The organism is Glaciecola nitratireducens FR1064 (assembly GCF_000226565.1).
Taxonomy (GTDB): domain Bacteria; phylum Pseudomonadota; class Gammaproteobacteria; order Enterobacterales; family Alteromonadaceae; genus Glaciecola; species Glaciecola nitratireducens.
The window spans coordinates 1441790-1903162 of record NC_016041.1 but is presented as its reverse complement, the minus strand read 5'-3'; the positions used below and the strand labels follow the sequence as shown (position 1 = coordinate 1903162).

The following is a 461373-nucleotide window of genomic DNA, read 5'->3' as shown; positions in this document are numbered from 1 at the left end:
CCATTTATGGAAAGAACCTTATGAAATACAGTGATTTAATCATAGAAAGCGCCAAGCGCGTTCAACTACGTTATTAATTTTCCTTTTTTACATATATCTACAAAGTGAATAGAAAACAAGTTGTTCCACATACTTATATTTTATAAATGACTAAACTCTTTGTTTTTTATGACTTTTTCATATTTATAAATTGGCATGTCAAATAAACTGCGTATAATTCGACAGCAATTCGCTCAACTAACACTATCCTTTATTTACTTGAACTCGGCGATTCTACCCGACTTAAGCATATAAGTGGCAATTATTGGAGATGCATATATGAAGCAATTTGAAGCTAATTTCGACGGCCTGGTCGGCCCAACTCACAACTACGCGGGCTTATCTTTTGGCAATGTTGCGTCAAAAAGCAACGCTAATGCGGTGAGCAATCCGAAACAGGCCGCACTGCAGGGTCTCCAAAAGATGAAGGCACTTGCCGATATGGGCATGGTGCAAGGCGTGTTAGCCCCGCAAGAAAGACCAGATATTTATGCCTTACGCAGACTTGGTTTTAGCGGAAGCGACGGTGATGTTATGCAGCAAGCATATAAAGAAGCACCGCATATTTTTCTTGCGTGCTGCTCAGCGTCTAGTATGTGGACAGCTAATGCAGCAACCGTATCGCCGAGCGGCGACACGCGCGATGGGAAAATACATTTTACACCGGCTAATTTAACCAACAAATACCATCGTTCACTGGAGCCTCAGGTTACCGGAAACATATTAAAGGCAACATTCGCTGATCCTGATCATTTCTCGCATCATCAACATTTGCCCGACAACGAACATTTCGGAGATGAAGGTGCTGCGAATCACACGCGTTTTTGTCAAGAATATGGTGGTAAAGGCGTTGAATTATTTGTATTCGGTCGCTACGCCTTTGATGAATCGAAACCAGCACCGAAAAAGTATCCAGCAAGACATACATTTGAAGCGTGTGAAGCTGTCGCAAGACTGCATGGTTTAAGCGAAGATAATGTTGTATTCGCGCAGCAAAACCCAGACGTAATTGACGCCGGTGTTTTTCACAATGACGTCATAGCAGTGGGCAACCAAAATGTATTGTTCTACCATCAGCAGGCCTTTTTGAATACATCAAAAATGAAAGCTGAAATACTAAGAAAATTCGGCTCGGACGACTTCCACTTCATCGAAGTACCCGACAACGAAGTATCGGTATCTGACGCAGTGAAAACCTATCTATTTAACACTCAAGTTATCCGTTTACCCAATGGAAATATGGCTATTATTGCGCCTAAAGAGTGTGAAAATAATGCGGCGGTTGCTGCCTATTTAGCTAAATTAGTGACCTTAAATACACCGATAAAAGAGGTGCATTATTTTGACGTTAAGCAAAGTATGCAAAATGGCGGCGGCCCAGCTTGTTTGAGACTGCGTGTTGCGATGACAGATAAAGAACAAACCAAAGTAAACCCAAACACATTTATCAATGACAGCAGCTATGACAAGCTTTGTACATGGGTTAACAAGCATTATCGTGATGAGCTACATGTTGCGGACTTAATTGACCCTCAGCTGTTGATAGAGTCGCGTACTGCGCTTGACGAGTTAACGCAAATTTTGGGTTATGGTAGTGTTTATCCGTTTCAAATTTAAACATATATGCGCTTACGCTATAATCAGAATATGCAACTCAGTTAGTAAACCGAGCTAACGATTAGAGTCAAAATATTATTTTTAAACATAAAAAACCCGCACTAATGCGGGTTTTTTATTTAAGATGAATTAGTTAGGTGTTGAGCAGTCCTGTATTTCACCGAATGGATTTGACGCAGGCGGATTATCTTCAGCGGAAACATCTGCGTTCGCTATCGGCAACCTTAACGATTGACTATCTCTAGCTTCACTACCTGAGCTCTCACCAAATACGGATATTTCTACTCCAACCCACGCTGCATACTGTTTTGGATAACGCAGTTCAAGTGTGGCTTGACCTGAAGCATTCGTTCTTGAAATCCCGTCTTTGAAGCTGATAGTCCCGATAATACCCGGCGTCAATTCACCGTCACCGTTATTATCTTCGTTCACTTCATCGTTAATGTCTAAACGACCATTGTTATTAACATCTTCGTTCACACAATTAATCGGAGTAATAATACCGGCATTTGAGCCGCTCTGTACGTATTTTTGTGCATCCTCAACCCATACCCAATAGCCTTTGCTATATGTCCCACCGTTTGCAAATTTAATAGGTGTAGCGGATGCTGTTAACGATGCGTTCTCAACTGGTCTTCCAACTGAGTCACTAACAAATACGGCAAACTCTTTTACATATGTGGAGGAATCTTGATCGATAATTTCGTTGCCAGTACCAACAGAAATGTCAAAGGCTCTATCACCAACAGTTAACACGACTGAACCAGTTATATTATCTGCTGTTGCTTCAACTAATACACCGTCTTCGGAGCTTACTGCATTGCTTGTATATACCGTTGAAGCAATACCATCACTTCCGGTAATCGCACTATTTGGTTCTATACTGCCACCGCTAGAATCAATCAACGTAAAATCGACCACTTTACCTTTTACTAAGTTACCACCCGGATCACGAACTACGGCACTGATTGTACTTGTTTGACCCTCTGGACCAATCAAGTCAGGTGTTGCATCAACAAAGACGCTTTTTACTTCACTGGCAATGAATTCTACATTAGCGCGGGCCGTGACATTATTGCCATCAGCATCGGTTCCGATTGCTGAAATAGATGCTGGTCCTGCAAACGCAGATAATATATTAACCTTCGCTATTCCTAGTGCATCGGTTGCTACCGTTGGAGTATCGATCGTTCCACGCGATGTTGTGATTGTTACTGAGCCTCCAACGAAAGCAGCGTTATTTTTAAACCAGCGCACCGAAATTTCCTGTGCCTCATTTATTGGGATATCGTTAACAGGTAGTGAGGAAAATGAAAAATCATCTTGTTGAACCGTTATTTCCAGAGTGCCTGTCGCATTTAGGGCACTGGCACTTATCGTGCCTTGGCCAGAGGTCGTTGCAGTGAAGTTGACAGTAACTTGTCCATTTGCACCTGTTGTTGGCGTTAAATTATCTAAGTCACCAACATTTGTTGACAACGTAAGCTGCTGTCCCGCAATACCAACGCCGGAAGAGTCAACCAAATTTAGCGTGATAGGCGCTTGGTCATTTATAATTACTGAAGTTGCACCACTAACATTAATTTCCGTACCGACTACATTTACTGATACCAAATCACTTAATGAAGCCGTGCTCGCTGTAACGTTGACCGTTCTGTTTGTGCGGTTATTTTCCGTCGTCAATGTGGCCGTCGCTTTACCATCTGGTCCTGTTGTACCTGAAACATTTTCGATTGATGCCCCAGCATCTGCAGAAAATGACACTACAACACCTTCCAGTAATACATTTTGTTGATTTTTCACTATCGCAATCAACTCAACTTTGTCATCACCGCTCGAAGCCATTTGCACTTGCGTTGCAAACAGTTCTAAAGAAGCAGGAACGACTTGTGCTTGCTGTATACCTGTTGAACTAAAGCCAACAGTGCCAGATGCCCCCGCATCTATTGTTGCGCTTACGATACCGTCACCTCGGTCGTCGCCAACTTCTAGCCCAATAACGGCGACGCCGTCAGCATTGGTTAATGCTGTCGCGGTGTCATTATTAAATGTGGCTAAATCAGGAGAACTCAATGAAAAAGTAACTAACACGTCGTTTACGCTACCGCCATTGGTTGCAGACAGGGTTGCCGTAATTGTGAGTGGACTACCCTCGCCCACTACATTCGAAGCATTACCTTGACTATCTGCAATACTCACTGCTACGGAATAAGTCACCTCTGGTTCTGGATCAGGTGCAGTTGTTCCGCTACCGCCACCATCTCTGCTAAGAGATTCACCACCACCACCACCACCACATGCGAAAAGCAAAATGGTCGTTGCGCACACTACAAGAAATTTTATTAACGCGTTCATTTAATTACCCTACTGAGTTCTCGCTAGTAAATTAGCCAATTAACAGGCACCAAAACAAAATATGTTTAGCTTTGACTCAAGAATTGGTAGTCTTTGGGTATACAGACATATAACGAAAATAAAAAAGGTCTATACATGTCCAAAGGCAACACAAAACTAAGTTTAACCACTAGGATCTTTATCGGCATGAGCGCCGGAATCCTTATTGGTGTTCTCCTGCAAGTTGGTAACTATCTTATAGGAGATCTTGATTTCAATATATTCTCAATGACGTTTTCTACGTATGGATTTTTCGTAGAAGGTATATTTCATGCAGGCGGTAAGATTTTTGTCAATGCTCTGAAAATGCTCGTCGTCCCTTTAGTTTTCGTGTCTTTAGTATGTGGCACAAGTAGTTTAAGTGACCCCTCAAAACTGGGGCGTTTAGGCGGGAAGTCGATTGCACTGTATATGTTCACGACATTTGTTGCGGTCGCATTTGCAATGTCGACCGCCCTGTTATTTAAACCTGGCGAAGGTTTCAACCCCGGCACCTCTGCTTCGACAGACTATGTAGCAAAAGAGTCTCCTGGCTTTGTTCAAGTTATTATTGACATGGTACCAAGTAATCCAATCAGCGCCATGGCTGAGGGTCAGATGATCCCAATCATTGTGTTTGCCATTTTATTTGGTATTGCGATGACTTATGCAGGAGAAGCTGGAAAACGTTTAACTGGATTCTTTAATGATCTTAACGACGTGATAATGAACATCGTTAATATTGTAATGAATTTTGCTCCTTATGGCGTTTTCTGTTTGCTCGCGAAATTGTCGGCAACGGTAGACTCAAGCGCAATTCTTGCAATTTTTAATTACTTTATAAACGTCTTCGTTGTATTAATACTGCATGCAGTGATTGTTTATCCACTATTGTTGAAAATAACAACGGGACTCAACCCTATTACGTTGCTAATAAAGATGAGAGAAGTTGCAATGTTTGCGTTTAGTTCTGCAAGCAGCAGTGCAACGCTGCCATTAACCATGGCCACCGCCAGACAAAAACTTGGCGTCAGTCGCTCTGTGTCTTCATTCACGCTGCCGCTGGGCGCAACTATCAACATGGACGGCACGGCCATTATGCAGGGCATTGCAACCGTCTTTATTGCCCAAGTTTATTCGGTTGACCTGTCTACGGTAGATTTACTCATGGTAGTACTGACCGCAACCTTAGCCTCGATTGGCGCTGCTGGGGTACCCGGTGTCGGCTTGATATTACTCGCATTGGTATTACAACAGGTCAATTTACCTGTTGAGGGTATCGCATTGATAATTGGTATTGACCGCTTGCTTGATATGACAAGAACCGTTGTGAATGTCACTGGTGACAGCACGATTGCAACTATTGTTGCAAAAACAGAGGGTGAGCTAGATGAAGATATCTATAATGACAAATCGTTAGCATCTCAAAAGAGTGTAATAGAATAAGAGTATGACTGAGTGATAAACGAGGCCTTCATAATGAAGGCCTTTTTTATTGAAGCGCATTAGCCGGTTTGATATTCGCCGCTTTAGATGCGGGATAAATCGTTGCAACAACACAAAGAAAAACGGCAACAAAATAAGTAACAACAACGTCGATTAACCTTAAGTCAGAAGGTAAATAATTGATAAAGTAAATACCGTCAGCTAACAATCGAAAGCCGAAAATCTCTTCAATAAATTCAGTAATGTTGTTTAAATAAAGCGCTGCCAACACGCCTAAAAAGCTGCCGATACTTGCTCCGTAAATACCGTTTATCATTCCTTTTATAACAAAAATGGCGCGTATAAAACCATCTTGAGCTCCCATTGTCTTCAACATCGCTATTTCACTCGTCTTCTCTTTGACAGACATTACAAGTGATGAAACGATATTAAAACAAGCAACACAGATAACTAAGGTCAAGGTAATATAAACAACCGTTCTGACCAGCTGAATATCCTGATATAGGTGGCCATTAGTTAATGTCCAGTCCGACATATAAACAGCTTGATTGAAAGCATTGCCATATTCTCTAATCAACTGACGTCCAGCAAACGGATCGGCAAGCTGAAACTCAATGTGTGTCGCGCCAAGCCTTACGTCCAATGCAAACGAAAGTGTTTGCTTTTTCATAATGCCAACAAAATCGTCTGCTTCACCGCCTAAGGAAATCACGCCAAGCACAGTTAACCAAACAACTTTTGGTGCTGCAAAAGACAGATCTTGGGTTGCAGCCGGAAGCAGTAACTGGACCTTGTCACCAACGCTCAGGCCTAACTTCTCAATGACACCTTTGCCAAGAAATACACCATTCTCATTTTTATTAAACGCTCCCGCAGGGACCTTTATTGCAGGTTTATTTTTTAGGTAATTGTCGTCGACGCCCTGCAATTCTACCGACTTCATTTTCGAGCCATTTTGTAAAAGACCAGAAGCTTTAGTGTAAGCATACAAATTGATTACGCGTGGATCAGCCGCAGCTTTCAATTTCGTTTCATCATCTAAATAAACACCATCAGGACTGGCAGCGATAAACTCAGCATGGGGAATATAAGAAAGTAGCGTATTTCGTAACTCTTTTTCAAAGCCATTCATGACAGAAAGCAACAAGATCAACACAAAACAACCCAAGCCAATTCCTGCTGTTGATGATGCTGAAACGAAAGAAATAAAACCACTTTGCTGCTTACTTTGTCTAAATTTATTGGCAAATATCCACGCTAACGAAAAATTCATACTAGTTATGTTCCATCAAGCGCAGTTGGCCATTTTCAAGGTACATAATCCTGTCCATCTTTTTCGCTAACTGCAAATCGTGGGTTACAAGTAGAAATGAGGTTTTAAATTCTTTATTAATGTCACTTATTAAGTCATAAATGGATGCGGTATTTTTATCATCTAAATTGCCCGTGGGTTCATCCGCAAAAATCATCGCCGGCTGGTTGATTAACGCTCTTGCGATCGCCACTCGTTGCCTTTCTCCGCCAGAAAGCTGATGCGGACGATGTTGCTCTCTGTCCTGCAAACCGACCCGTGCGAGCAACTCTTTGGCTCTTACTAGCGACTTTTTTCGATTATCGCCTTTGATGAATAATGGCATCGCGACGTTTTCCGCGGCACTGAACTCGGGAAGCAAATGGTGGAATTGATAAACAAAGCCAAGCTCAGCATTACGAAAAAGCGCTTGCTGTCTTTTAGATTTTGTAAAAAGACTTTGCTCCTTATAAAAAACGTCACCGGAGTCCGGAGTGTCGAGCGTTCCAAGAATATGCAAAAGCGTACTCTTACCGGAACCTGACGCACCTAAAATCGCAACAGTTTCACCTGCTGATATATAAAAATTGACGTTATTAAGAATTTGTAGTGTGTTGCTCGCATCTGAATATTGCTTGCAGATGTTTTCGCACTTAAATAGAGGAGAAGGCATTGATTAAAATTAGATAATAAAAACGTAGCTGTAGTTTACATGCTTCTGAATTGGCTACAAGTTTGGATGGTATTTTTTCTGAGGAATTCAGAATAAATGGCGGAGTGGACGGGACTTGAACCCGCGACCCCCGGCGTGACAGGCCGGTATTCTAACCAACTGAACTACCACTCCGCAGTGGTATGTGTTTAGCTTGCTTTACAACGATTGGCGGAGTGGACGGGACTTGAACCCGCGACCCCCGGCGTGACAGGCCGGTATTCTAACCAACTGAACTACCACTCCACAAAATTCGTTGTAAAGCTTGTAATTGGCGGAGTGGACGGGACTTGAACCCGCGACCCCCGGCGTGACAGGCCGGTATTCTAACCAACTGAACTACCACTCCGCTTTAACAAGCTAAATCAATGAGTTACTAGATTCTGCTGAACCTCGTCCCTACATTGCGGCGCAGATAATACGGTTTCATCCGTGGTGAGTCAACTGCTTTTTGAAAAACATTGTTTGCTTGATGGAAAAACAAGCAAATTGTATTGGCAAACAGCAACCCTGCACGCATTTTATACAGGTTGGACACAAAAATGTCCTTTACTCGCCTAATTTATCGGTTTCTTCAGCTGACTTCGTTTTCTTAAAATTCTTGATCTTAGCCAATAATTCAACACATGCAATTTTATATCTCAACATAATGTGATCATTTGGATACTTGCGCTTGTTAAGGATCAAGAAGATGACCATTCCACCAAACACAAAGATACATGAATTGATGGCTATTATTAAACTCACGGTGTTTGTTGCTGTCCATGCATCTTTTTCAGGTTCAATGACTACTGGTGGTGCAGACATTTCAACAACTTGACTTTCATCAACTTCAGGTTCTGGTTCTGCAGGCTCTGAAGTCAAGAAAGTGTACTCTGGAACATTTATAATGACTTCTCTATCATCGACAGTTGTTGCAAATGCCGTTAACTTAACGCGGTAAATACCATAGTTGTCATTTTTTACCCTAATCATTTTTACGGAATTATTGAACTCAGTGATGGTGACGTTGTCAATTTCACCATTTGGGTGAGTTACTTTGCCATCAAGCAACAACGAATCGAGTTTAATGTGTTCTGCGTCAGTGTCGACGGTTATAATGTGTTCCCCATAGGTTCTTTCGTCGTCCGTTTCATCCTTGCTCTCATTGCTTTCGCCATCGGCGCTTTCAACACTTGTTTCATCAATTTTTACGTTTATAAAAATGGGCGTTGGGTGCAAAATGACTAAATCGTTTTTTTGCTCTCGCGTATACATTGGGGTTCTGATACCGAAAGTCGGACGCCACTCACCACTAGGGATGCTCAGGTTGAATTGACCAGTAAAAACACCGTCAGCGGCCGCTTCATCGAAACCTTCACCGTTATCTTGGAAACGAGCCACCGTTCTTGAACCTAAGCCAAAATTTTCGTAGTTTGGATTATTATTACTCACAAAATCGATGGTTAAACTCACCACATCTCTAAATGGCGAAAAATCGACTTGTTTGCCATTATTTGTGAGCACAGCGGTTTGCTTGATGATTTCACCAGAGTATATGTTGCGAGGTATGGGTTGAGCATCTAGGACAATGTCAGCAATCACCATGATTTTGCTGCCATCAAGTATCTCACCAATTGCCTGCCAAGGGCCTGGCATCGGTTTTTTAATTGAGATCATGTCGTATTTTTGAGTTTCATACCATCTCATATCCGGATCGTCGTCGTCGTTTTCAATGAACAACTTTGAACCATCTGGACGAACAAGCACGATTGGCGCAGAGCCATCTTCCCTAAAAAATACCATTGTCACTTCTTCAACATCGTTGTCGACTCTAAACCGATTGTTTAAAAACTCGATGCTGTTCTGAAAGTCGTTGCCTAAAGCAATGATAGGTGTGGTGGTTTTTTTAGTTTCTGTCGTTGTTTGCTCAAGAGTTTTTCCTGCACCACTCGCCTCGAGTAGCTTTTCTTGTTGCGCAAAGCTTGTTGGCACAAAAACACAAACACTCGAAACAAGAATGAACGTAAGGCTTGCGTATCGCAGAATATTGTATTGTAGCTTAGCTACGCCAAACCACTTCTTGAGATTTTTTTTCAATTTTGTCCAAGTATGCTTCATGCTTACTTACTTCATCGGCAGATGCCTTAACAACCTTTAAGATACCCTCAAAATTAACTACTCTAGGTGCGTTTTTGTTCTTAGGATCAGAGCCTTCAGATTCATGAGCCCAACTCATCGCCGTTTGCCCACCGGTCATCCATAAATACACTTCCGCTAGAATTTCTGAATCAAGCAAAGCGCCGTGATAGGTCCTGTGTGTATTATCAACACCATAAACTCGGCACAGTGCATCCAAATTATTTTTTTGACCAGGACGCATTTCTCGGGCAAGCGCCAGGGTATCTAATACGGTGCAAATCTCACTTGTCTTTTTTATAGCACTGTTGTTTAGTGCAAACTCATTGTCCATAAAGCCAATATCAAATGGCGCATTGTGAATAACAAGTTCAGCACCTTTTATAAAATCAATAAACTCTTGGGCTATTTGTTTGAACCCAGGTTTGTCTTTCAAAAACTCATTAGTAATACCGTGCACCGCAATTGCTTCTTCTTCAATGTCACGATGCGGGTTAATGTAAACATGGTAAGTATTTCCAGTCAGTTTTCGATTGACCATTTCAACGCAACCAATCTCAATGATACGGTGCCCTTCTTTTGGATTGATACCTGTGGTTTCTGTATCTAAAACTATTTGGCGCATACAAAACTTCTTTTAATTATCATGCTGGCTAGTATACTTCGCTGCACTTACACCAGACAATCAGAATTCAGTATAAAAATGAAAAAACTTAGCATTTACACCGATGGATCCTGTTTGGGAAATCCTGGACCGGGCGGATACGGCGCCTTATTAATTTTCAAAGAGCACAAAAAACGTTTATCTCAAGGGTTCAAACTAACAACCAATAATAGAATGGAATTGTTGGCACCCATTGCAGCATTTAATAGTTTAACAGAGACCTGTACCATTGACCTTTATACTGACAGCCAGTATGTCAAAAATGGCATCGGTCAGTGGATCCATAACTGGAAAAAAAATGGCTGGCGAACCAAAGATCGCAAGCCGGTTAAAAATGCCGACCTATGGCAGCAGCTTGATGAGGCGGTTAATAAACATGAAGTTAATTGGCACTGGGTGAAAGCGCATTCTGGTCACCCGGAAAACGAAGAAGTCGATGATTTGGCTCGAGATGCAGCTTCTTCGTCAGATCTTCTCACCGACCACGAATACGAAAAAGGTAACCAATGAGTTCCATTACATTAAAAATAGAGCGTGATAAGTCTATGTTACGTCGTCATCCTTGGATTTTTGAAGGAGCGATAGAAAAAACAGAAGGCCGCATGAACTCAGGTGACACAGTAGATGTTCTAGCGAGTGACGGCACGTGGTTGGCAAAGGCGGCGTTCTCACCCGAATCACAAATCAGAGCTAGAGTGTGGTCATTTACAAAATCAGAAGCGATTGATAACGTTTTTTTTAAACGAAAACTAGAACAAGCATTAGCAAGAAAACAGGAAATTTTAAAAAAGCACAACACCAATGCTTTTCGCCTCATCGCTGCCGAAGCAGATGGTTTGCCGGGTATAACGATAGACGTATACGTTAACGTTGTTGTGGTTCAGCTGCTCAGCGCTGGTGCTGAAAAACATCGCGGTAAAATTTTATGGGCGATATTGCAATTATATCCAGATGCAGTCGTGCATGAACGCAGCGATGTGGATGTGCGCAAAAAGGAAGGGCTTACACCCTTAGTGCAAACGCTTCATGGTGAACTTCCTGAATCAGTTATTATTGAAGAGAACGGCGTCAAAATTTATGTCGACTTAATTCATGGACACAAAACTGGTTTTTATCTAGACCAACGAGAAAATAGACGTATTGCTGCCTCTTATTGTGCTGGCAAAAGTGTTCTTAACTGCTTTAGTTTTACAGGAACTTTTGGCTTATATGCCCTGGCAGCAGGAGCAACTGAGGTTATTAACGTTGACGCTTCGGAATCAGCTTTGGCACTCAGCAGTAAAAACGTTGCGATCAACGGTTTAGATGAAAGTAAAGTGACTCATCTTAAAAAAGACGTATTTCAACTTCTCAGGGATTATAAAGAAGCCGGAACCACGTTTGATGTCATTGTGCTCGATCCGCCTAAGTTTGTTGATAGCAAACACAACCTCAATAAAGCGTCGCGCGGCTATAAAGATATCAACCGATTAGCCCTTTCTTTACTGAATGAAAACGGTACTTTACTTACTTTCAGTTGTTCTGGATTGATGCCTCAAGACTTGTTTCAAAAGATCGTCGCTGACGCTGCTTTAGACGCTCAGCGTAATGTGTATTTTGTACAGCGATTAGCTCAGAGTGAAGACCACCCGGTCAGCGGTAACTTTCCCGAAGGTTATTATCTGAAAGGCTTAGTTTGTAAGGTATAAGTTTTGTCAGCCGCGATGCTTGAAGCTGCGGCTTTCTATTCGAAGAATTGAATTGAAGGAGTGCAAGCCTGCGACTCCTTACTTCATTTCGCTGATTTCCACGCCCAGTAAGCAAGTATTTTCAGTTTCTGCCGTGCATCTAATCACTTTTGCTTTTGCGTTAAGAGACGGTATTTGGTCGCTATTTGATTCAATCGAAACATCAAGCAAAGTGCCAATTTCCATGGCAGGTTGTTCAATTTCAAGCGACATGCCAGTTGCACTAATATCCTTGCAAATTGCTAGTATGCTGCGTTGTGCTGGATCATCCAACAACGATAACTCGCAGGGCGAATTGACCATCATTCTGTAAAAATTGCGTTTGTCGTCATAGCCTAACATTCATTACTCCAGACTTAATTATAGCAACAGAAGTTACATTTATATTGTGCTAGAGAAGATAAGTCAACCACTAGACTAAAATTCGTTTAAACGATTACTAATGCGCTTTAACGAGATAGGCATGCTGGTACCGAGTTGCTGTGCAAATAAGGAAACTTTAAATTCCTCAATCATCCATTTCACCTCCTCCAAAGGCTGAAGATCTGAACCACTTTTTTGCAGCTTGGTGAGCACTTCTTGGTATTTTCCAACCGCCTTGTCAACGTCGATTTGGTTGAGTCGGTCACGATTAGTGTCTACTTTAAGCTTATCAAATCGTTGACTAAGCGCCACCACGTAACGATTCCAATCGTCTAGCCTTGCATAGCCAAAATCAAAAACAAAGCCTTTGTAAACCAGTAGGCTGAGCTGACTCTTTATTGCACCAATATTAGTCAATAGATTCAATGGGATATTCCCTTTGCATTGTTTTTGAATGGCATGTGCAATAGTGAGACCTTTTTCAATTTTTTGCGCAATTTGCAGGGCCAAATCGTTTATATTTTCGCGAACAATATCACACGCTTTTTCGAAATCTGCCTTGTCTCTAATCGATGATGCACTATTCTTCTCAAACTCTCTGACCAGTTGGTCGATTGCCGCCAAAATAATATCATCAATCAAGATATTGATTTGTCCAAAAGGGTTAAAGTACAAACTCAGCTTGGCTTTATTCGGTAATTTTTGCTGTAAAAATTTTAGCGGCGAAGGCACCGTATTTTTAATCAACTGGTAAACGCCCAAGCGATGGGAAGTTTCTGCTTCCTGTTGATTATCAAACAGCACGATGTCAACTTTGCTCGATTTTTTCACAAGCGCTGGATAGGCCTTAATCTGGAAACCAGCATGTTTTTGCTCAAATGCTATGGGCAGGCTATCAAAATCCCAGGTTTCCAAATTTTGGCGTTCAAGTTCAGGCGTGGCGACCGATTCTAAGGTCTCCTTAACTTTTCCTTTTAACTGATCTTGCACCTGCAGCAGACTTTTTCCCTTAGTCAATGCAACACCCTTGTCGTCAACAACAACAAAGTTAAACTGTAGGTGGTTTGGTAACTCAGCATCAGCAAAATCTTCCGCGCTGACTGGCACCCCCGTCATTCTGTGTAATTTTCTCGCAACCGCTTGTGCAATAGTTTGCGGAACGCCATTTTTATCAATAGCCTGTATCTCAGTTAGGCAAGCATGGGCAAAGTCCGGAGCCGGTACAAAGTTGCGTCTCAATTTTTTAGGCAGAGATTTAATTAACGACACGATTAGTTCATGTTGGAAACCAGGCACTAACCAGTCAAAACCAATATCAACAAGCTGGTTTAGAATTGGTAGCGGGATCTCCATATTCACACCGTCGTTTGCTTCGTTTGGTTCAAATATGTAATGCAGCGGCAGGCGCAAGTTGCCTTGTTTCCACTCATCGGGAAAATCAATTTTGTTGATACCAGAAGCATCTTTTTTCAGCAGCGCTTGAATTGAAAAGTCGAGCAAATCTGGGCTTTTACTTGCTGTGATTTGCCACCACTTTTTAAACTTAACTTCATTACAGATATCCGCAGGCAATTTTTCACTATAAAAATCACAGAGATCATCTTCATCGATCAATAGATCTCGGCGGCGCGACTTGTGCTCTAATATTTCAATTTCTTCAATTAACGACTGGTTTTTTCGTAAAAAAGCATAGTTCAAATTCGTCTGACCGTTTACCAAGGCCTCGCGAATAAATATGTCTCTACAAACTACGGGGTCAACCAGTGAATAATTTTCTAAGCGTTTATTTACAATCGGTAAGCCGAATAGATTTACCGTAGCATAAGCGTGCACAGCCCCTTTCTTTTTACTCCAATGGGGTTCTGAATATTGCTTATTTACAAGATGTTGACTGATCGGTTCGAGCCATTTGGGGTCGACTTTAGCGACATTCCTGGCAAACAATTTTGATGTTTCAACCAATTCAGCTGCAAGTAGCCACTTAGGATTAGCCTTACTTAGCCCTGAGCCAGGAAAAATCATGAATCGGGTATTGCGAGACCCTAAGTATTCGCGATCCTTATCTTTAAAACCAACTTGAGAGAGCAAACCTGTTGCAATAGCTGTATGTATAGCCTCATAGCTTGGTTCATTGCTGTTCAATCGAAAGCCAATTTCGACGAGTGATTTTTTCATTTGGCTGACAATATCTTGCCACTCTCGCATTCTCAAATAGTGCACAAAGTATTGTTTGCACCATTTTCTCAACTGGCTATTTGACAATGTTTTTTGATAACTAGAAAATTCGTTCCACAAATTCAAGAGGGACATAAAATCTGACTCTGCATTGACAAATTCGCTATGCTTCTCATCCGCCGCCTGTTTCTTATCTTGCGGTCGCTCTCGAGGGTCTTGAATACTTAAACCAGCAGTGATGATCATCACTTCTCTTGCGCAATCGCGCCCCCCAGCCTCAACCACCATTCTGGCGTATCTTGGGTCAACCGGTAGCCTTGCAATTTTTCGCCCCAGCTGAGTTAAAACATAACGATTCTGTCTACGTTCAATGGCCTGCAGCTCCTCCAAGAGCTTCATACCGTCGTTAACGTTTTTATTGTCTGGTGGCTGAATAAATGGAAAATTACTCACCTCACCTAAACCAAGCGCTAGCATCTGCAAAATCACTGATGACAAATGTGTACGAATTATTTCTGGATCAGTAAACTCTGGCCGCGCAAGGAAATCTTGCTCTGAGTAGAGTCGAATGCAAATACCGTCTGATACTCTTCCGCAGCGACCAGCACGTTGATTCGCAGATGCTTGAGAAATCGCTTCTATCGGCAAACGCTGCACTTTGCTTTTATGGCTATACCGCGACATTCTTACTAAGCCCGGATCAATAACGTATTTAATGCCGGGCACGGTAAGCGAGGTTTCTGCAACGTTAGTCGCAAGTACAATACGTCTGCCGGTGTGAGATTGAAAAATTCGGTTTTGTTCAGCCGCAGATAATCTAGCATAGAGCGGAACTATCTCGGTGTTTCGATACTGACGTTTTAACAAAGCGTCTTGTGTATCTCTAATATCTCTCTCACCACTTAAAAATATGAGAATGTCACCCGGTTTTTCACGAAAGAGCTCGTCAACCGCCTCACATATTGCTGTTGTTTGGTCTTGCTCTTCATCTCCATCGCTATCTTTTGCAGTAGCAGGCTCATGATATCTAATTTCTACTGGATACGTGCGGCCACTAACCTGAATAATGGGCGCATCAAAAAAGTGCTTTGAAAACCGCTCAGGGTCAATTGTTGCAGATGTAATAATCAACTTTAAGTCTTTGCGCTTAGGCAACAACTGCTTGAAATAGCCTAGTAAGAAGTCAATATTCAGGCTTCTTTCGTGCGCTTCATCAATGATAATGGTGTCATATTGATTTAAGTATTTGTCTTGCTGAATTTCAGCCAGGAGAATACCGTCGGTCATCAATTTTATATGGCTATTTTCACTGACATTATCGCTAAAGCGAACCTTAAATCCAACTTCCTGACCAATCTCTGAATTCAATTCTTCAGCAATTCGGCTCGCGACACTTCTTGCCGCTAGGCGCCTCGGCTGAGTGTGGCCAATAAAGCCGTCAATCCCACGGCCTAATTCAAGACACATTTTAGGGATTTGCGTAGTTTTACCTGACCCTGTTTCTCCAGCGATAATAACAACTTGGTTATTATCAATAGCGAACTTTATGTCCTCGCGTTTATCGGATACGGGTAGATCTGGATATTCAATGGTGGGCATCGCATTTCTGCGGCCCTCCCTTGCCTCCTGTGATTGATCTACGCGCAGAAGAAACTGCTCAAACGCTACCAATTTCTCATCGCCATCGGGAAGCTTTTCAAGTCGTTGATATTGTCGTTTCAGTGGAAAACGGTCTTTGAGTAGGCACTTTTCAAGTGCATTATTTAATTTGAATTGCATCAGATATATACAGCTAGCACTTAATAGAGTTCATTTATTGTTGGGGAAAAAAGCAAAAATCACGCAGCACCGCATGCTTTCAGCCTTAAGACTAACAGAAGTGATTGTTATTGGCTATTGCTCCCCCTTATTCCCAGTACATAAATACTGTCGCTTAATAAATATGAACTCTCGAGCATTTCATTACGACACCTATCTACGCGAGGAGATCGCTTGCCATTTATTTAACTCCAATTGAGGCGCTGCTGATGACATTACTTGGTGCTTAAAAGCGTCAAACGAATGATATTCAAAGTCGCTTGTACTGTGCAATTCATTGTAAATAAGCCGCAGTTTTCTAATAGAAAAAAATGGAACAATACTCGACGTTAAATAAGAGTCGACGTGCGACATTCTGCTATTATCATCACCGAAAGATGGGTCGGGATCCATTTTTATTACTTCACGCATAGCGATTCCCTAATAAAAAATTGAATGTTAAGCATAGACCGAAAATAGCAAGTTGTTATATAACGAAACATACTAACAACACTATTAGTTCGCGCTAAAAAGTCTTTGAAAGTAGAAAGAATAGACCCTGTCTAGCTCTGCATTGATATCATCAAATTGAGTATTCCGTTCTTAGAGAAAAATAGTATTAGCTTGGTGTTTTGATCAACGAAATATAATAACTAATAGAAACAACAAGCTTTATATTTTATTTTTGAAAAATACATAATAATAAGTTGATGTGAGAAATAATGTTAAGCCATTAATAAATATAATGAAACCAACTCACTTTTGGAAATACTGCACGGACTATGCAGCACCATTCAACGATACAAAAACATGAATATTTTCATATAGTAAACCGCTATAAAACAACTATTAGTCGTTAAATTTATAGAGGGTCAGGTTCAATGTTTGTTTAGTCATGATAAAGTAGCGTATATAGCAATAATAAAAAAAAGTTAACAACGACCAACATGACCGCATCTTTCGACAAAGACAGTTCCGTAAAAAGCGGCTCTGAAAAAAACAGCTCGGTAAGAGAAACCTTTAAAGACATATTAATTGACATGTCTTCTCGTAAAAATAGCAGAAACGATGATGTTCAGTTTTCTGGACCTACCTTGCTCTGGCATGATTATGAAACGTGGGGGGTTGATCCCAAATATGATTTCCCATGTCAGTTTGCTGCCATAAGAACGGATTTAGATTTAAATATTATTGGCAATCCAGTAAGTTACTTCTGCCAAATACCGAACGACTATATTCCCCACCCTATAGCCTGTTTAGTAACAGGTATTACTCCTCAGCAAAGCTTACGTGATGGTTATATTGAAGCTGAGTTTGCGGAAAAAATTGCGCAAATAATGGATAAACCGGACACCTGTGTTGTTGGTTACAACAGCATCAGATTTGATGATGAAGTCACGCGTTTTTTACGTTATAGAAATTTTTATGACCCCTACGAGCGAGAATGGAAAAACGGCAACAGCCGCTGGGATATTATTGATTTGGCTAGGGCCTGCTATGCACTGCGACCAGAAGGAATTGAGTGGCCTATTCATGAAGATGGTAAACCTTCGTTCAAGCTAGAGGAACTTACCGCGGCCAACGGCATTGATCACGAATCGGCCCACGACGCTGTTTCTGATGTAAAAGCAACGATAGCCTTTGCGCAACTCATGAAAGCAAAACAGCCAAAACTGTTCGACTATTATTTTTCATTAAGAAATAAAAACACGGTAATGCAAAATATTGATGTTGCTAATCAGAAGCCATTTTTGCACATTAGCGGAATGCTGCCCGCTACGCAGGGCTGTTGTAGTTGGTTTATGCCAATAGCAATGCACCCTAGTAATAAAAATGCGGTAATTTGCGTTGACCTAGCCTCCGACTTATCCTCAATTGAGTCCATGGATTCAGACGATTTAAAAGCATTGCTCTACACCAAACAAGACGACCTGCCGTTGGGCACTAAAAAGCCAGGTATCAAACTCGTTCACATTAATAAATCGCCATTTGTCGCACCAGCAAAAACACTTACGCCAGAGCATGCCGTTAGACTAAATATCAGTCGCGATGACTGTTTAAAAAATCATGCGTATATAAAAAGAATAATTGATATTACCGATAAATTATCAGCTATTTTTGAAGAGGACGGCAGACAGCATACTGAAACTGATATAGATGCATCATTGTATACTCGCGGTTTTGCGTCTGCTGCCGATAAACATTGGATGACAGAGGTAAAAGCGTGTCCGCCAGAGCAGTTAACAGTGTGGCAAGACAGGGCGCCAAATCTGCAATACGCAGAACAACTAATGCGTTACAGAGCAAGAAACTTTCCACACACACTTGATCAATCAGAGCTGGACAAGTGGCAAGCTCACCGAAAAGCACGATTCACAGCGGACAACAAAAAAACCTGTCTTTCAATTTCAGAATGCCAGGCTCAGGTCGCTGAACTTGCGGAGAAACATGCAGAAGATGGCAAAAAGATGAAGTTATTATCGACCATAACTCTGTACATTGAGCAATTGTAATAGAGTCGAATTACTGCTAAAACAAGTTATTAGCCTAACAGAATTGAATGATGGCAAAAAAGGTGTGTAGAAAAGATATATGAAAGGTCTAACGTTAACTATAAACAAAGCCGCTAAACAATTAATAGCGACAATCGATCCTTTATTGGTTGATGACTTTCTGCAACCTGAAGCGATCGAAGCTTTTATTCACGAGTCCGAATATAAACAATTCTTTATCCTAAACAACGCGATAGCCTCACTTTGCGAACAAAGCAACGCAGCTAAGAAATCAAAGAATTCAGAAGAACTGCACCAAGCTGTAGGTGAAATCAGAGACGCTTCGGTCACTGTTACTGTTTCTAACGACCAAATGTCAGTTGAGATGACCATTGAATCGCCCTATTCTGGTTCAGTGCCGACTTACGAAGAGCTGCTTGCTCTTTTGCGCCAAAAAGGCGTTAACAGAGGTATTAGCAAAAAGCGTATAAAGAACTTGCTGTTTCAGGCTTCAGAAGCCGACAGTGGCATCGAGTTTACTGGCATAGTGGCTATTGGTCTTCCAGCAAAGGACGGTAAACCATCGCGTTTGAAATCACTCTTTCCTAACGCCCTAGACCGGATCCTGCAGCCGCAGGAAGCCGGAAATAATAAAGTCAACATGCGGAACTTAGGTGACATTTTATGCGTTCAAGCAAAAATAGCTGTGGCCAAAAGAGAGCCTCCTGGCAAAGGTCGAGCAGGCTACACAGTCACCGATTCTCCATTGAGTCCAATTGAAGGTCAATGGATACCCATAAAGTTAGGCGCGAATACTAGTATTAGCCCTCAAGATGAAAATATTATTTTAGCTGAAGTCAGCGGTCAGCCTAAGTTTGAAAACGACATTATGAACGTTGACAATACTTTTCAGACGAAAGGTGTCAATGTTGGCACCGGTAATATAAATTATGACGGCGCCGTTATAGTGAACGGTGATGTCACAGAGAGTATGGAGGTTATTGCTAAGGGTGATATAACGATCAACGGTTTTGTGGAATCAGCAACCATTAGAGCGGGAGGTGATATTATTATTACCGAAGGCGCAATGGGAAAAATGAATGAGGAAGATTGTAAACTGCATGCAAAAGGCAGTGTATTTGTTCAACATGGACAAGGCCTCGATATCGTAGCAAACAAGAATTTGAACGTACGCAAGCAGCTTGCATATTCACGAGTAAAATGCGGAGGAATTGTCACTATCGGTGAACCTGATCGCCCCATGGGTAATTTATTCGCTAGCACCATTCAGTGTGGCTCTACACTCTATGCAGGTACAGTTGGCGCTGTATCAGGAAGCTCATTAATCGTTGACTTCAGTGAAAGCGTAAACACGCTTAATGCACGATATGAAGCAGTTTTAACGTCTCTAAAGCAGTTACGGGAAAATAATTTCGATCATCAAATCAAGTTGCGTGAGCTACACGCGAAACATGTTCCAAATGGATTACTCAATCAACTGAATAAAATTGATGCGGTTTTCGAGTCAGAAAAACACCTTTTAAAGTGGCTGGAAACCGTTGAGCAGGATTTGCGGCAAGCGAAGATTGATTTTGAAAAAAATGCAAGAGTGGTTGCCCACAAAGAGCTGTTCCCTGGCGTATCTATAAAAATGAATAAACGTCATTGGCGTTCTGAAAAAGAATATTTAAAATCTGTGGTCAGCCTTGAGGAAGGAAAATGGCAACACACCCCGCTCATCAACTAGACTAGCAGAGCATCGCCCCGAATAAAGCGATGCCCTTTTGCATTTTCTCAATCCATTAGATTAGCAATATTTCCATGTTATAGCATTTCTACAGCGATAGCTGTGGCTTCACCGCCACCAATGCAGAGTGCAGCAACGCCTTTCTTGAGACCTTTTTGATTTAATGCGTGTAGCAGAGTAACCACAATTCTCGCACCTGATGCACCAATTGGATGACCCAAGGCACAAGCTCCGCCTTTAATGTTAACTTTATTGGCATCCAAACCGAGTTTATTGACCCCTAACATAGTAACCATAGCAAAAGCCTCGTTTATCTCGAATAAATCAACGTCGTCTTTTGTCCAACCCGTTTTAGCGAACACTTTCTCGATCGCTCCAACAGGAGCAACGGTGAAGTCTTCGGGCTTTATGGCGTTCGTTGCATGCGCAACAATTTTTGCTAACGGTGTTAAACCCAAAGCAGCGGCTTTAGAAGCAGTCATAACAACTAATGCAGCGGCGCCATCCGAAATGGAGCTAGAATTGGCGGCAGTAACAGTACCGTCCTTTTTAAATGCTGGGCGTAGCGCAGGTATTTTTTCTGGTTTTGCGTTGCCAGGGCCTTCGTCGGTATCAACGATGACCTCACCTTTTCGATCTTTTACGGTTACTGGAGCAATTTCATCAACGAATGTGCCATCTGCAATTGCCTTGTTCGCTTTCGACAACGAACTAACAGCGAATTCATCCATTTGCTCTCGTGTGATATCTTCCGCGTCAGCAGTGTCTTGGGCGAAGCAACCCATTGCTTTACCATCGTACGCATTCTCAAGTCCGTCCAACATCATATGATCTAGCACTTGTCCATGCCCCATGCGATAACCGGCTCTTGCTTTTGGCAGTAAATAAGGTGCGTTACTCATACTTTCCATACCGCCGGCCACAATAACGTCGGCGCTACCTGCACTGATTAAATCATGCGCTAGCATTATGGCTTTCATTCCAGAACCGCATACCTTGTTAATTGTTGTCGCACCGACCGACAAAGGTAAACCCGCGCCTAGCGTTGCTTGACGTGCTGGTGCTTGCCCCAAACCTGCGGGCAGAACGCAGCCCATAATAACTTCATCAATTTCAGTGGGAGCAATTCCGCTTATTGCAGCGGTAATGGCAGTTGCCCCTAACTGAGTCGATGGGACTGCTGATAAGGCGCCCATAAAACCACCCATTGGTGTTCGCTTTGCTGCAACTATTACAATTGATTCACTCATTATATTTTTCCTGTTGTTAATAAAATATCCCACACCATAACACTAGTCCGTAAGGCTAGATTAAGAGACTAACCTTGCTAGTAGCAAACGTTGTGATTGAATTTTGTTGATCTACGCTAAACTTTGCTTTACCTTTACGTTAACTCAGCTTTACGTTAACGTAAAGGTTAAGAACGCAAAAAGGTGACAAAGTGTCTCAAGAACAGCAATATTCAATTGGTGAACTATCCAAGTTATTTGATATTACTGCACGCTCTATTCGTTTTTACGAAGAGCAAGGTTTGTTGGTTCCTGAACGTCAAGGACAGAGTCGAATATATCACTTAAAGGATAAAGTTCGCCTTAAGTTAATTCTAAGAGGTAAACGTTTAGGCTTTTCACTAGCCGAAATAAAAACACTTTTTGATTTATATGATACTAACTTAAACAGTGCCGTTCAGCTTGAGACTATGTTGGCATTAACTGAACAAAAACGAGCTGTTTTGAATCAACAACTAAGTGATATTCAAATGCTCATGAATGAATTGGACGACGTGGAAGCACGTTGTAAAGACGAACTAATTGAATTGCAAAGAGGTAATAACCTATGAACGCACCCTACCCAACTCTAAACTTCGGTCTCGGTGAAGACATCGATATGCTGCGAGATCACGTTTATAATTTCGCCCAAAGCGAAATTGCTCCATTGGCTCAAAAGGCTGATGAAGACAACATGTTCCCAAACCAACTGTGGACTAAATTTGGTGATATGGGCTTGTTAGGAGTTACCGTAAGCGAAGAGTTTGGCGGTTCAAACATGGGCTATCTTGCGCACACTGTTGCGATGGAAGAAATTTCAAGAGCATCTGCGGGCGTTGGCTTGAGCTACGGAGCACACTCTAATCTATGCGTGAATCAGTTAGCTAAAAACGGTACTCAAGCCCAAAAAGAAAAATACCTACCTAAATTGGTATCCGGTGAACACATTGGCGCATTAGCCATGAGTGAACCGAATGCCGGTTCAGATGTTGTCAGCATGAAATTAAAGGCTGAAAAAGTGGGCGATAAGTTTGTATTAAATGGCAACAAAATGTGGATTACGAATGGGCCTGACGCTCACGTTTTTATCATTTATGCTAAAACAGACGTAACAGCTGGTGCACGTGGCATTACCGCGTTTATCGTAGAAAAAGGCACTCCTGGGTTTACCCAAGCGCAAAAGTTAGACAAGCTTGGTATGCGTTCATCCAATACCTGTGAGTTAGTTTTTCAAGACTGCGAAGTACCAGCCGAGAACATAGTTGGTGAGCTTGGTGGCGGTGTTAAAGTTCTAATGAGTGGCTTGGACTATGAGCGTTTAGTTTTATCAGGCGGTCCATTGGGCATCATGCAGGCGTGCATGGATGTTGTCGTTCCGTATATTCATGATCGTAAGCAATTTGGCCAATCTATTGGTGAGTTCCAATTGGTGCAAGGTAAAGTGGCAGATATGTATACTCAGATGAATGCAGCAAGAGCTTACGTTTATGCTGTAGCACGCTCATGTGATCGCGGCGAAACAACACGCAAAGATGCTGCTGGCGCTATATTGTATAGCGCTGAGTTAGCAACTAAAATGGCGTTAGACGCTATTCAGCTTTTAGGTGGTAATGGTTACATCAATGAATACCCAACCGGACGCCTGTTAAGAGATGCAAAACTTTACGAAATTGGTGCAGGCACCAGTGAAATACGACGCATGTTAATTGGTAGAGAGTTATTTAAAGAATCTACCTAATGCAAGATGACTGTTCACTTAGCATTACCAAGACGTTTACCTTCATGAAGGTAGCTGACAAACGCTACGTGTGAAATCAAAACGAAAAACAGTTAATGTCGCCTATTTGCAGGCGACATTTGTATGTTATTTTGTTTAGTGTCATAAAATTTAATTTGCCTTAAAATGCCATTATACGAGGTGCATCAGTGCCCAAAATTACTTCAAAAATAAATACCAATAGCCAAGAGTTTTCGGACAATGCTGCGCACATGCAAGCGCAAGTTGATGACCTAAACCGTCTTGTTAGCCAACTTGCCCAAGGTGGCGGTGAAAAAGCCTGTAAACGTCACACCGACCGAGGCAAGCTTTTACCGAGAGAACGCATCAATGCATTAATCGACAAAAACAGTGCATTCCTTGAAATCTCTCAGTTAGCTGCTTGGGAGGTTTATGACGATTACGTTCCTTGTGCTGGCGTAATCGCTGGTATCGGCAGAGTTTCAGGCATTGAATGTATTATTGTCGCTAATGACGCAACAGTGAAAGGCGGCACGTACTACCCGCTTACTGTGAAAAAGCATTTACGGGCACAAACAATTGCTGAACAAAACAACCTTCCCTGCATTTACTTAGTCGATTCTGGCGGCGCAAACTTGCCCCGTCAAGATGACGTCTTTCCTGATCGCGAGCATTTTGGTCGAATTTTCTTTAATCAGGCTAACTTGTCTGCGCAAAATATTCCTCAGATAGCGGTAGTAATGGGCTCCTGTACCGCGGGCGGCGCGTATGTTCCAGCAATGGCTGATGAATCGATTATCGTGCGTGAGCAAGGAACAATATTTTTGGGTGGACCTCCGCTGGTGCAGGCTGCGACCGGTGAAGTTGTCACGGCTGAAGAGCTCGGCGGTGGTGATGTGCATTGTCGCACGTCGGGAGTGGTAGATCATCTAGCTAATAATGACCGTCATGCGCTTCAAATCGCTCGAGATGCAGTGGCTCGTCTAAATCGCAGTCGTCCAGTCATAGCGGATAAAAAACCGGCGGTTGCTCCGTTGTATGAGACTCGGGAAATATATGGTGTAATCCCGAAAGACAGCAAAAAATCCTACGATGTGAGAGAGGTAATAGCTCGCGTTGTAGACGGCTCGGAATTTCATGAGTTTAAGGCGCTATATGGTACTACCCTTATTTGCGGTTTCGCTCGTATCGAAGGATTTAATGTCGGTATTGTGGCAAACAACGGTATTTTATTTTCAGAATCGGCACAAAAAGGCGCTCACTTCATAGAGCTATGCTCACAACGTAAAATACCGCTGGTATTTTTACAAAACATTACCGGTTTCATGGTTGGCAAACAATACGAATCCGGCGGTATCGCAAAGCACGGTGCAAAAATGGTGACCGCAGTAGCTTGTGCAAAAGTACCCAAATTCACTGTCCTGATTGGCGGCAGCTTCGGCGCCGGCAACTACGGCATGTGCGGTCGTGCATACGACCCACGCTTCCTGTTCATGTGGCCAAATGCTCGCATATCGGTGATGGGTGGAGAGCAAGCTGCAGGCGTATTGGCTCAAGTGAAAAAAGATCAAGCAACCAGAGCCGGTGAAGAATGGACGAACGAACAGGATCAGGCAGTCAAGAAGCCGGTTATTGATACTTATGAAAAACAGGGACATCCCTACTATGCTTCAGCGCGTTTGTGGGACGATGGTGTCATTGACCCTGCTGACACTAGAAGAGTTCTTGGCTTAGCTATTTCCGCTTCTTTAAATAAAGAAATAGAAGAAACGAAATTCGGTGTATTCAGAATGTAGCTCAGCTACATAAACTCGTGACAAACGCTGAACAACACAGACAGCGATTTGTGCACAGTCAAAATAACTGAAGCTGAATAACCGATGGAGATAAAAATGACAGAACAAGACGCAATTACAATAGACATTGACAATCGAGGCGTTGCTACAGTAACTCTTAATCGTCCACATATTCACAATGCCTTCGATGACACGATTATTGTCGAACTGATCAATGCATTCGAATCTATCCATCAGAATAATGATGTGAGAGTGATGGTTCTCGCTGCAACAGGCAAATCATTTTGTGCTGGTGCTGATTTAAACTGGATGAAAAAAATGGCCAGTTATTCCTATGCTGAAAATCGTCAAGATGCGGAGCAGCTAGCAAAGCTTTTTAGCACGCTATACAACCTCAACAAACCAACCATCGCGCGTGTACAAGGCGCTGTATACGGAGGAGGCGTAGGATTAGTCGCTTGTTGTGATATTGCGATTGGCAGCAAATTAAGCAAATTTTGTTTGAGTGAAGTAAAACTCGGTCTCGTACCCGCGACAATCAGCCCTTATGTTATTGAGGCGATAGGACCAAGATTGTCAAAACGCTACTTTATGACAGCAGAAGTGATGTCTGCGCTCAGAGCGCGACGCATTGGTTTGTTAAGCGAAGTAGTGAGTGAAGAAGAACTCGAGTCAAGTGTCGAGAATGTTATTTTACCCCTTCTCAACAACGGGCCATCGTCTGTTGCTATCGCCAAACAGTTAGTCAACAAAATTAGCTATTGTGCAATTGATGAGAAACTGATTGATGAAACGAGTGATTTAATCGCTAGCGTTCGTGTCTCAGACGAAGGACAAGAAGGCTTAACTGCGTTTTTAGAAAAACGTACACCGAATTGGAAAAACGTATGATCAAGAAAATACTGATTGCTAACCGCGGCGAAATCGCCTGCCGAGTCATAAAAACGGCAAAGAAAATGGGCATATCTACGGTTGCAGTATACTCCGAAGCTGATGCTAATGCGCTCCATGTAAAACACGCAGACGAAGCGGTGTGCATAGGTCCGGCGCCATCAAAAGACAGCTACTTGCGCGGCGACCTAATTTTACAAAAAGCCAAAGCATTGAACGTTGACGCCATCCATCCAGGTTACGGCTTTTTGTCTGAAAATGCGCAATTTGCCAAAGCATGTGCTGACCAAGGTATTATCTTTATTGGCCCTACTATAGAAGCCATTGAGGCGATGGGCTCAAAGTCAGCAGCAAAACAAATTATGCAAGAAGCGGGCGTACCACTTGTCCCTGGCTACCACGGCGACGACCAAAACCCCACTTTAATTAAGCAAAGTGCGAATGATATGGGCTATCCCGTTTTGTTAAAAGCGACCGCTGGCGGCGGTGGTAAAGGTATGCGCCAAGTTTGGTCAGAACAAGAATTTGATGACGCATTAGCAGCGGCAAAGCGCGAGGCGATGTCGAGTTTCAGCGACGACAAAATGCTGGTTGAGAAGTACTTGACCGAACCTCGCCATGTTGAAATACAAGTCTTCTGTGACAACCATAAAAACGGTGTTTATTTGTTCGAGCGTGACTGTTCAATACAACGTCGCCATCAAAAAGTGATTGAAGAAGCCCCTGCTCCCAACATGTCTGAAGCTCTCCGAGCTCAAATGGGTGAAGCAGCATTAACCGCAGCCTTCGCTATCAATTATTCTGGCGCTGGTACGGTTGAGTTTCTGCTCGACACCGACGGTAGTTTTTATTTTATGGAGATGAATACACGCCTGCAGGTTGAACATCCGGTAACTGAAATGATTACTGGGGAAGATTTAGTTGAATGGCAAATTCGTGTTGCTAACAATGAGCTGTTACCAAAAGAACAATCCGAACTAAGCATCAAGGGCCATTCATTTGAAGCTCGTATTTATGCTGAAGACCCGAATAATGACTTTTTACCGGCAACAGGCACATTGCATCTTCTCAAAACACCCGAAACAAACGCCAACGTAAGAGTAGACACCGGTGTTGAACAAGGTGATGAGGTTTCTATCTATTACGATCCGATGATAGCAAAATTGGTTGTTTGGGATGAAAATCGTGAGAAGGCACTATCAAGATTAGAAAGCTGTCTGCAGCATTACGCCATTGGTGGCGTTACAACAAACATTGATTACCTTCGCAGAATTGCAGGGTCAACGCCTTTCAAACAGGCCCAATTAACCACCGATTTTATTGAGCGTCATAACGAAAGTATTAGCACTCAAACCAGTGTTGACGTCGACACCTATCTACCGGCTATTGTTTTGGGTTACCTATTGTCTGAACATAATCAACTGGAGGGAGAGCCAGAAGATTCGCCATGGAATATACACGATAGCTATCGCAGCAATTTAGCCCATCCTGAGCTTATTGAGCTGCTGGTTAATGACAAGCTTTATAGCGTTAGTGCCACAATGAACATAGCATCAGTAGAAAGCCCTAAACAATGGACTTTACATATTAATCAAGTCGAGATGACTGTTTCAGGCAGCATCACTGACGACACACTTACCTGTTCATTAAATGGTGTAAAAACAGCCTCTCCTATCATGTTTAATGACGCCACCATTAGTTTATTTACCTCACAAGGTATGCTGACGGCGCAAATTCAAGGCCCTGATTTGGGTGAGGTTGGCGAAGATGATCATGCTAATGCGGTTGTCGCTCCAATGAATGGCACCGTGGTTGCGTTACTAGTGAAAGCCGGCGACAAGGTTACCAAAGGGCAACAGCTCATCATTGTTGAAGCGATGAAAATGGAGCACAGTATTAAAGCCCCCTATGATGGCACCGTTGCAGAATGCTTTTTTAACACTGGAGATCTGGTCAGCGGCGGAGTTGCTTTAATCGACATCACTAAAAGTGACACAGAGTAGCGCTTGAGCCAGTTGAGCAAAATAAAGGTGATAACAAATGTTTAATCTACTACCTAAAACGGTCGAAATCGTAGAAGTTGGTCCTCGTGATGGACTTCAAAATGAAAAAACAAGCTTAACGGCGCAAGACAAAATTGATTTTATCAATCAACTTTCTCTTGTTGGTGCTAAACGCATCGAGGCGGGTAGCTTTGTGTCGCCGAAATGGGTGCCGCAAATGGCCTCTTCCGATGAAGTCATAAGGACGATTAAGCGCGCTGAAGGGACACGCTACAGTGCACTCACGCCAAATATGAAAGGCTTTGACATGGCTATGGAGGCTAACACACAGGAAGTCGCGGTTTTCGGCGCTGCCTCTGAAAGCTTTTCACAAAAAAACATTAACTGTAGTATTCAAGAAAGTCTTAAACGTTTTGCTCCCCTCGTAGAGAAAGCAAAACAACGCGGCATTCCCGTTCGAGGCTATGTATCTTGCGTATTAGGTTGCCCATATGAAGGTGATGTAAAGGTTGACGATGTGGTCGCTGTCAGCAAAGCACTATTAGAAATGGGATGCTACGAGATTTCTCTCGGTGATACCATTGGCGTTGGCACACCATTAAAAACCAAAGCTCTTATTGAAGCATGCTTGCAAGTTATTCCGAGCAATCAATTAGCGGTACATTTTCACGACACTTATGGACAAGCACTGGCCAACATTCTAACCGCTCTGCAACTGGGCATACGCGTAATTGATAGTTCAGTTGCGGGTCTTGGTGGCTGTCCTTACGCCAAAGGAGCATCAGGTAATGTTGCATCTGAAGATGTTGTTTATATGCTGCATAATATGGGTATTGAAACCGGTATTAACCTCGCTGAACTCATCGAGGTTGGTAATTCAATATCGCTTAAGCTTAACCGAAAGAACGGTTCAAAAGTGGGCGTTGCTGCTGGGTAAGTAAATCGCCTTGTTTTATTTGTACCTTTGAGCGTACTTACAGAATTTTGGCAAAATAAATATTGAGAGTGTAGTTTCTACATTCTCTTTTTTGTCTCATTTTTCGCTATCATTTTTCATTCTTCATTCCCAAACTAAGCAGCAGGCCTGCAATAATTCCTAATGCGATGACAGAAAACAAAATGGTATTACCAGCAAACGTTAAGGCAGAATAAAGGCCACCTAAGGTCAAAATGACAATGCCAATAGCCGTGTTTGCCTTACCAATAAAATCAGTTCGGTCGGCGCCCTCTTTGATATCCAGTGCATAAACTTTTCGACCAGAGCGAGCTCCTTCATGTCCCACACTTATTAAAAAGTACCCTGCTACAAACCAAAATGAGTGAACCGATTGTGTTAATCCAAAGTGAATAATAAAGACTGTAACACAGCATATAAAGACAACGATGATAGCCCCTAGCTGCATGGTTAATTTAGCATTACGGTCTGAAAGTGCTCCCCAGATATAAGAAGATAAAATAGTCGCAGATGCTTGCGCGACAATGAAGCTAGATAGGGTAACTAATCCACTTCCGGTTGATAAACCGCTCGCCCAAGCAATATAAAAAGGCGCAACAAGTGCTGTGTGTACAAAGCACGAGCGCACTAAAATAAAGCGACCGAGTTCACCTGAAAAAGTATTTATATAGGACTTTGCTTTAGCTAACGTTAGGCTCTTTTTAATCGCATCATCTTGCTCGCTACTCTTCACCTCTACGGTAGTTTTGAGGCTTTTCAAAGTAATCACACTAAGTAACATAGCGACAAAACATGATATCGCAATGATCATAATGACCTGTTCATTCAATTTGCCAGACCACATCATATAGGAAGCAAACAATAACGAGAGTATGCCTGCCGACGTCGAAGCGATGCCGACCACATTACCGCGCTGCCCTTTTTTTAAGTGCTCTCCTTGAATGTCCTTCATTGTCAACGACGTCATTGCTCTAGCAAGGCTCAAGCCCATTAGAGCTAAAAGCACAACAGCACCGCTGAGCAAGCCATAACTTTCAGCATTTTGATTCATGATAATTGGCAACACAACTAGCGGTACCAATATCATAATCGCAATAAACGATGTTTGAATTAGCATACTGGCTACCCACGGCGCTCTGCGATCGCTTTTACTAGTCAGCCAAGCACTCATCATCGCCTGCGGTAGTAACGACCCCGACTCTCGAAGCGGTACTAAAAAACCAAGCATCCAAGAAGGCGCACCAAGTGTATTGAGTAATGTTGGTAAAGTTGTTTTCGCTGATATTAAAATATCAGTTAACTTGCTCAATACAAGTGTGCTTACAATTCGCCATTTAACTGTTTTATTGCTCACGAAACCTCTCTTCTTCAGGTTAATTTATACTCTGGTTGTACATTTTTAGTTTATCGTTTTATTTGTTTCATAAACACTATGTAAATCATCTCTTTTTCCTGTTGCATCATGGCTGCACATTTAGCGTTTAAACAATCTATCTGTTATTCTACCGCCATTCGTAAATATCATTAAAAAAAGGTGTGTCACGTCCATGTTTGTAGACCAATATTTTGTCTACCTTGAAAATACCAATCTTCAAAAGTCGGTCATCTCGGTTTGCCTCATTATCTTAGTCGGTGTCGTTAAATCAATATTGAAGCGTGTTTTAGTCGACCGCGGTAAAAAACTGAATAAGAACTATCGCTCGCAAGTAAATACCTTAAATAACTCTCTAAATATAAGCCTCGTATTTTTTATTCTGGTGCTCTGGTCTAGTGAAATTCAGCAGTTTGCCCTATCGATTGCAGCATTTATGTTTGCCATCGTATTCGCGACCAAAGAATTTATTCAATGCTTTATCGGGTATTTTTATTACCTTAGTGCAAGACCATTTCGAATTGGAGATTGGATACAGGTGCAAGACGGGGTCGGCGAAGTAATTGTGGCTGACTGGACCAAAGTAACCATGCTGGAAGTTGACCTGCATTCCAACAGTTATACAGGAAAGCATCTTTTTATTCCTAATAATCAGCTACTACTTAAAACGGTTAAAAACCTTAACTTTTTAAGACGCTACAGTATGAATCAGTTCACAATAACATGTGAGCCGCTTATTGACGTTATCCCTATTATCGAAAAGCTTTCAGTCAGCGCGCAAAAATACTGTGAAGACTTTGCCGATGTTGCAGAGCGTTATAAGAATGTTATTGAAAAAAGAATGGACATAGATTTCATTAACGTTGAACCCAACTTTCATATTCATACTAACCAATATGCGAAGGTTTGTATTACGGTTGACCTTTTCTGTCCCGTAGAACAGAACTTAAAAATTCAACAAGCAATCACTAAAGAGTTTTTTTACTTGTGGCATCAGAATCTGAAAGAACAAGAAAAAATGTCGCGCAGTGAAGATATAAAAGCACTATCTGTTGAATAAGTAGTGATGATTTCTATACAAATTATCTAAAAAGAGTATATTTAATGGAGTCAGTGAATTTGTTAATTTTGTAAAGCAAATACGCTCTCTTATGAATTTTTTGTAAAGGAATGCCTCAATGCCTAAAACGAACGATAACGTCCGCTATATTAGTAACCTAACAAAAGACACCTACGCATTAGTATTAGCCGGTGGTAGAGGGTCCAGATTGTTTGAGCTTACCAACTGGCGTGCGAAGCCTGCGCTCTATTTTGGTGGTAAATTTCGTATTATCGACTTTCCTCTCTCCAATTGTGTTAATTCCGGGATACGAAACATTGGTGTTCTAACCCAATATAAGTCACATTCTTTGATTAGGCATTTAGTGCGCGGTTGGGGCCATTTCAAAAAGGAATTGGGAGAGTCAGTCGAAATTTTACCCGCGTCTCAGCGCTTCTCAGAAGAGTGGTATCAGGGCACAGCCGATGCTGTTTATCAAAACATCGATATTATAAGAGACGAATTACCCAAATACGTCATGGTTCTTTCTGGCGACCATATTTATCGTCAAGACTATGGACATATATTAGCGCAGCATGTCGAATCCGGTGCCAAGATGACCGTGAGCACCATTGCCGTTCCTATCGAACAAGCTCGGAATGCGTTTGGTGTTATATCGGTAGACGAAAATAATAAAATAATCGAATTTGCTGAAAAACCATCAGAGCCCACACCCCTAGCAGGATCGCCTGGCTATTGCCTAGCGTCTATGGGCAACTATGTTTTTGATACCGCATTTTTATTCGAGCAGCTAGAGCGTGATTCTCAAACCAAGGGCTCAGAACGAGACTTCGGCAAGGACATTATCCCGGCCATTATCGATAATCATGACGTTTATGCCTTTGAGTTTTCTAAAAGCAGCAAAAATGATTCGTATTGGCGCGATGTTGGCACACTTGATTCATACTGGGAGGCCAACATGGAACTCGTTGCTCCGGTTCCTGCACTAAACTTGTATGACAAACAATGGCCTGTTTGGACTTACCAAGAGCAACTTCCCCCGGCTAAATTTGTCATGGAGAGTGCTGATAACCGCGGAGACGCTTTAAACTCAGTTGTTTCTGGCGGTTGTATTATTTCTGGCGCTACGTTAATCGAAAGCATCTGCTTTAGTAATGTAAGAGTGAGTTCTGGTAGCAAAGTTGAACAAACCGTAATACTGCCAGAGGTGACGATTGGTGCTAATTGTAAGATCAAGAAAGCCATTATTGACCGAGGTTGTCATATTCCGGAAGGAACTACGATCGGACATAACCATGACGATGATCGAGCTAGAGGATTTAGAGTGTCTGAGAACGGTGTTGTGCTAGTGACTAAAATGGCATTAGATGCCTTATAAGTTTCGCTGTCTTGTTTAGAAAAATGGGGGCGAAAGCCCCCTTTTGATAAACGGTCTTTGACTATTTTTAATTTATTATTTCAAAGGACCTGGCCCCTTGGTTCTTATTTCTGAGTGCGACCTTTAAATATCTTCTTTATTCAATCGGCAATAAACTGAGTAATTAATGAATTTAGTCGAGAGGCAACCTCAATGGGTCTTTCAAGTGGAAACATGTGTCCGCCAAAATCAAAAGCTTCATGAGTGATATTAGCGTTTCCCTTAATAAAGGGATTTCGAAGCTTTTCGACGCAAACTTCAGTATATTTTCCCGTTAACAAGTAACTTGGCGTGTTTAACTTACCGTATTGCTTATGCAAATTCGCAGGAATTGTTCTGAATATATCGGCCTCGACTTGGACATCAAAATGTAGCACTCTCTGCCCCTGATGCTCATGTGTGACCGCCGAAACGTAATCCGCGATACATTCGATATCCATATTTTTAAACAGTGCACGCTGACCAAAATATTGCACTAAATCTGTTTTATGATGCCATTTTGTATTTCTAATTTTGGTTTTACCCGCTGGCGTAATTTTGTCAATTAACTTCCCTTTCTTTGCAAATCTAAAAACCCAGCTCGCCAGGCCTGTTATCAGTGGTGGGTCGAGCATTATCAACCCAGAAAATAAGGCTGGCTTTTTACAACAAGCTAAAAAAGAAATCACTGCACCGAACGAATGCCCAACCAAAACAATAGGTAGATCAGGATTTATTTCAGCTTGTTTCATTTCGACAAAATGAATTAATTCATCAACTTGATTTTCCCAATTATTGTTGAGCGGAAATTCGGGGTTATGCGCAAATTTATCTAATGCTATTAGCTCAATATTATCATTCAAATGAGCGAAGAGTTTTGCATAACTTTGAGCCGGGAAACCGTTCGCGTGCGCAAAATGCACGATAACTTGTTTCTCGCTTTTCAACTTAGGGACTTCATTCGCTTGCATTCTCTTTCCTGTTTTTTGCGATCCATTCTTTAGGAGCGTCTCCGAACCACATTTTAAAAGCTCTTCTAAAATTGGCACAATCTGAGTAATTTAAAATATCTGCCACTTCAGTCACTGACTTTCCTTGTTGGAGAAGTGCAGTGGCTCTTTGCGCTTTTACTTTTTTCAGTAATATTTTGAAACTTGTACCTTCCCTCTCCAATTCGCGGTGCAGGGAGCGTTTGCTAGTGTGAAGCTCTTCTGCAATATTATCCAGCGTCAGATTGATCCCATCTTCTTCTCTTAACAGTTTCAAAACGTGATCAACAGCATTGAGATCATGCTGCAAATATGAATCCAGATCCTTTTGGCAGTTCAGCACAGCACGTTGAAAGCTAAACTCATCTGCAAATGCCAGCGGTTTATCAATAAATCTTTTTGAAAAGTATAATGAGCATTCTGACTTATCGAATATGAGTTCATCAACTTTTAGATAATCATACTTTTTGTAGTATCTAGGCTTCGAATAATCAAACTTAACCAAATCAATTAGCAATTGGCTGCTATCTTGAAACTTAATCGCGTGAAGCATATTAACGATAGCTATCATAACCGCTTCGATAACGGCCCTATGCAGACTTCCTTGCCAATGCTCATCGGCTAATGTTATGACCACTTGCGATCCCTCTATCCTATAGCTTAGCTTTACAAATGGCACTCTGATAGGAAGAAAAGTAACGTGAAAATCGAGGACTTGATGCAGCGTGGCGCTATTTAAAATAGCCAGCCCAAAGTCACCGTGATGCGCAATTTCAAGCCTTTTCCCAACCAACAGCCCGAGGTCTTCGAATCTGCGACTTTCTATCACTGTCTTCATCAAGCCATCAAACTGTTGCACACTGACTCTTGCATCAGCCTCTAACAATTTTGCCAAATCTAAATGTTGCGATGCGAGCCACTTATCAATGCCAATGCCCGCCTGTTTGAGCACACTGATAACGTGACCAAAATAATAGGTAGGTAAGCTAATGCTGTCTGTCATTGAGTTTCACTATCCGCTTCGCTGGTGATGTTTTCCACATCAATATAGTTGAGCATGCAACAACAAACTACGCTAAAAGTAAAACATTGGCAATAAATGACTGATTGATGGCACAAATTGCTACTATGCATTGCATTGCCCCGTGAGACAGTAAGAAGGTCTAAAAAGGAGAAGTCTCATGTTTCATTATTTAAAATTCACTAATTATTTCATCACGACCTTACTAGGTGTTAGCTCAGTGCTTTTGGCGCAATATTGGATTTTATTAGGCTTTGGTGTTTTTATCATCTTTTACATTGTCGGAGATGCGTTTTTTGGCGAAGACCTGAGTCAGCCAAATCTCACAAAAAAATGGGCATTAGATGCAATGCTTTATGCATCTGTTCCGACAACGTTTATCTTAATGACCGTTTGTATTTGGCTAGTTACCCCTTTTAATTGGCCAATCATGCATTGGTTATCTAGCACTATTGGCTACGATTTTGTTGCCGCTAAGGCAAATACGCATATCATTGAAATTTTAGTTGCTGTCGTTTTTTGCGGTCTGATGCTAAGTGGTATAGCAACGGTCGTCGGTCACGAATTAATCCATCGAATTGGTAATAAAAAAGCGATAACGACAGGGCGTTGGTTGTTATCGCTGAGTTTTGATGCCAGCTTTTCAATTGAACACGTGTTTAATCATCATATTCATGTAGCGACTGAAAACGATCCAGTAACAGCACCACGTGGACGCTCTATTTACAAGCATGTTCCTATTGCAATTTGGGGAACCAACAAATCAGCTTGGCAGATTGAAGCCAAACGGCTTAAGCGCAAGAAAAAAGATGTGCTTTCTTTACACAATCAATATATTACTGGCTGGTTAATGACTGCAGCTTGGCTAGGATTTGTATTTCTGGTAGCCAGTTGGCAAGGTGTCTTGTTCGTAGCAGGTATCGGTTTAGTGGCAAAAGTTGTACTCGAAATCGTGAATTATATGGAACATTATGGTCTAGTTCGCCATCCCCGTGAACGCGTTATGCCAAAACACTCATGGAATACTAATAGAAGAATTAGCTGTTGGGCTATGTTTAATTTACCACGCCATAGTCATCACCACGCGAAAGGTGCCGTTCCATTCGAGAAGTTAGAAGCGATGCCTGATGCACCCGTGATGATTGGTGGTTATATATCGACAATAGTCCTCGTGTTATTGCCGCCTCTTTGGTACCGATTGATGAGACCCAAATTACAGCATTGGGACGACACAATGGCCAATGAAAACGAACTTTCTATTTTAAGAACCCAACAAGGTCATGGCATTCCGACCAGTGAAATGACAGGCGCTTAATCTAGCGCCTGCATCCTTTCAGCTTCATGCCAGTCATGTTCTATCTTAGTCGATGCCCAATAGAACGTGGCTATCGAAATTATATAAGGTAAAAGAAGCCAACTCAGAGATGTTCTCAATGCTTCGGCTTCTCCCATTGTCGTTGACAATGAGGCACTCAAAATACCCACAATCGTTGGGCCACCACCTAGCGCTATAATATTTAACACAAAGAAAAACAGTGCCGTGGACATCGCTCTCGCATTAACAGGAGCAAGTGTTTGAGCGATAGCAAAACAAGGCCCTAAATACATTCCACTTCCAAACAGCATAATCGTCAGTAAGCCAATGGATAGCCACACACTGCCAACATGCAGAGAAAAGTAAAAGCAAGGAACACCGATGATCATGGCATAGAAAGGCAATAATGCATAAGCTCGTTTAGTCTTTTCACCCCATTTGTCGGCAATTACGCCCCCTAACCAAACCCCCAAAGCATAAGCAGTGCCGTTGACAATACCAAAGATAATCAACAGTTTTTGTATTGGCATATCGGGGTGAATTCGCACATAGAAATCAATGATCCATGTTGAAATCGCATAATTACCAAATGAACCAAAAGAAATGCCTAAGCACATTCCCCACCAAGTAGGAATTTTAAGCAGGCGTTTTACTGATGTCATGAAATCCATTTGTTGCGGACCGTGTGACACTTTTGCTCTTACGGGTTCTTTCACTGTAAATTTCAGTAAAAGTGCGAGGATAACCCCAGGCGCACCAACGCTTATCATGACAATTCGCCAGTCGGCAGAGCCACCATCAAGAAAAAACGCCGCGGCAAAATATGCCGCCATAATACCAAACGGTATACCCAGTGAATAAACAGCTAAGGCTTTTGCACGTTCTGTTTTATCAAACAAATCCGATATAATTGAATGACTAGGTGGACTGCCGCCGGCCTCACCAATGCCAACACCCACTCTTAAGATAGCCAACTGCCAGAAATTAGCAGCAAAGCCAGAGAGTGCAGTGAAACCACTCCATAACGTCAATGAAACTCCAATGATATTGATACGATTATAACGGTCGGCAAGCCAAGCAATAGGAATACCTACCACCGTATATAACAATGCAAAGGCAAAACCTTTAAGCCAGCCTAATTGTGCATCATCTAAGCCTAGGTCGACTTTAATGAAGGGCGATAAAATACCAATGATTTGTCTGTCAATAAAATTAAAAGCATAAACCAAGGTTAAAATGATGAGCACATAGTTTCGATAAGCCCGCGTTGGCCTTCTAGCCTCCTGCGAAACGTCTGGTATTTTCATTGAATCAGCCACAAGCACTCCAAGATTATAGTTCGAGTTATTTACTCGAACTACATAGTGGATGAGCTTTACTTATTTTGCCACTTGATGTTAATTATTTGTGAACATAAGCATAAGTAGGGTGAAGTTACTTGCAAGTCTAAATTATTAAATACAAAATAGACTTATCAGACCAGTTATTACAAAGGCATTTAATGCACATTGATGAATTGCTAGCATTGGCACAAACTCACAAGACCAATCCTAATTTAGTATTAACAATACCGTCAGACTGGGCACAAGGGCGCACCGTTTATGGCGGTTTATCGGCAGGTCTTTTGTATGCAGCAGCGCGTGAATATGTCGCAGCTGAGCGAGTAATGCGTTCTAACTCAACCAACTTTGTTGGCCCGCTTATGGCTGAGCAAGCGTTTACAATAAGTGTAGAAATTGTGCGTGAAGGAAAGAATGTTAGCCAAGTAATGGTGCGAGCCATACAAGACAACAAAACCTGCGTTGTTTCGCAAATATGTTTTGGACATGCACGTGAATCGAAAATTTTAGTACCAAACACTGATACACACAATATGACGCCGCCGAAGAAAGGCAATTTCATTCCCCTTATTCCTAAAGTAACCCCCAAGTTTTTAAAGCATCTCGACCTTTGCATTCAGGAAGGTGGCGTGCCTTTTACGGGACGAAAGACCTCGCACTTTCATGGATGGATGAGATTCAAAAAGCCGCCTTCAATATTCACTGATGCCCATCTAGTCAGCATTATTGATGCATGGCCTCCCACTGTTCTGCAAATGTTAAAGTGGCCAGCACCCGCGAGTTCAGTTAGTTGGAATTTAGAGTTTATTCATCCACATAGACCAATCGCAGGTGATGATTGGTTGGCGTATCAAGCCCACACGCGCCAAGCGGCGGATGGTTATGGCCATACAGAAGCAAATATTTGGGATAAAGAAGGCGAACTAATTGCGGTTAGTAGACAGACAGTTGCAATATTTGACTAACAATTAAAACGCTATGCGCTCTGAAAAACGTCCGGATTAAACAAGTGTATGACTTGCTCTACTTGGTAATTGTTATTATCGAGAGCTTCTTCGATTTCTTCACTGCTAAGATTCAATGATTCAAACAGAAAACGCGGTAAATGAGCTTCCAAATTAAAATGATGAGAGTAAGTGTTAATAATAGAAAGCTCGTAAGCTAACTGCAGAACCCGCACTTCAAGTGTTTCTGCCGGCGATTCGTCATGATGCTGCATAGCAACTGTTGACACGATTGAGTCAGGCACCATCCATTGCTGGCAAAGCGCGGCCGATACTTCAGCATAGGTAAATCCGAGTACCTCATGTTGGCAATCTCTTGGGCTGAGTTTAGCATCAAAACGTGCGCAATCTTTTGCCAAACCTGGAGCCACTTTTAAAACGACTAATTCCCCTATATTGTGTAACAGACCGCTAACAAATAGTCTGTCTGCATCTTTAGAACCGCATAATAGACCTAGGTTTTTAGCTAAAATTGCGCAGCTAACGCTCTGCTCCCAAAACTTATCGAGGTCGACAAATTCGCCTTGCTCTTTGCTAAAGGCATTCGATATCCCAAATATCAAAGCAAAGTCATACACTGCAGATGTGCCTATAACTTGGACAGCTCGTGGAAGCTGATCAATCTTTCGTGGAAATCGATATATTGCGCTATTAGCAATTCTAAGAATATGCACAGCCAGCCCGGGGTCAGACTGCACTACGGCAGAAATGCTGTCTGCATCTGAGTGCTCATCATCTATTAAACTTTTGACTCTGACGACTGTTTTTGGCAGAGCGAATAAGTCAGAGACTTTTTTTGCATAGTCAATCGCGTTCATAATTGCCTTTTAAAATAGTTTCATCATTCAGGTTGTGTTTGTCATGTCACACTAACTCATATTCTAGCGTAACTGTTAAGACATACGCCTTACTAGACTCTTCTATCTATTTTTCTACACTAGTCTGCGACTGACATCAATCTTTATACTCAATATCCAGTAAAAAAATGCTTAAGGAATGTAAATAGTTACATATTATCAAGCATTTGGCTATTTAGTTTCTGACTTTGGTATTTTATTTCGCGCACTCCACTGAATTTTCCAAATAATTGACATCAAAACTATCGCGAACAAGGTATTGCTTTTGCAACGTCAGTGTATTTTTGAGACTGTTGATACTCAATTATTAATGCCAAAATTCTAATAATAATTAACTCGCTGAATTATATGGTGATAACATAGTGATGCAGCTAAGTTATCCGCATAGCATAACATCGGCATATACAAAATACTGAGCTAAGTATTTAATAAAGCAACCTGTGAAGAATAAGAAGAGTTATGTCAGTAAATAAAATCACGCTTCCGATAATTTTTATGGCGATCCTATCTGTTGCTGCAATGATTTTCATTCACATTAATGAAGCGTCATTGATATCGTTTCCAGTTGCGAACCTTGTTCCTTATGTTTCGATCAGCCTCGTTTTAATTATTATATTTAACCTTTCTATGCGACAAGCTTTGACAATGTACGTTGCGAGTATTATCGCTCTCATTACGATCGCGCATTTTTACGTCATTCCCGGCTTAAAAATTTCCGATGAGCAAGTTAAGCTGGTGGCAAATACCAAGCATCTGCTATTGTCATTCATTGCTTTGCTACCTATTTTTGGTCTCGTTAAAATTCCGGCTCACAAAATATTTAAAAGTATTATTTACCTTATTGGTAGCTTGATTACTTGGGGCTTTTTCAGTTTTTTAATTGCAAAGATGGAATTGCCGGTCATCAAATTAGCTGACAATATGTTTAGTTCCATTGGTATGATATCCCCGTTTCAAGACATCTGGTTTTCGCCTTTACAATTTGCGTTAATCGGTATGAGTGCAATGACGCTTTTGATTCTGGTTATCAAGTCATCCAATAATATATATTTACTTGCCATTGCATTTTTAGCCGCTTTCGCAATAGCTCACATGTCATCGTTGAGCATCATTTTATTTGCCATTCTTAGCAGTGTACTTTGTTTATCTTCGGCGATGATAAGCAGTCGAAATATGGCGTTCAACGACGAGTTGACTGGTATTCCTGGCCGTCGTTCACTAACGCATTATTCTGAAGAGCTCTCGTCTCAGTATGCAGTCGTTATGATTGATATCGATTTTTTTAAGCGGTTTAATGATAAATACGGGCACGATGCTGGCGATGATGTGATTAAGCTTGTGGCTAGTAAAATTGCCAAAACAGGTAATAGGGGAAGAGCTTTTCGGTATGGGGGTGAAGAGTTCACATTAGTGTTTGACGGCAAACTGATTGACGATGTTCGTGAAACAATAGAAGATTTACGCGTACAATTAGAATCCTATCCAATGGCTATCCGCATCCAGCGAAGACCGCCAAAATCAGCTTCTGAATCAAGAAATAGAAGACAAACACCGGTAAAGCAAGACATTGTAAAAGTCACCTGCAGTTTTGGTATTGCAGAAAGCATGCTCGGCAGTAGCGACTTTAAAGCAGCTATAAAGCGAGCCGACTCTGCGTTGTACAAGGCGAAAAAAGGCGGACGAAACTGTGTTAGAACAGCGCAAACATAAAGTTCTGTTTGTTGGTTTAGTGTGGCCTGAACCTAAGTCAACTGCTGCAGGCCAAAACATACTAAGCTATATCAATTTGTTTATCGCCAGTGGCTACGAGGTAACGTTCGCTTGTGCTGCTGAGCAAACAGAGCAGTCCGCGCCGTTGACAAGCCTTGGTGTAAAAGAGCAAGCAATTACCCTAAATGACAGTAGCTTTGATACTTTTGTGAATCAACTTGCACCTGACATTACTGTTTTCGATCGTTTTATTAGTGAAGAACAATTTGGCTGGCGCGTTTCTTTGGCTGCACCGATGTGCATGAAAATACTGGATTGCGAAGACCTGCACTTTCTGCGTGATGCTAGACATCAAGCATATAAAGATATTAATCAGCGCGGCAACAATGTTGTTTGCAATGATGTTGATAACGCGTATTTGTACAGTGATATGTGCAAGCGAGAATTAGCGTCTATTTGGCGTTGTGATCTAAGTATTTTGCTTTCAGAGTACGAATACAAATTACTCACGCGCATCTTCAAGGTTCCAGAAACGCTTCTCCACTATTGCCCTTTTTTGCTCTCTGATGTTGATAATAAAGCGACCAAGACATACGAGCAGCGCTTTGACTTTGTTAGCATAGGAAGCTTCCGGCATGCTCCTAATTGGGATGCTGTACTTACGTTAAAGCAAAAAATATGGCCAACAATTACTAGGGCGCTACCGCATGCGCGGTGCCATATTTATGGTTCATACTTAACACCGAAAGCCAAACAACTTGAAAATAAAAAGCAGGGCTTTTTAGTGCATGGCTTTGTTGAAGATGCAAAAGAGGTAATTGGAAACGCCCGCATATTGCTAGCTCCGTTGAATTTTGGAGCAGGTATTAAGGGTAAGCTAGTAGATGCAATGCAGTGCTATACCCCATCAATCACCACCGAAATTGGTTCCGAGGGGCTTTTACCTTTAGCAGATAATATCGATAATGTAAGAGAGTTATGGCCTGGTGCTATTCACAATATCCAGAAGTCATGTGACGCATTTATAGAATCATGTATTGCACTATACGCCAACGAAGATAAGTGGACACAAGCCAGCATGCGATGTCACACTTTGTATTCGTCTATTTTTAATTATGAACGACAGTCAAGAGAGCTAAGCGATTCAATTGCTACGATCCGAACCAATTTGACTAAGCACCGGCATCAGCATTTCATCGGCCAAGTGCTGCAGCACCACACCCTTAATAGCACTAAATACATGAGTCAGTGGATTGAAGCCAAAACCCGTTTACAGCAGGCTCAGCGCTCAGATTGACGCCCCGTTAATACAAGTTTCCTAACTTCGCTTTTATAGTTAATATAGCATTCTGAATACCATCTCGCCTACCCACACTAAAAAACGGCGTTAGGTTTAATTCAGTTAAATAGGCAAAATAGTCAAAGGCAACGGCCGCGTTACGTTTCTGTTGATTGCTGTCAACTGTCAGCGACTCATTTAATTGCGTCGCTTTCTCTATAACAACAGCTAATATTCCCCTAATGATCTTACTTTGAGAATAGGCACACAGCTTATGGTTAGTATAGGCAATCCATAACTCTGACTCGCAACCAAGTACTGCATTTTCGTCTGTCCGCATTTCAAGCGGCAATATTGTTAAATCCTTACTCGCCAAAAGTAGCTGTCGATATTGATTATCCCAGCCCCTCGCCTGACTCACCTTTTGTGCAATCGCTAATGATTGATTTTCGTTAATAGCAAGCGTGTCGCCCTTATTGAGATCATTTGGGGTCGCATTAACTCGTGCTCCTACGTCCGAGTTTTCTATCTCTTTACATATTAACCCTGCATCCGCTGCAGCTGCGCTGTTATCAAGATTTAATTCGCTGTTGCACAAGCTGTTCAAAGCACGATTTAGCGTTTCCAAAAAATATTGAATATCTTGCTCAGTGGTGTAGCAAGCGATTGAAACCCGCATCGTTCCGCCAATGTTTAATAGATTCATCAACGGCATTGCACAGTGATGCCCTACTCTGACGGCGATATTTTCTTGATACAATAACGCCGCTACGTCATTTAGGTGATGCTTGTTAAAAACAAAAGAGCACAGACCGATTGACTGGTTAAAAATTGTCGAGGTTTTACTCGCACTTATGGAGTCAGATACACAAATGTTGTTGGCACCAACGTTGCCGAATATGCGAATATCATCTCGATTGTATAAGCCCCGGCTAAGTGACTCAAATAATGCCCCTTCATGACGCTTAATTTCGTCCATGTTTGCCATCAAAAATTTAGCTGCAGCGCCAATTCCAATTACCCCAGTCACGTTGGGCGTGCCTCCTTCAAACTTTAACGGCGGTGCTTGATATTCAGCGTCTGTAAACGAAACTCGAGTTATCATTTCACCACCTAGCCTAAGTGGCAACAAAGCATCTAGCAGTTCGATTTTTCCGTATAAAACACCAACGCCCGTCGGTGCATACATTTTGTGACCGCTGAATACGTAGAAATCACAGTTAACTTTTTGCACATCAACCGTCATATGAGCAATAGCTTGAGTGCCATCGATGACGGTTAATATATTCTGTTGAATGGCAATTCGACAGATTTCCTCTACGGGATATATATTTCCTAAAGCATTGGAGACATGCGCCATTGCTAAAATAGCCACATCTTTATTGAGCTGCTTTTGCAGGGTTTCATAATCGCTTCGCATGAATTGGCCCTGAAGCGAGATATTAACCACTTGTATGCTTAGCCCTAGTCTCTTGGCTAGACGCTGCCATGGTAGAATATTAGCATGATGCTCGCTGGCCAAAATCAGTATTTTATTCCCACTTATCATGTGAGGCTGCAGGCCAGCAGCAATGGTATTAATCGATTCAGTTGCTCCACTGTTGAACGCAACTTGTGCACTTGAGGCGCTATTAATAAGTTGTGCCACTGAGTCACGAGCATCCTCGTAAAGTTTTGTCGCTTCATTAGCGATAGCATAAGCACTGCGATGCACCGTCGCATTGCAGGAGCAATGATAGTCATTTACCGCTTGAATAACTGAATCATGTTTTTGCGTTGTTGCGGCGCTGTCTAAATAGACCTGTTCAGGTTTGTTGGTAAAAAATGGAAATTGATTTTTGAACACGTAAACCCTTCACATCATTTTGGTTAATGTAAAAATACTAAAAGAATATTAAACCGTTCACACTATAATAAAGGTATTAAGATATAATTTCTCGATGATTAGCGAGATTTATAACAAAACAGGCAATAATATATTATGAATATGCATGACTGAACTACAAATACTAGGCGCCATAGCCAGTGCAATTGGTTTGGCGATCATTATTAAAAACACAGAATTCAAACAGCTCGTTGACGATGCAGCTTTCCAACATCGGTTTTTCGGTGCAACTGCGGCAGTATTTGTTCTTTGGATCTTTCGTGTGGGTATTGTCGATGAGCTCCAGGTTCACTTCATTTGGTTGACATCACTGGCACTAATTTTAGGCTTCAGATGGGCTATCATATCTTCCAGCATCGTTTTAATTGGTGTTACCGTTGTAGGCTATGAAAAATTTTCAATGTTAGGCGTAAATTGGCTTTTAGGCACACTCATGCCAATTTCAGTTACCTATGCAATCTTCAGTTGGTCATTCCACAAGCTGCCTAAGAATCTATTTGTCTATCTTTTTGTTTGCGCTTTCTTTCCAGGAGCGATAACGGTTTCACTTAAAATACTCATGATGGCGGGTTATTTTCAGCTTGATACTGATTTAGGTTGGGATGTGATTTTCCAAAACTATGTGTTGCTGATACCACTTTTACTCTTCTCAGAGGCCTTTTTCAATGGGTTTACGATGACATCTTTGGTCGTGCACAAACCTAAGTGGGTTTATACTTTTCATGATAAGTTTTATATTGATGGAAAATAGTTACCGATATTGTTATTCAGATAGTTCAAATGCAAAAAAAGACAATGACGATGAATCATCATTGTCTTTCTTATCGTTGTAACTCAAACGCTATGTAGCTAGTTTATGTAACGCAACTAGGCTGGCCAGTTTAACTATTTGCTATACACTTGCGTTACAGCGCAAGGCATCCGCACTAATTTAACTTTTCAAGATATCTGGAAAACTGAAGTCTTAATCAAAGATCACATCTAAAATATTAGATAGCTCAGACTTACCTTCTATAATTTCTTCTTTACTCAAGCCAGCTAGCTCGTGCGGAAATACTAACCACTCATCACTTTCATTAACGAAATAGTCAGGCACGATATCTGTTTTATTATTGGCAGGCTTATACCAAGGCGTCGCTATTCTAATTTCTTTCGGCGTATTCAAGCGCATGAGCACTTCAATTTGCTTTATCAATGCCTCCACACTTCGCCCTGAATCGAAAACGTCATCAACAATCAACAGGCTATCTCCTGCATTTGCATTCTCAATAAGATAATGCAAACCGTGTACTTTTATTTCTTTTGATTGTTTGTTGATGCCATAGTAAGAAGAAGTTCTAACAGCGATATGGTCCGTGGGCGTATTTTTGTATTCGAAAAACTCTTGTACTGCAATTCCTATTGGAGCACCACCACGCCAAATTCCAATGATAAAGTCTGGACGAAAGCCATCTTTGAAAACTTTAGATGCAAGACGAAAACTGTCTTCTAATAATGATTGAGAGCTGATGTAATTTTTACTCAAAGTATAGATTCTCTTTTTATGTATCAATAAATTTATTAACGGTATATTGACGTAAATTCATTCTTACTACTGCTCTTCCTTGAAGCAAAATATTCAGCCACCACAGCTTGAAACGAATTGTTACGCGGATTATAGCGTTTATTGTGTTTGTAAGCTATTTGCCGGTTGAATAGATGCCGCTTTATACGCTGGATACAAAGTGGCGAGTATGCACAAGGCGAGTGAACCGCCAGATATAATGATAATTTCAGACAGATTCATTTCAATTGGTAAGCCTGCACCATTAGGACCAAAAGCCAGTCCAGAACCCAATGCGGCTAAAATATCATTCAAGAAAAACACGACGATTAAGCCAATCAAAACGCCTGATATGACCCCTTTTATGCCGTTAAAAATACCGTTAAGAACAAAAATCAGCATCACATCTGTCGGCACTAATCCTTGAGTTTGTAAAATTGCAATATCGGCGGTTTTTTCTGTTACTACCATGACTAATGCCGACACGATATTAAATGCTGCGACCGCTATGATTAAAAATAACATGAGGGACATCATGTTTTTTTCCATACCGACAGCATCGAAGAGAGGGCCTTGCCTCTCTCGCCATGTGGTGTATTTCAGTCCCTGCTTGTCTAATTCATCAACGATAGCTTGATACTGGAAAGCATCTTGTAAATACAAGCGCGTGCCGACAAAAGATAAATCTCTCTGACGCGATAGCTTTGCGACATCATTTATGTTCATTAACATGACTTTGTCGTCGGCTTCTGAATCTAGCTGAAACATGCCGGCAACAGTGACTAAGCGTTGACTAGGCATTCGCCCTAGAGGAGTATAGGTACTTGCCGAAGGGCTTATCACTCGCAATCTTTGCCCTATCGACACTCGCAGTTGATTAGCTAAGGACTGACTAATTAGCACGTTGAAACTGCCGCTTTGCAGCGCGTCCCATTCACCCGCGATCACGTTTTTGGCGATGATAGAGTGGCGCTTTTCGACCGAGGTATCGATTCCTTGTAAAAATAAACCCTTAATCAATTTACTCGATTGCACAATGACTTCTTGTTCCACAAAGTCTGTGGTGGCTAAAACCTCGCTCTGTAAACCTTCTGGCAGTAGTATAGGTCCTCTGTTATCCACAACAATATGCGGCAAAATGCCCAAAATTTTCTGTTTCAACTGCCCTTCTAAGCCATTCATAACCGAGAGCACCGTTATTAATGAAGCAATACCAAGGGCGATACCAACGACCGAAAATAAGTTGATGAAGGAAACAAAGCTGCGTTTATTTGAGGTTTTCGAATATCGTAAACCAATAAAGGCAGATATGGGCAATGAAGGAAGTATGGAAAAACGCATAAGCTTAGTTTTGTGCTCTATTTTATTAAGCTGCCCCTCGATTAAACGATGCTCAGCGTAATTTATTTCATATAAAGACAAAGGATCGCAAACCTGAGTGAAACCTGAGTCGTTTTTTGGTAAAGTCACAAACGGTAAGTTGGCAGCGTTGCTGCATTTGTCTTGTCTATGACATTGTTTCAGACGTCGTTATTATAAACATCTGATGCAAGATAGTAACAATTTATCCTAAAAGATTAATAATCTGTGAATAAAACTCACATTGTCAGACATATTGCATAGGACATTGCATTTGAACTCATTAGAAGAAAAAAAGCAGCGATTTGAGTCATTTTTCTTAATCAAACATCCAACTAAAGTCAACGTCAGCATTGTTGATGGAAAGCAGGCAATGCAGACTATGCAGGAGTTTGAAAGCAATATGCCGTATGCCTTCAAGATAGCATCTGAACTTTCGGAAATTGAGTCACAAGCCTTAAAACCATTGCGTTCAATGGGTGAAAAGCTCGAAGAGCTCGTTAAATATTTGCAACTTCAAGCTCGAAAAATAGATCTTATGATGTCCTATATTTTGATTCAGCAAGATGACGAGAATAGTCGTGCTGAGGCTGTTAAATTTGGGGGCGGCGGTATTATTGTGAGTCACTCATCAGCTATCGATATTGGCACAACGGCAGAGGTAAAAATCTTTCTCGAACAAGAGGCTGCGGCAATATATTGTCTCGCAGAAGTGATTAACGTAGAGGCGGTAGATGATCTTTATCACGTTAGCTACGTTTATACGCACATCCGCGAGCAAGACCAAGAACTGCTTGTTCGGGCTAGCCTTCATTTGCAAACCCATCAATTGCGAAACAATCGTTAACCAACCATAGAGAAGCAATTTAGCAGCATGTCGAATCTATTTTCTGTGCCTTTACCAAAGGCAAAATCACTGAATAGCTCAAACATTATTGATCATATTCAATGGGGCGAACTAAAAGGTGCCAGCCAAGCACTCAGTATTGCGAACGCAGCAAAACAACACAATGGACCTCTACTAGTATTGATAGAGGACAGCCCAAGTGCAATTAAACTAGAAAAAGAGCTCGCCTTTTTCCTCCGTAATCAAAAAGTGCACGTTCAACTATTTCCTGACTGGGAAACGCTACCTTATGATGGTTTCTCGCCGCATCAAGATATTGTTTCGCAGCGCCTAGAAACACTTTATTTGCTGAGTAAAAAACAGCCCGGTATATTCATAGTTCCCATTAATACGATCCTGCAGCGTTTAGCGCCAGTTGACTATGTTGGTCAACATCTAATGTATTTGAAAGTTGGCGAAACGATTAATACCGATGAATTTAAACGCAAGCTTGAAAAGTCAGGATACCTGCATGTAAGCCAGGTAATGACTCACAGTGAATTTTCGGTGCGCGGTAGCATTATCGATTTGTTTCCTATGGGAAGTGACCAACCGTTTAGAATTGATTTGTTTGATGATGAAATTGATTCGATTCGCTACTTTGATCCAGACACTCAGCGTGGCTTAGAGGAAACTAAAGAAATACGTTTGCTGCCTGCTAGAGAATTTCCAACAGATAAAGATTCAATCACTGGCTTCAGAGAACGTTACCTAGACAAGTTTGAGCGCAGTAATACCGCAGACAAAGAATCTATTTTTTATCAAGTTAGCAAAGGCACAATGCCCAGCGGTATAGAATATTATTTACCGCTGTTTTTTGAAAAAACATCCACCTTATTTGATTACCTGAATGATGATGCCTTAATGCTTTATTATGGCGACCTAAATAAGGCATCTGAACGGTTCAACAAAGATTTATTGCAGCGCTACGAACAGTACCGTTACAACTTAGCAAGACCATTACTGTCGCCTATCGATTTATATCTCGACTCGAATGAGCTAATGAGCAGACTTAAACAGTGGCCAAGCGCTCAGATAATGAGTGAGTCATTGCCGAAAAAAGCGGGAAAGCATAATTTTGAATGCCGTCCAATAGAAGGTATTGGCATTGACTTAACGGCAACAAATCCCTACCAAGCTATTCAAGCTGAAGTTAAAAAGGCAAAAGAAAAAAACAAAAAAGTAATTTTTTGCGCTGAATCACAGGGCCGCAAAGAAAACTTAATGGATGTGTTGCACAAAGCAAAGATATTTCCAGTCAATAGCCCGACTTTTGATGCTGCGCTGAATGAGTCAACACATTCTGTTTTTATCTGTGTCGGGATGGTCGAGAACAGTTTTGAGTTTAGCGATAAAAAACATGCTTTCTTATTTGTCACTGAAACACAGTTGCTCGGCCATAAAGTTAGCAAACGAAAATTAAAAGACAAACGCAAGGCTAATGACGAAAGCGCCATTGTTAGAAATTTAGCAGAGCTAACGGAGGGCCAGCCGGTTGTGCATATTGATCACGGCGTTGGTCGTTTCTTAGGATTGCAAACGCTTGACGCTGGCGGTGTTACCACCGAATATTTAGCCATCGCTTATGCAAAACAAGCGAAGTTATATGTGCCTGTATCTAGTCTTCATCTCATTAGCCGTTTTAGTGGTGGCGATCCTGACCACGCGCCTTTGCATAATCTTGGAAACGACACTTGGAGCAAGGCTAAACGCAAAGCGGCTGAAAAAGTCAGAGATGTTGCGGCACAACTTTTGGACGTTTATGCAAAACGAGCAGCAAAACCTGGCTATGCATACCCTATTGATTGGAATGAATATAAAGCATTTGAAGACAGCTTCCCGTTTGAGGAAACCATAGATCAAAAAACAGCTATCAATGCAGTCCTGCAAGATATGGGCAGCCCAAATGCAATGGACAGATTGGTATGTGGCGATGTCGGTTTCGGTAAAACCGAGGTGGCCATGCGCGCAGCGTTTATTGCAGCATCAACAGGAAAACAAGTCGCTATTTTGGTACCAACAACGCTGTTAGCACAACAGCATTATGAAAACTTTAAAGATCGTTTTGCACAGTGGCCATTTAAAATAGAGGTTATCTCTCGCTTTGGTTCTGCCAAAGAACAAAAAGCCGTCATTGAAGATCTTGCCGACGGACAGGGTGATATTGTTATCGGCACCCACAAACTGCTGCAAGACGACGTCAAGTTTAAAGACTTAGGCCTTGTCATTATCGATGAAGAACATCGCTTCGGCGTTCGTCAAAAAGAAAAATTTAAAGCATTGCGAGCCGATGTAGATATTCTCACACTAACTGCTACCCCTATTCCTCGAACGTTGAATATGGCGCTTAGCGGCATGCGTGATTTATCTATCATCGCAACACCGCCAGCCAAACGACTTGCCATAAAAACGTTTGTGCAAGTGCGTCAAACTGACATTATTCGCGAAGCTATCATGCGCGAAATTTTGCGCGGTGGCCAAGTTTACTTCCTGCACAACGAAGTGAAAACGATTGAGAAAACAGCTAAAGAAATCGAAGACATCATTCCTGAGGCCAGGATTGCTATCGGTCACGGTCAGATGCGTGAGCGTGAACTCGAAAACGTGATGAATGACTTTTATCACCAGCGCTACAATGTATTGGTATGTACCACTATTGTCGAAACAGGCATCGATGTCCCTACCGCAAATACCATCATAATGGACAGAGCAGACCATTTAGGCCTGGCACAATTACATCAGCTTAGAGGTCGTGTTGGCCGTTCGCACCACCAGGCCTATGCTTACTTATTAACGCCACATCCAAAACGCATGACTAAGGATGCAGCCAAACGCCTTGATGCTATTGCATCACTCGAGGATCTTGGCGCAGGATTCGCACTTGCAACGCACGATTTAGAAATTCGTGGGGCGGGTGAACTATTAGGTGACGACCAGTCTGGACAAATCAATACTATTGGCTTTAGCCTTTACATGGAAATGCTTGAGCAAGCTGTCGAAGCGTTGAAAGAAGGCCGAGAGCCATCATTAGATGACGTACTTGCCGCTCAGACTGAGGTTGACTTGCGCATACCCGCCCTACTTCCTGATGATTATATCGGCGATGTAAATACACGTTTATCGCTTTATAAGAAACTGGCTGGTTGTAAAAATCAAAACGAGATTGATGAATACCAAATTGAGCTAATCGATCGCTTCGGTTTACTGCCTGATAGTGCAAAGAATTTGGTCAAACAATCAGGTCTTAAATTAACGGCCCAAAAAATTGGGATTCGAAAAATCGAAGCAACGCAGACTGGCGGTCTTATTGATTTCGATCAGACGACAACCATTGATGCTGGCTTTTTAATACAGCTTATCCAAAAGCATCCCAGTCAATACAAGTTTGAAGGCCCTCAAAAGCTAAGATTTATGAAAAAGCTCGACAGTGCCCAGCAAAAACTGGATCATGTTAGAGAATTACTCAACAAACTATTAAAGGAATGCCATGCAAGCTAGCGCTATAGTTATCAATCTCTGCAGTAATCGCGTCGCAAATGTTCGGCGCAATGTCATTGCGGGTTTAAAAACTGCTGCAAGCTGCGTTGCCAATACAAAACAGCGTTTATCAACTATCACAGCCTTAACTTTTGCACTGTCCATGCTATCAGCACCGATGCATGCATCTTCACAAACATCGTCGGCAGAAGACGAGGACTGGTGGTTTGACGTTGAAGTGATTACCTTTAAACGCAACACCTCAAGCACACCGCTTGAGGAAGACTTCAGCTACACTGGATTGGAAGTATCTCTTGAAAATGTCACTGATTTAATCAGCCTGCCTTTATATCGCCAAGCAAACCCACTAATTGATTTACAAAAAATGCTTTACGAATGTTCAGCGAATCATTCAATATTTCAGTCGAATCTCTCCGCTTTCGACATTTTCGCGCTTACGAGCGATAGCGGTGAACTAGAAATAAAGACAGAAGAAAAAAACAACGATGATGTTGCTAAACAGTTTAAAACACGTCAGCCCGTATTAACTACTGAGGAACGTTTTGCGATCCTGCTAGACAAGCAAAATTGCGGTGCAGCTAAAAAAGAGATAGCTAGCTCATTCCTAGCTATCAATAGCGTCAATAAAACATCAACGTATTTACAACAACCCATAATGACTATTTCTGAGAATGCACATTTGTTAGCTGACAAACAGCTGACGCTAATTGACTATGCTAAGAGGCTGTTTGCTCAACGTGACATCACTCCACTAAGTCATATGGCATGGCGTCAACCCGTTGTCTTTGGAGAAGATAACGCAAAATTTTATCGCGTATTTTCTGGTGACAAGTTATTGCTTCCCCCTGAACCTTCACCATCTTATGCCGTATTGAAGCAAAAATACGATCCTGAGCTCAACAACGTTATCGATCAAAATTCGGAAACATTTTTTGCTGAGTTAAAGCAGCAATTAGTCGATGCGAAGCCTGTTAATTGGCAAGACAGAGAGAATATCAAAGCCAGCGGCTCCGAGACAAAGCCCTCAACTGACGACGTCTGGGAATTGGATGGTAAAGTAAAGGTTTACTTGAATTATATTAACCGAGTTCCCTATTTGCATATTGATTCAGAGTTTGGCTTCAATGAGCTGCAGCTAAACACGTTTGGTGAAGCTGAAATCGAACAATACCCGTTTAAGCAACGAAGACGTGTTATTAGTAAGCAGATACATTATTTTGATCATCCTAAAATCGGGATAATTATTAGACTAGAACGCTATGAAAAGCCAAAAGAAGTAGACGATGAAGATATATACTAAAACCGGTGACAAAGGGACGACGCAAGTCTATACCTCTGAAGTACTCAGACTAAATAAAAACGATGCTATTTTAGAGTGCTATGGTTCTATTGACGAATTAAACAGCCACATTGGAATGTTAAGTGCGTTGTTAATTACCGACAAATTCGACGAGGCAGAGCCCTGCTTGAGTCAAGCGTTTATGTTTGGCATTCAGAAAACCCTGTTCAGCATTGGTTTCGCTATTTCTGACAAGCCACAAATTGATGACAATGCGACGCAGCTTCTCGAGGAGGCGATTGATAAACTACAGCAAGAACTGCCGCCGCAGACCAAGTTTATTTTACCTGGCGGCAGTCAGTTAGCAGCTCAAGCGCATATATGTAGAACCGTCACTAGAAGAGCTGAACGCACTATTGTTAGTGTTGCGCAACAGCAAAACGTGCCTGATATTTGTATTCAATATTTAAACCGCTTGTCGGATTACTTTTTCGTTGCTGCTAGAGCATTAAACTTTCGATCGAAAATTGCAGATATTGAAGTCTGAAGAAATTCACACTGCCTTTCATTTATCGAATGGCAGTGTTTTTATAAATTAAAAGTCGCTCGTTTGTTCACATTGATGCACATAGCGGTAGCTTTAAGAAAACTGCTCATTTAGGCGATTAATGAGCTGACTACTCGAAAGGTAAGTGGCGTCTCGTTGATGCTTATCTACGTCGCGCTGCTGGCTGTTTTTTTGCAACAGTTCACGCCATCGTTGACTATAGACCTTAAGTTGACTCAATCCATCTAGCACTTTCTCCGCCTGTGAGGGCGAATTACATACTAAAACCATATCACAACCAGCTTCAATTGCTTGCTCTGCCCGCTCGGTCACACTTCCAGCAACACTTGCTGCCTGCATTGACAAGTCATCTGAAAATACGACGCCTTCAAAACCGAGTTGCTTACGTAAAATTTGCTGTATCCAAATTTCAGAAAAGCCTGCAGGTTTATCGTCTACTTGAGGATATATGACATGCGCAGGCATAACTGCATCTACTTTTTTCGCTTTAATAAGTTGCTGAAACACTCGCATATCTTGCTGTTGAATGTCTTCAAAACTGCGATTATCAACTGGCATCGCAATATGACTGTCTTCTGTGACGGAGCCGTGACCTGGAAAATGTTTGCCCGTACTTTTCATACCCGCCTTATGCATTCCGTCTATATAAGCGCCACTTAACAAAATTACTTGGTCTGGATCCGATGAAAATGCTCTACTACCAATAACTTCACTTACACCATTAAGGTCTAGCACCGGTGCAAAGCTAATGTCGATATCCAACTGCAATAGTTCATGAGCCATGCAAAAGCCCATGCTTTGTGCCAAGGCAAGCTGAGCACTGTGCGATTTTTCAAACTTTTCAATATTCGCCATTGCCGGAATTTGCGTAAATCCGTCTCTGAAACGCTGAACTCGACCACCTTCATGATCAACAGAAATGAGGAAAGGCTTATTCACAGTTCGTCTTATGTCTTTAATCAATTCTGACAATTGTCGCTTTTCAGCATAATTGCGACTAAATAATATCACTCCTCCACATAGTGGATGCTGTAACATTTCTCGTTCAACTGAACTGAGTTCAAAACTGTGCACATCAAGAATAACCGCTGACATAATGTTCCTTGTAAACAATTTTTTTGCGATGATCAAAAACCGCGTTAGGGATAAAACTTGTAAGCGAAGTAGGTTTCGCTTAGCCTTAACCATCATAAAGGTTAAACATAAAAAGAAAAACAAATGAAGTACGTCAAACCTCTCCTCTTTACTATTTTTTCTGTCGTCATCCTGATTTTCCTTGTCGCTTATTTTATTTTGCGTGCAAGTTTACCCTCGTTGGATAAAGAATTTTCAACACAGTGGATAAAAGCTGCTACAACAATTGAACGAGACAGTATTGGCGTTGCTAAAATTACAGCATCATCGCATTCTGATGCAGTTTTCGCTCTGGGTTATGCACATGGGCAGGATCGTTTATTTCAGATGGACCTACTGCGTCGTAGCGCTGCAGGTGAGCTCTCCGAGATTGTAGGTAATATTGCTATTAACGTAGATAAAAAAGCGCGCTTTCATCAGTTCCGCCAACGCGCAAAAAAAGCAGTTAAGAACCTGCCTGAAGATCAAAAAATATTACTAGAAAGTTATGCAAAAGGCGTCAACCTAGCCGCTAGTGAATATACCGCAAGACCTTTTGAATATTTGCTAACTAGCACGGAATTTAGAGACTGGCTGCCTGAGGATAGCTTGCTAGTTAGTTATAGCATGTATCTTGATTTGCAGGGCAATCAGGTAGAAAGGGATTTAGTAAATACATTTTTAGTTGAGGAATTTGGTTATGGCCTATTAGATTTTTTTAATATGCCAAGCCCTTATCAAGCACCTTTAGACGGCACTATTGTTCGCGGAGAAAATCCTGACATTCCAAACTTGAACCTTAATTCGAGTAAAACAGGAATTACTACAGATGCCCAAAACGGCTTGCTAGCATACAACAGTATTCCAGAACCCCTAGATATTGGCAGTAACAATTGGGCCGTTACCGGGAACTTAACCGATACCGACAGCGCGATGGTCAGCGACGATATGCACTTGGGTCTAAGAGTGCCACCGATTTGGTATCGAGCTCAGTTAAATTATAAAACCGATGGAAATAATACAACTATCACTGGTGTCTCATTACCCGGAACCCCTATCATTATCGTTGGTTCAAACGGCTATGTTGCTTGGGGCTTTACCAATGCAAACTTAGATAATGTTGATTGGGTGAGACTGAACGAGAGCACAAAAACTCGCGTCGTACGCGAAGTCATTAAGTTAAAAAATAGCGAAGAAGTACTCGAAATTGAAATGAGTCAATATGGCCCGGTAAAGACGATGAATGGAAGTCGCTATGCCTTGGCGTGGGTTGCTCATCAAGACTACGCAGTCAACATGTCAATCATGGAAATGGCTGAGGCTAAAAATTTGACCGAGGCTTTTGCTATTGCAGACAAAGTGCGTATTCCAGTACAAAATTTCATGCTAGCAGATTCACAAGGCAACGCTGGCTGGCGCCCGATTGGTGCAGTAGCAGCTAGAACAACACCGACTCTTTTTGCGATCGATGAGAAGGACTACTCTGAACTCTGGTTGGCGCAAGAAGCAGCATTGCCAACTTATATTAATCCTAGTCACGGACGATTATGGACGGCAAATGCACGGGTTATTTCCGCAGATGATTTTCTGAGGTACGGTGATGGCGGCTATGCAGTTGGTGCCAGAGGATTGCAAATTAGAGATCGCCTGTTTGAAAAACAGCGGTTTAACGAACAGGATTTTTATTCAATACAAATGGACAACGATGCTCGATTTATTATGCCATGGCATACAAAACTGATTAACCTACTAGGCAATAACGAGAAACGATACGCGAACGATATTAAAATACTAATGCAGTGGAAAAACTGCGCATGCCCTGAGTCGATTGGATACACCCTAGCGCGACGCTACCGTTCAACAGTAATCAACTCACTGCTAGCTCCAATTTACAATAGAATGCAAGACAACAAGCTCTCTTTAGGAACCGCATTGCGCAGCATAGAACCAGCAGTTTGGCAGCTATTAGACAAAGAAGCACAGGGGTGGTTGCCAAGTGAATTTACTTCCTATGACGAGTTTCTCATCGCAAGTTATGAAAGTACAAAAGCAGACCTAATCAAGCAGTATAACGCAGATGCCGAAACATTAGAGGGTCTCGAATGGGGTGAGGTAAACAAGCTTAAGGTACAACATCCCTTTGCTGCTCAATTAGGCCCGCTTGCCGGCTTACTCAATATGCCAGAAGTAGATGGATTTGGAGATAGCTACATGCCTGCTGTCCAACTACCTAAGTTTGGCGCATCGCAGCGACTGATAGTGAGGCCGGGAAATGAAGACAAGGCAATTTTAACTGTGCCAGGAGGACAGTCTGGTCATCCTTTATCTGAATTTTTTAGTGCTGGTTTTAGCGATTACGCAGAGGCGGATAATACACCTCTATTACCAGGAACTGCGATACACACTATCAATATTTTGCCTACCGCAACAAACTAATAGCGAAGTTGAGAGAAAAAGACATCGGGCTAACGCAAGTTTTGCACAACTAGTTTCTTAATGTTTCAAGCCTACCGCTGTTTATCATGTAGTCTTGCCACTGTGCCCTTGCCTGCTGAGTAGCGTCGCCCTCTACCCCTTCTTCAGATAGCATGGTTGCAGCACGTTCTATTGCAACATCACGCGCATCAATCAGGGATTGCGCTCTTTTATGCACGCCAGTTAAGTGAGGATATTTTTGAATAAGATCGTCAATGCTTTGAAAATTCATAAACAGTTCAATGAACTCATCATTAAATAGCTGCTTTTTAGCCTCAAATTCTATAAAAAGTAATCCCTGCTGACCGCTTATAAGTTTAACGTCACGAGGAGCTAAGTGAACTTCTTTTGCTACTGCTAGCAGTTGATCTTGCCAGTCTTTGAGTGCGGCACTATCGTCATTAAGGACTGATTGCTTAATACCTGCCTGGAAATCACTTGCGTTGAGTAATTCGTCTAAGGTAAGTAAGGGCGGCACAGCGCTGTCATGTTCCGCGGTTTTTACTGGTGAGGGTGCTGAAGTATCGGTTTTGGTGGTGTTGCTTTCTTCTGGTTGACATCCCATCAAAGAAAGGAAAACGCCCGCATACAGCGAGCGTTTTAGAATTTTAGTCACGCTTGAGCAATGCATTCTTTTCAAAGTAAGCGCGTTAAGCCCTGTTCTACTAGTCAACTTTGACGTTTTCAACACGACTTTTTAGTTTTTGACCCGGTCTAAAAGTGACCACACGACGAGCTTTGATTGGGATATCTTCGCCAGTTTTCGGGTTTCGACCAGGACGCTCATTTTTAGTTCGAAGATCGAAATTACCAAAGCCCGAGAGTTTTACTTGCTCTCCGGCTGCTAGACAGGATTTTATTTCTTCAAAAAACGCTTCGACCAAGTCTTTTGCGTCTCTTTTATTTAAACCCAACTTTTCAAACAAATGTTCAGCCATTTCGGCTTTGGTCAATGCCATTCGATTAATCTCTCAAAGATGCACTAAAGTTAACTTCCAGCGCTTGAACTACTGTATCGACAGATTTTTGTATATCTGCATCTTCTAGTGTTCGTTCTGAGCTTTGCAACCAAATTGAAAGTGCCAAGCTTTTGAAGCCAGGCTCAATCCCCTTCCCTTTGTATACATCAAATAAGTTTAGGTCAATCAAATCGGTTACGCCAAGTTTTTCGATACATTTTAATATGTTACCTGTATCGACACTGTCTTCTACTGTAACAGCAATATCTCTTCTATTCACTGGAAATTTAGAAATTGCTTTTATCCAAGGCAATGCCCTTGTTGAAATACTAACCAATTCCAGCTCAAAAGCAAAGGTCTTACCGCTTAAACCTAGCCCTTTTTCTAATTTTGGGTGGATTGCACCTACAAAACCAATGCATTTATCGTTTTTATAGACACCAGCACACTGACCCGGATGAAAGGCTGTATGCTTTTCAGCTCTAAATTCAATGTCTTGGGCATCTATACTAAGACCAATCAGCTCTTCAGTAACGGCTTTAACATCAAAGAAATCCAAAGCAAGCGACGGAATTGTCCAATGCTCACCAGCAACATTACCAGACATAACACCAGCAATCATTTCTTGTTGTTGCACGCCCGACTTTTCTGCTGCGTCTGGCGTAAAACGCAAGCCAGTTTCAAATAACTTAATGTTGCTTTGTTGGCGTTTTTGATTGTATGACAGAGCAGATAATAAACCCGGCAACAAACTTACGCGCATTACGGACATATCCGCAGAAATAGGATGAGGTAAAGCCAAGCCTTCAACGTCCGGGAACATCATGGTTTGTTTTTTAGGGTCAACAAAAGAGTACGTAATCGCCTCTTGAAAACCTTGATCAATTAGCAGGTCTTTAAAGCGAGAAGTGGCAACGTTTGCTTCATTGCTCTCTCTCATTTGCAAACTCGCAACCGGTGCTTGATTTGGAATATTGTTATAGCCGTAAACTCTGGCGACTTCCTCAATCAAGTCTTCTTCAATGTTCATGTCAAAGCGGTATAAAGGGGCAACTACTTCCCAAGCACCGTCTTTCGAAGTGACTTCCAGTCCTAATCGATTTAGTATATCAGTCACTCTATCTGGCGCAATGTCGATACCAAGAACATGGCTAAGTCTTGCTGCTCTTAGCGTAATAGCCTTTGCTTTTGGTAAATGTGTCTCATCTTTTGCTTCAATCACGGGCCCTACGCTGCCGCCAACAGCATCAATGAGAAGCTGAGTTGCTCTTTCCATAGCCTGAAGCTGTAATGATGGATCAACCCCGCGCTCGTAACGATGCGATGCGTCGGTGTGCAGTCCATATTGACGTGCTTTACCCATAATGGCATCCGGAGCAAAAAAAGCGCTTTCTAAGAAAATATCAGTCGTAGAAGAGGTCACGCCTGAATCCAAGCCACCAAATATACCAGCCATTGCGAGTGCTTTTGTCGAATCTGCAATTACCAAGGTGTTTGCTTTTAGGCTCACCTCATTTTCGTCAAGCAAGGTCAGTTTTTCACCTTCCTCAGCCATTCGAACAACCACATCACCTTCCAACTTAGCGTTATCAAATGCGTGCATTGGGTGGCCCAACTCAAGTAAAACATAGTTGGTAACATCTACCACTGCATCAATACTTCTCGTGCCGCTTCGACGCAATTTCTCTTGCATCCACAATGGGCTCGGACGAGACAAATCAACGCCTTTAATAACTCTACCTAAATAACGTGGACACGCCTGAGGAGCGGCCAATTTGATGTCACGAGCATCGTTTATTGTTGCAGGCACAGCTGGAATTTTCGGTTCTGTTACGTCTAATTGATTTAGCACACCTACTTCACGAGCAATACCTTTCATGCCAAGGCAGTCTGCGCGGTTTGGTGTTAAATCAACTTCAATACTTTTATCATCCAAATCCAAGTATGTTCTTAAATCAGCACCAATTGGCGCATCAAGAGGCAATTCCATGATGCCGCTGTGATCGTCACCCATACCAAGTTCCGAAAAGCTACAAAGCATGCCAAAGGACGGTTGACCACGCAGCTTTGCTTTCTTAATTTTGAAGTTGCCCGGTAATACCGCGCCAACCATAGCAACCGCTACTTTGATGCCTAAACGGCAATTGGGTGCACCACAAACAATATCAAGTAACTCGTCGCCACCGACGTTAATCTTTGTTACCTGCAGTTTATCTGCATCAGGATGCTGTTCACACTCAACAACCTCACCAACAACAACGCCGGTGAATGCTTCTGCAACTGGCGAAACGTCATCAACTTCAAGACCGGCCATGCTCAACTGCTCTGACAGCTCATTTGTTGATATTGCAGGATTAACCCATTCTCTTAACCACTGTTCACTGAATTTCATTATTAAGCTCTTATTAAAATCTGTCTTACTTAAATTGCTTGAGGAAACGAAGATCGTTTTCAAAGAATGCGCGCAAATCGTTCACGCCATAACGTAACATGGTCAAACGCTCAACACCCATGCCAAACGCGAAGCCCGTATATTGCTCAGGGTCAACGTTGACTGCTTTAAGTACGTTAGGGTGAACCATGCCACAACCCAATACTTCTAACCATTTGCCGTCTTTACTCATGACGTCCACTTCTGCCGAAGGCTCTGTAAACGGAAAATACGAAGGTCGGAAACGAACCGTCATCTCTTCTTCAAAAAAGTGATTTAGAAAGTCATGCAAAATACCTTTTAATTCAGCAAAGCTCACTTTCTTGTCAACCATTAAACCTTCTACTTGATGAAACATCGGTGTATGAGTTTGGTCATAATCGTTTCGATAAACGCGTCCAGGAGAGATAATTCTTATTGGCGGCTTTTGCGCTTCCATCGTTCGAATTTGCACGCCAGAGGTTTGTGTACGCAACATCACATCAGGATTAAAGTAAAAGGTATCGTGGTCTGCTCTAGCTGGATGATTAGCTGGAATATTTAAGGCATCAAAATTGTGGAAGCCATCTTCGACTTCAGGGCCTGTTTTAACTTCAAAGCCTAAATCGCCAAAAAATGATTCAATGCGAGCAATGGTTCTATTCACCGGATGGAGATTACCAATTTGATGAGAGCGTCCCGGAAGCGTGACGTCTACCGATTCTGCAACCAGTTTTTCATTCAACTCAGCTTCTTGTTGTGCTTTAAGTTTGGCATTAATCAAACCCTGAACTTCTTGCTTGGCTTGATTAATTTTTTGACCTGCAGCGGGTCTTTCTTCGTTCGACAACTTACCTAATCCCTTCATTAGGTCGGTTATCTTACCTTTTTTACCCATATAGGCGACACGAACCGCGTCTAATTCAGCTGGGGTCTTGGCATTTTCAACCGCTGAGCGCGCTTCTTCTACTATGGCTTCAAGCTCCATTACTTCCTCTTCTTGAACGTTGGGGTTTGCTCTGACTTTATCAAAGCACAAACTGATTCTGTAAGGCGAGCATTTTACACGCTTTTACTTGAATTTACGCAGGATTTTTGAAGAAAAGTGAGGTTTATTGTGGATTAAGTGTGTTTGTTTCAGAGCGCATGCATAGAGGAAAATTTAAGTTGGGTACTTAAACATGTTTTCTTTAGGATCAAAAAAGCGAGCATCCTGCTCGCTTTTTCAAAAAGAACTTAAACTCGCTAACATATGTTAGCTTGGTTAATGAATTACGCTAATGCGCCTTTTGCTGCTTCAACTAGTGCAGTGAATGCCACTTTGTCGTGTACAGCGATGTCAGCAAGGATCTTACGATCGATTTCAACAGAGGCTTTTTTCAAACCGTTGATGAAACGGCTGTAAGACATTCCGTTTTGACGTGCAGCTGCATTGATACGAGCAATCCATAGTTGACGGAATTGACGCTTACGTTGACGACGATCTCGGTAAGCATACTGACCCGCTTTTGTTACCGCTTGTACCGCTACGCGATACACTCGGCTACGAGCTCCGTAATAACCTTTAGCTTGCTTTAATACTTTTTTGTGACGTGCGCGTGCTACTACACCGCGTTTTACTCTAGCCATTGTTCAGTCTCCTAATTCTAAGGTTATACGTACGGCAACATACGTTGGATAAGAGCTGTATCACTGGTGTGAATAAGCTTCTTAGCACGTAGATGACGTTTACGCTTAGAACTCTTCTTGGTTAAAATGTGACGCAAGTGAGACTGTTTACTTTTGAAACGACCAGAAGCAGTTTTTCTAAAACGCTTGGCAGCTCCGCTGTGGGATTTCATTTTAGGCATTGCTAAAACTCCGCATTGTTAATGTCTAACGAGGTTGCAGACCCTGTTAGTGGTTCATATTTAGCAGCAAGGTGAGACTAAGTGTGCAGCTTAATCTACTTTAGACCATTACTACTTCTTGAGTGGGGCAAGCACCATGATCATTTGACGACCCTCTACCCTGTGGGGGAAAGATTCGCAATTAGCAATGTCTTCTAAATCGGTTTTAACGCGTTTTAGTAAGTCAATGCCGATCTCTTGGTGAGCCATTTCACGACCGCGAAAGCGGATCGTTACCTTAGCTTTATCACCGCCTTCTAAAAAGCGACGCAGGTTGCGCAGTTTTACCTGGTAATCGCCTTCATCAGTGCCAGGGCGAAATTTAATCTCCTTGACCTGAATTTGCTTTTGTTTCTTTTTCTGTTCTTTCTGTTCTTTACTCTTTTCGAATAAGAACTTCCCGTAATCCATTACCTTACATACGGGCGGGGCTGCATTGGGACTAATTTCTACTAGATCCAAACTAGCTTCAACAGCAATAGTTTGAGCCTCAGCTAATGAGACGATTCCTGCTTGTTCACCGTCTTTGCCTATTAATCTAACTTCAGTGGCTGTTATTTCATCATTAATTCGAGCTTTGTCGCTCTGTGCTTTATTATTAGCGCCTTTAATTTGCATTTCCTCCAAAACATTAAAAAAAACCGAGAAGCTGTTTTATGTGTTAGCTCCTCGAATCGAGCATATTATACCTATATTTAAAATTCCTGCTATGGAATTTTCTTACTTTTAATCTCTTCTTGTAAAAGAATCGTAAAATCGGCTACCGACATCGTGCCCAAATCGATACCTTTACGGGTTCTGACAGCGACCATACCGGTCTCTTTCTCTTTATCACCAACCACTAAAAAATAAGGTACTTTACGCAAAGTATGTTCACGTATTTTAAAGCCTATTTTTTCGTTTCGTAGATCGGATTTCACTCTAATGTCAGCTGCTTTCAATTCTGCAACGACCGACTTAACGTATTCTGACTGACTGTCTGTGATATTCGCAACAACCACTTGAGTTGGTGCTAGCCACAACGGGTAAGCTCCGGCGAACTCCTCGGTTAGAATGCCAATAAAGCGCTCGAGAGAACCTAGAATAGCTCTGTGGATCATGACCGGTGTTTTGCGTTCACCGTCTTCAGCAACATAAGTCGAGCCTAAACGGCCTGGCATTGAAAAATCGAGTTGCACTGTACCACACTGCCATGCTCTTTCTAGGCAGTCGTACAAAGTAAATTCAATTTTAGGACCATAAAAAGCACCCTCGCCTGGCAGGTATTCAAACTCGATGTTATTTGCTTTTAACGCTTCAGCTAGCTCTTTTTCTGACTTATCCCAAACTTCATCAGAGCCCACACGCTTTTCAGGTCGTGTAGATAGTTTCACTGCAATGTTTGTAAAACCAAACGCAGCGTAAGTATCGTAAACCATTTGGATGCATTTACTTACTTCCGCAAGTATTTGGTCTTCAGTACAGAAGATATGCGCATCATCTTGAGTGAAGCCACGAACTCGCATTAGACCGTGCAACGAACCACTTGGTTCATTACGGTGGCAACAGCCAAACTCAGCCATTTTCAGCGGCAAATCACGATAAGACTTAAGACCTTGATTAAATATTTGAACATGACCAGGGCAGTTCATCGGCTTAATTGCATATTCACGTTTTTCAGATTCAGTAGTGAACATATTTTCAGCATATTTATCCCAATGACCTGATTTTTCCCAAAGTGAGCGGTCCATCATCAATGGTGCTTTTACTTCGTCATAGTCATATTCGCGTAGCTTTTGGCGCACAAACTTTTCTAATTCAGTATAAATAGTCCAGCCATCGTTGTGCCAGAAGACCATACCGGGGGCTTCATCTTGCCAATGCCAGAGATCCAAGGTTTTACCAATTTTACGGTGGTCACGCTTTTCAGCTTCTTCAAGACGCTGTAAATAACCTTTCAATTGCTTCTTGTCAGCCCAAGCTGTGCCGTAAATGCGTTGCAACATCTTATTGTCGCTATCACCACGCCAATATGCACCGGCAACTTTCATAAGTTTAAAATGTTGGCAGAATTTCATATTTGGCACATGCGGTCCGCGACACATATCGACATATTCTTCATGATGATACAAACCAGGTTTGTCATCTTTTTCAATGTTTTCGTCGAGTATCTGCATTTTGTACATTTCATCGCGAGATTCAAAAGTATCTCTTGCTTCTTGCCAGCTCACTACTTTCTTAATGACCGGGTAGCTTGTTTTAGCCAACTCCAACATACGTTTTTCGATCTTTTCAAGATCGTCCTGATTTAAAGGCTGGTCTAGATCAACGTCGTAATAAAATCCATTGTCGATAGTTGGCCCTATCGCCATTTTTACATCGGGATAAAGTTGCTTAATTGCATGTCCAATCAAGTGTGCGCAAGAATGGCGTATAATTTCTAAACCTTCATCATCTTTTGCAGTGATAATTTGCAGAGTTGCATCTGTATTTATCATGTCGCATGCGTCTGCTAATTTACCATTAATTTTACCGGCAATAGTTGCCTTGGCTAGGCCTGGACCAATGTCCATGGCAACGTCTACAATTGAAACTGGGTTATCGAAACTGCGCTGGCTTCCATCAGGAAGGGTAATGATTGGCATAAAAATCCTTAACAGTGGTGACACCTACGATGTGCCACTTGATATAAATTGTCTAAAATGACGTATAGTAAACATCGATGCGTTACTTTTGAAAAGTAGCTACCGAACTCGAGCAGGTGTTTACTGGCTATTCACTAGGAATCCACTAAACACCTAAAAAACGAAATTATACCGATATGACTGTCTAACATGCAATTATTAACTCAGGTTAATTCATTATCAACAGAACCTAAGCCACTACATCAAGAGAGTTATGTAATTTGAATAAGTCATTAGTTGCAAAAGATATTATCAGCAAGGGGTCGAAATGGCTGATTTTGCTCCTTGTGGCTTTTGCCCCACTAGTCAACGCCGCGAAGGAGCAGCCAGCAATAGATATTTCGATTATCGATATTGACGGACAATGGCAAGTTGAAGCTAAGATGCAGATTCAGTTGTCTGCTGTCGATTTTATTAAGCTATTAGATAGTGCGCCAAAAAATTGCTCTTGGATGCACAATTGCAAGTCGGTTACCCTTCTCAAAAAATCAGAAGAAAATGTCAGAGAAATTCAAACACGATTCGACAGTCCTTGGCCTTTTAGTGACCGCTTGATGCTGACCAAATCGGTGATTGAGTATAATCAAGACCATTCGGAAGTAGCAGTATACGTGAGTGAGTCCGGTTTGCTACCATCAGCAGATGAACTGAATAATACGGTACTAGTAAAAAACCCCAAAGGCACATGGCGGGTATCACGAGTAGGCGAGCACTATGAATTAAGTTATATCGGTTCAGCCGACGCAGATATTGCTATTCCAGCATTTTTGCTAAAACATACCTTGTTAAGTGCCACACAAAAAACCTTCGAAAATATCTATCGCTTATCACTAAGTAAAATAAAGGATGCGCAGTAAAATGAGTAGGCAGAAAATCAGCAAAACAACAATGGCTCGCTTAATTTGTGTAGCGTCTTTTTTGTTGTTTTTACAAGCCTGCCAACGCCATCAAACCCTACCAAATGCTTTAGAGAATTATAGCGACCGAATGTACAAGGTTTTGGAGCTTGAACAAAAAAACATCCCAACAACGGCAACATTAGCATTTCAAGACAAGATAGCTTTGGCTATCGACGTTCCTGAGTTAAATATTAAAATGCGAGAGTTTTATGCGATCGAAGGTTGTGCGATCAAACAGTTGATTGCAGAACGCAACACAGCACTGGGTAAAATTCAATTACCCTCGGTTCGTCTTGGTTACGAATGGACGCTCATTGATCTTTTGCGAAAGTGTATTGACAGCAATGTAAATTCAGAAAACAAGACGCTCGCTGTGAAAATGCGCGACTGGCTTTCGCAAAAACAAGCAATATTTCCATTGATATGGTCGAACATGCTGACACAGAGCGACGAATTTTACCTGGGTATAAGCTCATCTGCCGGATTTATTGATGGTAATGAGAACGACAACTTTACTGACGGCCTATTTGATTTAAAAAATTTGATTGGCATAAAAGAAGACCCGGCCGCTAATATTGCTTCAATGGAAGCGAGCTTAAAGTCTATCCAACAACACCGCATTTATGCTCGACTTTGGCGCTCTCAATTATTATTACGTGACTATCTTCAGCAAATGACAATTGACATATCAGTTTGGGCATCGACATTTACGTGTGAAACTCGCAAAGACAAGGAAAAGTTAGCCATTATTAGGAATGTATTTACACTATTTTTTATCGATGAAATACAGGGCATTGGCGCGCAAATGAATCAATATCATTATGCTCTGAAGCCTGAGTTTTTGAAACTTATTGATGACAATCACCTGCCCCACAACTTTACATCAACCGTCGAGCAATATAGTCAATTAGGATTCGATGACTACCAAAATGCAATGCTAGCTCATATTGAGATGTGGCAGGATATTTTTAAAAAATGTGACTAGGCGTGCTGAATTTATCGGTATAAACACTAAACTACATGAAGTTTAGGTACATACGCCCGAGGGAATATTGTCAATTTACACGCAAAGATAGATTGCCTTGACTCGCGAGCCTTGCTCTTCAAACGTTACATCGTCGCAAAGCTGATTGACTAGCTGTAAACCTCTTCCAGTGTACGCTCGTTTGCTTTCGTCGGTCATTGAAAGACTTTTAGTGACACCTACAACATCAAATCCTTCACCACTATCTTTAACGTTAATCACCATTTTGCCACCTACCGTTGAAGTGAAATACTTCAATGATATGTCAACAAATCCCTTCTTCATGTCGCGCAGTCTTTTCTCGCGCTCATTAAAATATAAAACAAAACCTTCTTCAGCGCTTTTTAATGTAGAACTTAAGCCCAAAACCCCATGATCAAGCGCATTAACAAATAACTCAGTTAAGATTACATTTAAACTTTGCCACTGTTGCGCAGCACCCTCAATTCCATTGACTTGATTCATGATAATGGGTATCGGGTTAACATGCCTTAAACGCTCAGCAGACAACCTTAATTGCCATTCCCACGCGGGGTTTTGCTCTGATAAACATTCATCCTCAGAATTTAAAACTGAATTATTGATACTGCTATGTGTGATATTAGCGTCGTCCCAGCCACCACATGGAATGTCGATTAATGAGATATCATCGCTTTGAGGAGTTGATCCACAAAACAATTTTATTTCTTTCATTACCGTTTTTGCCACATCCCCGTTTTTTACACCCACCGCAGCAGCACTTTCGAATCTAAAATAATCAAACATCTCACCAGCACTATTTTTTGCTTCAATAATACCGTCACTTATTAACACGATACGATCTGCTTTTTTTATTGAGGTTATGGTGAGTTTTGAATTAGGCAATAACTCAGAAAGAATACCTAAGGGAGGGTGACATGAAGCTACCTTATGTTTTATTTGCGCATTTTCGTCAAAAATATAAGCATCCGGTAAACCAGCATTGAATATATATGCCGTCTTTTGATGGTTGGAAATGGTAAGCAAAGTGGCAGCTAAAAACAAATCTCTTGGCAGCAAACTATGTAACTGACGATTCACTTGAGATATTATTTCGAACAATGAGAAACCTTTACTTGTCATTGCTCTAAAGGTTTCAGATAACGGAACGGCGCCAATCGTAGATCGTAAGCCATGCCCGGTGAAATCGCCAAGTAATATATTAATATCGCCATTAGGCGCTTGAGCCGTTAAATGAATATCGCCACTAAATACATCTGCAGCTTGCTTCACTATACAAATTTTATCCGTGCCAAAATTTTTCGATTCAATAACACCTGACATTAAGTTTTCTGCTATCTCAGCATCTTTTTGCTGCTCTTCTTGTAACAGTTTTACTCTATGATATAGGTCACTTGTACGCTGAATGGATTTTATCTTTGCTTTGAAGACGTCATAAGAAAATGGCCAAACCAGTATGCCATCGCCGCCTGCCTCAACGCTGTCGATAAACGCTTTATCGGAATTGTCAGCCGTAATAAAAACAATCGGAATTGCGTTTTCACTGTGATATGACTTAATTTTTCTGCATGCATCAAAACCATTCATGACAGGCATATTAATATTCATTAATATTAAGTCAGGTTGGTGTTCCAAACACATTTCAATTGCAAGAGCCCCATTACTAGCAATCACTACGTCGTAGCCCTCACTGGCCAAAAAGGCACAGAGAATTTGGCACTGTACTCTTGAATCATCTACAACTAGAGCAAGTTTCATATCGTTAGCTAGTGCTGAATCGTCAATAGTTTATCAAATTGGGCTATCTCTAATATCTGATTTACCATCGCACTGGGTTTAAGAATAATGAGCTCACCTGAAAGCTCATCGGCATGATCTTTTAACAAGAGAATCATGCCCAACGCAGAGCTGTCCATGTAGTCAGCCTTACTTAAATCTAAGGTGATTCTAATGCCCTTAATATCAACCTCACTGTAGGCGTCTCTGAAGCTTTGGTATTGAGAAAATTCAAAGCTTTCATGGATAGCAATCGTCAATACTTTTTTATCGTCTGAAAGATGCGTTTTAACTGTCACTTTATTTCCACCCCATTATTAAAATAACTCAATGTCGCCTTCATCCATAGAATCTTGACTGACGCTGCGATGTTCACTATCATTTTTGCTTTTGACTATTATTTCCTGGCACCGATTTCTCAAGCTATCAATTTGTTCTTGCGTGTGCGCTTCGTTTTGATTGCAAAATTCATCAAGGTTTTCGTTTACCTGACGAATACTGCTTGTATTACTTTTTAGCGAATTGAGGGATTGATAAGTTAAATCGTCAAATTGCAAAGAGCGAATGCCTAAGGCTGCCGCATTGGCTATTTGCGGTGAAAGACTAGAAAGCTCCTGAACCTTCGCTTTACCATCCTCATTCGCACTTTCAATATGTCTTACCATTACTCCTATATGCTCTTTCGCTTGCAATATAGGGGTCATGTCAGCAGAGGCAATTTCTTCTACCGCCTCTCTTAGCTTACTTATTGTACCTTTTGCTAGGTTAATCTCTCTGCGAATATTTTCATTTAATTCCGTTGAATTAACAGAAAGTGATCTTACTTCATTTGCCACTACCGCAAAGCCACGACCGGCATCACCCGCCCTCGCTGCCTCGATCGCTGCATTTAACGCCAATAGGTTGGTTTGAGATGCAATATTTTCTACTTGTTCTAGCAAAGCAAACACACTATCAAACTGTTTCACCATTTGGTCAGTAAACGCCATCGTTTGAAGACTTTGCTTACTCGTATTCACAATGACACTCACAAAGTTGTCTAAGGTTCTATTCGATTCTTGAACAAAATCAGCCAGCGTAGTGCCTTTACCATCACCAATACTTTGACTTTGCGCTATTAATTCTGAAATCATCACTTGTTGATCTTCACTGAGTTGCTGCAAGTTTTTAAAACAGTCAGAAATGCCTAAAACAGCATCACCGACCAAATCACTCGTGCGATCGATTTCATTATCTATTATTTGAACTTCGTGTTCGTAGAACGCCTGTAAATCCTGAATGATGGGTACCATTGAAGATATATGACTTACTTTATCCTGAGGTTTTATCTGGTTCGCGTTATCAGATGTTTGCTTATGCTGCAAAAATAATAGCGCGAGCAGAGCAAGGGAAATTAAAATGGTCAGAAAAGCAACGTCAAATAAAATTGCATTCACTAACAACAAGATAATTAAGCCAAAGCTTGTCCGAAACATAATAATTTTATCAATATTCATCATTTTTCTTCTTCATCTCCGCTTTATTTAATGATGCAAAGTTAACTAGGCTGTTTGCTATATTATCTAAAGGAAGCTCTTCGCAGTGTGCGTTAAGCGCATAAGCTTTGCCTGGCATACCCCATATCAAACTACTGCTCTTATCTTGAATTAACGTCCGAGCTCCTGACTCTTTCAAATTCAACATACCTTGTGCCCCATCTCTTCCCATCCCGGTTAATAAAACCGCCTGAACATTGTCGGCAAACGGAATGAGTGAATCGAATAAAACGTCTACTGACGGCTTATGCCGACTAACTTCAGCTGAATCTTCTAAAGTACAAAAAAGTCCCGCGCCTCTTTTCACTACTTTTAAATGCATATCTCCGGGCGCAATATAAGCGTGGCCCGTCTTGATTTTTTGTCCATGTTGAGCCTCAAAAACCGTTATTTTACAACAGCTATCAAGGCGCTCAGCAAAACGACCACTAAAGGATTTAGGAATATGCTGAGTGATGACAATAGGAGGAGAGTTTTCGGGTAAATTTATCAGTACTTTTTTGATTGCTTCCGTCCCTCCTGTAGAGGCTCCAATCGCGATCAAATGATCCGCTCTTTTTACACCGTTAAAGCGCAAAACTTGATTTTCGGTTTTACCGGCTAGCGCATTGGAGAGCTTGAAATTTCTTTGCTCAATAGTTACCCCTTGCTTGATTTTTCGTACCAAGGTTTGTTTAAAACTATTTTTAGTCGCGAGTAACTCTGCCACGCTGGGTTTTGCAATGAAGTCGACAGCCCCTATTTCTAAAGCCTCCAAAGTGATATCGGCACCTTTAGTCGTTAGCGTCGATAGCATTATTACCGGCATTGGCCTTAATCGCATTAAGTTTTTTAGAAACGTGATCCCGTCCATATTTGGCATTTCAACGTCAAGCGTCAGAACGTCTGGATTAAGTTTTTTAATTAAGTCGCGCGCAATAATGGGATCTTCAGCTTCACCGACTACTTCAATGTCGAGCTCATCCTTTAGGGTGTCTTTAACGATGTTACGTATTACCGATGAATCGTCGACAACTAATACGGTTATTTTTCTCAAATTCTATCCCACCCTTTTGCCACGTTAAAATAATTCAACTTCGCCATCAACGTTATCTTTTTCAATATTTTTAGAATAATCCTTCTCTCTCTGTGCAATGGTATCATTCTGTAAATTGTATAGTTTTTTAACGAAAGCTCTTCCTCCCGTTGGCTCAAAAATCACTTTCCTTGGGTACAAATCACCTACATCAGTAGTATCAATTGTGATGTTTTCCATTTGTAAATAATGCATCGCAAAATCAATATTGCGCTTTCCTACATCCGTCATTTGGTTTAACACTTTTCCGCCGCCAAAGACTTTTGCCAATAAATTCTCTCGCTTTCCACCATTTTTTAATATCACGTTAATCAGGTGTTCCATAGCAAAATTACCGTACCGCGTGGCATCTGAGGCAATGCCTCGTTTACCCCAATTCACTTCATGTGCCTTTTTATCCGTTAAGGGCAACATAAAGTGATTCATACCACCTATATTTGCCTCTTTATCCCAGATACACGCCGAGATGCAAGAACCCAGAGTCGTAGCGATTGTGACGTTGTCTCGTGTCATATAAAACTCACCAGGTAAAATTTTGGCGACGACAACCTGCCTACTTCTATCCCAATAATGATTGACATGACTGAATTCCGGCAGGCATCGAGAGATGCATCGCTGCACTTCTATACTTTTATTCCGTTCCACAGTGATTAACCTGCCGCAACTTGGTCACAAACTTCAGGCTTTCTAAAAATAGTCCGTCCACCGTTAGAAAAGTATTTTTGATAGGCGCCTAAGTTCTCGCTGTGCCCTAATATTAATAAGCCACCTGGTTTTATGTATTCGTAATACCTCGCAAATAACTCTTGTTGCGTCGGTTTGTCGAAGTAAATAATCACATTGCGGCAAAAAATCACGTCAAAAAGCCCAGTCATTGGCCAATCATGTAACAAATTTAACTGTTTAAACGTGATTAAATCTCGTAACTTTTTGCTCACCTTAATATTCTTACTATTGCTGCCCGTTCCTTTAATAAAATACCGTTGTTGTATCTCCTTTGGCAAATCATCAATGCGACTTTGGTCATAAATACCTTCAGCAGCTTTAGCTAGTACGTTGCTATCAATATCAGTTGCAAGAATCTTAACATCCCATTCTTGCAACTGAGCTTCCATAGACTCTAGCAATGTAACCGCGATGCTATATGGTTCCTCGCCAGTAGAGCATGCTGAAGACCAGATCCTGATAGACTTCTTTTGCTCTCGTGATTTTTTTTGTTGAGAAAGTATTTTTGGTATTTCATGCGCTTGTAAATAATCAAAATGATGCTTTTCTCTAAAAAAACTGGTCAGATTGGTTGTGATCGCATTAATAAAATAATTCTCTTCCTCATCGGGTTTTGTCTGCAATAAATGGCAGTAGTCACTAAAGCTATTTAGTTTGCGCTCTCTGATAATGCGCGAGAAACGGCGATAAACCATCTCTCGCTTACTTTCATTGAGTAATATTCCTGTTTTAGTATGAACATATTCACAAACAAACTTAAATTCCTTGCTCGATAAACTATGATCTTCGTGACGCTCATCAGCCATTGCATTCAACCTTCCAAATAATTAAAGACAAATATTTCAGCATTCACTAGAACTCTTTCCACTCGTCATCCGGTTTTGTTGCACGACGTGCTGGTTGACTACGTGGCGCTGGCGCTGCTGTGTTTGACGCTTTTCTTACTGGTGCTGATCTTGCTGGCGCTTGTCTTGATGCTGCTCGGCTATTAACCGCTTGAGTCTCTTGCTCTCCATTTTTGAAGAAGCTAATTTGTTCCAATAAGCCTTGTGCTTGCTCTTCCATTGATTTGCTTGATGCTGAGGCTTCCTCAACTAACGCGGCATTTTGCTGCGTCATTTCATCCATCTGACTAACGGCTTCACTCACTTCACCGATACCTGCCGACTGCTCTTTACCTGCGCTATCAATGTCTTGTAGCATTTTGCCTACTTCGGCAATGGCACTGACAAGTTCAGTAAAAGTTTGGCCTGTAGCGTCAACCAGTTTAGTCCCTTGACCGACGGCTTCAACGCTGTCATTTATGAGTCCTTTGATTTCTTTCGCTGCACCTGCAGAACGTTGCGCTAAGTTGCGAACTTCTGCTGCAACAACCGCAAAGCCTCTTCCTTGCTCACCCGCTCTTGCTGCTTCTACCGCTGCGTTAAGCGCTAACAAATTAGTTTGGAATGCAATTTCATCGATAACACTGATAATATCTGCAATTTTCTTGCTCGACTTATTAATATCACTCATTGCTTCGATAGCATTTTTAACAACCTCACCGCCATTAGTTGCTTTCTCCATTACACCAGAAGAAAGTTTACTAGCTTCAGTCGTGTTTTCGGCATTCTGCTGCACTGTACTCGTAAGCTCCTCCATCGCTGAAGCAGTTTCTTCAAGACTTGATGCTTGTGTTTCAGTGCGCTGGCTTAATTCATTGTTACCTTCAGCAATCTCTCTTGCTGCATCAAACACATTTGTTGATGCGTTGCGAATTTCTTCAACCATGTTGCCAAGATTTTCGATAGAACCATTCATTGCTTCGGCCAGAAGCAAGAACTGCCCACCGTATTTACTGTCCATACTCTGCGTTAAATCACCATCAGCTAATGCTTGAGCAATATTAATGGCGTCGTTAATCGGTTCAACAATGGCTTCCATCAACTCATTTATATTATTACCCAGTTGTAACATAAAGCCGCTGTACTGTGATGTTTCGATACGACGGTCTAACTCACCGCTGATCGCAGCAGTAATTAAGCCTTCAACTTGAGCTTGAGCGTCTTTCTCCTCAGTCAAATCTAACCACTGGACTGCGGTCCCAACATGAGTTTGGTTTTCGTCTTTGAGTGCAATTGCAATTAACTGGAAAGTTAAGCTAGCAACCTTAATTTCACTAGTAAAAGGTAAGTTGGCGACGTTCCCAAGTATGTTGCGCTGATGAGATGGATCTTTATGAAAACTATCGAAATTGCTACCAACTATAGTGGCTACCGAAAAAGCAGGTAAAACTGACCTTAACTCTGTCTCTCTGCGCGCCAACATTTTAATCACAGCCGGATTACAATATACGATATTGCCGTCTGTATCTGCCATCATAAGGTTAGTCGTCATACCCTCTACTGCGGAAGACAAACGCCCAACTTCAGTTGCTTTTGTGCGCGCATCCGTTACATCTTGCCACTCAAGCGAGTTACCTATGTAGTTGCCTGAGGCGTCTAATATTGCACTTACATTTAGTGAAAATGTTAAATGCGCAACTTTTATATCGGTGCTCCATGGTAAATTATTGACATCATCAAGAAGCTTGCGTTGATGTGCCGGATTTTTATGAAACATATCAATGCAGGCACCTAGTACTTTCTCTTTATTTGCACTAAAGCCAGGAAACACCTTTGCAAATGTAGCTTCATTGTTTTGGAGAAGAGATAAACTAGCGGCATTGACATAGGTGATAATAAAATCACGGTCTACCATCATGATTGGTGTTGCCGATTGATCTAAAGCTCCTTGCAGCTGCACCGCTTTATTTTCTTGCATACGGGTTTCGGTAACATTTTGCCACTCAAGAGAATTGCCTATGTAGTTGCCTGATGCATCTAATATTGCCGTGACATTAAGAGAGAACGTTAGGTGCGCAACATTTATATCGGTGCTCCATGGTAAATTATTGACATCATCAAGAAGCTTTCGTTGATGTGCTGGATTTTTGTGGAACATATCAATGCAGGCGCCTAATACTTTCTCTTTGTCAGCACTAAAGCCTGGGTAAACTTTTACAAAAGTTTCCTCATTACTCTTCAGCAACTTCAAAGTAGCAGCGTTCACATAGGTAATAATGAAGTCACGGTCTACCATCATAATTGGTGTTGCGGATTGATCCAAAGCCCCTTGAAGGCGCACGGCTAAGTCATTGTTAGTGTTTTTAGTATCCATGATTTCTTTATTACCTTTGTTGTCTAATTCTGTTTTTTTCGCGGGTGCTGTCGCTGCATCGGCTGCAACAATCATAGTGTCTGCCAATGTTTTATAAACCGCTGTCCACGCTCTTTTTACTGTTGTTGTATATTCATCACCTAAACCGGTTTCAACAGTTTTTAGCAATGCGGCTCCAACAGTGCTGTAGTGTTCAGGTTTAACACCATAGCTCACATGGCGTTCCCCTAGCTTTTGCACTGCTGGAATCAGTTTATCTGGGTCATCAAGTAATTTTATTGCAGCATCAAGCATCGACATCAGCTTGTTACCTTGCTCAACCATATCGCCTTTGAACATAGGTTTAAGCGATGGGTCCATTTCAAATAGTGTTTCATAAAAGATTTTCGCTGCTTGAGGCGCGATTGGCTTAAGTTTTTGCCAACTTTTTTGAACTACAATACTCTGTTTTATTGTCATCGCCGTATTCCTATCTTGTTTGCGGTAAGCTGAATGTTCATCTCGCTGCTACTGTTATTCTGATACATTTTTTTCAAGTGGCCTCGGCTCGGTGACAAATAACTCATCCTCATTCAATAAGGTTTGTGTATCGAGCAAAATAATCAGTTTTTCTTCAATGTTAGCGATACCTTTTAGGAAACAGCTATCAATTTTGTTACCAAACGATGGCGCTTTCCGAATTGCATTTGTAGAAAATTTATAAACTTCAGAGACTGCATCAACAATAATCCCAACAACCATGGGTTTTATTTTCTCTTGAGTGCGTAAAATAATAGTGACTGTATTTTCGTTATAATCTAATGAACTTTGGCCAAAACGCAGACGTAAATCGATGATTGGAATAATCACACCTCGCAGATTGATAACGCCTTTTAGATAGTTAGGTTTATTAGGCAATTCTGTGACTTGACTGCATACCCTTATTTCTTGCACACATAAAATGTCGACGCCATATTCTTCGCCTTGCAGCATAAAGGTAAGATACTCTTGCTCTAATTCAGACATGTCTAATTCACCTAATCTACTTTGTGTTTTTCAATGAGCTGCAATGTTTCGACGTTCAACAAAGTAACTACTTTTGTACCTACATTTATCAAGCCATCTATGTAAGCTTGGGGAACACAGCCACCAAAATAAGGTGATTTTTTAATCTCATTATCTTCTGCATTCAGCACATCAGATACAGCGTCAACCACAAAACCAATTGTTCTAGTGTGCTCATCAAGTTCCACTGTCAATACAATGACTACAGTGAATTCATTGTAGATTGCATCGCAAACTTTAAACTTTAAACGTAAGTCAATAATCGGCACAATAATGCCGCGCATATTAATAACACCCTTGACATATTTCGGCGCATTGGGAATAACTGTCGGTTGCTCCCAACTTCTTATTTCTTCCACACATAAAATATCAACGGCGTACTGCTCATCTCCTAACAAGAATGTTAGGTATTGCTTACCGCTCGTAATAAAGTCAATTCCCTCTAACGAATATTCTCCTTCCGCGGGAATATCTTTGGCCAACGCTTGTATATCCATTAAACCAATGCTCCATCAAGAGTATGTTCGTTTTGCTTTTCTTGTGCTCTTTCTATCGCCATTTCTATCATGCCTGGGACATCAATGATCATGGCAACCGACCCATCACCTAAAATAGTGGCTCCGGAAATCCCCTCAACTTGTTGATAATTATCCTTCAAGCTTTTTATAACAACCTGTTGCTGAGCCAATAAATCATCAACCATCAAACCAACTTTTTGACCATCAGCCTCGACCACAACTAATAGTGCGTTATTGACGTCTTTAGTATCGGCGGGTAAATCGAACAATTGGTATATTGGGATAACGGGCACATTGTCTTCCCGCAATCGGTAAAGGGTCATATCCCCAGAAACTTTATTAATAAACTCGGCTTTAGCCTGCAACGATTCAACAATAGTGATGAGCGGAATAATATATACTTCGGTACCAACACGGACTAGTTGTCCATCTAATATGGCTAGCGTTAACGGTAAGTTAACTTTAAACTTACTGCCTTTGCCGGGCTCCGACTCAACTTGAATTCTTCCCCCTAGCGATTGAATATTTCTTTTGACCACGTCCATGCCAACGCCGCGTCCAGAAATATCACTTATTTCTTTTGCCGTTGAAAAGCCTGGCTCAAACAGTAAATCAAATACTTGGCTATCGCTTAGTGTGGCATTGCTATCTACCAAGCCTTTTTCAATGGCTTTGCTCAAAACGGCTTCTCGATTAATACCACCACCATCATCACTAATTTCAATGATGATGTTTCCGCCTTGATGATAAGCATCTAATGTAATAGTGCCTGACTTAGGTTTACCGTTTGCTACGCGAATATCTGAAGATTCAATACCATGGTCAACCGCATTTCTGACTAGGTGCACTAAGGGGTCACCAATTTGCTCCATGACGGTTTTATCAAGTTCTGTTTGCTCACCTCTTATTACCAAGTTCATCTCTTTACCCGTTTTAATTGATAAATCATGCACTAAACGAGGAAAGCGGTTAAAGGCGAAACTAATAGGCAACATGCGAATTTTCATCACACTTTCTTGCAGTTCTTTGGTGTTTTGCAGTAATTGGTCTAAGCCACTCTTTAGTTTTTCAAGCTTAGATATTTCAAAATCGTTGCCTAGTTCTGACAACATTGATTGGGTAATAACAAGCTCTCCCATTAAATTAATGAGCGAATCTACTTTATCAACCCCGACCCGAATAGAGCCTACATCTTGTTTTGATTTTGTTTTATTCTTATCTGACTTCTCGGCGGCTTGAACAGCATTTGCTGGTTTTTCAATGGCTGAAGCAATTGGGCTAATTGATAATTCGGAGTCGGATGTTGGTGCAATATCAGAACTGGCGTTCGGTTCAACAGGTTCAGGCGATAACTCAGTACTTACAATTTCTAATGTGCATTCATCCTCTACCCATTCAAAAACTTCTCGAATGTCTGCTTCACTAGCCTCTGAAATTAATGATAACTCCCAACTAATATACAGCTCTGTCGCATCCATTTCTGCTATCGGTGGAATCAGGTCAGTTTTTGCTTTTAAGGTCAATTCACCGAGATCTGCCAACGCATTAAATAACAATAAAGGGTCATTGCCGGTTTGCACCAAATGATGTTCTGGAATAAAGGTGATGTGCCAAATTTTTCCTGCTGGCTTTTTCGTATCCGTCTCAATATCGACCATTTCACTATCGCTAGATGGCGTTTTCATTTCTAAGGTCAGTTCTAAAAGGCGGGTAGTTTCACTTACTTTGTTTTCATCATAGTCAGCGTCATCTCTGGCTGCTTCAATCAATAGACGCATACAGTCAACGGCAACCAGCAATAATTCGGTATCTTTAGGCGTAATCTCTCGTCGACCGTCTCTGATCTCATCTAGCAAAGTTTCGACTAAATGGGTAAACTCTGTAACATTATTAAATCCAAAAGTGCCGGCCCCACCTTTTATAGAATGCGCAGCTCGAAAGATAGAATGAATGGTTTCATTGTCGCCTGCGTCTAAATTCAGCAAGCTTGACTCCATTAATTCAAGTCCTTCAAAGCTTTCTTCAAGAAAACTAGGAACAAATTGAGACAGATCGACACTCATAGCCTTACCTCACAACACGTTTTATAGTCGCCAGCAATTTCTCTGGGTTAAATGGCTTTACTAACCATCCCGTTGCGCCAGCAGCCTTGCCACGCATCTTCATTTCGGTCGAGCTTTCAGTCGTTAGCATGAGAATTGGAGTGAATTTGAAGCTGGGTAATTTGCGTAGCTCCTGACACAAAGTAATGCCATCCATATTAGGCATGTTTACGTCTGAAATAACTAAATCAAAGCTAGATGATTTTGCTTTTGTTAAGCCCTCAAGACCATCTTTCGCCTCTGCAGTTTCAAAGCCTGCACTTTTTAGAGTAAAACTCACCATGTCTCGGATTGAGTTAGAGTCATCTACAACCAAAATTTTGGTCATTGGTCTGTTCCCTTTTTACAAATTAAAATAAAATTAAAGAATCATTAAAGCCGCCGTGCTTTGAGTTAGCATATTTTGCGTTCACTAAAACGAGAAGCCTTTCATACCTAGCTGTTTGACACTCTGATAAATAATTGATGATGGCGTGTGCCAGATATAAGACTTTTTTTGCTTTGAAACATACATCAATGCGCTGAGCAGCAGCTGTATGCCCACCGTATCAATTCGATTAACTTCACTACCATCAAGAATGATTTCTTCATTGTCGTCAATGTACGCAATAAACTCTGACTTGAATTCAGATACTTCAGAAATCGTTAATTCGGCTGGCAATTTTAATATCGGATTTGGCTTCATACATCCTCATTTACATATATAATGCTAAGCGATAAGCCACTGAAATTTTTGTAGAAAGCAGTATCTTATTGCATACATTGGGACTCTAAAGAATGTATCGGAGTATTGCTGAAAAGGTTTAGGTTTTATTTACCTAACTTTATACCTATGTATAAAAAGCGTGATTCAAATCAAATAAATAAATAACTATAGATTAAACAAGCCCGAGGTTTATCGGTAAACTTTCTCCTATTTACGAGACTGAAGCTAAGCTATGCAATCACTTCAAAGCCCAACAAAGTCATATCATCTTGGTAACTTACAGAAATCGGATTGTCCGCGAGACTCTCAGCACCTTCAATGAATAATAAACCACTGCGATACAGTTTTTCTAATAACTGGTCAATGGGGCAACTCGCAGATTCAGATAGCAAGCTGTTCAATTGTTCACTGCCAAGGTACGTTTTATCTTGCGCCTTCGCCTCAACTAAGGCATCTGTATAGAGCACTACTTTATCGCCCTGCGCGAGTGATATTGTTTTTTGCTCAAACCTTGCCATCGAATCGTCAAATACGCCTAGCAGTGAACAGTTAGTCGTTAGTTCGTGCACCGTCTGGTCGTCTCCCCTAATTAAATAAGCGCAAGGATGGCCAGCCTGACAATAGCTGAACGTTTTACCGACCTCATCAACAACACCATAAAACATTGTTATGAATTTTCCTGGCGGAATTTTTTTGTATAGTGCTTGATTAGTTTTACGTAAGACATCTTCAGGGTTGGAACTATTTTTTGCTGCTTCTTTAAAAACATGAGAAGCCATCAGCGTTAGTAACGCAGCTGAGGCGCCATGCCCTGTGACATCAGCAATCATTACACCAAAGAGATCGGGGTTTATCTGGAATACGTCGTAAAAGTCACCTCCAATATGGGTCATCGGTTCAAATTTCGCATAAAATTTGAGCGATTTACTGTCTGGAAATTTAGTCGGTAATATCGATTGTTGAACAAAACTAGCGTGTGCTAAATCTTGTTCCATTAACGCAAAATTTTCTTTTAATTTTTTATAACTTATAGCAGCAGCTTCTTTCGCTAAAATCTCTGCTGTGACATCTGTTTGCACGCCAACAAAATGCGTTAAACTTTTGTCATCGTCGAAAATAGGCGTCAGTGACAATCTATTCCAAAAAAGCTCACCACTTTTACGATAGTTTTTTAGCAGAACTGTGCAGGGTTTCGCTTGGTCAAGTGCTTGTTTCAACTCACTCAATGGGAGATCATTATCAGGGTCTTTGTGAGGGCCTTGTAAAAAACGGCAGTTTTTTCCTAACACTTCCTGATGCTGATAACCGGTGGTATATTCGAATCCCTCGTTAACAAAAATCAAAGGCCTTTGGGGATCTTTCATATCTGAAATAGTGATGCCCTCTTTCGCCCCATCGATAGCTAATTCCAATAAATTGAGTGTTTCATTTATTGAACGATCTTTGCTCTTCCACATAACAGTATCCTAAAAATAAGAACCCTTATATTGCTCAGGTGCCTATAAGCATAAAATTCGAACATAGCACTTTTAACAAATTGTACCGAGAACTTTTTAACGCAAACTGAATTATTTAGTCATCTTTTTGAGATTTGGCCGATAAATTTGTATATAAGTGATAAAAGTACTTCACACAGGGCGTGACAATGAGAAACAATCAACCAGTTACACAAAAAGAGTATGTATTCAAAGCAGCTGACCGACTCATATCAGGTACAGATGCCAAAGGTAATATCACTTATTGCAATGACGCCTTTGTTGAGGTCAGTGGTTATGCAAAAGAGGAATTGATCGGTCAACCTCACAATATGATCAGGCACCCTGATATGCCCCCAGCAGTATTCAAAGAGATGTGGCAAACCATTTCGTCAGGGCATGTATGGATGGGCTTGGTCAAAAATAGACGTAAAGATGGCGACCACTATTGGGTCAGTGCTTTCGTTACGCCAGTACTCGAAGCCAATAAAGTGGTTGGATATGAATCCGTGAGAGTGCTGCCGCTAAGTGAAGAAAAAGCACGTGCCGAAGCAGCTTATGCAAGAGTGCGAGAAGGCAAGTCGAGCTTATCATTGCTTTATCGCGCGTTAAAAATGCTGAAGTCCCTTTCCCCTATTATTGTTCCTGGGCTTATAGTCACCGCTATCGCTTATGGCATGTCAGGCCTATTAATGAGCGGTGCAGTGCTTGGCGCTACCCTACTTTCTGCGTTATGGATGTCACACCTTCAAAAAGAACAACTACAGGACATTATTAGCATTAGTCCTGATTCCTACTCAGACACGATGGTTGCACAAACGTATTTCGACGATGCAGGAAGCAAAGCACAGGCTAAATTGGTGCTAGCCTGTGAGATAGCTAGAAGCCGAACAGCATTGACGCGTATTGCTGATGCCGCATCAGTATTGGACACAATAGTACAAAATACGCAAAAAGAATCTGAGTCTACCTCTGCAGCTGTAGCACATCAGAGTCACGCAACACAGCAGATTGCGTCGGCCATTACTGAAATGTCAGCGGCTATACAGGAAGTGGCAGGTAACGTTCAAAACAACGCCGTCAGTGCACGGGACGCTCTAGGCAGTGTCGACGATGGCGCGAAATTAGCGGATGATGCCAAGACCGCTATTGATGCTCTAAGCAGCTCCGTGGCTAGCATTGCAGAAACAGTGCGCGAATTGGCAGACTCTACCAACGAAATTGGCCAGGCCGCGAATCTAATTTCCTCCATTGCCGATCAAACGAATTTGCTGGCACTCAACGCGGCTATTGAAGCGGCTCGTGCAGGTGAGCAAGGTCGTGGTTTTAGCGTTGTAGCGGACGAAGTTAGAGCTCTGGCTGGTAAAACTCGGGAATCAACAGACAGAATTCATAAAATTGTAGACGTATTAACGACAAGAGCAATGAGCGCTGTTGGTACATCAGAAAAAGGTGAGAAAGCGGCTCAACACGGAGTTGAAACGGTTAACCATACTAGAAATGCACTTAGCAATATTCGTGATTCTGTGCGAACTATTACCGAATTGACCGAGATGATGTCGTCTGCAGTAGAGGAACAGAGCGCTGTTTCTGAGCATATAAATGAGCAGATAGTAGAAATTGCAGATAATACTTCCTTAACGCAACAGTCCGCCACATCGGCATTGGATGCAAGTCAACGCTTAGCGCAAACGGTGGTAGACCTGCGCTCTATCATTGCTCGTTTTTCATAGGTAAAACATTGAAATTAAGTTAGCAAAGTAGACCATTAGATTATATCGAAATAGCGATAAACGTGTTAATTTTGCAGGCTAGCATTAGCGAAGCCTGCAAATGTTTTTTACTGTTGAATATCGTCACTATTTAACGCACCATAACAAGGAAGTGATAATCGATCGTCTTAATAGAAGAGCTGCACAATGAATAGTGTTGATCATCAAGAATTGGCAAGACTACAAGCACTTACAGAAAGTAATTTGCTAGATACACCTTCAAGTCCAGTATTGAATACATTATTAAAAATTGCGAAAGAAACTTTCTCGGTAAATATAGCCGCTGTATCCCTAATCGATAAGGAAAGGCAATGGTTTAAAGCTAAAGTTGGCATAAATATTTGCGAAACAGCTAGAGAAATATCATTTTGTGATCACACTATCAAACAAGATATAGCAATGATCGTTGAGGACACAAAATTAAGTGAAGTGTTTATCGATAATCCTTTGGTCACTGATTATCCTCATATCCGTTTTTACAGCGGCATACCCATCAGGTCTTCAACCGGCCACAAGTTAGGCGCTTTTTGCTTGATCCATAATGAGCCAAAAATATTTTCAAAAGAAGATGTTGCCCTACAAGCGAAGTTTGCCAGACTTGTTGAAATAGAGCTAGATAACTTAAGTCACACTCACAACGTTAATTCTCCTACAGCTGAACAAGTTAATAAGGCGGTTTTCAGAGCACAACATGTTTTTCTTGATACGGACAATGAAAAATTAACCTTCAACATTTTACTTAATGACTTACTAGAGCTCAGTGAAAGCGACTTTGGCTACATAGGTGAAGTAAAATATAGCGCTGACGAGTCATCAGAGCGCCAATATTTGGAAATGAAAAGCGTTTGCGAGATTACATCGAATGATGAAATCAACGTTCCTTATAATAATGCTGACAAAAATGCATTAAATTTGCGTGATATTGAAGATTTACTCGGATTTTCTTTTACCTCCGGTGAAAACCTTATTATTAATGATTTCAGCGCCGTGGCGGACACAAAAGCGCCAGCCCTTAAAGATATTATGGTTACTTCTTATTGCGCAATTCCGATCCGTTCAAAAAACACGATCATAGGTCAAATAGGTTTGGCCAACCGAAAAAAAGGCTACTCAAAAGCGTTTATAAACACAATCGAGGCAATCACCTATACCGTCGGCGTATTAATTGAACGCTCAAAATTATTACAAGAAAAACAGAACTATACACGCAGACTTTATAATGCAGCGCATATTGATGAAACATCAGGCTTACCTAATAGGCGCTCTTTATCTGATTACCTTGATACAATTGTGAGTGGTTCCAACGGACCCAGTACCTTCTCTATATGCTTTTTAGATTTAGACGGTTTCAAGTTGATAAATGATACCTATGGTCATCATGATGGTGATAAATTACTTTCAATCATAGGTGAAAAACTTGAGCAAGTAACAAGAAAAGAGGATTTTGTTGCGCGCATCAGCGGCGATGAATTCGTGGTTGTTTTGCATCACGCTAGTGTCGAAATATATCAGCGCATTTTGGAAGCAATTAATACCCCATTCCAACTTGAACGAGGTATTGTCAAAGTGTCTGCGAGTATGGGAATTGCTAAATATCCAGACGATGGGTCTGATATGGACCAGTTATTGCGGTATGCAGATCAGGCGATGTACATTGCGAAACACAAGGGAAAAAATCAAGCCGTACACTTTAATGTCAACCTATATCGAGAAGAACAGCGCAAATCAGAAGCGATGACCGAGGTAGCACAAGCACTTATAAATAATGAAATAAAGCCATATTTTCAACCCAAATTCTCAGTTACGAGTAAACAAATATTAGGTTTTGAAATATTGAGTCGATGGGCACATAAAGAAAAGGGTATTCTGTCCCCTGCTTTTTTTCTTCCGAGCATTCAAGAGACGCATGTTCAAGTCGCATTTGACGAATTTATCTTTACTCTAGTACCCGATTTATTAGATAACTTACATAAACTTGATGCGCAATTCACCTTAAACATTAACGTTTCTCCTGAGTACTTTAACAGTGAAGACTTCCTCAGCAGAATAGAAAAAATTGCATGCGAACATCCAAATAAAGTCTCCTACTTGATTCTGGAAATAGTTGAATCAACAGCCCTTGGCGATTTAGATAGCGCAGTTGAACGTTTACATTATTGTAAAAAATTAGGTTACCGTATTTCGTTAGATGACTTTGGTACGAGTTTCTCCTCATTGACATATTTTAGAAGTTTGCCCGCCGACGAAGTTAAAATAGATAGAACATTTATTGCGGATATATTAACCGACCCTCAAGATGTAGCGATAACAAAAGCAATAATAAACATGGCGGCTGCTTTTTGTCGGAATGTTGTTGCTGAAGGTGTTGAGAGTGAAGAACAATTAGCACTGCTCAAAGAGATGGGTTGCCAGACCGCTCAAGGTTACCTCGTAGCGAAGCCAATGCCATTTGATGAAATAGAGAATTTCCTAACTCAACAACAAGAAATTTAAAAATTTCGACTACTAACGAGGTGCTAGTACCTAAGTTTAGTTGAGCAATGATTCTTCGGGAGAGAACATGAGAAATTTGGGTATGCCAAGCTACTCACAAAAACAATGGTTAACTCAATTACAAGGCTCTAAATATGCGGACGGGCCAGTTGATGTTTATAATCAAAATGGTCGCGTTCTTGAGCTTGAGGAGCGAGTAGCAGCACTTCTGAATAAACCTGCATGTCTATTTTTTCCAAAAGGGACGATTGCTCAATTTTGCGCACTCAAGGTATCGGCTGAACAGCGCAGAAATAATAACGTTGTCCTTCACTCAATGTCGCACATGGTTTTAGACGAAGATGACGCTTATCAAACCCTCTTAGGCTTAAAGGGAATTCCGATTGGTGACCACAGCAGTCCATTTAATATGCAAGATATAGCAGCAATCACTGAAAAATTTGCAACGCTTTCTGTTGAATTACCAATCCGCCGTGCTGGATTTAAATTGACTCAGTGGGAACAGTTGGAGGCGATGAGCCAATGGTGTAAAACAAAGCAAATTCATTTCCATATGGATGGAGCTCGATTGTGGGAATCAACGTCACATTACCAAAAATCTGAAGCCGATATTAGTGCATTATTCGACTCCGTTTATGTATCGCTTTACAAAGGCTTGGGTGCTATGGGAGGTGCTGTTCTAGCTGGTGAAACAAATTTCATTGAACAATGCAAAGTTTGGCGAAGTCGATTAGGCGGCAATTCTTTCACCTCTTTTCCCATGGTAATTGGCGCATTGGATGGCCTGGATAATAGACTTAAACGTATACCTGAGTTTGTGCTTCGGGCAAAAAAAATCGCAACGCTCCTTAAAGTCTTCCCTCAATTAGAAGTAAACACTCCACAGACAAACGGTTTTTTTGTTTTTATCGAAGGTGATATTGACGAACTTACTAGAAAAGCCATACAACTAAACGAAGTAATGGGCATCAAGCTTTTTAATCAACTCTCCCCCTTTCCCAAGTCAAAAAAATTAATGATGGAAATTCAAGTTGGTGCCAATCATGAAGCAATCAGTGACCAAGAAATCATCGATTATTTTACGTCGTTATGCAGATAATTTATCGTTCTCTGGTTAATCGAACAGCTTCATTATTGCGTCTTCCCTTCAAATAGTGAATAAAATAAAAAAACGTTCAACGCTTAATGCGAGTTGCCAAGTGCCTTTAGTAAAGTGCATATATCAGCTGAGCTAAGTGGCCGGTAAAAATAGTACCCTTGGAATGCTTCGCATCCCTTGCTCAGCAGGAAATTGAATTGCTCAAGGGTTTCTACGCCCTCAGCAATAGTTTTTAATTCCAAGTTATGCGCAAGACTGATAATTGTTGATACAATTTGCCCATCTTCTTTTAGTGTGTCGCATTCCTCAACGAAAGAACGGTCTATTTTAAGGATATCTATCGGTAATCGTTTCAAATAATTTAAGGATGAATAACCGGTACCAAAATCATCAATAGATAAGCTAATGTTGAGTGTTTTTAATTCCGTCATTACCGTTATGCAGCGCTCAAAATCTGTTAGCAGCACGCCTTCGGTAATTTCTAATTCGATTAGGCTTCCATCAAGTCCACTTCGCTCTAATTCAGCTTGAATAAAACTTACCAAATTGCCTGAAATAAGATGCTTGCCTGAAATATTGATGGATACAGGCAAAAGCTTTAAGTTTTGCTCGCGCCAGACTTGCAACTGCTCAATAGCTTGGTGGATCACCTTCTTATCTAACAAAATGATGCAGTCTGATTCTTCTGCTAAAGGAATAAATTCGCCAGGCATTATCAAGCCTTCTTCAGGATGCAGCCAGCGAACAAGGGCTTCAAAACCGATGATAGAACGTTGCGCATCTATTTTTGGCTGGTAGTTTAAAAAGAACTGATCAGACTCTTGAAGCGCTTGGCGAATCGACTGTTCGAAATTAAATTGTTTGAGTGCCTTGTGCGCCATGTCAGGATGAAAAAATTGAAAGTGGTCTCGTCCCTTCTGCTTTGCGCTATACATAGCAATATCTGCATGTTGAATCAGTTGTTCAGCAGTAATATCTTCATCTATTGCCACCGCTATTCCTATACTAACGGGAATATTAATTTGCCTTCCGGCCAAGTCCATAGGTTCACGCATAACCTTTAAAAATTCCCTGGCTTTGGCGTGAATTAGGGCGATGTTGACATCTCCAGCTATCATTACTACAAACTCATCTCCACCCCAGCGCGCAATAGTGTCAGAGTTTCGCGTCGATTGTGTAAGTCGGTGTGCAACTTCGTTTAGCAATTGGTCTCCAGCTTTGTGACCCAGAGTGTCATTTATCTTCTTAAACTTATCTAGGTCCATAAAAAAAACGGCCACTATACCTTCACTTTTTATCTGATAGCTTAATGTTCTGCTTAAGGTTTGTAGCAGAAATGTCCGGTTATATAGCCCTGTTAGAGGATCACTGTAGGCCAATTGTTTCAGTTTCGTTTGCAGCTTAACCTCTCGTGTTACATCCCTGACATGCCAAGTATATTCATTTCTTAAATCATCGTTAACATTAGTGCTGGTAATCGTAATCTCGGCTGGGAAAAGGTGACCAGAATGCCCCTGCAACCTGAAGGAATTTCGACGGTTGATAAGCAGACCATCAGCAGCTGCAAACTTATGCTCTAGGCTCATTACAAATTTTTGTTGCTGTTCCGTTGGAATAAACAAACTTAGGATGTTTTTACCTGCCACCTGTTGCTTGAGATAGCCGAATGTAAGTTCTGCAGCATGGTTAAACTCGATGATATTACCCTTAAAATCGATAGACAAGATGCTATCCATTGAAGAATCAAGAATGGCACTTTTACGCTTTTCACTGGAACGAAAACGATCGATAGCGCTGTCCCGTTTTCCTATTTCGTCAGTAACACGTTGAATGACATTGTTGTACTGATTAGCAATTTGTCCTACCTCCGTAAAAGGTTCGACAGGGACCGGCTCCGAGAAATTTCCTCTGGTTTCCTGGCTATGCATATTATTCAGTAAGTCGACTAATTCGGTGGACGCTTTGTGCTCACTCACGTTCATGCCTTGCAGTTCATACTCAGCCGACACTCGCAGGGGGTGAATTTTATTAATCACCTTTAATCCAACAAAACCAATCACAAAAGCGTACGCACCAATTGCTGCTATGCCGACTAACTGAGCGAATAATTGTTCAGGTCGGCTTAAACCAGTATCGAGTAAGCTGAGATCTGCAAAGATCGCTACCGCTATGGTCCCCCATATTCCAGCAAATAGGTGCGCTGGCACAACCCCCAACGCATCGTCAATTTTTAGTTTGTTTATCCAAAGCGTACCTGAGACCAAAATAACGCCAGCGATACCACCGATAATCGCAGACGCTTGTGGGCTGACGGCGTGACATGAAGCTGTAATTGCCACTAGCCCAGCGATAACACCATTCATAATAAATGTGACATCTACATATCTATACACATAATAATGAAACGCGGCTGCTGAAATTCCACCCCATGCAGCGGCCAACGTAGTGTTCAATAGGATCCCCGGTACCTGATCGCCAAAGACTAAAGTACTGCCGCCATTGAAACCGAACCAACCAAGCCAAATTAACAATGTGCCTAGAACCGACAAGGGAATATTGCTGCCGATAGGGAAAGGGATGGCTGAATCAAAACGGCCTAAGCGCGGACCAATAATAATAATTGCTGCAAGCGCCACCCAACCGCCGACAGAATGCACCACTGTCGACCCTGCAAAATCGACAAAACCTAAAGCTTGTAGCCAACCTATATTATTTTCATTGTAAAAGGATGCCCATGCCCAGTGACCTGAAATCGGGTAAATAATAGAAGTCAGCAAGATGGTTGCATAAAGATATGCCCGAAAAGACATCCTCTCGGCAACTGCACCAGAGAGGATAGTGGCGGCTGTACCACAAAACATCATTTGAAAAATAAAGAAACTGATTTGGTAAGGTGAATTGTTTGCACCAAAAAAGAGCGTAGACGTACCGATAAAACCGTTAAATGAATCACCGAACATCAAAGCAAAACCGAACAACCAGAATATTATTGCCGCAATAATAAAATCAGAAATATTCTTTGCTGCGACATTAATGCTGTTTTTACTACGAATTTTACCCGTCTCAAGACATAAGAACCCAGCCTGCATCAAAAATACCAACATTGATGATAGTAACAACCAGCCGTAATCCATAAATATTCTTCTGTTTAAGTAACTTATTTAGTGCAATGCATGCAATTTATGTGCACGCTTTTGGGTATTGCGTCTCTTTTATGCCTGAACTAAATAATAAACTTTTCTCTGTTCATGCGCTCAAGGCTTATCTAAAACAAACATTAAAACCCTGGTTAGAGAATATCGAATCATCGTTGCTGATGAAGTTATTACCAGAGTGAAATGTGACTACAACTGCAACTAAAATTCAATTCGAGACTAACGACATACTCGGAATCACACCAAGAGAGCGCTATGACATTTATGATCTGGCTATCAAGAATGGATTAATGTGTTCTAACGAATGCAGAGCCAGAGAGAACTTAGCACCAGGAGAAGCGAGTGATCAATTCTCGCAGACTTGGAACGGTAGCAGTGAGCAAACAACAGAAAGCTAGACGGATTAAATATTATTTTTACACTCAGCCCCTCCCCCCTAAACAAAGACTAGGGGCTTTGAGTATCTATACCGCCGCCTACACTTATTTACACACCGTCACTTCAGAAATCGCAAGAACGGCAAACACAAGGCAATAAAAAGTTATGAACACTGGCAAATCAACAGCAGAAAAGATAATAGCAGGAACATTGAGAAAGGACAGAGAAGCCCCGAATCATAAGCCAGACGAGCATTATCGTTTCCCGGAATGCCCTAAACATTTACAAGGTGAAACAAGGCGCATTTGGTCACAGGTAAAGCGAGAAATGAATCAATACAGCCTTATTACAGGCGCAGACAGCCCTATTTTAGAGCAATATTGTTTTCTTTTATCCAAATTAAGAGCAGATCCGCAAGGCTTCTCAGCTTCGTTACACGGACAATTAAGAGGTATTGCTTCAGATTTGTATTTAACGCCTGAAAGCCGAACTTAACTAAAACTAGAGGTTCGCGATCCAGCAGATGAAATTTTGAAAAAGTATGGTATGTAAAAAAAAAGCACCTACCGAATGGAAGATGCTTTTCAGAAAACTATTAAACTAACTTTTTGAAGCGACGTGCGCCTAAACCAATTAAGCTCAATGCTAGAATGGCTAGTGTTGATGGCTCTGGGACGGCTACACCATTTCCAGTACGTTTTACACCAACATCATCGGTCAAAAATAATTCTCCATCGAATTGCCCACTAACATTGGTATTCCAACCTGCAATTGCCGATAAATCCCATGAGCCCGCTTTTATAGTTAAAATGTCCCCTATTGTCACGCTTATATTATTATTCCAGTACATATACGTGTCAGCAGGAGAGACGTCATTACTTGTAAAACTGAAAGAATCATACATTCCAGCTGCCGCAACACCAGCATCTACTCCGTTAACCAATAAACTGAATGGCCCCGAAAGTATCGATAATCTCCTAATACCCGAAGTCACCGCCCATTCGTCAAAAACCATAATTCGCACTATGCCCGCAGAGGTAACTTCAAACCTGTAATCTGTGGTAAGCTTTAGCACACCAGAACCAGCGGTCACGTCACCACTCAAAATAACTGCGGAATTAGCAAAACCACTCACCGTTAATACCAATCCAGCAAACGCCGCTTTTAACATTTTAAATTTCATTACACTACCTTGTTTTGAACACATCGCCTGCATAATCAGGTTTATTATTATTATTTTAGAGAATTCCAAATTAAATAATTTTATGTAAGCACTAATCAAGCCATGTATTTTTAGCTATAAATAACAACAGATTATGATAATGAAAAACTCTTAGGTAAAAGGTATGTATAGGAACCCGACACTAAACCGCGGGATTATTGTACGATTACGATTCACTAAAATATTAATTAAAACAGAACCTTACTATTTAACATTTAAAACCGCCCCACTAATATCATCAAGCAAGATATAAAGCCGAACAAAGCAAAGTCACCTAATAAGATTGATCTTGCTATTGGATTGATAAACGCGTTTCATGTTTACATGATGGAAGTGCAAGAGCTAAACCTGTATGAAAATCTTGGAATAATTAGTATCTAAAGTAATATGTGCGAAATTGACTAGCTAAAATCTATCGGGGCACAAGTTGGGCACTCGGAATTATTTAGTTTATTGTACTTATCCCAAACAACATATATCATCAAAATTCAGGCAAATTTTATGTGCGACTTTTGATTATTAGGTCTTTATTTTTCTAAAGAAGTGCAATGTAAAATTTGATTTTTTAGCAGTGAAAAATATAGAAAAGTGCAAGTAGTCCCATTTGGCCCCACTTTTATTTAATTCGGATATTGTTAGTAGTCACTAAGGCTGAAAGCCTTTAGATTTGGTACGACTACCCAGACTCGAACTGGGGACCTCTACCATGTCAAGGTAGCGCTCTAACCAACTGAGCTATAGTCGTATCGCTGTAAGCGGCGCGTATAATAACGATGCACATGGGATTGCGCAAGCGCTTTTTCAAAATATTTTCATTTTCAGAAACTAATATAAATTTAGTTGTATTTTAAAAGCTTAACTTATCAAACACTTTTAAAGCAAAGACCAAGGGAGCTGTAATTTGCCTGAATCAAACCGCAATGCTAAGTCTTCAAATTCAAAGCGAATAACCCTTGTTATTTTATGTTTGATATTAGTCGCAGTGATCACAATCGGGTTGACAAGAGCCGCTATCAAGACCACAGAGTCCAGCGTCAGAGCTGAATATGGAGCATCTTTAAATGCAGTAATGAATACGACAGAAGCAGCTCTTAGGTTTTGGACGGAACAACGAAAATCGGAATTGCTAAGGCTATCTGAAAACGAAATTGTTCAATCTATTACTTTAAATTTAAAGGAAGCATTTGAGAACCAAGAAGCTAGAAACCTAGCGGCCTACAGAGAGTCGACTGCGGTTTATCTAAACTCGTTAGATGCATTGCAAACAAAAACTGAATATCACCTTATCTCAACCGAAGGTAAATATCTTTATTCTAGCCGACCACTTTTCAACTCTCAAGAAAGTGCAATAGCTAGGACTTCCCCTCGTTTATTTCAGGATGCTCTGCAAGGAAAAGCAGCTTTTATTCCGCCTATGAAAATTAAAACGGGACCAAGTACATTTGAAACCTTTGTTTTTTTATTGCTCCCATTGTATTCGAAGAAAAAGTTATTGGTGTCATTGCGTCATCGCATAACCCCGAGGATAAAATCTCGCAAATAATGTCATTAGGTCGGATTGGAGAGTCTGGTGAGTCCTATATTATAAACGAACAAGGCCTGCTGGTATCCCTTTCAAGATTCAAAGAAACCTTAATCAATCTTGACAAAATAGCCGGCAGTGAATCTGAAATTCTCGCTGTTCAATTGACGGTGCCAAGTAAAGATGCTCCGGCAAACACTCAACTGACTGAAATGGCCAAAAGCATCACGCAATTTGAGTCAAGTCAAAATTTAGGCGGCTATGTTGGCTATCGGGGTGCTCAAGTTATAGGTACTTGGAAATGGTTGCCGGAATTACATTTAGGTATTGCAACGGAGATTAGCTTTGCTGAAGCAAATTTACCGTTTGAAAAAGCAAAGAACACAATAATTGCGCTTGTAGCCGTTAATATTGGCATTGCCCTATCTACTTCTATTGTCTTTTTTGTCATGTCGAATACGACAAATAGAAAGCTAAGAAAATCTGCCAGTATTTTGGAAGAAACTGTCGACAGCCGAACGCACGAATTGTTAAAGATAGCAAAGGAACTCGAGAGCCAAAAAATGACCTTGCAGAGTATTCTGGACAACATTCCTGATCCTATATTTTGTAAAGATAGTGATGGAAGGTACGTCCAAATAAACAAGTCGTTCGCTAAGTTAACTGGCTACTCACAAGCTTTCATTGTAGATAAGACCGACTATGAATTATACGATAAGGATGAAGCAGAGTTTTTTACTAAGGATGATGAAAAGCTCTTATCGAGCGGATTAGCCCATATTGTGGAACGTAACACTATCGATGTTACGGGCAAAGAACTGTTGTTCGAAACTCGAAAAACATTAATCCATTATGCTGGTGAAGACAAAGCTGGAATTTTGGGTATCAGTCGAGATATCACTGATAGAAAGCGATATGAAGGTGCAATGCTCAACGCTACAAAAGCAGCGCAAGAAGCAAGTAACGCAAAAAGTGAATTTCTTGCTCGGATGTCGCATGAAATACGCACCCCTATGAACGGCGTCTTAGGTATGATTGATTTGCTGCTCGACACACGACTGACAAGCGATCAAACTCATAAGCTTAAAGTCGCGAAAAACAGTGCCTCTAGTTTGTTGACCATCATAAACGATATTTTAGATTTTTCGCGGGTTGAAGCTGGAAGGATGGAAATTGAATCGCTCGACTTTAACCTCCCTCAACAAATCGAAAATGTTGCGCAAACATTAGCAATACGAAGTGATGCCAAGGGGATAGAGTTAATTGTAGATGTCTCAGACATTCAGCAAAAGATGGTTGTTGGTGATGCTGTTAGATTACGCCAAGTTCTTACTAATCTTATCAGCAATGCAATTAAGTTTACTGAAGTTGGTCAAATTGTGGTTAGGGCTAAAACAATTAACCAAGGTGACACAACACGACTTGAGTGCAGTGTTGAAGATACTGGGATTGGTATACCCGATAGCAAACTTGAGCATTTATTCGAGTCCTTTATGCAAGTCGACACATCTACCACGCGAGTATATGGTGGTTCAGGATTGGGACTAGCAATTTGTGAGCGACTGATTGAATTAATGGGAGGAAGAATACAGGTATCCTCAAGCATCAATAAAGGCACCATATTCAGCTTCGATATCAACTTGAAAACCAGTTTACTAGAGGACAAGCCTCAAGCGAGATCGAATATCGTCGATTGGCAAATACTGGTTGTTGATGACAACGAAACGAATCGAGAAATATTAGCAAGCCAGTTAGAGAATTGGGGCGTTAAACCGATCCTAGCTATAGACGCTTTTGACGCGCTAGACAAACTCAACTCCGCGCCACTTGAACTCGATTTAATAATTACTGACATGAACATGCCAAATAAGGATGGTCTATCGCTCGTAGCAGACATAAAAATGATTGACCGCTACAAAGACATAAAAATACTGATGCTCAGTTCAATGTCATTTCAAATGTCGGTTGCAGAATTTGGTTCATTGGGACTAGACTCTTGTTTAATGAAACCAGTTGGCTCCTCAGAACTATTTAATACGATAGCACTAATGTCAGGTGATGAGAGCACTGCAAGCAACAATATAAAAGCAGTAAACGCTAACAACCAACTGCCAGAAATTGTAAAGTGGCCCAGCTACCATAAAGTCCTTATTGTAGAAGATAATTCAGTTAATCAGCTCGTGGCTGAAGGGCTATTGAAGAAGTTTGGGCTACAGTATGGCGTTGCTATTGACGGCAGTATTGCTATACAAACCCTGATACAAAGCGAACTTGATCAACCCTACACATTGATTTTGATGGATTGCCAAATGCCCGTATTAGACGGATACAAGGCCACTGCAAAAATTCGTCAAGGGGATGCTGGTGAACGCTATAAAAATATTCCGATTATTGCTATGACAGCCAACGCAATGAAAGGCGACAGAGAAAAGTGTTTGCAGAGCGGTATGAACGACTATGTTCCAAAACCTATTGATGTTGGCGTATTGCAAAAAGCATTAGTGAGCGGATTTAGTTTAACTCCCAAACCACTGCTTAATTTTCATATGCTCGGCAGCGTAGATAAAAATATGATTACTGACTCACAAATTATCATTCCAAATAATTTGTTAACGATGGATTGGGAGTCTGCTCCCCCTATCCTTATTAATCAACCAACTATTTATCTTAAAAGTTTAGCTTTATTTAAAAAGCAGCATGGCGACACATCATTTGTCTTCCCAACTAACCGAGTCGATATGGATTTGTTGCGAGATAAGTTACACACAATCAAAGGGAGCTCAGGCAATGTTGGTCTAATAAAGCTCTATCGATTAGCAATTGTGCTTGAAGAAAAGATTAGTGAAAACAAATTAATCTCTTCCGATTTAAAGCGCTTTAACCTTTTGCTTGGTGATGCCATTTCCGACATTGATAATGTGCTAGAAATAAATAAAAAAGACAATTTTGAATCAGATACGAAACGCCTTGTTAAAGACATTTTAAACGAAATTATGCCTTTGGTTTCACGAAGCGAACTAGTACCTTTTGAACTAGTAGATGAGCTTGCCGATATTGCAAAAGATCACGATGACGACCTTATCCTTCATGTTATAGTGAATGCTTTGGAAGAGTTTGATTATGAAAAGACAAAGAAGTTAATCGAAGGGACTTTATGATTAATAAAAATGCGACATTCAGAATACTAGCGGTAGATGATGACCCAACAACTATCAATGTGATCATCAGTCACTTAAAACCGTTAAATGCACAAATGTTAATAGCTACTTCAGGGCTAGCGGCCTTAGAAATTGTCAATAGCACCCCTCCAGATCTCATTATACTTGATATCAATATGCCAAATATGACCGGTATAGAGGTTTGTCGACGCATTAAAGAAGACCCTAAAAACAAACATATTCCGATACTCTTTTTAACTGGTAGCGAAAACGACAGCAGCGAGGCATTTGCCGCCGGGGGTGTTGACTATATTGTGAAACCAGTCCGCTCAGAAGAGTTAGTCGCACGAGTCAATACGCATTTAACACTCAGCAATCTGGTAGAATCGTTAGATAGAGCGAACGCAATGTTAGAGAGTGCCAACGAAAGCCTTGAAATTAAGATTAATGAAAGAACAAAAGAGTTAGTGGCAGCCAACGCGAGGTTGCGCCGAGAAGTAGATGAACGTAGACGGCTTCAAGATAAGATTACCTATTTATCTAACCATGACTTTGTAACACGCATGTTTAACAGAACATCAATGGAACTAGAGTTAAAGAATGTTCTCGAATTATCAGTTCCCCGCAACACTCATTACTATTTTCTGTTTATCGATTTAGACCAATTTAAAGTTATCAACGATACCTGCGGTCATATTGCAGGTGATGAGTTATTAAGACAAATGGCAGACCTCTTGCGAAGCTTATTTTCATCAGATGATATCATTGCTCGATTAGGCGGTGACGAATTCGCGGTGCTTTTCTCTCTTGATTCGCTTGACCATGCAATTAGAAGAACCGCTACGATCAAAGACGCCATTGAAAGTTATCGTTTTGAGTGGGGAGAAGAAGCGTATAAGCATACCCTAAGTGCAGCGCTTGTCGAGATTGATGAAAGTATCGATTCTGTGTCACATTTGATGAGTATTGCAGAACGAACCTGTTTTGAAAGCAAAAGAAAAGGCGGTAGTGAAGTGTCCGTGTACAACTTCACGAAACAACACATCGATAAAACACATCAGCAAATGCGTATTATTCCGTTGATTCATCAAGCCTTAGAGAAAGATCTTTTCACTCTGTATTATCAAGAAATAACACCAATAAATGCAGAAAATGGCAAGAAAATTGAGGTACTCATTAGATTGATGGGGAGTGATGGAAAAATTAAGCCTCCTGGCCAGTTCATTCCAGTAGCTGAGAAGTTTCATATTATTACCGAAATAGACAAATGGGTTTTGCGAAATGCTTTTAGTGCACTCGCTAAAATGCCAACTAACGTCGAAATGTCTATTAATCTATCTGGTGACTTTATTGCTAAATCAAACGCCGACGCTGTGATAAAGACCTACGTCAGTGAATATAAGGTATCGCCTTCACAAATTTGCTTTGAAATTACGGAGACATCCGCTATTTCAAACTTAGAGAGTACACAAGCGCTAATTTCCTCATTGAAGCAGCTCGGTTTTAAGTTTGCACTAGACGATTTCGGCACAGGCACATCATCATACGAGTACTTGAAATTGCTAGCGGTCGACTATGTCAAAATCGATGGCATGTTTGTACGTGATGTCGATAAAGACGAAATAAGTCAGAAAATGGTGGAGTCGATTGCTGGGATAGCTCAAGCAAAAGGCATTAAAGTAGTCGCTGAATGTATTGAAACTGCTGAGTCTTTGGATATCTTAAGAAAGCTAAAAATAGATTATTACCAAGGCTATTATGCCCATATACCTGAAAGTTTAAGTAACTTTCGTCCTTAGTCTTGTTATCAATTTTCCTTGAGCCGAGACACCTAGTTTATGCTGTCCTCCTCGCTTGTCTTTGCTCGCGAGCGTCGTTCACAGAAAGCGGGCGTAATATTTCTCGTTATTGAAAGATAAGCTTACTAATCCAGGCTATGTATGGCATTTGTGTTTATCACAAACCATGCCAGAATCGCTATACATACATCCAACTGATTTATATAGCCAATACTTTAAAAACAAGGAAATAAAACAAAATTACACAATGGATTTTTGTCACTTTTGCCTTTGCCAAAAAAGACAATTCAACAATATATTCACTTAACAATGGCAGGGAATAAAGTGGGTTTTGGAATAGATATTGAACGGTTTATTGATTCTTGCCCAATAAGCATTGTTCAATAGTTTGTTGAGGTATTGGCAAAGGTGAATGTTTTATCACTCTACACTTGCGAGCATCAACCCTTTCTATTTCTCTTCAAGTCTATCGGTTTGATGCTCGACAATATATTGTCAGATTCTAAATGCTGTATAAAGTCTTCAGCAAGACGTTCTGACTGTTTTATCGTTTCAAGCCAGTACTTGATCCTTTGCTCAGCCTCCATGTCTTTAAAATCTTGCCTATCGGGTATTTTTGAATACGGAAGGCTAGCAACAAATTCTTGGCTTGGCACCAACATAACGACATTTTCGTAGCTACTTTCGTGGCACTGCCTACTGGGCACATTTTTATCGAACCACCCTGGCGTTGGCGTATTATAAAAATGAGGATAAAGCACCAGATCCGATTGTTGAAAAGCCAGGTCAAAATGATAATCAATAATGCCGCCATCACGATAAACTCCGGGCTTAGCATGAGGTATGTCTTTTATCCCTTCTAATACGATAGGTATTGAGCCCGAAGCCATTAATGACGGTACAAAATTATCCTTTTCCAACAAATAATAATCCGTTGGGAAATGATATGGGTCAACGAATAAATCTTGTTTTGGCTTAGATGAAAACACGGCTCGCGTAAATTGCCTTGAGATGGATTTCCTTTTTACCATGTTCCTTGCTGCGGCAACTGACAATCCTAATAGCTGTGACGCTTTTCTTTCAGAACCAACAAGACCGTGACAATGCTGAACGAAAAAATGCACATTCTTCTTAGTTGAGTTCAAGGCTTCAGTAATACCATTTTCACCAAGCATCCGGTACAAAAGGTCATATCCCTTTTCAGTAATTTCCTTGGCCTTAGGTTTTGCTGAATACACAGTTTGTGCGTAGTTAGTGGCGAGTCGTTCAATGGCGTCAGCCGGTTTGTCTTGAGCTAAGCAAGCGGCACGAAAGGCCCCTGCAGAACTTCCCATAATATCAATTGACGATGAACTCGAATCGAGAAACTCAGGAAAAATAACTTTATCTAAACCTGCTAGTACGAACCACTTCGGTCCTCCAGATGCACCTAAAAAGCCGCCAAATAGTCCGGCGTGAAACCCTTCTTCTTGAATTCTTTTGCGTGCAACGCTGCCCGCATAAATATTGAGTGAAGACATCTAGGCCCGATCATCCTTTTCAGTGTATACAATTTCGGTGTATAGTTTGCGTGAAAACAGCACGTAAATACAGTCCAATTAAGCTTTTTATTTCAGTTAATATATGTAATTTAACGATTAATAATCGATGTGCACGTTATATAGCCAATTAATATTTACTATTTAAAACATGGCGTTATACACTTAGGCATAAGTCGCACACAAGGTTATCCACAACTTTAGTGGATAAGAGAGAATACCATTGGGAAAACAAACACTTTCGGTTTTAGAGCCTACGTTTGCAATTCATTCATTGAGTGAAGAGCAGTCAATACCTCCATCGGTATTAAGTAGCGATTTCTATTTTATCGGCAAAACCCACGACGAATTGTCATTAGTGGTGAAACAAGATATCCAAATTGAAGCGATTGAGTCAGACTACGATTGGCGAGTGCTTGAGGTACTAGGCCCACTCAACCTCTCAATGGTTGGCATTATGGCTGAAATTGGCGCGGTTCTCGCCGCAGCCAAAATAAGCATATTTGTTGTCTCCACATTCGAAACAGATTACTTTTTGGTCAAATCAAATACATTATCAAAAGCCGTTGCGGCATTACAAAAAGCTCGCTACGACATAATCCAATAAGTAATTTTCGTTAATATTGGAACGTAATTAAATACAAGGATAAAAAAATTGACAAAGCTATACGGCATACCTAACTGTGACACCATCAAAAAAGCCAAGAAGTGGCTCGACTCGAACCAAATAGAATATCAATTTCATGATTACAGAAAAGATGGATTAGATGCCAAATGGCTCGCAGACACTGAAGCAAAGGTGGGTTGGGAAAATATGCTAAATAAGCGCGGAACAACTTTTCGAAAATTGCCGGAAGAGCAAAAAGATGCGATCAATAAACAAACCGCTCTGGCACTGATGCTTGAATATCCAGCCATGATAAAGCGACCTATTCTGGTCACTGAAGGTAACTATTATGTCGGATTTAGTGCGCAAAACTACAGCGAGGTCTTCGCATGATACGCGACGTTGTTCAGACAACCTTGGATCTGGTTTCGCGTCAATCAGTCACACCAGAAGATAGAGGCTGCCAAGTCTATATGGATGCTATTTTAGGACCTCTTGGTTTCAATAATGAATCTATGGTTTTCGACGATACTACCAATATGTGGTCACGCAAAGGCACCGACAAACCTGTTTTTTGCTTTGCAGGCCATACAGATGTCGTGCCAACAGGACCCGCTGAAAGATGGAAGTACCCTCCTTTTGAACCCACTATTGCAGATGGATTTATATATGGCCGTGGCACCGCAGACATGAAAGGAAGTTTAGCGGCAATGCTATGCGCTACCGAACGCTTTGTAAAAGATTATCCGAATCATAAAGGCTCTATTGCATATCTAATTACTAGTGATGAAGAAGGCCCATTCATAAATGGTACGACAAGGGTCATTGACACTTTAGAAGCACGCAATGAAAAGATTGACTACTGTATCGTTGGTGAACCTTCAAGCACAGTCAACACCGGTGATGTAATTAAAAATGGTCGACGAGGTTCATTAACAGGTGACCTTATAGTGAAGGGCATTCAAGGACATGTAGCCTACCCTCATTTAGTGAAAAATCCTATACATGCCGTTGCGCCTGTATTAGCAGAATTAGCGTCAACGACATGGGATCAAGGTAACGCGTTTTTTCCACCAACTAGCTTTCAAGTATCAAATATACATGCTGGGACCGGTGCTGGAAATGTTGTCCCCGGAGCAGTTGAGGTTTGCTTTAACTTTCGATTTTCAACAGAAGTAACTGACCAGCAATTGATAGATAAGGTTATCGCAGTACTCGCAAAACACGATACCGAGTATGATATTGCTTGGACGTTTAATGGACAGCCATTTATCACTGAACGAGGCACACTCGTTGATGCCGTTGTCGAAAGCATAAAAGAAGTCACTGGCATAGATACAGAATTATCGACCGCTGGTGGCACTTCGGATGGACGATTTATTGCGCCTACCGGTGCTCAAGTTATCGAATTAGGGCCAGAAAACGCCACCATTCACAAAGTAGATGAGCGCGTTAATATTGAAAATATAAAAGCATTAGAGAACATTTATTACGCTACATTAGTGCGTGTTCTCGCATGATTTCAGCACAGCAAGTACTCGGTTTAAATGAAGAACATGTTGTTCAGGTTGATGATAAACACCAGCTACAGCCGGCAGTCAAAGATGCGTTTTTGGCAATGCAAGAAGCGGCAAGCCTTGAGGGTCATGATTTACAAATCGCGAGCAGTTATCGTAGTTTTGCGAAGCAAGCAAGTATTTGGGATCGTAAATGGAGCGGCGAACTAAAATTAAACTCACTTGATGGTCACGTTCTCGATACTGCGTCCTTAAACAATGTTCAGAAAATGCATGCAATTCTTCTCTGGTCAGCGCTTCCAGGGGGAAGTCGTCACCATTGGGGAACTGACTTTGATATTTACGACCGCACAAAAGTGGCTGCTTGCGGTGTACCTTTTGAACTTGTTACTGAAGAATATGAGGGTAACGGCCCATGTGCCGCGCTAGCGAGATGGGTAGAAATCAACGCGTCTAAGTTTGGCTTTCACCGACCTTATGCCAAATACGCCGGTGGAGTAGCGGCTGAACCTTGGCACCTATCCTTCTCTCCGATAGCGGAGCAGATCATTAGCTCATTTTCTGTTGATTTATTGCGAGAGCAATTAATTGAATCAGGTATTTTGGGTTTGGATACTGTATTGTTGCACCTCAATTCGTTATTTGAACGTTACACCTTAAATCGAGGAAAAAAATGAGCACTTGGATTGTTGTTACTATTATCGTGATTGTATTAGCTTTTATCATCAGCACCATAACAGCACTGCTCAAATCTAAGCCGTTTCATTTTTCCGAAGAGTTTGAAGAGGCGCAAAGACAAAAATCGAACAATAAAGATGATGATGATAGTGCTGGTTTAATTTGAGTACTGTCTCATTTATCTAGTCTTACTTTCGAGCGCTCTTAAAAGCAGGGTTATTGATACCGACGTTCTTATTTAAGGGTATCCTTGCAAGAGCAATTCTTATTTAAATGCACCCTGGTCTTTTAGTAAATCATGAATTTTTTTAATTAGCATTAAACGGTCACTTTCCTGATAATTTACCATCGCTTGGCGCCCCCAAACCGGCGCAGGCCAGGCTACATCTGTTTTAAAACGGCAAATATGATGTACGTGCAGCTGAGAAACCACGTTCCCGATTGCTGCGACGTTCAGTTTGTCTGGAATAAAACCTTCTTTCAATGCTTTGCTGAGAAGTGCCGACTCCAACCACATCTGACGTTGCTGTAATTCACTCAGATCTATAATTTCTGTGACTGTGTTTATTTCAGGTACTAACACACACCAGATAAACTGACTGTCGTCGATCAATCTAACCTGAGAAAGTGGTAATTTACACACAAAATGGCTGTCATTTTGTAAACGTTTATCTAGTTCAAATTTCACAACGGACCACCGTTAATAGCGCTCGCTGACCAAGGGCGACGTTAGCATTTGGAAATACAATTGCTTCATCGTTTTCAAGAGCTCGATATTCTTTGTCACCATCTGTCGCCAACAAGGTTCCTTTTGGAAAGCCAGTAAAATTTGGGATGTTGTCCGCGAAATGTAGTTTAAAATCGTCAGTGTGTTTATCAATAACCTGTTTAACGTCAAACACATCTAGCGGGCATTCATCAAGAGGCGGCAAAATAGGTTCTTGGCGTGTAATAAGTTGCGTCAACATCTCGTTCACATTCCTAAAGCTAGCCATATTATTTTCACCAAAAGGCTTAACTTTTCCCAGCTCTACAGTGAAACCGTGGGTATTATAATTACGTGAAGTGTAGTAGCTAAAAGTTGATGTCGGCGATTGTGAAAGCAGGACCGTGTTCACGTCACACGCTGACAAAAAACGCAGCTGCTGTTTGCTATATTCGTGTCCGTGAAGAAAAGGGTAAACAACGAATTTCTCGTTTTTTGATTCTCTAATTGCTGTGTGCAAATCGTAGTGAATACGCTTGGAGTCAGAATGTGAAGACGGTGCTGCAGAGTCACTCTCGAAAAACCGATGTACTTCACGTTTTAGTTCTTGCGCTCGCACTTGCTCTTGGTTATCGATAGACACCGACGCGTTAAATAATCTGTTTAAATTTTCTTCAACAAAGCGCTCACCAATATTCATTGCCGGCAAGTTACCAAAAATGAACATAACACGGTGTTGAGTCTTAATTTTTTCTTGCAGCAAGTCTTCAACTAAGGCTTCGCAAATTTCTATGGGCGCAGTTTCATTTCCGTGAACACCTGACGAGAGCAAGATAGACTTTGCTGCATGCAACGACGCAGGCTCAAACGTAATGACGCCGGGACAGCAGGTTTCCACTGTCGTACCATTGCTTAATTGAAATCTTTGTTGAGCTTGTATGGTCTCAGGAGAGAATCTTGATTGTGCTAAAAAGCTTATTGGATTTGTTGACATGACTTCTTTTGCGAATTAGTAAAGACCACTAAATCATAACATTAACTTGCCGCGCTTCGCACCTTATCTGCCAATAACTGTTTAAAATTTCCGGTTTCACAAAGAGCTACAAAAGAATCAAATTTTACAGCTGGCGAAAACAAAAAGCCCTGCCCACTGAGTATATTAATGTCTTTTAAGATGTTTAATTGCTGAACCGTCTCTATACCTTCTGCAACCACTTCAGCATTTTTTGCATCACAGATGAGTTTAGTCGCTTTAACAATCGCTTTGTTGACAGGGTTTTCTTCAAGGTCCATAACAAAGGTTTTATCAATTTTTATTGCACTTAAATGTAAATCGCGTATGAACGATAAATTCGAATAACCTTTACCAAAATCATCCATAGATATCTTAACGCCCATGGCGCGAATTTCATCTAGCTGTCGCTTCACCATCAACGAATTTGATAATACGACATCTTCGGTTAACTCAAGCTCTATCATATTTGCTTGAATTTCATATTCTTGAAGTAAATCTGATAGAAGTCTTGGTAGCCCGCTGTCATACAACTGACTGGGTGATAAATTTATCGAGACGGTTATATTTATTCCTTTCTTATTTAGGCATCTTACTCGTTTAAAAGCATGTAATATTGTCCAATGCCCTAACTCGTTCATCATGTTATATGATTCTGCCGCCTCAATAAGCGTACCTGGAAACAATACACCGTCTAGTGGGTGATTCCATCTAAGTAAGCATTCAGCGCCAATTATCTCTGTGGTGACCAAGTTCACTTTTGGTTGAAAGTACAGTTCTAACTCATCATTTTTCATTGCACGCGTTAAGTCCGCCTTCAATGCTAGGCCTCTGCCTGTTACTGAGTTTTCGTTATCGTTTACGAAACTGCAGTTTTGATGCTGGTTATTTTTAGCTTGTTTTAGCGCGGCTTCGGCAAGAGAAATTATCTTTGTCGCTGTCACACTTCTTCGTGTTCGACTCGCAATACCCACATTGAAGTCAGCTATAAAGGCGGTGTCATTTGTATAAAGTGGCGTTTTAAAATGTTCAACGAGGCACTGGAACTTTGCCTGCATTTCCGACTCTGTTAAGCGACCTTCAAATACTAGGCCAAAAATATCTCCGCTGATCCGCCCGAGGATGAGGTCCTCGCCGAATATAATGTGAATACGATTCACTATCTGCAGTAAAATATCGTCGCCGGCCTTGTAATCAAAAGCTGATGAAACGTCAGAAAAACGCATAACGTCCACTAACATTAAGGAAAAATATGGGTGTGACGATCCTACAACTTCGATCATATCGATGAAGAGGTGCCGGTTTGGAAGCGTTGATAGACTTTGGTGCTTATGAGCCATATAAAAAGGTGCGCCGAAAAAATTGAAGAAATAGGCTAACGTAATCACATAAGTTGCTTATCATACAGTTATCGACTGTGTTTATGAAATCTTTAATAAAAAAAGCCAACACAAGGTTGGCTTTGAAAAGGTAAAAGCGAACTTTACCGATTAATTAACTTCACAAGGCGTTAATTTCCAGATCCGTTCAACGTAATCGGCAATCGATCTATCTGAGGTAAATTTACCCATTTTAGCCGTATTTAAAATAGCCATTTTAGCCCATCTTGGTTTATCTCTATACGCTGAATCTAGTGCTTTGTTGGCCTCACTATAAGATTCAAAGTCAGCTAAACACATATAGGGATCGCCACCCGATAACATACTATTTTTTAATGATGAGAGCGCGCCGGGCTGACCTGGCGTAAAGTAGTCGCTGTCTAACCAATCTAATACCGCTTTTAATTCCTTATTTTGATAATAGATATCATACGGGTTGTAACCTTTAGTTGACAGTTTAGTCACTTCGTCCACGGTCATGCCAAAGATAAATATATTGTCATCCCCTACTTCTTCGGCAATTTCTATATTAGCACCGTCTAGTGTACCAATGGTGACAGCTCCGTTAAGTGCCAATTTCATATTGCCTGTACCGGAAGCTTCCTTTCCCGCAGTTGAGATTTGCTGAGATACGTCCGCCGCGGGTATCATTTTCTCCGCAAGTGAGACGCGATAATTGGGTAAAAACACAACCTTAATTTTATGGTTCACTCGAGGATCGTTATTTATTTTATCCGCCACTTTATTTATTGCAAAAATGATATCTTTCGCCAATGTATAACCGGGCGCAGCTTTAGCACCGAAGATGAAAACCCGAGGATGCATATCGTAATCAGGATTTTCTAATAGTCGTCGATACAACGCCATGATGTGCAATAAGTTCAAATGCTGGCGCTTATACTCGTGTAAACGTTTAATTTGAATATCGAAAATTGCTTTGGTGTCGACACTAATCCCTGTTTGGTGTTTTATTTCAGCTGCTAACGCCTCTTTATTTTTCTGCTTCACCTTCATAAACTGATTCTGAAAGGTTTTATTGTCAGCAAATTCGGACAACTTGTCTAAACGCGGTAGATCAGATGGCCAATCATCGCCAATTTTCTTGCCTATAAGTTCAGACAATAATGGATTACACGCCTTTAACCAGCGACGAGGAGTTATGCCATTAGTAACGTTGGTCAACTTACCCGGCCATAGTTCTTCAAATTCAGGGAACAAGTTTTCTTTAACTAATTTTGAATGAATTTCTGCAACACCATTTACGGCAAATGATCCTATAACAGACAGGTTACCCATTCGCACCATCTTCTCAGTGCTTTCTTCGATAATAGAAAGCTTCGCCTTCATTACATTATCGCCCGGCCACTTTTTCTCAACTAAGGTTAAGAAACGATGGTTGATCTCGTAGATAATTTCGATGTGTCTTGGCAAGATTTTTTCAATCATTCTCACTGGCCATCTTTCTAGTGCTTCTGGCAATAAGGTATGATTTGTATAGGCGAATGTTTTGCTACAAATGCCCCAAGCGGTATCCCAATCAAGTTCAGCTCGATCGACTAATATTCGCATTAACTCGGGAATAGCAATTGCTGGGTGAGTGTCATTAAGTTGAATGACTACTTGTTCAGAGAAACGACTCCAATCGTCACCGTGAGCGCGCTTGTAACGACGAATAATATCTTTAAGTGAACACGCACAAAAAAAGTATTGCTGAATTAGACGAAGCTCTTTACCCGCTTCTGTCTCATCATTTGGATACAACACTTTCGAAATTGTTTCAGCCTGAATATTTTCACGCTGTGCGTCAACGTAACCACCTGAATTAAAAACATCCCAGTTAAAATAATCTGACGATTCACTTTGCCACAAACGCAGCACATTCACCGTTTTTGCACCGTAACCTACAATAGGAATGTCCCAAGGAACGCCCTTGACGATATTGCCCGGGTGCCACTCTTTTTGAACACGACCGTTTTCACCGTACTTGGTTTCAACGTAACCAAACAGTGGAACCTCTTGTATTGATTCAGGACGGCAAATTTCCCATGGGTTGCCGTAGTCTCTCCAGCTGTCAGGTCTTTCAATTTGCGCACCGTTTTTAATTTCTTGGCGAAATAAACCGTGTTCATAGTGAATACCGTATCCAATGGCAGGCAATTCCATTGTGGCTAGCGAGTCAATGAAGCAGGCAGCTAGTCGACCTAATCCACCGTTACCCAAAGCCATATCTGGCTCTTCTTCAAGTACATCCGCTAGTTCAACTCCCAGCTCCTTCAATGCTGCGTCTGCAGTTTCGAATAAATTGAAGTTATGCATATTGTTAGAAAGCAGGCGGCCCATCAAAAACTCAGCAGAGAAATAATGAACAGCGCGCGTATCATTCATATAGTGTGTTTTTTGGGTTGTACGAAGACGTTCTAGAACGAGTTCTTGCATAGCGGCACTAGTAGCTTTCCACCATGCGTGATTATCAGCTTTATTTTCATCGGTTCCCAGTGTGGAATGCAAATGCCTAACGATAGCCTGTTTAATGTCAGCTTTAGAATAGGAAGCTTCAGACGTATTTATCGTCTGTGCTTTCACTGACTTTCTCGGTGTAGCTTTACTAGAAGAACCTGTGGCTTTATTGGAAGATGCCATGATTTTATCTCTCTTTATGAAAATACCAGCCTGTAACTTTATTACAGGCAGTGACATAAAGCCATCATAAACTCATGAAAACGTATGCATATTGTTAAAATACTGTTAAATTATTAGATTTTTTAAAACGCCAAGCAATAAATATGTAATTTATTTACATTTTATAAACAAATTTCACTCAAAACTATAACAATTAGCGCTTTTTTAGTACTAAAGAAACTAACTCTTCAGCTTCTTTTACTAGTTTTTGTAAATGAGGTTCACCCAAAAAGCTTTCTGCATAAATTTTATAAACATTTTCAGTTCCTGACGGTCTTGCCGCAAACCAACCATTTTCAGTACTCACTTTTACACCGCCAATTGCTGCATTGTTACCTGGAGCGTGAGTTTGTATATTAGTGATATTTTCTCCCGCTAACTGTTTTGCAGTTACAACATCCGTTGTCATGCTAGACAATACATCTTTTTGCTCCAATGTAGCTGCGACGTCAATTCTGGTATAACAAGGCGTTCCGTGAATTTGTGTTAGCTTTTCATATTGTTGTGATGGATCCTCACCAACAACAGCAGTCATTTCTGCTGCTAGCAAGCACATAATAAAACCATCCTTATCGGTAGCCCAAGGTGTTGCGTCATGGCGCAAGAAAATACCGCCTGCTGACTCTTCGCCCGCAAAACCAATAGAGCCTGCATTTAAGCCTTCGACAAACCATTTAAAACCCACGGGCATTTCTTTCACTTCACGCCCCAAACTTGAACAGACGCGATCAATCATACTGCTCGATACTAAGGTTTTTCCTACATGCAAACTGTTGGGCCATTGAGGTCGATGTTGATATAGGTAGTTTATTGCCACCGCAAGATAATTGTTCGGATTCATTAATCCTGCGCTTGGCGTGACGATGCCATGTCGATCAAAGTCTGGGTCGTTACCGAAAGCTAAGTCAAACTTATCCCTCAAGTTTATAAGACCAGCCATAGCGCTGGCGGACGAACAGTCCATGCGGATCTTTCCATCTTTATCACAGTGCATAAAACTAAACTGCTGGTCGACCTTTTTGTTAACCACCTCAATGTTTAATTTATATTGCTCCGCAATTCGGTCCCAATAGTAAATACCTGAACCGCCTAGGGGATCGGTGCCAAGTTTCAAATTAGCATCGGCAATAGCGGACATATTAATTACTTGGTCTAGTTCATTAATGTATGCAGTCGCAAAATCAATCTGCGTTACATGGTCTGACTGCATCGCTTTGTTAATTGTTATCCGCTTAACTTGCTGGCAGCCATTAGCAATTATTTCGTTCGCTCGTTTTTGAATTCGATTAGTGACATTTGAGTCAGCTGGTCCGCCGTGAGGAGGATTGTACTTAAAACCGCCATCGGACGGAGGGTTATGTGATGGAGTAATCACAATGCCATCGGCAAACGCGCTTTTACGGCCTTTATTGTAAGATAGAATACAGTGAGAAATCACCGGCGTGGGAGTGTAACCATTATTTTCTTGAATAATAATATTGACACTGTTTGCAGCCAATACTTCAATACATGTCGTAATTGCCGCTTCGGAAAGCGCATGAGTGTCCATTCCAATATAAATTGGACCCGTGATATCGTTTGCTACTCGGTATTCAACCAGCGCCTGCGAGATCGCAGCAATATGAATGTCATTAAATGAAATCAATGAAGCACAGCCGCGATGTCCAGAAGTGCCAAAACTAACTCTCTGTTGAGCTATTTCAACTGATGGCTTAAACGCATAATAATCTGATATTAGACGAGCCACATTTATTAACATATCGGGCGTGGCAAGCTTTCCTGCCATTGGATGAAGACTCATATTATTCCTTTTGAGAGATTTATCACCCTAATATATTACCTTTAATTGCTTGAAAAACATACATACATAGGTATTAATCTGACGAAGGTAGTTATAGACTAATTCAACTACACTGCATGCTATCAATGCATATTTTTAAAAGTAAACGGCGTAAATAATAATCAGATGCGAAAAGATATAGAAAGCTGTGTTGCAGCAATAAGACAAAAAATAAAAGGTAAAGACGAGCAAATTCAGCTTGCACTAGTTTGCCTACTTGCAAAGGGACATTTGTTACTTGAAGACCTCCCGGGTATGGGAAAAACAACGCTAAGCCAGTGTTTGGCTTCAGTGCTCAGCATGGATTATGCAAGAGTTCAATTTACATCAGATTTACTTCCTGCAGACATGCTAGGCGTCAACATTTACGAGCCAGATACACATCAATTCAGCTTTCACCCAGGCCCAATATTTCATCAAGTATTGTTAGCAGACGAAATTAATAGAGCAAGCCCGAAAACCCAGAGTGCCCTGCTTGAAGCCATGGCAGAAAGTCAGGTGACTATTGATGGCAACAGCTATGAGCTGCCAACGCCATTTTTTGTTATTGCAACGCAAAACCCACTATTTCAATCGGGTACATATCCACTTCCAGAGTCACAGATAGATCGATTCACCATGAAGCTATCACTCGGTTTCCCTGATTTCGCAGCAGAAAAATCGATGTTATTGAACGACGATGACAAACTCATTACTAAATCAGTCATAGATACTGCGCAACTATTAGACTTACAAAAACAGGTGAGTGCCGTTGTCGTTAGCGAAGCGGTTGTTGACTATATTTTAGCACTCGTAAATGCAACCAGAAACAATCAAGAGTTTCCTAATGCTTTATCTCCCAGAGCATCAAAAGCAATCTATCATTGTGCACAAGCTTTTGCGTTTATTCACGACAGAAATTACGTTATCCCAGAAGATGTACAAATGATCTTCCCTTCAGTCACTGAGCATCGTTTACGCGGTCAAGATCAATACGCTCAAACCGCCAACTTACTGAGCGCGCAGCTATTAAAGAAAGTCGATCCTATTGCTGCGTAAAGGTGCTTTGATGAAATCTTGGACTCAATCTCGTATTGATAAATGGTTAGACAAACGTATTCCTTCTAACAACTCCTACCAAATGGATGTCAATAACACGTTCATTTTGCCGACTCGTTTCGGCTGGGCCGTTACAGGTTTAATGACTTGTTTATTTATTCTCGGGACAAACTACCAGAACAATGTGATTTTAATGTTCTGTTACTTTGTGTTCGCACTTTTACTACTCGCCTTATTTCATAGCTACACAAATTTTGTGCAATATAATATTAGTTTTCGCCCCATAGACAATTGCTTCGCAAATCAACACGTTCAATTAAGCCTTCAATTATCACATAAGCCAAACAGGTCATCGCTTCATTCGCTGTCGAATATCGCAATTTATAGCAACCATTACCCTTTATATGAGTACTTAGAAAATGGTTCAAACACTATCGCTGTTTGCTCTTTAGCAAGAGGACGTCATCAGTTGAACAGGATCTCAATTGAGAGTATTTTTCCTTTTGGTTTGTTTCGATGTTGGTCACATCTAACAGTACCAGGTCAGTTTTTTGTTTTCCCAAGTCCTGTGCCCTGTCGCTTAAAGCTAAGGCAGCAGCAATCTCAGGGTAAGACAGGTCATCAAACAAGCGTATTGGTGACGTCAGAGGACTTACAAGGTATTAGAGACTATCGTGATTCAGACCCTATACACCATGTTTCATGGAAGCACTTTGCCAAAGGGCAAGGATTACTAAGCAAAGACTTTAGTGAACGCTCAGCAATATCCGGCTGGCTGCATTTCATTGACTACTTTACTGAGAACGTAGAGCACGCTTTAGGGGAAATAACCTTTCAAATACTTGAGTTGAGCAACCAAGATGCCAACTTCGGTTTCTCAATTGGAAATCAACAGATAATGCCAGGCTCAGGCATGCAGCATCAGCAGCGATGTTTAGAAGCGGTTGCTTTATACCGTCATAAGCAAGCACTGCAAAGTATCAATAAGTTTGATAGCGCTAAAACAGGCGATCAATAATATGCAAAAAATCAAAGTCCACAATCGAAAAATTGCCGCATTTACCACGCTAGCAACCTTTACAGCACTCATATTCTCATTGTTAGAACCATTAATGGGTTGGGTTTTGGTATTGTGTGCCTGTTCATTCTGCATCAGTCTTTACAAATCTGTTAAACAAAGTACGCCTCTGAAGAATTCAGTTCTTAATTTACTGGCTATCTTATGTATCTCAATCTTGATCTGGTTAGCGGCAGATTACGGTCTGCTAAAAACCATGATTAATTTGCTTGTGGTTGCATGCTGTTTAAAAATTATTAATTTACACCATACTGGTGACTATCAAATGGTTGCATCCATTCAATTATTTTTAGTCGCGTGTGGGCTTATATTTCACCAAAGTTTATTAAACAGCCTGTTTTATGCATTTCTGGTGATTTTGATTTTTTGTGTCCTGCACGCTATAAAAATTAAAGAAACGGGGATCAGGACATACGCTAAGCATACTCTTATTCTTTTATTGCAGGCAGTACCAATCGCAGGCCTCTTGTTTTTTGTTACTCCCAAGTTATCTCCGCTATGGCAGATGCCGGTCAATCAATCGAGTAAAACAGGTTTGTCAGAAAAAATGACGCCGGGTGATATTGCAAGCTTGGCAAAATCTGACGAACTGGTTTTTAGAGCTGAATTTAGTGGTCGCATACCTACTGCGCGAGAACGTTATTGGCGAGCAATTGTTTTAGATGATTTCGATGGAAAAACTTGGTCAATTTCAAAAATTAACAAACAATTTGAGGGGCCGAAAACTTTAGAATTTCGCGGAGAGTCATTGGACTATGTAGTAATAGCACAACCAACATCAACTCAATGGCTATATTCGTTAGATATACCTATTGTCATTCAAGGACTTGCTACGCAAACAATTTCAACCAACCATCAATTTCAGCTGACTGGCAGTTCACCATTGCATACGCAGGGGTTATACGCACTGAAATCTTTTGTGGAACAACCTCTAAACATTTATAACGGTTATGAAGACCTGTCTCAATATTTGCAAAAGCCCTCCACGGGTAATCCGGAAACTGTTGAGTTTGTGAAGAAAAGCATAAACCAATCAATGACCACCACAGAAATAGTGAATAAATTAAGCGCAGTGTTCTCAGGTGATGAATTTCGCTACACCTTATCACCGCCCTTAATGCAGGCGGCACCTATTGATGAATTTTTGTTTGAAAATAAAGCCGGATTTTGTTCGCACTATGCATCTGCACTTACCTACATGCTGCGTTTGGCCAATGTACCGGCACGAATAGTCACTGGATACCAAGGTGGAGAAGTTCAGTCTGGCAACGTCATTAGCGTACATCAATATGATGCTCATGCGTGGGTCGAAGCTTGGCATAATGACAAAGGCTGGGTTCGAATTGATCCGACAGCGATTGTTGCACCAAACCGTGTTTTATCAGGCCTGCTCAGCTCAATTGAAAATAGACAAGAATTTAGAGAGCAGTCTCCCTACTCTCTAACGAACTTGAAGGAATATGCAGTATTTAATCAATTGCGCTTGCTGATGGCGAAAATTGATCATACTTGGGATCAATCAATATTGAGTTACAACCAAGATAGCCAAAAGTCATTGTTAAAAAAGATCTTTGGCAATATGAAGGCCGAAAGTTTTAGTTATGCCCTCATAGGAAGCTTCGTCATCATTGGAATATTTATCGGCTTGCTGTTTTTGCCTAAACGAAAAGCAAAGGTTTCCAACGAAATAAAATGGGTAAACAAGCTATTTCTAATATTCGAAAAACAGGAAATGCACCGCGCCGACTATGAAACCCTGCAACAATTTAATCAGCGAATTCAACCGCAATTAAGCGCGCAAGCGGCCAATGCACTTGCTTATATAGTCAAAGAATATTATGAATGGAAATATGCAAGTGTTGAACAAAAAACGCCCTTCGATTACCTTAAAGTTCGTCTGCATAAACATGTAATGACAATACAAACACAATTTGCAGAAAAATAAATAACTCGTAAGCCACCGACTATATTCAAATACAAAGCTTGCTTTGGCTCCTTAATAATAATTTAGTTTTCGCACTGCGAAAATAAGCTAGTATAAATTCAGCGCTTCTTAGATTAGCTTTATAACAGCCATAAAAAAACCCAGCGAAGGCTGGGTTTTTTGCATTACTTGTTAGCTAACAAATAGTTATTTCTTAGCTGCTTTTCTTGCTTTAACTTCTTCAATAACTGACTCAGCAACGTTTGCTGGACAAGGGTTGTAGTGTGAGAACTCCATAGAGAACTGACCACGACCTGAAGTCATTGTGCGAAGTGAACCGATGTAACCAAACATTTCTGAAAGTGGTACGTCCGCTTTAATACGAACACCAGTTACACCTGCTTCTTGATCTTTAATCATGCCACGACGACGGTTTAAGTCACCAATAACATCACCAACATGATCGTCTGGCGTATAAACGTCAACTTTCATGATTGGTTCAATTAGCTGAGGACCCGCTTTCGGGATTGATTGACGGAAAGCGCCTTTAGCTGCGATTTCAAATGCAATAGCAGATGAATCCACGGCGTGGAAGCCACCATCATATAACTCAACTTCAACGTCTAGTACTGGGAAGCCAGCCATCACGCCTTCGCCCATCATGCCCTTAAAGCCTTTCTCGATAGCTGGGAAGAATTCCTTAGGAACGTTACCACCTACAACTTTAGACACAAATGTGAAGCCTGAATTTGGCTCACCAGGACGGATTTTATAGTCGATTTTACCAAACTGACCAGAACCACCAGACTGTTTCTTGTGCGTGTACGAATCGTCAACTTCTTTAGTGATCGTCTCACGATAAGCAACTTGAGGCTTACCAACAGTCAAGTCAACACCGTAAGTACGCTTAAGGATATCAACTTTAATGTCTAAGTGAAGTTCGCCCATTCCGCGTAGGATGGTTTCGCCAGAATCTTCATCAGTTTCAACTTGGAAAGTAGGATCTTCTGCAACCATTTTACCGATAGCAATACCCATCTTCTCAGTTGAACCCTTGTCCGCAGGAGCTACGGCAATAGAGATAACTGGATCTGGGAAGACCATTGGCTCTAATGTACAAGGATGCTTCGGATCACAAAGTGTGTGACCAGTTTGCACATTCTTCATACCTACTATCGCAATGATATCACCTGCTTGCGCAGAGCTGATTTCAGTACGGTCATTCGCGTGCATTTCAACCATGCGGCCAACACGTTCTGACTTTCCAGTGAATGAGTTAAGGATGCTATCGCCTTTCTTCAACGTACCAGAGTAGATACGGATAAAGGTAAGTGCACCAAAACGGTCATCCATTATTTTAAATGCTAGAGCGCGGAAAGGTTCTGAAGCAGAAACAATCGCTTTTTCGCCGTTTGGCTCACCATATTCATCAGTCAAATCTTGTGGATCAACTTCAGCAGGTGCTGGCAAATAATCAACAACTGCGTCTAGGATGTTTTGAACACCTTTGTTCTTAAATGCAGAACCGCAGTAAGTTGGGAAGAAATCAAGTTTACGAGTACCAGTACGGATACAGCGCTTAACGTCAGCGATAGAAGGAGTCTCACCTTCCATGTACGCCATCAACAACTCATCGTCCTGCTCTAACGCAGTTTCAACAAGCATTTCATGGTATTCGTTTACTTTATCAACCATATCGGCAGGAACTTCGCCAATGACGAAATTCTCTGGAAGACCAGTGTCATCCCAGATGTAAGACTTTTTCTCAAGTACATCTACGATACCCACGAAGTCATCTTCGATACCGATAGGCAAGGTCATAACAAGTGGGTTTGCACCCAATACGTGTTTAACTTGCTTAACTACGCGGTAAAAATCAGCACCCATACGGTCTAACTTATTGACGAAGATTATACGCGCAACTTCTGAGTCATTCGCATAGCGCCAGTTTGTTTCAGATTGTGGCTCAACACCACCTGATCCACAGAAAACGCCCACACCACCATCGAGTACTTTCAATGAACGGTAAACTTCAACTGTGAAGTCAACGTGTCCAGGAGTATCGATAATGTTCATGCGGTGGTCTTTCCAGAAACACGTAGTCGCAGCAGACTGAATAGTAATACCGCGCTCTGCTTCTTGTTCCATGAAGTCCGTGGTTGATTCACCATCGTGAACTTCACCGGTTTTATGGATTTTACCGGTAAGTTTCAAAATTCGTTCTGTTGTGGTCGTTTTGCCCGCGTCAACGTGAGCAAAAATACCTATGTTTCTGTAATGTGCTAAATCAGACATGTTTCCACTTTATAGGTTCTAAAAAATCGTGCCGAATTATATAGATAATTGCAAACAATTTACACTCTTTTCACCATATTCTTTAAAAAGAATTCAGCGAACGCATAAATAAGAGGCAACTATTCGGCACATATTAGAAGAAAGTAACGCAATAAAACCTAGATTCAGCTTACAAACGGCTGTATTAAATTGATGCGCTACTCAAGTAAATGGGCGCCTGTAAGTATCATTACGGTAATTTCATCTCTGTCATGATAGAGATGCTTTGCACGCAGTTGATGTTTTATCTGACGTTCATTTAATGTGTTTGTAATATTTGCTATTAAACCAGCCACTATCTGAAATCGTTGCTTCATTGGTAATTTCAAATTAAAAATCGTGCTAGTGGCTTTACGATCACACAACCAATGAGTCATTAGTTCGGCAACACGCTCCGGTTTTTCAATCATATCGCACACTAGCCAGTCAACATGACCGTCTACAGGCTGATATTTAAAACCATCAGCAGCTTGATAGCTAACTAACCCTGTTGCCATTAATGTTTCAGCCATAGCACCGTTATCGACAGCTTCCACATGAATACCTCTGGAAACAAGTTGATATGTCCATCCGCCAGGACATGCCCCCAGATCCACTGCAGTCATCCCCTTTTGCAAACACAAACTTTGCTGAGCTGGACTCATAAATAATTGAATAGCTTCTTCGAGTTTCAGAGTTGAACGACTTGGTGCATCGTTAGGGAACTTTAATCGAGAAATTCCCAAGGGTTGTGAGTGACGGTTTTTGGGATATGAAAATGCAATCGTGCACTCGCTACTGTCCGAAAAAACAAAGTGTATAAACGGCAAGCCCGAGTTTGGTTTACTGCTTAACCACCCTTCCTTTCTAAGGGCTTGGCGAAGTGGCACAGTGAACTTCTTGCAAAATTTCGCCACCTCTTTGCCTTTCTCATGATCAGCATGCTCAGCGAAAATGTCTCCTAAGCTATGCTGACTGAGTTCTGTATTGTTTTTTAGGTAATCGACTATAGAACTTATGCGGTCTGCGGCGTCAGTCAATTCAACGCTACCAATAACGCATAAACGCTGCCTCGCAAAAATACAATCATCCAAGGCAAAGCTCTCAAATTGCTGCTTCGTGCTCAGTGATTCGTAAAAGTGGAATTGCACCATAGCATTGTGTGGCACAAATTTACTGTAGCCATAAAGGTGTTGATTGGCCGAAACTTGTTCAAGCTCCGCCGCAAGATCAGCTTCATAGCCTTCACGACAATAGAAAAGCATAGATTTACTTTCGAGCGCAATGCGTTTGGATGAAGAGCCTTGGCAAACAGAGTCCTTGTTACTAGTCTCCTGATTAAAACTGTTAGAGATCATACTATTTATTCCTAAAGACGGCGTACATCGTGATAAACCAACCCAATATCATAAAAACACCACCAATCGGTGTGATGATCCCTAAAAAGGAAATTCCGAGGAGCGCAATTGCATATAGTGAAAATGAGAACAAGCCTACTCCAACGGCTATGCAAATTAGCGCAATATAAAATAATCTTTGCTGATATAAAGAACAAAACAACCCGAGTATCAGCAGCGCAACACCGTGAATGAGTTGATACTTTACTCCCGTTTGCAAAATACCCATCTGATATACACTCAATGTGTCTTTTAGGCCATGTGCTGCAAATGCACCTAGCATAATTCCTAAACCCAGGTAGAACGCGCCAAAAAAAACACCTACCTTAGTTTCTTTCGTCATTGTTAATAAGCCAATTGGCTGCTTTTCTTCGTTCATTCTTTGATACTCACTTTAATACCCATTTGAAAACCAGGTCATAAGGCTAAACTGCGTTAGTGCCCTTGTTCATCTTCTACTTGCTCTAGCATCCAGTCGGTAAATACTTGTATCTTACTGACTTCTGCCTGTCCTGGATGGCAAACTAAATAAAAAGCATCTTTGCTTTCTATACTCTCCTCAAAGGGGCAAATAAGTCGACCAGAATCAATCTCAGGTTTAGCCAAAAGAGTGTTAGACAATGCAATGCCCTGCCCAAGCGCCGCAGCTTGCAAAACCAACATTGTGTGACTGAACATAGGACCTTGGTTCACGTTAACTTGTTTAACGCCAAAATGCTTCAGCCAATTTTTCCACGCCGATCTTGAACTGTCGTGCAATAACACATGTTTTTTTAAGTCGCTGAGGCTATCAAGCGGTTTAGCTTGTTGAAACAATAAAGGTGAGCACATGGGCGTCAAATATTCTGTATGCAGCTTAACCGCTGCAACTCTTGGCCAGTTTCCTTTTCCATAATAAATGGCAACATCAACTGTTTCATCCAAAAAGCCATCATCAAGGTCGACCGCTTTTATACGAACATCAATGTCAGGGTGACTAATAGAAAACTGACTAATCTTAGAAACGAGCCATTGACTAGCAAAGCTCGGAGGTGCAGCAACTGTAATCGCTCCTTTAGAGCCTAAAGCAAGCAATCGCTCCGTTGCGTCCTGCAAGTTTGAAAATATATCCCTGAGTTCCATGAAATATGACTGGCCTTCCTCCGTTAACAGCAATTTTCGATTGCGTCGTAGAAATAGCTTTGTCGACAAATAGCTTTCTAATGATTTAATTTGATGGCTTACGGCTGCTTGAGTGACAAAGAGTTCGTCTGCCGCCTTAGTAAAACTCAAATGCCTTGCTGCAGTTTCAAAGGCTTTCAGGGCGTTTAGTGGTGGTAATCTTTTTGCCATCGATAATTTCCGCTCATTTAATTACAGTAATTATACATTAGTTTTTCTAATTAATAAGCAAAGTTTTTATCATTATATTATTTGCATTTATTAGCCTAATATGACGACCTGAAATTATAAATAACACGTTGTAATTTAAAGGAATAAAGTTTTTACAACCTGTTAATAATTTAATAACAGAAACAACCAATAAGTCACAAATAAAATTAAGGCAAAGAAATGAAACTCATGAACAAATCAATATTATTTATATTGGCACTCACCGTATTTACAGGGACAGTAAATGCAACAACAAATGCGACAACGGATCTAGTTACCGATAAAGCTATTACTATGCAGCTTATCAAAGAATCATTCAGCCACGACAGCTTAGTGATAGATAAAGCTGATTTCGAAGACGGTGTAAAAATCCTTTTGGCTCAAAAACCTTATATGCCAAAACCACGCTTCTTCGCCCGTAGCAGTGACATTCGTTCAGCGACCGCGCTTGAATCTGAAGAATAATATTTGATAATGCGGGAAGTTAACTTGCTTGACTTCCCGTGTTATTAAACATTCTCCGCTAATTTACCTCCATCAAAATATCGCAAATAGCTTCAATAGGGTGTTGTGGTCTTTCATTATCGAACCGTTTCACTTGGCTACGACATGAATAGCCCGTTGCTAAAATCTTATTTTTATTCTTTGCAGCATTCTGCACTGGTTTTGACCAACTCAAGTCGTAAATCCCTTTAGAGTTTTCTAGTTGTTCAACTTCATGCCCATAGGTTCCTGCCATACCGCAACAACCGACTGGCACAATATCAAGCTCTAAACCAAACAAAGTGAAAAGGTCCTTCCACTGTGACTCTGTTTTTGGCAACGCGGTTTTTTCAGTGCAGTGTGCAAGCAATTTATAAGTCGTTTTCGCGTCAAGCACGTCTGTGCTCTCTTGCGTTTTGATACTTTTCACCAACGGTGTAATACGCTCATTTGGCACTTCAGATAACCATTCAGTAAGAGTATTCACTAAAAACTGGCCTCGCGCCTTACCTAATATTTTAGCGTATTCATCGCGGTAACACAGCACTAGAGACGCATCTGCGCCGATCATTGTCATATTCAGCGCCGAAATTCTATTTAATAACGTAGATGTTGTCTGAGCCGTCTTTTCAAAACGCTCTAAAAAGCCTTTAACATGCTGTGCTTTGCCGTTAGGAGAGAACGGAAGCAACACGGGCTGGTAACCTAACTTCTTTACAACAATTATCATTTTTTCAACGCATTGCGCATCATAGAAGCTGGTAAAAGGGTCTTGAACGATAACAACATAGTTCGCCCTGTCAGCCTCGCTAAGCCTCTGCAGTGCTGCAATGTCATGCGTGCATTCGATACTGCTAACTCTGCTCGCTAGCGTTGGATAAGATAACAGCGGCGCATCGACGTATCCGATCACTTTTTTAATGCCCGCTTTAACAATTGCTGAATCAAGGAAAAAGTTAAAAAAGCGCGGAAATTTGGCCATAGCAGGCGATAAGATTTCAACATTCGCTACAAAGTAATCTTTTAACGGTCTCGAATAACGCTGATAGTAGATTGACAAAAACTTTGCTCTAAAATCGGGGACATCGACTCCTACAGGGCATTGGCTCGAGCAAGACTTACAGGCCAAGCAACCATTCATTGACTCAAAAACCTCTTGTGAAAAATCGTCTTTTTTGGTTTTTGCATTACCTAGCTTTTGTAACCAATTGCTTTTGAATTGATGATAGCTGAGAGAAGACGTATCCACATCTTCCTTGCTCAGTAATCGCAACCATTCGCGGATCAGACCAGCCCTGCCTTTTGGACTATGCCTTCGGTCGTGTGTGATTTTACTCGACGGGCACATGGGCGAGGTAACATCATAATTGAAACACAATCCATTCCCGTTGCAGCTCATAGCCGGTTCAAATTCGTTCTTAAATGCAATTGGGATTGTGCGGTCAAACGTTGCTCTTTTGGTATCTGCAACCTTTACCATAATGGCTGATGAATCAAATGGCGTACAAATTTTGCCTGGATTCATTTTGTTTAAAGGATCAAAGGCAGACTTGACCTTGCGCAACTCTGCGTAAAGTTCTTCACCAAAAAACTCAGGAGCATACTCGCTCCGATACCCTTTGCCGTGCTCACCCCACATAAGGCCGCCGTATTTAGCGACTAATGCCACAACCTGATCAGAAATCTGATTTACTAGTTTTTCTTGTTCAATATCACAAAGGTCTAAGGCTGGACGTACATGCAAGACGCCGGCATCAACATGGCCGAACATACCGTACTTTAGGCCATGGCTATCCAGTAGATCTCTGAACTCCATAATAAAATCGGCCAAGTTTTCAGGCGGAACCGCTGTATCTTCTGCGAATGCTATCGGCTTTTTAATGCCTTTGACTTTTCCTAGCAAACCGACTGATTTTTTCCGCATCGCGTATATTTTATTAATTTCGGTCCTATCATAAGTCACTTGAAAACCTATGACACCGTCGGTTTCTTCCTCGGCTGCAGTTTGCAGTCGATTGGAAAGCATCGCTATTTTTGCTTCGATTTCTTCTTTATCGTCACTGTTATACTCGACCATATTAAGGCCAAGCATTGTTTTATTCTCAACGTCGGTAATTAATTCAGAAACGCTGTGCCAAATAATGTCGGCGCGAGCCATATTTAAAACAGTACTGTCAACCGTTTCAACAGATGTCGCATTTGCGGCAATCATACTAGGTGCATGACGTAACGCAGATTCAAACAAGTCATATTTAACATTAACTAGCGCTGTATATTTTGGAATTTTAGTGATATTTAGCTTTGCTTCTGAAACAAAAGCCAATGAACCTTCTGCGCCCGCAATTAATCTGCTTATATCTATAAGTTGTTCGTCTTCATTATATGCATGCTCTAAGTCATAGCCCGTCAGAAAACGGTTTAAACGAGGAAACTTTGCGATAATTTGCTCGCGCTTTTGCACGCAAGTTTGCAAGATTTGTTGAAGAATAACGCCAAGACTGTCATTTACTTCAGCACGGCTCCTTGCATCACTCAAGGCCATAGGTTCAGTATTAATAACATCGCCATTCGCAAGCACCGAGGTTAATGCAAGTACATGATCGCTTGTCTTACCATATACTAGTGAACCTTGTCCTGACGCATCGGTGCTAATCATGCCTCCAACTGTCGCCCGATTACTTGTTGATAAATCGGGAGAGAAAAAGTAGCCAAACGGTCTTAAAAAATCATTGAGGGCATCTTTTATGACACCTGATTGCACTCTAACCCACCCCTCGTCTATGTTGTGCTCAAGAATTTTATTCATGTGCCGCGAGGTGTCTACCACAATACCAGGAGTGAGAGACTGACCGTTGGTGCCAGTGCCCCCGCCTCTTGCACTAAAGGTAACCTCGGGCCACGCATTGGCAATTGTAGCGATAATACCGAGGTCTTCGGTTGACTTTGGATGCAGTACTGCCTGCGGAAGTTGCTGATAAATACTGTTGTCTGTTGCCACAGCGAGTCGACTTGAATAACTAACCTCAATGTCACCTGCGTATGCAGATCTTTCTAATTCGATAATATATTCTCGAACATTCTGGTTCAGCGCACTTTCAGGCGCGAGTAGAGGTAAAGTTTTCGTCAATTTGTTATCTACAACAGCTGTTAATTCAGTCAACAAGGCTCTCCTTAATTAGCAACGCTAGTATATAGAGTACGGAGCAAATGCTCTAGTCGGTTTATGTATGATTTAAATATCTCTTATACCCAAGTCATTTTTTTCAATGCAAGCTATTTCAGCTGTTTAACGACAGATAATTGACGGTAATAAAGACACCTAAATCAAGCTAATTATGCTTATAAGCCAATAGAATCAGCTATGACTAAAAAAACACACTAAATTACATATAGCTATTCATACCTATTTAGGTTATACTCCATCGGTCGATAACGATTAATAAGAGGATATAAGACCTAGTTGCCGCCTTACGACAAATGAGAAAACATGCGTGCAACAAAATACTTGGAGTTAAAATATGAAAAATTTATTAAAGAAAATATTTAAGAAACGTCATCCATATGCACCTGTTGCATTCCTCGGTAAGAAAGCGGTTGAAGGCTCAATGGGCTGTAAAGTCGTTAAAACCAAAAAGTTATACAAGATGATACAGGCTGAACGCGCCGACGGCTAATCAATGCCAAAAGCAGTACAGAAAAGATAATTAAGTGTCATTTTTTTTCTAATCGCTTTGAATCGCATCGAGTACTTCACAACTTGTAACATGTTGAAACACCTAAACGCACTTGTTTGAGCTAAGCTCTACAAAACCATTTATGGAAGTGTTTAAGGTTATTATATGAAACTACTTAGATCAGCTGCAGCAATTACGCTAATTATTTTGGGTATCATCTTTACGATCCTGCCAGGTTCGATACTACTAGTATTAGGTGGTCTCGTTTTGCTTAGCGTAGACTTTCCGCACGCCAAAAAATTCCTGAGTAAAACGCAGCGAGCGACTTCACGCACTGCCCGCAAGGTAGATCTGTTTTTATTGAAACGAAAGTACAGATAAGACTACGTACTTTGAGCAAAAGAAAATTTTCACTGCGGCGGTAATCTACAGAAAATTATCTAACTTTTGACAAAGCGACCTTAAAAAAAAAGGCTACAAGCTCATTAGCTTGTAGCCTTTTCTGTATCAAATTGATTTATCCGTGTTTTTCAGCAAGATATAACCAAGTTTCAACGACCGTATCAGGATTCAACGAGACAGAGTCGATTCCTTGTTCAACCAACCAAGCAGCAAAGTCTTCATGATCAGAAGGACCTTGCCCACAAATACCGACATATTTGCCTCTTGCCTTAGCCGCTTTTATAGCCATCGCTAGCAGTGCTTTTACCGCCGGATTTCTTTCATCAAACAAGTGTGCAATAAGACCTGAGTCACGATCAAGTCCTAAAGTTAGCTGTGTTAAATCGTTAGAACCAATAGAGAAGCCATCAAAGATATCTAGGAATTGATCGGCTAGCAATGCATTAGATGGTAATTCGCACATCATAATGACACGTAAACCATTTTCACCCTTCACTAGTCCTTGCTCTGCAAGAAGCTCAATAACCTGCTCACCTTCCTCCAACGTTCTTACGAACGGGATCATGATCTCAACGTTAGTTAAGCCCATAGTATTGCGAACGCGCTTTATGGCTTCACATTCCAAAGCAAAACAATCTCTGAAATCTTCAGAAATGTAGCGACTCGCACCACGGAAACCTAACATAGGATTCTCTTCGTGAGGCTCGTATTGATAGCCGCCCACTAAGTTATAATATTCATTAGATTTAAAGTCAGACATCCGCACAATGACTTTCTTCGGAGAGAAAGCTGCCCCGATAGTCGCAATACCTTCAACTAGTTTTGCGATATAAAATTCAACCGGCGATTCATAGCCAGCAATCATTTCAGTGATTTCTTGCTTAAGTTCTGCAGGTTGAGCATCAAAGTTGAGTAAGGCTTTTGGGTGTACTCCGATCATGCGGTTGATAATGAATTCTAAACGAGCCAATCCAACGCCTTCATGCGGCAAACGGGCAAAATCAAAAGCTCGGTCTGGGTTACCCACATTCATCATAATATTAAGAGGAAGGTCAGGCATTGAATCGATGCGAGATGTAATGACTTCAAAATCGAGTTCTTGATTATAAATAAAGCCAGTGTCACCCTCTGCACAGCTAACCGTAATCGCGTCACCGGTAGCAATAGTATCAGTGGCATTACCGCAACCAACAACAGCTGGAATACCCATTTCACGAGCAATGATAGCTGCGTGACAAGTTCGTCCACCACGATTGGTTACAATCGCAGAGGCTTTTTTCATGATAGGCTCCCAATCAGGATCAGTCATGTCGGTAACGAGCACGTCGCCCGCTTCAATCATATCCATTTCAGCAATCGAGCCCAGTACTTTTGCCTTGCCAGCACCAATTTTGTGACCAATTGCACGGCCTTCACAAACCACTTTTGTTGCATCGCTTTTCAGCTGGTAGCGCTCAATAACCTGCATATCTTCGCGGCTGCGCACAGTTTCAGGACGTGCCTGGACTATGTATAACTTGCCATCGATTCCATCTTTAGCCCATTCGATATCCATCGGGCGCTTATAGTGTTTTTCAATAACTTGAGCTTGCTTAGCTAATTCCATCACTTCATCATCAGTGAGAGAGAATCGCATGCTGTCGGCTTTATCTATATCAACAATATCAACCTGCTTGCCGTGTTCTAAATCATCTGAGTAAATCATTTTAATTAATTTACTACCTAGATTACGGCGCACTATCGCAGGATTTCCTTTGTTTAGCGTTGGCTTGTGTACATAAAATTCATCAGGGTTAACAGCACCTTGAACGACCATTTCACCTAAACCAAACGAACTAGTAATGAAAACAACATCTTCAAACCCTGATTCTGTATCTATGGTAAACATCACGCCGGAAGCAGATAAATCACTGCGCACCATGCGCTGAATACCAGCAGACAATGCAACGCCTTTGTGATCATATCCTTGGTGAACGCGATATGAGATCGCTCTGTCATTAAACAACGACGCAAATACGTGTTTAATTGCAACTAATACAGAATCGTAACCTTTTACGTTAAGGAAGGTCTCTTGTTGTCCTGCAAAAGAAGCATCTGGCATATCTTCAGCGGTGGCGGAAGAACGCACTGCAAAAGAGGCCTCGTCACCCATTTCGCCTTGCAGCTTAACAAATGCAGTTCTAATTTCTTCTTCTAGTTCAGTTTGAAATGGGGTGTCTAATATCCACTGACGAATGGTTTTACCCGCTTCAGCCAATGCGTTCACGTCATCCACATCAAGTGCATCCAGAATTTCGTGGATTTTTGTTTCTACACCACTCTGCTCTAGAAACTGATTAAAAGCGTGCGATGTAGTCGCGAAACCGCCAGGAACCTGAACACCTGCATTAGACAGATTTGATATCATTTCACCCAATGACGCGTTTTTACCACCAACACGGCTAACATCGTCCATGCCCAACTCTTGATACCAAAGTATGAATTCTTGCACTGCTACAGCCTCCAGCTAATTTATTTGCCGATAAGTTTTGTCACGATTTGTTGTAACAAGGTATGATTAATTTCGTGCATTAATACATGGTAGTAAATACATGTATACAATGCTCACGGGGGATTCTAAATTGACCTCAATACTAAAGTAAAATTTAATTTTATTTCGTAATTAATTTACAACAATGTTAAGGAGATGTTGTGCGAGCTGCTTTTTATATATCCGATGGTACAGCCATTACTGCAGAGGTTTTTGGGCATGCTTTGCTGTCTTTATTTCCCGTAGAGTTTCAACATATTACAATCCCATTTGTTGAAACAGAACAACATGCTGAAACAGTGCTTGAACAAATTAAAGCGCACTTTGAAGAAAGCGGACAGCGCCCATTAGTGTTTTATACGATGGTCAACAGTGAAGTTCGACAACTAATGAGTGAGTCGGTCGGCATAAACTATAATTTTCTTGATCAATTTGTTGCTCCACTAGAAAAAGTTATTGGGGTGCCGTCTAAACCTGAAAAACATCGCACGCACAGTATTCATGAAAAAACCTATGACATTCGAATTGAAGCGGTAAATTATGCCTTAGCTAACGATGATGGCTCAAATTTAAAGGACTATCATGAGGCCGATATTATTTTAGTTGGTGTTTCACGTTCTGGAAAAACACCAACGAGCCTATACTTAGCCTTGCAATACGGCATTAAGGCAGCAAACTATCCTTTCACTGAAGATGATATGGGCGATATTTTGAAAATGCCGGCATCGTTAAGAGGGTTTCAAAAGAAATTATTTGGACTCACCATTGACGCAAACCGACTGCATCAGATCCGCTCTGAACGAAAAGCCAACAGTCGTTATGCATCTATGCAGCAGTGTAGGATGGAATTACGTGAAGTAGAAAACTTGTACCGAAAAGAAAAAATCCCTTTCTTAAACAGTACTAAATTTTCCATTGAAGAAATTTCCGCTAAAATATTAGCAACAACTGGATTGCAAAGAAAAAAGTATTAGTTCGCATTTTTTCATTTATGGCGGCACTGCTGGGATTTTTTACATTCAAGCCGCTGTTGCTTCCCGCATCTCCACAAATAGCAAACAGTGCAATTCGATTACTGATCGTTTTGTTCTGTTTTGTTGTTTTTCATCGGGTTTGGTCGACCGCCAGTTACTTTGTCAGCTCGCCCTTCATCCTTGGCTTTCTCAGCGCGGCGCTTGCGAACTTCTTTAGGATCGGCAATCATCGGGCGATAAATTTCCACGCGATCGCCTTCAAATAAAGTGTCGTTCAATTTGCATGTTCTATTCCATACACCCACTTTATTTTCATTCAAATCAATATCGGTATATATTTTTTGTATTCCTGATGCTTCTATTGCCTGTAAAACAGTGCTATTCACGGGTACCTTTAAACTCAGTAGGCTTTGCTTTTCAGGCAAACCGTAAACAACTTCAATATTAATTGCACTCGACATTATCCATATACCTGTTTTGCTCGCTGACTAAATGCGCTGACCATATTGCTTGCCAATGAGTTAAATATTTTTCCAAAAGCAATTTCCATTAGCTTACTTGAAAAAACAAAATCGAGTTGAAGTTCAATTTTACACGCATCATCTGACAGAGGCGTAAAACTCCAGCCACCGGAAAGCGACTTGAAGGGCCCGTCAGATAAATCCATTTGAATTGATGAGTCTTTTATTAGCGTGTTCGACGTGGTAAGTGTTTGCTTTACTCCCGCCTTAGATAGAATCATTGACGCAAGCATATGATTATCACTGCTTTCTAACACTTCACTTTTTACACATCCCGGCAAAAAATTTTCATACTTTTCAACATCATTGACTAACTCGTACATTTGGCTTGCACTATATGCGACGAGTGCATTTCTTTGAATACTGGGCATTACTAAAATACAACCTCAAATTTCAATTGTTCGTAGTTTATCACGATATTTGTAATTTTCATGACGAAAAATCAAGGACGCAAATTACCTATCAACTTAGCTTTACGCCGATCTCCAAAACATCCACATTAAAATCTATAAAGACAAAGCAAACAACTCTACGTATAATGAGCGCCATGAAAAAATCAAAAAACACAAATGACACCATTGCTCTAAATAAACGAGCTCGCCACGAATATCACTTTATGAGTAAGTTCGAAGCGGGTTTGCAATTACAGGGCTGGGAAGTAAAAGCAATAAGAGCCGGTAAGGCGAATATTACCGACAGCTACGTTTTCATTAAAGACGGTGAAGCGTACGTGAGTAATATTAATATCATGCCGTTAAATCAGGCATCTACGCACGTTATAAGTGACCCTACTCGTGTCCGTAAATTATTGTTACAGAAACGCGAAATTGAAGAATTGATGGGTGGTTTAGATAGACAAGGACTCACAATTGTCGCCACGGCGATGTACTGGAAAGCCTGTTGGATAAAGCTGGAAATTCAGTTAGCCAAAGGTAAGCAAGAACATGACAAGCGCGACGCTGTGAAAGACAAAGACTGGGCTCGTCAGAAAGAACGGATGATGAAACATAGTGCATAATTACTGTTTGTAATTGAACACATATGCGTATTTCTTAAACAATACAGCACGGGTAAAAAGCAAATACCAGTGCTGTTTTCTCTGTAATACTATTCCACATATTGTTTGCGGTATCTCTTTGTCAATTTTGCAGTGCGAACCTGATCGATGATAAGCGTCATCAACGGTGACGAATTTACCTTTGGTTTATCTCCTTTACCTAATCGACGCAATTGTCGCTTCACCAAAGCCATATTAGCTAAACCACTCAAGGTTTTATCTTTCCAAGCTGTTGCTGGAATATAGCCCATTGTATCTTGGTCAACATGCCATTGGTTAATTAACGCGGGATTGTAAGCCAAGGCGGATGCAATACCAACCAGCTCCATATTACTGTCCAAAACTTCGTTGGCAACTGATAAGCGCTTGATGCCTCCTGTTGTCATTACTGGAATACTGGTGTGTTCGGCAATCTGTTTCGCGAATGTTAAGAAATAGGCTTCTCTAGCAAGCGTTCTTTGGTCTCCACTTTTACCCTGCATGGCAGGTGCTTCATACGAACCACCTGATAGCTCAATAAAATCTAAACCCATGTCATTAAGTGACTTTACTACCTCAATCGCATCTTCAACATCAAAACCACCGCGTTGAAAGTCAGCCGAGTTGAGTTTTACCGAAACAATAAAATCCTTGCCACAACTACTTTTAACCTGACGAACTATATCAAACAGTATTTTAGCTCGCGCCTGCAGTTCACCACCCCACTCGTCTTTCCTTACGTTGGTTAATGGCGATAGGAACTGACTGACAAGGTAACCATGAGCAGCGTGGATCTCTACGCCATGAAACCCCGCTTCTTCAGCACGCTTTGCCGTCGTGACAAAGCGCGCAATAACGTCTTCAATTTCTGCTTCAGACATGGCCTTTGGTTGCGTAAACAAGCCGCTGTGCTTACCCATATTTAGGGCGATGTTAGATGGAGAGAGAACTTTACCGCCCATTTTTTTAAACACTTGACGACCAGGATGGTTAATTTGCATTATTACCGTTGTGTTGTTTTGCTTTGCTATTTCAGCCCACTCTTTAAACGGTTGAATTGGCGTATCAGCTTCAAGTGCAACACCACCTGGCCCTGTCATTGCCATTTTATCAACCATCACATTGCCTGTAATGATCATACCTACACCGCCTTTAGCCCAAGCAGCGTACAGGTTTTTTAATGCAGTACCGGGTAGCTGATTGTCTTCAGCCATATTTTCTTCCATTGCCGCTTTTACAAACCTATTTTTTATTTCTGTTCCATTGGGCAGTGTGAGTGGTGAAAATGCTTTCATAGCGCTTAACTCTGTGTTGATAATCTATTGTCGTACAATGGCATCATCGATTTATATTTCAAGTCACGTCGATGAATAGTTTCTTATAAACTGTTGAATAGATGTTTGCTCGTACCACTAAGATATGAAATGGCGATAAATATCGCTGTTTTCAGCAGTTAAGCGTGTTATAATCTTCCCCTATCTCGGGGCTGCTCTGGATTCGACAGGATTCAATGATGCTGGAGGTGCATGCAGAGGTGCGGCTGGCCTCTTTAAAAAGCCGCAAAAAAATAGTCGCAAACGACGAAAACTACGCACTAGCAGCTTAATACCCTGCATAGGCCCTTCCACTCAAGTTCTTTTCACTAACTGAGGTACGGAAGGTCATACTAGTGAAATAGCGAGGGAAACTTGTCTAAGGTTGAACCGCGAAATAGTATTAGGCCAGTCCGAAGGAACCCTGTTTGTCGGGGTCCATAGGATTAAACAAATGACAAACTAAGCATGTAGTACCAAAGGTTGACGCTTTCTGGACGCGGGTTCAATTCCCGCCAGCTCCACCACATTGAGGTTCATGGAGAACCAAAAAAGACCCGCAAGGCTTATTTTATTGGCTTTAGCGGGTTTTTTATTGCGTTAAAGTTCAAAGACGTTCGTTGACAGTCAGAATCTAAGTGGTACATTTAGGGGTACAACCTCACTAAACAAACGATTTGTACCCCTAAAATGCCCAGAGTAGCAACACCATTAACAGATTCAAAGATACAGAGTGCCAAGCCACGTGAGAAAGATTATAAGCTCAGTGATGGCAGAGGATTACATTTGCGCGTTCGAGCAGGTGGCACAAAGGATTGGATATTTAGGTACCAAGTGCCTTTTAGTGGCACACGCAAAGATATGAGTTTTGGTATTTATCCAACCGTAGGATTAGCTGATGCTAGAGAAAAACGAAAAAATGCACACAAGCTATTATCAAAGGACATCGACCCAAAATCACATAAAGCAGAAGTTAAGCGCACGGCAACTCAAGATAAAGCTAACAGTTTTACTTGCATCACCCTTGATTGGCTGAGAGTCAAATCAACAAAAGTAACGGCTAAATACGCGGTTCAAATTGAAGCATCGCTCAGGAACCATGTATTTCCTCATATCGGAAAACGCCCTGTTAAAGAACTAACACCTTCTGAAGTGATTGAGTTTTTGCGGCCTATCGAAGCCAAAGGAAGTAAAGAAACAATCAAACGACTTTGTCAGCGCATTAACGAAGTCATGGACTATGCTGTCAATACAGGGCTGATCGACATTAACCCGTTGTCTAAGATCCACAAGGCATTTCTTTCACCCAATCCAAAGCACTTGCCAACAATAAAACCTGAAGAACTACCTCAACTAATGCAAAGCTTGAGCACTGCTAGCATTAAACTTGTCACACGTACGCTGATCGAATGGCAATTACACACAATGGTTAGACCGAGCGAAGCAGCAACTGCTAAATGGAGTGAGATCGACCTTGATAACCAAACATGGACAATCCCCGCTGATAAGATGAAAAAAAAGAACAATGGCGATCACGTTGTACCACTAACGCCACAGACACTCGCCCTACTCGATTTTATAAAACCGATTAGTGGTCACAGAGAGTTTATCTTTCCTGCTGATCGAAACCCTAAAACGCATACAAACACTCAGACGGCAAATATGGCCTTAAAGCGAATGGGTTATCACAAAACATTAGTAGCGCATGGGTTGCGGTCCCTGGCTAGCACGACGCTGAATGAGCGAGCGTTCGCACCTGACGTCATCGAGGCATGCTTGGCACACATAGACAGTAATAGCGTCAGACGCGCTTACAATCGCACTGATTATTTGGAGAGACGCAGAAAAGTTATGAACTGGTGGTCGGCTCACGTTGAACAGGCTGCTACTGGCAATATGAGTTTAGCGAATACCAATAAAACATTGAGATTGATTAATAATTAATACACTTTCAGAAAGTCTAGGTTGGCTCCCAAACAGCTGCAACCCTATCGGCCTGAATTGGTAAATAAAATAAGGAATACTTGAGGGTAGTATGTCATCACCAATACATTTAAAAAACACATGGGAAAATGCTAAGTATCTAAAGTTACAGTTTTCCGATTCTTCCCCCCCCTTCAAGGCTGTGCGGTTGGGTCAAATTCATAAAAAGGACATTGCTTTTATTGCTGATCGTTCAGATGAAGATATGTTTGAAACACCATTAGAAGCCCTCCTTTTTTATTTGAATAGTGATGCTTACCCGCCTGCGTATCTGTTGGAATGGTTAAAACAGACTTTCGGCTTCTATTTCATGAAAGGTGGCGATGTTGAACTTGAAAGAATCTTTGGAAAGATCAAACCAAAAGCTGGAAATTTTGCTGCGCAAGTACAAAGTCAACATCCTGTTCGCGATTTTAGTTGGAAGTATGATGCTGAGTTGCAATGCGCCGCTTCCGATGGAATCAAACCACTAACGCAGAAAGAATTTTTTAAAAAATGGAAAATAGAATTTCACGAACAGACTGGGACAAAAGTCGCTAAGGATGTTGAGTCTTTTTTGAGGGCGTATAGAAAATTCAAAAAAACATAGCGGACGAATAAACGCATTATTGATCCGGTACAACTACCTTTATATGTGAATAATAGGATGTCGGTAACAACAGAGGAGATACCGACAATGACTATTACATTTAGCCACAGAGTGATTCGTAGACCAGAAACACTCAGCCTTATCGGCTGTTCTAAAACAACGCTGCACTACTTACAAAAACAGCGCTTATTCGTAAAACCTATCAACATTGGTCAACGCGCTGTAGGCTATCTTGAGCACGAAGTTCAGGCAATCATCGCGGCTCGTGCAGCTAATCAATCTGATAGTGAAATACGCTTTCTTGTAGAAAAGCTAGAAGAGACTCGTACACATTCTGCGAACGCCTTTCTCAAATCAGTTGTTCAATACTCTCTAACTGAAAAAAAGGAATTTGCAGCATGAAAATCTGCGATGTATTTGCGATAGCGTTAGATATTAAAGAAAAACAAGATGTCCTAATAGCATTGCGCGCTGCTATGCGGGATGCAAACAGCAAGTTCAGAAGCTCAGAATCACAAGCCTGTCAGATAAACTGCTCGAACCTTGATTATGAGTTGGCCGTTACTATTGATGAATTGATGCACGAGTTAATTAAACTCGAGGACGTTAACTCTGCTGTCAACGGCGATTAAGAGAACTTGCAAACTAATGGCTGCTAACTGCCTGCCTAGACAGGTGGTCAGCACCTCTTTGCGTGAATATATCAATGAGCTCTCATCCATTCGTTAGCACACCGAAAGAGTATGTAGATTTTATGCGCTCACAGGTGCCAGAATTAAGTGCATTGTCTTGGCCAGTTGCCTTAGTATATGTCTCACTTATCTGGGCCAACGTGATAAATCCTAAACGGTTTCAACATGCATCCTCATCTAATCATTTTTTTGTAAGTTGCAAAACGCTTAGAGAACTTTTAGGGCCTACCTATAACAGGCTCTTGCGTGATTTACCCCTTATTCAACAAGGCAATTACTATCAAGCGAAAAACAAAGAAACTAGAAAGTACAACCTGACTAATCAAGCGAAAGAACTAACACAAATATTTCTTAAGACTTCGCCTGAGCAAATCAATCTGATTTCGAAAAACAATAAACCAATCCAGTTGAGAACAAAGCACGGTCCAACAAGTGCAATACTCTCAAGGAACATTGAAGGCAACAAAGCTAAGACGCAAGCATTCATAAAACCTAGCGTGCCCATTTCGACAACTTCGCTACATAGGCTGATAGAGATACTTGATGGCCCTGACAATCTTTTACCCATCGGCTTGCGGGAAGCGGTAACTGGTCTACCAGTAAATGAGCTTGAACAGTGGAAAGTAGAACGAATCCACAAGGCAGAGTTATTACTGCTTGCAGCAAAAGATACTCAGACTGTAAGTGGCGAAATAATTCAACAATACCAAGAAAAATCAACTGGCCGTTTATATGGTGTGAATATCCATCTCCAATACATGCCAAAAGAGGTTAGACAAGCAGCACTATTCGGTCAGCCAGAATATGATATTTCGAATTGTCAATACACCATTCTAGTGCAACTTGCAGCGCGCGAAGGGCTTAAGCTACCAACCGTCGAATATTATCTCAGACACAAAAGACAAGAACGCACAAGGCTTGCCAAAAAACTCAATCTCCACCAAAGCACAATTAAAGAATTACTCCTCAGTCTCATATTCGGCATGGCCCTATCAATCAAGAGGGATGAAACACTTGTGAAGACTGTAGGCAGCGTTAATAAGGCAAAACAGGTCCGAGATGACCTGACATTCAAAAGCTTGCGAAAAGAGCTGAGGGAGACTCGCAAAGTGCTTATTAAGTCTCATACGCAGCGAACAGGCATTTGTAATGCGATTGGAAAGAGGATCAGCAAAAATGCGTCAGAAACAAAGCAGCTTGCCCATATTTTACAGGGACAAGAGGCAGCGATTCAGCAAGTAGTGATTGAGCTGCATGGCCCTTCAATCACACTACTTCAACACGACGGATTTACATCTACCGATTGCAATATCGACCTAAAAAAACTTGAGGCTGAAATCTTCAATAAAACAGGTATCAAAGTTATGTATGAATGCTCATTTCCACAAGCGCAAAAAAACCTCAGTCTGTTAATTAATGAAAGCCACACCACGCTTACTCTACAGGCTTATTAATACTGAGGGTTTGTTCAATAATAGGGGGTTGCTATGGAATCCATATTCTAAAATACTATGAGCTCAATTAAATATGTGAACAAAGAATTAAGTAAATGTTAGCGTGAATGAGGAAAAAATAGCTGTTTGTATTCTGATGTTAGGTCTGGTCATGCGTGTCTAAAACACAACTTTGCTTTTAAAGACAAGTACCCACAAGAACAGATAGATAATAAATGGTGGGCTGATTATGATGCTGCACCTGATATGTGGTAAGATTTAACTCAGGTAATAGCTTTGCAGAGGCATAAAAATGGGTGCATTTGATATTATTGGTGACGTTCATGGTCATGCAGATAAATTAGTACAACTGCTCAAGAAGCTTTGCTACAAAGAAGTTGACGGTATTTGGTCGCATCCTAATCGAACACTAATCTCCATAGGCGATCTAGTTGATCGCGGACCTAAACAACGCGAAGTGGTCAATATACTGAAAGCCATGGAACAAGCTGGTCACGCCAAGGTGCTAATGGGCAACCACGAATTTAATGCGGTGTCATGGTACTTGAAGGATAAATCAGGCAACAACCTCCGTCCCCATACAACAAAGAATTATGATCAACATTGTGAATTTCTAGAACAGGCTGATGTTAATTCTTCTTGGTACATTGAAACCATTGAATGGTTTATGTCATTACCCCTGCTTTTTGAAACTGGACAATTTTGCTGTGCACATGCAGCCTGGGATGATAAGAACATTGCGTATCTCAAAGCGCACTTAACGACTGACTTCAGGTTACAGCAACAACAGTGGGTGCCAGCAACCACAAAAAGCCACCCGCTTTATGAAGCGATTGAGTATTGCCTAAAAGGCCCTGAGCTAGATTTGCCTTCAGGGCACTCATTTAAAGATGGTGGTGGCCATACTCGTTCTAAGATGCGTTTGAAATGGTGGGATTTAAATTCATCATCAACTTATAGAACTACTGCAGTGTCAGTGCCACATCCTTCGCAATTGCCAGATGAGCCGTTACCAGCAGAAGTTCTCAGTAATGCCAGAATATTGAAGCCTGTATTTTTCGGTCACTACTGGATGACAGGCAAGCCACAATTACTATCAGATAAGATTGCATGCCTCGACTGGTCAGTCGTGAAAGACAATGGCCACTTGGTTGCTTACCGATTTGATGGTGAAAGCACCCTATTAGAGTCAAAGCTTGTATCGACACAGTTAATAAGTGAGGTGAAGAAATGAGACCTACCAAGTATTGTAAAAAAGTTCAGGCAAAGGCAGACTGGTATGCCGAGGGAGGGTATTTAGATTGTGGTGATGCTGTACCGAGTCAAGCTGGGCTCGCCTGTGAATTAAGTGTAACTCGCCAAACGTTAGTTAATTGGAAAGAGCAGCACCCAAAGTTTTTAGACACGTTAGACCTGATCAGTGTCGTTCAGGAACGACTTAGCTTATCTGGTGGACTCAAAGGTGAAATGAATAGTGCTATCGTAAAGCTGCTTTTAGCTAACCACGGTTACTCCGAGAAAAAAGCACTACATCACAATGTCTCAGAAGGTTTAAGTGACAATCACTGGACAGTCAAATTTGTAAACGCCGATTTCCCAAGTGAATAAACAGCGTAATATAAAATTAACAGAATCACTGTGAGCATAGTAAGGTAAGTATATGAGCCTCGCGCAAAATAAAGCACTACCCATTTGCCCTTTTAAAACGCGGCCCGTCAAGGTAGGATAATTTGAATTTAGCACAATGGATGTTCATGTTTTTGAGTGTGCAATAAGATACAATTCCAGCGCTGCTTCAGCTTTTTAAAAGTATAAATAGAGGGTAAGTCAATAGATACTTTCCAAGATATTTTGTTGCATATTCCCCATGCCAGCACGCATATACCGACTGACGATATAGACCAATTCATTTGTTCAGAGGTAGAGCTTAAAAATGAAATTAATGCAATAACAGACCATTTCACGGACTGGCTGGTTAAACCGCTCGAAGTATGCAATGAAAATCGAATAATTGCCCCCGTTTCAAGGCTTTTGGTAGATATGGAGCGATTTGATGATGATTCATTAGAAACGATGTCACAAGTGGGTATGGGTGTTATTTATGAAAAAGGTAGTCAACGACAAACTATCCGACGAGATTTGACTCAACTGGAAAGAAGCGAACTTCTTAAAAAATATTACTATTCACATCATAAACTACTTGAGTCTCGAGCTGAGTCACTTGTAAAAAAATATGGCAAGATAATCATTATTGATGTGCACTCATACCCAAGTACTGCATTACCATACGAATTAGACCAAACCTTACCTCGTCCAGAAGTTTGTATTGGTTGTTGCGACTTTCATACGCCAAAAAGGCTCGAATCCGGTATAGTCTCAGCTTTCGAGCAGGAAGGCTTTGATGTAGCTGTAAACACCCCCTTTTCTGGTACATTAGTACCCTCTAAATTTTGGCGAACGAGTAAAAATGTAATGGGGTTTATGATAGAAATTCGACGTGATGTTTATATGGATGAGGGCCATTTTTGCTTGAATCAATACAGCGATAGGCAGAGAAGCAAAATATGTAATGCAATCTACAGTGGTGTGGATAAATTTAAAACAAAGGTTTTTTGAAACATGCTTAAAGAAGAGCTCATAAACGCTTATAAGACAGCTAAATACGTGGTTGTTGACCAAAACATTGATCACCGAATACGGGTTGGTGAACATGATTTTGTCATCGAGAAGATGCTAAGTGACCACGATGCACGGTTTGCTTATTTTATAACACCAGAAAACCCATTCAGTCAGAACTTAACTAATGAAGAAAACGACCTGAGACACAAACGCTTTACCCTGTCACTGAGCCAGAAAGACCTTACCTACTTGGAGGGGTATGGAACAGATGAGGATGAAAGCTGGCAACGAGAGAAAAGTTACCTAATCTTCTGCAATAATGGAAACGATATGCATCAACTCGCTGCACACTTTGGTCAGTTGGGAATTTTAAAAATAGAAAGAAATTCCCCAGTCATGCTTTTAATATTAGCTAATTTCGAGTATTTACCGGTAATAAAGTGACACGCCGTAAAAACTATTTGTGGCATCATTCTCGCTCATCTATTAAAAGGTATCAGGACAATGAAAGCCAGTATGATTCAAACACTGTTCGTCAATACTGAGTATTACAATGAAGTAACACTTGATAGTGGCATTAATGGCATCATAGACCTGGACGTCATTATAGATTGGGCCACTTTTATTGAGGCTATAATGGGTGACAACTTAGAATCTTACGACGACGAGGAACTACTTGACTGCTATGGCATAGAAAAGTCTGATTTAAACGTTGAAATAGACAGCAGCACATTTCAGAAATATCAAGACCGCATTTATTTTTGGGTTGATAACGAGGTTGGCGGAAACGCCAAGGCATTTAATTTGGTCACAAGATTATCATTGTTTATTACTGACGAAATGGGCAACGGAAGCATGCATGGTGTGACCACTTCTCAGTCGACAGCGAATGGCTCAGCGAAATCAGTCTATATTGAAAATGAAACAGCAGCTAAATGGCTTCAGCAGGCATTCGCCAACGAGGGAATTGCAATAGAAATTAAATTCACTTGAGAACAAAATGCCCATCGAGATTCATAATGCTCATAAATGGCGACATACTATTGAGCGTCTTAAATTAAGACTTCCTAACTTTGCTTGAATCGCTCGATAGTTAGACCGGTATCAACCATTGGTAATCAGACTGGTGCATTTATCAGAGCATCAAGGATTATTATTCAATACTGTAATAAGTCTTCGATAGAATGGGTCACTTGCTGGATTGTATGATTCAGCACCGCCCCAATAATAAGTTCCAAGTACGGTTTTTACATTGTCGTAGTGTGTTTGCAATGACATTGCTCTCCTTCTTGCAGTTGTACCTATGGCATTAGCAATCTGAGCTTTCCAAGGGTGATTGCTTCCCATGATATTTTCATTTCTCTTTATCAGCTTTTCGATAAAGTGTCTGCCAACTAATCTATCTGATTTCAACAGGTGGACTTCCCAGCTTTCACTAGACAGTCTGTTGTTCCAAAAAATACGTTTCCTCGAATTTAACAGGTGATACACTGCCTGTACGCGAATGGCGTTTTTTAGGATTGTAAAACATTTCTATAAAGTTAAATATCCCTGTCTTCGCTTCGTCCCTTGTCGAATATATCTTTTGTCTTATTACGCGTTTTTTAAATGTCGCAAAGAAGCTTTCAGCAACCGCATTATCATGGCAATTTCCGCGGCGGCTCATGGAAGGCTCTAGGTTATGCTCTTTCATGAAAGTAAGGTAATCATTACTGCCGTATTGGCTTCACTGATCGCTTTGCACTGACACAGGGCCTGTAGGTCGTCGTTGATAAACGGCCATCAATAAAGCCCCAACGACAAGGTGCTTATCCATGTTTTTGTCCATAGACCAACCGACAACTCTGCGAGAAAATAAATCGATAACGGTCGCCAAGTACAAAAAACCTTCATAGGTGCGAACGTAGGTAATATCGCTCACCCACGCTGTATTAGGCCTATTTGGAGCAAAGTCGCGCTCCAATATGTTATCTGCAATTCGAGATAGCTTGCTGCCTTTTATGTACCTGCGCTTGTAACCAATTTGCGCTCTATCGGCTGTTCTGCCGCATGATTTTAGCCATGCGATTAACACTACAAGATTCACCCACTTCACGAAGGTCACGGTGGTTCCAAGGACTGCCATACATTCCGCCACTGGCAACGTAACACTCTTTTATCCGCATCAGCAAACGACTGCCTTCGATAGCTTGGTTACTCAACGGTTGTTTGAGCCACGCATAAAAGCCACTGCGATTGATTTGAGCACTCTGCACATTGCTAACACAGAAAACTCGTCTTGGTGTTCCCGGATAAAGGCGTACTTCACTCTGGATGGCTTGTAAACTACCTTGCGCCTTTTTTAATATGTCGCGTCGTCTTATTATCGCTAAATTTGCTTTTCCAATAATAGAGCGATTTTGTTGTTACCCATAAACGTTCAGCAACGTCTTGAACAGAATATCCTCGTTCGGTAACTTGCTTTACTGCTTCAATCTTAAACTCTTCGGTATACTGTTTGCCTTTGCTCATAAACACCTAAATTTAAAGTTAAATTGTAACTGTTAAAAGTATCTAGCAAAATCTGAGAAGTCCAAACCTAAAAATAAAACCTGATGATGATCGAGCTCGTTGTAGTTTTAAACATCCATTTACGCTGATAAAAAGGACTATTCTTAATAAATTATTTAAGAGTATTGTTTCTTAATTGCAAATCAAGTAGCTTTGATCATCACGTTTCGTTGTTAAAAAGTGCTATGTCTGCGAATAATATGTCCATAAGGTATTTCCGAGGAGGTCAGTCTGCAACGTCTGAATATACAGGCAGACTCGGGATAACAGCACTGCACAAGTGTAAACCAACAAGACTTGTGCCAACCAATGAAGACGCGATGGAGAGAGCGGAAGCTTTCAGAAAAGCTAGGGATGCTGCCTGGGCTAATCGTGATCCAAGGTGGGCAGAAGCCGAGCCTGATGCAACTGGTAAGCTACCATATGTAATAAATACACGAGAACCGACCGAAGGATAGCTGTCTAATTATTGATAGAATTAGATTAAAGAAAGCATCGAAACACATCCTAAAATTAGTTACAGCCTCTGCTAGCCAATGCCAATGAGAAATATCTGACACCAGCCAAGTGAAGCATGGTAACACTATAATCAGGCTAAACTCATAGTGTTTTGCCTAGCGATACTAAACTTTACCATAATTTAAAAGCCAGTCTGTGCGGCTGGCTTTCATTCGAGTCCATTATTTCCTCATTAAGAAAAACTGACCTTTACTTTTATTTACGAAACTTGCGCTGCTTTCTACAGATAGCAATGCTTGTGCATCAATCAAAATTGGTAAGCCATCTAAGGCCTCTTCGTTAATTACAATTGGCTCTAGGTCATTCAATGTGGGATAACCACCACAGACTTCACCACCATCACATATGAAAAAGTCATTATCAATATCACTTCCAACAAGGATATAATATTCACCGACTGGCACATCTAATGCGCTAAGTGTTAACGTGCCGTCTGGGTTGAATTCTCCATCCAACTGTTTAATTACATCTTGCGTAAATGCATCAATAATCAGGGCATATACGTAGCCGTTTTGCTCGACAGTGATTTCTACAACTTCTGCCGTTACAGCAATATCATATGTTTCACCATTTGAATCTGTAAGCATTATCGAACCTGTATACGAACCTGCAACAACATCACTATTTAATCTAACTTCAAAAATACCAGAGCCATCTTCTCGAGTATTAATCGCATTAACCGTAAAAAAGTTTCCACTAAAGGTTATGTCTGTAATCGACAGTGGTGTGAAACCTGTTATGTTGACACTGAACTGGCCCGCAGATTGACTAGATGATAATACCAAGCGATTTACCGAAATATCTACAGTCGAATTCGCAAACCTCAGATTATCAAAGTCGCGCGCTGCAATAACCGCTTTTTCCGCATCAAGCAGACCATAGCCGTAAAGGCTGTCGCGATCTAAATCACCAATGTCTCGGGTCAAAAACCCTGCTTCGAGTAGCAGTTCAAATTCGGCACTTGTGAGCTGAGGGCGCACCGATTTCATTAATGCCGCCACACCAGCAACGTGTGGCGCGGCCATACTAGTCCCTTGTTCGAATTTATATGTAAACGTACCTGTATTATCGTCTTTTGTTGCTCCTAAAACGCCATCTGGAAAACCATCATTATTTTGATCCACTCTATTGTCTCCGCCAGGCGCGGCAATATCAATGAATGCACCAAAGTTCGAATAATACGCAATTTCGTTGTTAATGTCTGTTGCACTCACAGAAATGACATTATCGTAACTAGCAGGATATGCCGGCTGTGACGTGCTCGAATTGCCGGCTGCAGCAATGATAATAACTCCCCTTGAAGTAACCTCATTTATGGTCAACTGTGCTACGAGACTGTAATTAACACCGCTCAATGACATGTTAATTACATCAGCGGGTCTACTAGGTACGCTGCCTGAAGGATTAGGCAGTCCTGCCGCATAACGAATACCACTATATATGTCGAAGATGGTACCGCCATTTTTTCCAAGGACACGAATTGGCATATGTTTAACGTTATATCCTGCACCTGCAAGACCAATTCCATTATTAGTTGCAGCAGCAATAGTGCTCCCAACATGACTACCGTGATAAGAATTTGGACGCTGTTCTACTGCATCACCAGAATCATATGGGTCGGGATCGATACCATCGCCATCGTTAGATCTTAAAGGGTCACTTATAAAATCATAACCAGATACTAGATTAGGCGATAGGTCCGGGTGGTCACTGAGCACGCCCGTATCTGCAACAGCAACGATAACTGGATTATCAATGTTGCCTGTCGTTATATCCCATGCTTCATTCAATCTAATATTTTTGTAATGCCAAGTAAGTTCGTTACGAGGATCATTGGTTACTGCTGTTTTTTTTAAAATAAAGTTAGGCTCAACGAACTTGTAAAGGCCCTTCGCTTGTATTGCTTTTATATCTATCAGGGTACGCAATTTTGCGGCTTGCTCCGGTGACATCGTCATACCTTTTAGGCCATTAAAGCTGGTAGTACTCGTTTCATTTGACGAAATACGGCTTGCAGATTTATTAAGTGACATTGCAGCTGGCGACTTAAGTAGCTGCATAAATGTTGAGTCATCATTGTTGCTGCCTTCAACGCCTATCGATGACAAGGCTTCAGCACGCTTGCGTGAAGCGTCTTTAATCGACTTTCCTGACTCAATGGGGGATGAGACAATAATATCCCCTGGGACGAAATCCATGGTGGTCGAGGCCGTCGATGATTGCACTCCTTGAAAATTGATTACCAGTTCATATGTACTCATTCCAGAGAAAGCTTGAACAGCAATAAAATAGATTCCGTCAACTGGTGCGATTACCACTTCGCTATTTGTTGCTGAAGCTGAAATTTCTACTAATTCACCGTCAGAGTTGAAGAGACCTAAATCGAGATCCGATGTGGAGTCCTCTTCTTGGTCACGCGATAAGAAAACACGTTGCCCTGCTCTTAACTCTGTAGCAAAGACATCAAATTCATCAGGGAAGGCTTCAAAAACATCGCCCGGAGTGCCTGTGCTTGTTTGCGTGACAAACCCCACAACATTTGATGTGGGTGGAATAATTTGGGCCGTTGGGAAATTGTTGTTTTCAGTATATATTGCATCTGGTGAATTAGTGTCAGTATCGATATAGACACCGTTACGTAGTTTAAGATCCAGGCTCAAAGATTGAGTATTTGCTGCATCAGCAATCGTAATGGTTTCGCTAGAAATCGCTTCAAACCCGTCCTCGCCAAAAGCTTTAACTTCCACAATATATTCACCTGCTTCCTCAAACTGATAAGAATATTCATTTGTTGCTGTCGAAGCCGATGGTATGCCTCCACTAATCTGCCAGAGGTAATTGCTAATAGTTACGCTTTCATTAGCACGCACTTGTGCAAAAAATGTTACTACCTGATCTGTAGTAACTAATGCCCTGTCAGCATCGACGTTGATTCTAAAGGGAGTTTGATTTGCATTGGCTACCACTGCATTTAGCGTGGCCTCTTGCGCGACATTGAAATCATCTACTACAGTTAATGTCACGGTATATTCACCAGGTGTTGTGTAGGTATGGGTAACATTCTCACCTTGACCAACGCTAGCATCACCAAAATCCCAGTTATAAGATACAATTTCGCCCGTCAAAGAGGTTGATTGAGATGCACTAAACCTTACTTCTTCACTCACTCTTAACAGACTGTTACCTGTTATACGTGGTGAAGCTGGTTGATTAAAATCAACATTAATTGTGATGGTATGGCTAGAAGTAACACCAAAATCATCTTTTAATACCAACGTTACTACGCGCTCTTCGACCGAACTGTAAGTGTGTATTACCTCATTGCTACCTGAATACTCCGTGTCATCGCCCATATCCCACTGATAAGAAACTATAGTGCTATCGGGGTCTTCGGCATTTGCAATAATTGAAAACGGTAATTCCTTACCTACACGAAAGCCATTGTTGATCTCAAACGTGACTGCTGCGACCTGATTAGGCTGTACTTCAATAGTGACAGTGTCAGTGGCTGCACTTCCATCATTATCGGTCACGGTTAATGTGACATTGAGGTCTTGACCATTCGTGGGTTGTATAGTTATTGTTGCTCCAGAAAAGGCTTGGCCATTAACATCCCACGCATAACTCGTAATAGAGCCGTCGCTATCAGACGAATCACCACTATCAAGTGTCACTGAGTCACTAAAAAGCACAGACAAACTGGATGCCGAAATAACTGCATTCGGCGCAGAATTTGGCGGTGGTGGACTAAATGTTGCAGGTTCGCTACCGCCACCGCCGCCTCCACATGCACTCAATAACAAAATAGACAAGCACAAAAAATATGGTGCTATTTTTCTTTGTAAAGTAGATGATAAAAAGCAGGCCGCATATTGGGCGAAGGTATAACGAAAGTAAGTGGTTTTCAAAATTAAATGTCCTTATTTTTTTCACAACGAAATAAATTCGGGCTTTAATTTAAAGTAATACATTAATTGTAGGGTATTAAATTTTGTACATTTGTATTTTATATAAATACTTTTTAACACGAAGCTGAACGGCCATCATGAACCCAAACACTTTGAGTTGTTCTCGGTATTAGCTGTTGCTTGATTAATCAGACTACCGACATTGGTAACACTATAAGCAAGCGGCAACGATGAGTTTCCGACAGCATTTTAACCTAAATATACCCATAAATCTTTCTATGATATTTTAAATTATCCAGATTAATCAGGTGTTTTGGCTGAATAATGAGCGTTCCCGTAACAGCACCGAAAAACTATAGTTCACTTTGCAAGCTTCAACATCTCAAACACCAGCTTAGAAAATCCAGCCGCTCTGACAGGGTCTGAAAGTAACTGCATCATTTGATTTTGATGCGCCTCACTGCTATCCAAAACTGCATCATCGACTGCCTTAGCAAAGTCACCAAGGATGGCTTGTTCTTCACTATTATTGTTGATCTGTTGCATTACCGCAGTATTTTCACGCACTTTGTCAGTGATGGTATTGACGTAGTTCACCATATCCTGCTCAGTTAACTGGTCCACAATAAACAGTTCATTCAGGCGGCCTATAAGCTGTGATAGAAACTCTGATTTTTTATCAGTTGGTTTAGCTGTGCCTAAGCCTTCACCTGGGACTAATTTAGCTTCAGGCTCATTTATCTGAAGTTTGATATGCTGTTGTTTAATTTTAGATAAGCGGTAGTGGCTAAGCTCAACGTTACTTAAATCAATCTCGTCTTCTTCTACCACTGATTCTTTTAACATTGGCCTTAGATTACGAGCATATAAACTGAGTTTCTCTAAGTCTTTATCGTCGTAGTCAACGATCTGTGACATGAACTCATAGAATCTGACGAAAGTGCCTAGGTCCTTCTTAAATATTTCTAGCGCATCCTTCTCTTTCTTGCAGTCTTTAAAGCTATTCTCTGCGTTTGCAATCAGTACAGCATCATTGGTCTTCTTAGTGCGCTCAAACATGTCTCTAGCTTGTTTATAAGCCTCTACAGCTGACTTATAGCGTTGCGACCAACGCTCTATAGCTGGCTTACAAATATTCGCTATCGCTGCATTACTTTTGTTCTTAATAAAGTAAGCTGCACAGAACTGCTCCACCTCTGACCAAGTGAAAATAGATGCCATGCGTAACTTGTCAAACAACTCAAAGATTAGATTAGGATCGGATACATCATCTAATTCAGCCGTCTGAAAGTATGGCTGAAATGCAGCAAGGATGTCTTCAGAGTCATTGAAGAAATCCAGCACAAAGGTACCCGTTTGCGCCTTACCAGGATAAACTCTATTAAGTCTTGATAAGGTTTGTACACACTCTACCCCGCCTAACTTTTTATCAACATACATGGCACAAAGCTTCGCTTGGTCAAATCCGGTTTGAAACTTGTTCGCAACTATCATGACTTGATAATCATCACTATCAAAGGCCTTGCGCATATCACGACCTTTTAGAAATGGATTCATGTTGGTTTCAGTAAACTTCTCGCCTAACAGTCCAGCAGAGCTTGGATCTTTATCGCTAAACTCAACTTCACCTGAAAAGGCTACCATCGCAAATAACTTGTCATAACCTTTCTCAATGATGTACTTGTCAAATCCAAGTTTGTAACGAACGGCTTCTTTTCGTGAACCAGTAACGACCATAGCCTTGGCTTGACCACCGAGTAGACCCATTACATTGTCTTTAAAGTGCTCAACGATAACCTGTACTTTCTGACTGATGTTGTAGTCATGCAGCCGCACCCATTGGTTTAACTTTACTTTAGCCTTTTTGCTCTCAACTTCTTCATCACTAGCTTCTATTTTCATTGCTAAGTTATAAGCAACTTTATAGTTGGTATAGTTCTTCAGTACATCGAGTATAAAGCCCTCCTCTATCGCCTGGCGCATACTATAGACATGGTAGGCTTCTGGCCGGTTGGTTTTTGAGGGTGCTTCGTCTGGCTTTGGTAATCGTCCAAATAGTTCCAGAGTCTTGGTCTTGGGCGTTGCAGTAAACGCCAAGTAACTTAGGTTAGTTGAGGCTCTCCTTGAGGCTACAGCGGCCTCTAAGATGTCTTCTGTACCTAATTCACCATCTGGGTCAGTTGAATCAACCATCAAGACTTCTTTTAATTGTCTTGCAGTTGAGCCAGTTTGAGAGCTGTGGGCTTCATCAGCAATTACAACGTACTTTCTTTCTTTTAAGGTAATACTGTTTTCAATCGCTTTTAATACATGGGGAAATGTCTGGATTGTCACAATGATAATAGGTTGTGAATTCTCTAGCGCACTGGCTAGCTTCTCAGATTTAGAACCGTCACCTTCTTTATTGTTGATGCGCCCTACTACACCTTCTGTATGTTCAAACTGATAGATGGTGTCTTGTAGTTGATCATCTAACACCGTCCTATCCGTGACAATGATGACCGAATCAAAGTTCTTATTACCCTCTTCATCTCTTAACGCTGATAACTGATGGGCTACCCATGCAATTGAATTAGATTTACCTGAGCCAGCACTATGTTGAATTAAATACTTATGACCAGCACCCTCGGTGCAAGCAGCATCAACTAACTTGGTTACGACATCCCACTGATGGTATCGAGGGAATATCATCGTTTCTTTTTTATATTTGCGACCTTCCCAATCTTCCTTCTCTTCAATCTGAAGGTGGACGAAGCGAGACAATATATTCAAAAGGTTTTCAGGACATAAAACTTCGTTCCAGAGATAGTCGGTAGCGTATTGGTTTATATCTTCTGGCACATCATTACCGGCTGCGCCGTCAGATGTGCCTTTGTTAAACGGTAAAAAATAGGTGTTATCGCCTTCTAGGCGCGTAGCCATATACACTTCATATTGACTTACAGCAAAATGAACTAATGCACCACGTTTAAAAGTTAACAATGGTTCAGGTTTTCTAGTTATTGGGTCAACTGCAAAGCGAGTTGTTTTATATTGCTTAATCGCATTTTGCACAGCTTGTTTAAACTCAGACTTCAACTCTAGTGTGACTACCGGCAGTCCATTAACAAACAACACCAGATCAATACGCCAGGCCTTAGCCTTTTTACCTGTCTCTACTAAATGTTCTTCTGTCGCCCAAGGACTGTAAACCAATTCAGGGACTACCCGTAAACGGTTGGCTTTATAAGCGGCTAGTGTATCTGGGTTAAGGTCATGTTCTGGTTTGAACTGACAGAGGCTAAAACGTGTGCCGCGGTCACGCAGGTCATGGCGTAACACACCCAGAGTACCAAAGGTACGCATCTCTTTATTTGCTGCATTAGGATCAGCTTTGTTTAACTGCGCGGTAACACGCTCTAAGAATGTCTGGTCTGCGTTATTGGGATATATCGTCTTAAACTTCTGCCATTGCTCGTCTTGCGTTTCTTTGACAAAACCTAATAGGTCTTCAGGGTATAAAGCCAACTCGCGATTGTACTTCTCAGGTTTACCTAACAGCCAACCATTAGTAAGCAACTGCCTGACCATATCGTTTTGGAAGGTAAACTCGTTGGCTTTACCGTTGCCTGATAACACACTCATAAAGTTACTTCCTTGCGTCACTTGTGTTGTGCGGAGGTTGCCAATTTCTGACATCAATCTTGCCGGTAACGGCAGCGGAGATGAGGGCTGTGCGGCGCTCTTTCATTAGAGTAATTGCAGTGCTCGCTTTCTCTATAAGAGTACCGTATTTGTTCCTTTGAAGGTGGCAATACTCATCTATTTCCAGCTGTTCCGCTTCAGGTGGAATACAAACCTTCATTTGTCGAATAGAGTTCAGAGACAAGTTGAAGATCGTAGTTCCTGTCACTTCCAAATCAAAATAACGAAGCGCCTGACTACTCTGTAAGTAAAGCATTAAATATTCAGGCAATAAATCACCAGAACAATTCATATAAGCGGCACTCTTACCCAATATTATTTTTTCATCATTATATCTAGCAACATTACCAATCGTGCCGTTAATCGAGAGCAATACACTGGTTGCATCTAAATGAACATAGTGATTTTTATATTCTTCTTCAGGTACTTCTTTCGCAGTCGCTCCCACCCAAATATGGCCGTTTACTAAATTGTTTCCATTTACAAAATAATACCCAGTATTGTCTTGATATTTTGGTGTTGAATGCAATCCATCACCAATTCTGGATGTATGATGAATCAACTTTGGTAATTCCCAATGCTTCGGTACTTCACCTAACCACTCAACGCCTGATTCGCGCATGGCGGCGTTAGGATTAAGGCCTTTGGTAACGGCATGACTGATAACAGCCTGACGCTTCTCTTTGAGTAGTGCAATTAGTTGTTGTTGCTTGGCGATCAGGGTGTCGATTTTAGCAGTTTCATGGTCGAGGAAGTTGGCGATAGTTTTTTGTTCGGCGAAAGACGGATAAGGTATCTTTAACTTTTTAAGCTCACCTAGATTTATACGAATTCTTGTTGTACCAGTAGAAACCAACTCTGCATTGACTTTGACACATTCACTATTAATAGCCCAAACCAAATAACTCAAATCAACCAGTCCTATATTTGGAGTAAGTTTCACACAGTCTGCTACGATCAGATACTCTGGATATTCATCATTAACGATTGCGCATCGAGCAACTGGCTCAGCCATTTTGGCAATAACTATTTCGCCAGGTATTGCCAAATGCCTAATTAGCTGCTGTTTCTTTTCTTCAGTAACAAACTTCATGTTTTGCATGAGATGTTTGCTACCGCGTATATTATTCAGCTGTATTAAAGGAACACCACTATCTTTGTAGTCATTTGTTTTTAAGTCAGAACCGAAAGGGCCATCAACGAACGCTGTGCGTCCTTGATCTGCTAAATAACCTAATCGTTTCTCCTCCCAATATTCTGGTAAATCTGTATTAAAGTATTCACTGTATTTATAAGCGCTATACCTATTTTCAAATGGCATTACGAATGCACCTCTTGCAATAGTGACATGATCTCCGTACTGACTGCATCCAAATCAGCATCTATCTTAGCTAAATCTCGTGGTGGCTGATATTGATAGAAATGGCGATTAAACGGGATCTCGTAGCCTACAATGCCAACCTCTTGATCTTTTGTGTCTTTCTTACTCGCATCAATCCAGGCATCAGGCACATGAGGCTGCACTTCTTTTAGGAAGTAGGCTTCGTTCAAGTCATTCACTGCTTGGCTTGGGTCTAATGCGACGTTTTCATTGTCCCTCAGGTCCCCATCTGTTTTGTATTCCAGCACTTGTGTTCTGCCGTTATATTGCACTTCAAACAAACCATATAAAGGGTTAGGTTGGGTTGTATGGATCTTTTTAATAACCTTTTCTGCAGTTGGATTCTTCCAACTAACAGCGTCAGTAATCTGCTTCTTCTCCTTAGTATCAAGAACAGCGCCCTGACTTTGACAGGTAGCTTTTATCAACGCATCATAGGTATTCATATCATCACACTGAGCATCACCTATCGCACTCTGCAGTTGTTTGGCTTTAAGCATGATGTGCTTTTGCTGAAGCCAAAGTTTGCTATCAAGTAGGTCTTTAATTTGTTTTTCTTTCAAGTCGACGAAGTAGGATTTGATGTAAGCACGAATTTCAACGGCATCCTCTTGCAGCAGACCATAGTGGTGGTTATCAAGTTCATCTGACCATGAAGCCCCATAATGCTCATATATCCATTTCATCGGCGCGTTGAAAGGTTTAGCGGCAAAGCGTAGTTCGGCAATCCGTTCGTTGCTGAATTGATATGACTCCCTCAAAGGGCGTTCAATAGTAATGCGGCGATAACCAAATTCATGGGTCGCAAAGATTTTACTGGCGAAGGTTTTAGCAACTGCGGCTTTAGTATTGGCTGACTGACGACCTCTTTTACTTTTTTGCTCTACAGGTTTGTCTAGCTCTCTAGCGTCAACCACTTCAAACTCACCAAAAGTACGTGTAATAGTCGCAATATCACCGTCGCTCATTTCATTGCGCTTAGAGCCTAATGATTTGCGCATTTTACCACACAAATTAACGCCGTTTATTAGCTGTACTTTACCCTTTCGTTCAGTCGCTTTTTTATTCGACAGAACCCATACATATGTAGCAATGCCAGTGTTGTAGAACATGTCCGTGGGCAGTGCGACGATGGCTTCTAGTAAATCAGCTTCGAGTATATAACGACGAATTTCAGACTCACCAGAGCCAGCGCCACCCGTAAACAAAGGTGAGCCATTCAGGATAATTCCAATACGAGCACCGCCGCTAGCACTATCACCAGCGCCACTGTCACGTAACTTACTTATAAGGTGCAATAGGAACAACAACGAGCCATCAGACACTCGGGGTAAACCAGGACCAAAACGACCATCAAAACCTTTGAGGCTGTTTTCGTCTTTAATGCTTTGTTCAATCTTTTTCCAGTCTACCCCAAAAGGCGGATTAGCTAACATATAGTCAAATTTGTCGCTATACAGTTGATCGTTCGAGAGAGTGTTACCCAGTTTTATGTTATTCACTTCCTGGCCCTTGATCAGCATGTCGGCCTTACAAATGGCGTAACTCTCAGGGTTTAACTCTTGCCCATAAGCCACCATTTTTGCATTGGGGTTCAGTTCATGCACATACTCCATACCAGAGGACAAAAAGCCCCCTGTACCCGCGGTGGGGTCATATATAGTGCGAATTATGCCAGGTTTGGTCAGGGCTTCGTCATCTTCCATAAATACCAATGAGGTAGTGAGTCGCACTATGTCTCGCGGCGTAAAGTGTTCACCGGCCGTATCGTTTGAGCTTTCTGCAAAGCGGCGGATTAATTCTTCAAAAGTAAGCCCCATATCGTGATTAGAAATAGCTTTAGGGCTTAAGTCAGTTTGCCTGACGCGCTGCACTACCTTATATAATAGGTTAGCGTCATTGAGCTGACCTATAAATTCAGCGAAATTGAAGTACTCAAAGATTTCTCGAGCATCTTTAGAGAAGCACTGTATGTAACTTTGCAAGTTAGCCTTGATGCCCGACTCGCCCAGCTTAGACAGATCCATCTTAGAGGTATTAAAAAATGACAAGCCATCAGTGGCCCGTAATAAGAGTTTTTCCTGCGCTTCTTCAGGTAGGTTCATGGTCTGAATTCTGTCGAGTTCAGTAAGCACTTGCAATTTAGTGCTTTCTAACACGCCTTCGAGGCGACGCAATAGGGTAAAGGGAAGGATGATACGTCCATATTGGCTCTGCCTGAAATCACCCCGGAGAAGATCTGCGATAGACCAGCAAAATGCGGCCAAATTATTAGGGGTTTGAGAACTGCCGTTTTCACTCATGTAATGCTTTCCTTGAACAACAAAGGTACATCCCGCACCGGCTCAGATAACTGATGATGTGTACTTATTGATTATAATTGTGGATTACTAGGAAGGATTTGAACTTCCTGTTCTACTTGTTATATCCGTGTACTATCTAAATTAGCGGTTTAGTGATCATGCGTCAAATATTGTTGTGGAGAATTGGAGCTATTAACGCTAATTGTTGAAAGATATTTTTTTCAGTTGAATATTACAGCCTCTCGCTAATTGAGTTTAAAAAATGAATTGTTCTTTCGGCAATTCGCTTCTTTCCAAGTATTAGTCATCTTCGGGTTAATAGCTTACTGTTGGCGATAGTTTAGAGTTACCCTTTCAACAGAATCTCTACTGAAGTAGTAAACTTTTTGCTGTCGCTAACTAATAGGCGTCTTTGACTTAAATCAAATAATCACTCTTCCATAAAACGACAGCTCTTTCAGCCAACATCTGTTGGCGACATTCAATTGATTCTTTATTCCAGATTTCGTCAATAATCTCATTTGAGAGTTGATAGTCTGACATCTGATATATACTTTGTTTAGTAGACAGCGAATCATTACCAACCCTTTTGTTGTCAGAAGGTGAAAGTAAACAATAGTTACCTAACCTATATATATATTCCTCATGGTCTCTAGTTGCGATAACTTCTGTCCATTTGTCAGACGGATTTTCAGGTAAAATATGCTCAATAGTTCCACTGTTGGTCTCCCAATCCAGTTCAGTTTGACGCAGTGAGTTTTCAATTTTAAACAGTATGTACCTCACTACTTTCTTTCTATTTTTTGTTACGATTCTTGCTTTCTTAAACGATTGGAGGAAATCACCATCATTTACATAAACGTCTTTAAGTTCGTTAAATATAGCTCTTGGAGTAGTTAATTGACCAGAATGAACACCAACAGCTGCTTTGCTTAGAATGCTTTCAAGACTATTTGGGTTTAGTTTTCCAATAACGCTATATCTGAAAAGTATCGCTTCAATGAGTTTAAGGACTCTAATAACCTCACTATTAGCAAATTTTCTTACACACGCCATTAGCAAGGGATATATTTGTTTAGCACCAAAAACTTTTATAGATTTCAGGTATTTTGAAATTTCCGGATACCCACTCCAGTAATCGCTAGAAGGATCTTTAAGCGCATTGAACACTTCAGATTCTTGTTCCAAATCATTCAAGAATTTCTGAGCATTCGCAGCTGTTTGGATGTTCACCTTAATTCTTTTGAAAAGTTGATGTGACCTGACAAACCTTTCAGTTGAGTTGATGTAGTATCTTAGGAAGTCCGGAAGATCTTCACTTTTCACATTGAAACAAATTTTGTCCCATTGCCTCTGAATTATGTCTTGATCGGTGCTTGAGACAAGAAGTGAAAATAAATAGTTTTTTAACAGATCCGAAGAACTAAGTTCAACGCCTCTAGCATTGAGAGTTTCGAAAACAGTATATGCTGACAACTCATCTTCTACTTCGATTTGAATAAATATTAGTTTTCTTGCAACTTGATTAGTCAAAAAATCTACCACGTACTCGCCCGTCAATTCTGACTGGGCATAGGTAACTATCTTTTCTTTGAAATAATCTTTGCATTTTAAAATGAGTTTGGAAGAAGCATTAATCCCTCGAAGATTTCGAGGAGTGTCTAGTTGAATCAAAAACCTTTCGTAAATATCTTTATTGTTGTTATTTAGGCTTAGTTTACTAGAGTATCTGAGGCTTGTGGGGTCTTCATCTCCGATAAATCTTTCTCTAATAATTTTTGCTCTGCGTTTGTTGTCATTTGCTTCGTTATCTTGGTCTATTAGGTCATTAAGTATCGAAAGTACCGCGACTACAAAAATACTTAGAGTTGTAATCCGCTGCTGCCCGTCAATTATCTTATATTTTCGTTCTTGATCCTGTTGCAATACCAAAGAACCCATATAATGTTTGGTATCAAAATCTTGTGATATATCTAGTATATCGTTCCAGAGGTCTTCCCAGTGCTCCTGAGTCCAAGAATAATCCCGCTGATATAACGGAACTTCAAATCGTTTCTCACCGCTTAACAAGTCTGAAAGGCTTACTGTATTTGTCGCTAATAAATTCCCTGACATTAATTACTTCCCGTTTAAACTAATAGTTTCTAACTACAATAACTTCTCTATTAAAAGAATATCAACGCTAACTTCTCAACCTTTAAGAATACTAACTATGATGAAAACGCTCTATCTCGATGTTACCAATCTTCCATCCAAATTGATGCTAACTTCTTTGGCAACAGCAACAGTTTTAAAAGGGTCACAAGTGTATAGCACAAACACAAAAATTGACCCTTGGGGCTATACCTTGATGCCATGATAATTCAATTGTAACTCGTTGTAGTGTTTAGTAACTTGCTATATTGACAACATTTATTTACAGCATATTATTTTGTCAAGAGTACCGTTTTTACTCGAATGTTTCTCTGCGCCTTTCAATGCAAAACCATCTGGACAAAATAGCTTCCCACCATCGACCTTTGCGTCTATTACTTTACAGATTTGACTAGGCATATTATTAAAAAGTTTATATTCTAAACCGCTTAAATCTTTTTGAAGCAATTCGATTTGACCTTTAACATTTTTAATAAGGTCTTTTGGATCGTTTTTAATAGCCTCAGTCAGCTCATTTAGGTTCCTGTTTATAGTAGACACCTCAATTAGAAGGTCTCTGTTAATGTTTTCGTTATCATCATGCTTTTCTGTAAAAAAAATTGATGCTACCAGAAAAAGTACAACCCCAAAAAAACTCACAATAGCTTGAAAGTTAAATTTTTTAGTTGCAGTTTTGATTGTCCATGAGCTTTTAGCCAAAGCTACAGCTGTCTCCGTGATCCCCTTACCACCGACAATTATGCTGACAACAAAACAACAGAATGCTAAAACGGAAAGAACATTGTATCCTAAGGACGTTTGTTCGCTTTCATTCGCAACAAAAGCATATGATGCACCTTGAACAGCCAACATGGATAAGTTAGCTGTGATAATAAAACCGCTCAAATTTGTCATTAACCCTGAAGCGGCTCTGTTATCTTCATTCAATGCCATTACTTACCCCCCCCAAAGTTTTATTTGACTCAGTTTAAGATCGTCATAAATATTGGCAACCGCTTTGATCATATCTCCCCCGGTAAGAGTCAGAGAGACTTCTTGATGGTCGAGCCCGTAAGTTTGAGGTTTTTCTCTAACTTCGTGCTTCTTTTTAGATATACGAATCGCTTCACTAAATATAGATTCACTATCGGCACGAAGTTGGTGAACGACTTCTGTATTTAACATTCCTGCCATGCTCAATGGGAGTGCGACTAATTGATGTAAATTGATTATTAAAAAGTGCATGGCATCATTACGAACGAAAACTCTAGATTCGTTCTATATTTCAACATGCTCGTGGACGATTACTGAAATAGTTTTTCTTGTCTTGATATATGCAAATCGCTGATCTGGAGGTGATTTCCTAGTATTTTCATATGAATCCATTATTTCCTTATATAAATGATCAAACTCACTGCGCATTATTTAGTCCTTTTAAATTTTCAAATTATTGATAAGCCTGAAACGGGAAAACAATCCAAATTAGGTATAACAATTTAATAGTGCCTAAATAGCAAACGATGCTGATGCAGACACGCTCAAACTGATAATTTATATAGTTTTATCAAATTACTTAAGAAATTGCTAACTATGTGTTTTTCATACCATATGCGAAAAATAGGCTAACTAAAAATGCGGTCAGTGCTTATTTTCTTAAATACGGGAGACAGTTTCACTCAAGAACTGGAATATCATTTGTTGAATTAATATTTAACGGTCACTTCTAACTGTGAATTTAATCGGTAAATCTCACAATTTGGTTAACTCGCCCCACTGTCACCGCAAATTCTAATGTTTTTATAGAACTCTCTAAGAGTTAGCTTGCATCTTATTTAGACCTAGTTACTTTTTTAGAACAAATTTTTTTTGAACGTTAATTTCAAAAATTAGCAGCTCTGAGATTTAAGGATTACTTTTATTTTTAGTGGCACAGGTAGTGGTACAAAAATACTTTTATTTTATTAATTATCTTTTAAATCAGAAATTTAATTATTTAAATAGGTTCCCGCCAGCTCCACCAATCGAAATAAAAAAGGCTGATTTATCAGCCTTTTTTTGCCTGAAATAATCCACTATTTTTTAGAATGAAATGGACATAACGAAAAAAACTACTAGGCCTAATAAGTTGACTCAAACGAACTAAAGCAACGTAAGCTAGCTGCAGAAACAGCAATAGCCGAAATTGAAGCGGCAAAAGCGCGAAGTGAAGTTGTCAAAGTTGAAGCTGTGATGAAAGTTATCGCTAATGACTACATAACCATAAGACAACAAATGAGACAGTTAGCACAAAGACTCGCGCCTATTATTGTTGGTGAAACTAACGAAGATAAAATAAAGCTGATCATTGGTGAAGAAGTCGACCAAGTATTAACAGAGTTGTCGAATGAGTATTACGAAGAAAATTAGTTAATCACGTTTTATGTTTAAAAGGCTTAATAGAATAACTAACTACGCTTAAATGTAATATGTATGGTGACCTATTGGAAACAGACATAAAAAAAGCACCTACCGAATGGAAGATGCTTTCAGAAATTTTATTAAGCTTACTTTTTGAAACGACGTGCGCCTAAACCAATCAAGCCCAACGCTAAGATAGCTAGTGTTGAAGGTTCTGGAGTTTCAACAATATCACCCGTTAAACTAAAACTAACAAAATCAGAACCACCTTGCGTTGGATACGGATTAACCGCTTGACTATTTTGCCATACGAAATTCAAGACATCATCTGATGCTAAAGTGCTCCATAGCAGCTGTGAAATGCTAATCGTTCCGCTCATTGTGACGTCGTAATTATCGAAATTCGATACCACGGTTATGCCTGGAGTGTCCCAAGTCCAAACCAAAAGATTCACCCCATCAATAGAAAAGGATATGGTTTCAACTAAACGGTTACTTCCAAAATCACCCTTTGCGACAAAGTTTAAAACTACGTTCTCATACAATTCTGACAAGGTAACAGAATCACTAAAAGACTGACCACTCGCTGTGATTGACGTCTCATCAGAATAAATCAATGCCGCATTGGCGAACCCACTAGCCATTAATATCATCGCAGCAAAAGTCGCTTTTAACATTTTAAATTTCATAAATTTCTCTTTTCTCTAATAGACCTGTATTGTCAGGCTTGTTGTTATTTAAATTACTTAAAATTTACTTAGCACTAATTATGCCAATAATTTTTATCTATAAATATCAATAACATAAGTGCAAGTTAAATCTCAAGCAACAAAATATGTAAAAGAAACTGACATTAAAACGTTTAATTTTCATACAGCTATGAATCTATAATGCTATAGCCGCAATATAATTTCAGATATAAAACCACCCCGCTAATATCATCAACAAAGATTGAAAGCCGAACACAGCAAAGTCACCTAATAAGATTGTTCCTGATATTGGATTGATAAATGCTTTTCATGTTTATATGATGAAAGTGCAAGAACGAAATGTATATGAGAACCAAGGAATAATTAGTATCTTAAGCAATCTGTTTAATAATCAACCAATTAATAGAGAAATCAGAACAAAGCCGAAAATAATTGATGTGACCCTATTTGCGGCCCCAGCCTTTTAACGGGAAAATATTAATCATATAAAACAAACACTTAAACCACTTATAACGTGGACGCCAGCTCCACCAATTCGATTAAAGCCCCTATTTTTAAGGGCTTTTTTTTCATCTTGAAATCCCTACAGATTTCCTCAAAAAAATAAAGGGATCAGTGTTAATTAATGTAAGACCACATAGGGCATTATTTAATTTGCTAGCAGGCATTGCAATACAGCTAATGAACAGTAGCTTGTGCTCATTACGTAAGTGGCTAATTCAATCTTTTTTGCGCATTTCAAACCAGATATTGAGATAGTTTCCCGCAAAAATGATGCTGGCACCAACAAAAACATAAATATCAATCGACTCGTCATAGATCAACATGCCCGCGACTGCAATTATCGGCAGACGCACAAAATCAAACGGGGCAACAACCGTTGCAGGTGCTAACGTCAGTGCCTTTGTGATACAAAAGTGCGCTAATAAGCCGCAGACAGCGAGTAATGCGAGCAGAGGTAAATCAACAATATCAGGGAGAGCAATCACGCCATCGAATCCCGCTGAAACTAGACCAAAGATGAGTTGCAAAGCACAAAGGTAAAGCATGATCGCTGAAATACTCTCAGTCCGAGTCAGGCGTTTTGTAGACACATAGGTAAGCGCGAAGAAAATTGCGCAAGCTGCCGCAGCCAAAACCCCTGGATGCAGACTTTCGATATCCGGTCGCGCAACAATTAGAATACCGATAAAGCCCATAAGTGCAGAGACAAGTCTTATCGTTGTAAAACGCTCCCCCAATAACAATGGCGATAACAAAATAACCCAAAGTGGTGTAGTAAATTCAAACGCAAAGACCTGTGCCAATGGAATAACGGCCAAGGCATAAAACCACAGATTCTGGCCGGTGAAGTGGAAGATATTTCGGATCAAATGCGTGCGCCATGCACTTGTACCTATCTTGCGGTAGGTTTCGGTCGTATATATTAATACCAATACAATCAGCAAGGCAATGGCTGACCGGTATAGCATGATCTCAAAGGTATCAAAGCCAGCACTGAGTTCGCGCCCAGCAATCGCCATCGTCGTAAAACTGAAGATAGCTCCCAGCATCCATAAAGCTGCTTGAATAGCCAAACTCATCGTTGTTCTCTTTTTATCAATTGAAGCGGTATGTCAGGTATTTTGCAAGGACTAGGAGCAACGCGTTCATACCTTAGTCCTATAAAACTCGTTAACCGCAGCAATGACTTTTTGGACATCATCTGCCGTGACATCTAGGTGGAATACTAGTCGTATCACCTTCCGATTACTAATAATGATATTTTTTTCAGCAAGAAAATCGACAAGCTGTTTTTGTTTTTCTGCACTAAAAAACACCATATTGGTCTGCGCGCGCCCATGCAGGGTAATACCCTCAATAGCAGAAAAACCTTGCTCCAGTAATTTTGCATTGGCGTGGTCGTCATTGAGGCGTTGTAGGTTGTTATCTAAAGCATAAATACCCGCCGCAGCGAGCATACCCGCTTGGCGCATACCACCTCCCAAAATCTTTCTTATACGTCGGGCCTTAGCAATAATCGCTGAATTTGCAACTAATACTGAACCAATAGGCGCACCTAGACCTTTCGATAAGCAAATTGAAATAGAGTCGAAGGGCATCGTAATTTCTTTTACATCAACTCCCTGCGATATCATTGCGTTAAATAGGCGAGCTCCATCAAGGTGAAAAGCTAAATGATGTTCATCGACTAATTTTTTTGCTTGGGCAATATACGCAAGCGGCAGCACTTTACCGCCTATCGTATTCTCCAAACAAAGTAATTTAGTTTGAGCAAAATGAAAGTCATCAGGTTTAATGACGTTTCTGACGGCTTCTAAGTCGAGCGTGCCATCAGCTTCAAGTGAAACTGGCTGTGGTTGTATGCTGCCAAGCACTGCCGCACCGCCAGCCTCATATTTATAGGTATGGGCATCTTGACCAACAATATATTCATCACCGCGTTCACAGTGCGCCATGAGAGCAATCAGGTTACTCTGTGTGCCACTCGCACAAAAAAGAGCAGCCTCTTTACCCAGTAAATCTGCGGCCTTGTTTTCAAGGAAATTAACGGTGGGATCTTCACCATATACATCATCCCCAACATCAGCTTCGAACATTGTTTGTTTCATTGCTGCTGTTGGTTTAGTGACTGTATCACTGCGTAAGTCGATAGTTTTCATAGATTAATCAATTTAAAATGTTGAATGCGCTATTTACGGCTATAGCAGCATTGAAATTGTTGTTTTGGGATTGTTGTGGAATAGCATAACTTATCAGAGTGCCATCGAAATACAATAAGCGTGCTCGCCTTGAAAGTAGTGATAACACTTTAATACTTCATAAAAATATTTAGACACCTACGTGCGCATATACCAAAGGCAAGTGTGGACGTATCTAACAAGCCTACACTTATCTATTCTAAGGGCTCAGTGCTTGGCGCTAGGTACTTTTCAATAAAATCGTTGGGTAAAATTGGGCGACTAAAATAATAGCCCTGCAACAACATATTGCCATTTTCTTTCAACCAGTTAACTTGTTGTACAGTTTCAACACCTTCGGCAACCGTAACTATGCCCAAATTAACAGCGAGTTGAATGATTGATTTAACAAGGTTCTCGTCTTGTTTATCAACGTTAATGTCGTTAATAAACGAGCGATCGATTTTGAGTTTATCTACCGGTAGATCCTTTAAATGGCTCAAAGAACTATATCCGGTGCCAAAATCGTCCAAACTAAAGCTAATACCAATTTGCTTTAACTCATTTATCTTTTTAATCGTGTCTTTCAAATTATCTAACGCGACACTTTCAGTAATTTCAAATTCAAGATAGTGCCCTGCAATCTGGTACTTTCTTAATACATTAGTAACTTTCTCTATAAAATTAACTTCAGAAAGTTGTTTTCCGCTTATATTAACCGCAATTTTAAACGAGTTGGGCAAACGCTTTTCGGATTTCATTTGTGCCAAAAACTCACAGACCTTAGACAACATTTTCTCGCCAACATCAATAATCAGTGCGCTTTCTTCAAGAAATGGAATGAATTGGTTTGGTGGCACTACTGTGTCATCGCGCTGCCAGCGAATCAGCGCCTCGGCGGATGTCACTTCCATTGTCACTGAAGAGACAAGTGGTTGTAAGACAAAAAAGAATTCATCTTTAAAAATAGCGGAGCTAATGTCGCGCTCTAATTTTAGCAACTCAGCGGCTTCAGTAGCCATCTCATCTTGGAACAATGTTGAACAATTGCGGCCTGATTTTTTAGATTCATACATAGCGGTATCAGCATATTGCAGAATTTCATCAGCCGTTTCAAACCCAGGTTTAAAGACAACCACACCTAAACTTGCAGACAAGTTATAACGATGCAAGCCAATATCGATTTCTCGATTTACACACTTACGTAACTTTTCCGCCAGTTCAAACGCTGTCGTGCTGGCTATTGCACGGTTGCTGGATACCTGCTCACTGAGAAGCAAAAATTCGTCTGCACCCAAGCGCGCGACAAAACCGATATCTTTGAATTCAGTCGAAAGTCGCTCTGATAGCTTCACTATGAGTTGATCGCCAACACTATGACTCAAAGTATCGTTGATCCGTTTAAACTGATCTAAATCAGCGAGTATAGCCACCTGATACTGACTGTTTGAGACAGCTACATCTTGAGCATTTAACCTTTCATACACTTTGTTACGGTTTGGTAGATTAGTAAGTGAATCGCAATATGCTAAATTTTCAATTTTTTCTTCCGCTTCGACGCGTTTGGTTACGTCATTACCCACGACTAAAATACTCTGCCCATCATAGGTATGAAACTTAACAAATGACATTTCCATCACGCATTTCATTTTATGCGAATCGTAAGCATCAACGACTTTACTCATCTGTCGCGCATTGTCGCTTAAAAACTTGTTTAATACTTTCATCAAAGATGAGTCAACTGGCTCGATGATTTCGGATGCTAACTTCCCTTTTAGATCAAATATAGAATAGCCATAGAAAGAAGCAGTCGCCTTATTCGCAAATACAAATTTACCTTTATTGTCCAGTGAGTAAATAACCGCTGGTGCAGTATCAAGTATCAATCTAAAGCGTTGACTGCGTTGAGTAAGCAGAATTTGACCTGACGCTATTCGACCAAGTAAGGCATTAGCAGAATCAATAATTTTGCTGAATTCGTCTGATTCGTGGCCTTTGAGTTTGCTAATAGACTGTTCCGTTATCGAAGAAGTATTGACTCTTTCGAAGCGACTGGCTAGGCGCATAAGAGGAGCGGCGAGCATAAAGTGATAAAGTAGAACCAATGCGAACGAAATGACAATATAGCCGGTGAGTGAAATGATAAACGTTCTAACCGCTCGGTCATATACGTCACTAAGCGAGGAATGGATATTTATCCTCACAACCATCTTGCCAGATTCATTGGCCGAGGCAGCGAAGCTATTTTGTGACGAATCAGTTTGGATTAAAGGTACTGTCACTTCCCTAAAATCAGGAATAAGAAAGAATGAAAGGACTTTATTCGTTTGCTCAAGCTCTTTCTCGTTTGACTCAGCTAACACGTTGTCACATTCGTCTAGGATCGCAACATACGAAAAATGATTGAAATAGGTTAAGCCTTTGATAACTAATGCAGCTAAGTCGTTATCCAACTTCCAAACAGCATTATTTGCCGAATCTTTTGACGCATCAATAATTGATTCGATTGACGCATTAACTTCTGCACGTCTATTTTTAAAATCGATGTAGGTTTGCAAAAAAGACATAGCAAAACCTAACAGTAGTACCAAAATAAGCGTTCGAACACCTAGGGTAAACGATATTTTGCTGGTCAACTTCATATGATAATTCGACAATTTAGGAGCTCAAAATGCAATATATGTTATTGCAGTATAGCTGTCTATACCTTTCAATCATTAATGTCACGTTAAATGTATACCTATAAATCCTTGAATCTATTTTAAAACTATGGGCTAGAAGTGAATTTAAACATGATTAGTTTGAAATTTTGATTTACCATATCACCCGATGCTAAACACTATAAGAAACCATGTATATGTCACAAAACGATAAAGATTTTGCCCCCATTAACATCGAAGTTGATGAACGTCGCCCTTTAGGTAATAGAGTTCCGGAGCCACAACCCCCTGCTGCCGCATCAAAAGGCTTGAATATATTCACGTCGATTGCTTTGGCTGTCGCCATTGCCGCCTGTGTCGGTTGTGCTTTCCTATACACAAAATTAGAGCAGGCTAATGCACTGGCTGAGAATACTGAAAATAGACTCAAATCTCTTGAGCAGCGACTTTCCGCCACTGACGAAGAAATGGGCAACTCAACGGTAGCACTCAGTGTTAAGGTTACCGAGTTGACTCAAAAGACTGAAGAGTTATGGGGTCAGATGGATAAGCTGTGGGCTTCAGCTTGGAGACGTAATCAAGAAGAAATTAAGACATTGAATAATGACTTAGCAAGTACAAAAGGTAATCTTGCATCTGATATAAAGACCATGCAGGCGTCGCTCTCAGAGAATGCAACCGATGTTCAGCAAATGTTGAATCGCATAAATGGCCTAAACGAAAAACTGTCGACTCAGGCAAACGATATCCTCACAGCAAATGTTAATGCTGAACAAGCGGGTGAAAAGGTAAATAATCAAACTGGGCAAATAAAATCGCTAAGCGATAAGGTGAAAAGCTTGGAGGCAAAAAATTCAACACTGCTTGAAAAGATATCTGATTTAGAATCGTTGTTGCAAGAAATAGCAAAGAAAACGGTGTGAAGTCGACCTCTTTTTAACAGACATTAATGTTGCGACCTAGCAAGCACCTCAGCTTAGTCGCGATTACCGGCACTAAAATCGTTTTATAAGCATAAAAAAAAGCACCCGAAGGTGCTTTTTTTATACCTAACGTTAGGCTGTCGAATTAACGACGTAGGCCTAAACGCTTGATAAGATCTTGGTAACGCTCAACGTTCTTGCTTTTCAAATAATCAAGCAATTTTCTGCGCTGACTAACCATACGTAATAAACCACGACGTGAATGGTGGTCTTTCTTATGGTCTTTAAAGTGACCCTGAAGCTTATTGATGTTATGCGTTAACAATGCAACTTGAACTTCTGGTGAACCTGTATCACCTTCTTTAATTCCGTATTCAGATACGATAGTACCGATTTCTTCTGTGGTTAGTGACATGATTATCTCCAATATAGATAGATGGTTTAAACAACAGCACGCCGATCACTAATTCAGTCATGCCAAAAAGAGCGCGTATTATACCCGCGAAGTAATAATACACAAGTGCTTTGACTCAGATTTCGCCAAAATAGCTTTCTTTATAAACAACCACTCGTTTGGGTTGTAAATTTCCAGCAGAGTCAACCTCTGCCATACCATAAAAACGCTTGTCTGAGGCTCGATAAATCCTGACTAGGTCGCTTTTAGAAAATATATTTTCTTCTAGTATCTCTTGCCCATGCAAAAATCGATCAATGCTCGCGTCCTTGGCATCGAAACTCGGAAGATTTGAGACCGCTGTATCCATTGGTAACAGTAATTCATCCAATTTATCGAACCCGCGAAACTCTCTATCAATTGTCAAATCCTCTGACAGAGATTGTAGCTCATCAACCGTAATCATATTTTCCGTTGGATAATCTGCGACTTTAGTTCGGCGAAGCATTGTGACATGTGCGCCGCAGCCTAAAGACTGACCAAGGTCGTCTACGAGAGAGCGAATATAAGTTCCTTTTGAACAGCTTATTTGCATATCCAATTCGTTATTTTCAAATCGCAATATCTCTAAAGAATGAATAGTAATATCGCGAGCTTCCCGCTCAATGACCATCCCCTGCCGAGCATAAAAATACAAGGGTTTACCTTGATGTTTAAGCGCAGAAAACATAGAGGGGATCTGTTTGATAGGGCCACGAAAAGCCTTCACAGCGCTTTCAATGTCAGATAGTGTTGCGCTTACTGGCTTTGTTTCAACAATCTCACCATCAGAATCGGAAGTGTCGGTTCGTTCACCTAGCTTTGCGGTTACGATGTAAGTTTTATCGGCGTCTAAAAGAAACTGTGAAAACTTTGTCGCCTCTCCCAAGCAAATGGGCAGCATGCCAGTTGCAAGTGGGTCGAGCGCGCCTGTGTGACCTGCTTTTGCTGCGCCATATAAGCGTTTTACTTGCTGTAAGATGAAATTTGATGACTCGCCTGTATATTTATCAACAAGAACGACGCCATTAATCGCTCTGCCTTTTTTTCTTCTTGCCATGCTTAAGTTTAGTCTCTAATCGTCTTCAGGTGCGTCTTTTGCTTTAGCCTCGTCTTTAGCTCTAGCCTGATTTACTAGCGTAGAAATACGAATACCTTCAGTAATGGATTCATCTCTAAAAAAGTGCACCGCAGGAACAGCACGCATGCGGATACGTTTCGCAAGTAAACTACGAATAAATCCTTTCGCGTCTTGTAACTTAATTAGATCGTCTTTAATTTTTTCTTCATCGCTGTTGTAGAAAGTCACATAGATTTTAGCGTGTGCTAAATCTCGGGAAACTTCTACACTCGATATCGTGATCATGCCAACTTGAGGTTCACGATGCTTAAATTCATTTTGTAAGATACTCGCAATTTCTTTATGAACTTGCTGGCTTACTCTATCTGTTCGAGAAAATTCTCTCGCCATGTTCTTCTCCTGATTCAATTACACATCATTTGTATAATGAAAAAAACGGAGGCTAATAGCCCCCGTCTTTGGTTTCTCTATTGTGTTAAGTTGTCTTTTAGATTTCTCTTTTGACTTCAACGATTTCGAATACTTCTATCTGGTCGCCAACTTTAACATCGTTATAGTTTTTAACTCCAATACCACATTCGATACCTTTCTTAACGTCTTGAACATCGTCTTTAAAGCGACGTAATGATTCAAGCTCACCTTCGTAAATTACCACGTTCTCACGAAGTACTCTGATTGGATTGCTACGTTTAATGACACCTTCGGTAACCATACAACCAGCGATTGCACCAATCTTCGGTGATTTAAATACATCGCGAACTTCTGCAAGACCCATGATCTGTTGTTTGAACTCAGGCGCAAGCATACCGCTCATGGCTTGTTTCACTTCATCAATCAGTTCATAGATAATGCTGTAGTAACGCAAGTCAATTTCTTCAGCTTCAATAATGCGGCGTGCACTAGCATCAGCACGCACGTTGAAACCAACCACGATAGCGTTTGAAGCCGCAGCTAAACTTGCGTCGGTTTCAGTGATACCACCTACGCCACTACCAACAATGTTGACTTTCACTTCATCGGTAGATAGTTTGATCAAGCTTTCAGCAATCGCTTCAATTGAGCCTTGAACATCGGCCTTAAGGACTACGTTCAAGTCGCTCACATCACCAGACTCCATGTTCGCAAACATGTTTTCTAGTTTTGCTTTTTGTTGCTTCGCTAATTTAACTTCGCGTTGTTTGGTGTGACGTTTTGCAGCAACTTCTCTTGCTTTACGCTCATCTTGAACGACAAGCGCGTCTTCACCTGCAATTGGTACACCAGATAGACCAAGAACTTCAACTGGAGTTGATGGACCCGCAACCTTAATTTCTTGACCGTGCTCATCGCGCATAGCTCGTACACGACCGTATTCTTCGCCACATAATAGAATATCGCCGGCTTTCAATTCGCCTTCTTGAATTAAGACTGAAGCAACTGGGCCTCTTCCTTTATCCAAACGAGATTCAATAACAACGCCGCGAGCAGGACCCGATGCAACCGCTTTCAAATCAAGCAGTTCAGCTTGAAGAGAAATGGCTTCAAGTAAAGCATCTATACCTAAACCTGTTTTCGCTGAAACCGGAACGAATTGGTGATCACCACCCCATTCTTCAGAAATAACGTCGAGTTGTGACAGCTCATTTCTAACTCTGTCAGGATCCGCGCTTTCTTTATCCATCTTGTTCACCGCAACAATTAACGGTACGCCTGCTGCTTTAGCATGCTGAACCGCTTCTTTTGTTTGCGGCATTACACCGTCATCGGCAGCAACAACTAAGATAACAATATCTGTTGCCGTCGCACCACGAGCTCGCATTGCAGTAAACGCAGCATGCCCAGGTGTATCAAGGAAAGCGATACGGCCATTGTCAGTCTCAACGCTATATGCACCAATGTGCTGAGTAATACCGCCGGCTTCACCGTCAGCAACCTTTGCACGTCGAATGTAATCGAGCAAAGATGTTTTACCGTGATCAACGTGACCCATGATTGTAACAACTGGTGCACGAGCAACTTTATCGCCCTGTGCTGAAGAATCAGCAATAAGCTCGTCTTCAAGTGCGTTGTCGTTAACCAGCTCGTACTTATGACCCATTTCTTCAATGATTAAGACTGCTGTGTCTTGGTCAAGTACCTGGTTAATTGTCGCCATTTCACCCATTTTCATCATCGCTTTGATGACTTCAGTGCCTTTCTTCGCCATACGGCTAGCTAGTTCACCAACGGTAATGGTAGCGCCAATCTTCACAATTCGTTCAACTGGCTGTGCAGGCTTGTTAAAGCCATGCTTAAGATCTTCACCCGCATTTTTCTTTGACTTTTTACGACGACGTGAAGAGCGTTCAACTTGCATATCTTGCTCGTCTTCGGCTTCTTGAGCGTAGCGGTTAGAATGTAGATGAACGTCTTCAGCCTCTTGCTTCTTACGACGTACTTCTTCTTCCTTCCAACGCTTGTCGTTTTCTTCAGCTAACTTGCGCGCTTCTTCTGAAGCTTTCTTCGCATCTTCTTCAAGCTTGCGTTGAATTTCTTCTTCTTGCTGCTTCTTAATACGCTCTGCTTCTGACCGTGTTTCTTCTTGAGCTTTCTTTTCCTCTGGGGACATAGTTGGCTCATTTTTCTTACGTTCTTCAGCTTCTTTCTTCGCTTTTTCAGCTCGGGCAGCGCGCTCAATTTCTTGTGCTTTGCGTGCTTCAGCTGCTTTCGCAACTTTTTCTTCGGCGGCAGCTTTTGCTGCGTCGGCAGCTTGTTTTTCCGCTTCAAATTTCGCCTGCGCTTCAGCAGCAACTTTCGCAGCTTCTTCTTCGGCTAAACGCTGCTCTTCAATATCAGTGCGTTTAACATAAGTGCGCTTTTTACGAACTTCAACTTTCACTGCTTTAGATTTACCTAAATTAATCGTGCTGGTCGTCTTGCGCTGAAGAGTCATTTTCTTCGGCGCTTCCATACCTGTACCACCATGAGATTTACTCAAGTGATCAAGCAACTTTTTCTTCTCTTCCTCAGTAACTACTTCACCTGCGGCTTTCGTTACACCAGAATCTTTGAACTGCTGAACCAAACGATCAACGGTTGTGCCAATATCTGTGGCGAGTTTTTCTATGGATACTTCTGCCATATTCTTTACTATCCCCCTGTTGACCTATTCTTCACTAAACCAAACGATATTACGTGCAGCCATAATAAGCTTACCCGCAGTTTCTTCGTCTAGTTCTTCAATATCACTAATCTCATCAGTACCTTGCTCTGCAAGCCCTTCTAAATCAGTAATTCCTCTACTCGCAAGAACGAATGCAACATGTCTGTTCATGCCTTCAAGGTCGAGTAATTCTTGTTTTGGCTCAGATGCTTCCAACGATTCTTCGTTTGCTAATGCACGAGTTGTTAACCAAGCTTTCGCTCTGCCACGTAACTCTTCAACGATGTCTTCATCTAAACCATCTATTGCCAATAACTCGCTTACAGGTACATAAGCAATTTCTTCTAATGAAGTGAATCCTTCATCTACTAGAATCGATGCAAAATCGTCATCAATATCTAATCCTGATGTAAACACACTTAACACTTTTGCATTTTCTTCTTCATGCTTAGTATTTAGTGCTTCTACTGTCATTACGTTAAGTTCCCACCCCGTCAACTGACTTGCTAAGCGAACGTTTTGTCCACTGCGTCCAATTGCTTGAGCAAGATTATCCGCCTCAACAGCTACATCCATTGTATGAGAATCTTCATCTACAACGATTGAAGCAACTTCGGCTGGCGCCATCGCATTAATAACAAAAGATGCTGGATTTTCGTCCCAAAGCACGATATCAACGCGTTCGCCGCCAAGCTCGCCAGACACTGCCTGAACACGAGAGCCACGCATACCAACACAAGCGCCAATTGGATCGAGACGTTTGTCGTTAGTTTTCACCGCTATTTTAGCTCTTGCACCAGGATCTCGAGCTGCCGCTTTAATCTCAAGCGTTTCTTCTGCAATCTCTGGCACTTCTAATCTGAATAACTCAACCAACATATCGGGATGAGTTCTACTGATAAATAGTTGAGCGCCTCTAGCTTCAGGACGGATAACGTAAAGTAAACCGCGCACTCTGTCGCCTGGACGGAAGGTTTCGCGTGGCAACATATCATCGCGATAAATAACGCCTTCAGCGTTATTACCTAAATCGATAATTACATTATCACGGTTAACTTTTTTCACTGTTCCTGTGACTAGTTCACCAACACGGTCTTCATATTCCGCTATCATTTGAGCGCGTTCAGCTTCACGTACCTTTTGCACGATAACTTGCTTAGCCGTTTGTGTTGTTATGCGGTCAAAAGATATTGATTCAATTTGCTCTTCAACATAGTCACCCAATTGAATGTCAGGCTCATCAATTTGTGCAGCAGAAATTGTCATTTCTGCGTACGGATTTTCTTGTTCTTTATCATCTTCAGTCACTAACCAGCGACGGAAAGTATCAAAATCACCGGTTTCGCGATTGATAGCAACGCGAACTTCTATTTCGCCTTCATTTTTCTTTTTAGTGGCGCTTGCTAAAGCAAATTCCAATGCTTCAAATATCTTTTCTCTCGGTACTTGTTTTTCATTTGAAACGGCTTCAGCCACCAACAAAATTTCTTTACTCATTTTATAAGCCTCACAGATTGCTCCTAGAAGAAGCAAACACTCCCCAATAGTTAATCAAAATTTGGCACTAAATTGCCTTTTTCTATATTTGCAATTGCCAAAGAAAACTCATCGTTGTCGACTTTTATCAAAATGGTGTCATTTTCGCATTTCAATAGAAGTCCTTTAAAGTTACGTCTACCATCTTGTGGTATCGACAACTTCACTGTAATAATCTCACCGACAACCAATGCATAATGTTCAGACTTGAATAGCGGTCTGTCCATACCGGGCGATGAAACTTCTAAGTTATATTCTGTTGTAATAGGATCTTCAACGTCCATTACAGCACTTATTTGATGACTTACATCCGCACAATCATCTACATCGATGCCATTTTCGTGGTCGATGAACACTCGTAAAATCGAATGTTTACCTGCTCTTACAAATTCTACACCAACTAGCTCGAAGCCCAATGCCTCGACAGGGGGCGTTAGCATGTCTGTCAGTTTTCGCTCAAGTTGCGACAAATTTACACTCCAGAAACAAAAAAAGGGCTTGTAGCCCATACTTCAATCTATCTCGCTTATTTTACTAAACGCTAGATACAAAAAAACCCCGGTCAAGCGGAGCTCACAAATACTTCATGTTAGTGCCCGAAATGCCTACAGCCCTTCAGACGCTTGACCTAGACGCTACTATGCAGAAAATTACTGAGCTAATTAAACTCGATAACTTACGAATATGCAGGGAGCCCGCCTCAAAACTTGGTGCAAGTATAACTCTCTTGCTATATATACGCAAATATATGTGAGCTTTGCACTATTTACATCGACTACTTGAAATTTTGATTAACCTATACCAATCTTATCTATGTATTAACCCTATCTATTATTTAAAACTGAGAAAAATAAATGCCAGAAAAATACACCACAGCACAAGTTGAAGACGCGCTGACCCAATTGAATCAAAATTTGAGCGACGAGGAACAATGGGTAATTAAAAATGAAAAATTATGTAAAACCTTTAAATTCAAAAGTTTTATTAGAGCATTTGGTTGGATGACGCAAATTGCTATCTGGGCGGAAAAACTAAAGCACCACCCAGAATGGTTTAATGTTTACAACAAAGTTGATGTAGAACTAACAACCCACGACGCTGGCGGAATTAGCGAACTCGATTTTAAACTTGCCGAAAAAATGGAGCTATTTAAGTAATTGCGGTGAGGGAACTAACAAAAAACGTATTAATGGTAGCGTTCAGAAAATATTTATTGTGGATATAGGGGACGACAATTCACCATTAGCGCAATTAAAAGGCGATTTAGGCGGTTTTTGTGCGTTATTTGCGCGCTTAGCACTTATTTCAATAAAACTATAAAACTATAGTTGCCAAGCAGTTTTTGCTATGTATAATACGCACCACTTGAGACGGGAAAGAAAGTCTCAAACCAGAACAATCGCGGGATGGAGCAGTCTGGTAGCTCGTCGGGCTCATAACCCGAAGGTCGTAGGTTCAAATCCTGCTCCCGCAACCACACGATCCGACCTGTTGGAAACAACAGGTCGGTTTTTTTTTGGTACTAAGCCTCTATAGTCAACATACAAATCTACTCCCAACACACCATTTATCTCTCGTAAAACAATTTTTTCAATTAAACCTCTAAATGTTACAAGAGCGTCTTGCTTTAATTCTCTTGCACTTAATGATTTAATCATGTTTTTATATTTACTCGCTAAACCATCGTTATCAATTTTGTTTTTTTGGACTTCTTTTGTAATGATTTCTAATTCATTCAACTCAGCTTCGATTTTGCTCAATTCGTCTTTTGCTAGATTAAAAGGTAAACCCTCTTTGATTGATAAAATCAAGTTTTCCTGTTGTTTTTTTAACTCTTTTTTTCTATGAAGCCTATCGGTTTTATGTTTTTTTTGATTTTTATTTAGTGACTCTAATTCAGAGTTATACTCTTTAACAAATAAATCAATGAACTCGTCTGTTATTAGTTCTTCTTTGAAAAAATCTAACACTGTCTGTTCTAACTGGTCTCGCTTTATTGATATTCGACAATCACATGTCCCTTTATTTCTACTTGTGCTACAACCGTAACGAGAACTATTAATCATTGAGAAACCGCCGCCACAAGAATTACACTTAATTAAATCGCTTAAAAGGTAAGTAGCTCGCTTTTTTGGTTCTGCACCATTCAAGAGACTTAATGTTCTCAGTTTGTTCTTAGTTTTCTGCCAAACTTCATTATCGATGATTCTTAGATCAGGGACTTGAGCAATGACCCACTCATTTTCCGAATTTAATCTAGAATCCCTCTTTTTCGTTATTGGATTTCTTGTATATTTTAGTTTGTTCCAAACTAGTTTTCCGACGTAAAGTTCATTATTTATAAGTCCCGTACCACGCCTACGATTACCACTAATTGTACTTGCCGACCATTCGCCACCACTCGGGCTTTTTATGCCGTCTTTATTCAATTTCTTTGCTATTGTTTTGGCCGAATAGTTTAATTCTGTGTATTCATAAAAAATTCTTTCGACGATTTTAGCTTGTTCTTTATTTATTGCTCGATCACCTTTGGTTATTGTTCCATCTTCATTTATTGTATTAATTACATCATAACCATATGAATTACCTCCGCCAGATTTGCCTTTTAGCACCCGACCTGCTAGGCCTCTGCGTGTTTTGTTTGCTAGCTCTTTCAAGAACATTGCATTCATAGTACCCTTGAGCCCGATATGCATTTCGTTTATTAGTCCTTCATTTACACTAACGATTTTTACATTTTGATACTCAAAGTGTTTGAATAACGTTGGCATATCAGCTTGATCGCGGCTAAGTCGATCTATGGCTTCACAAATCACAACATCATATTTATGACAATTATCGAGAAGTGTCTGCACCGCAGGTCTATTCAAATCAGATCCTGAAAGTGCAGCGTCAGTCAATACATCTACTACCACATAACCATTTTTCTCAGCCAAATTCTGACAAATTCTGACTTGATCATCTATACTAGCGACATTTTGTTTGTCGCTGGAATACCTAGCATAAATGACCGCTCTCACTTTAAGTTCTCATTGGTTTTAAGATCATCATTAGCAACCTGTTGAGCTAAAGATCTTACAAACAAATTTAATTTAGCATTGTTTGTGTTGTTAATATGTCTGTTGACCGTTCTCTTAATATACATTTAAACATCCATTTTCTCCTACCCATTACCATATTATATCGTAGTTTTTTCAATAGTTTTAAATAGTCAATAATTAGTTCACAAGTAGGTTTTAGCACACTAAAGCCTATCTTCGATAAGCCGCGCTTCGCGGTGTGTTTTTATTAACATAAAAAAAAAAGCCAATATATTATGATATAATATATTGTAACAATATGAGAAAAGGAGCGAGCAGTGATTAACGTTGATGAAGAATACATAGCAGAATTGTTATTACCAAAAAACACGGTGAACATAGATGAAATTTACGGGAAGTTGCTGGGTGTTGTGTCTGATTTAAATGATAACCCTGAACAGTCTCTGTACAGCAAAAAACTAGAGTGTGCAGAACATCTAATACAAATTACCGTTTCAATGATCAGCAAAAAGTTTGACAACTTATGTGACGAGGAGCATCGACTTCTTAGATCGACAAGTTATTTATCTGAAACTTTGAATCTCATATTTGACGATGAAGATGTTATTTCATCGTTTAAATTTTCAGTAGCAAGAGTATTTAAAGGGCTTGATTATGTCTCAAATTAGCGGAATTAAAAGTCTGACTCAAAATCAGCAAAACCTTATTATGAGCGGCGCATTAAAACTATGTCAGTTATGCAAATACTCAATCTACATGGATGAAAGAGGTTTGAAAGGTAGTCTAATAACATCGTTTAAGATTTGCACTGTGACAAATGTCGCTAATGAACCAGTTGACTGCTCTGGGTTTTCAAGATGCCATAAAACAACTAATGAATTAGTAGACGAATATGAATAAATTTGTCGGTGTCAGTTCTTACTATTATAAAAAGGACGCTGCTCTTGCAGTATTAGATCATGCTCATAGCCTAAGGAATGGCTTTACAAAGTCAGTTAATGTTAAGACCGAATTTTCCAAAGACAATGCGGGTATTTATTACCACGGAGCTCAATCTTGCAGTGAAGCTTTACAGATACTTTGTGAAAAGCACAAAGTTTTGACCGGCAAGAAAGTAAGAAGCGACAATAATGTGCTCTTTGAACACGTTCTTTGGCTGAGCTTGGATCAGTATGAATATTTAGAGAAGCGCTACGGCAAAGACTCAACAAAAAAAGCAGTTTTAAAATGCGCACAAAAGTATTGTGAAAGCATCAAAAAGGAGTTTGGTTTCGAAATATGTGGGTTTGATTTGCATCTGGACGAAGGTTATTTTGGCGATAGCACAGGACTTGATGACTCGAAGTTCATAAGAAACCCTCACATTCACTGTCAATTTATGAATTATGATCTGACGAAGAAAATAAGCCCATTACGACATTTAATGAAGAAACAAAAAGTAGAGGGAAAAACTCCAAAATTAAATGCCCACTTCGTTAAAATTCAGGACATAAGTCACGAGTGCTTTCATCCACTGGGGTTTCAAAGGGGGGTTTCTAAAGATATAACTAGCCGAGAGCATTTACAAAAAGAGGACTTTGTTAAAAAACAACTGCAAAAAAGACTTTTAGAAACCCAAAAATTAAGACTCAGAAATGAAAGCCTTGAACAGAAGTTAAGCAATAAAAGCAAAGAGCTAGAGGATGCGAAAACAAAACTAAATGATGTTAAACATGAATATAATTGGTTAAATTCTCAAATTAACGAACTTGTAAAAATGCAAAAAAGACTCAAACATGCAGTTGAAAAACGCTGTGTTCTTGCAATAAGCGAACTTCGAAATAAACTCAATAAAAACATCTCAAAAAGTCTTAAAAGGAGCCGTTAAAATTAAACGTCTATACTTCAGCACAGTTTTATATGTCAACTACCACATGTAGGCTAAATAGTTAGTCAATTTATGGAATTAGGTACAATATGAGACAATCTGAATTAAGGTTAATATTGGACAATTTAAGGTCATCCTCTATTTTAATGTTAATGCTTTTGATTCATGCAGAAGATGAGAAAGATAGACAACTTATCCAAAATTTCTCAGATGAGCTTAATCAGTTATACTGCGTAATAGACGATACGCTCAGTATAATTTTGGCTTCACTCAAGTAAACGCTTTACGATAGCGCTAGTGCGGTCCCAGAAATCTATCACCGTTAAAGTGAATCATATGTGAAGGGGCATCTGATACCCAGACTTCCGTTTCCCAGCTGATTACCGATAGATATTTAGTCATTAATTGTCTAGAGGGAAAAGCAGTGACATAAACGAGTTCTGGGATAGAGCTTGCAAAAAGGGTTGCTAATTCTTGATGTCTTTTGCCGTCGACTGGACCGTGACTGGTAACTGACTCTACGAGTATCAACCAGTTTTTTTTAGCCCAGTATAAAACAACGTCAGGTAGTTTACCTTTTCTATCAACTTTCACTCCTAGTTCAGATAATCTATCCTTCTTGAAGAAATCTTCTTTTGCTCCAGTATCTCCAAGATAAATAACTTCAGAGCTTGGTACGAAACGCGGCCCAAACTCTGTAATAATATCACTTATCAACTGACTGTGAACTCCCGGGCTAAGTTTAATCTCGGTACCATCGTCTAGTATCAGAGGAATCATGTGCATATCCCGTTCTTTTGCATAGCTAGCAACAAGTGTTTCGCGTAAGCTCAACCAATTCTTTAACGACTTTTCCCATTGTTCGGTTCCAAACATTGACAAAACATCTAATAATTCTTTCGATATCTGATAGCACGCCTTTGGACTATTAACCGGACGAGCAGGCTTATCTGGGTTATATAATGCAAGACCCCCATCGACAAATTGGTGCAATGTCAGCCTGCGAAAGTTCTCTCTCGTATTTGCCGCATATTCCTTACCATAAATGTCTTTGCACCAATCCATGATAGGTGTTACACCTCTGAGAGGAGACTCTAAGGCTTGCCATGAGCCGTTTGGATGTAAGTTTACTAAAGATAAAAATGTGAGAGCAGAACGCTCGTTAAGCTGTTGCTTAGGCATTCCTAATGATTTAAGAATCGATAACGCTTCATCTATTTTGTTTTGGCTAGTCATTGGATTATTATCATTCGGTCCGTTCATGTTTGCTAATTCCCTTTCAATCAGAATATCAATTTGTTTTTGTGTTAGTTCAGTACCCATGGCATTAGCACCTATATTCTCGAGTTGCTTTTTAGATGGGTATTTAATTGCCCTGAGATCAGTCGCATTAACCTGAGTATGACCTCCAAACAACCTATAATATTTATCCAATAGACTGCTATTCAAATAAACATAAAGTCCAATGGCCGTTGTTTTATCCATTCCCTTTTTATCTGCATGAAACACATTTAATTTGTTTTCAAAACCGATGAGTTTTTCAGGTAAACTGTTGTCAAAAAGTGTTCCCACAATTCTTCGCTTTTCTTCTTTCGAACTAAATCTCTTTACTAAAAGATAATAGCCCGAACTCTGCCATAAATTTTTTTCAGTCTTTTTAGAGACCATGATTGCGTTAGGCTTACTTACGATCGGCCATTTTAAAGGCATAGCTAGGTGCTGTGGATATAACAGTGGAACCGCCCCAGACACAAGTTCCTGTCTCAGTTCATCCTTTGCTCTAAAACTGACTACCGGTCCAGTTGAAACCTCTATGTTCAATTCAGCTAAAGATGTTGTAAATACCGCCAGTTTATTAATTATTATTTGGTCTCTATTGTTTGCAGCTATGTGGATGAATTTATTTTCATCATTAGCGTACACTATTGACGAGAACTCGACGGTTCTAGTGGTCATATCTGTTGCCGTGATAGTGTTTGTGCATTTGTCCAGATGAAAGTCGGCTGTAGGACTTGAAGTTATTTTTACAGAGCCTTGATTAGCACCTTTTATGAGATGAATAATAATATTTTCTTGAAGCACTTCATCGTTAGAAAAGGCACTGTTTCGACTATCAAAAATGTGAATATGTTGTAGCGCCGAACTGCTTAATATCGAGCTGCGGAAATGTTTGTAATATGGCCCATTGCAAAAAGAACGCGGAATAATAGCAACTAATTCTCCACCATCTACCAATTGCCTCAGTGCAAGTGAAACAAACCCAGAATAGAGGTTCACTGTCTCGATATCTACAGTTCGCAATGCTTTCCTGTGTGCGCCCGCAGAATTAATTTTTTTATATGGCGGATTCATAATGCAGTGAGTGTACTGTTTGTTGTTACTTAAGTTTGTTGGGTCTGTTGAATGAAGAATGTAGTCGGTGTTTAGGTATGTAGTGTTGATCGCAATACCTGATTGTCTGCCATAGCTCTTGCAAACATTCAAACTTCTCTCTATGAAATTATTCATTCCCAATTCGATGTCAAAAGCATGCACGTGCAAAGAACTAGATTCGCCCCTTGCAACAGTCTCATCGACAAAAGCAGCTGCTAGTGAACATGGTCCGCAGCCTGGGTCGAGTAATTCCACACTGCCTTTTATATTGCTAAATAAAGAAGACATATATTGAGCAATTGAATATTGAGTAAAAAATTGACCGAGCGCTCCTTTCTTTGCAGGATCTATTTTTTTTGACGCTTCTATCCTAATTATATCTACCTGGTCCAATGCTGACAATTTTTACTACTCTTGATTGCGTTATTCTCATGTTACAGGAAGGATATCAAATAGTACCAATTGGCTCTAACAGTTTTTACCGTACTTCGCTTTCTAAGCAAAAATGTCTAGTAAAATCTGGGAAGTCCATAAAGTGACTCATAAGTAAGGTGTAATCAACTTTGTTCCTGATAACGAAAACTCAACATCTTACTAAAAAAGTAACAGCAGCAAGGGCTCGGTTGAGTTTTTGTGTTCTGGATTTGTTATATTCTCCATATCTCTGAATAAGCAACTTGTGCCATTTCTTCAGCGTTTCTGTAAACGTGATCAGGGGTCCATTCGTTTGTGTTTAAAATAAACTCCGGCAACGAACAACCCGTATCATTAAGGATGTATTTCTTTTCTAAAAAGCCTTTAATATCTAGCTCGCCATTAACTTTTTGGTCAAGGAATATTAAATTTCCCAAGCAACCAATAGATGACTCTGTCCAACCATCGTGACCAATATTTTTTTGAGGAGACAAATGCTCGATTGTCAATTCATCAAAATCAACAGGAAATTTATATCCATAATGCAACGAAAATTTTTCAAGAATATAACGAACTAGATTCTTTTGTTTCGAATTTGAGTTTGTATATATAACCTCTTTAAAAGCTACGTTAAATTCTTCCAATGAAGGTCGTTTATCTCTCAGTTTTGTCACAAACTCTTGAATTAAGTTTGACGCTTCTTGAGAATCTTTTGATTCAAACAACCTAATTGCAAACGAAGAATACATTGCTGATATGCCACCGGAGGATCTTGAAGAAGTAATTGCTGTAAATATAAAGTGAAACTTCTCTATAGCACTCAGAGAGTCACGAAGCTTTTTATACTTAATTTTATCTTCCCTATAAGCTCGCACTAGCGACATGGTTGCCGGAGTAGGTTGAGACAACTTAAACATTTGTAACGCATATAATGAATCAGAAACCTCTGATTCATTCTTCGACCATTCATAAGTAGGCTCATGTATTGAACGATATATTTTTGAATCCGATACCAACGAATTCAAATACTCTTTAGCTGTTGCCTTTATAATTTCTTTCTTTATTTTAGGAAATAATTTCTTTAACGGAACGGCTTCATACCTAGAAGACCAAAAATGATAGATGAAATTATCAGACGCTATATCACTTGATGAGTTATGTATGGTATCTAGCATCGACTCCCACTTTAATCTCGCATGATCCACCGCACCTCTGGCCTTTAGATGCTTTGAAAAATGATTTTTTACAAGGTCGGTTAACGCAAGGTCTTTTCCTCTAGTATTAAGAGTTTCAAAAATAAGATACGCATCATCTTCATTATCGAGAGTAATAAAAATTAGACTTAAGTTAAGAACCGCATCCCTTAAATTTACTAATTTATCTATCTTTACTTGATTTTTATTTTCTTCGGGTATTGACGCATCATTATCGATTGCGCTGATAACTGACCCGACGAGTTTGTTAAAGCGAATATGAGCATTACTAAGGTTTTTCTCTTCAATTTGAATATCTACGTCTAACTCAGGATCATCATCAAATTTCTGAATGTGTTCCTGAAAATATGGAAAAGATGTTTCTGTTTTTAAGACGTACTCGTTTCTATTACTTCTATCTTTGCGCTCGACTAACTGATGAATCCCTTCCGCTAAGTCATTCGAACCTACTTTCAAAAAGCAGTCTCGAATAACACAAAGAAGAATTGTTATCGTTGTAAGTCGTTGTTGACCATCAACAACTCCAAACTGCTGCTTCTCTTTTTTGAAAACAACCATGGAACCAATAAAGTAGTCTTCAGACTGATTAACTACTACATCATTCCAGAAATCATTCAGATTCTCGTCATCCCAAGAATATGGCCTTTGAAACCTTGGGATGTGAAAATATGATCCAACAAGTAAGCTTTCGATATCAGTATCTTTAGATTCTATTTTCATCTTTTATTTCCATATATTAAACGATCTCTGAATTTCTCAGGATGCGGCAACTTATTATGAAAGCCGCATTGTGATATTCCCCTAAGTCTGGAGTCATCTTCACTTTGATAGTAACAATTTTCAGTTTATGAATACAATCTAACTTGGAATTTTAATTAATCTCAAATTATCAAAAGATTGACTGAAATAAGAATCGTATTTAATCAACTCGTTTGCTAAGAATTTACGATTTATTGCACAAATATATTTACTTCCAATTCGGTGTTTTGGGACAGTTCTCTCGTTGCAGCTCAATAGCTGCGCATTTTATCCGTGACTAATGTGCACTTGGAGCAGCTTATTCCCCTTTTCGGATAAGTTTATTCAATAGTCAGGTTAATATCGTGCGAACACGTGATAGGTCAACTTTGCTTCTGCTCGATATCGCTTATCATTTTCACTTTGATGTACCGTTAGCAATTCCCCCCTAAATAGCTTGCTTTAAGTGTGGCGAAAATGGATGCAATTAACGCTCATAAAGCTAATTAAAATGTCAAGAATATGTCGTTTAACTGAAAAAGCGTGAAGAAACAATAAAAGCTTGGTTATATAGCCAATAAAATCAGCTTTTCCGATTAGTTATATCCATAGTACAAAATATTATATGTATATTAAGTTACTGAGTCTGAGAGGTTATATTTTTAAAAGTAGTAATTGCTTTGTTATATTGCTTAAGAAACTTATTAGTCGGTGGTCAAATGCTTGTTGTCAATTTTTTGTCGGTAAGTTATTGAAAATTAGATGATATAATGTTTATAGCAATGACAATGATGTCGTTACATAATCTAAAAAGGAATTTAAAAATGAGAGAATTTTTTTCAGTAAAGACGGAAACTCTTACAAAAGATACAAGTGGTGCTGTTGTTGAAAAACAAACAAGTGAACATCATGAAGAACGCCACACAAGCAGAAAAAGAGCACCCGCGTTTATCTGGCTCCCAATTGAAAATACACCACTTTTTAAACTTAGTAAATCTCAGCTAACAACGTTCTTGTGTATTGCTACCGAGATGAATTTCGATAACGAAATTGATTTATCACCCGCGATTAGGCAAAAACTTAGTTCTTTACTGAAAATTACACGCACTTCTTTTAGCAACAATTTGGCAGAACTCAAAAAACTTGGTTGTATCAAAAATAAAGGTTCAAGCCTATTTATGGTATCACCACATTTTGTGGGCAAAGGTGAAACTAAGTATCACATCATTAAACAAGTGGATTACGATGCTTTAAAAAATTCATAGACGAACCACTTGTTGTGACACGAATAAAACATAACAGAAGGTAAATTTAAGAAACATTGTGTAAATATGCTTTAAATACAGATAGTTACATAAAAACTGAAGACTCTTTATTTATGAGGCTCAGCCATGAATTTAACTGTAAGTAACCATGAAATACATGATGTGTATCAATATTTTATACAAGTAGACGATTAAAATAATGTTAAAAAGGCTGTTGGCATTCTGGGGTTGGAATTAACATTTGAGAGTTGCTTAGTCACACTTCCGTTTTGTGCAGTGGATGGTAGGTTTATGATACCAACCAGAAAAGACACTTTCGAACCTCAGAATGCAAATGGCCGTTAAAAACGACTAATTGGACTATCCGCGGCGTCGGATATTTCTGAATGGATTAGGTAGGATCTTATTTAATCCTGCTCCCGCAACCACTTTAAAAAACCAACACTTTGTGTTGGTTTTTTTTTGCTTGAAATTCATCGGTGGAAACCACCATTTCCCGTAATCAATAGAAAACGGTTGCCCTAATCAATCTAAACGGTGGGATAGCGCACTGACAAGCTGCAATAAATTGCGTAACATTCCATTGAAGATAGCGAACACCAAGTCGAAAAATTTAAAAATTTATCTTATCGATAAGGAGAAGCGCATGAAAAACAACGAAGCCACTCCTGCGGGTTCTACACGTTCGTCGACCGATACGTTTCCATTAGCCCTAGCGACCAACATTACGGAAATCTGGGCTTATATTGGCATCGCATCACCGTTAACAAACAGGGTTGGCGTATGCCCTGTTTACTCTCTTAAGGATGAATAGCAATTAGTAATACTCTTGAATTATCCCCGATTAAAGTAGCACTTGTTGCCGAAGGTGGTGGTCAACGAGGAATATTTACTGCTGGAGTATTAGATGCTTGGTTAGAGCATGACTTTGATCCCTTTGATTTGCTAATAGGCACATCGGCTGGTTCACAAAATCTAACGAGTTTTTTATCTCGACAGAAAGGTTACGCCCAGCGGCTAATAAGAGGCTTGTCAGGTCAAAAGCGCTTTTATCAGTTGCGCCGTGGATTAGTTGGAGGAAATGCTGTCGATCTAGATTGGTATTTTGATAAAACCATTCGTGGCAAATTTGCCTTAGACTTTGAGACGGCAAAAAAATCACTGGGGGAACGCGAGTTGTTGATCACCACAACCAATTCTGGCGATAGAGAAAGCTACTTTTTAAGCCCCAATGGCAATACTAAATACTGGCGCCAATTACTAAAAGCCTCAAGTGCATTACCTTTTTTATATCGACGAGGCGTTAAGCTCGCCCCTCGTTTCACCGCTAACTCAGTCACTCTAGCGGAGCCAAGAGCTGATTACCCAAAAGACGATTATTATCTCGACGGCGGGCTATCGGCCCCCTTACCTGTGCGAGAAGCATATCGGCGAGGTGCTAGAAAAATAATTGTTGTTCGCACTGTAAATGCTAACTTTAACGGTCAATCGGATTGGGTGCATAAATTACAGGCATGGATATGCAAATCAGGTTATTGCCCAAAGACCATTGACTACTTATCTCAGCATGAACAGGCTTATCAGCAAGAACTTGCCTTTATCGCAGACCCACCTGACGATGTCGAGCTTGTTCAAATCTTTGCAAAGAAGCCTCTTCATAGCAAACTCTTAGGAAGTAGCGATAAAGATTTACAACATGATTACAATGCCGGTATTACTGCAGGAAATGCTTTTTTACAAACTCATCAAACAAGGCATAAGAAGCCGCCATTTTGTCTGATTTAAAACTGACCACACGCCTAGTTTTTAAAAGCCGTCGGTTAAATTTGCATGCATGTGCATTCTCAAACTTATATTTCATTTCTCAATCAATAAGGTAAGAAAAGTACCCACTAAAGCAGGCTTATCCCGGTCTTTTATATTCACCTGTGCAGTAACTTTAAATAATCTTCCTGTTGGCTTTTCCTCAATATCAGTGACCTTAAACTGATATCGTATCTCATCATCAACTCTGACAGGTTCAAGAAATCGCAGGCTATCGATACCGTAGTTAAGCATGGTATTGCGCGCTGGGTCGACGGTGATCACCTGTTCAAACATCATGGGCATTAAGGATGCTGATAAAAATCCATGTGCAATAGGAGTGCCGAATGGACTTTCTTTAGCGCAGCGCTCTTTGTCGATATGGATCCATTGGTGATCCCCAGTAGCTACAGCAAACTCATTGATTTTCTGTTGGCTAATTTTAAACCAAGCGGTTTCAGGTAAGTTGTCACCGACGTTTAATTTCGAAAATTCCATCATAATCCTATTTTTATTACTAATTTGTATTGAATTCGATTTATACTATCAATTATATTAATGTATAGAATGACATTAATGATAGATTTAAGGCATTTTGTCGAATAATAAATAACAATGCCGCATTATAGGAAATAATTATAAGATGAATTTGAATCGTATCGATCTCAATCTTTTTGCTGTATTTGATGCTATTTACACAGCAGGCAGCTTAACGAAAGCAGCAGATGTGCTGTGTATTACTCAGCCAGCAGTGAGTAATTCACTTGCCCGTCTTCGCGAGATGTTAAGCGATCCCTTATTTGTCCGCACGGGCCACAGCATGACACCGACGCCTGTTGCGCAGAATATTATTGGGCCGGCTCGTGATGCGCTCAGCTTGTTGCGCAAGAGCGTGCAAGACTCGCATGTTTTTGAGCCCTCGACAGCGCATAAAGCGTTTAATTTTGCGAGTCGTGATTTATTAGAAGTGAGTATTATGCCAAGACTGATGGCGCTTCTACAAAATCGTGCACCGAATATTACGCTGACCAACTATGAGATAGCGAGAACTAACGTTGTCTCTGCGATGGCGAGTGGCAGTTTAGATTTCTTTGCTGATGCCTCAACCTACACTGACCCTCATTTATTAAAACAGAAAATTGCCTCGGACCGCTATGTCGTTCTAGCGCGCAAAAATCATCCCTTGCTTAAGAATGGCTTAAATTTAGATACTTTCTTAGAATTGGGCCATATCAATGTTTCTCATCGCAAGAAGGGCGTTGGCCCCATTGATATTGAGTTAGATAAACTAGGAAAAAAACGAAAAGAAGTTATGCGGGGTCAACATTTCTTAACCGTGCCAAGTGCAATCGTTAAAACAGACTTAATTGCTTGCCTACCTTATCACTTAGCCAAGCATTATGATCTGGCAATTTACGAAATGCCTTTCGAAATGCCGCATGTAGAGTATTACTTATACTGGCATGTTAGCGCAGACCATGACCACGCACACATTTGGATGCGAGAACAAATTTTAGAAGTATCTAAAACTTATAACCACTAGCACTATTAACAACTTGAAAAAAACGAGCTTATTTAGCTCGTTTTTTTTGATATTTATTATTAATCTTTTTCGTCATTATTTGGCAGTAGATTAATTAAAAACTCATTTAAAATACTCATAATATATTCTGGCTGCTCGTGATGTACCCAATGACTCGCACCTGGCACTTTACAAATACGCAAATTCGGCACCCATTCATCAAGACCATTCAGATTATCAATCACAAATGCTGAATCGTTCTCACCCCATATAACGAGTGTTGGCAGGTTAATCCGGATATTAGGAATTTTCAAAGGTGCTTGCTGACTAACGTAACCTTTGGTTTTAATTTGCGGCATTTTGCGGTAATAGCTAAGCATATTTGTAAGCGTTTTTGAGTCGTCCCACTGTCTTTTATATTCACTCAATTGTTGTGATGTAAATAGGCTTTTCTTGTGTTGTCTAACTTGAGCTTGCAGCGCAATTGAATCGCCAGAAGAAGTTACGCTGCCGGTCGCCTCAATATTGCTTTCAGAATTAAAAAATTGGTGACCTAATAGCTTTCTAAACAACACATAATCATTAGACTGCATTTGAGTCACAGCATCGTCTTGCATAAAGTCTGCAATGTATTCACTCTTCTCCTGCTGAACAAGGTTGTCTCTCATTTCTCGAGTAAAAGCACTAGGATGAGCGGCGTTTATTATTGTGAGGCTGTGGAACAAAGGTTCATGAAAAGCGGCAAGGGGCCAGGCAATCGCGCCACCCCAATCGTGAGCAATGAGATGCACTTTGCGTTGCGAGGACTCGTTAAGGATACGCTCTACAAATTCAGCCATAACGCCAATGAGATTTTCAATATTATATTCATCGCTGCTTTTAAAGCCACTAGACAAGCGATAACCAGGCAAGTCAGGTGCAATAACACAATACTCAGCGGACATCTCGAGCAAATACGTTTCCCATGCCCAACTGCATTCTGGAAAACCATGGAAAAACAGCATAATCGGCTTAACGTTGAGGTCTTCAATATTGGCACTGAGATATTGGATTGTTGTCGTTGACAATACAACTTTATATTCGCTGATCATTCAGACACCTTTTATCGAAGAGAAATCAAACCTAGTTGGGACTACTATACTAACAAGGCTTTATAAAATTTAAATAGCGTATATAGCGCTTCGGTAATCGAATAGCATCATTCGCATCCGCCTCAGCGCAATTACAAATAAAAAACGCTCATAAAAAAAGGCGAAAACGTTAAAGAATTCGCCTTTTTGCTGTTTTTACACTACGGCGTATTAACCTTGATAGAAGTGCTCGGCGTCCATCTGCATGAGGTTTTCTGAACCAGAGTTAATCGCAGACACCAATGATCTAGTGCGCGTTAACATTCTATCGAAATAGAACTTAGCGGTTTGTAATTTAGCATTATAGAAATCAACTTCAGACGTACCTTCGTCGATTTTCTGTTGAGCAACAACCGCCATTTTCAGCCAGAAATAACCGACAGTCACGTAGCCAGAGTACATGAGGTAGTCGACAGAAGCTGCACCTAACTCGTCAGGATTGTTCGCTGCTGAAAGACCAATGTCATTTGTCATTTGTAACCATTCATCAACGTGAGACTCGATCGCATTAGACCAATGATTAAACTGCTGCTTATCACGGATTGTCGCGCAGTAAGCTTTAATTTCGCTAGTAAAGACCTTTAAAAGCTCTCCTTTCGAACCCATTATCTTGCGCGCTAGTAAATCGATGGCTTGAATACCCGTTGTGCCCTCATACATTGTGCAAATACGAGTATCGCGAGCCAACTGCTCCATGCCCCACTCTTTTATGTATCCGTGTCCACCGTAAACCTGCATACCGTAGCTCGTTGTCTCTTGCGCTGTTTCAGTTAAAAACGCTTTAACAATAGGTGTAAGCAGTGCGAGTTTGGCTTCAGCAATTTTCTTCGCTTCTGGCGATTGGTCATACTGCGTAATATCAACCAGCTGCATGCAGTAAATAGCAAGTGCTCGGTTACCTTCGCGCAATGCTTTTTGAGTTAACAACATGCGACGAACGTCAGGATGCACAATGATTGGGTCAGCTGGACCATCAGGGTTTTTGACACCTGTCATTGAACGAAATTGTGTTCTATCTTGTGCGTAAGCTAATGCACCTTGAAATGCAGCTTCAGTTGCAGATAAGCCCTCAACACCCGTACCTATTCTTGCCATGTTCATGAAAACAAACATGCAGTTAAGACCACGGTTAGGCTCACCAATTAAAATAGCGTTCGCAGCGTCAAAGTTTATAACGCAAGTTGCGCTCCCTTTAATACCCATTTTGTGTTCTATTGAACCGCATTTTACTGCGTTGCGATCGGTAATATTTCCGTCTGCATCTACATTAAACTTGGGAACGATAAATAATGAAATCCCTCTTGTTCCGGCCGGTGCATCGGGCAATCTCGCTAATACAATATGCACAATGTTATCCGACATATCGTGTTCACCAGCAGAGATGAAGATTTTGGTTCCGGTTAGCTTGTAAGTTCCGTCTTCTGCCGGCTCAGCTTTACATTTAAGCATGCCCAAATCAGAACCACAGTGTGATTCAGTTAGGCACATGGTGCCTGTCCAGCTACCTTCAACTAACTTTTCAAGATAGATTTTCTTCTGCTCTGGGGTACCGTGGGCTTTGAGTGTTTCCATACAACCTTGACTCAAACCAGGGTACATTGCCCAACTATGGTTTGCGCCAGAAAACCATTCTGCCATTGAAGTAGCGAGTGAATATGGAAGGCCTTGACCGCCAAACTCAACAGGATGCGACATTGATGGCCAACCGCCCTCGACATATTGCTTATAAGCTTCTTTGAAGCCCGTTGGTGTTGTTACAACGCCATCATTGAATTGACAGCCTTCTTCATCACCAGTGGCATTAATTGGTGCTAACACGTTTTCAGCAAATTTCGCTGCTTCCGAATAGATAGCTTTCACTAAATCATCAGTAGCATCCTCGAAACCCAAACGTTGATAATGCTCTTCAAAACCAAGCAATTCATTGGTTACGAACAAGGTGTCTCTTTGTGGTGCTTTAAAATTCTGCATACTTTCCTCTTTCAACTTCCCAATAGCTGTTTTTGTCAGCTATTCTACATATTTATATTGTTTACTTTAGTGAACCGAAGGTCTTGCCAGCATCTGCGAGGTCATTCAATAACGATGAAGGCGTAAACCAATGTTGTCCGTATTCACCAAGTGTCTCTTTATAATGATTTAGGCGGTCGCGAACTTCAGCCAATCCAATCTCGTCTGCATATTGCATAGGGCCACCTCTAAATACTGGAAAGCCATAACCGTATACATAGATAACATCGATGTCGCTCGACTTAGATGCAATTCCTTCTTTCAGAATGTCTGCACCTTCGTTAATTAATGGATAAATACAGCGTTCCAAAATTTCCTGATCCGAAATTTCACGCTGTTGAATGCCTAGTCGTTTAGCTTCTTGCTTCGCAATTTCTATTACTTCTGGATCAGGGATAGGTTGACGGCTGCCTTGCTCATACAAATAAGCACCCTTACCCACTTTCAATCCAACTCTACCTTGGGCAACTAATTTATCAGCAACGATGCAGTAGCTTGGATCGTGTTTGATGAACTCTCTGCGCGACTCACGGACAAAGTAACCAATGTCTAAACCAGCCATATCACCCATAGTGAACGGACCCATTGGCAGCCCAAATTTACCTATCACTTTATCAACTTGTTCGGGCGTCGCACCTTCAAGCATTAAGCGATTCGCTTCTCTACCGTAAGGTTCAATCATTCTATTGCCAACAAAGCCGAAACATACGCCCACAAGAACACCAACCTTACGGATGGTTTTAGCAAGCTTCATTGCGGTTTTAATAACATCGTCAGCGGTTTTTTCACCACGTACTATTTCGAGTAACTTCATCACGTTGGCTGGCGAAAAGAAATGCAAACCAATGACATCTTGCGGACGAGAGACAGAAGCAGCAATTTCATTCAAATCTAGCGTAGACGTATTTGACGCTAATATTGCTCCCGGCTTGCAAACTTTGTCCAACATTCCAAACACTTCTTTTTTCACCGACATCTTTTCAAATACAGCTTCGATGACTAAATCAACGTTCGACAAGTCTTCGTAACTGGTTGTTCCGGTCAGCAAGGACATTCTTTGCTCAACTTGCTCTGTCGTTAATTTACCTTTTTTCGCTGAATTCTCATAGTTGCGACGAATTAATGCTAGGCCTTTGTCTAATGCATCTTGCTTTAATTCAAGCATGACAACAGGAATACCCGCGTTTGCAAAGTTCATTGCAATACCGCCGCCCATTGTGCCAGCACCAATGACTGCGACTTGTTTTATATCTCGGGCGACAACGTCTTTTGCAATACCTTGAACATGCGATGCCGCTCTCTCAGCGAAAAAGAAATGCTGCTGTGCTCTCGCTTGCGATGTTTTCATGCATTCCATGAATAGTTCAGATTCACGAGCTAAACCGTCTTTAAAGTCATGTGTAAACGCAGCCTTGACGGCTAGCACGCAGTGACCTGGCGCAAAGTAACCTTTTGTTTTTGCCGCAACGCCTTGCGCATATTGCTCGAACAATGCTTCAATATCACTTGTCATTGATAGCTCAATGTCACACACCTTTTTGACTGGCATCTGCTGTTCAACAACGTCAGTAGCAAAGGCCATTGCTGCAGCCTGCAGCTCATCAGCAGAATCTACTATCAGGTCAAATACACCGCTAAGGGTCGTAACTGGGGTTGGAGCACCGCTAACAATCATATCCAATGCTGTTTTAGGATCCGTTAATCTAGGTAGCCTTTGTGTTCCGCCAGCGCCAGGTAAAATACCTAAATGGACTTCAGGCAGACCTACTTTATTTTTTGCATGCGTAATGCGGTAATGGCACGCTAATGCTAGCTCAAGCCCACCGCCAAAAGCGTTACCACCAACAATAGCAATCACAGGCTTTGTAGATTGTTCTATCACGTCGAGAACTTCGGGCAGCATAGGAGACAAATCACCACCGCTGAATTCTGAAATGTCTGCACCGGCACTAAACAAAGGTAAATGCGAATACAGCACAATTGCTTTTACTTTGTCGTCACTCAATGCTTTCTTCACACTGTCAATAATGCCAATTCGAAGCGCCTTTGATAGTGCGTTTACAGGAGCGCCGTTTAGGCCCACGAGGGCGAGATGCTGTTCTTGATTATAGGTTACTGGAGTTGATTGCTTAGACATAACTTTTCCCAAATTAATCACATAATCTAAGACTATGGCAAATGACGCTATCAGCCCACTTTATTGATTTTATACAGCAAAATAAGTTTGGCTGATTGCGTTCTTTAAAAGCGCTCTAATTAAGAGGATGTTGTTCGTTGAAATTGACGGTTGACTTCGTTGTTCAAATGACCAGATTTAAATTTTATATCTTAGCTTTCCGCCATAGATATCTATTTAAATTATAAATGGCTAGTGAATATTTGACGGATTATACTAACTCCATTAACTAATTATTAACAATTTTAGATACTTCGCATTAAAAAAATAAAGGAAGAAAAATGGATAGTTTATTAGATTTTACAAACAAAACCGCGATTATCACTGGCGCGGCAAATGGTTTCGGTAAGAGGCTTGCCATCGAACTAAACAAACGAGGTTGTAACTTAGTACTCAGCGACATCAATAAAGAAGGCTTAGATAATACTGTTGACAGTCTAGTCATTTCTGACAGGGCATATTCATTACTAGGCGATGTATCTGATGAAACCAATTCAAAACAACTCGTGGAGCTTGCTATCAGCAAATTTGGCAGCCTTGATATTGCGGTTAATAATGCCGGAATTGCACATGAAATGGCGGCAACACATGAACTTACTGAATCGATCTTTGACCTTCAATTTGCGGTAAACGTAAAGGGTGTCGCGTTTGGTATGAAGTATCAAATTCCAGCTATGTTAAAAACTGGCCATGGTCACGTTCTTAATATTAGCTCTTTAGCCGGATTAGGCGGCGCGCCCAAAGCAGGCGCTTATGTTGCTGCAAAACATGCAGTAACCGGCTTAACCAAAACAGCAGCTGTTGAGTATGCACGCTACAATATTCAAGTAAACGCAATATGCCCTTTCTTTAGCCCAACGAATATTATGGATGTTGAAGGACTGAATACTGAGGAAGCAAGAGCTATGTTGGCAAAAGGTTCGCCCATGAAGCGTCTTGGCGATCCACAGGAAATGGTCAACGTGATGCTATTAATCTTGTCACCTGGAAATACGTATATGAATGGGCAAACTATTGCGATCGACGGTGGAGTGACCGCCTGGTAAGGGCTACAAGAAATAATAAAGATAAATTTCAAAAAAGTTAAAAACACACAAAAAAGTTAACCACTTGATTTTGTTGGTTTTACTTTAAAACCAACAAAATCAAAGTATAACTTAAAATACCTTAGTATCCAAGTACTGACTGAACAACTGCATTTTAATGCGTATATTCACTTCGAACCCAAAAATTGAAAGGTGTAAATATCATGTTGAAAACGAAATTATACGCACTTGCAGTTGCTATCCCGTTTGCTTTAAGTTCAGCTCCTACTCAAGCGAGTGATGTTGAATCGGCATTGGCTAATATCTGTAGTATCGTTGTTGCGGACGATAAAAGTGAGTTACGCAAAAAAATCAAAGGTGTACGTTCTAGCTTTAGACTACAGTTGAAAGATTATTACACAGGCATTAAATGCAATGGTAATAGTATGATACGCGAAGCTGCATTGAACAATGCCATTGAAGCCGGAACGCTTTTGGTTAAGAAAATGCCGAAGAAAGATTTAGAGACACCAGAAGAAGATGGTAAAACCCTTCAGGCTTGGTTAACTGAACAAGGTTTAGCAGACAATCCAATTGCTGTTGCCCTTCAGGAACGTATCTAATACGTTTTTGAGCAACCATTTTGAAAACAGTTTCAACATGGTAGACGAAGTATCCTTCGTCACTAAAGGCGACTCGAAAGAGTCGCCTTTTTTATTTTAAATATTCTAAAAATCAAAAAAGTTAAGGCGTAATAACTACCTTCCCTTTCACCTTTCTATCCGTTACTTTGTTTATAGCATCAACAGCATCAGCTAACGCAAAACGCTCATCGATAACCACTTTAATTTGACCTTGTACGTACCAGGTTAATAGCTCTTTCATATTGGCCATAAAATCTTGCGGCTGGTGTTGCGTAAATGAGCCCCAAAAAACACCGACAACTGAGAACCCTTTCACTAATGAAAGATTGACTGGAAACTTAGGTATTTCGCCACCAGCGAACCCAATCACCAAAAGCCTACCATTCCACGCCATGCTGCGAGAACACGTGTGAAACATCTCACCACCCACACATTCATAAACAACGTCGACACCTTTGCCTTTCGTGTGCTCTTTAATAGCGGCCTTTAAATCTATACCAGTATAATTGATACAAATATCAGCACCGTTATCCTTTGCTACCTGACACTTTTCGTCCGTTGAACAAACAGCAATGACTTTCGCGCCCATTAACTTGCCAATTTGCACTGCAGCCAAACCTGTTCCACCAGCAGCACCGGTAACTAGCAAAGTATCAGAACTTGATAAATTAGCTCTTTGTTTCAAAGCATGATGCGCCGTTGCATGCGCAGTGACCAAAGCAGACGCCTCATCCAGCGGGATCCCATCAGGCACTGGAATAACGTGGGTTGCTGGTAATGCGACTTTTTCAGCATAGCCACCCAACATACATAGACCGATCACTTTCTGACCCACTTTTAAATGAGCAACGCCCTCACCGATTTCAGCAACAGTACCCGCAACTTCACTACCAGGAATAAACGGTAGGTCAGGCTTCATTTGATATAAACCTTGAACCAACAAGCTGTCAGGAAAATTAACGCCAGCCGCCTCTACATTAACGACGACCTGGCCTTTAGCTGCCGTAGGATCGGGCATGTCTTGAAGTTTCAATTCCGAAACAGGGGCAAACTCGTTGCAAACAATTGCTTTCATATTAGTAATCTTCCTTTATGGCTCGCACTGCGAGGTTTGATAATGGTGTTAATAGTTGTTCGAGCTCCAATGCTTTTGGATTTGAGGCATTTCCGTCTTTGCCGCGTTTAACCACGCCTTGGACTATTGAGAGTAATCTAAAAAAGCTAAATGCGATATAAAACTGCCAGTTGTCTATCTTGCTTATACCTGCTCGCTGACAATACAATGCAACATAATCCTCTTCACTTGGTATCCCCAACTCTTCTCTGTATATTCCTCCCAAGCCAGGCACATTTCCCATATTGGCAGGTAATCTCAACTGCATACATTGATAAGCTAAATCGGCATAGGGATGCCCGAGAGTCGACAGTTCCCAATCAAGAATGGCACATAAATTCTGGCTGTCATGCGAAAATATCATATTATCTAAGCGAAAATCACCGTGCACAATTGAAACAAGGCCATCACCTTCTGGTAAATTTTCACCTAACCACTGGATCAGAAATTCTGCGTTAGGGTTCTCTTCAGTTTTTGCAGCAATGTATTGTTTTGTCCATCGGTCTAACTGACGAGCAAAATAGTTACCCGGACGACCGAAATCACTCAAGCCCACTTCCTCAGGATTAATACTGTGTAAATGCACTAATGCCTGATTCATCTGATCATAAACTTTTGCTCGCTTTGAATTTGGCGACTCACCAAAACAAGGCCTATCGTCTAGGTCGGCTAATGAGGCATTCCAAAAAATATCACCCGCCACAAAAGTCATGATAAAAAACTGGCTGCCAATAATATCGACGTCGGTGCAAAGATGAATTGCTTTTGGTACGGGAACATTCGTATTTTGCAAAGCAGCAATGATGCGATACTCGCGGTCAACTGCATGCGCTGATTTAAGCAAATGGCCAAGTGGTTGTCGGCGCAATACAAATTCACCGACGCTGGTTGTTAATTTGAAGCTCGGATTTGATTGACCACCACTGAATTTTTGCAGCGACAATAGCTCACCCACCTCAGGCACATTGCTATCGCAATATGCTTGAAGAGAGTTTAGGTTTGGCGTTATCTTAAAGCTCATCTGTTTCTACGACTGATTTCTTGCTGACATTTGCTGAACTAAGTTCCGCCCCAATTGCATCATGTGCACCTGATCAGGACCATCAGCAAGACGGATAGTGCGTGCGTAAGCCAATGTTGCACTTAGCGTTGTGTCTTGTGATGTTCCGGCAGCCCCATGGATCTGAATGGCCTCATCAATCACTTCACATGCCATTTTAGGAGCAACAATTTTAATTGCAGCGATAATGTTTTTAGCCACTTTATTGCCATATTTATCCATATGATCCGCAGCTTTGAGAGTGAGTAATCTTGCTTGCTCAATTTTACAATACATTGTCGCTAAACTTTCGCGCACTGATTGTTGCTTGCTTAGTGGTTGGCCAAAAGCAATACGCTCTTCAACACGCACACATGCTTCATCTAATGCTCGTTGAGCGCAGCCAATAAGACGCATGCAATGATGAATTCGCCCTGGACCTAATCGACCTTGTGCAATTTCAAAACCTTTACCTTCGCCCACCAACAGGCTGCTTGCTGGAACTCTTACATTTTCAAATAAAATCTCTGCGTGACCAACAGGTTCATCTAGGTATCCCATAGCAGACATTGGGCGCACGATAGTCACTCCCGGTGTATCTAAAGGAACTAAAATTTGCGACTGCTGTTCATGACGAGCAGCGGATGTATCGGTTTTACCCATGACCACCATAATGCGACAATTCTCGTTCATGGCTCCGCTGGTATACCATTTGCGACCATTGATCACGTATTCATCACCTTCACGCTGAATAGAAGTCTCAATATTGGTCGCATCAGATGAAGCAACGGCTGGTTCCGTCATTGCGAATGCTGAACGAATTTCACCATTGAGTAGAGGTTCTAACCACTGTTTCTGTTGTTCAGAATTACCATACTTCGCCAACACTTCCATATTACCTGTGTCTGGTGCGCTGCAGTTAAATACTTCTGAACTCCACAACACGCGTCCCATCAATTCGCATAACGGCGCATACTCAAGATTAGTAAGGCCAGCACCGTATGGCAGATATTCACTGGGTAAAAACAAGTTCCATAAACCGGCTTCTTTTGCTTTTACTTTTAGGTCGTGCATTAGCTGCGGGGTTACCCATGGATTCTCGGATTGATGGACTAAGTCATGGTAAATTGTTTCATTCGGATAGATATGCTCATCCATAAAAGCCTGTAATTTTTCGATATTATTTTTGGTTTTTTCAGTGTAATCAAAATTCATATTCGCCCCATGCGTAAGCTGGTTATTGAGTTTATTAACTATAAGTAATTAATGATTTATGTTCCGGCAAATCTAAATGCCCCACATTATTGAAACTGCTTAATTGAATACCATCACGGTTAAAGAAAAAATGATTGATACTCGTGTTCTTGATTTGTAAATTGAAATTAACTGTTTTCTCTACCGTCAATCCAAGCATATTCATCATGGTGATAGCAATTGCGCCGCCGGAACTTGCCACAAGTACATTCTTATTTTCTGATGCACAAATTCGTTCTACAGCGCCTGCTACTCGCCCCGTAAATTCACTCCATGACTCTGGAAGCTCTTGACCTATCTCTTGCTTAGACCAAGCCAGCATTGCATTCTTTAGCAATCGATAAAAGTCAGCTCTTGGCGCGTCACCCGCTGGACGCATTTTAGGATTCAATGCTAAGTACGAACTTACAACAGCATTAAAATCAAATTCATTCCAGCCTGCGTCGGTAATAACAGGTATGCTACTTTCGCCGCCTTTTTGAATGCCAGCCGCCGTTTCTTTATGCCGACGCATATCACCCGTTACCACGCTATCAAATTTAATGTCGCGATGGGCGAAGTATTGTCCTAACAGGACCGATTGCTGATGTCCTATTTCACTCAATTTGTCATAGTCTGCTGCACCAAATGACGCCTGACCGTGACGAACGAGATATAATTGAGCCATGCTTTATTCCTTTTATGTGTAAACAAAATGTTAGGTGCTTTAGCAGCATAAGGGTAATTGATTGTTTTGATATAGGGTTATTCATGAATTGTATGGAAACCTGTTTGAGATCAATTATTGCTCAACGACCTTCACTTATAATCTGGCATCAATTAAGTAATAGTGAAAATAATGATATGTCTAAGCTTGAGTATTTCGATAAGAACGTGCTGAATAAATACAATACCGCAGGGCCGCGATATACATCCTACCCAACTGCGCTGTCATTTCACGACGAATTTAGTGATCGAGACTTTGAGTTTCAGATAAAGCAAAAATCGACCAGTAAGAGCGCTCAGCACTTATCACTATACCTACATATTCCTTTTTGCCATTCACTTTGTTACTACTGTGGATGCAATAAGATAGTCACCCGTCATAAGCACAAAGCGGACCACTACCTTGAATATTTGTTTACAGAAATCACGCATCGCGGTGCACAGTTTTCAGGCTATCAAGTTACTCAACTGCATTTAGGTGGCGGCACTCCTAGCTTCTTAGATAAACAGCAATTAGCCAGACTCATGGCACATCTGCAAAGTCACTTTCTTTTTACTGAGAATATCGAAGCCAGCATTGAAATCGACCCTCGGGAGATTGAATTAAGCTACATCGATGATTTAGCTGACATCGGTTTTAACCGTTTAAGCATTGGCGTGCAGGATATAAATAAGGAAGTGCAGGAAAAAATCAATCGGGTTCAGAGCACAACATTCATTGCCTCCCTTGTAGCTCGAGCGAAAGAATTAGGATTTTCATCCATTAATTTGGATTTGATCTACGGCTTGCCTATGCAAACTTTCGATACATTTTTGGCTACTTTGCAAAAAGTCATCGATATTGACCCAGACAGGATCTCACTTTTCAGCTATGCCCATATGCCTGCGCTTTTTGCTGCACAGCGAAAAATTAAAGATGAATGGCTGCCTAACGCACACGCTAAATTTGATTTGCTAAGACTCGGTATTGAGTTTTTAACCCACGCAGGGTACGTGTTTATCGGTATGGATCATTTTGCAAAGCCCAGTGACGAGCTAAGTAAAGCCTTAAAATCAGGTCGTTTACATCGAAATTTTCAAGGTTATACACCAAAGCAACATAACGCCCTATTGGGCTTAGGCGTTTCTTCAATCAGTAGTATTGAAAACGTGTATGCACAAAACGAAAAAGACTTGAAAAGTTACTATCGAGCAATCGAAAAGAATCAATCTGCCCTGGTAAAAGGGCTGGTTTTAAACGCTGACGATGAGGTTCGACGTGCCGTCATTCATTCATTGATGTGTAACTTCCAAGTCAACAAAGAACACATATCAGAGCAGTTTGGTATCAACTTTGACAACTATTTTGCTCAATCAATTGCGGATTTACATACATTTGAACTAGATGGACTAATATCCATGACCGACACTCATATCAATATTGCGGACCGTGGCAGGTTGTTGGTCCGCAATATCTGTATGAGCTTTGATCAATACCTAACTCAGCCTGCGCATCAAATGCGCTACAGCCAAGTTATTTAGTAAGCAGACTAAATGGGTGAGCCTGGTGGTAATTGCTTAACTGCAAAACTGCCTAGCCATTCATTTGATGTCCAATAGTGCTCGATGTATTTTGACAAAACCTTGCCCTGCTCACTTTTGTCTTTCTTAGCTAGCCAAGCCTGATAACTCAGCAATTCAGCCTGCATCACCAACTTAACTTCCGGCGATAGTTCATCAGCTTTTAAAACATCAAAGAAAACGTTTAACGCCACTAGCTTAATACGTTGCTCTAAAACGTCAGCTGAGCGCGTCTTTACCAAGTTCTCAAATACCATATTCACTACTTTTTGAGGACTGGGAATGCTGCTATCAATTGAATGTTGATAAGCTAAGCGATTTAGTCTTATTGGCTCTAGCAAATTAGTGATTGAATAACCTGAAGCAGCTTCAGCGGCGCTCACAGGGTCAAATGCGATCCCCATTCTGCCGTTAGTGCTCTCTCTATATCTACTGCTGCCGTAGGCTTTAGGATTTATCAGTTTTGTCAGAGCAGGTTGTATTGCCAGATAGCTCGCAGAGGCGCTATCAACTATCATTTCAGCCGCTTTGAGCTGGTACTCCCCAGCAACAAAAGAATTACCTTTCACTGGTGAATTAAGCTCTTTTTGCTCATATTCATAAATCAAGCCTGACACTTGCTTCACCAATGCGTCGAGTTGATAGCGATGTGAGTAATAAATTGGTACCAAGCGTTCCTCTAGCGATGACAAGTCGGCGCCAGCTGGCAGTGAGTTAACACCGAAATTACTTAAAGCAAATTTTCTAAGCTCACTCATTCGGATAAACTCGTCTATTGGACTCTTACCGTTATCCCATAAATGGCCATCGCTAGATGCGCGCTTTGCAATTCTTGCATCAGGGTCTGATTTATACAAAAATCCACGTTCTCTTGCTTGCGATACTAAATCGCGCAACGCTTTACTTTCGTCTGCACCAGAAAAATCTTGATAACCATAAGCAATAACGTACTTATCCCAGTCGCCAATTCCCTGTTCATAGGCACTCTCCAGTGAAATTTCGCCATCCTTCAACGTAATAAGTGGGTGCGGATAATCCATTACTGACGCTCGGTTGTTTTCACTCGCTGCGAAATTATGCGCAATGCCTAAAGTGTGTCCAACTTCATGCGCAGAAAGCTGTCTAATGCGATCTAGAGCCATTTCCAACTGCTTGTCAGTGTTAGCTTTACCCGTGTTTTCACTGTCAAAAGGACTCGTCATGCCCAATGCGATTAGATAATCTTGTCTTACTCTTAGAGAACCTAGCGTGACATGCCCTTTTATAATTTCACCCGTGCGCGGATCAATGACCGAGCTGCCGTAGGACCAACCGCGGGTTGCTCTATGCACCCATTGAATAACATTATAACGTGCATCCATTGGGTCAGCGCCTTCAGGCAGCACTTTAACTTGAAATGCATTTTTATAACCAGCAGCTGCAAAGGCTTGATCCCACCACAACGCACCTTCTCTGAGTGCAGTCATCACTGGCTCTGGGATCCCCGGATCTAAATAATAAACAATAGGTTCAAGCGCTTCACTAACGTCTGCATTCGGGTTCTTCTTAGACAAACGGTGACGCGGAATAAATTTCTGTTCCATTTCAGCGTCTATAGGGACTGAATAGTCGAAGTAACTGTGCTTCCAGAATCCGGAATAAGGATGAAAAGTGCGCACTTTGTAGTTATCGTCTGGTAGCGCAACAAAAGAGTGATGTAAATGCACTGACACACTCTTCGCATCAGGTGTCACCTGTCGAATATATTGACCCTGTGGTTTTCCCGCAAATGTAACAAGTGCCTCAAGTTCAGTATTGCGCTCAAATGCTTTGGTCTTTGGCAGATAGATGCCCGAGCGACCTGTATCGAGGGAATAACTCCCCTGTCCGGTTTGACTCAATCGCTCTGCAACCCCGTGCACATCGGATAACAAAAAGGCAGTGTAATCAATATAAATTTTGTTGCCATGCTCATATGCAATTTCAAATCCGGCAATGACCGAATCAGCAAAGGCTTCATCAATGCTTTGACGCTCAGCGACGTTGGTTGCACTGGCGCGATAATCAGTATTTAGCTGCTTCAACAGTATCTTATTACCGAAGCGCTGAAATTCAACTAGTCGCGTATCGCCTAACTGGCCCCTGTCTAAACCGATATCGTTCGAACCAACCCCCTGAGGTAAACTACTTTGAAACAGCATTTGCTGGTTCAGCTGACCTGTATCTAGCGCCAAGTACACTTTATCCTCGGTGTTAGCGTAGACAACTTCTACGAAACCCGGCATTGATTGTTTGGCCTTCATGAAATCTTTATTATCTTTAGCCTGAACAACTTGCGATAAACATAGCAAAGCTACTATTAAGACGGAATTCATCCACTTGATCGAACCCATTTGACACCACTCCCAATAATGTTGTTATTTTTTATTTTGTCTACATATTGCTTGATCTGAATCATCAGCGACGATCGATTTATGACCTATTCTCTACCTTAGCTTACATTTTAAATAACACCTTTTTGTTTGCTGTAAACATTCAAAAAAATCACAGGTGTCTTTAAGGGAGAAACTATGCCCCACTCAGAGGCTAATAACAACTTGGAACAAACGATAGCTTGTAAAATTTTGTCATTGGTCGCAGATGAAGAGGCCAAGATAATTTTATCTGACCTCCCAGTTTTTGGTGCCAACCTGACATTTAGAGAAGATATCGCCACGTTGGAGAATAGCATCGTTTATCCATGTCAACCCATCGGTTGGATTGACTACTCATCATTGACTAAATTAGCGTGCTTAAACCAACAACGGTATTTTGATGCTCAACACTTTTTAAAAGTAGAGCAACATCAATTGTTTTTTTCAAAAACAGTAAAGGTACATACCGTCAATAATGATTTAAAGCTATCCAAAACTATTCTGACTTTCTCTATTGTTCCTGAGTTACTGAACCCTGTAGTCGTTAATATACGCAAATAATCATTCAACTAGCAATAAAGTTCATACACTCAACTTACTTTTCAAGCCACTCAATCTCGTCGATGTTTTACCTATGCACTCTTTTAACACTGATAAACTCGCTATAATGCCAAGACTATTTTTCGCCCTTGTTACTCCCGTGTAGAGTAACTCTCTGCTTAAGTGTTGGTTATTTTGAAGCGCTGCATCGCCTGCAGGAATGTTTGGCAGTAGTATATCAATATGCTCAAATTCCGAGCCCTGCGTTTTATGAATAGTCATCGCATATACCATCTCAAAAACGGGTAGCGAAGTAATGCTAAACGCTACATGGGGTTCAAGTGATTCAGGAGCGGAAAAGCACGCTTCTAAATGGCCGTTTTCGTTTGGCCAAATAACGCCGATATCACCATTGAATAAGTTTAAACGGTAGTCGTTTTGCACGATCATGATGGGCATACCACGATAAATCTGCCCAACGTTGACGTGCGAGAAGCGTTTTCGCAGCTGTTGCTCAATTTGTGTATTTAAAAATTCTGTCCCTAGGCGGCCTTTTTTAGTTGGTGACAGCAACCTATATTGTTTGAGTTGAGCAATGGCCTCATCCGCATTTCGACTTTCGAATATGCCCTGATAACGCTGTGCGATGGATGCTAATAATTCTGCATTTATTGTTCCATTTGGCGTGTAAGCATTCTCATGCCAAGCAATGGCAGGCGCAGTTGGCTCTTCCATTAATAACGATAGTTGTTGTATTGCCTGCTGATTATCACCATCGGAACCATTATTCCCACTTTTAAGAGGTGATAATAGCGACAAAAATGGCTTCTGTTTTCCCTGTAAAATGCATTGAGACAATTGCGTTATCTCATTTTGCGAACGCATGCTTGTTTGTAAAAATGTTACATGATTGTACTGATATGCTCTATGAACTGGCTCTGTCTCGCTATTTCCGTTCATTCCAGCATTAACTTCCTGAAGATTGGCAGACACTAGATCCGGCGCTAACTTACGCAATAGACTTAGGTGAGATTGAGTGTAAACGTTAGAGTAGTCGCTCGACGCGGCCGCGCTGCGCCAGGTTTCTTGGTTAACTAAATCTTTTAATAGACCTCCGCTTTCAACAGATGGCAATTGGTTTGCATCTCCGATCAGAACTAGCTTAGCGCCTTTTGGAAGTGCCCGAAGTAGCTTTGCCATCATGGCTAAATCAATCATAGATACTTCATCAATGACTAAGAAATCACAGTCCAATTGCTTTTTATCGTTGTATTTCGGATCAATGCCATGCATTCCCAAGCCAAGCAGACGGTGAATCGTTTTTGCTTTGATCATTGGCATTAAATCATCAATTAACGCACTAACATGATTTATTTTGTTCACTTTAAGCAGTTGCGTAAACTCGCCTAAGATAGACTCATTTAAGCGCTGTGCTGCCTTCCCGGTCGGTGCCGCCAGCATTAATTTTGCTTTGCCTGAACCCGCTTTCTTTTGTGTAAATAGCCAAGACAATAACAATCTTGCAACGGTATACGTTTTGCCCGTGCCAGCTCCACCGCTAATAATTGAAGTTTGGGAAATAAGCCCGTTGGCAACCGAAACCTTTTGCCAATCTGTACCTTGCTGCGGTTTTATTGGGAATAGCGTTGGCCATAGGCTATCTGCACACTGCTGCAAATGCGCAAATTCATCTCCTGAAGACGCCAAGTATTTCGACTGTTGATCTCTGAAAAATCGGGCTACTTCATTTTCATAATTAGCATAACGCGCAGTATATAAATTCGGTGCATCCCAGTTTATATCTTTTCTTGAAGGCACAATTTCCGTAAATTGCTGAATTACATCGCTAAGTTGCTGTGAACTTGCAAACGAAAAGCCTGTTTTTATGCGCGTTTCTTTTTGACTTAAAGCCTGCTCATTTTGAATAACATCAGCTTCAGACCAGTAGATCTGATCGGCAATAGCGGAAATGGTTAAGCAACTATGTCCCTGACGTTGAAAATAGGAGAGTGCCAACAGCATGTGAAATAGTTGAGCAAGGGATTGTTGATCGCTAAAAAATACATGTTCAGCCTCGTATTCATAGCGTTGCATGATAGCATTGTTTGCAAAATAGTAGTCAATCGATTGGATGTCAGCCAATACTAGCAGACAATCTGTGCACGTTGCGTAGCCGATTTTTTTTGAAATAGCGGGAGGAAGAGAAAATAACATACCTTATGCCCCCGCCTGATTTGCATTGAATAAAGTATCAAGCATCTGAAGATATTTTTCATCGACTCTGTCGAAGAATACGCCCTTCGACTGTCCATCTTGAGTTTCTTCAGCTGACATACCGCGTAAATAGAGGTAGAACACGCCGCCAAAATGGGTTTCAAAAGAGTAATCAACAAGCTGCTGCTGCAAATATTTTTGCAGCGCTAATGAATACAATAAATACTGTAGGTCATACAAATGATGTTGATTATTTTCGTTCAGTTTTTCGCAATGATAATCTGCGTACGAGTCGCCCAAGTGTGTCGATTTATAATCGGCAACATAGTATTTACCGTCATGCTCGAAAATAAGGTCGATAAACCCGTGCATCATACCGCTCAGTTCTGGAATGTCCGCCATTGATATCGATAACGCCGAGAATCCTTTTTCTTGCTGCAGGTGCTGACGATATTTTTGCAATACGGTGGCAATATGTCTAACTTTCAAACTTGGCATAGGAAAGTAGAACTCAGCTTCACGAAGGGTTTGCTGCATGTTTAAGTCCGCCAAACAAAAACCATCTATCAGGGGTGTTCTCAAGCAAGAACTTAGCCATTCAAATAGATCTGAAACTTCATTTTCTTCCAACGCTTTATATTTAGATAATGCAGCAACGGATGCATCTTCCCAGTCGGGTGAGTGAAAATCGACTTGCTCTAAAATATCATGCAACAAGTTTCCAGTATCCGCTCCTTTTTCCAGTTGAAACCGAATAGTATTTGAATCTTTAGTGCGCTTTGCTAATAGCGCCTCTGCTGAAATGTTCGATGGCTGTTCTGCCATATTGTCAATATTGAACGTTCGATGTTCGCTTGATGTTTCAATCGCATGCAGCGATATCTGATTCGGTGATGACACATCATAGTTGCCAGCACTGTCACTTCTTTGAAACCGCGATAAATTTGAAAATGAGCTGATGACCCATGCCGCCCGATGAGTTAATTTTGCATCGACGAAAACCGGAATAGTATGAATACTCTCAGTTGGATACATATTTGATACTGTTGGCAAAATATCTACGTTCACGGCATTACTATTGCTATGCATGTCTTTGTCAAAAGTGATGTTGTTGAGAGCAGCATCTTTCTCAGTTGTTTTATCTGGAATTGTTTTATCTGGAGCTGTGTTGAACTGCATTTCAAAAACATGCTTATCCAACCACGCAGCTAAATCTGCGTGAGCGGGCTCTTTTGACTTGCAGTCGTTTAACGTTTCTCTTGGGATCCCTAAGGCTTTATTTAAGGCTGAGTCGCTGTTACTTGCATCGTTTACCAAGCCCATATAACAGCGATGTTCGGCACGAGTCACGGCAACATACATCAAGCGTACTTTTTCGGCATGATCTTGCTTTGCATATTCGTTTAAACTGGCATGAGTGGCACCCAATTGATAAATCGCTTGGTCACTTTCTATATCTTGGAATTTAAAGTGCAAAATGGTGCTCGACTTTCTTTTTCGCGGATCCTTGTATTTATTGCCAAAAGGTACAAACACAAGAGGATACTCGAGGCCTTTAGAACCGTGCTGAGTCACTATTTTGATCAGATTTGCGTCACTTTCTAAACGCAGCTGCATTTCTTCATCGGCAACGTGGTCAAATATTTGGTGACTCAACCACGCTAATTGTTGCTCTGGTAGCTTGTTCAATACTGCATTTTTAGCCATTGCCTCAGCCAAGTGCATCATGTTTGTTAGACTTCTTTCTGCGGAGCCTTGCGGTGCATAGTTTTCTTTAATTAAGCTAAGAAGCAAACTAAAAATACCGTGCTCGAACCACTTATCTTTATAGCTAAAGCATGAATCGACCAACGTATCCCAAGAAGGGTGCATTAAGTCGTTGTGTAATTCAGCCATTAATTTTTGCTGTTCGTGTGTCGGAGTATTGCGTTTTGCTTCATTGTCTGTTTCATCGTTTGTGGCCAAACTTTTTAATAACGCACTGTTCAGCAAGGAACTATTCGCACCCGCAACCAAAGTCGATCTATTTGTGCTGTGTAATATGGCATCTAATACTCTATAAAGCTCTATCGCTTGTTGTGTAGAAAACAAAGGTGTTTTGTCACTTAAATAAACCGACGTCAATCCAACGGCATCCAAACTATTTTTTACAAGTGATGCTTCTGTTCGGTCTTTCACCAATATTGCGATATCCGCAGGCACAACCTTTTTGCCACCTATTTTTGCGTCTCTAAGTAAACGCATTATTTCGCGGGCGCTCCAATCAAGAACCTGTTGCTCGAGCTCACTCTTTTTTCTTTTTCCATCAGCACGGCTTCGTGGATCTTCCGTTGCTCCGCTAGCATTGCTTTCAATGCCGTCAGAGGCAAGCATGTAAGTCATGGCGGATCTTGTTTCTAAAGGATCGAATAAAGGCGTCTTGGCTGATTTTGACGATGCTGTTGATTTTATGATTTCATAGTTTATATCGAAGCCGAACACTTCACGTGGCTCTGTTTCTTCTAGTGTGTGTCCCCAAAATAAGCGATTATAAGCGCTTACCATTTGCGCGCTGGACCGCCAGTTGGTGTCCATCAACCAAATATAATCAGCATCATCTTTAGCTGCTAAATACACAAAAATATCCCCCCCCCTAAAACCATAAATTGCTTGTTTAGGGTCGCCTATCATCAGCAATAGACTATGTTTGTCTGCTTTCGGATATAGTAAGTCTAAAATTTGGTATTGATGGCGGTCGGTATCTTGAAATTCGTCTACCAGCGCAACCGGGAACTGCTTGCGGATGGAATCAATTAAGTTGGCACTCTGGCCTTTTAATGCGTTTGAAAATACACTAATAAGATCGTCAAAAAGCACAACGTGCGCTTTCTTCTTTGCTATCTCAACGCGTTTACGAATATCATAAATGCCCTCTTTTACAACGCCAAGTACCTCTATAAGTTGCGCGCTTTTTTCTAGTTGTTTGTCGCTTTGATCAACCCACTTTTTCAGGTCAGCGCGCAGCAATTTAAGAGGCTCTAACAGCTCTTTAGCCTCCGGTGCAGAACGAAAGCGATTACCATTGATAAAATCACCCACTTCTTGTGGGGTGGTCAATAACGCTTTAATATCTGTATCATCAGCTTGCTTTCTATGGTTGATGAAAGTGAGGATCCTGTCTAACCAAGCGATAAGAACGTGCCACTCTTGCGTCCGTTTTTCTTCATCTTTGTGTCCAATAACTGCTGCCTCAAATAAAAGGCTTTGGCTCTTATTCAAGTTATCGAATATCTGTTGAATAATGTCAGTCTTTAGGAAGAGTTGACGCGCTAAATTTGCGCTTTCATCCTTCTCTACTTGCGCCATTGTTACCTGAGTTAAGGCTGAATCTGAAGAAATTGCAGATCTAAACTCACTGAAAAAGGCATCCGGAATATGCCAATTCTTTGAAGCTAATAAGCCAAAAGTTTCCTCATCTTTCGTTGCGACTCTCAAATAATCTTGCACGCTTTGCATCATCAATTCTGTTGAATCGGTAACTAACTCTAATTCTAAATCTGCATTCAGCGAGACTGCAAACTGCTTTAATACCCGTTGACAAAAGCCATGTATGGTGAAAATTGACGCTTCATCAAGCGATAACAATGCAGAGGTTAGTAGTGCTTCGCCTTCTTCTATACCGACTCTTTCAATTAGCGTTTTGGTAAAATCAGACGGCTTTTCTGCATGCCATTCATTGTGTATATCAAGTAAAAAAGCGGCTACACGTCCTTTAATTTCTTCGGTCGCTGCGCGCGTGTATGTCATGACTAAGATTTCTTGAACTGATAACTTTTTTTCTAATATCAAACGCGCGTACAGCAGAGTGATATTAAAGGTCTTGCCAGTACCTGCGCTTGCTTCTATCAAATGACGGCTGTTTAGCTCAAGATTAAGAGGGTCGAGGTGTTGCATCGCTTAAACCCTCCCCTTTCTAGCAGTTTTTGCGCCGCTCTTTGCACCGCTTTTTACTGTGATTTTTGTTAACATATGTTTCTTCAGAGGCTGATAAATGGCTAATAAATCACTAATGGTCTCTTTGTCTTTCTCAATATATTGCGGAAAGTAATGGGTAAAGTATTTGTCCACGACAAACGGCGATGGGAAATTAGTGGCGTCAAAGAACGTTGACCATCTGTTTGCAATTTCAGGATGATGAAAGTAATCATCCGCGCTGGCAGAAAAGGGTTCAAAATCAGGATCTGCCTGAATACCAGACATCAATTTATCTGCAAGATCTGGCGCAATGAGCAACGGACGCTCTAATCCCCGAGTAAAAATATCCAGCAGCGTGCTTAAATACGCGAGCGCCTGTTGTTGTTCAATAACGCTGAATTGTTCGATTTTTATTGATACCGTTTTTGATTGAGTATTTTTGACGATACAAACAGCAACGCTGCTGACCGCACTCTCAGTTGCAGGTACTAGCTCATTCTCTTCTTGCTCACTCTCTACTTGCTCACTCTCTACTTGCTCACTCTCTACTTGCTCAGGCTGTGTTTTCTCTGACGTAGCTGAATTACCGTGCGCACATACAATTAGGTGTTTTATCCACGTAGCAATTAAATGACGTGTAGCATTTCCTGTCAGGCTGTAATCGACAGCCCCACCTGTAATTGACAAATCAAAATGAAAATCGATCAGACTAGATGATATCGCTAGCTGTCCACTAAGTTGGTCGTCTGAAATAAATTGAGATAATTCATCCGTCAGCTTCTGACTTTGCAGTGCATTTTCATCAATAAGTTCTTCAGAGTTTGGATAATCTGGAAACTTACCCGATAGCATCAAGCGGGTTTTCATTGAGTTCATCGCTTCTTGCTTTTGCTCCTCACTAAAACCAAACTTTTGGCACTCTAACATGCAGTCAATAAAATCAGACTTCATCAAATAAACATCTAAGCCATTTTCAATGAATGGTTCGGTATCAGATAAGCCTGTCTGAATATCGTCCAACCATAAACCTTGACTGTGATTGGCAAAAAACTCCACGGGCTTTTTGAAGAACTTCACTAAATCTGGCAATGCCACTTTTTCACTTAACCTTGATTCTTGACTTTGGCTAGCAACCGTTTTTTCTTGGTTATTCTGTGACTCTTGACTTGTAAATAGCGAGTCATCCTTACTGGAATGCAGACTCGTCATCAATCTATACCAGCCTTTATCGAAGTTTTGCTGAACTTGTTTAGGCACATCAGGACTGTTATTTTGCTCAGGTGAAAACCCTGCAATGCTGAAAGGGTGCAAAGGTTGTTGAACGAGATTATCGAATTGGTGGTGTTTCTTTAAATAAGCTAAAAACTCGCTCAGCACTAGGCTCGCCTCCCTGCTCTTATTATCTCTTATTCCTCTGCCTTGATAGCTTAAATATAATGCTTTGCGAGCTGAAAGTAGCGCTTCTAAGAACAAATACCTATCGTCACCCCTTCTTGAACGATCACCAATATGACGGCCTAAATGATTGACCAAATCCATATCCACGAAGGTAGATTGTCGCGGAAACTCTCCATCGTTTAGACCTAAAACAGCAATCACTTTAAACGGAATACTGCGCATGGGCATCATCGAGCAGAAAGTCACCTGTCCGGTCATGAATTGATTTTGGCTGTCTGGTGACGTAAATGCATTTTGTAATGCTTGACGGAGTGTTTGGTAAGACCATTGTCTCTGAACTTCTGCGTCATTACTCGCATCGGCCGCAACATTAGGAGCAAGCTTATCAAACAATGACATTTGATAATGTTCAAAAAATTGTCCGAGTGTTTTAGTAATGGTCTGCGATGCATATTGCTCAACAGTACTAGCATCGAAAAGGCTGTCTTTCATGTCGAAGAGAAACGCTTTCCACTCTTCCATTGTGCGCAGTCTTTTAAGCGAATCACCATAACTTGCCAATTTCTCCAGTAAGTGCAGCAACTTACCAAAAGTGACGGCAAGCTGTCCCTCAATTTCGTTTAAGGCGAGCAGCCTATCGTCAATTAAAAGGTCATTATCAGCATGACTAAATCCTTCTAGTAATCGACTCATCCCCCAATGCCAAGTAAACACATCGTTAGCTTTATCAACGCCCAATATCACTGATTTATGCTCAGCATCTAAACCCCAGTGAATGTTTGACTGCTTGACCCAATAAGCGAACAGGTCTAGTTCAGATGTTTTTATAGAATACTTTTGCATGACCGCAGGCAAATGTACAAAACTCAAGAACTCAGTCACACTAAAGCGGCTATCAGGTAACGACATCAGTTGCATAAACGCAGCAACTAGAGGATCAGCATCCAATGGATTGCGATCTGCTATTGTGCATGGAATACGCTGTTTTTCAGTATTGTTTAGCTCGGCAATACTTTTGCCAAAAACAGCTTCAATGTAAGGCGAATAATTTTCGATGGCTGGACACATCACTAACACGTCTCGTGGGCTTAGCGTTTCATCCGCACTAAACTGCTGCAGCAAATAGTCATGCAGCACTTGAACTTCTCGCAGTGCACTGTGGCAAGAGCGCACAATAATAGAATCGTCTAGTTCGGGACGGCACAATGTAACTTCATCAATTACCTCTGCGTCCGCATTTGATTCAACTTGTCGTGCTTCACTCTGGCCTGCTTCACCTTGAAGTATTTCTTGCTGTATTCTCTGTAAAAGTTTGGGGGCAGCGCTCTCTTGTTGGTAATCAGTGTCAAACGCGCTTATTTCATAGTGAGAAGATTGGGATAATAAATTGAATAAGTCTTTACCCTGCTGTCCAAGGTTTCTAAGTAAGGGATTAATTGCCTGCTGCTCAACCCAAGCATCAATTTTACCCTGCTGCAGTTGTTTGGCTAAGGTGCGGTCTGATACTGCATCCCCCCAGTAGTCAATACATGGATTCAAATGAAAAAAGTGAATTTGAGTGTACTTAGCAATCTGGTTGAAAAACGCAAGGGTTTGTGGAGCCATCGTATTTATTGCAAAAAAATATACTTCGCTGGGCAATACATGGCTTTTTTTATCGAGTTTTTCCAGCGCTAATAGCTGCAGTCTCACTGGGTGATTAGGTTCTTCCTTCGCTAATTCGAGCCAAATCCATCGCTGCCAAACTTCGTGTTTAAGAGCAACGTGGTTTTGCTCAGGATCGGCTATGACAGACTCCCCTTTCTCCCAAGCTAGCAACCATTCGGGCCGAAACATGAGATATTGCTCAAGCGTGTCCGCTATCAAGCGGCTAATGTTAACACGCTTATATTCCGCTGCTGTGCTGCTTTCTTCCTGCCAATAGTCGATGAGTGCAGCTTCAAAGTTTTGCTGTGTAAATGCATCTGAAGACAACAGTCTTTCAATGCGCCAAAGCATCACTTCTCGCTTATATGTTGACTGCATGGGCACCTTATCATGCCCAAGAATATCGCGACAAAGCTGCCAAACAAAGCGCGTTGGCATTGGATATTCAATATTCATTGCAATGCCGGCATGCTCAGCTAATTGTAAATTGAGCCAATGCTGCATACCTGTGCTTTCAACCAAGACGGTTTTAGATTGCAAAATAGGTTGCTGGCTATTGCTCATGACAGCTTGAAGCAGAAAGCTTAAGTGCTCTAATTTATTGGAAGGATAGAGTGTTAGCAAGGCAGATTATTCTTATTATTTTTCGACCAAAGATGACCCTACTATAACGTGAATAAACTTTTCATAACACTGATCTTAAGATTATTGAGTGCTAAATTTAATGAACAAAAGAGAGGAAAATACTCGGTAGACAAGGGACAATTGTCTACCGAGCAAAAGGTGCTCAGTGCCAACACATTGCAAAAATATCGCAATGGATGTAATGAGAACACACACAACACTTATCTAGTAGCAAAAGCATTGCCAACTTTTTTTGTTAATAAAATCAGTAGCATAAAATTAACAATGTTAAAAAAATCACCGCAATGGTGTTTTATAGTGCAAAAGTAATTTGTTGTGCACGATATTGGTGCCCAGCTTGATATTGTTTAATCCAGTGTTAAAGTTAACGTTAAACGTCTACAATATTGACCTATAAATCAACTCCCCTGCTTTTGGGTTGTCAACTTACGTAAATTTGAAAGGACGATTGATGTTAACAAGCACTCAACTTAACACCATGCTTAATCTCCAAGATGGAATGAATAAAAAAGTCAATCCACAATGGTTAACCGCAGGTTATAGCTACTTAAGAGCGGCCATGATTGAGTCAGTAGAGGCCATTGAGCATCATGGCTGGAAATGGTGGAAAGCACAAAAACTAGATCTTCCACAGGTGCAAATGGAGCTAGTGGATATATGGCACTTTGCTTTGTCGCACTTAATTATTCGTCATAACGGCGATATAGCCTTAGCCGCTGCTGCAATTGAGACAGCCTTGTTAGAGTCGCATACCGCAGTGACATTCGACGGTAATCACATTAACTTTAGTGAAGCGTCGCTAGTTGAAAATTTAGAGTTAATGGCCGGCTTGTGCGTTGCTAAACGCTTCGACGTTCCGTTGTTTATAAAAATTGTCGAACAAGCTGAGATGGACTCAAGTGCCCTATTCTCGCAATATGTTGGTAAAAATATTTTGAATTTCTTTAGACAAGATCATGGTTATAAAGAAGGGACTTACATCAAGATTTGGGATGGAAAGGAAGACAACGAACACCTGGTAGAAGTGCTAACAGAAACCAATAGTGAATTAGACAACTATGCTGATGTTATTTATCAACAGTTAGAAAAAAGATACCCTCGTTAAGCGTTTTGCTCAAGACAAAAAAATGGCTACTTACGAGTAAGTAGCCATTGCGCGACCAAGCATAACGAAGAGATTGCTTCGTTATCTTTGTAACACTTTAAAAAACGTAGTTAACTGCGAAACGAAGCAAGGTATCTTCATTTTCGTTAATATCGTTGGTTCTTTTGACAACATCAGCTTTCAAAGCCACGTTGGTGTCCAAATCATATCTAAGCCCAACAGATATCGTATTATCTTCAGCAACAGCTGGCTGTTGAATGCCGACTACAAGTTGCGTGACTCCTGGCTGAAATGCTGCAGGGAAACCGCTTACTTCAGATAGAAATTTCGGACCGTTGTTTAAATCTGACTTCTCGTAGGTTATGAATGGAGTCCATTTGCCTGAACGAATACCAGCAGTTACGTAATAGTTAACTTCATCGGGGTAAAAAGAATCCTCAACCTCTACACCTGTATATTCAGCCGCTACAAACCAATCAAATGCATCATATTCAATGCTACCGCCATAGAAGATACCACTATCAGCGTTTGCTTGCAGTTGATCACTCAAGCTTGCAGACAACTGCCCAAGCTGCGCGAAAGCAGGTGCTAAAGCCGGTATATCAAATGTCACTTTGCCCGTCGCATAAACGCCTCGAAATTTCCAGTTGTTGTAAGCAAAATCACCTGTGAGAGCAATGACATTATCAACCGACAATCCCGCATCCGCTCCAGCTAGAGTAAATTCACTTTCTACGTTGCCTCCTGTTACTTGGAATGTGTACTCCAAGTCTCCAGTGTAGCCAGAATAATCGAATCGAGCGCCGTCAATATTGTTAAACGGAACTGCATAAACAGATTGTGGAGCAACAACCCAATGATAAGAGTAGCCCACATCTAATGACGCGGAATATCTGAATAAGGGCAATCTAAGTCTACCGGCAGAGAGACTGGTATTGTCGGAAGTTTGATAAGTGATATACGCCCATTCAAACTCTGCTGAATAATCGTTGTTGCCGCGGGCAACGAGCTGACCTGTAGCGGTCATTTTATCATTGATGTCACCACTAACTTGGATCGCAAATAAACTCTGCGCACCAAAACTAACGTTATCGTCATAATCATATAGACTATCGTCGCTGCTGGTGATGCCGCCAGTTAAGTTAGCGAAACCATTAATGCGAATTTCTGCCTGCGCTTGGAATGTTGCTAGCACTGCAACAGCAATTACTGATAAATTTTTATTTAATTTGTTCATGTTCACGTCCTTACATTTCGACGATTTTAACAGCGTCTGTCACAGAAGCTCTATTGATATAACCTACTACGCTCGGATTTTTTGAGACTAAATCAATCACCTCTGCATCGCTCGATACTTCTTTCGGCGGAATGCCTTTGCCTGTAAAAACAAGCTTTGACCAATACGCTGAGACTTGGCTTGAGCTGCGCCCTAGCACTGCCTCATCAAAATCTTGCCTTATTTGTGTATCAGCACTTTGATTTACGGCAATCGACTCATTGCCATCGGCAAATTTCTTGTCTTTACCTAAGAATATGCGCTGCACCGTTTTGGAATCTAGTGTGTTGGCATTAGCGGGGTTTACGACGACTACAAGTTCCGCTAGAACGGAGCTTGTTGCAAATAACAAGGTGGCTGCTATGAGCATTTTTTTCAACATAGTTGAGTTTCCTATTTGACAGTGTAATTGATAAACAGTTGAAAACTCTTTGGGCAATAGATAGTTATTGGACACAAAAGTTTCGTGTTTTCAGTGAAACCGTTCATCCTTTTTCGACTTTACTTATTAATTTTAGGAGCTACATCTTGATCCATTGCAGAACGCTCCAAATACCTTCTAGTGACCTTATGAGCAGATGACGACTGTAACGACACTGCTTAATAACATCGCGTAGTAGTAACTAATCCTATTAACGATAACCTCAATTGAAGCCGCCGAGAGCAGACTGCCAGTAACAGAAGGCTTACCAATTATAAGGTCGTTTGTTATTGTTAAATCGACCTTAAAACCAATGTGAGAATTGTACGGTTGTAGCCCGAACTTTAATGTATAAGTATTGATACCTAATTATAAATTTTGCTCAAAAAAAAGGCAGCTAACGCTGCCCTTATAAAAACATAAAACTTAATCGTTCCAGACCACGCTATCTTTGTGGTCCGTCAAAATTACCGATTTGAATTTTTCTTCGATTACGTGACGCTTAACTTTTAAGGTTGGGGTTAATAAATCGTTTTCTATCGACCACTCTTCGTTAAACACAACAATTCGATCTAAACGTTGGTGACTTTCAAGGCCACTATTCACAATTGTTAGTGTGTTTTGCAGGCTTTCAACAATACTCTCTTTGTTGTGAGACCTAGCATGTTCGGAAAGCACTAGAAGCGCAATAGGCTGTGGCAAATTTGTACCAGTAACACAGACTTGCTCTATAATTGCATTCTCCATTAATTTCGCTTCAATCGGAGCTGGCGTCACGTACTTGCCTTTTTCTGTCTTGAATATATCTTTTAGTCGACCCGTTATTTTAACGTAACCTTCAGAATCCATGACACCTTTATCTCCGGTGCGTAAAAAACCATCATTTGTGAATACGCCAGCTGTCTTTTCTGGCTCTTTATAATACCCCACCATGTTGCAAGGCGAACTGACTTGAATCTCGCCGTCTTCAGCAATTCTTACTTCAACACCATTGTAGGCTTTTCCGATACAACCTATTTTATCCGTTCTGAATGGCACACTACTCGTCCCATAAGCGCTATTTTCGGTCATTCCCCAACCTTCAGAAATATCCACGCCAATGCTATGGAACCAATCAATAGTTGCTAGTGCAAGCGGTGCAGAACCTGAGGCCCAAAGCCTCGCTGAGCCTAGCCCCATCTCATTACGGATCTTTTTGGCCACTTTTTTACCCACAATAGGAATGCTCAATAAAAAGCTTAGCTTTTTTTGCGGAATTTTTGCCAACACGCCCAATTGGAATTTGGTCCACAAACGAGGAACTGAAATAAACAACGTAGGCTGGCACGCTTTTACATCTCTGTTGAACGTTTCTAACGATTCGACGAAGCGTATTTGTATACGAGAATAAAAACTGGCAAGCTCCAATAGCACCCTTTCTGTTATGTGAGCGAGTGGTAAATAACTCACAATTCGGTCGTTTTCATTTACAGACAAGGTATTTAGTGAATTTCGTGCTGCCCAACAGATAGTTTGGTAGGTATGAACAACGCCTTTCGGTTGTCCAGTGCTTCCTGACGTATATATGATCGTCATTATCTCGTTCATATCAGGGACCGGGCTTTCGCTTAACGGCTCTATATCAGTAAATATTTCCCACGCTTTCCCAACAGCACCAGGATAAGGAAAACCAATCTTCTCAATAGTCTCGGGAACGGCTTCTTCTTGCGCGTCTGAATTATCCAATTTTCCTACAAAAATAAGCGGGCAATTAGCGTGTTCCAAGACATAACTTATTGTATCTTTACCCGCGGTGGCAAAAATCGGGACAGAAATATGCCCAGCCATCATAATGCCAAGATCAGCAATCACCCAATGTGCGCAATTTTTAGACAATAATGCAATTCTACTTCCTTTGGGATAATTTTTCGCCTTTAGGGCAGCGGCTACTTTACGGGCTTCCCTTGCAGTTTCAGCCCAAGTAAAAGTAAGCTCAACATCACCTTTTGGCTGCGTCATATATAGGCTGTCGGGCTTTTCTTTTTCCCATTTGTATAGCATTGATAAAGGTGAAACCACACTTTCTTGAGGAATCAAATTGGCATCATCTAACGGCATAATCCATCCTGTCATTTACAAGTTATTCACATGCCTATAATAATGCGCGAATAATAGGAATATACAACCGATTTTTACACTCTTTACTATCAATTTTTTACGAACAGTTGTTTTCTTACAATTAATATTGCCGATGCTAAAAAGGGTTTAATTTAATAAAATCATAACTTTAAGAGAGGTTTATCACTGTCTTTTTTGGAAGTGAACTTGTATGACCAGTCTTTTTGTAACAATTCATAACATTTTTGATGATTGACAGGTTTCGAAAAATAAAAACCTTGTAAAAAGCGGCAGTTAGTTTTGTTGAAAAAGTCGACTTGCAGTTGTGTCTCGATGCCTTCAGCAACGGTGTCCATCGAGAGCATTTTTGTCATTATAAGGGTCGATTCAATAATTGACTCCGTGCCTTTATCAACGCCAATATGGTCAACAAACGACTTATCAATTTTTAACACGTCAATAGGAAAATCTTTTAAATAACGCAAACTCGAGTAGCCCGTTCCAAAGTCATCCAATGATATTTTAAAGCCCAAAGCGCGCATTTCATGCATATAATCTATTGTCTTGTCATTGTTATCAATTAACAAGCCCTCCGTTATTTCGAAGCGTAAACATGACGCTGGCAACCCATAGTCGTTCAACAACTGTAGGATCTTCTCGAAATCAGGACGAGTAGAAAACTGTTTCGCTGACAAGTTAATTGCCATGTATCCACGAAAACCTTGCTCGTACCATTTTGCAACATCATTAAGCCCTCGCTCTATTGCTTTTATCGTCATTTCAACGATTAAGCCCAGATGCTCAGCAATAGGAATGAAAACGCATGGCGATATCGCTTCATTATCGCTATGCCAACGCATGAGCATTTCAAACCCCACCGTTTTCTTATTTTTAACATCAATGATCGGCTGATAGTAATTTTCAAACTCATTGCGGGCAACAGCGACTTTAAGTTTGTTTTGTAGCAACATATCTAATTGGACTTTTTCATTCATAGTTGCCGTAAAGTGTTGAAAGCCGTTTTTTCCTAACTCCTTGGCGCTATACATGGCAACATCAGCATTCCTTAGCAAGCTTTCAGCGTCAATTGCATCGTCCGGATACATTGCGATACCGGCGCTTCCAGAAACGCTGACAGAGTGACTTCCGATATAAATAGGCTGCTCTAAAAGAATTAGCAATTCTTGCACTACATTATTAACACTCTCTATTTCTTGCGTCTCTTCGAGAACAACAACAAACTCGTCACCTCCTAGACGGGCGACGATATCGTTGTCTCTCAGCTTATGCTTAATTCGCTGCGCTATTTCCACAATCACCTTATCGCCAGCTTGATGACCAAATGTATCGTTAATCGGTTTAAAGCGATCTAAGTCAATGAATATGACAGATAAACTTGTGCCGTGTCTTCTGGCGTAAGAAATTGATTGCTTCAACTTTTCAATCAACAAAGAACGATTAATAAGCCCTGTAAGCACATCGTAGTTAGCCATTTTGAGTAAACTTTCTTGCGCTTCCTTTTGTTCGGTAATGTCTGTCAGAATAACTAAATAATATTCTATCAATCTATCGTCATTTTCATCCGCAATTGCATTCACATCGGTCAGCGTTGTCATTTTGGTCCCGGCAACGACAAATTCTAATTCAGTTTTCCAATGTTCACCGGGCTTCAAGCCTGCTAGTTTTAAAATAAACCGCTGCTTTATTCCTTCCTGATTATCAATGATATATTTCAATTGAGACTGAAAATCGACATTTTCACTAATGCCAAAGGCTTTGTAAAAACTCGGGTTAGCCCCCAAAGGTTGTTTTTCACGATCAAAAATAAGTACCCAATCACGCGTGTGTTTAAAGGCGTCACCAAATAACTTTAAACGTTCCTTCGACGCAATATTTTCAGTCACGTTAGTGTATGTTCCAGTTACCGTAATAACTTCATTTTCAGCACTAGAAATACTGCCAGCGTCTCTGAACCATAAATAGTCGCCATTGGCGTGTTTCATTCGATAAGTGTTGTCGAACAACTCTTCTTCACCCCGAATAAACTGCCGCCACGCTGACAAATACTGAAGACGGTCAACCTCATGAATCAGTGATAAATGGTCCTCAAACTCAGTGTCATTCTTGTTATAGCCCAATTCGTTGCGCAATCGCGGTGTATTGATTCTTTTTGTTTCTGATGACCACTCCCATATATCAGAATTACTAGCCTTAAGTGCACTCGTCAGTCTATTGTTGTAGAGCAAAATCTGCTTATTAGCATCGGCCAGCGAAGCTTGAACCCTGTTGCGTCTAACAATAAACCAGAGCAAGGCAGAGAAAAATAGGATCGCATAAATCGCGATCGCTAATGGTGACCACAGCGGAGCATATTTTACCTGAATATGTAATTTAGCCGTTCGCAAAGGCACAGCGTTTTCACCGATTTCATAAATCTCTAATGTATGGTGACCTGACCCAAGGATTGAAATTTCTATTTTGTTTGAAACTGAACCAGGAAAATTAATAACCTTATCATTACTCACTAAGCGGTAATTAAATCGCTCAGCTTCGGCCGTACCAAAATTTAATGAAGAAAAGTGTATGGTTAGCCCCATGTCGTCGTGCTCAAGGACAATTTCACTATCATTAAGGTTTTTATAGGGAAGATTGAGGCGTCTTGTGGCTAGTTCTATTTCGGTAATAATTGGTGCTCTGCTGTCACCGGTATACATAGATGACACTTTTGCAGGATCGAAAAGTGTAATGCCTTTTGTAGAACCGTACGCTAATCGACCGTCAGCTATTATCGTAAATGCGCCCTCATTAAATTCTGAAGATGACACACCTTGCATATATTGAAAGGTATAGAGACGATTAGTCTGTGGGTTAAACTCATGAATTCCCGAATGGGAACTGAACCATAAATTATCGCGCTCATCCAATGCAAGTCCGTAAATAAGGTTGGTCGTTAAAAAATTGCTGGCATTGAATTCGTTAATTTGTGCGAAGCTGTTGCCGTCCAATTGATAAAGGGCTTTACCTGCATAAGATACCCAAAAATTATTTTTCGAATCTCTAACCCAACTTGTTGGGGTTATATAACGAGAGGCACCATCCATTTTCACCGAGTGTAAAATGCTAACTTTATGAGTATTGGTATTAAATCCCAGTAGATTTGCTGAGCCACTTAGCAAGAGATTAGATGTGCGAATATCAAAACCAAGCGTTGCAAATGTCGTGTCGCCGTTAATACCCAACTGTTCATAGTCGAAAAGTTGCGCTGTGGAATTAGTTGAATCATATCTAACTAAGCCAAGATCAGTCAGAGACCAGATAATTGAGCGCCCTTCTCTTGTCAAACTGTAGGAATAACTATCAAGCAGATGTTTGTATTCCGGCGCTAGGTAGCTAAGGTCGTTAGCTTTCTGCGTGTTTGTATCAAAAATAACCAAGCCAGCACCGGTTCTAAGCCAAAGCTCACCTTCATTAATGCTAAGTATTTGGGTTATGTAAGATGAGTTGTAATGCTCGGCTCCGGCATCTGATTTTAAAAACTGCTTGATGAGTCCTGTGCCCAAGTCAATTTTGTTAAGTCCATTGGTTGTGCCTACCCAAAGCGTACTTTCATTTTCTTGATACAGTGAGAGCACATTATTATGGCTTAATCTATTTTCCGGTCTAGCGCTGATGGTGTTATATATTGTCGAAAAATTAGTACTGCTGGGAGACCATAGCATAGCGCCATTCAGACGTGTGCCAATCCATACAATACCATTTTCATCGACCTCGATAGCTCTAATACTCTTATCTGAAATATCTTCGTTATCTTGCTGGGGCGCAAACACAAAAGTAAAGCTTGAACTCGATAGGTCGGTTTTAAATAGCCCCAGATCCGTGCCAACGTAAAGCGTCTGTTCATCGAAGAAATGGATACTCCAAATATTTCTTTCGCTGTTGATAATAGTTGTTGTAGGCATAGACCAATCGCTCAAAACGAACTCCTTGAGCTCGCTGAACGAGAGACTATAGAGCCCCCTAACAGTGCCAATCCATAGTTGTCCATTGGGCATTTGCGTCAAGTTTTTAACGTATTGGTTATTGACATCACTTTCTAACGCTGGAGGTAAAAAATATATTTTTTTTATGCTGCCGTTTAGCAAATTCACTGATATTAACGAAGTAGATGTACCTATCAGTAACATGTTTCCACTTTTTAGCGCAGTTCGAATGTGGATGCTTTGTGCAACATCTTCAGCAGTAAGCGTAAATAAATTAAGCACTTTATTTGTATCGTAGTCATACAAGTCTACTTGATGATTAGAGGCAATGATTATGTTGCCTGTATCATCTTCTGTTATTAAGTCAGCATATTGTAGCCAATCAGGATCGTCTAAATAGTTAACGCCGATAATCCTTTCTGACTCTCTACTTTGCGGCGTTAACTTGAATACGCCATTCAATCCTGTGCTAATCCACAAGTTTTTGCGACTGTCCTCGTAAATATCATAAACCGGATTGTTCAAAAACTCGCCCTGTGAACCAGGTACTTGAATTACTTTATGGCCATCGAAACGATTCAGGCCCTCTTCGTTGGCAATCCATAAAAAGCCGTATGGATCGATATGTAGGTCATAAATCGTATCTTGGCTCAAACCATCAGATGTATCGAGGTGAAACAGGCGCGGTTGCTCTACAAGCGCTTTTAGCTCAGATAGAGCAGGACTTGGGAACGTCAAAGAAAAGAAAGCCACAAAAAAACAGAGGCCAATCACTAACTTGTGTTGGAAAAGCGACATACGGAGTGTTTTATATTTATCCATGCTTCCCTTCACATCCACAACACACTGATATGTTAAATTTTTAATTGAACTCATCAACACTCACTTCATTTCCGTTGAACGGCAAATTTCTTAGGTCAACATACCAACGCTATACGGCTACATTTTGTGCTGTCTTCGACTAAAGTGCAATCAATATCAAACATTTTAGGTCTCGCATGATTGCAAAAAAGCGGATTAAGTTTCAAGTTAACGCAATAACGGAGGCTTCGTCATGAAGCCAGCATATGGATAGTTAGCTAAGACTTCGACAAACCAGCCTGGAACACAAACGAAATATGCTTTGTTGCAAGTTGGTATCATAGTGTTTATGCTTTTTGCATTTATGGTTTTTGGATATGTCTGAAACTGCGGTATCCGTATCTAGCAGTTTGCTTTCTGCTTTTTTGTTTCGCCTTTTCGGTATGCGCTGAAGCTGAAAAATTAGAGCGCTTTGCTCTGCTAATTGGCAATCAAAAACATAAAGCCGTAGCATTGCATACTTATTTATATAGACCGTGAGAAAGTTCGTACTGTTAATTAGCAATCTGAAATAACGGTAAAATATTGTCACTCAGATTATCAAAGAATATAAAAACTTGTCTGGTTTTGTAACATTTAAATAATCAAGAAACTAAGTGGCTAGATAAGTGAGTTTTACTATCCAAGCACCTATTTTATTATAAACTGAGGCACACATGGCTATTCAAATAACGCCCAGCGGACAAGCCTGCGGCGCCGAGATTATCGGTATTGACCTAAGCAAACCGCTGTCTGACGATGAGGTCCTGCAGATCAAGAAGGCTTGGTCGGAGCATCATGTGCTCTCCTTTCCAGATCAAGATATGAGTGACGATGACCTAGAAAATTTCACTCAAAACTTTGGTTGTTTGGATAGTGATCCATTCTTTTGCCCAATTGAAGGACGCCGCTACATAGCCGCGATAGCAAGATACGCCGATGAAACAACCCCAATATTTGCCGAATCATGGCATTCAGATTGGAGTTTTAAAGCAGTCCCACCGATCGGCACCTGTTTATTTGGGATCACTATTCCACCACACGGGGGCGATACGCTATTCGCCAATCAGCATTTAGCATATGAGAGCATGCCAGATTCGCTGCGGCAAAAAATAAGCGACTTGACAGCGATTCACTCCGCCAAACTTGCCTATTCTCCAGAAGGACTCTACGGAAATCCTGATCCAGAATTGAAGAGCGCCATGCAGCCGATTATTTCATCGCGTGCGCGCGCCACGCAAACACACCCTTTACTGATTACTCACCCAGACAATCATCGCCAAGCGGTCTACGGTTGCATCGGCTACACCATCGGCATAGAAGGAATGCAGCAAGCCGAAGCCGAAGCACTGTTAATGGAACTGCACCACTGGCAAACAAGAGAACAGAATGTTTACCGCCACAAGTGGCATAAAAACACATTAGTTATGTGGGATAATCGCTCTGTGCTGCATTGCGCCACCGGTGGCTTTGAAGGTCATGCACGCTTACTGCATCGCACCACCATTTGGCCGAATTCAGCCAGTTCATCCCAATAAACGTCCCAGAGGATGAGTCTGTGTGTGGCGAAGAAGATCTTGGAGCGGCGCTGGAGGATTTTGTTACCCAAAGGGAAAACAAAAAAGGTAAACCTTAGTGAATACCATCAGTCAGCGTATTTCACGATGCCTGCCACTCACTGCTCATTTGAAGCAGCACGAACATTATAGGCAACAAGCACAATTTCGTTTGGTTTTATCCATTTTACCAACGCCCGGATTAAACGCATTGGTAGGGTCTAACGATTGATAGAATTGCTTTAAATCGGGCTCTGCTTCATACAAGTGTCCGACATTATGCTCTGCCGGATACTTCGCGCCGCGATCATTCAATAAAGCTAACATTTGCTTTTTTACCTGCTTGGCGTCGGTTCCTTTCTTGAGGATGTAATCTTGATGAAATACGTAGCAAAAGAAATGACCGTAGTAGAGCTTTTTATCTATCTGCTTATCTAATTCTTCAGGTAATGCTTCAAGCCAATCAACTGCGTTTCTTGGCAACGCAATATCGAGGGCCAATATATCGCCAACCTCCTTTTCAAACATAGTGTGGTATCTAAGCGCCGCACCAGCTGCTGCGAAACGGTGTAAATAAGCACGCTTTGCCTCATTTGCATCACAGACAATAAAGCTTCCCGATGTCGATTTGCTAAAAAAGTCAGTTAAGAAAGCGTCAGCCTCGGCAATTCCTTCATCACTCATTTTTAAAATAAGATGATGCTCGTAATCTTTACGATACTGCAGCAGACGTGGCGGGATATGTTGAGGAAACAGTCTGCTGCAAAACTGCATACATTTGTCGGTCAGTGACTTAGGTAACCAACTCACCTTACTCAGCGCCTCATCAATGCTACCTTTGATAGAAAATAAACGCGGTAATCGTTCTGTTCCTAAGTGCAAAACGCTTAAAAAAGTGTCCTTACCGTACTTTTGTGAAATATCAAAAATATCCCTGTGCATGTATTCCCCTACTTCAGGCATATTTGTTAAGCGCGACAGAATATCTTTTCTTAATTTTGTTAACTCTTTTGTATCGTTTGTCCCGATGTAGAAGGTTTGTTCACGCTTAGCAACAGGGAATGTGTCTATACGAACTGCAAATACAGCTAATTTTCCAGCGCACCCACTTGATTCATGCAGTCTTCGTTTGTCTGCATTAAATCGACTCGGCGTGTCGGCATTGACGTTTCTAATGCGCTCAACATACTCTTTATCAGATGCCATTTTATTGCTTTTCGCAATGGGATTGAGCGAAAAACTCCCCTTTTGTAAACTCGTTAAAATAGCCTCTGGAGAATCGCCTAATTGGATGCCTAGATGATTTACTAACACTAACTCACCCTGTGCGTTAATTTGCGCATAAACCGAAAGTTCAGTGTAAGCTGGCCCGCGCTTAACTAAAGCGCCGCCTGAGTTATTTGCAATTCCGCCAACAATAGAGGCACCCAAACACGACGAACCAATAATAGAGTGAGGCGCGCGCCCTATTGCCGCTAATTGCTTTTCGAGTTGGTGCAAGGTTGCACCGGGCAAACTAACAACTTGCTCACCTGAGTTAATCAAAAAGAGTTGATCGATTGCTAGGGTGTTTATTACAACGACAGGGCGATCATAGTCGTCGCCACTGGGCGCAGAGCCTTCGGTTAAGCCGGTATTTGCTGCTTGCATAATAATAATTGAATTCGTTTTGACGCAAACTTTTAGGCTTTGCCATAGCTGCAGTAAGCTTTGTGGAAATATAACCGCAAGCGCGCTGCCGCCTCCAGAACGCCATCCTTTTCTGAAGTGGGTATTCTTTCTTGGGTCTGCCTTGACGTTTTTTGCGGATAAGATGTCTGTTAACTCAGCCAGAATTTGATCCTGACTTATTGGCGTTTCAAGCCGATTATTGACATCAGAAAAATAGATATCATCGTTCATCTTGGCAGCACTCCAATTGTCATTAACCTGATCTCTTTTGCCTCTTTTTAAAGGCGATAATAAAACAAGATTCAGAGTAGCATTATCCCTGTAAATAAAAACGTGTAAAGAAAGAGTTCAATGATTCAGCCCTAGGTCCTGATTGATTTATTCAGGTCGGTAATGTCTATCCTTCCAACCTTAACCGCATTCTTTATTAATTTGATGCTCGGGGCGAGTTGGTACAGGTCGCCATTTAAGCCAACAAGCTGAGTTCCAACTCCTTGTTGTTTCGCAATTAAAGCATTTGCATGAAGATGCTCAGGCTCGCCGTGCACGGGAATAGCAACCTTCGGGGAGACCCATTCATACATGTCGCTTAGGTCTTCCTGATTTGGATGACCAGAAGCATGTATCGTATGCACAGACTCATTTGATTGTATGACGTTAAGCCCCTTAGACTTTAAGTTTTCGACCATTTTCTCTATCGGTTTCTCATTCCCGGGTATAGTAATTGAACTAAAAATAACGGTATCACCGGCTTCTACTTCACAATCTGGATGGTTGTCTCCAGCCAGCCTGCCTAATGCAGCTCGGGGCTCCCCTTGACTGCCGGTTGCTACAATTAATACTTCATGTTTTGGCAAATAGCCAATGTCACGCCGATGTGAGATTTTTAATTCATCCGGCCAGTAGCCTGTTGTTCGCGCAATGCTGTACATATTTTCCAACGAACGCCCCAGCAAGGTCATGTATCGCCCAGTTTTTGCAGCAACTCGTGCCAAACTAATGAGACGTGCAACATTGCTACCGAAACAGGTGACGATTGCTCGGCCTTGGCATTGTTGAATAGTGCGCAATAGCCCTAACTCACAATCCCCTTCTGAGAGCGAATACCCTGAACGCAGCGCATTTGTCGAGTCACACACCATTGCCGTTGGCCTCATTTTAGCGAGTTGTTTAAAAGGTGCAGCATTGAATGGTTGATCTGTTATTGGATTAAAATCTATTTTCCAGTCAGCAGTATGAAAAACAGTGGCCACCGGAGTTTGTATGAATAATGCATGTGCGTCCGGCAAAGAATGCGTAATTGCTAACCAGCTTACCGTAAACGGCCCAATATCTATTGTCGTTCCAGGATCAACAACAATAATTTGCACGAGCTCAGCAATATCTGTCATATACAATTTACGACGCAACACCTCTGCGGTAAATTTAGTTGTATAAATTGGACATTTAAATCTTTTCCACAGAGCGGGAACCGCGCCAACATGGTCTTCGTGCGCATGAGTGATCACAATACCGGCTAAACTTTCTTGACGATTTTCAATGAACACAGGATCGGGGGCCACCATATCAAACAGCTTTGCCGATGGATTTTGATCATCAAGTCTATCCAATGGAGCTCTAAACGTGACACCACAATCAACCATAAGCCAATTATTATTGTGGCCATATAGATTCATGTTCATGCCTATTTCGCCCGTGCCTCCTAGAGGTAAGAAAAATAAGTCTTTGTTAGATGGCCGAATGGTTCGAAAGTAGTTGATAATGACCTCGTGATTTTTTAAATTTCTAGCGACACTATTTCTAGTGCCCCTATTTCTAGTGACACTTATTTGCGAAGCGCTATTGTAAAAACAGTAATTTAGCGAAAACCGATCAAAAGTTCTTGAAGTAGTTGTGAGGGCACTGCTATATCCACTGCACCATGCAACACACCGTCGACATTATTGAGTATTAAAGACAGTGCGTCTAGCTTCGATGATAAAACCTTAAGCTTCACTTAAGTATTCAGTTATAATATCTCACCACACACTATTCAAAAACTTAGCGCATGAGACTACTACTAGTTGAAGATGATACTCGCCTTGCTGAAGAATTAAGCAAGTCATTGCGACACAAAGGCTATGCCATCACGCATATGCCTTCTGCCAAAAGCGCTTTAGATTCGTTAGCGAGTAATGAGTTTGCAATGATGATACTCGATTTGGGCCTGCCAGATATGGACGGCATTGAATTGCTGAAAATTGCCAAGAAAAAATACGCAGACTTGTCCGTCATTATTCTTACTGCAAGAGACACTACTACCGATAAAATTGACGGTTTAGATGCAGGAGCTGATGACTATCTCGCAAAGCCCTTTGATATTGAAGAATTATTAGCGCGTTTAAGAGCGATGGAGCGTCGCTTAGGCACCGCAACGTCTTCTTTAATCGACATAAATGAGGTAAGTTTAGACGTCGCCTCGCACGAGCTTGGGGTTAAAGGCGAGAAAGTTGAACTGCCGCGACGCGAGTTCATGCTGCTTAAAGCATTAATGGAGAACCATGGCAGGATACAAAGCAAACAACACCTCGAAAAAACGCTGTATGAATGGGGTGAAGAAGTCAGTAGCAATGCCATTGAAGTGCACATTCATAATTTGCGAAAACGGCTACCTGAACAGTTTATCAAAACCATTAGAGGCGTTGGCTATAGCGTTCCTAAACAAGCAAGGTAATTATGTATAGCATCAGTAAACAGCTTACTTTATTGCTTATTTGCTCGCTTACTCTCGTTGTCTTTAGTGCAGCAATTCAAGGTTATCGTTCAAGTACGGCTATCTCTAGCAAAACCTATGACGATGAGTTAAAAATTATCGCGCAGGGCCTTATGCCTATTGCCGTCAATTGGAGTGTTATCAATCCTGGTAACGCTAACGCGGAGCAGCAAACTTTACTTTTATCAAAAAAGGCGATGCCGCAGTTAGCAGCACAAAATATGCAACAAAGAGTAGAGTTTTCTTATCAAATAATCGTCAATGAAAAAGCTGTTATTCGCACTGAAAATACACCTACCAAACCCATTGGTGAATTGAGTCAGGGTTTTTCAGATGTTAGTTTTTCCGGCAAGCGCTGGCGTTTGTTCGCAGTCGAGTTTGCGGAAAATGAGTGGATATTGGTGGCTCAGCAACGAAGCTTAAGAGGCTTGATCGTTGAAGAAATGATTTTAGCTGCAGTAAAACCCATTATTTGGGTCATGCCATTTTTGGGCTTATTGATTTTTTTAATCACTACTAGAAGCCTAACACCGTTAAAACAATTGTCTAGCGACTTACAAAAACGCCAGTCGACCAACTTATCCCCATTAAATATAAATAATCGAAGTACCGAACTTGAGCCTGTCATCCAAACACTCAATTTGCTTTTCACCCGCCTAAGCTCTTCATTTGAGCGCGAGCGCGAATTTGTATCACATGCGGCACACGAATTACGCACTCCTTTGAGTGTTATGAAAATTAATCTGCACAATATTCAGAATAATCCAAGTGACTTAAACACCGACTTGCCAAAGCTGCAGGAAGATGTCGAAAGAATGATTCAGGCAGTTAATCAACTTTTAATGCTAAGTAAAACAAATCCTGAACTGCTGCTGCAAGATCAGGAGAAAGTCGATTTAGTAGAAATATGTCAGAGCGTTATTGCTGATTTATATCCGCACATTGAAGAAAGACAACAAACAATTGAACTGCTTGGCGAGTATCAATTTATTATGTCAAAACCTTTCCTGATGCAAACTTTGATTTCAAATTTAATCACCAATGCTATTAAGTATTCACCCGATAAAGGCTCAATAAGAGTGACCATAAATAACTCTGCAGAATTTGTCGTGCTTACTATTGAAGATTCAGGTCCTGGTATTCCTGTGTCTATGCGGGAAAATGTATTGAAGCGTTTTTATAGAACCGACGACGCCGTGAAAAAAGGCATTCTAGGCAGCGGATTAGGACTAACGATTGTCGCTCAAATATTAGCGGCACACGGAGCAAGCCTGAGCTTTTTGGATTCAGAATTAGGTGGTTTATCCGTTCAAGTTACATTTAAATCAACTGAGGACTATCTCCGTTGACTATTACCCTAAGCTTTCTCAAAACTAAGACTGTTAGCAACAAAGTTGCTTGTAACGGTGCTAATCAAGATAGCGCTAAGCGCACTAGAACTAGCAATAACAAAGTACCTACCAATAAACGTCTAAAACAGACCTTCGTATTCTTAGTAAGTATCTATCTAAGCATAGACACGGCCTTTGCGGCCAAGCTTGTGACTCTTAATCTGAAAAATAACATGTTTGAACCGAGTATCATCACGATCTCAAAAAACACCAAAATAAAACTAGTCATCATCAATCATGACGACTCTCCAGAGGAGTTTGACAGCTTTGACCTTAACCGTGAAAAAGTCATTTTTGCGAATTCGACAGCAACTTTATTTGTTGGCCCTCTTCCGAAAGGGACATATTACTTTTTTGGAGAATATCATCCTGACACTGCAGTTGGAAAAGTGATCGTCACAGACTGTGAGACAACGCAGCTTGATTCATCAGGGGAAATTGAAAAATGCTGATCAACAGTTTACTTATTTTTATTGAGGAAACCCTGCCTATTTTTGTCCTATACGCCTATCTCTGCGCGTGGCATTCTTATTTTGAATACCGCAAAGAAACGAAACCGGTGAAAACAAAATCAATTGGATCATTCGCTGGTGAGGTTTTCAAACTAAAACAAGATCATCACATTTATTTTATTTGCGCGATATTTCTAGGACTATTGTTAAGTGCCTTCATCACCAGCGTTCGTCCTTGGCTAGGAATGACGCTTGATGGCATTGGATATGAAGTTGTGCTTATTTTGCTTGCTTTATGCTTCGTTGCTAGCGTCTTGGTTGGACAAATTACGAATAACAGCAGCACGCGTAAAGTATTATTCAGCTTAAGTTTATTTTTGCTTGTGCTGCCACATGCGAGCGACTTTATGGTGTTTTTTGCATCGGTTTTACAAGTTCAACTGTATTCCAGTGTTTATGTTGGCGTCAGCATCGGTTTGGGAATTTGTCTCAGCATTAGCTACCTGCTTTTCTTCGTATTTAGAAATATGGGTAAAAGCCTGCCACTCAAGCTAGCGATGGCCATATTTTTAGCTGGACAGCTCAGTAATATAGTCACTATTTTGCAGCAAATTGATGTTTTATCTTCATCCCTTCCTCTTTGGAATACGAACCGTTTTATTGCTGACAGTAATGAGTATGGCCAGTTCTTTCATGTACTTGTTGGATATGACGCAACACCTACGCTCATTTACCTAGTCATTCTTAGTGCTTCCACACTTATTATATTTACGCTTTTGATGAGATTTAAACTTATCGAAGGCAAAAGCACTGCTTTTGGAGTTGTTCAATGAAACATCTAGCCCCCATTTTTATGTGTTTGTACATTCTTGTACTAAATAGCACATCTTTCGAGAGCAGCGCTAGTGAGGCTGTTGACAAAGTTTATCATCCTTACGTTTTACCCTTTGAGCGTGAATTTGAATGGCGTTTTAGTTCACGAAAAAATGATGATGGCAATGCGCTATTGCAGCGAATTGCTTACGGCCAGGCTATTTCGGAGTATGTCACAGTAGAAGGTTATTTTGTCGGTGAGCGGGACAAAGAGGATAACTTCGGATTACACTCATATGAAATTGAAACGCGTTGGATGCTAAGCGATCAAGGTGAATACTGGGCCGATTGGGGAGCATTATTTGAATTAGAAAAAGGGCATGAAAAAGACAGTTGGGAATTTACCACCGGCATACTTGCCGAAAAAGAATTTGGACGCACCAGTTTAACCGTTAATTTTCTCGTCAGTCAGAGTTGGGGAAGTGACTCAGATAAAACGCTGCAAGGCGACTTTAGGTTGAAGTACAGATATCGCTGGATACCGGAAATTCAACCGGCTATCGAGATATATTCGAAGCATGAATTTTTAGGCATCGGTCCAGCGTTTATGGGGATCAGTCGTTTTGAGGGGCAACGCCAGCTTAAATGGGAATTAGGTTTCATTGCGGGCTTGAATGGTAAGTCAACTGATCATACGCTACGCTTTGCTTTAGAAATGGAGTTTTAAACCATTAATAATCGAATTTTCACTATCGACGCGCTACGTACTTTTGCCATTGTTCTAATGGTAATATTTCACTTTATTTATGACTTAAAGTTTTTCGGCTATGTTGACTGGAACACACCTGATGGCGAAGGGTGGCGAACCTTTAGACACATAATACTGATTTCGTTTTTTATTTGTTTAGGCGCATCTCTGCATTTGTCATATCACAAAGTCGTGAACTGGAAAAAGTTCAGCAAGCGGCTAATCCAAATCATAGCCAGTGCTTTGGCAATCAGTGTGGTTTCGTTGTTAATGGTGCCTAATAACTATATTTATTTCGGTGTATTACACTTTATCGCTGTCGCCAGTATCCTCTGCATATTTTTTGCCAATAAACCTGGTACGTCACTTATTATCGGACTCGGCATTATCACAATTTATAATATAGGCTGGGTTTCCGGACTATGGCCATTTATCTATATTCGAGATTTGTTACCACGATATTCTAACGACTATGTTGGGCTATTTCCGTGGTTAGGTGTGGTATTTATCGGGATATGGTTTGCGTCAACAGCGTTCTTGAGAAACGACCCGCTAAAGCGCTTTTCTAAAAACACTTGGATAGCCCTACCCGGCAAGCATAGCCTAGTAATTTATCTGGTACATCAACCTCTGTTTTTTGCAATCTTCGGACTGATATCCTATATATCTGAGAGCTAAGGCACCCTTTTCGTGCATGTCCCAAAACAAGCAAGTTCACTTATTCCTGCACTTTTTAATGACCTTATTTAAATCTCACTATCTTATTTTAACTTATCTTAAGAAAAAATAGGTATCAGCTAAGGTTCTCTTAAGTTTCGCAAAATACACTTCGGGCATATAAAAATAGTTAAGTGTCATTATGCGAACAAAATTACATGTCTTAATCTTTATTACCTTGTTCTTCACGGCGAGTTTGGCCAATGCTGCCAGCGCGAAGGACTTTACGCTCACCGATTATCATTCAAGCGAACATTTAGTATCCCTCAACGACTTTAAAGGCAAAGTCGTCTATTTGGATTTTTGGGCAAGCTGGTGCAAACCCTGCCGTACCTCTTTTCCTTGGATGAACGATATGCAAGCAAAATACGGCAAACAAGGCTTTGAAGTTATTAGCATTAACTTAGATCAGGATAAATCCTCAATAGCAGCGTTCCTGAAAAGCTACCCTGCTAGTTTTCGTATCCTTCTTGACCCACAAGGTGAAGTTGCCTCTGACTATGAGTTGGTTGGGATGCCGAGCAGCTACATAATTGATAAAAAGGGTAATTTGCGCAAAACCCACACAGGTTTCTTTATTAAAAATAAACCAGAATATGAAAAAGAAATTATCGCTTTATTGGCTGAATAGGAGCAATTAAATGAACACTAGAAAAATACAAACTGTCAAAATACCCAATAAAAAGGCAAGCACCCGATTATTCTCCGCGCTTTGCGTTATTACCGCTTTGCAGTTGGGCGGTTGCGCAAACCTTGGTGTGCAGCCTTGGGAACGTGATCTATTAGCCAAAGACGAAATGGCGCTAAATGCGGATGCTGTCGATATCGGCTTAGATGAGCATATCTATTTCAGCAAGGAAGGCACAAGCGGCGGCCGTTCATTTGCTGGCGGAGGTTGCGGATGCAATTAAGTAAATCAAAGAAAATAGGCGCACTTTTAGCTACCGCTACGTGCACGCTTTTAAACGCGGGTGCTCAAGCCCAAGAAACTAAATCAGAAAACGATTGGAAATTCGATACTGCTATTCTTTACTATGGCGAAACCGACCGTGTCAGCCTGCTTGAAGGCGTAATTAGCGCAACCAAAGACTTTGGCGACCAGCATATTTTGAATACTAAGTTGGTCATTGATAGCCTAACTGGTGCCTCTGCGACTGGCGCAGTGGCGCAGCCATACGCGCAAACATTCAGCAGACCCTCTGGCAATGGTCAATATACGACCTCGCCAAATGAGCTGCCGTTGGACGATACTTTTAGAGACACTCGACTCGCATTAAGCGCCAACTGGACACAGCCTATATATAGAGATACAAGAATCAATGTCGGCGGCAACGTTTCACGTGAGTATGACTATTTATCGGTCGGCGCAAATGTGTCAGCAGAGAGAGATTTTTATAATAAGAACACCACAGCATTGTTCGGCCTATCTTATCAATTTGATAGCATAGATCCTGTCGGTGGTCGCCCTATTCCTCTATCCACTATGGTAGTTAACAACGGTCAATTTGGTGCTGGTGATGCTGGTGAAGAGGCTTTTGAAGCCGCGTTTGAGCAAACTCGAATTGACGGTAGCGATGATAAATCGACGGTCGACGCATTGTTTGGTCTTACACAAGTTATTAATCGTCGAATGATCGTGCAGTTGAACTACAGCTACTCGAACAGCAGCGGTTATTTAAACGACCCTTACAAGCTTCTGAGTTTGGTGAATGAAAACGGTGAAACACAGTCAATTGTGCACGAAAACCGTCCTGATAGTCGCGCAAAACACAGCGTTTATGCACAAACCAAGTACGCGTTTGATAACGCTGTAGCAGATGTTTCATACCGTTTTGCTACTGACGATTGGGATATTCAGTCGCATACCATCGACTCTCGCTTGCGTTATAACCTAACGGAGACTGACTACATACAGCCTCACGTTCGTTACTACCAGCAAAGCGAAGCCGATTTTTATCGTCCATTCTTAAATGAGGGTGAAGCATTACCTTCAGTTGCTTCAGCTGATTATCGCTTGGGCGAAATGACCGCAATCACAGTTGGCTTAAAATATGGTCATAAAATGAATAATGGTCACGAATGGGGTGTTAGAGCTGAGTATTATCAACAAGATCCAAAGAATGCCGGATTTGAAAGTATTGGTGTGCTCGCAACACAAGATTTGTATCCAAGTGTAAAAGCCTTTATCTTGCAGTTTAACTACAACTTTTAATGCATAGGTAAGACGATTTTGTCTGAATGGAAAATTCAAACTGCCGGCGATCATATCAAAGGCAGTTTTTTTTGTATGGCGAGCCCTTGTGAGCTACTCATCGATACTCGCGATCAGCTATTGGCGAGTCATATTACCGAGCTAGCGGCTAAAGAAGCAAAGCGCATTGAGCAAAAGTTTAGTCGTTATCGCAACGACAATATCGTGTATGACATTAATCAAGCTCAAGGTAAAACGGTCGCGATTGATAATGAAACGTTTCAATTACTGACCTTTGCAAACACCTGTTTTGAATTAAGCAGCGGCATGTTCGACATCACGTCTGGTGTGCTCAGACGCGCTTGGAAATTTGATGGTTCGGATAATGTTCCTAACGATGCGACCGTAAATCAGTTGGTAAAGCTAATTGCTTGGGATCGTGTTGAGTTTGATCAACAGCAGATTACAATGCCCGCCGGTTTTGAAATAGATCTAGGCGGTATTGGCAAAGAATACGCCGTCGATTGTGTTGCAAAACTCTGTCACTCTCTAGCACCTACACTTTCTATCTTGGTTAATTTTGGAGGTGATATTCAAGTCACTCAGCCAAAAAAAGAAGGGCAATTCTGGCAAGTGGGTATCGAAATGCCCGTAAAATCGACTCTCGCTGCTGAGGGTGATACAGCAAATTATCAAACCGTCATGGTAAAGATTGCTCGCGGAGGCTTAGCAACTAGCGGTGACGCAAACCGGTATTTACTTAAAGATGGCGTGCGCTACTCACACGTTCTCAATCCGTTGCTTGGTAAGCCAATTGTTGACGGACCTCGTTCTGTCACAGTTGCCAGTGATCACTGCGTGCAAGCAGGTTTATTAGCAACCCTAGCACTGCTGCAAGGTAAGCAGGCTGAACAATTCCTTATCGAACAGGAGGTGACCTACTGGTGTTATTGGTAAGTATCGATGCGATCATTAACGATAAATAAACGCGAATTAAGCCCTACTTCAATATCATTGGCTCAAACACACTAGCATCGATGTAACCCAGATCTTTATTGCCATTAATACCTTCAATAGGATATGAGCCAATAAAGTGTTCACGAGTACTTTCGCCGTTAACCGCTTTGTCTGCATCACAATAGGCGAGCATAAAACCAATCTCTTTATTTCTGCTTAACTTAGTTGGCTTTGCGTCTGCACCTGGCAAAAACGTATCGTCAAACAGCGAAATTTTTAGCTCCCAAGTGATCACTTGAGTTTGAGGCGAACGCGTCCATTGGCTTTGTATATGCTCGTTGTAAGTTTGCACAGTGGAGTCTGTGCTTTTTAATGTCGGGCCCATATCGCTCACATTGCGGTCTAGTCCAACATGGTAGGCAAACGCATTAAAGGTGAATTGATGATTTCCGCCGGAGCCATCTTCATCTACAAAGATTTCAACACAGTCGTCATCCCAATACTTTATCAATGGATCAGGATGAGTATCAATGAGCACATCGTCTGTTATTTCTAAGAGCATGTAGAGCGCAGCAGTATCCCAAAGAAGCTTGTAGCGCCCTGTAAAATCTTCGGCCTCTAAGTTCTCACCGAGCAACAGCTGATCGACTTGTCGCCATTGTGCGAGTTGCCAAGCTTTTTCATCTGAAATTGCATCCACAGTAATTGTTTCTGTGGCCTGTAATATCGGCGTGCGCACTTGAGTTTGTGCACAAGCCCAAGCCGAAATTGTGATACTAAAAGCGAAGCCAATTTTGATAACAGAGCGGCTTTTTTGGAGAGCCTTGGACAACGTAAAACTGTGCATGGCAATTTCCTTATTGTTTGTATAGCGGTTCGATGTCACAAATGATCGTGATGCGTTCACCGTTCTGGTCATCGGTCATTTCTGTAGGCACCGTTCCATGCCAAAAATAAGCAGGAAAAATAACTAACTTGCCCGCTTTAGGACAAACATACTGATCAACTGTGTTTTCAGGCGTTTTATCTAAGCCTGATTGGCCAAAAGTAAGCCAACCTTTTTTAGTGTCATCTTCTTCATTTGTACTGGGCGGCACCTGTATATAAAGACAAGCTGAAAGCCAGCCCTTCGGATGCACATGGTTTACGTGATGACCGCTGCCATGAAGTCTCACAGACCAATTGCCTGACAGATGGAAGTCATCACTTTTTCTCAATAAAAATGGATGATTGGGATCACTGGGTAATTTCGCTATGTAATGGTTTACAGCACTGATAATCTGCTGCTTCAACATTTTCATTAAGGGATGTTCGCTCGATAAAATCTTTCCTGTTGTCTGCGTTCCTTTGCGAACGCTTTGATCCAAGGGATTATTTATTTCACCATGCAAACCACGACAGTGATCAACAAGTTTTTGCCATCCATCCTGCTCGCCAAGTTGCTCAATAAAAGACGCTTTTATATCTTGTTGCGTTACAAAGTTAGAATAATCGCATAACCACGGATACTGCTGTGGTGACGCTTGCTTCCAAATTACAGCCAAATAAGCCAAGGTCTCTTGATTGAAAGGTTCGAGTTTTGACGCAGTTTGCAGCAGTGCATTTGCCGAATTATATTGCTTATGTTTTAAATGAAACACCGATTTATCAATAAGAAATCGCGAGTTTTGTGGTTCAATTTTCAAACAACGGTCCAGTGCCGCTTGTGCTCGAGCATCATCACCAAGCCTAGTATAAATAACGGATGCAATATGAAGGACCATTGGATGATTGAGCAACTCACTCGGTATCTTGCGCAGAGTATCTCGGGCATTTTCATATTGGCCGGCGATAATTTGCAATTGTAGTTTGCTGCTCTGCATTTCCAAATGAGTGGGAACATGCGCTAACAACTTATCGTAGGAGGTTAAAAAGCTTGCCATACCTCTGGTTTCCCAAAATATTTTGTTGAGAAATTCATGTGCCACAATATTGTCAATTTCAAGGTCAATCACTTGCCACAAAACATCAATCGCGGCTGCAAAATCCTGTTTATCGTAGTGCAAGTTAGCCAAACACATGAGGGAATGAATGCTTTTCTTTTCAAGCGTCAAGGCCACATCATAAGCGCGATCCAACTCACCGATAGTGCGCAGAATATTGGTTTTTGTGATCAATAAATTATTAGTCAAAACACCCGTTTTACTTTGGAAATCATCCAAAAAAGCCAATGCTTCTTGAGTTTGGTCAGTTGATTCTAGCAACCTCGCGCAAAAGTCAGCGCACTTTGAGAAAGACTCAATTGGCTGGATGTATTCGCGCAACAGCTGTATTGCAAGTCGAGACTGTCTTAATTCTTCTAAACAGTACGCGTAGTTGAAAAGCGTGTTTGGATTTTGGTAACAGCTTTTAGGTAAACTGGCGAAGAGAGTCTTCGCTTCTTGATATCGTGACAGCACCATTAGTAATTTTATATGCAGAAGTATCACTGCATCATCGCGACCGTGCAGTTCGTAGGCTTTCAGCACAACATCTAAGGCTTGCTGCGTATCCGCACTTTGTATTAATAACGCAACTAGCTTCTGCCTGAGTGAGAAATCACTGGGCGCTTGTTCTAGGCTGCGCTGAGTTGAAGCAATGGTATCTATTAACGGTGACTGAATGCTCATTCCTTATACTTTCCCTAACTTTTATTTTGTAAATTTCACTAACGCAGTTAGCTACTTAGCACCTGTCTCTCAGTACATATTGTTGTACTTTTTCACGGCGTCTTCTAATTCTTGTGGTGTGTTAACATTCGAAAATACAGCATGTGAGTCAACCGCTAGCTCCTCTACTCGGTCGGCTTCAATAAGATATCTAATAGACATCCCAGCAGCACTTTCCAACAAGCTAATTCGTGTTAAAACTGCTTCACTTAGAAACAAGCACAAAGGCATCGGATGCTTATTATAAATACATGTGCATTGCTGACTTACCGAATGCTCTAATAAGGCCAATAGTACCTCAGAACGTAACAGAGGCATATCGTTGGGTATTATTAATACAATATCTCCAGCTTTTAATGACAAAGACTGAATGGCTGAGTAAATACCACCAACCGGGCCTTTGTCAGGAAATATGTCAGGAATATCAAAGTTAAGACCACTTATTACTACTTTATCTAAGCCGAGAGCATTCAATAAGGCAATACTGCGCTCCAACATGGTCGAACTTCCTACTGTAATTGCAGACTTATCCTTCCCCATTCTGGACGACTTACCACCGCTTAAGGCCAAACCAACGCGCATTATTCTTCCTCACAAAACTAACACAAGGGTTTATTCTAGCCCAAGCTCAGAATAGCAGCTACGCTAATCACATTCTTTTGAAGAGATAATCCAGTTTTGAGGGATCACTTGTTCATTTAGCACGACATCCGTTAGGCCTAACTGCTTCCCCTGCAAGAAATAGCGGGCGCTAAAGGACTGCAGTTTTTTGTCGCCCAGCGCCGCTGCAATATGAGCGGCTAAATTTGCATCAAGACTGGCGGGAAAGATGCGAACAGGACGATTTCCTTTTCCATATAGCGTAAGCAAACTACGCTCATAGTTGTTGAGATAATCATGAGCCACGCGCAGCAGTTCGCTTGCTCTAAATTCTTGCGTTTGGGTTTTATCATCTGATAGCAGGATCAGTTGTAGCGGCTTATTATTCGTTAAAGCACCAAACTGCATATTCTCACATTGATACATATGCGCTAAAAATCGCTTTTTCGCTGAATTTGTAGCAGGCAGCAAAAACTGGATATGCTGACTGTTTAAGTCTGTTAATTGATTAATGACGCTTTTGACTTCAGCAGCTGTCGGTTGCAACGATACTTTTCCCACTGGCGTTGGGCTCTGAGAAATCTGTGTTGCAACACCGGCGCTGGCTACTTGCTTCACAGTCGGCATTTCATCAGACTGCTTAAAAGGTTCAGATGGAACAGAATTAGACTTCACAGGAACTGAAGGTAATGTAACTAACTTTAAATGAGCTAATAATTTACTGTTTTGAGTCAAACGTTCTAGATTATCTTCGTTCTGTTCTCGAACTATTGAGTCCTGCTTTTGAACTGTGTCTTCTGCCGTATCTTGCATGTAGAAAACGTCAAATAACCACACGCCAAGTGCACTGAATAGCAGAAAATAGATGCAATTGCGGGCTTGCGAGTAAGAAATTAAGGTGTCATTTGTTTCAAGTTGATGAGAAAGCATAGTCGATCTACCAAGTCAGTTTACTTCATTAACGACTAATCGCCTGCAGAGCTGTTAATTCCATCTGCTGCACGACCTCTCTTAGTCTGGCTTGTTGCTCAAGCTGCCTCTGCCGAGCCTCGAGTTTGTTCGGAGCTTCGATGGTGACTGTTTTGCCCACTGGAGCAAGGAATTGCAGATCTTCGGCTGTCTTATCCTCTTGGATGTGCTGCTCCTTTGGGTTACTAACAAAGGGTGTACTTTCACCCACTCGTTCTTGAATATGTTCAGGTAATGCGTTTTTTGATATCACTATTTCCTGAATTTTTTGATTTAATTCAGAAATATCTTTGTGCATAATCGAGATTTGGTTTTTTAATTGTTTGATTTGTTCGTCTTGCTCATTGCTTTTCGCTGTTTTATTCAACGAATCACTTAGTGTTTCAGCTTTAAGCTTATGCAAATTATCACGCTGCTCCTGCAATGCAGGCTCTATCAATTTAGGCTGTTGACTTTGAAGTAACCAACGTTGCCCATGGCTTGATTGCAATACCAGATAAACAAGCGCGCTGATGCTGACGATGATAAATAAAAGGTTGCGAATAGAAGGCATATATTATTCCTCAGAATGATGCATGAATGATGCGTGCTGTGAGATTTTGCGCTGTGGTTTAACCATGCTAATAGCCAATAAAGCTCGACTCAGCGTTGCTGCTGGCAGTCCTACAACGGTTGTCATAAAGGCCATCGAAAACTGTTGTGTTAATACTGCAATCACGTCGTTTACGGTGTCGGGGGTTAAACTCTGTTTTGATAATGTGCCAATACCGAGGCTTATGCCCAATAAGGTAAAAGTTAACGCTAAGGTGGACATACCATTGGCTGCTTGCTGACCTATTTCAAACCAGAATACTTTTTGCTCTGCGCCAATCGATTTCCGATTAATTAAAGCAATTGCGTAGACAGCAAAAACAAGCAAAGGAGCAAACAGTAAGACGAAACTGTAGCTAAACACTTTTTCAACATAGCTTAACAAGTCAGCTAAGGTCATATTAGTCATATAGCTTGCTGCTGCTAAGACAATCAATATTACACCCACTATCAGACCCGCTAGTTTAAATAGGCTCGGGATCCATGTATCAACAGTGACTGCGCAGAGCCCAGTTGCATTGTTCAGGGAGTTCATTATCTGTACCCCGCCTTCGCACTAAGCACTATCTCATTGGTAACATTCACACTATTCAACCATTGATTCATCGCACTCATCTGCTGCTCTGCCCCTGCATGAACTAAAAAAGTCTTTTCATACTCTTTAAATGCGTTCTCAACCATTGACGACTTCGTGCTTAGAAGTCGCTCATCACGCAGCACCATTCTTTCCATATCCGCCAGTTGACGCTGTCTTTGTTGTAATCGCTGCTGCTTTTGTTGACCATCAAGCTTGGTGCTCAAAAAGTCAGATATCAGTGTTGCTCTCTCTCGTTCGAGGTTTTTAAGTGTGAACAATTCATTCGCGTTAACGACTTGCAATGAACATAGGAATAGCAGCGCAGATACAGTGATTGTGGTAGTGATATTTGTTAGATATTTCATGGTATTCGTCTCCGTGGTATTGATTAAAAAAAGAGGTCAGCCGCTTGGCTCGGTTTCGTGAAGTTATTAATAAGCACACCGTCTTCTGTTTCTTCATAGGCAAGACGAAATTCAATTGACTGTGCGTCAAGTGCAACAAGCTTTGCCATGTAGCTAATCATTAATGCTTCTTGATCCAATAATGACTGGTCGCTAGCCGCTTGCATCAGCAATTGCCTAACATACTCTTGTGCGCTCACTTCAACACCGTCAATCGTAGGCGCTAGCGATGATTGATGCTTACTAATCGCCTCTTTTAATTGCTCAATCTTGCCTAGGTTCATGGCAAACTCGTCGGCATAAGGACTGGCTTTATCGAGACGACCACTCAATAAGGTCGCGTCAACTTGAGCGATAACTCGATCCATGCGCTGCTTTGCCTCTTCTTGCTTCGCTCTCAGCTTTTGCATGTCTAAATTTGCTGACGAATTTTGTTGATGAAATAGCTTCCTCAAGACATCTTCATACAAATATTGCTTTTTATTCAGCGCATCTTGGCGCAGCGACTGACTTAGCTGCATATCGTCTAAGTAGCTGGATTTTATTTGTACTAAACTCACTCGCTCTTCTGTCATTTCATTTTCGTTTGCGTCTGCCAACAAGCTTTGTAAGGCTTTAATTTTGTCGCCTTTATTTGCAATGGCGCTTTCCAATGTAAGCAATTGATTGGCGAGCGGAGACATTTCAAAATCCTGTTGAATACGCTTTTCAATTAGGTTTGCGGGTAGCTTTATCAATGTTTCAGAAGCGACGGGTTGCCAATGGTTGTTGGCGTTCGCGTGTGCTTTTATTGGGGAAAGCGCAGCAATAAGAGCAACGCTTAGCATTAAAAAATAAACGGTACTTAGTTGCTTAACTATTATTGCGCTATTTATTGCGCTATTTATTGCACTATTTAACCCACTATTTAATGCAATATTTGATGCATCAACCTGCTCTACTTTATTCATGATCTTTACCTTTTCATGAGGTTTATTTTTAAAAGTCGTTTATGTAAAGTGACTCATCTAATTTGTATTACAAAAAGCGTTGATTAGTTTCTGAGCCAATAATCATTGCGCTTTAATTCATGTCGCAATGCTTTATTAATATTCAGCACGCTGAGTTGGTGAACTGACAGTTCGCTATGCTGCAAAAGCGCAACGGCGGTATCGACAAACGAGGTATAGTCGGCAAATAACAAATCTTGCTGTGGAAACTGTTGCCTAAACTGAGTCAGACTTTTTTCAGCCATTTGGGTTTCTCCTGCTTTTATAAAGTTCACAACCGCTAAAGCATTTAGCTGCATCGCCATTTGCTTGTCAGGATGCTGAGGAAAGAAAGATTTGTTTTCAATGCAACGCAAAGCTGCATTAGCCAATGCAATCTGTTGAGCAATATCTGCCGAATTGCCAACGCTGTTTTCCCGCTGCAGTACATCGGAGTGACATTCGGTATCAAGACGCTCTATGCTTGACGCTTCAGTTAACGTGTTGCTGTTTAATCGTCCTTGCAGCGGATCAACAGAGGCTTTATGCGGGGTACTATTACATCCAGTTAGTAATAGTGCAGCGCTTAGAGCCATAAAGAAGTAGTGTGTGGATATGGATGTAGATTTCATTTTATTCTCCCGTCATATATTACTGATGGTTATAAAATGATTAGGCTGTTTTTTTAAATGCTCTGAGAATTATTCAGCATTTTTACTTAAAAAAGCTGAATTAATTATCTGGGGCCACAAGCTTATGACTGATATATTGTGGATTCACAGCAATTTGTGAAAAGAACATCGCCAGTATTTCAACACTTGGTTTCTGTGCTTGCTCAAGCCGCGATAAATAGGATTTTAAAGCGGATAAATCGGCAAGGTCTAAGGAACGCTCGGTAACAATAAGAATGTATTCTCGGTCTACCTGCTGCTGTTGGGGTAAAGGCACAGTCCAGTGAAGCTCGTTATCAATAGCGATAGAGCTAAGCTCAATCAGGGTTTTGCTATCTGCCACTAGCCATATCTGCGGTATTTTTTGTGCGGTAATCAAGGTCAAGCTGCAAACACCGTTTAATGTTGCTGACGGTATTCGTGATACATATTGCTGCGCTACATGAGTCAATTGTTCCACCGCATTTGCATCGCAATGTAGACCGCTTTTTGTCGTTGTAACAAAACGAGTTTGTGGGTAAACAGAACTCATGTTCATCATGGTATAAACGGACCCGATGGCAATTATCATAAAAGCGATGATAATCGAGGCTGTTCTTAATTTAGCAGCGGATATTTTAGTCGTAAGCGAGGTCCACAAAGTGGCCTCTGATAATAAGCCTTTCGAAACACTTTTATTGCCCTTCATCCTCTCGTCACGCAAGCGATTTAAGCTCACTGAAGAACCTGTCGCAATAAATGCTATCGACGCCTCTGCTTTATCCTGATTTTCATTCGCAGTGCTCGATGGCAATAGCTGTGTAACATGTTCTTTCAACTGGATAGTGTCAATAACGGGATAAATAGCGCAATCTACTTCAGGAAGTAACTTATGCTGAACACCTTTCACATGCTCAAATGCTGCTGGCTGTTGAATCTTTGTTTTTTGCTGCCAATCACTCGTTTGAGCACCGCTGGCCGGAACAAAAAACTCAACTAAAATTCCTTTATTCATCCACAATTTTATTTGCGCAGATGCAGTAATACATTTCTCTGGAAGATGGCTTACCGCTTCAATTTTACCAGAAGAGGTATTGATCTGACCCGTTGCTATTAGCACGACGTCTCCAGGCGCAGGACTACCTTGACCTAATTGCACAGTTTCATGTTGAGCTTGAGCACTCTGCATGCTGCTTAAAATTGCATTTGCCTGAATAAAATGCGCTAAATAGAACGGAAGCTGCCAACTGCTGCCAACGTCGATATTTCGTGAAATATTGGCGCGGAAACTGGCAACGCCAAACTCAGACTGAATAAGGCCAGTACTTTTTTGCACAAACCGATGGTATGACGGACTGATTGTAGCTAAGTCTGTTGAACCACTGATCGTAATCACGGACTGTAAAGCACTATCCTGTAAATCAGTAATGCTCTGTATCGCAACAAGACCTTTACTAGTTGCTATAAACACATGGATGTTTAGTGACATTGCGTGGTGTGCTTCCAATATTTATTTATAATATTAATTTTCCTAACAGATTTGTGCATTAATCCTTGGCTATTAACATAGATACAGCTTCGTATTTGGACTCGTTAGCAAATCATAGGTATCGCTATCTTCTGTAATAACGATTTGTGCTTGGCCGTCTAACACATTTACAAAATGTATCACTTTGAACGAGTCGCCCTGCATACAATGCAGAAATATTCCTTTCGAATACGCTGACTGTCCAATCTGTGACTCTTTTAAGCTTAGCAAAACATGCGCTTGCGTGTTGTTGCTTTTATCTGGCTTTATTTTTAAATCAAAATTATCAGTCGTTCTGGACAATACTTTTTGATCCGTGCTCGCCGCAACTTGTTCGCCGCTTACAGCAATACTCATTCTTTGCAATATCCACTCGTACTGTGTGTATAAACTGACATTTTTTGCAATAACAAGCATCAACTGTTTTGATTTTTTTGCCATTGGAAAACACGCACATTGCACTAATTCTGCAAAAGAGACGCGTTTTTTTTGCGACGTCATTGCCTGCACGTTGAGCGCAGAACTTTCTTCTATTTGAGTTTCAGAAGTCCGACGCGTTAACTGTCTATATTGTTGTCGTATCACAAAAATCGAGGATTGCTTAGCGTCAACATCATGTCTTTTGTGTTTACTGCTGCCATTACCACCGGCACCATCACTTTGTTTGTTATTCATGTTTTAGTCCATGCCTTTTTACCAATTCACTTTTGAATATGAAAAGATCAGACCTAAAAATTGCTTCCAGTGAGCCGAATTGTTCGTTTTTATTCTCTATCTGCTTAAAAACCGCTTCGTTTATATCGTGGATCAGTTTTGCACCTTGAACGATTTGCTCAGCGCCTTGTTCATAAATATCTGCTGCATGATAGTCATTATTATTTTTGAAACCTGCACGATTATTTTTTGCGAGCGCTTTTCTTGCTAAGCCAAAGAAATTATTTAGCGTGGGAGACTGCAATAACCACCGGCTAATATGGGTAAATGTCAGCTCAGATTTACCTGTTTCTTTTTTACTTATATCAAACAAACGCTCCAACATTTGTCTAAACTCTGCCTTTTCTTTGCGCTCTACCAATAAACCAAGGCCCTGTGATAATACCGTTAAACACCTTGCGTCCTTGTGCTCATACAATATTGCAGCGCAACATAAAAGCGTATTGGCAGCTTGTTTACGCCAGCTATCTAACAGCTCAAGATACATTGCGTAATCCTGTTCAGGCTCGTCAATTACCACCACATTTTTGTCTCTACCGTGTTGAATAATGGCGTTTTGCCATCGGCCAAATACTTCTGTTCGCATTACCGACAGAGGAAACTGAGTTGCCGACTGCCTTAATTCAAATAACAGAGCAACATATGCATACTCTTTTTTGGTGACAAATTTAGGTTGGTCAACTAGCCATGTTGGCGGCGTTAGTATTTCTCCATTCGATTCAAAGACAGCACCATAGAGCCAAACAGCGCTGCTTTGGTCGTCCTCATCTGCACTATTATCAGCGCCTACGATGGGTAAATCTGTTTGCCCATGAGCAATTTCGCGAGAAATATTGACCTGCTCGTAAGCAAATTGATAATCAATAATGTCAACGAGTGCACTCTCAAATTTGACATAGCCCTCTTCATTAATGGATGAAGTCCAAAACTTAAGGACAGCGTTATCATTAAGTTTTTCTGTATCACTGTTTTCGCTTACCCATTGATGAATATAACGATATTTTTGCTGTAGATTAGCCGTAGGCAAATGAGCTTTTAAAAACTCATATAGTTTTTTTTGTAAATAGCTTGCTAATTTACCGACACACTTTTCATCTGAAGTAGATAAATGACTTTCGATATCCTCTAATGTACCTTGAATATTACTCACTAATAGTTCTAATAACGCGCTCAGTAACATGACTCTTGATGCACTGATTGTAAATGTCTGTTTCGAAGAGCGAATAAGCATGCCCATTTCATTCAATGAAACTAAAGGGGCACAAGAATTCAGTTTCGTTAGCGGGGCAATAGTGTGTCTAAAGTGGGTAGGCGTTATTGCCTCCTCAATCCAAAAAAAATGCAGTAAACCTTTACTGTGTTCTTGATGCCGCACTATTGGCCAACACAGATAGGCGAGTTCTAAACAAGCTTTGCCATAGTTTCGGCACAGGAGATATTGCGCAAGTTTATCGATTGTCTTTGTAGCGTACTTGTATTGATGAATATTCTCAGTTTTGGATGCCTGCTTTTCTTGATACTCACGCATTGACAATGTGTCTCTGAGCATCTCGAATTCAGCCTGCAGTGTTGCGCTCACACCGTATTCAATAATATTAGTCATTCGGCATTTCTACGACAGCTTTACCGTTATCTAGCTCAGGCTTGAGTGTAATATCAATAAGAAAACCATTCACACTTAACTGACTTTCTAGCGGCAAAGGAACCGGCCCCACAATGCGAGTATTATTAATTTTCACGTCATACAATCGACTCGACAAGTGCAGCCAAACTTCACCCTTCAGATCAACGCTTAACACTTCATCAAAATGATCATCAGCTTCATGCTGTACTTGGCTTTTTCGCCATTCGGACTCGCAATACCAAACATACTTGCCAAGTGTAAATACCAGATAAAAGCGCTCTTTACTCAAATACCAGCAGTGGTCTGCATATTCAGAAGGGTTTATAAAGCTCTTTGACGAAGACAAGTTAACGGCAGGTAATATTGCGTTTTGACATAAACATAGCGCGATACTTTGATTTGATTCTAAACAACTCACTTGAAAACCAATCGTACCCAGCTCATCAGGCGGAGAAAGGTGAATTTGGTCTATTTCAGCAAGAATGTATTCCTTGTGTTTTTCACACGGTCGATATTGCAGCCACATGCCGTTCGTAGTGCCGATATCCTCGGCGGTAAACCCATTTGCTTGCCTAACAATAACGATACTTTGATGTACGCGAGAAAGCGTGTCTTGTGGCAATGTAATGTCTAAGTTTACAACAGATTGGTCTCGAGGCTCGCTTCTGCCTATGCGCATCACGTCACTGCAATTAATTTGTATTCGCTGGCTCGGAGAACTCATAATGAGACCAGAGCATTTCAATGCTTTGTGAGCTGAAATGCGTTTTATGAGGTTTTTGGTAGAATCAATTTGCAAGTCAATCAACGGACGATTGAGAGTTGCATGGCTTTCACACAATTCAAGCGCGATGTAGGCCATCTCTAAGGCCGCAAAGAGTTTACCTGATTGCGCTAATTCAATCGACTTTGATACAAAACCTTTGAACTGTTGACGCTCATCCTCAATTAAATGATGCTTCGATAGTTGCTCAGCTATAGCAGCTTCGAGCGCCTGTGCAGCAAGATTTGACGCATTATCTTCGAGTGATTTTTTTACAAAAACATTGGCTGATTCAATCTCATGGTTTTGCAGTAATTGCTGCGCGTTATCAAACCAAATATCGCCCTGCCTCACTCGCTTTTCCCAGTATCCCACCTGTTGTAACCATTTATCTCTGCACAAAAACGGCAAAGGAATAAGCCTAATTATGTGTATTAATCGAAGCCACTTAGCACTCTGATTTGTTGATTCGTACACATTTAATTTAAATTGAACCCATGACCAAAATGCCACTAATGAGAGTGCAATAAATAAAAGTAAAAATACGCTCCAAACGACAAATAAAGGTATTGAATATGCCGAAACCGACCTCGTGCTCTCAAAGAGATTTTCTTGCGGAATATACTTGCTAGAAACGTCGACTTTCATGCGTTGGAATAGACGCGAAATTTGTTCACGAAAGACGCTTGGTGCAATAAAAGTAGAGAGTTCAAAAGTAATGTCTTTACTTGGCATAAATAGATTTAAAAAGTGCAGCGTTGTTTTCTCTTCAAGCAGTCTTGCTTTTACCCCGTCAGTAAGAGATAACGCCATTCCTGAAATGACGTCGATTTCTTCAGGCGTAAATTGCATCAGCCTTAGCTTATAAACGTAGCGTTTTTTTATATTCGCTATCTGGCTTGCTAATTGCTGAGCATTGCGGTCGGCAAGCTCTGATAATTTTTGTAAATGTATGGAGTACGCACTTTCGGTTTGATTAGCGCCCGCAGTTGATGCTTCTCCTTCGTTGTAAAATGGCGTGGCCGCAACATGAGTAAAGCTTACTGCTGTGGAAACGGTATCGATTGCTCTGACTTCCAGCGTTATTCTGTGTTTATCGCCGCGGTTCTGATATTGAACTTCAAACAAAACCAGTAGATTGACCTTGAATTGTCGATCCTCGATTACGCTTAATAACTCCGTTAGTGAAGCATATCCGCATAATGCTTCAACGCAGTTTTCGAGAGTCGTATCAGCTGAAATGATATCAATATTAGCGCCGGTAAACTGTCGATTAAAGGCATCAATAATGATATCTCGTGAATCAGCGCTGATAGTCGTATTGCTATCGGGCATGACAATCACTCGCCAGTTCTCTGCACTTACTTTTGCAGAAAAAATACCAAGCGCGAAAAAAAACAAAAAGACAGCTTTATTCATTTACTTCCTCTACCAACCTAAATCCTGTGGTATGTGATCTAACTGTTTTCTTCAAAAAATCATCGATTGAAATAGCTAAGTCAGACTTATCGCTTAACCATGAACCTCCTTTTACGATGGCTAAATCGCATCGCGGCGCTAAATTAGACTGTGACGACAACGCACTTCTCGGCTGAGGGCAAGTGGCCGTCCATTCTTGTACATTGCCATGCATATCGTATAACTGCCAGCTATTTGCGGTAAAACTGCGCACAGGCATCGTGGTGTCAACACGACCCTGGTTAGCGCTGCTGCAGTTTTTGCAATGTGCACTATTCATTTGCATTCTTGTCCCCCAACTATAAGTCTTGGAGCTACCATCTACCGTGCCTGCTGCAGCAAACTCCCACTCTTCCTTGGTCGGTAGGCGCAGTTCTGAGTTGGTTTGAGCAGACAACCAAGGAATAAACTGCTCCGTAATATCATACCAACTGACGTTAACGGCCGGATGTTGCGGTAGAGAAAAAGTGCGATATCGAGGGTCGGTGGATAGCTTCGTTGATGTCGCACACTTACCATCACTTACACAGGCTGAATATAGCTGGTTAGTCACCTCGAATGACATCATTCGAATTCGTGCTTCGTGTAACTTCGTAGCTTCTGCGCCGAGTGCTACTGTTTGTTTCGGCAATAATAGGAATTCAACTGGAATGCCGTCTGCGACGGTTCTATCTGTGTTGCCAATGAAGTAACGTGTATCCGACAGCTCAAGTTGTTCGCTAATAATGTACGGATTGATGTCAATATTAATTTTCTTTGAAACCGTTTTATAGCCATTTTTGCTTACTCGCAACCAATATTCACCTTTCTGAACATTCTCGTTGCTTACCGGTATCCCTTGCATAGATTGCAGCACTACGTCGGCATCTGCGGGCTGCACCTGCAAAATGACCTGTATATTGCCGGCTGATATAACTAATGCACTGCTATTTTTTATCTGTATCTCGGATATATCAGTCGCAATACTCGAATCGGAATGAACGCGTGTGTTGCTGACGTCAGTTGATAAGTTGTTCACAGCTAACTCATTATCACTGTTGTTTAACACCACAACATCTGAGTTATCTTGGCTTTTTCCTGTTTTGTCAGACTGCAGCCACCAAGGTAACAAAAAAGCACACACGATAATAAAAACAGCAGATACGAAACGGCCTCTAGATTTGCTTTTAGTGCCTGTAGCTGTCGCGTTTTGTTCAATGCTCTTGCTAACTTTTGCCAGCAGCTTGCGCTCAATAATGTTGGATAACTCTTGAGTTTGTAAATTGAGCGTCGCGCTCCCCAGTTCAATTAAATTTCGCTTACTCTCCTCTGACAGCCCATCCATTTTCGTAGGTGTGCCTATTTTTTGTAAAGCTGTATTGATTGCTTCATTGACTTGCTGCACCCACAAAAAAAACGCAGCGGCATTTGCGTTTTCGCGTGCTAATTGAGACTGCGTGTGTTCAATATATTGGCTCAACCATTGCGGAGAATAAGTTTCATGCAGTTCAGCCTTAGCCAACAGCTCTAATCGAGTAAAATGAAACTGGTTTATTTCTCCTTCCTTTAACAGAGTGTGTTTAATACTTTCTTTTATCGAATCAATATTATTGTTAGCTGTTGCGCGATTTCCCCAGACTCGGGTGGCTTCAGGATCATTATTTTGTCCTTTACCGTTGATCTCATCTTCAAATCTTTTCAGTATTTTTCCGATAGAGTCGGCCATCTGTTTAGCTGATTCAGGTCGCTGTTCCGGTCTTGTTGACAAACCAAGTGCAACAAGGTTGCTCACCGCGTCATCAATTTTCGGATTCAGCTTATTTAAGGGCTGTTGTTTTTCGCTAAATTGCTCTGCACTTATACAACGGTACATCAACGCCGCTACTGCATAGATATCGCTTTGCGCAGTCACATTTTGAGCATCGGCTAATTGCTCTGGGCTTGCATAATATTGGCTGCCAATTCCAGTTTTACCAAGCTCCGACATAACGGTATCGTCCGATTTTTTTGAAACGGGCAACGCCTTCGCTATCGAAATACCAAAGTCTGCAATGAGCACTTGGTCATTGTCATCTAGTAAAATATTCGCGGGTTTGATATCAAGGTGAACCAGACCTGCAGCATGAATAGACTCCAGGCCCGTTAAAATTTGCTTTGCAAAAAGCAAGGTTTGACGCGTGCTTATTTTGTTTTGCGCGCCTAACAGATCTGCTAACGATCTTTTGTAATAAGGCATTACAATAAAAGCTTGCTTTGATTCAGTAAAATCAAATTCCATGAATGGGACAATATGAGGAGCCGATGATAATTGGTGTAAAATTTTACTTTCACTAATAAAATCTGTTTGCGGCTTTTTCGCTTCGTGCTGGTGCCCTTGGAACGGTTCACCATAGATGTGGCTACCGGTTTCTATTGGGGAGTCAAATACTTTGATCGCCACCTGTATCGAAAGATTGGGATCTTGAGCGAGATACACCTTACTGCTTATACCCCGCGCAATCAGTCCATTAATCTTATATTTTCCAATGCTTTTTAACAAAAATTTAGCCCTAAACCTATTTAATACAGCTCAAGTATGAACTCATTTTTATAATGTCACTCTGGCAAAGCCTAGCCCTATTAATATCAAAAAACCACATGCACAATGATAAAAATGATGAAGCGTCATTTATTTATAAACATGCTTGAGAGTTAAGCAATAATTGCGCCTACTTTGCACAAAAGAAAAAGCGCATTCTATAAGCTAATCGACTGGCGGAATCACCAGCCTTGCTGAACTGGCGTAACTGATGCGGCAAAAGATGCAGAGTTGTTTACGTTGTTTCTATTTAAGATAAGAGCACTAGAAATTCGGCTCAAATCATCTGCAGTATCATTGGTTTTAGAAAGGCTTAAAGGTGGCTGTTCAAGCTTTTGCTCAGTTTTACGCTGGTATCTTGTCACGTTATGCATTCGAATTGACTGCAGGGCGACAATTAACTGTCGTTTATTTGCAAGTTCCGAGCTAAATTTATACTGATTAATTTTCGCTGCGCTCGCTTGTGAGTTGCTTTTTTCCGTCAACGAAATTGCAATGAGGTAAGTTAAAATAATACCGCCAATCGTCACTAGCGTCATCTGGCTCGCAGCCAATAGCCTAGGCGTCAGATAATAGCTTGATGAAACGCGCTTTTTTTTCGATGCTTTTTGCTGTCTACATTCAATTTTCATAAGCGTAAAGTGCTCATATTTTCATGCTGTCTTCGAAAGCAGCCCGCCATTTATCATCCATAATAGTAAGCGATAAATCGAAAGATCTAAACTGCTTCTGTAATGCTAATGCTTGAGAAACATCGGTGTCCGTTGGCATTGCTATAACCAATTTTTGCATAGTATCAAGCTTGCTCATTGCAACATCCTTCAAGTGCTGATCATAAAACTTGGAATTAAAATAAAAGATATATTGTGTTGCAAGTGCTTCGTTTTCCGCTTGAGTATCTTTTGCTGAAGAACTCGTTTCGGTAAGCACGAACTCAGGCACAGTGACAGCCTTTATTTGCTCTCCATCCGCTGATTCAGGAACACCAATAGATATCAATGCAACTAGCAGCAATGAAAAGAATGCCATGGAAAGTGCCAATGAAACCTCTGTCATCGCCTGTGTACTTTGATCTTGAGCGTTGTTTAACTGCATCTTATTTTCCTTCGTATCTTCAAAAAGCATCACTTAAAGTTGAATATGAAAGGGTTAGCGCATTTTTTGCCTATAGAGCTTAAACTTTTAAAAATAAATCGAAAACAGCCGCCAATACGGGCAAATATATTCGAATGCCAGTCCTATTGAATAGCATTAATGCATCGTATACTCTTTGACTACTGATTTGTTGACTGTCACCTCTTGGCTAAGCTCAATGAATAAGAATACGCAGGCTACAATGGGTAACTCAATTTAGCTTCAAAAGGAAAAATAATGAAAACGAAAATAAGGAACACTAGCATAGCGTTGGGCTTCGGATTTGCGCTAAGCGCGATTTCTGCAGGAACACTTGCTAGCGAAGATGGCAGCAAGAGCCAGGCTCCTGTTGACAAAAGCCTCATTACTTATGAGGACATATTTAATATCGAATACGCGTCTAATCCTGTTGTTATGCCTGATGGTAAAACAGTGCTATACGAGCGCAACAGTATGGACATTATGGTAGACGCCCAGCGCACAAATTTGTGGACAGTTTCGCTCGATGGCACTCAACACATGCCTCTAATATCTAGCAAAGATAGCCATTACGGCGCGGTGTTTTCTCCAAACGGTTCTAAAATGGCGTATCTATCAGGTAAAGAAGGCGCAACACAAATATATGTGCGAGATATGGCCAGTGGCATGACGGCGCGTGTAACCGATGTAGCAATGCGACCCAACAGCCTCAGTTTCTCACCCGATGGCCAGCAATTAGCCTTTGCAATGTTTACCCCCTCTAAACCTAAATCGTTATTCAGTTTGTCTTTTAAACCTAAGGACGCAACATGGGCTGACGACGCACAATATATTGACCAAACATTGTTTCAGCGTGATGGCGCAGGTATGAACCGTCCTGGGAATATGCAAGTTTATGTGGTTCCCGCATTTGGTGGCACACCTCGACAAATAACATCAGGCGACTTTGATTACGGCGGTCAGTTAATGTGGACTCAGCCTGGCAGCCACATCGTTATGTCAGCCAATGTTCGTGCAGACAGTGATTTCGATATCTTTAACAGCGATTTACTTTCGGTTGATGTCAAAGATGGCAGTGTAACGAAGCTAACTGATTCAACGGGCCCTGAAAGCAATCCTAGTTTGAGCCCTGATGGCAAGCTAATCGCGTTCACGGGTTTTGATGACAACGGTAAGTCTAATCAGATTGAACGTCTTTATGTGATGAATACAGATGGGAAAAACGTGAAAGACCTGACCCCAAATTTAGACCGTGCGGTAGGTAACGTAAAATGGGCCGATAATGGCAAGGGTTTATACTTTAGCTATGACAATGCAGGCAAAAAACACGTCGCTTACGTGACCTTATCGGGCAAGCTGACAGAGAAAACCGACGCATTGGGAGGCCTTAGTCTAGGCCGGCCTTATACATCAGGTGATTATGATGCCACGGAAGACGGACGAGTGGTGTTTACTCTATCCACCGGTGATCGTCCTGCCGATTTAGCGGTTTTAAGCAAGCGTGGTGACATGCGTAAACTCACCGACTTAAACAGCGATATTTTTGGCCATAAAACACTTAATAAACCCGAACTCATCAAAGTAAAAAGTAGCGTTGATGAGCGTGAGTTACTGGCTTGGATCGTCAAACCGCCGAAGTTCGATCCAGCAAAGAAGTATCCTCTGATTTTAGAAATTCATGGTGGACCTCACACCGCATATGGGCCTGAGTTTTCGACCGAGATACAAATGTTTGCTGCGGCGGGCTACGTTGTGGTTTACGGTAATCCTAGAGGTTCTACTTCAATGGGTACTGAATTTGCCAACCTAATCGATAAAAACTATCCATCTGAAGATTACAACGATTTGATGGACATGGTCGACGCCACAATTGCGAAGGGTTACATAGATGAAAGCAATCTGTTTGTGACAGGTGGTTCTGGCGGCGGCGTGCTAACAGCATGGATAGTCGGCAGTACAGATCGTTTCAGAGCAGCCGTTGTTGCAAAGCCGGTCATCAACTGGATTAGTATGATTGGTACAAGTGATATATACACCTTTATGGCCAAATACTGGTTTACCGATTTACCTTGGAATGATGTTGACCAATATTGGGATCATTCACCACTTCGCTTAGTTGGTAATGTCACTACCCCTACTATGGTACTAACTGGAGAGTTAGATGTTCGAACACCTATGAGTGAAAGTGAACAATACTACGGTGCTTTGCGACTTGAGGGCGTCGAGAGTTCGCTCGTGCGTATCCAAGGCGCCTATCACGGCATAGCTGCTAAGCCATCAAACCTAAGTAGAAAGATTGGTCATATTATAGCTTGGTTCGATAAGTATAAAGACGCAGAAAAAAAATAGTTTTTGGTACATCAACACAAAAAAGGCTAGCACGGGAAACTCCTGCTAGCCTTTTTTATGAGCAGTTAACATCATCAATAAGTACGCCATATTTATACACAAAAACAGACCTTAACGCCGAGCACGTTTGTGAGACGAAGACGGTAATGTAAAACTAAGAAAAACAATGTGTGTTGCATAGTTTGCTCATAGCGTCTACCCTTTCTACACTGCAGATATATTAATTAACTGGCACTAGCGAACAGGTAAGCACTATGATTGAATTTTCATTGAACGGTAAAAAGATAAAATCCGATGCAGAGGCCGATACTCCTTTGTTGTGGGTTATACGCGACGAGTTCGACTTAAAAGGAACTAAGTTTGGCTGCGGGATTGCCATGTGTGGTGCATGCACAGTGCACCTGAACGGTTCGCCAGTGCGCTCATGCTCGCTTCCGATAAGTAGCGTCGCGAATGCCGAAATCCGCACGATTGAAGGTTTAGAAGGACAACACCCCTTGCAAAAAGCGTGGGTGGAGCATCAAGTACCACAATGTGGCTACTGCCAATCAGGACAAATTATGCAAGCCGCCGCTTTACTTGCCACTAACGCTAACCCTAGCGAAGAAGAAATCGTTTCCTACATGAGCGGAAACTTGTGTCGCTGCATGACCTATGCACGTATTAAAGAAGCCATCAAAGATGTGGCAACGCAATCAGACACAGTGGTCAAGATTTACAATCCAAAGATAGAAGAAAAAAACACTCAGGGAGTTAGTTAATATGACTCGATTACGCAAAGACAGTGTAGAACAAAGCCGCCGTAACTTTTTAATTGGTACCGTGGGTGGCGGTCTAATGATGGCATTTGGTCCCAGCATTCATGCGCTTGAAGTTGCTACAGGCAGCGCAGCAAATCAGCTATCGGGCAAATTATTTAGCCCGACAGTATGGTTTGAAATTGATACCAATGGACTGATTATAGTCAACGTCGCGCGCGCTGAAATGGGCCAACATGTGGGCACAGCAATAGCACGTATCGTTGCCGACGAATTAGGTGCAGATTGGAACAAGGTCGAAATTAAGCATGTTGATACAGACCCCAAATGGGGTTACATGGTGACTGGCGGTTCTTGGTCGGTATTTCAAAGCTATGTGCCTATGTCCCAAGCTGGAGCAGCTGGACGCACCGTACTAATTGAAGCTGGCGCGAAGTTACTGGGTGTGGCTCCAGCTGATTGTAAAGCAGAAAATAGCATGATCGTCGCGGGCAGCAAGTCAATTAGTTTTGCCGATGTCGTGAAAAACGGCAAGATTGATCGCGTATTCAGCGCGGATGAATTAGCCGAATTTAAACCAAAGAGCCCTGCAAGCCGTCAGCTAATAGCAAAGCCCAGCCAAGCACTAGACATTCCTGCTAAAACAAACGGCAGTGCGAAATATGGTATTGATGTAGAACTGGCCAATATGGTCTATGCAAGACCCATCATACCACCGACACGACATGGCAGTTCAGTCAAAACTGTTGACGACACTGATGCCAAGAAAGTAAAAGGCTATCAAGGTTATGAGATACTGAAAGATCCCAGTGATACTGTGCAGGGATGGGTAACTGTATTGGCCGACACTTATTATGGTGCGGTTAAAGCAGGTAAGGCAATTAAAGTTTCATATGACTTAGGCGAAACGGCCAACGTAAGTGAACAAAATATTATTGATGAAGGTGTATCACTGGCTAAAGATAAAAGCTCAGGCACGCTTGTCGTTGACAAAGGTGACATTGCAAAAACAGCTGAGGCCGCTAAAACATCCCTTGAATCTGTATACAGCACTTCGTCAGCCCTACACTTTACATTAGAGCCTGTGAATGCAGCCGTGGAATTCAAAGACGGTATTTGTCACGTGCATTGCGGCAACCAATGGCAGTCACTGTTTCTGCCTGTTGTTGCCAAAGCCGTGGGCATGCCAGAAGATAAAGTAATTATTCATCAATATTATTTGGGTGGAGGCTTCGGTCGTCGCTTAGCTGGGGATTACATGATACCGGCAGCCTTAACAGCGCAGGCGGTTGGCAAACCGGTTAAGCTCGTATTTACCCGTGAAGACGATACGCTCTTTGACTGCGTGCGCTCTCCTTCTGTGCAGCAGATGAACGCTTACTGGGACGCAGACCAAAAACTAATTGGTATCGAACATGGTGCTGCGGCAGGCTGGCCGACCTTAGCTATGGCTCCTGGCTTCTTGCCAGAAGGCGTTAATGGCAAGGGTAAATATGACCCGTTCTCGATTTCAGGTGCAGACCATTGGTATACGCTCGAAAATCATCGAGTTCGTGCCATTAACAACACGCTGGCACAGAAAACATTCGTGCCAGGCTGGTTGCGAGCGGTCGGTCCTGGTTGGACAGGCTGGGCAGTTGAGTCATTTATGGATGAAATTGCCCATGAGCAAAAAGTTGACCCCATCGACTTTCGCTTATCTTTACTGGATGCCACAGGCAAAAACTCAGGAACAGCACCGGTTTCTGTTGGCGGAGCAAAACGACTAGCAAAAGTCTTAACAGAAATCCGAGAACGGTCCGACTGGGGTCGCTCTCTGCCGAAGAATCAAGGCTTGGGCATTGCAATATCAGCAGGTCAAGAACGCGAGATGCCAACTTGGGGTGCCTGCGTTGCGCACGTTGAAGTTGATCCAAAAACCGGTCAAGTTAAAGTACACAAATTGACGGGTATCTTGGACTGCGGAACTGTCGTTCATCCCGATGGCGCATTAGCCCAAACGGAAGGGTCTATGCTGTGGGGCCTAAGCTTAGCTTTATTTGAAGGTACAGCCTTCGAAAAAGGCCAAGTAAAAGACACAAACCTGAATACCTACACGCCGCTTAGAATGAACAACGTTCCAGAGTTGGATATCAGTTTTGTACAAAACACAGAATTTCCCACAGGCTTAGGCGAACCCGGTTTGATAGCCGTCGCTCCAGCAATTGCTAACGCAATCTTTAACGCTGTAGGAGCCAGAGTGAGAGATTTGCCGATTCGACCAGAAGCGGTATTGGCATCAATGCCAAGCTAAACCAAATCAGCGCGCTATCGCACCGATAGCGCGCCCTAAAATTAATGGGGTCAGTGTTAGTTATTATTAGTTTACTGACGCTCATCTAGCTTACCAAAAGCAGACACAGCTAAGCCAGCTGAAGCTGCGCTGCAGGTTGTTATAAAACATCCCCACATCCAGTCAATCAGTGATATTTTCAAAGACCAATTTGCCAAAATTGCATAATTCGTCAGATTATATGCACCGTAGGCTGCTAGCCCAAGCACTGCGCCTCTAAAAGCCACAATCACTAGCTCTTTGGAAACCAAACTAGTTTGCTGCGACAATGACGCAAAGCTCGGTTGAACGGCTAAAATAACAATACTCAAAGAATAAATCAGATAAAAACTGACCCATGGCCAAACGGGATATTGTGTGCGCAGCAAACCCTGCATTTCTTGCTGATAAACCTCATCTGCAACAATCCCCAACCAAATACCATCCATGATCCCAAAACAAATGATGATGGCGACAAATGAAATTAAAACTGCTCTGAACATATTATCAATCCTTTGCTTATCAAATTTATCTTGCGCAAGAGTTTTACCAACTCAAACTACAGCTTTTTAACGTTATCTTTACTATTTCGATCGATAAAGCGAACAAAGGGGTCAACGCCAACATAGGTAAATGGCTTGTTAGTCGTAATGATAATGCTATTTTCACCCGAAATTAACTGATGTTTTTCTCGATAAACTATTTCATTTATTAAACTAAAATCGTTGGGGTCACCGCTAAATAACACAATTTCAACAGCGTCATCGAAGGCTTGTTCTGACTCTTCGCCCTCCCCACTCGCTCTAAATTTCTTAGCCGAAACGTTTAACGTGAGTATGTATTCTTCATCTTCTAGCTTTTTCACATCAGCTTCGTTGATTTTCAAATCGTAAATACTGATTTGATTAAATTGATCATCAATAAACGCAAAATCATCTTGCAAAGCAACAGTCTTGATTGCGGCAACTAAATCAAGCGTAGTTGGTTGTGCGGCGTCACTAAACTTGAATTTAGCAATCAGGCTCTTCAAGGCCTTGTTCATATTTTCTTCGCCAATTCTGTCACGTAACGCCATCATGACAACGGCGCCCTTACGGTAATATATGTAAGGCTGATTCTCAGCGCGTAGCAGCGGCATTTCCTCTAAATATTCATTCGCTCTGCCGCGCAAATAGCTATCGAGTTCGAATGTTAGGAACTTACGTATTTTTTGTTCCCCATACTTTTTCTCCATCACCATTAATGCCGCATACTGAGAAAGCGACTCGGATAGTACGGCACTTCCCTGCACATTGGCGGCATTAAGTTGATGACCAAACCATTGGTGCGCAACTTCATGCGCCGTCACATAGTAAACGGGATCTATTTCCTTCTTATCACGCAAGTCTGAAATAAATCCGATATTTTCCGAATAAGGCACGGTATTGGCAAAACTCTGAGCAAAACTACGATAGCCGGGAAATTCGATAATACGCAGCTGTTTATGCTGATATGGCCCGAATGCTTGAGTAAAATAGTCCAATGAATCTTTAGATGATTCAATCATGCGCTGAACGTTCCAATAGTGATCGGCATGATAATAAACCGCTATTTCAACTCCCTTATGCATTTCCTTTTTGACGTCCAATTCTGCAGACATCACGTTGAAAAAATTGACCATAGGGCTGTCCATCTCATATTCGAAATAGCGACGACCGTCTTGTTCCCACTCTTTTTTCAAATAGCCAGGCGCAATCGCAAACTGATCATCGCTGGTCGACAACCTTACTTTAAAATCGATGAGCGCTATTTGCGGCCCAAAGAAACTTTCATTGTATCGACGTGTGTCTTCGAGCGGGTAAGCTCTGCGGGGCGGCGGTAACTTGCGTTTTCTACGCTCATGTTGGTCGCTGATATAAAACCCTTGGTTGACTCCAAATGAAGGATATAAACTCAAATTTGAAATAAAGGTGCCGTTGCGAACAACGCTTGTGTCTTCACCTCTGTCCTTAAAACCTTTGTGTTCGCGCACCACTCTTATCGTTCCCTGGCGCTGTTCGCCCGGTTGCATAGGTTTATCAAAAGTAAACCATGCCGTATCGAAAGCTGCGTCTTTTTTGCCCAAGCTACCGCCTTCAATATTCACTTCAGACACTGGACTAAAGTTGGGATAGTTAACGAGGAACTTCTCAATGGGCTTGCTTGCGCGGTTTTCAACAATGATTTTTGTTATGGTCTCAATTCTGCGTGCGCTAGGAAAAATAGCAATATCAGCATCGACGGAAATAATAATAGGCGTAGGATCGTCTTCATACTGAACAAACGTTTTTTCATAAAATTCCTGCTCAGCCAATCCTGCATCTTGCGTCGTAAAATGATTCACCACTTTCGTGTTGTAGTGAATAATTGACCCTGACCCCATAAAAATTAACAAGCAGATGGTAATTGCAGTGAATCCGCCTCGTCCTATTTGATAGGGTAGTGTTTTAAGTCTTGCTCGCAGTCCACTGTGAGGGCCTCGGTGCCACAAACCAAAGCTCACAATGCTGAACACAACAGCCAGCGAGGACCAATATAGCAGGTACCAGTTTTGCGTGGTTAGTGTCCAACCGTAACCATTCATATCTGAGTATTGCATGGTAGGTGTCTGACCAAAGTTAAACATATTGTGTTCAATACCGATTTGACTAAACACAATAGAAACAAAGAAATAGCCGACAAATAGCAACATACCAATATATTTATTCGGGCTCATTGTTTGTAATAAGAAAGAAAGGACAATTAATAAAATCAAACTGCTCGCACCATAGTAAAACAACGACACGATGTATTGAGCGATATCGAGATTGGTATAACCTAGAGCAAGCTGATTGATGACTGTCGCCACCATACCAATGGTGAATATACTGATAATGACTAAGCAAACTGCAATAAATTTAGAAAGCCAATACGTTATGTTAGCAACGGGCATGCTATCAGTAATGTCTCCCATACCGACGGAGCGCTCGCGCCAGATAACTTCGGCACTGTAATAAGTAATTACAATGATATTGACAAGACTAAATGCGTTTTGAATCAGTTGCACCATTGTCTGCGTCAGCGGCCAGTTAGAGGCGCCATAGAATCCTCTGGGATCAAAGAACTGTGCAACCAGATTAAAAGCACAAAACAACATGAGAATGGGAAACGCGGGGCTAAATACAATCTGTTTAATCTCGAATTTGGTTCTTGCCAAAAACTGCTGTAGACCCGAACCCGGCAGATATTTCATTTTGCTCAATGGCGTTTTAGGCGCTTCAATGAGCGTCTTTCCTTTACTTGCCTTTTCCCTATTTGATCGTAGCGTCAGAGGTGAAAATAGACTTCCCAACACGAATAGGCTTGCTAAGCCGATACCAACCCAAAGCGCGCGATTTAATACAACTTCTTGGCTTAGCTGCACCGTTATTGTATTTTTATCGAACGGTGTCCAATAGCTTGTGACTTCTCTGAACGTATTAATACCGAATGGATCTAGTAGGGAGAGTATTTCTCGTTGATTTGGTTCGTCAAAAATCGCCGCCGAAACAACATAAATAATTAACAAACCCAAGGCGGTAAGGTATACAGCCATAATGCTGCGAAAACGAAGCGCAATAGCATAAAATAAAGTCGAAAGAACAAAAATTGTAGGCACTGAATAAATAAGAAACGGCGCTACATAAAACGCAAGATTAAAACCGCCAAGCCTTTCTTGATCAAGCCATGGCATTAATGAGCCAATAACCAATGCAAGAGGCACCATTGCAAAGACAGTCAAACACACAAGAAAAGCACCAAAAAAACGCCCCAATTTGTACGCCGTCGGCGGTATGGGCTTTGTGCAAATAATCTCTGACATCATCGAAGTGTCATTTCTACTTGCCGTATTAGCAACAAAATTAACGACCACAAACATCGCAAATAGGCCAAAACGTAGCATTGTTTCAGCGATTGCATACGGGCTATTGATATTTGTATTCCCACCCCTACCTAAAGATATTTCCTCAATCGTTATCGCCAAGTAAGGCAGCAAAAAAAACACCAAACAGGTCACAATAAAAGAGGGCTGTTTAATATAGTAGCGCCACTCGAATGCGAGCATCTTTAAAAACATTTACTTCCCCTTAAGCCGCGTTGCTGCGCTGTTTATGCAGCGTGGAAAAGTACACGTCTTCCAAGTTAGCTGGGGCTGATTCAAAACCATCTGGAGGCGTGTCTGCCATTACGTGGACAACGGTTCTGCCAGCAAACAAACGCTTGGATATTACTGCCATGTTAGCTTCAATCTCTTTTGCTTCATCCATTGTCACTATTTTGCGCCAAATTTTACCTTCAAGATTATTTGTCACCTCAATCGGATTGCCTTGCAATAAGATTTCTCCAGCCCCTAATACCGCCATATCTGCGCATAATTCAGATACGTCATCGACGATATGAGTAGATAATATAATGACTTTGTCCTCCCCTAATGACACCAGCAAGTTGTGAAATCGATTGCGCTCCTCAGGATCTAAGCCCGCAGTCGGTTCATCTACAATTAATAAATCAGGGTTACCCAGCAAAGCTTGTGCAATACCAAACCGCTGGCGCATGCCACCTGAGAAGCCACTTACTGCATGCTTGCGATGCTGGAATAGGTTTACGTGCGCCAATAGGCCATTCACCGCCTCTTGTCGCTCTGCTTTGTTTGCAAGGCCCTTTAAAATAGCTAAGTGGTCCAGCAAGTCGTAAGCACTAATGCGAGGATAAACACCAAAGTCTTGCGGCAGATAACCTAGTCGCCGGCGCAACTCGTTGGGCTGTGACAAAACATCGATGCCATCAAAAGTAATTGTTCCCGCATCGGCCTGCTGCAGCGTTGCAATAGTTCTCATTAACGACGACTTACCTGCACCGTTGGGTCCGAGTAGCCCAAAAAGGCCATTTGGAATGGTGATGTTCACATCATTCAAAGCTTTCACGCCATTGTCGTAGGTTTTTGTGATACCTGAGATACTTAGCATCGTGCTGCCCTCTTGAACCGATTTAGTTTAGTATAAGTGATATGTAGGCCTCATTATTGCATTCTGTTGATATTAGTTGCTATCAGTTTGTTAGCTTGATTTACGAACACGCCTGTAAACGCAAGTATATTAGGCTGACGCGTGAAACTCTTTCGAGAACCAAATCCGCAAACTAGGAAAAAATAACGATAAAGCGTGAAAAATTTACGCAGTAACTCATTAATAATCTGTATTAATTAACATCAATCTTCAGCCTTGGAGCCAACCTAGCATGTCAGAAAGCTTTTTCAATCGTTCAAATAAGCTACGATGTATTATTTCATTAGGTCTTTTCTTTTTATTGACCAGCCCAAAAGCGATGGCCCAATATGTTGATTTAAATATTGAAATAAAGGGGGCGACTGAAAGTGCAAAGCAAAACGCTGATCTAACTGAAGAACAAAGAAAACAGGTGTTAGCTGAACTGAACGATGCTTCAATTCTACTCACAAAAGCGCAAGAACAAATTAATTTAGCGAATACGTATGAGAAGCTTGCAGCCTCTGCATCGCAAAAGGTGATTACGATAGAGCGGAACATTCAGCAACTGAGAGATAAATCCGTCAATATTGATACTCGTAGGCCATTCATCGAGCTAGAAAACCAACTTTTATTGGAAGAATCGCAGCAAACCAGAGAATTTGCGAACCTTACCCAAAAACAAGCAGAACAAACGAACTTAAGTTTACGGGCAAATGAAATAGCTCAGCAGCTAAGTTCACTTCGAATAGATAAAACAGAAATCACCGACGATTTAAATCAACAGGCAGTAAATGGCCTGAGCCTTTTAGCTATCAGCAAAGACCTAAAAAAACGGGCTAATGTCGCGAAGCTGTCCGAGACTATAAAAACGCTTGAACGTGAAGTGGCTACGATACCGGCTCGCCAATCATTAGTGAACGCAGAGTTAATCGAGTTAAGGGTAAAAAACGAATTTCAAGAAAAACGCATATCAGCACTGAGGTCGTTTTTGGCAGCCAGTCGCACAAGCAAAGTAGAGAAGATTGTTCAACAAAACAAACAAACGCTAGGAGCTTTGTTACAGCACCCAAAATTAACCAGCATTGCACAAGAAAATTTAGCGCTTGCAGAGCAATTGGAGCGTCTGCAAGCTAATTCATATAAGAGCGAAGAAAGCACCGATAAGTTGCAAGGCCAGCTGTTGGAAGTGCAACAATCCTCAGAAACCGTGGAGCGCGTGTTGGCAACAGGACGAGTCACCGATGAGTTGGGTGAACTATTGCGCAGACTGCGAGCAAGTATCCCCCGCGAAGCTGCTATTGAATTGCGTAAATCTGATATTGAAGAAGATGCAGTGCGACATCAACTCAACGTTATATTATGGCAGGAGAGGTTACGAGGTTTAGCGAATATTGCGGCTGCCGCACAAAATTTACTTTTTGAACAGAGTACTGAAAAGGCGTCGAAGACCACGATGCAGCAAAAAGATGCCAACGATTATTTCAGCCCGTTCCAACTTGAAGAAGCACAGGCTTTGACAATTGCCCGCCGTAATTTACTGCAAGAGTTGATTGAACTATCTAACTATCAATCTGACCGAATAATTGAAGAAAAATTGATAATCAATCAACTCCTATCTGCAAGCATTGGACTGCGGGAACTTTTAGAACGCCGTCTGATTTGGCTTCCCTCTAACTCTGGTAAGGCCGGTAATTTGGGCGTAAACCTTCGTGATAGCATGGACTGGCTATTTTCGCCAAAAGCATGGTGGGATTTACTTCAGGACTTTTACAAAGGCGCGCTTGCCGTCTCTGTTTTACCTCTAACTTTATTTGCATTTGCGATGTTGATCGTGCTCGGACGCTCTAAAATCAAACGAACCCTTTGGTCTTTAGTCGATGGTGTGGGAAAGGTACAAAAGGATACTTATCAGACTACCCCACTTGCACTGCTGTTAACCTTAGTTCTTGCATTGCCTTTGCCACTTTGCTTATTTGCTGTTGCTACAACAATTTATAAGGGTGCGGCACCTTTGAGCTTCGCGAATGCCATCGCAACAGGTCTAAGCTCTGTCTCTAGCATCAGTTTAGTGCTCCTCTTTTTCCGTTCAATGAGCCGCAAGGATGGTCTGTTTGAGAAGCATTTTGGCTGGAGTGATGTTTCACGCATTAAGTTGCGCAGCATGCTCACTTGGTTTGTTTGGCTTCAGTCACTTGCCGCCTTCTTATTTGCCAGCGCCATAGCAAGTGGTTTAACTGAGCTTCGGTACGGACTAGCAATTCTCGCGTTTATTATTGGTTCAATCGGTATCGCCGTTTTCAGTTACCAATTTTTTCAACCTAAAAACGGCGTCGCGACAAGTATAGTGGGTGAGACGCCAGTGAGTGTACTAACGATACTGGCATTCCCAATCGTTGTTGCAGCTCCCTTATTTATTGGCTTACTGCCACTCTTTGGATTTTTTGATACCGCCGTCGAGTTACAATCTAGACTGTTCTCTTCAGGTATCTTACTCGTCTTTGCATCTGTGGCATACGGGATCATGCTACGTATATTTTTAGTCGCTTTTCGTCGCTATATTGTTAAAAAAGAGCGTTTGGATGCTGCTGAAGCTGAAGCATTAGCGTTACAAAACCAAGAGCTTAGTGAATCAGGCGTTGAGTCAACAGCAAGTGAGCCCCCTGCTGAGGGTATTGATGAACAAGAAGTGATGCGCCAAGGCCGTTCAATCATGCTGTGGATAACGGCCCTGTTTTTCATCGCTGGCCTTTGGTTTATTTGGAAGTCACTTCTGCCCGCACTGGGTATTGTTGATGACATTGTGCTGTGGCAGGAAATAAAAATGGTTGACGGTGTCGAGTTGTCTAGCGGTGTTACCCTATGGGACATTATATTATCCTTAGGATTCGTTATCGGAGGCTTCGTTGCGGCTAAAAATATAAGAGGCGTGATGGAAATTGGCTTTTTTGAACGCTTTGAAATGGATGCCGGAGCTCGCTATGCAACGATAACGATTTTAGGATATGTGTTAGTAGGAGCCGGCATCGTGATTGGTTTTTCCCAATTGGGTATCGACTGGTCCAAGCTACAATGGATTATTGCAGCCTTGGGTGTTGGTTTAGGCTTTGGCCTGCAAGAAATTGTAGCTAACTTCGTATCAGGTTTAATTATACTATTCGAACGACCTATAAGAGTGGGCGATTTTGTCACCATTGGTAATTTGAGCGGCACCGTTAGCAATATTAAAATTCGCGCGACAACAGTAACCGATTTTGATAACCGTGAAGTGCTTCTGCCCAATAAATCTATTATCACTGAGAATGTGACTAATTGGACCTTGAAAGACTCTGTCACTCGTATCGTAGTTAAAATTGGCGTTGCCTATGGCTCTGATATTGATAAAGTGAAAGGCTTACTGATGCAGGTTGCTGAGGGCTTAGATGAGGTGTTGAAACAACCTGCACCACAAGTATTTTTCTTGGAGCATGGCGATAGTTCTTTGAACTTCGAAATCCGCGTTTTTGTGGTTCGTCCTGAAGATCGTTTGCCGCTTACCCACGCTATCAATACTGGCGTGAACAAAGCATTAGCAGAAAACAATATATCTATTCCGTTTCCTCAGCGAGATTTGCACATCGTATCTGGTCATCTGGGTAATACGACGGTTTGAGGATTAAACCGTCGTTAGTTTTATATTGCTTACTAGCTAGCGCGACAAACTCGCATACTCATCGTAGGTACCTTGGAAATAGTTTAGCTTTTCATCTTTTATCTCGATGATACTGGTCGCTAGTGTTGAAACGAACTCTCTGTCATGGCTGACGAAAATAAGGGTTCCATCAAAGTTTTTTAGCGCCTTATTCAAGGCTTCAATCGCTTCCATATCCATGTGGTTAGTTGGTTCGTCCATGATGAGTACGTTAATATCTAACATCATCAATTTACCAAACATGAGTCTATTTTTTTCACCACCTGAGCACACGTTTACTTTTTTGTTAACGTCATCTGATGTGAACAGCAAACGACCGAGTATTGCTCGAACCGCTAAGTCATCGTGCTTTGGTGTACGCCATTTTGACATCCAGTCAAACAAGGTAATGTCTGCAGAAAAATCTTCAGTTGTGTCCTGCGGACAATAGCCAATACTGGCGTTTTCAGACCACTTGATAACACCGCCATTTGCTTTCAACTCTTGCATTAAGCAACGTAAGAATGTGGTCTTCCCCGCGCCATTTTCGCCGATGACGGCTAATTTAGAGCCTGCTTCCAGCAATATTTCATTGCTTTTGAACAAGGTTTCGCCGTCAAAGCCGTGAGTCACATTGGTAAGTTCAAGCGCTAAACGATGCAGTTTCTTGTGCTGCTTATAAGTAATGTAGGGAGTTTGACGACTTGAGGCGACAACTTCGGTTAACTCTATCTTCTCTAATCTTTTAGCTCGCGATGTCGCTTGTTTCGCTTTCGACGCATTGGCAGAGAAACGTGCAACGAAACCTTGAAGTTCTTCAATCTCCGTCGACTTTTTGTCATTTTCACGATGTATTTGTTCTTGCGCTAGCGCAGCAGCAGCTTGATATGACTCGTAATTCCCTGGGTAAATACGTAATTCACCAAAATCGATATCCGCCATGTGCGTGCAAACCGAGTTTAAGAAATGACGATCGTGCGAAATAATAACCATGGTACATTTTCGCTGATTCAACACATCTTCCAACCACTTAATCGTGTATATATCTAGGTTGTTGGTTGGTTCATCCAACAATAAGATATCAGGGTCGGAAAATAATGCTTGAGCAATGAGGACTCTCAGTTTCAAACCTGGAGCAACTTCAGACATAAGGCCAAAGTGATATTCGGCATCAATGCCAGCTTCGACTAAAAGCTCAATCGCTCTGTTTTCTGCAGTGTAACCATCCATCTCTGCGAATTCAGATTCTAAGTCTGCGACCTTCATGCCGTCATCTTCAGACATTTCCGGCAATGCATAAATTCGGTCTCTTTCTTGTTTTACTTTCCACAGGTTGGCATCCCCCATGATAACAGCATCAACCACTGAAAACTTTTCAAAAGCGTACTGATCTTGGCTTAAGGTACCTAGCTTTTCACCAGGTGAAATTGAAACGTTACCTGAGGTTGGTTGGAGTTCCCCCGTCATGATTTTCATGAAAGTAGATTTGCCACAGCCGTTTGCGCCGATAAGTCCGTAACGGTTGCCGTTACCGAATTTGGCTGATATGTTTTCAAAAAGTGGCTTAGCGCCAAACTGCATAGTGATGTTAGCTGTAGTGATCAAAGAAATGTCCGAATTTATAGAATATTAAAAGTGACAAAAGACTGTCTAATGAGTGAGGCGAATTTACCTGACAATTTGCCTTACTTGGTGTTGTTGAAAATCGCGCGCATTATACACGATTATTGCCTCTGATTAAACCTTGAATGTTCTTTAAACAGCTTTCAATGCGGCATTTCCAAACTCATAAGCGCTATAAACTTGCTAAGCCTTAGTATATACTCGCCTTTTTGATTTTGTGACAGATAAACTATGATCCACAATGATGTACTACGCCGCTTACGATTCGCTTTAAAACTTAACGATGGTTCCGCAATCGATCTATTTAAGCTGGCCGGTTACGATATGGAAACCGAATATCTGCAGCGCATCATGAAAAAAGAAGAGGAGCCCGGCTTCATTTTATGTCGCGACAAAATTATCGCTTTATTTTTAGATGGCTTGATTATCAAAAGACGCGGCAAACAAGAAGGCGTCGAGCCGCAAGTTTTGAAGGGCGATGAGCGATTAAGCAACAACGATATATTGCGAAAAATCAGAATTGCGATGTCATATCGCGATGACGATATGATTGAAGTACTTAAGTACGCTAACTTTCGCTTAAGTAAAGGTGAGTTGTCTGCTTTGTTCCGCAAGCCCGATCATCGCAGCTACAAAGAATGTGGTGATCAGCTCCTCAGAAACTTTCTACAAGGCATGGTCAAGAAGTACCGCCCTGACGCAAAGAAATAGTCTTTCTTATTGATTCAACGGCTGCTGTTTGGGATTAACAGTTTGGCGTTGCTTTGATGGTATTTTATTGAGCCCGTTTTATGATAACGCGTCTCTTTGCAGACGCGTCTAATCATTACACTACTCATTTTTAGTCAAGTTTACTCACCGCTATACTGCTGTTCTCCAACGAACCAAGAAACAAGTACCCCTCAAATTCTATCGCAGTAGTAATGCTCTGATATCCCTTGGCTGACTGTAGATTTTGTATGACTTTCCCTTCGGGCGATACGCCTATAACAAAACCGTAGTGCGAACTTGGTTTTAATAGCACTTTTGGCAAACCGCCTACGATTCGGCGCAAAAATGTATTTTGTGCTAAGCCTTCAACTAAAGGATCGCGCAGCGTAATCAAAGAAATCCAAAAAATACCGTCTTTGAAGTACAAGTTGTCTGGCATTGCTGGTAACTGTTCGATAAAGATATCTCGAAGACCCGCTTTCTCGCCCTTCAACCACAAGCGATGAACTTTCGCCCTTCCCGTTTCGTTTATCAGCACAAACGCATCGTTAGGCCCAACAGAAACGCCATTCGCAAAGAACAAATTATCCATTCTTACTTGTGTTTCCTGAGTGGCGGGATTGTAGCTTAGTAAGCGCCCCGTTGAACTTGCTTCTAAAAAATCATAGATAAAATCATGAAATTCGAACTTAGCGGACGCATCGCTAAACCAAATAGTGCCATCACTAGCAATATCTAGGTGGTCAACAAACAGCAGCTTTTTACCCTCGTATTCATCCACCAACACTCGTATATTGCCCTGTTTATCGATGGATAAAACCCCTCTAGCTGCATCAGCAACAATTAAATTGCCAGCAGCATCAAAGCGTAAACCTAAGGGGCGCCCCTGCGTGTTAGCGAACTCTTCAAAAGCAATGTTGTCGATATCAGCGCCCTCTGCTTCATAGGCTGAGAGTATATCCGCTACCAACACTCTGACAATTCGACCGTCGTCATATCCGGTATACAAATACCCATCTTCAGCAATGACGATATCTTCAGGTCCTTTACCTAAGCCAGTCAGAAACTGCTGCTGAACAGCTATAGTGTCTCTTTCAAACAGACGATCATTTGACGCATAAACGCCTGTTAAACCTGCGTCGGGGTCAGGTGTCCATGCAACCGGCCTAACGGCCGATGTTGCCCACGCGATCACAATACCAATGCCGAGAATAATAAATAAGCATAAGATGATTTTTTTCATTTAATGTCATCCGCCATCGCATCTACGGCAGGAAATGGCTTCGCTTTATACTCTGGGATCGGCTGCGTTTTTATTTTTTCTTGTAAATACGCAATGGCTTTTTCTAACTGCGCATCGCCACCTTTATATGTGGCGTGAGGCAAATTATTCACTTCAATGTCAGGCGATATACCGCGCCCTTCTGTAATCCAACGGCCATCCATCGCAAATACAGGAAACTGAGCAACTCGCGCAATACCGCCATCAACCACCGAGTTTCCTCCACTTAGCCAAACACCAGCGCCGGCTGTTTGTTTACCGATAACCGTGCCTAAATCGAGAGCGCGAATGCCCGCAGTAAAGGTTTCTCCGTCGGAATACGTGAACTCATCGGCTAACACCACTAAATGACCTCGAAACGCCTGTTGCATATTGGTCGATGTTTCGCCATTAGGGTTTTGCCAAAATGACCATGCGCGCCTTAACAGTTTTTCGATAATAATACTGTCGATGTTACCGCCTCTATTGCGACGCACGTCAATAATCAGTCCGGGCTTATTATATTGCGCATAAAACTCTCTTGCGAATGTCGACAAATCGCTGCCTGTCATCGCGTACAAATGCAGGTAACCTATGTCGGCATCTCGCCCATTCACTTTGTTGGCATTCGTATAAACCCAATTACGATATCGGTAGCGTGCCTCATTGCGAATCGATTCAGGTTTCACGATGGTTTTGACTTGCTCGTCATCGCGCAGCAGGGTCAGGAGTACCTGCTTGTCCGTTTGATATTTTAATGCCTTAACAACATCAGCCACAGTCGCAACAGAAGTATTATTGATGGCTTTTATGATGTCCCCATTAAGCACATTAACGCCAGGTTTAGCTAATGGTGATGCTTCGTCAGGTAGCTCTGGGTCATGCATGTAAATGTGCGACACAATAACTCCCTCGCGAGTATCTGCTAGCGCAGCGCCCAAGGAAGATGATGAGGCAACCTTGTCATTTTCGACAATATCACCACCTCTTACTTGTGAATGCAGGGCATTTAATTCACCCATCATTTGTTTGAAAATATCGTTTAGTTCGCGTCTGTCAGTCAGTCTTTTCAGAAGAGGTTCGTACTTCGCTTTTGTAGCGAGCCAATCGACTCCGCGCATTTTTGCGTCAAACAAACCGTCTCGGTGCATGAGCCAAGCATCTTTAAACATTTGTCGCCATTCATTTTGTGGCTCAATTCTTATTTTCCAGCCTTGAGCTTGCACCATATTGTCTCTTGAATCACTTGGAAAAGTAGCGCCTGCTGACACGATGTACATCGAAGAAGCGGCTCCACGTCCTTTTTGAATAAGTATCGATTCGCCGTTATTGGAAAGTTGAAAGGCAGTTATTGCCGACGCAAACATGCGTAGAGACGGATTCGGTTTAATGCGAATTGAGTGAAGAGCAGGTCTTGAGTCGGGCTCTTTTACTTGGTCAACCACGTATAAGAAACGGGCATTAGCAGACAGTTGAGAGTAATTTCCAGCGGCAACGGGTACTTTCCAAAGTCGCTGTTGGATGCCTTGCCAAGTGATCTCAATCACGTCGTCTTCGTCGGCGTTTGACTTCTGATCTGGTGACTTTTTATCATCTGACTCATCACGTTCATCATCGTCACTGATTGGCGCATCTTCATCGCTTTTTTCATCAGCTTCATCAGTTGGTGTCGTTGACGAAGTCATACTTTCTTGAGGCTCAGCAAACGGAAATTTCGAATCCTTGTTGAGCGCAATCGCATAAATTTCTGCAGTACGGTCAAACGCTGCGCCCATATTTCTGTCGCCCCAAGGGCTATTTGGGTTGGCGTCAAAGTGACGGTTTGAGAGAAAGTATAACCATTTACCATCGCTGCTAAATGCAGGCGAATAAGATTCGTACTTCTGACTCGTCAGAGTTTCAGACTTTTGCTGTGACAAGGAGTGCAATTTCACTGACCTTCGTTCCTCACCCAGTTTGGTGTATGACAGCGCGATTGTATCGTTGTCTTTAAACCACTGGAAGCGACTAACGCCAGAAGCAATATCATCGAACAAAAGCCGATTTTCTCCTGAGTTAAGGTCTAAAATAAACAGTTCACCCTGTTTTGTATCGTGCGCCAGTTTACTGCCATCTGGTGACAGCCACATATTCAATCTTGCTGTTTTTGAATCACTTGTTAGCTGCTTAGGCTCAGTTTGATTATCTAACCAAAATTGCCAAATTTCACTCTCACCAGTGTCATCATTAAAAACAAAAACCGATTTACTGTCGGTATTCAGGACGGCATTTCGGCTTCGTGACGTAGGCTTTGTTTTGATTTCGACGAGTCGTTTACTGTCTACTCCCGCGACGGCGACTCTGCCGCGAGCGGTTAGCGCCACTTTATTCGCTTTTGGTGCCAGTGACACATCACTCAAGTACTCAAGTGGCTTTTCAATCCAGCGTTCGCGCAACTGTGGAAAGTCGGACGTGAGCGCAATACCGACTTTCTCATTCTTATTTTTGACTACATCTAAAATCATAATATCAGCGCCAAGCTGATATGCAATTTTGCCATTATGCATTGTGGCGCTGCGTACCCCCCAATCAACGTATTTGGTTACGGCTTCAGCATTTTTGCCATTCAACGACATACGCCATAGGTTATCAATGCCACTCTGGTTACTGATAAAGTAAACATTATTATCAAATAACATTGGGTTTTTTACAGAGCCCGTATGCGCTTCAGTCAGCTTTCTAGCCTCGTCGCCGTTGCTTAAATTAAACTTCCATAACTCGCCCGTTGCTCCACCTTTATAGTGATTAGCATTGTCCGTTGATATTTGTAGGCCGTGTTGCACGAAATAAATGGTGTTTGCAGCGTCATCAATAACACCTTCTACGGCATCTGACACTTCAATATTATTTACCGTTAGCGTGTCTGGATTTACGGTTTTAAGTACCCAACTGTTGGCCGGCCCGGTAATTGTGGTTGGTGTTGCATACAAAATATCACCACTTTGCGTCCATCCTCTTACCATTGCACGACTATTCTCAAAAGTAATTCGCTTTGGCGCTCCGCCTTTAACTGACGTCAAATAAACTTCAAGCGTACCTTCGTAATTGGCAGAAAACGCGACTTGTTGACCATCCGGTGAAATAAAGGGGGTCATCTCTTCCGCAGAATGCGTGGTTAATCGCACCGCTTCATTTGTGCTGGCGCCGCTTTGATTTTTCACTCGCCATAAGTCGCCTTCTGCAGCGAATACAACCGTGTTATCGTGAATGCTAGGGCTTCTAAAGTAGCCGACGTTAGAAGTATCGACGGTTGCCAACGCCTGAGATGATAAAACGCTAAGCCCAATTGACAAAAATATGAGCTTAGAAAGTAAATATTGAGAGTTTTGTTTCATGGTTTACCTTGCTTTTTTGCAGCAGAGGCAATATTCACCTCAAGCTATATTTAAAAATTGTATCGACAATCTTGCATTAAGGAGACAGGTGAAATGTGAGACGAGACTACCTATTTGGTTCACTCCTTTGACTATGCCGTCTAGCATAAATGGGTTGTGAGATAAGGTCCAATGAAAGTGTTAATTTTCACTTTGAAGGTCTAATACGCGCATCCGTTGCTGACGAATATTGTCTATTTCAGCGGTTCGCAAGGCCTCACTGATCTGTTTACCCTTGCAGCCGTTTGCAATTGCTTGTTTAACGACACCCTTAGCATCTAGTGTTTTTAGCGAGGCTAAATATGACTTTGCGATGTCAGCCTGCGGATAAGCATTGTTCACCATCGTAGGTCCGCGTCCCTGAGAGTCGCATAAACAGGCGTCGAGAAACTGTAAAAAACGCCCTTCATTTTTCAGCATATTCATACTTTCGATTAAGAAAGCGTGGAGTTTTTTTGGTGTCAACTCTCGTATCCTATGGCACCGAGTATGATTGTCACTTGTCAGCTTTGCGATATCAGCGAGTTTATTGGGTATTTTTAAACGCTGACAAAAATCCTCAATAACCTTAATCCCCATCTGTTCGTGACCAAGCAGCTTTTCATACTTTGCAAACGCAACCGGTTTGCCGAAATCATGCGTTAAAGCTGCAAATCTGGTCGCTAGATCAAACTTTAAATCGGCGGCGCGTTGCACGACTAACATAGTGTGAATAAATACGTCCCCCTCAGGATGATGAACAGCGGGTTGAGGCACGCCACGCATGCTTGCCAACTCTGGAAAAATATCAAAATCGACTAATGTTTCGAAGAACAAATTAGGAAAAGGCTCCATCAAGGCCCGCTCTGTTTCTTTCCAAACACGCTCTGCTACCAAATGATTTAATTCGCCTTTACTGTGCATATCCCTCATAAGTCGCTTTGTAGATTCATGAATTTGCCATTTCGGTCCTAATCGAGCGTAGAATCTAGCCACTCTCAGCACACGAACAGGATCTTCGGCGAAAGCTTCAGTGGTATGCTTTAATATTTTGTTTTCTAAATCTTGGCGGCCATTGTAAGGGTCAGTAATCAGCCCATTCTTATCCATTGCCATTGAATTAATCGTGAGATCTCGGCGCGCTAAATCATCCTCTAAGGTAATACGCTCACTCGCATCTGCGGCAAATCCGCGATATCCCTTACCGGTTTTTCGTTCAGTTCTGGCTAGTGCGTATTCTTCCTTTGTTTTCGGGTGAAGGAAGACAGGAAAGTCATCACCCACCGGCCGAAAGCCAAGCTCTTTCATTTTCTCAGGGCTTTCACCAACCACCACAAAATCTCGGTCTTCACTTTGAACTCCCATAAGCTTGTCGCGCACAGCTCCTCCAACAAGGTAGACTTGTTCAAGTTCTCGTGGTGCATCAAAAAGAAAAGTAGACATAAGGTTCGGCTGTTTCCTAGCAATAACAAATTCAAATAATGCAGCTATTTAGCGAAGCAATTAGTTTGCGAATGATATCAGGTTGTTAACCTGACACGCTATAGTCAGCTCGTTATTAGTTGCATTTGCAATAAGATGACGTTGTGCACTAAGATTCATAGAGGGCCGTGACTAGAAACGTACGCATTATTTTCTAAACCATCGTTACCAGCATTCAATAACAATAATAATAAAACAGGACATATCATGCATATATTCAAGCTACCTAGACCTTTTAAACTTGCTACGCTCAGTGCAGTTGCTGTGGTTGTTATCACTTCAATCGCTGGCTGTTCAAAACCGACAAGCGACACAGAAGCAAGTACAACGATACAATCACCGACTAGTGAGCAAGCGTCCTTAATTATAGATGAATCAAGACTCGACATATATTATCCGGTTAACTTAACAGCTGACCTATCTGCTTATTCAGTTGAACAACAAAAAATGCTGAGTTTATTGATTGATGCTTCTAAAATTATGGATGATTTATTTTGGAAGCAGGCTTTTGGGAAAGAAAAATCTTCTTTTCTAGCCGGCATCAGCGACCCTAAAATTAAAGCGTTTGCCGATATCAATTACGGTCCATGGGATAGATTAAACGGTGATACTGCATTTTTATCAGGCATAAAAGAGAAGTCAAAAGGCGCAGAGTTCTACCCAGCGGATATGAGCAAAGAAGAATTTGAAGCGGCAGATTTTGATGATAAAGAAGGCCTGTACTCCATTGTCGTGCGAGATGAAAGTGGAAAATTGAGTACGAAACAATATTCACAAGTATATAAAGCAGAGCTTACAGCCGCGGCTACTCTACTAGAACAAGCAGCCAAATTGGCAAAAGACCCCAGCTTTGCGAATTACTTGAACATGCGTGCCAAAGCGCTATTAACCGACGACTATCAGGCTTCCGACTTCGCTTGGATGGACATGAAGACTAATCCAATTGATATTGTTATTGGCCCCATCGAAGTTTATGAGGATCAGCTATACGGTTACAGAGCCGCATTCGAATCCTATGTGCTGTTAAAAGACTTATCGTGGAGTGAAAAACTAGCGAAGTACGCTGCTTATCTTCCTGAATTACAGAAGGGCTTGCCCGTTGCCGATGCTTACAAAGTACAAATGCCTGGAACTGATGCAGATTTGAATGCCTACGATGTTATTTACTATGCAGGTCATTCAAATGCTGGCAGCAAAACGATTGCTATAAATTTACCTAATGATGAAGAAGTCCAACTACAGAAAGGAACTCGCAGACTGCAGTTGAAAAACGCGATGCGTGCCAAGTTTGATCACATCATGCTGCCCATTGCGGAGCAACTCATTGTTGCACAGCAGCGCCAGCACATTACATTCGACGCATTCTTTGGAAATACAATGTTTCATGAAGTTGCTCACGGATTAGGTATTAAGAACCTGCTTAATGGTGAAGGTACTGTTCGCCAAGCGTTGAAAGAACACTCATCTGCATTAGAAGAGGGAAAAGCGGATATTTTGGGCCTGTATATGGTCCGTCAATTACTTGATAAAGGCGTGATAACGGAAGGTATATTGGAGGATTACTACGTCACCTTCATGGCCGGCATTTTTCGTTCAATTCGTTTCGGAGCTTCAAGCGCGCATGGTAAGGCAAATATGGTTCGCTTCAACTTCTTCAAACAAGAAGGTGCCTTTAAACGTAATGAGGAAGGTCTATATTTAGTCGACATTGAGAAAATGGGCAATGCGATAGACGCCCTTTCAAATAAGATACTCGTACTACAGGGCGATGGCGACTATGCGGGCGTTTCCGACTTGGTTAATAGCATGGGTCTAATTAAGCCTGATTTAGCTGCCGATTTGCAAAAATTAGCTGACGCACAGATCCCAGTCGACATTACTTTCAAGCAGGGAAAAGAAGTATTAGGTTTAAAATAAGCTGCAACAAAAAGCTAAATTTTATGCTTTAAATTGCTAACTTTTTATTAAGTTAAAAGAAACGCCAACTTTTTTGGCGTTTTTTTGTACCTTATTTTTCTGTTTATTAGTTTTTTTTATAACATTATAAAAAAGCCTATTTGTCACTTCATTTTTTCATATCTCAAAAAAAGAATCCTCTCTTATAAGCCGCACCATAAAAGGGCAAAGACATCTTAAACATATGTAAAAAAAACAGTTTTTTTTATTTCATCCGCCCTAATTTGTAACAAAATATTTATTTGTATTGTTTGTAATTTAAGCTTAAGCACGGTATACCTATACGGTCAGCGTATAATATATAACGACAACTAAGAAAAGTTGTACGGAAAAACGCTGTTTAAAAGATTGCGAATAATAAAAATAACAACACGCAACTTATCTGTTTGGAATTTTAACAATATTTGGGATAACACATGAAAAATAACCTCACACTATTAACAAGAAGTGTGCGTGTTGGTCTGGCAGTTAGTGCCGCAGCATCGCTTACTCTTGCTTTACCTGCTGTTGCACAAGAAGACGCTAAGAAGGCTGCAGCTGTTGAAAAAATCGCTGTTGTTGGTAGTCGTGCAGCACCACGTTCAATTGCTGATTCGCCGGTTCCTATCGATATTATCGGTGGCGACGAACTCGGCAAAGGCGGCAACACAGACATGCTAGAACTGTTGAAGGGCACTGTTCCTTCATTGAACGTTCATGCAAACCCGATAAGTGATGCAGCAACCCTAGTGCGTCCAGCTAACCTTCGTGGTTTATCAGCAGATAGTACACTTGTATTATTAAACGGTAAACGCCGTCACCGTTCATCAGTTATTGCCTTTTTAGGTGGTGGTATCAACGATGGTGCTCAAGGCCCTGATATCAGCGTTATTCCTAGTATTGCATTGAAGCAGGTTGAAGTGCTTCGTGACGGTGCAGCTGCACAGTACGGTTCTGATGCGATTGCAGGTGTAATGAACTTTGTCTTGAAAGACAGCGCGGAAGGTGGAACGTTAGCTCTTCGTCATGGTTCATATTACGAAGGTGATGGCGATACAACTCAATTATCAGGCAATGTTGGTCTACCATTCACGTCGGATGGTTTTGCTAACCTAAGCTTCCAGTATAAAAATGCAGATGCAACAAGTCGAAGCGTGCAGCGCGCTGATGCCACTGCGTTTGAAGCAGCAGGACTAGACGTTGCAAACCCAGCACAAATCTGGGGTTCTCCTGAAGTTAAGGATGACATTTCAATTTTTGGTAATGTTGGCCTTGATTTAGGTGACGATAAAGAATTCTACATGTTCGGTAACTACTCTGAACGTGATGTGCGTGGTGGTTTTTACTATCGTAACCCAACCACTCGCCCAGGCGTTTACGGTGGCATCGTGCGCAATGTTGACGGCACTGCTGGATATCGTCCAGGTGATGACGATCCAACAGGACAAGCTGCGTGGGATGCGGCTCCGTCAACTATTCTTGTTGGTTCATTAGATGGTTTGGGACAGCAGTTAAACTGCCCAGTGGTAGAGGTTGGTGCAAATGGTTTGCCTGACGCAACTGCTTTAGGCCAACTAGCTGGCGCAAACTGTTTTGCTCATAACTTGAATCTTCCAGGAGGTTTTACACCAAACTTTGGTGGGAACATTACTGATACATCATTGACCATCGGTACAAAAGGTGAGATCAAAGGTGGCGTTGCTGAAGGTTGGTTCTACGATGTCAGCGGTTCAGTGGGTCGCAGTGAGTCACAGTTCCAGATTTTTGATACTTTGAACTCTTCGTTAGGACCTGACACACCGCGTGATTTTTCTCCTGGTAAATACATTCAGTTAGAAAAAAGCTTTAACCTAGATATGGTTAAACAGTTTGACTTCGATTTATACAGCGAAGTGAATATTGCAGGTGGTTTTGAATGGCGCGAAGAGAGCTTCGAAGTTGTTGCTGGCGACGTTGCTTCGTTTGAAAATGGCCCACTATTTGACCAAGGCTTCAGCGTTGGCTCAAACGGTTTCCCAGGTTTCAAACCTTCTGACCAAGGCGTTTCAACTCGCCGTAACTATGCGCTATACGTGGATACAGAAGTACCATTCACAGAAGCATTCTTGATGGGTCTTGCGGTTCGTTTCGAAGATTACGATACATTCGGCACAACAACAAACTTCAAAGTTTCAGGTCAATACCATGTCACTGATGACTTGTCTTTGAGAAGTTCATATAGCACTGGTTTTAGAGCCCCTACTGTTGGTCAAGCTAACGTTAGTAACGTGCAAACGAACCTAAGCAGCGGCGTATTGGTTGACTCTGCGTTACTTCCTCCTACTAACCCAATTTCAGTTGAACTAGGCGGTACAGAACTAACGCCAGAAGAATCAAAAAGTTATACATTGGGTGCAGTATACACCTTGGGTGATGTTTTCATCACACTCGATTACTACAACATCCAAGTTGAAGACCGTATTAGCCAATCTGAAAAAATTAACCTAACTGACGACAACAAAGCAACGTTGAAGGCAGCAGGTGTTCCAAACGTAGATGGCTTGGCACAGGTGAGTTTCTTTACTAACGATTTCGATACGACAACAACGGGTATTGATTTAGTTGCTAACTACGCGACTGAGTTAATGGGCGGAAATTCTACCTTTAGTCTAGCGTACAACTGGAATGAGACTGAAGTTGACAGATTTAGTGCAATCACAGGTGACTTTAAAGTTAAACGTTTAGAAGAAGACCTTCCAAACCATCGTGCTACGGCAACATGGGCACAAAGCATGGACGACTTTTCTTTCTTTACACGCGTTAACTACTTTGGAGAGTATCAAGGTGTTCACGTCGATTTCGACGCAACTGCAATTACAGCAGATGCTGCGGTAACCGTAGACTTCGAGTTTAGTTATTTCTTAACTGAAGAATTTACGCTTACAGCCGGTGCACAAAACATCTTTGACCAGGATGCAGAACGCATTAACATACCAGACAGTGTTGGTATTCCAAACAATAACTGGGGCGGTATCTACTATGAAACTTCTCCATTTGGCATTAACGGTGGTTTCTACTACTTACAAGCATCTTATAGCTTCTAAGCAGTAATCGCTGTACGAAAGCCTTGTCCTAATCCGACAAGGCTTTTTTTTAGCTTGAGTTTTGCTTTATTAATGGTGTGCTGTATGGCACTTTTATCTATATGATTTTTGGTTTCGCAAATTTTTTACAAAATTAATAAACGGAGGGTTATTTTTTGGCTAGTCAAGGTACACCAGCGTTTTTTGAACAACAGCTAAATTCTGCTCAAAATGCCGTTAACAGCGGTGATTTTAAACGTGCATTTAATCTTTTTTCAGAATTACAAATCTTGGCGCCGACGCGCGGTGACATCTACTTTTATTTTGGTTCAGCGTTGCTCACTGTAGAAGAGTTTGACGCAGCTATTCAGCAACTCTCTAAAGCCTGCCAGCTACTGCCTGCTCAGCATGAACCGCTTTTTAGATTAGCCGATGCTTTCGAAGCGGTTAATTCATTCAGTGATGTTGAAACCGTTATCAGTTTTGCACTCAAGCAATTTCCTAAGCATCCTGAGGTAATCTATCGAGCAGCTAACTTTTATAAGGAAATTGGACAATTGAACAAAGCGGACAATCTCGCCGCAGAATGCATTGTTTATTCCCATGACATGCTATTAAGTAGCTATGCGTGGTTGCTAAGGCTAAACCTTAGTCAACTGCAAGATATTGCGCCCGCGTATAACGCACTGTGCGAAATCAATAATAAAATACCTGATCTTGCGAATAACGCGCCAAATAAAAAGCCGCTGCAGATGATCACTAATTACGCACTCGCCCGTTTTTTTGAATTAGAAAAAAACACGAACGAGGCGTTTAAGCACTGGCAAATTGCTAACCAACTTCAATTGTCGATGTGTGATTATGAAGTGAAAGACTTAATTCCCCTGTTTGAGGCAATTAAAAAAAATTCAACGACATGGGCAGCAGACTCAAACAGAACAACGTCGTTTACTCCCATTTTTATCCTTGGATTACCGCGCACCGGATCAACTCTGCTTGAACAGACACTGTGTCGTCATTCGGATGTTTCAAGTTTGGGTGAGCAAGCAATTATTGCTAATCAAGTAGTCAAGCTGATAGCTCATCACACCCAGCAACCCTACCCTTTATTTATGCAGGAGTTAAACTCAGAGAAAGGGCGAGCGCTTTGTCAGAAGGCTGCCACGCTTTATGAAAAGGCAGTTAAAAAACGACAGCTAAATACGCCATTTGTGATTGATAAACTGCCGGCTAATTTTCAATCTATCGGCTTAATTAAAACAGTGTTCCCGCATGCGAAAATAATTCATTTATCTCGAAACTTTGCTGATACGGCTCTATCTATTTTTAAAAACCACTTTGCTGCAAACGAACCTTATCTATGTGATTTAGGCGAGTTATCTGCTTACCACAAGCTCTACAAAAATCTAATGCAACACTGGCGACAAATGGATGAAGATGAAATTTTTGAAATAACGTACGAGAATTTAGTCACTGCACCGGAGCTGTCGATTGAAAAGTTACTCACATTCTGCGGGTTGAACCATCAACAATTGGTTCGGTATAGCGAAAAAGACGAGCAGCCTGTTGCCAACATGGTAAAGACATTGAGTTCAGTTCAAGTGACTGAACCTATGCATCAGCGAGCAATAGGTCAGCACATCTCTTATGCTGCCTATTTACAGAAAAATGGCTTAGAGACTGACTAAGCCATCGTTTAGATACTATTTAAACAATAGAAGTAGCATTATCGTGGTAATTAGAATAATCGTTGTCCACGCTAAAAAAGAAAAATGTGTATAATTTTGTTCTTCTGCAAACAAGTCATACAAATCCTGAATTGTCTGCAGCTTCCGATTTAAAAATTCAATTCTTGCTTTTAAGGCGACGTGCATCGATAAATCAAGATACAACTGTTCCATCGCTGGAAAATTTACAACAAATTCTGGAGCGCCTAGCGAGCGATATTGCAGCAAAATGTCACTTTTGGTCTGAAAAAACTGTGCTCTTAATTTTGCTAACGCTTTTCGATTTATCGGACTTGTCCCCGTTTTTGCTAGTGTAGTGGTCAAATACTGATTGCTGCTGATTGTCTGCTCGGCGCGTGACTCGAAGTGCTGGAGTTTAACCGATTGGGCCAATGCGTGACTTAACGCTAACAAACTATCAACTTTCAAATTTGGCAGCACGAGCTTGTCTTGTATTATGGCTAATTGAGTTGCTTCTTTGTCTGCTTTAAGAAAGTGGTATTTATCGATTTGGACCGGATTCATTTCTTTTGCGATGGCTTTCAGCTTCACCAAGTATTGCTCTTGCTTCGCGGGATTGACGCCCCACGTGACAAGCACGCCGTAATCAAACACAAATAGATGTCCCTTAGGCATTTCAATATGCATTACATCGCGGTACCTCTGCATAATAAAAAGTTTTTCGAACTGAGCTTTTACTTCATCCAAATCAATTTGCGCTGCGAATGCGATAACTTCGGCACTATCATTGAAGAAACTCATTTTTGCCTCTTATTTAACGTTGATTTTCAAAGTCGATGTTTTATATCGATTTATTTGCCCGGCTTTATCACCAAGCAGGTTCTTAACTTGCTCTTACCAAAAACCGAAAGTGACGCAAAATCCTCCTTTAAAATCGGGAGATGTTGATAATCCAAATCGATATCTTCGCTCTCCCCTGCATCGCTTTGATTGTTGCGGTCTAATCTTGTACCCGTTTCATTGTAAAAGCCTTCGCCGCCATCGGGATCATGCAGATACAAACATCTATCATCCGCATGTGTTATCGCCACCCAATGCGGCGTTTTCTTACCATCAAACTGATAAGTACTAATAAGGCAGATAATACCAAAGCCCTTTGCCAAGGCCTTTTCGATTTGCGCGAGCTGTATTTCATTCTTGTGAACGCGTATGCCAGCCTCTTTTGCTTGTTCAATAAAATCCTGTTCAACTATGCGCATGATCGACTTTTTATGCTCACTGCGAACGCCATCGACAAACAAGTTATTCACTTGAGTTGAATAAACTTCAACTTCAAACCCCCTTTCGTGCCCTGCCAACGCGAGTCCTAATGGATGGCAACCGCCGTGTCCAGAGGTCATAAAAATAGTGGTTGCATGGCGCCAAATATCAATTTCAGTCGCTTGATCGAAGCGAGTGTTTTTCTGTAAATACTTCATTGCCATCATCAAAGCACTTGGACCACAGGTAAATTCTGTGGTCTGTTTGTACCATGGATAGTACTTCATGGTGTTAGCCATGTTCGTCTGTTGTATAGGCTTTTGAAAGCGCAACGCATCCGCGCCTGTTTCATAATACTGGCGGTAAATACCAAACTTACGATAACCTAATTTTTTATACATTTTGATTGCTGCCGGATTATCTTCGGCAACTTCCAATCGCATAAATAATCTTTGCTCATTCAATGCCAGCTCTTCAAGCTTCATTAGCAAAGCCGGCGCAATATTTTGACCTCTCGCTTTGGCGAGAACTGCAAGCGAATATAATCGCGCTGAGCGACTACCTTTACGCAAAATAACAAGACCGTAACCGACGATCTCATCTGCCTTTTCAGCAAGTACCAAAATACCGTGCTCGGCCTTTATCCAATAACTCATGCGCCTGCGCGATAGCCTATCGTTTTCAAAACAACTCAGCTCTATGCTTTCCAGCGCATCTAAGTCTTGCATTGTCGCTAAGCGCAAATTCACTGCGCCAACTTCCGTAGCGTCGCCTGCGTGTATATTAGCGCCCACGTGCTTCCAACCTGTTAGCAAACTCCTGCATAATGATCATGTACAGTTCTTTACCAAGATATAAATCTTCAACTTTTGATTCAATGCTTGGGTTGTCATTAACTTCAATCACATAAACTTTGCCATTGGCTTGCTTAATGTCGACGCCATACAGGCTTTTACCAATAATTGAGCAAGATTTAACTGCCGCATCTAATACCTGTTTTGGCACTTCAAATGTTGGCAAAGTCTCAAAACCGCCTGAGGTATTGGTTTTTGAATCATGATTATATATTTGCCAATGGCCACGAGCCATGTGATAACGACAAGCGTAAATAGGGCGACCATTTAACACACCAATTCGCCAATCAAACTCAGTAAAAATGTATTCCTGCACTAGCACTAGCGCCGATTCGCTCAACATTGTTTCAAGCTTGAGTTTAAGTTCCTCCATGTCCTTAACTTTAAATACACCCAAAGAAAAAGAGCTTTCAGGGAGCTTTAGCACCATCGGAAAGCCAAAGTCATCTGCTAACTTTTGACAGGTCTCTATCTTATTATCAGACACAAAATGACTGCGTGGCGATGGCACTTTGTGATAGCTAAAAGCATCATGTAAATAAACTTTGTTACAGCATTTTAGAATACTCGTAGCATCATCCATAACCACCAAACCTTCCTGCTCAGCTTTGCGAGCGATGTGATATGTCGGATGGTTTATGGCCGTTGTTTCGCGAATAAACAATGCATCGTAATGAGCAATATTGGCGGCTTGATTTGAGTTAATCACTTCAGCGTTAATGCCAACTAATTTAGCAGCTTTGATAAAGTGCTTAATTGCTTTAGCATCGCTAGGAGGCGTTGCTTCGTTTTCATTACACAAAATCGCCATGTCCCAGCGTGCTTGTTTTTGCTTGCTGCCGCGGCGCCAAGTTTTCACCATATACTCGCGAAGTGCATCAGCTAATTCAGCTTTATCACTCGTGTTGGCGGAGTGCCAGTCACCAAACCCTACTGTCATGACGGTTGCGTTTGCTTCTTTGCTAACTGATACTCGTAAAAATGGCGCAGGAAATCGTTCAAAGGCAAATTTTGCGATTGCGTTCATGGACGCAGCTTTAGTTATGCCGAAAAAGACATCACAATGACTACCATCCTGCACCTCATCGCTCAGCGATTTTGGTAAGGTAATCGTTTTCATTTGCAAGGATTGCTCTTGGCTTTCAATTATCAAATTATTGATAGTATTGACGCTCGGCAGCACTTTGTGCGTTCTAGCTTCAGCCAAAAGGGAACAATAATACCCTTTGCTCAAATATCGATCTGTAGCGCATAAGTTTATAACGCGCATTTTGCCTTCCCCACGCTTGGGGAATTCAGATAAATATCTATCAAAATCAATCACTTCACAATCGCGCAAGTCTAATTGACTGAATTCATTCGGCGAATCAACAACGATTAATGTCGTTATCATTTTTGGTTCCAAGTATGTGTAATGTTGCTGGGTTAATAACGCGCGAAATATAGTCTTAAACTGCACTATATCAAGCGATAAGTGATGTAGTTTGAGTAAAATAAATTGTCCTTCAAGAACATTTTTTTTTGCTCGCATTTGCACAATCACAACATACACTTACGGTGTTTGCTATACATATTTATTTGGAGATTATATGAAATATACAATTTTAGTCGCAAGCTTACTTTTTGCTATGTCGACTGCTGCAGAAGATCGTCCAGTCGCTGACGCGGATCTCGTTCAAGAGTATAAAACGTACTGCATGGAAATAGCTGAAGATGAAGGAACAGGGAAATTATCAATGGACGAATTCTTGCTAAGTTGCATCAACGACGAGCTAGAGTCTGAAGGTTATCAACCTATTACTTCGGTACCAAAATAACTATTCGCTGCACTTTAATTTTTAAAGTGCAGCGTTTTTTACCATCCCCTTTTTCAAATTTGGTTGATATCAACCTTTAGCGTAAACCTGATGTTATAAAATCAGTGACATCTTCCAGACCCACGTTTTTCTGACTCTTCAATTGATTTAAATATAAAGGTACTTTAACGTCTTGCTCTAAAGGATACGTATCAAACTGTAGCAGCGTTTGCCGAATTTTATCATCCAAAAACGCGTGGGAAGACTCCGGCAAGATAAGTCGACAGGATTCTGCAGTTGCCATAGTTAACGCTACATCTATTGACGAGGTTCGCAGTTTTGCCTTGCGTAATTCTGGGTACATCTTTGCTAATTTATCGTTGACTGAATTTGACCATTCAATATTAATATCATGAATATCCCGATTGTTTCCAAGCTCTGTCTGATTTGATTGATAAATACAAAGTGGCACTTCAAATAATAACATACTGTCAATATCATCAGACTTAACTTGCGATGTCGTTAACGCTAGGTCAATGCTGTGTTCGTGCAGTTGTCTTGTAATTTGTTCAACAGTGGCAATTTCGTGTTGAAAGCTAACGCTGCTGAAGTGAGACAGTAAATTAGGTAACAAATGAGAAAAACAAAGCACAAATGCGTTTTGAGTTGATGCACAACTGATGTGCTGGCACTCCTCTTCTGCTAGTAACTTTCGTGCTCTGGATAATGTGTCAGAAAGCTCTTGTGCAAATGGGATCAGCTTTTCGCCGGCAGGTGTAATTTGAATACTATTGCGGTTTCGAATGAACAAAGCGGTGTTAAAATATTCTTCTAACAACTTAATGCGAGCACTAACAGCCGACTGCGTTAGATATAAATTTTCAGCAGCGCGACCAAAATGCCTAGTTTCAGCTACTTCGAGAAAGGTAGTTAAGAATCTAATGTCCACAAAAAAACCAGTAATCAAATGATTACTGGTTTATATCGTGCTTTTGACAATAAGTGCAACGCTTAATGTTACATCTCAGCAAAAATGTTAGCTTAATGCATATTATCGCCATCGTCGACATGCTTATTGCGGGAGTCAGCTAAGAGCTTACTGGCGCGTTTTTTGCGCATCAATTCAGCTTTTGTTTGCTCAACTTTACTCTCGTCCCTCTGCTTTCCGACTATCCAATCTTGTTGATCGAAGTCGTCTGTCTCTTCTTTGCGAAATCTGTAATCTTTACTCATAACACTTAGCCGTTAATCAGGAAACTGCATCATCAGAAAATCCGACACACATGTAAAACAAATTATTTTCTTCTTAACGGCAAAAAATATCGATTACTCTACATATCCCTCATTCGCACTGACCGTTAGAGGATGGTAACCAGGTTTAGCCTCTTCAAACGCTTTTTTTGCAAACGCTTTACCATCTGGTGTTTTGGACAACTCACGGTACAAAGGCTTCACTAGCTTGTTTCTTCCAATGCTGGTTAAGAAGCTATATAAACGTTCATATGCTGGCTTATACTCATTCGTTACAGCGATCATCAACCAACTGTGCGCAATTTCATTATTTTTACTCTTTGTTAAAGAAAATGCAGCGTCAAGCTCGGCCAATTGCTTTTCGTCCAAGCGTTCCGGCATGTTGTTCAAAAAATACAACCACTGGTGCACGGTCCAATCTTTGGTTTCAATATCGTTGGCTCTGCTGTTCCCTGCTAGCCACTGTTCTCGGGAGTTATCCACTTTTACAAAAGCATCCGACTCTGGCACTGGTGCTCCTTCGGGGATACCGGGCTCAAAAATCCAAGCATTGATGCGTGATTTATCAAGTTTATCGGCATACTGTTGCAACAAGGTTTCATCTAGGTAAGCAATGAACTCATCGGTTGTAATGCTTTTGAATGAGAAACGCTCAAAATAACTCAACAGAAATTTATCAAAATTATCACGACCAATTTTTTGTTCAATCTCGCGTAAAAATAGTGCGCCTTTTTCATATGGAATGTTGGAAAATACATCATCTGGGTTTCTGCCGCGTAAATCGATAGCAAGGATTTGGTCAGCCGGTTCTAAGGACTCTATATCTGCCTGTAGGTCCTGATAACCAAGCACCGCCTCCATGTTATAGCGATCTTCACCGTAAATCATTTCCATAATGCGATAGGTTAAATAGGTGGTAAAGCCTTCATTCAGCCATAGATCACGCCATGTCGCGTTTGTGACCGTATTGCCTGACCAACTATGCGCCAATTCATGTGCAATTAAGGAAACTAAGCTTTTATCACCGGCAATTACAGTTGGTGTGATAAAGGATAATCTTGGATTTTCCATGCCCCCAAACGGAAACGAAGGAGGTAAAATTAATAAATCATAACGGTCCCAACTGTATGGACCATATTTATTCTCCGTTGCAATTAGCATGCTTTCTGTATCTTCAAATTCAGCAGCTGCAGAATCCAATATCGATGGCTCAGCATAAACACCCGTGCGCTCCCCCATAGACTTAAATTGTAGGTCGCCAATAGCAAGGGCAATCAGATATGAAGGAATAGGCTGCGGCATATTAAACTCATAAACACCATCTCGCTCAGTATCAGGGTCATTTGACGCGCTCATAACCGCTAGGAGCTCTTTAGGGGTTCTAATTGTTGCAGTATAAGTTACACGCACCTGCGGTGAGTCTTGCAGTGGAATGAAGCTTCTGGCATGAACAGCTTGCGCTTGAGTAAACAAAAACGGATGCTTTTTACCCGCTGTTTGCGCTGGTGTTAACCATTGTGCACCTGATGCCGCGGGTGACGTTTCATAATTAATGGTTACTGTCTCAGCGCCTTTCGGCAGTGTGATATGAAGCGCAGCCCCCAGGTTTTCGTCAGCCGCCTTCAAGTCAAAGGGAACATCTTCACCACTACTGGTAACACTAAGGATCGCTAAATCACGTGTATCAAGTATTAATTCATCCGCATTTTCTTTTTGACGTTTAACAGTGACTTGAACGCTCCCGGTCAGTTTCTTCACAGTAAAATCGGCGCTTAAGTCAAGATTCAGGTGTGTCACTAACACTTCGTCTGGATTAGCATATGAATGATAGTCCTTGCTAACATCAATAGCGGCAGTGGGTGCGATTTGATTCTGCGTATCTTTGTTAAGCTTATTTTCGGTAACATCCGAAGGTGCATTTTCTGCAGGGGAACAAGCTGCCAAAGCGATAACCAGAGCTAAGGTACTTAATCTAAAAATATTATTCATTTAGTTTTTCCATCGTTAAATTTTTGATTTGTTATTAATTATATAATATTTCAAAATCTAATATTAATGCGCCATCCAGTATAGAGCATTACAACAACCCTTGTAACCAGCGTTACAAAGGAAATCATTCGTTAACAACAAACACAGATACCATTGCTGGTACGCTTTCTACTATTCAAGCTATTTCTGATCAAACGAATTTACTTGCCTTAAACGCAGCGATTGAAGCGGCCCGTGCTGGCGAGCAAGGGCGCCTTAAAACAAAGACACCGAGTGTGCATTGCTGTTATCATCTTTAGATTGTCAATTTGCGTCTTATAGCGATATATAAATTCAAACATGAAATCTATTGCGGCCATCGCTCTCACATTCGGTGTGATGTTTATATCGATGTTGTGCAAGCCTTTACAGGCGCTTAATCTAGTTGATGCGAATGCAAGCGCATCGTCTACGCTCTACTCTAGCGAAAATCCGCGACAAGTAAGGGTTGCGGTGGCATCAAACTTCATTAAACCGATGCAGCAGCTAAAAGCACAATTTGAACAGCAAACATCCATCAAGGTACTCGTTTCCTATAGCGCGTCCGGAAAGCTTTTTGCGCAAATTATTAACGGTGCGCCCTACGATGTGTTTCTTTCTGCTGATCAAAGCAAGCCTCAGGAACTTATTAAAAAAGAAAAAGCCAGCGCAAACCAACGATTTACTTATGCCAGAGGAAAGCTGGTGCTGTGGTCTTCCACGCCATTGCTAGTGAATAATTCGCCTGAGATTTTAGAAACTAACGCGTTCAGAAAAGTAGCGCTGGCGAATCCTAAATTTGCACCTTATGGTCAGGCAGCGGTTGATGTTTTAACTAATTTGTCGTTGCTTGAGCAGACACAGCCGAAATGGGTGATGGGAGAAAGTATATCTCAAACTTACCAATTTGTTGCAACAGGCAATGCTGATATCGGTTTTATTTCCCATTCGCAAAAACCCGATCATGGATCATACTGGTTAATTCCCGAAGAGTTATACAAGCCGATACAACAAGACGCTGTTTTACTTAGCAGTGCTGAGAATAATTCAGCTGCAGTTGCTTTTTATGAATTTTTGAAAAGCAATGAAGCGAAAAACATCATACAATCACACCATTACACTGTTGATTAGAAAGACAGTTCGCTAAATAAACAGTTTATTACATTTTGCTCGGAGCAATTAGCGCTGTTTTGCTAACAAGGAATTTGCATGGCCCTTACAGAATCTGATATCAATGCAATTTGGCTCACTATTAGGCTAGCGTTTACCGTTACTCTGATCTTGCTAATTGTGGGCACACCCATTGCCGTTTGGTTAGCAAAAACCAAGTCTTGGCTGCGCGGACCAATCAACGCTATCGTTGCCCTACCGCTTGTGTTACCCCCTACCGTCTTAGGATTCTATTTACTCATCGCTATGGGCCCTAATGGTCCCATTGGTCAACTTACTCAAGAACTTGGCTTAGGACTCCTGCCCTTCACTTTTTGGGGTCTCGTGATTGCTTCACTATTTTACTCTTTACCCTTTGTTGTCCAACCGATTCAAAACGCAGTCGAAGCGATTGGAAAAAAACCTTTGGAAGCGGCCGCTACGCTCCACTCAAAACCCCTAGATACGTTTTTTCATGTAATTTTACCGCTCGCCAAGCCTGGGTTTATTAGCGCTGCTATATTAGGTTTTGCTCACACTGTTGGTGAATTTGGGATCGTTCTGATGATTGGTGGCAACATACCAACAGAAACTCAAGTTGTTTCAATCCAAATATACGATCAAGTCGAGGCTTTAGAATACGCTGGCGCTCACCGCCTTTCGGCTATTATGCTTGGCTTTTCCTTCATCGCACTATTGCTGCTATACAGTTTCCAGAAGCGCGGTATTGCTGCCAAATTTAGAATTGGACGTTGATTATGAGCTCGGTTAAAAGCGCGTCATCCAACATTATTGCTAATTTGAAAGCGAGTCTGCACAGCGACTCTCAAGTATTCGAACTTGAGGTAAATAGCGAATTCCCTAGTACAGGTATTACCGCAATTTTAGGCGAGTCAGGCAGTGGTAAAACAACCTTGCTTCGATGCATCGCAGGGCTAGAAAAAAATGCAAAAGGTTTATTGTCCATTGGCGACACCATTTGGTTAGATAGCGGACGTTGTGTACCTACTTATAAACGTGAGCTTGGATTCGTATTTCAAGATGCGCGTTTGTTTGATCACTTAAATGTAAAAGGTAATCTGCAATTTGCGGTTAAACGCAGTCATGAGAAAGTAAAAAACTCATTTTTAGAAGAAGTTATTAGTGCATTAGATATCGGACATCTGCTGCTGCACAAACCAGAGCAATTGTCTGGCGGTGAAAAACAGCGGGTAGCGATTGCACGCGCTTTGTTAGTTAAACCCAAAATGCTCATTATGGATGAACCTCTTGCTTCCTTGGACAATGCTCGCAAACAGGACGTTCTGCCTTACTTAGCGGCACTGCAAAATATGTTTAACTTACCCATGCTTTACGTAAGCCATTCAACTGAAGAAGTTTGTAAGTTGGCAGACCATGTCATTGTGCTCCACCAAGGTAAAGTGGTCATTCAAGGTAGCATCAACGACGTTTTTTCGAGCGCCCAATTACCTCATATTTATAGACAAGAAACGAGCACAATTATACAAGCGAAGGTAATTGAAAAAAATGAGCGCTGGAATCTCGTAAAAGCAGAGTTTAATGGCAACGTCCTTTGGCTTCAGGATCAGAATCAAGCCGTGGGCAAAGCGCTTAGGCTTCGTATTCTCTCTAGTGATGTGAGTTTATCGTTAAAAGATGAAAAAGAAAGCACCATTCTGAACCGCTTAGAGGGCAGAATTGCGGGTATCGAAATGGATAAAAATGGCGCAAGCGCACTCGTTACGGTTGAGTTAATGCGTACCGAAGTTGTAGCGCAAGTCACCCGAAAATCAATCGATGATTTGTTTCTGATGGTAGGAATGAAAATATGGGCGCAAATAAAGTCTGTTGCGATTATGAGTTGATACTGCAATCTAATTAAACATTTAAAGCAAAGCACACTATTTAGTTAGCTGTTGACTATCGTTAATCTGCCTAAACTTTGTTGCACTTATTTTTAAAGAAGCTGTTGCTAAACTTACCTCAAAGAAAAAGGCAATAAGCCCGCCGGTTAAAAATAGAATACTGATCATAAACGTCACTAACACTGCGGTGTCCAGACTTGTGCTGATCAAACCGTTGACCATCAATAAAATAACGTCAAAACAAATAACGAGAGCTGAAGCAATCAGAAAGTTTATAGACCAATTTGCCAAGCGCATACGTTTATTCAACGTTCGAATTTCATGCTTGGCTCGACGGTCTATTCGTGCCGGCTGTTCGCGTGCTAAATCTTCAAACCAGCGTGCTCGGTCAATCACTCTTGCTACTCTGCCAGTCGCCACATTTACGAGTGTTCCGATACCCACAATAAGAAATATAGGTGCTAAGGCTAGTTGAATAATTTCGACGGCATTGGGCGTTATGATTGATTCCACGGGCAACTCTTTTCAGTTATTTTTAGTAGTGTTGATAGACGCTGTTTGTAAAGAAACGGTCACTTATTCTGCTTTTGAATCCAATATTCATTAATATGTGCAAAAAGCACCTTTTTACTAATGGGCTTTGCAATATAGTCATCCATTCCTGCTGCTAAACACTTTTCTCGGTCTCCCAGCATAGCATCGGCGGTTGCGGCAATAACATGCAATGCCTTATTTTCTTCTCCCGCTTGTCCGTCACGAATTAAATGTACACACTCAAAACCGTCCATGATCGGCATGTTACAATCTAACAATAACAAATCAACTTTTAACTCTGACTTGTTTGTTTTATTTAAGAAATCAATTACCTCTTGCCCATTTTTAGTAGTAAACACAGTAAATGGAGTGTCTTCGAGCATTCCGCGCAGTATCGCTAGGTTAATCTCGTTATCATCAGCAATTAAAATCAAACCCTTTTCTATGCCCGAAAAATCGATAGACGCTAGATCAATCTTAGACTCCAAATTTGCAAACAGAGTCTGCAATGCTTTATTTTGCGGAAAATGAGGAGCCAGTAATTCACAGAATTTAGTCATGAAAAATGGTTTTGTTAACGCTGATTTGTTCTGCGAAGAGCTTTGCAAAGCTCGATTTTCGGAAGAGCAGTAGTCGAGCCAAACAGCTGCGCCATTAAACTTTGCTAAGAGTTTTTCCTGAATAATCGATAAGTCAGGGAGACTTTCATCAGCAAGTATAATATCAACGCAATTTGATTCGACTTCATTGAAGCAGTTTCCACCAATCGATTCGATATTTCCTCTCACGATGCTATATTCTTGCTGGTCATCGAGCAATAATAAAATATTCAGGCCGCCTAATAAAAGAGGGTCTTTATGAGCGGTCTTGCTAGTTAATAAATCCCCAGCATCAGAACTTATCTCAAACGAGAAACAGGTACCTTTACTCTGCTCCGATGTGAACCAAATTTTTCCATCCATTAATTTGCACAGCTGTTTGGTTATTGATAATCCCAAACCCGTTCCGCCATAAGTTTGCGCTGTATTGACACCACCTTGGTCAAATGCAACAAATATTTGTTCGTGCTTAACTTTGGCAATACCTACCCCAGTATCTATTACGCTGCACCCGAAACTTATCCTCTTACCGACAATTTGACTGCGTGCAACAACAACAATTGAACCCTTTGCGGTAAATTTGACTGCATTGCTTAACAAGTTGTTTAACACTTGCTTCACTCTGTGGCCATCGCCATAATAATTGAGAATATCGAGACCCGCAGTATCAAGATGCAGTTTCACCCCCTTAGCTGCCGTCAAAGGTTGAAATAATGCGACGGTGTCTTCAAGTGTTGCAAGCAAGTCAATATTTTCATGTCGAAACTCAAGCTTACCGGCCTCAATTTTTGATAAGTCCAAAATATCATTAATGAGATTTGATAAGTTGGTAATACTGATATCGGTTAAATTCATATAACCAAGCTGATTATCATTCAGCCCCTCCGCACGAATAAGCTCTAATGTTCCTAAAATGCCATTGAGTGGAGTTCGCATTTCATGGCTAACGTTGGAGATAAAAGAGGATTTAGTATGGCTCGTTGCCTCCGCTTGCTTTTTCGCTTTGTTTAGCTCTTTTGTTCTCTGCCTAACTTGCTCTTCTAGCGAGCGGTTGGTGGTTTCAATTTTTTGCTTAGCTTCGAATCGCGCAGTCACGTCACTAAAAATCACGGCGACACCTTCAACATCGCCATCGCTGAGTGAAACTGGTGACGCGTTCAGCGTTAACTGTTTTTCACCACTAGGACTGCTATAAACCACGTCAGTTGAAACCGCTTTTTTGGATGACACCACATCATTAATTAAGCTTTTCATTGAAAAGTTCTGAAAGAACACGAAATCATCAAAGTACTTGTTCTCGAAATCACCGCGTGTTTTGCTGAATAACGATAAAGCAGCGTTGTTCACAGTAGTAACTTTATTCGCAACAGAGATACTGATAATCGCATCATTTGTGCCTTCAATAATGGCTTTGTACTCTGATTGAGCTCGCGTTAGTTGCGCCTTTCTTTTCATATAAAGATTAAAAAATACAAGCAAACCAACTAAGAAGATAACAACCACACTAATGAAAATCGTCTGAATTATTCGTCTCTCTTTGATTAATTCATTGCGTTCCTGAGTGTCCATGCTGAGCAATAAATTAAAGATGAGGGGCTTAGCTTCACTTGCAATAACTAACTTTTTTTCAGCGTAAATATAGGATTTTTCTTCTGTATTTTGCTCAGTGATAATACCAAAGCGTGAGTCAGCGTCTTTGCTTAATCGATAAAACATGGATAAGTTTGTTTCACCGTCAAATTCCTGCCTAAATGCAACATCAGCGTCTGGGTGAATTAAAAATTCTTGCTTATCATTCAACAGATATGTCTGAAAACGCCCATCGATTGATTTCGTCAAATCCCTTAATAAATGATGCGCGTTGATATTTACAATCAATATCGTTTTGGGGGGCGCTTCGTTTACCCGCACAGGCATGGCTAAACGAAGGGTCGGAATAATAGGCGTTTCAATTTGACCAAATTCGCGATTTAGCGTTATACCGGAAATGTAATATTCGTTTTCTAATAGAGTTTTAGATATTTCAAAATAATCTCTACCGCTTTTATCTTGAAGTTGATTTTGAATAACGACGATCTGCCCACTTACAGTCCGATCAACTTTTACTAGCTCAAGCCCCGTTTGAACGTCAATAAGTCGAACCTGATCAATTTCTCGAGATTGCTTCATTAAAGCAATAAACATTTGCTGAGCTTTTTGCTCATTCACCTCAGTCGCGGCTTGCTCATTTGGTAAAGCGCCGCTTATGTATTGTTGTTCAAACGATAGAACAGGCGGAGAATCGTGGAGGATGAAAAGATCTTTTCGATAGTTCTCTAATGCTGAATTGAGCCTCTGTTCACCGTTATTAAGAGCTTGCGTCATATCCAACCAAACGCCGTCATTTACGTCTTGTTTGGTCATTCTGTTAAAAAATATCATTGATAAAACGATTAGAATAAAAAGTGTCGCCAATGAGGTTGGCAAAAAGAATTTGTAAAGGCGATCATTGGGTAAGTAGCTGGGGATAGCGTTCTCTATTAACTAATTAGCGATCTTGGCTATAAGTTATATCCTGAAATTGGATGCTTGTAAACAATCCAGTGCTAGGGAGTATCTGTAAAAAATTCAATAGCTATATGGATTAAACTGAATCAAATTAGTCTTTGGGCAAATTTGGGTTTAATTCTAGGAAACGCTCTGGAAATAGCGCTGCATAACGCGTTTCAAGTTCTTTTAACACTTTTTCAGCATTCGGATAGCTGCGTCGAATAGATAGTACGAGAGGGAGAACTTCTAGCGTATGGGAGCTTAACTTCACGTTTGGTTCTGGTTCAAAATAAAACATGGCCGGCTTGTGATACGACAATAGGTATGGTGCTCGCCCGAGAGAAAGCGCTTTTAAAGCTTGAGGATGACTTTCCGAATTAAAGCGTTCCGTTGTCACCAATGCCCCTTCCCCCCTAAATAAGCCGCCGTAGCTATAACCAGCGATGGTAATAAGAGGTTTCCCTTGTAGTTGACTCATCAAATTAATCGGCGGCGTATTTCCTTCTAACCAAAAAACGGATATCTCCAGAATATCAAAAACCTTTTCACCAAATATTAGTTTATGAGAATCCGGATGTTCAAAGGGCACAACCATCAGTAAGTCAATGTTGTCTGTCACAAGACTTCTGAACAAGCGACGATTCGGTCCAGGAATAGCTTCGAACTCAAAGTCTGACTCAGACACCACTTTTCGAATAATGTTACTGACTTCTCCACTCGCCATTCCATTTTCATCAGTATAAGTGTAGGGCGCGAACTCGGAATAACCAAAGTTTAAACTTGGAGAAGGCTCATTTTTAAATGACTGGCAGTCGCCACTAAAAACCAACATGCTGGTAAAAAGAGCAACGAAAATGTTAGAACATCGTTTCATACTTTCGCTTATTAAGAAGTGAAAACGTGAGTGATGTAGGATAAACGACTTACTTAATCTATTCAACAGCCGCTTTTTCTAAGTTAACACGGGCTAAATCCTGTCCTGCGGATTCATATGAGCTGTATCAAATAATAAGATTAGGCATAACCATGATGGTTTAGGTGATGTGAGCGGATGAGTTTGGAAACAAGACGTTTTATTTGGCACTTCGTAATTGGTCGGTGTGATAGGATTCGAACCTACGACCCCTTCACCCCCAGCGAAGTGCGCTACCAAGCTGCGCCACACACCGACCGAAGCGCGTATTATATTGATTGCCTTGTATAATTCCACCGTTATTTTGTTTTTATCTGAGTTTTATCCAAATAGCGTGCACATATTCCTTGTCAAACCCTACTTTCACCTGTAAAAGATGTTTTTTTAATCATAAGTTTATCCTATGCAAGTTGTAAATCTTCATCAACTTCAAACGCCAGTTCAACTCATAGAAGAACAAAATGAAAGGCTGTTTGAGCAAGTTGCTACTGATTTAACACAAAAAGGCTACAGCATTCAGCCCTTCGCACTGCCGCTTGATTTGTCCAACCATTTATTACACCACGTTACTACGATGTCATCCGACTCGTTTATAGAAGCCGGTATTGGCAGAATGCGTGAACATATGCGCAATGATTTTGTAAGGCGAGATGAAATATGTTGGATAACGGGTAAAAGTGACGCTGGCGCGCAATGGCTCGAGTGGACCAATCAATTGCAAAAATATCTAAATCGGCACTTATTTTTAGGATTATTCTCTTTTGAAAGTCACTTTGCGCATTATGCTGCTGGCTGCTTTTACAAACGTCATAAAGATGCTTTTAAAGGCGAAGCTAATCGCATTTTGTCGGTTGTTGCCTATCTGAATCCCGATTGGCAAATTGACGATGGCGGTGAATTAGTTCTTTATAAAGACGAGCTTGATACTGAGGGGCTGAAGGTTGTGCCGGCGCTTGGCACACTAGCAATTTTTTTGAGTGAAGAATTTCCTCACGAAGTACTGCCTGCACAACGCGACCGCTACTCGATTGCTGGTTGGTATCGAATCAATGCAAGCTCAGCGGATAGAGTTGACCCGCCGAGATAGGTTAATCTTGCACTTTACTTTCTGACAGTTTTATCATCAGAACTGATCCGGCTAGCTGTTGCACCGGCCTGATCTTTGTATTTAGCGTCAACTCTAGCATTGTAAGGTTTTTCAGCACTGCCGCTGAGAATTTCAAAACTAATGGCACCTATTTTCATTTTTGGCTTAAGCGCCAGCGGCAATTTTCCACTATTAAAAAATTCCAGAACAATTTGCCCTGACCAGCCGGGGTCAATTCTGTGCGCTGTCACATGCACCATTAAGCCTAATCTTGCTAACGAAGAACGACCATCTAACCACCCTACGATGTTGTCAGGTAAGGTAATTGATTCATGCGTAACGGCAATCGCCAACTCCCCAGGATGCAAATAAAACGAGTCGTTTTCACCTATCGTTATTTCGTCACTCATTACCGAATCAAGCGCTTTCTGAACGCTTTCTTTTGCGCCGCTCAAGTCGATGTAAGGAGCTGCATGATCTTGGAACACTCTAAACTTATTGCTTAAGCGAACATCCACCGTCACGCCGCTAATTTGATCATAATCAGGCGTAGGGTCAATTTTAATTTTCCCTTCTTGAATATACCGGTAAATATCCTTGTCACATAAACGCATGCTGTGTTTTCCCAAACTTTGTTATCTAACGCTGAAATCAGCTGTGCCGTATTATGATCACACTTGACGCAGGTTGCAACAAGCTATTAGCCGCAGTTTAACGCTTAGCTATTCTTTATTTACTACTTGTATATTAACGCCATTATTTGCCGAGCTGTTTTTTTGCTCTCTAGTCAGCTGATGCGACTGTAACGTTGTTCCTACTTTTATCGACACTTTGCGGGCGATGCTCAGATAAATGCTGGTGACGCTGCTTTCAGCAAGCGCATTTACTATTGGCTTCCCATTATCAGCATGCTCTCTAATATCGTTACTTAAAGGCAGTTCACCTAAAACGTCAATTCGATGTTGCTCGGCTAACGCAAGCGATCCGCCTTGTGAAAACGGATACGATTTTTCGCCACATTTACATTCAAAGTAACTCATATTCTCAACGATACCGAGCACCGGTATATTCAGCTTTTCAAACATCGCAATGCCTTTTTTAGCATCTGCTGTAGCAATGGTTTGCGGCGTTGTGACTATCACTGCTGCAGACAAAGGAACTTGCTGTGACAGCGTTAAATGAATATCACCCGTACCCGGTGGCAAATCAACAATCAAATAATCGAGCAGTGGCCACTTTGTCTCGTAAATCAGCTGCTTTAGTGCTTTTGTCGCCATAGGGCCGCGCCATATAGCGGCACTCTCGCTGTCAATTAGGTAGCCAATAGAATTAGCAGCAATGCCTTCAACCATCAACGGATACATGGTGCGATTGTCTTGACTATCAGGATGGGCTTTAGGGTTACCCAGCATAATTGGCACTGACGGCCCGTAAATATCAGCGTCCAAAATACCCACGCGAGCCCCTTCTTTTTGCAATGCGTATGCAAGGTTTACGCTGGTTGCCGACTTACCCACTCCGCCTTTCCCAGAAGAAACTGCGATCACATTCTTTACGTTAGGAATTGGCGGTAATTTGGCTTCAGTAATCGGGACATTAAACACAACGTCTATTTTACACTCGGCAAGCGCAGGTAAGCTCTGCCGCAATTTGTTTTTCAACGCTTCCAGTGTGCTTTTCACTGTAAACCCTAAACTGATCTCTATGTTTTGTTTTTTGCCGGCTTCATACTTTTCACGATCGGCTAATGCCACTATTGCATCGGCATTCGCTGGCAACCCATCAATGGCATAAAAACCGGCGATGGCTTGCTCAATTTCCTGAATTCTTTCCTGTTTGTTTCTCGAAAAAAACACGCATTGCTCCTTAAACGCAGTAAAACACCCCGAATCAAGCAATTACGTAATGCAAATTGACATTGTTTGGGCTACCATCTGCGCATATTTAAATTTTGTGAAACTGACTAAAAATCATCTATGTCTACTACTTCAGCACAACCTGCTCCAAAGCGTCGAATACTAGTTACTAGTGCCTTGCCATATGCAAATGGCTCTATTCACTTAGGTCACCTCTTAGAACATATTCAAACGGACATATGGGCGCGCTTCCAACGTATGCGCGGTCACGAATGTTACAGCGTTTGTGCAGACGATGCGCATGGTACACCCGTGATGCTCAAAGCCCAAGAACTAGGGATCACGCCGGAACAAATGGTTGAGCGGACACGCACTGAACATCATCAAGATTTGATAGATTTTCACGTAGACTATAACAACTATTATGTGACTCATTCTGAAGAAAACAAGGAACTTTGTGAATTAGTCTATAACCGTTTAGATGAAGCCGGCTATATAAGCAAACGCGTCATCAGCCAGTTATATGATCCTGAAAAAGAAATGTTTTTGCCAGACCGTTTTATCAAGGGTGATTGCCCGAGCTGTGGCGCTAAAAATCAAAATGGCGATAACTGCGACGTGTGCAGTGCAACCTACGATCCAACAGAGGTTATCAACCCGCGCTCAGTGGTATCTGGTGCAACGCCTATCTTAAGAGACTCCGAGCATTATTTCTTTGATTTGCCTAAATTTGAAAGCATGCTCAAGGGATGGATACGTTCTGGCGCTATTCAAAATGAAATGGCGAATAAACTAGAAGAATGGTTCGAAAAAGGCCTACAGCAGTGGGATATTAGCCGTGACGCGCCCTACTTTGGCTTTGAAATTCCAAATGCGCCTGGCAAGTTCTTTTATGTGTGGGTAGATGCGCCTGTAGGGTACATGGCTAGCTTTAAAAACTTCTGTGAGAGCAACGGAATTGATGATGCTCCTTTCTGGGCAACAAACACGGATACTGAGCTTTATCACTTTATAGGCAAAGACATTACCTACTTCCATTGTTTATTTTGGCCGGCAATGCTTGAGGGTGCAGGTTTTAGAAAACCGACTGGCGTCAATATTCACGGCTTTGTGACGGTCAATGGTGCAAAGATGTCAAAATCGACAGGCACATTCATTAAAGCAAGAACCTATTTGCAGCATTTGAATCCAGAGTATTTACGTTACTACTTCGCCTCTAAACTGAATGATTCAGTTACAGACATCGACTTAAATTTTGAAGACTTTGTGTTAAAAGTCAATTCAGACTTAGTGGGCAAGGTGGTTAATATCGCAAGTCGCTGCGCAGGCTTCATAACCAAGCGCTTTGATGGAAAGTTATCTGACAACATAGAGGCTCCTGAATTATTGGCTGAGTTTCAAAATGCGAGCGAAACGATTGCTGGCTATATTGAAGCGCGTCATTATCACAAAGCAATGCGGGACATCATGGCGCTTGCAGACAAAGCCAACCAATATATTGATACTCAAGCGCCTTGGGTAACGGTTAAAGATGAGTCCAAACAGACGCTAACGCATGACGTATGCTCGATGGGTATTCACCTTTTCAGAATACTCGTGGTGTATCTCACGCCGGTGATGCCGAAACTATCCGAACAAGCGCAAGCATTCTTAAACGACGAGTTTACTTGGGCAAGCGCACAAGAACTTAAGTTAGGGCAGCCGATTAACAAATTTAAAGCTTTGCTACAGCGAGTTGAAATGGACAAAGTGAATGCGATTATCGAGGATTCAAAAGATAACTTAGGTTTACCCAAAGCCGATACACCTAAAACTGATAGCAAAAAAAGCGCTAAAGCAAAGGATGTGAATGTTGTTGTTGATGATGGCTTATCGCCCCTCGAGCGCGATCCAATTGCTGAAACAATCAGCTTTGAAGACTTCGCCAAAATTGATTTACGAGTTGCCCGCATTGCAAAAGCTGAACACGTTGAAAAAGCCGATAAACTTTTACGCTTAGAGCTTGATTTGGGCGGTGAAACTAAGCAAGTTTTTGCTGGCATTAAGTCTGCCTATCAGCCAGAAGATTTAGTCGGCAAAATGACCGTCATGGTTGCAAACCTAGCGCCTAGAAAAATGCGATTTGGTATGTCAGAAGGAATGGTTTTAGCTGCAGGACCTGGCGGCAGTGACTTGTTTATTCTGGAGCCGCACGATGGCGCCAAGCCTGGCATGAAGGTTAAATAAATAGCAGTGAGCAATTAAGCAAGCAAATGCTGTCTCGCTTGCGATGAAATTGGGGATCTAGCTTTAGATCCCTTTTTTATTGTTGCCATATTTTCAAGAGCACAATTAAACGATATTTGTGTCGTTACTCAAGAACTTGGCTTTTCCCATTCAAAACGCGGCAATTTTTTAAACGCGCGTTTCAAGCCTTCATTCCACTGTTTTTGTAAAGACTTGTACATCGGGGAATTAACGTTAAAAATAGTTTGATAAGGACCATCTAAATCATTGTTAGTGTGGATCGCGAGTTCAATTGGTGGGCCAACAGAAATATTACTGCGAATAGTAGAATCGAGTGAGACAAGGGCACAGCGTGCAGCATCTTCTAAGCTCGTATTGAGCGCAATGACTCTATCCAATATGGGTTTACCATACTTATTTTCACCTATTTGTAAATACGGAGTCTCGAGGGATGCTTTGATGTAATTACCTTGAGGATAAACGTGAAAAATAGAGCACTCTTTGCCAGCAATTTGGCCTCCTACTATAAAGCTAGACTCACTGCTAATGTCGCTTTTTTTCATAGCAGTTTCATGCTTAGCTTGTTGGGCCTGACTCAAGCGACCGACATAATCAGCAATCTCGTGCATGTGATTTGCTTTAAGTAAATTGAACTCAGCATCCGGATCTTCCAAGTCTGTAGCGATACGATTAACCACTGCCTGTGACGTTGACAAACTGCCTGACGTTAAGACATAGACGCTGCGGTCTCCTTTAAAAATGAAGGTGCGCATTTTGCTGTGCGAGGCAACATAGTCGACCCCTGCATTCGTGCGAGAATCAGAGGCAAACACCATGCCTTTGTTTACATTGACAGCCAAACAGTAGGTCACATTAGGTTCCTTTATAAGTATCAAAGACTAAAGTCTAACAAGTCATTGAGATTTTAGTAATAATAGATAGTGGTTATTTGATTAATTTTTATATTTAACTGCTGTACTTAATTTTTCTTTATAGATACCAGTGTCGCTTTGATTAATAATTATTCCTCTGGTTTTTTCTTTACCACCGTTAACCAATCAAAATTCACTCCTGAAATAGCGTTAAACCTCGCAACTCTTAACACTAAAGATAGCATCTTAGGTCGCTGACGAATGCCAGTATCTTGCAAATTAGGGATAAAATAAAAGAAAACAAGTAATCGCCCTAGGCTAGAGCAAATAAAGACGATAAATAAAGAACTACTCAACCAAAGCGACAAACCGCTCCACTCGTTAAAAGCATTAGCGTAAGAGGCGACAATTCCACCAAGCAACGAACCAACAAAAACTAGCACGGCAGCAAGACCTGCCTGTGTCGCGGCATAAGTGGCGAAGTTACTATGATGAGGGCGAATATCATATAAGTAGTTTGCAGTGCTAAGGGTGAATCCGCTCCACCACAAACCTGAAAAGCATTGAATAGCAATTATGTATATGAAACTGTCAGAAAATAACCAGAGTAAAGGTATTAAGGTTATTGCCCCGCTCGTGACCATAATGACCAAGCGATTACCGAATTGATCGCTAAATTTTTCCCAAAATTTTAAGGTGAAAAACTGCGTCACAATTGACGCAATCCCGCTTAAAACAAATTCTAAATAAGTGAACTCCAAATGCGCTAGCATATACACGGCAAAAAACGGAGCTGAAATCGCTACCATGGACTGCATCGTGGCAACTAACAAACTGTATTGTCTAAACACCGGGTCTTGCCACGCCTCTTTAAACGCGATCAACGTTTGCACAAACGCAACTTTGCTTGGCTGCAAATGCTCATCGTGCATCTTTGAAAATAACCACGCTGAATTTAATCGGCCTACGGCTGCAATTACAAACAATAATGAAAATCCGAGCCAAGTTAAGTCAATTTTATCGACAGCAGTTAATAGTGCACCTCCGGCAAGAAATACACATAGTGAAGCAAACATAATGATGCGCGTACGCAATGCAAAAAAGGAACCTCTTCGATTTGCTGGCACAATGCTTCCCATCCAAGCCCGCCACTGAGGCTGAATAAGATTGAGTAAACCATGATGCATCAGGGCTAAGGCAATAAAGTACCAAATTCCATTGCTTGGTCTCAAAACCGCCACAGCGGCCATTGATAATAGGGTAATAGACTGCGCAATTGCCGAACCGATAATGATGTTTTTACGGCAAAAATGATTACCCAACCAAATGGAAATAATCTGAGTAATTGCGCCAAACAATTGCGGTATTCCGGTCAATATTCCCAACTGGGTCATACTGGCTTGCAAGTAGATAGCAAAAGCATTAAAAAAGTTGTCGCTAGTTGCCGTCATAGCCGAAGAAGCCAACGCTTCTTTCTGAGAGTATCTTAGCGTTGTTCGTAGCAGCGATTTTTGTTCTTTTCGTCGTTCAAGCAATCTGCTTGCTTCGCTGGTATCACCTAGCTCTGTAGGTGATTGCTGAGATTTTACTGGTTGACGTTTTGGCATATTCGAGTGATATATTTTATCGCTGTGCCCGCATGGCAATAGCTATTTGGTGGCTCAGCATAGACACTAATTTGGGGGATTACAACTAACGCGTTTGACATTCAGCTTTGCAAGTAAAACACTCTTAGCAAATGCAGCTGCTCATAACTAAACTTCTCACTTAGCGCTTCGTACACCGGTTTCAATCTTTCACTACCATGTTCTTCAAATGCTGCACACCCCTCTAAAACTTGTGCTTCAGTTAGCTTTGCTTCTTCTATTAATCGCTCCGGTTTATCCATTCTATTTGCGGTCTGGGCGTACTTATACAAATGGCTATAAATTGTATTTTCTTTAACTTTCATCAAGCGTGATAAGTTTGCAACCGAACTGCCATTTTCAAATTCCTCCACAACCCCTTTTGTCTTGCTGCTGACACTAGACGTTTTGGCAACTGCCTTTTTCACCTGAGCACTAGCACTTTGGGCGTTTGGAACCTCTTGCAAATTATGCTGCGAGCAAAATTCTGCAATAATTGACAAAAACAAATCTGCATACTTGCTCAACTTAGCGCTACCTACACCGTGAATTTGCAGTAAACTTTGTTTTGAATGAGGAAAATAATACGCCATTTCTTGTAAGCTTCTATCGGCAAATATAGCGTAAGGAGGCACATTTGCTTGGTCTGCAATCCTCTTTCGTTCGCTTTTCAATATGGCCATAAGCTCACTGTTGCCAATGACATCTGACTTTGATGTTGATGATCGCTTTTCAGGCACTGCTTGCTGCAGCATAGCGTAAAAAGGCACCTTGCCTTTTAATACATCAGTTGCTAACTGAGTTAACTTTAAACCACCAAATTGTTCATCTTGACGCAATAATTTCTTTTGAATAAGCTGTCGCGACAGTGCTATCCATTGTTTTTTATCTAGCTCATTACCGATGTCGTAGGTTGACAATAAATTGTGTTGGTTTTGCAGCACCTTTTCCGCATTTGAACCACGCAGCACGTCAACTATATACGCGGCGCCAAAGCGTTGCCCAGTTCTATGCACACAAGATAAAAATTTCTGCGCTGGCACGGTTAAATCAGATTTCTGCTTATCGTCACTCAAACAGTTATCGCATTTCACGCAGGTTTCACTAACTTCAGACTCACCAAAGTACTGCAATAACGGTAGTCTTCGGCATTCTTCCGTTTCGGCCAACGCCAGCATCTGATTTAAGTGCATGGTGGCAAGCCGCTTTTCATGCTCGTTGTTCATTTGGTCAATAAAGAACCGAATTTTACCGGTATCACCGTAACCAAATAATAGTAGGCAATCAGCATCGTCACCATCTCGACCGGCACGCCCAATTTGTTGATAATAACTTTCAATATTTTTAGGTAAATCGTAATGCACCACATAGCGCACATCGGGCTTGTTAATACCCATTCCAAAGGCAATAGTTGCAACAATAATATCAACGTCATCGCGCACAAACTTCTCTTGGTTTGAAGCACGTTTTTGATTATTTAAACCTGCATGGTAAGGCAGTACAGAGTAGCCGTCCTGTTTAAGCTTTGTTGTTAAGTCGTCTACTCCAGAGCGTGATTGACAGTAAATAATGCCTGACTGTTTGGCATGTTTGTCTATGAAAGTCTTGGTCTGCGCGTATGCTGATTCCTTCGGTGCTACTTCAAGATACAAATTGGGACGGTCAAAGCTTGCGATGAACTCACTTTCGTTACTTATATTAAGCTGACGTTTTATATCTTCTCTGACTCTAGGCGTTGCTGTAGCGGTAAGTGCGACCGTCACTGCGTCGGGGAAGCGCGATACAAGCTGATCTAACTGGCGGTATTCTGGTCTAAACTCATGTCCCCACTCCGAAATACAATGTGCCTCATCAATGGCAATACACGCCACATGAATACTCTGTAATAAACTAAGGATATTCGGTTGAAGCGCAGTTTCAGGTGCTAAAAACAACAGTTTAATTTCACCATTCTTTAAACTAACTAGATTGTTTTGATATTCATCACTGCTGAGCGAGCTATTTAATACGCCTGCAGAAATATCGAGCTCCACCAATTGTCTTACTTGATCTTGCATTAGTGAAATTAAGGGCGATATGACAACTGTCAGACCATCGAATACAATCGCTGGAATCTGGTAGCACAGAGACTTTCCGCCACCAGTGGGCATAATGGCCAGAGTATTGTTATGTTCAAGCACACTTTCAATAATTCCCTGCTGGGTGGAACGAAAGGAATCAAATCCAAATACGTCTTTAAGGATCGCTTGGGCGTTTTCCAATTTACTGCTGCTAGTGGGTAAGGTCATTCTAAAAAAACTGTCCGTAAATGGTAATAAGTTGCGATTTCCAAAGTTGGTGTTCGCACTTTGAATAAGTTCGTACTTTGAATAAGTTCGCGCTCTGAATAAAAAAGCGTAGTGTTGAATGCTACATCACGTTTTTTGAGTCTGATGTTTGTGGGTGCCCGACTCTTGCGCTTGCTGCAACAAAACTGGGCTTTTTCACCGTCCATTTTGGTTTGATGGTCGATAACGGTATTTCGCGCTTTCTTGCGACTAAAATGTACATCGACGAGAAAGCAGGCAAATAACGTTTACAAAAACGCTGCAGTTTTGATCCGGGTAAAAATCGTTTGTTCGCAAACAACGATGAATACATCACGTTCTCTTGCTCTACAATTTCAAAGCCAAGCAATTGCAGCCAATCTTTAATGCGCGCACTTGTAAAAAAGCGGCCTTGATGCAGTAAATTTTCTTTATTTATTGGAAAGTACTTTAGCACGCCAGCGAGACTATACGGATTAAACCCCGCAATAATCAACTGGCCATTAGCAGTGATTGCACGATCAACTTCTCGTAATATTTGGTGCGGATCCTGCGCAAAATCCAGTTCAGCGGCCAGTAAAAAAGCATCCACCGAGTTTTGCTGCAGTGGGAGTTCTCTTGAAATACCGCGAACACTGGTTTTATCATGTGATGCTTCAGTAATGTTCACCACGTGTTTAATTGGACAGCTAGAAATATTGATATCACTACTTAAATTTCCCAGTCTGACGAAGTGATACCCAAATACGCGCTCTAATATTGGCGCACAGGCATTTTCAAGCTCAGCTCGAATTTGTTCGCCCTGGCTGAGGGCTTTCCACGAACTTGGATATGGGGGCGTTGTGTCGCTAAGCGCTGACCGCATCACGTAAGTTTTTATTCCTGAACAATAGCAAAGTAGTAGTGAGTAAGGTTATAGTGAACGTGTATGGATATGCAAGCGTAATGACGTTAATTCGCAAGGTCCTGAACAATATTACTCAGGATTTTGATAAAACGAAGTAATCAATAACCGATAAAGACAACGATAAGACGAGTTTGTATGAATAACATTTTTGCGATTCCTGCTTTTTCCGATAACTATATATGGTGTGTACACGATGGCAAACATGCCCTAGTTGTCGACCCAGGTGATGCAGCACCAGTAATCCGAACCCTTAAAGAACAGAAACTAAGTCTCACTTACATATTAATTACTCATCATCACTATGATCATACGGGTGGAGTTGAAGCATTAATTGCGGCATATCCAGATGCCGTGGTATACGGTCCAAAAAACCCGAAAATTACAGGCATAGACCATCGCTTAGCAGAAGGCGAAAGTCTATTTTTACAAGATCCAGAAATTGAGCTCAAAATATTAGAAACGCCTGGACACACAATGGACCATATTGTTTTTTATAATGACGACCTATTGTTTTGTGGCGACACTCTATTTTCTGCTGGTTGCGGACGTATGTTTGAGGGCACTCCAGACGTATTTTATCGTTCGTTGCAGAAACTTTCACAATTACCAGACAAAACCAAAGTCTATTGCACTCATGAATATACGCTAGCAAACCTAGCATTTGCTTCGCATGTAGACCCTGAAAATAGCTCATTGCAAGAATACCAAACTTGGGCAACAGCGCAACGAAATAACGATCAAATCACGCTTCCTAGCAGCATAGCGAAACAAAAAAAGATAAACCCTTTTCTTCGCTGCGACAGCAAAACAATAAAACAAAATATTGAAAGTATCATGAACTTATCGACCAATACCGAAGTCGAAGTTTTCGCAGCATTAAGGCGCTGTAAGGACGATTTCTAATCAGTCCCTAAATTTGCTATTATCAGCGGCATAGAAACGCGTATATAGCTCGAGTATGAGGGCATAATAAAGCACTCAGATGCTTGTTTAAAGCACTCAGATGCTTGTTTAAAGCACTACAAATAACATTAACAATTAATCTAGTGCGCAACTAAAGATTGGGAACCAATGAAATATATAACAGCTTTTTTGCTGCCGCTGATGCTAAGTGGCTGCGTATTAACTGAGCAAAATACAAACCAGGGCGCCGCTGCGGAAGCAATAGCATTAGAACATGACGAATTTGCCTGTGTTGTCTCAGATGAACTTGGTCAAGAGATGTGCGAAACGACAAACGAAGGTGTCGTTGCTGTTATCCACCCTGCAGAGCCTATTGAGTTAAATCTTTCCGAAGAAACTGTTCCTGCACCAATAGAGATAACAGACACTTGGGATCGAGTAAGAAAGAATTTCACCTTTCATGTTCCAGACAAGCAGCGTGTTATTTCACAAAGAAATTGGTATTTACGTCATCCCTCTTATATGAGCCGCGTTTCAAAACGTGCAGAGCCTTTCTTATACTACATTACTGAAGAATTAGAAAAAGCGGGTATGCCTGCCGAACTTGCTCTCTTACCCATCGTAGAAAGTGCATTTGACCCCTTTGCGTATTCGCATGGTCGAGCCGCCGGTATGTGGCAGTTTATTCCAAGCACCGGCAAAAACTACGGCATGAAACAAACCTGGTGGTATGACGGCCGTCGAGACGTTATCGCGTCAACCGCTGGCGCAATAAAATACCTTCAACGTTTGCATAATATGTTTGACGGCGATTGGTTGCATGCACTAGCGGCTTATAATAGCGGTGAAGGTCGTGTTATGCGTGCCATTCGTAATAATAAGCGTAAAGGCAGACCGACGGACTTTTGGGCACTCGACTTGCCAAGAGAAACACGTGCTTACGTGCCAAAACTATTAGCCTTAGCCGATATTTTAGCTAATAAAGAAGAATATGGTTTTGCGTGGCCCAGCGTTAATAACCAGCCAGTCATAGAAATTGTCGATGTACAGTCACAAATAGACTTAGCCGTCGCAGCTAAAAAAGCGGGACTGACGACTAAAGAACTTCATGCATTAAATCCAGGCTATAACCGCTGGGCAACAGACCCTGACGGTCCTCACCGACTCGTTGTTCCTCTTCAGGTTGCTGAGGACTTTGTTGCCGCCCTAGCTGAAACCGATAAGAAGGACAGGCTAAATTGGGTTCGTCATAAAGTAAAATCAGGCGAAAGCTTAGGCTTAATAGCTAAAAAATATAATACAACGATTGACGTTATCCAAAGCATTAACGGCATGAATGATAATGTGATATTTACGAATGACTTCCTACTAGTACCTATTGCATTAAAAAGTATGGAAGAGTATTCCCTTTCAGCTGACCAGCGCCTAGCTCGCAAGCAGGCCGAAAAGAAAGGTGCGTATCAACTGACGCACAAAATTGAAAATGGAGATACATTTTGGGATCTTTCACGCACTTATAAAGTAGCGGTTAGGGACCTTGCAAAATGGAACGGTATGGCACCGCGCGACCCCTTAAGACCAGGAAAGGAACTGGTAGTGTGGGTGAACCAAGTATCTGAAAAGCAGACTGATAATAGCATTATGCGCACTCTCACCTACACAGTCCGCAATGGAGATTCATTGTCTCGAATAGCCAGTAAGTTCAATGTCAAAGTGAGTGATATTACGAAATGGAATAGCCTGAAAGCTAAACGCTATTTGCAGCCCGGCCAAAAGTTGAAGCTATATGTCGATGTGACTGAAACCTAGCCTTTTACTCGACTAGTTAAAGAAGAGTAATGATATACAAAATAGACGCCCTACCGTCAATAAACCTTTAAGTAAATTTAGAAAGAGCGTAAAAAATACGCTCTTTCTGAAAGTTTACACTTTTCGCCAAGTTGTTCCTGAAGGACCGTCTTCCAGCACAACACCTATTTCATTTAAACCGTCACGGGCAGCATCTGCCATTGGCCAATCTTTATTTGCGCGCGCCGTGTTGCGTTGCTCGATAAGTGCCTCAACCTTCGCGGCTAAATCATCACCTTCCTCACCACCTAAATTGCCCTGTAAGTAATCTGATGGTGCCATTTGTAAAATACCTAAAATAGCGCCTAGCTTTTTCAAAATACCAGCAAGATCGTTTGCCACTGCAGGATCGCTAGCTTTGTTCAAATCTTTTGCTACATCGAACAATACAGAGAACGCAACTGGCATATTAAAATCATCATTCATCGCTGCTTCAAATCGAGCTAAATAACCACCTTGTGCTAAATCTACGCCCATATTCGGCGTAATATCACGTAAAGATGTATACAGTCTTTCCAAACCCGCTTTCGCTTGTGAAATACTGTCCTGTGAATAACTTAATTGACTGCGGTAATGCGCCGACATCAGGAAGAATCTCAGCGTCTCGGGATCATGCACTTTTAATACGTCGCGCAGCGTGAAAAAATTGCCCAGTGATTTTGACATTTTAACGTCGTCCACCTGCACCATTCCGGCGTGCATCCATGTATTTACATAGGGTGTATCGAAAGCACAGCATGATTGCGCTATCTCATTTTCATGATGTGGAAACATCAAATCTGAGCCACCGCCATGAATATCGAAATGCTCGCCCAAATGTTTATGGTTCATTGCTGAACACTCAATATGCCAACCGGGGCGGCCATTGCCCCAAGGTGATGCCCAACTAGGTTCATCTGGTTTTGCCGACTTCCACAAAACGAAATCAAGAGGATCATCCTTATCGCTGCTCGTTTCAACGCGAGCACCTGCATTTAGCTGCGACAAGTCTTGCTTACTTAAGCGACCATATTGCTCATACGAACTCACATCAAACAAAACGTCACCTGAGGGAGCTTGATAAGCGTGCTTTTTTTCAATTAAGCGTTGAATAACATCAACAATTTCGTCCATGTGTTCAGTAACACGAGGCTCTATATCAGGCTCTGTTAGGTTAATTGACGCGAAATCTTCATGCATCATAGCAATGGTGCGCTTGGTTAATTCGTCTGGTGTTTCATTATTAGCGATCGCGCGTTGAATAATTTTATCATCAACATCAGTAATATTACGCACGTAGTTGACGTCGTAGCCAGCGTGACGAAGGTATCGAACCATAATATCAAAACTGAGGTAGGTACGGGCATGGCCCATATGACAGAGATCATACACGGTAATTCCGCACACATATAAGCCGACCTTGTTCTCAACTAGCGGAGTAAAGGGCTCTTTTTTGCGAGTTAAAGTGTTGTAAATCTGTAGCATGTTTTGTGCTTACCTTATGGTTCTATTACGTAGCTTTGCTATGCAGCAAGGTTAAAATCGGACGAATTCTAGCATCGACACCAAAAATGTGAACCGCTTTTATGAATAATGCAGCAAAAACATGAGCATCTCGTTGGTCTTACAGGCATTTTACGCTACCATTAGCGCATTAAAATCTAGCTTCAAAATTTCATGTTTTGGCTTGCATCTGTGCAAAGCGAAAAATTGAATATAACATTCACTAATACAGGATTAAACAATGGTTATTTTAAAGACAAATCACGGCGATATTAAGCTCGCTATGTTTGCAGACGCAGCTCCAAAGACGGTGGCGAACTTTTTAAGCTACGTCGAAGAGGGTTTTTACAACGGCACGATTTTTCATCGCGTAATCAGCAACTTCATGGTGCAAGGTGGTGGTTTCGAACCTGGCCTTGAACAGAAGACCCCTAAAGCACCAATTGAAAACGAAGCCGATAACGGCAAGAGTAATAAATTAGGTACGCTTGCAATGGCTCGCACAAACGACCCGCATTCAGCGACAGCTCAATTTTTCATTAACGTAAAAGACAATAACTTTTTAGATTTTACTGCCGCTAATTCTCAAGGTTACGGCTACTGCGTATTCGCTGAAGTTGTTGAAGGCATGGACGTTGTTGAAAAAATCAAAGGTGTTGCTACAGGTAACATGGGCATGCATCAAGATGTTCCGCTAGAAGACGTAATAATTGAGTCTGCAGAAATTATTGAATAACACGACATTCATTCTTAGACAATAATAATGTCTGTTACCTACTTTATCTCCGATCTGCATCTTAGTGCAGATCGGCAAGATATTAACAACTGCCTGTTTCACTTTCTGCAAACGGAAGCCATTCACGCAGACGCGCTTTATATTTTAGGCGACCTTTTCGAAGTATGGATTGGAGACGACAACGTCACTCCTTTCTCAGAAAGCATTGCCGCCGCATTAAAAAGTTTGAGTGCTACAGTACCTATTTATTTCATTCACGGTAATCGCGACTTCGCCATTCGCCAAGCGTTTGCTGACAGAGCTGGCATGACTATTCTGCCGGAACAGTATGTTATCGATCTGTACGGCCGCAGAGCCCTCCTAATGCACGGCGACGAACTGTGCACTCGCGACCTTGAGTATCAGAAGTTTAGAAAAAAATCTCGCAGTTGGTGGTGGCCTAGGCTCATGCTGTTGCTGCCTCTAAAAATACGTCAAAAAATCGCTAACGACGGTCGTGAGACAAGCAAAAACAATCAGAAACAATTGACCGCTGAGATTATGGACGTAACCCAAAGTGAAGTTGAATTAGCAATGCAGCGACATAACGTTGACTTGCTGATACATGGACACACGCATCGACCAAATGTGCATAAATTTTACGTTAACAATAAACCGATGAAGCGCATCGTGCTAGGTGATTGGTATGATCAGGGCAGTATTTTGATTGCTGATGCACATCACTTGTCGTTAGAAAATCGCGCCTTTCAGTAATCTCAACAGCTGCATTACCCCAGCACTTTTACTGTAGGTCAACCCCTGCCTACCTTGTAATAAAAGTGCAAAATTACGTTAACAAAAGCATAAAAAAACAGTCATAAAAACGTAAGAGCACTGTCACTTTTCCTACACTAATTGTTCATTTTTATATCCCTAAATTGTCACAATTAATTTTTAGTCTATAGCGGCTCGATGAAACCTTATTTTCATCAGTTCGCGCTCAATCGATTAACTTGACTTGGATTGTCTAGGAAAAATTATGAATTTAATCAGAAAGATAGCTATTCTCTCTCTTACAGCAGGCCTTAGTACGGTTGCTGCTGCAACAGCTCTGCCTGAACACCAAACATCAAATGCTTGGTACACCGATGCTCACGCTAAACTAATGGAAAAACTGCAAACGAACAACAGTTTTAAAGCCAAAAATGTGATTGTATTTATAGGTGATGGAATGGGTATTTCAACGCTAACATCTGCTCGAATTTTACAAGGGCAACTGAATGACCAACTTGGAGAAGAAGGTTACCTTAGTTTTGAATCATTTCCACACACAGCACTTGTTAAAACTTATAACGTTGATGCACAAACACCCGACTCTGCCGGCACAATGACCGCCATGATGTCTGGCTTGAAAACTGACGTGGGTGTTATCGGCGTTGATGAAGACATTAGTCGCGGTGATTGTTCTACCGTTGCTGGGAATGAAGTTGTTACTGCACTTGAACTAGCTGAAATTAAAGGCTTAGCAACAGGTATTATTTCGACCGCTCGCATTACGCACGCAACACCAGCGGCAACCTATGCTAAATCTGCAGATAGAAACTGGGAAGACATATCTGATATGCCGGAAGCTGCGATAACTGGAGGCTGTAAAGATATTGCTGATCAGTTAGTCAATTTTGAAAACTATTTGGAAAAGCGTTATGTCGGTGTTGATATAGATGGAATTGATGTTGTTTTTGGTGGTGGACGTCGTCACTTTCTCCCTAAAGATGAAGCATTCAATAGCACTGATGCAGCGAGCGCAGTTGAAGGCGATCGCACTGATGGACGCGACCTGACTGCAGAATGGAAAACAAAATACCCGCTTGGAAATTACGTTTTTGACCAAACAGGATTTGACGCAATTCATGCGGCAACGTCTACAAAGGTGTTTGGTTTATTCAACGAGTCGCATATGCAATATGAGGCGGATCGCGGCAACGATATCGCAGGCGAGCCGAGCTTGACGCAGATGACCGAAAAAGCGATTGATATTTTAGACAACCAAGAGAAAGGGTTCTTCTTGATGGTTGAATCAGGTCGCATTGACCATGGACATCACGCTGGCAGCGCATATAACGCCCTCACTGATGCTATTGAACTATCTAATGCAGTTAAGAAAGCTTATGACATGACTAGTAGCGAGGACACCTTAATTCTCGTTACCGCTGACCACGGTCACGTATTTACGATTGCAGGCTATCCAAAACGCGGCAACCCTATTCTCGGCAAGGTAGTCGGAGTGAATTCAGATACGCCAGCGCAAGATGCTGATGGCCTACCCTACACTACATTAGGCTACACCAATGGCCTTGGAATGATGGATTTGGGCACTGAAACAGATGCCGATGCATCTTACGCAATGACTAACAATGCTGGCCGCAAAGACATATCTGCGATCGACACTGAATCGTCAGGCTTCCACCAAGAAGCATTGGTACCACTAAGCTCCGAAACTCATAGTGGTGAAGATGTTGCCCTACATGCAAATGGTCCAGGAGCGCAGTTAGTCCAAGGTGTGATTGAGCAAAGTGCTTTGTTTCATGTGATCAATCAAGCACTTGATCTTATCCAAGAATAATTAGGGAGAATTAGAATGAAAAATTTAAAACTCAGTCTTATCGCAATTGCCGTAATTGGACTAAATGGTTGTTTTTTAGAAGGCGATGATGGCGCTAATGGCGTTGCAGGAATAAATGGCACTGATGGCCAAGATGGTTCAACGGGCAACAGCAGCCTAGTGGTGCAAACTAATCTGACTATTGGTGACACAAACTGTCCAAATAGTGGTGTGAAGTTTGAATCTGGGGTTGACGCTGACGCGAGTGGCATTTTAGAACCGAGCGAAATCACAAGTACAAACTACGTATGCGCACCTGGCGTCACGGCAGTTAGCTCTACGCAGTTGCTTAACAGCTTAAATAATCCGTGGTTTGTCGATGGTGCAGCACTCATTTCACAAAACAAAGATACATGGTTAAACGCGACAAGTGGCGCGAACACGCAAATTAACAGTGCCAATGCTGACAAAGCGCAGCAAGTTACGTCGTATGACACCACTGGGCCGGCGCAGCAAGCAGCTTTAATTGAGCAACTAAAAGGCTCAGCTAAGAATGTCATCTTGTTTGTAGGCGATGGAATGGGAGTATCAACGGTTACAGCTTCACGCATATTGGAAGGCCAGATGAATGGCCAGTTAGGCGAAGAAAATAGTCTTTCCTTTGACCGTTTCCCATTTACGGGCCTTGCAAAAACTTACAATGTTGACGCACAAACACCCGACTCAGCTGGCACCATGACGGCAATGGTAAGCGGAGTTAAAACCGATGTGGGTGTTATCGGTGTTGATGAAAATATTGTACGCGGCGATTGCTCAACGGTGGCCGGAAATGAACTGGTTACAGCGCTGGAGCTTGCCGAGTTAGCAGGTAAGTCGACGGGTATTATTTCCACAGCTAGAATAACGCACGCAACGCCAGCGGCGACGTATGCAAAATCAGCTGACCGTAACTGGGAAGATGTTTCTGACATGCCTGCGGCTGCAGTCACTGCTGGCTGCAAAGACATAGCAGAACAACTCGTTAATTTTAAAGCGAATTTAGAAACGCGCTTTGAAGGTAGCAATGTGAATGGACTCGAAGTCGTTTTTGGTGGTGGTAGAAGACACTTTTTACCGAGAGACGCTGCGTTTAACAGCGCAGATGCAGCTAGCGCTGTAGAAGGCGATCGTACAGATGGCCGTGATTTAACGGCAGAATGGTCGCTTACCTACCCTTCGGGCGCGTATGTGTTCGACCAAGCAGGCTTTAACGCAATTAATACTGAAACCACAACTCATGTATTTGGTTTGTTCAACGAGTCTCACATGCAGTACGAAGCAGATAGAGGCAATGATATTGCTGGAGAGCCTAGCATTGCAGAGATGACGGCCAAGGCAATTGAAATTTTGGACAATAATCCCCTAGGCTTTTTCCTCTCCGTTGAATCGGGTCGAATCGATCATAGCCACCATGCAGGTAGTGCTTATGGAGCTTTAACCGACACTATCGCATTCTCGGAGGCCATTGCCTTGGCCGATGAGATGACCAATGATGAGGATACATTAATTATTGTAACCGCCGATCATGGTCATGTATTCACCATTGCTGGATATCCGAAGCGCGGTAATCCAATACTTGGGAAGGTCGTTAGCGTAGGTCAAACAGAAGCCGCATTAGCTGCCGATGGCCAGCCATACACGACCTTGGGTTACACCAATGGCAGAGGTTTCCAAAATTTAGGAAATGAAGTGACTGACGCTGACGCTTCCTACGGTATGCCAATTGCTGCTGGTCGCCAAGACTTAAGTAACATTGACACCACATCTGCGGGCTTTCACCAAGAAGCATTAGTGCCACTAGAAAGCGAAACGCACTCAGGTGAAGACGTGGGTATTTATGCGAAAGGACCCGGTGCTTTTTTACTTAACGGTACTAATGAGCAAAACATGATTTACCATGTTATGGACTTTGCTTCCGATTTAAGCGGCAAGGCAAATAGCGCTCAATAGTTCACTGTTGTATTGGTTTAGTCTCTAGGTATAGCGGGTGATGATTCATCCGTTATACCTCATTTAGACCATTAGAAATAATAACAGACAGTTGAATACACGTGAACTTGCATGCGGTGAAAGCATCAAGCGACGTTAAAAGACTCAAAATTAAAACGGATAAGCACCCACTATGAAATCTTTAATAGAAATTGCAGTAAATTCGATGAAGAACATCATGAAACTATGTATTTTCATTACGAGTGTAACCGCGTTTGGCGCGCTAGCTAGCAGTCCTCTCAGTATTGATACAAGTAAATTCGTAAAACCAAGCGAGATAGCTGCAATAAATGAACAGTGCTTAAGCTCAGCCTCGCCTAAAAGCAAGCTTATTGCGGTATATGAAATTGTTAGTAATACTCACTCCAGAGACAAATCAGACCTAGCGCTGCAGATTACCTTACTCAGAAACGGCAACGAAGTCGCACATCAATATCCACAAACAGGTATCACTGAGTCTTGGCAATTGAATCAGGCGAGTCAGATAAAAAGCACTCGTTTTTTCGACCTGCACGAGCGAGCTATTGAATACCAACCTGGTGAAAAAGTGCATGGTAAATCAGAATCAGACTGGTCCTATCGCAATCAATTAATAAGTGATTCACTCCTTAAAAAATTTACCACAACGAATTCGATTAACGAAGGCTGCGGCCGTATCGAAACAAAAACATTCAGCAATGATGGGCTAACAATGGAAATCACTTGGTTTCCCGAGCTGAGCTTGATCAACAGCTTTGCTATTACAGAGAAAGAAACGGATAGCATAGTAGAATCATGGTCTTTACAAAGCGTAGACTTGTCTGGTGAACAGATAACGCCATTTTTCAAATCTCGCTACGACTATTATGCAACCGACTATGCCGACATTGGTGATGATCATACGGATCCATTTTTAACAAAAATGATGAATTTAGGTTTCATAGAACACGGTGCATCAGGATTTTATGACACCAATGGAAATCCAATGGCGGACGACCACAACAATAAGAATCACCATAGCCACTGAAAGTCTCTTAAAATACCTTGTAATAAGAAGTTAGGACATTTACGCAAAACAGATTGCTAAACGCTACTTTTGTCCTAATTTCTTACTAATCTCTTTGAGTATCGTGAAAACGTTTGTAAAGCAATCCATTCCTCTTTATCATTCTCCGTATGGTCATTAAGTTGATTCAAATATCGTGCTATGAAGACTGTCGTTACAAGGGAGCAAAGTAGCAAAAATTGCTTCAGTTACTGATGTTAGTAGCGCAGCAGTTTTAGAAAACAGGCCCTATTCAGACCAATACCAACTGGTTACGTTATAGCGATATACATTGGTATCTTCAGACGTCACGGCATTTACCCAGTGCTCTGAACCCTCTGAGAAAGGATCAAACAAAACACAGCGATTGTAGATAGGCTCGATGCTAATTGCGTTATCGTTTTTACCCATAAACATGAGCTCACCGCCGGCTTCGTTGTTCCATTCTTTATTCAAATACAAAAGCATACAGGCTACTCTTCCGGGCGAATCGTCAGCATGTTGATGCACAAAGTCTGCAGCACTTAAGCGAAAATAATTAGTATTGATTTCTGGCTTTGCCACATTTATATCGGTTAATGGCACATTAAATACACGTGATAATAATGACATAAATTCATTCCCACGCAAAAATGACAAAAAGTCTTGAGCTATATTAGCACTGTCAGTATTAATCTCTTCGCGTTGCCAAACATCTCGGCTTACAAAGCGTTCATCTTTGCTTGCGTCTAACCACTGGGCACTATCAACATATAAAGCAGAATAAGTGTGCTTTTGAGTTTGCCAACACGTCGTATTGCGTAAAACGCTCATTACTTTATCGAGATTCTCACTATTGAATAGATTGTCAATAACGATATGATTAGGACTAGCCTTTAATAAAGACTCTCTGTATGCACGTATTGCGGAATCGATTGTCTGCTCTTGATTCAGCCACATTTAAACGACTCACTTGTATTGTTAGTTAACTTTCTTAAAACTTGATAACACAAGCTTATGGCGAGAAGTTATTAATGAAGACTTTTACCTTTGTTGAAACCAAGTATATTAACTACTCCTCAAGAATAAAGGTATATCTTCCATTCGGGGTTTTGCGAAACTTTCCACTTGATAAATCACCGTTATCTATAATGGTATCTAACTGCATGAAGTCTTCTTCCTCGGCAGTGGAACCGTCAATTGATATTCCTGCGTAGGAATGGTTATTAGCTCCTTCCCAGTTCCAGTTGCCACCTAATAATGTTGGCGTTTCCCATTGCGTTTTGTCGATGGTGAGACCTGAGGAATTAGTCGGTATGACACCCACAGAGACGTCGTCAGGATATTTACCGTTTATTTGTTTCGAAGTATTAAAGTCGCGAGCAAAAGCGCCAAGTTGAACAGCTGTTTCTGTCAGTTTTGAGCGTAATACAAAGTTACTGTAGGTTGGCAAAGCGATCGCTGCTAGTAAACCAATAATAGCGACCACAATCATCAGTTCAATTAACGTGAATCCTTTGGCGAGAGGCTTTGATGTAACGCTAGCGTTCGGATCTTCTCTGCGTGCTAAGATTAGTTTCATAAATAACTCATTAATAAATGCTATTAATTGGCATGGTCAATTATTGACTGACCTCAGTGTAAACTATTTTTCATCTACGCCTTTGTCTCGCGTCAAGCTTCGCTAAAGCCTACTACCGGCCTAAAACCTTGACGATATTTTTAGTTATACTTGGGTATTAACACATCAATTTATGCATATAGACGTTTTAGGCTTAGCTTTTTAAAGTAATTACACAGTAAATTTATGTATATATTTTCGATAAAATTTAAGAAGCAATAAACAACTTATTTACAGCCAACAGTGCTTGAACAAGGATATTATAGATTGGATGTAACAAGACAAAAACACCATACTTTGATTGTTAGTTAAAAAATATTCCGCGGTAAGTACGCTTAGGGAGATAAGCGGGTCGTTGACGATGTTCACAATAATGGTTCGCGACGATGCTATGCCCTCCAATTGAAATTTTGTTGGCTTGTTCCGAATTCTGAGAGTGTTCGCATCTATGATAGTAAGTTCGTTTTGTTTGACGTTTAAGATAAATATGGCGTAGTGTACTGGTGTTCAAAAATTGAACAGCTTATAAATGAGCAATAACCAAAAAATTAATATAGGGATTATATAATGAACCTTGTCAAATTGCGTCTTGCTACACTCTTTACACTTGCGATTGCATTTTCAACAAATGCACAACAGCCAACTTGGAATGACTCTCAGATGGAGGTCTGGTCGATTGTCGAACAGACTTGGGTAGATGATGCCGCAGAAAACGGTAATTGGCCGGATAACTATGTACACGATAAGTACGTGACTTGGGGCGCTGATAGCGGCGGACCTGTTTATAAAAATGCTTCTATCAAGTGGTCACGTTTTGGCGATGCAGCCTCTGATACGCTTATCTATGAGATTTCGCCAGCAGCTATTACCGTTGAAGGAAACACTGCGGTAGTCAATTATTACGCGACAACAGTAACAAAAACCGCTGACGGTAGCCGTGAACGCTCAGTCGTTAGGATTTCAGAAGTGCTTGTTAAAGATGGAGAAAAATGGCTTTTCTTAGCAGGTAGTAACTTTGCACCCGAAATGAACTAAACGGACAGATATATTTTAAGAAAGGGCTAATTTAGCCCTTTCTTGGTTTTAATAAGAGAGTCCTTTGGTTATCACTTTTTCCAATTTGTTTGTTTCTCCGTGCCGACTTCTTACCAAGATAAGTTCTGATTAAATTTCGATCTAATCGTTGATTGATAATCATCGAATACAGCTTTTGCCAATTCAAATTTAACATAAAAAGCGTGCTGCAAAATTGGCCGTGACCCGTCCTTAAAAAGGTTTGAAAAGTGTCAACGTTATTTAGAACGGGTCACTGAAACGAAATTAGGGATCTATTTGATCCTTCTTTTTATTTTTAATAAACAATAATAGCAACAGTTTAAACAGACAAAAATCTTCAATAATAGTTAAAAAGCAAATTGGTTTTCATAGCTAATACAATTACTTAGTTGATTTTGTGTCATAGATTGATTGAGAGGTTAGCAATTTAACCTTTTAACGGTATTTACAACTGCATTAATGTTATAAACGTATCGTCACTAGACCTCCATTGAAGTGCAGCTTTGGGTAACAACGGACTTAGCTATTTTTTCGGATTTAGTCTCCTTTGAGCGAGAAGGAGACATTGGCTCGCTAATCTGTGACGGTCAGCTAAAGACAATCAGCAGACGTTCAACGCTGTGTTCAGGGGGCCACGCCCTGAGTGAGACGGAGTCGAACTGAGCAAACAACGATAACGCAAGTGTACCGCTGAAAAAAGCGAACGACCCAGTGAGTCACTTGCATTACGTTGTTGGGGGGAGAGCACCACAAATTGGACTAACCCCGATTGTTCCGATTTCAACACAAGCGCATTTTATGATAGGGTGGGGTTATGTAGTCGCGATTCTCGCATCTGTTAGCGGGCTTAGTGCGTAAGAATTGTCTCAATCCAACCCATGGAGAATGCCCTTTGACCGGATTTATCGCTGTGCTGCTTTACGTAGTGTGGATGCAACTGTTGATGCTGACTTACGCGTTTCCCCGCGTGCCGATGGCGCTGCTCGGAGATCGCAACTTGGCGGACTGGGAGCGTGCTGAAGTCAACCGCGACCCATCCTTTATGGTCCGCGCCAAAGGCGCACATCTCAACTGCGTGGAAAACTTTCCGCTCTTCGCTGCCGTCGTGGTGATCGCTGCGCTAATGAGTAAGAGTCCGGTTGTGGATGGCCTTGCGGCCTTTATCCTGGCCGCGCGTGTGGGGCAGAGCCTGGTGCACCTCATCAGCACCGCGCCAGCGTTTGTGCTGCTACGTGCCACGTTTTTCCTCGCTCAGGTAGGCATGATTTTCTGGGTTTGCTACCAACTCATCGTCTGACCAAGCCAACGTGCCCATGAAACCATGGGGTATCAAACGCCAGTCAGATCCACAACGCTGATGAAAGAACTCGGCGGGTAAAGCGTCATGCTTATTGACAGCGGGAATCATATCAACTTCCCACTAAGGGGCGATAACACATGGGCTAAAATTAGGAACGAAGTGACGCAGCCCCTGTTAGCGTGCCAGCGAGCGAAGCGAGAGCCTTGTTAGCTGCTATAAACAATCTATTTACTACCATTATTGCACTCGTAATTTTTAAGAATTTTGAAAATAGCATCATAGGAAATTGGCCCCCACAAAAGAGGGATTATTGGAATGATGATGAATGGAAGATAACTTCCGGAAAAAAAGTAACCGAATACTAAGGCAAAAGATAAAGCTAAACAGCCTAAAAAAATACAAGTTTGAGTTTTTGAGCTGAAAATTGCCTTTAGAACTGTCCAAGAACATAAGAGCACTAATAATAATAAAAATACAGAACTCTTTTCAGGCCTTTCGCTCGTTAGGGGATAAAGTGCCGCCGGTAATACGAAAATGATACTAGTCCCCCAAATTCGTCTTAAGTGAGGACTAAAATATGAATTACTCACGTTAATTCCTTGCTTTTCCCACAGGCAGCTAACATTTAAATGAAGCGGACCCTAAGAACCGCTTATAAATAAATCACTATTGGCATAGTACAGCTTTAAGCCGCTAAGTCATACACTTAGGCATTCGCAAAACTGGTGAGTGAAAATAAAAGCGAATACATGAAATGACTGTCGGGCCGAACGGCAGCTAAACGTACACAGCCTGCGGAATTCATCGAGATAACCTTCATGCAACAGATGCAAAACCCCTGACATCGCGAAGGCAGATAAATTTTATGTGACGTTCAACACAAACGAGTACCTGCGCTTATTAAAGGTACAAATACGCTTGAATTTAAGGAATGGGTGGCCCCAAGGCTTGGTTAGCGCTCACGTGATCCGGTCGAATTTGCTGATACATCAAAGCTCAACCAATCGTATTGCTCACGTTAAAATTAGCGATTAATGTGCAGGTTTGAGTAAAGGTGTTCTACTATTAAGTAGTTGCGACTTATAAATTTAGTTTGTAGTTGTTCATCAGCTTGGACATACTGATTATATGAATGAGCTCAACAGACTACATAGGGAGCTGTTTTCATGACAAAGCAACTGCAAAACCAACCCGAGCTATCTGGAGCAAAAACGACTAAAGCTAACATTAGGCATACCTTAATTGGGAAGCTCAAACAGTGGCGTTTTGGCTTGGGAGAGCGATGGGCGCAACTGCATGCAAACCAAATTATTTATGTACTCGCCCTAATTTTGTTTGTGTTTGCTGATGGCGATATAGATGAACAAAATTCGACGATGTGGTTGATTGGTCTTTTTGCTTTTTTCGGCATGGCCAGAGAACTTTGGGCTATTTTTATAAAAGTGTGGGAATCAACCTTTGGCAGACTAATTTTATTAGTCTTATATGCCGCAATAGCAAATTTCACACTTGCTGTTGCCTCGCAAAAAGTTAACATAGTTATCAATGCCGACCCCACGCAGCTTTACCACACGCTAGGAGTAACAACGCTTTTAATTTTGCCTCTATGGCTAATGATAGTCAGCGTGGTTGCCATGATTGTGATTTTTGGTTTACTGCAAATAGTGCGTTTATTGCGCGGCTTATTAGTATTGATGCGAATTATCGGAAAAAAAGCAAAACCAAAAGAGGCTTTTCCAAAGACATTTAGTATTGTGCGCTTAATTCTCTTAGCACCGGTTTCGATGACTATGATCACTTCTCTAGGTTGGTATGGTGACCAACTCAACTTACCGCATACGCCAGGGTTCAGATTTACTAGCAGTGCAGGAGGTATCGTAGATAAAAAGGTAGCAACGGTAGGCTTGGATGTAATCGAAGGTGAACTGCAAAAAGAAAACTTGAGCGAGCAAGATCGCAAGGAATTGTTAACAGCTAAAAATAAACTGCTAGAAAGATTAGATGCTAACGTCACCCCGGATGCGCCTGAAAATATTCGAAAAGTTGAACCTAATGAAACTCTCGTAGTTGATGTAAATGACGCAATCGTTGAGCAAACAAATATAAAACCGCCCAAAATATACTTTCTTGACACCTTAATCGCATCATTTGTCTACAATTATGAAGCATTTGAATATTCACATTGTTTAAAAGCACCAGATGAACGGGTTGTTTATATTAGTGACAATGACGTATTAGTTGTGAAAGAAGACAAGCATACGTCAACAGGATACGCTTTTAGTACACGTACATGTATCGTGGCTAATTAAAATCAATAAAAAAGCCGCTTAGTTTTTACTAAGCGGCTCTCTCAAATAAATATTATTTCACCCAAACCGTTTCCGCTATTAAATATTAAGCTGCTGTTGTATTTTCTAAACTAGAGTGCGGTGCTTTTTTCACATCAGGCGCCCCACTGTGAAAACGAAACTCTGCGCTATCAGGCGACTGAATAAGCTCCGCCTCAACTTCACCAAAGAAAGCCACTCGCTCTGCAATATCTTTCCCTGCGATTGACTCTGCGAGTTCAAGGTAATCTTCGAAATGTCTCGCTTCGCTGCGTAATAAAGAAACGTAAAAATCTCCCAATTTTTTATCAACATGCGGCGCTAATTTTGCAAAACGCTCACACGAGCGAGCTTCAATGAAAGCACCGCAAATTAATTTATCGATAAGCGCGTCGGGCTCATGATTTTTTACGTGGCGTAGCATCCCTTTTGCATAGCGACTTGAAGAAATATTCTCATACGGTATTTGATAATGCTCCATCATCTCTAGTACTTGATAGAAATGATGCAGCTCCTCTTTTATCAGCAGTACCATCTTGTCTATCAGGTCTTGCCCATAGGCAGAGTTTTGCACTGGCATCATCGACTTCGTAAGCTTGTTTTGCTTGGCTAGAACACGCCAGTCGCCTTGCATACGATAAGTGAAGTCTTCGTATGGCTTTAACCACTGTAAAAGCGCTTGCCCGCTTTCTTTATCAACAACATAACGTCGAATTAAAAACATCGCGCTTTGCGCAGCTTTGAGCTCACACACTAAATGGTCTAGCAATACTACCGACAAATTCTCAGGTTTAATGGCTTCGTCAATCCATGTTTGTGGCGTTTCGCAACGCAAAAATGCACTGACTGGGGCTAATAAATCGTTAATTGTCATGGCTGGCGTCTACTTCTTATTTATCGCTAATGAGTGCGTATTGTATATGAAGACAAACCCAGCGACCATTTTTTCACGTTTATTCATTTTCAGATATTTTTAGCAAGCGTGCACTTTTCATCACGCTGCTTTTATTACTTTAGAAACCACTTGCTTACTTTCACTGATCATTGCCACTGTTGCCCGGCGAACTTTAAGCAACAGCAAATAGGCTAACGGCACTAAGAACAGGCTGGTTACTGTGCTGAACAACAGACCTCCAATTATCGCTATAGCCATTGGCGCATAAGGAGGGCCATCGCCACCAATGCTGACGTCACCTAAAGCCAGCGGCAGCAAGCCAAGTACTGTTGTTAACACGGTCATGAGTATTGGCCTGACGCGGCTTAGACATCCTTCGATTATGGCATCAGGCACGCTCATGCCCATGTTCGCCAAGTGATTTATTCTATCCACCAGCACAATACCGTTGTTGACGACAATGCCCATTAAAATCAACATCCCGATCATACCCATCACTGTCATGGCATTGCCCGTTATCAAGAACGCCCAAAATACGCCAGTAAACGAAAAGAAAAGAGAAGTCAGCACGGCCGTTGGCAACATCAGTGATTCAAATAATGCGGCCATTACGATATATATCATAATGATGGCTAGTATCATGTTAGTCAGCATTATCGATTCGTCTTCATCTTGACGCTGGAAACTGCCTTCTAATGACCATGAATAGCCCGACGGTAACTCGATATTTTGCATAATACGTTCAATGCGCTCGCGAGCCTCATCGACCGTGACATCTGCTTCTAAGTTACCGCCGATGCTGAGTGACGTTTGGCGTGAACTGCGCTGAATTTGTGATAGTCGAGGCTCAACTTTCATCGTTGCCACCATGTCCAGCGTGACATTTTGATTCTCATCTCGAAAAATAGTCAAATTACGCAGCTTTTCCACAGAAGTTTGCAGCGCCTCGTCGAACATGAGTTTAATGCTCACCTCGCCTTCAGCTTCGCCTCTAAATGTGCGTAAATTGGTGCCACGCAATGCAGTGCTCACAATATTCGCAACATCACTTGAGCTTAAACCAAAGCGGAAGGCTTTTTCTCTATCTACGCTAAGCTGCAGTTCGAAATCTTGCCCATCGACATCTGTTTTCACATCAGTTAAGCCTTCAACACTGTTCATAACAGGCACGATTTGATTAGCTAATCGCAGCAGATTCTCTGAGCTTTGACCAAATAGAGTAAGTCGAACTCCGCCGCCCGAGCCTTGGTCCCACTGAAATGAAGGCTTCGCTCTTGCAAATAATGGCAAGGTTTCTTTAATGTCATTTTTTAAATCTTTTACTTTTACAGGTAGGTCATCTTCTAAGGTAATTCCCGAAACAGCAAAACCAGCGGTGTAATAGCTATATACCTGCTTAATATGGAATTTTTCCTTATTTGCATATAAATAATCTTCCATTTTAGCGACTGACTTTTCAACTTCTTCTAAGCTGTAATTGCCTTGAATATCGTAGTTTAGCCAAATGCGATCTTGGTTGTTATTGCTGTCTTCATCGCTTTTCAACAAGCTCATTGGAATCGCTGTACTCAGCAAGATTGCAACAGCAATGGCGGCTGTTCCTTTTTGATGCGCAATAGTCCAACGCAAAATACGTTCGTACACTGTCTTCAATCTAGAGGTTTTTTGCTGTACCAGTTTTGGTTTTATTTTGAGCTTCGTTGTGAGTAAAGGAATGAGGGTTTGCGCAATCACTAACGACGCTACCAGCGAAATGCATATAGACACAGCAACGTGCTCCAAGAAAACCGTCAACTCTGCTTTTACGCCGACAATGTTGGGCAAAAAGACAATGACGGTTGTTGCTGTACCTGCAATGACCGCTAAACTCACTAGAGAAACGCCTTTTTTGGTCGCTTCAATGATGTCATCTGATTTTTCTCGTTCTTGGAATATACTTTCTGTTACCACGACCGCATTGTCTACCAACATACCAACCGCCAACATCAAGCCCATGAGTGACAGTATGTTCAGCGTATAGCCCATAAAATACATACAAGCTAATGTGATACAAATAGCAAAAGGCACTGAAAGGACCACCACTAGCGTTGTCGCCAAATTACGTAAAAACAAATACAGGACAATGATGGACAGAAAGCCACCGACCAAACCTGAATTAATCAAATCTTGCAGTGACTGAGTGACACTTGTCGCTTCATCTTGCATCACAAACACATTGATGCCGCTAAAGGCAGTGCTGTTTTTCGCATTTTCAATTTCTGCCATGACCGCTGTCGAGACTTCAACCAAATTAGCACCCGACTCTCGAAAAATGTTCAATCCAATCGCATGCGTTTTGTCTAAATGACGTCCTTCCACTGCTTTTGGTGTCTCATACTTCACCTCGGCAATATCGCTCAGACGCACATTTCGCATGACAATAATGTCTGCAATTTCTTCTTTACTCTGATACTCACCGCTAGGATTGATCGTTATTTTTTGGTCGAGATCAAAGAACTGCCCCGCGGTCATTGAAAAGTTAGCGTCGCGCAAGGTTTGTGTTAATAACGCCACGTCAACATGCAGTGCAGCAACTCGGTCTGGATCAAGACGAATTGAAATTTGTTTTTTTTGTACACCATATAACTCGACTCGAGATACGCCCTTAACGCGCTCTATTGGCATTTTTAAGTTGCGCTCTAGCAAGTCATATGAATTTGAAATATCACGGTCGCTGGACAATCTTAACTGAAACACCGGCATATCGGCTAAATTGAATTTAAATACCATAACGCGCTCAACATCAGCAGGCAGTAAATGACGAATAGCATCAATCTTTTCGCGAGCCTCTATACTCTTCGCCTTGATGTTTGCGTCCCAGTCAAAGCGAATATTAATTTCAGCGCTATTTTCATTTGAAACTGAACGCAAGCGCTTGATACCTGACATTGTCGCCAATGCCTCTTCAACCGGGCGCGTAATCATTTTTTCAATTTCGCCTGGCGTTGCATCTTGATATGGTACTTGAATAAAAAGCTCTGGAAAGTCGATGCCGGGAAACTTCTCCAGCGGCAAATAGCGACTTGCCCCCAAGCCCATAATAAGCAGTGAAATGAACACCATCGTAATAGTGACTGGGCGACGAATAGCGAAGGACGCAAGCACTGCGCCTGCATGCGCAAACTTATCCATGGCTAGGCTCCTCAGTTGCGTTACCTGATGCCGAATTGCCAACAGGAGTAGGAACCTCAACAGATTTAAACTGCTTACGGTCAAACAAGCTGTAAAGCACAGGGATAAGGAACAGGGTTAGTAATGACGCAAATAACAATCCAAAGATCACCGTTACTGCCATCGGTGTTCTAATTTCAGAACCTTCGCCCAAACCAATCGCCATAGGGAGCAAGCCCAATACGGTGGTTAAGGTCGTCATTAAAATGGGGCGCAGTCGACTTTGCGCAGCTTCAATTATCGCTTTTCCTTTTTCAACGCCACTTTCGCGTAGCTGATTAATTCGATCAATCAACACAATCGCATTATTGACGACAATCCCTGCCAACATTATTAAGCCGATAAATACCACAACACTGACATTAGTACCGGTGAGCACTAAGCCATAAATGGACCCCGCGCAGGCCATCGGTACCGTAAACAAAATTAAGAAGGGATGCAGAAACGATTCAAATTGAGAAGCCATCACGATATACACCATAAATACTGCCAGAGCTAACGCTAAATAAAGCGACTCAAAGCTGGCTTTCATTTCTTCGCTCTGCCCTGCTACATTCGCCTGCAGACTCATAGGCAGTTGGATGTTGTCAATCGCTTGCTGCGCATCAATAACGGCTGCGCCGAGGTCACCATAAGCGAGGTTGGCTGAAATTAAGACCACGCGCTGCTGGTCAACACGGCTAATTTCACTTGGGCCCACAGACATTTCAATTTCTGCCACAGCAGATAAAGGAATGGCTGGCGAAGCACCTGGATTAACAATAATTTGTCCAATATCGCGAATTGAATTACGCTGCTGCTCTTGATTTCGCACTAAAATATCAACTTTGCGGTCATCGACGCTAAATTTGCTCGCGATTTCTCCCCCTACTTTCGCTGCAATCAAGCTTGAGACATTCGGTGCATTTAAGCCCAATTGCGCTAACTTCGAATGATCAAAGTTAATTTTTAACTCAGGGTTGCCTGCTTGCAAAGAGCTTTTGATATCGGCAAATCGTGTATTCTTTCCTAGTTCATCAGCGAGCACGTCGCCGTAACGCTTCAAATTCGCTAAGTCATAGCCAATAATTTCGATCTCTAACGGCGTAGAAAAACTGAAGAACTCAGGAGTACCAAACTTACTTTTTACACCTGCCTGATTTCTCAAGTAAGCGCGCATAGCCTCAATAACCGCCTGCTCTTGTGCAACACTAGCAGTATCCGCCATTACCACGTTCAATTTACCCCAGTTGTCGCCACCCTGTGCTGGTGAAGCGTTCATTAAACTGCCTGTACCCGCTAATGAATAAGTGCGTTCAACGCCTTCTTGCTGCTGAGTATAAGTGGCTAATTCAGAAAGTGTTTTATCGGTATTTTCAAGTCTTGAACCACTCGGTAAGGTAATTTCGACATCAAACTCGCCCTGTGACATAGGCGGTATTAACTCGACACCCAGCTTTGGAATAAGCAGCATCGACAATAGCGAGACCGAAATAATAAAAGCAAAAACCAAGAGGCGCGCCTGCATAGCCCAATCTAACAATTTAAAATAGGTGGCAGATAATGCATCATATATCTTATCGAACACCCAAAGCGCAGGTTTAAATAACCAACTCAAAGCAACACTTAGAATGCGAAATAATGACACCATTAAACCAACTACAAAAGCGGGTATAAAATAAAAAATCGTTTTAAACAACCAGCGTAAAGGAGCAGCTAAATACCAGAAAAAACGTGCGACTTTGCCAGACGGTTTGCCCTTAGCGGAACGCGGTCCTAAATCAAGATCAGCCTTTTCTGCTGCAACTGTGACATTAGATTTATCGCGCGCTGCCAACATAGGGATCAGCGTGAGAGCAACAATAAGGGATACGAGTAGCGCAAAGGTTACGGTTAAGGCCTGATCACTAAACAATTGACCTGCAATACCTTCTACAAAAACCAGAGGAAAGAAGACTGCCATTGTCGTCAGGGTTGATGCAACGATTGCCATCGACACTTCTGACGTACCTTTGGCGGCGGCTTCCAGCGCATTGACTTTGTTTTTCTTGTGGCGGTCTATATTTTCTAACACCACAATGCTGTTATCTACCAACAAACCGATCGCTAATGCAATACCGCCCAAGCTCATAATATTTAAACTGATGTCATAGCTATTCATTAGGTTAAAGGTAGCAATAATAGAAACCGGAATAGAAATGGAAATAATGAGCGTAGGCCAAATATTTTTGAGGAAAAAATACAAGATGAACATCGCTAGCACACCACCGATTAGCGCAGCTGATTTCACTTCATCAATCGCACTAGAAATAAACTCTGATTGGTCATAAACCTTTTGCAATTCATAGTTTTCAGGCAAACTGCCGCGAATGCGCTCTAAGCGCTCAGTAACCGCGTTAGCTACATCAACGGTGTTGGCATCGCCTTCTTTATAAATGGCAATTTCAACACCTTCAAAGCCGTTGAAACGTGTAATTGAATCTCGTTCTTTATATGAGTCGACTACTTCGGCTACGTCTTTTAACTTGATGAACCGACCCTCTCGCGTTGCGATATAGAGATTGCGCATATCGTCGAGGCTTTCAAACTGATTAATGGTGCGCACCAGATATTCTTGCGAACCATCTTCAACACGGCCTCCGGATGCATTCACATTCTCGTCTTTTAGGCGTTGAATAATATCACTCAGAGAGATGTTAAGCTGACTCGTTCTTTGTTGGTCAATGAGTACCTGTACTTCGTTTTCCAGGCCACCGCCAATGCGCACCGACGCAACACCTTCAATCGACTCTAGCTTGCGTTTTATTTCTTCTTCAGCATAGATTCGAATACGTTTGGTGGCGTTAGTGTCCATAGTAACTGCGGTTCTAAGCTGCGTATTTTCAGATGTTGGTGCAGCACTTACCGCTCCTAAACCAAAGCGCATGACGGGGTCGAGGCTTGGGTTGAAACGCAGTAGCAATGAACGTTTTACATCTAGTGGCAAGAATAGAACGTCTAGCTTTTCGCGAACTTCTAAACTGGCTAAACCCATTTCTGTGCCCCATTCGAACTCAAGCACAACGTCGGACTGCTCTGCTTTTGATGCAGAAACCACTTTGCGAACGCCCTTCACGACGCCCACTACTTCTTCGATAGGTTTGGTTACAAGTTGCTCCACCTCACTTGGTGCAGCACCGATGTAATCTGTCCGGATAGTGAGGGTTGGATAAGACAGTTCAGGCAGTAAGTTAATGGATAGACGAGACAGTGAAACAAAGCCGAACAGCAATACTGCCAAAGTAAACATCCACACGGTGACCGGTCGCTTCACGGCAACATTAATTAAGCTCATGATGTTTCCCTCAATTAACCGTTAACGATGTCGACAACAGCGTTGTCTTTTAGATTTTGATGGCCGGTGATGACAACTCTTTCATCACCCAACAAACCTTCTGTCACTTCAATATAGTTGCCTTCTTGATAACCAGTTTTAATCGCTACTTTTTTCGCAATGCCCTGGTCATCAACAACAAATACATTCACCTTATCATCTAAAGCCAGCATGGCCTTTCTTGGTAACAAGGTAGCATTCTCACGGGTATCGTAGTTTAGGCTTACCTGTGTAAACATGCCGGACATGAGTTTGTTGTCTTCGTTCGGTACTCGTAAGGTGACTTTGAACGTACCTGTTTTCGGATCTATCACCGGGCTAATTCGCTCAACAAATGCATTTATTGGTGCATCGTTCAACGCGTTAACAAGAAGTCGAGCTTTTTGATTTTCATGTACTTTTGATAATTCTTTTTCAGGTAAATACACAATGCCATAAAGCTCTTTTTGTTGAACGATGTGAAACATTCTTTCGCGTTGAAAGGATTCGGTAAGGTTGCCTACTTTTGCATTTCGTTCTGCAATAAACCCGCTAATAGGCGCAACAATGGTAGCTTCTTTTAAGTCTAATGTTGCAAGCGCGAGAGTTGCCTTTGCTGATTCATATTGCGCGGTAATTTTATCGTAAGTGTCGTCACTCACTAATTTCTTATCGTACACTTTGTTGATTTTTGATAGCTCTTTTTCTATACCGGTCATGTCTGCTTGTGCGCGTCTCAAATTGAGTTCATATCTTTCTGGCTCAAGCTTGGCCAACACTTGGCCTTTTTCTACGTAATCACCTTCTTCAACCAGTATTTCCTCGATAATGCCTGACGCTCTGCCTACAACAAATGCTTCTTCTTTCGCTTCTAACACGGCAGTGGTGGTGTAGTTTGAAGAAATACTGCCTTTATGCACGGCGCTAACCTCAACAGGAATGGGAATCACTTGGACTGCCTCATCCTCAGCAATCTCACCTTCTGTTTTCGTTGCTCCCGCCTGCCCACATCCGTTAATCAAAACGACGATACTTAGAAGGGAAGCGAGTGCTGCTAGTTTGAATTTTTTGGTAATCACTCTGTTTGTAATTAGAGAAGTTGGGGCATTCATAGTCAGATCCTTGAGCGAACTTGTTGTTTTAATTAATCATCTACGCCAAAGTTTGCATTGACTGTGCCAGATATAAAAAACATTGAAAATCAACAATTTAAGAATAGTCAGATTGAAAAAATAGGATTTTGACCACAAAATATGGCGAATTTTGCTAATACTTGGTTTAGTTTTGCAAAAAAGTGAAATATGAGTTTATGAGGTTGATACAAACTAGGTCAGGGTTGTCAATACAAGCTAGGTCAGGGTTGTCAATACAAGCTAGGTCACAGTAGTCAATACAAGCTAGGTCACGGTAGTCAATACAAGCTAGGTCACGGTAGTCAATACAACCTAGGTCAAAGTGATCAACACAACCTAGGTCATGCTCGCGAAGGCGAGTACCTCCAACATTACACGAAAAACATCATACTGCAGCATTTATTAGCTTGCCATTATGATTAGGAGGTTACTGCCTGCGCAGTAAAGACGGTGGGAGTTAAAACAATAGCAATTGTCGAGGACGATTCTTTTTTGTAACTCTACAATATTTGTTTTATAAAAGTAGCGGGAACACCACCTACGACAGTGTTTGCTAAAACATTTTTGTTAACCACAGCCCCTGCCGCGATAACTGCATTGTCGCCAATTGTTACTCCTGGCAATATCTTTGCGCCCATACCTATCCAAACCCCGTTACCGATGGTAATTGAATGCGCGCTTTCAATGCCTTTTTTGCGCTTTTCGGCGTTTAAAGGGTGCGTCGCGGTTGATATTAAGACACCCGGCCCGAGCATGACGTCATCGCCAATTGTGACCAATGCGCCATCAAGAATAACGCAGCCGTGATTAGCATAAAACTGCTTACCCAAGTGAATATTGTAGCCATAGTCGCAGTAAAAGTGAGGCTCAATCCAAAACGATTGAGTGCTGCCAAACAGACCCTTTAGCAGCTTCATTCCCTGTTTGTAGTCATTAGGTGAAAGTTGATTAAACTGATGGCAAACCGTTTTAGCGTTCAGTCGATCGGCCTGCAGTTGCTTATTACTAGGGAAATAAGCCTCTCCCGCCAACATCTTTTGCTTTTCGCTCATTTCAATCATTTATGTCTATCACTTTGTTTTAGTCCATCAGAGGTTTTGTATTTCTAATACACTTTAAAAGTTAGGCTTATAATCATACGATTCAACCGTGCCCGATTGATGAAAATTGTCAAGCTGCTGTTTTCTCGCAAACAAGCTATTCACTACATTATATGGGACCATTTCAATGGAGTTATTGAAATGCTCAACGCTGCGATTATAAATCGTAATTGCCGCCGCCACGTTTTCATTTTTATCGCTAATTTCGTCCATCAAATCCTGAACAATCTTGGTAGAGCCAAGTTCCGGATAGTTCTCTGCAGTTGCCTTGAATGAGGAGAAGACAGCCTTCGATTTGGTCTCAACATTTGCCAATGCTTTTACGTCAATGTCATCTTTGTCTAAAACAGAAATAGACTCTCTTAGTGCAGTCACTTTCTCTATGAAGTCGCTTTCAAATTCTTTAAAATTGTCCGTCAATTTCGTTAGTTGCGGAATAACATCCTGTTTTAGTTTTTCATAAGTGATCACGTCAGACCAAGCGCGTTTCGCTCTATTCAAATTACCGACAATTTGGTTGTATAAAATAATAATACCGATGATGATGACAGCGGCAACGACTAGTAGAGTAATCATATAAAATCCTATTTGTTCTCGTTAATAAACTGAATCAACCTTTTAGCGTCTTCCAACAAAGGAATTCGTGCAGGCTGCTGTAATTGTTTCACAAAATCTTCCGGCTTGCGCAAAGAAGGCTTTTTTACTTGGGTTGGAAAAACGTCTTTTGGTAGTTCAAAACAAGCCACAGATTGAGTATTTACATCCATTGATTTAATAAAATTATATTTGTCGGTGAAAGCTAACACCACTTTCGGATCGAAGAATTTAGCCGCTTGAATTTCACTAGCACATCGTACTTTATACAACTTATTAAACGCCCTACTTGCGGAATCCCACTTCGTCTCAAAGCGTTTTGCATTAAGTGATAAATAGTTAAAATCAATAAACTGCACCAGCATGCCATATTTGTAGTGCGTACTTCTTGTTTTCGATGTTCTTGAATTGCCATTACTGTCGGTTGTATGCTGTGTCGAGACATTCACATATTTAAACTCAAAAAGAGTTAGAGGCGTTGAATCGACGCCACATAGATAACGTTTAGTAATACTTTGGCTTTCATCACCACAGTTGAACAACGGAAATATCGTTTTTAATTCTTGCCAGTAGCTTTTACCATTGAAGGCGTAATCGCGCTCCATGCCCGCGTTGATTGCAACAGCCCGCACATATAATTGATCGCCGATACTTTTGATGGAAGCTATACGGATCCAAATATTTGCAATGCAAGCAACGCCGACAATAAAGCCGCCAATGCGCATCCAAATACGCTGGTCGTAGGACAGGTCCATTTGCGTCCAAAAAGACAGCAAAACAGAAAGCACGGCAAGCCCTAATCCAACTATCGCTAAACTGTGGTTGAATGAGTAAGCGCTGCGCTTTGAGAATTGCGAAATATGCTGCGCGACTCTATTTATATCATCCTTAGATTTAGCGGTTATTGCATGAGCCTTTAGCTCACCCAAATGCTCTTTTAAGGTTTTATTTCTTGAAGTGCGCTGCATTAATCCTCTCACAAAATCGGCCATATTTAACAGTGATGCTTGTTCTGTTTGTTATCACGAAACAAAAAATACCATGCAACTATACCACAGCAGTTTTAGTTTCGATTTCATTTACTTAAGGTTGAATAGCACGGTTGTATAGAAATCAAAAACTAAATCACAAGGGTGTATAAAAACAAGTTCCATATTGATAGGAAAGTCTTGTTAAATACTTGTTAATAAATTATATTATCTGTAACTTTTTGATAACACGCTACTGACGTAACGATATTATCTTAGCAATCGATAGAATGATGTAAAAGTAAACTCGGTTAGCGCAAATATTGGTGGGCTGCGCTTCAAGACCATTAACAGCATTTAGAGCAACCTTGTTGTAGCAGGAGTCACAATGATTTTGAATCATTTATGGGGTATTTATACTCACCCGAAGGAAGAATGGCAAACAATTGATAAACGCCATGAATCTTATTTTTATTCTCTTAGCCATATTATGCTAATCGCCCTTATTCCTGCAGGCATGGCTTATTTTGCCTCTGCTCATCTAGGTTGGGATATTGGTGCAGGAGCAACCGCTGATACGATTAAACTGACCCAACAAAGCGCAATACAAATGGCGATTGCTATGTATTTTGGGCTCATTATTGGCGTCATCGCATTAGCAGTCATAATCAATGAATTAGCGAAGTCGTTTGACGCATTTCCTACTTATACGCAATCGCTAGAACTCGCGGCATATACAGCAACCCCGATCTTTATGACTGGCTTTAGCGCATTCTATCCTGAATTATGGTTCATTATGTGCGTTGGTCTTGTGGGTCTATCCTACTCTGTGTATCTGCTTTATTCAGGTGTGCCAATTATGCTGCATATTCCTGAAGAGAAAGGTTTTATATACAGCAGCTCTGTAGTGACGTGTGGTCTAGTTTTGCTTGTGATCCTGATGGCTTCATCTGTGATCTTATGGAGTGTGGGTGTTGGTCCGCAATATATGTAAAAGCATAATTAACCATACAGTCAAAGCAGACAGAAAAATATAAAAAGGCCCCGAAAGGTTTAACTATCGGGGCCTTTTCTTTTATAACCTGCAGCTGTTCAATGAGTTTAGCTTAAGCCAGCGTTTGTAAGTTTGGGTAGCGAGCTCTATTAATAACAATAAATTAACTATGAGGCAGCCAAACTTAACTCTAAAGCTCTAGGCATAGCATCAACGTACTGTTGTACGTCAGAGATTAAGCCCATACTGACGCGCGACCAATTATTGTAGTCCTGATAGATGCCGCGAACTAACACATTTTGTTCTGCCATTTTCTGTCTAAATATTTCTGCATTAGCAGAACCTAAATCCACGAATATGAAATTTGTAGCGGAAGGCAATGCAATCAAGCCATTTGCTTTCACTGCATCAAATACCATTTCGCGCCCTTCAACTATTTTCGATTTGGACATTTTTAAGAAAGCTTCATCATTGTAGCTGGCGATCGCAGCGGCTAAACCTGCCTGATTCATGGCATAACCGCCTAGGCTGTGTCGATTAATATTAGCGATGTTTTGCTCAGAGCCCATCATATAACCAACGCGTAAGCCCGCTAATCCATAAATTTTAGAAAACGTTTTAGCAACAATGACGTTGTGACCCTGTTTAACCAAAGAAACCATGGAGTTCTTTTCTGGCATATCGGTGACTTCGTTATATGCCTCATCAACTAAAACCAAGGTGCGCTTTGATGCTTTTATACAAAATGCGCGTAACTTATCGGCATCTAATAAACTACCCGTAGGGTTATTGGGATTGGTCACATGAACCATAGCAACGTCATCATCAATGGCTGCGTAAAGGGCATCGAGGTCGATACTCAGATCGGCGGTTTTAGCAATCCGTTTTATCTTAGGAGCCCCGATTTTTTGAGGTGCTTTAGCGGTAGTATCCCAAAATAAATCAGGACCTAAGATTTTTCCTTTCTCAGCACTTGCGATAGCAGCATAAGACAGTACACCGCTTGAGCCAGAGCTCAAAGTCACCTGGCTTTTACTCAGGCCATTCTTCTCTGCAATCATGTCTACCAATACTTGATAGGGCTCAGCCGCATAATAAGCGCCTTTAGTACTTGCTTCGACTATCGCTTTAATAGCAGCGGGGCTTGGACCATATGGATTCTCGTTGGCATTGAGCTTGGCGACCCCTGACGCCGGCCCATATGCAACTGATGGTGGACTATAATTACCAGCTGAAGCTGCGCTTGGCAATGTCACTAAGCCACCAACAGCCACAGCAGATGCAGTGGCTAGAGACCCTCGTAAAAACATTCTTCTACTAATATTGTCCATCATATTTTTAGTCCTCGTGCTAATTTTTTAAAGTTAAAATGCTTTGTAATACATCGAAATAGACACCACTACCAAGTAGAGCCCAAACATTCTTTTTAGGTTTTTTTCGTTCAGCTTATGAGCCCAATTAGCTCCAAGTGGCGCAGTTATCATTGAAGCAGCGCTAATGGCTAGTAAAGCGGGTAGATTGATGTATCCAAAGGTACCAAATGGTAAATTAGACACGTCATGACCCATCAGCAAAAATCCGATTGCACCGGGTAAACCAATAATAAAACCGACACCAGCGGCAGTGGCTACAGCTTGGTGTACGGTACGATTACATATAACCATGGTCATGACTGTAATAGTGCCACCACCGATTCCTAGCAGAGCCGAAAATCCGCCTAAAAATGAGGCTAATCCAGCCTTTGCGGGTCCGGTAGGCATTGTTAACGCGTTTGGTGAAAGAGTAAAAAGCTTGGGGAATAAAAAATACACTGAATAAGCTAAAACACCTGTTGCAAACACTATTATCAAGCTCTGTGGCCTAGCTTGAGATGCAATATACAAACCACCTAGCACTCCTAGTACCAACCAAACAGCCCAGTCTTTTAAAATCAAAAAATCGACTGCATTTTTCTTTTTATGAGCTTGAACAGAACGAGCGCTAGAAACTACAATCGACGCTAAGGATGTACCAATGGCGACTTTTATCAATTGATCGGATGCTTGCGTAAAAAAAGGAAAAACGGCTAATAAGGCTGGTACAACAACAAAACCGCCTCCATTTCCAAACAATCCGGCAGTTATACCCGCAACGGCTCCCGCTACGCATAGAGTCAAAACAAAAAATAAAACGTCCATTTCCATAAAGCTGCTTAGTATTTCTTAGAAATTATGCAATATCGAAACGATATTGCTTTGCTTTAAAGAATTTGCAGAAATAGTGCCAATAGTCATTTGCAATGTTTACAAGGGCTTACCGAAAGAAGAATCAGAGAACTGCACTGAAATGGTTAATCTTTGCGCAACAATAATGCAGACGGCAAAACGGGAAGACTGCTTCTTGCTAGCAGAATTCTGAGGAAGTGAACTTTAGAGTTGGTGATGGAGAGGACAACAGCGCTTCATTAGAAGCGCCGAAGAAACAGCGAGTAGTCAATGGTCTTTTTATACAGACTTTTGGAATTTTTGACTTAACAAAAGACCCTAAACTCACTTTTTATTAATTTCATTTAGGATGCAACGGCGCTTAATGTGTTCCCATATTATGCATTTCAAGATTACTCAACTCTTCTTGAATCACTGGCGATTTAATTTTTTCGCCTCTGGATTTATCGATACTTTCAAGGTATTCCTGATTAACATCGCCAGTAATATAATTACCGTCAAATACCGATGTCTCGAAGCGTGTGATTGCCGAGTTTTCTTCTCTGACTGCATCAACTAGGTCGTCAATGTTTTGAAAGATTAAGCCATCAGCTTTTATGCATTCACAAATCTGCTCAATTTCACGGCCATAGGCGATTAATTCATTGGCAGAGGGCATATCTATGCCGTACACATTCGGGAAACGAATTTCAGGTGCGGCAGAAGCAAAGTAAACTTTATTCGCGCCTGACTCTCGCGCCATTTCAATAATTTGCTCTGACGTAGTACCGCGAACAATTGAGTCATCAACTAACAATACGTTCTTACCCTTAAACTCAGACGAAATAGCATTTAGTTTACGACGCACTGATTTTCTTCGCTGCGTTTGCCCCGGCATAATAAATGTCCGGCCAATATAGCGATTTTTCACAAAGCCTTGACGGTAAGGCTTATCCAAAGTAACAGCAATTTGTAGTGCTACATCCATCGATGTCTCAGGAATTGGGATAACAACATCAATATCAAGATCAGCCCATTCTCTGGCTATTTTCTCACCGAGTTTACGACCCATGTTAACGCGAGATGCATAAACACTAATACCATCAATAAATGAATCAGGTCGGGCAAAGTAAACAAATTCAAAGATACACGGGTTACAGCTTGGATTTTTTGCACACTGCTTAGTAAATAATTCACCCTTTTCATTAACATAAACCGCTTCACCCGGTGCTACATCTCTGACGAAGGTAAATCCTACTGAATCTAAAGCCACGCTCTCAGAGGCAACCATATATTCATCACCATGCTCAGATTGGCGCTTACCCAGCACTAGAGGACGAATACCGAAGGGGTCTCTAAACGCAACCATACCGTTACCGATAATAGCAGCAACCACCGCGTAAGCGCCTCTGATCTTAGTGTGCACAGTTTCTACCGCTGAAAATATCTCTTCGGGCTTTACTTCAAAGCCTGCCGCATTTTGTAGCGCATGAGCAAAAATATTCAACAGCAATTCAGAATCTGAGGTTGTGTTTATATGACGACGAGCAATACTGAAAACCTCTGCTTGAAGTTCGTGCGCATTGGTTAGATTACCGTTATGCGCAAATGCAATACCGAATGGAGAGTTTACGTAAAAAGGCTGCGCCTCCGCAGAACTTGAAGATCCCGCCGTAGGATAACGAACGTGCCCTATACCTACGTTGCCGGTCAAACGCTTCATGTGACGAGTGCGGAATACATCTCTCACCAAACCGTTTTCTTTGCGTAAGTGAAACATCCCATTATCAATTGTCATGATGCCTGCAGCATCTTGGCCACGATGCTGAAGTACAGTTAACGCGTCATAAATGTCTTGATTAACAGGGCCTTTACCAACAATACCAACGATACCACACATAAAAAAACCTTTTATTTTGTTGGAGAAAGGAAGCTGGAGCTTCCTTTCACGTATTCAAAAAACCACTCAATAATGACTGAAAACTCAGGCACCAATATAGATTGCAGCCACCACTCGCTCTCTGCAAATGGGGTAAACGTGTCCATGAAAAAAAGCAATGCGCTAATAATCAGCACGCCGCGTATTGCGCCAAAAACTGCGCCCAATGCTCGGTCTGTACCGCTTAATCCGGTTGCTTTCACTAGTTGCGAAACAATATAGTTAATAAGAGCACCGATAATCAATGTCGATACAAACAAGATGGCAATGGCCACGCCATTTCTAAACAATTCATCTGAAATTTGGGTCAAAAATTTTGCGAGTTGAGGATAAAGTTGACTTGAGATGATAAACGCAGAGAACCAAACAACAAGGGAGATGGCTTCTTTTACAAAGCCACGGATGACGCTGATGACGGCAGACAAGGCAATGATGCCTAAAATGGTGAAATCAAACCAATTCATATAAAAGATGCGTCTTAGGTTGAAGTTCTGTCATAAACCTTTTCTAAACATTGGCGCTACCAACAATATTGGCGAGGCCTACATTAATAGTTGGTTCTAATTTGGCGCGCATTCTACCAGAAGGCGTGATTCAGTCCAATGATAAAATAGATAAATAGTTTGGTTTTTTTATTAGTTGGAAACAACATCGAACGTAGTAACTTTACCGGTCAACCCTGTCGTCTCTTTCAGGTGAGGCAATGCTAACTCTAATTTTTCTTTATCTAGCTCGGGGCCAACAAACACTTTCGTTAAGCGTCCAGCGCTTGTTTGTACTTTTCGACTAAACGAACGATAACCTGCTTTCTCTAATTTTCTAAGCAAGTCATTCACGTTTTTTTGATTCCCGAAACTGCCTAACTGCACCACCCAACCGGCATTATCATTTGCAGTATTTGAAGCACTCTTCGCCACAGTTTGCTTGGCAAGAGAATTATCCTGTGCAGCAGACTCAGTGCCGCCGGAATTCGCTGCGACTTCTTTGGCGGAGTTGCTTGCCTCTGCTTTTAGATTATTAGCCATCCGTTCGGCTATTTTGCGTTCTTCATCGGTTTGTTTTTCAATATCTGAAGAACCAGGTGTCTGCGCTTCTCCCTGAGTGCCCTGCGCTTCCTCCAACAGCGCATCAGCAGCCTGCTCGTCAATGACGACAACTTCTCTGCGAGTTGCTTTTGCTACATCTTCTGTGGGGAACGCATCGGGTGCAGTAGCTGATAAATTAGACGTTGAGCGCGGGAAATCCACGAAAGTTTCAGTGTTCGTTTGCTTTTTTCCGTCCAAATAATCGGGCAGAAATATAACAGTCACGGCAACAAGGATGATCGTTCCTACAAGCCTATTTTGTAACGCGTTTGACACTGATGTTTTCCCCAACAAATTAATTCGAGTTGTTTGCCTACGGTTGATTATGCACTAGCATGGTATTTGAGAACAGCCGCAACGGTCAAAAAAGATCCCATAACCAGAATAATATCATTCGCTTGGGCATTACTTACGGCTTGTTTGAACGCTAAATCGACTGTTTCAAAAGGCTCTATTTTTGAATTCGTGTTTAATTCAGTGCTTGATTGAACAGCCCTAACTAATCGTTCAGCCTTCTCTCCTCTATTCGTTGGCAAAGCCGCACAATACCAATGTGCGTTAATATCAGAAAAAACCTGTAAACTTATTTCGATGTTTTTATCTTTTAACATCCCCACTACGATATGACAGGTATCAAAAGAATAAGTTCTCATTAAGCGACTTAATTGCAATGCGCTATCTTCGTTGTGCGCAACATCAAGAATGATAGCGCAGCACTCATCAATTTTTGGCTGACGTAAAATATGATGACGTCCCATAAGCTGAGTTTTGTCTATGATCGCCTGTATATCGCTTGTTTTCGCTAAGAATGGATGAGCCGTTTTTAGCTTATTACTTATTACATTATCACTTTTCGAAAATGCTGATTGGCTTAGAGCATTGACAGCGGCCAAGGCTGTTGCAACATTCTGCTTGGGTATTTTAGCGTTTTTCGCAGAGAACTGCTGACTCCGAATACTTATGAGACCAGAAGCTTCGTCGAACATAAAGTCTTCGCCACGGCAAATAAGCTTTGCGCCTATTTGTTCCGCATATTCTAGCATTGATTGTTGGGGTGTTTCTTCGCCGATGATCGCAGGCTTATTAGTGCGGAAAATACCCGCCTTTTCAAAAGCTATTTTTTCTTTCGTATCACCTAACCAAGCTTGATGATCGAGTCCGATACTGGTTATTACCGCTACATCTGCATCGATAACATTGACTGCGTCTAGTCGTCCTCCTAAACCTACCTCTAGGATTACCACATCAACTTTTTGCTTAGAAAATGCATTCAACGCTGCTAACGTGGCAAACTCAAAGTAAGTAAGGTCAATCGAGCCCTGTGCGTGATCTTTTCGACTGTTATCTATTTGCTCGAAGATATCGCAAAGCATATTTTGTGAAATCAAGTTCCCGTTTAAACGAATTCGTTCACAAAAATCGACGAGATGTGGCGAACTATACACACCTACTGTAAGGCCGGCATGCAAACAAATTTGTTCAATCAGTGCGCATGTGGTGCCTTTGCCATTCGTGCCTCCTACAGTGACCACAAACTGTTCTGTGAAGTCAATATTGAGGCGTTTTACTAGGTCCTTAGTACGAGACAAGCCCATATCAATTTCCTTGGTATGGGCTTGTTCGATGTAAGTCAACCAATCAGATAGACTTGTATTTTTGTTCATTACCGATGTTTATCTACTTTTAATTCGCTAAGCGCTTGTCAGCATGTTGATGATGTAGTTTTGATAATACAGAAAAGAGCTTATCTCGCATCAATCTGCGATCGACGATCATGTCTATCGCACCTTTCTCGATTAAGAATTCGCTACGCTGAAAACCCGCAGGCAATGTTTCTCGCACAGTCTGCTCTATAACCCGAGGTCCAGCAAAACCAATCAAAGCTTTAGGCTCAGCAACGTTGATATCACCAAGCATTGCTAAACTAGCAGACACACCACCCATTGTAGGATCGGTTAATACCGAAATATAGGGCAAACCCTGTTTGCTCATTTTCGCCAGTGCTGCACTTGTTTTCGCCATTTGCATTAGTGATAACAAGGCTTCTTGCATACGCGCGCCGCCGCTTGTAGAAAAACACACCAATGGTGTATTGTTTTCTAAGCAGGAGTTTACTGCGGCAACAAATTTAGCGCCAACAACGGAGGCCATTGAACCACCCATAAAAGCGAACTCAAAGCTTGCTACGACAATTGGCATACCGTTTAGTTTGCCTTTTACGACAACTAGGGCGTCTTTTTCATTTGTTGCTTTCTGAGCAGCAGTGATGCGATCTTTATATTTTTTACTGTCCTTGAACTTGAGAATGTCCTGAGGCTCAAGGTCTGCAGCAATTTCTTCGCGATCTTTGGTATCTAAAAATGCATTAATTCGAGCACGTGCTGTGATACGCATATGGTGATCGCATTTTGGACAAACTTCTAATTGTTTTTCCAGTTCGGTTTTGTATAGCACTGCATTACAAGAACCACACTTTGTCCAAATACCTTCGGGCACATTGCTTTTAGTTGATGACTGCGTGCGTGGAAGTATTTTCTCAATCCAACTCATTAACCATTCCTATTTTAATTCTTAACTAGACGCGCTCTGATGTTTGTATCAAATTTCAGGCATTGTGGCCACCTGCCAGCGTCCATTCTAACCGAATTTTGCGGTATTTACTGAAGCTTAGCCATGCATTAAATCATACTATTGTTGAATGACGAAAGTAAAACTGGTCTAAGAAGTACTAAAGTCATCCATACAACTATAAAAATATAGGGCCAAAAGAGCTCGTTGGCATATCAAATTCCTGTGGATAAATGACATTAACTAAGTAGAGACCATTTGGTCTTGCGGTTGTTCCAGCCACTTTTCGATCTTTTGCTTCCAGCGTATCTTTCATCCAAGAAACGGATTCTTCAAGCGTACCCACTCTCACTAAAGAGCCAACAATATTTCGCACCATATGATGTAAAAACGCATTTGCTGCAACTTCGACAATAACGTAATCGCCTCTGCGGGTAACTGAAATTTCTTCCATACGGCGCACCGGCGACTTTGATTGGCAGTTGGCCGCACGAAATGAAGTAAAGTCGTTATCGCCGACCAAACACTGCGCTGCTTGATGCATTTTTTCGACATCTAAAGGGTAGTAAATATGAGTAATACCCGCGTGTAATATAGCCGTACGCAATGGATGGTTATAAATGATATATCGATAGCGCCTAGACGTAGCTGAAAAGCGAGCATGAAACTTGTCTGTCGTAACCTGCGCCCACTTTACAGCGATATCTTTTGGCAGGTGCGTGCAAACGCCACGTGTCCAAGCTTTGATCGGTCTTTCAACTTCTGTGTCAAAATGAACAACCTGATAGGTCGCATGCACACCTGCGTCTGTGCGTCCTGCGCAAGTCACTACAACCGGTTCTAGTGCTATTTTCTCTAATGCATTTTCAAGACATTCTTGAACACTGATAAAACTATTTTGACGCTGCCATCCATAATAATTGGAGCCGTCATATTCTATGCCTAACGCTATTCGCATGGTAATAAAATCGCTATCTTCAAGTTACTTCTTCGTTCTAGCTTGTTGCGTAGCATTTCTTCTGCCTTGCCCCGCTTTATTTAGCTTGTGCTTTTTAACCGAACGACGCATTCTGCTTAACCGCGTATGGTCCAACTTATCGTCTTTCTGGTTTAACGTCGTTTCAGTTTCATTAGGCAACTGCACCATTTTTCTTAACTGATTAACCTTTTCTAGGTCCAATTCAATCCAAGCGCCTTGTGGTAAACGCTTTTGTAAGTCTAAGTTACCGTAACGCACGCGCATCAATCTGCTAACCTGAACGCCCTGTGATTCCCACAAACGTCTTACTTCTCGGTTTCTTCCTTCTGATAAAGTGACATTAAACCATTGATTTTGGCTTTCATCATCAGTCGGTCGAACGTGTATGTGCGTGAATTTCGCCATACCGTCTTCTAGCTCAACGCCCTTTTGCAAATCTCTGAGCATGTGCGGAGTTACTTCACCGAAAATTCTAACCGCATACTCTCGCTCAATTTCGTGACGAGGATGCATCAATCGGTTTGCTAATTCGCCATCGTTTGTAAATAACAAAAGGCCACTGGTATTAATGTCTAGGCGACCAACCGCTATCCAACGGTCTGCTATTATTTTTGGCAAACGCTCAAATACAGTTGCTCGTCCCTCTGGGTCATTGCGAGAGCAGAGCTCACCTTCTGGCTTGTTGTACATCAATATACGACAGGCTGACTTTTCGCCGCTGCGCGAAATCAGATGTCCGTCCACTCGAAGCTGGTCAGTTAGTGTGACGCGATCGCCCAATGTGGCTATTTGACCGTTTACCGAAACGCGACCTTCTTGGATCCAGCGTTCCATTTCTCTTCTTGAGCCAACGCCATTATTCGCGAGTGCTTTTTGTAACTTTTCTGTATTTTGACTATCCGTCATGTTTTTTCTTCACTTAATTTGATGTTAAATTTCATTTTGAAATTCAATAAAACCTGCAGAGCGCAATAATCTGTATCGTTCAATTTTAAATTAAAAAAAGAACAATATATTCATCGTGCCTTAATGTAACTTTTCACTACTTTCTTGACTACTTTCCGAACGCTTATCTGGCATGCCTGTTTGAGTGTGCTTATCACTCATATCTGCGTTTGCCTCATTCATGTCCGCGGCGCTCATTGCTTTCTCTAAGTTTTCAGTAAAATCAGCGGCTGAGGGCAATTCGGCCAGCGTTGATAGTGAAAAATAATCTAAAAATGTTTTAGTTGTCGCTAACAGCGCTGGTCTTCCCGGCACTTCTTTGTGCCCAATCTCTTTAATCCAGTTTCTCTCTGAAAGAGATTTAACTATGTGGCTGCTAACCGACACACCTCTAATCTCTTCAATTTCGCCGCGCGTAATTGGCTGGCGGTACGCAATAAGAGCTAAGGTTTCTAGCATAGCGCGACTGTATTTAGGTGCGTTCTCCTGCCAGAGCTTACTTAACATCACGCCCAGCGCTTCGTTAGACTGAAAGCGATAACCACTCGCAACTTTTACTAGCTGTATACCGCGCGGCGCGTAATCCAATTCCAGTTCCGCGAGTACCTTCTTGATCTGCATATTCGACACAGTGAAATCACTTAAAAATGTTGCCCTCATGACATCGATGCTAAGCGGTCCGTCGGCAACAAAAACACCCGCTTCAATAAGCTGCTTCAACTGAGTGTCGTTAATTTTTTGCATTCGCGTATTTTACCCTATTTTAGCTTGAACGACTGCGTTAATTGAGTGCACTGTCTCAATTTGATGAATATCGTGCCATAGTATTGCAGGCGCCAACGTTTAGATTTCTCGAAGTTTACACTTCTGCATACTCGATTTCACCTAACTTAACGTGAATATGGGTAAATGCACCCTCTTGAGAGCACAGAATCAACCCACTCTTGACCAGCTCCAAAATGGCAATAAAGGTAACGACTACTCCCGCTTTACCCTCAGACAAGGAAACCAGACTGGACAGTTCTGTGTAGGTCTCATGGTTGAGCTTTTGCAATATATAGGACATTCGCTCACGGGTAGACAGTGCTTCTTTTTCAATATGATGGTGCTCAAACGCTTGGGCTCGCTGCAAGACTAAATGAAACGCGTAGGCGATTTCTTGCATAGTAACCTGGGGAAGATGTTTGATAGCCTGGACGTTATCGCTAGTTTGCGCTGTCGCTTTAAAATTGTCTCGCTCCATTCTTGGAGCCGCATCCAGTTGTTCTGCAGCTTTTTTGATTTGCTCATATTCTTTCAAACGACGGATCAGCTCTGCACGAGGGTCGTCTTCGTCTTCAGGCGCATCGTCACGCTTCGGCAGCAATAAGCGCGACTTAATTTCAGCTAACATAGCCGCCATAAGCAGGTATTCGCCAGCCAGCTCGAGCTTTACTTCCGTCATTACCTCAACATATTCCATATATTGCTTCGTAATTTGCAATACCGGCAATTCAACAATATCGAACTTTTGACGACGTATCAGATACAACAATAAATCGAGGGGACCTTCAAATCTCTCCAGTATCACTTCAAGTGCATCGGGAGGAATGTAGAGGTCCTCTGGTTTGTCAACAAACGCTTCGCCATTAACAAAAGCCAACGCGAGGGGTTGCTGCTCTTTTATTTGAGCAACATCTGCGGCGACTTTATTGCTAGGCTGCGTATCGTTTTGACTCATTCAAAAGGCGAAGGGTCGCCGTTTCCAACGCGAATGACATCAGTTCCACCCTCAGACATGTCGATGACTGTCGTGGGTTCCTCGCCTAAGTAGCCGCCATGGATAATTAAGCCAACCAACTTTTCAAGTTTGTCTCTAATTTCTTCTGGATCAGTTTCAGCCATTGAAGCATTTGGCAATATCAAGGTCGTTGACATCAGCGGCTCACCTAGTTCTTCGAGCAGAGCTAGCGCAATAGGATTGTTGGGTACACGGATGCCGATGGTTTTACGCTTTGGATTTTGCAGGCGTTTTGGCACTTCTTTTGTTGCTTTGAGAACAAAAGTATAGGGCCCAGGGGTGTTGTTCTTAATTTGTCTAAATGCCGCGTTATCGACCCTTGCATAGACAGAGAGTTCAGACATGTCCCGGCACATAAGCGTAAAATTATGATCTTTGCCTATGTCTCTGATGCGACAAATTTGCTCAAGTGCTTTTTTGTTTTCCATCTGACAGCCAATGGCATAGCCAGAATCTGTCGGATAAACAATCACCTCGCCTGCTTTTATAATTTCACAAGCCTGTTTTATTAATCTAACTTGCGGATTATCTGGATGAACATAAAAAAACTGACTCATTGAACTACCTCTTTGGATGTCGCTAAATTCCAATTATGCCAAACCGGAGTGCATGAAAGCGGGATGTCTAAACGACGGCCTAACTCGGTAAAACGACTTGGAAAATGAAAATCAGACCCTACCGATGCAAGCAAGGCATTGTCAGACATAATTTCTTGTAATAATTTTTTCTTATCTGCTGCCATGTTGGGGTGTGTTATCTCCATTGCATCCCCCCCTAACTCAGCAAACTCAGACACTAGTCTGCGCAGCCATTTTGTCGTCATATCATAGTGACCTGGATGAGCTAATACCGCTTGTCCGCCCGCGTCATGTATCCATTCAATGGCTTCCTGAATACTAATCCACTTAGGTGTGACGTGCGCTCTTTTATTCTTACCTAAATACGTACTGAATGCTTGCTGAGCATGCGTACAAATTGATTTTTGCACTAGCGCTCTCGCAATATGATTCCGTGAAATCTGAGCGCCATCTGCAATTTCTAGCGCTAGATCATAAATACCTTCGTGCCCACATTTAGCCAATTTCTGACAAATTCGTTCAGCACGTTTATCACGTTCAGCAAGTTGGCCCTCTAAACGTTGCAGAAAAACGGGATCATCTTTATTCACCCGCAGTCCAACGATGTGAATATCGAACCCGTGCCAAGACGTCGACAGCTCAATACCCGCAATAATGCTTAATTTCATATTACTATTTTTTGCGTATTCAGACGCGATGCCAATGCCGGCAACGGTATCGTGATCGGTAATAGCAAGTACATCAACCTGCATTTGTTGTGCGCGTTGTACCAATTCTACGGGCGTAAGCGCACCGTCTGAACACGTTGAGTGACAATGTAAATCTATTTTCAAAACATTTTCTTCTTAAAATTTGCAACTAAAGCAGTCATTAGGCTTGACATAAAGACCGATTTGTTTTCTCCTATGCAGTATACATGAAAGCAAAACGTATAAATACGAATTAGCTTAAATACAAGACGCCAAAACACAAATTAAGAGAACACGTTGAAAAAAATTCAAACACAATTTAAAACAACCTTTTTTGCAGCATCGTGTGCAAAAACGAGCAGTCGTGCTCAGGTTAATGTTTGGTGGTGGCACAACCTCAACTAGGGGCTGTGTAAACGTGTTCGTTTCGCAATATTAAAGCCCGTTTGACGGGCTTTTTTTTTGATTCATTTTTACCCGAAAATAAATAACAAAAATCAAGCAAGTAAAAGTGAGACAATGCATAGAAGCCAGTTCAGCGGTTTCAAATAGTCGTAGAAATAGAATAAATAAGAACGAGAGTAAAAATGAGTTTAGCAGAATTAGGACAACTACCCGGCCAAGTTGAAAGTATCATCGTTGACGGACCTTACGTTAGTGACCCATTATTGGCTTATCAGGCACTTGGTAAAGAAAACAGTTTATTGCTGGAATCTGCTGAAATTGATAGCAAAGCGAACTTAAAGAGTTTGTTGTTAATTGACGCGGCTATTCGTATAGAATGCAATGATCAGAGCGTCACCGTTACTGCTCTTACGGCAAATGGCCTATCGGTGCTGCCGCTTTTAGTTGCAAAGTTAAAGCCGTATCATTCAGCACAAGAAGTGTCCGAAGACAGTATTCGCTTTGAGTTCCCTCCGGTTGATCAAAACTTAGATGAAGACTCTCGTTTAAAGCAAGCTAGCGTATTTGATGTATTACGCGCCTTAACTGAGCATATTCAAACCTTACGTGACCACCCTAATGCAGTCTTTTTGGGCGGTGTATTTTCCTATGACCTTCTTGGTACATTTGAAAAGCTTCCCGAGGCAATCTTTGGTGACAACAACTGCCCCGAGTATGTTTTTTATCTGGCTGAAACCCTATTACTGATTGATCATCAAAACGCACATACACAAATAATCGGGTCGGTGTTTAGCGGCCCTCATGTTGCACAACATTACTTTAGTATTCATCAACGGATAGAGCAGATAAAGCATGAGCTGGCTTCTCTTCCTTCAGAAATAACGGCAGCTGAAACAGTTACTGATATAAAATTAAAGGTAGACAAATCTGATGAGGAATACTGCGCAGACGTTGTTGCATTAAAAGAACACATATTAGACGGTGATATTTTTCAAGTTGTTCCCTCTCGTTCCTTCAGTTTGCCGTGCCCTTCTCCATTAGCAGCTTATCAACAATTAAAGGTCCAGAATCCTTCTCCTTATATGTTTTATTTGAATGATCAAGATTTCACCATGTTTGGCGCATCCCCGGAATCGGCTTTGAAATATGATAAAGGCAGCAATGTGGTAGAAGTTTATCCAATTGCAGGGACTCGCCCTCGCGGCAAACGCCCGAATGGTTCTATCGACTATGATTTGGATAGTCGATTAGAGCTAAACTTGCGCCAAGATGAAAAAGAAAAATCAGAACATATTATGCTGGTTGATTTGGCCCGTAATGACGTTGCAAAAGTCAGTAAGGCTGGCACCAGACACGTGAAAGATCTCTTAAAAGTGGACAGGTATTCGCATGTCATGCATTTAGTTTCTCGCGTTGTCGGCGAGTTACGAGAGGATTTAGATGCACTTCACGCCTACCAAGCCTGCATGAATATGGGTACTTTAGTCGGTGCTCCGAAAGTGAGTGCAGCCTCATTAATCAGAAATGTCGAGAAACAGAAGCGCGGCAGCTATGGCGGCGCGGTAGGTTATATTAACGGCAACGGCGACATGGACACTTGCATTGTGATCCGATCCGCTTTCGTCAGACTAAAAACAGCCTACATTCAAGCTGGTGCTGGCGTTGTAAACGATTCGATACCACAAGCTGAAGCAGACGAGACTCGAGCAAAAGCACAAGCTGTTATATCCGCAATTATTGCGGCGCACGCCCCTAAACCTGATTCAATAAAGCAGATTGATGATGAAAGTGTTGGCGATGAGAAACAAGGAGGAGAATCGGCATGAGCAACAACATTAATTTAGTGCTGATTGACAATATCGATTCATTTACCTACAACCTCGTTGATGAAATTAGAAGCTTAGGCATCGAGATGACGATTTATCGTAATACGGTAGCGCCACAAACGGTTCTCGATAAACTGGCAGAGTATGAAAAAGTTGGCCCGACCTTATTAATGCTTTCACCTGGACCAGGCGCACCAGCTGACGCAGGCTGCATGCCTGAACTCTTGCAAAAAGTACGCGGTAAGTATCCAGTGCTAGGCATATGCTTGGGCCATCAGGCGATAGTAGAGGCTTACGGTGGTGTTGTAGCAAGGGCACCTGCGGTAATGCATGGTAAAGCATCACAAATGAGCTATTGTGAGAGCGCAGAAACACGATCTATTTTTAAAGGTTTAAGCAACCCCCTATCGATTGCTCGCTATCACTCGTTGGTTGCTACCCAAATGCCTGAGGGTTTACAGATTATAGCTAACATAGATGGTTTGGTTATGGCAGTTTTACATCCGAATGATAGAATGTTGGGCTTTCAGTTTCACCCTGAATCGATCTTGACCTGCGACGGTAGTGTATTGCTAATGCAAAGCATTGCATTTTTAGCAGGTACATCTCCAAAGCAGTGATTCATCATAGTGATTTATCAGCAGCGTTTGAAGAAGCGAAAACGTTAGCTTACAAAAATAGTATCGGGCCACTCAGTGGTATCGGACAGATAGGTTAAAACAGAAATGAAAGCAGTGAATACAAAATCTCGTGAAACGGTCTTTGGGCCGCAGGACACGCTCAACGCATTAGAAAAACTCTATGCCCAGCAATCATTAAGTTTTGTGGAAGCAGAAGCTGTCTTTAACCGTGTGATGCGCGGAGAGGTGAGTGAAGTTGAGCTATCTGCCCTATTGATTGCATTGAAGATCAAAACCGAAAGCATTGAAGAGATAGCGGGTGCCGCATCAGCGATGGTGAGCAATGCAAAACCCTTCCCACGCCCAGAATACAACTTTAGCGATATTGTTGGCACTGGCGGTGATGGCCATAATACCATTAATGTATCAAGCGCAGCTGCGGTTGTTGCTGCAAGCTGTGGCGTAAAAGTGGCGAAACACGGCAACCGCAGTGTCTCCAGTAAATCAGGCTCATCCGACCTCTTTGCAGCCTTTGGTCTAGCTTTAGATATGAGTCCTGACACTGCACGCAAATGTCTTGATGAAGCAAACTTGTGCTTTTTAGCGGCACCTGCGTATCACTCTGGTGTGAAGTATGCGATGCCAGTTCGCTTAGCATTAAAAACCAGAACTTTATTCAATATTTTAGGCCCCTTGGCTAATCCAGCCAGACCGACGCACAGCCTGCTGGGTGTCTATACACCGAGCCTGCTGGACACCTATGCACAAACATTGGTTGCGTTAGGGCATAAAAAAGCGTTCGTAGTTCATGGCAGCGGTTTGGACGAACTCGCGCTGCATGGCAACAGCCAAATTGTCGAAGTCAATAACGGAGCGATCACGAAAAGTGAAGTTACCCCCGCTGATTTTGGTTTGAGCAATTATTCATTGAATGCTATCGAAGGCGGTGAGCCTGAACAAAACAGAGCGCTGATCGCAGATGTCTTCAATGGCCAAGGCACACCTGCTCATACCGCAGCTATCGCCATGAATGCAGCGGCATTGATTAAATTAAATGCTATGGCTAATACCTTTAAAGAGGCTTGCGACATGGCGATGGCCTCAATAGAAGCCGGTAAACCTATGCAGACAATTGAAACAGCTGCAAAGTTAAGCCAGATGTGATCTGTCAGTGTAAGCAGAAGTTATAAATGTTAATCCTATCAACTGGAAGACGTAAGAGAGTATTGTGGCTAAAAACGTATTAGAAAAAATTGTTGATGACAAAAAGATAGAGATCGCACAACGAAAAATTGATTTCCCCTTGAGCGAATTTATCGACACATTATCGCTTTGTGAGAAGGACTTTTTCGCCGCATTAGCTGCGCCTAACGCGAGCTTTATTCTTGAGTGCAAAAAAGCGTCTCCATCAAAGGGACTGATTAGAGAGAACTTTGACTTAGACGAAATTATTGCAGCCTATGCACCGCATGCATCTTGCTTTTCGGTATTAACTGACGAAAAATATTTTCAAGGTAAATTTGAATATCTAGACTACATCACATCAAGAGTGGCGCAACCTGTCATAAATAAAGATTTCTTTGTCGATGAATATCAAGTCTACCTTGCTCGCTACCATAACGCTGATGCAGTATTGTTAATGTTGTCAGTGTTAAACGACGAGGAATTTAAAACCCTTAGCGCACTCACTCACAAGCTAGGCATGAATGTGCTTACGGAAGTGAGCAACGAAGAAGAAGTGCACAGAGCCTTAGCCCTGAATGCCAATATTATAGGTATCAATAATCGTAATTTACGTGATTTGAGCACCGACCTGGCGACAACCGAGCGTTTAGTGCCATTAATAACCAAAAATGGTTTTGACGGTGTTATTTTATCTGAATCGGGTATTTATCAGCATTCAGAGGTGCAGCGTTTGAGTCCACTCGTAGATGGGTTTTTAGTGGGTAGCGCTTTAATGGCAGAAACAAATTTAGTCAACGCCGTTGAAAAACTCATATTCGGTGAGGTTAAAATTTGTGGCATTAATTCAGTCGAGAACGCGCGCAAAGTAATGGCGACACCTGCCAGCTATATCGGTTTGATTTTTGCCACTAAGTCACCTCGATACGTTTCTATTGAGCGCGCATTGGAAATAGCAAACCTTGGCGATTGTAAAAGACGTGTTGGCGTGTTTTTAGATAATCCGATAGAAATGGTTGCTGACTACGCACGCAAATTAACCTTGTCTGCCGTGCAGCTGCACGGTAATGAATCATTAGAATATATGCAAACATTGCGTACGATGCTACCCGAGTCATGCGAAATTTGGGCGGTCGAGTCAGTATTGCAAAACCAGGTAGACCTCACAGATTTTATTAGCGACACATTGTCTGCAAAGCTCGAAATTGCCGACAAAGTCTTACTCGACTGTAAAGTTGGCGATCAAGTGGGCGGAACCGGCGCAGCGTTTGATTGGCGATTGTTAGAGGATGTGCCTCACAAACACAAGCTGATATTAGCTGGCGGACTAACACCAAGTAATATCAAGGCGGCTAGGCAAACCCATGTTGCCATATTAGATGTAAATTCAGGTGTTGAAGACTCACCTGCTGAAAAATCAGAATCCAAACTAAACAGTTTATTTAGCCTATTGAGAGAATACTAAGTCAAACTGTTTGGTTAAAATTAAAAGAAGCGAGCTTTAAAATGAATAAATTGGAAAGTAAATTTGGTGATTTTGGCGGTATGTACGTCCCAGAATTGCTCATTCCTGCCCTCGACCAATTAGAGCAGGCATTTTTAGATGCGAAAGATGACCCAAGCTTTCAAAAAGAATTTATGGGTTTATTGAAAGATTATGCAGGTCGTCCTACTGCGATGACACTGACCCGCAACATCGTGACCAACCCATTGGTAAAGCTGTATTTAAAACGTGAAGATTTATTGCACGGCGGTGCACATAAAACCAACCAAGTATTAGGTCAGGCCTTATTGACAAAGCGCATGGGAAAAACTGAGGTTATTGCTGAAACGGGCGCTGGCCAGCATGGCGTAGCAACTGCTTTAGCATGCGCTCTATTGGGATTAAAAGCACGTATCTACATGGGTGCGAAAGACGTTGAAAGACAGTCGCCCAATGTATTCAGAATGCGCTTAATGGGTGCTGAAGTTATTCCTGTTGACTCTGGTTCTGGTACCTTGAAGGATGCTGTTAACGAAGCGATGCGCGACTGGTCTGCAAACTACGACAAGGCTCATTATTTACTCGGCACCGCTGCTGGTCCACATCCATTCCCTACCATCGTGCGTGAATATCACCGCATGATTGGTGAAGAAACTCGTGCACAAATTATGGAAAAAGAAGGTCGCTTACCTGATGCCGTTGTCGCCTGTGTTGGCGGTGGCTCCAATGCGATAGGCATGTTTGCTGACTTCATTGATGAACCGTCTGTTCGCTTAGTCGGCGTTGAGCCTGCAGGTAAAGGCATTCATACCAAAGAGCATGGCGCAACTATCGTAACCGGTACAAAAGGTATTTTACACGGCGCTTACACTTATATTATGCAAGACGAAGATGGTCAGATTGAAGAGTCTTATTCAGTATCTGCTGGTTTGGATTACCCTGCGGTAGGTCCACAACACGCGTTTCTAGCTGAAACGGGGCGCGCTGAATATCACGCTATTACTGATGTTGAAGCATTAAACGCATTTCAATTATTGGCTAAAAAAGAAGGTATTATTCCTGCATTGGAACCAGCTCATGCCCTTGCTCACGCGCTTAATATGGCAGATGAAGCAACTGAAGAAACCATTATCGTACTCAATTTGTCAGGACGCGGAGACAAAGATCTTGCGCACGTCATTAGTATCTTAGGAGACGATCTATGAGCACCACACGTTATGCGGATATGTTTGCCAGCCTAAAAGCAAAAAATGAAGGCGCGTTTGTTCCGTTCGTCATGGTTGGCGACCCGGACCACGAAACATCCCTAGCCATCATTGACCAATTAGTCAAAAGCGGTGCCGATGCATTGGAACTAGGTATCCCCTACTCTGACCCGATTGCCGATGGCCCAACGATACAAAAAGCCAGTATTAGAGCCTTGGGCAGCGGCATAAGACCACAGAGTTGCTTTGAGATACTGACTCAAATACGCAAACAACATCCAACGATTCCTATCGGCCTATTGCTATACAGTAACTTAGTATTAGCCAACGGTATCGATAACTTTTATGAGAGAGCTGCTGCAGCAGGTGTTGATTCAATCCTTATTGCAGATGTACCGCTGAGAGAGGCAGACCGCTTTATCACCATCGCAAAACAGCATGACATTCAGCAAATATTGATTGCGCCACCTAACGCAAGCAATGAAACATTGGAAGCCATCGGGGAGAAATCTGACGGCTACACCTATCTATTAGGTAGAGCCGGTGTAACGGGTGCTGAAACTGCAGTAGAAATTCCAGCGGCTGAACTCATTGCAAAGTTAACTCAGTATAAAGTTGCTCCGCCATTATTGGGCTTCGGTATTAGTACGCCGGAACAGGTAGCCAATGCGATTCAGTCAGGTGCTGCAGGAGCAATTTCAGGCTCTGCCACTGTTAATATTATCGAGTCAAACTTAAAAGACAAAGATAAAATGCTAGCAGAATTAGGCAGTTTTGTAGCCAAAATGAAAGCAGCTACCATACTATAATCAGCCGCCGAGCCCACAAAACCCAAACCTTTTGGCAAGAAAGGTTTGCTGCAAAACTGGGCTCTTCAAAAAAGGAGAACTTATGTGGTATGTTATTTACGCTGAAGATGTTGAAAACAGTTTAGCAATAAGAATGGAAGCCAGACCTGCACATTTAGAAAGAATTAGTGCATTAGTGAATGAAGGACGAGTACTTGTTGCGGGCCCAACACCCGCAATTGACAGTGAAGATCCGGGAGAAGCTGGCTTCACTGGTTCATTGATTATTGCGCAGTTTGAGTCTTTGCAAGATGCCAAAGAATGGGCTGATGCAGACCCATATGTTAGCGCAGGTGTGTTTAAATCAGTCATCGTCAAACCATACAAAAAAGTGCTGCCATAAATTAAGCAGCACGAGACAATATAAACACTATGGCTGTATTTATTACCCACAAAATAAGTATCGAGGAAAGCGAATTCAATTTGTCCGCCACTCGCTCGCAAGGTGCTGGCGGACAGCACGTCAATAAAGTTGCGACAGCCATTTATCTGCGTTTCGACATCAATCAATCCTCACTTCCAGATAAAATCAAAGAAAAACTGCTTAATAGCAATGACTCACGTATCACGTCCGACGGCGTTTTAATCATAAGAGCCCAAAGCCATCGTACTCAAGAACAGAACAAGCGAGATGCTATCAAACGGCTAGCAGATGTAATTAAAGAAAGTACCTACGAGAAGCCTATTCGAAAACCAACTAAACCAAGTCGATCATCACAGCGAAAACGAATGGATAGCAAAACCAAAAGCGGTCAGCAAAAGCAGTTAAGAAAAAAAATCGATATTTAGTTTTTCCAAAATGCGATAAGCTCTTGTTTACGTTCGCCTTAAACAAGCCAACACAAGTTTAAGGGTTTACAAAGAAACAGAAGGTCATTTTCTATGAGCCCTAATTTACCTTCCACAAGAGTTTAAAAATACATGGAATTCCTGTCGATACTAAAACACTATTTCAATATTAATTTGTTCATCATTGCAGGACAAACCGTCACGCTTGGTCAAATACTTCTTATTCCAATACTCGTTATTTTAGGCGTTTGGGTAACCCGCAAGGCGGTAAGCACAATATCTAGTCGCCTTATTGCGAAAGGTGTACAAGCTGACTTAGTGCATTTGGTGAAACGTATTCTATATGTACTGGCCATTGTCATGCTAGCCATCACCACCCTAGATTTTTTGGACGTGCCCATTACCGCTTTTGCATTTTTATCAGGAGCTATCGCAATAGGCGTAGGCTTCGGAGCGCAAAACATTATAAATAACTTTATCAGTGGTTGGATACTGATGTGGGAGCGGCCGATTAGAATTGGTGATTTTCTGGAAGTAGATAATGCCAAGGGACGGGTTGAAGCCATTAATACGCGCTCAACACGAATTCGTCGCGTTGATGGTGTACATCTACTTATTCCAAACAGCAAACTGTTAGAAAATACAGTCACCAATTGGACCTTAATAGATCAAAGAAGCAGAACATCAGTGCGAGTTGGCGTGGCCTATGGTTCAGATTGCAATTTAGTTCGTGATTTAATTACACAGGCGGTCAATGAGCAGGACGATGTCTTACACAACCCTGAACCTAAAGTGATTTTCGATGATTTTGGTGATAACTCGTTGGCATTCGAAGTTTATTTTTGGATAAATGCAAGCATAGAGGGTGAATTGCGCAGTATAAGAAGCAATATTCGATTTAGAATTAATGACTTATTTAACGAAAACAAAGTGGTTATCTCATTCCCACAGCGCGATGTCCATTTGGATGGTTCATTAACGCTAATTCAGCCAAATATAAAATGACACTTCTACGCTGCTGATTGTCGTGATAATGTTAGAAACACGATGCTGTAACACAAGCAATGGGTGCGGACGCAAAAAAAGAGTCTTTATCTATTCAGCTTAAGTTCAGCGAGGGCCTGCATAATAGCCCAAGGAAATTCGTAATAAAGTCATTAAATATAAACGTTACAAAAGCATAAACATTCATTCAACAAATAAGTAGGTACTTCACTTTGACAACGCTGCGCTCTGTTTTTCTAGCTTTTACGCTTGTTTTTGCCAGTCAGATGATCGTGGCGCCTATTGCTGTTGCCAAAGATAAAAAAGAACAGCCAAAGATAAGTAAGTCACAGGCAGCCCAGCGGGCTCAGCAAGCGTATGCGGGCAAAGTGCTGAAGGTAGAAAGTCGTGGTAATGTTTATCGCGTAAAAATTCATCAAGCATCTGGCCGAGTTGTTTATGTCACTGTTGACGCAACAACGGGTAAAGTTCGCCAATAAGATGCTTATTTCATGCGTAAATATCGTTCTTTCAATCCACGTTATATAAACGGAGTTATCCATGCGGATTTTAATAGTCGAAGATGATAGCCGTTTACTGCTTCAACTTGACCAATATATGCAGTCACAAGGATTTAGTGTCGACCTAGCCGACGATGGTGAAAAAGCCCTATATCAACTAAAAGAGTATAACTACGACTTAGCGATAATTGATGTTGGTCTTCCTAGCATTGACGGATTTGAAGTTGTGAAACAAGCTCGTGCTAGCGATATTTCTTGTCCTATTATTATTTTAACCGCTCGCGATCGATGGCAGGAAAAGGTAAAGGGTTTGGAATCTGGCGCCGACGATTACTTAACCAAACCTTTCGTGCATGAGGAGCTATTGGCAAGAGTAAAAGCCTTAATTAGGCGCAGCGCAGGCCAAGCAAGTCCGATATTGCAGAAAGGCCCACTTTCCCTAGATACCAGTGCTAATCAGCTCTATGTTAACGAGCAAGCCATTGAATTGACCGCGTACGAATATAAAGTCATTGAGTATTTAATGATGAACCCTAGCAAAGTCGTTTCAAAAACAGAGATGGTTGAGCATATATACGACCAAGACTTTGACTTAGATAGCAACGTTATTGAAGTATTCGTAGGTAGACTGAGACGTAAAATTGATAAAGATAATCTAATAAAACCGATTGAAACACTGCGTGGTAGAGGTTATCGACTCAATGCCAGCCTCCGTTAAGGGACCAATCGCATGAAAAGTTGGTCAATAACCGGTCGCATTTTCTTAACCTGCTTCTTGTTTGTTGCCATCTTTTTCCCGGCAATCATATTTTCAATGCAAAATGCGTATGAGCGCAGCTTAATGATGGCGAAACGAGAAGAACTCTCGACAACCGCGTTTGCTATGATTTCTGAGTTTGAATTTGAAGAAGGCGAAGTTGTTATGCCCTCTCGTCTTTTTGTAGAAGACTTAAATCTACCTGGTTCAGATTTAGTAGCAACGATAAAGTGGCGAGATCAACAAGTTTGGCAGTCACAATCGTCTATCGACAATGACATCGATTCGATTATGTTCAATGCTCTGTATGAACAAACAAACGGACAATTGCTGAGCGAAACTTTATTTCTCTCAGATTTCGACGAAAACGAGCAGCACTTTGCTCTTTCAAAAAAGGCCGAGTTTTTTATCGATGGCAATTTTGAAGAAGTCAGCTTTCTAGTCATTAACAATAAAAATAAGTATCAACGAGAGCTAAGCACATTTATCAATCGTCTATGGTGGTGGATTGCTGTTCTAGGCCTAATTCTACTAGGTTTAATTGCGCTTTCATTGCGCAGCGTCTTTATGCCAATGCAAAATATCATCGCGCGGATCGGCGAAATTGAAGAAGGCAAAATTGATCAAATTAACGATGACTACCCTCCTGAGCTGCAGCCACTGCAAAAAAGTATAAACAAGTTACTGAATAGTGAAAAACAACAAAGGGAGCGCTACAAGAAGAGCTTAGACGATTTAGCGCACAGCATCAAAACCCCGCTGAGTATTATTCTAGGTCAAAGCAACTTGAGCAGAGACATTAAAGAGCCTGTTTTACATATCGATATGATTGTTAAACGCCAGCTTAAAAGAGCTACGATCAATGTGGTCGGTTATTTACCCAGCATTGACGTTGCGCCAGTAACACAGTCGTTGCTTGACGCTATGGCAAAAATTCACTCACAGAAATCACTATCGCTGGTATCGGATATGCCCAAACCAGCCCTACTCTCCATCGACCAGACCGACTATATGGAAATACTGGGCAACTTGCTAGACAATGCATGCAAAGCAGCCACAGCTTCAGTAAAAGTAAGCTACGAAAGAAACACCTTGTCCACATTTGTATGTGTAGAGGACGATGGGAAAGGTATGTCAGCTTCGGCAATTTATGAAATTACCGAGCGTGGTCGACGTTTGGATACTTATTCAGAGGGCCAAGGACTTGGATTAGCCTTGGTCGTTGATATGCTAGAAAGCTATGGTGGTGAACTACAGATACAAAGTGATCTGAATAAAGGCAGCAGGTTTTGTATAGTGCTGCCACAGCAACGGTTTTCAAAAATGCTAAATAAGTAGCCAAGTCTACAGGTAAAAATCTACTCTTTACGTGTGTTCAAGGCGTGTATTGCAAAACTGCCCAACCAATGTCCGCCTTCGTAACTATCACCAACTAAATTCGGGTACGAATATGCTAGGTGCTTATCAGCTAATTCTTTTAAGTGTGAATATTGAGGGTATTTTTTTGCCAAAGCATAAAGGTTCCAAGCGCGACTAAAATTTAAGCCGTCTAAATGAACTAGCTTACCATCTTTGCGATCACCGACTTGTGCTACCGCTAACTCAAAATCACCTTCAGCTAACTGGGGCATGAAATGATTTAGCCATGTTAAAAAGTGCTCTGATGGCAATATACGCTGCATTAAACCAACTTCTTCTAAGCAAGGTGAAAGAAAGTCAAAGCCACTCGGCTCCCATTCAATGGGACAGTGCTTGTCTAGTATAAAATAATCTTTAGCCCGTTTTACAATCAAATTTTGTAATTCAGCATTGTTTTGGCTAAGCGCGTAATCGTGCGCAAAACTCAAACCAAAGGCGATATTAGAATGCTCACCGACTCGAATGGGATATAACAGTTTCGGTAGAAAATCAATATACCGATTGGTAATGAGTTCAGCCAATGGCTGCAGGTTAGCTGCTAATTTTGTTGCCATTGGATCATCCCACTCGTGCAACTCTTGCGATAATTTCAATAACCACGCCCAACCATAGGTTCGTTCAAAAGATGCATTGATATCTTTAGAAAAAAACGCAAGTTCAGTAGCCACTTTTTCTTCTGTTAGGTTGCGCTGCAACACCGCTTTTATCTCTTCAGCTTTGCTCAAATCAGGAAATTGTCTCAACAGAGTAACCAGTGACCAATATCCATGTGCGGCGCTGTGCCAATCAAAGCAGCCATAAAATATTGGATGAACAACTGATGGCTCTTGCACATCTTTCTCGCTGCCCAAAACATAACCAGTTTTATAAGGATAAGGTGTTTCAACGCAGTGTAACGGTAAGTTAGCGAGTGAGTTTGCTTCTGTTAAATTCAATTGTTGCGTAGCTTGGTTTTTCAAATCACTGGCTTCGCTCAAGCAACTTAGGCACAAAAACATCGTGCTAAAAATAATTGTATACGCTTTCATTACATTACCTTTTTGATTTATTTATATCGAGTATGACCGTCATTTTGACCGATATCATATAGAAAACATGAATCAATTCAACGACTCTGGCCCCTTGGTATTTTTTATTGGACCGGCGTGGGGTCATCTATTTTGATTTCGGCTGCTTCGGGTTCGTCACTTGAGAGTAGTATTGCTAGCCACTTTGTCTCCTCTCTTGATTCAAGTGCTATTTTGACGACCATTGTTAGGGGGACTGAAAGTAACATACCTACGCTACCTAATAGCCAGCCCCAAAAAATCAATGATAAAAAGACCACCAGTGTTGACAGTCCTAGACCTCGGCCCATAAAGCGCGGCTCTATTACGTTGCCCATTACCATATTGACTAACACAAAGCCCAACCCCGTTAGACCCGCCTTAGCAAAGCCAAACTCAACGAACGCCATTAATACCGCCGGCACAGCAGCGATTATAGAACCGATATTAGGAATAAAGTTAAACATAAAAGCCAGTACCGACCATAGAAGGAAGTGGTCTATACCGAGAAAGTATAGCCAACCACCAATAAAGATACCGGTAGCCAAACTAACCAACATTTTAATACCCAGATAACTGTTAACCGATTTTAAAAAGCGGTCGATGTGTGTCATTTTCATATCGGGGTCGGCCAATGCAATATGCACACGCTTTGGCATGCTTTCAGCTTCGAATAACATGAAAATTACCGTTAATAAAATAAGCACTAAATTGGATAAAACGCTGCCCATGCCGCTTATAAAGGTTGTTGCAACAGACATTGCTGCGCCGGGATCAAGGTAAGACAAAAACAGATCTTTATCGATATTGATATTTAGTACGTTGAGTTTATTTACTACCCACGCAAGCTCGCCGCTTAATTGCTCCCGATAGACAGGCATGTTTTGCCTAAATTCGCTTAAAGATTGCGTAATTAAGCCTGCGAGCATAAAACCAATCACCAGTATTATCAGTATAACTAAGGTAACAGATGCCCAGCGCGGGATTCTATATCGACTAGCCCAATTAATTAAAGGGCTGCAGGCTATAGCGATAAAAGCTGAAAGGAGAAATGGTACCATTATGACGCTTGCCGCTTTGATGCCAGCAAGAACAATAATGATACACGCCATGACAATCATCGCTTTTGCGATGGGTGATTTGATATCCATACAGCCTCTTTTGTAAAAATAATAAATGCCAATGGCACTAAATTGTTTATAGTTAGCTCATCGGTTTTTAATGACACAATGAACAGCGATGTATCGCTTATCATTGGTAATTTGCTTGTTATACTCGTCCAGTATGACAATTTTTTAAAAAAATCACATAGAAAGTTTCACACGATTAAGAACAAAGGGAATAATTGATTAAATGAACTTAAATCAAGCAACAATAAGAATCAAAAATTTGAGACTTCGAACCTACATTGGTATTAACGAAGATGAAATCAAAAATCAGCAAGATGTGGTTATCAACGTCAAGATTCATTATGACGCAAAGAAAGCGACTGACTCCGATCTAATGGACCACGCGCTAAATTATAAGACCATAACGAAAGCTATTATCAGACTGGTAGAGGACAATCGTTTCTACTTGCTTGAAAAGTTGACTCACGACGTACTGAACATTGCAGCAGAACATCCATGGGTTACATTTGCAGAAGCCGAGGTCGATAAACCGCACGCATTGCGCTTCTCCGATTCTGTGTCATTGTCACTATCTTGTACAAAGGAGTAGGTTGCCATGTCAAAAAGCATATTGATTACTGGGGGCACTGGTCTTATCGGCAGAACATTGGTCAAGTCACTGCACAAGCAATATGCAATAACGGTGGTAACTCGAGACCCTAACAGAGCTATACGACTGCTTGGTGAGAACGTAAAGTGCATTACAGCAGAAGAGCTGAGATCAGTTGACCAGTTTGACGCTGTGGTTAATTTAGCGGGAGAGCCGATTGCCGATAAACGCTGGACTGATGCACAAAAAGCACGAATTTGTCAAAGTCGCTGGAAAATAACCCAGCAGTTAGTTGACCTAATTAACAATTCTAGCAATCCACCCGCAGTATTTGTCAGTGGTTCAGCTATTGGCGTTTATGGACGTCAGGGTGACACCGTCATCACGGAAGAATTTACCGACTTTCATGATGAGTTTAGCCGAGAGGTTTGTCAAAAGTGGGAAGATATTGCGCTTGAAGCCAATACAAGAGTTTGCATCCTGCGAACCGGAGTCGTGTTATCCGACGAGGGCGGCGCCTTATCTAAAATGTTGATGCCCTTCCGTTTAGGGCTCGGCGGCCCGATTGGCTCTGGCAAACAGTTTATGGCATGGATCCATTTAGATGATATGGTCAACGGCATTCAATTTTTGCTCGAGGATGACGAGACAAAAGGCGTGTATAACTTCACAGCTCCGAATCCCAATACAAATCATTTCTTCTCGTTAGCGCTTGCAAAAAGATTAGAGCGCCCGTGTATCTTCAGAGTACCTGCATTCGTCTTAAAAACATTAATGGGCGAGTCGTCAGACTTAGTCTTATTTGGTCAAAAAGTCGTACCGCAAAAGCTGATTGATAAGGGGTTTAAATTCGATTTTCCTACATTAAAGACGGCGTTGGCTGATTTAGATTTGTAATCGAAATTATCAATAAATTAAAAAAACAGCGCTGTATTTAACAAATACAGCTGCGCTTCCCACTTTTTCCTCAGTTCAAGCCCTACCCTTTCTTTCATTAACTAAGAGCGTCATTTGACAACTATTTTGCTGCGATGTCGTCGCTTGAACACTATCGCTAAGCATGAGTAAAAACATCAGGAAAAAGGGCATACGAACATCAGGTAAATATTTCATACAATAGCAACCGAGTTTTAAAGTGGTAAATACAGGAAAAATGCTCGCCAGTATAACCGCAACCTTGCATAGCTTAGAATGCAGCACGATTAGACCTTGTTAGGCAATACTAAATGATGATGCCCACCGCAGTATCTTGAAGTACAGACACGGCATCCGCGCGGTCAATAATTTTAATCAAAGCAGTTTGAATTGTTTCATCATTTCTAGCATCTGACTGACTGGTGAAACGTTCTTCTTGAACCTCATCACCTTCTTGCGCAGTAAACTGAACGACAACCACAGAAGCGCACGTAGGATCATTACCAAAGTAGCTTATAGAAATAAGAGGATATCCTTTGAAGCCTTTATTAACTTGTTTCGCAATTCGCTTTTTAGCTTTATCTACCTGCATGACTTTTCCTAACTGATTTTTTTTGAGAATAGCATAATCGAGGTCTATTTGTGATTACCGATGCTTGACATTAGTGCTTGAATAACGCCATTTTAGGCGAAAACATTGTATACCTTTTACATTAAAAGTACGATGTAAAACAGTGTTATATAACAGCAATTAATTATCAAAAGGAAGTAAGAGTGAATATTGAATTAAACAATATGTCGAGTACCGCCGTTTATCATTTAATGACACAAACCGTAATACCGCGTCCAATAGCTTGGGTATTATCAAAAAATAACGACGACTCACTTAACTTTGCTCCATTTTCATATTTTAACGCTGTGTGCAGCGATCCACCTTTGTGCATGCTTTCGATGGGTAAAAAACCAGACGGATCAACCAAAGATACGGTTGCTAACCTGGTTGAAGAGGCTTATTGCGTTGTGCATATTGCCCATGCACAGCAAGCCGAAGTGGTTACCGCGACAGCGGCTACGCTTAATTATGGCGAAAGTGAAATTGAAGCCAATCAAATTAAGTTGGTTGATCACGCTGGCTGGCCCTTACAACGCGTTGCCGACTGCCCTATTGCGTATTTATGTAAAGTGCATAGCACTCAACAAATTGGTAATGTGCAGCAGCAAATTATATTTGTAGAAGCGATTGAATTGTATATTGACGATAAAGCCGTTACTAAAAGCAACAATCGCATTCAAGTTGATGCACTAAAAGTAAATCCGTTGGCAAGATTAGGCGCTAGTCAATATGCAAACTTAGGCGAAGTTTTTACAAAGTCTCGACCCAGTTAAATGCTCAGTTCAACTGACCAAACTCTAGCCTCATTCACTAAATGCAGAGACTAGAGTTTGCTGATTATTGTTAAAATCGCGATGACATGTGCTTCAATTATCTTAAAAAGTTATTTCCCGTAAGTACACAGGTAAGCCGTGTCTACAATAGTGGTAACCTTAAACTTTTGGTTAGCTTCAATTGTAAACACCTCTGAAGCCGTAAATGTTTTCCATTCTTTTTCGTCCGGCAATAAGACCGTTAATGCTCCACTAACCACCGTCATAGTCTCAAACTCACTTGTGCCGAATTCATATTCACCGGGCGCCATAACCCCAACCGTAGCAGTTTGAATGGCTGTATTAAATGCAATTGATGCCACCTTGCCCTCGAAGTATTCGTTCACATTAAACATTATTTAGTCCTTAATTCAGAATGATGGAGTCTATTAGTCTACATATTTACACGCAGTTTATCAGTAGTATTAACTAGATAATTCGTTATTCCGATGTCCTTTGGCTTTAATTCATGAAGTATTGGACAGTTATGTTGGGACGATTTATCACAATTGCAGCCATCAAATACAGGAAAACCTAATAAACTTTTACATTGATTTTGTAACAGTCATTGAAACTCGAGGTTTTGTGCCTTAACATTCGGAACTTAAGCATTTAATCATCCCAACAAAGGATCGAAAACGTGAGACGTTTACGTCAATTAAACTTTGTTTTTATTACTGTTACTTTTATGTGCAGCATAATCCTTTTAACTCCGCTTGCTCACGCAGAAACGAAAAAACCAACCTTATACTATGATCTAGGTGATGAGCATGGTTGGGTGCCGTTTAGAACTGGAGTTTTAGAGGGTGACGGAGGCGTATTCGCTGACTTGGTAATTTTGCTGCAGTCTTACTCCACAATCGATTTTGAGTCAGTCCATTTACCCATGAAACGCGCAGAACAAGCCTTAGTAAACGGCATTGTTGACTTCGATTTTATCTGCCCGGAATGGCTAAAAAACGGTGACATCGGTGCTGATTTTGTGGGCAGCATACCCTTATTTGAAATCAATGAGTACGTTGTTACTCTCAAGAAAAACCGCGATCTTTACCCCACCTTAGATGCAATATACGGCGAAAACATTGGCACTATAGGCGGTTACTTTTATTTTGATGACGACAAATTTACAAGAGTTGATTTTCTGGATGAAAATAAGTTGATGAAAGGTCTCAAGCATGGACGATTTAAAGGGATAATTTTAGACATCGAAACGGCAAAACACTGGGCTAAAGTTAATGAGGTCGACATTGCTTTTGCGGCACTTCACACTAAAGGGAATTTAGTGCTGCGCTTAAACAAAAAGCATAGAGAGCTTATGGAAGAGATAAACACAATCATCGCTCGCGTGAAAAAGTCAGGAGAATTAAAAATGATTCTTGATAAGTACGATGTAGAGAACGAACTTTAACTAGCTTCGGCTTTATATTTTTAGCGTTATATTGGTGAATTCAAAAATCACTCTGCACTGCTTTTACTATTATTCTTGAAGTTGTACGTTATATTTTTTTAGAAATATATTTTCTTGTTTGCCCTTCATCTGCTTGCGCCCTTCATTCCATATTCTTATAAGTTCTTTTCTTTTTAGTATCGGAATTTTCTTTGAAAAAATCGGTAATTCAATTAACTTATTTTCTAATCCAGGCCGCACGATAATAAGATCATCGTTCAAATTTGCGCGATTTAAAACATACTGAAGGACAAGTTCATTATCAGCATATAGATCTACTCTATTTTCTTTGATCATGTGCATCACACGTTCTACTACGTCATCATTACCCGCAATTATCTCAACGAAAGCGGCATTATTAGAGTCATCGAGATATGTTTGATAATCGACGCTCATTGAACTGTAGTCCCAACCGGGCCCAGTTGCGATGCGCTTGCCTTTTAAAGAAGGCATACCAGCATAGCGCCAAGGATCATCTCGCCTCACAACAAAGGCGGTTGTGTAGGCAAAGGTAGCTTCGGTAGCATACTCGAAGGTTTCTTCTACTCTTTTTGAAGGCACATATTCTGGCAGCATATCGCAAAGGCCTTCTGAGACCATAGAAAGACCTCTTGCCAACGGCACTTCGTAATAATCTAATGAATAACCATGAGACGCGTAGACATGCTCGAGCATGTCTATCACCACGCCTCTCTCGGGTAACTTGTCAGATGGAAATATGGTCATTGGAGCCCATTGGTCATAACAAACTTTTATAGTCTCTGCATGGCTCACGCTGCTGTTCGCAATTGCCATCAAAAAAGGCAGGACAAACAGCAAATAACTTTTTTTGTTACCTTTCGACACGATCACGACCTTTGTCTTTTGCCCCATACAGCTTAATATCTGCGCGTTTAAATAAGTCGTCAATTGAGTGATCATTAGGACTGGATGATTCAACACCAATGCTCACCGTGTAGGTGACGGTTTTGCCATCAATCTCCAATGTACTATCACTGATGGCCTTACGTAATTTATCGGCAAGTTTAGAGGCTTCATTAATGCCAGCACCAGAGAGAAATATAGCAAATTCTTCTCCACCAAGTCTGCCAAATATATCTGACTCTCGCAAAAAAGAACGGATGGTTTGAGTGAAATGAATAAGCACCTTATCGCCGATGAAATGACCATAAGTATCGTTAACCATTTTAAAGTGGTCTAAGTCCATCAGGACTAAAGAAGCAGAAGACTTTTGGCGTTCAGAGAGCGTCAGCAGATGTTGAGCTGAATCAAAGAAACTCCCTCGATTTAGTATGCCGGTTAAGGAGTCGTTTTTAGCTAGCTTTTCAAGCTTTTCATTTAGAATTTGTAAGGCTTCAGTGCGCTTTGCAACAGCATCTTCCAACCAGTTTCGTTTAGTTTGCTCATCTTCCAATAATTGCTCCCTATCTTTCTCCATGGCAGAGAGCATGCTGTTCATATGAGATTGAAGTTGGGTGAGTTCATTATTCTCAACAGTCGAAAGATGGATCCGTTTATTCATTTCTTTACCCGCTTGAACCTCATCAACTTGCGACATTAGTTCTTTCAAAGGGATAGCCAAATAACGGTCAAAGGCCCAAATAAACAAGCAAAATAAAATAAAAAGTTTAATCACCGCTGCAATAGCAATTAGGGAGAAGCCAAAAAGAACACGATCTAAAACGACTTCGGAAGACGAGTAGAGTGTGACCGATCCAAGGTATATTTCTTTACTATTCAGCACCCAGTTTAAGTCTGTTTTGACATCAAAAATAGATAAAGGGATTGATGCGGGCGCGTAGGATTTTTTAGAAATGATACTTTTGCCGTTGGCATCGACAATATGAACGCCCTCGATGATCGGCATTTCTAAAAGACCCGCGCTAAGTACTTCTAATTGATTTAGGTTATATTGCCATAGGTTGCTTGACACAGGGCCGATAACTGTCGCTTCTAACTGCTTCAGTTCACTTAATATTGAATCCTGCGTTATCAAGTATTCAGTATAGAACTGCGCACTAGTAATTAGGCAAGTTACGCCTAAATAAATAGAAAAAATAACGCCCATTACTTTTTTCGATAAATTAGTAGGGCGAATAAAACTTGAAAACATTACGACTTTCACTTCCCAATGACATCAAAATCAGCAGCAAGCTTAAATTACTTGAGCTCTTAAAGAAAGTCACATATTAAGGGCGTCGAAAAGATACTGAAAAACGTCCTGACGGTTTAGTTCGTTGAAATTTTCATGTAGGTTGTTTTGATAACAATGATATTGCACAACCGGACACTGCATTCCTTGTACTTGGGTTTGCGTGAACTCAGCGTCAGCCAAGTGATCAGCGCCCGCAATCGCTATCGCCAGTGGGAAGTCTTTCCAGCTTGAAAGCTCAGCTGCCAATTTATGCTGAGCGCGTTCAGATACTTTCGCGAAACGAGGGCTAGCCATTGTTCCTCGCAAACCAGATTCAACGTCCGCTTGATGCCTTTCCAAAACATTTCGGTCATGAGTCAACTTGCCCAAATCAATTTTTAAGGGAACAGGCAGAGTTGGGAAAAAACGCGCTAGCAAATTGACGATAAATAACGGTACTGGCGGTTTAGTTTTATTTTTGAGCCAAGGTGATGAAATGCCAAAACCGTGAATAAAATGTTGTTCTTTGCCTTTACCCAAGCCATAAAGCAAAGCTATGAGCCCGCCCATGGAGTGAGCAAAAATAAATATGGGCAGCTGTGGTGCTTCGTTATGAGCGCTGTTCACTAAAGCGTGAACATGATCTATGTAAATATCGAAGCTTTCAATATCAAGCAGATTTTTTTTGCCAGGATTTATTTTGGGGTATGTTCCATGGCCTGGCAAGTCAAGTGCATGAAGTTCGTAGCCTCTTTCACTGTAAAACTGTGCTGGAAGTTGCCAATCACCAGAATGAGCCATTCCTCCGTGGATAGCGATAATAATCCCTTTAGGTTTTGCTGAGGCATTCCATTTGCGGACTAAGAGCTTCTCGTTGTTTTTGCTAGAGAGGATGTATGTACTGTTTTCGCCAAATTTATGCGTGTTCATTATTGTCTCGCCCGATGAATCCACTTATAGCCACCTCTATACTCATTATAGTGAGAGGCCTAGTTCAGGAGTGTAAAATAGTTAGTAGCGAAGTGCTATGAAAGACTATCGATGCGAACAAAGTCAATATGAATGGCCGGATAAGTAGATTCATTTACTATCCGGCCAACCTATGGGGAATTACACCATTTTTCTAAGTAACTCTCCCGTATTCAAACTTAGTAAACGCCAGCACCCTATTGCTCCAAGCAAACCGACAGTTAATGCACCTACTAGCGGCGCTATGATCCAGTATTCAAGGTGCAAGCCCGCTTCCATTTGAAACACTTTTGTTTGCAGCATATACAAACTGAATTCATTTGATATCGCAGCCATGAGCCCCGCCACGAGCCCAATAATAATGAATTCGTTGATAACACTAAAGCGAATCATCCATCCTTTGGCACCCAAGGTGCGCAAGATGGCCAATTCCTGCAAACGTTCATCCATGCTGGCCTGAACTTGCGCTATCAACACCAGCGCACCGGCAATTAACACCAGTATGAGAATAAATTCTACCGCCATTGATACTTGATCAATTATCTCTCGCAGCTGGTTTATTCTGGCATCCACATCAAACAAAGTAACACTAGCAAAAGGCGCCATTAGCTTGGTTATTTCAGCTTTACGTGACTCGTCTAAGTTGAAGCTAGTGATGTACGTAGCAGAAAAGTTCTCTAATGCTTTTGGATGAAGCACAAAGAAGAAGTTAGGTTGCATTGTTTGCCAGTTTACTTCGCGCAGGCTGGTAACTGTGGCTTTAATAACCTCACTACCAATGTTAAAGGTCAGCTCATCATCAAGCTTAATATCCAAGCGCTCAGCTATTTCAGCTTCAATTGATAATGGATAGGGTTCACCTTCTTGCCACGAGTCGAGCCATTCACCCTCAATGATCTTATTCCCCATTTGCAGCTCTGTGCCCCATGTGAGGTTTGCTTCTCTACCGAGACCTTGTCGACCTTCGTCAGCCACTTCTTGATCTTCTTTTGTGACTTCAGTGCGAATTTTCTCGTCATTAATAGCAACGAACCGACCGCGAGCTACTGGAAAGAAATCACCAGACTCAACGTTATTTTGTGCAAATTGATTTTCTAAACCCGCTCGTTGACCCTCAGTTACGTTAGACACAAAATAATTTGGGGTACCTTCTGGCAGTTGGTCGCGCCACTGCGCTACCATGTCGTTGCGCATAACCAGCACTACCAGCAACAGCATGATGGTTATGGAGAAACTAATTAGCTGTACGCTGTTGCCCATTGCTCTGCGGCGGATGCGCGCCCAAGCTAAGGTCCATGAGCCCATGCTACCACTGCCTAATTTGCGACCAAGCATAATGAGTAAATGCGTAACACCAAGCAGCAGCACCACCAAGATAATCCCAGATACAAACAGGATCGAGCTGATCATAAGGTCTTGGCTATAAATCCACATGAGTAGAAATACCGCAATACCTGAAGTTGCAAATTGCAGCGCTTTTGATGACAGAGTTGAATCGATATCGCGTCTTAATACGCGCAGCGGTGGCACAGAGAATAACTGCAGCAGTGGATATAGCGAAAATAGAACAGAACAAATTACCCCCGTAAATACTGCAATAGCCAATGGTCTCCAATGCCAAATATCAAGCGACACTTCAACTATATCTGCTAACAGCGAGACCACAGCTTGCTGCAGCGCAAAACCAGCTGCAATGCCTAAGACGATGCCTAGAAATGTGATAAAACAAATCTGTAGCAAGTAGATGCGTTGGACCATGGCCTTGCCTGCACCCAATGTTTTCATGATTGCAACGGGGTCAAAATGACGCTGGCTGTAGCGCTGAGCAGCAACCGCGATTGACACTGCTGCCAACACAATCGCTAACAAACTTGCGAGTAAGAAAAACTGCTCTGCACGCGCAATTGAACGCCCGATAGCTGACTCATCGTCTTCTATTGATGTCCAGCGGTGCAGCTCTCTGTTAAGTTGAGGACGAAGCCAGTCGTAATAGTCGTTTAGATCTCCACTATCACCGGTGAAATAGTATTTGTAGCTTACTCTCGAGCCCGGACCGGTGACTTTGGTTTTTTCTAGGTCTTCGGTGGACATTAAAACAATGGGGTCAGCGTTAAATACGCTAAAACCTGCGTCTGGAATGCCACTTAATACTTTAGTGACTTTAAAACTTTCATCACCAATATCGATGCTACCGCCTAATTCAACTTTCACTAACTGAAACAAGCGAGAGTCAATCCACACTTCACCGGGCTGAGGTGACTCAGTGGTCTCCTCGGGCACGCCAAAAACCTGTTTTGCTACTTTGATACTGCCTTTTAAGGGGTAACTTGTATCAACCGCGCGTAGGTCAGACAGGGCCAGTTCTTCAGCGCCGAATACCATCGATCTGGTACTGACTTGATAAGCAGTATTGAGCTTGTACTCGGATGCTTTATTTATCCAAGCATCGTCAATGACTTCTCGAGAACGTAGCTGTCTATCTGCAGCAATGAACTCAGCTGAACGATCTGTTAATGCGCCCTGTAAACGTTCACTAAATAATGATAGCGAGAGAACAGAGCCGACCGATAGCACAATTGCCAACAAAATAATGGTGAGTTCGCCGCGTTTCGCCTCATGTTTAAACAAACGCCATGCTAATTGGAATACAGTTGACATCCTACTCTCCAGAAACAACTTTAAGCGGCTGAGTTTGCTCAGTAAGTTCACCGGCGTGCATGCGCAACTGACGTTGACAACGTTGCGCAAGTTCATCGTCGTGGGTTACCAAAACTAAAGTCGTGTTGGATTCTTTGTTTAAATCAAACAACAGATTTTCTACTTTCAGCGAATTGGTAGAATCAAGGTTTCCTGTCGGCTCGTCGGCAAATAAAATCTTTGGGTTCGTTATAAATGCTCTAGCGATGGCTACACGCTGCTGCTCACCTCCCGATAATTGATTGGGGAAGTGGTTGGCTCGATGATCAAGACCTACCTGATCGAGGATTTTTTGAGCCCGCTTCTTAGGATCTGAGAGTCCTGCAATTTCGGCAGGTAGCATGACGTTCTCGAGTGCTGTTAAACTCTGCACCAGCATAAAACTCTGAAAAATAAAGCCAACTTTTTCACCACGAAGTCGAGCGCGCTGCTCTTCATCCATTGCATGCAGTGCTTCGCCATCTATCATAATATGTCCACCAGACACTTCGTCTAAACCTGCTAACAAACCAAGAAGAGTTGACTTACCTGAACCCGATGCGCCTATAATGGCGACAGATTCACCTGGTTTTACTGTAAAGCTGATGGGTTGAAGGATCTGTAACTCGCCTTCACTCGTATTCACTTTCTTTATCACACTTTTCGTTTCAATCATTGCAGGAGCTGTTGTCATAGTGTTTTCTTTTTCAAATTCCGTAAAAATTAATTCTATAAAGCGCACAAAAAATCAGTCGCTAGTTAATGTATGGGGCTCAACTGTCTCATATCACAACGTGATTGCATCAAAAATGATCCGCGCCGTACTACTTGTATGTCTTTTATTCCCTTTTTATAGCTATTCAGATCAGCAAGAATTACAAGAACACAAGCTGTTGGTGCTTGGAGATAGCTTAAGTGCAGCATATGGACTAACACAACAGCAAGGTTGGGTTTATTTGTTACAAAATGCATGGGAAAGCGAGGACAAATCAATTGCTGTCGTTAATGGCGCAATAAGCGGTGACACTACTGACGGCGGATTATCACGCCTACCACGACTATTGGACCTGCACAAACCAACTCACTTATTAATTGAATTGGGTGGGAACGACGCCTTGCAGGGGCATAACCCAAGTAAAATAAGAGTCAATATTGAGAAAATGGTTCAATTAGCAAAACAAAATAATGTTGAAGTGATGCTACAAGAAATGCAAATACCGACAAACTACGGAAGAAGGTACACAGAAATGTTTACGCAGGTGTTCAAGGATGTTGCTCGAGAAAATGACATTCCTTTGATTCCGTTTTTTTTAGAAGAGATTGCTCTGAATAAAGAGCTAATGCAAAACGACGGCATTCATCCTACTGCAGAAGCACAACCGATGATAACGGCTTTACTGAAGCCTCAGTTGGAAGCCTTTATCTTAAATTAATAAGACGCGCATACTTCTAGTTTACCCTTACTAGCTATAGAATGATTAGGTCAAAAGGGTTTCAATTAGGTCGTCACGTATTTATTACTTAAGGGCTGCAAGCACTATTTCTCGAGTGTCCCGCGGCTCAATTACCGCATCAATCTCCAGCACTGTAGCCACTTCGAGCGCCTTCCCTTTTTCGTACTGCTGAGCAAGCAGTTTATCGAACAGTGCTTGACGTTTAGTAGGCTCTGTTTGCTTTTCCAACTCTTTTTTAAAACCAAGTTTAATGGCACCTTCAAGCCCCATTGCACCGAATTCGCCAGTTGGCCATGAAAGCATGTAGCTTGGCTTAGATGTACTACCAGCCAGCATAGCTTGAGCGCCTAAGCCGTAACATTTACGGATAACAACAGCGACAAAATCAATCGACAAATTGGCACCCGTTGCAAATAGTTCACTTAAATACCGAACGGCGCCATTTTTTTCATGCTCAGGCCCCACCATAAAACCAGGGGTATCACACAAAGAAACAATAGGAATAGCAAATAGATCGCATAACTTCATAAAGCGATTCAATTTTTTCGCCGCATCCACGTCAATTGCTCCCCCTAGAACTTTACAGTTACTGGCAATTAATCCAATGGGTTTGCCTTCAATTCTAGCAAAGCCCAGAATAATAGCGGAGCCATACTGCTTTCCAATTTCTACGAAGGAATTTATATCTACGATGCCGGATATAACCTTATGCATGTCGTAAACATAGCGTCTATCGTCCGGTAGAACGCAATCGAGCGCGCTATCAATGGGAGCCTCCCAATCGGTATGACAACCTTGGAAGAAACCTAAGCAGGTTTTTGCTATTTCAATTGCGTGACTTTCATCTCGTACAACAATATCCACCACGCCGTTTTTAGCCTGTGTATCAATTGGACCGATGTCTGTTGGGTTAAACTTACCCAAACCACCACCCTCAATCATGGCGGGGCCCGCCATGCCAATAAAAGACGATGCTGTGGCGATCGTGATATCAGCGGCGCCAAACAGCGCAGCGTTGCCAGCAAAACAGTAGCCATTGTTGACAGCGATACGAGGGACCTTGCCAGTAAGACCTGCCCAACGGCTGAAGGTAGTGCACTGTAAACCGGAATTGATAGTCGTTATGTCGGTATCACCAGGACGACCTCCGCCGCCTTCTGTCAACATAATGATAGGAAGTTGCTTATTCAGCGCCACCTCAATTATTCGATCGAGCTTTAAATGATGAAAATAACCTTGCGTACCTGCTAATACAGAATAATCGTTGACGATAAGCACGGTGTCATGTGAGCTGATATTTGCGTGCGGATTCAGCGTAATACACTCATTATTAATAGGAGCAATACCCGTAATAACACCATCAGCGGCTGTTTCTGTTTGCAGTTCTTCATAGTTACGGCGCTGGCGTTGCGCTGCGACAGCTACTTGGCCATATTCTCGAAACAATTTGCCAGAGCATAACTTTTCAATGTTTTCACGCGCAGTATTAAACCCTTTCGCTTGTCGCTTTTCTGCTTGCGTTAAACGAGCATGATCCTGCGTTTTGGCAAGCCTTGCTTGTAATTCTTTCGAAGATTTTTCAGTACTATTTGTCATTATTTTTCTTCATTTTTATTTGTTACTTTTTGTTCACTACTTTTTGTCGCTAACGTATATTTTTAAAGCTTTTCATTAGCAAAATTTTAAAATAAATAACTTATTCAACATTAGGTTCATAAGTGAACACATCTTCTAAAGGTTTATTAAACACTAATGCAATTTTAAATGCGACTTCAAGTGAAGGGCTGTATTTTCCTTTTTCTATTGCCATGATAGTTTGACGAGTCACCCCTACGCGTTCAGCCAATTCTTGTTGTGTCATTTCATTCGCAAAGAAACGACACTCGCGAACCCTACTATTAATTTTATTCGCCGAAGCCATTTTTATACCGCATCCTTTCTATACAGATAGATTTGGTGTGCAAAGCGCACGATTTCAGAAAGAATTAGACTAAATAACAACATGTGCATCTCAAACAAAGGGATTATGCTAGTACGCTCTTCGACAAACGCTCCAATCCCGAACGCATGCGGTAAAATTAACTGACCAATTGTAATAACAACACCGATACTTAGCACATAGTAGCCAGAGTTATTAGAAGTTAGAGAAATTGTTCTATCGCGTTCATCCCCTTCGAGCTCAGTTTTGTTGCGACTAGCTGCAGCAATGAGTGACTGAAAGATAACTTCAATAATAATCATATACAACACAGCTGAACTCAAGTTGTCCATAGCGAGTTCAATCATCTCTTCAGGGTTGAGCATACTGGGATCCATTGTGAAAACTGAAATCGCGTAGTTACCAAAAATCAATAGCGTTACAAAAAGGGAAAGCCAGGTGCTCTTTTCTTTAAATGTCATGTTCATCGATGTTCTCTATTAAAGTTAACAAATCCGAACCCAGAGTAAATTAAATTAAACTTCGTGTAAAATATTTTTAACATTGAATTAGATAATAAGGCGCCATTTACCCTAATTATTATTGTTCTACTTGTGCTTTAAGCGAATTATGGATTGTTGTCCGTGTTGCTCCAAAGGTCTTTTTCTGTAATAACGAACACGGAACAGTTTACGCGATTGCGCTTCGATTGACATTCAAGCCAACTGCTACTTGGCTGTTTGTTGCGGCGTTATGTGTACCAAGAAAATGTTTACTTTTTGAAAAGAATCAGACACGATGATTTTAAATAAAGGTATACAAAGGATGTATCAAAATGTATTTATCCAAACGGTTTAAATTGTCCTGTAGCTCCATGGTACTCATATTTGCGATGAGTGCATGTTCCCCTCAAAAACCATTATCTGAGCAAACTAACGCGAGTGAAAAAATGTCTACTGCACCATCCGGAGTTATGCTAACAAATGAAATGCTTTATCAAGACTATGAATATAGAGCAGAGCGACCAGGTGCTATCCGCTGGGATAAAGAAGGCTCAAAATTTACCGCACTGGAAACAGCCGAGGGTTTTGAAGATGCTGAGCTTGAAAAAGACCAAAATGGCGACGACATTAAAGTTTATGAAGAAATTGTCCAATATGATCCTGCCACATTAGAACGCAGCATTTTAATTAGCCTCGCTCAGTTAACGCCAGCGGGCAGCGATAAAGCGTTGGTGGTGGACGATTACCAATGGTCAAAAGACCAAAGCCAATTATTAATATATACCAATGCTGAATACGTTTGGCGAGACAAAACCCGTGGCGAATACTGGGTGCTAAATATAGAAGATGGCGCACTATCGAAGCTTGGCGAAAATAGTTATCAAACAAGTCAAATGATGTTTGGTAAGTTCTCCCCCGACAGCAAAAAGTTTGCTTATGTCTACCTCAATAATATTTATGTGCAAGATTTACAAAGCAAAGCCATTACCGCACTGACTAACGACGCATCTGATAACACCATTAACGGCTTATTCGACTGGGCCTATGAAGAAGAATTCAGTATCCAGGATGGTTTTCGATGGGGCCCAGACAGCCAACGCATCGCTTACTGGCAGCTTGATACCAGCGCCGCGCAAGATTTCTATATTATAAACAACACTGATACGCTTTATCCCACCATTACCGCTATTCCCTATCCAAAAGTGGGGGAAGAAAATTCTGCGGCACGCATTGGTGTTGTGTCTATTGCCAATTCAGAAACACGTTGGATTGAGCTGCCGGGCATCGCTAAAGATATGTATGTGCCGCGAATGAGCTGGGTGCAAGGCCAAAATCAGGTGCTGATCCAGCAGATGAACCGCAAACAAGACAACAATACGATTTTTTATGCAGACGTGAACACCGGCGATATTGAGAAAGTATTTATTGAGCAGGAAGAGACTTACATCGAATATCTAGAGGACCCTATTTGGCTTAAAAATTCAGATGAGTTTTTATGGCTGAGTGAGCGTAATGGCTGGAAGCACATTTATAAAGTTGCTCGTGACGGCAAAAGCATGCTTGATCTAACTCCAGGTGACTTTGATGTAACCGAGTTTGTGTCAAAGGATGAGGCGAATAACTGGCTGTATTTTATTGCCTCACCCAAAAATCCGACACAGCGCTATTTATACAGAACGAACTTAGATGGCAGCAGTGACATGACGCGTATCACTCCCGACGCATTGAGCGGCACTAATAGCTACGATGTATCAGCGGATTCAAAATGGGCAATTCATACGCACTCTAGTTTTTTACAACCACCTGTTTATACACTGATTTCATTGCCTGATCACAAAGCGCATAACGTACTTGAGGACAACGCAGAGCTGGTTGAAAAGATTGCGCAACTTGCCAAGGGCGATTATGAATTTTATAGCGTGAATAGCCAAGATGGCCTAAGTTTGGACGGTTATATCATGCGTCCGCCTAATATGGACACGAGCAAAAAACACCCCATTATTAACTTTGTTTATGGTGAGCCGGCCGCCCAGATAGTGCGTGATATGTGGCTTCGAAATACAATGTGGCACATGATGATGACCCAACAGGGCTTTATTGTTAGCTCGGTTGACAATCGCGGTACACCTTCGCCAAAAGGTAGAGACTGGCGCCGCTCTGTATACGGCAATATTGGCCCACTTGGTGCGCGCGATCAATCTGACGCGTTGCAAGAAATTTGCAAAAAATGGCCTTATATCGACTGCAATAGAGCTGGAGTGTGGGGACATTCTGGTGGCGGCTCTATGACACTGAATTTGCTATTTCGCTATCCTGAGCAATTCCATGTGGGTGTCTCACGGGCGCCCGTGCCTGATCAGCGACTCTATGACTCTATTTACCAAGAGCGCTACTCCGGATTGATCGAAGATTATGAAGCAAACTATATTGAAGCATCGCCCATAACCCATGCTAAGAATCTGCAGGGCAAGTTGTTGCTTGTGCACGGCACCGGAGACGACAATGTGCATTACCAAGGCGCAGAAAGACTTATCAATGAGCTAGTTAAACATAATCGCCAGTTTGATTTTATGGCATACCCTAATCGTCGACATGGGATCGTCGAAGGAGACGGTACCTCTTTGCATCTGCACACTATGCAAAGTAATTATTTCATTGAGCACTTAAAGAATAAGTGATGCATATCGCGTTAATCTTAAAGAGCCAGCACCTAATGGGCAGCATTTCGATGATATAAATGAATCTGCCGCCGTTGAATTTTATAAGCAAAATTCCAATAACATGAAAGCTTGGGATGTGATGGGCTAGTGGGTACTATGTTTCAATAAAGATAAGGGTACTAAACTTTGTTTGATTTAGTGGCAGAGTTGACATCAAGTGCTCCATGGATTTATCGAGGATGGGTATGGCTGGTATGATCTGGTTATCGCCTTCTAACCCAGCAGAGCTGGGCTTCAATACGGCAATTACCGCCGTACGCGATTCAACGCTGTACAAAAAATTTAGACAATATTTTGATGATGCTAAAAGAAGCGATGACTGCCGGCACCTAAGAAGAAAGCCGTCAATTTACACCAGAGTTTATTTGCAAAATAACTCAATTACAGACGAAGATCGCATATTGAGAGGATTGCCTCCTGTTCAATCAATTTTATTAAGCAAATGATATTTACCCGATAATTAAGGTTACATTTCAAGGAGGACCGTGTGAAATATTTTTTGATAATTTGTGTTTGTACTCTTCTCGTTTCCTGCTCATCAACCCCAAACGTACTTTATAACAGTCCTTGTTTCGATTCCCAAGAAGAGGCTGCCATTGTGGGAAGAGAAATTTTCAATAAGGGGTTCAACAATAGAGTCAGCTACTGGGTGACCGGTGATTCAGGCAAAAGCATTGCAGGTCTTGGCTTGATGTATGGCGGATTTGAACCAACATCGTACTGCCCCAACGGTGGTTATCCAATTCTAGTTTATTTTGACAACAGCGCTTCCAAACTTGATATAGAAAACGTGAAAAGTTGGTCTAGGGTTGTATTAGAATCTATGCTCAAAGAGAGGACTAATCAGCAATAAGAAATACTAAAAAGCTTACAAAATATATAGTCTTACTGCGAGCTCAGCCTCAATTTTGCGAGGGATTAAAAATGCCAATCTTATAAAGATAAGTTTGGACGTCTAATAAAAGTATCATATTCTGCGTCATTAGAGATTTGCGAACGTTACCGCGTCACTGGCTTATCTAAGTTCAGTCGCTATTCTATAGTTTTGACAAGATAGCAAACTCAGAATAGTTTTTTGTCTCTATCGAGGCACGTAATATATTGTTGGCATCGCCGGCGCAGTATATGTTTTCTTAGGAATGTAGTTTTAAAGGAATTAAGAAATTGAAAATTTTTATTGCCGTTTCGTGGTTATGTACATTAGGTCTAGCTTTTTTTGTCGGTTCTCACTGGCATAAGCCATCATCACATGCAGAACATAGCGAAGAAGTCGAGGCTAGGTCACCTGTTACTCCTACTCAAGAAACTGCTGTATCCAATGAGCCAACAATCATTATAGCTGCTACTGAGCAGAAGCTAGAAGCAAAACAAAGCACACTTCAGCAAGTTATCAGTATGTTCAAGGGCGTATACGACCAAGATTTTGCGTCTATTGCGTTCGCATACAATTTGATCACAAACATGAGTGAAGAAGATCTACTTTCTGATTTAGAATACTTAAGAGCTTACGCTAATGACCCTGAATTCTCATTTACTTTGTCGCTCTATTTAGACCGTTATGCGTCAATTGCTCCTTATAAAGCCCTCACTTTTGCGCTAAACAATATTACAAGCCCACAAATTCGACTGGGAGCCATTAACATCGCGTTGTCTAAATGGGCACAAAAAGAACCTATACTTGCGCTTAATTGGTACAACGTTAACAAAGAAGAATTGTCGTCGCGTTTCAACCCTATTCTAAGTGGCATATTTGCAAATATGGCCATGAAGAATCACGACTTAGCTATCCAGTTTCTGCAAGAATATGTTGATGATCGCACAGAGCTTGCTTTAGCAATGTCAGGAATCACAATGAATCTAAAAGAATCAGCCGACTTTATCAATTTGTTAGAAAAAACGGCATATTTAGATAGTTCAAGTGCAAAAAGCACTATTCTCAGTGCGTGGTTGAGAGCTAACCCTGAAGGAACATTAGATTGGTTTTCTGAATTGCCTGAGTCAACCAATAAAGAAAAAACCGAGGAGCTAATTTTTCAGTCTTATATAGTCACTGACGCCAGCAATGCCGCTAATTGGTACATGACTAGAGCAGAGTCAGATCGGTTGGAAGCACGTGCTGACAAGATAATAGACTATTGGAGTTTTTCAAACTCAGAAGCCGCTTTAAAGTGGGTGAGTCGCCAAACAGATATTGATGCTCAACAAGCTACGAAAAAGCTTTTATTAAAGGCAACCTACACAGACCCTTCTTTTGTCACAAATAATCTTCATTTACTGACATCTAATGGAGACAGAGCAGATGTTTCAGCTCGCATATTTAATACTCTGAAACGTGAAAGTAGTGCAAAAGCACAGAATTTTTTTAATGCTTCACCTTATCAAAAAGAAATTTTGAAGTTCGAAACTGCAATGCGCGAATATAGTGAAAAAAAATAATTGGGTCAAAGGACATAGAAAATATAAGACTAACCTTATTTGCAAGTGTATATACATAAACAGACCAAAGGTAAATTAAGTATGACAAATTCGTTTTGTAAATTAATGATTATCAATTTAGCTTTTTTTTCAGGATTATTTATATCTAAAGATAGTTTTTCAAAAATGAGCAGTGTGGATACAAAACAAGAAATAGGTAGTAATACCATGAAGTTGTATTCGTCCGATGAACTATACGGGCCAGCCGCTAATTTCTTAGTTAACTCCGAACTTTTTAGTGAAATGCAGAAGAGTTTGAAAGCGGATTCATTTGTCATAGTGGATACTGAAACATTGTTTATCGGTAAGCTTTCGACAATCGCTGAATCAGTAGAGGGTGTGCGGTTTAAAGAGACACTTCGCTGCGACCTCACTATCTGCATGGGGTCTTTCAATTATGCTAGTAAAGATGAGATGGAGTCAGTACTTAGCCAGTTTAGCTCTATTAGCGGACTACCAATCGCATTGGTTGCTGGTTTCGTTGAAATTGATAAAAAACAGGTAGCCAATGTATTGTTTCACTATCGAGGCAACGAGATTATTGAAGACGATATTTCAATAAAATAAGTTATATATCCGTGTTTTGTTGAAGTATTTCATAGACACGTTGCGCCAAATAGCGATATCGAATTACTAACCGCGCATTATAAAACCATTGTTAGAGATAGGAAGAGTGTTTCAACCATATTGTTAGCGCATGGCGAACGTCTCCTAAATGCCCTTTCTTGCCTGATCACATCAGACTTTCTCACTAAAATTCTGTCATGAGTGATTTACATTCTTATCAGGACTTTGTCTCCCCTAATTTCACTTGCTGCAGTTTCAATATTCAAACATCTAATGCGTAAAGCAGCAACCAACACCCATAAACGAAGTTAATTAATATCTAACCATTATAGCTGTTCCTACCTTACTTTTACTCAATATCAAAATGACGACCTAAAAGGCGGCTCATACGCAAATGCTAAATGTATACTATTCTTCATGACGTTTTTTGTACTGGTTCAGTTTTCTGCAAGAGTTCAACCAAACTATCAGGCATGAATTTACGTTGTGCGGTAATGGCATAAAAGTTTTCATAAGCGTTTGGTAATTCTTGATAGACGACAAGTAGTCCTTGATCAATTTCATCTTTCACTACAACAGGCGGTAAAACTGCAAAAGCCCCGCTATCACGCGCTAATAGTCGTAACATCGCCATATCGTCTGCTTCAGCTTGAATATCGGGTTGGTATTGCCACTGAGCACATAATAAATTAAACGCGTTACGTATTTCCGTAGATTTCCCGGGCAACACCCAACGCGCTTTTTCGTATCCCTCAGGAAACGCGTCAATCTTTTTCTTGGTTTTCGGGCCAACAATCGCTAAAGGTTGCCGTGAAACTAAAGACGTTTGCCACTGTGTATTTTGCCCCTCTGCGCTAACTGGCCGGTTGGTTAACACCAGATCTAGTTCGTGGTTACTCAGCCCCACTAATAAATCACTCATGCCTTTAGTGGTCAACGAAAAACTCACTTTAGGATTAGCTAATAAAGGACTAATAAAACTTTCCACAAAATTTCTGGATAAGGTGGTTAAGACGCCAATAGACAAATGTTGGGTTTGCGTAAATATCCCTTTTTTTAAGAATGACTCTAGCTCTTCACCAGTAGAATAAATATCATCGGCATAGGCCAAAACTCGCCTTCCTGTATCATTTAACACGAGTGTCCGCCCTGCTCGCTCAAATAATGTGACATTCATATTGTGTTCTAGCTGCTTTATTTGCGCAGATAGAGCAGATTGCGAAATATGCAGCTCACGCGCGGCTTGCGTCAAATTACCTGTAAGGGCAACACGCCAAAAGTAATATAGGTGATGATAATTAAGTCGAGCCACAATAGTTAACCAAAAGAGAACGTTTACTTAGTTTATATCTATTTTTCATTCAAATCCATTTTTGTCATACTCAAGCCACTATCAAAAAAGAATATCTATACTTATGTGGTTAACTTCAACTTTATTAGTCAGTATCCCTTTGAGTCTATCCGCTGCCGGTTGGTGGGTGGGACGGCAACAGAGCAACAACAATGGCCAATCTTTATTTCGCTTAAGTTTAGTTTTGCTGGCAGTCTTTACTTCAGTTTTGCTAAGCAAACTGCTGCTAACATCCTCTTCTGATGAACATGATTTGATTAGTCATGCCAATCTCAATTTACTAATGCTTGGCTTAGTCTTGTTTATGGCAGTGATACTCATCGCGTTTTCGCGCAATTATATGGCGGGGCAAGCACAAAAAAACAAGTATTGGTGCTGGTTATTAAATACGCTTGCCGCTGTATCTCTGGTCGTGATAAGTAATCATCTATTACTGTTCTGGTTGGGATGGTTAAGTATCAGCTTAGCACTTCATAAACTACTGACTTATTATCCCGATCGTCCACGAGCCATATTAGCCGCTCACAAAAAGTTCTTATTGGCTCGTACTGCCGAATTATCCCTTCTCCTAGCGATTGCTTTGTTATATCAGCAACACCAGACTTTTTATATTAGCGAACTTATTACTTATTTTAACCTTGTTGCTCAGGAGCCGAGTTTGTCATTGGCTATTAGCGAACAAATAGCCGCAGTGTTAATTGCTATTACCGCCCTTATTAAGTGTGCCCAACTGCCGGTTCATGGTTGGCTAATCCAAGTGGTCGAGGCCCCTACCCCAGTCAGCGCTTTATTGCACGCTGGCGTCATAAACTTGGGGGGCTTTTTATTAATTTTGTTTGCCCCGCTGTTTATTCAAGTGCCATTCGCTCAATGGTTAGTGTTAATTGTAGCAGGCTTAACTACCTGCATATGTGCATTGGTTATGAGTACTAGAATTAGTCTTAAAGTCCGCTTAGCTTGGTCCACAAGCGCACAAATGGGCTTAATGTTAGTCGAATGTGCCTTGGGTTTATTTGAGTTAGCGCTTTTACATCTATTAGCTCATTCTGCCTATAAAGCTTATGCTTTTCTTAATTCTGGCAGCGCTGTGCTCCAGCATTTGCAAGAGCGTTTAGCACCAGCAAATGCCCCATCATTAAGTAATAGTTTAGTGAGTTTTGTGGTAGCTAGCTTACTAGTTGGCGTTCCCTTGTACTTAATCGATTATCAAGGGGTAGTCAGCGTTTGGGTATTATTAATATTAGCCTTAAGTGTCTTGATAGCCCATCGACATAGCAGGAATAGTCGAGCTGCACTGCTCCCCTTTGTTTTATTATCTGCGGCTTTACTCATCGCTTACAGCCTAATGAAAACCGTGTTCATAATGCTGTTACCCATTGACAGTAATTTAAGCCTAGGAGCATTTAGTCCTGCGGATCTGTGGGTTATAGGGTTGGTCATAAGTTTGTTCACCATAAGTTGGTTATTGCGCTTTAAAGCCGATCACCCCTCTGTCCAACGTCTATCGATTAGCCTTTTTGCGGGACTATATTTAGACGAATGGTTAACCCGATTGACCCTAAAAATTTGGCCGGTAAAACTACCTGTCAGAGTTAATGCTAAAAAATTAGATATGCCTGCAGCTCATTCAGTTAAGGAGATTTAACATGTCCAGCGCACTCAAAAAAACCGATAGCTATATTGTGTCAGAGCAGCAAAAAAGCCAACTTTTAAAGGCGTGTAGCAAAATCGCGCCTACTTGGCCACTTGATCAAATGATTGCCGTCAACCCCTTTTGGCAAATGCGCGACGAGCCTATCGAAAAGGTATCAGCAAAACTCTCTGCACTGGCGAATAGTGAACTAGTAATGCCTAAACATTATTTTTCTGAGCGTTTTCAAAACGGAGACATTAGTGCTGAAGCTCTGCAACAATCAGCATTAGAATATGGTAGTAGTCTTTCAAATAAAGCTTTAGAACAATATCTGCTTGAGGATAACGCAACTGCAAATTGGCACAATATCGCTGATTTATTAGACAACCAGCGTGACCAGCACAAAATGGCATGGCGAGATGAAATCACTCATCAAATTAGTCAATTTTGTGCAGCACACTACCAGCGCATACGCCCAGTGCTAGGCAAACAACACAGCACGATGCAACCTGATTTATATGCTCACTGGTTAACGGTGACTCGACAAGATAGAGGGATCAGTATCATTATGGATGAACCTGGCTTACATAGGTATTTTAAGCATCTGCCGGAAGATCCTGAGGCCTTGTTCAGCTTGGCAATTGAAACCCTAGAGATTGACGATACGCTACTTGAGCCCTATGCTCACGCGTTACTGCTTGATATCAATGGTTGGGCATCATGGGTCGCCTATGTTAGTTGGCAAGGTGAGCTTTATGCTCAGCCACACGATGATATGATGCAATTTTTGGCGATTCGTTTAGCGTGGGAGCTCGTCATTTGGCAATATTTAAAAGCGCATCATCCAGAGAGTTTTGTTCAATTAAGTGACATGTGGTTAACGGAAAAAGCTCAGTTGCCCACCCTGTTTGCTAAACATGAAGAAGAGCAGAAACCGCTGTGGATTTGGTCTAAAGCTTTAGAATTAAGCTATCAAAAACAACTAAATCAACAATTGATAAACAGCCCAAAACTCGCTACTGAACAAGCTAAATTACAAGCGGCGTTTTGTATTGACGTGCGCTCCGAGGTGATGCGCCGAGCATTAGAAAAACAAGACCCGCATATACAAACGCTAGGCTTTGCCGGCTTCTTTGGCTTACCCCTAGAATATCAGCCCCAAGCTAGCTCACTTGCGAGACCGCAATTACCAGGACTACTCAAACCCGTCATTCGAGTGACGGAGGTCAATGCTAAAGATAATCAACAGACTCAATTAAATAAACAAGCTCGCTGGCAAAATTGGTCGCAGGCAGCTCCGTCAGCGTTCTCTATGGTAGAAACCATGGGTTGGTTATATGTATTTAAATTGCTCAAGAACTCGTTTTCCGGTCAAGCAGATGCACATCCAGTGAACAACCTGAGTCATCAAAATAATTGGCTCCTTACAAAAGATAAGCAAATTCTCACTGTTAAAGACAAGGCCGAGTTGGCGATAGGTATTTTGCACGCTATGGGGCTAACTGAATTTGCCCCTGAAGTGTTATTAGTAGGTCACGGCAGCCACAGCACCAATAATTTACAAGCAGCAGGCTTGGATTGTGGTGCCTGCGGTGGACAAACAGGAGAAGTCAATGTTCGGGTGTTAGCACAATTACTCAACGACCAAGAGGTCCGTGACACACTTGCAAGTCTCGGCACTACTATTCCACAGCACACCAAGTTTATTGCAGCACTGCACAATACCACAACAGATCATATTGAATATTTTGATAAGTCGCTGAGTCAAAGCAGTCAAGAGTGGTTGCAAGCGGCTAAATCAGTGGCACAGAGAGAGCGTATCAGCGCTATTGACCCAAACTTACAGCATGCGACTGACAAACAAATTGACGACGCACTAGTCGAACGTAGCAAAGATTGGTCTCAAGTTCGTCCCGAATGGGGGCTAGCCAATAATGCCGCCTTTATCGTGGCGCCTCGTCACTGGACTAAGCAGATAAACTTGCAAGGTCGCAGCTTTTTACACGACTACCAATGGCAAAAGGATAAAGACTTTGCTGTTTTAGAGTTGATTATGACTGCACCCATGGTGGTGACAAATTGGATCAACATGCAATACAACGCCTCGGTCACTGATAATTTAAAATACGGCTGCGGCAACAAGGTTTTGCATAACGCGGTAGGCGGTCACATAGGTGTGTTTGAGGGTAACGGTGGCGATTTGCGTATTGGACTTGCTATGCAGTCATTGCACGATGGTGAAAAATGGATGCACCAACCACAGCGATTAGCCGTTTATCTGGCAGCGCCCAGAGAGCCCATAGAGCAAATTTGTAAAAAGCATCAACACGTGTGTCAACTCATTGATAATCAATGGCTATATTTGATGCGCTGGACAGATGACGGGACAATTGAGCGGTTCTATCAAGGGCAGTGGTTGCAACAATTAGACTAGCGACTAATTCCATAGTCTTTGTTGACATCAATGACACTAAGACCAAGCTCTAGTGCATTTATGGTGTCAACAAAATCAAATTGTATTTTACACTCTGCTTTGATCATTTTAAGCCACACATAGCGCAGGCCGTCGGGGCGGCTGCCTGTCCAGAATTCTTCAGTTTTGTTGATGTAGGCAACAACAGGCTCAATATGCCCATCACGATAAATGTAACGAACTAATTCGAAGTCAGGACCAAAAGAGCTTAGGACCGCTGAGCCGCTCACTTCAATAGACTTCAATAACTCGGCAAAGGCTAATTCGTGATTGTCTTGTCTGTATGCAATCCATGCCCTCGCTATACCTACGGAGTGTGTTTCGCTGCTAAAGTTGTCAAACGCATCACCGGCTATTTGTTGCTCTGAACTTAGCCTATCTGCATGTTCAAAGATGCGATCAATTTTGGCAGTCACCGTACTGATAGGTTCGAATTGCGCGCTGTATTTAAGGTGTCTGCTTAAATCAGCGATCACTTGGTATGGATTTTTGCTTGTCGCTAAACTTCGTTCATAGTCGCGCAAAGTATCAGCAAGTAAACGTCGATTTTTTGTCTCAAAATGAGCGAATTGATTTTTAATATATTGATGATATTCCGGGTCCTCACACCCCTTTTCATAGTATGCATGAGCGCTTGAGTTTAACATTGTACTCGTGCACATAAGCAATGCGACTAAGGGTTTGATCATTTAACACACCTTCTTGATACATTGTAATCTTTGTACTTAAAATACTCGCAGAATGATCGTTAAGCACAAAAAAGCCGCCAATAAGCGTGCATGAAAAACTTGATACACGTCTAAAAAGCGGCTTTATTTACTTACCTACCGATTGTCTCTCAACAGTCGGCGTTTTCTTCTATTTCGCTGCTATCCAAATACTAGGGTCTGGTATAAGCAACCGGCTTTTCAGCATCGCGTTTTAAATAACGGTCGCGCAGTTTTGTTTGACGAGAGCTCATATCAATTTGCTCACCTTGAATAAATACTTGCTCAGCCGCTTCGGTCACTTCAAGCGGATCGCCTGACCAAATAACAAGATCAGCTAATTTGCCCGGCTCTAAGCTACCAACTTGGTCGTCCATACCAAACATCTTAGCGACATTAATCGTTAATGCGGCAATACCAGCGGAGTGCGGTAAACCATTAGCAACAGCATTTCCGGTGTGTTGGGTTGCAAGACGTATGTTATGAGTATCCATGCCTACAGCAACTATAACCCCTGCTTTATGCAGTCTAGCTGCGTTTTGCAAGGTTGCGCCAAGCTGATCAAATCCACCGGGTAAATTTGATTCCGGATCGAGAATAACAGCTATATTGCTTTTAGCTAATTCATCAGCAACACGCCAGGCTTCTTTGCCACTTGCTAATATAATATTCAAACCAGAGTAGCGTTGCTTAAGTGCCACTACTTGAATAATATCAGCCGCACGGTCTGCAGTAACAACTAAAGGTATGTTGCCATCAAGCACCGGAATGAGTGACTTTGCATCTGCCATAGTCGTCAAACCAAGCCAATCCGCGCTTGGATTCATCGCATAGGACTTCGCGAATTTTGCTTCATCGAAGGCCTGATTTACGGCAACCCACAGTGCGGCTCTGCTACCACCACTGTCATTTGCACCAGCGTTACTCACATCTAACTTCATGAAGGCTTTTGCTTTCATGACCGGTTGATAAGTGCTGGCCAAAGTAATAAATGCACCCTGACCTAAAAATAATTGTTCGGTACTTCCTAATCCCGTTGCTGCGGATGTGAAGCCTTCAACTCGGGTAATGGGTATCAACGTTGAATCGTTGTTAAGTGCATATTGTACGTCCAAAGCCGCACCAACAGTTGATATAGGGTGAGGTTCTGTTCGCGCATCCACCGTTCCAGCAGAAGAGCTTACTTCAACCAAACCTAATGAAGTAGCAGCACCAATAAAGCCAGGCGTGACCACTTTACCTTTTGCGTCAATTTCACGATATCCGCTAGGTACATCGCTTCCCTCGATGACTTGTTGAATACGACCGTCTTTAATCAATACAGTCCCATCTTCAATAACACCAGCAGCAGAAACGGTGTGGATTTTAGCGCCGACAATAGCAATATTCTCAGCAAATGCTGCTGCACTTAAGCTAAGACCGATGGCGATGCTTGAGGCTAGCGCTACTTTGTTAAATAAACTCATTTTGCATCTCCTTCAGCAATTTGTCCTAACTCAAAATCACTCACAGGCCATGACTCCGGGTTACTGCGGTCATAAACCATCGCACCGTCTATAAATACTTTATCTGCTTGTGCGTAAGTCGAGAATGGATCCGTGCTCCATAAAACGACATCTGCATTTTTACCTTCTTCTAATGAACCGGTTTTATCAAAAATACCAAGTGACTTAGCCGGGTTAGCTGACAACCATTGCCAAGCATCGGCTTGACTAATATCGATACCAGCACGTTTTCCATCAGCCCAAGCCTTCGCAGCTTCCTGATTTAAACGTTGGATACCAAGATCACTGTCAGAATGCACAATTGCACAGGCATTTGCAGCGTGTACCATCGGAATATTTTCTTTTATGCCGTCATAAGCTTCCATCTTGAAGCCCCACCAGTCAGCCCACATTGCAGAGCAAACTTTGTTTTCGGCTAACTTGTCGGCAATCTTGTAAGATTCTACCGCGTGATGAAAGGTCCCTATCTTATAGTTGAACTCTTTCATAACATCCATCATGGTGCCCATGTCATCCGCACGGTAACAATGCATATGAACAATGATATCACCGTCGAGTACACCAGCAAGCGTATCTAATCCTATATCTCTTTTTGGCGCTTTCGGTGAACCACCCGCTTTGACTTCAGTTTCATAATCAGTCCATTTCGTCCGATACTCTTGGGCTTCAGCCCACGCCTTACGATAGCCAGCCACATTGCCCATACGAGTCATCGGACCGCCCTTTTCACCATAAACACGCTTCGGGTTTTCACCACAAGCCATTTTAATTCCGTAAGGCGCTTCAGGAAACTTCATGTCCTGTATCGTTCTGTTCGGTAAGTTTTTCACCGTAACGCTGCGTCCGCCAAATAAATTAGCTGAACCTGGAAGGATTTGTAAGGAAGTGACACCGCCAGCAAGTGCTCGCTGAAATCCAGGGTCCTGTGGCCAAATCGAATGTTCTGCCCAAACTTCAGGCGTCACTGGAGAGGTTACTTCGTTGCCATCAGCATGCGAACGCGTAGATGGTGAAGGGTAAACCCCTAAGTGACTGTGGTTATCGATGATACCCGGCGTAACCCACTTGCCTTCGCCATCAATCTCAATAGCACCGGATGGTGAACTCACACTTTTACCGACTTGTACAATAAGGCCATCTCTGAGCAGTATCTCGCCGTCTTCTATTTTCCCGCCAATACCGTCAAGAATAGTGACATTTGTAATCACTATCGGCTTACTATCAATTTTTTGATAAGTACTTGGGAATGGATTTTTATCGATACCCGTTACACTTTTTTGTTTTTCCTCTTGCTTGTCGCTGCTGCAACCAGTTAGCAAAGCAACTGAAACAGCTAGTGCAAGCCCGAGTTTATGTTTTGTATTAAGCATATCTTTCCTTGTTAGTGGAGATAGTCGGTTTTCGTGGAGATATTCATGTGACATTACGTTAATGAATTATGACAAAAACTGCAATCGAGATCCGTCAATAAGTCATTTTATTTACATTCTGACAACAAAAAGAGGGGAGATAATTCAATCTATATAAACACTCTAAACAACGTTAAGCGCAGCAGAGATATGGAATACCTCAGTGTTAAACAGTTTTAGGCAGTTAACATTTGCACAATATCATCCGCGTGTTTGAGCTTTCTCAGTTCAACAAACATAGATTCCGCTTCAGGATATTGCCTTTTGAGGTAGTTAAACCACTGCTTTATCCGGTTCGGGTAATAGCGCCCCTTATCTGAGTAAATTTCATAGCCAGAGTACGAAACGAGTAATTCCTTGGTTTGTTCCCATGACATGGGTGCATCGCTCTGCTTAATCGTTTGCGCTAAATTAGGCATTGCGAGGGCGCCGCGACCAAGCATTAAATCTTGGCAACCGCTGCGCTGCTGGCAGAGTATAGCGTCCTCGGCACTCCATATTTCGCCATTAGCAATAATTGGAATGTCGGTTACTTCCTTAATCTTTGCAATCCATTCCCAATATGCGGGCGGCCTGTAACCATCCACTTTCGTTCTCGCATGGATAGTTAATAAATCTGCGCCTGCTTGCGTGATTGCATCGGCGTTTTCTAAGGCCAGTGATGTGTCATCGAATCCGAGGCGTATTTTAGCGCTAACCGGCTGATCTTTCGGCACTGCATCGCGCACGGCTTTAATAATTTGGTAGAGCGTTTCAGGCTCTTTTAACAATACCGCCCCACCTTTACTCTTATTCACTGTTTTTGCTGGGCAGCCAAAATTTAAATCGATTCCGGGAGAACCTAATTCAACCGCTCTCACCGCATTTTCGGCTAGCCACTGTGGATGCTGACCCAACAATTGAACTCTAACAGGAACGCCCGCCGGAGTGACAGCACCATTTAAAAGTTCAGGACAATAACGGTAAAAAGTTTTTGCAGGCAGGGTTTGTTCAACAACTCTAATAAATTCGGTAATGCACAGGTCAAAGCCACCAACTCTGGTTAGCATATCTCGCATAAGGTGATCAACGACACCTTCCATTGGAGCTAATACAATTTTCATAGCGGCTAGTATGCCTCAATTGATGGTTTTAAGCTGTTTGCTCTGATTTATTTTGTTCGTAGCGTTATTTCTTGGCTATTTTTTTCTTTGAACGACGAAAAACAGGTATAAAAAAACCACCCTATTGGGTGGTTTCTTTAATTGGCGTCCCCTAGGGGATTCGAACCCCTGTTACCGCCGTGAAAGGGCGGTGTCCTAGGCCTCTAGACGAAGGGGACAAAAAACTTTTCATCAAAGCTAAGCTTCGATAGTTTTTTGTTAAGAAATTAGATGCAGTGGTGCAAACAGTTTCTTAACCTAGACCAAGCCACGACAGCTTGGATTTTTTTACTTCTTTTTCCCAAATTTACCACTGGGAAAATGGCGTCCCCTAGGGGATTCGAACCCCTGTTACCGCCGTGAAAGGGCGGTGTCCTAGGCCTCTAGACGAAGGGGACAAAAAACTTTTCATCAAAGCTAAGCTTCGATAGTTTTTTGTTAGGATAATAAAGCATTACGAGTAAGCTTAATTATCCCAACCTAGACCAAATTTCGACATTTGGATTTTACTGTCACGACAGACCAAAATAAATTTTGGTGGAGCTAGGCGGGATCGAACCGCCGACCTCTTGCATGCCATGCAAGCGCTCTCCCAGCTGAGCTATAGCCCCGTGTCTAATTAGACCTGCGAGCTATGTTTTGTGCTACAGTTCCGTGACAGCGGGGCGCATTCTAGGCATCTGACTTAATTATGTCAACGATTTTTTTTAAGAATTTTCTCTATTTGCTATGTAAACGAGCGCCTTGTCTATTCTTTGAGCAATTTGCTCCTTTTTCATCAGGTTTAAGGTCACATCTAGAGACGGAGAATTGCCCGAGCCAGTTGCTGCAACCCGCAAAGGCATGCCTATTTTACCCATCCCTACTTCCAATTTTTCTGCCGTTGCATTAATAGCTGACTGTATATTTTCAGGTGACCATTCATCGACCGCAAGCAATGCTTCTTTGACTGCTTCGAGTGGCTCTTTAGCAACCAAACGCAAATGTTTCTTAGCTGCCTTTTCATCAAACTCTTCAAAATCAGCATAAAAATACGTACTAATTGACGCTAATTCTTTTAAGGTTGTAACGCGATCGGCTTGAATGTCAATAACGCTTTCTAAACTCGGTCCATTGCTACAATCGATACCCTGTTGGTCAAAGTGCCATTTTGCGTACGGGGCGACTTCAGAAGCCGGCAATGTCTTTATATAATGCTCATTTAACCAATTAAGCTTTTCTGTATTAAAGGCACTCGCCGACTTACTAATAGAATCTAAGCTAAAGTGTTCAATCATTTCTTCAATACTGAAAATCTCTTGGTCGCCATGTGACCAACCTAGGCGCACTAGATAATTTAACACTGCCTGCGGCAGGTAACCATCATCTCTGTATTGCATTACGCTGACAGCACCATGACGCTTGGATAACTTTTTACCGTCATCGCCTAAGATCATCGACACGTGCGCATATTCAGGCAGAGGCGCACCTAATGCATTAAGAATGTTAATTTGACGTGGCGTATTGTTTATATGGTCCTCACCTCTTACAACATGAGTAATCCCCATATCCCAATCATCAACAACCACACAAAAGTTATATGTTGGGGCGCCGTCAGTGCGCTTAATAATTAAATCATCAAGTTCGGTATTTGAAATACGTATTTCACCGCGGACGTGGTCGTTGATAATCACGTCGCCTTTAAGGGGGGTTTTGAAGCGCACAACAAATGGCTGACCTTCTGGATGATCCGTTCTGTCACGCCAAGTACCCGGATAACGCGGTTTCTCGCCTTTCTTTTCCTGCTCTTCACGAATTGCGTCAAGTTCTGCAACCGACATGAAGCATTTATACGCTAATCCTTTTTCCAGCAATTCATCAATAACTTCGTAATAACGTTCAAAACGTTCCGTTTGATAATATGGTCCTTTATCATGATTTAGGCCTAACCACTCCATACCATCTAAAATGGCTTGTTTTGCATCGTCAGTTGATCGCTCTAGATCTGTATCTTCAATTCTTAATACAAATTCGCCACCTTGGCTTTTAGCATACAACCAAGAATAAAGAGCTGTGCGTGCACCACCAACGTGCAAATAACCGGTAGGACTTGGAGCAAAACGCGTTACCACTGTCATTATAATAATATTCCTATGAATTAATTGTGCGTAGTTTACCGTTTAATGCCCGCAGTAAAAAGCAAAGCATTGCAAAATAAGTGCTCGTTTGACCGATTTTTAAGCGAATAGTATTTTTTTTTAAAAATGCGGTTGACAGATTCGGTCTCAACTCTATAATACGCGTCCACTTGGTGAGGAACACTTCAGCAAGATTGTTAGACAAGATGGACGCTTAGCTCAGTTGGGAGAGCATCGCCCTTACAAGGCGAGGGTCACTGGTTCAAGCCCAGTAGCGTCCACCACTTCTTTTCTAATAACAATCAGCAACATCGGACGCTTAGCTCAGTTGGGAGAGCATCGCCCTTACAAGGCGAGGGTCACTGGTTCAAGCCCAGTAGCGTCCACCAATCCTACTTTTCACAGACTTATCTTAAATTATCAAGCAAATTTCGATGCTAATAGCCACAACCCGCCCAGCATAAACAGCCAATAAGTATTTGTATCGCAGATTATAACGCACAACTTAGAATATTTTAGAATTTACATTAACGCCTGCCTTACCGCATACTATTGCCTTTGATAACGAAGAGTATCTGGATAAATATGCGGCAAAACAAGGTTAAGATAGGGTGGGTGCTCCGTGATTCAATGCAATCGACTGGAATATGGACATTTGAAACCAATGCAATTACTCGCTTAGTGGAGCAAGCTGCACATGTTGGTTTCAGCAGCTTAGAGATTGGCGGTGGCCAAAGCTATCAAATAGCACTGCAACAGGGATACAACCCCTACAACATTCTACGTATAGCCAGAACGGCAGTCGATAAAACAGGCAAAACGCTGCCACTTCAAATATTACTTCGCGGCGCTAATCAACTTGGATTTAAACATTACCCAAAGAGCTTGCAGCAAAAAAACATCGATTTACTGGTCGACGCTGGTAGCACCTACGATAAGACCGACTCCTTAATCGTCAGAAACTTTGATGCCTTAAATGACTATGAAAATTTGCGCGCATCTATAGATTACATGGTGCGTAAGGACTTAGCAGCAGCACAAGTAAACCAAGCACTTATCGCAAAAGGTGAAAGCCCCACAGCTAAACGATTACATGTTCAGGCAGCACTTTCTTATGTAAGGCCAAAAGATTTCGATGCACTTTCCTGCTATAGCACCGATTACTACATAGCCTACGCCAAAAAACTAATGGACATAGCAGAAGCTGCAGGAGGGCAACTAGACTCAATCGCTATCAAAGATATGAGCGGCCAGTTAGCACCGGACTGCGCAAAGCACCTGATCTCAGCATTAAAAGCCTTAGGCCTGCCTGTTTTCCTTCATTGCCACAGCACGGATGAGGCGAAAGCAACCGCCACACAAATGCTCGCCGTTGAAGCTGGTATCGATGGTATAGAAGTTGCGATTGCGCCATTAGCAGGAGGCACCTCGCATAACGATATCAACTATTTAATTCATGGCAATACTATACAAGATATTGACACCGAAGCGCTTGCAACACTGCATACCACCATGAATGACATCTATGGTAACCGCGTTAGCGAACGCCAAGATCTTAAAATATCGCTTGAAGCCCTGAAGCGTATGGTAAGCATCGGTGTGCCGGGTGGCGCAATTCCGTTTATCTTAGAAGATATGAGTACGCAAGTTTGTCGCATGCTTAATGTGACCATGGAAACTGCACTGGATATGTTCGAGCAAGAAATCATTGCTATTCAAAAGCAGCTAGGCCATGTTCCATTGGTTACGCCAACGGCAGACATCGTCGCCAAACAAGCAATTAATAACCTTGGGAATTCAGCCAGACCAACTGCCTATAAAGTGATAGACCCGCGCTTTTGCTCTCTTGTTTTAGGGCTTTATGGCAATGTAAATAACTACGCTACTGGCGATAAGATTGTTCCTTCAGACAGTCTAATCAATGAAATTAACGACTACTGCAGTAATATCGAGCCTGATATCGATGGCAAACGTATCAACGGGGTTACGGTATATCCAAATCCAGGCCGCATCGCCACAGGTAAGCACCCTACCCAATCCGCAATTGAAGAAGATTACGATTTGTTCGAGGACTACGTAAACGAGCTCCATCGCCTCTACCCACATTCGTCAAATAATTACGGTAGTCATGATGAATGCTTCGTATTACATGTTATGCGCCCAGCGGGTAAAACTGACCGTTTGCTAACAAAAAATATTTTACGACCTACAGAAGACAGACTGCGCTTTATTCTTAAAGTGACACTCAGCCTGTTGCCGGGTAACGACATTCCCGAATCACGCGATGGCAAAGCGGACGAAAAGACCGACTCCAAGCTATTGAACGCTCTTGGCGACTACGATGGTATTGTCAGCACTATCCAAGACCTTGTTCTTTCCGGTACAAAAGACACTATTCGCTCGCGGCTTTATGACAAAATGGCAAAAATTGTCGAACCAATATGCGAAGAAAGTGAAGATGCACAAAAGAACCGCTATTTTGTTGAACGACGCTTTCTCTCGCTATTCGCGAGTGCGGTATTTTGGGATCTACAACGTGTATGTCGACGTACCGGTAACTCTTCTCGTGACGACATTGAAGAACGAACAGCGTTCAAGCTAGAGCGTATTATTGCATTCACATTGCGTAAACGCGTTGTTGAAGGTCGTGGCAAAGCGGAAAGTTTTTTAAGTTAATTAGCCCTACAACAAAAAAACACTCAATAGTGAGCTGATATCAAAGCGGGATCTAAGAGGTCCCGTTTTTATTTTATAGGAACATAGAATCGCCACCATTAAGCCAAATTTTGGACACACTATTCCGATTCCATTCTGCGAATGAGCACCACACCATCACTAGGATAAAGCGCTTCTTTATATGGTATTTGTATTGCAAATAAAGGATTGTCGATGAACTTTTTAATACAGCAGAGAATTTGCGTATTAATAATGCCATATCCAGACAATCAATAACCATCATAAGCTTGTCTAAACTTTTTGTTAAAAATAAATACTTTCTCCGTCAACTTCCATCACGACTCCAATATCACCTCTCTCACGCTCTTGCACATAAACATCGGCTGGCATTTTTTCAGAACGGTCTAACGCACGAAAAACAATGCCACGCACCTGCTGTGTTGTTCCAGCGTCAAACGGCGTAATGACATTGTTTGCTATCATTAATGGTAGCTGGTCTATGACCGCCTGTGGTGCTAATACAATAGTGTTGCGACGCAACATACCAATCATTGTATCGATATTCAAATGGCTAGGAGCAGCTCGAGTTAACACCACAATGTCAGGGCTGCCAAACCGACGGTAATCTATTTGTGCTCCCACAGGGTCAATAAATACTGTCGCTTGCTTTAACTGCATCACAGTACTTCTGCTATTTATAGCAATTGGTGGCGCTATATTGAAAGGTGTGAGTTCATCAGCGTTATTGCTGCTTAACGTTTCAGACGAGCTTTTATTGAGTAGCATAGTGAAAGAAGATTCTGCGACCGCATGGGCTTGGAGAAATGTATGACTAAAAGCTGTTACTAAAAATAGCGCAATTATCGTTTTCATCACTTAAAACCTCACACTTCATGGTTATTCGAACATTCCAAAAATTTAAGGCCGCATCTGATTCAGTATTATATAAATCACACGGCAAATGTGAACGCAAAAAAAATGGTCAGGATTTTTCATTTATGAACATTCTGTATCTAAGAACATACGATGAATATTCTGATTGGATTATAAAGAAAATATTTAGGCCACAGTATGAAAGTATGAATGGCCGCATCATTTACCGACCGGAGCATTGACGCATAATGCCTTTCGCAAATTATTAAAAATAAATCCAGCCTTGGTATTCTGGTGTCAGCAAACCACCCTACTCCACGAAATGGAATCAAATTTATTTTTCCAACCACTCAATAAACCCAACAGTGGAAGCAATCATTTTTGCTCTAGGCGTTTCTAAAAGTGCAGCGTGATCGCCCCCTTTTAAAACTACCCATTGTTTATCTGCGTTAGGAAATTCAGAGAATGCCTTTGCATGCATGTCAGTTTTTGCGAGTGGATCAAATTCAGCCTGAAGCAACAATACTGGAACAGAAACGTTCTTTGCATCCAATTGATTATATTGATGGGTATAATGCCAGTCAGCCCTGAACGGATCGGCCTCTAAAGAATGTCTTACATATTCATCTATCGCTGTTTGACTGATAGAGCCAGGGGTAATAAAGTCGCTCGCTGCATTAACAGCGGTATTAGCCTCACGCGGTGGTGCATCTTTTATAATATTTTCAGAATACTGATAGCCCAATGTCAGCGGATAACCAAATAATATAAGGCTCGCCATATTATCTGGGTATTTTTGAGCAGCCAGTTGCCCGAGCATGGAACCCATCGACCAGCCCCAAAGATGCGTCTTTTCACCGTTCTTTTTAGCAAGCCATTCAAGCACAATGGCTATATCTTTTGCTGCGCGATCAGGCGTATTCCAGCCAGTGGCGTCCCGAGGAGTTTCACCATATCCCCTAGCATCAAGTGCCCAAACGCTATACCCCATTTGATTAAAGCCATCCATCATTGAGAGTTCTTCACCTTTAACCTGTAAATCGAAATCAGGAAGTGCACTCCACGTTCTACCATGATGAAAAAGAATGAAGCCTTTTGGGTTATCGACGGTTTTTTCCCAAAGTGCCATAGGATGGCCGTCTGCATCTATGGTTATCTTTACTGCCGGCGCAGCATTTATGCTGTGCACCGATAGCATTAAAAAGAACACCAATATCGTTTTTAAATTTACCATTATTCAACCCTCTGTAACCATAGATGTCTATTGTGCACCTAGCTTAAGTTAGTGTTGACAAGTTAACTTCTCAAATTTAAAAAGTCTATGTGATATTTACTCAAGTACTCAACAAACTAATCCCGAACACTCATTAGAAGGCGTAACTTTTGCTTAATGTTGTTTCCACAATTGCTATTAACGCGAGTATTGATAATAATGGCAACAAAGATGTTAAGATAATGTAACAACAGCAGCATTACCTCGTTGGAGAATAGATTGCGAAAGAGTATTACGTTTTTAGTATTAACGATTCTATTCAGTAAGTTTATTGCTGCAGAAGAAACCCTAACAATAAACTTTGGTGTTGCTATATTCAAACCATACAGTAGCATTGATGAAACCACAGGAGAGTGCACAGGAATTGGTTTTGCTATAACTAAAAAATTACTTCAGCCTAAATCCATTCAAATTAATAATTCTTGCGCGGCTCCAGCCAGAATATATCGTTCTCTATCAAGTGGAATTGTTGATTTATCACTGAATATTAAATCCACATTAGCAGTTCAAGATAAAGTTACATTCACAAACATTCCTTTCGATGCACTAATGTTAAATTTTTACACCAATCTTGATAACGCGCAAATAGATAAAAGAATCGCTGCGATCAGAGGCTATGATTACAACGGATCGAGAGAAACGCTTACTCAACAAGGTTTTGAGTTTGTAGATGTTTCAAATGCAGAAGACGCCATTCGTATGTTTGCTAACAAAAGAACGAAGTATTTGTTGTCATACAAGGGGCCGTTTGAGGACTACACCAAAAATCAACAAAGCGAAAAAGAGTTGTTAACACTAAATAGTGTGCATACTGAGTTATTGGTTGCGATCCCTACCTACTTTGCCATTAGTAAAGCCTCAGTTCATCATGACGCCTTGGTCAATGCATTTAGCGAAATAGAGAACGCGGCGACTGAGCTTGAATTTCATATTGACGCGTTTAAGTGACTTGATCATTGAGTGACTTATAAATAAAGAATGTAATGAACGTTTGCGCCATAATTCAGGTACTATCTTGTTACAGAAAAATTTCTTTCATTAGCAAAGGCAGTGCCAAACAAAAATGCGACCATCCCACTCCTCTCCCTCAGACGACCGTCCAGTAAATTGGCGCATACTTGCTAAACTTTGGCCCTACCTTAAGGAGTTTAAAACCAGAGTATGGCTTGCTATCGGTTGTTTAGTTGCCGCTAAAGTTGCGAGCGTTTGGCTCCCTTTCGTATTAAAAGACACGGTAGACAATCTTAATTTAGACACCACAAAAGAAGCGATAATGGCTGCAACGCTTGGTCTTATTGTTGCGTACGGTGTGCTGCGACTTGCTAACGTTTTGTTCGGAGAAATAAGGGACACCTTATTTGGTCGTGTCACGGAACGCGCAATGCGTCGCTTAGGCCTAACCGTATTTAACCATCTACATAAACTTGATCTAGACTTCCACCTATCACGTCAAACCGGCGGATTATCACGTGATATAGAACGCGGCACCTCGGGTGTTAGCTTTTTAATGCGTTTTTTGATTTTTAATATCGGCCCTACTCTGCTTGAAATTGGCATGGTTGTGGGTCTCCTGTTCTACAACTATGGCGCCAGTTTCGCTGTTGTCATTTTTGTGTCTGTCGTGCTTTATGTGTTCTTTTCAATGAAGGCGACCGATTGGCGCACAAAATACGTTAAGCAGGTAAATCAGGCCGACAACGCCACCACGTCTCGTGCTATTGACAGTTTACTGAATTTTGAGACCGTGAAGTACTTCAATAATGAGAAATTTGAAGCCAATAGATATGATGTTGACCTTGAGCAATGGGAAACCGCGCGGCGTAAAAACCGCCTGTCACTATTTGCATTGAACGGCGGCCAAGCCTTTATCATCGCAGGCGCAATGACCTCAATGATGGCACTTGCTGCAATTAATGTAGCAAACGGTAAAATGACGATTGGTGACTTCGTGTTGGTGAATGCGTTTACCATGCAGATATTTATGCCCCTGAATTTTCTGGGCTTCGTTTATCGTGAAATTAGAGGTTCGTTAACTAATATCGAAAACCTTTTTACACTATTAGCAAAGAAACCCGCCATTGTTGACCGAGCTGATGCAAAAGAATTAAACGTTACTAAAGGGCAAATTAGCTTTGAAAACGTCGGCTTTTCCTATCATGAAGACCGCCGAATACTTAAAAACGTCAATTTTGTGGTTAAAGCAGGCACAAAAGTCGCTGTTGTCGGTGAAAGTGGTGCAGGTAAATCAACGCTAGTAAAATTACTCTTTCGTTTTTATGACCCCACCGAAGGATGCATCAAAATTGATGGACAGGATATAGCATTGCATACCCAAGATTCGGTTAGGCGGCATATTGGAATTGTTCCACAAGACACCGTGTTATTTAACGACACTTTATATGAAAATATCCGCTACGGTCGCCCTGATGCATCTGAACTGGAAATTGAAGAAGCAATAAAATTAGCACACCTCGATACCTTTGTTACGCGTTTGCCCGATAAAGGAAACACCCAAGTTGGCGAACGAGGCTTAAAACTCAGTGGTGGTGAAAAACAGCGAGTGGCTATTGCTCGAACCATATTAAAGCGGCCGCCCATTATGGTCTTCGACGAAGCAACATCGTCACTCGATTCGCAATCGGAACAGGCAATCTTGTCGGCTTTGAGAGAAATTGCTAAAGGTCATACGAGTTTTATGATTGCACATCGACTGTCGACCATCGTTGATGCTGATATGATTATCGTGATGGATCAAGGGCAGATAGCAGAACAAGGTTCTCATAACGAACTTCTTAAGCTCGATGGCCTGTATACGAAGCTATGGCAAGCGCAGCAAAAAAACAGCGACAATGATTAACATTATTAAGGCAATTAATAGATGAGTATTGACTTTGGCAGTGGTTCACAAGAAGCCTTATTAAGCTTAGTGAACACAGTAATGCCATTTGGTAAATATGCGGGCACTAAATTGCTTAATTTACCTGAGCCATACTTAGTGTGGTTTCATAAACAAGGCTTTCCTGCGGGAAAGCTGGGTGAGCAATTAGCAACGATGTATGAAATCAAACTTAATGGCCTTGAACCGCTCCTCAAACCCCTTCTCTACGAAAATAGACATGCCACCCAGGCTGCATTTTCAAGCTCTAGTGATATAAAAGAGATGAAGAAACGCGATACCAACCGATACTAGTATGAGTTTCTTTAATACAAACCAAAAGCCTAAAGCAAAGCGTGGAAGACAATATGAGAAAGTGCCTGTAAAAGATGTTGGTATTGATCATCAAATTCTCTGCCTACACGCTGCCATGTCTGAAAAGTGCTTTGCAAATCCAGAGTTATTTTCTGAAATTGAAGCCAGAATAGAGATGCGATATTCAGCAAAACAAATGAGCTACGGGGCATATTTAACGTGGCTTGCAATCCTTGAATTGAAAGATAAACCAAGCCAATTCAACGAAGCGCTTTTAGAAAAATCGGTTAAAATGCGCAATATGCGAAGAGCAACAGTATTTACTCAGGTATTAACTGAAGAAGAACGCGTGATCGTAATTAACCAGTTGTAAATGGGCAGTTTGCAGGCGGTGGGCGTTTCAACCGCAGCAGCTGCCGAATTCAAGCCCAAGTTGATCAGGCAAAAAACAGTGGAAAGCAGAATGTATGTATTTTCAGCTTGGCTTACTTAAGCCGCGCTCGCTATTTGTCTAATTTTACCGACAATGGCGCGCAAGCCATTGCCTCTGGTTGGCGTGATATGCCCCTCTAAATCTAGCTCCTTAAAATAAGCATCCATATCAAAGGAAAGTATTTCTTGTGCAGTTTTATCATGGTATGCGCTGAGCACTAGCACTAATAAGCCTTGAACAATCACTGCATCGCTGTCGACATCAAACTGATATCTGCCGTCTTGCAAAGTATAATCTAACCATACGCTACTCTGACAGCCTTTAACGATTTTGTCTGGGGTTTTTGCCTCATCCGACAAGCCAGGAATTTGTTTGCCTAAATCGATAATAAATTGGTAGCGCTGCTCCCAATCATCAAAAAAGGCTAAGTCTTCAACAATCTCTTGGCTAGTGGGTAACTGCATTTATATTCCTTGGTTCTATAAAATCTGTAAAAGGCTCTTAAAAAAAGACGCCCGCTTCTAATTGGGCTTCTTCGCTCATCATTTCGCGTGACCATGGTGGATCAAACACTAAATTAACGGCGACGCTATCTACATTCGGTACCATCGCCACGCGATATTCCACATCACCCACTAACACCGGGCCCATACCACAAGCGGGGGCAGTTAATGTCATGTCAATATTAACGCGACTGTTTTCGCTATCAATCTTCACCGCGTAAATAAGTCCAAGAGACACTAAGTCAATAGGAATTTCTGGGTCGTATACCGATTGAAGCGCCTTCCAGACTTGGTCCTTGTCGATGTTGCCATCACTAGGTGGCTCAAATGATAGAACCAAGGTCTTTCGGCCTATAGCATGTGCGTCGGTACCATCTATTCGATACATATTACCGCGCCAAGTTATCGTGTAATTGCCCCCTAAGTCTTGCGTTATCGTCACAAACTCACCGGCAGGAATGATCGCAGGGGTACCTACTGGCACTAATCGCGCTTTGCAGTCACTTTCGGTGACAACCATTTTTTGTTTCATTATTTATTGTTCATTATTTTGTGTTCTGAATTACGCTTTGCTAGCCTACGTTAAAACTCTCGCCGCAGCCGCATTCGTTTACTACATTCGGATTATTGTATTTAATAATGCCGTTTACGCCTTCTTTGACAAAATCAATCTCGGTATTTTTTAGCAACGCTAACGCTTTCGCATCTATGGCAATGACTAAAGAATCACTGAACCTGATCAGTTCGTCGCTCGCTTGTGCTTCATCCACTAGGTCAAGTACATAAGCGTAGCCAGTGCAACCACTAAGCTTTGTTGAAAATCGAATGATTTTCTCAGGTTGTGCCTTTTGCTTACCTTCAAAATGCCGAATAGCGCTGTCAGTAAGTGAAATGACTTTCTTATTTGGAACAAAAGTTTCAACAGTCATGTTATCTCCTAAGCCAACATTTTTTTGGCCTTTTTTAAGGCCTCAAATAGTTGGTCAATATCGTTACGGGTATTATATATAGAAAAAGACGCACGTGCAGTACCCGGCAAGCCCAATCTTTTCATTAGGGGTTGAGCGCAGTTGTCGCCGGTGCGTATTGCAACCCCTTGTTTATCTAAGATAAAGCCTATATCCGCAGGATGCGCATTATCTAGTTGAAAACTCATTACGCCGATTTTATTTGGCGCCGTTCCCACTATACGCATTCCTTCAAGACCCTCAGCGCATTTCGTTGCATAGTCTAACAGGTCTTGCTCATGCGCTTGCATGGCCTCTATATCAAGCTTCGACAGCCACTTTACCGCAGCACCTAAACCAATCACGCCTGCAATATTAGGTGTACCCGCCTCAAGTCTGTTAGGCAGTGCTCCCCAGGTGGCATCTTGATAATCAACATCCGCTATCATTTCACCGCCAGTTTGCCACACTGGAAAGGTTTCAAGTATCTCTTTACGTCCCCAGAGTACTCCCACTCCGGTGGGTCCAAATAATTTATGCCCTGAAAACGCATAAAAATCACAGCCAATTGCTTGTACATCAACGTTACCGTGTGCGATGCCTTGCGCGCCATCAACCAATATCCATGCGCCTTTTTGTTTGGCTTTTTTCGATATTTCTACTATCGGATTAATCGTACCCAAGGCGTTCGAGACATGAGGAAGTGCGACCAATCGCGTCTTCTCGTTCAACAATGCATAAAAGGCATCGATATCTAGCTCACCAGAATCAAAGATTGGGCATATTTTTAAAGTAGCGCCGCTGCGTTTACAAGCCTGCTGCCAAGTCACTAAGTTAGCGTGATGCTCAAGCTCGGTCACAATGATTTCATCACCCACTTTAAACAACTGCCCCACACCATTAGCAACTAAATTGATTGACTCGGTAGTGCCACTAGTCCATATCACTTCTTCGCGATGCTTGGCATTAATAAACTGCGCCACAGTATCGCGTGCCTTTTCGTAACGACGGGTCGCTTCGTCAGACAAGTGATGTGCACCACGATGCACATTGGCATTGCACTGCGTGTAAAAATCTATGAGCGCGTCTATTACCGCTTGCGGCTTTTGTGTGGTCGCAGCATTATCTAGATACGCTAGCGGCTTGCCGTCAACATCGCGCTGCAATAACGGAAACTGAGCTCGAATAGCAGCTACGTCAAAACTCATTTAACCTCCATGCTAGCAAAACGCTCACTCAGCATCGGCAATAACCAAGTGCGAATGCTCTCGTCATCAATAGCGTTTACTAATTCTTGGATAAAGCCAAAGTTCAACATAACCAAAGCTTTGGAACGCTTAATACCGCGACTCAGTAAATAGTAAAGCGCTTTCTCTTCTATTTCTGCAACGGTTGCGCCATGAGCACATTTAACATCGTCGGCGTAAATCTCAAGTTCTGGCTTAGTGTTAATCATTGCTCTGCGCGATAACAGTAAGTTACGGTTATTCAGTTCAGCCAAGGTTTTTTGCGCATCTCTATGTATATGAATACGGCCACTAAACACCGCGCGCGCGCGATCGCCAATAATGCCTCGTGCATTTTCTTCAGTGGTACCATTTGGCATTGCATGCTCAATGGTCGAATGTAAATCAAAAAACTCACCTTCTGCCAATAAATAAATCGCATTCATTTTGGCATTAGCGTGCTCACCAGCATGGATAATATCCACGTCTAATCGCGACAACTCACTGCCATAAGACACTAATGTACTGTTTAAGTTAGCGCTATGTTGCAAACTAAAATGACTGCCGCCGACTTGTTTGGCAGCACCCGTAAATAAAGCAAAGCGATAGTGCTCAAGGCTCGCTTTTTCACCAATAACATATTCAGCAAAGGCGGTGGTGAAGCTAGCAACGTTGCCGCTACCATGCTCAATGACTTTAAGTTGACTGTGTTTACCTAAATTAACTAAAACACGCGTGTGCGCATCGCAGTCTTTAGTCGCTAGATTTACGATACGCAGAGGAGTGTCAATACTGGCGTCTTCGTCAACTTCGACATAAATGCCTTGTTGGCAAAGTGCATCGTTGACTAAGCCAAACACATGGCGAGCAGGTTTAACATGGCCGAACAAAGAGGTAATTTTACTTTGTACTGCACTTGGAGCATCGCTAAGAGCATAAACACTTAAACCTGAAGGCAAGCTTATGTCACTTAAGTTAGTCACTAATAAACCATCAACAAATACTAAATCGATAGCATTTAAGCCTTCAATTTCAGGCACTTCATAATTGCCAGCAATAGAGCTTGCATCTACCGAACGCTCTTTTATCGAGGTTAATGGTGTAAAACGCCATTCCTCGCTGCGGGCGTGAGGCCAACCTTGAGTTTGAAGTTTTGACAGGGCTTGTTGACGCATCGGAGCCAAAAAATCGTCGACACGTTTGGCATCATCAATGACCTGAGTTAGCCATTGACTCATGCGCTTACCCCTTCATATTCTTTGCCTAAGAAAGCATAACCTTCTTTTTCAATCTCATGGGCAAGTGATGCATCGCCAGTTTTCACAATTTTACCGTCTGCTAAAATATGCACAAAGTCTGGCTTGATATAATCTAATAAACGCTGATAGTGGGTAATGATAATAAAACTGCGAGCTGAATCACGCTGGCTGTTCACGCCATTTGCAACCACTTGGAGTGCATCCACGTCTAAACCTGAATCCGATTCATCTAAGATGCACAATGAAGGTTGAAGTAAAATCATCTGCATGATTTCATTACGCTTCTTTTCACCACCTGAAAAGCCTTCATTGACGCCACGCTTTAAAAAATCTAAGGGAAGCTGAACCTGTTTACAGGCTTCTTTGGCTTTTTTCAGAAACTCCGTCGCCGACAATAGCTCTTCACCACGTTGCTCGCGAGTTGCATTCACCGACTCTTTCATAAACTCCATGTTGCTTACGCCAGGAATTTCTACCGGATATTGAAATGCTAAAAACAAACCCTTGCTGGCTCGTTCTTCAATGTCCATTTCAAACAAGTCTTCACCTTTGAAGCTAACATCGCCTTCTTGAACCTCGTAACCTTCGCGCCCTGACAATACATACCCTAAGGTACTTTTGCCGGCGCCGTTTGGCCCCATAATGGCGTGAACTTCACCTGGCTTTATTTCCAGATTCAATCCTTTCAAAATGACTTTGTCTTCTACTTTTGCATGTAAATTATTAATTTTTAACATATTATCCAACTGACCCTTCTAAACTAATTTCAAGCAACTTACCCGCCTCGACGGCAAACTCCATCGGCAGTTCTTTAAATACTTCTTTACAAAACCCGTTCACAATCATCGACACAGCCTTTTCAGGATTGAGTCCACGTTGTTGACATAAAAATAACTGTTCATCGCTGACTTTTGAGGTGGTTGCTTCGTGCTCAACAATCGCACTCGGATTGCGGCTCTCTATATAAGGAAAGGTATGGGCGCCGCAAAGATCGCCAATCAATAAGGAGTCACATTCAGTGAAATTTCGCGCACCGTCTGCTTTTGGCCCCATTTTAACCAAACCACGATAGGTATTGTTGCTCTTTCCAGCCGATATACCCTTTGAGATAATCGTAGAACGCGTGTTCTTACCTAAATGTATCATTTTAGTGCCGGTATCAGCCTGCTGGCGTCCTCGGGTTAGCGCAACTGAGTAAAACTCACCCACACTGTTGTCGCCTTTCAAAATACAGCTCGGATATTTCCAAGTCACGGCTGAACCAGTTTCTACCTGTGTCCATGAAATTTTTGCATTGGTATGACAAATACCGCGCTTGGTCACAAAATTGAATATGCCGCCTTTGCCTTCTTCATCGCCTGGGTACCAGTTTTGCACGGTAGAATATTTGATGACTGCATCATCGAGTGCAACTAATTCAACCACTGCAGCATGTAATTGGTTTTCGTCACGCTGAGGAGCTGTGCAGCCCTCAAGATAGCTTACGTGACTGCCTTCTTCAGCGATGATAAGTGTGCGTTCAAATTGCCCAGTGTTCATTTCGTTAATGCGAAAATAGGTCGACAATTCCATAGGGCAGCGCACACCCTTTGGAATATAAACAAACGAGCCGTCGGTAAATACGGCGCTGTTTAATGCGGCATAGTAGTTGTCTGCGCGCGGCACGACTGAACCGATGTATTTTTTTACTAAGTCCGGAAATCTATGTAAGGCTTCAGAGATAGAACAAAAGATGACGCCCGACTCTTCTAGCTTGGCTCTAAAGGTGGTGACTACCGATACCGAGTCAAATACAACGTCCATTGCAACGCCTGCTAACATTTCTTGCTCGTGCAAAGGAATGCCTAACTTTTCATAGGTACGCAACAACTCAGGGTCCACTTCATCGAGGGACTGTGGCTTGTCTGCCATGCTTTTTGGCGCCGAGTAATACGAAATAGCTTGAAAATCTATTTTAGGATAGTGCACATGAGCCCACTCAGGCTCATCCATTTTAAGCCAGGCTTCATAAGCTTTTAAGCGCCACTCGAGCATCCACTGGGGCTCTTTTTTCATTTCAGAGATACGGCGAATAATAGACTCGTCTAAGCCTGTTTCGAAGGTATCTGATTCAATTTGAGAATAAAAGCCGGCCTCGTACTTTCGGTCCAATGCTTGTTCGATCTGTTCACTCATATCTTGATCTCACTTTTACTTACGTTAAATTTGTGTGTTAACTGTTACTAACTATTCGTCACTTCCTGTGAAGGTCTTATACCGTTAGTGAGGTGTATAGCTCAACGGATAAGCATAATAGTATTTTTAGTTGTCGTGTATTGTTTACTGTCAATGTGAAGTCTGTGCATTACAAGCTGTTCATCACATCAATATTGGTTTCTTTCGATGTTGCTTTAAAGCAACTTTGACGCCCTAAGACCTCTTTAACATCACGCTTTTGCATTAATTCGTGAAGCGAAATATCATTTAAAAATTCGCTAATACGGTCACTTAAATCTTCCCACAAATTATGTGTTAAACAACGCTGGCCACCAGAGCAATTAGCTTTGCCACTGCATTTAGTTGCATCGATACTTTCATTGACTGCTCCTATGATTTCACCAACCGATAAAAGATCAGGCTCTTTATTCAAGATATAACCGCCGCCGGGGCCGCGCACACTGGCAACTAATTTAGAGCGCCTCAACTTTGCAAACAATTGCTCTAAATAAGATAAGGATATGTCTTGGCGTTGAGAGATGCCGGCTAATGAGACAGGACCATGTTTTGAATGCAACGCCAAGTCGAGCATAGCGGTTACTGCATAACGACCTTTGGTAGTGATTTTCATAATGCTCCTAGCCTCGAAAAACTGGATCATTTCATACCCTACTAAAATGGTCAAGTATTTAACCCACTAAAATAGTCAAGTACTAGTAAATCCAGCTGATATTCTTTGAAAAAATATGTGTTGATAGTGCAACTATGCTGGTACTACGCTAATTATAGACCCTGGTGAGATGCCAACACATTCGCTCACCATTGAATTATGTGCAGCCCAGTTTGGCAAAAAGAGATGAAATTAACGACAGCCTGAAAGGTCTGTATTGCCATATTCGAGACCGAGTTGATCAGGTAAAGGTGGCGGGCGTTTCAACGACGACTTATACCGTTCAGCCGATCGTCAAAGATACATCCTCGACGATCCCCAATGAGCACAATGCAGATGGGCTGCAAGCCAAATTAATATAACTTTTCGAACATATATTAATATTTACTTTCACCCCCCGGCAAGTGCCAATATAACACCGTTACTTTAATGCTTCTCCAATGCTCTTGCTGCCATTAAATATCTCAGTTATTGCACTCACTTTCGGCGGATTATTAATGCAGAACAGTAAAGCGTGTGCGACGTCTGCGCGCGTGATGGTAAATTGATCGGACTTAAGGCTTTCTCGTTCAGTCGTGAATTTCCCTGTCGCCTCATCGTTAGTCAATGAACCAGGGCGAATAATTGAATAATGCAGACCACTGCGCTTCAAATGCTCGTCTGCCATGTGCTTGGCAACTAAGTAGGGCTGCATGTCTTCTGGCCCCTCCGACGGGTCTCCCGCGCCGATTGAACTGACCATTACAAAATGCTCAATGTTTTTAGCTTTGGCATAATCAGCAGCTCGGCATGCCGCCCATAAGTCTATTAACAGCGTTTTATCTGCGCCTGTATTTCCGCCAGAACCAGCAACAAACACAACGTTATCGCAATGCTTGAACGCTTTTTCGAAGTTGTCTGTAAGATCTGCTTCAACAATCGTTAAATTTTTATTATTAATGTCCGATAGCTTGTCTTTATCGCGAACAAGCGCGGTAACATGCTGCTTGTCATCTAGCATCAATTGAGTCAACTGCTTTCCAATTTGTCCACTCGCTCCAATAATTAACGTGTTTTTCATTTTATCTCCTTGGTTTCCTAACTTTACTTTTGCGTGATGAACATTTGAGATGATTCATTCGCTGCGTATGTACTTTGTTCTGCACTACATAGAGCGAACAGGAGCAATTCTCATGCCTAAACTAAGCTGCTGATATTTATCCTATTAAGAGTTAAAGAGTTTTAATTTCGTGTAAATAGTACAGAGTGGGCTATAAGAATGACTGATGTATTGATTCGCTGTACCTGCAGAATCGCAATAGACAGTTAACTGCTTTAAATTAAATAAAATAAAAAAGCCGACAATACTCTAAGAGATAATGTCGGCTTTCGCGTTGATATTACTTATTGAATTTGTCCGCGTATTTCACCTGATGGATTTGCTGGTGTTTGCACATTTACATAATGACCACCGCCAGCGAGCACGGCAAATATCTCTGCATTAATTTGCGCGCCTGACGGTGTCATCCAAGTATCTGTGACACCTTCAGGTTGAGCTAAAGCTAGCAATACTGGTCCGTTAGAACCCGCATCGCCAGTATGAATATGAGCCATACTAGCATCAGATACGCCACGCGTATTGGCTACTAATTCAAGATCAAAGTTGCTAGTATTCACCAAAGCGTAACCATCACCGTCTGCATCAGTAGCAACTGCAGGCACCTCTTGTTCACCAGACAAATCGAACGTCACAAGCACAAAATTACCTGTGATTATTTGTCCTCTCAATTCACCACCTGGGTTAGCTGGAGTGTGCACATTAACGTAGTGTCCGCCTGAGGCTAGCACTGCAAATATTTCCGCATTCAGCGCTGTTCCATCAGGCGTTGACCAAACGTTAGTGTCATCTTCAGATTGCTCCAGAGCAACCAGAACGCCACCGTTCTTTCCAATTCGACCAGTATGAATATGAGCCATCGTTGCGTCCAAAACACCTTGGGTTACTACCGTCAGTTCCACTGCGTAATCGTTTGTGTTAACTAATGCATAACCGCTGCCACTTGCCATGGTGTCTAATGAAGGTACTTCCTGCTCTCCACTCAGAGCGAAAGTGGCCAATACGAAGTTATCCGTCAATATCTGACCTCTAAGCTCACCGCTTGGGTTCGCCGGTGTATGAACGTTAACGTAATGACCGCCGGATGCGAGTATGCTAAATATTTCCGCGCTGAGTGCTGCATCTGTCGGCGCTGACCATACGTTTGCGTCATCAGGTGATTGCTCGAGTGCCACTAATACAGGACCGTTTTCACCTACCCTACCGGTATGAACATGTGCCATTGTCGCGTCCACGACACCGTCTGTCACAACTTTTAGTTCTAGCGCGTAATCATTAGTATTAACGATCGCATAGCCGCTACCTGAAGCATTGGTAGATACCGCAGGCACCTCTTGAGCGCCGCTCAAGTCAAAGGTAACAAGCACTAAATTATCAGTGAGGATCTGGCCTCTTAATTCACCGCTTGGGTTCGCCGGTGTGTGAACATTGACATAATGACCACCGGATGCAAGTACACCAAATATTTCTGCATCTAAAGCCGTTCCTTCAGGCACAGACCAAACATTGACGTCATCCATTGATTGTTCAAGCGCCACTAAAACTGGACCGTTTTCTCCAATTCTACCGGTGTGGATATGCGCCATAGTGGCATCTTCAACACCTTGGGTAACGACTTTGAGCTCTAAAGCAAAATCATTGGTATCGACCAGTGCGTAACCGCTGCCAGTCGCCATAGAAGATACTGCCGGCACTTCCTGATCACCGCTCAGTGCAAATGTGACTAACGCGAAGTTGTCAGTTAATATTTGACCTCTTAGTTCACCGCTTGGATTTGCTGGTGTGTGCACGTTGACATAATGACCACCTGACGCTAATACACCGAAAATTTCAGCTGTTAAGGCTGCACCATCTGGTGTCGCCCAAACATTAGCATTGGCTTCAGATTGCTCTAAGGGAACTAGGACTGGACCGTTTTCTCCAATTCTTCCAGTGTGGATGTGCGCCATAGTAGCGTCCTCAACACCTTGAGTAACTACAGTTAATTCAACTCCGAAATCGCTTGTATTGACCAATGCGTAACCATCACCTTTAGCTGTTGTCGATACCGCTGGTACCTCTTGCGTTCCACTGAGTGAAAAGGTAGCCAGTGCAAAGTCACTTGTTAGGATCTGTCCTCTGATTTCGCCACTCGGATTAGCGGGTGTATGGACGTTGACATAGTAACCTCCTGATGCCAAAACAGCAAAAGTGTCAGCATCTAACGTTGCGCCTTCTGGCGCTTCCCAAATACCTGTGCCACCGGACGCTAGACCAACTAATACTGGCCCATTATTTCCCACCCGACCTGTATGGATATGAGCCATGGTTGCATCGTCTGCTCCTACCGTATTAACTCGAAGAGTAAGGGCCTCAGTTGATGTGTTGTAGCTCGCATATCCGTCTCCAGTTGCTGCTGATACAACTGCAGGAACTTCTTGAGCACCAGATAATGAAAAACTAACAACAGCGACTTCTTCAGGCAATATTTGACCTCGGATAGCCCCGTCAGGAAAATCGGTCGTCGAAATATCGATGTACATTGAACCGTCGAGTAAAGCATCCAATTGGTCAGCGCTCACCTCGTTAGTCAACTCAAGCGTATCAGTGCCGTTGTCCTCAAACGTAAATACTGCAGTGCCACTTGTTCCCAAGGCTCCAATATTCAAAGTGGCGTCGTTTAGCATACTGACACCGCTTATATCGAGCGTTACTCTGATCATGCTGGCATCCGAGTCATATTCGACCGTAGCAGACGCAGAATCGGCGCTCACAGTTTGTGGGACTTGTTGCCCAGAGGTTAGCGTAGTATTAAAACTGCCGGTCGGCGTGAACATCGCTGGAGGTGCTATCGGATCTATATCATCCGAACCACATGCAGCGAGAAAAAACAGGATAGATAGCATCAATATATATTTTAACATGGTCTTCCTTTTAGGTTTTGGACATATGTTAATACCTGCACAATAAACATACAGTTCTTTAATAAAGATTAAACTTTTGTAACCTTGAAATAATATTCCACATAAACAACCAGCAAAACGAATCCCAAGGTCTTTCTCAGGTTTACTAAAATTTTAAGAGAACTTCCCCTTTCATTCCGTTAACATACACCGCAATTAACGTTAAATCTGCATCACATCGACTGGCTTTACATGAATAAGAAACTAAATTTAACGCAGGTAGCAAAGCAATTAGGGGTTTCAATTGCGACGGTATCTAACGCTTTCAATCGACCTGACCAACTGTCGGCCAAGTTGCGTGAGCGTATTCTGTCAGAATCCTCAAAATTGGGTTATCACGGCCCAAATTTAGCGGCTCGCTCTCTAAGAATGGGGGCATCCGGCGTTATTGGTGTGATGCTTGCCGATTCCTTAAGCTATTCATTTTCCGACCCCGTAGCTAGCCAGCTTTTACAGGGCGTTTCAGAAGTTCTTGTAGATAACAAAAAGCAATTATTATTGCTTTCAGGCAATTTGGATTCCGCGGAACAAAGCAGTGCAGAATCATTACCCGACGGTTTTATTTTGTATGGAACAATGAAAGGAAAGTCGTTGGAGCAAATTGAACGCTTGGGTAAGCCTATTGTAAAAGTAGATTGTCGAACTGAAGGCTCACACACCGTTAATATCGATAATGAGGCAGGTGCTAAGGCGGTCGCTCTGCATGCCTTCACTAATTCTCTAGTCACCCACAAAAAAGACATCAACGCTGCGATACTGGGTCTACGCTTGATTGATTCTGCAAGAGTGTGTCGACTAATGCCTGAGGATGCTTGTATAGATTCACAAGAAATATCTCAAAGTAGACTAAAAGGATATATGCAAGCGGCAAAGCACTTAGATGTCAACATTGAGCCGAATAAAATTTGGCACATACCCATCAATGAAACCACTAGTGCTGAACAAGCCGCACGAGAAGCGTTGACAACTACCCCTCGTCCTAACATTTTACTCTGTATGAGTGACGTTATCGCACTTTCCGCTGTGCGGGTGGCCCGTGAGCTTGGTATTAGTATACCCGAGCAACTGCAAGTAACCGGCTTCGATGATATTCCAGAAGCAGCTAGGAGCCAACCTAGCTTAACCACGGTTTGCCAACAGAGTATTGAGAAGGGCCGTGTTGCAGCCAAGCTTCTACTGGACTCAATTTCTAATGATATTGAAACCCAACACATTGTCCTAAACACACGGTTAGTGGTTAGAAACAGTTGCCCCGACTAATTTGTAAGCAGTAACCATCTCACTTCTAACGGCCCTAAAGTTAATACGTCAGGAATATCTGTATATTCAGTTTGAGTCAATAAATCAATAGCAGGATTAACGAGCAGTGAATCACAAGTCGGTTTCATAAATGCCGTATCAACTAATTGGGTATTTTCACTGAAATTACACAGTGCGATAAGCTCTGACTTATCTTCGGACATTTCGTTTTGCTTTCTACGAAAACTAAAGATGTGCTCGTTACCCACTTCTAATATATCGGTTCTAGCGGCTCCAAAAATTGTATTCTGTTGACGAACCTTGATCATATTCTCCAATCCTTTCGCTATTTTATAAAAGGGCGTAGTTTCATCTCTAGCCAACGTAACGTCAGAGTCTTTAACAGCAATTCGATGAACCCATCTTTCATCATGCGCTTTAGATGGATCTTGCTCATAGCTATAGTCGTTGAGTAGACCTAATTCATCTCCCGAATACAGCAACGGTACACCACCAATTGCCAAAATAATCGAATGAATTAGCAGCACCCGCTTTACGGCGTTATCTATCAACAATGCATCGCCAAGCTCAATACCTTGTTCTAAGCCAGAGAGAGACGCGAGAGAACCACAAACACGGCAGTCGCCTGTTGCAGGGTTTTCTGCAAAAGCGACGCCCTTAGCAAAAGAACCTTCGAATCGGCCAGTAAAAAATTGGTTTAGAAAATAACGATGATCATAACTGTTTATGCCTATCTGAGCCGCTACATTATCGTCAAACGTCCATCCGATATCATCGTGACAACGTGCATAATTTACCCACGCGCAGTCTGGTGATATCGCGAAACTTTTTTGCATTGATTTAGTAAGCAGCTTGGTTTTTCGGGTTGCAACACTATTCCAGATTAGCGCCATCAGTAGCGGATTATAAGACAACTCACATTCATCTTTATGTATATATTTGGCGACTTCATCCGGATGTACTATCGCTTCTGATTTAAATACGACAGATGGCGAGACAATCTTTAAACAGCAGTTGAATGCTTTTATAAGCGCGTGTGCTTTTGGTTGATTCTCGCAGTCGGTGCCCATCTCTTTCCAAATAAAAGCCAAGGCATCTAAGCGCAACGCATCGCAACCTACATTCGCTAAAAATAACATCTCATCAGTGATCGCATTAAAAACAGCTGGGTTAGAATAATTCAGGTCCCACTGAAAGCTGTTAAATGTAGTCCAAACCCACTTCTGAGATTGTTCATCCCAGGTGAAATTACCTCTGCGAACTTGTGGAAAAATTTCTCTTAAACTTTGCTCGTATTGGTTTGGAATATCCTTATTATCAAACATCCAGTAATATTCTTGGAACTCTTGGTCACCCTGCTTGGCCCGTATCGCCCAATCGTGTTGATCGGAGGTATGATTAAAAACAAAGTCGAGAACTAAATTAATGCCCGCTTTTGATAATGCTTCACCCAGTGATTCTAAATCTGTCATTGTCCCGAGTTTTGTATCAACTTCACGATAATCAGACACCGCATAGCCACCGTCACTATCCCCTTCCGGAGATTTATACAAAGGCATTAAATGTAAATAAGTGATACCCAGTGAGTTGAGGTAGGGAATTTTTTTATGTAAATGCTGCAAGTCGCCAGCAAACAGATCGACATAGCAAGCCATACCCAGCATTTTTTCATCTTTAAACCAATCCGGTTTTAATAAACGCTGTTTGTCTTTTTTCTTCAGTGCCGGTTTACGCTTTTTGAAACTTACCTGCATGATTTTTAACAATTGTTGTAAAAAATAATAGAAATCATAGTGTTCGCTGTAAACATGATGCAATTGTGCAAATAATTGAGGAAAGTTATCCTCAACACGCAACTTGAACAGCTTAGCATCGGCTTTTGACATGTCTGATAAATCAATGTCCGACAGTAGTCTCTCTACCGTTTTTTTACTTTCAATTTTTATGTCCACAAGAAATCCATATAAAACGTTTAAGATAAAGCAATGTTCGAGAATATAGCCTACATGTTGCATTTAATCAATCATTTTTAACAAACTGTTTACACCCAACAAAAAGTCTGATAGATTCTACTTAAACGTTTTTGATGATTAATAATCAAACAGAATAGTTTAGCTTTTAAGTCATAGTAAAAAAGAATGTTGAGAGGCGGTAAGAGGAGTAGTAGCTTAATTCTTCGTACTGACATTAGGACTGCATTCACGGCAAATAAAACCGGTGATAAAACACTAAATTAAAGTATCGGAGAACACACATGAACACACACTATAAGCAATCAGCAATATCAATCGCGTTAGCTTTAGCATTTACTGCTACTGCTGTCGCACAAGAAACAGACGAAGCTAAAAAAGAAGATGTTAAATATTTCGAACAGATTGTTGTTACAGGTAGCCCGGGTGGGGCGACTCAGCAAGAAACCAGCGTTTCTGTTAGCTCTTTTAATCAAGAAGATATATTCAAGCTAGCGCCCCGCTCCACTGCAGAAGTATACCGTGCATTACCCGGTATTCGCGCAGAGTCTTCTGGCGGTGGCGGTAACGCTAACATCACTATTCGCGGTATTCCTTTAGCGACAGGCGGCTCGAAATTTTTACAAATACACGAAGATGGTCTTCCTGTTTTAGAGTACGGCGACATCAACTTTGGTAACGCAGATAACTTCTTAAGATACGATTGGTCTGTTGGTTTAGTTGAAGCGGTTCGCGGTGGTTCAGCCTCTACTTTTGCGAGTAACTCACCCGGCGGTATCATTAACATGATCAGTAACACAGGTGAAAGCGGTGGCGGCGCAATTGGCACCTCATTTGGTGTTGATTACGACGAATTCAGACTTGATTTTTCATACGGTGGCGAAATTAACAACGACCTTTACTTTCATGTCGGTGGCTTTGCACGTGGCGGTGAAGGTACACGTGAAACTGGATTTAATGGCGACCAAGGTGGCCAAGTTAAATTAAACATCACACAAATTCTCGACAACGGTTTTATTCGTTTTCACTTCAAACATTTAGATGACAAAGTAACAACTTATTTACCTGCTCCGGTAAGAGTGAAGAGTAACGGAGACTTTGGTCCTGTCGAAAACTTTGATGCAAGCAGCCAAACTTTGCATTCAGCTTATACCACTAATGTGTCTACGTTTGATTCATTTGGTAACCCAAGAAATAGAGACGTTACCGACGGTATTCATTCATTAGTCACATCTATTGGTTTTGAGGCAAATGTAGAGGTTGCCGAAAATTTGACTTTTGTTAACAAGTTTAGAACGTCAGACATTAGCGGTAGCTTTATTTCACCCTTCACAGATACATTTGGCGATTACGGCCCGCAATCAGCAAGCAGTATGGCAAATAACATTTGTAATTCGGCCCTTGACGGTGATGGTAACGCATTTAACTGCGCATCAACAAATGTGACACTCGCAAATGGTCCAAACGCAGGCAGTGCATATAACGGTCTAACATTTTTAAACTTGCAGTTCGACACCGAGATCAAAGACCTTGGTAACCTCATTAACGATCTAAATTTAACGAAAGAATTTGATAATGGCTTCTCAGTTACAGCTGGCTACTATTATTCAATGCAAGATATTGCGAGCAGCTGGAATAGCTGGAATACTTTCATTCAAACGGTTGATGGCGATAACTCTCAATACTTAAATATTACCGATGCTGATGGCGAAACCCTAGTTGATGATGGTTTGTGGGCGCCTAGCTTCTTATCTTGGGAGTGGGACTTACGTTATCAAACAACGGCACCTTATCTTAACGTTGGTTATGAAATGGGTGACAACTGGTTGTTCGATGCAAGTATTCGTCGTGACACAGTGCAAGCTAACGGTGAGTTAATTAATTCGTGCTGTGGCGGAAATACCGATTTTGATTTGAATGGCGATGGCGTTATTTCAGGTAACTCGGAAGATGCATCAGCATCCAACGGCTTTGGCTTTGGTGGTGGTGTCATTAACTTGAACCGCGCCGGTGCAGTTAGCCAAATAGTAGACTATGAAGTAAGCAATACATCATATTCATTCGGTGGGTCTTACTTACTAGACGATTCAAAAACTATTTTTGCTCGCTACAGTAAAGGTAGCCGCGCTATCGCAGACCGCCTATTACAAATTGCAGGTACTTTGAATTCAGACGGTAGCTTAACCAATACAACATCTGGTTTTGATGAAACTAAGCAGCTCGAAATTGGTTTCAAATATGCCACAAGCGATTTGCGTATTTATACAACCTTATTTGACACAGTGACAGAAGACACTCAAGCGGAACTCACTAGCGGCCTAACCTTTATTCGCGAGTACGAAGCGACCGGTTTGGAAGTAGAAGGAAGTTATGAATTAGGGTCTGGTTTCAGTCTGTTAGGTAACTTTACTTGGACAGACGCTGAAATCAGCAACGACGCGTTCAACCCTGCATTGGTTGGCAAAACACCTCGTCGTCAAGCCGATTTAATCTATACAATTACACCGCAGTATCAGGACGATGATATGTTATTAGGTGCAGCGCTTCAGGGTTCGTCTGAGTACTTCGTTGGCGATAGCAACCAGTTGAAGCAAGACGGTTATACCATAGTGAATTTGTTTGCAACGTATTATGTATCTGAGTCCTTCTCTGTATCGCTTAACGTGAATAACTTAACGGACGAGTTTGTCATTACTGAATCGGAAGAAGCGTCGGCAAGTGCTGGTGATATCATTCGAGCTAGACCTTTGAATGGCAGAACAACTTCAGTTTCATTCAAGTATATGTTTGACTAAAAAAGTAAACTCCCTAGTTTTGCCCGCTTAATGCGGGCTTTTTAGGTAATAAATACTGGAGAAGATACGATCATGACTGATAAGGCCCGCAACGAGAAAAACTTAGCGCTTGTACGCTGGTTAACCTATTTGATGTTCATGATGTTTGCAATGACGTCTGACTCCGTAGGCGAAATTATTAAAGAGGTGAAACGCGAATTTGATGTGAGCAATACGCAGGCAAGCTTAATGCATACTCTGTTTATGATTGGCATCGCTTTTTCAGGCTTATTTCTCGGTTTTTTAGCCGACAAATTCGGACGGAAAAATACCATTATTCTTGGTTTGTCTTTGTTTGCCGTCTCTTGTTATCTGTTTTTAGTCGGTACAAGCTTCTCCTTTATCCTCGGTTTGATCACACTTTCAGGTGTGGCAGTTGGCGTATTTAAAACTGCAGCACTGGCATTGATAGGTGACATATCTACGTCAACAAAACAACATACCGGCACGATGAACGGGGCTGAGGCTTTCTTCGGAGTTGGCGCTATTATTGGACCATTGTTAGTCGCATGGCTGGTGCGCGAAGGCGTTGATTGGAAATGGTTGTATGTTATCGCTGGCGGGCTTTGTACTTTACTTATTTTGATGGCTTATAAAGTCGATTACCCTGAATATCAAAAACCTGTTGATAGCGACAACAATATAGCGAAAGTAAACAATTTTGCGAGTAGCATCAAACTGCTGAAAAATCGCTATGCGATGGGCTTTTCTATCGGTGCGTTTTTGTACGTTGCAGCCGAGAGCGCAATATACGTTTGGATGCCCAGTTACTTGGTGTGTGATGCCGTTAACTTAGAGGACACCTTTGCTTGCTATACGTCAGACTCTCAAAAGTACTTAGCGATGTATGCCGTCTCTGTTTTCTTTTCGCTGCGCGCTGCGGGCAGATTCGTTGGGATCTGGATGATGCAGCATTTCAATTGGGCGTTAGTACTTCTAATATTTAGTTTCGCTATTCTTGTTTGTTTTGTAGGTGGATTAATAGGCGGAAAAGAAGTTGCTCTTTATTTATTCCCATTGACCGGTATTTTTATGTCGGTTATTTATCCGACATTCAATTCAAAAGGCATCAGCTGTTTCCCTAAATCAGAACACGGCACGGTTGCTGGCGTTATCCTGTTCTTCACTGCTGCGGGTGCAGCAGCGGGCCCTCTTATTATGGGGATCGTTAGCGACGCTTATGGCGGCGATGCGAAATATGGATTCATGGTTGCAACGGGTTTTGCCGGCTTATTATTCTTAGGCTTGCTATATAATTTCATTTTTAACCCAACTGAAAAACGCTTAGCTGAAGTTGAGAAAACAGAGTATTCAAATCCATCTGCTTCCCGTTAACAATCCAAATTTATTTGGCACTAAGCAACTTATGCTTTGATAGTAAAAAATAGAGGAATCACAATGCAAGAATTCTATGCATTAATTGAAGCAGGCGGCACCAAATTTAATTGCGCCATTGCTGATAAGCAACGCAACATACTTGTTGAAAAGCGTTTTGACACGACGACACCAGTCGACACTATCAGTGCGGTCATTGCATTTTTCAAACAACAGCAACAAGCAGGATACAATTTCCGTAAATTAGGTCTAGCCTGCTTTGGCCCACTAGACTTGAATCCTGCGTCTCTTAGTTTTGGTTCGATTACCTCTACGCCTAAACCTCATTGGTCTAATGTCGATATCAAGCAACAACTTGAGAAAGGACTTCATTGCGCTGTTTTTATCGACACCGATGTGAACGCCGCAGCCTTAGCCGAATTTAAGTGGGGCGCGAGCCAGAACACTTCCGTTAATATTTATGTCACTGTCGGCACCGGTGTGGGTGGCGGCGTTGTGATCAATGGTCAAACGCTGAAAGGTTTGGTTCATCCGGAACTTGGTCATATGTTGATATCCGGTGTTCCTGAAATAAAAGGGGTATGCCCTTTCCATGGAAACTGTGTAGAAGGATTAGCTGCGGGTAGGTCAATGGCTGCTATCTGGCAACAATCTGCGGACAGTATGAAAGAAGACCACCCCGCTTGGGATATCGAAGCTAAAGTATTGGGCAATTTTTGTCACAATTTAATGGTTTCTTTCAGCCCACAAAGCATTGTTTTAGGCGGCGGCGTTATGTCAAAGAAAGGCTTACTGGAAAAAACCATCGAGTATGCTGAGCAGTCTTTAAAAAATTATATCGTATTTCCATATAACCAAGGCTTGAAGCAGATCATCACAGCGCCAGGTTTAGGTTCACGCTCTGGCGTTTTTGGTGCGCTAGCCCTAATACTAGATTAGAAACCTAAATTAGGGCTGAATTAAGCGTTTAGAATGAGCACGGAGCTCAAACTATTTTGCAAACAACGTCGAGTTAACAAGCTAATTTAGCTTAGGCGGTTAATTGCCTAAGCTACACCTTCCCAGTTTTTAAATGATCTGCAACCAAAAACGCCATTTCCAACACTTGATCAGCATTTAAGCGTGGGTCACATTGTGTTTGATAAGCTTGAGACAAGTCTGCATCACTTATTTGATATGCGCCACCCGTGCATTCAGTAACATGTTGACCGGTCATTTCTAAATGGATCCCACCAGCGTGTGTGCCCTCTGCTTTGTGCGCATCAAAAAACTGTCTTATTTCAGTTAATATTGAATCAAAGTTGCGCGTCTTATATCCGCTCGAAGAGGTAATGGTATTGCCATGCATTGGATCAGAGCTCCATACTACATTGCGTCCTTCAGCTTTCACTCTGCGCAGTAATCGAGGTAAATTATCGCCTAAATTGTTTGCGCCCATGCGCGTAATTAAGGTCAACCTACCTGGCGTGTTATTCGGATTTAAGGCATCAATCAAACGAATTAATTCATCTTCCTGCATGCTCGGCCCAACTTTAACGCCAATAGGGTTATTAATACCGCTGAAAAACTCAACGTGCGCATGATCTAATTGACGTGTGCGCTCACCAATCCAAAGCATATGCGCAGAACAGTTATAAGGCTTACCTGTTAAAGTATCAATGCGCGTCAAGGCTTGCTCATAATTCAACAACAAGGCTTCATGCGAGGTAAACAGGGTCGTTTCATGCAATGAACTGTTGTTTTGTGCATTGATGCCAATCACATCCATAAACGACAATGTATCTTGAATACGATCAGACATATCTTGATAGCGCTCTTTCAAGGGATTGTTTTCCAAAAACGCCATATTCCAACGATTAACTTGATGTAAGTCAGCTAAGCCACCCTGCGCGAATGCTCGCAGCAAGTTCAGCGTTGCCGCACTCTTATGATAGGCCTCAACTAAACGATTTGGATCAGGCTGGCGAGAGGCTTCTGTAAACTCAAAGCCGTTGACAATGTCCCCGCGATAGCTAGGTAAAGAAATGCCGTTGATAGTTTCAAAGTCGGATGAGCGAGGTTTTGCATATTGCCCCGCCATGCGCGCTACTTTCGTTACCGGACAACGCCCTGCGAAAGTCAACACGATCGCCATCTGCAGGATAACTTTAAAAGTGTCTCTTATTTTTGGCGCATTGAATTCATCGAATGACTCGGCGCAGTCGCCGCCCTGAAGTAAAAACCCTTTACCTTCACATACGTCGCCGAGCTGCTTATAAAGTTGACGTGTTTCTTCAGCAAATACCAGAGGCGGATAGCCTGCTAGGTTAGCTTCGACGTCTTTCAGTGCTTGCTGATCTTGATATGTAGGTTGTTGAAGTATCGGCTTTGCTCTCCAACTATCGGGTTTCCATTGACTCACGGTCTTTCCTTTAAATAAATCGTTTTTAATAAATCGCTTTTGATACATCGATTGCGTTGAATAGATTTACTAATCAGAGGGCGTTCAGATGATTACTTTTCGTTTGTGTGCTTCAGTGTTTTAATTTCTGTTCTTTTACAACGCTTACATGTCGTAATATTAGTGGCTGTAGACATTAGCTCAAACAGACTTAAAACAGGCTATATAGCATATCATAAGGGCTTTTAAAGTGGGCTTCTAATAAAGAATTTTTCTGACTTATTCTTACTTGTGACTTCGCTGAATGGATAATCGTAAAGCTCACTAATGTTATCTGCCGTCATGATCGCGTTTGCAGCACCACAGCAAAAAATTGCATTATTTTTTATCATCAAAACATGATCACAATATCGCAAAGACAAATTCACATCGTGGATGCTAAGAATAAGCAAATTCCCCTTTCGCGCAAGGGCTTTGAACATCGCTAATGATTGTTCTTGAAATACAACGTCAAGGCTTTGAATCGGCTCATCTAAAAGAATCAAAGCTTCACCGTTTTTCACTGCATGCCAAGCTTGCATTAAACAGCGCGCTATATGAACTCGCTGCTGTTCGCCACCGCTGAGATTATTGAGTTTTCGATTTAACAGAGTGCTTATCGAAAGCGCTTGCTCGATCTCGCTAGGAATATCGATATGCCCAGCATAGAAGCGTAAAATTTCGGCAACACTTAGTGAAAATGATAGTGCATAATGCTGCTGTAAATAGACTAACTTTGTCGCTAATTCTGATATCGGAAATGCAGATACATCAACACCGTTCAATTCAACAACGCCACTATCAGCCTCCAGAAGTCCAGAAATCACTTCAAATAACGAACTCTTACCTGCGCCATTTTGGCCAAGAACGTGCCAACACTCTCCTGCAGACATATTGGCACTTATGTTCTTTAGGCGATGTTCAAGATTCACTTGAGAAACGGTAAGCATACAGCGTGTTGTACCTTAAACTGGAAATGACCTTTTAATTAAAAGCACCTGATAAAAAAGCACTTTTAAATACAAAACGGATATCGTTAATATAGTAAAGCTAGTGTCTCTATTTGTAGCGTGTAAAGCAAGTGGGTGAACGTATTCTACGATAGCAAATTTGGCTGAGCTACGGGTGCATCAGGATAATCTTGCAGCACTTTATCAACATACTCTTTACGTTTTTGTTCTGCTTGATCACCGAACAAAATTTGACAGGCTTCAATAATACCTGGTGTGTTGATAATCTCAGTCTTTCTTAGCACCATTTCAATTTTAGAGCGCCGACGCAAAAAGTCTTCAAGATTTGTAATCATTTCTCTTCTTGCTGCATAGTGTACTTCCGCTCTCAAGTATTCCGCGTTTCGCATTAGCTGTTCCGCTTGAGCGGGATCACGCTGAATTTCATCCAATATTTGTAGCGCATGGATGTCGTAACGACGCCATAATCTCACGGTAAGTTTTTCAGAACTATAACTTGGTGTCATATCATCTAGTCCAATCAACCCTGCTCTGTACTCAAATTCCTTTTTTATTTCATGCGATGATTCTCCGTACCATATCGCGTCTTTATGTGGCAGTGAAATACCTAAATCTTCAACTAAAGCAGCAATTTCTTCGCCTACATTAATGCAGTCAGTCAACTTGCCGCCAAAAATACTCAAATACTTGTCTTCTTTATTAACATCTATAGCATGCTTGCGAGACAACTGAACCCAGTCAGCTTCGCCACCGGAGCCTTTCACTGCTAATGGACGCACGCCCCAACGTTCAGAAATGATATCATCGCGAGTCAAAGCCTTAGGCAAGTCTAATAGTGCATTTACATTATCCAGAATAAAGTCTCGGTCTTCTTCAGTAACCGACGTGTTCGGGTTTTCGACTTGATTATCGGTAGTACCTATGCAGGTTTTTTGCCCCATGGGGATGACAAAAAACAAACGGCCGTCGGACGCAAAAAAAGCCAAGACCTTATCTACTTTCGTCAATTTATTAACAATAAGGTGTACGCCCTTCGAAAATAAATGACGATGCTCTGTCTCTTGCTCCGTTTTATCATTATATTCGTCGACCATCGGCCCACAGGCGTTAATAATTGCCTTTGATTGAATGGTAAATGTCCTGCCAGATTGTTCATCTACAGCTTCTGTATGCCAAATACCATCTATCTTTTCACTGCCATTTGCACCAACGTAATTAGTAACAACAGCGCCGTTGTCCATTGCGCTGCGCACAAAGTTGAATACAAAACGAGCATCATTATCGTGTAAAAACGCGTCTGAATATTCGAAGCCTCCTTGCGCATTTGATACATTAATAGCAGGTTCAGCTTCCTTTATTTTCTTCGAAGATAAAAAAACGGGTTTTTGCGTAAAGAACCGGCCCATCGCCCAATACAAACATGTTCCTATAAACACAAACCAAGCTGGGAAGCGGAAGCCTTTTTGTAATGTGGTTAAAAAACGAATTTCTTGCACCGTTGAGGGATAGCTGCGCATTAAGTGATTGCGACTTTTACACAACTTATTCACCAAGAAGTATTCATGATTTTCTAGATATTTGATTCCCCCCCATGCAAGATTCGACGAATTAGAAGAAGTATGGCCAGCAAAGTCATTCTTGTCGATCATCGCGACGCTTGCTCCTTTCCTCGACAAAGAAGCAGCGGAAACCGCACCGTTGATGCCTGCCCCTAATACAAGCACGTCGAAGACCTCCGCAGATAACTTCTTGATATTCGTGTCTCTCAAAATCATAAATATTTACCCTCAGCTCGCGCTAGTATTAAACCTTGCCCTGATTGCAAAATGTCGCCTCGAAGCAGCAATTTTGCTAAATACAATCGATACGTCAGTGTCTTATGGTTTACAACATTATCTATTTGCAAGGTCATCTGAAACGGCTTAGTCTTCAGCAACGGTTGCTTTAGAAATATCATACAACAAAGGCGCGACAACATGTCTACAAAATCAGGAATTCTTTCGATAGATCAGGGAACTACCTCTACTCGAGCAATAGTTTTTGCTTTGGATGGCACTAAAATAGCCAGCGCCCAAAAAGAATTTACACAGTTTTACCCCTACAACGGCTGGGTCGAACACGATCCTGAAGAAATCTGGAAAACAACGGTTGAAACATGTAAATCGGCATTACATCAAGCCCAAGAAAAAGGGGTCAGAGTTGTTGGTATCGGCATTACAAATCAACGTGAAACCACGCTAGTGTGGAATAGAGAAACAGGCAAACCGATATACAACGCAATCGTTTGGCAAGACCGCCGTACTGCTGCTTTTTGCAATAGCATAAAAGAACAAGAAGAGCTTGTTGCAAGCAAAACCGGTTTATTGTTAGACCCCTATTTCTCGGCTTCCAAAATAAAATGGTTGCTAGATGAAATAGACGGTGCGAGGGAGCTTGCCAATCAAGGCAAATTAGCTTTTGGCACTATTGATAGCTTTTTAATCTGGCGTCTTACCGGTGGTATAAGTCATGTTACAGATATGACCAATGCATCACGCACCAATCTGTATAACATTCACACTTTATGTTGGGATGAAGCGTTGCTTTCCCTCTTTGATATCCCCTCTTCAGTGCTGCCAAAAGTACTCGAAAGTGCGGATGATTTCGGCCATACGAAAGCAAGTTTATTTGGCCGTGCGATACCTATAGCTGGTGTTGCGGGCGACCAACAAGCTGCATTGTTTGGCCAGTGTTGTTTTTCACAAGGTGATTTAAAGTCTACCTACGGCACAGGGTGTTTTGCATTGCTAAATACGGGTAGCAAGGCTTTACAATCAAAGCACAAACTATTGACGACTATTGGCTACACTATAAATGGTGAGACAACTTACGCTTTAGAAGGCTCTATATTTACCGCAGGGGCTAACATTCAATGGTTAAGAGATGGTATCGGCGTTATTACCGAGGCAAAAGAGAGCCAAGCGTTAGCAGAATCGCTCGACTATGATCACGGCGTATTTTTAGTACCCGGTTTTGCTGGTTTGGGAGCACCTCAGTGGGATCCTGAGGCTCGAGCAAGCCTATATGGCATGACGAGAGACACATCGCAGGCTCATTTCGCTCGCGCTGCGCTAGAGGCTGTGTGTTATCAAACCTATGACCTGCAGCAAGCCATGGCGAGTGATGGCATCTGCTCATCTAAAGTTCTAGTTGATGGTGGTATGGTGGCAAATGACTGGTTATGCCAGTTTTTATCCGATATTTTACAAGTTGAAATAGAACGCCCCGAAAATATGGAAACAACAGCAATTGGCGCGGCCTACTTAGCAGGATTACAACTTGGTCTGTATAGGGATCTAAGCGATATTGCGTCGCATAAAAAAATTGCAAAACGTTTTACGCCGAGTATCGATAAAGACGTACGGCAAAAACTATTGACGAAATGGCAAAAAGCGGTGGATTCTACTCTCGCATTTAGTCGCGACTAGCATTAGTTAAAACTGCGGGTTGCTTAAGCAAACTATAAATAAACAGTGGACCGCCCAGCGTGGCGGTCAACATTGATACTGGCACAATCATATCGAATAACCATTCATTGATTATTGCTGTCATTATTAATAACGTAGCTCCCATTAAAGCTGACACAGGCAGCACTATCCGATTATCATGCCCCACCAACTGGCGCACAAAATGTGGTATCAGCAAGCCAATAAACGCGATACTACCGGCAATAGACACACTCACTCCCACCAACAACGCGGCTAACATCAATATTTTGCGTTCAAAGCGAACAGGATCGATACCTTTTAACTGCGCCGACGCAACGCCCAAATATAACCAGTTAAGCTTTCTCCCTTGCTTAAGCAACAAGGCCATAGAAACAATGATAATTGGCAGAGCAAACGTCAAACTCGTGTAGTTGGTATTGTGTAAACTTCCCATTAACCAAAAGCTTAAGTTTTTAATTGACTGAGGCGGAGCGTATATAAACAACCACCCTATAATCGCACCTGCAATAGTTGAAATGCCTATCCCTGCTAAAATCACAGCGCTAATCGATGCTTGAAGCTTACGAGCTAGCGCATAAATGATAAGACTACTGAGCAAAGCCCCAATAAAACAAGCAACAGGAAGCACGTAATACGACATTGATTCTACGTTGCTAGGCAAAAAAGCAACGCTTCCAGACAGTAATACGACTGCAGCCATTAAACTAGCTCCAGCACTGATGCCAATGATTCCGGGGTCAGCTAGGGGATTTCTTAATAAGATTTGCAGTGCCGCTGCGCTAATTGAAATAGCGCCACCTACCGCAATAGCCGTAAGCAAAACAGGCAACCTGATGTTGATAAAAATGTGCTGTTCAATGTCTGTAGTTAACCAAGCATAGCCATCAGCGAAGACAAATAGCGATACCACAACAAGAAATAAGATACTGGACAAAACTACGGGTTTATATAGGCTCATGCTAGCGTTTATTGATTCAAGCGTTTCAATAAGCCGTCTGATGCGTCTTCAATCAGATCGAGAACCAGTTCAAAAGCCCTTTTACCACCGTAATATGGATCTGGAACTTCATCAACGTCGGCTGTTGCGTAATCCAAAAACAATTGTATTTTAGATTGATACTCTTCTGGGCATTTGCGCCTTAGCTCCTTAACGTTCGCCTCATCCATTGCCAAAATTAAGTCAAACTCAATAAAGTCTTGTTCATTTACTTTTCTGCATTTTAAGCGAGATAAATTATAGCCTCGAGCTTTCGCAACATCTTGCGAACGTTTATCGGGTGCGGCTCCATCGTGATAACCTGCAGTACCAGCAGAATCAATTTTCAAATTGAGACCCAAACTCTTCGCCTTGTGCGTAAAAACACCCTCAGCGGTAGGCGAACGACAAATGTTACCTAAACATACAAACAGTATTGCTGGCGACGACATGGATTTCCCTTTTCGTTTGTAGATCTTAAGACCTATTTTTTAGGTCCAAGGACCTAAGTGGCAAATAAAAACACATTACGAGTTTATAACAATTCGCTCTCTTGTTAACATCAGTTTTTATATCAATTTAGTAGGATAACATTTCAAGATGCTAGATTTTGCAAAAGTACTGATGCTGAGCAGTTCAAGACAAGGTGATGAGCCATACTTGTATCATGCTAAAGCAATGATTGAAGCTCATTTAAACGGCATTGAGAAAGTGCTATTCATTCCGTTTGCGGGTGTCAGTTTAAATTGGGATGCTTACACAGCCAAGGTCCAAGAGGCGCTTCCTGAAATTACAGTAACAGGCATTCACCAGCAAGATGATGCGCAAAAAGCAGTTAACAACGCTCAAGCTATTTTGGTTGGTGGCGGAAATACGTTTAATCTGCTCAACGAGATATATCGACAAAATTTATTTGAGGCAATTCAACAACGCGTTGTTGCAGGAATGCCGTATATCGGGTGGAGCGCGGGCTCAAACCTGTGTGGTTTGAGCATTAAAACATCGAACGACATGCCAATTATTCAGCCACAAAGCTTCTCTACTTTTGGCTTTATCAATGCACAAATCAACCCTCACTATACCGATTACGTAGCGCCAGGTCACAATGGTGAAACTAGAGATCAGCGTATCGCTGAATTTTGTGCACTATATCCAGATGTTTCGGTTATCGGTATTCGCGAAGGCAGCGCGCTATTACGCAAGGACAACGAACTCGTCCTGTTAGGTGAGCAAGATGCGGTTGTTTTTACTGGTAAACAGCGTGATGTCATTCTCGCAGGTAGCAGTATTTCAGGTTATTTGTAATTACGCTAAAAGTTGACTGAGAGTCTTTTCAGCAAGTTCAATACTTTTCTGTCCATGTTTCACTTCAGCAAGAAAGGGCGCGTCGATAAGGGCATGCAGTGACGCTAGGTTCTCAGCATAACAATCCATATCTGGGTCAACCTGATTCGCAATCCAGCCGACGAGTTCACAATTATCACGTTTTATTTGCTCAAAAGTAAGCGCAGCGTGATTCAAACAGCCAAGCTTCATTCCAACAACGAGTATGACTGGCAGCTTGGCTTGGGCAACAAACTCTGATAGAAATTCAGCTTTCTGGGGCTGTTTCTGGGGTTCATCCTCATGCTCCTTCTCATTAAGCAGAGGCTTTAGTGAAGGTAAAAAAGTAGGTAGTCGCCATCCCCCAGCACCTTCGACCAAAAGAAAGTCGATATCCTCTTCTTGCAATGCAGCTAGGGTTTTAGACACCAACTGCATATCAATCCTAGTGCCCAAATTGTGAGCTGCAATATGCGGCGCTATGGGCGCTGCCAAAGCAATTGGATTAATCATGTTATATGGCAGTTTATGACTTGAAGCCCTTTGTAAATTAAGGGCATCGTCATTCCGTAAACCTTCTGCTGTTTGCTCACAGCCTGCGGCAATGGGTTTAAAACCGCTGGTTCTGAATCCTGCACGATTAATTGCTTCGAGCAATAACACGCTCACAAAAGTTTTGCCGGCATCCGTGTCCGTACCTGTAATAAAAACGCTTTGCATGGTTAATCTTGACTCTTATGAATAGATATAAATAAAACCTGATAACTTAAAGGTAAACCTTGTCCAAGTGAACTTGGTTTACTGTCACTCCCATATTGCGAACTATCAGCAAGGAGTTGTTGATACATTTTCTGATCGAGTGCACGCAACTCTTGTTTACTAATCCCAACTGATGCTGCCATCGCTGAAGTGTTCAAACCGCTATTAACATGCGTTGGATTGTTTTTCGTTGCCGCACCAATTCGCTTCAATGCTCTGAGCATATGTAGGCTGCTTTTATGCCATTCTGTAAATTGTTCAACTCGGTATTGAATGTTGAACTGCCCCGCAGTATTTGTTCTGACTTGTGCTGTTCCCAGTTGTTCCGCTGCCTCCAGCCACTGCTGCTGACTAAAAAACCGATTGACTCTGGACGCTATACCTAAACTATCCCAAGCTAGTCGCAGTTCATGAAGTGAAGAATCAAGCATAATAGCAAGCTGAGCAGAACCATTCTCCGATAGCACCCTAGCAATTTCATCAATTGCTATATTAGGCGATGTACACCACTGCAGGGCCATTGACGAGTGAATAATATCTACAGTTCCTGATTGCAGCGGCAGATTATCTGCATCACCAGTGCAATACTGAATTGCTTTATTCGCGGCAGTTGTCGTTTCAGCATGATTACGTTTCGCCATTTCCAACATGCCGAGTGAAATGTCAATTGCCAAACAGTCTTCTGACATTCCAGCCAATGATTTAGTATGAATGCCGGTCCCGCACCCCAAATCTACCGAGTAAGCAGCATCCTGCCCCGCCCTGACCTTATTCAGCAATTCAAGATTAACTTGTGCTATCTGCTTCTGCACTTGCGCATAGCGATCGTATTGACCAGAGGCCGCAGAAAAATGTTTGGCGACTGTATTTTTGCTAACATTTTGCGCCTGATCTGCTTCGCAAACACTCGTGTTTACTGTGTTAAGCGTTACTGTTGTCAGGGTATCGATTTCTGCGCAAGCCATTGCTTCAGGTGCCTCGTCTAGAGCTTCAATCATCAACTAGTACTCTCTGCTTGCATTGACGCCATACTTAAACTTAAGGCGTCCACCAAAGCCTGAATATCTTGGGTTTGGTGCAGCGCACTGAGCGTAATGCGTAATCGATCGGAGTGTTTTGGAACAGTCGGGCTTCGAATTGCATTCACCCAAATACCCAAACTCTTTAGGTGCTGGCTAATTGCTAAGGCTTTTGTAGGGTCACCAATGATAATAGGCTGAATAGGCCCATCAACAGGCAAAATAGGTAAGCCCGCAGCTATTGCTAGTCCCTTAAATTTCGAAATGTTCTGATGCAGCATTTCACGTTCAATGCCCTTTCGCATTATTTGCAAACTAGTTCTCGTCGCGCGCGCCTGTGCGGCAGGAATTGCGGTGCTGTAGACATAATGCTTGGAGAAGTTGACCAAGTACTCAATAAAGTCATTAGAACCCGCAACGAACGAACCTTGTGTTCCAATTGCTTTGCCAAACGTCCCCATTAGCACATCAACTTTGCGTTGACTTCGCGCTTTTGTTTGCAAAGACCCAAGCGAAGCATCTGCTTTAGCCGATGCAATAGGTATGGTAGTGCTCCCCATACCATTTTCACCAACGCATCCTATTGCATGAGCGTCATCCACCATAAGCCACGCGCTTGATTTCGCATCGTCGAGGGTTGCCTTTATACCTTGTATATCGCCCCTATTACCATCCATGCTGAAAATTCCCTCGGTGACAACAAGATTATCAGCGCCCTGCACTAATTTAGACTGTAAATGCTGCATATCGTTATGTCTAAATCGTGAAAATATTGGATTTTTTTGCCCATTGTTCAACTGCATCGCGCTGTCAATAAATGAGGCATGCATTAACTTGTCTGCAATCACATAACGCGCGGTGTCGTTATTGAAATTAGCTGTTTGAAAAAGGGCTTGGCATACAGCCTGGTTCGCCGCAAACCCACTAGAAAAAAGAAGTGCATTGTCAAACTGGGTGTGTTCGCAAATATCCTCCTCCAATAATCGGTGCTCGCGCGAATAGCCTGTAACAACAGAAGAAGCACTGCTGCTAGCACCATACAAACTGAGGCCTTCAGCGAAGCTTTGCAACACATCTTGGTGCTGACTCAAACCCAAATAATCGTTGCTCGAGAAATTAATATAGTGATTGCCGTCCACCTCAATAATCGCTTGGCTATTGTTGGCTACCTCTACTCGCTTTCTGAGCAACGAATCAGCGGCTCTTTGCTCAAGCGCCGCTTTGATGAAGTCAAAAGGCATTAGTTGATCGACTGCTCTGCCTGAGTTTTGGTTTTCTCGTTTGCCTTGGAGCTATCAGCGCTGGCCTGTCTCGCCTTTGCTGTTGCATCGACATATAACGATTCAGTTTGCTTTTGCGCAATCTCTTCTGTCAGTGCGGCTTCGAATGCTTCGTCGGAATAATCCTTAGTTTGCTTTGAATTAATACCTAACTTTTGAAACAGCATAACGTCCTCGTGCGTTTCTGGATTCGATGTTGTCAGCAATTTACATCCATAAAAAATACTATTTGCGCCAGCCATAAAACACATTGCTTGCATCTGTTCATTCATTGATTCGCGTCCAGCGGACAAGCGCACAAAAGACTGTGGCATCATAATGCGAGCAACTGCGATAGTGCGAATAAATTCAAATGGTTCTAAATCTTTTACCGAATCTAGCGGTGTGCCTTCCACTTTCACTAACATGTTAATCGGAACACTTTCAGGATGTTGCTCAAGGTTTGCCAATTGCACTAACAAACTAGAGCGGTCATCGCCGGTTTCGCCCATACCAACAATTCCACCAGCGCAAACGTGCATTCCCGCTTTGCGAACATTGTCGAGCGTGTCTAATCGGTCTTGATAAGTTCGGGTGGTAATAATATCACCATAAAACTCAGGTGAAGTATCCAAATTATGATTGTAATAATCGAGACCAGCCTGCTTTAACGCAAGCGCCTGATCGCGAGTTAACATGCCTAAAGTCATACAAGTCTCTAAGCCAAGCTTTTTCACTTCGCGGACCATGTCAGTCACGTAAGGCATATCACGCTCTCTTGGATTACGCCATGCAGCGCCCATGCAAAAACGGGTGGAACCGGCTTGTTTTGCTTCTTTAGCGCGCTCAATAACTTTGTTTATTTCCATTAAGCGTTCTTTCTCAAGACCTGTATCATATCGCGCACTTTGCGGACAATATTTGCAATCTTCCGGACAGGCTCCCGTTTTAATCGACAGTAACGTGCTGACCTGCACATAATTGGGATCAAAATGCGCTCTATGCACCATTTGCGCTTTAAACATTAAATCGTTAAATGGCAAGGCATATAGGGCATTGACCTCAGGAATTGTCCAATCGTGTCTAGGTTCAAATTCATTTGCTAATGCCGAAGCTGAAGTTACTGAAGTGTTCATGAAGGTCTATTTTCCTTGTGAGTCCCATCACGTTTTATCGTGCTAACAGGGTTTACTATTCTTATTATGTCCACTAGTCTATGCGCACCGACAAAGTTGTCAACTTTACTAAATCAAAAAACTGTACTACGGATTAAAAATTGAACAACACAGAATTTGACAAACGCCACATTTGGCACCCATATACATCAGCCACTCACCCTCTCCCTTGCTATGAAGTTGTTGGCGCTGAAGGCGTTGAATTAGAGCTAGCCACTGGCGAGAAGCTGGTTGATGGAATGTCATCATGGTGGGCTGCAGTACATGGCTATAATCATCCACTCCTTAATCAAGCTGCTCACAAACAAATAGACGCGTTCTCACATGTTATGTTTGGTGGCATCACTCATCAGCCCGCAATTGACTTGTGTCGCAGACTGATAGATATGACGCCAGATGGATTAAATCGTGTATTTCTAGCCGACTCGGGTTCTGTTGCGGTTGAAGTAGCGATTAAAATGGCGCTGCAGTACTGGGCTTGCCAAGGTCGTGCGCAAAAGACAAAGCTGCTTGCACCGCGTAATGGCTATCATGGCGACACTTTTGCTGCAATGTCGGTGTGCGATCCAATAAACGGCATGCACAGCTTGTTTCAAAAAAGCCTAATTGAGCATTTTTTCGCACCAGCGCCACAAACGCGATTTGATCAAACATGGAACGCCGATGATATATTGCCAATGCGAGAAATCCTCGAAAAACACCATCATGAAATCGCAGCATTGATACTCGAGCCCGTTGTGCAAGGTGCCGGCGGAATGCGTCTTTATCATCCAGAATACGTGAAAGCATGCCGACAGCTTTGTGATGAATATAACGTGCTGCTCATTTGCGATGAAATTGCGACTGGTTTTGGCAGAACGGGGAAGTTATTCGCTTGCGACCATGCTCAAATAAGTCCAGATATTTTGTGCTTGGGTAAAGCCCTGACCGGCGGCTACTTAACTATGGCGGCAACGCTATGCACCGATGAAGTTGCCGAAGGAACCTGCGTAGGTAGCCCCGGTGTGTTTATGCATGGCCCAACTTACATGGGGAATGCCTTAGCGTGCTCAGTTGCCAATGCGAGCATTGATTTAATTTTGGAAGGCGCATGGGAGCAACAAATTCCTAGTATAGAAATGCAACTGCGTGCAGAACTGACCCCACTTCTTAAGTACGAATCAGTGAGCGACATCAGGGTGCTTGGCGCCATTGGCGTTGTAGAAATGAAACAGCCTGTAGATGTCGCTGAAATTCAAAAAATATTTGTTAAACAAGGCGTCTGGATAAGACCATTTGGAAAACTCATATACATCATGCCACCTTACATCATTCAGCCTGAACAGCTAAGAAAACTGACATCGGCAATTGGTTTCGCTATTGAACGTTTATATCCCAATTAGTCTTTAACGCCGCGAAAATCAGCGGCGTTTAAACCATGTTTTTTCAATAATTTATGCATATCAGTACGGTTACGTCCTGCAAGTTCGGATGCTCTAGTGACGTTGCCGTCAGCAAGCTGCAGCAGGCGACATAAGTACTGATATTCAAACGAATCTCTTGCTTCAGTCAATGTTGGCCAGTTTTGCGACAACTCAGACAGTGCCTGTTCAACTAGACTCAGCGGTATTACCGGAGTTTGCGTAAGCGCCACGCATTGTTCAACCACATTGACTAACTGCCTAACGTTACCAGGCCAATCACTCGTGACCAACAGTTTGAGCCCATCAGGTGCAAATCGTGTTACCTTCACACCATGCCTTTCAGCACTCTGTTTAAGCAAGTAATCGGTCAGCAAGGGAATGTCTTCAAACCTTTCTTTCAATGACGGGATGCGCAAGTTAACAACGTTCAAGCGATAATAGAGATCCTCTCTGAAACGGTCTTCTTCCATCTCATGCTGTAAATCTTTATGTGTTGCTGAAATGATTCTCACGTCAATATCGATATTGGTTGCACTGCCAACTGGGCGGACGGTTCTTTCTTGTATTGCTCGCAGCAGTTTTACCTGTAATGAAGTCGGCATATCGCCTATTTCATCTAAAAACAAAGTACCGCCGTGTGCTTCACGAAAGAGGCCAGTTGAAGATTGCACTGCACCAGTAAATGCACCTTTTGTGTGACCAAATAATTCTGATTCAAGCAAGTTTTCCGGCAGTGCCCCACAGTTTATAGCCACAAAAGGTTTGTCCGCTCGATCACTCGCTTTGTGGATGGCTTTAGCTAATAACTCCTTACCCGTGCCGCTCGCTCCATTAATCAATACACTCACATTTTTGCTCGCAATACGGTGCGCTTGATGCAGTAGCTTCTTCATTTCTGGGGCGCGAGTAACGATGTCTTTGCACCAATCCCCTATTTCGCTGGTCGCGTTTTTTTGGGTCGCTCTTTTGAGCACTTTCCTCAATTCATCGTGGTCTATAGGTTTCGTTAAAAATCCAAAAACACCTTTCTGAGTGGCAGCAACAGCATCTTTTATTGTGCCATGAGCCGTCATTAGTACCACCGGCAAATTGTTGTAACGATGCAAAATTTCATCAAAGAAACTCAGGCCATCCAAACCTGGCATACGGATATCACTCAACACAACATCAAATGTATTGTTAAACATCATGCGCAAGGCCTGTGTTGCGTTTTCAGATGATGTCACATCATAGCCTTCGCCTTGCAACCGAATGGTTAACAGTCGCAGAAGGTTTTCGTCATCTTCCACCAATAACAAGCGAGGCCTATTTTTAGTTTGGTTGAGCGCGGAGATTTCAGTCTCTGCTGGGCTTGTGATCATTTATTATCACTCCTATTCTGGTTCACCATAGACGCCTCAATATCGAGCAATTGCTCAACTTGTTTGCGCTGGTTTTCTATTTCTTGATTCTTTTCTGTTAGTTGAATTTCTTGCTCAGTAATTGTCTTCTCTTGGCGACCGTTTACCTTGCTCAAAATTGTGATTGCCGATTCTAATTCCAATAGTTGCTGGCTCGGTTGAAATATCAGAATATCTAACACTTGTGTCATTGACTTGTCGCTTAAGGTTTGGATTTCTTCAATCCATTTTTGCGCACGCAAACGGTTACGATAAGGCGTGTCGTCGCCCTGACTCAACAACACTTTCTCGATGAGAGATTTTGGATCATTCGGCAAGGCATCAATCATTTCGCTTCTAGCAGGCCATGAAATAGTTGACGCTAAAATTAATGTATCCGCCCAATTGTCAAGGTCACAATATTCGGCAAAACGCGCCATGGTATCATCAGTTTCGCAATATTTTGTCGACATCAAATTAACCACTTCACTTGGTTCGCGATTTAATGGTTTTAATAATTCACAACCTGAAAGTGCAAGTACCGCTAGCAAAAAAAATAGCATTTTCATTATGCATTCTTCCTTGGTAATTTTATTCTGAAACACACTTCAGCGTAATTGACATCCACTATCGTGACACTTCCACCCAGCAATCGAGAACAGTCTGCGACAATCGATAATCCCAAACCAGCACCAACTACTCTATCGTTTCGCATAAAATCTCCGCGCTTAAAAGGTTCAAAGATATTTGTTCGTGCCTCGGCAGAGATTTCATTGCCGTGATTGGCAACATCCAGAATGACATTGTTAGTGTCAATTGCAATCGAAATGTAAATCTTAGTCTGTTGTGCGCCATGTGCCACTGCGTTTGAAATGAGATTGTCCAATATACGCCTAAACAACTCAGCATCAGTGGGGATCTCTTCTGCATCTGCCTGCACATTAACTTCCACTTCACAGCCAGATTGTTTGAGTGCCAACCCATTTTGCGTTAAACATTCTTGTATTATCTTAGCGCTTTCTACCTGTTCAATTGAGGGCTCAGCTTGCTGCAATAGGGCATTGTAATCGAGCAGTTTTTCTATTAGCAAATTCAGCCTCATCGTTGAAGCTTGAAGCAAATTAACAACTTCCTTCTGCTGAACATTTAACGATCCAACCATTTCTTCAGCAAGTAAAGCACACCCTTCTTTAAAACTCGCTAAAGGGGTTTTTAGTTCATGTGAAGCGTGCCGCAACAAGGCAGTTCTTACTTTTTCAAGCTGCTGGATACGTTGATGCAATGAAAATAAATCTTTTTCAACGGCTAATAGTTCTCGTGGTCCAGACGAAGATTTTGCTGGTAATTCATTTTGATTTTCAGCAATAGCGCCGATAATACTTTTCAATTTATCGACAGGCTTTATTATCAACTTGGTTGCGAATGTAATGAGAGTCAACGATAAAATAGTCAATACTGCGGTTGACCATGCCTGCTTTTGCTGGAGTTCAGACAAATAATCCTGCTGCATCGAAACTCGCTCATTAACCGTATCACGCACGTCATCACTAAGAGCACTGACAGCCACACGAAATGACTGCAAATGTGCATCCAGTAAAATTTTATCAGTCATCGAACTATAGTTACCAAGTTGAATGAGATGGCGATGAAGCTGCCCGCACGCATCAGACTTTTTGAGCTGTTGGCAAAAAGGCGCTAACTGTTCTTGGAACATATTCAAAGAGTCATCATTGAGCTGTTTGAGGGTTGCATTAGGTAAGATAAAATGTTGACGAAGTAACCTTTCAATATCAAGCGCCATACTCTCTAAATTTCTTATTGTCCCCGCTGTTTTTACGAAAAATTGAGTTTCTTTTACCGTATTGTCATTTAATTTGGCTAAATCGTTTTGGCTCTGCCACAGCAAAGTAAGTAAAGGAATGAGTGCAACAATGAAGCTGCCGAGGATAAGCTGTTTAAGAGAACGAATCTGCACGTGACGAAATAATTTCAAATGAATTTTTCTAAGCATTACATAGCCGAGGAATTGCATCAATAGTTGCACATTGATGACAATCAGAAATTGGCCCACTCATCCATGTATTGGGCCTAAAACAGTTGCTTAGCCAAACTAAACATTAACCTTTGCTGATTTGACTAGCCTCAAGCTCATCTAAACTGATGTAACCATCTTCATTACTATCAATTTTATTAAAATTTTCGAGTAAGGTTCTATGTCCAGTTGCTTCGCGCAGGGAAATTAAACCATCTCGGTCGTTATCTAGCGTAATCATCAAGCTTTCTTGGGCACTTGCGGCTGATGAAATCAACAAGGCCAGCACGCCTTGCACAAGCATGATAGTTAACGCAACGGTTGCTAACTTTTTAAAATCAGTCATGTATTATCCTTTGTAAGCGCTTTATCGCTTTTTCTATTTATTGGATGTCAAAGTCGGTAATACAAAATACAAGCCAACATTTTTAGTTCAATAAATTCAATAACTTACATAATTAAGTAAGCTTTTAGAGGACAAATGTGAAGCGAAAAAGAAACACTTTACTAATGAGCGAATGAGTCCATTGCAGGAACATAAGCAATATTGTTTTTTTTCAACAACTTAGAGATGACTTTAAGGTGTCGCAGATAGCAGACAAAGTAAATAAGACGATAATTCTATTTATCGTTTTATTTTTCTCAGTTGCTAATTAACGGTGGATTTATGGTGTACCTAAATGCTTAACAAAAGAGCGCATTGAGCATGCTGCTCTATTAAAGCATTGTTGTGTATATGGTAATTAAACTGATGATAGTGATTGCGGCCAAGATAAAAAGGTTCACCCCAAAACTATCGGTTTTGCGTCTATTTCGTCTCAAGCGCAAAAGCATGGAAACTAAACTTAAGCCCAAACAAACCTGCAACGTGGCCAATAAACCGTCGATATGATCTTCTGACCAATATATGCGTCCCTCAACACCCCAGAATTTCTGCACGCCGCTTATAAATTCAGGCCGCGCATAATGGAATAATATCAACGCAGCTAAGAGCGAAAACCAAGCAACGATGTTTAATATAACCATAATTCTAAAAAGCGGTTCTTTGCTTGCTGGTGTTTGTCGACGATCAGTGAACCCCTTCGGTTCGGCTCCACCTTCCCTTCCAGCCTGATTTTTTTTACGAATATCCTGCATAATCCAATTTGCCTACTGTTATCCGTCGCATAGTTAAGTATACTTAACGGCTATATCGAGAACTAAATGAGAAGTCTCTAATATCGCGTGATTTGCGCACAACTTCGCTTACTCTGACACTTGTGTTTTTTTTATACAAGTTTTACAGCAATGTCGAAAACGAAACGCAAGTATAAACGAATTAGCGAAATCTAGTCATACCCCATGGAGAATTATATGACATATGCACCAGTCGCCGACGTTTTGGCTGGCAAATATGGTGTCAACGACACTGTGACAATTAAAGGTTGGGTAAGAACCCGTCGAGATTCTAAAGCCGGTCTTTCTTTTATCAACGTGCACGACGGCAGTTGCTTTGACCCTATTCAGGTGATTGCGCTAAATACCCTCGAAAATTATGATGAGATTACTCGCTTGACCACCAGTTGTTCGGTGTCAGTTACAGGCACTGTAAAACAGTCAGAAGGTCAGGGTCAAAGCATTGAAATTAATGCACAGTCAGTTGAAGTAATTGGTTGGGTAGAAAACCCTGATACCTACCCTATGGCAGCTAAACGTCATAGCATGGAATATTTAAGAGAGCAGGCACACTTGCGTCCTCGCACTAATATTATTGGCGCGGTAACGCGTGTAAGAAACTGTTTGTCACAAGCTGTACATCGCTTTTTTCATGAGCAAGGTTACTTTTGGATCAGTACACCAATTCTTACTGCGGCTGACACTGAAGGTGCTGGTGAAATGTTCCGTGTATCGACGCTTGATATGATGAACATTCCACGTGATGAGCATGGTAACGTTGATTACAAAGAAGACTTCTTCGGTAAAGAAACTTTTTTAACGGTATCAGGCCAATTGAATGTTGAAACTTACTGCGCTGCAATGTCAAAAGTGTATACCTTTGGTCCAACATTCAGAGCTGAAAACTCGAATACCAGTCGTCACCTTGCTGAATTTTGGATGATAGAACCTGAAGTCGCTTTCGCTGATTTATCAACTGTTGCCCAACTGGCCGAAGACTTATTGAAGTATGTGTTTAAAGCGGTGTTGGAAGAACGTCCCGATGACATGGCTTTCTTCGCACAGCGCGTAAACAAAGACGCCATCACGCGCTTGGAAAATGTAGTGAACTCAGAATTTGTGCGCATGGATTATACTGATGCTATTGAAGTGCTTAAGAACAGTGGCAAAACGTTTGAATTTCCTGTGGAATGGGGTGTCGACTTGTCTTCTGAACATGAACGCTATTTAGCTGAAGAACATGTTGGTGCACCGATTATCATGCAGAACTATCCAAAAGATATTAAAGCATTTTACATGCGCATTAACGATGACAACAAAACCGTTGCCGCGATGGATGTACTGGCACCTGGTATTGGTGAAATTATCGGTGGCTCACAGCGTGAAGAACGCCTCGATGTATTTGACCGCCGCCTTGCAGAAATGGGCTTGGATCAGGAAGATTACTCGTGGTACCGTGATTTGCGACGCTTTGGTACAGTGCCACACGCAGGCTTTGGCCTAGGTTTTGAGCGCTTAGTTGCCTACGTCACCGGCATGCAAAATGTCCGCGATGTTATCCCATTCCCAAGAACACCTGGCAATGCACAATACTAATTAGCTTCTAAATAACAAAAAGGCTTAATATGCACTGTATATTAAGCCTTTTTTAGATCAAGGGTCCAGGTTTCTTGAAAATCAAAATCAATCTAAACCTGACAACATCACAAATCGTTACATTTAGCACATAAAATAGTCACATTTTTGCGTTAGACTAGGCGGCAAATAGAACACTATCAATCCACATAATTTAGGGTCGTTTTTTAAATGAAAAGCACTTGGTTCAAATTTTCAATTTTCCTTATCGTGATAGCAGTCGGATTCGCAATCCAAATGGGTATCGAAGCCTCAGAAAAAGAACCTGAAAATAAAGACGAGGTTGACGTTAGACCCTCGGTTAGTTTTGAATTACTCAATGCCATAGATCACCCCGTTTTAATTTCAAGCTTTGGTGAAGTTAAACCATTAGAAATGACCGTTCTGTCGGCTCAAGTATCTGGCGAAGTTATTAGTTGGCATCCAAACTTTGTGGCCGGCGGTTTAGTTAAACGCGGTGATATTCTATTCAGAATAGAAAAAGACGCTTATGAGGCCGCCCTACTTCAGGCTGAGGCAGAAATTTCATTAGCCGAAGCAACGCTGATTGAAGAACAGGCGCGCCAAAAAGTCGCAATGAATGAATCCAGAAACTTACCCGCAACTCAGGTAAGCGACCTTTATCTGCGAAAGCCACAAGTGTTGAGTGCGCAAGCACAGTTAAAATCGGCACAAGCCAAATATCGCATAGCTCAGCGTGATTTAGAGAACTGTGACGTCAAAGCACCTTACGACGCCTTAGTTATCTCTCGTGACATTGGCACTGGTCAATTCGTTAGTATGGGCACAAAAGTGGCTGAAATTAACAATATTGAAGCCGCTGAAATCATTTTCCCAGTAGCAGGTTTCGATAGTAAGTTTTTACCCTCCTCCATTAATGATAATCCAGCCACTATCACCACGAAAGAACTGGTTAGCGTAAGCAGAGACGCCTATCTACAGCGCGACTTGGGTGTAGTCAACCAAGTCACCAGAATGAATCATTTGGTTGTTCGGGTCGACGACCCATACAGTTTGAATACCAAACTCCCCAGTCTAAAATTTGGCACCTATGTTGAAGTTAGCTTTGCTGGTAAGGAATTGAAAAATGTATTCAAGGTGCCACAAACACTGGTCAACAATCGAAAAGTCTGGCTTTTAGATGAAAACCAACAGTTGCAATCACACGCCGTTGAGGTAATACGTGAAGAAGGCTCCTTTTTCTACATTTCAAGTGGTTTGAAGGAGAATGACAAGCTAGTCATGACGCTTCCCGAATACCCGCAAAATGGCATGGCAGTAAAAGTCATTGGTAAAGCAAACAATCCACTTGCCTCAGCGACAAACTAGGAATTTATCATGACAGATTTAAACGCTGATAATGACAAAAAGGTCGCAGAGGAACAGACTGGGATAATTGCATACTTTGCGAATAATTCTGTTGCTGCAAACTTATTAATGGGCTTCATCATTATTATGGGGGTCATCAGTTATATCACGATCCCGCGGCAAATGTTCCCAACAATAGAACGCAATTATATCAATATTTCAGTTCAATACCCGGGAGCATCACCGCAAGAAATTGAAGAAAATATTGTTTTAAAAATTGAAGAACAGCTGAATGACATTACAGAAATTAAGAAGAGCATCGGTCGTTCATGGCGCGGTGGCGGCAGAGTTACTTTGGAAATTAACTTAAATGAAGAGGTCAACGAAGTACTCGACAAGGTAAAGGCGCGCGTCGATAGCATCGGCACTTTTCCAGCGGCGATGGAACCCGTTACCATATCGCAGCAAGAGTTTAGACAAGAAGTTATGCAGCTTACCATTGTAGGCGACCTGTCGCTCGATGACCTAAAGCCTATTGCTGAACAAATAGAAGATGAAATTTTACAGCTACAAAATGTGCAGCTAGCTAACGCGCGCTCCCCAGATGACGAAATTGCGATTGAGATAAAACCAGAAGTGCTGCGCAAGTATAACTTAAGCATTGAAGATGTTACGCAAGCAATAAGACGCTTTTCAGCTAATTTTAGTGCCGGTCAAATTAGGACTGAATCGGGCATGATTGCAGTTCGCGTTGAGAATCAATTTTATAACGGAGAAGAGTTTAGAGATATTCCGGTCAAAATAGGCCCTAGCGGTTCTAAAGTACTGCTCAAAGATGTCGCGACGATAAAGGATGGTTTTACCGAAGGTGAACGTTACTTTAAATACAATGGTAAAAATGCCATCTCACTGGAAGTAAGCGCGACCAAGGCGCAAAGTATTATTCCAGTGGCAGAATCTGTAAAATCATACATGGAGGCACGTAACCAAACGTTACCAGAATCTGTCGAGATTAAAGTACTGGTTGATATGACTTATTATTTAAATGGTCGTCTCGACATGATGCTCAAAAATTTAGTTCAGGGTGCCATCCTAGTATTTCTAATGTTAGCGTTGTTTCTTCGCTTTAAGCTGGCATTCTGGGTAATGCTTGGGCTTCCAATATGCTTTCTTGGCGCAATGATGCTAATGCCTATATTTGGCATGACGATCAACATATTGTCACTGTTCGCATTCATTATGGTATTGGGTATTGTAGTCGATGATGCCATTGTCATTGGAGAAAGCGCCTACACAGAAGTGGAAGCCAACGGTGGAGGTGTCGCAAATGTCGTTAGAGGTGCGAAACGTGTCGCTACTCCCGCTACTTTTGGTGTACTAACGACCATCGCTGTTTTTGCCCCCTTCACAATGGGTGAAGGACCGCAGAGTGATTTCTTTTTTAATATTGCTGTCGTCGTCATATTTTGTTTGATATTCAGTTTGATTGAATCAAAACTAATACTCCCTGCCCACATTGCACATACCAATTTCAAACCATTAAAAGAAGATAGCTGGCGACAAAAATTTAATACCGCTTACTTCGGTTTTGTAAATGGCCGTTATCGACGCTTCATTACTTTATGCACAGAATGGCGTTGGCCAGTATTAGGCTTATTTATTGCGATGCTTTTTATCAGTATAGGCCTAATTAATGCAAACTATGTCCGCGTTGTCCCTAACCCGAAAGTACCACACGACTTCCCGAGCATTCGCATTGAAATGGCAGAAACGGTCAGTGACACAATCACTATTGACGCTTTAAAGACGATTGAAAAAGTGATTCAAGACGTCGATAAGCAAATAGTAGAAGAATATGGCAGTCCTATGGTCAGGGATATTCTGGTGTTCAATAACAGCCGGACTGAAGGCGAAGTGATGGTCCCGCTTGTTGCGGAAGATGACCGCGTCATGGACACGTTCGAACTCGCTAGAAGATGGCGTGAGGCTGTCCCGAATATTGCAGGCATGAAGTCATTTACGGTACGAGATGACGTGAACGGCGGCGGTGATGGTGGAGAGTTTGCCTATCTATTATTCGGAGCAGACATTGAAACTCTCAACAACGCTGGGCGTTATCTCATCAACTTATTGCAAGAGGAAAAGGGCTTGTTTGACGTTAGTTCAACAATTGACCCAGATAGCAAAGAAGTGCAAATGACGCTCAAGGCCGTCGCTTATGATCTCGGGCTCGATTTAACCTCAATTGCGTCTCAAGTCGGTGCAAGCTTTTATGGTGGTGAAGCACAAAGAGTGTTGCGCAATGGCGAAGAAGTAAAAGTGATGGTTCGTTATCCGGAATTCACTCGAGAGCGTTTTTCCGAATTAAAATATGCGGTAATTAAAACACCTTCAGGTCAAGAAGTGTTGCTGGGTGATGTTGTTGAACTGACAGAAAAACCAGGTATTAGCTATATTCGCCGAGAAGGCGGTTACAGAAGCGTCTATGTCTGGGGTTCAATTGATGAACAACTGGTAGAGCCGAATGAAGTAACAGAAACAGTAAAAGAAAAATTGCTACCGCAAATGAAAGAACGATTCCCGTCAGTAAAAACAGAACTAGGTGGCGACATTAAAGAGCAACAAGAACAGAACAGTGAGCAACTCATGTTTTTTGCTGCAGGCCTTATCATGGTTTATATTTTATTGGCGGTGCCGCTGAAGAGCTACGCCCAACCATTGATAGTAATGTCTGTTATCCCATTTAGTTTCACCGGTGCTGTTTGGGGACACTATTGGCTAGGGTTGGACATGAGCTTATTTAGTACGTTCGGGCTAATTGCTGCTGCGGGTGTTGTAATTAATGACAGCCTAGTAATGACTGACTTTGTCAATCAACGCAGAAAAGAAGGCTATTCTATCCGCGAAGCTGTTATCGATGCAGGTTGCGCACGCTTTAGAGCAATTACCTTAACATCGATAACGACATTCGCTGGCGTACTGCCAATTATGTTCGAAACCAGTCTGCAAGCTGCCTTTGTTATTCCAATGGCTGTTGCACTCGGGTTTGCGGTGATGTATGCAACTCTCGTCACGTTAATTTTAGTGCCTTGTCTCTACATCATATTACTCGATCTCGGGCGTCCGTTTGTAGCGATCAAGCAACGCTTTTTTTCATCAAAAGTCGTTTTAAATTAACCTGAGCAACGCTTGATTGTTTAATTTTCAAGCATTAGACTCAAAAATGAAACTAAAACTATAATTGGAGCAATAGTCATAAAGCATTATCACCTAAGAATGAATGGACATATATTAGAAGCAACATTCTATGATTATTGGGATGCGGATATTTTTGAGTCGTTTATTTCTGAAGTCAAAGTCAGCCTGATCCGCCTTAGAGGTCAAGAATGGGGAAGCATGACGGACTTAAGGCAATGGGATGGTGGAAATCATGAATTTAGATTTGCAGCTAAAGCTGAACTCAATAGATTAGTTGCTGCTGGTTCATCACACGCCGCCTATATTATCCAAGATAATTCGCCATACCTTGAACTTATCAATGATGTAGCGCCCACGTTAAGTGGCTACAAAAGAAGATTGTTTACCAACAAAGCAGACGCAGTCAAATGGTTAGAAGAAAGCGGATTCAAGTTATCGTTAGTGTCAAAAGAGTATGATGAGCAAGAAAAGTAACTTTTCAAAAATCTAAATACAAATGAGATTGACTCTCATTTACAGTTTTACTATCATAGCGGCATCTTAATTAAACGAGCTTTATTTTCCTATGTTTAAACCCGTTATTCTTAGTATAGCCATTGCCGTCGCATTATCACCAAGCGAAACTCAGGCCGCAGAATCGAGTTCCGTCTCTTCTGCTGTATCAAGCCCTTTTCTTTTAGCAGCAGCCGGTGACATTGAACGCATTACAGTTCGCGGTGCATATTTTGGCAAACAAAATGCTGACTCGCTCAAAACACCAACGCTTTTGGTGGACGTACCTCAGTCACTGTCGGTGGTCACCGATGTACAAATAAGAGAGCAAGGCTTCCAGTCTTTAGCTGATATCCTTCAGTACACTCCTGGCGCATCCATTGGGCAAGGTGAAGGCCACAGAGATCAAATGACTATTCGTGGACAAAATACGACAGCTGATTTTTTCATTGATGGCTTACGCGATGATGTCCAGTATTTCCGCCCTCTTTATAATTTAGAGCGTGTTGAAATTTTACGCGGCGCAAATGCACTACTCTTCGGCCGTGGCGGCGGCGGTGGGATTGTCAACAGAGTCACTAAGACCGCATCGACCAAAGAAACGTTTACCGCTTTAAATGCCAACATTGATACCTTTGCAAATGCGGTAGTTGGTGTTGATCACAATATTGCATTGAATGACGACCAAGCCTTTCGTATCAACGGCTTTTATGAGCAGTTAGATAATCATCGCGACGAATATGACGGTGAACGTTTTGCAATAAACCCAACGTACTCTGCTAATTTAAGCGATGTAACCCAACTGGTTTTATCATACGAATATATTGATGACGATCGGGTTGTTGACCGCGGTGTACCCTCACTTAATAATGCGCCACTGCAAGGTGTCGATAAAACGTTTTTTGGTTCACCCGATCTTAACGTCACCACCCTGCAAGCGCATGTAGCAAGAGCAAGGATCGATCATCAACTTAACGAATCGTGGTCAATCAACGCAACATTGCAATATGCTGATTTCGACAAGTTGTATCAGAATTTATATCCTACTGGCTATGACGCTGTGCAAAATACGGTGAGCTTAGATGGCTACAGAGATGCTACTGAGCGAGAAAACCTAATCCTGCAATTCAATGCGGTTGGCCAATTTGAGACGGGTAGCATAGAGCACACATTGTTAGTTGGCGCAGAGCATGGTAATCAAGATACCAGCAATAGCCGCCGCGATACTTTATTTGTTGATAGCAATGATGACCAAATCACCTTTGCGTTTTCTGACCCGCTCGTTATTCCTGCGGTAGGGTTTACAGATTTTGTTCGCGATAGCGCCTCCGACGTGACTTTTAGCTCTGTATTCCTTCAGGATGAAATCAAACTCAACGAACAATTTATTGTCGTTGCTGGCTTACGCTACGACAGCTTTGATATTGATGTTGTTGATGCAATAGAAGCAGCCAATGGCACTATCGATGGAAACAGCGGCTTATTAGGCAGAAAAGATAACGAAACGTCTCCGCGTTTAGGTGCTATTTATAAACCAAACGACGATCTGTCGTTCTATGTCAGCATGAGTAAGTCTTTTTTACCACGCTCGGGCGACCAGTTTTTATCACTAACACCGAGTTCCCAAGCACTGGCACCAGAAGAGTTTGAAAACAAAGAGTTTGGCATTAAATGGAACCTATCAGACAACTTGAGCTTCACCACCGCAATATTTGAAGTCACAAGAGAAAACGGTACCGTAACAGACCCAAACAATCCTGAAAATTCGATCATTACGGGTACAAAAACAAAGGGCTTTGAAATACAATTAGTTGGTTATGTTACCGAAAAATGGCAGGTTAACGCTGGCTATAGCAACCTAGATGCAGATGAGACGGGACGTGTCGTTGAAGGAAATTTAGCGAACAGAGTTTTATCGCAAGTACCAGAAAACATGTTGACGATTTGGAATCACTATCAATGGGATGATAAATGGGCGTTTGGTTTAGGCTTAATTCATCAGTCGGAACAATATGCATCGTTAAACAATACTGTCGAATTGCCCGACTTTACACGTGTTGACGCGGCGGTATATTACGATATAACTGAGAATACAAAGGTGCAGTTAAACATTGAAAACTTATTTGATGAAGACTACTACCCTGCAGCGCACAATGACAACAACATTAGCATTGGCGAGCCTCTGAACGCTAGGGTAAGCGTTTCATATAAATTTTAAAAAACAATCCCTCGCTCGACATTGAGGCTACTTGGTTCTTCACCAGTAGCCTCTTATCACTCACACTCAATATCAACCTCAGGTATTGACGAGACAAAAATTAAACTGCGATAACTATCTATTGATGAACCTACTCAGTTCGAACAAAAAACAGACAGAGAAATCACAAAGTGCTTTCTGTAGAGCAATTAGATAAAACCACAGTACTCTTTCAAATAGCATAAACAAAAGACATCCAACCGAATTAGATGAAGATAAAACTAATTGTCATTCTTGTTATGTGACAAATTTGTTGTTTAAAAGTGTGAACTAGGTAAAAATGTGTTTCTAAATGTAACTGCTGCAAGCTTCAACAATCCATATACGTAGCTTATAAAAATCCAATTTTAAAAAGACACAAGACATGAGACAACAATGATGTTCGCAAGTACAAGGAAGGCATTTGTAAAGTACCTGGAAGTAGGCACTAGCGAAGAAAAGGGACCTGACGCTAATCAGCAGCTTTTTGTCTCAAATTTGTTTTCTTTTATTGGCTATACAATCACTCTAATATTAGCGCTCAGCGCAGCTATCAGGGGAAATCCAACCCTATCTATGTCACTGTTCGCAGCCAGTAGCGTCTTTTTCTTCTGTCATCATGTTCATCGCTTCCCACAATTAGGCAATACCATTTTAATTTCTACCCGCCTTATTTTTACCAGTTTATTAGTACTTATGCTGTATTTAGTATACTCAGGCGGCGTGTCAAATACTGGACCACTCTGGATTTACATAGTCCCTCCGGTAGCATTCTTTTTCAGTGGCTTGGGCAAAGGTCTTAAAAGCCTTGCTGCTTTTACTATTATCATGACTATCATGTTGCTTTATCCTAATGAAGTATTGTTAGGAACGACATATACGCTTGAATTCAAAACACGCTTAATATACTCATTTCTCACGGTCACTCTGTTGTTTGGATTCTACGAATACTCTCGGCAAAAGTCTTATGATTACATTCAAGAACTTAGTCAAAAAAATGAACAACTAGCGATGCGTGACCCATTGACTAGGTTGCTAAATAGAAGAGGCATGCGAACCCATTTAGACCATGAATACAGCAGGTTACAGCGCTCAAAAGAGCCTCTTTCTGTGCTGCTATGCGATATTGACCATTTCAAACAGGTTAACGATAAATACTTTCACGATGGCGGTGACTTTGTACTTGAAAGTTTATCTGCATTTTTCGTTCAACAGATTAGACAACAAGATATTGTGGCGAGATGGGGAGGAGAAGAGTTTCTGTTTCTTCTACCAAACACAAATTCAAACGATGCATTTTTGCTGGCAGAGAAAATTAGAAAGCAAGTTGAGAACGAAACAATTCAATATAAAAACAAGGCTATCAAAGTTACTCTCAGCATTGGTGTTAACGAAGTTAAGCCCAACGAAAGCGTCGACCAAGCGATCAATAACGCAGACCACTTGTTGTATTTGGCTAAGAATAGAGGTCGCAATCAAACAGTTGCGAGTAATATGTTCCTCCCAGAAAAGCAGACCGGATAAGACCTGCATATTGAGTTCCATAGCCTTTATATCGATGCCAAACAATGCAGCAAGATTAGCAAGCAAACAGATAGCATCAGCGCTTTTAATATCCTCGAAATTAGCATATCCTTTTACGATATACGCTTAATATAGAATAGAAACAGTGAATATTGACCGAATAGACAAAGATATTCTACGGATTATTCAACTCGATGCCACACTTACAACCGCCGAAGTTGCAGAGCAAGTTGGTCTCACCACCACGCCTTGCTGGCGGCGAATCCAACGCATGCAGGAATTGGGAATAATCATAAAGAAAGTCACGCTGTTACAACCTGCAAAGCTTAATCTTGGCTTAACGGTTTTTGTGAACGTGAAGGTAGCTAAACATGACTCCAGCTGGCTCAAAAAATTTGCAGACCACACGCAAGCATTCGAAGAGGTTGTTGAATTTTATAGACTTAGCGGTGAATTTGATTACATGCTTAAAGTGCTTGTTTCTGATATGCAAGGCTATGATCATTTTTACAAACGCTTTATTTCAGGAATTGAACTGCGCGAAGTAACCTCAAGTTTTGCTATGGAAAAAATTAAGAATAGTACTGCTATTCCATTGAATCATTTGTAGTAATTGACGTGTGTTGCGGTGTTGATGGTTTGGGAGGTCCATGCTTACGCAAGGACGACCTAGGAATTTTCGATTAACCTTTCGGTGCTGGACGCGGATCAAAATCGGACATCGCCATATACGCAGTAATCATTGCCCACACGGTTTGATTTTGTTGGATGTCCTCCGGTTTTATTTTATCTAAGGTATCATTCGGCGTGTGATGATAGTCAAAGTAATACGTGCCGTCTTGTTTCAAAGCAATGACAGGAACGCCATAATTTGGCAGCATAGAAACATCAGGGCCGCCAGAGGTGGTGTTGTTACCCAATTCCACTCCCATCGATTGCAGTGCCGCATATAAGTCCGCAGGGTTATTTCTAACGTCTTCAGCAAAGCGCGTATCGAGTTGGTATATTTGACCTGCGCCAAAGTCTGATTCAGCAGCGAAGATAATATTCTTCAATGTGTCTCTGTTGCTACGCACATACTGGTATGCACCCACTAGGCCAATTTCCTCTGCAGCATAAAGGATAACGCGTATAGTTCGCTTAGGTTGCCCCACAGCATCCTTTACTAACTTGGCCGCGGCGGTAACAATACCAACGCCTGCACCATCATCAAGTGCGCCGGTACCTTCATCCCATGAATCTAAATGAGCAGATATTAAAATAACTTCATCTGGCTTTTCTGAGCCCGTAAACTCGCCAATCACATTGTATGAAGTCTGCCAACCGGCATCTTTTGCCTGCATGTTGATATTCAAAATAATATCTTCTGCACTACTTTGTTGACTGGCAAACATCGCAGCTAAATTATCCGCGTCTGCCGTTGAGATAGCGCCAGCAGGAATTTTTTCAACCGTATCGTCATAGCGCATTACGCCAGTGTGTGCAAAACGTGAGTTGTCGGTGCCAACAGAGCGGATAATAACCGCTTGCGCGCCTTGCTTTGCAGCTTCAACCGCACCGCTCACTCGATTAGGGACAACTTTTCCATAAAAGCGGCCGGCTTTGTCACGTTGCATTTTAGTATTGAGAAAAACGATGTTGCCCTGCACTGTGGCTTTGTCTGCGGCGATAAGAGATTCGAGAGAATCAAACATTACAACCTTTGCTTCTATCCCTGATTCAGGGGTTGCAATAGAGCCGCCTAATGCTGAAATAATTAATTCTTGAGGAAAAGGAGAAACCACTTTTGCATCGGCAAAACCGCGTTCCCAGTTTCTAACACGAACAGGCTCTTTGTATACTTTATCAAAACCTAAATCATTCAATTTAGCTTCTGCCCAAGCAACAGCGCGCTTATCACCCTGAGAGCCAGGAATTCTCGGGCCAACTTCAACCGTAAGTGACTTAACAATATCGTATGACAAAGCACTTTTTTGACTGCTTTCTTTTACTTTGAGTGCATATGCTAAAGCGGGTGTATTAGCCGTACTTGCGATCTCTGACGCTTTATCTTCAGCGTTTGATGACGTTTTCGCGCAACCAGCCAAGAGCATTGCTAATCCAAGTGAGAGTGTCGCTACTCCGATTTTATGTCGCATTCTGTTATCCATTCTAATTATAGTGGTTAAAGTGTAAAATTAAGTCGAGCTGTTGTCATTGTCTAGTGCGCAAAGACGTTCTTTTTCTATAATACCTAAACTCAAGCGTAAGAGTATGATACAAATTAGCTCAAATTGGGTCATAAAGTTAAATCTGTTTGAAAAACAAACTCTCATTGACAATTTTTTGTGCATTTAAGTTAAAAGTCATAATAGATGAGTATTAATTACCAAAAACGCTAGCCGTAAAGATCATAAGGAATACCATGTTTTCGATTTCTGTGGAACGAACTGTCGATAAACCCATCGCGGAGGTTTTTCGCATATTGAGCGATCACGCTAATTATTCGCAATTCAAAGCCGTTGATAAATCTCGCCTTGTTAAGGAAGGCAATGATGAATCGAATGGTTTGGGAGCTGTAAGAGAAATACAGGCAGCAGGTGCCACGCTGCATGAAGAAATTGTAGCATTTGAACCACCCTACTTACTTGGCTATATAATCACTTATTCAAAACCATTACCTTACAAGCACGAACTAGGCGAGATTAGACTCACTGAAAAAGCTGGCAAAACTCACGTGCACTGGCGCTCCCGAGGCCATATTAATATTCCGCTATTAGGAAACTGGTATTTTGACAAACAAGTCGAAAAAGTGGGACAACGCGCATTCGGTAGTATTTTGAAATTCATCGATAATATGCCCGCCCCATCCGCTAAATAAAAAATAGGACTTTGCTCAATGCCTACATTACATGATTTTTTTGCCAACAAGACCATTGTTGTAACTGGCGCTGCTTCCGGTATCGGCGCAGCACTCGCTAGCGTATTTGCCGAGTTAGGCAGCAAGGTAGCAATCTGCGACATTGACGAATCAGCACTTGCTGGCGTTGCAAAAGTGCTTAGAACCTCTCATCCTGATATGACCTTATTTGCCAGTGGTCTTGATGTTTCGAGTCAAGCCGATTGGCAAACTTATCTAGCTAATGTGGCAACTCATTGCGGTCACATCGATGTGGTGATCAATAACGCAGGTATTGAAGGCTCGTCTCAACCAGTATGGGCATCGGATGACGACGTTTTAAAGCGCGTTATGGACGTGAATTTCTATGGCATGGTTTACGGCAGCAAAGCGGCACTTCCATACTTAACTCAGCGCTCGTGGGCTGCACTCATCAATGTGTCTAGTATATTCGGTTTTGTCGCGCCTCCAAATACAGCCGATTATTGTGCCAGTAAGTTCGCCATTCGAGGCTATACTGAGTCGCTTCGCGCTGAACTCGAGCTCGTTCACCCTCAAATACAAGTGCATTTAGTTCACCCAGGCGGGATCAATACCAACATTACCCGACTCGCGCAAAGCCAAAAATTTAAAGAGCGCTTTTTAACTACCGAGCCTAAGGCGATAGCTCTGCACATTGCCACTTCGATCATGCGTAATAAAGCGCGCATCGTGTTTGGTAACCAAGCGATTAAAACCTACATTGCGTCTCGAATATTATCGTTAAAGTGGTTGAGCAAGTTAACTGGAAAGGAAATCGCCGGACTAGGCATGGAAGAAGACTATCGCACGGATCACGAAGGCTTTAATGTTAAAAAATAATGTGTCACAGCTTATATTGGAGCGTTAATTAACCTTGTTTATGCTAATACTCGGTTGGTGCGGTACTTTTTTATATCTCGCTAATCATGCTTACATCAGTTTAGTTACAAGTTGGCGGCCTAAGGTTTATTTTAGCGGTAATCTATTTGCGGCGACGGCGCTTACGGTTCAGTCAGTCCACCTTTCATCTTGGCAAGCTGCGGTCATTAATGGGTTTTGGATGACAGTGAGCACGCTACTCTTAATCGATGTAAAAATAGATTCGGTTAAGATAAGAGCGAAATCTTATTTTTCGTTCTCAGCGCTAATGTTGTTGGCAGCTTCCGCTTCATTCTTTCTTATAGAAATCACCACATTCTATGAAGTATTGGGTTGGTCTTCTGCTTATTTTTTCTGCTCTAGTTATTTTTTGTTTTCAGCGAAGATAATTTCCTCAAGAGCCTATTTAAGCTGCAACGTTTATGCTGCTCTGGCCTTGTTGCCCCAACTTTGGCTCAGCGCTAACTATCCAGTATTGACGCTTGAAGTTGCATGGGCGATAGTGTCACTGATAGGTATAATAAAGAGTTATAACGAGGTGCACTTAATAGACTAGAACCACGTCGAAATTGAAGCATACCGCCACATCATCATGTCTTAAGTTGGCTTTGTTGAGTCAGTTGAACGAGGCTTAAAAAGAACTTAAGCCTCTACAGTAGCGCGAGCGCATTTATTCACTTCTTCGATTTTGTACTGGCTTTACTTTTACTTTTCTCGACACTCTTTTTACTCTGATCGACAGCCTTTTTTTGACTTTTTCTAGCATCAACTTTCTTGTTTAACGCTTTATTGGATTCAGCGTTTTTTTTCTCTGCTTTACTCGCTTCAGCGTCATTATTATCCTGCTCTTCTCCAATCTCTTTTTCTACTTTTTTCAATTTACGAATATTCGCATCTAAGGTCCGTTCTACGGTCTTCCTGCCCAAATAAGCAATGGGTGCATACGGGTATTTCTTTTTAAAAAATTTACTGAAAAACATATAATATCCCCTAAAATATAGCTTGAAAGTCAAAGGATAAAAGGCTTTATTTGAATATTGACTCAACCAAAGCCAATTAACCTATAGATGCATCTTTGTGCATTTAATAGTAATCACAGGCAAACGTACAAATTCGCCAAGTTACATAAAGGTAAGTAAGCGCCGCACTAAATATAAACAATAAAAACACGTAGCGATGTCATATATTTGTCATATTAATGTCATATTCATGTCATATTCATGTGCTAACCAAGTTTACTATTTTTACGGGAGTTTTGCATATATTTTTATAAGCGTATAAAAACTTTGCTTTTTATTATCAATAAAAAGACATTATTGAAGACAATTAAGAAATTAAACGATGGCACTTACTGCGAGTGCATCCGTTTTTATATTTAAGAACCTACTGACTGTCGAAAGATATTCGCTATTGGTCATTACCAAACATTGCAGAAATAACCTGCATATCAAATCCATGAACTTGAAGAGCCGCTTGCAAATCAGCAAACGACAGCTTGTCTTTGTTTGCCAACGCCCATAAATGTGACGCTCTTGTGCCGGTTCTGCAGAAACTGTGCACACGCTTGGAAGACTGCAACAATGCGGCTTTAAACTGTGCTACATCTGTCTTTGTGTAATAGCCAGATTTTACAGGGATAAAGAAGTAACGAAGATTATATTTCCGAGCCAAAGTTCGCCACATTTGGTCACTAATTTGGTTTTCACATTCGTTATCTGGACGAACGTTAATAAGAGTATCAACGCCCTGCTTCGCCAAGCTACTTAACTCGCTTTCGGTGAGCTCTCCAGATACAGAAAACTGTTTAGTAATTTCCGATATTTTAGTTGCTTGTAAATACGCTGGATCAGTTGACATATTAAGTCCCCCACTAAACGTTGTTGTAAAGAATGAATGCCGAAAGCGGGATTAGCGCGCCTCCGAAAACTTGTTTTAACCGAGCTTGCGGGAGTTTATTGACCACCTTTCCTCCGAGCAATACTCCGAAAACGGCACAAACAGTGACCAAAATTATCAGTGGTACGTTAAGGCTTAGTTCTTGCGTGCTTTGTAAATAGGTATACTTCATAAACCCAGCGAAGCTCTGCATCGCAATAATAAAAAGACTTGTTGCAATCGCCTTTCGCATTGTTGCTTTCGCTATGAATAGAAGTGCTGGCACAATCAAGAAACCACCGCCTACACCTATCAAACCAGCTAATGTTCCAACAGCAATACCGGCGATTATTAATAACAGATACTGCAATACGGTGAAATCATCCACCCTGCTGTTAATCGAATTTGGAGTGTTGTTCGAGTTAGGCAAAGCGCTGATGGGCCGCAACATAAACCCACTGGCTAACACCATTACACTAGCAAATATCAACATTTGAACTTGTGCGCCGACATACTGGGAAAGATAAGCGCCAAAATAAGCAGCCAGCATGCTGGGCAATCCAAAAACAACAACCAACCTAAAGTCGACTAAGCGCTTTAAAAACTGTGTGATACTGCCTGTTAGCGCAACAATGCCCACAATTAACAATGACTCCGCTATCGCCGCTTTTTCGGGTTCATGCGCAATATAAACTAGCAGCGGAACGGTCAAAATACTGCCGCCTGAACCAAGCAATCCCAAGCTCAGGCCCATGAGAATTGCACCAATCCATATCGTTGGTTCAAACATCATTAGTTCACTTCCAAGGTCAGTGGTAGCTTCAAATAAGAGACACCATTTGTTTCTGTAATGGGTAAATTTCCGGCCCTAATATTCAATTGAATAGACGGCAGCAATAGCTTCGGTACCGGCAGGTTTGCATCACGTGCTTCACGCAAATTAACAAATTCACTTTGGCTTGTTCCTAGCTTAACGTGAATATTATTTCGCTTTTCCTGTAAAACTGTCGTTTCCCAGGCATAGTCATCTCGAGTGGGGCTTTTGTAATCGTGGCCAACAAAAATACGAGTCTGATCAGGCAGCGATAATATTTTTTGGATTGACTGATATAGGGTTTTAGCGCTTCCCATTGGGAAGTCAGCGCGTGCAGTGCCAAAATCCGGCATAAATATGGTGTCACCAACAAATACGGCATCTTCAATTATATAACTGACACAGGCGGGTGTATGGCCTGGTGTGTGCATAACTTGAATATCCAAATGCCCTAAACTAATGATTTCCCCATCTTCAAATAGGAAATCAAATTGACTGCCATCACACGGTAATTCATCATGTAAATTGAAGGTCTTTTTAAATGTCGTCTGCACTTTTTTAATATGTTCTCCGACACCAATTTTGCCACCGCGCTTTCCTTTAATGTAATTTGCAGCAGTAATATGGTCGGCGTGGGCATGGGTTTCTAGTATCCATTCAAGTCGCAAGTTATTATCATCTAAAAAAGCAATAACCTTATCAGCACTGACAGACGACAGTTTGCCCGAGGTAGGGTCGAAATCGAGTACCGGATCGATAATCGCCGCCGAACAAGTTGCCTTATCTGTCACAACGTAGGTCACTGTTTGCGTGTTGTCATCAAAAAACGCTTGGATACTGAGTTTATTCATGATGTGTTTTGACCTCATAAAAGAAGAGTAGAATTTTTGTTTGTTCACAGAGTCAGACGCCCTAAGGTGTAATCAAACTGATCCTCATTGAAAGCAACGCGAAAAACTGGAAACATTAATAACTTGCTAATGCTGTGCACACGGTGTGCCAAAGATTAAAAATTCACAAACAATTGTTTTTATTGAATTTAAATTAACAAGAAACGTATAAGTTTTATTTTTAACAGTAATTTAGTCACATATGGCAAAATACGCTGACATTATTGTCAGCGCATGAAATCGTTTTTTAAGACTATTCAGAAAGGTCTTTTTGCAAGGTAAATGCACCGCGAATATCTTCAAGGGAAAATCCAGTCGCACTATCGTTTGGATAATATTTTTGAATCGTTTTTTGCAAACTAGGATTGATAGAAGTGCCGTGACAAGCCAGACAAACCTGATCCATAGGAATTGCTTTCATTAAGCGAAAGTGTTTTTTATCCGACCGTATAGTGATTAAGTTTTCAGCCTTCTCCCCTTGCTTAAAACGAGCATCAAACTGCGTGAGCGTGTCAGTTTCCCATTGATCCGGTGTATTTTCTTGATTCCGCGTTTTCAAGCTGGTTCTAGCCACGCTCCAGCCTTCTGTAGACAAACGTTCAGCAATTTTTGGCGCTTTGGAGTGACAAACCTCAACACCCGCGTTAAGGCCACCAGATTGAATAGCCGCACCTAATTCCGCCTTCAATTGAGTTGAGAACTGTTTCACTCTCAAACTCGCTTGTGTAATAAGCTCTTGCTGATCATTGCTTGCTGCATTTCTATCTAACATCATCTGTTTTTTTAGTTCAGGTGTTTTTTCAACAGAGCCCTCAGTGGCTCTTTCAACCTTGCCATCGGCACTATCGTTCAGCCTAGGTTGCGTATGGACCGCTTCAGCCTGATTAATGGCGAACTCAAACAGAACCGCACGCTGCTTAGCTTGTGCTAGAGCAGCCAACCCGAACTGAGAAAAACCAAACAGCGTGAGCGCGGCAACATAAATAAGTACTCTCTTCATCATTTTTCCCTTTCTCCATTGGTTTCTCTAGCGGTTTTTCCCTAGCTTCACTATTTTATTTATGTTCTAAACGTTCGATACCTAATGCTTTGAGCATGTATTTCTCATAGATAGGCTCACTTGTACCTGTTTTCATTTTGCGCATGAAGTATTTTTCAAATGCAATTTTGGCATAATGCACCCACTTACCTTTTTTAAACCAAGTAACATTGCGAGGTGGAATTTGCGGCATAGCAACAAAAGCAGCGCCCGTGTCGCCCATATCAGCTAAACAAATCGCATGCCATGTACCCTTAGTAGAAGGTACGTCATTATCAATAATTATTGATTTCAAATTATGAGCAATGGCGGTCATCATCGTTTCAATCATATACCCTGTTTTGGGCGTTCCTGTTGGCACCGGTGTGGCCTCGACCGGCGGAATTGCTACACACACACCGCCTGAGAATATATTTGGGAACGCTGGACTGCGCTGAAATTCATCGGTAATAACAAATCCTTTGGGATTGCATAAGCCTTCGACATTAGCGACTGCATCTATGCCAGCAAATGGCGGGATCAGCATAGAGTGCTTGAAGGGTAATTCGTGATTAAAATCAACCTCACCCTTCCTATTCAGTTCGGACACGTGCATCAGTCCATCCTCGACCTTGTCAACCGTCGCATTACAAATCCATTTGATGTCTTTTGCCCGCAGGTCTGATTCCAACATTGACTTAGAGTCACCCACACCACCCAAACCTAAGTGACCGATGTAGGGTTCGCTAGTGACAAAATGCATTGGCACTTTGTGTCTGATCTTAGCGTCGCGCAGTGCTTTATCTAAGATGAAGGCGTATTCATAGGCAGGACCAAAACAACTGGCACCTTGAAATGAACCTACAACAACTGGGCCTGGGTTTTCGATTAACTTTTTCACATCAGCGTAACACTGTTGAGCATGGTCAAGCGTACAAACCGATTGCGTATAGTGCGTCGGTCCCGCGCCTTCGATATTGGCAAATGCGAGCTTAGGGCCGGTTGCAATAATCAAGTAGTCATAGTCGATTGTGTCGCCTGACTCAGTTTTCATTTGATTATTTTTCGCGTCAATTTCTGTGATGCGCGCGCAAACAAAAGCAATATCCTTTTTATTTAAATATTTCTCAATCGGGATTGTAATTGCTTCTGCTTTACGCCAACCGACAGCAACCCAGGGGTTTGAAGGCACAAATCTAAATTCTGGACGTTCGTTAACCATCACTACTTCGTGATCTTTACCCAACATCTCCTTTATTTCGTAAGCCGCTGGCATACCGCCAGTACCAGCTCCTAAAACAACGACCTTAGCCATATCGATTCCTTTTTTTTGAAAATGAAATTGCATCATTTTTGTCACTTGTAACTTACTTGTTAACAAAAGTCGTGCCACTTATTTCAAGAAATCAAACCATTGTTTCTGTTAGCTATTTTAAAGAAACGACAAATCAGCTGTCTTTTAACTTGAATCTCATGTCAGTTTTGTCACATACTCAGACAACTTTGTCAGAATGATAATTTAAAAAACTATGAGCATTTCCATCGTACAAGCCATGATCAATGCTATCGATAAACCTGCTATTTTTATCGATCCTCAATACACGATACTGGCTGTTAATGAAGCTTACAGGGACACTTACGAAAATGAAGTCGTTGTTGGCAATAGTCGTTGTTTCGAAATATCCCATGGCAATACATCACCTTGCGATAAACATGGTGAAGAATGCCCAATCCAATCCTGTATTAAAACGGACCGAACCAGCAGCGTCGTGCATATTCATAACACTGAACACGGGAAGACTTACTGCGACATAATAATGAAGCCAGTGAAGGATGCCGATGGCATTACCACCGGCTTTTTGGAAATACTAGATCGCATCGACTTTGCTTCGGCCGATTCGCAAACAAATAAAATGATAGGTAGCTCTGAGCCCTTCAAGAGGCTACTCACCAAAATAAACCGTGCCGCTAAGTCTGAAATCGCAGTGCTTTTACAGGGTGAAACAGGAACAGGCAAAGAGCTTGTGGCTAAAGCGTTGCATGAGTCTAGTCGCCGTGCTGAAAAGCCTTTTGTTGTGATCGAATGCACAGGCTTAAATGAGAACCTTTTTGAATCAGAATTATTTGGTCATGAAAAAGGAGCCTTCACCGGAGCAACTCATGCGAAGAGTGGTTTAATAGAGATTGCTAGCGGCGGCACCGTATTTTTTGACGAAATAGCAGATGTCCCATTAAGCATGCAGGTTAAACTGCTGCGTTTACTCGAAACTCACTGTTATCGCACCGTCGGTGGTCTAAAGCAACGCAAAGCAAACTTTAGACTCATTTGCGCTAGCCATAAAAATCTATTAGATCTTGTTGAATCAGGACAATTTCGCAAGGATTTATACTACAGAATAGCGGGGTTCCCTATTTCTTTGCCTTCGCTCGCTGAGCGCTCTGACGATATTAAGGGTTTAATATTACACTTTCTCAGTCACTCAGAATTGCGACACAAAAAATTCAGCAGTGCCGCGCTAAAACGCCTTTCAGAATATGATTACCCAGGAAACATCAGAGAACTCAAGAGTATCGTTGAACAAGCGACGCTATTGGCGAATGAAGATTTAATTGAAGTGCATGATTTACCGGAGCAAATATTTGCTAGACCGGCGAAGCCACAAATTTCCGATAGTGAAATTTTAAGTTTAGAGGAAGCAGAGGAAAGGTATTTGACTCAAGTATGTGAGTCGCAAAATATGTCGATTGATGAACTGGCGGAGAAACTAGAGGTAAGTACCCGAACGTTGTATCGGAAACTGCAAAAATTTGGATTGAAATACGAGTAGTTGAGCATCCGGACAAAATAAAAAGCCCAGGTAGAGAATTGTGCCTAGGCTAACAGTAAGGTGAGTCTCCCAAAAGCCTTTTGTTCATAGGAAAACAATTGGGGGACTGTCTTTTATCAATGCTTATTATTGCTTTAAAGCCAATTCTTTTTCAGTTTTAAGACCGAACACTTTACGCAAAATAATAGTGGCTGGGCAGAAACCCGTAAAACTTTGTTGAAATAAATTTACGCCTATAAAAGCCGTAAACCAAACAAAGTTAGGGTGAACCCACACCGTTAGTGCAATAGACACCAATACCATAAATCCTGCAAATGCAGTTAACGCTCTTTCTGCTGACATGCTACCTCCTAAATAAAGCCTAGTTTATAAATTATGTTTTCTGCTACTTAATTGAGTAAACTCATGAGTTTTTTATTCAATGTCGTTAATAATAATATTTGAACCTTACGAATGCGTTGCTGGCATCTTCAAATTGATTGAAGAAGCTAAATCGTTCCTTACCATAAAACACGTTAAACCCGCCAGATAGCTGCCACTGATCAACGGGACTATAATCTGCGCTTAGTTTTAAATAACCATCCTCATCACTCGTGGAATAAAAGTTGAACGCGTTCAAGGTCAGTGTTTGCTGTAGTGCTCTATACATAAGACGCTGCGTGAATAAAACACGGCTTTTGTTCGGATCGAACTCTGGCGTGAGTGAGCTTGCTTTTAATGCATCAAAATTGCTCATTCGCTCTACATATAGCTGTGCGCTGCCGGTTAAGTTTTTCACCAACTCTTGTTCATAGCCGACAAGCCAGCGCGATTGACTGTTGGGCACTAAAGGATCGCGGCCTTGTGCATCGTCCTTTGAATCATAGTAAGCCATTTCCATATTTAATAAGCCGCTGGCAAAAGGCGTAATAGCGCTAGCGCCATATACTCTTAAGCCAGAAAAATACGGTTCACCAAACTCAGTAAAACTAGCCGGCGATTTATGAAACCCGTCATAGGCATAAACCGCATATTCTGTTGAACCTATCGTTTTGTATACACGCAAGGCATATTCAGGCGAGCTTGGTTTGTTGGGTGATGAAACCTCGAATCCCGGCGCTACGTTAGCACCTGCAAAAGGCGAAAAGAACGAAAAATAGTCACCATTGATATAGTTGTCAGGGCTAAACTTTGGTGTTATCACAGCGTCGACGTTAGCCCAATCAAAAAAGCCTGATACTTTTGCTGCCAGCGATGGCGCCTTCAAATAATCATCGTCTCGGCCTGCAAAAAACGACTGAAAGTCTTTCGGGAATAAGTCATTCAGAAATACGTAATCACCTGTACCCCAAGTCAGAACTTGTTGACCGACTTTAATATCAAACTTTTTACTCCATTCCCCCAAGGAAACGATTGAGTCTAAGCTGCCTTGCCAAGCTAGCTCCCTTATTTGTAGTTTTGTTTGGTCAAGCACACCATCATAATACAGGTCTGCGGTAAACTTAACTCGGGACGCTTCGAAGTCTTTATCCCACTGTAATTGAGCTCTTAAGTCAGCCAGCGTCTTGTCAGTATTTATGACAGGGTCGGATGATAGACGAACACCCGCAGCTAGCTCTACAAAGCCAGAGAAGCTTTTAGGCGCTTTCTCTTCTTCACCCCACTCGTCCATGTCCCACTCGGTCTCTTGAGCTAACGC

Annotated in this window: 366 protein-coding genes, 11 tRNA genes, 1 other RNA gene and 4 pseudogenes (2 of these 382 only partly in view); 161 read left to right on the top strand and 221 right to left on the bottom strand. The window is 41.6% G+C overall.

The features are described 5' to 3' along the window. A protein-coding gene (gene topA / locus GNIT_RS08175; protein ID WP_014108707.1) for a type I DNA topoisomerase crosses the window boundary here: on the bottom strand, nt 1-4 show its 5' portion. 2651 nt of this gene lie to the left of the window's left edge; the window shows 4 of its 2655 coding nt (coding positions 1-4); it begins with the start codon at nt 2-4; its stop codon lies off the left edge, out of view. A 314-nt stretch (nt 5-318) separates the two neighbouring features. Between topA and astB the strand changes: the two genes are divergently transcribed. Next, the gene (astB, locus tag GNIT_RS08170) at nt 319-1656 is read left to right on the top strand and encodes an N-succinylarginine dihydrolase (protein WP_014108706.1); all 1338 of its coding nucleotides are present in this window, start codon (nt 319-321) and stop codon (nt 1654-1656) included. Nucleotides 1657-1785: 129 nt separating this feature from the next. Here the strand turns inward: astB and GNIT_RS08165 are convergent, their stop codons facing one another. After that, on the bottom strand, nt 1786-4011 hold the full coding sequence (locus GNIT_RS08165; protein ID WP_014108705.1) for an Ig-like domain-containing protein: 2226 nt from the start codon (nt 4009-4011) through the stop codon (nt 1786-1788). Nucleotides 4012-4146: 135 nt separating this feature from the next. Here GNIT_RS08165 and GNIT_RS08160 point away from each other — a divergent pair, with 135 nt between their 5' ends. After that, entirely contained in the window at nt 4147-5475 is a 1329-nt protein-coding gene (locus GNIT_RS08160; RefSeq protein WP_041246357.1) for a dicarboxylate/amino acid:cation symporter, read from the top strand. Between the two features lie 46 nt (nt 5476-5521). Here GNIT_RS08160 and GNIT_RS08155 read toward each other — a convergent pair whose 3' ends face one another. The 7 genes from GNIT_RS08155 to dnaQ form a co-directional block, all read right to left on the bottom strand. Next, the gene (locus tag GNIT_RS08155; protein WP_014108703.1) at nt 5522-6748 is read right to left on the bottom strand and encodes an FtsX-like permease family protein; all 1227 of its coding nucleotides are present in this window, start codon (nt 6746-6748) and stop codon (nt 5522-5524) included. Between the two features lies 1 nt (nt 6749). Beyond that, a complete protein-coding gene (gene lolD, locus GNIT_RS08150) occupies nt 6750-7439 on the bottom strand; it encodes a lipoprotein-releasing ABC transporter ATP-binding protein LolD (RefSeq protein WP_014108702.1) in 690 nt (229 codons plus the stop codon). Between the two features lie 97 nt (nt 7440-7536). Then, a tRNA-Asp gene (locus tag GNIT_RS08145) sits at nt 7537-7613 on the bottom strand. A 34-nt stretch (nt 7614-7647) separates the two neighbouring features. Beyond that, nucleotides 7648-7724, bottom strand: a tRNA-Asp gene (locus tag GNIT_RS08140). Nucleotides 7725-7750: 26 nt separating this feature from the next. Continuing rightward, nucleotides 7751-7827 (bottom strand) — tRNA-Asp (locus tag GNIT_RS08135). Nucleotides 7828-8027: 200 nt separating this feature from the next. After that, a complete protein-coding gene (locus tag GNIT_RS08130; protein WP_174268978.1) occupies nt 8028-9557 on the bottom strand; it encodes a TIGR03503 family protein in 1530 nt (509 codons plus the stop codon). Then, entirely contained in the window at nt 9520-10221 is a 702-nt protein-coding gene (gene dnaQ / locus GNIT_RS08125) for a DNA polymerase III subunit epsilon (RefSeq protein ID WP_014108699.1), read from the bottom strand. Before dnaQ ends, GNIT_RS08130 begins: the two co-directional genes overlap by 38 nt. Nucleotides 10222-10299: 78 nt before the next feature. Between dnaQ and rnhA the strand changes: the two genes are divergently transcribed. Together rnhA and GNIT_RS08115 are read left to right on the top strand one after the other, a co-directional pair. Then, entirely contained in the window at nt 10300-10770 is a 471-nt protein-coding gene (gene rnhA, locus GNIT_RS08120) for a ribonuclease HI (protein ID WP_041246356.1), read from the top strand. Next, nucleotides 10767-11948, top strand: a complete 1182-nt coding sequence (locus GNIT_RS08115) for a class I SAM-dependent rRNA methyltransferase (RefSeq protein ID WP_014108697.1) — start codon at nt 10767-10769, stop codon at nt 11946-11948. Before rnhA ends, GNIT_RS08115 begins: the two co-directional genes overlap by 4 nt. Nucleotides 11949-12026: 78 nt before the next feature. Here GNIT_RS08115 and GNIT_RS08110 read toward each other — a convergent pair whose 3' ends face one another. The 3 genes from GNIT_RS08110 to GNIT_RS08100 form a co-directional block, all read right to left on the bottom strand. After that, nucleotides 12027-12329, bottom strand: coding sequence for a PilZ domain-containing protein (locus tag GNIT_RS08110; RefSeq protein ID WP_014108696.1), 303 nt, complete (start codon nt 12327-12329; stop codon nt 12027-12029). A gap of 75 nt (nt 12330-12404) precedes the next feature. After that, a complete protein-coding gene (gene hrpA, locus GNIT_RS08105) occupies nt 12405-16304 on the bottom strand; it encodes an ATP-dependent RNA helicase HrpA (RefSeq protein WP_014108695.1) in 3900 nt (1299 codons plus the stop codon). A gap of 192 nt (nt 16305-16496) precedes the next feature. Next, a complete protein-coding gene (locus GNIT_RS08100; RefSeq protein ID WP_014108694.1) occupies nt 16497-16754 on the bottom strand; it encodes a hypothetical protein in 258 nt (85 codons plus the stop codon). 515 nt (nt 16755-17269) lie between these two features. On the opposite strand from GNIT_RS08100, the gene sbcB reads away from it, so the two are divergent. Both sbcB and GNIT_RS08090 read left to right on the top strand, forming a co-directional pair. Continuing rightward, entirely contained in the window at nt 17270-18835 is a 1566-nt protein-coding gene (sbcB, locus tag GNIT_RS08095) for an exodeoxyribonuclease I (protein WP_014108693.1), read from the top strand. 79 nt (nt 18836-18914) lie between these two features. Next, the gene (locus GNIT_RS08090; RefSeq protein ID WP_014108692.1) at nt 18915-20561 is read left to right on the top strand and encodes a DUF342 domain-containing protein; all 1647 of its coding nucleotides are present in this window, start codon (nt 18915-18917) and stop codon (nt 20559-20561) included. Between the two features lie 77 nt (nt 20562-20638). Here GNIT_RS08090 and GNIT_RS08085 read toward each other — a convergent pair whose 3' ends face one another. Continuing rightward, nucleotides 20639-21811 carry a thiolase family protein gene (locus GNIT_RS08085; RefSeq protein ID WP_014108691.1) on the bottom strand — a complete coding sequence of 391 codons (1173 nt, stop codon included), beginning with the start codon at nt 21809-21811 and terminating at the stop codon, nt 20639-20641. A 191-nt stretch (nt 21812-22002) separates the two neighbouring features. Here GNIT_RS08085 and GNIT_RS08080 point away from each other — a divergent pair, with 191 nt between their 5' ends. The 6 genes from GNIT_RS08080 to GNIT_RS08055 all read left to right on the top strand — a co-directional run bounded on the left by GNIT_RS08080 (nt 22003) and on the right by GNIT_RS08055 (nt 29194). Next, nucleotides 22003-22401: a MerR family transcriptional regulator gene (locus tag GNIT_RS08080; RefSeq protein WP_014108690.1), complete on the top strand. Its 399-nt coding sequence runs from the start codon at nt 22003-22005 to the stop codon at nt 22399-22401. After that, nucleotides 22398-23567 (top strand): isovaleryl-CoA dehydrogenase, encoded by a 1170-nt coding sequence (locus tag GNIT_RS08075; RefSeq protein WP_014108689.1) that lies wholly within the window; start codon nt 22398-22400, stop codon nt 23565-23567. The genes GNIT_RS08080 and GNIT_RS08075 overlap by 4 nt, the downstream gene beginning before the upstream one ends. A 188-nt stretch (nt 23568-23755) precedes the next feature. Continuing rightward, nucleotides 23756-25363 carry a carboxyl transferase domain-containing protein gene (locus tag GNIT_RS08070; protein ID WP_014108688.1) on the top strand — a complete coding sequence of 536 codons (1608 nt, stop codon included), beginning with the start codon at nt 23756-23758 and terminating at the stop codon, nt 25361-25363. Between the two features lie 96 nt (nt 25364-25459). Further along, entirely contained in the window at nt 25460-26254 is a 795-nt protein-coding gene (locus GNIT_RS08065) for an enoyl-CoA hydratase/isomerase family protein (protein ID WP_014108687.1), read from the top strand. Then, a complete protein-coding gene (locus GNIT_RS08060) occupies nt 26251-28257 on the top strand; it encodes an acetyl/propionyl/methylcrotonyl-CoA carboxylase subunit alpha (RefSeq protein ID WP_014108686.1) in 2007 nt (668 codons plus the stop codon). Before GNIT_RS08065 ends, GNIT_RS08060 begins: the two co-directional genes overlap by 4 nt. Nucleotides 28258-28294: 37 nt before the next feature. After that, complete coding sequence (locus tag GNIT_RS08055) at nt 28295-29194, top strand: hydroxymethylglutaryl-CoA lyase (RefSeq protein ID WP_014108685.1); 900 nt, start codon at nt 28295-28297, stop codon at nt 29192-29194. A gap of 109 nt (nt 29195-29303) precedes the next feature. Here the strand turns inward: GNIT_RS08055 and GNIT_RS08050 are convergent, their stop codons facing one another. Further along, a complete protein-coding gene (locus GNIT_RS08050) occupies nt 29304-30566 on the bottom strand; it encodes a hypothetical protein (RefSeq protein ID WP_014108684.1) in 1263 nt (420 codons plus the stop codon). A gap of 193 nt (nt 30567-30759) precedes the next feature. On the opposite strand from GNIT_RS08050, the gene GNIT_RS08045 reads away from it, so the two are divergent. Continuing rightward, nucleotides 30760-31644: a mechanosensitive ion channel family protein gene (locus GNIT_RS08045; RefSeq protein ID WP_014108683.1), complete on the top strand. Its 885-nt coding sequence runs from the start codon at nt 30760-30762 to the stop codon at nt 31642-31644. Nucleotides 31645-31762: 118 nt separating this feature from the next. Beyond that, nucleotides 31763-33022 (top strand): glucose-1-phosphate adenylyltransferase, encoded by a 1260-nt coding sequence (gene glgC, locus GNIT_RS08040; RefSeq protein ID WP_014108682.1) that lies wholly within the window; start codon nt 31763-31765, stop codon nt 33020-33022. A gap of 140 nt (nt 33023-33162) precedes the next feature. On the opposite strand, the gene GNIT_RS08035 is transcribed toward glgC, so the two are convergent. Then, nucleotides 33163-34011, bottom strand: coding sequence for an alpha/beta fold hydrolase (locus GNIT_RS08035; RefSeq protein WP_014108681.1), 849 nt, complete (start codon nt 34009-34011; stop codon nt 33163-33165). Then, the gene (locus GNIT_RS08030; protein WP_014108680.1) at nt 33998-35032 is read right to left on the bottom strand and encodes an AraC family transcriptional regulator; all 1035 of its coding nucleotides are present in this window, start codon (nt 35030-35032) and stop codon (nt 33998-34000) included. Before GNIT_RS08030 ends, GNIT_RS08035 begins: the two co-directional genes overlap by 14 nt. 178 nt (nt 35033-35210) lie before the next feature. Here GNIT_RS08030 and GNIT_RS08025 point away from each other — a divergent pair, with 178 nt between their 5' ends. Further along, nucleotides 35211-36365 (top strand): alkane 1-monooxygenase, encoded by a 1155-nt coding sequence (locus GNIT_RS08025; protein ID WP_014108679.1) that lies wholly within the window; start codon nt 35211-35213, stop codon nt 36363-36365. On the opposite strand, the gene GNIT_RS08020 is transcribed toward GNIT_RS08025, so the two are convergent. Continuing rightward, on the bottom strand, nt 36362-37672 hold the full coding sequence (locus tag GNIT_RS08020) for a spinster family MFS transporter (protein ID WP_041246748.1): 1311 nt from the start codon (nt 37670-37672) through the stop codon (nt 36362-36364). The two genes, GNIT_RS08025 and GNIT_RS08020, sit on opposite strands and share 4 nt — an antisense overlap. A 194-nt stretch (nt 37673-37866) precedes the next feature. Between GNIT_RS08020 and GNIT_RS08015 the strand changes: the two genes are divergently transcribed. Further along, a complete protein-coding gene (locus GNIT_RS08015) occupies nt 37867-38670 on the top strand; it encodes an acyl-CoA thioesterase (RefSeq protein ID WP_014108677.1) in 804 nt (267 codons plus the stop codon). A gap of 11 nt (nt 38671-38681) precedes the next feature. Here the strand turns inward: GNIT_RS08015 and GNIT_RS08010 are convergent, their stop codons facing one another. After that, nucleotides 38682-39527, bottom strand: coding sequence for an HDOD domain-containing protein (locus tag GNIT_RS08010; RefSeq protein ID WP_014108676.1), 846 nt, complete (start codon nt 39525-39527; stop codon nt 38682-38684). Between the two features lie 498 nt (nt 39528-40025). Between GNIT_RS08010 and GNIT_RS08005 the strand changes: the two genes are divergently transcribed. Together GNIT_RS08005 and GNIT_RS08000 are read left to right on the top strand one after the other, a co-directional pair. After that, complete coding sequence (locus GNIT_RS08005) at nt 40026-41276, top strand: GGDEF domain-containing protein (RefSeq protein WP_014108675.1); 1251 nt, start codon at nt 40026-40028, stop codon at nt 41274-41276. Beyond that, nucleotides 41254-42573: a glycosyltransferase gene (locus GNIT_RS08000; RefSeq protein ID WP_014108674.1), complete on the top strand. Its 1320-nt coding sequence runs from the start codon at nt 41254-41256 to the stop codon at nt 42571-42573. Before GNIT_RS08005 ends, GNIT_RS08000 begins: the two co-directional genes overlap by 23 nt. Nucleotides 42574-42580: 7 nt before the next feature. Here GNIT_RS08000 and GNIT_RS07995 read toward each other — a convergent pair whose 3' ends face one another. Next, entirely contained in the window at nt 42581-44401 is a 1821-nt protein-coding gene (locus GNIT_RS07995) for an aminotransferase class V-fold PLP-dependent enzyme (RefSeq protein WP_014108673.1), read from the bottom strand. Nucleotides 44402-44546: 145 nt separating this feature from the next. Here GNIT_RS07995 and GNIT_RS07990 point away from each other — a divergent pair, with 145 nt between their 5' ends. Beyond that, nucleotides 44547-45191, top strand: a complete 645-nt coding sequence (locus GNIT_RS07990; protein ID WP_014108672.1) for an energy-coupling factor ABC transporter permease — start codon at nt 44547-44549, stop codon at nt 45189-45191. 213 nt (nt 45192-45404) lie between these two features. Here GNIT_RS07990 and GNIT_RS07985 read toward each other — a convergent pair whose 3' ends face one another. Together GNIT_RS07985 and GNIT_RS07980 are read right to left on the bottom strand one after the other, a co-directional pair. Next, entirely contained in the window at nt 45405-45965 is a 561-nt protein-coding gene (locus tag GNIT_RS07985) for a phosphoribosyltransferase (protein ID WP_014108671.1), read from the bottom strand. Nucleotides 45966-46103: 138 nt separating this feature from the next. Beyond that, on the bottom strand, nt 46104-47453 hold the full coding sequence (locus tag GNIT_RS07980) for a lipoprotein-releasing ABC transporter permease subunit (RefSeq protein ID WP_337999077.1): 1350 nt from the start codon (nt 47451-47453) through the stop codon (nt 46104-46106). Nucleotides 47454-47616: 163 nt separating this feature from the next. Between GNIT_RS07980 and GNIT_RS07975 the strand changes: the two genes are divergently transcribed. The 4 genes from GNIT_RS07975 to GNIT_RS07960 are packed head-to-tail and all read left to right on the top strand — an operon-like array spanning nt 47617 to nt 53552. Further along, nucleotides 47617-48189: a PilZ domain-containing protein gene (locus GNIT_RS07975; protein ID WP_014108668.1), complete on the top strand. Its 573-nt coding sequence runs from the start codon at nt 47617-47619 to the stop codon at nt 48187-48189. A 27-nt stretch (nt 48190-48216) separates the two neighbouring features. Further along, a complete protein-coding gene (gene mfd, locus GNIT_RS07970; protein ID WP_014108667.1) occupies nt 48217-51726 on the top strand; it encodes a transcription-repair coupling factor in 3510 nt (1169 codons plus the stop codon). Continuing rightward, complete coding sequence (locus GNIT_RS07965; RefSeq protein ID WP_014108666.1) at nt 51716-53026, top strand: CsiV family protein; 1311 nt, start codon at nt 51716-51718, stop codon at nt 53024-53026. Before mfd ends, GNIT_RS07965 begins: the two co-directional genes overlap by 11 nt. Further along, on the top strand, nt 53010-53552 hold the full coding sequence (locus tag GNIT_RS07960; RefSeq protein WP_014108665.1) for a cob(I)yrinic acid a,c-diamide adenosyltransferase: 543 nt from the start codon (nt 53010-53012) through the stop codon (nt 53550-53552). The genes GNIT_RS07965 and GNIT_RS07960 overlap by 17 nt, the downstream gene beginning before the upstream one ends. Nucleotides 53553-53645: 93 nt before the next feature. On the opposite strand, the gene nagZ is transcribed toward GNIT_RS07960, so the two are convergent. Continuing rightward, the gene (nagZ, locus tag GNIT_RS07955) at nt 53646-54668 is read right to left on the bottom strand and encodes a beta-N-acetylhexosaminidase (protein ID WP_014108664.1); all 1023 of its coding nucleotides are present in this window, start codon (nt 54666-54668) and stop codon (nt 53646-53648) included. A 123-nt stretch (nt 54669-54791) separates the two neighbouring features. Between nagZ and GNIT_RS07950 the strand changes: the two genes are divergently transcribed. Then, entirely contained in the window at nt 54792-57122 is a 2331-nt protein-coding gene (locus GNIT_RS07950; RefSeq protein WP_014108663.1) for a penicillin acylase family protein, read from the top strand. A 49-nt stretch (nt 57123-57171) separates the two neighbouring features. Here GNIT_RS07950 and GNIT_RS07945 read toward each other — a convergent pair whose 3' ends face one another. From GNIT_RS07945 to thrS, 8 genes are all read right to left on the bottom strand, one after another. Next, the gene (locus GNIT_RS07945) at nt 57172-57777 is read right to left on the bottom strand and encodes a hypothetical protein (protein ID WP_148261701.1); all 606 of its coding nucleotides are present in this window, start codon (nt 57775-57777) and stop codon (nt 57172-57174) included. 49 nt (nt 57778-57826) lie between these two features. Beyond that, a complete protein-coding gene (locus GNIT_RS07940; protein WP_014108661.1) occupies nt 57827-58120 on the bottom strand; it encodes an integration host factor subunit alpha in 294 nt (97 codons plus the stop codon). Nucleotides 58121-58124: 4 nt separating this feature from the next. Continuing rightward, the gene (gene pheT, locus GNIT_RS07935; protein WP_014108660.1) at nt 58125-60512 is read right to left on the bottom strand and encodes a phenylalanine--tRNA ligase subunit beta; all 2388 of its coding nucleotides are present in this window, start codon (nt 60510-60512) and stop codon (nt 58125-58127) included. 25 nt (nt 60513-60537) lie between these two features. Further along, nucleotides 60538-61518: a phenylalanine--tRNA ligase subunit alpha gene (gene pheS / locus GNIT_RS07930; protein ID WP_014108659.1), complete on the bottom strand. Its 981-nt coding sequence runs from the start codon at nt 61516-61518 to the stop codon at nt 60538-60540. A 284-nt stretch (nt 61519-61802) separates the two neighbouring features. Next, nucleotides 61803-62159 carry a 50S ribosomal protein L20 gene (gene rplT, locus GNIT_RS07925; protein ID WP_014108658.1) on the bottom strand — a complete coding sequence of 119 codons (357 nt, stop codon included), beginning with the start codon at nt 62157-62159 and terminating at the stop codon, nt 61803-61805. Between the two features lie 23 nt (nt 62160-62182). Beyond that, nucleotides 62183-62380 (bottom strand): 50S ribosomal protein L35, encoded by a 198-nt coding sequence (rpmI, locus tag GNIT_RS17875; protein WP_083822430.1) that lies wholly within the window; start codon nt 62378-62380, stop codon nt 62183-62185. 111 nt (nt 62381-62491) lie between these two features. Then, the gene (gene infC, locus GNIT_RS07920) at nt 62492-63037 is read right to left on the bottom strand and encodes a translation initiation factor IF-3 (protein WP_014108657.1); all 546 of its coding nucleotides are present in this window, start codon (nt 63035-63037) and stop codon (nt 62492-62494) included. Nucleotides 63038-63126: 89 nt separating this feature from the next. Further along, nucleotides 63127-65043 (bottom strand): threonine--tRNA ligase, encoded by a 1917-nt coding sequence (gene thrS, locus GNIT_RS07915; RefSeq protein ID WP_014108656.1) that lies wholly within the window; start codon nt 65041-65043, stop codon nt 63127-63129. 260 nt (nt 65044-65303) lie between these two features. Between thrS and GNIT_RS07910 the strand changes: the two genes are divergently transcribed. Continuing rightward, nucleotides 65304-65939 carry an SRPBCC family protein gene (locus tag GNIT_RS07910; RefSeq protein WP_014108655.1) on the top strand — a complete coding sequence of 212 codons (636 nt, stop codon included), beginning with the start codon at nt 65304-65306 and terminating at the stop codon, nt 65937-65939. 1 nt (nt 65940) lies between these two features. Continuing rightward, entirely contained in the window at nt 65941-66966 is a 1026-nt protein-coding gene (locus GNIT_RS07905; RefSeq protein ID WP_014108654.1) for a DUF3080 domain-containing protein, read from the top strand. 75 nt (nt 66967-67041) lie between these two features. Here the strand turns inward: GNIT_RS07905 and GNIT_RS07900 are convergent, their stop codons facing one another. The 13 genes from GNIT_RS07900 to GNIT_RS07840 form a co-directional block, all read right to left on the bottom strand. Further along, the gene (locus tag GNIT_RS07900; RefSeq protein ID WP_014108653.1) at nt 67042-68742 is read right to left on the bottom strand and encodes a SpoIIE family protein phosphatase; all 1701 of its coding nucleotides are present in this window, start codon (nt 68740-68742) and stop codon (nt 67042-67044) included. 8 nt (nt 68743-68750) lie between these two features. Beyond that, nucleotides 68751-69059 (bottom strand): STAS domain-containing protein, encoded by a 309-nt coding sequence (locus GNIT_RS07895; protein WP_014108652.1) that lies wholly within the window; start codon nt 69057-69059, stop codon nt 68751-68753. 18 nt (nt 69060-69077) lie between these two features. After that, nucleotides 69078-70259, bottom strand: coding sequence for a methyl-accepting chemotaxis protein (locus GNIT_RS18480; RefSeq protein WP_274377761.1), 1182 nt, complete (start codon nt 70257-70259; stop codon nt 69078-69080). Further along, nucleotides 70246-71331, bottom strand: coding sequence for a protein-glutamate methylesterase/protein-glutamine glutaminase (locus GNIT_RS07885; protein WP_014108650.1), 1086 nt, complete (start codon nt 71329-71331; stop codon nt 70246-70248). Before GNIT_RS07885 ends, GNIT_RS18480 begins: the two co-directional genes overlap by 14 nt. Before the next feature lie 24 nt (nt 71332-71355). After that, nucleotides 71356-72015 (bottom strand): chemoreceptor glutamine deamidase CheD, encoded by a 660-nt coding sequence (gene cheD / locus GNIT_RS07880; RefSeq protein WP_083822429.1) that lies wholly within the window; start codon nt 72013-72015, stop codon nt 71356-71358. A 5-nt stretch (nt 72016-72020) separates the two neighbouring features. Next, nucleotides 72021-72902: a CheR family methyltransferase gene (locus tag GNIT_RS07875; RefSeq protein WP_014108648.1), complete on the bottom strand. Its 882-nt coding sequence runs from the start codon at nt 72900-72902 to the stop codon at nt 72021-72023. 46 nt (nt 72903-72948) lie between these two features. Further along, nucleotides 72949-75753, bottom strand: a complete 2805-nt coding sequence (locus GNIT_RS07870) for a methyl-accepting chemotaxis protein (protein ID WP_014108647.1) — start codon at nt 75751-75753, stop codon at nt 72949-72951. 54 nt (nt 75754-75807) lie between these two features. Then, nucleotides 75808-76299 (bottom strand): chemotaxis protein CheW, encoded by a 492-nt coding sequence (locus GNIT_RS07865; protein WP_014108646.1) that lies wholly within the window; start codon nt 76297-76299, stop codon nt 75808-75810. Between the two features lie 11 nt (nt 76300-76310). Next, nucleotides 76311-76835, bottom strand: coding sequence for a chemotaxis protein CheW (locus GNIT_RS07860; RefSeq protein ID WP_014108645.1), 525 nt, complete (start codon nt 76833-76835; stop codon nt 76311-76313). Next, the gene (locus tag GNIT_RS07855; protein ID WP_014108644.1) at nt 76835-78919 is read right to left on the bottom strand and encodes a chemotaxis protein CheA; all 2085 of its coding nucleotides are present in this window, start codon (nt 78917-78919) and stop codon (nt 76835-76837) included. Before GNIT_RS07855 ends, GNIT_RS07860 begins: the two co-directional genes overlap by 1 nt. 4 nt (nt 78920-78923) lie before the next feature. Continuing rightward, complete coding sequence (locus GNIT_RS07850; protein ID WP_014108643.1) at nt 78924-79286, bottom strand: response regulator; 363 nt, start codon at nt 79284-79286, stop codon at nt 78924-78926. Nucleotides 79287-79370: 84 nt separating this feature from the next. After that, nucleotides 79371-79643 carry an STAS domain-containing protein gene (locus GNIT_RS07845; RefSeq protein WP_014108642.1) on the bottom strand — a complete coding sequence of 91 codons (273 nt, stop codon included), beginning with the start codon at nt 79641-79643 and terminating at the stop codon, nt 79371-79373. A 251-nt stretch (nt 79644-79894) separates the two neighbouring features. Next, a complete protein-coding gene (locus GNIT_RS07840) occupies nt 79895-81121 on the bottom strand; it encodes a PP2C family protein-serine/threonine phosphatase (RefSeq protein WP_014108641.1) in 1227 nt (408 codons plus the stop codon). Nucleotides 81122-81309: 188 nt separating this feature from the next. Between GNIT_RS07840 and GNIT_RS07835 the strand changes: the two genes are divergently transcribed. From GNIT_RS07835 to GNIT_RS07825, 3 genes are all read left to right on the top strand, one after another. Beyond that, nucleotides 81310-82872: a methyl-accepting chemotaxis protein gene (locus GNIT_RS07835; protein WP_014108640.1), complete on the top strand. Its 1563-nt coding sequence runs from the start codon at nt 81310-81312 to the stop codon at nt 82870-82872. A gap of 186 nt (nt 82873-83058) precedes the next feature. Then, on the top strand, nt 83059-85404 hold the full coding sequence (locus GNIT_RS07830; protein WP_014108639.1) for a sensor domain-containing phosphodiesterase: 2346 nt from the start codon (nt 83059-83061) through the stop codon (nt 85402-85404). 67 nt (nt 85405-85471) lie between these two features. Beyond that, a complete protein-coding gene (locus GNIT_RS07825) occupies nt 85472-86503 on the top strand; it encodes a threonine aldolase family protein (protein WP_014108638.1) in 1032 nt (343 codons plus the stop codon). 83 nt (nt 86504-86586) lie between these two features. On the opposite strand, the gene amt is transcribed toward GNIT_RS07825, so the two are convergent. After that, complete coding sequence (amt, locus tag GNIT_RS07820) at nt 86587-89637, bottom strand: ammonium transporter (RefSeq protein WP_014108637.1); 3051 nt, start codon at nt 89635-89637, stop codon at nt 86587-86589. A gap of 206 nt (nt 89638-89843) precedes the next feature. Here amt and GNIT_RS18095 point away from each other — a divergent pair, with 206 nt between their 5' ends. Further along, a complete protein-coding gene (locus GNIT_RS18095; protein ID WP_148261700.1) occupies nt 89844-90056 on the top strand; it encodes a phage portal protein in 213 nt (70 codons plus the stop codon). Nucleotides 90057-90201: 145 nt separating this feature from the next. Continuing rightward, nucleotides 90202-90531: a hypothetical protein gene (locus GNIT_RS07815; protein ID WP_014108635.1), complete on the top strand. Its 330-nt coding sequence runs from the start codon at nt 90202-90204 to the stop codon at nt 90529-90531. A gap of 100 nt (nt 90532-90631) precedes the next feature. On the opposite strand, the gene GNIT_RS07810 is transcribed toward GNIT_RS07815, so the two are convergent. After that, the gene (locus GNIT_RS07810) at nt 90632-91219 is read right to left on the bottom strand and encodes a PEP-CTERM sorting domain-containing protein (RefSeq protein ID WP_014108634.1); all 588 of its coding nucleotides are present in this window, start codon (nt 91217-91219) and stop codon (nt 90632-90634) included. Nucleotides 91220-91926: 707 nt separating this feature from the next. Then, a tRNA-Val gene (locus GNIT_RS07805) sits at nt 91927-92003 on the bottom strand. Between the two features lie 156 nt (nt 92004-92159). Between GNIT_RS07805 and GNIT_RS07800 the strand changes: the two genes are divergently transcribed. From GNIT_RS07800 to GNIT_RS07790, 3 genes are read left to right on the top strand one after another with little or no spacing between them, the layout of a single operon-like run. Further along, nucleotides 92160-92801, top strand: a complete 642-nt coding sequence (locus GNIT_RS07800) for a cache domain-containing protein (protein WP_014108633.1) — start codon at nt 92160-92162, stop codon at nt 92799-92801. Further along, a complete protein-coding gene (locus GNIT_RS17685; protein ID WP_014108632.1) occupies nt 92801-95938 on the top strand; it encodes a response regulator in 3138 nt (1045 codons plus the stop codon). Before GNIT_RS07800 ends, GNIT_RS17685 begins: the two co-directional genes overlap by 1 nt. Beyond that, a complete protein-coding gene (locus GNIT_RS07790) occupies nt 95935-97737 on the top strand; it encodes a two-component system response regulator (RefSeq protein WP_014108631.1) in 1803 nt (600 codons plus the stop codon). Before GNIT_RS17685 ends, GNIT_RS07790 begins: the two co-directional genes overlap by 4 nt. Nucleotides 97738-98177: 440 nt before the next feature. Here GNIT_RS07790 and GNIT_RS07785 read toward each other — a convergent pair whose 3' ends face one another. Continuing rightward, the gene (locus tag GNIT_RS07785; RefSeq protein ID WP_014108629.1) at nt 98178-99257 is read right to left on the bottom strand and encodes a hypothetical protein; all 1080 of its coding nucleotides are present in this window, start codon (nt 99255-99257) and stop codon (nt 98178-98180) included. A 241-nt stretch (nt 99258-99498) separates the two neighbouring features. Between GNIT_RS07785 and GNIT_RS07780 the strand changes: the two genes are divergently transcribed. The 5 genes from GNIT_RS07780 to GNIT_RS17870 are packed head-to-tail and all read left to right on the top strand — an operon-like array spanning nt 99499 to nt 102243. Next, on the top strand, nt 99499-99882 hold the full coding sequence (locus tag GNIT_RS07780) for an ACT domain-containing protein (protein WP_014108628.1): 384 nt from the start codon (nt 99499-99501) through the stop codon (nt 99880-99882). A 48-nt stretch (nt 99883-99930) separates the two neighbouring features. Then, nucleotides 99931-100275, top strand: a complete 345-nt coding sequence (locus tag GNIT_RS07775) for an ArsC family reductase (RefSeq protein WP_014108627.1) — start codon at nt 99931-99933, stop codon at nt 100273-100275. Further along, nucleotides 100272-101402: a succinyl-diaminopimelate desuccinylase gene (gene dapE / locus GNIT_RS07770; protein WP_014108626.1), complete on the top strand. Its 1131-nt coding sequence runs from the start codon at nt 100272-100274 to the stop codon at nt 101400-101402. Before GNIT_RS07775 ends, dapE begins: the two co-directional genes overlap by 4 nt. Then, nucleotides 101399-102076 (top strand): M15 family metallopeptidase, encoded by a 678-nt coding sequence (locus tag GNIT_RS07765; RefSeq protein WP_014108625.1) that lies wholly within the window; start codon nt 101399-101401, stop codon nt 102074-102076. The genes dapE and GNIT_RS07765 overlap by 4 nt, the downstream gene beginning before the upstream one ends. Beyond that, nucleotides 102073-102243 carry a DUF2897 family protein gene (locus tag GNIT_RS17870; RefSeq protein ID WP_014108624.1) on the top strand — a complete coding sequence of 57 codons (171 nt, stop codon included), beginning with the start codon at nt 102073-102075 and terminating at the stop codon, nt 102241-102243. The genes GNIT_RS07765 and GNIT_RS17870 overlap by 4 nt, the downstream gene beginning before the upstream one ends. A 99-nt stretch (nt 102244-102342) precedes the next feature. On the opposite strand, the gene GNIT_RS07760 is transcribed toward GNIT_RS17870, so the two are convergent. From GNIT_RS07760 to pgm, 5 genes are all read right to left on the bottom strand, one after another. After that, a complete protein-coding gene (locus tag GNIT_RS07760) occupies nt 102343-102765 on the bottom strand; it encodes an HIT domain-containing protein (RefSeq protein ID WP_014108623.1) in 423 nt (140 codons plus the stop codon). After that, nucleotides 102755-103777 (bottom strand): succinylglutamate desuccinylase, encoded by a 1023-nt coding sequence (astE, locus tag GNIT_RS07755; RefSeq protein ID WP_014108622.1) that lies wholly within the window; start codon nt 103775-103777, stop codon nt 102755-102757. The genes GNIT_RS07760 and astE overlap by 11 nt, the downstream gene beginning before the upstream one ends. Before the next feature lie 41 nt (nt 103778-103818). Then, complete coding sequence (locus GNIT_RS07750) at nt 103819-105135, bottom strand: putative bifunctional diguanylate cyclase/phosphodiesterase (protein ID WP_041246740.1); 1317 nt, start codon at nt 105133-105135, stop codon at nt 103819-103821. 150 nt (nt 105136-105285) lie between these two features. Beyond that, nucleotides 105286-107814 (bottom strand): glycogen/starch/alpha-glucan phosphorylase, encoded by a 2529-nt coding sequence (locus tag GNIT_RS07745; protein WP_014108620.1) that lies wholly within the window; start codon nt 107812-107814, stop codon nt 105286-105288. 193 nt (nt 107815-108007) lie between these two features. Continuing rightward, on the bottom strand, nt 108008-109654 hold the full coding sequence (gene pgm / locus GNIT_RS07740) for a phosphoglucomutase (alpha-D-glucose-1,6-bisphosphate-dependent) (protein WP_014108619.1): 1647 nt from the start codon (nt 109652-109654) through the stop codon (nt 108008-108010). Nucleotides 109655-109819: 165 nt separating this feature from the next. Here pgm and GNIT_RS07735 point away from each other — a divergent pair, with 165 nt between their 5' ends. The 3 genes from GNIT_RS07735 to GNIT_RS07725 are packed head-to-tail and all read left to right on the top strand — an operon-like array spanning nt 109820 to nt 113754. Then, complete coding sequence (locus tag GNIT_RS07735; protein WP_014108618.1) at nt 109820-110731, top strand: AAA family ATPase; 912 nt, start codon at nt 109820-109822, stop codon at nt 110729-110731. A 10-nt stretch (nt 110732-110741) separates the two neighbouring features. Beyond that, nucleotides 110742-111749: a DUF58 domain-containing protein gene (locus GNIT_RS07730; protein WP_014108617.1), complete on the top strand. Its 1008-nt coding sequence runs from the start codon at nt 110742-110744 to the stop codon at nt 111747-111749. A 1-nt stretch (nt 111750) separates the two neighbouring features. Continuing rightward, the gene (locus GNIT_RS07725) at nt 111751-113754 is read left to right on the top strand and encodes a transglutaminase TgpA family protein (RefSeq protein ID WP_049786927.1); all 2004 of its coding nucleotides are present in this window, start codon (nt 111751-111753) and stop codon (nt 113752-113754) included. A 186-nt stretch (nt 113755-113940) separates the two neighbouring features. On the opposite strand, the gene fusA is transcribed toward GNIT_RS07725, so the two are convergent. From fusA to GNIT_RS07705, 4 genes are all read right to left on the bottom strand, one after another. Continuing rightward, entirely contained in the window at nt 113941-116028 is a 2088-nt protein-coding gene (gene fusA / locus GNIT_RS07720) for an elongation factor G (protein ID WP_014108615.1), read from the bottom strand. A 197-nt stretch (nt 116029-116225) separates the two neighbouring features. Further along, nucleotides 116226-117404, bottom strand: coding sequence for a 23S rRNA (cytidine(2498)-2'-O)-methyltransferase RlmM (rlmM, locus tag GNIT_RS07715; protein ID WP_014108614.1), 1179 nt, complete (start codon nt 117402-117404; stop codon nt 116226-116228). A gap of 1 nt (nt 117405) precedes the next feature. Continuing rightward, nucleotides 117406-117822: a DUF423 domain-containing protein gene (locus GNIT_RS07710; RefSeq protein WP_014108613.1), complete on the bottom strand. Its 417-nt coding sequence runs from the start codon at nt 117820-117822 to the stop codon at nt 117406-117408. A 56-nt stretch (nt 117823-117878) separates the two neighbouring features. Next, nucleotides 117879-118775: a transcriptional regulator GcvA gene (locus tag GNIT_RS07705; protein ID WP_014108612.1), complete on the bottom strand. Its 897-nt coding sequence runs from the start codon at nt 118773-118775 to the stop codon at nt 117879-117881. Between the two features lie 228 nt (nt 118776-119003). Between GNIT_RS07705 and GNIT_RS07700 the strand changes: the two genes are divergently transcribed. Next, on the top strand, nt 119004-119279 hold the full coding sequence (locus GNIT_RS07700; RefSeq protein WP_238526952.1) for a hypothetical protein: 276 nt from the start codon (nt 119004-119006) through the stop codon (nt 119277-119279). A gap of 58 nt (nt 119280-119337) precedes the next feature. Here the strand turns inward: GNIT_RS07700 and ydiJ are convergent, their stop codons facing one another. Beyond that, nucleotides 119338-122457, bottom strand: a complete 3120-nt coding sequence (gene ydiJ / locus GNIT_RS07695; RefSeq protein WP_014108610.1) for a D-2-hydroxyglutarate dehydrogenase YdiJ — start codon at nt 122455-122457, stop codon at nt 119338-119340. A 358-nt stretch (nt 122458-122815) separates the two neighbouring features. On the opposite strand from ydiJ, the gene GNIT_RS18205 reads away from it, so the two are divergent. Together GNIT_RS18205 and GNIT_RS07690 are read left to right on the top strand one after the other, a co-directional pair. Further along, nucleotides 122816-122971: a hypothetical protein gene (locus GNIT_RS18205; protein WP_014108609.1), complete on the top strand. Its 156-nt coding sequence runs from the start codon at nt 122816-122818 to the stop codon at nt 122969-122971. Between the two features lie 165 nt (nt 122972-123136). Next, entirely contained in the window at nt 123137-123352 is a 216-nt protein-coding gene (locus tag GNIT_RS07690; RefSeq protein WP_041246352.1) for a PGPGW domain-containing protein, read from the top strand. 136 nt (nt 123353-123488) lie between these two features. Here the strand turns inward: GNIT_RS07690 and ppsA are convergent, their stop codons facing one another. Next, a complete protein-coding gene (ppsA, locus tag GNIT_RS07685; protein ID WP_014108608.1) occupies nt 123489-125864 on the bottom strand; it encodes a phosphoenolpyruvate synthase in 2376 nt (791 codons plus the stop codon). Nucleotides 125865-126064: 200 nt separating this feature from the next. Between ppsA and ppsR the strand changes: the two genes are divergently transcribed. After that, the gene (ppsR, locus tag GNIT_RS07680) at nt 126065-126877 is read left to right on the top strand and encodes a posphoenolpyruvate synthetase regulatory kinase/phosphorylase PpsR (RefSeq protein WP_014108607.1); all 813 of its coding nucleotides are present in this window, start codon (nt 126065-126067) and stop codon (nt 126875-126877) included. Between the two features lie 98 nt (nt 126878-126975). Here the strand turns inward: ppsR and GNIT_RS07675 are convergent, their stop codons facing one another. Further along, nucleotides 126976-127341, bottom strand: coding sequence for an RnfH family protein (locus GNIT_RS07675; RefSeq protein ID WP_420492359.1), 366 nt, complete (start codon nt 127339-127341; stop codon nt 126976-126978). Further along, nucleotides 127338-127769 (bottom strand): SRPBCC family protein, encoded by a 432-nt coding sequence (locus GNIT_RS07670; protein ID WP_014108605.1) that lies wholly within the window; start codon nt 127767-127769, stop codon nt 127338-127340. The genes GNIT_RS07675 and GNIT_RS07670 overlap by 4 nt, the downstream gene beginning before the upstream one ends. 167 nt (nt 127770-127936) lie before the next feature. Here GNIT_RS07670 and smpB point away from each other — a divergent pair, with 167 nt between their 5' ends. Beyond that, nucleotides 127937-128416, top strand: a complete 480-nt coding sequence (gene smpB / locus GNIT_RS07665) for an SsrA-binding protein SmpB (RefSeq protein ID WP_041246350.1) — start codon at nt 127937-127939, stop codon at nt 128414-128416. 89 nt (nt 128417-128505) lie between these two features. On the opposite strand, the gene GNIT_RS07660 is transcribed toward smpB, so the two are convergent. Next, complete coding sequence (locus tag GNIT_RS07660; RefSeq protein ID WP_014108603.1) at nt 128506-129729, bottom strand: NADH:flavin oxidoreductase/NADH oxidase family protein; 1224 nt, start codon at nt 129727-129729, stop codon at nt 128506-128508. A 187-nt stretch (nt 129730-129916) separates the two neighbouring features. Between GNIT_RS07660 and ssrA the strand changes: the two genes are divergently transcribed. The 11 genes from ssrA to GNIT_RS07610 all read left to right on the top strand — a co-directional run bounded on the left by ssrA (nt 129917) and on the right by GNIT_RS07610 (nt 138077). Next, nucleotides 129917-130274: a transfer-messenger RNA gene (ssrA, locus tag GNIT_RS17865) on the top strand. A 163-nt stretch (nt 130275-130437) separates the two neighbouring features. Continuing rightward, nucleotides 130438-131691 (top strand): integrase domain-containing protein, encoded by a 1254-nt coding sequence (locus GNIT_RS07655; protein WP_014108602.1) that lies wholly within the window; start codon nt 130438-130440, stop codon nt 131689-131691. A gap of 91 nt (nt 131692-131782) precedes the next feature. Further along, nucleotides 131783-132319 (top strand): hypothetical protein, encoded by a 537-nt coding sequence (locus GNIT_RS07650; RefSeq protein ID WP_041246349.1) that lies wholly within the window; start codon nt 131783-131785, stop codon nt 132317-132319. Nucleotides 132320-132406: 87 nt separating this feature from the next. After that, the gene (locus tag GNIT_RS07645; RefSeq protein ID WP_014108600.1) at nt 132407-132721 is read left to right on the top strand and encodes a helix-turn-helix transcriptional regulator; all 315 of its coding nucleotides are present in this window, start codon (nt 132407-132409) and stop codon (nt 132719-132721) included. Then, complete coding sequence (locus GNIT_RS07640) at nt 132718-132951, top strand: hypothetical protein (protein WP_014108599.1); 234 nt, start codon at nt 132718-132720, stop codon at nt 132949-132951. The genes GNIT_RS07645 and GNIT_RS07640 overlap by 4 nt, the downstream gene beginning before the upstream one ends. A 74-nt stretch (nt 132952-133025) precedes the next feature. Then, nucleotides 133026-134465, top strand: coding sequence for a hypothetical protein (locus GNIT_RS07635; RefSeq protein WP_148261699.1), 1440 nt, complete (start codon nt 133026-133028; stop codon nt 134463-134465). 292 nt (nt 134466-134757) lie between these two features. Further along, complete coding sequence (locus GNIT_RS07630; protein WP_014108596.1) at nt 134758-135699, top strand: metallophosphoesterase; 942 nt, start codon at nt 134758-134760, stop codon at nt 135697-135699. Further along, a complete protein-coding gene (locus GNIT_RS07625) occupies nt 135696-136073 on the top strand; it encodes a DNA-packaging protein (protein ID WP_014108595.1) in 378 nt (125 codons plus the stop codon). The genes GNIT_RS07630 and GNIT_RS07625 overlap by 4 nt, the downstream gene beginning before the upstream one ends. A 246-nt stretch (nt 136074-136319) precedes the next feature. Continuing rightward, nucleotides 136320-137081 carry an N-formylglutamate amidohydrolase gene (locus tag GNIT_RS07620; protein ID WP_014108594.1) on the top strand — a complete coding sequence of 254 codons (762 nt, stop codon included), beginning with the start codon at nt 136320-136322 and terminating at the stop codon, nt 137079-137081. A gap of 3 nt (nt 137082-137084) precedes the next feature. Then, nucleotides 137085-137528: a DUF3293 domain-containing protein gene (locus GNIT_RS07615; protein ID WP_014108593.1), complete on the top strand. Its 444-nt coding sequence runs from the start codon at nt 137085-137087 to the stop codon at nt 137526-137528. A 60-nt stretch (nt 137529-137588) separates the two neighbouring features. After that, the gene (locus GNIT_RS07610) at nt 137589-138077 is read left to right on the top strand and encodes a hypothetical protein (protein WP_014108592.1); all 489 of its coding nucleotides are present in this window, start codon (nt 137589-137591) and stop codon (nt 138075-138077) included. Nucleotides 138078-138227: 150 nt separating this feature from the next. Here GNIT_RS07610 and GNIT_RS18475 read toward each other — a convergent pair whose 3' ends face one another. After that, nucleotides 138228-138362 (bottom strand): hypothetical protein, encoded by a 135-nt coding sequence (locus tag GNIT_RS18475; RefSeq protein ID WP_014108591.1) that lies wholly within the window; start codon nt 138360-138362, stop codon nt 138228-138230. A gap of 157 nt (nt 138363-138519) precedes the next feature. Next, nucleotides 138520-139595: pseudogene (locus GNIT_RS07600) on the bottom strand (IS3 family transposase). A 224-nt stretch (nt 139596-139819) separates the two neighbouring features. Here GNIT_RS07600 and GNIT_RS07590 point away from each other — a divergent pair. Continuing rightward, complete coding sequence (locus tag GNIT_RS07590; protein WP_041246347.1) at nt 139820-140092, top strand: hypothetical protein; 273 nt, start codon at nt 139820-139822, stop codon at nt 140090-140092. A gap of 222 nt (nt 140093-140314) precedes the next feature. On the opposite strand, the gene GNIT_RS17680 is transcribed toward GNIT_RS07590, so the two are convergent. The 7 genes from GNIT_RS17680 to GNIT_RS07555 form a co-directional block, all read right to left on the bottom strand. Continuing rightward, nucleotides 140315-144061 carry a S8 family serine peptidase gene (locus GNIT_RS17680; protein WP_014108589.1) on the bottom strand — a complete coding sequence of 1249 codons (3747 nt, stop codon included), beginning with the start codon at nt 144059-144061 and terminating at the stop codon, nt 140315-140317. 360 nt (nt 144062-144421) lie between these two features. Next, nucleotides 144422-147685: a type I restriction endonuclease subunit R gene (locus tag GNIT_RS07580; protein ID WP_014108588.1), complete on the bottom strand. Its 3264-nt coding sequence runs from the start codon at nt 147683-147685 to the stop codon at nt 144422-144424. Nucleotides 147686-147689: 4 nt separating this feature from the next. Continuing rightward, on the bottom strand, nt 147690-149066 hold the full coding sequence (locus tag GNIT_RS07575; RefSeq protein ID WP_014108587.1) for a restriction endonuclease subunit S: 1377 nt from the start codon (nt 149064-149066) through the stop codon (nt 147690-147692). Continuing rightward, on the bottom strand, nt 149066-151429 hold the full coding sequence (locus tag GNIT_RS07570; RefSeq protein WP_014108586.1) for a type I restriction-modification system subunit M: 2364 nt from the start codon (nt 151427-151429) through the stop codon (nt 149066-149068). The genes GNIT_RS07575 and GNIT_RS07570 overlap by 1 nt, the downstream gene beginning before the upstream one ends. Before the next feature lie 417 nt (nt 151430-151846). Then, entirely contained in the window at nt 151847-153544 is a 1698-nt protein-coding gene (locus GNIT_RS07565; RefSeq protein ID WP_014108585.1) for a DUF262 domain-containing protein, read from the bottom strand. Between the two features lie 297 nt (nt 153545-153841). Further along, entirely contained in the window at nt 153842-154516 is a 675-nt protein-coding gene (locus tag GNIT_RS07560; protein WP_014108583.1) for a hypothetical protein, read from the bottom strand. 3 nt (nt 154517-154519) lie between these two features. Beyond that, complete coding sequence (locus GNIT_RS07555) at nt 154520-154807, bottom strand: hypothetical protein (protein WP_014108582.1); 288 nt, start codon at nt 154805-154807, stop codon at nt 154520-154522. A 1026-nt stretch (nt 154808-155833) separates the two neighbouring features. Here GNIT_RS07555 and GNIT_RS18470 point away from each other — a divergent pair. Beyond that, entirely contained in the window at nt 155834-155968 is a 135-nt protein-coding gene (locus GNIT_RS18470; RefSeq protein WP_014108581.1) for a hypothetical protein, read from the top strand. 137 nt (nt 155969-156105) lie between these two features. Here GNIT_RS18470 and GNIT_RS18375 read toward each other — a convergent pair whose 3' ends face one another. From GNIT_RS18375 to GNIT_RS07535, 4 genes are all read right to left on the bottom strand, one after another. Beyond that, the gene (locus GNIT_RS18375) at nt 156106-156648 is read right to left on the bottom strand and encodes a PEP-CTERM sorting domain-containing protein (RefSeq protein WP_014108580.1); all 543 of its coding nucleotides are present in this window, start codon (nt 156646-156648) and stop codon (nt 156106-156108) included. Nucleotides 156649-157388: 740 nt separating this feature from the next. Further along, the gene (locus GNIT_RS07545; RefSeq protein ID WP_014108578.1) at nt 157389-158252 is read right to left on the bottom strand and encodes a DMT family transporter; all 864 of its coding nucleotides are present in this window, start codon (nt 158250-158252) and stop codon (nt 157389-157391) included. A gap of 66 nt (nt 158253-158318) precedes the next feature. Further along, entirely contained in the window at nt 158319-159332 is a 1014-nt protein-coding gene (gene ltaE, locus GNIT_RS07540) for a low-specificity L-threonine aldolase (RefSeq protein ID WP_014108577.1), read from the bottom strand. Nucleotides 159333-159565: 233 nt separating this feature from the next. After that, a complete protein-coding gene (locus GNIT_RS07535; RefSeq protein ID WP_238526951.1) occupies nt 159566-161917 on the bottom strand; it encodes a sensor domain-containing protein in 2352 nt (783 codons plus the stop codon). 290 nt (nt 161918-162207) lie between these two features. Here GNIT_RS07535 and GNIT_RS07530 point away from each other — a divergent pair, with 290 nt between their 5' ends. Then, entirely contained in the window at nt 162208-162933 is a 726-nt protein-coding gene (locus GNIT_RS07530) for a coiled-coil domain-containing protein (RefSeq protein ID WP_014108575.1), read from the top strand. A gap of 145 nt (nt 162934-163078) precedes the next feature. Here GNIT_RS07530 and rpsO read toward each other — a convergent pair whose 3' ends face one another. The 6 genes from rpsO to rimP form a co-directional block, all read right to left on the bottom strand. Continuing rightward, nucleotides 163079-163348 (bottom strand): 30S ribosomal protein S15, encoded by a 270-nt coding sequence (gene rpsO / locus GNIT_RS07525; RefSeq protein ID WP_014108574.1) that lies wholly within the window; start codon nt 163346-163348, stop codon nt 163079-163081. A gap of 115 nt (nt 163349-163463) precedes the next feature. Continuing rightward, nucleotides 163464-164426, bottom strand: a complete 963-nt coding sequence (truB, locus tag GNIT_RS07520) for a tRNA pseudouridine(55) synthase TruB (protein ID WP_014108573.1) — start codon at nt 164424-164426, stop codon at nt 163464-163466. A gap of 15 nt (nt 164427-164441) precedes the next feature. Then, entirely contained in the window at nt 164442-164837 is a 396-nt protein-coding gene (gene rbfA, locus GNIT_RS07515) for a 30S ribosome-binding factor RbfA (protein ID WP_014108572.1), read from the bottom strand. A gap of 97 nt (nt 164838-164934) precedes the next feature. Beyond that, nucleotides 164935-167547 carry a translation initiation factor IF-2 gene (gene infB, locus GNIT_RS07510; RefSeq protein ID WP_014108571.1) on the bottom strand — a complete coding sequence of 871 codons (2613 nt, stop codon included), beginning with the start codon at nt 167545-167547 and terminating at the stop codon, nt 164935-164937. Between the two features lie 24 nt (nt 167548-167571). After that, complete coding sequence (nusA, locus tag GNIT_RS07505) at nt 167572-169065, bottom strand: transcription termination factor NusA (protein WP_014108570.1); 1494 nt, start codon at nt 169063-169065, stop codon at nt 167572-167574. 50 nt (nt 169066-169115) lie between these two features. After that, a complete protein-coding gene (gene rimP, locus GNIT_RS07500; RefSeq protein WP_014108569.1) occupies nt 169116-169574 on the bottom strand; it encodes a ribosome maturation factor RimP in 459 nt (152 codons plus the stop codon). A gap of 384 nt (nt 169575-169958) precedes the next feature. On the opposite strand from rimP, the gene GNIT_RS07495 reads away from it, so the two are divergent. After that, the gene (locus GNIT_RS07495; protein ID WP_014108568.1) at nt 169959-170261 is read left to right on the top strand and encodes a 4a-hydroxytetrahydrobiopterin dehydratase; all 303 of its coding nucleotides are present in this window, start codon (nt 169959-169961) and stop codon (nt 170259-170261) included. Nucleotides 170262-170504: 243 nt separating this feature from the next. Next, a tRNA-Met gene (locus GNIT_RS07485) sits at nt 170505-170581 on the top strand. Here the strand turns inward: GNIT_RS07485 and GNIT_RS18530 are convergent. Next, on the bottom strand, nt 170538-172124 hold the full coding sequence (locus tag GNIT_RS18530) for a recombinase family protein (protein ID WP_014108567.1): 1587 nt from the start codon (nt 172122-172124) through the stop codon (nt 170538-170540). The two genes, GNIT_RS07485 and GNIT_RS18530, sit on opposite strands and share 44 nt — an antisense overlap. 338 nt (nt 172125-172462) lie before the next feature. Between GNIT_RS18530 and GNIT_RS07480 the strand changes: the two genes are divergently transcribed. Together GNIT_RS07480 and GNIT_RS07470 are read left to right on the top strand one after the other, a co-directional pair. Continuing rightward, on the top strand, nt 172463-172813 hold the full coding sequence (locus tag GNIT_RS07480) for a hypothetical protein (protein WP_014108565.1): 351 nt from the start codon (nt 172463-172465) through the stop codon (nt 172811-172813). Between the two features lie 224 nt (nt 172814-173037). Beyond that, nucleotides 173038-174012, top strand: coding sequence for a plasmid recombination protein (locus GNIT_RS07470; RefSeq protein ID WP_014108564.1), 975 nt, complete (start codon nt 173038-173040; stop codon nt 174010-174012). A gap of 294 nt (nt 174013-174306) precedes the next feature. Here the strand turns inward: GNIT_RS07470 and GNIT_RS07465 are convergent, their stop codons facing one another. Then, a complete protein-coding gene (locus tag GNIT_RS07465; protein ID WP_202945470.1) occupies nt 174307-176640 on the bottom strand; it encodes a BsuBI/PstI family type II restriction endonuclease in 2334 nt (777 codons plus the stop codon). A 392-nt stretch (nt 176641-177032) separates the two neighbouring features. After that, nucleotides 177033-178733 (bottom strand): DUF262 domain-containing protein, encoded by a 1701-nt coding sequence (locus GNIT_RS07460; protein ID WP_014108561.1) that lies wholly within the window; start codon nt 178731-178733, stop codon nt 177033-177035. Nucleotides 178734-179521: 788 nt separating this feature from the next. Between GNIT_RS07460 and GNIT_RS07455 the strand changes: the two genes are divergently transcribed. The 3 genes from GNIT_RS07455 to GNIT_RS07450 all read left to right on the top strand — a co-directional run bounded on the left by GNIT_RS07455 (nt 179522) and on the right by GNIT_RS07450 (nt 181801). Next, a complete protein-coding gene (locus tag GNIT_RS07455; RefSeq protein ID WP_148261698.1) occupies nt 179522-180016 on the top strand; it encodes a hypothetical protein in 495 nt (164 codons plus the stop codon). 646 nt (nt 180017-180662) lie between these two features. Continuing rightward, nucleotides 180663-180830: a hypothetical protein gene (locus GNIT_RS17990; protein ID WP_014108559.1), complete on the top strand. Its 168-nt coding sequence runs from the start codon at nt 180663-180665 to the stop codon at nt 180828-180830. Beyond that, entirely contained in the window at nt 180827-181801 is a 975-nt protein-coding gene (locus GNIT_RS07450; protein ID WP_083822426.1) for a patatin-like phospholipase family protein, read from the top strand. Before GNIT_RS17990 ends, GNIT_RS07450 begins: the two co-directional genes overlap by 4 nt. Nucleotides 181802-181873: 72 nt before the next feature. On the opposite strand, the gene GNIT_RS07445 is transcribed toward GNIT_RS07450, so the two are convergent. Next, a complete protein-coding gene (locus GNIT_RS07445; RefSeq protein ID WP_014108557.1) occupies nt 181874-182317 on the bottom strand; it encodes a MaoC family dehydratase in 444 nt (147 codons plus the stop codon). 145 nt (nt 182318-182462) lie between these two features. On the opposite strand from GNIT_RS07445, the gene GNIT_RS07440 reads away from it, so the two are divergent. After that, nucleotides 182463-183362, top strand: a complete 900-nt coding sequence (locus GNIT_RS07440) for a LysR family transcriptional regulator (RefSeq protein ID WP_014108556.1) — start codon at nt 182463-182465, stop codon at nt 183360-183362. A 59-nt stretch (nt 183363-183421) separates the two neighbouring features. On the opposite strand, the gene GNIT_RS07435 is transcribed toward GNIT_RS07440, so the two are convergent. The 3 genes from GNIT_RS07435 to GNIT_RS07425 all read right to left on the bottom strand — a co-directional run bounded on the left by GNIT_RS07435 (nt 183422) and on the right by GNIT_RS07425 (nt 188618). Continuing rightward, on the bottom strand, nt 183422-184432 hold the full coding sequence (locus tag GNIT_RS07435) for an alpha/beta fold hydrolase (protein WP_014108555.1): 1011 nt from the start codon (nt 184430-184432) through the stop codon (nt 183422-183424). Between the two features lie 210 nt (nt 184433-184642). Further along, nucleotides 184643-186442, bottom strand: a complete 1800-nt coding sequence (locus GNIT_RS07430; RefSeq protein WP_014108554.1) for an acyl-CoA dehydrogenase C-terminal domain-containing protein — start codon at nt 186440-186442, stop codon at nt 184643-184645. 61 nt (nt 186443-186503) lie between these two features. After that, nucleotides 186504-188618, bottom strand: a complete 2115-nt coding sequence (locus GNIT_RS07425) for a 3-hydroxyacyl-CoA dehydrogenase NAD-binding domain-containing protein (protein ID WP_014108553.1) — start codon at nt 188616-188618, stop codon at nt 186504-186506. 320 nt (nt 188619-188938) lie between these two features. Here GNIT_RS07425 and GNIT_RS07420 point away from each other — a divergent pair, with 320 nt between their 5' ends. Next, on the top strand, nt 188939-189703 hold the full coding sequence (locus GNIT_RS07420; protein ID WP_014108552.1) for an SDR family NAD(P)-dependent oxidoreductase: 765 nt from the start codon (nt 188939-188941) through the stop codon (nt 189701-189703). A gap of 203 nt (nt 189704-189906) precedes the next feature. Next, nucleotides 189907-190305, top strand: a complete 399-nt coding sequence (locus GNIT_RS07415) for a DUF3718 domain-containing protein (RefSeq protein WP_014108551.1) — start codon at nt 189907-189909, stop codon at nt 190303-190305. Nucleotides 190306-190426: 121 nt separating this feature from the next. Here the strand turns inward: GNIT_RS07415 and GNIT_RS07410 are convergent, their stop codons facing one another. Genes GNIT_RS07410 through GNIT_RS07395 form a run of 4 tightly spaced genes read right to left on the bottom strand, consistent with a single transcriptional unit; the run spans nt 190427 to nt 194400 of the window. Continuing rightward, complete coding sequence (locus GNIT_RS07410; RefSeq protein WP_014108550.1) at nt 190427-191401, bottom strand: NADPH:quinone oxidoreductase family protein; 975 nt, start codon at nt 191399-191401, stop codon at nt 190427-190429. Between the two features lies 1 nt (nt 191402). Beyond that, nucleotides 191403-192461: a phosphotransferase family protein gene (locus GNIT_RS07405; RefSeq protein ID WP_014108549.1), complete on the bottom strand. Its 1059-nt coding sequence runs from the start codon at nt 192459-192461 to the stop codon at nt 191403-191405. Nucleotides 192462-192467: 6 nt separating this feature from the next. Beyond that, nucleotides 192468-193694, bottom strand: a complete 1227-nt coding sequence (locus GNIT_RS07400; RefSeq protein ID WP_014108548.1) for an acyl-CoA dehydrogenase family protein — start codon at nt 193692-193694, stop codon at nt 192468-192470. Between the two features lie 34 nt (nt 193695-193728). Beyond that, nucleotides 193729-194400 (bottom strand): histidine phosphatase family protein, encoded by a 672-nt coding sequence (locus GNIT_RS07395; RefSeq protein WP_014108547.1) that lies wholly within the window; start codon nt 194398-194400, stop codon nt 193729-193731. Between the two features lie 206 nt (nt 194401-194606). On the opposite strand from GNIT_RS07395, the gene hemN reads away from it, so the two are divergent. After that, on the top strand, nt 194607-195959 hold the full coding sequence (hemN, locus tag GNIT_RS07390) for an oxygen-independent coproporphyrinogen III oxidase (RefSeq protein WP_202945475.1): 1353 nt from the start codon (nt 194607-194609) through the stop codon (nt 195957-195959). Nucleotides 195960-196288: 329 nt separating this feature from the next. On the opposite strand, the pseudogene GNIT_RS07385 reads toward hemN, so the two are convergent. Then, nucleotides 196289-198178 (bottom strand): annotated as a pseudogene (locus GNIT_RS07385) (zinc-dependent metalloprotease); the annotation flags it as partial. Between the two features lie 369 nt (nt 198179-198547). Here GNIT_RS07385 and GNIT_RS07380 point away from each other — a divergent pair. Beyond that, entirely contained in the window at nt 198548-198952 is a 405-nt protein-coding gene (locus GNIT_RS07380; protein WP_014108544.1) for a hypothetical protein, read from the top strand. A 21-nt stretch (nt 198953-198973) separates the two neighbouring features. Here GNIT_RS07380 and recD read toward each other — a convergent pair whose 3' ends face one another. Genes recD through recC form a run of 3 tightly spaced genes read right to left on the bottom strand, consistent with a single transcriptional unit; the run spans nt 198974 to nt 208708 of the window. Further along, nucleotides 198974-201145 carry an exodeoxyribonuclease V subunit alpha gene (recD, locus tag GNIT_RS07375; RefSeq protein ID WP_014108543.1) on the bottom strand — a complete coding sequence of 724 codons (2172 nt, stop codon included), beginning with the start codon at nt 201143-201145 and terminating at the stop codon, nt 198974-198976. Between the two features lie 3 nt (nt 201146-201148). Further along, entirely contained in the window at nt 201149-205078 is a 3930-nt protein-coding gene (locus tag GNIT_RS07370; RefSeq protein WP_014108542.1) for a UvrD-helicase domain-containing protein, read from the bottom strand. Between the two features lie 3 nt (nt 205079-205081). Then, entirely contained in the window at nt 205082-208708 is a 3627-nt protein-coding gene (gene recC, locus GNIT_RS07365) for an exodeoxyribonuclease V subunit gamma (protein WP_049786983.1), read from the bottom strand. 532 nt (nt 208709-209240) lie between these two features. On the opposite strand from recC, the gene GNIT_RS07355 reads away from it, so the two are divergent. After that, nucleotides 209241-209894 (top strand): dUTP diphosphatase, encoded by a 654-nt coding sequence (locus GNIT_RS07355; RefSeq protein ID WP_014108539.1) that lies wholly within the window; start codon nt 209241-209243, stop codon nt 209892-209894. A gap of 97 nt (nt 209895-209991) precedes the next feature. Here the strand turns inward: GNIT_RS07355 and GNIT_RS07350 are convergent, their stop codons facing one another. From GNIT_RS07350 to GNIT_RS07335, 4 genes are all read right to left on the bottom strand, one after another. Continuing rightward, nucleotides 209992-211131: a topoisomerase IV gene (locus tag GNIT_RS07350; protein ID WP_014108538.1), complete on the bottom strand. Its 1140-nt coding sequence runs from the start codon at nt 211129-211131 to the stop codon at nt 209992-209994. Between the two features lie 10 nt (nt 211132-211141). After that, complete coding sequence (locus GNIT_RS07345) at nt 211142-211552, bottom strand: type 2 periplasmic-binding domain-containing protein (RefSeq protein ID WP_014108537.1); 411 nt, start codon at nt 211550-211552, stop codon at nt 211142-211144. 465 nt (nt 211553-212017) lie between these two features. Beyond that, nucleotides 212018-213688 carry an AMP-binding protein gene (locus GNIT_RS07340; RefSeq protein ID WP_014108536.1) on the bottom strand — a complete coding sequence of 557 codons (1671 nt, stop codon included), beginning with the start codon at nt 213686-213688 and terminating at the stop codon, nt 212018-212020. Between the two features lie 161 nt (nt 213689-213849). Further along, nucleotides 213850-218544, bottom strand: coding sequence for an EAL domain-containing protein (locus GNIT_RS07335; RefSeq protein WP_041246343.1), 4695 nt, complete (start codon nt 218542-218544; stop codon nt 213850-213852). A gap of 641 nt (nt 218545-219185) precedes the next feature. On the opposite strand from GNIT_RS07335, the gene GNIT_RS07330 reads away from it, so the two are divergent. After that, nucleotides 219186-220046, top strand: a complete 861-nt coding sequence (locus GNIT_RS07330) for a TauD/TfdA dioxygenase family protein (RefSeq protein WP_014108533.1) — start codon at nt 219186-219188, stop codon at nt 220044-220046. Nucleotides 220047-220211: 165 nt separating this feature from the next. Here the strand turns inward: GNIT_RS07330 and dld are convergent, their stop codons facing one another. Next, entirely contained in the window at nt 220212-221966 is a 1755-nt protein-coding gene (gene dld / locus GNIT_RS07325; protein WP_014108531.1) for a D-lactate dehydrogenase, read from the bottom strand. Between the two features lie 131 nt (nt 221967-222097). Then, nucleotides 222098-223417: a ribonuclease J gene (locus GNIT_RS07320; protein WP_083822424.1), complete on the bottom strand. Its 1320-nt coding sequence runs from the start codon at nt 223415-223417 to the stop codon at nt 222098-222100. 365 nt (nt 223418-223782) lie between these two features. Between GNIT_RS07320 and GNIT_RS07315 the strand changes: the two genes are divergently transcribed. The 10 genes from GNIT_RS07315 (at nt 223783) to GNIT_RS07270 (ending at nt 231756) form a co-directional block, all read left to right on the top strand. Further along, nucleotides 223783-224448, top strand: coding sequence for a response regulator (locus GNIT_RS07315; protein ID WP_014108528.1), 666 nt, complete (start codon nt 223783-223785; stop codon nt 224446-224448). A 2-nt stretch (nt 224449-224450) separates the two neighbouring features. Next, nucleotides 224451-225836 carry an ATP-binding protein gene (locus GNIT_RS07310; protein ID WP_014108527.1) on the top strand — a complete coding sequence of 462 codons (1386 nt, stop codon included), beginning with the start codon at nt 224451-224453 and terminating at the stop codon, nt 225834-225836. Then, complete coding sequence (locus GNIT_RS07305) at nt 225833-226330, top strand: cupredoxin domain-containing protein (RefSeq protein ID WP_014108526.1); 498 nt, start codon at nt 225833-225835, stop codon at nt 226328-226330. Before GNIT_RS07310 ends, GNIT_RS07305 begins: the two co-directional genes overlap by 4 nt. Next, a complete protein-coding gene (locus GNIT_RS07300) occupies nt 226324-227163 on the top strand; it encodes a hypothetical protein (RefSeq protein WP_014108525.1) in 840 nt (279 codons plus the stop codon). The genes GNIT_RS07305 and GNIT_RS07300 overlap by 7 nt, the downstream gene beginning before the upstream one ends. After that, nucleotides 227160-227870, top strand: a complete 711-nt coding sequence (locus GNIT_RS07295; protein ID WP_014108524.1) for a hypothetical protein — start codon at nt 227160-227162, stop codon at nt 227868-227870. Before GNIT_RS07300 ends, GNIT_RS07295 begins: the two co-directional genes overlap by 4 nt. Nucleotides 227871-227927: 57 nt before the next feature. Next, the gene (locus GNIT_RS07290) at nt 227928-228569 is read left to right on the top strand and encodes a heparan-alpha-glucosaminide N-acetyltransferase (protein ID WP_014108523.1); all 642 of its coding nucleotides are present in this window, start codon (nt 227928-227930) and stop codon (nt 228567-228569) included. A 181-nt stretch (nt 228570-228750) separates the two neighbouring features. Further along, on the top strand, nt 228751-229239 hold the full coding sequence (locus GNIT_RS07285; RefSeq protein ID WP_014108522.1) for a TlpA disulfide reductase family protein: 489 nt from the start codon (nt 228751-228753) through the stop codon (nt 229237-229239). Nucleotides 229240-229249: 10 nt separating this feature from the next. Then, complete coding sequence (locus tag GNIT_RS07280) at nt 229250-229519, top strand: DUF4266 domain-containing protein (RefSeq protein ID WP_014108521.1); 270 nt, start codon at nt 229250-229252, stop codon at nt 229517-229519. Next, on the top strand, nt 229510-230820 hold the full coding sequence (locus GNIT_RS07275; protein WP_014108520.1) for a DUF3570 domain-containing protein: 1311 nt from the start codon (nt 229510-229512) through the stop codon (nt 230818-230820). Before GNIT_RS07280 ends, GNIT_RS07275 begins: the two co-directional genes overlap by 10 nt. A gap of 75 nt (nt 230821-230895) precedes the next feature. After that, nucleotides 230896-231756 (top strand): FAD:protein FMN transferase, encoded by an 861-nt coding sequence (locus GNIT_RS07270; RefSeq protein WP_041246727.1) that lies wholly within the window; start codon nt 230896-230898, stop codon nt 231754-231756. Nucleotides 231757-231799: 43 nt separating this feature from the next. Here the strand turns inward: GNIT_RS07270 and GNIT_RS07265 are convergent, their stop codons facing one another. The 16 genes from GNIT_RS07265 to GNIT_RS07190 all read right to left on the bottom strand — a co-directional run bounded on the left by GNIT_RS07265 (nt 231800) and on the right by GNIT_RS07190 (nt 248941). Continuing rightward, complete coding sequence (locus GNIT_RS07265) at nt 231800-232603, bottom strand: sugar-binding protein (protein WP_014108518.1); 804 nt, start codon at nt 232601-232603, stop codon at nt 231800-231802. 10 nt (nt 232604-232613) lie between these two features. Beyond that, complete coding sequence (locus tag GNIT_RS17675; protein ID WP_014108517.1) at nt 232614-234404, bottom strand: 2OG-Fe(II) oxygenase family protein; 1791 nt, start codon at nt 234402-234404, stop codon at nt 232614-232616. Nucleotides 234405-234473: 69 nt separating this feature from the next. Continuing rightward, nucleotides 234474-235025 (bottom strand): molybdenum cofactor guanylyltransferase, encoded by a 552-nt coding sequence (gene mobA / locus GNIT_RS07255; protein WP_014108516.1) that lies wholly within the window; start codon nt 235023-235025, stop codon nt 234474-234476. A 63-nt stretch (nt 235026-235088) separates the two neighbouring features. Further along, nucleotides 235089-235973, bottom strand: a complete 885-nt coding sequence (locus GNIT_RS07250) for a hypothetical protein (RefSeq protein ID WP_014108515.1) — start codon at nt 235971-235973, stop codon at nt 235089-235091. Nucleotides 235974-236001: 28 nt separating this feature from the next. Then, on the bottom strand, nt 236002-236565 hold the full coding sequence (locus GNIT_RS07245) for a hypothetical protein (RefSeq protein WP_014108514.1): 564 nt from the start codon (nt 236563-236565) through the stop codon (nt 236002-236004). Nucleotides 236566-236568: 3 nt separating this feature from the next. After that, nucleotides 236569-237138: a hypothetical protein gene (locus tag GNIT_RS07240; RefSeq protein WP_014108513.1), complete on the bottom strand. Its 570-nt coding sequence runs from the start codon at nt 237136-237138 to the stop codon at nt 236569-236571. Continuing rightward, nucleotides 237138-237545, bottom strand: coding sequence for a hypothetical protein (locus GNIT_RS07235; RefSeq protein ID WP_014108512.1), 408 nt, complete (start codon nt 237543-237545; stop codon nt 237138-237140). Before GNIT_RS07235 ends, GNIT_RS07240 begins: the two co-directional genes overlap by 1 nt. Nucleotides 237546-237568: 23 nt before the next feature. Next, the gene (locus GNIT_RS07230) at nt 237569-238534 is read right to left on the bottom strand and encodes a hypothetical protein (protein WP_014108511.1); all 966 of its coding nucleotides are present in this window, start codon (nt 238532-238534) and stop codon (nt 237569-237571) included. A gap of 83 nt (nt 238535-238617) precedes the next feature. Continuing rightward, nucleotides 238618-239184 carry a hypothetical protein gene (locus tag GNIT_RS07225; protein WP_041246341.1) on the bottom strand — a complete coding sequence of 189 codons (567 nt, stop codon included), beginning with the start codon at nt 239182-239184 and terminating at the stop codon, nt 238618-238620. Nucleotides 239185-239284: 100 nt separating this feature from the next. Continuing rightward, nucleotides 239285-240691: a hypothetical protein gene (locus tag GNIT_RS07220; protein ID WP_014108509.1), complete on the bottom strand. Its 1407-nt coding sequence runs from the start codon at nt 240689-240691 to the stop codon at nt 239285-239287. Nucleotides 240692-240763: 72 nt separating this feature from the next. Continuing rightward, nucleotides 240764-241405, bottom strand: coding sequence for a hypothetical protein (locus GNIT_RS07215; RefSeq protein WP_014108508.1), 642 nt, complete (start codon nt 241403-241405; stop codon nt 240764-240766). After that, a complete protein-coding gene (locus GNIT_RS07210; RefSeq protein ID WP_014108507.1) occupies nt 241398-243047 on the bottom strand; it encodes a hypothetical protein in 1650 nt (549 codons plus the stop codon). Before GNIT_RS07210 ends, GNIT_RS07215 begins: the two co-directional genes overlap by 8 nt. Beyond that, the gene (locus tag GNIT_RS07205; RefSeq protein WP_014108506.1) at nt 243040-245250 is read right to left on the bottom strand and encodes an FHA domain-containing protein; all 2211 of its coding nucleotides are present in this window, start codon (nt 245248-245250) and stop codon (nt 243040-243042) included. The genes GNIT_RS07210 and GNIT_RS07205 overlap by 8 nt, the downstream gene beginning before the upstream one ends. Further along, entirely contained in the window at nt 245243-247807 is a 2565-nt protein-coding gene (locus tag GNIT_RS07200) for a bifunctional serine/threonine-protein kinase/formylglycine-generating enzyme family protein (protein ID WP_238526950.1), read from the bottom strand. The genes GNIT_RS07205 and GNIT_RS07200 overlap by 8 nt, the downstream gene beginning before the upstream one ends. A gap of 221 nt (nt 247808-248028) precedes the next feature. Further along, a complete protein-coding gene (locus GNIT_RS07195; RefSeq protein ID WP_014108504.1) occupies nt 248029-248478 on the bottom strand; it encodes a hypothetical protein in 450 nt (149 codons plus the stop codon). Between the two features lie 13 nt (nt 248479-248491). After that, complete coding sequence (locus tag GNIT_RS07190) at nt 248492-248941, bottom strand: hypothetical protein (protein ID WP_014108503.1); 450 nt, start codon at nt 248939-248941, stop codon at nt 248492-248494. 276 nt (nt 248942-249217) lie between these two features. Between GNIT_RS07190 and GNIT_RS07185 the strand changes: the two genes are divergently transcribed. The 3 genes from GNIT_RS07185 to GNIT_RS07175 all read left to right on the top strand — a co-directional run bounded on the left by GNIT_RS07185 (nt 249218) and on the right by GNIT_RS07175 (nt 254359). Then, a complete protein-coding gene (locus tag GNIT_RS07185) occupies nt 249218-251308 on the top strand; it encodes a S9 family peptidase (protein WP_014108502.1) in 2091 nt (696 codons plus the stop codon). Nucleotides 251309-251562: 254 nt separating this feature from the next. Beyond that, on the top strand, nt 251563-252069 hold the full coding sequence (locus tag GNIT_RS07180) for a (2Fe-2S)-binding protein (protein WP_014108501.1): 507 nt from the start codon (nt 251563-251565) through the stop codon (nt 252067-252069). 1 nt (nt 252070) lies between these two features. Next, on the top strand, nt 252071-254359 hold the full coding sequence (locus GNIT_RS07175) for a xanthine dehydrogenase family protein molybdopterin-binding subunit (protein WP_014108500.1): 2289 nt from the start codon (nt 252071-252073) through the stop codon (nt 254357-254359). A 71-nt stretch (nt 254360-254430) separates the two neighbouring features. Here the strand turns inward: GNIT_RS07175 and GNIT_RS07170 are convergent, their stop codons facing one another. From GNIT_RS07170 to GNIT_RS07160, 3 genes are read right to left on the bottom strand one after another with little or no spacing between them, the layout of a single operon-like run. Beyond that, nucleotides 254431-254880 carry a DUF2177 family protein gene (locus tag GNIT_RS07170; RefSeq protein ID WP_014108499.1) on the bottom strand — a complete coding sequence of 150 codons (450 nt, stop codon included), beginning with the start codon at nt 254878-254880 and terminating at the stop codon, nt 254431-254433. A 56-nt stretch (nt 254881-254936) separates the two neighbouring features. Further along, nucleotides 254937-258491, bottom strand: a complete 3555-nt coding sequence (locus GNIT_RS07165; RefSeq protein ID WP_014108498.1) for an ABC transporter permease/M1 family aminopeptidase — start codon at nt 258489-258491, stop codon at nt 254937-254939. A 10-nt stretch (nt 258492-258501) separates the two neighbouring features. Further along, nucleotides 258502-259380 carry an ABC transporter ATP-binding protein gene (locus tag GNIT_RS07160; protein ID WP_014108497.1) on the bottom strand — a complete coding sequence of 293 codons (879 nt, stop codon included), beginning with the start codon at nt 259378-259380 and terminating at the stop codon, nt 258502-258504. A gap of 271 nt (nt 259381-259651) precedes the next feature. Between GNIT_RS07160 and GNIT_RS07155 the strand changes: the two genes are divergently transcribed. Beyond that, nucleotides 259652-263050, top strand: a complete 3399-nt coding sequence (locus GNIT_RS07155; RefSeq protein WP_014108496.1) for a mechanosensitive ion channel domain-containing protein — start codon at nt 259652-259654, stop codon at nt 263048-263050. Nucleotides 263051-263086: 36 nt separating this feature from the next. Here the strand turns inward: GNIT_RS07155 and GNIT_RS07150 are convergent, their stop codons facing one another. Then, nucleotides 263087-264673, bottom strand: coding sequence for an ABC-F family ATPase (locus GNIT_RS07150; RefSeq protein ID WP_014108495.1), 1587 nt, complete (start codon nt 264671-264673; stop codon nt 263087-263089). 249 nt (nt 264674-264922) lie between these two features. Between GNIT_RS07150 and GNIT_RS07145 the strand changes: the two genes are divergently transcribed. Next, a complete protein-coding gene (locus GNIT_RS07145; RefSeq protein WP_041246340.1) occupies nt 264923-265402 on the top strand; it encodes a YehS family protein in 480 nt (159 codons plus the stop codon). Between the two features lie 130 nt (nt 265403-265532). On the opposite strand, the gene GNIT_RS07140 is transcribed toward GNIT_RS07145, so the two are convergent. The 3 genes from GNIT_RS07140 to GNIT_RS07130 all read right to left on the bottom strand — a co-directional run bounded on the left by GNIT_RS07140 (nt 265533) and on the right by GNIT_RS07130 (nt 271498). Next, nucleotides 265533-266645 carry an SMP-30/gluconolactonase/LRE family protein gene (locus GNIT_RS07140; RefSeq protein WP_014108493.1) on the bottom strand — a complete coding sequence of 371 codons (1113 nt, stop codon included), beginning with the start codon at nt 266643-266645 and terminating at the stop codon, nt 265533-265535. Continuing rightward, the gene (locus tag GNIT_RS07135) at nt 266642-270037 is read right to left on the bottom strand and encodes a S41 family peptidase (RefSeq protein WP_014108492.1); all 3396 of its coding nucleotides are present in this window, start codon (nt 270035-270037) and stop codon (nt 266642-266644) included. Before GNIT_RS07135 ends, GNIT_RS07140 begins: the two co-directional genes overlap by 4 nt. 180 nt (nt 270038-270217) lie before the next feature. Beyond that, nucleotides 270218-271498, bottom strand: coding sequence for a multifunctional CCA addition/repair protein (locus GNIT_RS07130; protein ID WP_014108491.1), 1281 nt, complete (start codon nt 271496-271498; stop codon nt 270218-270220). Nucleotides 271499-271744: 246 nt separating this feature from the next. On the opposite strand from GNIT_RS07130, the gene GNIT_RS07125 reads away from it, so the two are divergent. The 3 genes from GNIT_RS07125 to GNIT_RS07115 all read left to right on the top strand — a co-directional run bounded on the left by GNIT_RS07125 (nt 271745) and on the right by GNIT_RS07115 (nt 278222). Then, nucleotides 271745-273454 (top strand): dipeptidyl-peptidase 3 family protein, encoded by a 1710-nt coding sequence (locus GNIT_RS07125; RefSeq protein WP_014108490.1) that lies wholly within the window; start codon nt 271745-271747, stop codon nt 273452-273454. 455 nt (nt 273455-273909) lie between these two features. Then, on the top strand, nt 273910-276555 hold the full coding sequence (locus tag GNIT_RS07120) for a TonB-dependent receptor plug domain-containing protein (protein WP_014108489.1): 2646 nt from the start codon (nt 273910-273912) through the stop codon (nt 276553-276555). Between the two features lie 155 nt (nt 276556-276710). Next, nucleotides 276711-278222 (top strand): tetratricopeptide repeat-containing sulfotransferase family protein, encoded by a 1512-nt coding sequence (locus GNIT_RS07115; protein WP_014108488.1) that lies wholly within the window; start codon nt 276711-276713, stop codon nt 278220-278222. Between the two features lie 15 nt (nt 278223-278237). Here GNIT_RS07115 and GNIT_RS07110 read toward each other — a convergent pair whose 3' ends face one another. Genes GNIT_RS07110 through GNIT_RS07100 form a run of 3 tightly spaced genes read right to left on the bottom strand, consistent with a single transcriptional unit; the run spans nt 278238 to nt 281729 of the window. Further along, nucleotides 278238-279023 carry an RMD1 family protein gene (locus GNIT_RS07110; protein ID WP_014108487.1) on the bottom strand — a complete coding sequence of 262 codons (786 nt, stop codon included), beginning with the start codon at nt 279021-279023 and terminating at the stop codon, nt 278238-278240. A gap of 50 nt (nt 279024-279073) precedes the next feature. Continuing rightward, nucleotides 279074-280276 carry a GNAT family N-acetyltransferase/peptidase C39 family protein gene (locus tag GNIT_RS07105; protein ID WP_014108486.1) on the bottom strand — a complete coding sequence of 401 codons (1203 nt, stop codon included), beginning with the start codon at nt 280274-280276 and terminating at the stop codon, nt 279074-279076. Beyond that, on the bottom strand, nt 280266-281729 hold the full coding sequence (locus GNIT_RS07100) for a RimK family protein (protein ID WP_041246720.1): 1464 nt from the start codon (nt 281727-281729) through the stop codon (nt 280266-280268). The genes GNIT_RS07105 and GNIT_RS07100 overlap by 11 nt, the downstream gene beginning before the upstream one ends. 196 nt (nt 281730-281925) lie before the next feature. Here GNIT_RS07100 and GNIT_RS07095 point away from each other — a divergent pair, with 196 nt between their 5' ends. After that, a complete protein-coding gene (locus GNIT_RS07095) occupies nt 281926-282153 on the top strand; it encodes a hypothetical protein (protein ID WP_014108484.1) in 228 nt (75 codons plus the stop codon). A gap of 76 nt (nt 282154-282229) precedes the next feature. Here the strand turns inward: GNIT_RS07095 and GNIT_RS07090 are convergent, their stop codons facing one another. The 3 genes from GNIT_RS07090 to GNIT_RS07080 all read right to left on the bottom strand — a co-directional run bounded on the left by GNIT_RS07090 (nt 282230) and on the right by GNIT_RS07080 (nt 285372). Continuing rightward, on the bottom strand, nt 282230-283081 hold the full coding sequence (locus tag GNIT_RS07090; protein ID WP_041246719.1) for a LysR family transcriptional regulator: 852 nt from the start codon (nt 283079-283081) through the stop codon (nt 282230-282232). A gap of 92 nt (nt 283082-283173) precedes the next feature. Next, the gene (locus tag GNIT_RS07085; protein WP_014108482.1) at nt 283174-283365 is read right to left on the bottom strand and encodes a hypothetical protein; all 192 of its coding nucleotides are present in this window, start codon (nt 283363-283365) and stop codon (nt 283174-283176) included. 93 nt (nt 283366-283458) lie between these two features. Then, nucleotides 283459-285372 carry a M1 family metallopeptidase gene (locus GNIT_RS07080; protein ID WP_014108481.1) on the bottom strand — a complete coding sequence of 638 codons (1914 nt, stop codon included), beginning with the start codon at nt 285370-285372 and terminating at the stop codon, nt 283459-283461. Between the two features lie 158 nt (nt 285373-285530). Here GNIT_RS07080 and GNIT_RS18085 point away from each other — a divergent pair. From GNIT_RS18085 to modC, 4 genes and pseudogenes are all read left to right on the top strand, one after another. After that, nucleotides 285531-285626 (top strand): annotated as a pseudogene (locus GNIT_RS18085) (methyl-accepting chemotaxis protein); the annotation flags it as partial. Nucleotides 285627-285711: 85 nt separating this feature from the next. After that, a complete protein-coding gene (modA, locus tag GNIT_RS07075; RefSeq protein WP_014108480.1) occupies nt 285712-286521 on the top strand; it encodes a molybdate ABC transporter substrate-binding protein in 810 nt (269 codons plus the stop codon). Between the two features lie 78 nt (nt 286522-286599). Beyond that, nucleotides 286600-287295, top strand: a complete 696-nt coding sequence (gene modB / locus GNIT_RS07070) for a molybdate ABC transporter permease subunit (RefSeq protein WP_014108479.1) — start codon at nt 286600-286602, stop codon at nt 287293-287295. Between the two features lie 2 nt (nt 287296-287297). Beyond that, nucleotides 287298-288404, top strand: coding sequence for a molybdenum ABC transporter ATP-binding protein (gene modC / locus GNIT_RS07065; protein WP_014108478.1), 1107 nt, complete (start codon nt 287298-287300; stop codon nt 288402-288404). A gap of 36 nt (nt 288405-288440) precedes the next feature. Here modC and GNIT_RS07060 read toward each other — a convergent pair whose 3' ends face one another. From GNIT_RS07060 to GNIT_RS07045, 4 genes are all read right to left on the bottom strand, one after another. Then, the gene (locus tag GNIT_RS07060) at nt 288441-288917 is read right to left on the bottom strand and encodes a DUF2721 domain-containing protein (RefSeq protein WP_014108477.1); all 477 of its coding nucleotides are present in this window, start codon (nt 288915-288917) and stop codon (nt 288441-288443) included. A gap of 59 nt (nt 288918-288976) precedes the next feature. Next, on the bottom strand, nt 288977-291940 hold the full coding sequence (locus tag GNIT_RS07055; RefSeq protein ID WP_014108476.1) for an ATP-binding protein: 2964 nt from the start codon (nt 291938-291940) through the stop codon (nt 288977-288979). Between the two features lie 235 nt (nt 291941-292175). Then, nucleotides 292176-292940, bottom strand: coding sequence for a substrate-binding periplasmic protein (locus GNIT_RS07050; protein ID WP_041246338.1), 765 nt, complete (start codon nt 292938-292940; stop codon nt 292176-292178). A 218-nt stretch (nt 292941-293158) separates the two neighbouring features. After that, nucleotides 293159-293235: transfer RNA gene (locus GNIT_RS07045), tRNA-Pro, on the bottom strand. Nucleotides 293236-293382: 147 nt separating this feature from the next. On the opposite strand from GNIT_RS07045, the gene GNIT_RS07040 reads away from it, so the two are divergent. Continuing rightward, complete coding sequence (locus GNIT_RS07040) at nt 293383-294066, top strand: 2OG-Fe(II) oxygenase (RefSeq protein ID WP_014108474.1); 684 nt, start codon at nt 293383-293385, stop codon at nt 294064-294066. Nucleotides 294067-294080: 14 nt separating this feature from the next. Here GNIT_RS07040 and dcd read toward each other — a convergent pair whose 3' ends face one another. Together dcd and apbC are read right to left on the bottom strand one after the other, a co-directional pair. Beyond that, nucleotides 294081-294680, bottom strand: a complete 600-nt coding sequence (gene dcd, locus GNIT_RS07035) for a dCTP deaminase (RefSeq protein WP_014108473.1) — start codon at nt 294678-294680, stop codon at nt 294081-294083. 108 nt (nt 294681-294788) lie between these two features. Continuing rightward, complete coding sequence (gene apbC, locus GNIT_RS07030; RefSeq protein ID WP_014108472.1) at nt 294789-295922, bottom strand: iron-sulfur cluster carrier protein ApbC; 1134 nt, start codon at nt 295920-295922, stop codon at nt 294789-294791. Between the two features lie 120 nt (nt 295923-296042). On the opposite strand from apbC, the gene metG reads away from it, so the two are divergent. Then, a complete protein-coding gene (gene metG, locus GNIT_RS07025; RefSeq protein ID WP_041246337.1) occupies nt 296043-298148 on the top strand; it encodes a methionine--tRNA ligase in 2106 nt (701 codons plus the stop codon). A 128-nt stretch (nt 298149-298276) separates the two neighbouring features. Here the strand turns inward: metG and GNIT_RS07020 are convergent, their stop codons facing one another. From GNIT_RS07020 to GNIT_RS07005, 4 genes are all read right to left on the bottom strand, one after another. Beyond that, nucleotides 298277-299020, bottom strand: coding sequence for a proteasome-type protease (locus tag GNIT_RS07020; RefSeq protein ID WP_014108470.1), 744 nt, complete (start codon nt 299018-299020; stop codon nt 298277-298279). 149 nt (nt 299021-299169) lie between these two features. Beyond that, nucleotides 299170-300627 carry an MFS transporter gene (locus GNIT_RS07015; protein WP_014108469.1) on the bottom strand — a complete coding sequence of 486 codons (1458 nt, stop codon included), beginning with the start codon at nt 300625-300627 and terminating at the stop codon, nt 299170-299172. Between the two features lie 101 nt (nt 300628-300728). Then, nucleotides 300729-302933: a DNA helicase RecQ gene (gene recQ / locus GNIT_RS07010; protein WP_014108468.1), complete on the bottom strand. Its 2205-nt coding sequence runs from the start codon at nt 302931-302933 to the stop codon at nt 300729-300731. A 121-nt stretch (nt 302934-303054) separates the two neighbouring features. Then, nucleotides 303055-303816 (bottom strand): methyltransferase domain-containing protein, encoded by a 762-nt coding sequence (locus GNIT_RS07005; RefSeq protein WP_041246336.1) that lies wholly within the window; start codon nt 303814-303816, stop codon nt 303055-303057. 177 nt (nt 303817-303993) lie between these two features. On the opposite strand from GNIT_RS07005, the gene gloB reads away from it, so the two are divergent. Together gloB and GNIT_RS06995 are read left to right on the top strand one after the other, a co-directional pair. Then, entirely contained in the window at nt 303994-304761 is a 768-nt protein-coding gene (gene gloB, locus GNIT_RS07000) for a hydroxyacylglutathione hydrolase (protein WP_014108466.1), read from the top strand. Between the two features lie 168 nt (nt 304762-304929). Beyond that, nucleotides 304930-306570 (top strand): LysM peptidoglycan-binding domain-containing protein, encoded by a 1641-nt coding sequence (locus tag GNIT_RS06995; RefSeq protein ID WP_014108465.1) that lies wholly within the window; start codon nt 304930-304932, stop codon nt 306568-306570. 114 nt (nt 306571-306684) lie between these two features. Here GNIT_RS06995 and cysS read toward each other — a convergent pair whose 3' ends face one another. Beyond that, nucleotides 306685-308073, bottom strand: coding sequence for a cysteine--tRNA ligase (cysS, locus tag GNIT_RS06990; RefSeq protein ID WP_014108464.1), 1389 nt, complete (start codon nt 308071-308073; stop codon nt 306685-306687). A 259-nt stretch (nt 308074-308332) separates the two neighbouring features. Here cysS and GNIT_RS06985 point away from each other — a divergent pair, with 259 nt between their 5' ends. From GNIT_RS06985 to GNIT_RS06965, 5 genes are all read left to right on the top strand, one after another. Beyond that, on the top strand, nt 308333-308827 hold the full coding sequence (locus GNIT_RS06985; RefSeq protein WP_014108463.1) for a peptidylprolyl isomerase: 495 nt from the start codon (nt 308333-308335) through the stop codon (nt 308825-308827). Nucleotides 308828-308854: 27 nt separating this feature from the next. Continuing rightward, the gene (gene lpxH / locus GNIT_RS06980) at nt 308855-309580 is read left to right on the top strand and encodes a UDP-2,3-diacylglucosamine diphosphatase (protein WP_014108462.1); all 726 of its coding nucleotides are present in this window, start codon (nt 308855-308857) and stop codon (nt 309578-309580) included. A gap of 265 nt (nt 309581-309845) precedes the next feature. Beyond that, nucleotides 309846-311429 (top strand): alkaline phosphatase, encoded by a 1584-nt coding sequence (locus tag GNIT_RS06975; protein WP_014108461.1) that lies wholly within the window; start codon nt 309846-309848, stop codon nt 311427-311429. Between the two features lie 15 nt (nt 311430-311444). Next, nucleotides 311445-313397 carry an alkaline phosphatase gene (locus GNIT_RS06970; protein ID WP_014108460.1) on the top strand — a complete coding sequence of 651 codons (1953 nt, stop codon included), beginning with the start codon at nt 311445-311447 and terminating at the stop codon, nt 313395-313397. Between the two features lie 172 nt (nt 313398-313569). Further along, complete coding sequence (locus GNIT_RS06965) at nt 313570-314442, top strand: hypothetical protein (RefSeq protein ID WP_014108459.1); 873 nt, start codon at nt 313570-313572, stop codon at nt 314440-314442. Between the two features lie 267 nt (nt 314443-314709). Here GNIT_RS06965 and GNIT_RS06960 read toward each other — a convergent pair whose 3' ends face one another. Further along, a complete protein-coding gene (locus GNIT_RS06960) occupies nt 314710-315399 on the bottom strand; it encodes a 2OG-Fe(II) oxygenase (RefSeq protein ID WP_014108458.1) in 690 nt (229 codons plus the stop codon). 112 nt (nt 315400-315511) lie between these two features. Then, nucleotides 315512-315934, bottom strand: coding sequence for a type IV pilin protein (locus tag GNIT_RS18465; RefSeq protein WP_274377765.1), 423 nt, complete (start codon nt 315932-315934; stop codon nt 315512-315514). A gap of 693 nt (nt 315935-316627) precedes the next feature. Here GNIT_RS18465 and GNIT_RS06950 point away from each other — a divergent pair. From GNIT_RS06950 to GNIT_RS06935, 3 genes are all read left to right on the top strand, one after another. Then, nucleotides 316628-317095, top strand: coding sequence for a nuclear transport factor 2 family protein (locus GNIT_RS06950; protein ID WP_014108456.1), 468 nt, complete (start codon nt 316628-316630; stop codon nt 317093-317095). Nucleotides 317096-318008: 913 nt separating this feature from the next. Then, a complete protein-coding gene (locus tag GNIT_RS06945; RefSeq protein WP_014108455.1) occupies nt 318009-318413 on the top strand; it encodes an MAPEG family protein in 405 nt (134 codons plus the stop codon). A 1169-nt stretch (nt 318414-319582) separates the two neighbouring features. Then, nucleotides 319583-320725: a hypothetical protein gene (locus tag GNIT_RS06935; RefSeq protein ID WP_014108454.1), complete on the top strand. Its 1143-nt coding sequence runs from the start codon at nt 319583-319585 to the stop codon at nt 320723-320725. An 85-nt stretch (nt 320726-320810) separates the two neighbouring features. Here GNIT_RS06935 and miaE read toward each other — a convergent pair whose 3' ends face one another. The 7 genes from miaE to GNIT_RS06900 form a co-directional block, all read right to left on the bottom strand. Beyond that, nucleotides 320811-321617, bottom strand: coding sequence for a tRNA isopentenyl-2-thiomethyl-A-37 hydroxylase MiaE (gene miaE, locus GNIT_RS06930; RefSeq protein WP_014108453.1), 807 nt, complete (start codon nt 321615-321617; stop codon nt 320811-320813). Nucleotides 321618-321737: 120 nt separating this feature from the next. After that, nucleotides 321738-324809 (bottom strand): efflux RND transporter permease subunit, encoded by a 3072-nt coding sequence (locus GNIT_RS06925; protein WP_014108452.1) that lies wholly within the window; start codon nt 324807-324809, stop codon nt 321738-321740. Then, nucleotides 324802-328161 (bottom strand): efflux RND transporter permease subunit, encoded by a 3360-nt coding sequence (locus tag GNIT_RS06920; protein WP_014108451.1) that lies wholly within the window; start codon nt 328159-328161, stop codon nt 324802-324804. Before GNIT_RS06920 ends, GNIT_RS06925 begins: the two co-directional genes overlap by 8 nt. A 14-nt stretch (nt 328162-328175) precedes the next feature. After that, complete coding sequence (locus tag GNIT_RS06915; RefSeq protein ID WP_014108450.1) at nt 328176-329291, bottom strand: efflux RND transporter periplasmic adaptor subunit; 1116 nt, start codon at nt 329289-329291, stop codon at nt 328176-328178. A 521-nt stretch (nt 329292-329812) separates the two neighbouring features. Further along, nucleotides 329813-330373 (bottom strand): sugar O-acetyltransferase, encoded by a 561-nt coding sequence (locus GNIT_RS06910; RefSeq protein WP_014108449.1) that lies wholly within the window; start codon nt 330371-330373, stop codon nt 329813-329815. 54 nt (nt 330374-330427) lie between these two features. Continuing rightward, on the bottom strand, nt 330428-330988 hold the full coding sequence (locus tag GNIT_RS06905; protein WP_014108448.1) for a LemA family protein: 561 nt from the start codon (nt 330986-330988) through the stop codon (nt 330428-330430). Between the two features lie 8 nt (nt 330989-330996). Continuing rightward, on the bottom strand, nt 330997-331998 hold the full coding sequence (locus GNIT_RS06900; RefSeq protein ID WP_014108447.1) for a hypothetical protein: 1002 nt from the start codon (nt 331996-331998) through the stop codon (nt 330997-330999). 364 nt (nt 331999-332362) lie between these two features. Between GNIT_RS06900 and GNIT_RS06895 the strand changes: the two genes are divergently transcribed. After that, nucleotides 332363-332968, top strand: a complete 606-nt coding sequence (locus tag GNIT_RS06895; RefSeq protein WP_014108446.1) for a Yip1 family protein — start codon at nt 332363-332365, stop codon at nt 332966-332968. Nucleotides 332969-333135: 167 nt separating this feature from the next. Here GNIT_RS06895 and GNIT_RS06890 read toward each other — a convergent pair whose 3' ends face one another. The 13 genes from GNIT_RS06890 to GNIT_RS06830 all read right to left on the bottom strand — a co-directional run bounded on the left by GNIT_RS06890 (nt 333136) and on the right by GNIT_RS06830 (nt 345858). Further along, entirely contained in the window at nt 333136-334302 is a 1167-nt protein-coding gene (locus GNIT_RS06890) for a pyridoxal phosphate-dependent aminotransferase (protein WP_014108445.1), read from the bottom strand. A gap of 30 nt (nt 334303-334332) precedes the next feature. Further along, on the bottom strand, nt 334333-335151 hold the full coding sequence (locus GNIT_RS06885) for a sulfite exporter TauE/SafE family protein (RefSeq protein WP_014108444.1): 819 nt from the start codon (nt 335149-335151) through the stop codon (nt 334333-334335). 382 nt (nt 335152-335533) lie between these two features. Next, the gene (gene purF / locus GNIT_RS06880) at nt 335534-337051 is read right to left on the bottom strand and encodes an amidophosphoribosyltransferase (RefSeq protein ID WP_014108441.1); all 1518 of its coding nucleotides are present in this window, start codon (nt 337049-337051) and stop codon (nt 335534-335536) included. A gap of 11 nt (nt 337052-337062) precedes the next feature. Further along, nucleotides 337063-337554 (bottom strand): CvpA family protein, encoded by a 492-nt coding sequence (locus GNIT_RS06875; RefSeq protein WP_014108440.1) that lies wholly within the window; start codon nt 337552-337554, stop codon nt 337063-337065. A gap of 171 nt (nt 337555-337725) precedes the next feature. Continuing rightward, nucleotides 337726-338451, bottom strand: coding sequence for an SPOR domain-containing protein (locus tag GNIT_RS18365; protein ID WP_014108439.1), 726 nt, complete (start codon nt 338449-338451; stop codon nt 337726-337728). A gap of 47 nt (nt 338452-338498) precedes the next feature. Beyond that, nucleotides 338499-339839 (bottom strand): bifunctional tetrahydrofolate synthase/dihydrofolate synthase, encoded by a 1341-nt coding sequence (folC, locus tag GNIT_RS06865; protein ID WP_014108438.1) that lies wholly within the window; start codon nt 339837-339839, stop codon nt 338499-338501. 19 nt (nt 339840-339858) lie between these two features. Next, nucleotides 339859-340725, bottom strand: coding sequence for an acetyl-CoA carboxylase, carboxyltransferase subunit beta (gene accD, locus GNIT_RS06860; protein WP_014108437.1), 867 nt, complete (start codon nt 340723-340725; stop codon nt 339859-339861). 196 nt (nt 340726-340921) lie between these two features. Further along, on the bottom strand, nt 340922-341701 hold the full coding sequence (truA, locus tag GNIT_RS06855; protein ID WP_014108436.1) for a tRNA pseudouridine(38-40) synthase TruA: 780 nt from the start codon (nt 341699-341701) through the stop codon (nt 340922-340924). Between the two features lie 24 nt (nt 341702-341725). Continuing rightward, nucleotides 341726-342628 carry a 23S rRNA pseudouridine(2605) synthase RluB gene (rluB, locus tag GNIT_RS06850; protein ID WP_014108435.1) on the bottom strand — a complete coding sequence of 301 codons (903 nt, stop codon included), beginning with the start codon at nt 342626-342628 and terminating at the stop codon, nt 341726-341728. 120 nt (nt 342629-342748) lie between these two features. Further along, nucleotides 342749-343411 (bottom strand): SMC-Scp complex subunit ScpB, encoded by a 663-nt coding sequence (gene scpB / locus GNIT_RS06845; protein ID WP_014108434.1) that lies wholly within the window; start codon nt 343409-343411, stop codon nt 342749-342751. 115 nt (nt 343412-343526) lie between these two features. After that, nucleotides 343527-344387 carry a segregation and condensation protein A gene (locus tag GNIT_RS06840; RefSeq protein ID WP_014108433.1) on the bottom strand — a complete coding sequence of 287 codons (861 nt, stop codon included), beginning with the start codon at nt 344385-344387 and terminating at the stop codon, nt 343527-343529. Continuing rightward, a complete protein-coding gene (locus GNIT_RS06835; RefSeq protein ID WP_014108432.1) occupies nt 344384-345004 on the bottom strand; it encodes an L-threonylcarbamoyladenylate synthase in 621 nt (206 codons plus the stop codon). Before GNIT_RS06835 ends, GNIT_RS06840 begins: the two co-directional genes overlap by 4 nt. Continuing rightward, entirely contained in the window at nt 345001-345858 is an 858-nt protein-coding gene (locus GNIT_RS06830; protein WP_041246333.1) for a PHP domain-containing protein, read from the bottom strand. The genes GNIT_RS06835 and GNIT_RS06830 overlap by 4 nt, the downstream gene beginning before the upstream one ends. A 443-nt stretch (nt 345859-346301) precedes the next feature. Here GNIT_RS06830 and GNIT_RS06825 point away from each other — a divergent pair, with 443 nt between their 5' ends. The 12 genes from GNIT_RS06825 (at nt 346302) to GNIT_RS06770 (ending at nt 357672) form a co-directional block, all read left to right on the top strand. Beyond that, the gene (locus tag GNIT_RS06825) at nt 346302-347945 is read left to right on the top strand and encodes an anthranilate synthase component 1 (protein WP_014108430.1); all 1644 of its coding nucleotides are present in this window, start codon (nt 346302-346304) and stop codon (nt 347943-347945) included. Next, a complete protein-coding gene (locus GNIT_RS06820; protein ID WP_014108429.1) occupies nt 347942-348565 on the top strand; it encodes an aminodeoxychorismate/anthranilate synthase component II in 624 nt (207 codons plus the stop codon). The genes GNIT_RS06825 and GNIT_RS06820 overlap by 4 nt, the downstream gene beginning before the upstream one ends. A gap of 105 nt (nt 348566-348670) precedes the next feature. Further along, nucleotides 348671-349729 (top strand): anthranilate phosphoribosyltransferase, encoded by a 1059-nt coding sequence (gene trpD, locus GNIT_RS06815; protein WP_014108428.1) that lies wholly within the window; start codon nt 348671-348673, stop codon nt 349727-349729. A gap of 64 nt (nt 349730-349793) precedes the next feature. Beyond that, nucleotides 349794-351212 (top strand): bifunctional indole-3-glycerol-phosphate synthase TrpC/phosphoribosylanthranilate isomerase TrpF, encoded by a 1419-nt coding sequence (trpCF, locus tag GNIT_RS06810; protein WP_014108427.1) that lies wholly within the window; start codon nt 349794-349796, stop codon nt 351210-351212. A gap of 41 nt (nt 351213-351253) precedes the next feature. Further along, entirely contained in the window at nt 351254-352435 is a 1182-nt protein-coding gene (trpB, locus tag GNIT_RS06805) for a tryptophan synthase subunit beta (protein ID WP_014108426.1), read from the top strand. Next, nucleotides 352432-353244 (top strand): tryptophan synthase subunit alpha, encoded by an 813-nt coding sequence (gene trpA / locus GNIT_RS06800; RefSeq protein ID WP_014108425.1) that lies wholly within the window; start codon nt 352432-352434, stop codon nt 353242-353244. Before trpB ends, trpA begins: the two co-directional genes overlap by 4 nt. A gap of 82 nt (nt 353245-353326) precedes the next feature. Next, the gene (locus GNIT_RS06795) at nt 353327-353626 is read left to right on the top strand and encodes a YciI family protein (RefSeq protein ID WP_014108424.1); all 300 of its coding nucleotides are present in this window, start codon (nt 353327-353329) and stop codon (nt 353624-353626) included. A gap of 29 nt (nt 353627-353655) precedes the next feature. Further along, nucleotides 353656-354072: an alternative ribosome rescue aminoacyl-tRNA hydrolase ArfB gene (gene arfB, locus GNIT_RS06790; protein ID WP_014108423.1), complete on the top strand. Its 417-nt coding sequence runs from the start codon at nt 353656-353658 to the stop codon at nt 354070-354072. Between the two features lie 132 nt (nt 354073-354204). Beyond that, entirely contained in the window at nt 354205-355077 is an 873-nt protein-coding gene (locus tag GNIT_RS06785) for a mechanosensitive ion channel family protein (protein WP_014108422.1), read from the top strand. 212 nt (nt 355078-355289) lie between these two features. Beyond that, nucleotides 355290-355556: a PepSY domain-containing protein gene (locus GNIT_RS06780; RefSeq protein WP_014108420.1), complete on the top strand. Its 267-nt coding sequence runs from the start codon at nt 355290-355292 to the stop codon at nt 355554-355556. Between the two features lie 61 nt (nt 355557-355617). Then, on the top strand, nt 355618-356295 hold the full coding sequence (locus GNIT_RS06775; protein ID WP_014108419.1) for a response regulator transcription factor: 678 nt from the start codon (nt 355618-355620) through the stop codon (nt 356293-356295). 12 nt (nt 356296-356307) lie between these two features. Next, complete coding sequence (locus GNIT_RS06770) at nt 356308-357672, top strand: ATP-binding protein (protein WP_014108418.1); 1365 nt, start codon at nt 356308-356310, stop codon at nt 357670-357672. A 20-nt stretch (nt 357673-357692) separates the two neighbouring features. Here the strand turns inward: GNIT_RS06770 and GNIT_RS06765 are convergent, their stop codons facing one another. Both GNIT_RS06765 and GNIT_RS06760 read right to left on the bottom strand, forming a co-directional pair. Continuing rightward, complete coding sequence (locus GNIT_RS06765) at nt 357693-358781, bottom strand: DUF2891 domain-containing protein (RefSeq protein ID WP_014108417.1); 1089 nt, start codon at nt 358779-358781, stop codon at nt 357693-357695. Nucleotides 358782-358885: 104 nt separating this feature from the next. Beyond that, nucleotides 358886-359950: an AI-2E family transporter gene (locus GNIT_RS06760; RefSeq protein ID WP_041246332.1), complete on the bottom strand. Its 1065-nt coding sequence runs from the start codon at nt 359948-359950 to the stop codon at nt 358886-358888. A 202-nt stretch (nt 359951-360152) separates the two neighbouring features. On the opposite strand from GNIT_RS06760, the gene folX reads away from it, so the two are divergent. Both folX and GNIT_RS06750 read left to right on the top strand, forming a co-directional pair. Further along, nucleotides 360153-360518: a dihydroneopterin triphosphate 2'-epimerase gene (folX, locus tag GNIT_RS06755; protein WP_014108414.1), complete on the top strand. Its 366-nt coding sequence runs from the start codon at nt 360153-360155 to the stop codon at nt 360516-360518. 6 nt (nt 360519-360524) lie between these two features. Next, nucleotides 360525-361415, top strand: coding sequence for a TIGR01777 family oxidoreductase (locus tag GNIT_RS06750; protein WP_014108413.1), 891 nt, complete (start codon nt 360525-360527; stop codon nt 361413-361415). A 325-nt stretch (nt 361416-361740) separates the two neighbouring features. Here GNIT_RS06750 and GNIT_RS06745 read toward each other — a convergent pair whose 3' ends face one another. After that, entirely contained in the window at nt 361741-362025 is a 285-nt protein-coding gene (locus GNIT_RS06745; RefSeq protein WP_014108411.1) for a hypothetical protein, read from the bottom strand. 182 nt (nt 362026-362207) lie between these two features. Here GNIT_RS06745 and GNIT_RS06740 point away from each other — a divergent pair, with 182 nt between their 5' ends. Continuing rightward, nucleotides 362208-362819: a flavin reductase family protein gene (locus GNIT_RS06740; RefSeq protein ID WP_014108410.1), complete on the top strand. Its 612-nt coding sequence runs from the start codon at nt 362208-362210 to the stop codon at nt 362817-362819. 110 nt (nt 362820-362929) lie between these two features. On the opposite strand, the gene ppnP is transcribed toward GNIT_RS06740, so the two are convergent. Further along, nucleotides 362930-363214: a pyrimidine/purine nucleoside phosphorylase gene (gene ppnP, locus GNIT_RS06735; RefSeq protein WP_014108409.1), complete on the bottom strand. Its 285-nt coding sequence runs from the start codon at nt 363212-363214 to the stop codon at nt 362930-362932. A gap of 284 nt (nt 363215-363498) precedes the next feature. On the opposite strand from ppnP, the gene GNIT_RS06730 reads away from it, so the two are divergent. After that, entirely contained in the window at nt 363499-364266 is a 768-nt protein-coding gene (locus tag GNIT_RS06730) for a substrate-binding periplasmic protein (protein ID WP_014108408.1), read from the top strand. Between the two features lie 69 nt (nt 364267-364335). On the opposite strand, the gene GNIT_RS06725 is transcribed toward GNIT_RS06730, so the two are convergent. From GNIT_RS06725 to GNIT_RS06705, 5 genes are all read right to left on the bottom strand, one after another. After that, entirely contained in the window at nt 364336-365151 is an 816-nt protein-coding gene (locus tag GNIT_RS06725; protein ID WP_014108407.1) for a substrate-binding periplasmic protein, read from the bottom strand. Further along, nucleotides 365138-366418: a GGDEF domain-containing protein gene (locus GNIT_RS06720; protein WP_014108406.1), complete on the bottom strand. Its 1281-nt coding sequence runs from the start codon at nt 366416-366418 to the stop codon at nt 365138-365140. The genes GNIT_RS06725 and GNIT_RS06720 overlap by 14 nt, the downstream gene beginning before the upstream one ends. Nucleotides 366419-366487: 69 nt before the next feature. Beyond that, nucleotides 366488-367369, bottom strand: coding sequence for an alpha/beta fold hydrolase (locus GNIT_RS06715; RefSeq protein ID WP_041246330.1), 882 nt, complete (start codon nt 367367-367369; stop codon nt 366488-366490). 180 nt (nt 367370-367549) lie between these two features. After that, nucleotides 367550-370066 carry an ABC transporter permease gene (locus GNIT_RS06710; RefSeq protein ID WP_014108404.1) on the bottom strand — a complete coding sequence of 839 codons (2517 nt, stop codon included), beginning with the start codon at nt 370064-370066 and terminating at the stop codon, nt 367550-367552. Between the two features lies 1 nt (nt 370067). Further along, the gene (locus tag GNIT_RS06705) at nt 370068-370760 is read right to left on the bottom strand and encodes an ABC transporter ATP-binding protein (protein WP_041246710.1); all 693 of its coding nucleotides are present in this window, start codon (nt 370758-370760) and stop codon (nt 370068-370070) included. Nucleotides 370761-370779: 19 nt separating this feature from the next. Here GNIT_RS06705 and GNIT_RS06700 point away from each other — a divergent pair, with 19 nt between their 5' ends. Beyond that, the gene (locus tag GNIT_RS06700; protein ID WP_014108402.1) at nt 370780-371517 is read left to right on the top strand and encodes an arylesterase; all 738 of its coding nucleotides are present in this window, start codon (nt 370780-370782) and stop codon (nt 371515-371517) included. Nucleotides 371518-371601: 84 nt separating this feature from the next. Here GNIT_RS06700 and GNIT_RS06695 read toward each other — a convergent pair whose 3' ends face one another. The 3 genes from GNIT_RS06695 to GNIT_RS06685 all read right to left on the bottom strand — a co-directional run bounded on the left by GNIT_RS06695 (nt 371602) and on the right by GNIT_RS06685 (nt 373944). After that, nucleotides 371602-373134, bottom strand: coding sequence for an acyl-CoA carboxylase subunit beta (locus GNIT_RS06695; RefSeq protein WP_014108401.1), 1533 nt, complete (start codon nt 373132-373134; stop codon nt 371602-371604). A 100-nt stretch (nt 373135-373234) separates the two neighbouring features. Next, on the bottom strand, nt 373235-373459 hold the full coding sequence (locus GNIT_RS06690) for a helix-turn-helix transcriptional regulator (protein WP_014108400.1): 225 nt from the start codon (nt 373457-373459) through the stop codon (nt 373235-373237). 2 nt (nt 373460-373461) lie between these two features. Beyond that, nucleotides 373462-373944 (bottom strand): hypothetical protein, encoded by a 483-nt coding sequence (locus tag GNIT_RS06685; RefSeq protein WP_014108399.1) that lies wholly within the window; start codon nt 373942-373944, stop codon nt 373462-373464. A 347-nt stretch (nt 373945-374291) separates the two neighbouring features. On the opposite strand from GNIT_RS06685, the gene GNIT_RS06680 reads away from it, so the two are divergent. The 5 genes from GNIT_RS06680 (at nt 374292) to GNIT_RS06660 (ending at nt 379721) form a co-directional block, all read left to right on the top strand. Further along, nucleotides 374292-376637, top strand: coding sequence for a S9 family peptidase (locus GNIT_RS06680; RefSeq protein WP_014108398.1), 2346 nt, complete (start codon nt 374292-374294; stop codon nt 376635-376637). 227 nt (nt 376638-376864) lie between these two features. Next, complete coding sequence (locus tag GNIT_RS06675) at nt 376865-377125, top strand: hypothetical protein (protein WP_148261696.1); 261 nt, start codon at nt 376865-376867, stop codon at nt 377123-377125. Nucleotides 377126-377166: 41 nt separating this feature from the next. Next, complete coding sequence (locus GNIT_RS06670; protein ID WP_041246329.1) at nt 377167-377532, top strand: hypothetical protein; 366 nt, start codon at nt 377167-377169, stop codon at nt 377530-377532. A 311-nt stretch (nt 377533-377843) separates the two neighbouring features. Continuing rightward, nucleotides 377844-379115, top strand: a complete 1272-nt coding sequence (locus GNIT_RS06665) for a hypothetical protein (protein ID WP_014108395.1) — start codon at nt 377844-377846, stop codon at nt 379113-379115. 81 nt (nt 379116-379196) lie between these two features. Continuing rightward, nucleotides 379197-379721 (top strand): hypothetical protein, encoded by a 525-nt coding sequence (locus GNIT_RS06660; RefSeq protein WP_014108394.1) that lies wholly within the window; start codon nt 379197-379199, stop codon nt 379719-379721. Nucleotides 379722-380136: 415 nt separating this feature from the next. Here the strand turns inward: GNIT_RS06660 and GNIT_RS06655 are convergent, their stop codons facing one another. Next, nucleotides 380137-381033, bottom strand: a complete 897-nt coding sequence (locus tag GNIT_RS06655; RefSeq protein ID WP_014108393.1) for a LysR family transcriptional regulator — start codon at nt 381031-381033, stop codon at nt 380137-380139. Between the two features lie 103 nt (nt 381034-381136). Here GNIT_RS06655 and GNIT_RS06650 point away from each other — a divergent pair, with 103 nt between their 5' ends. Next, nucleotides 381137-382717, top strand: a complete 1581-nt coding sequence (locus GNIT_RS06650; protein WP_014108392.1) for an NADH-quinone oxidoreductase subunit L — start codon at nt 381137-381139, stop codon at nt 382715-382717. 1 nt (nt 382718) lies between these two features. Next, nucleotides 382719-385139 (top strand): DUF2309 domain-containing protein, encoded by a 2421-nt coding sequence (locus GNIT_RS06645; protein WP_014108391.1) that lies wholly within the window; start codon nt 382719-382721, stop codon nt 385137-385139. On the opposite strand, the gene GNIT_RS06640 is transcribed toward GNIT_RS06645, so the two are convergent. The 8 genes from GNIT_RS06640 to gltX form a co-directional block, all read right to left on the bottom strand. Then, the gene (locus GNIT_RS06640; RefSeq protein ID WP_041246328.1) at nt 385136-385867 is read right to left on the bottom strand and encodes a hypothetical protein; all 732 of its coding nucleotides are present in this window, start codon (nt 385865-385867) and stop codon (nt 385136-385138) included. The two genes, GNIT_RS06645 and GNIT_RS06640, sit on opposite strands and share 4 nt — an antisense overlap. Nucleotides 385868-386058: 191 nt before the next feature. Next, a complete protein-coding gene (locus tag GNIT_RS06635; protein WP_014108389.1) occupies nt 386059-387351 on the bottom strand; it encodes an amidohydrolase family protein in 1293 nt (430 codons plus the stop codon). After that, on the bottom strand, nt 387348-388760 hold the full coding sequence (locus GNIT_RS06630; RefSeq protein ID WP_014108388.1) for an amidohydrolase: 1413 nt from the start codon (nt 388758-388760) through the stop codon (nt 387348-387350). The genes GNIT_RS06635 and GNIT_RS06630 overlap by 4 nt, the downstream gene beginning before the upstream one ends. A gap of 215 nt (nt 388761-388975) precedes the next feature. Beyond that, nucleotides 388976-389902 carry a tRNA-dihydrouridine synthase gene (locus tag GNIT_RS06625; RefSeq protein ID WP_014108387.1) on the bottom strand — a complete coding sequence of 309 codons (927 nt, stop codon included), beginning with the start codon at nt 389900-389902 and terminating at the stop codon, nt 388976-388978. Nucleotides 389903-390044: 142 nt separating this feature from the next. Then, nucleotides 390045-390120, bottom strand: a tRNA-Glu gene (locus GNIT_RS06620). Between the two features lie 143 nt (nt 390121-390263). Continuing rightward, a tRNA-Glu gene (locus GNIT_RS06615) sits at nt 390264-390339 on the bottom strand. 137 nt (nt 390340-390476) lie between these two features. Further along, nucleotides 390477-390552 (bottom strand) — tRNA-Ala (locus tag GNIT_RS06610). 96 nt (nt 390553-390648) lie between these two features. After that, a complete protein-coding gene (gene gltX, locus GNIT_RS06605; RefSeq protein ID WP_014108386.1) occupies nt 390649-392058 on the bottom strand; it encodes a glutamate--tRNA ligase in 1410 nt (469 codons plus the stop codon). 208 nt (nt 392059-392266) lie between these two features. Here gltX and GNIT_RS06595 point away from each other — a divergent pair. The 3 genes from GNIT_RS06595 to GNIT_RS06585 all read left to right on the top strand — a co-directional run bounded on the left by GNIT_RS06595 (nt 392267) and on the right by GNIT_RS06585 (nt 394734). After that, nucleotides 392267-392342, top strand: a tRNA-Val gene (locus GNIT_RS06595). A gap of 29 nt (nt 392343-392371) precedes the next feature. After that, a tRNA-Val gene (locus GNIT_RS06590) sits at nt 392372-392447 on the top strand. A 241-nt stretch (nt 392448-392688) separates the two neighbouring features. Beyond that, entirely contained in the window at nt 392689-394734 is a 2046-nt protein-coding gene (locus GNIT_RS06585) for a pyruvate carboxylase subunit B (RefSeq protein ID WP_014108385.1), read from the top strand. A gap of 119 nt (nt 394735-394853) precedes the next feature. Here the strand turns inward: GNIT_RS06585 and GNIT_RS18165 are convergent, their stop codons facing one another. From GNIT_RS18165 to GNIT_RS06575, 3 genes are all read right to left on the bottom strand, one after another. Further along, entirely contained in the window at nt 394854-395003 is a 150-nt protein-coding gene (locus GNIT_RS18165) for a hypothetical protein (RefSeq protein ID WP_014108384.1), read from the bottom strand. Between the two features lie 34 nt (nt 395004-395037). Next, nucleotides 395038-395607 (bottom strand): MBL fold metallo-hydrolase, encoded by a 570-nt coding sequence (locus GNIT_RS06580; protein WP_014108383.1) that lies wholly within the window; start codon nt 395605-395607, stop codon nt 395038-395040. Nucleotides 395608-395941: 334 nt separating this feature from the next. Further along, nucleotides 395942-396841, bottom strand: coding sequence for an alpha/beta hydrolase (locus GNIT_RS06575; RefSeq protein WP_014108382.1), 900 nt, complete (start codon nt 396839-396841; stop codon nt 395942-395944). Nucleotides 396842-397099: 258 nt separating this feature from the next. On the opposite strand from GNIT_RS06575, the gene GNIT_RS06570 reads away from it, so the two are divergent. The 4 genes and pseudogenes from GNIT_RS06570 (at nt 397100) to GNIT_RS06555 (ending at nt 400443) form a co-directional block, all read left to right on the top strand. Then, a complete protein-coding gene (locus tag GNIT_RS06570; RefSeq protein WP_014108381.1) occupies nt 397100-397828 on the top strand; it encodes a hypothetical protein in 729 nt (242 codons plus the stop codon). A gap of 115 nt (nt 397829-397943) precedes the next feature. Further along, nucleotides 397944-399737: an ABCB family ABC transporter ATP-binding protein/permease gene (locus GNIT_RS06565; protein WP_014108380.1), complete on the top strand. Its 1794-nt coding sequence runs from the start codon at nt 397944-397946 to the stop codon at nt 399735-399737. Between the two features lie 21 nt (nt 399738-399758). Further along, a pseudogene (locus GNIT_RS06560) lies at nt 399759-399983 on the top strand (DUF3820 family protein); the annotation flags it as partial. An 88-nt stretch (nt 399984-400071) separates the two neighbouring features. Further along, on the top strand, nt 400072-400443 hold the full coding sequence (locus GNIT_RS06555; RefSeq protein ID WP_014108378.1) for a hypothetical protein: 372 nt from the start codon (nt 400072-400074) through the stop codon (nt 400441-400443). Between the two features lie 116 nt (nt 400444-400559). On the opposite strand, the gene GNIT_RS06550 is transcribed toward GNIT_RS06555, so the two are convergent. The 8 genes from GNIT_RS06550 to iscR all read right to left on the bottom strand — a co-directional run bounded on the left by GNIT_RS06550 (nt 400560) and on the right by iscR (nt 407265). Beyond that, complete coding sequence (locus tag GNIT_RS06550; RefSeq protein WP_014108376.1) at nt 400560-400967, bottom strand: SufE family protein; 408 nt, start codon at nt 400965-400967, stop codon at nt 400560-400562. A gap of 37 nt (nt 400968-401004) precedes the next feature. Beyond that, nucleotides 401005-401538, bottom strand: a complete 534-nt coding sequence (sufT, locus tag GNIT_RS06545; protein WP_014108375.1) for a putative Fe-S cluster assembly protein SufT — start codon at nt 401536-401538, stop codon at nt 401005-401007. 40 nt (nt 401539-401578) lie between these two features. Then, nucleotides 401579-401935: a HesB/IscA family protein gene (locus GNIT_RS06540; protein ID WP_014108374.1), complete on the bottom strand. Its 357-nt coding sequence runs from the start codon at nt 401933-401935 to the stop codon at nt 401579-401581. 8 nt (nt 401936-401943) lie between these two features. Further along, nucleotides 401944-403161 (bottom strand): aminotransferase class V-fold PLP-dependent enzyme, encoded by a 1218-nt coding sequence (locus GNIT_RS06535; RefSeq protein WP_014108373.1) that lies wholly within the window; start codon nt 403159-403161, stop codon nt 401944-401946. Then, nucleotides 403158-404417: a Fe-S cluster assembly protein SufD gene (gene sufD, locus GNIT_RS06530; protein ID WP_014108372.1), complete on the bottom strand. Its 1260-nt coding sequence runs from the start codon at nt 404415-404417 to the stop codon at nt 403158-403160. The genes GNIT_RS06535 and sufD overlap by 4 nt, the downstream gene beginning before the upstream one ends. After that, a complete protein-coding gene (gene sufC / locus GNIT_RS06525; protein ID WP_014108371.1) occupies nt 404414-405175 on the bottom strand; it encodes a Fe-S cluster assembly ATPase SufC in 762 nt (253 codons plus the stop codon). The genes sufD and sufC overlap by 4 nt, the downstream gene beginning before the upstream one ends. A 1-nt stretch (nt 405176) precedes the next feature. Then, complete coding sequence (gene sufB, locus GNIT_RS06520) at nt 405177-406613, bottom strand: Fe-S cluster assembly protein SufB (protein WP_014108370.1); 1437 nt, start codon at nt 406611-406613, stop codon at nt 405177-405179. A gap of 169 nt (nt 406614-406782) precedes the next feature. Then, nucleotides 406783-407265 carry a Fe-S cluster assembly transcriptional regulator IscR gene (iscR, locus tag GNIT_RS06515; protein ID WP_014108369.1) on the bottom strand — a complete coding sequence of 161 codons (483 nt, stop codon included), beginning with the start codon at nt 407263-407265 and terminating at the stop codon, nt 406783-406785. Between the two features lie 212 nt (nt 407266-407477). Between iscR and GNIT_RS18075 the strand changes: the two genes are divergently transcribed. Next, complete coding sequence (locus GNIT_RS18075) at nt 407478-407666, top strand: hypothetical protein (protein ID WP_014108368.1); 189 nt, start codon at nt 407478-407480, stop codon at nt 407664-407666. Between the two features lie 59 nt (nt 407667-407725). Here the strand turns inward: GNIT_RS18075 and GNIT_RS06510 are convergent, their stop codons facing one another. Together GNIT_RS06510 and GNIT_RS17840 are read right to left on the bottom strand one after the other, a co-directional pair. Next, complete coding sequence (locus GNIT_RS06510; protein WP_014108367.1) at nt 407726-408364, bottom strand: SDR family oxidoreductase; 639 nt, start codon at nt 408362-408364, stop codon at nt 407726-407728. Between the two features lie 323 nt (nt 408365-408687). Further along, complete coding sequence (locus GNIT_RS17840; protein ID WP_014108366.1) at nt 408688-411303, bottom strand: CHRD domain-containing protein; 2616 nt, start codon at nt 411301-411303, stop codon at nt 408688-408690. A gap of 231 nt (nt 411304-411534) precedes the next feature. Between GNIT_RS17840 and GNIT_RS06495 the strand changes: the two genes are divergently transcribed. Next, entirely contained in the window at nt 411535-412602 is a 1068-nt protein-coding gene (locus tag GNIT_RS06495; protein ID WP_014108365.1) for a LacI family DNA-binding transcriptional regulator, read from the top strand. Here GNIT_RS06495 and GNIT_RS06490 read toward each other — a convergent pair. Then, on the bottom strand, nt 412599-414554 hold the full coding sequence (locus tag GNIT_RS06490; RefSeq protein WP_041246705.1) for an alpha-amylase family protein: 1956 nt from the start codon (nt 414552-414554) through the stop codon (nt 412599-412601). The genes GNIT_RS06495 and GNIT_RS06490 overlap by 4 nt on opposite strands. 302 nt (nt 414555-414856) lie before the next feature. Between GNIT_RS06490 and GNIT_RS06485 the strand changes: the two genes are divergently transcribed. The 3 genes from GNIT_RS06485 (at nt 414857) to GNIT_RS06475 (ending at nt 419680) form a co-directional block, all read left to right on the top strand. Beyond that, the gene (locus GNIT_RS06485; protein ID WP_014108363.1) at nt 414857-417367 is read left to right on the top strand and encodes a TonB-dependent receptor domain-containing protein; all 2511 of its coding nucleotides are present in this window, start codon (nt 414857-414859) and stop codon (nt 417365-417367) included. A gap of 72 nt (nt 417368-417439) precedes the next feature. Then, nucleotides 417440-418741 (top strand): MFS transporter, encoded by a 1302-nt coding sequence (locus GNIT_RS06480; protein WP_014108362.1) that lies wholly within the window; start codon nt 417440-417442, stop codon nt 418739-418741. A gap of 63 nt (nt 418742-418804) precedes the next feature. Continuing rightward, entirely contained in the window at nt 418805-419680 is an 876-nt protein-coding gene (locus GNIT_RS06475; RefSeq protein WP_014108361.1) for an ROK family protein, read from the top strand. Between the two features lie 112 nt (nt 419681-419792). Here the strand turns inward: GNIT_RS06475 and GNIT_RS06470 are convergent, their stop codons facing one another. The 3 genes from GNIT_RS06470 to GNIT_RS06460 form a co-directional block, all read right to left on the bottom strand. Further along, nucleotides 419793-421142 carry a class II 3-deoxy-7-phosphoheptulonate synthase gene (locus GNIT_RS06470; protein WP_041246704.1) on the bottom strand — a complete coding sequence of 450 codons (1350 nt, stop codon included), beginning with the start codon at nt 421140-421142 and terminating at the stop codon, nt 419793-419795. A gap of 224 nt (nt 421143-421366) precedes the next feature. Continuing rightward, the gene (locus GNIT_RS06465) at nt 421367-422110 is read right to left on the bottom strand and encodes an ABC transporter ATP-binding protein (RefSeq protein ID WP_014108359.1); all 744 of its coding nucleotides are present in this window, start codon (nt 422108-422110) and stop codon (nt 421367-421369) included. Nucleotides 422111-422256: 146 nt separating this feature from the next. Then, entirely contained in the window at nt 422257-423906 is a 1650-nt protein-coding gene (locus GNIT_RS06460; RefSeq protein WP_014108358.1) for a glycerol-3-phosphate dehydrogenase/oxidase, read from the bottom strand. A gap of 201 nt (nt 423907-424107) precedes the next feature. Between GNIT_RS06460 and glpK the strand changes: the two genes are divergently transcribed. Continuing rightward, complete coding sequence (gene glpK, locus GNIT_RS06450; RefSeq protein ID WP_014108356.1) at nt 424108-425598, top strand: glycerol kinase GlpK; 1491 nt, start codon at nt 424108-424110, stop codon at nt 425596-425598. Here the strand turns inward: glpK and GNIT_RS06445 are convergent. Both GNIT_RS06445 and GNIT_RS06440 read right to left on the bottom strand, forming a co-directional pair. After that, nucleotides 425585-426577 carry a FecCD family ABC transporter permease gene (locus tag GNIT_RS06445; protein ID WP_014108355.1) on the bottom strand — a complete coding sequence of 331 codons (993 nt, stop codon included), beginning with the start codon at nt 426575-426577 and terminating at the stop codon, nt 425585-425587. The two genes, glpK and GNIT_RS06445, sit on opposite strands and share 14 nt — an antisense overlap. An 8-nt stretch (nt 426578-426585) precedes the next feature. Beyond that, nucleotides 426586-427047, bottom strand: coding sequence for a low molecular weight protein-tyrosine-phosphatase (locus tag GNIT_RS06440; protein WP_014108354.1), 462 nt, complete (start codon nt 427045-427047; stop codon nt 426586-426588). 148 nt (nt 427048-427195) lie between these two features. Between GNIT_RS06440 and pepE the strand changes: the two genes are divergently transcribed. Further along, on the top strand, nt 427196-427900 hold the full coding sequence (gene pepE, locus GNIT_RS06435) for a dipeptidase PepE (RefSeq protein WP_014108353.1): 705 nt from the start codon (nt 427196-427198) through the stop codon (nt 427898-427900). Here pepE and bioD read toward each other — a convergent pair whose 3' ends face one another. Genes bioD through bioB form a run of 4 tightly spaced genes read right to left on the bottom strand, consistent with a single transcriptional unit; the run spans nt 427901 to nt 432091 of the window. Next, a complete protein-coding gene (gene bioD / locus GNIT_RS06430) occupies nt 427901-428638 on the bottom strand; it encodes a dethiobiotin synthase (protein ID WP_014108352.1) in 738 nt (245 codons plus the stop codon). Between the two features lie 2 nt (nt 428639-428640). Then, nucleotides 428641-429675, bottom strand: coding sequence for a methyltransferase domain-containing protein (locus tag GNIT_RS06425; RefSeq protein WP_014108351.1), 1035 nt, complete (start codon nt 429673-429675; stop codon nt 428641-428643). Beyond that, on the bottom strand, nt 429675-430937 hold the full coding sequence (locus tag GNIT_RS06420) for an aminotransferase class I/II-fold pyridoxal phosphate-dependent enzyme (protein WP_014108350.1): 1263 nt from the start codon (nt 430935-430937) through the stop codon (nt 429675-429677). The genes GNIT_RS06425 and GNIT_RS06420 overlap by 1 nt, the downstream gene beginning before the upstream one ends. Beyond that, complete coding sequence (gene bioB, locus GNIT_RS06415; protein ID WP_014108349.1) at nt 430937-432091, bottom strand: biotin synthase BioB; 1155 nt, start codon at nt 432089-432091, stop codon at nt 430937-430939. The genes GNIT_RS06420 and bioB overlap by 1 nt, the downstream gene beginning before the upstream one ends. 140 nt (nt 432092-432231) lie before the next feature. On the opposite strand from bioB, the gene bioA reads away from it, so the two are divergent. Next, nucleotides 432232-433512 carry an adenosylmethionine--8-amino-7-oxononanoate transaminase gene (gene bioA / locus GNIT_RS06410; protein ID WP_014108348.1) on the top strand — a complete coding sequence of 427 codons (1281 nt, stop codon included), beginning with the start codon at nt 432232-432234 and terminating at the stop codon, nt 433510-433512. Here the strand turns inward: bioA and GNIT_RS06405 are convergent. The 5 genes from GNIT_RS06405 to GNIT_RS06385 all read right to left on the bottom strand — a co-directional run bounded on the left by GNIT_RS06405 (nt 433509) and on the right by GNIT_RS06385 (nt 438081). Next, a complete protein-coding gene (locus GNIT_RS06405; RefSeq protein WP_014108347.1) occupies nt 433509-434894 on the bottom strand; it encodes a sigma 54-interacting transcriptional regulator in 1386 nt (461 codons plus the stop codon). The two genes, bioA and GNIT_RS06405, sit on opposite strands and share 4 nt — an antisense overlap. After that, nucleotides 434891-435481 carry a hypothetical protein gene (locus GNIT_RS06400; RefSeq protein WP_014108346.1) on the bottom strand — a complete coding sequence of 197 codons (591 nt, stop codon included), beginning with the start codon at nt 435479-435481 and terminating at the stop codon, nt 434891-434893. The genes GNIT_RS06405 and GNIT_RS06400 overlap by 4 nt, the downstream gene beginning before the upstream one ends. Next, the gene (locus GNIT_RS06395; protein WP_238526949.1) at nt 435481-436905 is read right to left on the bottom strand and encodes a sensor histidine kinase; all 1425 of its coding nucleotides are present in this window, start codon (nt 436903-436905) and stop codon (nt 435481-435483) included. The genes GNIT_RS06400 and GNIT_RS06395 overlap by 1 nt, the downstream gene beginning before the upstream one ends. Nucleotides 436906-437029: 124 nt before the next feature. After that, nucleotides 437030-437290 carry an EF-hand domain-containing protein gene (locus GNIT_RS06390; protein WP_014108344.1) on the bottom strand — a complete coding sequence of 87 codons (261 nt, stop codon included), beginning with the start codon at nt 437288-437290 and terminating at the stop codon, nt 437030-437032. 371 nt (nt 437291-437661) lie between these two features. Continuing rightward, entirely contained in the window at nt 437662-438081 is a 420-nt protein-coding gene (locus tag GNIT_RS06385; protein WP_014108343.1) for a hypothetical protein, read from the bottom strand. A 216-nt stretch (nt 438082-438297) separates the two neighbouring features. Here GNIT_RS06385 and asnS point away from each other — a divergent pair, with 216 nt between their 5' ends. From asnS to GNIT_RS06350, 7 genes are all read left to right on the top strand, one after another. Next, on the top strand, nt 438298-439695 hold the full coding sequence (gene asnS, locus GNIT_RS06380) for an asparagine--tRNA ligase (protein ID WP_014108342.1): 1398 nt from the start codon (nt 438298-438300) through the stop codon (nt 439693-439695). Between the two features lie 210 nt (nt 439696-439905). Next, the gene (locus GNIT_RS06375; RefSeq protein WP_041246323.1) at nt 439906-441063 is read left to right on the top strand and encodes an efflux RND transporter periplasmic adaptor subunit; all 1158 of its coding nucleotides are present in this window, start codon (nt 439906-439908) and stop codon (nt 441061-441063) included. A 9-nt stretch (nt 441064-441072) separates the two neighbouring features. Further along, nucleotides 441073-444219, top strand: coding sequence for an efflux RND transporter permease subunit (locus GNIT_RS06370; protein WP_014108340.1), 3147 nt, complete (start codon nt 441073-441075; stop codon nt 444217-444219). A gap of 99 nt (nt 444220-444318) precedes the next feature. After that, nucleotides 444319-444714, top strand: a complete 396-nt coding sequence (locus GNIT_RS06365; RefSeq protein WP_014108339.1) for a hypothetical protein — start codon at nt 444319-444321, stop codon at nt 444712-444714. Nucleotides 444715-444805: 91 nt separating this feature from the next. Next, nucleotides 444806-446950: a TonB-dependent receptor gene (locus GNIT_RS06360; RefSeq protein ID WP_014108338.1), complete on the top strand. Its 2145-nt coding sequence runs from the start codon at nt 444806-444808 to the stop codon at nt 446948-446950. Between the two features lie 414 nt (nt 446951-447364). Beyond that, nucleotides 447365-448492 carry a GGDEF domain-containing protein gene (locus GNIT_RS06355; protein ID WP_014108337.1) on the top strand — a complete coding sequence of 376 codons (1128 nt, stop codon included), beginning with the start codon at nt 447365-447367 and terminating at the stop codon, nt 448490-448492. A gap of 145 nt (nt 448493-448637) precedes the next feature. After that, the gene (locus tag GNIT_RS06350) at nt 448638-449102 is read left to right on the top strand and encodes an Lrp/AsnC family transcriptional regulator (protein ID WP_014108336.1); all 465 of its coding nucleotides are present in this window, start codon (nt 448638-448640) and stop codon (nt 449100-449102) included. Between the two features lie 73 nt (nt 449103-449175). Here the strand turns inward: GNIT_RS06350 and GNIT_RS06345 are convergent, their stop codons facing one another. Beyond that, complete coding sequence (locus GNIT_RS06345) at nt 449176-450630, bottom strand: M20/M25/M40 family metallo-hydrolase (RefSeq protein WP_014108335.1); 1455 nt, start codon at nt 450628-450630, stop codon at nt 449176-449178. 266 nt (nt 450631-450896) lie between these two features. Here GNIT_RS06345 and GNIT_RS06340 point away from each other — a divergent pair, with 266 nt between their 5' ends. Genes GNIT_RS06340 through GNIT_RS06330 form a run of 3 tightly spaced genes read left to right on the top strand, consistent with a single transcriptional unit; the run spans nt 450897 to nt 452826 of the window. Continuing rightward, complete coding sequence (locus GNIT_RS06340; protein WP_014108334.1) at nt 450897-451352, top strand: SRPBCC family protein; 456 nt, start codon at nt 450897-450899, stop codon at nt 451350-451352. An 18-nt stretch (nt 451353-451370) separates the two neighbouring features. After that, entirely contained in the window at nt 451371-452231 is an 861-nt protein-coding gene (locus GNIT_RS06335) for an SDR family NAD(P)-dependent oxidoreductase (RefSeq protein ID WP_014108333.1), read from the top strand. Between the two features lie 40 nt (nt 452232-452271). Beyond that, the gene (locus GNIT_RS06330; RefSeq protein WP_041246322.1) at nt 452272-452826 is read left to right on the top strand and encodes a CBU_0592 family membrane protein; all 555 of its coding nucleotides are present in this window, start codon (nt 452272-452274) and stop codon (nt 452824-452826) included. 118 nt (nt 452827-452944) lie between these two features. Here GNIT_RS06330 and GNIT_RS06325 read toward each other — a convergent pair whose 3' ends face one another. From GNIT_RS06325 to GNIT_RS06300, 6 genes are all read right to left on the bottom strand, one after another. After that, complete coding sequence (locus GNIT_RS06325) at nt 452945-453250, bottom strand: hypothetical protein (RefSeq protein ID WP_014108331.1); 306 nt, start codon at nt 453248-453250, stop codon at nt 452945-452947. A gap of 427 nt (nt 453251-453677) precedes the next feature. Then, nucleotides 453678-454127, bottom strand: coding sequence for a protein tyrosine phosphatase family protein (locus GNIT_RS06320; protein ID WP_014108330.1), 450 nt, complete (start codon nt 454125-454127; stop codon nt 453678-453680). Nucleotides 454128-454140: 13 nt separating this feature from the next. Next, a complete protein-coding gene (locus GNIT_RS06315) occupies nt 454141-454938 on the bottom strand; it encodes a sulfite exporter TauE/SafE family protein (protein WP_014108329.1) in 798 nt (265 codons plus the stop codon). Next, nucleotides 454938-455810 carry an MBL fold metallo-hydrolase gene (locus tag GNIT_RS06310; RefSeq protein ID WP_014108328.1) on the bottom strand — a complete coding sequence of 291 codons (873 nt, stop codon included), beginning with the start codon at nt 455808-455810 and terminating at the stop codon, nt 454938-454940. Before GNIT_RS06310 ends, GNIT_RS06315 begins: the two co-directional genes overlap by 1 nt. Nucleotides 455811-456102: 292 nt before the next feature. After that, entirely contained in the window at nt 456103-456852 is a 750-nt protein-coding gene (locus GNIT_RS06305) for a Tll0287-like domain-containing protein (protein ID WP_238526948.1), read from the bottom strand. Nucleotides 456853-456904: 52 nt separating this feature from the next. Further along, entirely contained in the window at nt 456905-458182 is a 1278-nt protein-coding gene (locus GNIT_RS06300; RefSeq protein ID WP_014108326.1) for an NAD(P)/FAD-dependent oxidoreductase, read from the bottom strand. 214 nt (nt 458183-458396) lie between these two features. Between GNIT_RS06300 and GNIT_RS06295 the strand changes: the two genes are divergently transcribed. Then, nucleotides 458397-459695 carry a sigma-54 interaction domain-containing protein gene (locus tag GNIT_RS06295; RefSeq protein WP_238526947.1) on the top strand — a complete coding sequence of 433 codons (1299 nt, stop codon included), beginning with the start codon at nt 458397-458399 and terminating at the stop codon, nt 459693-459695. A 126-nt stretch (nt 459696-459821) separates the two neighbouring features. Here the strand turns inward: GNIT_RS06295 and GNIT_RS06290 are convergent, their stop codons facing one another. Beyond that, a complete protein-coding gene (locus tag GNIT_RS06290; RefSeq protein ID WP_014108323.1) occupies nt 459822-460037 on the bottom strand; it encodes a YgaP family membrane protein in 216 nt (71 codons plus the stop codon). Nucleotides 460038-460122: 85 nt separating this feature from the next. Continuing rightward, a protein-coding gene (locus GNIT_RS06285) for a hypothetical protein (RefSeq protein ID WP_014108322.1) crosses the window boundary here: on the bottom strand, nt 460123-461373 show its 3' portion. 66 nt of this gene lie beyond the right edge of the window; only the last 1251 of its 1317 coding nucleotides appear in the window; its start codon lies off the right edge, out of view; it ends in the stop codon at nt 460123-460125.

Excerpts from the sequence above, each read along its gene's own strand:
- astB (WP_014108706.1), top strand. The coding sequence starts at position 319 with ATGAAGCAATTTGAAGCTAATTTCGACGGCCTGGTCGGCCCAACTCAC.
- GNIT_RS08165 (WP_014108705.1), bottom strand. The coding sequence starts at position 4,011 with ATGAACGCGTTAATAAAATTTCTTGTAGTGTGCGCAACGACCATTTTG.
- GNIT_RS08160 (WP_041246357.1), top strand. The coding sequence starts at position 4,147 with ATGTCCAAAGGCAACACAAAACTAAGTTTAACCACTAGGATCTTTATC.
- GNIT_RS08155 (WP_014108703.1), bottom strand. The coding sequence starts at position 6,748 with ATGAATTTTTCGTTAGCGTGGATATTTGCCAATAAATTTAGACAAAGT.
- lolD (WP_014108702.1), bottom strand. The coding sequence starts at position 7,439 with ATGCCTTCTCCTCTATTTAAGTGCGAAAACATCTGCAAGCAATATTCA.
- dnaQ (WP_014108699.1), bottom strand. The coding sequence starts at position 10,221 with ATGCGCCAAATAGTTTTAGATACAGAAACCACAGGTATCAATCCAAAA.
- rnhA (WP_041246356.1), top strand. The coding sequence starts at position 10,300 with ATGAAAAAACTTAGCATTTACACCGATGGATCCTGTTTGGGAAATCCT.
- GNIT_RS08115 (WP_014108697.1), top strand. The coding sequence starts at position 10,767 with ATGAGTTCCATTACATTAAAAATAGAGCGTGATAAGTCTATGTTACGT.
- GNIT_RS08110 (WP_014108696.1), bottom strand. The coding sequence starts at position 12,329 with ATGTTAGGCTATGACGACAAACGCAATTTTTACAGAATGATGGTCAAT.
- hrpA (WP_014108695.1), bottom strand. The coding sequence starts at position 16,304 with ATGCAATTCAAATTAAATAATGCACTTGAAAAGTGCCTACTCAAAGAC.
- GNIT_RS08100 (WP_014108694.1), bottom strand. The coding sequence starts at position 16,754 with ATGCGTGAAGTAATAAAAATGGATCCCGACCCATCTTTCGGTGATGAT.
- sbcB (WP_014108693.1), top strand. The coding sequence starts at position 17,270 with ATGACCGCATCTTTCGACAAAGACAGTTCCGTAAAAAGCGGCTCTGAA.
- GNIT_RS08090 (WP_014108692.1), top strand. The coding sequence starts at position 18,915 with ATGAAAGGTCTAACGTTAACTATAAACAAAGCCGCTAAACAATTAATA.
- GNIT_RS08085 (WP_014108691.1), bottom strand. The coding sequence starts at position 21,811 with ATGAGTGAATCAATTGTAATAGTTGCAGCAAAGCGAACACCAATGGGT.
- GNIT_RS08075 (WP_014108689.1), top strand. The coding sequence starts at position 22,398 with ATGAACGCACCCTACCCAACTCTAAACTTCGGTCTCGGTGAAGACATC.
- GNIT_RS08065 (WP_014108687.1), top strand. The coding sequence starts at position 25,460 with ATGACAGAACAAGACGCAATTACAATAGACATTGACAATCGAGGCGTT.
- GNIT_RS08060 (WP_014108686.1), top strand. The coding sequence starts at position 26,251 with ATGATCAAGAAAATACTGATTGCTAACCGCGGCGAAATCGCCTGCCGA.
- GNIT_RS08055 (WP_014108685.1), top strand. The coding sequence starts at position 28,295 with ATGTTTAATCTACTACCTAAAACGGTCGAAATCGTAGAAGTTGGTCCT.
- GNIT_RS08045 (WP_014108683.1), top strand. The coding sequence starts at position 30,760 with ATGTTTGTAGACCAATATTTTGTCTACCTTGAAAATACCAATCTTCAA.
- glgC (WP_014108682.1), top strand. The coding sequence starts at position 31,763 with ATGCCTAAAACGAACGATAACGTCCGCTATATTAGTAACCTAACAAAA.
- GNIT_RS08035 (WP_014108681.1), bottom strand. The coding sequence starts at position 34,011 with ATGCAAGCGAATGAAGTCCCTAAGTTGAAAAGCGAGAAACAAGTTATC.
- GNIT_RS08030 (WP_014108680.1), bottom strand. The coding sequence starts at position 35,032 with ATGACAGACAGCATTAGCTTACCTACCTATTATTTTGGTCACGTTATC.
- GNIT_RS08025 (WP_014108679.1), top strand. The coding sequence starts at position 35,211 with ATGTTTCATTATTTAAAATTCACTAATTATTTCATCACGACCTTACTA.
- GNIT_RS08020 (WP_041246748.1), bottom strand. The coding sequence starts at position 37,672 with ATGAAAATACCAGACGTTTCGCAGGAGGCTAGAAGGCCAACGCGGGCT.
- GNIT_RS08015 (WP_014108677.1), top strand. The coding sequence starts at position 37,867 with ATGCACATTGATGAATTGCTAGCATTGGCACAAACTCACAAGACCAAT.
- GNIT_RS08010 (WP_014108676.1), bottom strand. The coding sequence starts at position 39,527 with ATGAACGCGATTGACTATGCAAAAAAAGTCTCTGACTTATTCGCTCTG.
- GNIT_RS08005 (WP_014108675.1), top strand. The coding sequence starts at position 40,026 with ATGTCAGTAAATAAAATCACGCTTCCGATAATTTTTATGGCGATCCTA.
- GNIT_RS07990 (WP_014108672.1), top strand. The coding sequence starts at position 44,547 with ATGACTGAACTACAAATACTAGGCGCCATAGCCAGTGCAATTGGTTTG.
- mfd (WP_014108667.1), top strand. The coding sequence starts at position 48,217 with ATGTCGAATCTATTTTCTGTGCCTTTACCAAAGGCAAAATCACTGAAT.
- GNIT_RS07965 (WP_014108666.1), top strand. The coding sequence starts at position 51,716 with ATGCAAGCTAGCGCTATAGTTATCAATCTCTGCAGTAATCGCGTCGCA.
- GNIT_RS07960 (WP_014108665.1), top strand. The coding sequence starts at position 53,010 with ATGAAGATATATACTAAAACCGGTGACAAAGGGACGACGCAAGTCTAT.
- nagZ (WP_014108664.1), bottom strand. The coding sequence starts at position 54,668 with ATGTCAGCGGTTATTCTTGATGTGCACAGTTTTGAACTCAGTTCAGTT.
- GNIT_RS07950 (WP_014108663.1), top strand. The coding sequence starts at position 54,792 with ATGAAGTACGTCAAACCTCTCCTCTTTACTATTTTTTCTGTCGTCATC.
- GNIT_RS07940 (WP_014108661.1), bottom strand. The coding sequence starts at position 58,120 with ATGGCATTGACCAAAGCCGAAATGGCTGAACATTTGTTTGAAAAGTTG.
- pheT (WP_014108660.1), bottom strand. The coding sequence starts at position 60,512 with ATGAAATTCAGTGAACAGTGGTTAAGAGAATGGGTTAATCCTGCAATA.
- pheS (WP_014108659.1), bottom strand. The coding sequence starts at position 61,518 with ATGGAGCTTGAAGCCATAGTAGAAGAAGCGCGCTCAGCGGTTGAAAAT.
- rplT (WP_014108658.1), bottom strand. The coding sequence starts at position 62,159 with ATGGCTAGAGTAAAACGCGGTGTAGTAGCACGCGCACGTCACAAAAAA.
- rpmI (WP_083822430.1), bottom strand. The coding sequence starts at position 62,380 with ATGCCTAAAATGAAATCCCACAGCGGAGCTGCCAAGCGTTTTAGAAAA.
- infC (WP_014108657.1), bottom strand. The coding sequence starts at position 63,037 with ATGCAAATTAAAGGCGCTAATAATAAAGCACAGAGCGACAAAGCTCGA.
- thrS (WP_014108656.1), bottom strand. The coding sequence starts at position 65,043 with ATGCCAATCATTACCCTTCCTGATGGAAGCCAGCGCAGTTTCGATAAC.
- GNIT_RS07905 (WP_014108654.1), top strand. The coding sequence starts at position 65,941 with ATGAGTAGGCAGAAAATCAGCAAAACAACAATGGCTCGCTTAATTTGT.
- GNIT_RS07900 (WP_014108653.1), bottom strand. The coding sequence starts at position 68,742 with ATGAAACTTGCTCTAGTTGTAGATGATTCAAGAGTACAGTGCCAAATT.
- GNIT_RS18480 (WP_274377761.1), bottom strand. The coding sequence starts at position 70,259 with ATGATGAATATTGATAAAATTATTATGTTTCGGACAAGCTTTGGCTTA.
- GNIT_RS07875 (WP_014108648.1), bottom strand. The coding sequence starts at position 72,902 with ATGGCTGATGAGCGTCACGAAGATCATAGTTTATCGAGCAAGGAATTT.
- GNIT_RS07870 (WP_014108647.1), bottom strand. The coding sequence starts at position 75,753 with ATGACAATAAAACAGAGTATTGTAGTTCAAAAAAGTTGGCAAAAACTT.
- GNIT_RS07865 (WP_014108646.1), bottom strand. The coding sequence starts at position 76,299 with ATGTCTGAATTAGAGCAAGAGTATCTTACCTTTATGCTGCAAGGCGAA.
- GNIT_RS07860 (WP_014108645.1), bottom strand. The coding sequence starts at position 76,835 with ATGGATATACAAGCGTTGGCCAAAGATATTCCCGCGGAAGGAGAATAT.
- GNIT_RS07855 (WP_014108644.1), bottom strand. The coding sequence starts at position 78,919 with ATGAGTGTCGATCTGTCTCAATTTGTTCCTAGTTTTCTTGAAGAAAGC.
- GNIT_RS07850 (WP_014108643.1), bottom strand. The coding sequence starts at position 79,286 with ATGACCAAAATTTTGGTTGTAGATGACTCTAACTCAATCCGAGACATG.
- GNIT_RS07845 (WP_014108642.1), bottom strand. The coding sequence starts at position 79,643 with ATGAAGCCAAATCCGATATTAAAATTGCCAGCCGAATTAACGATTTCT.
- GNIT_RS07840 (WP_014108641.1), bottom strand. The coding sequence starts at position 81,121 with ATGTGGAAGAGCAAAGATCGTTCAATAAATGAAACACTCAATTTATTG.
- GNIT_RS07835 (WP_014108640.1), top strand. The coding sequence starts at position 81,310 with ATGAGAAACAATCAACCAGTTACACAAAAAGAGTATGTATTCAAAGCA.
- GNIT_RS07830 (WP_014108639.1), top strand. The coding sequence starts at position 83,059 with ATGAATAGTGTTGATCATCAAGAATTGGCAAGACTACAAGCACTTACA.
- GNIT_RS07825 (WP_014108638.1), top strand. The coding sequence starts at position 85,472 with ATGAGAAATTTGGGTATGCCAAGCTACTCACAAAAACAATGGTTAACT.
- amt (WP_014108637.1), bottom strand. The coding sequence starts at position 89,637 with ATGGATTACGGCTGGTTGTTACTATCATCAATGTTGGTATTTTTGATG.
- GNIT_RS07815 (WP_014108635.1), top strand. The coding sequence starts at position 90,202 with ATGAACACTGGCAAATCAACAGCAGAAAAGATAATAGCAGGAACATTG.
- GNIT_RS07810 (WP_014108634.1), bottom strand. The coding sequence starts at position 91,219 with ATGAAATTTAAAATGTTAAAAGCGGCGTTTGCTGGATTGGTATTAACG.
- GNIT_RS17685 (WP_014108632.1), top strand. The coding sequence starts at position 92,801 with ATGTCATTAGGTCGGATTGGAGAGTCTGGTGAGTCCTATATTATAAAC.
- GNIT_RS07790 (WP_014108631.1), top strand. The coding sequence starts at position 95,935 with ATGATTAATAAAAATGCGACATTCAGAATACTAGCGGTAGATGATGAC.
- GNIT_RS07785 (WP_014108629.1), bottom strand. The coding sequence starts at position 99,257 with ATGTCTTCACTCAATATTTATGCGGGCAGCGTTGCACGCAAAAGAATT.
- dapE (WP_014108626.1), top strand. The coding sequence starts at position 100,272 with ATGATACGCGACGTTGTTCAGACAACCTTGGATCTGGTTTCGCGTCAA.
- GNIT_RS07765 (WP_014108625.1), top strand. The coding sequence starts at position 101,399 with ATGATTTCAGCACAGCAAGTACTCGGTTTAAATGAAGAACATGTTGTT.
- GNIT_RS17870 (WP_014108624.1), top strand. The coding sequence starts at position 102,073 with ATGAGCACTTGGATTGTTGTTACTATTATCGTGATTGTATTAGCTTTT.
- astE (WP_014108622.1), bottom strand. The coding sequence starts at position 103,777 with ATGTCAACAAATCCAATAAGCTTTTTAGCACAATCAAGATTCTCTCCT.
- GNIT_RS07750 (WP_041246740.1), bottom strand. The coding sequence starts at position 105,135 with ATGGCTCATAAGCACCAAAGTCTATCAACGCTTCCAAACCGGCACCTC.
- GNIT_RS07745 (WP_014108620.1), bottom strand. The coding sequence starts at position 107,814 with ATGGCATCTTCCAATAAAGCCACAGGTTCTTCTAGTAAAGCTACACCG.
- pgm (WP_014108619.1), bottom strand. The coding sequence starts at position 109,654 with ATGAGTCTTCATCCAATGGCAGGAAAGCTTGCCACGCCCGATATGTTA.
- GNIT_RS07735 (WP_014108618.1), top strand. The coding sequence starts at position 109,820 with ATGCGAAAAGATATAGAAAGCTGTGTTGCAGCAATAAGACAAAAAATA.
- GNIT_RS07730 (WP_014108617.1), top strand. The coding sequence starts at position 110,742 with ATGAAATCTTGGACTCAATCTCGTATTGATAAATGGTTAGACAAACGT.
- GNIT_RS07725 (WP_049786927.1), top strand. The coding sequence starts at position 111,751 with ATGCAAAAAATCAAAGTCCACAATCGAAAAATTGCCGCATTTACCACG.
- fusA (WP_014108615.1), bottom strand. The coding sequence starts at position 116,028 with ATGTCTGATTTAGCACATTACAGAAACATAGGTATTTTTGCTCACGTT.
- rlmM (WP_014108614.1), bottom strand. The coding sequence starts at position 117,404 with ATGATCTCTAACAGTTTTAATCAGGAGACTAGTAACAAGGACTCTGTT.
- GNIT_RS07710 (WP_014108613.1), bottom strand. The coding sequence starts at position 117,822 with ATGAACGAAGAAAAGCAGCCAATTGGCTTATTAACAATGACGAAAGAA.
- GNIT_RS07705 (WP_014108612.1), bottom strand. The coding sequence starts at position 118,775 with ATGGCAAAAAGATTACCACCACTAAACGCCCTGAAAGCCTTTGAAACT.
- GNIT_RS07700 (WP_238526952.1), top strand. The coding sequence starts at position 119,004 with ATGAACAAATCAATATTATTTATATTGGCACTCACCGTATTTACAGGG.
- GNIT_RS18205 (WP_014108609.1), top strand. The coding sequence starts at position 122,816 with ATGAAAAATTTATTAAAGAAAATATTTAAGAAACGTCATCCATATGCA.
- GNIT_RS07690 (WP_041246352.1), top strand. The coding sequence starts at position 123,137 with ATGAAACTACTTAGATCAGCTGCAGCAATTACGCTAATTATTTTGGGT.
- GNIT_RS07670 (WP_014108605.1), bottom strand. The coding sequence starts at position 127,769 with ATGCCCAGTATTCAAAGAAATGCACTCGTCGCATATAGTGCAAGCCAA.
- smpB (WP_041246350.1), top strand. The coding sequence starts at position 127,937 with ATGAGCGCCATGAAAAAATCAAAAAACACAAATGACACCATTGCTCTA.
- GNIT_RS07660 (WP_014108603.1), bottom strand. The coding sequence starts at position 129,729 with ATGAAAGCATTTTCACCACTCACACTGCCCAATGGAACAGAAATAAAA.
- GNIT_RS07655 (WP_014108602.1), top strand. The coding sequence starts at position 130,438 with ATGCCCAGAGTAGCAACACCATTAACAGATTCAAAGATACAGAGTGCC.
- GNIT_RS07650 (WP_041246349.1), top strand. The coding sequence starts at position 131,783 with ATGTCATCACCAATACATTTAAAAAACACATGGGAAAATGCTAAGTAT.
- GNIT_RS07645 (WP_014108600.1), top strand. The coding sequence starts at position 132,407 with ATGACTATTACATTTAGCCACAGAGTGATTCGTAGACCAGAAACACTC.
- GNIT_RS07640 (WP_014108599.1), top strand. The coding sequence starts at position 132,718 with ATGAAAATCTGCGATGTATTTGCGATAGCGTTAGATATTAAAGAAAAA.
- GNIT_RS07635 (WP_148261699.1), top strand. The coding sequence starts at position 133,026 with ATGAGCTCTCATCCATTCGTTAGCACACCGAAAGAGTATGTAGATTTT.
- GNIT_RS07630 (WP_014108596.1), top strand. The coding sequence starts at position 134,758 with ATGGGTGCATTTGATATTATTGGTGACGTTCATGGTCATGCAGATAAA.
- GNIT_RS07625 (WP_014108595.1), top strand. The coding sequence starts at position 135,696 with ATGAGACCTACCAAGTATTGTAAAAAAGTTCAGGCAAAGGCAGACTGG.
- GNIT_RS07615 (WP_014108593.1), top strand. The coding sequence starts at position 137,085 with ATGCTTAAAGAAGAGCTCATAAACGCTTATAAGACAGCTAAATACGTG.
- GNIT_RS07610 (WP_014108592.1), top strand. The coding sequence starts at position 137,589 with ATGAAAGCCAGTATGATTCAAACACTGTTCGTCAATACTGAGTATTAC.
- GNIT_RS18475 (WP_014108591.1), bottom strand. The coding sequence starts at position 138,362 with ATGTCATTGCAAACACACTACGACAATGTAAAAACCGTACTTGGAACT.
- GNIT_RS07590 (WP_041246347.1), top strand. The coding sequence starts at position 139,820 with ATGTCTGCGAATAATATGTCCATAAGGTATTTCCGAGGAGGTCAGTCT.
- GNIT_RS07580 (WP_014108588.1), bottom strand. The coding sequence starts at position 147,685 with ATGAGTGTGTTATCAGGCAACGGTAAAGCCAACGAGTTTACCTTCCAA.
- GNIT_RS07575 (WP_014108587.1), bottom strand. The coding sequence starts at position 149,066 with ATGCCATTTGAAAATAGGTATAGCGCTTATAAATACAGTGAATACTTT.
- GNIT_RS07570 (WP_014108586.1), bottom strand. The coding sequence starts at position 151,429 with ATGAGTGAAAACGGCAGTTCTCAAACCCCTAATAATTTGGCCGCATTT.
- GNIT_RS07565 (WP_014108585.1), bottom strand. The coding sequence starts at position 153,544 with ATGTCAGGGAATTTATTAGCGACAAATACAGTAAGCCTTTCAGACTTG.
- GNIT_RS07560 (WP_014108583.1), bottom strand. The coding sequence starts at position 154,516 with ATGGCATTGAATGAAGATAACAGAGCCGCTTCAGGGTTAATGACAAAT.
- GNIT_RS07555 (WP_014108582.1), bottom strand. The coding sequence starts at position 154,807 with ATGCACTTTTTAATAATCAATTTACATCAATTAGTCGCACTCCCATTG.
- GNIT_RS18470 (WP_014108581.1), top strand. The coding sequence starts at position 155,834 with ATGAGACAGTTAGCACAAAGACTCGCGCCTATTATTGTTGGTGAAACT.
- GNIT_RS18375 (WP_014108580.1), bottom strand. The coding sequence starts at position 156,648 with ATGAAATTTAAAATGTTAAAAGCGACTTTTGCTGCGATGATATTAATG.
- GNIT_RS07545 (WP_014108578.1), bottom strand. The coding sequence starts at position 158,252 with ATGAGTTTGGCTATTCAAGCAGCTTTATGGATGCTGGGAGCTATCTTC.
- ltaE (WP_014108577.1), bottom strand. The coding sequence starts at position 159,332 with ATGAAAACTATCGACTTACGCAGTGATACAGTCACTAAACCAACAGCA.
- GNIT_RS07535 (WP_238526951.1), bottom strand. The coding sequence starts at position 161,917 with ATGTCTTTTTTGCAAACCTACATCGATTTTAAAAATAGACGTGCAGAA.
- GNIT_RS07530 (WP_014108575.1), top strand. The coding sequence starts at position 162,208 with ATGTCACAAAACGATAAAGATTTTGCCCCCATTAACATCGAAGTTGAT.
- rpsO (WP_014108574.1), bottom strand. The coding sequence starts at position 163,348 with ATGTCACTAACCACAGAAGAAATCGGTACTATCGTATCTGAATACGGA.
- truB (WP_014108573.1), bottom strand. The coding sequence starts at position 164,426 with ATGGCAAGAAGAAAAAAAGGCAGAGCGATTAATGGCGTCGTTCTTGTT.
- rbfA (WP_014108572.1), bottom strand. The coding sequence starts at position 164,837 with ATGGCGAGAGAATTTTCTCGAACAGATAGAGTAAGCCAGCAAGTTCAT.
- infB (WP_014108571.1), bottom strand. The coding sequence starts at position 167,547 with ATGGCAGAAGTATCCATAGAAAAACTCGCCACAGATATTGGCACAACC.
- nusA (WP_014108570.1), bottom strand. The coding sequence starts at position 169,065 with ATGAGTAAAGAAATTTTGTTGGTGGCTGAAGCCGTTTCAAATGAAAAA.
- GNIT_RS07495 (WP_014108568.1), top strand. The coding sequence starts at position 169,959 with ATGCCAGAAAAATACACCACAGCACAAGTTGAAGACGCGCTGACCCAA.
- GNIT_RS07470 (WP_014108564.1), top strand. The coding sequence starts at position 173,038 with ATGAATAAATTTGTCGGTGTCAGTTCTTACTATTATAAAAAGGACGCT.
- GNIT_RS07460 (WP_014108561.1), bottom strand. The coding sequence starts at position 178,733 with ATGAAAATAGAATCTAAAGATACTGATATCGAAAGCTTACTTGTTGGA.
- GNIT_RS07455 (WP_148261698.1), top strand. The coding sequence starts at position 179,522 with ATGTTTATAGCAATGACAATGATGTCGTTACATAATCTAAAAAGGAAT.
- GNIT_RS17990 (WP_014108559.1), top strand. The coding sequence starts at position 180,663 with ATGAAAAACAACGAAGCCACTCCTGCGGGTTCTACACGTTCGTCGACC.
- GNIT_RS07445 (WP_014108557.1), bottom strand. The coding sequence starts at position 182,317 with ATGGAATTTTCGAAATTAAACGTCGGTGACAACTTACCTGAAACCGCT.
- GNIT_RS07440 (WP_014108556.1), top strand. The coding sequence starts at position 182,463 with ATGAATTTGAATCGTATCGATCTCAATCTTTTTGCTGTATTTGATGCT.
- GNIT_RS07435 (WP_014108555.1), bottom strand. The coding sequence starts at position 184,432 with ATGATCAGCGAATATAAAGTTGTATTGTCAACGACAACAATCCAATAT.
- GNIT_RS07430 (WP_014108554.1), bottom strand. The coding sequence starts at position 186,442 with ATGCAGAATTTTAAAGCACCACAAAGAGACACCTTGTTCGTAACCAAT.
- GNIT_RS07425 (WP_014108553.1), bottom strand. The coding sequence starts at position 188,618 with ATGTCTAAGCAATCAACTCCAGTAACCTATAATCAAGAACAGCATCTC.
- GNIT_RS07420 (WP_014108552.1), top strand. The coding sequence starts at position 188,939 with ATGGATAGTTTATTAGATTTTACAAACAAAACCGCGATTATCACTGGC.
- GNIT_RS07415 (WP_014108551.1), top strand. The coding sequence starts at position 189,907 with ATGTTGAAAACGAAATTATACGCACTTGCAGTTGCTATCCCGTTTGCT.
- GNIT_RS07410 (WP_014108550.1), bottom strand. The coding sequence starts at position 191,401 with ATGAAAGCAATTGTTTGCAACGAGTTTGCCCCTGTTTCGGAATTGAAA.
- GNIT_RS07405 (WP_014108549.1), bottom strand. The coding sequence starts at position 192,461 with ATGAGCTTTAAGATAACGCCAAACCTAAACTCTCTTCAAGCATATTGC.
- GNIT_RS07400 (WP_014108548.1), bottom strand. The coding sequence starts at position 193,694 with ATGAATTTTGATTACACTGAAAAAACCAAAAATAATATCGAAAAATTA.
- GNIT_RS07395 (WP_014108547.1), bottom strand. The coding sequence starts at position 194,400 with ATGGCTCAATTATATCTCGTTCGTCACGGTCAGGCGTCATTTGGTGCA.
- GNIT_RS07380 (WP_014108544.1), top strand. The coding sequence starts at position 198,548 with ATGCCCCACTCAGAGGCTAATAACAACTTGGAACAAACGATAGCTTGT.
- recD (WP_014108543.1), bottom strand. The coding sequence starts at position 201,145 with ATGTTATTTTCTCTTCCTCCCGCTATTTCAAAAAAAATCGGCTACGCA.
- GNIT_RS07370 (WP_014108542.1), bottom strand. The coding sequence starts at position 205,078 with ATGCAACACCTCGACCCTCTTAATCTTGAGCTAAACAGCCGTCATTTG.
- recC (WP_049786983.1), bottom strand. The coding sequence starts at position 208,708 with ATGAGCAATAGCCAGCAACCTATTTTGCAATCTAAAACCGTCTTGGTT.
- GNIT_RS07355 (WP_014108539.1), top strand. The coding sequence starts at position 209,241 with ATGTTAACAAGCACTCAACTTAACACCATGCTTAATCTCCAAGATGGA.
- GNIT_RS07350 (WP_014108538.1), bottom strand. The coding sequence starts at position 211,131 with ATGAACAAATTAAATAAAAATTTATCAGTAATTGCTGTTGCAGTGCTA.
- GNIT_RS07345 (WP_014108537.1), bottom strand. The coding sequence starts at position 211,552 with ATGTTGAAAAAAATGCTCATAGCAGCCACCTTGTTATTTGCAACAAGC.
- GNIT_RS07340 (WP_014108536.1), bottom strand. The coding sequence starts at position 213,688 with ATGCCGTTAGATGATGCCAATTTGATTCCTCAAGAAAGTGTGGTTTCA.
- GNIT_RS07335 (WP_041246343.1), bottom strand. The coding sequence starts at position 218,544 with ATGAGTTCAATTAAAAATTTAACATATCAGTGTGTTGTGGATGTGAAG.
- GNIT_RS07330 (WP_014108533.1), top strand. The coding sequence starts at position 219,186 with ATGGCTATTCAAATAACGCCCAGCGGACAAGCCTGCGGCGCCGAGATT.
- dld (WP_014108531.1), bottom strand. The coding sequence starts at position 221,966 with ATGAACGATGATATCTATTTTTCTGATGTCAATAATCGGCTTGAAACG.
- GNIT_RS07320 (WP_083822424.1), bottom strand. The coding sequence starts at position 223,417 with ATGAACATGAATCTATATGGCCACAATAATAATTGGCTTATGGTTGAT.
- GNIT_RS07315 (WP_014108528.1), top strand. The coding sequence starts at position 223,783 with ATGAGACTACTACTAGTTGAAGATGATACTCGCCTTGCTGAAGAATTA.
- GNIT_RS07310 (WP_014108527.1), top strand. The coding sequence starts at position 224,451 with ATGTATAGCATCAGTAAACAGCTTACTTTATTGCTTATTTGCTCGCTT.
- GNIT_RS07300 (WP_014108525.1), top strand. The coding sequence starts at position 226,324 with ATGCTGATCAACAGTTTACTTATTTTTATTGAGGAAACCCTGCCTATT.
- GNIT_RS07295 (WP_014108524.1), top strand. The coding sequence starts at position 227,160 with ATGAAACATCTAGCCCCCATTTTTATGTGTTTGTACATTCTTGTACTA.
- GNIT_RS07290 (WP_014108523.1), top strand. The coding sequence starts at position 227,928 with ATGGTAATATTTCACTTTATTTATGACTTAAAGTTTTTCGGCTATGTT.
- GNIT_RS07285 (WP_014108522.1), top strand. The coding sequence starts at position 228,751 with ATGCGAACAAAATTACATGTCTTAATCTTTATTACCTTGTTCTTCACG.
- GNIT_RS07280 (WP_014108521.1), top strand. The coding sequence starts at position 229,250 with ATGAACACTAGAAAAATACAAACTGTCAAAATACCCAATAAAAAGGCA.
- GNIT_RS07275 (WP_014108520.1), top strand. The coding sequence starts at position 229,510 with ATGCAATTAAGTAAATCAAAGAAAATAGGCGCACTTTTAGCTACCGCT.
- GNIT_RS07270 (WP_041246727.1), top strand. The coding sequence starts at position 230,896 with ATGGCGAGCCCTTGTGAGCTACTCATCGATACTCGCGATCAGCTATTG.
- GNIT_RS07265 (WP_014108518.1), bottom strand. The coding sequence starts at position 232,603 with ATGCACAGTTTTACGTTGTCCAAGGCTCTCCAAAAAAGCCGCTCTGTT.
- GNIT_RS17675 (WP_014108517.1), bottom strand. The coding sequence starts at position 234,404 with ATGAGCATTCAGTCACCGTTAATAGATACCATTGCTTCAACTCAGCGC.
- mobA (WP_014108516.1), bottom strand. The coding sequence starts at position 235,025 with ATGCGCGTTGGTTTGGCCTTAAGCGGTGGTAAGTCGTCCAGAATGGGG.
- GNIT_RS07250 (WP_014108515.1), bottom strand. The coding sequence starts at position 235,973 with ATGCTTTCTCATCAACTTGAAACAAATGACACCTTAATTTCTTACTCG.
- GNIT_RS07245 (WP_014108514.1), bottom strand. The coding sequence starts at position 236,565 with ATGCCTTCTATTCGCAACCTTTTATTTATCATCGTCAGCATCAGCGCG.
- GNIT_RS07240 (WP_014108513.1), bottom strand. The coding sequence starts at position 237,138 with ATGAACTCCCTGAACAATGCAACTGGGCTCTGCGCAGTCACTGTTGAT.
- GNIT_RS07235 (WP_014108512.1), bottom strand. The coding sequence starts at position 237,545 with ATGAAATATCTAACAAATATCACTACCACAATCACTGTATCTGCGCTG.
- GNIT_RS07230 (WP_014108511.1), bottom strand. The coding sequence starts at position 238,534 with ATGAATAAAGTAGAGCAGGTTGATGCATCAAATATTGCATTAAATAGT.
- GNIT_RS07225 (WP_041246341.1), bottom strand. The coding sequence starts at position 239,184 with ATGAAATCTACATCCATATCCACACACTACTTCTTTATGGCTCTAAGC.
- GNIT_RS07220 (WP_014108509.1), bottom strand. The coding sequence starts at position 240,691 with ATGTCACTAAACATCCATGTGTTTATAGCAACTAGTAAAGGTCTTGTT.
- GNIT_RS07215 (WP_014108508.1), bottom strand. The coding sequence starts at position 241,405 with ATGAATAACAAACAAAGTGATGGTGCCGGTGGTAATGGCAGCAGTAAA.
- GNIT_RS07210 (WP_014108507.1), bottom strand. The coding sequence starts at position 243,047 with ATGACTAATATTATTGAATACGGTGTGAGCGCAACACTGCAGGCTGAA.
- GNIT_RS07205 (WP_014108506.1), bottom strand. The coding sequence starts at position 245,250 with ATGAATAAAGCTGTCTTTTTGTTTTTTTTCGCGCTTGGTATTTTTTCT.
- GNIT_RS07195 (WP_014108504.1), bottom strand. The coding sequence starts at position 248,478 with ATGAAAATTGAATGTAGACAGCAAAAAGCATCGAAAAAAAAGCGCGTT.
- GNIT_RS07190 (WP_014108503.1), bottom strand. The coding sequence starts at position 248,941 with ATGCAGTTAAACAACGCTCAAGATCAAAGTACACAGGCGATGACAGAG.
- GNIT_RS07185 (WP_014108502.1), top strand. The coding sequence starts at position 249,218 with ATGAAAACGAAAATAAGGAACACTAGCATAGCGTTGGGCTTCGGATTT.
- GNIT_RS07180 (WP_014108501.1), top strand. The coding sequence starts at position 251,563 with ATGATTGAATTTTCATTGAACGGTAAAAAGATAAAATCCGATGCAGAG.
- GNIT_RS07175 (WP_014108500.1), top strand. The coding sequence starts at position 252,071 with ATGACTCGATTACGCAAAGACAGTGTAGAACAAAGCCGCCGTAACTTT.
- GNIT_RS07170 (WP_014108499.1), bottom strand. The coding sequence starts at position 254,880 with ATGTTCAGAGCAGTTTTAATTTCATTTGTCGCCATCATCATTTGTTTT.
- GNIT_RS07165 (WP_014108498.1), bottom strand. The coding sequence starts at position 258,491 with ATGTTTTTAAAGATGCTCGCATTCGAGTGGCGCTACTATATTAAACAG.
- GNIT_RS07160 (WP_014108497.1), bottom strand. The coding sequence starts at position 259,380 with ATGCTAAGTATCTCAGGTATCACAAAAACCTACGACAATGGCGTGAAA.
- GNIT_RS07155 (WP_014108496.1), top strand. The coding sequence starts at position 259,652 with ATGTCAGAAAGCTTTTTCAATCGTTCAAATAAGCTACGATGTATTATT.
- GNIT_RS07145 (WP_041246340.1), top strand. The coding sequence starts at position 264,923 with ATGATCCACAATGATGTACTACGCCGCTTACGATTCGCTTTAAAACTT.
- GNIT_RS07140 (WP_014108493.1), bottom strand. The coding sequence starts at position 266,645 with ATGAAAAAAATCATCTTATGCTTATTTATTATTCTCGGCATTGGTATT.
- GNIT_RS07135 (WP_014108492.1), bottom strand. The coding sequence starts at position 270,037 with ATGAAACAAAACTCTCAATATTTACTTTCTAAGCTCATATTTTTGTCA.
- GNIT_RS07130 (WP_014108491.1), bottom strand. The coding sequence starts at position 271,498 with ATGTCTACTTTTCTTTTTGATGCACCACGAGAACTTGAACAAGTCTAC.
- GNIT_RS07125 (WP_014108490.1), top strand. The coding sequence starts at position 271,745 with ATGCATATATTCAAGCTACCTAGACCTTTTAAACTTGCTACGCTCAGT.
- GNIT_RS07120 (WP_014108489.1), top strand. The coding sequence starts at position 273,910 with ATGAAAAATAACCTCACACTATTAACAAGAAGTGTGCGTGTTGGTCTG.
- GNIT_RS07110 (WP_014108487.1), bottom strand. The coding sequence starts at position 279,023 with ATGAGTTTCTTCAATGATAGTGCCGAAGTTATCGCATTCGCAGCGCAA.
- GNIT_RS07100 (WP_041246720.1), bottom strand. The coding sequence starts at position 281,729 with ATGATAACGACATTAATCGTTGTTGATTCGCCGAATGAATTCAGTCAA.
- GNIT_RS07095 (WP_014108484.1), top strand. The coding sequence starts at position 281,926 with ATGAAATATACAATTTTAGTCGCAAGCTTACTTTTTGCTATGTCGACT.
- GNIT_RS07085 (WP_014108482.1), bottom strand. The coding sequence starts at position 283,365 with ATGAGTAAAGATTACAGATTTCGCAAAGAAGAGACAGACGACTTCGAT.
- GNIT_RS07080 (WP_014108481.1), bottom strand. The coding sequence starts at position 285,372 with ATGAATAATATTTTTAGATTAAGTACCTTAGCTCTGGTTATCGCTTTG.
- modA (WP_014108480.1), top strand. The coding sequence starts at position 285,712 with ATGAAATCTATTGCGGCCATCGCTCTCACATTCGGTGTGATGTTTATA.
- modB (WP_014108479.1), top strand. The coding sequence starts at position 286,600 with ATGGCCCTTACAGAATCTGATATCAATGCAATTTGGCTCACTATTAGG.
- modC (WP_014108478.1), top strand. The coding sequence starts at position 287,298 with ATGAGCTCGGTTAAAAGCGCGTCATCCAACATTATTGCTAATTTGAAA.
- GNIT_RS07055 (WP_014108476.1), bottom strand. The coding sequence starts at position 291,940 with ATGACCAAACAAGACGTAAATGACGGCGTTTGGTTGGATATGACGCAA.
- GNIT_RS07050 (WP_041246338.1), bottom strand. The coding sequence starts at position 292,940 with ATGAAACGATGTTCTAACATTTTCGTTGCTCTTTTTACCAGCATGTTG.
- GNIT_RS07040 (WP_014108474.1), top strand. The coding sequence starts at position 293,383 with ATGCAAGTTGTAAATCTTCATCAACTTCAAACGCCAGTTCAACTCATA.
- dcd (WP_014108473.1), bottom strand. The coding sequence starts at position 294,680 with ATGCGTTTATGTGACAAGGATATTTACCGGTATATTCAAGAAGGGAAA.
- metG (WP_041246337.1), top strand. The coding sequence starts at position 296,043 with ATGTCTACTACTTCAGCACAACCTGCTCCAAAGCGTCGAATACTAGTT.
- GNIT_RS07015 (WP_014108469.1), bottom strand. The coding sequence starts at position 300,627 with ATGCCAAAACGTCAACCAGTAAAATCTCAGCAATCACCTACAGAGCTA.
- recQ (WP_014108468.1), bottom strand. The coding sequence starts at position 302,933 with ATGACCTTACCCACTAGCAGCAGTAAATTGGAAAACGCCCAAGCGATC.
- GNIT_RS07005 (WP_041246336.1), bottom strand. The coding sequence starts at position 303,816 with ATGCGGTCAGCGCTTAGCGACACAACGCCCCCATATCCAAGTTCGTGG.
- gloB (WP_014108466.1), top strand. The coding sequence starts at position 303,994 with ATGAATAACATTTTTGCGATTCCTGCTTTTTCCGATAACTATATATGG.
- GNIT_RS06995 (WP_014108465.1), top strand. The coding sequence starts at position 304,930 with ATGAAATATATAACAGCTTTTTTGCTGCCGCTGATGCTAAGTGGCTGC.
- cysS (WP_014108464.1), bottom strand. The coding sequence starts at position 308,073 with ATGCTACAGATTTACAACACTTTAACTCGCAAAAAAGAGCCCTTTACT.
- GNIT_RS06985 (WP_014108463.1), top strand. The coding sequence starts at position 308,333 with ATGGTTATTTTAAAGACAAATCACGGCGATATTAAGCTCGCTATGTTT.
- lpxH (WP_014108462.1), top strand. The coding sequence starts at position 308,855 with ATGTCTGTTACCTACTTTATCTCCGATCTGCATCTTAGTGCAGATCGG.
- GNIT_RS06975 (WP_014108461.1), top strand. The coding sequence starts at position 309,846 with ATGAATTTAATCAGAAAGATAGCTATTCTCTCTCTTACAGCAGGCCTT.
- GNIT_RS06970 (WP_014108460.1), top strand. The coding sequence starts at position 311,445 with ATGAAAAATTTAAAACTCAGTCTTATCGCAATTGCCGTAATTGGACTA.
- GNIT_RS06965 (WP_014108459.1), top strand. The coding sequence starts at position 313,570 with ATGAAATCTTTAATAGAAATTGCAGTAAATTCGATGAAGAACATCATG.
- GNIT_RS06960 (WP_014108458.1), bottom strand. The coding sequence starts at position 315,399 with ATGTGGCTGAATCAAGAGCAGACAATCGATTCCGCAATACGTGCATAC.
- GNIT_RS18465 (WP_274377765.1), bottom strand. The coding sequence starts at position 315,934 with ATGATTGTGGTCGCTATTATTGGTTTACTAGCAGCGATCGCTTTGCCA.
- GNIT_RS06950 (WP_014108456.1), top strand. The coding sequence starts at position 316,628 with ATGAACCTTGTCAAATTGCGTCTTGCTACACTCTTTACACTTGCGATT.
- GNIT_RS06935 (WP_014108454.1), top strand. The coding sequence starts at position 319,583 with ATGACAAAGCAACTGCAAAACCAACCCGAGCTATCTGGAGCAAAAACG.
- miaE (WP_014108453.1), bottom strand. The coding sequence starts at position 321,617 with ATGACAATTAACGATTTATTAGCCCCAGTCAGTGCATTTTTGCGTTGC.
- GNIT_RS06925 (WP_014108452.1), bottom strand. The coding sequence starts at position 324,809 with ATGGATAAGTTTGCGCATGCAGGCGCAGTGCTTGCGTCCTTCGCTATT.
- GNIT_RS06920 (WP_014108451.1), bottom strand. The coding sequence starts at position 328,161 with ATGAGCTTAATTAATGTTGCCGTGAAGCGACCGGTCACCGTGTGGATG.
- GNIT_RS06915 (WP_014108450.1), bottom strand. The coding sequence starts at position 329,291 with ATGAATGCCCCAACTTCTCTAATTACAAACAGAGTGATTACCAAAAAA.
- GNIT_RS06910 (WP_014108449.1), bottom strand. The coding sequence starts at position 330,373 with ATGATTGAAATGAGCGAAAAGCAAAAGATGTTGGCGGGAGAGGCTTAT.
- GNIT_RS06905 (WP_014108448.1), bottom strand. The coding sequence starts at position 330,988 with ATGATTACTCTACTAGTCGTTGCCGCTGTCATCATCATCGGTATTATT.
- GNIT_RS06900 (WP_014108447.1), bottom strand. The coding sequence starts at position 331,998 with ATGGCCGATTTTGTGAGAGGATTAATGCAGCGCACTTCAAGAAATAAA.
- GNIT_RS06895 (WP_014108446.1), top strand. The coding sequence starts at position 332,363 with ATGATTTTGAATCATTTATGGGGTATTTATACTCACCCGAAGGAAGAA.
- GNIT_RS06890 (WP_014108445.1), bottom strand. The coding sequence starts at position 334,302 with ATGATGGACAATATTAGTAGAAGAATGTTTTTACGAGGGTCTCTAGCC.
- GNIT_RS06885 (WP_014108444.1), bottom strand. The coding sequence starts at position 335,151 with ATGGAAATGGACGTTTTATTTTTTGTTTTGACTCTATGCGTAGCGGGA.
- purF (WP_014108441.1), bottom strand. The coding sequence starts at position 337,051 with ATGTGTGGTATCGTTGGTATTGTTGGTAAAGGCCCTGTTAATCAAGAC.
- GNIT_RS06875 (WP_014108440.1), bottom strand. The coding sequence starts at position 337,554 with ATGAATTGGTTTGATTTCACCATTTTAGGCATCATTGCCTTGTCTGCC.
- folC (WP_014108438.1), bottom strand. The coding sequence starts at position 339,839 with ATGAACAAAAATACAAGTCTATCTGATTGGTTGACTTACATCGAACAA.
- accD (WP_014108437.1), bottom strand. The coding sequence starts at position 340,725 with ATGAGTTGGATTGAGAAAATACTTCCACGCACGCAGTCATCAACTAAA.
- truA (WP_014108436.1), bottom strand. The coding sequence starts at position 341,701 with ATGCGAATAGCGTTAGGCATAGAATATGACGGCTCCAATTATTATGGA.
- rluB (WP_014108435.1), bottom strand. The coding sequence starts at position 342,628 with ATGACGGATAGTCAAAATACAGAAAAGTTACAAAAAGCACTCGCGAAT.
- scpB (WP_014108434.1), bottom strand. The coding sequence starts at position 343,411 with ATGCAAAAAATTAACGACACTCAGTTGAAGCAGCTTATTGAAGCGGGT.
- GNIT_RS06840 (WP_014108433.1), bottom strand. The coding sequence starts at position 344,387 with ATGAGTCAAAACGATACGCAGCCTAGCAATAAAGTCGCCGCAGATGTT.
- GNIT_RS06835 (WP_014108432.1), bottom strand. The coding sequence starts at position 345,004 with ATGAGTCAGTTTTTTTATGTTCATCCAGATAATCCGCAAGTTAGATTA.
- GNIT_RS06825 (WP_014108430.1), top strand. The coding sequence starts at position 346,302 with ATGAGTTTAGCAGAATTAGGACAACTACCCGGCCAAGTTGAAAGTATC.
- GNIT_RS06820 (WP_014108429.1), top strand. The coding sequence starts at position 347,942 with ATGAGCAACAACATTAATTTAGTGCTGATTGACAATATCGATTCATTT.
- trpD (WP_014108428.1), top strand. The coding sequence starts at position 348,671 with ATGAAAGCAGTGAATACAAAATCTCGTGAAACGGTCTTTGGGCCGCAG.
- trpB (WP_014108426.1), top strand. The coding sequence starts at position 351,254 with ATGAATAAATTGGAAAGTAAATTTGGTGATTTTGGCGGTATGTACGTC.
- trpA (WP_014108425.1), top strand. The coding sequence starts at position 352,432 with ATGAGCACCACACGTTATGCGGATATGTTTGCCAGCCTAAAAGCAAAA.
- GNIT_RS06795 (WP_014108424.1), top strand. The coding sequence starts at position 353,327 with ATGTGGTATGTTATTTACGCTGAAGATGTTGAAAACAGTTTAGCAATA.
- arfB (WP_014108423.1), top strand. The coding sequence starts at position 353,656 with ATGGCTGTATTTATTACCCACAAAATAAGTATCGAGGAAAGCGAATTC.
- GNIT_RS06785 (WP_014108422.1), top strand. The coding sequence starts at position 354,205 with ATGGAATTCCTGTCGATACTAAAACACTATTTCAATATTAATTTGTTC.
- GNIT_RS06775 (WP_014108419.1), top strand. The coding sequence starts at position 355,618 with ATGCGGATTTTAATAGTCGAAGATGATAGCCGTTTACTGCTTCAACTT.
- GNIT_RS06770 (WP_014108418.1), top strand. The coding sequence starts at position 356,308 with ATGAAAAGTTGGTCAATAACCGGTCGCATTTTCTTAACCTGCTTCTTG.
- GNIT_RS06765 (WP_014108417.1), bottom strand. The coding sequence starts at position 358,781 with ATGAAAGCGTATACAATTATTTTTAGCACGATGTTTTTGTGCCTAAGT.
- GNIT_RS06760 (WP_041246332.1), bottom strand. The coding sequence starts at position 359,950 with ATGGATATCAAATCACCCATCGCAAAAGCGATGATTGTCATGGCGTGT.
- folX (WP_014108414.1), top strand. The coding sequence starts at position 360,153 with ATGAACTTAAATCAAGCAACAATAAGAATCAAAAATTTGAGACTTCGA.
- GNIT_RS06750 (WP_014108413.1), top strand. The coding sequence starts at position 360,525 with ATGTCAAAAAGCATATTGATTACTGGGGGCACTGGTCTTATCGGCAGA.
- GNIT_RS06745 (WP_014108411.1), bottom strand. The coding sequence starts at position 362,025 with ATGCAGGTAGATAAAGCTAAAAAGCGAATTGCGAAACAAGTTAATAAA.
- ppnP (WP_014108409.1), bottom strand. The coding sequence starts at position 363,214 with ATGTTTAATGTGAACGAATACTTCGAGGGCAAGGTGGCATCAATTGCA.
- GNIT_RS06720 (WP_014108406.1), bottom strand. The coding sequence starts at position 366,418 with ATGTTTTCAAGTTTTATTCGCCCTACTAATTTATCGAAAAAAGTAATG.
- GNIT_RS06715 (WP_041246330.1), bottom strand. The coding sequence starts at position 367,369 with ATGAACACGCATAAATTTGGCGAAAACAGTACATACATCCTCTCTAGC.
- GNIT_RS06710 (WP_014108404.1), bottom strand. The coding sequence starts at position 370,066 with ATGTCAACTGTATTCCAATTAGCATGGCGTTTGTTTAAACATGAGGCG.
- GNIT_RS06705 (WP_041246710.1), bottom strand. The coding sequence starts at position 370,760 with ATGATTGAAACGAAAAGTGTGATAAAGAAAGTGAATACGAGTGAAGGC.
- GNIT_RS06695 (WP_014108401.1), bottom strand. The coding sequence starts at position 373,134 with ATGACAAATAGTACTGAAAAATCTTCGAAAGAATTACAAGCAAGGCTT.
- GNIT_RS06690 (WP_014108400.1), bottom strand. The coding sequence starts at position 373,459 with ATGGCTTCGGCGAATAAAATTAATAGTAGGGTTCGCGAGTGTCGTTTC.
- GNIT_RS06685 (WP_014108399.1), bottom strand. The coding sequence starts at position 373,944 with ATGAACATGACATTTAAAGAAAAGAGCACCTGGCTTTCCCTTTTTGTA.
- GNIT_RS06680 (WP_014108398.1), top strand. The coding sequence starts at position 374,292 with ATGTATTTATCCAAACGGTTTAAATTGTCCTGTAGCTCCATGGTACTC.
- GNIT_RS06675 (WP_148261696.1), top strand. The coding sequence starts at position 376,865 with ATGGCTGGTATGATCTGGTTATCGCCTTCTAACCCAGCAGAGCTGGGC.
- GNIT_RS06660 (WP_014108394.1), top strand. The coding sequence starts at position 379,197 with ATGACAAATTCGTTTTGTAAATTAATGATTATCAATTTAGCTTTTTTT.
- GNIT_RS06650 (WP_014108392.1), top strand. The coding sequence starts at position 381,137 with ATGTGGTTAACTTCAACTTTATTAGTCAGTATCCCTTTGAGTCTATCC.
- GNIT_RS06645 (WP_014108391.1), top strand. The coding sequence starts at position 382,719 with ATGTCCAGCGCACTCAAAAAAACCGATAGCTATATTGTGTCAGAGCAG.
- GNIT_RS06640 (WP_041246328.1), bottom strand. The coding sequence starts at position 385,867 with ATGATCAAACCCTTAGTCGCATTGCTTATGTGCACGAGTACAATGTTA.
- GNIT_RS06635 (WP_014108389.1), bottom strand. The coding sequence starts at position 387,351 with ATGAGTTTATTTAACAAAGTAGCGCTAGCCTCAAGCATCGCCATCGGT.
- GNIT_RS06630 (WP_014108388.1), bottom strand. The coding sequence starts at position 388,760 with ATGCTTAATACAAAACATAAACTCGGGCTTGCACTAGCTGTTTCAGTT.
- GNIT_RS06625 (WP_014108387.1), bottom strand. The coding sequence starts at position 389,902 with ATGAAAATTGTATTAGCTCCAATGGAAGGTGTCGTTGATCACCTTATG.
- gltX (WP_014108386.1), bottom strand. The coding sequence starts at position 392,058 with ATGACAGTGGTAACGCGTTTTGCTCCAAGTCCTACCGGTTATTTGCAC.
- GNIT_RS06585 (WP_014108385.1), top strand. The coding sequence starts at position 392,689 with ATGCAATCGACTGGAATATGGACATTTGAAACCAATGCAATTACTCGC.
- GNIT_RS06580 (WP_014108383.1), bottom strand. The coding sequence starts at position 395,607 with ATGAAAACGATAATTGCGCTATTTTTAGTAACAGCTTTTAGTCATACA.
- GNIT_RS06575 (WP_014108382.1), bottom strand. The coding sequence starts at position 396,841 with ATGGTAAATTTAAAAACGATATTGGTGTTCTTTTTAATGCTATCGGTG.
- GNIT_RS06565 (WP_014108380.1), top strand. The coding sequence starts at position 397,944 with ATGCGACCATCCCACTCCTCTCCCTCAGACGACCGTCCAGTAAATTGG.
- GNIT_RS06555 (WP_014108378.1), top strand. The coding sequence starts at position 400,072 with ATGAGTTTCTTTAATACAAACCAAAAGCCTAAAGCAAAGCGTGGAAGA.
- GNIT_RS06550 (WP_014108376.1), bottom strand. The coding sequence starts at position 400,967 with ATGCAGTTACCCACTAGCCAAGAGATTGTTGAAGACTTAGCCTTTTTT.
- sufT (WP_014108375.1), bottom strand. The coding sequence starts at position 401,538 with ATGAAACAAAAAATGGTTGTCACCGAAAGTGACTGCAAAGCGCGATTA.
- GNIT_RS06540 (WP_014108374.1), bottom strand. The coding sequence starts at position 401,935 with ATGACTGTTGAAACTTTTGTTCCAAATAAGAAAGTCATTTCACTTACT.
- GNIT_RS06535 (WP_014108373.1), bottom strand. The coding sequence starts at position 403,161 with ATGAGTTTTGACGTAGCTGCTATTCGAGCTCAGTTTCCGTTATTGCAG.
- sufD (WP_014108372.1), bottom strand. The coding sequence starts at position 404,417 with ATGAGTCAATGGCTAACTCAGGTCATTGATGATGCCAAACGTGTCGAC.
- sufC (WP_014108371.1), bottom strand. The coding sequence starts at position 405,175 with ATGTTAAAAATTAATAATTTACATGCAAAAGTAGAAGACAAAGTCATT.
- sufB (WP_014108370.1), bottom strand. The coding sequence starts at position 406,613 with ATGAGTGAACAGATCGAACAAGCATTGGACCGAAAGTACGAGGCCGGC.
- iscR (WP_014108369.1), bottom strand. The coding sequence starts at position 407,265 with ATGAAAATCACTACCAAAGGTCGTTATGCAGTAACCGCTATGCTCGAC.
- GNIT_RS06510 (WP_014108367.1), bottom strand. The coding sequence starts at position 408,364 with ATGAAAAACACGTTAATTATTGGAGCGAGTGGACAAATTGGAAAGCAG.
- GNIT_RS17840 (WP_014108366.1), bottom strand. The coding sequence starts at position 411,303 with ATGTTAAAATATATATTGATGCTATCTATCCTGTTTTTTCTCGCTGCA.
- GNIT_RS06495 (WP_014108365.1), top strand. The coding sequence starts at position 411,535 with ATGAATAAGAAACTAAATTTAACGCAGGTAGCAAAGCAATTAGGGGTT.
- GNIT_RS06485 (WP_014108363.1), top strand. The coding sequence starts at position 414,857 with ATGAACACACACTATAAGCAATCAGCAATATCAATCGCGTTAGCTTTA.
- GNIT_RS06480 (WP_014108362.1), top strand. The coding sequence starts at position 417,440 with ATGACTGATAAGGCCCGCAACGAGAAAAACTTAGCGCTTGTACGCTGG.
- GNIT_RS06475 (WP_014108361.1), top strand. The coding sequence starts at position 418,805 with ATGCAAGAATTCTATGCATTAATTGAAGCAGGCGGCACCAAATTTAAT.
- GNIT_RS06465 (WP_014108359.1), bottom strand. The coding sequence starts at position 422,110 with ATGCTTACCGTTTCTCAAGTGAATCTTGAACATCGCCTAAAGAACATA.
- GNIT_RS06460 (WP_014108358.1), bottom strand. The coding sequence starts at position 423,906 with ATGATTTTGAGAGACACGAATATCAAGAAGTTATCTGCGGAGGTCTTC.
- glpK (WP_014108356.1), top strand. The coding sequence starts at position 424,108 with ATGTCTACAAAATCAGGAATTCTTTCGATAGATCAGGGAACTACCTCT.
- GNIT_RS06445 (WP_014108355.1), bottom strand. The coding sequence starts at position 426,577 with ATGAGCCTATATAAACCCGTAGTTTTGTCCAGTATCTTATTTCTTGTT.
- GNIT_RS06440 (WP_014108354.1), bottom strand. The coding sequence starts at position 427,047 with ATGTCGTCGCCAGCAATACTGTTTGTATGTTTAGGTAACATTTGTCGT.
- pepE (WP_014108353.1), top strand. The coding sequence starts at position 427,196 with ATGCTAGATTTTGCAAAAGTACTGATGCTGAGCAGTTCAAGACAAGGT.
- bioD (WP_014108352.1), bottom strand. The coding sequence starts at position 428,638 with ATGCAAAGCGTTTTTATTACAGGTACGGACACGGATGCCGGCAAAACT.
- GNIT_RS06425 (WP_014108351.1), bottom strand. The coding sequence starts at position 429,675 with ATGATTGAAGCTCTAGACGAGGCACCTGAAGCAATGGCTTGCGCAGAA.
- GNIT_RS06420 (WP_014108350.1), bottom strand. The coding sequence starts at position 430,937 with ATGCCTTTTGACTTCATCAAAGCGGCGCTTGAGCAAAGAGCCGCTGAT.
- bioB (WP_014108349.1), bottom strand. The coding sequence starts at position 432,091 with ATGAACACTTCAGTAACTTCAGCTTCGGCATTAGCAAATGAATTTGAA.
- GNIT_RS06405 (WP_014108347.1), bottom strand. The coding sequence starts at position 434,894 with ATGATCACAAGCCCAGCAGAGACTGAAATCTCCGCGCTCAACCAAACT.
- GNIT_RS06400 (WP_014108346.1), bottom strand. The coding sequence starts at position 435,481 with ATGAAAATGCTATTTTTTTTGCTAGCGGTACTTGCACTTTCAGGTTGT.
- GNIT_RS06390 (WP_014108344.1), bottom strand. The coding sequence starts at position 437,290 with ATGACTGATTTTAAAAAGTTAGCAACCGTTGCGTTAACTATCATGCTT.
- GNIT_RS06385 (WP_014108343.1), bottom strand. The coding sequence starts at position 438,081 with ATGCAGGATATTCGTAAAAAAAATCAGGCTGGAAGGGAAGGTGGAGCC.
- asnS (WP_014108342.1), top strand. The coding sequence starts at position 438,298 with ATGACATATGCACCAGTCGCCGACGTTTTGGCTGGCAAATATGGTGTC.
- GNIT_RS06375 (WP_041246323.1), top strand. The coding sequence starts at position 439,906 with ATGAAAAGCACTTGGTTCAAATTTTCAATTTTCCTTATCGTGATAGCA.
- GNIT_RS06370 (WP_014108340.1), top strand. The coding sequence starts at position 441,073 with ATGACAGATTTAAACGCTGATAATGACAAAAAGGTCGCAGAGGAACAG.
- GNIT_RS06365 (WP_014108339.1), top strand. The coding sequence starts at position 444,319 with ATGAATGGACATATATTAGAAGCAACATTCTATGATTATTGGGATGCG.
- GNIT_RS06360 (WP_014108338.1), top strand. The coding sequence starts at position 444,806 with ATGTTTAAACCCGTTATTCTTAGTATAGCCATTGCCGTCGCATTATCA.
- GNIT_RS06355 (WP_014108337.1), top strand. The coding sequence starts at position 447,365 with ATGATGTTCGCAAGTACAAGGAAGGCATTTGTAAAGTACCTGGAAGTA.
- GNIT_RS06345 (WP_014108335.1), bottom strand. The coding sequence starts at position 450,630 with ATGCGACATAAAATCGGAGTAGCGACACTCTCACTTGGATTAGCAATG.
- GNIT_RS06340 (WP_014108334.1), top strand. The coding sequence starts at position 450,897 with ATGTTTTCGATTTCTGTGGAACGAACTGTCGATAAACCCATCGCGGAG.
- GNIT_RS06335 (WP_014108333.1), top strand. The coding sequence starts at position 451,371 with ATGCCTACATTACATGATTTTTTTGCCAACAAGACCATTGTTGTAACT.
- GNIT_RS06330 (WP_041246322.1), top strand. The coding sequence starts at position 452,272 with ATGCTAATACTCGGTTGGTGCGGTACTTTTTTATATCTCGCTAATCAT.
- GNIT_RS06325 (WP_014108331.1), bottom strand. The coding sequence starts at position 453,250 with ATGTTTTTCAGTAAATTTTTTAAAAAGAAATACCCGTATGCACCCATT.
- GNIT_RS06320 (WP_014108330.1), bottom strand. The coding sequence starts at position 454,127 with ATGTCAACTGATCCAGCGTATTTACAAGCAACTAAAATATCGGAAATT.
- GNIT_RS06315 (WP_014108329.1), bottom strand. The coding sequence starts at position 454,938 with ATGATGTTTGAACCAACGATATGGATTGGTGCAATTCTCATGGGCCTG.
- GNIT_RS06310 (WP_014108328.1), bottom strand. The coding sequence starts at position 455,810 with ATGAATAAACTCAGTATCCAAGCGTTTTTTGATGACAACACGCAAACA.
- GNIT_RS06305 (WP_238526948.1), bottom strand. The coding sequence starts at position 456,852 with ATGATGAAGAGAGTACTTATTTATGTTGCCGCGCTCACGCTGTTTGGT.
- GNIT_RS06300 (WP_014108326.1), bottom strand. The coding sequence starts at position 458,182 with ATGGCTAAGGTCGTTGTTTTAGGAGCTGGTACTGGCGGTATGCCAGCG.
- GNIT_RS06295 (WP_238526947.1), top strand. The coding sequence starts at position 458,397 with ATGAGCATTTCCATCGTACAAGCCATGATCAATGCTATCGATAAACCT.
- GNIT_RS06290 (WP_014108323.1), bottom strand. The coding sequence starts at position 460,037 with ATGTCAGCAGAAAGAGCGTTAACTGCATTTGCAGGATTTATGGTATTG.